Below are 461,373 nucleotides of genomic sequence, written 5' to 3'. Positions count from 1 at the left end.
AGGAAGGACGGATCGTACAAGATGCTCCTTCAGATTGTCGACGGTCGGGGTGGGCATTTCGATGGACTTGTGCTTGCGAAATGTCTTTTCGAAGCAGAGGTCAAGCACAAACCGAAACCGCAAGGGGGCCGCGGCGTGCGGCCAGGTTGCGGGCTTAACGCGTAGCGACATACATTACGATTTCAAAACCGAGGCGTACGTCGGTGTAGCTCGGAGTCGTCCATTGCATACGTGCTTTCTCCTTCGATTGAAACAGCGGTCGGAACAACGTTGCGCCGGCGGCCCGGCGAAATTTCGTGCCCGGTCTCGACAGCAGCCGGCATCACGCAAACTCGATGCCCACGTTTACCGGCCAGCCAGGTGGGCGTGCGTTAACAAAGCACCAACTTGATGGACCATCAATGCACTGTTGAACGATCCACGCCAGTGGCGCGCTCAGCCATCATCTCCTCAAGATGCCGATGACTTAAGCGAATAGGCCACATACCGCCGCACGCACAACAACATCACGTCCAGCGGATAGTGCAACCGCTGCAGCACTTTGGCAACGCCAGCAGCAAGGGCCATTCGTGGCGTTTGCGGTCTTCTTCATCGTGGGCACAAGCAAAGTTTTGGCAACCTCCCCTCAGTTATTTCATGTATGACCTATCAGCCTTTTCGGCAATGTCTGTCTTCCTTGCCCCGTTCAGATTGAAACCGATTGCTGCAGTTCTTCCATTAGCGCCAATCGGTTTCGGCACAAACTGGAATCGGCAAAGGCGTCAGTTCGTGGGCACCCAAGATTCAGGGTCGTCCTTAGCACGAAGAATTCTTTCCGCGTGCCACGCTCCACTGCTGAATGGGCCGAAGACGTGGACGGCCTTTCCGACCACGAGCGGTACGCTCAGGTGAGCCTGCTCGGCAGCCGAAGTGTCAACGAGCACAGGGGCTCCGGTCTGAGGTTGGATGGTGATTTGCAACGTGCCTACCGAAGCGACGATTCCGTAGATTTGGCTGGGCAGAGATGCTGGCGGAGCAGGCGGGGGCTGGACTACGACGGGAGCGCGCGTCCCGCCCGGAGCGAAGATGTTCAGGGCCGCGAAGCTGGCGACAAAGACCTTGCCGTTGGCGACAGTCGGCACGATGTTGGCGTTGGAGTTGGGGCCAGGCCAGGAGCCGGCGACGGACGAGAAGATCGGTGTTGTGCCACCTGAAGCTGAAGCGTCGAAGGCGTATAGCGTCACGTTGGCTGGTGCAGCAGTGCTGGTGGGGCGACCGACGGCCCAGATGATCGCGGACCCGGCTGATGTGCCGTTCGATGAAATCGTCGTAAAAAAGCCACCATCCTGGCCGGATGCGATGCTAGCAAACGTTTTTTCCCATTGCAGCTTCGGCGGGTTTGCCGGAACCTTCCATACACTTATGCTTCTGCCGCCGCTGCCGACAACGCGGCGGACGCCGTCCGATCCCATAAAATACGATGGACCGCACCAGCAGGAACCGAAACCGCCGATGGAAAGCGCTCTGCCCGAGTCGTTGTGACCCATCGAGCTCCGGTCGATGAGGTATAGATGGCCGCGCTTTCCTCCGGCAACGACCGTACCAACCGATTCTCCGGAGATGGCCGGTATAACCATGGCGCCACCGGAACCGAAATCGTCGTCCGCGGCATCTAGCGATGCGACGCCATTAGTACCTGAAGGGGTGAAATAGTCCTGCAAGGTGGTCAGGTCGGCAGAGAGCCTCACCACGCTTTCCTGGATATTGTTTGGAGGAGCGTAGGTCGTACCGGATGGGTCTGAGTTTCCAGTGATGAAGTACAGCTCCCCCGACGGACCCGCGGCAATGCCATACCCGGACATCCAGACGGACGACAGGAAAAACGTGTTGGGGGAAGTCGACAGCTTGTTCATCAACTGATTCGCAACATTCGACCCATTCGCAGGAAGCGGTGACAGCGTGTTCGCCTTCCATCCCAACACCCAGCCGCGCGACTGGTCGGCGCGTATGTCGCAGAAGCTGCCGAAACCGGCGTAGATGTTTCCGTTCGCCAAAAGGAGACCGGGACGCTGCCGGCTGAACCCTGCGGCGAAATTGTAGGTCGTGCCGTCCGTCAGGGTACGCGAAGCCGAGACCGAGGTCGGAGAACCCGCTTTGTCAGCCAAGGTGGTGATGTCAAGAGCGTGGAGCCAATAGCTCGGCGTGCCGCTTACCAGCTTGAACGAGACCACATATAGCGTTTGGGTGCCCGGATCGATCACCGGCGTGGAGTTGATTCCCACGGTCGGGCCGTTGTTGTCACAGCCGCCGGGAAGCCTCGATCGCGGTACCGGAGTCCCGAGGTTCCGTTGGAGGAGCAGCGTGCCCGTGGAAGCCGAGTAGGCGTAAATGTTGTTGGCTTCGGTAGCGACGTATACGACATCCTGTGTTGTCCCGTGGACGTTCAACGCGGAAACAACCAATGGCTGCGCGTCGACCCAGTCGTTCACTGGGTCGCCGAGCTTGATTGCATGCAAGACGCCGAACGAACCGGCTCTGACGTTGGAAGGGGTAAGGGTCGTCTCGTTCGAATTCCAACCAGTACGATTCGTGTCGCCATGATAGGTCAACACGTTCACGGACGTGGCCGCCAACGTATTGATCGGTGATGCCGTCGCGGCAGGTCCTGTGTCGGTGACTGGAGCCAAAGGCTGTCCGACCGACTGCCCGGACGCGACGGACATCCAGGCACCTAAAAAGACGGCGGCGAACAGATAGGATAGGAACGAAAAACGCCTTGCCGAAATTGCGCCGGATCCTTCGTTGTTAGGGTTAAGCTTCGCGTTTTTCATGACGAGTGCTCCCTTCTTTTAGGGGACGTTGTTTAGCGGTTCGCTGAACGCATACATTTTCGCGTTTGATTAAACTTATTTCGTAAGCAATCCTGCGCCAGTCAGGACATAGGTGGCGTCCGCCATCCACCGTACGTTGGGCGCTTCGGCGCTGAATTGCCGGCACACCGGATCGGACGCGCGCCGCGCACCCGGGTGCTGCTGCGTGGTGCGGGCCAGCGCCGCCTTACGCCGCGCAGACAGGGAAGGCGCATCAGGCGCGCCACGCGCTTGCGTCCCACATGCAAGTCCTCGCGGGGCCAATCGCATTTCTCTCAAAACTGGCCTCACGTCGCTGGATTCACGTTGAAATTTCACCTGCGAAAAGATTGCGCCGTCAGCCGCGCAGATGGTGGTAAGCCGTTCCTGCGCGGCTGTATTTCAGCAGTCTGTTAGTCAAGACGCCCGAATGCGCCTGGATTACCGTTCGATATCGATGGGCATTCCGTCGCATCGCCCGCCAGAACTACCGGTTCCAATTCGCGGAACTTTATTTTTCGGCTCCCGCTGAGCTGGTCTATGCTCAAGGAGTACGAAACGCTCCTCCGTAAACCCAGCCGAGGAACTTGCTGAGGGGGCCTATCATGAAACTCGCGCTATATGTCGCCATCTTCAGTGCGCTGTTCGGGGTCCGGCTGGCGCAAGCCGCCTGCCCCGACGACGCCGTCTTCATCGGTCTGAATGATCAGATTCGCGGTTACTCCTTGCGCGCCAACGGAGCGACCAAGCCCTGCCAGGTGCTGGAAGGGCCGCGCACCACCTTCGGCACCGCTCGGGCGATCGCCTTCAGCAAGAACGACTTCTTTCACGTCGCGCAGTTTCTCACCAACGGCACCGTCGCCATCTTTCCGCCGAAGGCCGAGGACAATGCGGCGCCCAGTCGCTCGTTCACGTTGCCGGGGAATGATCTGGTGAGCATCGCGGTGGATTCCCACCTCAACGACTTCATCTTGAGCATTCGCGCCGGGGCTGGCCCGCTCTTTGTCGCTCCCGTCAACAGCACTGGGTTGCTGCTCCAGCCGATTGTCATTTCTGATCCAACTCCAAATCTCCGGGTGTACGTGAGCCTTGCCGTCGATAACGAGGACAATCTGCTGCTTGCGGGTTATGACGACCGGGGAGCGGCGATCATCGACACGCTTGGCACGGCCCGGAGTCTCACCTCCCCGGCGCTTCTGCGCAGCCTCACTGGTAGCAACACCGGGCTGCTGGCGGGTGGGGAAGGTGGGGCAGCATCCAACAACCTGACGATCGCTGTCGATCCTCGTACGAACGAATTATTCGTCTACAACACGACCACAGACCACACGCAGATCCAGGTGAGCGTTTTCGCCGCCGGGGCGAGCGGCAATGTGCCGCCGGTGCGGACGATCAGCGGTCCAGCCACGGGAATCACTGGGCCTGGCTTTCCGGGCGCCAACAAGATCAGCGTCTCCTCCGACGGGCGACTCTTTGTTGCCGAGCCGAACAGGCGCATTCTCGTGTTCGCGCCGGGAGCGACCGGCAATGTGGCGCCGTCTCAAGTCATCGAGGATTCCACCCCCGGTCCAGCCGACCAGGGAGGGATCGCGGTCCAGTCCTCCGGCCGCTGCCGATAGCCGCATGGCGGTCCCAGATCAGCGCTTTCTGCGTCTCGCTGTAATAGATCCGGCGTCGCTGTTTCATCTGCAACACTCCCACTGCCTGAGCAGCTTTCAGTGTGTTGCATCCACCGGTTGAATCCGCCGTAATGGATCGGACGTTTAAGTGGCCGTCTGCGCTTGGGTGCGAATGTCCGTAGATGGCCCGACTGCTGCCCCGCCTAGTCGACCGCAGTCGACCCTGCGCAGACGCTCGCTCCCCTGACGTGAATGTCGGAGGTGCTTCTTCAGCTTACGGACATTGGCATCGGAAGTTCGAGGTCAGCCATTGCTGGTTGGAACTCTGTAATATTTTCGGAGTAGATTGACCACCTTCTCTGGCGTACCAGCAAAATCACCGATACGAAACGTGTCCATAGCGGCCAACGATCTGGCTTCGGGGAGCGAGGTTTCCCCGGCGAACTTCATTCAGACCGACAGAAATGTCGGCCTGGATGCGCTACGTGCATTTACGACATTACTGGTGGTGTTTCATCACTGCGCTATTACCTACGGGGCGATTGGCGGTTGGTATTACCACGAGGTCTCGCCGAGCCGGGACGTCGCAACCATCTGCCTTGTGTTGTTCTGCACCGTCAACCAGGCTTTCTTCATGGGCCTGTTCTTCCTTCTCGCGGGCTATTACTCACGATCGTCTCTGGCCAGAAAAGGACTGCCTCAATTCCTTTTTGACCGCTTTTTCAGGTTGGGCTTGCCATTGTTGTTCTACGGGGTGGTGCTTGGTCCCATTACCATTGCATTGGCGCAAACCAGCAAGGGACTTCTTTTTGGAGCGACGCTCAGGACGCTCGTATCGAGAGGAACATTCGACTCCGGTCCAATGTGGTTTGCTCAGGCGTTGCTGATTTTCACCTTGTTGCTCGCCGTCGGCGTGGCCCTCCTCCGCTACGTAGGTGATCCACTTCGTGTTCGCGAGGTCTCGTTCCCGACAAACTTGACGCTTGGCGTCGGCGCACTATTGACTGGCGCGGCGGCATTCATCCTGAGGATCAGGTGGCCGGTCGGCGTCAATGTGTGGGGCCTTCAGCTCGGGTATTTCGCGAGCTACGTCGTGCTATTCGCTGCCGGATTTGCGGCTGCAAGAGGGCGGCGGCTGGAATTCCTCCCAGCCCGACAGGTGAAGTTCTGGTCGCTTGTCAGCCTCGTGACGTTGCCGATTTTGCCGCTCGCCTACTATCTCTCAGGAGCATCGCCGAAATCGCAACACGACACGATGCACATCGTGTATGCGCTTTGGGAACCGTTTGTCGCATGGGGCATCATCCTCTTCTTGCTCCGCTTTTTTCAGCGGAATTTCTCACGGCTAGGCCGCTTGATGCGTCGCCTGTCGAGACGAGCCTACACTATATACATCTTGCATCCCCCGATTTTGGTGGCGATCGCACTCTCATGGAGCAGCGTGCATGCCAATCCCTTGGTCAAGTTTGGCGTGACCGGCGCTTTGAGTTGCGTTGCGTGCTATTTGATTGCTGGAGTCGTGCTTAAAGTGCCGGGCATGAGGGGATTCCTTTAGTTACCGCTGTGATGCCAAATCGTATCCAGCCTCAGCCGTCGCGGGGCAGGGTCCGATGTGGGGCAATCTCCAGTCGCTGCGCGGCGGCGAGCGAGTGACGCTTCCTGGCCGAACTGAGCCGAACGATCTGACATCGTCTGTCCGATCCGGTCCAGAGTTTTACCCATGGACCGCTCTTAACCGTGACTTTACTTGCCCCGTTGGAGTGCCGCACCTTTGCCGCTCCTGTTTAGCTGGTTAGATCCAGTTCCTATTGATCGAGATTTCCATCTCGCGCAGCGCCGGATCGGACCTTTATCCGTCAGCACAGGCGAAGCACGGCTCGGTGGACATGGCCGGAAAACTTCACCTACTTATCCAAGAAAATAAAAACCCCGCTCCTCTCGTGAGAAGGCGGGGTTTCAACGCTAAGGCTATGCTTACTACTACAAAGGCCTATTAGCTTGCGACGTGGAACGCACCTGCCGCGTTGCCCGTGCTCGAGATGGTATGCACACCAGCAAGTTCGAGAACCGTGCTGGTCGCAGCGGCAGTACCAGCAGCAACGTTTTCAACCACATACGTGTTGCCACCGTACACGAACGAATCGACACCATGAGCGCCAACGGTCATCGCCGAAGCCTGGCTGATTGCGGTAGCCAGATTTGCCGCATTCGCGAGGCTCGACAGTTGGTTAGCCGTCAGCGTCGTGACCGTGAGTGCGTTGGCGTCAGTCGTGGTAATGACGTCGCCCTTCACTGCACCGGTAATCACCGTCGTCGGGGTGGCAACAACTGACGCCGAGCCCGTATCCGCGACGAAGATGCTGTCGTAGAGGCTTGCCGTATCCGTGTGGGCACCCAGGGTCACATTGTAGGTACCCGTGGTCGTCGTGCCAGCAGCACCGAAGTCACCGAGCTTGATGAGATTGAAGCCAGTTCCGACGGTAACGTTGACCGTGCCGCCAATGCTCGTATCGATAATGCTGTTGTTGGCGTTGCCCAGGCTGATGGAGTCGGTACCGGTCGTGGCCCCCGCCAGGTTAAGCGTGACGTGAGCGTTGTCCGTCGAACCAGCAATGGTGACGCCGCTCGTTGCTGCCAACACGCCAGTTGTCAGATTCACATTACCGTTCAGCGTCAACTTGGTCAGTGCGGCATCAGTGAAGGCGGTGCCGTCACCCACCGTAGCCATGCCCGTGCCCGAGTTCGTGATGGTGAGGTTCGTCACCGAGCCACCCGCGACAACGAGTTGACCGACATCGGCATTAGCCGTACCCGTGAAGGTCAGGTTGCCCAGGTTGATGTCAGTCAGGGTGCCAATCGTCGTGCCGTTCTGGCCCGACTCGGTCGAGTTGATGGTGAACGCCGTTGCCTGATGCGCTGTTTCGTCGAGCGCGGTAATCGACAGACCTGCGGTTCCGCTCACATTCAGGACAGACAGCCCGTTGTCGTTGAGCGCTCCGATGGTATCCGTTGCGCCGCCCGCGTTATTGATGTCCGTACCCAAGGTCGTCACGTTGACGGTATTGACACCGACTCCGTTTGCGTCAGCGAGGGTCACGCTAGCGATGCTGAGGCCGGCAGCCGTCGCAGAACCAATCGTCAGGTTGGTCGTGTCAGTCGCGCCGGTGGTGTCAACATACGACAAGGACACCGAGCCCGTGTCAGTACCCGAACCGTCAATGCTGAGCGACGTACCGGTCGCAGCGTTGACGATGGTATTGGCAACGTTAGCTGCGGTGTTGCCGGCCGTCACGTCGATGGCGTTGAAGCCCGAGTTGAATTTGCTCAGGTCCCACGTCCCCGACGAGTTTGCACCCAGACCGAAAACGCTGAAGCCCGTCACGTTCGTGTTGGTCAGGTCTGCAGCGGTAGCATTGAACGTCGTCGCGGCCTTGTTGAAGATGACCTCGTTGTTCGTCGCCGAACCACCGGTGATGGCCTTCGTAGCGTCCGCCGAAATCGTGATGACGTCCTGACCGGTCGAACCAACGAACGATTGCTTCGTATCGTCCAGCGTAGCCACAATCTTGCCGCTCGACGTCGTGGTGAACGACGTCAGCGCGGCGTCAGCGGCCAGCGTGCCGCCATCGTTGAAGCCTGCCGCACCCGACACTGCAATCGTCGTGACCGTGGCCGGAACGGTGCTCAGATGCAGCGTGTTCGTGCCGGAGATGTTAAGGCTCTGCAGATGGGCATCCGTAACGGTGAGGTACGAGTCTGCCGTAGCCGTCGTCACATTCAGCGTCTTAACTTCACCATTTGCGTCAGCGAAGGTCACACCTGCTGCGCTCGTGCCAACGCCGTCCAACGACAGGGCGAGCGTCGTGTTGGTCGGCGTGGTCGCACCATTGGTCAGCGTCAGCGTGCCAGTGCCACCCGTCAGCGACAGAGACGTCAGAGCGTTGTCGTTGATTTGCGAGTTGTTGCCGAAGTTTGCCAGCGACACCGATGTGATGGTGTTGGCGAGCTGCGTGCCGTAGTTTGCGTCCTGGACGATAACCTGACCGTCTACCACACCTGCAACGGCGGCGGAAGCAAGCTCTGCGGGCGTCTGCGTGGTGGCAGTGACTGCCTGCACGCCGGGCGCGGCCGGAGTCGCGCCGACCGTCTGCGACACGCCGGCGACTGCCAGCTGTGCGTTAGCAGCCGTTGCGGCAGCCGTTTGATTGACCGTGACGGTCGTCGTGGCCGACCCGCCCGTGACGGAAATAACACCACCCGTGACCGTGTTGCCCGCGCCAGCCTTTTCATTCAGGTTGGCCGTGACCGTGACCGACGTACCGCCCGTCACGTTGATAGCGTCAGCCGTGTGGAGGCCCGTTTGGGTGGCCAGCATATTTTCGGTGACGGAAACGGTACCGGCCGCTTGCGTCGTCGTACCGACGTTGATGGTGCCGGCAGCCGTCACGCCATTAGCCGTGACAGCAACGTTCGAACCGCCCTGAACGTTGATTGTCGACGCGGCAGCAGCGCTGTCAGTGAGCGTCACAGCCGTCGTAGCAGCGGCAGTAGTGCCCGCAGCACCACCAGCTTCCGTCACGTTCAACTGGGTCAGACCAGTGAAGTTCGAGAAGTTATCCGCGCCGGACGCGCCGCTAGCGGTGACGTTGACCGTTTGCACGCCCGAAACCGAGATACCCGTCGCCAAGGCCGTGCCGCCCGCTTGCAAATCAACGAGATTAAGGACGTTACCCGTGCCGGTGCCGGAGATTTTGTCCAGCGGCGTGAGCGTCGCGGCGGCGTTGCCCGTCACAGAGGCGTCGTTCAGGACGCCATTGACGACATTGTTGCTGCCGGTCAGCGTGAAGTTATCCGCACCCGTAGTGAGCGTAACCGTCTGTCCAACAGCGCCCGCATTGATGTTCGCCAGCGTCGACTCCAGGTTCCCGACTGCAGTGCCTTCCGAAGCCGTATCGGTCACGGCTGCAACGGCTGCGCGAGCATTGTCCGAAGCGGTCTTGCCCGAGTAGGCGATTTGCGCCGACACCGATGCCGACAGAGCATTCGTGAATGCGTCAGCGTAAGCCTGCTTTGCATCCAGTTGAGCTTTGTCGGTGCCCGTCGCGCCGTAGTAGATGTTCAGTGCGACCGAAGCCAGCGTGAATTCGCCGGTGTTAATGCCGTGTTGATAGAAGTTCAGACCTTCGGCGTCAGGAGCACGGCCGAACAGCGTCTGATAGATCGCGGTGATTTGCGCTGCCAGGTTCGAGCCACCGTACAGGGCGGTCGATTCAGTCGACGTACCGAACTCGTTGATGATCGAGCTCAGGTTGCCCCCGGCGTTGTCCAACCGCATTGCCCAGTATTCTTGACCTGCGGGGTCAGCCGGGCGGCCATAATAAGCCAGATACGCCTGTTGTACTTCTTCGTAATATTGTGCTGCAGCCATTTGATTCTTCTCCGATAGAGTACGAATATCAACACATGTGTGATACGTCATGAGCCGTTAGGGAGTCGACGCGTCAGATTCATTGGACTTGAATCACCCGACGGTTTTCCACAAAGCTACAACGCAGGGGGATTTTCAACGTCGGGTTGTTCGCGAATTGTGATGGCGCGCACAAAAGCGCAAATAGTTGGAGACTCGGCGATAGAGTTGCTTTTTTTCTGCGCAACTCAGACCTGAGAAAGAGGCATTTGATGCGGGAAAGAGCTTTTAAAGAAGCCTTGCAAAGAATACGAGCGCTGGGCGCGGTAACGCATGAGCGCTTGTTTCCCCTCTCCGGCTAGAACCGACCTTGCCAAACGGAAGGAACGCCCAACACTGCGGGATGCGACACGCAAACGTTAAAACCAAGCATGACCCTAAAGAAATCGCATCCCGTTGCCGTCAATTACCCACGAGGCCATAAGCGCCGAGTGAGAAGTGGTTCGACGTCAAATCAGGCTGATCCCTTTCTGCAAACTCCCCGGCAGTGTCCGCGTCATGACCCGCGGCAGGATCCGCTGCGCGCGCCTGTTCTTCGAGCAGGCGGCTGGCATTTGAATGCTGCAGCGTCCCGTTCAGCGCATCGATCAATTCGCTCAACCGATCCTGTCGGAGCAGGAAATGCCGGGTGGTCGACGAGCCAACGTTGTCGTCTGACTCGCCCGCCACGTATAACGACAGGCTGATATGGCCTGAGGCCGCAGCCGGCTCGATGGTCCAGTCCACGATCCAGCGTCGCAGACCGAGTCTTTTGCCGCTTGCGGCCTTTCGCTTTGTGATTGAATCGGGCTTCATGATCTGTTTCGGTGAGATTGCGCGGCACTCGGCAATTGGAAATGCTGCCGGACCACGATGCCACCTAATTTAGTGCAGATGCCCAAACAAGATTGTGCGTGCCAGCACAATCCTTAAGTAAAAATAGGTAAAGAGAACCGCCACGCCAATGCCACGCCCACACGTGATCGGGCGTGGCGCACGGTATCGATCAATGAACCCGCGCTGTCGGCACCACCGCATTGGCGAGCGGCGCCGCCTGGGCAGGTGGAACGAACGACTGCGCGATCTCCACCAGATCCTGCTCGGTCAATATCCCGGCAGCGTGTTTGAGTTGCAGATCTGCCAGCAGGAACTGATAACGCGCGCGAGCCAGATCACGTCTGGCCGAATACAGCTGCTGTGTAGCCGTCAATACGTCGGCATTTGTGCGCACGCCCGCCTGAACGCTTTTGCGGGTCGCCACGATCTGCAGCATCGCGGATTCGACGGCGCTTTTGAGGGAGTCGATGCGCGTCATGCTGCTCACGCACTGGTTGTACTGTTTGCGCAGGTCGAGCAACACCTTGTCGGTCTTGTCTTGCAATTCGAATTGCGCACGTTCGTAATTAGCCTGCTCCTGTTGGGTCGACGCGCGCACGAGTCCACCGGAATACAGCGGTATCGTGACTTCAACACCGACCGATTTGGTCAGATAGCGAGTACCGATCGCATTGGTCTGGGTCGACTGATTCTGACCAACGCTCGCCACCAGATCCACGTGCGGATAAAAGCCCGCCTGTACGATCTTCATCTTTTGCTGCGCCGCTTCAACTGAGTGTCGACCAGCGATCAACTGCGCGTTGTTTTCCAACGCAATATCGTGCCAATGATCGAAACTGAGCGGCTCGGGCAGCACCGGTTGAAAGTCGTCCTTCAGACGGTCCAGACCCGCGACATCGAGCGACGCCGGCAAACCGGTCAGCGCTTCGAGCGCATGCGCAGCGTTATCCAGGCTATCACGGGCGTCGGCGACATCGGCCGCTGCCAGCGCGGCCTTCGATTTCGTTTCGAGGATATCCGTGCGGGTGCCCTCGCCGTTCTTGAACATCGCCTGATTGCCGGCGTACTGTTCATCGAACGCGTTTTTCTGCGCGAGCGCGAGCGACAACTGATCTTCCGCGAAGACCGTATCCGTATAGGCAGTTAACACGCGCACTAGCAAATCCTGCCGGCTATCGTCGAACGTCGCGTCCCCGGCGAGCGCGATTGCCTTGCCGTAGCGATAGCGCGCAATGCCTTCGAAGTTGATCAGTGGCTGACGCAGCGAAACGCCCTGGGAATAGGCACCGTAGACCTGATGTGTGGAAACATCCCCGTACTGCGTACCTAGGTACGTCGTACCGGTTACGTCGCGGTATCGCGCGTAATTCGCCGAAACGTTGGGCAACAAATACGAGCGACCAATCCCGACATTCGCATCATCGGCTTCCTTCTGCTTCGCCGCGCCCGCGAGAATCGGGTCATGGCTGAGCGCGGCTTCGTACGCATCGACGAGGCCGAGCGCAAGCGCTGGACGCGGCGCGATCATTGCGGCACCAACCGACATCGCCAGCAACAACGTGCGCAGGCGTGGAACGGCCTGCGCCGTGCCGGTAGAACCGGCGTTGGACGACCGAAGTGAAAAAACGCGCTGCACTTCAGTCCTCCGTGAATGCAGTGTGTGCGCGATCGAAGATCGGCTTGAGCAGATAGCTCAGCATCGAACGCTGACCTGCATTGATGAATATCTCGACCGGCATGCCCGGCTTGATATCCAGCTTGCGCAACTGTTTCATGCCCTGCTCGGTCACTTTGGCGCGCACCCTGTAGTACGGGGCGCCGGTGTGTTCGTCCACGAGGCGGTCGGCGGACACGAACGTCAGCGTGCCGGGCACTCTCGGGGTGGTGTTCTGGTTGAACGCGGTGAACATCATGTCGACCGGCATTTCCGTGCGAACCTTGTCGACCAGGTTCACCTCGAGGTGCCCTTCCGCTTCCAGCGGTTCGCCAGTCGGCACCACATCCATCAGCTTCGCGCCGGGGCCGATCGTGCCGCCTTCGGTGAAGACGCTCATCCCGACGACGGTGCCGTCAACCGGGGAACGGACCTCGCTGTTGGCAAGGTTGAATTCGCTTTCGTCCAGCCGGCTACGCAATGCCTCGGTGTCACGCTGCACGTCGCTCAACTGCGTGCGCACCTCTTTCATATAGTCTTCCTGCGCTTGTGCGATACGCAGACGCGCCTCGGCCGACTGGCTCGCCAATTCCCCGGCGGTGCCCGCCTGGCGCGCGATCTCGCCGTTCAGCACGGCTTCCTGACGTTGCAGGTCCTTCAGCTTGCTGCGCGGCACATATCCTTCGATCGCCAGCTCACGAACGCCGGTCAACTGGTCCTGCAGCGCCTGGTGCTCGAGCAGCCGTTGAGCATGCGCGTCGTTTTCGCCAGCCAGCTGCGCCTGGTATCCGGCGATGCTCTCCTGCAGCGCGCCAATCGACGCCTTCAGTGCCAGCCGGCGCGCGCTCAGCAGTTGCTCCTGCAGCTGCACGTCGGCCTCGGCCTCCTGATCGTGTGCGGCGACACCGTCCGTCAACTCACGCGGGAAGGCGATGGTCTTCGCATTGGTCGCCTCCGCGACGAGGCGCGCCTTGGTGGCGAGCTCGGTCAGGTACTGCGAGCGGATGGTCGCGTTCTGCGAGCGCGTCTGCACGTCGTTCATCCTGATGAGCACTTGCCCGGCCTTCACCTGATCGCCATCCTGAACGAGGATTTCGCGAATGATGCCACCGGTCGGGTGCTGGATGGTCTTGCGATTGCCGGCCACCACCACCGTTCCCTGAACCTCTGTGCCCTTGCTGAGGGGCGCGAATGCGGCCCACAGCAACGAGCCTACGACGCCGACCAGTACGACGGTCCAGCCAATCTTGACGTAGCGCGATTCATCGACATTGACGACCGGCGGCAATCCGGTGCCGAGCACCTCGATGGCAGGCGCCGCCGCTTTCTTGCTTGTGGAATTAACCATGGAAAATCTGCGGGTCAGACTGTGGCATCCGCATCCGCTGTTTGAGCGTCGGATGGCTGATGAGGGTTGGACGAAGCCGGGTTTGAGGCGGCAGGTTGAGCCGTAGCGGCGGATTGAGCCGTCGCGGTCGTTTTTGCAGCAGCCGATTGCGCAGCCGCCGTATTCGCGGGCGCATTCTGCAACGCCGCCAGCACATGCGCGGTGGGCCCGTACATCCTGAGCTGGCCTTCGACGAGCAGCAGCAGCTTGGTCGTAGCGGCAATGATGCTTGTCCGATGCGTAATCAGCACGACGGTCTTGCCGGCTGCGTGCAAGCGCTCGATCGCCAGCTTGAGCGCCGCCTCGCCGGTCTCGTCGAGGTTCGAATTCGGTTCGTCCAGCACGATGAACGACGGATTGCCATACAGCGCACGCGCCAGACCAATGCGCTGCTTCTGCCCACCGGAGAGCCCGGCGCCGCGATCGCCAACCAACGTGTCATAGCCTTGCGGCAGACGCAGAATCATCTCGTGAACCCCGGCGAGCTTCGCCGCCTCGATGACCTTCTCCGATTCGATCTGCCCAAAGCGTGCAATGTTTTCCGCGATCGATCCGCCGAACAGTTCGATGTCTTGCGGCAGGTAGCCGATGTGCGGTCCGAGCTGATCCTTGTCCCACTGATAGATGTCCGCGCCGTCCAACCGCACGGTGCCGACCGCGGCAGGCCACACGCCGACCATCAGCCGTGCAAGCGTCGACTTCCCGGACGCGCTGGGTCCGATCACGCCGACCACATCGCCGGCATCGATCGTGAATGACAGGCCCTGCACCACCGGCACCCGCATCCCCGGCGGCGCTGCGCTCACGCCTTCGAGCGTCAGCCGTCCGGTCGGCGGCGGCAGCGTCATGCCGATACGGCGCACCGGATTGTTCTTGAGCAGTTCAACGAGGCGGTCATACGCACTGCGAGCGCCGCTCCACTGACGCCAGACCGAAATCACCATTTCCAGCGGACCCAACACACGGCCCATCAGGATCGAACCCGCGATCATCATGCCCGGAGAAATCTTGCCGTCGATCGCGAGCAGCGCGCCGATCCCCAGTACGAGGGACTGCAATGAGAGCCTGAAGAACTTCGTGACATTGCCGACCAGCGCCGCTTTCTCGCTCGCTTCAGCCTGGCGCGATAGAAAGCCCGCATTCAGGACTGACCAGCGCGCCATCAGGTTGGGCAGCATGCCCATCGCCTCGATGACCTCGGCATTGCGCAGATTCGCGGTGGCGAGTGCGGTGGAGCGAATCGACAAACTGGTCGCCTCCGACAGCGGACGACGTGAAACACGTTCGTTGGCGATTGCCAGTGCTATCAGGATCGCCGAGCCCGCCAATGCAAACACGCCGAGCCAGACATTGAAGATGAAGATAACCGCCAGATAAATCGGGAACCACGGCGCATCAAAGAATGCGAACAGCGCATTGCCGGTAACGAACTGCCGGATCGTGGTCAGGTCATTGAGAGACTGCCCCGCATTGACGCCCTGCTGTTTGAGATTCGTTTCAAACGCAGCGGTATATACGCGGCTGTTCAGGTGCATGTCCAACTTGCCGCCGATGCGGATCACGATAAAGCTGCGCACATATTCGAGCACGCTCGAGAACCCGTACATGCCGAGCATCATCAGCGTCAGCATCGCCAACGTGACGCCATTGCGGCTTGGCAGCACGCGGTCATATACCTGCAGCATGTAAATGGACGGCACGAGCATCAACAGATTGATGAGCATGCTAAATGCGCCTAGCGTGCGAAACACGCGGCGGTAGCCTAACAACGCCTGAATGATTTCATTCGACGGCACTCTGACTTTACTGGTCATCTTTGCTCGTTACGCCGGTCTCGCAACGCCTCTCGATTCACTTCTAGTGTGGTCATTCTTTGGCCGACACCCCGTGCATCGGTCCGTTCTGAAGGCGCTCATTCTGCTCGATCAATTGCGCGTGAAATGTGACGGCCGTCACATCTATTCGCGAAAACAAACCCGATACTTGCGCTGCTCCCAGAATCCTTATTGCAGACAGTACCTTGCTCGACAACAACTATTCCGACGCTCAGCTCGACATCGCAATGGGTGGGCGCGCTTTACTCACGCCGCTTACGGGTATTGGCCAGTACGCGTCAAATCTGGCTCGCGAATTCGTCCATCGGGGACATAGCGTGCGGTTCTTTTACGGCACGCACTGGTCTTCGTCGCATGAGAACGGCACGACAGCGCCCGCCGCGGGAGATGCACGAGCAACGAAGTCGTGGCGCACCATCGCGGCAGCCGGCGCCAAACGTTTTGCGCGCAAGTATTTGCCCTCCGCATACCGTTTCATGCCACACGTCGAGCAGTATCGTTTCGATTCGGGCATCCGGCGGCGGCGTGCTCCGCAGGTCTATCACGATCCGAACTTCATTCCGTTCCGCTTTCGCGGGCCGACAGTGATCACCGCTCACGATGTCTCGTGGGTGCGTTATCCGGAGTACCACCCTGCCCAACGTCTCGCGCTATTGCGGGCGAACTTTCCGCGCGCGCTCGAACGCGCGGATCGGGTCATCGTGGTATCGGAGTTCGTTCGGCAAGAATTACAGGCCTGCTTTTCAGTCGCGCCCGAGAAGATCAAGGTCGTGTATAACGGCGTGTCGACGCGTTTCCAGCCATACTCCTCCGAAGCGACCAGTAAAGTACTGGGCCGCCACGGTCTCGCACATGGCCAGTACTTCGCGGCCGTGGGCACGCTGGAGCCACGCAAGAATCTGCAAACCGCGCTGGCCGCGCATGCGCGCCTGCCGGCCGAGGTCCGGCGCCAGTTCCCGCTCGTGCTGATCGGCATCGAAGGATGGCTGACGGACACGTTGCACCGCGCACTTGAACCGGGTCTGCGTGAAGGCTCCGTGCGCAAGCTCGGCTATGTGTCAGACGACGACATTCCGCTGCTGACCGCGGGCGCGCTCGCGATCGTCTATGTATCCGTCTATGAAGGGTTCGGGTTACCCATCATCGAAGGCATGGCGGCTGGCGTGCCGGTATTGTGCTCGACCGCCGACGCGCTTCGGGAAGTGGCAGGTGATGCCGGCATCATGCGCGAGCCGACCGATGTCGAAGGATTTACCGAAGCGATGCAGGTGCTGATCGACGATCGCGCGTTGCGTGAGCGGTTGATCACGGCCGGCATCGCCCGTGCGCAATCCTTCAGTTGGCAGCGCACTGCCGAGGAAACGCTCGCCGTCTACCGGCAGGTTCTCGCCTGACGAAGCCGGTTCCGACGAGCGCCGCGATCCACCTCGAATCCGTTTCATGCATACATTAAGAACAAGCCTCGCGCATGTCCTCCTGCTGTCGCGTCAGGATCTCATCGACCGGCATCGGGAAAATACGCTGGGCGCCGCCTGGCTGCTGATTCAGCCGCTGACCTTCGTGGTGCTGTTCAGCACGGTGTTTTCCCAATTCATGCGCACGCGCATCGGCGCGGATGCCGATCCCTATCTGTACACCGTCTATCTGATCGGCGGCCTGCTCACGTGGAACCTGTTCGCGAACCTGCTGAACCGGCTCACCCCCGTCTATAGCTCGAACGCGCATCTGATCCGCAAGATAAGCGTCGATCTGTGGCTGATGCCCTTGCATATCGTGCTCGCCGAGTGGGCGGTATATGCGATCACGATGGCGTTCTTCGCGATGTTCCTGCTGGTCATCGGTCATCCAATTGGGATGCAATGGCTGATGCTGCCGGTCGTTGCGCTGCTTCTGAGCGCGTTCGCGTATGGCATTGGCATCGTCCTCGGTACACTCGACGTGTTCATTCCCGACGTCAAGAACGTGCTGAACGTGGTGCTGCAATTCGGCTTCTGGCTCACGCCGGTCGTCTACCTCGCTTCGATCCTGCCACCGTGGGCCGCGAAGGGGTTGCACTTCAGTCCGATCTTCTGGGCCATCGACTCGGTGCACGCGATCATCGTATGGCATCAATACCCGCAGCCGAAGGAACTGCTCGCACTGTTCGGCGCTGCGGTGCTCAGCCTGCTCGCGGGGCGCCTGCTATTGACCCGTCTGCAATCTGAACTGAGGGATACGTTGTGACGACACACGCGCAGAACGGTCCACCAGTTCTTGAGATCGAACGGCTCTCGAAGCGCTTCAAGATCTACAACCGCACCGCTGACCGCCTGATAGAAAGCTTTTCCCGCAAGCCGCGGCATCGCGTGCATGCCGCACTGCGGGACGTTTCGTTCTCACTGGGACAGGGCGAGGCGATCGGCGTGCTCGGCCAGAACGGCGCGGGCAAATCGACCTTGCTCAAGCTCGTCAGTGGGGTGCTGTTGCCCGATGCCGGGTCGATCTTGCGGCGGGGGCGAATTGCGGGTCTGCTCGAACTCGGCACCGGTTTCGACGGCAAGCTGTCGGGTCGCGAGAACATCGCGGTGAATGCGCGGCTGATCGGCATGACGAGCGAAGAGATCGAACAACGTTTCGACGCGATCGTCGCCTTTTCCGAACTGGCTGAGTTCATCGACGCGCCGCTGCGTACCTATTCGTCCGGGATGATCATGCGGCTCGGCTTCTCGGTGGCCATTCATGCGGACCCGGTGTGCTTCATCGTCGACGAAGCGCTCGCGGTCGGCGACGCGCGCTTTCAACAGAAGTGTCTGAAGCGCATTCGCGAGTTTCGCGACGCTGGTGGCTCGATCCTGTATGTGTCGCACGACATCAATTCCGTGAAGCTGCTATGCGATCGAGCCATCCTGCTTTCGGGCGGCGAAGTCGTCCACGACGGCTTGCCGGAAGAAGCCGCGCAGATCTATTACCGGCTGATTGCGGGCATCGATAGCGACGCGCCGCAAGCCAACCAGTCGACGCCGAAATCATACGGTGCGTTGCGCACCCGCGTGCGCAACGTGGTGCTGTCAGGTCGCTTCGGGCCGGCCATGCGATTTGCGTCCGGTGAAGAAGTGACGATCGACCTCGAATGCGAGTCGGACCAGGACGCCCAGCTATCAGTCGGCATTCTGATTCGCGACCGCTTTGGCCAGGACGTGTTCGGCACCAATACCGCGTTGTTGCGCAAGCAGGCGCACTTCTCCGCCGGCAATAGCGTTTGCTGTCGCTTTTCGCTGCCGCTGAATTTCGCGCCTGGCAAATATACGGTCACGGTCGCCCTGCATTCTGACGACACCCACGTGCACGATTGCCAGCACTGGTGGGATGCCGCCGCGACTTTCGAAATCGCCGGCTTTCAGCATGCGCCCTTCTCCGGACTGTGCTACGTGCCGGCGCAATTTGCTCAATCCCCTGTACGGGAATTGGAACAACCCACGTTACGAGAATCATGACCAACGCAGTACTTCAAGATCTGATTGCGCGTGTCAAGGCGGAAGCAGCTGCCCATGCCGGCCCGAGCGACACAACTGCAACGGCTACGCTTGGGCATGCCGTATCGCCCGCCGGAGCCGGACTGGATGTCGCCGGCCTTTGCGCTCCCGCATCGATCGAACAGCTGATGCTTGCCGAGGACGAGGTTTTCGTCGATGGCGCCTATCGGCTCGTGTTACGCCGCGAGTCCGATCCAGCGGGCCGGGCCAATTACGTCGGTCAACTGAAGAACGGCGCCAGCCGGCTCGTGCTGCTGGCGAAGCTGCGCATGTCGGAAGAAGGGCGGCGCACTGGCGTGCAGGTGCCGGGGCTTCGCCTCGGCATTGGCGTGACGCTCGCGCAGCGGGTGCTGCGCCATGCGGGACTCAGCGCGCTGGCGTCACGAGTCGGACGATATGCCGACGGCGTCTATGCGCGGCGCCTGCTCTCCCGTTCACTGGTCGCGTGGCGGAGCCGCTTCGAAAATACTGTCGGTGCCGTGATGCGCCAGGCCGCGCGGTCCGAAGAACTATCACGACGCGTGGACGATCTGCAGGTACAGTTTCGCAAAGGCCTCGCAGTGGCGCCGGAAATAATCGACGCCTATTACCTTGCATTCGAAGATGCCAATCGCGGCACGCGTGAGAACGTGCGCGCGAAGCTGGCGATCTACGACGACTGGCTCGCAACGAATGTTCCGCGCGCGGGCAGACTCACGCATCAGATCGTGGATATTGGCTGCGGCCGGGGGGAATGGCTCTCGTATGTGCGCGAGCGAGGCCACGACGCAATCGGTATCGACGTCAGCCCGGTCATGGTCAAAGCCTGCGTCGCGCAAGGCTTCGACGCCCGCCATACGGACGCACTGAAGTATCTGCGCAGTTTGCCGACAGGCTCGGTCGCCGCGGTCACCGGTTTTCATATCATCGAGCATCTGCCATTCGACTATCTGTTCGCGCTCGTGCAGGAAAGCTACCGGGTGCTGGTGGAAGGCGGTTCGGTCCTGTTCGAAACGCCGAACCCGGAGAACATACTGGTTGGCAGTCACACGTTTTATCACGACTTCACGCACCGCAACCCGATAACGCCGAGTGCGATTACGTTCCTGCTGAAGTATCACCACTTCGAAGCGATCGACATCATTCGCAGCAGCCCATACCCGGAAGAAGCGAAGGTGCCGGGCAACGATCCGCTGACCGAGCGCGTCAACGGCCATCTCTGCGGTCCGCAGGACTTCGCGGTGCACGGACGCAAACGGACCGCGGCAGGAGCGCCGGCGTGAAGATTCTCGTGACGGCGAACATGGTGCCATTCATGCACGGTGGCGCTTCGTATCACATTGCCGGCGTAGTCCGTGAGTTGCAACGGGCGGGACATGAGGTGGAGCTGCTGCGTCTGCCGTTTCGCTTTTCGCCGGAAAAGGACATCGCGCGAGCGATGGAACATGCGCAGTCGCTCGACTTCATCCGTCCGAACGGCGTCACGATCGATCAGGTGATCAGCCTGCAATTTCCGGGCTATGGAATCAGCCACCCGAATCACCGGGTATGGGTCATGCACCAGCATCGCGCGATTTATGAACTGTACGATGCCGCGCAGGCAACCGCTGAACTCAAGCAGCTGCGCGCTCAGGTGATCGCGTTCGACAACGCCGCGCTCTCGAGCGCGAACCTGGTGTTCGCGAATTCGCGGCGTGTCGCTGAACGCTTGCGCGACTTCAACCGGATCGAAGCGACGCCGCTCTATCATCCGCCCGCAGACGCGGAGTCGTTCCGCTGCGAACAGGCTTTGCCGTATGTATTTTTCCCGAGTCGCCTGGAAACGCTGAAGCGGCAATCGTTGCTGATCGAAGCGGCGCGTCATATGCACTCGCCGCTGAAGATCCTGCTGGCAGGCGACGGCGGTCAGCGCGAGGTGCTTGCCCGGCTCATCGAACAACATGACGTGGGTAGCCGCGTCGCGCTGATCGGACATGTGACCGAGGCAGAAAAGCGCGCCTTTTACGCACGCGCGCTGGCCGTGGTGTTTCCGGCTTTCGATGAAGACTACGGATACATCACACTCGAAGCAATGCTGTCGTCGAAACCCGTGATTACCTGCACCGACTCCGGCGGACCGCTGGAGTTCGTTCGTGACGGCGAAACTGGCTGGATCGAGCCACCCGACGCCAAGGCGCTCGCCCAGCGCCTCGACTGGCTCGCGCAACATCCGCGCAAGGCTGCCGACGCCGGCGTGCGCGGCCTCGAAGCCTACCGGGCGGCGAACATCTCGTGGCGCGGTGTGATCGAGCAGCTTACCCAACCTCTCTAACCTGATCTCCCATGAGAATTGCGATTGTCGCGCCGAGCCCGGTCCCCTTTGTGATCGGCGGCGCTGAGAACCTGTGGTGGGGCCTGCTCGACGCGCTGAACGCACGGCCGGGAATCGTGGCGGAACTGATGAAACTGCCAACCCGCGAAGGCAACATGGGCGAACTGCTGGCCAGCTATCGGCAGTTCTTGCGACTGGATCTCGATCACTTCGACATGGTGATCAGCACCAAGTACCCCGCTTGGGCGATTCGACATCGCAATCACGTCGTCTATCTCCAGCACACGCTGCGCGGCCTGTACGACTGCTACCCATCGGCTATGCCGACGCAGTTCGAACCCGACCCACTGGTCGCGCTCGGCATGCCGGCGCGTATCGTCGACGCGCTCGTCAAGCGCGATGCGGCGAACCTCGAACTCGACGAACTGCTCGACGCGCTCGACGCAGCGTGGCAGCGCGCGCCGCAAGCGGCTTGCTGGGCGTTTCCAGGGCCCGTCACGCGCGCGGTGATACGCCTGCTCGACGCGATCGCAATGCGGCCTGACAAGATCGTTCACTATGCCGCGATTTCGCAGGTGGTCGCGGCGCGCGAGGGCTATTTCCCCGCCGGCGTGAAAGTCGCGGTCCATCATCATCCGACCGGTCTAAAGGGGCTCGCGCCAGGCCCGCAGGAAGCCATCTTCAGCGCCAGCCGTCTGGACCCGGCCAAGCGTATCGATCTGATCATCGAGGCTTACCGGCAGAGCAAGGTGGAGGTGCCACTGCATATTGCCGGCAGCGGCCCCGATGAAGCGCGCTTGCGCGCGGCCGCCGCGGGTCATCGCGGCATTCATTTTCTCGGACGCATCACCGATGTTCAGCTCGCGCAGGAGTATGCGCGCGCAGTCTGCGTGCCGTTCGTGCCGCGTGATGAAGACTATGGGCTTATCACGCTCGAAGCGATGCTGGCCTCGAAGCCGGTCATCACCACTACCGATTCGGGCGGTCCGCTCGAACTGATCGAGCATCAGCGCTCGGGACTGGTCGTCGAACCGGATGCGGCTGTGCTCGCCGGCGCGTTGCGGCGGGTTTGCGGCGATCTCACCGAAGCGCGGAATATGGGATTGGCCGGGCGCAAGAGCGTTGAGTATCTGAGTTGGACCACGCTGTGCGATGCGCTGCTCGCGGCCGGCCGACAAGTGGCTTCCGACGGTCAGGCAACCGACGCAATAGTCGCCGCCCCAGCGATCGTCACCAGGCGGACGAAGCCGGTGCTTGGCGTGCTCAATACCTATCCGATCACCCCGGTGATCAGTGGCGGCAAGCTGCGCCTGCATGGGCTGTACAAACGGGTCGCCGAACACTTCGACGTGCAGTTCGTCAATCTGGCACCTGTGGGTATGCGAGGTACGCGCAATCTCGCGGATGGCTTTACCGAGGAACTGGTGCCGAAGTCTCAGGAATTCACTGAAGCCGAGTATCAGCTCGAACGCTCGCTGGGCGCTTCCGCTGAAGATATCGCGGCCGCCATGCATCCAACCACGGCCCCCGAATGGCTAGAGGCGATCGACGCACTCGCGCGACGCGCCGACCTGATCGTGTGCTCTCATCCGTACGCAATGCCCGCATTGCGCGAAGTCACGTCCAAACCCTTCGTCTACGAAGCGCACAATGTCGAAGCCGATCTGAAGGCCGACATTTACGGCCCACATCGCTGGGCCGTCGATCAGGTCCTTGCGCTGGAGCGCCGTGCCGTACTCGACGCGGCGCTCGTCACCGCGTGCTCGGAGCGGGATCGCGAACGCATGGGCGAGCTCTACGGGACGGCAGGCGATGCCGCGAAGATGATCGTCGTTCCCAACGGCATCGACGTCGCGGCGACGCCGCTGCGTGCAGGGGCGCAGACAGAGCGCCGCCGCGCGGCGCTGCGTGTCGCGCATCCGCTGGCCCTCTTCATGGGCAGCGCGCACGGCCCGAACATCGATGCCGCGCGCTTGATCGTCGAAGCAGCCACGCGCTTGCCTTCGGTCCACTTCGTATTGCTGGGTTCGGTATGCCACTCAGTCCAGACCTGGGAGCTGCCGTCCAACGTCGGTCTCGTGGATGTGGTCAGCGATGCAGAAAAGGCCACGTGGCTTGAAATCAGCGACCTGGGCCTGAACCCGGTAGTTTCCGGCTCAGGGACCAACCTGAAATTGCTCGAATACGCTGCTGTGGGTCTGCCGGTGGTGAGTACCGAATTTGGGGCGCGCGGCCTCGGCTATCGCGCCGGCCATGAATACCTGTGCGCAGAAGCCAACGACTTCGCCGATGGCATTGAAGCGATGTTGCAACTGACGCAGGCGGAGCGTGATGCGATGACGCGCAATGCGCGCCGCCGTGTTGAAGCAGAGGGAGATTGGACCGCGATCGCCGCGACCTACTCGAAGTCGCTCGCGCAGGTGCTGGCGTAGAGGGGTATGGGAAAGGCGTATCCGCGGCCAGCGGTACGCCCTACAACAGGTAGTGACTCAGCGGCAGCAAGCCATCGAATTGGCCCACCACCGTGACCTCGACTGCGGCGGCCTCGTTCGTTGCATGGGTCGATGCGGCATGCGTGAACTCGCGCAGCAGATTGTCGACCGAGTCATACGACTGATGCTGGAACCCTTGCCATTCCAGACACACGGATTGGTCCTGGCTAGTTGCGGTATTCGACTCAGAAATTATGATCGGACTTTTCATTGCGCGAACCTGGCGGTGAAGTAGATCTATTTTAGCGACTAGCGCGGCGCTTGTCGCGTTAGTACTTCCACGACAGACCGAGCGAGCCGCTGTACACGGAGTACGCAAAGAGCGATATCGAATTGGAGACCCGCCCTGCCGATGCCTGGGCATACACCGACCAGCCGCGCACCATTGGATACGTGTAGCGCAGCGATGCCGCGCGTATGGTCTGGTGCCGGCCCAGCGTGCCGAAGAATACTGGGTCATACGCATCCGCGTCGATCAGCGTTCGCTGCTGCAAGACTGCTTCGAGTTGGCCATGAAGGGCCATGTCGTAATCGGCCGACAGCCACGCTGAATAACCGTGCTGCGATCCGCCGGGGCGTCCGTTCAACGGCTTGTCCCATGCTGGACCGACGAATAGTTGCACCGAGGTGCGCTCGCCGATGCGAGCCTGGACCGCCGCACGCACTTCGACATACACCGAGTCATAGAGCGAGTTGCCGGGATACGCGGAATCCAGCACCGTCAAATCGAGGCCGCCGCGCGCGAGCATCGGCCGCCATGCCGACGGCGGCAGCCAAAAATTCGCGTGCCAGCCGATATCGCGCTGATAGACGCGCGTGCCGAGCCACAGCATGTCTGCGGTGAGCTGGTTATAAAGCTCGCCATGCATCACACTGGTCCTGTCGGCAAGACCGATCGTGGCGGAGCGCTGGTCGAAGCTGTGCTGACTGCGGTACTGACGATTGGTTAGTCCAGCGAGCAGTGCCAGACCTGGCACGGACGAAATCGGCAACTCGCCCTGCACCGCCGATTCAATGTACTGGTCACCGTGCGCAAGGCTTTCGGGTTCGAGGGTCCGTGAACCGAATGGCGCACTGGGCGCGAAATTCACGACGGGATTCGACGGTCCATAATTCGCGTTCGACGTGACGCCCGCTCCAAAGCTCACCATCAACTGCGGCCGCGGGCCACTCGGCGTGCACGCGCTCGCGCGATAGAAGACGATCAACTCCTCGATGGCGGGTGGCACGTCGTATTTTGCTTCGATCCGCGCGAGCGTTTCTTGCGAGCGCGTGCGCTCTCCCAACTGGCAATACAGAATCGCCGCATCGAGTAGCGCGCCTGCCTGGCGGGGGTCACGCCGTACCACTTCATTCAGCAGCAATAGCGCGCGCTGGCGATCTCCGTCACTGATCGCAACCTCGGCCTGCGCTTGCAGATCTTCATCGATGGTCTGATCGAAGAGACTTTCCGGGGTCTGCGCCATTGCGTGAGATACCAGTGCGCTCATCACTACGATGCCGAGCGCACGCAGCGCCAGTCCGACGATTGCGCGCCATGAACCACGCGACGGCAGCGCGTGAATGCGCCGCTCAATGAATCGCATGGGTATCGCCTTCGTGCATCGTATAAAGCCATTCTGCAGTGTCGCGCCCGCGCAGTGCCACCTGAGAGCAGGTCTTCAGGCGATGACGTTCGCTCTGCCGCGCAGTTTCGTGGCCAATCAGCAAAGTGGCTTCGAGCGTCTTCGCATACTCCTGGAGCCGCGACGCCACGTTGACCGTATCGCCAATCGCGGTGTAGGACTTACGCGAGCTGGAGCCGATTTCACCGACCACCGCGGGTCCGCTATTCACGCCGATGCGAACGCGAATCGTCCTACCGTCGAACACAGGCAGCCCACTATGATTGAGCGCCGCCAACTCGCGCAGCATCGCGCTCGCACAATCGAGAGCGCGATCCGCATGGTCGGGCTGCGCGAGCGGAGCGCCCCAGAATGCCATCAGTGCGTCGCCCATGTATTTATCCAGCGTTCCTTCCGTGTCGTGCACGCAGCCGGTCAGACGCGTCAGCACGACTTCCGTCATCGCGAGCAGATGCTCGGGTGGCATCTGCTCGGCGAGCCGCGTGTAGCCTTCGATATCGACGAACAACACAGATATCTGCCGACGCTCCGGCTTGAAGGTCGCGAGTCCCCGCTCGCGGATGATTTCGCGCAGCACCGTCGGCGGCAAATAGTGGCTGAAGCGGCGCTCGAACGAGCGCATCGCCGCCTGCGAATAAATCCACTCGACGGGCGCCTGCATCAGCAGGAACACCGCCGCGGGAATCAACGGCAGTGCGGCCAGTTGCGTGGGCACACTGCGTGTCGAAGCCAGCAGGCCCAGCCACAATGACGTCGTCACGACGATCAACACCAGCGCAATCGTCGCGCGTTGCTGGCGGAACAGCACCGCGAAGATCACGATCGAGCACGCCGCCCAGACGATCGGTAGCCATGCCGCCTGCGCTTGCGTATCGTCGTGCGAGCCCAGATCGAGCAGTTCGCCAAGCAGTTCGGCATGCACGATGACCGCCGGCAACCATGGTTCGATCGGCGATGCGACGTGATCCGTGAGCCCGAGCGCCGACGAGCCGACCAGCACATAACGGTGCGCCAGCAGGGAAGATGGCACCCTTTGCGTGAGCACGTCGAAAGCGGATACCACGTCGAGCGACTGAAGCGAATGCCGGAACGGCACATGCATCAGGCCTTGAGAGTCAATCGGCAGGCTGGCGAGCGATGCGAGCGGCAAGGTGCTTGCATTGCGGCAATGGATCAACTGCCATGCGAGCATCGGATAGACGGCGTTTGCGTACTGGATCACCGGGGCGACGGAACGGACCACCCCGTCCACACTGGCGTGCGGTGTCACATGCCCGACGCAGACCTGTGGATCACTAAAGAAATTGCCGACGAAACCCGACGCCACCGGCGCATGGGCAACGTGCGTGCCTGTCGGCAGCGCGCCGCCGACATGCCCGGCATGAGGCGCCCCCGCTCCCTCCGAGAGCGCGAATGCCTGCGCGAACACGAGCGGATACTGATGCGCGATGTCGAGCAGTGCGCGATCGCCGTCGTCCGGTCCTGCTTCGGGAAACATGATGTCGAGGCCGACCGCTTTCGCGTGATAACGCGTGAACAGCGTCTGCGCGAGTCGCGCCATCACGGCGCGTGGCCATGGCCACGGCCCGATCGCATCGAGAGAGCGCTCGTCGATGTCGACGAGAGCGATGCGCGGGTCCGGTGCGGCGGTGATCAATTGCTTCTGCTGCCAGTCGTCGAGCGCATAGCCGAGCCGGCTATATGGTTCAGGCGACCATGCTCCGGTCGCCAGCAAGCAGCCTAGCAGTGAAATCAGGGCGAATATCGTGAGGCGAATTTGGTCCAGCGTGCCAAGGCCTGCTACCGGGACCACTGGGTCGCTCCATAGGCCGCATTGCTCCCGCCGAGAGACTGCGTGAACAGATAGCCCGCCTGCGTGGCATTCTTGCCGGCGAGCACGCCTCTGACGAGCGCCCGCGAAACGCCGAATTCGCTGACGAGCTTGCCGTCCGGAGTCACGCTGCCGCTTCCCGAAATCTCATAGCTCGCGCCGTTTGCGCTGAGCTTCATGCTCGTCTGAAAAGCACGCGTGCCGAAATCGATCGACAGTAGCGGATTGCTGATCTTCGCCTCTGTCGCCGCGCCCGTCGTTGCATTGACCACGAACGCTTGCGCCGCCTGAAGCCCGAACTTGAAGTTGCCGGAGGTGGGCATCACCATCTCCGTCTGCGGCGCGCGGGTCATCGCGAAAGGCCCCGTCCCCGTCAGGCTAACCTGTTCGCTGCCTTGCTGCACCAGCGCCGTCAACGTCGTGTCCGCGCCGTACGAACCCAGCGACTTATAGCGTCCCCAGAAGATCTGCGCCTCCGGCGCTGGGTCGATGACGGGTACCGCTGGTGCTGCCGGCGTCGGCGGATCGGCGGGGGGAGGTGTCGTCAGCGGGAAGCTTAACTCCGCAGGCGCAACGCCCGGACTGACCGGTGCCTGGGCGGTCGCCGCGCGAGCGCTGTTTTCCTCGCTCTTCAACTCGGCCGCTGCCTGCTCGGACATCACCCGCGACGGTCCAGAGTCGATTACGACAGGGCGAGCGCTGCCGCGATACACCTGCAGCCATTCGTTCGGTTTGCCAGCAAATAGCTGTGCCGCAGCCGAGCCCTCGCAAGGACCCACGCCCGTCGCCGAGCAGCCGGCGCCCAACGGCGTCATCACGATGCCGCCGCTAAGCACGTCTGCGCGCGTCACGTTTTCGTCGGTGAACACGGTGAAATCGGTGCCGCGCACGCCGAGCGCGGCGACCGGAGTGTTCATCCGATAGTGGTCGCGCGCGGCCTGAGCACCCGTACCCGATATCTCGCGCACCATGCCCCTCGTCAGCGACAGCTTGATGACCGTCTTGCGTGGATCGGCCGGGTTGTATTCGTAGCGTTCGAACGTCAGCGATGAATTGGGTCGCACACTGATAAAGCCGTGATCGACCGTGGTGATGTACACATAGCCATCTTTGCCCGTCTCGACGGTGTCGCCCTGCTCAATGGAGGCGCCTTTGGCAAGCGGGGTGCAAAACGTTTGCGCGCGTTGTGCACACGCCTGTCCAATCACGAGGACTGCATTGCCAATCGTCGCGGACTCCGCATGCGCGTCATGGTGCACAAGAAACGCCGTGCAAACAACGAACTGCAATGCGGCCGAACGACCCCCTCGAAGTATGCGTTCCTGCATCTGATCTTTTCCCCGAGATCCTCACGGCACTGCGATCGAATAATCCGGTAATGATTAGCGAAATTTTGTAATTAGGATGTGACGGCCGTCACAGATGCCAGCGCTCGATACGCATATCGTCCTGCGTGCCCGAGTCAGCAAATTACAATTGAGAGAGATGTCGACCGAAGAAGAAAGGATCAGTGACGGCCCATTAAAGGCCATTGATCTCTTGAAACAACAAAAGCTGCTACGCAACGTTGCGAACGAAGTCATCGAAGAGACCAGCCGCCACATTCGCTATCGCCGCTTCTCGAAGCGGGAATTCGTCGTTCATAAGGGCGACGCCGGTTCATCGCTACTCATGTTGATGTCCGGCCGCCTGCAGGTGATCGCACTGTCGGAAGACGGCCGCGAGGTGGGACTCGATTTCGTCGAGCCGGGTGACTATTTTGGCGAGCTGTCGATTATCGACGGCGGTCCTCGCTCGGCTTCGATCATTGCGATCACGGAATCAGTGGTCGGCTTTTTGCCGAAGCATCAGGCCCAAACACTGTTTTACCGTAATCCCGCAGTGGTGGAGGCGCTGTTGCAACGGCTGTGCCGCACGATTCGCCAGGCTTCGAATTACCGGTCGATGCTCGGTCTGACGCGCGCTTACGCCAGGGTCTATTCAGTGCTCGAGGCTTCCATGAAAACGAGTGCAGGCGGCCTGTTGACAATCGAGAATCTACCCAACCAGCAGGCCATTGCGATCATGGCCAACGTGAGCCGCGAAACAGTATCGCGCGCGATCCGTTCTCTTATCGACGGAGAGGTGATCGAACGTGACTATCGACGCCTGATCGTTCGCAATGCGGAAATGCTGGCCAAGCTTGCGAGGGGCGAGGCTGAGTTGCAACTGCGTGCGAAAGCGATGGGCGAAGGCGCTACGGTCGGGCAAGCGCGCCCCTCCTGACCGGTTGTTCGAGATAGGCCCTGGCAGGAGCGACGCTGTACCGATTAAGCATTCCACTCCATGCGTCACGAGTTGTGACGCCCATCACACACTCAGCCCCGTTGGTTTGCTTTACTTAAAGTTCCGGTGCGATATGCATTGCCGCCGAAACTTTCATGCAAGCCAAGCTAAAGTTCCTCGAGAAATTCGCCGTCTTTAACCGAAAGAATCCGCGCGTCCGATCATACGATCGGGTCATAAGCATTGGCTCGAATTGCGAAGTGACCTGGAATATCCGCCATCACTTCGAGACGCGAACGGCTTATCCGTTCGATTGGTGGATGACGCCCTTCCAAGCTCTGCTCGACGTTCTCGGTGCGCGATTCAGCGGCCTTTTCGAGCCGTCGCATCTGGCTATTCCTGCGGATCGAGGCACCGTCGTCGATACGCGGTTCAATCTCATGTATCACCACGATTTCGCGAGAGATGAAGAAGGTCGCGTGATTGTGGACGACGTCGAAAAGCAGCTTCCGGATTTGCGGAAGAAATATGCCCGGAGAATTGATCGCTTCGTCAACGAACTGGACGGCAAAAAGGTGTTGTTCGTTCGAAACAGATGCGGCAACGATCCGGTGTATTTGAATGGCGATTACGGCGACATTCAACCCGATCAATGCATCGAGATTCACCGTGTGCTCTCGGCGCTTCTGCCGCGCACGCAGTTCGATTTGTTCGCGACGAACAAGCCAGGTTTCGAGGCTTTTTCGTATCGCGGCTCCGAAATCTTCAGCGACTCGATCGTCGAGTATGGCGATTGCAGCGACTATATGGTGTCGCCCAAAGGTTGGGCGGAGATGTTCGAGCGCAACCGCATTGTTCTTCGCGCGGGTCATGAGGCATCGACGCGCACCTTGACAGTTTGACCCGGAAAGCACATATCGTCAGGTCGAGTTCGTGACCAGTTAGCCAGATCGACGATAACTAACCATAATCTCCCGGCGGATCGGCGGGACGACTGAATACATGCACCGACTCAACCGGCGATGCTGTTCTGGCCTCGCCGCAACTGGATTGGCGGCGAGCGGCAGCGCATGAATCTCCGCCGTTTTACTTGTATCGGCATCCCGACTAGATTGAATTGAACGCCATTTCGTTTATCCTGTTTTCATAGACATGCGGTGGTCCAAACCAGCAGTGCTCTCGTCGGAGGTCACGGCCAATGAGTCCCGTCATCGTCACCCTGCTCGTGCTCCTGGGCATCGGGCTGTTGCTTGCGCTCTGGCTAATGGGCATCTACAACGGGCTGGTGGTTGCCCGGAAGCGCTTCGAGAACGCCTTCGCGCAGATCGATGTGCAGCTCAAGCGGCGCTATGACCTGATTCCGAACCTGGTCGAAGCGGTCAAGGGCTATATGGGCCACGAGAGGGAGACGCTCGACGCCGTCATCAAGGCCCGCAACAGCGCGATGGCTGCCGAGCAGAAAGTCGCCGCCAACCCCAGCGACCCGGCGGCCATTAAGGGGTTCAACCAGGCCGAGGCTCAGCTGGGCGGCATCCTGGGCCGGCTCTTTGCCCTCTCCGAGGCATACCCGGACCTCAAGGCCAACCAGAACATGCTCGCCTTGCAGGAAGAGCTGACTTCGACCGAGAACAAGGTCGGCTTCGCCCGGCAAGCGTTCAACGATGCCGCCACCGAGTACAACATCCGGCGGGAGGTGTTCCCGGCGGTTACGGTGGCCGGCATGTTCGGCTTCAGGCAGGCGACGCTATTGGAAACCGCGGAGACCGAGCGCGCAGCGCCCAAGGTGTCGTTCCGGTAAGCCGGGACCGCATCGCTCTATGCGTCTCATGCTCCCCAAGCCGCTCTGACCGTGACCACCAATTTCTTTCAGCAGCAGGATTCGGCCCGACGCAAGACCTTTCAGCTGGTGGTCTATTTCGTCCTGGCGATCCTGATACTGATCGCCCTGGTCTACGGGCTGCTAGTGGCGCTCAGCACGTATGACGCCCACGCGCCGGTGTCCTGGTGGCAGCCGGAGATGCTCCTGTTCGCGGCGCTGGGGGTGGGCCTTGTGGTCGGCGGTGCCAGCGCATTCAAGGTGAGCCAGCTCGCTTCCGGCGGCCAGGCCGTCGCCCTGATGTTGGGCGGTGTGGAGGTGCCCGGCACGACCACCGACCCGCGGCAGAAACGGCTGCTCAACGTCGTCGAGGAGATAGCCCTCGCTGCGGGAGTGCCGGTACCCCCCGTTTATGTTCTGGATGAGCCCGGGATCAATGCCTTCGCGGCCGGCTACGCTCCGGGAGACGCCGTGGTCGCCGTCTCGCAGGGCTGCCTCGACTACCTGACCCGCGACGAGCTCCAGGGCGTGGTGGCCCACGAGTTCAGCCACATCCTCAACGGCGACATGCGACTCAACATCCGGCTAATCGGCCTGATCTTCGGGATCATGGTGTTGTCCATCATCGGCCGCGGCCTCATGTTCACTTCCAGAGGACGCTCGTCGGGAAGGCAGAATGCCCAGGGCGGCATGGTGCTGCTGGGCCTGGGCGTGTTTGTGCTGGGCCTCGTGGGAGCGTTCTTCGGTCGGCTGATCATGGCGGCGGTGTCGCGGCAGCGCGAGTACCTGGCCGACGCCAGTGCCGTCCAGTTCACGCGCAACCCCGACGGAATCGGCGGGGCGCTCAAGAAGATCGGAGGGCTGGCTGAGGGCTCACGCATCGGCAACCCCCAAGCCGCAGAGGCCGGTCACATGTTTTTCGCCAACGCCTTCGCTGGCGAGGGACTCGCCGGAATGCTAGCTACCCACCCGCCCCTCGTCGAGCGCATCCGCCGGCTCAATCCCCAGTTCGACGGCCGGTTCCCGGAGGTGCGGCCGGTAGGTGTCGATCGGGAAGAACCTGAAGGCCCCCGGCCCAGCCATGCCCCGCCGTTCGGCGGGGCTCCTACGTTACCAGGGCTTCCGCAGGTGCCGGTGCCGGTCCTGGGGCTCGCCGACGAAACAGCATCCCGGGTCGGCCACATCGATCCGGAACTGATTAGCTATGCGCAGGGGTTACACGACGGTATGCCAGACGTGCTCCGGGTCGCCGCCCAGGAGCCGTTCAGTGCTCGCGCCCTGGTCTACGCCCTCCTCATGGACCCGGGGTCGGACCTGCGGGAACTCCAGCTGACCCGGCTGAAAGCCGGCGCTGAGCCTCAGGACTTTGTCGAAACCCTGCGGCTGATCGCCCCTGTCCAGGCTTTGCCGGACACGCATCGGCTGCCCCTTCTGGACCTGAGCCTGCCAGCACTGCGGCAGATGTCGCCGCGGCAGCATCATTCATTCCGCGCACAGGTCGAGATGCTAATGATCGCCGACCAGCGGCTGAGCTTGTTCGAGTACACGCTTCGCTGTGTACTGCATCGCCATCTCGACGCCCAATTCCTCCCGCAGCGTCCGGCGCGTGCAGGGCGCAGTTCCGTGCAGAGCCTCGCGCACCCGGTGGCAACGGTATTGGCGCTACTGGCCTGGGAAGGCCAACCGGAAACCGACCAGGCCGCGCGGGCTTTCGATGCGGGCATGCGCGGTTACATCGGCGGCGAGCACGCCTACCGCTTGCGGCCTCGCGAAGAATGCTCCCTCGCCGGATTCGACGCGGCCCTGCAAACGCTCAATCAATCGGTCCCAGCCATCAAGCGCCGGATCGTCGCCGCCTGCGCGGCCTGCATCCTGGCAAACCAGCAGGTCACCGTCCGCGAAGCGGAGCTGCTCCGCGCCATCTGCGATACGCTCGGCTGCCCGCTACCGCCGCTCGTCGTGCGGGAAGCGGAAGAAGGGTAGTCCTGGCAATGCAGATGCGAGGTGCTCCCGCCGCGTGTTGTGCCGCTCATAGTTGCATCGTCACGACACGGGCCGGCGGCAGGTTAGCCCAGATGATCCGGCTCGACAGCATCACAAAGTCGCCCATCCCACCGGCATTCACGACGTTTCGATCCGGCCGGATATCGTAGGTGAACAGAATCACGACACCACCAGGACGCAGGACCTGCCGCCACTGGTCGACAATCTCATCCACCTCGCGATGAGGCAATGAGCGCAAGGGAAGGCACGACACGATCGCGTCGACGCGCAGGTCCAGTGGCAGGCACCAGGCCAGGCGGGCAGCGTCGGCGTGCATGACCGGCACATCCGGGAATCGCCCGCGCAGATGCTGCACGAAGGTAGGGGAGCGCTCTACGACGATCAGCCGGTCGGTTGGCACGCCGCTTTCGAGCAACGCGTGCGTGACCGCGCCGGTACCGCCACCGAGTTCGATGACCACACCGTTGCCCGCCGGCACCTCCCGCGCGAGGCGCGCGGCGAGTCGCCGTGAGCTCGGGCAGATCGCGCCGACCGACCAGGGCGCCGTCGCCCATTCCCGTGCAAACAGCCGGGACGTGTGCAGGGGGCCGGCAACCATTACTGCACCACCTTGATGTCGTAGACCTTGGCCTTTGATGCGCCGACGATTTCCTTGTCGTACTTGCCGGCCAGCTCGATGGTGCCCGTCTGATTCACCGGCTCTTCGGCCGGCCAGTGTTTGTGGTCGATCTTGACCGGCAGCTCTCCCGTGCTGTCGGCGAACTGGTACTTTTCGCCGATGGATTTCACGATATGGCCGCGCAGTGCGATGCGTTGGTCTTCCCTGCCTGCGTCGCGAAGCTGTTGGACCGTCGTGGCCGTCGCTTCGACACCAGGGCCTGTGCATACCGCGTGAGCCTCTGCGGTGGACGTGGCGATCAGGCAGGCAACAATGAGCTTCTTCATTGGTTCTCCTTGTACGGGCGACATCGTGGTCGCGACAGAAAGCAGTCTACGGACCCGAGGCTGAAGCCAGAGTGAAGGCGACGCTGCGCGGTGTCCCCCTTAATGCAGTGTTAACCTTCCGGCCGGTAAGCTTGCGACGCCGCGTCACGGAACCGGCGGGAACAGGATGACGACGGATGCGAATACTGCTGGCCAAGGGGACGATCCGCTGATCGGCAATGGACTAAGACTCGGCCTGCGCCGGGAAGGTTTCGCCGCACTACCCTACGGCCGCTTTCGGCGTGTCCAATCTCGCGAGCATGGCGCGCTCGCTGCGGTGCCGCTTGTCATGTGTAGCCAAGCGCCGCAGCCGCAGACGCACGGCGGCTGACGCACTCTTCATCTTCAGTACAAAACGACGCAATGAATACCATCGAAGCATTCAACCACGCGCTCTTCCTGATGATCAACGGCACGCCGGCAACGCCGGGATGGCTGGTCAGCACGGCGCTCGTCTCTGCAAATCATCTGATCTGGTTAGTGCCCCTCATGCTGGTGATGATGTGGCTTTCCGGGGACCACCAGCGGCGCGAGCTGGCCCTGCGTGCCTGCTGCGTCGCGCTGCTGGCGCTCGGCGTCAACCAGTTGATCGGTCTCGTCTGGCAGCACCCCCGCCCGTTCATGATCGGGCTCGGCCACACGTTCCTGGCGCATGTGCCCGATTCGTCGTTCCCAAGCGATCACGCCACCCTCTTTGCCAGCATCGCGCTGCCGCTGCTCTTCGGGCGGATGTGCTGGCTCGGTGGCATGACGCTCGTTGCGGGTATCATCGTCGCGTGGGCACGCGTGTTTCTCGGCGTGCATTTTCCGCTCGACATGATCGGGGCAGTGGCCGTCGCGTGCATCGCTTATGCGGCAATTGCGCGGCTGTGGCAAACGGGCGGCACGGCGATGACAGATCTGGCGGTCACGCTCTATCGTGCGCTGCTCGCATGGCCGATCAGCCGTGGCTGGCTGAGGCCGTGATTGCCTGTCGGATATAGTCTGACCCGTTAGGGCGACGCGCGTGGGCGTTGGCAGGACTGGGCTCTATGCTGCGAGTCGATATTCTTATGGCGGAAGGCAGCAGCATCGCACTGCCGACTGCAATGCCCCGCCAAGTTTGACTCCCACCGTTACGGATCGGCCTCTACCCATGATCCTACCCATTCTTCTCGCCAGATCAATTGCAACCGACTCCTCTTGATTGTCTGGTGCAGTATCGCTCGGGAGTCGAGCATTCCCATTCAATTAACAGCCACCTGCCGCAAGCCCAACGCTGGGCCTGCCCCGGGTCCACATAGCGCCCGCCGATACCGTCAGCGATACCGGCATTCTCGCCCGGCACTCAACAGCCTTAGGTGGGCCGCATCGGACAATCAGCGCCACCTGCTTAAGAAAGATCGTCTGAGCCATACATCTCCAGATGACATCGGAGATCGATACCGTCTGCGATACCGTCAGGTCACAGCTACCGAACTGAGCCGGCCGGCGACTGATCGGCCATTGTGGACGCTCAGCTACCGATCCTCATCGGGCGGCTGCACGGTGCTGACCGGCCGTTCGCCCGAGCCGGCTCCAGAACCGCGACTCTTACATCGGCGAACGCGTACTTACGACCCATAGGCGACGCTCGCATCGCCGTTGTCTCAAAGTCGGCAATAGGAGGGTAAGCCGCCCCTCGCACCGACGTGCGACCGCAGCGGTTGTCTGCGGCACAGAGGACTGGGGGTGATGCCGCAGTGCCGCTGCCCGTTGCTTCTAGACGTAAAAACAACGCGTCATCCCGCGGTCCACGACGTCTTGCAACGCGTGTACTCAAGTTGGTAAAGCGTCGAAGTAGGCGTTGCTGGGCCGACGCCGGGCAAATCCGCGAGTCCGGCATTGAAAGCTTCCGCCGCTAAACGGACGCGGTCGGCGCGGCATCCTTACTAGCACGATCCATGTCGGCACTTGGGTGCCTTCCGAACGTGCCCGCTTTTCAGCTTTCTCTAGCTTGCTGACAGCCTCATCGGCCAGGCAAAGATGGACTCCCGTGATGCCGGCCATCTCGACCAGCAGTGGCAGGACGTGCTCACGCAGACCTTTCACGACTTGTGTGCGCCATCGTTACGGTGCCGACGGAGCATGTATTGGCGCCGGGTTTTCTAGCCAAAGAGGTTGTGCTGAATCTGAACAAGATGCCCAGTAAGCGCCTTCACTGCTGCATCCGTATCGCGGTCTCTAAGGGCTTCGACGATTTCACGGTGCTGGGCCTCATATTCCTTGCGACGTTCTGGAGTCAGCGAGCGCGCTTTAAGCCGCCCCCATTCGCCTTGCTCGCGCACGCGATTAGTCAACTCCAGAATCTTTAGGAAAAAAGAGTTATGCGTTGCAAGTGCGAAAACTCGGTGGAGCTGACCATCCCAATGCTCGAACTCCTCAATAGTCTGCGCGGCCTCCGAGCGCTCGATGCATTCAATCATCTTCGCGAAATCTGCGCCCGTCGCATTACGCGTGATGAGGCGTGGCATCAGCGGCTCGATCAGCAGTCGCGCTTCCATCAGTTCAGCAGGACTCGTCTGGTCCTCTGGCCGCGGTTCCGCCTGCTCGCGAATTCTCGCAGGGAATGTGCTAGCAGCGCCAGGCCGCACGAACGTGCCGCTTCCGACGGCCTGGGAAATCAATCCGCGCTCTTTCAAATCCTGAAGCACCCGCCGGACGGCCCCTCTCGACGCTCCAAACTGCTCGCTCAAAAGACGCTCCGCGGGCAACTTCGCCCCCTCGCCCAGCCGACCAGACGCGATTTCTTCGTCCAGATACGCCGCCAAGGACTTCGCGCCGGCCGCCCGAACCGGGCTGCCACGACTTTCGACGTCGCTCATTCTTTTGCTCTCCCTCCTCACCGTTGAAGTAATTATACGCGAAACGGTACCAATTGGTGAAACCATTGGTTTACCCCCAGTTGCATATGTGCCAATATGGTTCTACAGTAGAACCACATCGCAACCAAATGGACCAACAAGGAGTGAGAAGTGAAGCTTGCAAACTTACGAGTGGCTGGGCAAAAGGTCGTTGCCCTTGTAGATTCGGACGCGGAGACATTCTGGAGCATAGATGCACTGGTGCCTGGTTTCTCTGGTGACATGGTCCAATTGGTACAACAATATCCAGATCTAAAGGCTGACCTGAAGCCCAAGACGTCCGGCACTCCTTTGAGCGGTGCTGAAGTGCTGGCTCCGATAGACCAGCCTCGCCGCAACATCTTCTGCGTGGGCAAAAACTATCACGAGCATGCCGCGGAATTTCAGAATTCGGGCTTCGATAGCAGCGCGCAAAACGGTGAGCACGCGCCGGAAGCGCCTGTGCTCTTCACAAAGCCGGCGTCGGCCATCATAGGTCCTGGCGAAAAGATTCCTCGCCACACGAGCGTTACCAGTCAACTCGACTATGAAGCCGAACTTGGCGTCGTTATCGGTAAGGCTGGCCGCAACATCTCCAAAGCGAACGCGATGGACCATGTGTTCGGCTACACAGTGATTAACGACTTTACCGCGCGGGACCTGCAAAAGCTCCATCGTCAGTGGTTTCTCGGCAAGTCGCTGGACGGCTTCTGCCCGATGGGCCCGTACGTGGTCACTGCAGACGAAGTCGATGGGCAAAACATCGATGTCAAGTGCTGGGTCAACGGCGAACTGCGTCAGAACTCGAATACATCGCAACTGATATTCGACATTCCAACGCTTATCGAGACCCTTTCTGCTGGCATCGAATTGCAGCCGGGTGACGTCATTGCGACGGGTACTCCGGCAGGAGTCGGTATTGGGTTCACACCGCCCAGATTTCTTCAAAAGGGCGATGTGGTTCGTATCGAAATCGAAAACGTAGGTGTTCTTGAAAACGAGGTGGGTGAATGACGACGACTTTGGTCAAAAACGTGGTTGTGGAAATTGATGGTGATGGTCAACCGGTGGTGTGTATCCACGGTCTGGCAGGTTCCTCGAATAACTGGACGCCTGTGTTGCCCGCGTTCGAAGGCATGAAGGTCATCCGCCTTGACCTGCCCGGCAGTTCGCGCTCGGAACTCGCGTCGGAGCCTCTGTCCATTGAGCTGTACGTTCAGACAATTGCCGCTGTTCTTGGCGAGCTCAAGGTGTCCGGGGCGCACATCGTCGCGCACTCGATGGGCACCATCGTCGCTCAACACCTTGCTCTGAAGCATCCGGACCTGGTGAAGAGTCTGGCGTTGTTCGGTCCGTTGATTGAACCGCCAGAAGCCGGTCGCAACGGAATGAAGGCACGCGCCGCACTGTGCCGGGACAAGGGCATCGTCGGCGTGCAGGAAGTGGCGGACGCAATCGTTAAGGGTGCAACGAGCGTGGAGACCAAGGCCCAGCGCCCGGTGACGGTGGCGCTCGTACGCGAAAGCGTAATGCGCCAAACACCGGAAGGATATGCGCAGAGCTGCGAAGCGCTGGCCGGAGCGCAGGGAGCGAACGTCGACAACATCAAAGTGCCGACGCTGCTCGTGACGGGAGATGAGGACGGTGTAGGCCAGCCGGCCGCAGTCAAGGCCATGGGAGAGCGTATCGCGGGCAGCAAGGTGACGGTCCTGGCGGGCTGCGGTCACTGGACTACCTTTGAAAAGCCGGCCGAGTGCACGGCCGAACTTCAAAGCTTCTACAAGACGGCGAACTAACACCTTCCAGGAGAAATGGAGGAGACATGGCTAAGATCCTTTTCACCAATGTGAACATCTTCGACGGCAGCGGCACCGACCCTTTTCGGGGCGAGGTACTCGTCGAAGATGATCGAATCACGCGCGTTTCCCAAGCGGAAGAATCGGTATCGCGCGAGGGGTTCCAGATCATCGACGGCAAGGGCAAATTCCTCATGCCGGGCATGACCGAAGCGCACACGCACTTCTCGTGGAATGACCAGCCGTCGCTCAGTGCGATCCAGTTCATGCCGCCCGAAGAACATATTCTGTGGTGCGTCCGCGTGGCGAAGCGCTATCTGGAGATGGGCTGGACGTCCGCCATCGGTGCGGCAACTGCGAAGCCGCGCCTCGACGTGGTGACGCGCAATGCAATCAACGCCGGCGAATTTCCTGGCCCGCGCTATCTCGCAGGCAGCCAGGAAATTACCGTTCAGGGCGGTCTGGGCGACAACACTCTTTCGCACCTCCCATTCCGTGAGCTTAGCTTTGGCGAAGTCGTGTGCGGGCCGGAAGAGATGCGCAAATCGACACGCATGTTCCTCAAATACGGCGTTGACCATCTCAAACTCAACCTGTCTGGCGAATATATCGCGGGCATTCCTGCAGAGGCCTCACCGTTTTCCGAAGAAGAAATCGCGATGTGTACCGCGGAGGCCAAACGCGCGGGCAAGCGGGTTGCCGCGCATGCGCGCTCCGCTGAATCTGTGAAGCAGTGCGTGCGGCACGGCATTGAACTCGTCTATCACGCGAGCTTCGCGGACGAGGAAGCGCTCGACATGCTCGAGGCGAACAAGGATAAGCACTTTGTCGCCCCAGGCATTGGCTGGCTCGTGAGTACGCTTTACCACGCTGAACAGTGGGGAATTTCGACGGAAGTCGCGACGAAGATGGGCTATGCGCGCGAACTCGAAATTGCGGCTGACACGTTGCAGAAGATGCACAAGCGGGGAATCCGCATTCTGCCGGGCGGCGACTACGGCTTTGCGTGGATGCCTCACGGGACGAATGCGCGTGACCTTGAGCACTTCCAAAAGTACATCGGAATGACGCCCAAGGAAATCCTGTTGGCGGCGACCAAGCTTGGCGGCGAGATCATGATGCAACCCGACAGCATCGGCCAGATTGCGCCGGGATTTTACGCTGACATCCTCCTCATTGACGGCAATCCGCTGGAGAACCTGAAAGTCATGCAAGACCCGACCAGAATCCTGATGGTCATGAAGGGCGGTGACATCTATAAGCACTGCAAGGACAGCGAACCGGTTAGTGCGAGCGTCCATGCGTCACCGGTTGCAAAAGCGACGCAAGACGCCGGAGTGGCTGAAGCATTGCAGCACTAGCATTTCGGACGGACCCTGCAGCTCGTGCCGAAAATGTGTCTGCCACCGGTCGGTTACGGGCTCTATCGAGCGCAAGACTGACCGGTTTGCGGGCTCCAGACGGAAACGTCGTTCGTCGGCAACGTTCGTGATGCAAGGACAAGCATAGGAAGACCGCTGCCTCTCCCAGCGGTGCGCAACACCCGGTCAATGACTTCCCGGAAGAGAACCGGCCGTTAGGGCGGCTACGGCCCGAAGGTCGGCAACGTCTCCAAATGGCCGACCCCGGCCCGACGTAGACCGGCGGGCATGGTCGGCCATAGATCGGCCGCGTCGGGCAGCAGTCGACCCATAGCCGTCCTTCGGCCTGACGCGAAAGCGAAGGCAGCTTTCCCAGCCCGAACGGCCATTCGATTAACCGCCAGTCTTCGACCTCTTAATGCGCGCCGCACCTTCATCCGCGTGCGCGAGGCCGCGAAGTCGGCCTATCCCTCGGGCGGTAATCCTGAAGCAACACACATTGTGACGAAGGGCGCAAAACGCGTAGATTTAGGCGCATCTGGAAAACGTCTCGCGCTAATCTTCATACATAGGTCGCGCAGTTCGCGCCCTTTCTGGCGCGTGCCGATCGTACTCCGTTACACGGAGGACGTATGAGCCCTGCTGCTGGTTTGGCGCGTCTGCAACGCGCATCTGGAACCTGTCGGTCGTCGCGAAAGCTCTCGCTGTTTGTCGCTGCACTGACAGTACTGCTCTCTGGACAACACGCCTTCGCCGCAGGGCCGCTGCCGCAAGGCGGCCGCTTCGTAGGCGGATCAGGAAGCATTGCCCAGAACGGCACGAACCTGAACATCACGCAAACAGGCTCGCGGGGCATTATCGAATGGGACAGTTTCTCGATCGGACGGCGCGCCACGGTTTCAATTAACAACGGCACTGGCGCGACACTCAACCGCGTAACGGGTAACGACTTCTCCACCATCCTCGGCACGTTGAGCGGCACCGGCAGTGTGTACCTTGTCAACCCGCATGGGGTTTTAATCGGGCGAAACGGCGTGGTCTCGACGGGCGGCCGCTTCGTCGCTTCGACGCTCGACATCCCCAACGACACATTCTTGAATCCGCCCGCGATCGGTGGGTCGGTGTACGCGGGCAGTTCCACGGCCAATGTGATCAATCTCGGCAAGCTCATCTCGTCGGGCGGGGACGTGTTCCTCATATCGGCGAACAAGGTCAAGAACGCAGGGACGATCGATGCGCCAAACGGCAATGCCGAACTTGCCGTGGGGCATCAGGTCCGTCTGTTGGACGGCACGTATCAGCAAGTTTTCGTGGATGTGGGAAGCGGCGGCACGATAATGAACACGGGCTCGGTGCAGGCGGCGATCATCAATCTGCAGGCGGCCGACGGCAACATTTTCGCGCTCGCCGGTCATTCGGGCGCGCTGCGTGCCACCGGCACGGCGACACGCGCCGGCCACGTGTGGCTGGTCGCCAACACCGAGACCGCGACGTCGGTGATCAACACTGGCAACGTGGATGCGCGCAGGGCGCAGATCAGCGCACGCAATGTGGACGGCAGCGGCGGCGCGGTCGATATGTCGGGCAAAGAGGTCGAGGTCGGCGGCGCGGACGTACAGGCGAAAACCTGGAACATTACAACTGGGGACTTCATCGCGGACGCCCCTACCGCTCGCACGCTAAGCGCAAGCCTGAGCCACGGTGCCTCGATCAACGTGGACGCGAACGGCGCTGACGGTCAACGTGGGGCGAGCGGCAAGGGAGACATCGCGATTGAGGCTAGTGTGCACTGGCACGGCGCCACCTCGCTGACGCTCGACGCGGCGCACTCGCTGACCATTGCGCCGAACGCGACCGTCGCCAATCACGGCGCAGGCTCGCTGATTCTCAATGCCGACTCGTCGGGATTCGACAACGGCGGCAGCGTGACCAACCTGGGCACGATCAACTGGTCGCGAAGCACGGGCATCGTCACGGCGCTCTACGACATGAACGGCAGCTACACGCCCGGTACATTGCGCAGCAATCCGTCCTGGCGTGCCGCGCCGTTTAGTGGCCTGGTGACCCAGATCACTGCCTATCAGCTCATTAACTACCTGGCAGACCTCAGTGCGGTAAACAACAACCTCGCCGGCAACTATGCGATGGGCAACCGGGCAATCGATTTCCTGAATCCGGTGAATTTCGGCGGCATCGGCACCGCTGCCACACCGTTCACCGGCCAGTTCGACGGTATGGGCCATGGCGGCATCTCGGGACTGAACATCTCCGGCAGCGCCGATACCGGACTTTTCGGCGTGATCGGCAAGACAGGCGTCGTGCGCAATCTTGATCTTTCACAAAGCTCAGCGACCTCCTCCGCAGGACCGGTCGGCTTGCTGGCGGGCACCAACTATGGGCTCATCGTGCGGATTGGCGCCTTCGGTAGCGTGCAATCCACGGGTGACACAAGCAGCGTGGCCGGTGGGATCGTCGGCGAAAATAGGGGCCGAGTGGAACAGTCATTCGCCGGCGTGAGCGTGAGCGGGGCTGGAACCGTGGGTGGCCTTGCCGGTACGAACGACGGTTGCATTGACCAGTCGATTGCGTTGGGTAGTGTGACGGGCGGTGCGCAAGCCACGCTCGGTGGACTCGTCGGTGTGAACAATGGCCGGATCAACCAATCCATGTCCGAGGAGATCGTAGGGGGTGGCGTGAACGGTGGCGCGGTGGTCGGCGGCATCGTGGGCAGCAATGCGGGCGTCATCCGCGAGTCCTATTCCCAATCGACGCTTATGCCTGATCCGGGTGCGACGACTGGCGGTATCGCTGGCATCAATAGCGGAAGCATCGCCCCGGACGTGTTCTGGAACAGCGAGTCTTCCGGCGCGACTACGGGGGTGGGCTCTGGAACACCGGTGGCAGATGCGAGCGGACTCACTAATGCCCAGCTACTCGACCGTGCGAGCTTCGGCCCGACCTGGGATTTCAGCGCGACCGGTACATGGGTGATGTCCTCTAACGGGCCGGCGCTGCGCTGGTTGGCCGGACGTTGATATCCGGGTATGGGTGACCAGGGTCGTGAGTAAGTTTCCGTGGCAGTTTCGCACGACTCCGCTTCGGGGACTGGCAACCGTATCTCAAGCGGGTGTCATTGATAAAGCGGGCAGCCGACGCGGTCGGCGCCAGCCGACCCGATTCAGCCAGTCGCCCGGGTGCGACCTGAGCGGTTCGTCTCCGAGCACAGCGGACATTCGTGAGGCGAAATCGTTGGTGTGTTCGAGGCCTTTTTGGACGCGTGCCGTGGCAGATTCGTGGGCAAGATCATCCCGCGTCGAAAGCTCGCTAACAGCCCTACTGACTGACTCCGCGTGTGTCATTGCGCCAGTTGCCAGCGCAACACCGGATGCGTCGCGCCGGCAGGCATCGCCCACACCCCGGTCGGGCTGAAGTCATATCCCACGAACGAGGTAGGCGTGCTCATCTGAGCGGTGCTCAGCCCGTTCGCTGCGGGAATCGGTGTGCCGTACCTGACGGCGATCGTGGCGGCCGTGGTGTCGATGTTCCAGTACACGTCGTTGCCGATCGTGCCGGTATTGGTTCGCGCGATGCCGATGGGTTCGTAGAACGGCTGGGTCACGAGGCCGGTTGCGAATGACTGGCTGATCGTTCCTTCGTTCGTGACGACGAGTGCGGCGCCGCCGCATGGCGTACCGGATGCGCCTCTGCAGTAGCCCCGAAGCGTGGTCGAACCGGTTGCGTAAGACTGGTTGATCGTGCCGCTGTTATCACCGACAAGGCCGCCGCCCCCCTGGTTGATATAGCTCAGCGATACGACGGGCCCCGTAGCAAACGACTGATTGATCAGGCCGGTATTCGCACCCACCAGACCGCCGAGCACATAACCCGCGGTCACAGCGGCGCTGCTCGAAGAACGCAGGATCGAGCCCGTGTTGATGCCCACCAGCCCACCCGCTATCGAATAGTCGGGCGAAGAAGCCGCCTCTGGTCCGCTGCTGATCACTGTGCCGGACGTGTTCACTCCTACTACCCTTCCGTTGTTCGCGCCAGCCAGGATGCCAATTGGCCCGATGAATCCGATGGCAACGCTCTCCGTGCCAGAAATATTCATGTTGCGCACGACACCTTGGGCGCCGATTGCACCGAACATGCCGCCCAACGGCGCAAGCGTAAGCGACGTGATCGAATTGCCTTGTCCGTCGAATTGACCCGTGAAAGGCGTGTTGGCGTTGCCAATCGAAAAGAAGGGGCTGTTGCTCGTCGCGCTCGCATCGATGTTCGTGCCGAGCGCGTAGTTTCCCGTGAGATCGTTGGCGACGTCCGTCAGATCGGTCAGCGAGTTCACCAGCCTGTACGCGGTGATCTGCGTAACGAGGCCGCTGAATGCGACGGGCGTCCATGCCGGGTTGCTTAGCTGGGTACCGGCAACGTAGGTGGCGTTCATGTCGTAGAAAGCGCTCAGCGAACCGGTGCTGTTCGACCAGTCGAGCGTGCCGTTGTTCACGACGCCGCCGCCGTTGTCGATGCCGGTTGCGTCGGCGCGCAAGCGGAGATTGCCCGTGCCATTGTTCGCGATGGTCGTGCCGCTCGCGACCGACACGTTGCGGTACGCGTCGAGCGTCAGCGAAGCGGGGCCTTGCCAGCTCAGGTTCGATGCAATGTCGATGTCGCCCGTCGCGTTCATCGCGCCTGTCGTGGTGACATCGACCGAGGTGCCCGCATTCAGGCTGCGGCGCAGTGCGCGTGCAGCGGACGGGTCGATCGTGAACGCGGGCGTCGACAGATTCCATTTGCCGGCACGGACGGCGGCCCCGGCGCCGAATGCCAGTTGCGCCGCGCCTGTATCGACGGTCCCGCCGCTGCCGTCCGCGTTGTGGGCCGTGATCACGCCCGACTGCTCGACACGGCCGCCGTCGGCGACGAGCCACACGTGGCCGTCGCGGTTCGCCGTGCCCGTCGCCCGGATGCGCGTGCCCCCGCCGGCGAGCGCGTACACGTTGCCATCGGCGGCCTGCAGGCTGATCTGCGCGGCGGCGATACGTCCGCTGTTGACGACTGTGCCACCGCTGCCCGTCTGCACGAAAACCTGTTTGCTGCTGGTCGAGTCCTGCAACAGCACCTGTTCGCCGGTGGCCAGTTCGACGGTGCCGTTTGGCGCCTTGATCGTGCCCGCATTGACGACCGCGCCTCGCGCAATCAGGAACACATCGCTGCCGCTCGAGCTGATCCTGCCGAGGTTGATCACGCTTGCGTCGGTGGTGCCCGACAGCGTGAGGGAACCATTGCCCTGCATGAACGCACAGTTACCGACATCGAGCGTTGACGCGACGAAGCGGCCACCCGTGCTGATGACGCCAGATGGCCCCACGACGATGCCTTGCGGATTGATCACATACAGGCTCCCCGTTGCACTGAGCCGGCCGAAGATCGCGGACGGCGAGCCTCCCGTCACGCGGTTCAGCGTCGCGCCCGAGCCGTTGTCGAACGTCACGCTGTTGTTCCTGCCGATCGAGAAACTGTTCCAGTCAATCACGCCGCGCGTCGAACCCGGTTGCGTGACCATGAGGCCGTTTCCCTGGCTTGCTATCGTGCCGGCGCCGGCCACATAAGTGCCGCCTAGAGGCAATGTGCCCGCCGCGAGCGTGGCATGTGCAAAGGACAGTCCGGTGAGCAAAATGCCGAGGGCGAGCCACATGCGTTCGTTTGACTGCCGACGATGCAGCGCGCGTCGCGCGGGCCGAGGTAGTTCTGGACGCGACATACACCCCCCTTTCCGCGAGAGTGCGGAATGGCGTCGATGACCCCGCAGAGCCGACCGGAACCGCGGGAGCCCCTGCGTCTGAAGAATAGCAGTCGGCGCAGCGAACGCATGCCGATATGTCTGTTTATCGCGCCTTCCGGCGAGGTCTTTTGCGCCAACTATTGCGGGGCGGGATCTATGGTGCGCCTCGACAAGAATCCGACGCCACATTGCGGCCGGGCGATAGGAGCAAGGGGCCTGTCGTTTACGGTTGACCGAAAAAATGTCGATCAAAAAGATAGATGCTCGCGTTGCGGCGGCCAATGGCCGCTAGCGTTTGCAGAACCGACGTCTGAACGTCCGTCCAACGGGAGGGGCGAATGACCCTTGATGGCCGACCCCGGCCCGACGTAGACCGGCGGGCATGGTCGGCCATAGATCGGCCGCGTCGGGCAGCAGTCGACCCATCGGCCGCTCGTGCTTGACGGAATGGGTGGCTGCTTTGGAGGTCTTCGAGACTTCGCGTAATCCCGATCGCATTCAGCCCCGAGGCGTCGACAGCGGTGCGTATCTGCTGGATCGGCAGCGCCACGTGCCACCAGTCGATCCGGCGAGCGATGTTACGTTCAAGTCAACTGCCTAGACCGAGATGCGGCGGATTTCGAATCTCGGCCTCCCCTCCATCTATCAGTAGTTCACCCCATGGTCGGAAGTCGGACCCGCACTAAGTGTTTACCCCTACAATACAATTTATTTAATTCTAGATAATCTTTCTAGAAAGACGGGGTCCCCTATGGAACAGGTGGGCCCCTGACCACCGCCAGTTTGCCCAATGGTCACGCTAAGGAGTGCAAACGAACGTGCCCGCTTCCTCGGTTGATAGGCGGCTCTGACGAATACTTACATTCGAAAATATCGCGAACGTCGATTACTTCGATAGGAGACGCCGTACGCATTTTTCAACAGCAACCCAGTTCAACAAGAGGCTCAAGCATATGAAATTTCATCTCAAACCCATCAGCGCCGCGCTGCCTCTCGCCTGCATCGCCATGGCCTGTGGTCAAGCTGCTCTCGCCGACGTGACCGTGAAGATCGGCAGCGCCGCCCCGCTGACCGGCAACATTGCCCACATGGGCCAGGATGCGGCCGATGGCGTCAAGCTTGCCGTCCAGCAAATCAACAAGGCGGGCAATCTGGTCATCGGTGGCCAGAAGGTCGTCCTCGAGGTCGATTCGCTGGATGACCAGGCCGATCCCAGGACAGGTACGAATGTCGCGCAGAAGCTGGTCGACGACGGCGTCGTGGCAGTGATCGGCCACCTGAACTCCGGCGTGTCTATCCCCGCGTCCAAAATTTACCGCGACAACGGCGTCACCCAGATCACCCCGGGCTCTACCAACCCGCAGTACACGCTGCAAGGCTACAAGACCGCCTTCCGTGTGATCGGCACCGACGCCCAGCAGGGCCCCGCCCTGGCCAAGTACGCCCGAAACCAGAAGGTCAAGACGGTCGCCATCGTCGACGACGCCACGGCCTACGGCCAGGGCCTTGCGGACCAGTTCGAGAAGACCGCCAAGGCCGAAGGCATCCAGGTGCTATCGCGCGACGCTACCAACGACAAGGCCACTGACTTCAAGGCCATCCTGACCAAGATCAAAGCCGAACGCCCCGACGCCATCATGTATGGCGGCGAGGACGCCACCGGCGGCCCCTTCGCCAAGCAGGCCTTGCAGTTGGCAGTCTCCGCCAGGATCCTGGCGGGAGACGGCGTCTGCACCACCGACCTGGCCAGGCTGGCCGGCAACGCCGCCGATAACCTGGTCTGCTCGGTCGCGGGCGGCGATCTGTCCGCGATGGACGGCAGCGCCGCGTTCGGCAAGGAACTGAAGGCCGCGTACGGCCACGATCCGGTGGTCTACTCGCCGGTTGCGTACAGCGCCGTCTACGTGATCGTCGATGCCATGAAACGCTCCAACTCGGTCACGCGCGCCGGTATCCTGTCCGCCATGCCCTCGACCAATCTCAACACCCTGATTGGCAATATCCGGTTCGACGAGCACGGCGACCTGAAGGACAGCTCCATCTCGCTCTACAAGTACGTCAAAGGCAAGCGGACCCTTCTCGAGGTCGAGAAGATGTAATCGAAGCAGGGCTGACGCGGGAGCCTCCAAGCCCCCGCGCCGAACCGCACCGGGGGGATTTTTGCTGAAATCTTTGAATGGCCGCCGTCACCGGCGGCGTTTCTCTTGTGCGCTCAGCACGAGGGCACTGCAAGCGGCGCGTCGCGACCGTGATTGACTGGGATGTGCGGCGTGTAGCTGCTGTAGATCGACGCCTAAGATAGCGAAGCGGCGATACGCTACGACAACTGCTCGCCCATCCGGTTCGACGGTCTACACCTACGCGAATAGTACGGTGCTGAAACAGGCCCCAAGTGGACGAGGCGCTGATCAGCGCCCAGCCTTCTCGCTGCGATTTGCACGACCAAGCTCGGCTATGAGCCGAATTCGTGCCTTTGATGCGTTGAGCCCGTCATACCCAGCCGTGGTCAGGCCGAGGTTGTGGGCGTGATCATAGGCATATTTGGTTACGGCTGGATTGACCCGGAAACCATGGGCGCAGCGTGTCGATAGCACGACAGGGAGGTGCCGTGCGGCTTCGCTCAGCAGTCTCTCTGATTGCGCGGAGAAGCCCCCTGCGCCCTTGCCTGCCACGACGATACCGTCGAGTTTGGAGAGATCCGGGAAGCCAACGAGTAAGCCGAAGGTCTCCATGACGATCGCAACTCGGGCGCCGAGATCGGATACATCGAGTTCCGCGTAACTCTCGTCAACGATTCCCGATCCTGCGAGCGTGACGATATCGGCGTCTATGGAGCCGCGGATCGCTGTTTCCGGTCCGAAGGGCTGAATGGCTTGCGGCCATACCTTGACGATCGACACCGGATCGAAAATCCGTCCCGCGAAGGCAACGAGGGCGCTCGCGCCCTGCGGCATGACCCGTGCCAGATTTGCAGAATCTGCCAGATTTCGCGGACCATCGGCATTGGCATTGCCACCGGGGATCGCAGCACCGGTCAAAACGACAGGCCGGTCACGATCAAAAAGCAGAGCGGCGGCATAGGCGACATCTTCCATTGCGTCAGTGCCGCAACACATCACGAAAGCTTCCCTCTCCCGATCCTGCCGCATGACATCACGAGCCCGGCAAAGTGAGGCGAAGGTCAGATCGCAGCTATCGACAGGATCGATGTCATGTCCGATCCAGTCTGCTTGACCGCTCAATGCGATCAAATCGTGTGCCAATAGACGCTTGATCGTCCCGTCAGCCTGATAGTCTTCCGTGATGGTGCCGCCGCAATTGAGGAGTCCGATTTTCATTAGGGTTGGGCCTTTAGACAAGAGTTTCGAAATTTTCTCGCTGGAATATCAATGCCAGTCCTGTCATATCAAATAGGGTGATGTCTTTCGGCTGCGTGATCTTGCGATTTCGCCCGCCGGGGTACAGCCGATTTCGATTTCGTCTTTCATGTCACCCCACTGACCCTCGCCGATCTGGCGACTTTGCTGTTTGTCATCTACGAATTGCTTCGCTTTTTGCAGGGTGCCTTCCGGCAATTCGCGCTTGCCTTTCGTGTCGGTGCCGAACGCATTGCCGCGTCGAGCGACGCTCGGTGCCTTGGGCCGTCAGTGCAACATCCCGCCCTTAGTCGCCGAATACGGGCACCGTGCGCTCATCAACCGAGTAAATATCCGCGATGGCTCCGGCGTTCTTGATACCCGTGCCTGTCAACAGGACAACCGTCTCCTCTCGCGCCCGAATCGCCCCAACCTGTGTAAGCCGATCAAATCCTGCAACCGCAGTCGCCGAAGTCAGCTCAGGCAGAAGACCTAATCGCGCAATCCGCCTGAGAGCTTCAACGATTGCTTCTTCTTCCACAGCCACAGTCGTGCCGCCCGTCTCTCTGACAGCGTTGACCACTTGCGCCAGCCGCAGAGGATGGGCGATGGCCGTCCCCTCGGAGACTGTCTTTCGAACCTCGCGCGGAACGGGAGTCGTGACGCCCGCCTGGAAGCTGGCATCGATGGGAGAACAGTTCAATGGCTGGCAAACGAAGAGCTTGGGCATTTTGTGAACCTGACCCGCGCGCATCAGTTCCGAGAACGCCAGATAACAGCCAAGTACATTGCTGCCCGCGCCTGCAGGCATGACGATGTTATCCGGCGCCTGGAAGTTGAGGTCCTCCCAGATCTCGTAGCCGACCGACTTGGTCCCTTCGAGGAAAAATGGCTGCCAATTGTGGCTGGCGTAGAAGATGCTCGCGGACTGCCGGACCGCCTCATCCTCACACGCCTGTCGAGGCCCGTCGACCAGTTGTACCTCCGCCCCGTAGGCTCGCATCTGGGCGATCTTCGCGGGCGACGCGTATGCGGGCGCCAGAATCTTCACGCGCATAGCGCCTGCAGCGCCATAAGCCGCCACCGACGCTCCGCCGTTGCCTGAACTGTCCTCCAGAACGGACGTGATACCTTGTTGCCGTAACATCGAAAGCATCACCGTGGTGCCGCGATCCTTGAAGCTGCTTGTGGGGCTGAACCACTCCAGCTTGAAATGCGGCCGGTAGTCGTCCCATGTCTTCTGGATCAGGGGGGTGCAACCTTCCCCCATGGAGATGGGGGAGACGATCTCGACGGCGAGCGATGCGCGATAGCGCCATTGGGAGCGAGTGTGTCGGTCGATGTCATCTCGCGAAATTCCAGCCAGCGGCGAGATCAAGAGCGGTTTGCGGTTGTCCGAACACCACCGAGGCGTGTCTAAAGGATAGGTCGCGCCGCTGAGCGGCTCAACATAGTGCGATTTCAAGTTTCTGACTCCTGGTTGGCGCATACCGGATCGCTGCAAGAGCAAGACGACGATGGCCATGACGTTGTGGGGTGTTGCGGGAAGGCCATTAGTTGATGAAAAGGCGGCCCTTAGGGAGCCAAACGCCAGGCGCCCTTAGCGTCAGGAATTGATCGGTTGAGGCCGCCATCGACTACGTGCGGGGAGGTCGCGCGGCGACGTGCGATGAAGGCGAGGAGCATGCACGGTGCGGGTCATCATCGCGGATCCTCCGGATTCTGGGTTCAGGCCAGGACAGCGATCACCAGGGCCACGCCACGGTGACTCCGAGGCCGAGGTCAGTGGCGCGGCGGTGGATCAATCGAGCGACGGTCAAGTCCTGCAAGGCCAGGCCGGTCATGTCGAAAACGCTGATATCTGTCGGGTCGCGCCGCCATTGGGCATGGCCCGTGAGCAGGTCTCCCATCTCGACGGAAGCCGTCTGCGGTGCCCATTGCAGTTCTCCAAGCTCGCGGGCCTGCTCCAGGTCATCGACGACGATCCGGGCTCGATCCAGGACGCCCACGGGGAGCTCGCGCTTGCCTCGGGTGTCCGCGCCGACGCAGTTCAAATGCGTCCCAGCCTGGAGGGCTGTTTCATCGAAAAGTGGGCCGCTACCGGTCGTCGCGGTGATAATGAGGTCGCTTTGGGCGACCGCCTCATCCGCATTCACGGCGCATCTCAACATGCATTGGTCCGCAAACAAAGATTCGAAGTCTGCCTGCGGTTCCCGATCCAACGAGACGTAATTTACGTGCGTCAGCGAAGGCAGCGTTCTGAGTGCAAACGCGAGTTGAGCCTTGGCCTGGATACCGGTGCCGAAGACCGTGGCCACGGCGCTGTCCTGACGGGCGAGCAAAGAGAGACCAAGGGCGCCGGCCGCAGCAGTACGTGCTGTGGTGATGGCATTGCCGTCGATCACGCACTGGGGCCGGCCGGTGGCCGGATCGAATAGCAGTACCGTGGCCTGATGCGCTTCGCCACCGATCGACCGGTTCGACGGCCAGAAGCCGGCTGCCTTGAACCCCAGCAGGTCCTGGCTACCGACATCGCCGGACTTGATGCCAAAGATACCGCCTGTGTTCAGCTTCTCTCGAACCACCGGAAACACGCGGCCCGCCTGCCGTCCGTGGAGTTCGAAAGCCTCACGCACCGCGGCGATGACATCGTCCGGTACGAGCAGTTGCTCGACGACGTGCTTGTCGACGAGGAGGAGCGTGGCGTCACTTGGCATCGCTGTATACCGTAGCGCGGGACACGCCCAGGTGGGCGGCGATGGTGTCCATCGCGCGACGGACCTCAAGCAGGCCACCCGCTTTGAGTTCCTTCAGCAGCGAGCGACGATCCTCCGGCCTGAGCGAGCGTGGTGTCGATGCCAGGCGTGCGGCGAACTCGTCGATACGGGCGCGAATTCGGTCCGCGTTAGCAGGGTCCAGCGATTCCCTGGCCGGCGTGCTGCCCTCGACCGCCGTGAACCTGCTCAGCGCGTTCTGGAACCCGTGGAACAGGGTGAGGTCGACGTTCATGCACAGCGCGGCGATGTAGTCGCCCTTGGAGTCCTTGATACCGATGGAAGTGCTTTTTACCTGTCGGCCATCCGAGAACTGGTTCGGATAGTTGGCGATGATCTGCTCATAGGCAGGGTCCATGATCCGCGCCAGACCAAGTTCGGTCGCAGGTTGTCCGACCTCGCGACCCGACAGATTATTGTGGATCGCGAGCACCGCATGCTCCGGATCCAGAAGGTCATGCACCACGACCTCGGTGAAGGGGGCGAAGGTTAGGGCCAGCCCTTCGGCGACCTGTTTGATCTGCCCCAGCAGTAGCTGCTGTTCGGGAGTTTTCTTCGGCATGTTGGGTCCAGTCGTTTTCTTTGGCATGCTGGGCAGTTTGGCTATTACTAGAAGATTTGTCAAACCCCTAACAAACCGTCTAGATGAAAAGCCCCAGCCTTGTTTGGCGAGGAGCTTCCAACGCCTGATAAATCGGTGCATGCACGACAACATGCTCATCCACGCTCTAGTGGATTCCTCTGACCTAACACCCCGCCAGAAGGCGTTCTGATCGGGCCCGTCACAGATCTGTGGCACCCCTTTCGGCCCGTGCAGTGCACGGTGCCGTCCGTCACCTTGCCGCGAAGCGCTCGAACACAGGGAACCCCGATGGCGCGCATTCACACTTTTCCGCAATTAACCGAACGCGGCGACGATAGGCGTTTGCGCGTAATGTTGTACCCCATGCTCGTTCGATCGCTCCAACAGGCAACCTTCCGACTCTTGCTAAAGCAACGGCCGGTTCCTGACTCGATCCGACGTTTGAACGTCTGCGCGACCGTGCGAGCAAATGACGCCTCATGGCCACTTGCAGTCTTATGCCTCCCGCACCGATCGTGCCGCCGTCCGTGGCGCGACATGTCCCCGGCTGTGGCTCCGGCACCGGTTACCAACTCCCCGGTGCCGGGTGCGAAACGGGGCGGTACAAGGATTGCCCGGAGTGCCGATCGTCAATCCTCGTTGACTTCGCCGTCTTGGTCGACGGCCGGATCTACTGGATCGGCCGCTGGGTTCTCATCAGCGGGTGCGCCGGCATCCGCCCCCGCACTTTCAGCTACCTGCGCATCAACGGCGTCGCCTGACTCAACTTCCGCCACAGCTGCACCGTCGCTTGACCCGGCTTGCGCAACTTCTGCAACGTCGCCTGACTGAGCTTCCACCAGATCCGCAACGTCGCCCGACTCAGCTACCGCCGCATCTGCGACGTCGCCCGACTCAGCTACCGCCTCATCTGCAACGTCGGCTGACTCAGCTACCGCCTCATCTGCAACGTCGGCTGACTCAGCTACCGCCAGATCCGCAACGTCCCCTGACGCATTGGGCTCCTGGATTGACTCATCGGTCGGCGTCGTAACGATCTCATCCGGCACGCCAGCCGTGCCGTCCACGTTCAGTGTCATCGAAATCCTCATATGGTCGAGTTAATGGTAGAAACCCCCAAAGGATTCCCAATGAAATGCGCGTCGCCTACGGTCGACTTTTTTATCGCAGGCAGCGTGGCCAGCGTGGGAGAGCACATGGTCTCACATCGCTAGCCCGATAATGGATCACAGCATGGACGCATTCGATCTGGATGTGTTCGCAAGCGAACACATCGCGTGACGCGCATAAAAGCCTAAGTGTTCCGCCGAACGGCCTGCTTAATCTTCTGCCTGGAAATGGCGTGCGTCATGCCGGCAATGCGACCTGAAGTTTGGCGCATCGTCGCTGGCTACGCTCCTGCTCGTCTGCCAGCACCTGGTCGCAGTTTGCCTTTGACGACCAGAGACGCTCGAACGAAGGCCGACTCGCGCACCGCGAATGCAATGCGAATACTCGTTCCCGCCGCTGCCAATCGTCGCTGCGGGCCATCGGCGTCAAGCGGTGCTGCCTCGTCCTTTCCAGGTCGTCAGGAGCAAGGCGGCTGAGCCGAGGAGTCGGCAAGCGCATTTCGACTGCTATCGCCGGAATATTTGCCGCGCGCAGCCGTTTAGTGCGTACGTGCGGTCCCCTCCGTCTCGCGGCCGGGCCGCCGTGACTGCCGGACCGGTCGTGCCGGCAAGAACGGTGTTGCCGCGCACCTTGCCACAACGCCGCCTCTGTATCGCCTGATGCATCACCCGCCGCCGGTGAGGGGCCTTCGCGCGCTCGCCGTGACGCAAATGCAACGCATCAGGCGGGATCGCTCGCGACAGCCAGCGCACCACCCACAGGGCGTTCGCGCGTGCGTGGATGGAGGCTGACGCAGCTTTCGTGGAGAGTCGAGTCATGAAAACTGTCATCACACGCCTGGCTCCGCGTCTTGCGGCGCCTGCCAATCCCGCGCAAGCAACGCAGCCCATGCTCGCGCGAAGTACTGCCCGTTCGGGCCGTCCCGCGCGCAGCGCACGCGGCTACCCGTGGCGTCGTCTGCTGCTCGCGCTGTGCGGCATCGGCGTCGCGCTCGGCGCAGCAAACTTTGCGTACGCCGAAGATTCCGTCCCATTGCTGCCGCCACCCTCGGTCACATCGACCACCGTGCCGGCCAATGGTGACCTCAATCCGTATGGCGTCGCCTTCGTGCCGGCCGGTTTTCCCACCTACGGCACCATCGCGCCGGGCGACCTGCTGGTGTCTAACTTCAACAATGCGCAGAACGTGCAGGGCACCGGCACTACCATCGTCAAGATCGTGCCGGGCGCGAAGCAGGCCACGACGTTCTTCCAGGGCCCCCCCGGGCTTGGCCTCACCATGGCGCTCAATGTGCTGCGCGGCGGCTTCGTGCTGGTCGGTAACACCCCCACTACTGACGGCACGTTCCACACGATAAAACCCGGCTCGCTGATCATCGTGAACCGCAGCGGCAACATGATCGCGCAGTGGACGACCGCCGCGAAGATCGATGGACCATGGGGTATGACGGTGTTCGACCAGGGCGATCGCGCGAAAGTGTTCGTCTCGAACGTGCTGAACGGAACCGTTGTGCGGCTCGACGTCACGGTCGACGACAGCGGCGTGCATCTCGTGAGGGCAATCCAGGTCGCATCTGGCTACCAGTTCCGCGGCGACCCGGCAGCAGTGGAGATCGGGCCTGCCGGGCTCGTGTACGATCCGTTACGCGATGTGCTCTACGTCGCGTCGATCGTCGACAATGCGATCTTCGCCGTGTTCGGCGCGGGCACCTCAGAGCATGACGGCGGCAAGGGCGTGGTGATCTACGCGGACAACAAGCACCTGCATGGAGCGCTCGGTCTTGCGTCAGGACCGAACGGCCATCTCTTCACCTCAAACGGCGACGCGATCAACCCCGATCCGGCACAGCCGAGCGAACTCGTCGAGTTCACGCCGCAAGGGCAATTCGTTGCGCAACTGCCGATTGATCCGGCGCCAGACGGTGCGTTCGGCATCGCGTTTGGTCGGGTGATGAACGAGCACGTGCACTTTGCCGCGGTCGATGACAATACGAACGCAGTCACGGACTGGAAATTGCCGTTTGAGGAACAGTGACGGATCCGGCGGTGCCATCAGACACGGTGCAGCTGTGAACCGACTCGCGCCGCGGCAGGCGCAATACACGCTACGGGGTAAAGGGGTTCATGGTACAAGCATGAAAAGTACGGCCGATCGTTCATGGCCGACTGCCTGAAGCGGTCGGCCGTACCTCCGCCGTTGACCGGTTCCCCGCGAACGGACCACAAGGCGCTGCAGAACGGACACTCAAGTGGTGTAAGCCCAGACACCCACCTCTTCAGCATTCCGCTTGGGCCGTCGGTGCGCCCCGTATCACCTTCGCCTGTCGCCGGAATTTCTCATTCGGGATCTGCCGCCGCCGGTAGTCCGTCAGCTTCTTCCAATCCCGAATTTCTTCTCGAGTTCGAAAGAAAGCAACCGATGCATAGCTCGGTATTACCGTCGGAAGCGCATACCTCGACGCACGGTGATTTGACTGCCATCGCTTGTCTCAGGCGCCGGCACGCGTCGGATTCACTTCTACCGTCACGTGTGACAGCCCCTTAGAAACCTTAACAAAATGAACAAAGGGGCTGTTTACTCTCGATGAATCCTGTTAACCTTTTCATTGTTTCGACGACGAAAAGGACATGGCTAAACCCATACTCGACGACGAACTTTGGGCACTCATTGAACCGTTACTGCCCCCTCCCAAACCAAGGCGAAGCCGTTATCCTGGGCGCAGGCCGCTCGATGATCGTGCGCTGCTCACTGGCATCCTATTCATCCTTCAGACAGGCCTGCGCTGGGACCTGCTGCCACGCGAGATGGGCTGCGGCAGCGGCATGAGTTGCTGGCGCCGTCTGCGGGACTGGCAGGCTGCTGGCGTCTGGGACCGACTGCATGAAGTCCTGCTCGCCAGGCTGCGCGCGGCTGACCAGATTGACTGGTCGCGTGTCGTCGTCGATTCCTCCTCGATCCGCGCCGTGGGCGCAGGTCAAAAACGGGACCGAATCCCACGGACCGCGCGCGACCCGGTTCAAAGCACCACCTCATCACCGAAGCGCAGGGCATCCCGCTCGCGGTAATTCTCACGGGCGCCAACCGTAACGATGTTACCCAGCTTCACCCACTGGTTGACGCCATCCCACCCATTGCTGGCAAGCGTGGCCGGCCGCTTTCGAAGCCCCGCATTGTTCAAGGCGATCGGGGCTACGATCACGACAAATACCGCCGTCCGCTACACGCAGCCGGCATCGCGACTGAAATCGCCCGACGCGGCGAGCCCCACGGCAGCGGACTGGGCAAAACACGCTGGGTGGTCGAGCGCACCATTTCGTGGCTTCATAACTTTCGACGACTGCGCATCCGCTTCGAACGTCTTGCATTCATCCATGAAGCCTTCATGAAAATTGCCTGCTGCATCATCTGCTGGCGAAAGCTGAAGAACTCATTTTGTTAACGCCTCTTAAAGCGTTTGAGCGCCGCGTGATAGAAGCTCGGGCTGCGTTGTATTTCATTGGTGACGACCGATACCACCGCGCTCATGTGCCCGGGGCCGACGCGCCAGACATGCAGGTCAAGCACGGCGTCACCGTTGTCTTCAATGACGTGACGAACGTTTTCGGCCATGCGCTTATCCAGATTCATGTCGAGCAGAATGCCTCCCGTATCGCGCATCAGGCCCCACGACCAGTTCGCAATTACCAGGGCGCCGATTACGCCTGCGAGCGGGTCCATCCAGGCCCAGCCGAACGCACGGGCCAGCAGGATGCCGATGATCGCGAGCACGGAAACTGCCGCGTCTGCGATGACATGAATGTAGGCCGAGCGAATATTGTGATCGCGATTCGCCGCTGCATGCGCTTCGTCGTGACTGTGATCGTGCTCTTCGAACTCGATCGAGTGTTCACCATCGGGCAAGCTGACAATGGCCCTGAATGCATGTGGCTCGGGAATGTCATCTTTCGACTCCAGATAGCTCCCACGGTCTTCAAACGTGAAGGTCTGCCGGGAACCGTCGGGCCGAATCGTCGTAATTGATACCGCTTCGGTGGTCAGCCTCGAAGAAGCCATTTCAGGCGTAATGCGGAAAACGGGCGGCACACCATCTTCGAAGACCGACACGGCGAAAACGCCCGCGTTACCGAAGATGCGATGCGCCTCTTCCTCATGACCGTGTGCGTCTTCATGTCCATGCCCGTGACCGTGGCTGTGCCCATATCCATGATCGTGGCCGTGGTGGTTTCCGCTGAGCAGCCAGACGCTTGCGAGATTCACCAGCAGGCCGAGCACCGCGATGGGAATCGCTTGATCGAAGTGGATGGGCACGGGCGAGAGAAAGCGCGAAATGGCTTCATATCCAATCAGCAGCGCGATCATGGCAAGCACGATAGCGCTGGTAAAACCCGCCAGGTCGCCCAGCTTGCCGGTGCCAAATACGAAGCGGCTATCGCTCGCATGTCTGCGCGCGTAGGTGTATGCCAAAGCGGCGATCATCATTGCGCCGGCGTGTGTCGACATGTGCAGGCCATCGGCGACGAGCGCCAGCGAGCCGAACACGCTTCCGCCAACAATTTCAGCCACCATCATCGCACTGCACAGTGCGCTGCTCGTGTGAGTTCAAAGCGAATCCTGTGGTTGGTGCGTTCCACGGTCAATTCGCGGTGCGCTCGGAGCGGCCCGTCAAACGCCTCGAACAGGTTGTTGCCGCAGACGTCTTCAAGGTACGGCGCGACCCGAATGGCTGGCCGCGTCGCCGTCCAGGGCGAATCCGGCGTAAAGGTCCAGCGTCTTTCGCCCTTTTCGATCGCCACGCGCCCTGCTACCGGAAGTCCGTCGTCGCCCACGACCATAATCGCGCGCCGCAGCAACGCCCAATCCAGCGGCCTGGGAAACACCATCTCCAGGGGTTGATAACTCTGCGCGGCAGGAGGTAGAAGCGTCCAATCCGCGAGCGCGACGGGCTCCCGGACCGCCTGTGCGACAACGAAAGGCTTGTAGAAATTCTGCCGTAGCGGACGACCGGACGAGTCGACCATTGCCGAGCCGATGGCCAATGCGTAGCGTTGCCCCAACCTCAGCGGCGGACCCAGTTCCCGATTGGGACCTACCCAGCGTTTCAGCCTGCCCGGATCCAGCAGAACCGTCAGGCATCGCATGTTCCTGTCCCAAAGCTCCAGCGCAGGCCGATAGAGCACGTCGTGCGCAGGCCGTCCATCGGGGCCGGTGAGACGGATCTGCGCCTCGGCACCGCCACGCCGCATCGGGCTGGAAAAGCAAACGTAGAAGCGAAGCAGGTTTTCCGGCAGCACATCGGCGGATGGAAAGACACCCGTCACCGAAGCCGGGTCGACCCCGATCGGGTTCGGTAGCGAGAATTCGAGCGTCAGCACGTCCGCATACCCGACCCGGCCGAGCGGCCGCGGATCGAAGCTTGCCCGATAGCGAACGCCCGGTTCGAACGGAAAACGCGGAACGAATCGCACCCCGGCCTCCAGAAGCTGATAGCGGCCGGCCACATCGGGAAGTTCGTCGCCGCCGCGCGTGGCAGCATCGATGACGTTCACACGCAGCACGGATTGCAGCCGGCGGGCCGTTCCCTGGCGTTCGACGAGAAACTCAACGAGATCCGCATCGAGGTTGTACACGCCGACGCAAGCCGCCCCGCTCCGCTGTGTCTCGTGCTCGACCCGCAGTGTTGGCTGAAGTGTCATTGGCATCCTTACCCAGTCTCGTCGCGTGATCTGCCCACCGCTACGCGTGGTCGATCTCGTTGCGATGTTCGCGGTAGTGGAACGGATCGGGACCATTCGGCCAGTTCATTTCCGCCATTCCCAATCTGCGGTCGAAGAAGTACGGAACCATCAGCGTGCCGATGTCCAGCCGCCAGGACGTCTTCGGATGCCGCCAGATCACGACTGCCCATCGTGGATCGAGAATCGCGATATGTTCCGCCCGGATCGGCAGATCGCGCTGCGTACGCCCGAGGCCACCCGGCCCGAAATCGATTGGGCCACCGGTCGGCTCGGGTTTCGCGGTCGTCAACTCCGCAGCCTCGATACGCGACGCGCTGCGTACATCGATGGTGACCAGCAAGTAATCCTTATGGTCTGTCGGATCCGTATAAGTCAGCATATCCAGCGGATTCGACCCATAGCCCAGCTCGCCGATCGTGTCCCCCCGCACATGGGCGCCATCCTTCAACTCTTCCAGTTGGAAGCGAACGAGCGGCGTGCAACCATACACGGCAAACAGGTATGGTTTTCCATCCATCTCCCGGATCAGTTGCCGCACGATCGGGGCGCGCGTTTCGAACTCCCCGTGCGTCGGGTGCCAGATTTCTACGGTGCTCGTCGACAGGCGGGAACTGAACGGGTACGGGATGCGATAGAGCGTCGATGCAAAGCGCTGATTCGAGATCCCTGTGACGAAAACTTCGCCGTTGTAGTACTTGACGTCCGTAATCGCATAGACCTGCTGGGGCTCGAACTCCAGCATCGCCCTCTGGTCCGGCTCGTTTGGAATTGCCATTTTCGAGTGCGAAATACCGTCCAGTTCGAGCAACTCGAGCTTGCCGTGATTGACCTTCACAATCGCAGCCATGGCACCTGGTCCGCTGCCGCGCTCGACCGACATGAAGATCTGTCGCGACGGCTGATGGATCGCCATATCGTTGATGACAATATTTCCGACCGTCGTGCCGAAGAGCGCAGCGAGCTTCTGATCCACGCCCAAAACCAGATCGCGGCCTTCGAAGTTGTGAAAATTTCCCATCTCCACGTCGGCCTGAGAGGTCACGTCCGAATCCTTCAATGCGAACGCATGGACGGCCGCACCCGTGATATCGCCGACGAAGAGGACATTGTCGGGCCCGAACTCGAGGGCTCCCGCAGACCGAAGCGGACCGCCCGGCCGCGGCAAGCCGCCCCTCTCCACGTCGGCCCTGGCCTTTTCGCCCCCGGCCAGCGCCGGGCGGGACAAGGCAAGCATGAGTGCCGAGGTTGAGCCCGCACGCAGAAATTCGCGCCGCGCACGAGCCTCTTCCGCCATACCGGATTCTGTCGTGTGGTCCATTGCGTTCCCTGGTTGTCGTTCGATGCTAGATGGTGGCGAATCCGCCACCGGCCGCCGTCAATCCACCGCTGACCTCAAGTGCATCGATCGCGCCATGCAGTTCCAGCGGATTGACGCCTTCGCCATGCGTGATCAGGCCGCCGGCGATTGCGATCTTGCGCGCCGATCCTCCGGGCTTGATGCTGAGCGCCGTCGCTGCAAGCCGGACAACGACGCCTTTGACCAGTGAGTCGCCCGTACCGCCCCACGTCTCGATGCCCCGGCGGACGGTGATTTCGCCGACAGGCTGGCTGATCTGAATGCCCACTGCGCCATCGGCATGCGTGACGACGCGCTCGAATTGCGCCGACCGCACGGTGCCCGTGTAGACATTGAAGCCGCGCGATCCCTGGCCGAACGTCTCGATCAACGCGTTGACTTCGAGCCGCTCGAGGGAGCCGAAATTGACGAAGCCGATGCCGCTCGGCCCGTGGGACGTGACCTTCCCGTCGACGATCCAGCGATCGACGGTTCCCCAGTTGTCGAGCACCATGTCATTCGAACCGTAGGTCGTCACCGGGCCGTGATTGCGCACACTGGCAACGAATGCGCCCGACACGACGAACACGCCGCCGGTGATGCGATCCGGCGTCCCGGGCGCGATGCCGCCATCGCTGTGGACGGCGCCTGTCTCCAGGCGATTCGCCACGACACGCCCGCCCGTCTCTCCGGCGCCACCAACGAAGATGCCGCTGCCGCGGACCGGCGCACCGGCACGGCCCGCCGATAGCCCGGTGAGGTCCGCCGTGATGACCACGCCGCGGTCTTCGCTCTGATTCCAGAGCGTGAAAACGCCAGGAACGACTTCGACGCCGTATCCCTTGGGGCGCTCTTCATAGCCACGGGCGTCCGCGGCCCAAATGTCGATATCGTGTGCTTCGACATGGCCGCCAGCCACGCTGTCGCGGGCCAGCAGTTGCACGACGCCCGCAACACTCAAATGGCGCAGCACGAGCCGACCGAATCCGTCGACACGCGTGTCGTTGAAAATGGCGCGCCGATCGGGGTCCGTGGCAACCCGCAAGCCTTCGACCCGATTGTCTGCCGACAGCTGGAGCCCGTCGCTGCCTGGCGCGAAGCGCAGGGCGGCATGTGCGTCGATGCCGGTCAGAGCCAGGCCGGGCCGCAGGCGAAGGGCTGCCGCCCCATCGATCTGCGCTGAAACGACGATATGCAGAACCTGGTCGTCGTCGACTGCCGTCTGCAATTCGGCGCGCGTGGAGACGGTGCGCGTTTCGGTGTTCATGGTGAGTCGTTCCTCCATGATCTGATGCACGGCGCGCAGGCCGCTTAGACGAGCGACACGGCCTCTTTGGCGCTGACCAGCTTGCCAAGCTTTCCATACTCGTGCAGATCGCCGCCAACCTCGATCCGGATCGACTGGTCGATGCCGCCCACGCGCACGGGAGAAAAACCGCTGACGGTAATGAGTCTTGCCACGACCTCGCCGGCTTGTGCATCGTCCGCTGCATAGAACAGCACGGCACGCTCCGGCGACCGGTTTGCTCCGGCTTCCAGCGATTCGGCGCCCAGCGTGCCGAACGCCTTGACGAGACGCGCCCGATCCGGGAGCAGCCCGGAAATCAACACGCCAGAAGATTGCTCGTCAGGAATGATCTTCCTGTATCCGCCCTTACCGTCCGGGGCGATCGGGTTTGACGGGTCCACGATGATCTTCCCCGCCAGCGCCTCACGATGGGTGACGAGAAATTGCCTGATTGCGTCGAACTGGATCGCCAGCACAATGACGTCCGCCTTGGCAATTGCATCCTTGACCGTCGACGCTTCGGCATGGCTGCCGAGGTCCCGGGCCACCTCCTCGGCCTCATCCGGCGTCCTTGCCGCGACGATGATCGTCTCGCCACCAGTTACCAGATTCTTCGCTAGCCGGGAACCTACGTTTCCAAGGCCGATGATTGCCGTGCTCATGACAGTTGCGCTCCTTTCTGTTTCCCGCCTGCGTAACTGCAACGGTGCATCGCGGCGGATGATGTAATCAGTGACGCTTTGCATTCGTCTTCGCTGTCGAAAGCGTGCACGACGAGGATCGGCCCGAACACTTCCGTCTGTGCGATCGCCGGGGAATGGTCGTTGATCTCCAGAAGTGCCGGACGATAGAAGGCGCCCCGCGCGAGCGGCCCATCGTTGACGACGCCCGCAGGCAGACTAGCGACTTCGCAGAACACCTCGCACATTCGCGTGTTCGTCTGCGCGGTGAAGCCAGGCCGACCTCGCAAAATAATAGCCATATCACACCCCCGTCCGGTTTCCCGTTTCGTTAAGAGCTACTGCTCAAACACTCGTGACACGCAATGTGTTCTGGATGGTAGCCAACCGTTCGGCTGACCGCTAACGGACATCGCGGAAATCGGATTTCCATTTCTGGAAAGCTCACGCGAGAGGCCGCTTTTGTATGCTCGAACGTGTGCCCCTGATGGGGAGGAAGAAGCCCATGCTCGCGCCAACCGAAGTGCTGGCCTCGATACTCGAGAAGCCCTTGGACTTTTCAAGGCAATCCGAACGGCGAGCGAGTCGTGCTGTAGGCGACTGGATCCTTTACGTCGCCACGGGCGGACGGCTGCCTTGCTGCCGCCCGGTTGCGGCGGTAATCTGCATCAGACGATTGAGGCCGCGGATCGCCAGCAAGGTGCGGGGCGGACGGAGCGTAACGGTAATGAAAGATCTGAATACGCTGCTGATTTTTGCGAAGGTTGTCGAGGCGAGCAGTTTCTCGGAGGGCGCGAGGCGGCTGAAGATGCCCATTTCCTCAGTGAGCCGCCGTATTGCCGAACTCGAAAATCAGCTGGGTGTTCGTTTGCTCGATCGATCCACGCATCACCTGAGGCTCACGGACTTCGGCACCGAAGTATTCGAGCTCGCGAGACAGGCCACCGAGGTCAGCGAAGCCGTCGACAATGTCATTTCGAACCGCCTGCCCGAGGTGTCCGGCGCCGTACGGCTCTGTGCGCCGCCAAACCTCTCCGATTCGCTGATCGTACCTGTCGTCGGAGCCTTTCATCAGTCTTACCCGAACGTGGAGGTCAAGGCATTCATTACCGAACGCATCGTCGACCAGATAGCCGAGGACGTCGATATCGCGTTCAAGGTCGGAACCTTCACCGACGCCACGCTCGCAGCGCGCACGCTTCTGACCTACCGGCATCAGCTCGTTGCAAGTCCAAAGTACCTCGCCAGATGGCCGCCTCCGGAATCGCCGCGGGACCTTCCCGCGCACAGGCTTTTCGCGTTCTCTTTCTGGAAGCCGGACTATTGCTGGAGCTTCGTTCATGTCAACGGCCGGGATACCGAAACGGTTTCCTTCCAGCCGGCAATTGCCATGAACGATTACACCGGGCTCATTGTGGCGCTGCTCGAGGGCTGCGGCATTGGGGAACTGCCGCCCATCGTCCAGCCAGACCTCGTGCGCAGCGGGCAGCTCGTCGAGATCTTGCCGGACTGGCATCTGCCGGTGTTCGACCTGACCATCGCCAACCTGCGCGACCGCTATCTGCCCCGGCAGGTCCGCATCTTCAGGGACTTCGCGTCGAAGATGGTGCCTGGGCTCTTTGGCACCTTACCATCCTGAAAAGGCGAAAACAGGCGATACCACCGAACCCCGTTTCAACCATTCGAAGTCCGTCCGTCAGGAGTTCGAATGTTCCGCGCTTTGCTCCGGAAAATCCGGAAACAACACGGGTGCCATTTCAATCGCGAATTCCTTGAAGAGCCTGCACGGTTTCGAAATGTGCCGGTTGCCCAAGTACACGAGAGAGAGGTCGTATGTCGGGAGGCGCCACTGCGGCATCACCTCCACCAGCTTGCCCTCGCGGACAAGATCGGGCCGGACCACAGGGGGCAGTTCACCGATGCCGGCACCCGCCAGCAACATGGAAGCGAGGCCGGCAAAATCGTTCATCGCGAATAACGGCTGGAACGTGAGCGTCTGCTTTTCCCTTCCATTCTCGTGCACGAAGCACCAGCTGCAATCCGCCTTCCAGTGCGAAAACGCAAGGAGGCGATGCTCGAGCAGATCCTGCGGTTTTCGGATCGCCCCGCAGCGCTTAAGGCAGGCGGGCGTTGCCACGATGCGATGCCGATAGGCCAGAAGGCGCCGCGCGACCAGCGACGAATCGCGCAATGCACCAACCCGGAACACAAGGTCGACGCCGTCCGCGATATGTTCGACGTAGCGCTCGGTAACGAGAATCTGAAAACGCACGTTCGGATAGCGCTTCTGGAATTCCAGGACGAGCGGCGTCAGCAAGGTGTCCGAAACGCTCGGCGGCGCCGAAAGGCGCAAGAGCCCTGACACGTCCGAGAGATGGCTGGAAGCGACTCTGTCGATGGCCTCACTCAGCTCGACGCCTCGCACGGCTTGCTCATACACCTCCTTGCCGAGGTCGGTGAGGGTGAGATTGCGCGTGGAGCGCTCCAGGAGCCGAACGCCGAGTGCCTTCTCGAACTCTGCGATGTGCCGGCTGACCGTAGAGACCGGCATGCCAAGCCGGCGTGCCGCCCCGGAAAGGCTGCCCGATTCGACCACCTTTGCGAATATCACCAGCGAGCTGAGGTTCGCCATCGCTTTTCCATCATTGGAAAACCATTGTGCGCCAATCGTCAGCGGCGTCGCAAGAACGGGCGCCAACCCCGGAGTACGAGCGCGCACGTGACATGTCATGGCACGCCGACCTTCCCGGAACTGGAAAACGTTTTTCTGCTTTTCCGTCTACCGGAAAATCGCGGCTCGTCTATGGTTTCGAATAGACACTCGCGAGCCGCAAAGGAGGCGTCGATGACGACCATGAAAGCAGCAGTGATCCACGAGCCGGGTGGTCCTGAGGTGCTCAGGCTCGAACAACGTCCCATACCGACGCCGCAGCGCGGCGAGGTGCTGATCCGCGTGAAGGCGTTCGGACTCAACCGGTCCGAAATGTTTACGCGCCAGGGATTTTCCCAGAGCGTGAAGTTTCCGCGCGTGCTGGGAATCGAGGCGGTCGGCATCGTGGAAGACGCACCGGGAATGGAGTTCGCCAAGGGCGATACGGTTGCCACCGCGATGGGAGGCTTGGGGCGTGAGTTCGACGGCAGCTATGCGGAGTACACCTGCGTACCTGCCCGGCAGGTGCAAAAACTGGTCACTGGCTTGGCTTGGGAAACGCTCGGCGCAATGCCGGAAATGCTTCAGACCGCGTGGGGCTCGCTGTTCAAGGCCCTCGCGCTGCAAGAGCGGGACCGGCTGCTGATTCGGGGCGGAACGACATCGGTTGGACTTGCCGCCGCGGCAATCGCCAAAGCGCACGGTGCGTTTGTGATTTCGACGACCCGCAATCCGCAGAAAGGCGACGCGCTGCGTGCGAACGGCGCCGACCGTGTCGTAATAGACTCGGGCGCAATCGCGCAGGAGATCGGCGAAGTGTCGCCCGGCGGCGTGGATAAAGTGCTGGAACTCATCGGAACCACGACGCTGAAGGACTCGTTGCGCTGTGCAAAACAAGGCGGCGTGGTGTGCATGACTGGCATTGTTGGCAACCAGTGGTCGTTCGATACCTTCAGTCCGATGGAAGTGATACCGAGCACGGTGAAACTCACCATTTACGACGGCGGAGTCAATGAATTCATGGCGACGCCGTATGACGAACTACTGGCGCAGGTGAAGGCCGGAACACTTCGCGTCCCTGTTGGGAAGGTTTTTCGGCTCGACGAAATCGTGGAAGCACACCGGTGCATGGAAGAGAACAAGGCTGGAGGGAAGATCGTCGTGCTGCCATGAAAGGCGGCCTCGAGGCGATTGCACCGACCGATGGAAGCCCCCATCTCACGTTTCGCGATGCATGCCGACAATAGCTGGCCAGAAGGAAACCGCGCCCGCGGTGGCCTTCGAAGCACCTTCACTAATGGCGACGCGGCCGACCTAGCCCAGAGTGCAACGCGCCGCAAAATTCCCTAATTTCCTTTTGCGGCGTGTCGACACGAAACGCCGCTATTTTTTTGGCGGCTAGATGAACGTCAAGCTGGCCGCAACCCGGCTAGCCGGAGTCGTCACGACGACCGCAAAGCGGAATGTCCGAAATGAACCCTGAGAGCCAGCGACGCTGGGGCCGAACTTGCCTTCTGCAGCGGTGCGCTGCCAATTCGATCGTCGCGCTCGGCTAAGGTTCGCCTTCGCGACCTACGCCCTTTGCGCGCCAGTGCGCGCGCGAGGCCAGCCGCCCTACGCGATGAAGGGCTCCGCGCGGCCAGAAGCGGCCGGTCGAGGTCGTCGTCCAGTTAGACTGGCCGAGATCTCGTCCGGCCTCGCTCAATGGCCGGTTTCTGGCGAGCAAACTGCGGAGGGCACTGCCTTGACGCGGCCAGGAAGCGTCATTCGCCATGACCGTCACCCGGTCATTTGAGCGGCCAGTTTGCACTGGTTAGCTGACGTACTTGCTGGCGGCAATCGCTGTCTTCGCCGCAGCTTCACTCATAGGGGCCCCGTCGTCGCATGGCTCGCTGTCAGCCCTCATACACCCTTGGACAGGCCATCAAGCGACATTCGCCCCTCCCCTTAGACGGACGTTCAGACGTCGGCACCGCATTGCATATGGTCCTTGGCCTTTGGGACACGAATGCCGGTATCGTCCGTGGCCATAGGCTGCCCACAGCATGTATCACAGGCGACTGCAGTCTCGCGTTGATTTCGTAAAAGATCCGGAGATGCCGCTACGCGCCAGGCGCCACAAGCGCACAGAATAAAAGCCGAAGAAGGCGCAAAACGCAGAGATATCGGCATACATTTGCAACGTCAGCGGCTATTCTTCAGACGCTGCGACTGACGCGTTTCCGGTCGGCTCTGCTGGTCGCCGGCAGCCATTCCGCGCCCCACGCGGAAGGGGGGTGTATGTCACGTCAAAAACTACCTCGGCCCGCGCGACGCGCACTGCATCGTCGGCAGTCAATCGCACGCGTCTGGCTCGTCATCGGTATTTCAATTACCGGGCTGTCCTTTGCACATGCGACGCTCGCGGCGGGCACCCTTCCACAAGGCGGCACTTACGTGGCCGGCGCCGGCACGATAGCGAGCCAGGGCAACGGCCTCGTGATCACCCAACCAGGTTCGACGCGCGGCGTGATCGATTGGAACAGCTTTTCGATCGGCAGGAACAACAGCGTGACGTTCGACAACGGCTCGGGCGCGACGCTGAACCGCGTGACGGGCGGTTCGCCGTCCGCCATCTTCGGCAGGCTCAGTGCAACGGGCAGTCTCTATGTGATCAATCCGCAAGGCATCGTCGTGGGAACATCGGGGGTGGTCAGCACGGGTGACCGTTTCGTCGCGTCGACACTTGATGTCGGTAATTGCGCGTTCATGCAGGGCGGTGGTTCCCTCACGCTGTCGGGCAGCGCGAACGCAAGCGTCATCAACCTCGGAAAGATCAGTTCGAGCGGCGGCGATGTGTTCCTGATCGCGCGGGGCGCCGTCATCAACGCCGGCAATATCTCCGCACCCAACGGCACGGCCGAACTGGCTGCAGGCGAACAGGTGCTATTACAGGACGCGGGCAGCAGCAAACAGTTGTTCGTGCAGACGGGCAGTCAGGGCACCGTGATCAACAGAGGGAACATAAACGCCGCGCAGGTCAGCCTGCAGGCAGCAGACGGCAACGTCTACGCGCTCGCGGGCGGCGGCACGCGCATCCGCGCGACGGGCACGGCAGATCGCGACGGCCACGTGTGGCTCGTCGCCGATGGCGGCCGTGTCGAGCAGTACGGTAAGATCGCCGCGAGCAACGCGGATGGCAGCGGCGGAACGGTCGACACGCAAGCGGCACAACTGGCCTTCGGCAAGCATGCAGCCGTTCACGCGGGCCAATGGAACCTGTTGACGCCTACTTTCACGATCGATGACGCCGCCGCGCGCACCTTGCAGCGCAGCCTGAACGCGGGCACGTCGATCGATGTCACGACGACAGGCGCGAACGGCGCAACAGGCGATCTGGGCGTCGCTTCGAGTTTGAACTGGAGCGGTCCGGCTTCTCTCACGCTCGCCGCGTATCACGACGTGTCGGTGGCGACGGGCACGACCATCGCGAACTCCGGTGCGGGCAACCTGACGTTGCGCGGCGACGCAGCCGGCATCGACAACGGTGGCAGCGCTAACAACAATGGGACGATCGACTGGTCGCGCAGCACGGGCATCGTGAGTGCGCTGCATGACATAGCTGGTGGATACTTACCGGGAAACATTCTGTCAAACAGCACATGGTCTGCCGCTCCAGACAGTGGTCTCGTGACGCAAGTTACCGCCTATGCGCTGGTGAATACCGTCTTCGATCTGGGCGCAGTTAACCTCAACCCCTCGGGCAACTACGCGCTCGGCAGAGACATCGACGCCACGCCCCCGCCCGGTGAATTCAGTCGGACCGTGGCTTCGTTCTCGGGCCAGTTTGATGGCATGGGACACACGATTTCGAATCTTTGGTTATCTGAATCGCTTTTCGGGGACATCGGGTCTTCGGGCGTCGTTCGGAACCTCAACATTGAGGGCAGTGCCAACTTGCCCGAGTCTGCCGCCTGGGCGGGCTTTCTCGCAGACAGGAACGACGGTACGATCGCATCCGTGCACTCAAGCGGCAGTGTTACTTCAATCGGTCGTATTTCAACTGGGGGACTTGTGGGCTTGAACTTCGACGGCACGATCACGCGTTCGTCAAGCACCGCCGACGTTTCATCTGATTCGTTGACGGGAGGCCTGGTCGGAACCAACAGCTTCGGCGTAATCCGGCAATCGTTCGCATCGGGCGATGTCACCTCGACCCATCTTCAGGGAGCGGGCGGTCTGGTCGGCTACAATTTTGGCGTTATCACAGAGTCTTATGCGACTGGAACAGTTCATGTGCAGCCGCAATGTGACACGGTCAATGCGTGCGGGGGTGGGTTAGTTGGCGGGACTTCAGGCACGATCAGTCAGTCGTTCGCAACCGGCAAGATTGACCAGCCATCCGGACCTGTGGGAGGACCGGGCGGCATCGCTGATTACAACGCAAATTACATCGCGTCTTCCCCGGGGACCATCACAAACGATGTTTACTGGGATACGCAAACGACAGGCGCGCCAGTCGGCGTCCGCGCCACCATCCTAGGCGCGAACCTGGGTAACGCTCAAGGCTTGACTACTATGCAGATGAGCACGCCGTCCAGCTTCGGTCCGACATACAACTTCGGCCCAGGCGGTGTCTGGGCGATGCCCGTTGGAGCGACGCATCCGATATTGCAGTGGCAACTGGCGCAATGAGACCGACTGCTATCCACAACCATCAGCGAGCAGTCATCCTGTTGCATTGTGGCGGTAGTGGGTTAACTAGCAGCCGCGCCACTACTGCCTATCGGATCAGTCAAGGTCGAAGACGAGTTCATAGATAAAGGCGCTGTATGGCCGGTCCACGCCTGATACCTGCCCTTGCATTCGCGACGCCGACTCCTATTCTTCAGACGCAGCGACTCGCGCGTTTCCGGCTGGCTCTGCGGGTCGTCGGCAGCCATTCCGCACGCATGCGGAAAGGGGGCTGTGATGTCACATCCAGGACTACCTCGGCCCGCGCGACGCGCACTGCGTCGACAGCAGTCGCGCGGACACATCTGGCTTGCCGTCGGCATTTCGCTGACGGGGCTGTCCCTGACTGCCGTCGCGTTCGCGGCGGGCAGTCTTCCGCGAGGCGGCCGTTACGTCGCCGGCACGGGCACCATAGCCGGCCAGGGGAACAGTCTCATGATCACGCAACCGGGTTCGACGCGCGGCGTGATTGACTGGAGCAGTTTCTCGATCGGCAGGCACAACCGCGTGACGTTCGACAACGGCACCGGCGCGACCCTGAACCGGGTAACGGGTGGCTCACCCTCTGCCATTCTTGGCATGCTCAGTGCAACGGGCAGCCTGTATCTGATCAATCCGCAGGGCATCGTCGTGGGTCCGTCGGGTGTGATCAGCACCGGTGGCCGCTTCGTCGCGTCCACCCTCGATGTCTGCAACAGTGCATTCATGAGCGGCAGCAGCACACTCACACTCTCAGGCGACTCCGATGCAAGCGTGCTGAACCTTGGCAGGATCAGTTCGAGCGGCGGCGATGTGTTCCTGATTGCGCGAGACGCAGTCATCAATTCCGGCACCGTGGCAGCGCCCAATGGCACGGCGGAACTGGCCGCAGGCGGGCAGGTTCTGTTGCAGGACTCGGCAAGCAGCCGGCAGGTGTTCGTGCAAACGGGCAGTCAGGGCACAGTCGTCAACAAGGGGCGGATAACAGCCGCACAGGTGAGCCTGCAGGCCGCCGACGGCAACGTGTATGCGCTCGCAGGCGGCGGTGCGCGCATCCGCGCAACCGGCACGGCCAACCGCGACGGGCACGCCTGGCTCGTCGCCGACAACGGCAGTGTGGACCAACTCGGCAAGATCGTCGCGAGCAACTCGGACGGCAGCGGCGGGACCGTCGATACACAGGCGGTACAACTGACGTTCGGCAAGCACACGGTGGTCGATGCAGGCCAATGGAATCTCTCGACGCCTGCTTTCACGATCGATGATGTCGCCGCGCATGCGTTGCAACGCAGCCTGAACGCGGGCACCTCGGTGAATGTCGGGACGACAGCTGGTAACGGCGCAACGGGCGACCTCGGCGTCGCTTCGAGCCTGCGCTGGTCTGGTCCAGCCTCGCTCACGCTCGCCGCGTACCACGACGTCTCTGTGACGACGGGTACGACCATCGCGAACGCCGGTGCGGGCAACCTGACGATGCGCGCCGACGCCTCCGGTATCGACAATGGCGGCAGCGTGAACAACGGCGGCACGATCGACTGGTCGAAGAGTACCGGCATCGTCAGCGCGTTCTACGACATGAACGGCACCTACGGCCCCGGCACTTTAGTCGGCAATGCATCGTGGACCGCCCCGGCTTACAGCGGCCTGGTCACGCAGATAACGGGTTACCAACTCGTCAATTCGGTAGCGGACTTTCAGGCCGTCGACAACGACATGACTGGCAACTACGCACTCGGAAGAGATATCGAAGCGAACAACGCTGCGTTCATCACGCTGGGCACTACCCCGTATGCGATTAGCACGTCGTTCACCGGTCAATTCGACGGCATGTGGCATACCGTTTCGAATCTTTCTCCGAGCCTCGACGCCATCTTCGGCGATATCGGCCAAGTCGGTGTCGTGCGCGACCTGAAAGTCGACGGCCACCCGCTCGCCAACGACACAGGGTTCTACTATGGAATCGGCCTTCTCGCGATCAATAACCACGGTACGGTCGTCAATACATTCACCTCTGGCGCGAACAGCTGTGGTTGCTTCGACGCACCGCTGTCAGGGCTCATTGGGGCGAACTACGGGCTGATCGAGCGCTCGGGAAGCAGTGCCACAGTTCGGACAGGCGGCGTAGCGGCCGGACTCGTTAGCACGAACTATGGGACGATCGACCAGTCGTACGCGACGGGCTCCGTCACCGGCTTTTTGACGCACGGCGGTGGTGCCGGACTGGTCTTCGAGAACCTCGGTAAAGTCACGCAGTCGTTTGCGTCAGGCAGCGTTTCCAGCGGCAACGGGTTGGCGATGGGCGGCATCTGCGCGGGCTGCTCCGGTGGCCTTGGCGCCGACGTTTACTGGGACGTCCAGACCACGGGACAACCGTCGAGCGGCGGCGATCTACCTGCATCCAACGGGCTCACCACGGCCCAGATGAGCAACCCGGCGAGCTTCGTCGGCTGGGACTTCGGGCCGAACGGCGCGTGGGTCATGGCAACTGGCGCCACGCATCCAGTGTTGCGGTGGCAAGTGGAACATTAGCCTGGCGCGATGTTGGTGGAACTGTCCATCGCGCAGACGACTCGAGACCGGAGTGGGTCCCGTTTCTGACGCTCGATGCAACACCGCCTTAACGACAGCTTTCAAGGTGCATCGGTCAATGCTGGTCGAGATACAGCTTGGCCAGTCGTACCTCCGGCCGGACCGTGTCCGCGTTTCGCGTGAGCGTGACAAGCTTCGCGTAGTAGAGTTGCGCCTTCTTATCGTGCGCCAGGTCTGCTGCTTTCGCCGCACCATACAGGCCACGCAGGCGGTTCGGGGTTGCTTGCATCGATGCCTCATACTCCTTCAGCGCATCGGCAGGTCGCTTCAGATCGAGCAACATTTCGCCCAGCAACTCCCGCATCGGGTAAAGCCGGTTCTCCATCGCGACCTGCTTTTCGCTGCCGTCTTCCAGATCGGCGGCGGCGTGCATCTGCTTGAGCGCCTGATCGTCCTTGCCCTGAACATGATCCAGCCACGCCGAGGCGGCGAGGATTTGAATCTGGACCTGATCGGCCCAGTATGGCTGCTTGGCCTCTTCGAGCTTGGCGCGCAACTGCATGAGCATGTCGATATTGGTCTGCGCCATGTCCGCGTTGCTGCTGCGAGCGCAGCCTAGTGCACGGGCAAAATACGTGATTGCCTCAGCTTGCGGCCAGCGGCTGCCACGCGGCTCGAGCGTGGCAGCCTCCTGCCAGTCGCCGCGCTCGAGCGCATAGCGCGCCGGGATGGCAGCCAGCGCCGTGTAGACTGCCAGTCGGTCAAATGGAAATTTCGTGGCAGCATTGGCGTCATCGCGCACTTGTTTTGCATGCGCGTCCTGGCCCAGCTGTAGATAGGCGTACTCCATGAAATCCCAGGAATGGGGCGCCCCTGTATGGGTGGCGCCCGGCCAGCTTCTGGCGGCTTCTTCCTGCATCACCTTCAGCGCCGCTTCGTTCGATTTGATGGATGCATCCCACATGCCGAGCATCGAGTAAATATGCGAGGGCATGTGCAGGGCGTGCGGCGCCGCCGGGGCGATCTGCGCGTATTTGTTGGCAAACGGCAGTCCGCGCTTCGCGAGCGGCGGGTAGTCGTAGCTGTGGATCAGGTAGTGCGCGACACCGGGGTGGTCGGGCTGGTCACGGTAGATTTTCTCCAGGATCGTTGCAGCCTCGAGTTGGTTGGCGTACGTCTTGTCGCTGGGGTCCGCGGCCTCGTTGAGCGCAAGCGCATAGAAAATCGCGGCTTCCGTATCGTCGGGATACTTCTGCGTCAGGCGCGCCATCGCATGCTCGTATGCCAACGTGCGCTGGCTTTGTGGGACTTTGTCATAGTCTTTGTAAAATGCTTCGGCAGCCAGCAGCCAATCGCGCTCCCGTTCGGTCTTCGGATCCAGCGCCAATCCCTTCTCCGCAGCTTCCCATCCGCGCTCGAGTGCCGTCTCGTCAAACGGCGGGACCAGCGGATTAGGACGCTGGGCAATTGCAATGCCCCAGTATGCAATCGCACATTGCGGATCGATCTGGGTCACGGCCTCGAACGCCTTGACTGTCGAAGGGTAAAAGAAGGAATGGAGCATCGCCAATGCCTTCTCAAACTGGCTTTGTGCCGCAAGGCTGCACGAAGTGGGGAACTTCACGGTGCCGAACTTGCCGCCAGTCTGCGGCGCAGCGGGGTGTTCTTCGTGCTGGGCGAGCGCGGGAGCGGATGCGAGGACCGCGAGCAGGCATGCGGTTATTAGCCGCTTGTGATACATGATGACCTCCCCCGCAGGATGAATGGCAAACTTCACGCGAGATCGTCGAAAGCGGTGGTGCCAGGCGGCCCGACGGCGATGCCCATCGCAATGACATTGTCGTGGGCGAGGGCTCCGGGCGCCGTGGACGATTCCGACTGGAGTGAGTGGTGAGCACTTTTTTTCTAGTCAAGGCGTTACGTGCCCACAAGCTCGGAAACCCTGGGCGGCTGCACATTTTCACTAACGGATCCAACGCACAGACCAGTTGCAGCCGCTTAGCCATCAGCCTACCGCGCAGTCGTTCAAAGTTGGATTGGCCGCAAGGCACGGTCCCCGGCATTGGCCGATGAATAGGCTTGCATCGTCACGGATCGAACGGCCGGTTACGGATGAGGAACGGACGCGTCAATGTCACTGGTACGGTTCGGTCGGATGACCCTTGATGGCCGATTGGGTCAGGTCGCCACCGGCCGCTTTCTCGCACCGCAGTTCGCGGGATCTGGATCTTATCGACTGACCGTTTTCGGGAAAGTTGTCTGACCGAGAAAGGTCGGGTATTGCCCGGCGGCGCCGGGTGCAAACTGATCCTCCCGTCCTTCGAAAGGAGAATCGTCATGGAAGCCACCATCAACCCCGGCGTCGGCCGTGTACCGTGGAATAAGGACAAGCTGACGGGGCAGAAGCTGCCACTGAAGCTGAGGGAGATTTGGGGAATCCGTATCCGCCTGCAGCTTGCTGGAAGAGCGCGCGAGCTCGCGCTGTTCAACCTCGCGATCGACAGCAAGCTGAGAGCGTGCGATCTAACGAAATTGCGAGTGAGGGATATCTGTCTTGGCTCGCGTGTGGCACCAAGGGCGACTGTAATGCAGCAGAAGACCCAGCGGCCGGTCCAGTTTGAAATCACTAAACAGACCCGGGAGAGCGCCGCTGCGTGAATTCGAGAGGCGGGACTGTCGTCGAGCGACTATCGCTTCCCAAGCCGCATTCACGGCTCAGCCCATCTTTCGACGCGCCAGTACGCCCGCCTTGTCCATCGCTGGATAGGGTCGATCGGGCTCGACGACACAGCTTACGGAACGCATTCAATGCGTCGAACGAAAGCGTCCCTGATTTACCGGCGCACAAAGAACCTGCGCGCGATACAGTTGCTGCTCGGTGCCCAAAGCTCGAGAGTACCGTTCGATACCTTGGCATTAAGGTCGACGACGCTCTCGAGATGGCGGAACAGACAAGGTTTGAACGACAGGCGGCCGGACGGCACTCGGGCGCTGTCCGGCCCACGAGCGGTCGGTCGACAACAGGCTCCAGATCGTCGACAATTTCATGCCGTAAATCAACCGGGAAGGAATTGGCGATGACCATTTTTTGGACGCTCAGAAGCATTCCAGAACTCGCGAATTTACCGGCGAGCGATCGACGCAAAAATTGGCGACGGGCCTATCGCTGCACATGGCGCCATTGGCAGACATGGGCCGGCTTGCTCGCATGCATCATATGCACCGGATTGGGTTTGGCACTCGGTGCATTTGCCGCTCAAAAGGTCGTGGGGGGAATGATCGGGGCAGGCGTTGGCGGATTCGTGTTTGGACAAACGACCGTACTTATCGCACGATCTCATTACAAAAGTCTACTTCTGGGACGCGAAGGCTGATTGAGAGCACACGCGAAAGCTCAAAGCACGATATCAGTTAGACGGAATAGATCCCACATTATTGGCTAACGGATGCAAACGAATCTGCCGCCTTTGCCGTTGCAGAAATTCACGCCTTGCCAGTGGAATTGATAAAGCCCAAGCATCACCAGCAGGACGCTCAAGACCAATAGAAGCATAAGTGCCTTGTTCATTCGGTTCTCCAGGAACACGTGCTTGACACGTTAGCGTGAAGTGAATCTGCTTTGGAGAAATGCGAAGATTCCTTCGGGGTCGAACTAGAGCCGACCGCGTGGGGCAGCGGCCGGCCCATTAGCCGCCGGTCGATGTCGTCGTGCAGTTTGGCTGCCGAGGTCTCGTTCGCCCTCGCTCAATGGCCGGTCTCCGGCGAGCAAATTGCGGAGGGCACTGCCTTAACCCGGCAAGGAATCGGAGGGCATCGGCCGTCAGTTTGGTGACAATCGGAACGGGGACGGGCTCCGGTAGACTGCAATTCTTGCGCAACCTCGTCGCGATAGCATGGACTCCCAGCTTTTCATCATTTGCGGACTTACATTCGTACTCCACGTCATCGCGACGCTGGCCTAGCGGTACGGATCGCAGGTGTTCGCACGCGGCGTATCGCCGTGTCGTTCTCTCTGTTCGGGATCATCGCCCTTGTCTCCAGAACGGCGAACTCGTTTCAAGGGCCGTTCATAGCCAAGCGCGTAGAGCTTGATATCGCTCAGCATCTGGAGGGTGGGCTGCTCAGTGATTTTCGGCTCTTTCTGGTTACAGCCACTGCGGCAAGTATAGTCGGCGCGTTGCTGATCCCAACGTTCCAGCACTATTTCAGTCGCGCAGTCGAGCACTTCCAAGCCAATCGTTCATTGCCGCGCCTTTTGCTCCACATTTTCAGTCGCGGCGGCATCAACTATATGCGTGACGGTGCACGCATCCCGTCACGCCAAAACACCTCTCAGCTGACGAGCGGTGCGGGTGTCTCTGGAAGGGTGATAGCTCTCAACGTCTTCGCGATGGCCATCTGGACGGTCGGCGTTTTCGCGTCACTCTACGCGGGATACCTGAAACCAGATTTGCGCGTGACGTGCGCCAATCTGTCGTCGGTCATTAATGGATTTGCGACTGTGGTTCTGGCGGTGGCAATCGACCCGCAGGTTTCTGTCATGACGAACGACGTGATAGAAGGCCGGATCTCCGAGCATTCGCATTTGCGAATGTCCTCGTTGCCCCATACCCGTTGTGAACGTCAGTGAAGCGACGCCGACCAGTTATATTGGCCGAATTCTGTGCGTAGCTCGTCCGTCACATTGTGGGAGTAATGCGACCAGCCCCACGGCAGGCACGAGGGGAAGTGTTGGACAACGCCTACCCGCATGCCACCTGTTTCTCGCAACCAGGCGAGGACCACCGCGCCTGTCGCCGACACCGAACACACGGGTCGGGTGGTGTACTGCAGAGATGCACCATGCACTGTAGCGGAACTGAAAGAACCATCGCGTAGGATCGCTAGCCCATGCGCTTGATAGCGTGGCTGCGTTTAACAATCCCTGGAGGTATCCGTGGAAACTTACGTACTTTTCGGCGGCGTTATAGCAATCGGCACAGCCATTGCGATCTGGGGAATCTGGAATCTCAGGTGACGCGTACCCTTCAGGTTATCCCAGATCCCTGAGGCATGCAGAAACACCCAGGAATTGGGTGAACAATCAGGTTGTTCGTTGTTTGACAGATTAGTCGACCAGACTCCTTTGTCGGGCACCGATCCCTGTTTCCGGCGTGTGCTTGCCGGCCTACTCTTCCCGAAGAAGATAGGCCATTTTTTCTGCCACGCGACTTCGAGCGGCGTGCCGCTGAGGTTTCTGCTGGAATGGACATTTTGTTTCCTCCCCTCGTGACGGGTTGTCGAAACGAAAATGCTTGGCTCCGGAAGGCGAGAGGCCGTCAGTGGTGGAACGACCGCCCCTCGCGTTTGGCGGAACACAGCGAGGCGCTCAGGAGAAAAGCGATTTCAGACGGTGCCAGAAGGTGGCGAACCGATGCGATTCATGGGGTCCCAGCGACAGCATCGCGTCGTAGTGAAGGCGCGCTTCATCGACGTGTGGCAGGTTCGACAGGAGGAGGCCGAAGTTCATGATCTTGCTCCGTGCGTCTGGCTCGACGCGTGATTGTGGAAAGCCAGCAGACACGGGCACGGGACGACGCGTCAAATAGACCCGGTCGTGGCCTACCTGCTTTCCTCGGTTAATGATCGAGGTGAATGCCAGAAGGGATCACTGTCACTGTCCAGCATTTCGACTTCGTTCTGCTTCAAGTTCGCATGTAGCGATTGCTGCACGCGTGTTTCACCGCGCGCCGGTTTCCGAATGGATTGACCGGACGCGAACGAGCGCGCTGCGAGTTCAGTCTGGCGGTGCGATGCCATGCGATGCGCCCGAAGGCGGCTCCGCATATTGTTAATCAACAGTGTGCACGGGAATATGGCTACGACGCGCACCGTCTGCCTGCTGGCAGGACGGCGGCTGGGAAAGGCGGGCGCGAACGTCTTGCCGGTCAGGCAGCGAACTGGTTCGAAGGTCGACTACTGCAAGAGTCCAAGGCACGGCCCCCCTTTGTGAAGACTCTTAAGTTTAGGAGACGAACAAAGGACAGGTCCATGTAAATTCGTAAGCGTAACCGTATATTTTGCGTAAACGACGGTCGTTGTCAGGCGCTCTGTTTATGAATCTTTCGATGACCGATTAGGCATCGCGGCGCCGGTTCAAGCTGGATTTGCAAAGAGTCCATCATATGTTTCAAGCAGCGTTTTCCCTTGCTCGGTCAGCACGGGCAGACCTCCATTCTCTCCATCCCACTCAAGGTCGATCAGCCGTTGTTCGAGCAGCGTTTTGAACTCGCATCTCTCCCTGTCGATCTGTGCCGGCGCGTTTCGTACCAGCACCAGCGTTGCATATTCGTGCGGACTTAGCATGTGTTCCCCTTCATTGAATCGGGCTGGCGAAGCAATCATCTTCAGCGGGTGACGTCTCGGCAATCTCTCCGGATTCGATGCTCATTCCGGCACGGGTTCGGCGTCCCTTGCCGACCAGCTGATACTGGACACGCCCTTCTCCATGCTGATTCGACTCGCCATCAGTTCCAGCTTCGACTGGTACTTCGGATGCACGCGTATGGTCGCCGTGACCGCGACACGCGACCCGTCACCGTCGACGTCCTGGCTAACGAGGCTCTGGAACGACAACGGCTGTGAGTGCATCGAATTCGAGAGCACCGTGCGGATATGAATTTCGTCCTGTTCCCGGCACACGACGCTCAGAACGTATTCGCGGACAAGGTCGGCAGCCGACACCGGTGCAGCGTTGATGGCGTGGCTGACCTCGCGCAGCAAGGTGTTGGTCAACAGCACGAGCGCTGTCCCCGCAATGGCCGGACCGAAGTGTCCAGTGCCGCAGAGCACACCTACGGCGGCCGCGCACCACAGGGTCGCCGCAGTATTGATGCCCTGGATTTCACCCTTGTCGCGCATGATGACACCGCCGCCGAGAAACCCGACACCGGACACGACATAAGCGGCAATCCGCGTTACACCGGATTCACCGTTTCCGGTCAGCATCCCCAGCGTAACGAAGAGACACGCGCCACACGTCACCAGCGTGACGGTCCGCAGTCCCGCCGTGCGCTGGCGTATTTGCCGCTCCAGACCGATGGCTACGCCACATCCAAAGGCGGCAAGCAGGCGCCAGATGAATTCAGCAGTCATCTCGTGGACTCCTGATGCAGTAGCACGGAGCGTTTTCGCGGCGCCTGGCGGTACAGGTCAGCGCTGAAGCGCCAACGGCCCATACGTGACCGTAGCTGAACCGTCCTTCCGTGACGGGACCGGCGTCAAAGCGCCTCCGCCGCAAAACCGGACCAGTCCCGGCAGCGATACGCCCCCCATCCGACTCTTTGACATTAACGCCCGGACGAGGGCCGGCACCCGCCTCACCCGCCTGAGCGGCCTGTCACGCCATGCAGGGCCCGCTGTTTACGAGCTGCATGCGCTTTCGCAAAAATCGCCCACCGTGCGTTTGTACGAAGGGGCAGACGTGCGTCTGCCCCTTTCAGCTTTAGTGAATGGCCATCTGCACGACCTTCACGATGACGAGACCCACCGCGACGACGAGATAGGTGCGAAGCACGCCCATCCAAACACGTGCCGACAGCGTCAGGTGCTGCGGCGCCGGCAGGTCTTCGAGCGGCGGCATGCGCCACGTGTTGCGTAACGCCTTCTGAGCCGGCTTGTTGATTGCCGGCGCGTCGTCGGCGGCAGCTGTGCTACGGGCCTTCCGCGAGAGTTCCACCGCGGCATAAACGGCAGTGGCAAGCCCGCATCCGCCCGCGAGAATCTTGACGATAGCCGCACCGCTGATGTCCGGATACACGGTGGCGGCCGTCAGGATGATCGACAGGACGACGAGCACGGCGATGACGGCGCCCGTGAACACGTTCAACTTCTTCGAGTTCACCCACGGGCCGAGCACCGCCTTGTCATTGCACAACAGCAGCAGGAACACGGTTGCGCTCGGCAGCAGTACGCCCGCGAGCGTCTGCACAGCTTCAGTCAACAGGCCAAGCGGGCTGCCCGGCATCAGCACGAGGGCGGCAGCGAGCGCAATGATGCCGAAGTAGACGAGATAGAAGCCCTTCGCGTCGAGCACGCTACGATGCAGTGAGTGTTTGACCTTGAACACATCGCCGATCGCGTAGGCGGTCGAGAGCGAAACAGCGGCAGCGCCGATGATCGACGCATCGAGGAGCGCGACGGCGAAAATCGTCGCCGACGTCTGGCCCACGTACTTGTGGAGACCCGCAATCACGCCACCCGCATCAGTGAAGTTGCCGAACTCGGGCCGGCCTTCAAAGAGCGCAGCCGTGAAGGCCATCATTGCCACGGCGCCGATGATCACGAACGCGATGCCGATCCAGAGGTCGGCCTTTTCGTATTTCATGAAGCGCGGCGTGATCCGCTTGTCGATCACATAGCTCTGCTGGAAGAACAGCTGCCACGGTGCGACGGTCGTGCCGACGATGCCGATGACGAGCAGCATCACATCGGAGAGCTTCGAATTCTTCGGCCAGGTCGGTACGAGGAAGTCGCGCGCGATGACGCCGACAGGCGGGTGTATCGAGACGAGCACCGGGATCAGCAGGAGGCTCAACAGGCACAAGACGATCGCGAAGCGTTCGAAGCGCCGGAAATCGCCGGTACTGACCGCGGCCATCGTCAGGACCGCGGCGATGCAAACGCCCAGAACCTTCGACACACCGAGAAAGTCGAGTGCGAACGTAATGCCGATGAACTCGGTGACGATCGTCAGTGCGTTGAGCAGGAAGAGGTCGATGACGCTGAAGGCACCCCAGAACTTGCCGAAGCGTTCGAAGATGAGGCGGGCGTGACCGACGCCGGTCACGGCACCGAGGCGCAGCACCATTTCCTGGTTGACGTAGAGAACCGGGATCAGGAGAGCGAGCGTCCAGAGCAGCGACGTGCCGTAGTTCTGCCCCGCCTGCGTATAGGTGCCGAATGCGCCCGCATCGTTATCGCCGACCATGACGATGAGACCGGGGCCGAGGATGGCAAGCAGCGTGCGCAGGCGCGCCATCCAGTTGCTGCGCGGGGCCGTGTCGTGGTGGGCGATCGTGCCGAAGGCGCCTTTGATATCGCCGACATGAGCGTCGTCGAGCACAGCGGCGCGGCGCTGCGCGATGTTTGCTGGTGTGGTGGACATTTGGACTTATTCCTTATCGGTGACGCTTGAAATCGGCGCTGGAAAACGTGGCGCCGCCATGCCACATGCCGGAGTTCGAGCCGGTGTCCGAACGACGGGCAGGCAGGCGGCCACGCGAGGCAACGTTAGTGAGCGAGTTTCCTGAGCGCCGCCCGGATGGCGGTGATCATGCGGGCCGTTGCATGCGAACGGGCGTCGAGCGCCAGCATGCCGTTGTAGTGCGAGCGGGCCTCTTCGACGTGCGGGAGCTGCGAAACGAGGAGAGCGAAGTGCATGGTGATTCCTCCAATAGCTTGAAACGTGGCGCCTTCGACCAGGCCGGCCTTCGTTTCAGTTCACGCAGACCGAGGTGCTCGGGTGTGCGGGAGGAACGTATGCGGCGAGGATGTCAGGCGGAGCGAGCAGCGTTCTGCGGGAACGCATGGTGAGTCGTACAGGAACAAGGCTCAGGGTCGGGCATCGTGAACTCCTCTGTCGTTTGTATCCGGTTCGCGTTGAACGGACGTGGGTAACCGCACGCAGGCTCCGCGCGACATTGGGTGCGCGAAAACGGCGTGAACAAGCGGCGCCGCGAGCCAAAGGCTCGACGCGCCGGGTCGCAGGGACGAATGTGCGTTACAACGCACGCGTCAAGCGACGGCGGCCAATCGAAGAGATGCGCGGGGAGAAACTGCGAAAGCTACTGCGGCGCGCACCGTCTGCCTGCTGGCAAGACGGCGGCTAAGAAAGAATCCAGGCGGGCGTCGTGCCGGTCAGGCAGAAAAACTGTTCGAAGGTCGACTACTGCAACTGTCCAAGGCATATGCCCCTTTCGTGGAAACACGCGAATTCTAGTGATGTCGCGCGAGCCGAGTCAACGACTATTTCGAAGATTTTTCTTTCGATTCCGTTACCTGGCGTGGATGCAAATCATTTTTGCTCACATCTTCGTAGTGCATCATCGCAGCGGTGAGTGCTGCGCCTGCGGCCTTGCATACGAACACCGCCGGCAACGCCCGTGCATTGAGCTTGAATACCCCCTGGACGCGGCATGGCAATGTGATTGAGGTCGCTTATGCAGGCCACTCAGCACTGCATAGCAATTTCTGCTTGCGCGCTCGCGAATGGCGCGCATAGAATTCGCCCTGTCTTGAAACAGGAGAGTCCTTCGTGGACGCAAGCCCTAACAGTCGATCTTGTACGCCGGCCTGTGCCGGCACCCAGCTTGCAATCGCGCGTTAGCGACGCCGGACCATACTCCCCGCCGCTGTCCCCGATTGTCGGGTCAGCGCGCTTCTTCAGGACCGCCAGTGCGGTCTGCCTGTAGCTCGCTCCCTTTTTTGCATAACAACGCCCACGGCGCTTAACTTCGCTGACGGTGCGTCACTTATCGAACGTTGCCTGGCCTGGCCGGGCTCGACGGGAGTTGAATCATGTATATCGAACGCTTTCTGCGGGTCTCACGCGCTTTTTTGCGTGCGTCACCGGCCGCCGCTGCGCACCGGGAATTTGGCGGGCATAGCCAGCTCTGGCGGCACACCATCGCCCGCGCAGGCGAGGCAGTGCAACGCGACGCCTCAGTCGCGGCCCTCTGGACGACGTCAGGACGCAACGTCCGCGGTACATCATGGCCGGCCTGAGCTGTCGCTCGTCGCGAAGGCGACTGGACAGGACTGTGGCCCAACTACGGGTGGACGCCGGGTATCTCCCTGCTTCGGTGTCGCTCGCTCATCAGTTCGTTTCCCAGAAGAAAGCAAAATGATCTCCTTTGGCACGTTCTTACAAAACGACAACGGCATCGACACGCGGTGCCTCCTCGCTCCGTCTTCGCGCCTCAAGCCAGCCTGCGTTGCGGCAACGCTGTTAGTCGCACTGGCTGCCGGCACGATTGCTCCGGCTTACGCGCAGTCGGAAGCTGTCGCCCCGACAGCGTCTGACCACGACTCAACTGCAGCCCCGAACACCGACGCAAACAGCACGCCGGCCGACTCCGCCGCCGCGCCGACCGGCTTCTGGGAGCGCTCGAACCTGCTAGGCGACATGGGCGGACTGCGCACGCTGTTGGGCGACCACGGTGTCACGTTCAGCGCGCAGGAAACAAGCGAGCTCTACGGAAATTTCTCCGGCGGTCTTTCCAGGGGCGCTTCATACAACGGTGTCACACAATTCGGCCTCAACGTTGATACCGACAAGGCGTTCGGGCTGAAGGGCGGCACATTCTTCGTCGATGCCTTGCAGATTCATGGACACGGCATCACGGCTGCACGCCTGAATTCGCTGCAAGCGGTGAGCGGTGTCGAGGCCGAAGCGACGACGCGTTTGTGGGAGCTCTGGTACCAGCAGGCGTTCGGCGACAGGTTCGACGTAAGGATCGGCCAGCAGAGCCTTGATCAGGAATTCATCATCAGCCAGTACGGCAGCACATTTGCGAACGCGACATTCGGCTGGCCCGTGCTGGCCGCCACCGCCTTGCCTGCGGGCGGTCCCGCCTATCCGCTATCGTCGCTTGGAGTACGCCTGCGGTTCAAACCGAGTGATTCGATGACGATTCTGGGTGGCGTCTTCGATGGCAACCCTGCGCCGGGCAACGGCGACCCGCAGCAGCTCAACCCCAACGGTACCCAGTTCAACCTGCACAACGGCGCAATGCTGATCGGCGAAGTCCAGTACACGATCAATCAATCGCCGCCGAGCGGGTCCGGTGCGACAGTGCCGAGCGGGTTACCTGGCACTTACAAGCTGGGCTTCTGGTACAACAACAATCACTTCGCGGATCAACACCTCGACACAAACGGCATTTCACTCGCGAGCCCCGCGTCGAACGGCGTGCCGGCCACGCATCGCGGCAACTTTAGCATCTACGCCGTCGCAGACCAGATGGTGTGGCGCCCAAGTGCCGACAGCCCGCAATCGGTCGGCGTGTTCACGCGTGTGATGGGCGCGCCGGGCGACCGTAACCTGCTCGACTTCAATGTCAACGCAGGAATCGTGCTGAAAGCTCCGTTCAAGGGCCGGGACAACGACTCGGTCGGGCTTGCGCTCAGCTACGCGAACGTCAGCTCGAGTGCGAGCGCGCTCGATCGTGATATCGCAGCCTTCCAGACGCCGGGCTACCCCGTGCGCTCGGCGGAAACGGTGATCGAGGCGACGTACCAGTACCAGGTTGCACCGTGGTGGCTACTGCAGGGTGAATTCCAGTACATCGTCCATCCGGGCGGCGGCATCCCTGATCCGAACAACAATGGTGCACGCATCGGCAATGAGGCCGTGGCCGGACTGCGGACGGTCGTGACGTTCTGATCGTTTGGGATTTTGAAGCAACAGGGGCCGCCAGCGATGCAGCGGGCTCCTGATATGTGGTCTCTCGTACGAGGCCTCCCTGCGGACACGGCTGCGCCATTGGCGGAAGAAGACTGTCAGAGTCAAACCCGCTCGGACGTATCGGACGGGCTCGGCGGCATGTTCTGCGGCCGGAGGAATACCACAGCCGATCAGCGAGCCGGCGAGCAGCCCCGTGAGCACGCCCTCGTTCGGCGTCGCTCATCCCCTCTCGCTTCAGTCGAACCGCAGCATGCCGGGTTTTCCCTTGCAGAAGGACCACATGGCAACGTCACGAAAGTGACACTTCTCCGTTGCCCCCTAGTCGGTTTACGGTTCATTGGAGCGTTCCATGAAATCAAGCGAGTTTTTCGAAGATTCTGAGGATACCCAATACACCCTCTCTGAAAGAGCAGCCGCCGCGTCGCGAAGCACATGGGTCAGTGTCGGAGTAAACCTGATGCTCACCGTCACACAGGTTGCCGCCGGCGTCCTTTCGCATTCTCAGGGTCTGATTGCGGATGGCGTTCATTCGCTTTCCGACCTTCCATCACAGCAAGATGGGCGCGGACAAGGAGCACCCGTATGGTCACCAGCGGTCCAAGACTGCCGCGTCCCTGGCGGTGGGTGTTCTGCTTGCTGCTGTCGGCGTTGGCATGATCTGGTCGGCTTTTCGGAAACGACATGATCCTGGTCGACGCACATATCGAGGTCGATGCCTCGATTTCAGTGGTAGCTGGGCATGACATCGCCGTCGACGCCCGTGCGCGCGTCCTGGATAGACACCGGGTGCTCAATGTCATGACCCATGTCGATCCACGCCGGTACTCGATCCAGAGCGAGCCAGCCGCGGAAGATCCCCTTTGATCAATCGCGTGCCCGCTCTATCCGTGGGCCGTAACAACGCCTCGCGTATTTCGCGCCATGTTCACTTCACGCAAAACCTCATAGATTGATCTGACCGCCCGCCAACGAGCAACTTGCACAGGAAGACGTGCAGTTAGCGTTGGCAAAGTTTCATGCAGAACTGAGTCTGCTCAGGGTCGATCACGGAAATTCAGAACCGACTCAGCAGCGCTGGTTCGCTGCTTCGTCTCGAACTACTGGGTTCGGCCGGCAACGGTCGGCGGTTCTTTGTGCTCGGACGACCGCTCGCATCGCAGCGTCGGTTCTGAATGCCACTGACGCGTACTTTGCACCAGCGAGATTGCACGCAGCCTGTTCCTCGGGGCCGCCTTATTGTTGGGATCGATCCTCCGGGTTTTCGAGGTTGAGGCAGCACGACTTGAAAAGCCGACCGCCAGCATCTAACGTTCTTCGCAGGCTCCCGAGGAGACGGCCATGGCAAGAATCGAAGCAAAGCTGGCGGAGATGGGACTGACGTTGCCGCAGACGCTAAAGATGCCTGCAAACGTAAATATGTCATTGCCATTTGCATGGGTGCGCGTGAGCGGCACACGGGCGTTTGTCTCAGGACACGTGCCGCTCAGCCTCGATGGGACGCTTGCGCAACCGGTCGGTAAGGTCGGCGCCGAAGTTTCTTCAGACGAAGGCTACGCAGCAGCACGCCTTGTGGCGCTTGCCCAGTTGGCGAGTCTTCAGAAGGCGCTCGGAGATCTGGATCGCATTACGGCCTGGGTACGCGTATTCGCAATGATCAACGCAGCGCCCGGTTTCGACCAGATGCCACGGATTGCAAATGGCTTCTCGGATTTGATCCTTGAACTGTTCGGGCCGGACATAGGTATGCATGCACGTTCAGCCGTCGGCGTCGCGCTCCCTCTGAACGTGCCCGTCGAATGCGAAGCGGAAGTTGAGATTGACGGACTGCGCCTGTAATCGAGGATTGCCGCCGAGAGCCGGTCTCATACGCGCGTATAGGAACCATCGTCTCGGGTCGATCCAAGAACCGACGGTCAGGGACAGCATCTGGGTGACTCAGAAAGGTCGGTTTGGCGCATTCGCCGACCGCCGGTGGCGGCCTGGTGCCAGCGTACTGTTTGCGACGCAAGCATGTCAGACGAGCGCTTGTCTCTGTTGAAGGCCATCGTGTCGAGCAGGCGAAGCGTCCTACTCATGGAAGAAGACGGCCGCAAGCACACTGTCGCAGCCGTTTTATTCACCGCTTCCTGCTGTTGCCGGTTAGTTCTCGAACTGTCGAATCGTCGCGTTATACGCACGCGCTGCCATCTCGTCCAACGGCAGTTTGCGCTCGACTTCGGACAGAATTTCGACGCCCCATGGACCATCGAAGCCCGTTGCCTGAACGGCCTTGATGAATCCCTTCACGTCAAGCACGCCTTCACCCGGCAGGCGGCGCTTGTGGATGGTGTCCATCCACAGCGGCTCGATTGCATAGTGGTCGGCGTCGTCGAGTTCAATCCCCTTGATGAATTCCGGCTTGATCGTGGCGATCTCCTTGAAGTCGACGTTGCCACGGCTCAGATGCCAGATATCGAGCAACAACCCCGCGTTCGCCTTGTTCGCCCCCTCGACGATGGCCTTACCCGTTTCAATCGTGCGTACGTTGCTGAACGGCATGATTTCCAGCATGACTTGCGTGCCGCGCTTCTCCGCATCTTCGGCCAGCTTGCCAAACTCATCGACCATGAGCGGGACATTTGCAGTCTCCTCGCCGATGCCGGGGCCGACCTTCACAATGCGGGCGCGAAGTTCTTCCGCAGCCTTGAGATAGTAGTAACGCATGCTGTCGGACGTGCGGCGTCGCTCACCGGTTTGATACCAGTCGACGAGAAACTCGAACTCAATGTGCTTGATGTCGTTGGCTTCAAGAATTCGGCGCATTTCCGGAAAGCCAATCTTGTCAGCAGTCGCGTAGATATCGGAGTGAATCAGACCGATGCCATCCCAACCTGCCTTGGCGGCGGCTTCAACGCGGTCTTTAAAGCTGAACGGACTGATTTCGGTCGGGCCGAATGGAAAGACATCACCGGACAGCGTGAAGTAGGCGGCAACAAGCTCGACTTTGGACCTGGACATTTGAACCCTCATGAAGGACGCTGCGACGAACCCAACGCGGGAGTCGCCTAGAGACGATGTCCATCACTATCACGTAGAAGCTGCGGGAGATAAACAGACCAGAAATCGTCTTTCCGTAGAGCGAAAGTTGACAATCCGCTCACGCGTGCTAACCCAGCTCGCTGGCTCGATTGTTCGGGCTTGGCGCCCCTATCGCTTGGGGAGCGCGATGATTCTTCCGGTGGGAGGAAATAACTTTTCGTTCTGTTGCATTTTTCTTTCCAATGCGAACCCTTACTGTGCACTCCACCACAACACGGAAACCCGCTCGGCGATTCGACCGGGCCTTCAGGAGACACAGCATGAACTTGCGCAAATCCGTTATCTCTTGTCTCGCTCTTGGGACTATCGCGGCCGCTCTCAGTACAGGCGCCAATGCGGCGAATCAGCCGCACGTCGCTTTGCTCATGCCGACCCAGAGCGTTGAATACTGGGCGCTCTACGTCAAGGGCTTTGAAAAGGAGGCTCAGGCACAAGGATTCAGGCTCGATGTGAAGGTAACCAACTACGACCCGAACGAGCAGGCGACCCAGGTTGAGCAGACACTCGCTCAGAAGCCTGATGTCATCGTCCTCGTGCCCGTGGATTCGAGCGCGATGGTCCCGTCCATTCGCAAGATTGACCAGGCGAAAATCCCGCTCGTCATTTCCAACTCAATGCCCGACCAAAAGTATTCGCGCTACTGGAAAGTCTTCACCGGGCCCAATGACATCAGTAACGGTCAGGTCGCCGCGAAAGCGATGATTCAGGGATTCAAGGACAAGGGTTACGGGGACAAAGGGAAGGTCATCGTCATCAACGGCCAGATGGGTACGCCTCCTCAGATACAACGGTACCAAGGCTTCGTCGATGAGTTGAAGAAGGATGCTCCGGGTATCGAGGTGGTGGGCGCACAGCCAGCGGACTGGGATGCAGTGAAAGCGGAGGCAGCAGCATCTGCTCTTTTCACTCAGTTCAAGGATGTGAAAGGGGTCTACACGGAGAACGACTCGCAACTTCGTGGAGTGGTGACGGCCGCACAGAGACTTGGACTGGACCCTTCGAAGCTCGTGATTGTGGGGCACGGATGTGACTCTGGGGGGGTCGAGGCTATCTCGGCAGGCAAGGCATACGCAACAGTCGAGCAATCCCCCTTCGACGATGGCGCTTACGCGGCGAGGGCCGCGCAGGAACTCGCATCGGGCAAAACGCCGAAGGCAGTGCAGTATCTGCCAAACCCCGCGGCCACCAAGGCGAGCCTCAACGTCTGTTATTCCCAAAAGAAGTGATTTGCGCCGGCGGCTTTAGCCGCCGAGTCGTGAGTCGGACAAAACTGCGACCCTGCGGGGGTCGCTTTAGCTTTGAACTGGAGACAACAATGAGACGCGAGATTGGTGTAGCCGTGATTGGAACTGGCTTTATGGGCAAAGCGCACGCACTTGCGTACCGAGCGGTGCCGAATGCTTTCCCGAACTCGTTGAAACCGCGACTGGTTGCGGTGGCCGATGTCAGCGAGGCAGGTGCGCGGCAAGCCGCGGAGCAATATGGCTTCGAGCGCGCAACGTGCGACTGGAAGACGTTGCTCGACGACTCGAGCGTGCAGGTGGTCTCAATCACAACGCCCTGCAGCTTGCATCGGGAAATGGCGCTTGCCGCGATTGCCGCCGGAAAGCATGTTCATTGTGAAAAGCCGATTGCGCCATCTGCCGCTGAGGCTCACGAGATGATGACAGCGGCCGAGGCTGCGAACGTCGTGACTCAAGTCGGCTACAACTACATCAAGAACCCAATCCTCAAGCTAGCGCGAGAAATGATTGCGTCCGGAGAACTGGGCGAAATCACGAGCTTCCGGGGCGTGCACGCAGAAGACTACATGGCGGACCCGGACATTCCCTACAGTTGGAGAGTAGACCCTCGGAACGGTGCCGGCGCTCTGGCTGAAATCGGCAACCATATCGTCGGTATGGCCCGCTTCCTTCTGGGCCCTATTGCCAAGGTGAACGCCCAACTCGAGACCGTGAATAAGACTCGCCCCGTCGCACCGGGGTCGGTCGAGGGTCGGGAGGTCAAGGTCGACGACATCGCGCGCTTGATTGTGAAGTTCGAGCGCGGGTGCTCGGGGTCAATCGAGGCTAACTGGGCCGCGACCGGGCGCAAGATGCAGCTTGAGTTCGAGGTGTACGGAACCAAGGGCGCGCTGTTGTTTAGCCAGGAGCGCTTCAACGAGCTGCAATACTTCAAGGCTGGCGCCGACCCGCGGACAGCAGGATTTGCCCGAATCGAAGCCGGCCCGGCGCATCCTCCTTACGATAATTTCACCGTGGCTGGGGGGCACCAGCTTGGCTTCAACGACCTGAAGACGATTGAAGTGGCAGAGTTTCTAGCGGCCATCGAGCACAGGTCTCCCACGTTCCCCGACTTCCGCGAGGCTTGGGAAATCCAGCGGGTTGTCGATGCGGCGATACGGTCTTCGGCTGAAGGACAGCATATTCCTCTCTAAGAACGACTAGGGGTATCCAGGGTTGCGCGCGGTCTGTCAGGTATCGCGACCTGACTCCCGCGCGCTTTTTTTGCTGTTTGCTGGTGCCTCGGATATTTCCTGTCACCGGAAATATCATTTCGCCTCAGTGCATTTTTCTTTCCTGAGCGAACGAATAATCTGTGACTCAACAACAACGAAGCCGCTGAAGCGACTGCTGGAGACGACCTTCATTCCTGCGCACGCAGCGATTCCTTGAATTCCTCTCCCAGTAAACAAACAGCGGCATCACTGATTCGACACCGCCATCAGGCAGGCTGAGCCCTGAGGAGAAGTCAGCCTCAGCGTCGATGCAAGGCTTCGTTGTTCGGTATGTAGGCCGTCACCCAGTTTGAGCAGTTGCGAGAACAGTCAGGTGACCGTGACGGGTATCAGCCCGTGTCAGCGGATGGCCAAAGATTGTCCGCTTATGGAGGAAGACAATGCTGCAAGACGATAAAAACGGCGCCGACACGCACGCCGTGCCGAGTCTGCTTTGCGCTCGCAATCTAACGAAACACTACGGCGGCGTGAAAGCGCTCACGGGAGTCAGCCTGGAGTTGGCGCCTGGTGAGATTCACGCGCTGTGTGGCGAAAACGGAGCAGGCAAAAGCACGTTCATTAAGATTCTTGGTGGCCTTGTTCAGCCCGACGATGGTGAAATCACCGTCGACGGACATCAACTGAAGCTCGGTCATCGCACGGACCCCAAACTTATCTCAATTGTTCACCAGGAGCTTGCTATCGTCCCGACATTGTCGGTGCTCGACAACATCCTTCTTGGTGGCGCGGACCAGAGCGAAATCTACCGCCGAAGCCAATACCGCGATTCCGTTCGCGAACATCTGGATTCAGTCGGTCTGTCTCACGTCAAGCTCGATTCGCCTGCATCGCGGCTCAGTCTTGCGGAATGCCAGCTCGTTGAAATCGCCCGTGGCATGTCGCGTCACGCGAAAGTGCTGCTTCTCGATGAACCTACCGCAACGCTGTCGGATGCGGAGATTGTCCGTGTGTTCGAGGTCGCACGCCGGTTGCGTGACCAGGGAACCGCTATGATTTTCGTGAGCCATCGACTTGACGAAGTGTTCGCGCTCACCGACCGCATTACGGTTTTCCGCAACGGCCAGCATGTCCTTACGCAGCGCACCGCTGACATGACGAGTGCCGAAGTGGTTAAGGCGATGATTGGCCGCGAACTCGTGCATAGCCAGGTCAAACCGCCCGAGAGTCGTGCCAATGTCACGCCGCGTCTCTCCATTGACAATCTGTCCGTTGCCGACAAGGTCAGGGACCTCTCGCTAGCTGTTGCGCCAGGAGAAATCCTCGCTGTGGTCGGACAATTGGGCTCGGGAGCGGAAGTAGTCGTCGAGGCATTGGCAGGCCTTCGAGGCGACATCTCCAACTCTGTGAAGCTCGATGGCGAGCAGGTCAAACTCGATGGCATCCGCAGCTCGCTGCGAGCTGGTATCGGATACGTTGCAGAAGACCGCGCAGACAAAGGCGTCTTCCTGGACGCACCGATTTCCATCAATATCACTTCCTCTGTCATGGCGAAGTTCAGCCGTGCTGGTGTGATGCGACGAACCGGGGAGCAGGAGGAGGCGCTACGGCTAGCGTCGATGTTCACCATCGACCCCAAGCGCCTTCCGCATGAAGTATCCACGCTTAGCGGTGGAAACCAGCAGAAGGTCTCTCTTGCGAAGGCCGTGGCGCTGTCGCCGCGCCTGCTGCTACTGAATGAGCCGACACGCGGCGTCGATATTGGAGCGCGCAGCGAAATCTACGCGACGCTGCGCAAGATGGCAGACGAAGGTCTTTCGATTGTCTTTTACTCGACGGACCTCGAAGAAATCCTCGAGCTTGCAGACACTGTGCTGACTGTCTTCCGAGGCCGCATGGTCCGTCATAAGCCGAGATTCGAAATAGATGGCGACACCCTCCTGCATGACATCGTTGCGGGTGGCGGTGACGCATCTCATGGTCACGTCTCTTTCCGAAGCAATCATGTGGAGGTGGGTAATGCATAAGACTGCTCTTGAGCCCACTGCGCAAGTATCGTCAACTGCGCCGCGACGTTGGGCAGCAGCGCTGCTTGGAACAACCAGTATTCATGCTGCGTCGATTCGAATCGCAACCCTTCTTCTCATCGTCGCTGCCGCAGCCGTCGTTCCGCACTTCACCGAGTTTGGCAACGTTCAATCGCTGATGTATTCGGTTGCTGCGGTCGGTGTCGGCGCTATCGGGATGGCGCTCATCACGCTCAGCGGAAATCTCTTCATGCTGTCGATGGGCGCGACAGCAGCGGTCTCGACCGTGATGTTTGCCGCGCTCATTCATCTCGGTCTGGGAGCGACACTTCTACTTGTGGTGTTGAGCGGTCTCCTGATGGGTGCGGTGCAAGGCGCCATTATCGCCTTCGGTAAAGCGAACCCCATCATCACCACCATTGCCACTTCCTCAATCATCATCGGTGCTGGTGTCATCTACACCGGTGGATTGACCGTCATCGGGCGGGGTGACGCGACATGGCTCGGGCAAGGCAAGTTGTTTGGCTGGCTGCCGACCCAGATTGTCGTGCTGGCCGTCTTTGGTGCAATCGCGAGCTTCATCCTGCAAAAGTCACGAATTGGTCGTGAGATTCGACTGATTGGGATGCGAGCTGAAGTTGCGCGCATCGCTGGTCTCCGGTTGATGGCAGCGACGCTGGTTTGTTATGGGTTCGCTGGCGCTGCAGCTGCCCTCGCAGGCTCATTGATTGCGTCGTCGTCGGCTCAAGGCAACGTGACGTACGGTATCGACCTGGACTTCAACGCGATTGCCGCGGTGCTCGTTGGCGGAATCTCGATTCGCGGTGGACGCGGCCAAATCTCTGACGCGGTAACCGGCGCTATCTTTCTCGCCGCCATCAGCAACATCCTCCTGGTCAGCGGGGTGAGCTACGAATATCAACTGGTGGCGAAGGGCATCGTGGTTCTCGCGGCGGTGGTGTTCGGCGCATTGCTTGCCCGGCTTGGTCCGGGACGGAAATAACAGGAGACTCGAAATGGAACAAGCTCAACGATTTCTCAATCTGGCCATTCGCCTTGTCCTACTCGTGGGAATGCCTGTTATCTTCGGTCTTAGCGTTGACCACTACTTTTCGCAGGCGAATCTGTACGCGATTTTTCAAGCGTTCGCGTTCCTCGGGATTGTGGCGCTCGGTCTCTCCGTGACGATGGTTGCGGGCGAGTTTGACTTGAGCGTCGCTGCAATCTCGACGGTCGCGGGCCTGATTACCGTTAAGTTCGGTGGCGATAGCGCGTGGCTCGGCGTACTTTATGCGGTTGTCTTCGGTGTGGTGGTCGGCATTGCCAACGCGGCGTTGCTGCCTTGGCTTGGCGTCTCCTCGTTGGTGACAACCGTGGGCTCGATGATGTTCCTGACCGGAATAGGCTACTGGCTCGCGGGTGGACGGGTGCTGAGTTACGGCAACCTCGACGTCAGCGACTTCCTCGACCAGAATGTCCTTGGCATCTTTTCGCCGCGTAGCTTTATCACGATTGCCTGCTTTATTGTCGTAGCACTCTTCTTGCGCTATACCACCTTGGGACGGGATATCTACGCCTCGGGGGGACATCGGAAGGCGGCAATTCAAAGCGGTGCGCGCGTGGGCAAGGCGTTGACAGTCGGCTTCGTCATCTCGGGCGGACTTTCGGCACTTGGCGGGGGCTTGCTCTCCCTCAGCCTTGCGACCGCCTCTGCAACGATGGGAAGCAACATACTGCTGCAGGCGGCCTCGGCGGCAATTGTCGGCGGCGTTGCATTAGGTGGCGGTATCGGCTCTCCGGTCGGCGTCGGGATGGGCGTGCTGATTCTTACTGTGCTGAACAACGGGCTCGGCCTCTTGAATGCGACGTCCACGCAAATTCTTCTCGTCAACGGCCTGTTGCTGCTTGTTGTCGTCTTGCTCGATGGTCGTCTGGGTGCGGTCTTGGCTGCTCCGCTCGGCCGATTCGCGCGAGGAAAGACAACCACTGCGACTTAATCCACGGACACTGCAGTTCGGCCGACGTGTCTCGGACCCGTCGGTCGTTTTTCATTTTTCGATTCAAGGTCAATCCGGTCGCGCGTCATAGTCGATTCATCGTCAGTCATTGCTGCGGCAGTTCGCAGGACGCGTCGAGGCTGCCAGGGCGACATGCGGGAAAGGCACTTGTAGGGCACTTCCGTCCCCGACTTCCCGCGCACAACTTTTCTGCGTGTGCTTCAAAAGCCTCGCGTTGAGCGAGGGGCTTACTGTAAATGCCGTCGGCGGGGACTTGAGTCCGAACGGTCGTGTACCGGGTTTGACATCGCCGGCGATTACCTGAGGCCGAAATCATATTTCCACCTGCTGGAAATATCAGCGCACGGCAATGGGTTGCAAGGTTGCGAGAGTCCGAGGTTCGATGTTGTTTCAGGTTGCAAAAGTCATCCAACGCTCTTCGAGATTGAGGCTCTTGACACGCTCGATGAGAAAGTCGGTGAAGACTCTGATTTTTGCCGGCTGATAACGCCTGCTTTGATAAGCGAGGTTGATGGTCAGACGGGGAAGTCGCCAATCTTCGAGTACCGGCATTAGGCGTCCGGATACGATGTCATCATGGATGATGTAGAGCGGCTGAACGACGATGCCCAGCCCCGCGCGCCCCGCGGCTACGATGACCTGTCCTTCGTTCGAGTCGAGTGCGCTTGTGATTGCGATATTGCGCTCTTCCTTTTCTCGACGCAGGTGGAGGACATACGGGTCGACTGCCAGGTTGTAGACGAGCATCTTGTGCTGCTCCAGGTCCTCAGGAGTCTGAGGACGGCCATGAGCGGCAAGATATGCAGGCGATGCTGCGAGCACACGTCGAGTCTCGGCAAGCCGACGGATCGTGATGCAGGAATCGCCCTCATGTTCCCTCGTGCGGATAGCGATATCTATCCCGGCCTCGATGAAATTTTGATACTGATTGGCGGCGATGATTTGAACTGACAGGTTGGGATAGCGCCTTAGGAATTCTGGAAGCGCTGGAGCGAGGTGCATCATCGCGAACGATACAGAGCTAGTCACCCGGAGCACGCCTCGTGGGCTGACGGCTTCTTCGGAAGCGATTGAGTCCGCTTCGGCTAGCTCAGAGATTACGGCGGTGCATCGGCGATGATATTCGCGGCCAGCGTCCGTCAGCCACATCCGCCGGGTCGTCCGTTCTATCAATCTGGCACCGAGTCGCTCTTCAAGCGAGCTTAGGGTTCGGCTTGCTGCAGCGTTTGACATATCGAGCTGCTCCGCGGCCTTCGACAAGCTGCCGAGGTCGGCGGTAAGCACAAACAGATGCATTTGCGTCCAGCGGTCCATCGTTTCCCTCTGCCTTCCTGTTGGAACAATCTGAAGGGATTTTTCCAGCCCCTTTGCGGGCAAATATGCCGCAGTGGGGCGGAGAGATAAACCGACTGAAACTCGCAAGTTTGTAGAGTCGATTTCTACAATCAGCTGGCAGGCTGCATCTCCGGTGAGCCGCCAAAAAGAGGCTGAAGCGGAGTGGAGCCGATTTTTCCGGCACGAGGAAATGTCATTTCGTCTGGCGGCATTTTATTTACCGAAACGAAGCTTTACCTTTCGTTTTCAGACGCCTTAGCGCACAAGGAGACTGCACGATGCGCAACATCAACGAAGACACTATTACCCAAGCCGTTATCGCCTCATTTGCGGACTGCAAAAACGGAAGGTTGAGGACTGTGATGACGAGTCTCGTTCAACATCTCCATGCTTTTGCTCGAGATATCCATCTCACCGAGGACGAATGGTTCAAAGCAATCCAGTTCCTGACGGAGGTGGGTCATATCACCGACGACAAGCGGCAGGAGTTCATTCTGCTGTCTGACACGCTTGGCCTTTCGATGTTGGTCATGTCGCAGAACAACCGCAAACCGTCCAACTGCACAGAGGCCACCGTGTTCGGACCGTTCTATGTTGAGGGCGCGCCTATTTACGACAACGGCGATGACATCTCGAATGGCGCAAAGGGCGCACCCTGCTATATAAGTGGGCAGGTGCGTGGTGCGGACGGGGAAGTCATTGCCGATGCGCAGATTGACGTGTGGCAATCGGACGAAGACGGCTTCTATGATGTCCAGAACCTCGACGAGGCCGGCAACGCCATCCATCGCGCTCGAGGTCGGCTGAAGGCCGACGCTGAAGGCTTTTTCAACTTCCGCTCGATTCTCGCGGAGGCTTACCCCATCCCGCACGACGGGCCCGTTGGTCGCATGTTGGCGGCCGTCGGCCGCCACCCGTGGCGCCCTGCACATCTGCATTTCATGATTGAAGCGCCTGGATACGAGACGCTCATCACGCATGTGTTCCGCGATGGCGACAAGTATCTCGATTCCGACGTCGTGTTCGGTGTTCGCTCGACGTTGATTGCGGAGTGGAAGCGACACGAAGCAGGTGTGGCACCGGATGGTCGGGAAATCGGCGTTCCGTGGTATTCGCTTGAGTACGACTTTGTGCTTAACCCTTCGGAGGTTCCCGCATGATTAGGCATATTGTGATGTGGCGTGTTCGCGGGGACACGCCCGCGGAACGGGAAACTGCGTCGAACCTTGTCAAGAGGAAGTTCGAGGGCTTGCGGGGCCGTATTCCCGGGATGCGGCACCTCGAAGTCGGACTCGACTACAGTCGGGTCGACTACGCGTGCGACGCGGTTCTCGTCACGGAGTTCGATTCTCAGGAGGCGCTAGAAACCTACGCGTCTCACCCAGAGCATCTGCGTGTGCGCAATGAACTCGGCGACCTGCGTACAGCGAGATTCCAGGTTGACTATCTAGCAGATGCAGACTTGATTTCAGACCGCACACCGGAGCATCTTGATGCAAAAGCGTGAATTCATTTACCAGGCACGGGCAGGTAGGGTCGTGTTTGGTCCGGGCAGTTTGCAGCACCTCGAGCGCGAAGTGCTTCAGCTAAGCTCGGAGAGAGCACTCATTCTGTGTAGCCCCGAGCAGAAAGAAACGGGTGAAGCCGTTGCCGCGCGGCTCGGTAAGCGTGCCGCTGGCATCTTCGCCCGCGCGGTCATGCATGTGCCACTCGAGCTGGTTAAGGAGGCTCGCGGCCTCGCACGGGAACTGCGGGCGGACTGCGCCATTGCCGTTGGAGGCGGCTCGACGATTGGGCTCGGCAAGGCGATTGCGCTTGAATCGGACCTCCCGATTCTCGCTGTGCCGACGACATACGCCGGCAGCGAGATGACTCCAATCTATGGCATCACGGATGCCGGAATGAAAAAGACCGGTACAGACCTGCGAGTCTTGCCGAGGACCGTGATTTACGACACTGACCTGACAATGTCTCTTCCGGTCGCACTGTCGGTTACGAGCGGAATCAACGCGATTGCGCACGCTGCAGAGGGTCTTTATTCGCGTGATGCGAATCCAGTCATAAGCCTGATGGCTGAAGAGGGAATCGCAGCGCTCGCGCGCGCATTGCCGGCAATCGTCGACGATTCGCAAAGCGTCGAAGCCCGCTCTGATGCGTTGTATGGCGCCTGGCTGTGCGGGACCGTTCTGGGCAGCGTTGGCATGGCGCTTCACCATAAGCTTTGTCATACGCTGGGCGGGAGCTTCAACCTGCCGCACGCGCAGACGCACACCATCGTTCTTCCGCATGCACTCGGCTACAACCGGCAGGCTGCACCCGATGCGATGAAACGGATTGCACGCGCGCTTGGCTCGGACGACGCGGCACTGGGCGTGTATGAACTGGCGAAACGTTGCGGCGCACCGCTCGCGCTTAAAGACATCGGCATGTCGGCCCAAGACGTTTCGAAGGCAGCTGATATCGCCAGTTCCAATCCGTACTGGAACCCGCGTGCAATTGAACGCGAGGCACTCCTGGAAATCTTGCACGATGCTTTTGATGGCGCCGCGCCACGCGCGGCGACGACCTGACGCTTGACGAGCCGAATGCTCAAATCACAGCAAGGAGACAAAAATGCACTTCACTGTCTATTGCCTTGACCATCCGAACATGGTCGAGCGTCGCCTGGAAAACTACGACGCGCACAAGGCCTATCTGCAGACCGCACCTGTCAAGACGCTGATTTCCGGTCCACTGACGAGGTCCGACGGTCAGACGATGATTGGCAGCTTCTTTCTCTACGAAGCAGACGGCATCGAGGAAATCGTAAAGTTTGTCGACGCCGACCCGTTCAACAAGGCAGGGATCTGGAACACAGTCGACATCAGACCGTTCATCAAGCGGGTCGATAACCGCTAAACCTGTCGCTTCACAGAGTTTCGAAATTGCAGCCTCGCGTTGGCGAGGAGCGGGTGGCGCTCGTCCTCGAATTTCCGAGGACTTCGATCTGGGGGAGACCATTGATTCTCCGGGCGCTTGAAACAGTACACAGAATCGAATCGGAGACATCATGGAAACAGGCCTCGACGGAAAGATTGTTCTTATCACGGGCGCCGCGCAAGGCATCGGTCGTGCGACGGCGTTGGGATTTGCGCGCGAAGGCGCGCGTCTCTGCCTCATCGATATCGACGCAAATGCGCTTGAGGAAACCCATTCGGAACTGCGTTCGCTCGGAGCGCACGTAACGATTGCACAAGCGGATTTGTCCACGGCTGACGGAGTCAAAGGCGGCGTTGATGCGGCGCTGAAGTCATATGGCGGCGAAGTGGACATCCTCGTCAACAACGTGGGGACCGGGAAAGTCCGCACGTTCGAAGAACTCTCGGACGAAGAATGGGACTTCACGATGAATCTGAACTTCATGAGCTACGTGCGGACGTGTCGCTATCTGTTGCCGGTGCTGCGTACTCGTGAAAAGGCGGTGATTATCAATAACGCGTCGGACCTGGCACGCCAGCCTGAACCTGTGCCGATTGACTATTCCGCATCGAAGGCGGCTGTCCTCGCTCTCACGAAAGGCCTCGCGCGAGCCGAAGCCCCCAGGATTCGTGTCAACGCCGTTGCGCCGGGCCCGGTCTGGACGCCGTTCTGGACGAAGCAAGGCGGATTTGCAGACACAATGGGCAAATTTCATGGAATGGCGCCGAAGGAAGCCGTCGAGCACGAACTGTCTCTGCGCCAGTTGCCGCTGAATCGACTGGGGCAACCCGACGAGGTGGCGAATGTGATTGTCTTCCTCGCCTCCGACCTCGCATCGTTCGTCACGTCGGCAGTCTGGGGCGTCGACGGCGGCAGCATTCGCAGTCTGATTTGACGGCACCGGAGCTTTCTCGAACCTGTCGCAGCCCGTTGTTTCGCGGTACCTCGGACTGACAGGAAATAGCGAGTGGACGGCGTTGACGACCACATCGTTCTGAGGACCAGAATATGTCTGCCCACAACCACGTGATTGACTCGGACACGTCGCAACGTGAGCGCGCGTTTCTCGTCGAAGCGCTCGAATTGCTGATTCGTGAGCGCTCGAACGCGCTGCGCATAGCAACGGCCGTCGCAAAAGCCCGTGGGGACCGAGTGCCTGAAGTAAGGGACTTTGGTCTTGAAGACATTCTGCGGCTCAGCCGACAGATAGCCGAGTTTCCGTCCGCTGAACCGACCATCCGGCAATCGGCTGCATCGCAGCAGAGTTTGAAGAATGCGAGCGCTGGCAGACGGAAGCCGAACTGACCGTATCAACTGGAAGAATCGTCGGTACGCCTGAGGTGCCGGCAGAACATAGGAGACTGACATGTTGCGTATCGCCGTTCTCGGCGCTGGGCGCATTGGTAAGATTCATGCGGCTAACGTTGCGGCTGACCGCCGGATGAAACCTGTTGCTGTAGCCGACCCCAACGAGGAAGCGGTCCGGGCGCTTGCCGCGGACCTTGATTGCGACGCGTCCGTCGATTGCAAGGCGGTCGTCGACCGCGAAGACGTCGATGCCATTATTGTCGGCACGCCGACTGATACCCATATCGACCTGACATTGCAGGCAGTTCGGCTGGGTAAGCCGGTTCTCTGCGAGAAGCCCATCGACCTGGACATCGACCGCGCGCTCGCTGCGGTGGAAGAAATCGAGCGGCTCAGCGGGCGAGTCATGCTGGCTTTCAACCGGCGCTTCGACCCCGACGCATTGCGCCTCAAGCAGGCTATAGAAGACGGAGAAGTGGGCGACGTGCGGCAGGTTGTCATTACGAGCCGTGACCCAGGCCTGGCACCGCGCGAGTATCTTCGACACTCGGGCGGAATCTTCCGAGACATGACGATTCATGATTTCGATACAGCCCGCTGGCTGCTCGGTGAGGAGCCAGTTGAAGTGATGGCGATGGGCAGCCGGCTTGTCGACCCAGGTCTGGAAGAGCTTCCCGATTACGACAGCGTGATGGTGTTGCTGCGCACAGCGTCAGGCAAGCAATGTCATATCAACGGGTCGCGCCAGGCGGTATATGGCTTTGACCAACGGGTCGAGGTCTTCGGTTCGAAGGGCATGGTGCTGAATGAAAATCATCGGCCTTCGAGCCTGCGCCGCTGGACGAGCGATAGGACGGAGGCGCGTGAGCCGCTGCTCAATTTCTTCCTCGAGCGACACGCGGACTCATACAAAGTGGAGCTCGACCGTTTTCTGACGGCGCTAGAAACCGATGCGCCCATGCCTGCGACGCCACGGGATGGGATTCGAGCACTGCGAATCGCGAACTGCGCGCTCGAAGCGGCCACCAAGGGCTGCGCCGTTAGGATTTAGGCACTAAAGGTGCGGTGGTTGGAGCGGTATTGATTCCCGCCAGAAGGTTGACAATCCGCGATATTCGGCGCTACATGAAGAATGAAACTCTTCAATAGGCGGAGACATGGCGCTGGTTGATACATTCAGCGGGGTCGTCATTTTCGTCACCGCCGCAAAATCTCGCAGCTTCACTGATGCTGCCGAGCAACTTGGGTTGACCAAATCAGCGGTCGGGAAGGCCATTGCTAAGCTGGAAGACCGCCTTGGCGCGCAGCTATTCCATCGGACCACCCGAAGCATTTCACTCACGGCGGACGGCGAAGCCTATTTCGCTGCCTGCACATCGGCACTCGACGAAATCTCAACGGCGGAAACTGCAATCGGCCCAGGCCATCAGCAGCCAGTAGGTCGATTGCGGATTGATATGCCCGCTGCCTTCGGGCGGCGCATTCTTGTGCCAATCCTGCTGGACATCGGTCGCAAGTATCCCGACTTGCTATTCACGATGACCTTCTCGGACTATCTGATTGACCCGATAGAAGAAGGCGTTGACCTTGTAATCCGCTTTGGCGAACTTCAAAGTTCGAGTGGTCTGATAGCACGACGACTGACACGTCAACGGATGGTGATTGCAGCATCGCCTGACTATCTCTCGCAGCGTGGAACTCCCAGGAGTCTTGCAGAGCTGCAGCATCATGCGTGCATCGTCGGGTATCGGCGCGGTCAACCACTTTCATGGCGTGTGCATATTGACGGGCAAACGCAACGCATTTCGCCGCCTGGGACTCATCAAATTAGCGATGGAGACTCAATTGTGGGAGCTGCAGTCGCGGGCATGGGGGTGTGCCAGATGCCGATGTCCCTCGTAAGGCCACATCTCGAGTCAGGCGCATTGGTGTCAGTCCTCGACGAAATTTCAAATGAGCTTATAGACGTGCACGCAGTGTGGCCGAAGGTGGCTCATTTGCGACCCAAGGTGCGCCATGTGGTCGACACTTTGGTAGAACTTGCAGGTCAAGGACGATTGGACTGAAGCATTGCTGACCTAAAACCGAGCACGTTCCAATGCCGGCTTTGGCCGACAACTGCGCGTTGAGCATCGGGCGGGTTTCGGCGTGGACCGGTCCTTCGAACGACCACCGCATGACTCAGGCGAACGGCGGAAAGTGGCCGAACCTAGTCCGACCCCGAACCGAAGATCGGGGCTGTGGTCGATCCGGAGGTATCCGGCAGGAGTCGACCCTGAACCGCCGCTCGAGCCACCACAGCATCGACGGCAGCTATCGAAGTGATCCGGTCATCCGCGGCGGCGCCTCATGGGTAGCACACGGTTTATTGCAGAAATCCTGCGTTACGCAGTGCTTCCTCAGCGGCCTCATGATCTTGAAGGGATGCTCCGCCAGAAATACCGATGCCCCCAACCAGACGCTCTTCGTGGAAGATCGGTACGCCACCGCCGACCGGCGTCAGCCGCGGATGGTGTGCCAGCGGGGCAACGGCGGGCTCGGCCATGTACTGATTCCATTGGTGCGTGGCCATGCCGAACGACGCGGCGGTCCATGCCTTGTCGATGGCGACGTCAACGGTGAGGAACGGGGCGGTATCCGCGCGCTCGAAGGCGCGCAGGTGGCCTCCCGCATCTGTAATAGCGATTGTCGCGGCGAATCCGCGCGCCGCGCAGGCGCGGCGCGCCTCTGCCAGCAGTGCTTGGGCGGCTTCCAGGCTGATCGTTGCCGTGCTGATGATTTGCGATGTCATGTTGATGCTCGTTCTCAGAAGGGTTCAGTGGTTGGAGACGACGACCTTGCCGATCATGTTGCCCGCCTCGACCAGCTCATGCGCCTCGATCAGACCTGCGGCGTTGATGCCGTCAATGCGGCGGGTCAGCGTGTGCTTGAGGCGGCCCAGATCGACCAGATGCGCCGCGCGGCGCAGCAACGCTTGTTGCCGTGCGAGGGTGTCGGTGGTGAACATCGCACGGGTGAACATCAGCTCCCAGTGAATCGAGATGGATTTCCCCTTGAACGGACCGATGTCCAGACCCACCGGGTCGTCGATGAGGGCGAACTGGCCTTCCGGGCGCAGCACGGCGGCGATCTGAGGTACGTAGGCAGCGCTGTTGTTCAACCCGGCAACATGGGTGACGTGCTCGATACCGAGCGCGGCCAGCTGGGCTGCCCAGGGCTGATGGTGATCGAGGACGTAATGCGCCCCATGAGCCAGCACCCACTCGCGGGTTTCCGGCCGCGAGGCCGTGCCGATGACAGTCATGCCGGTCAACTCGCGCGCCAGTTGGGTCAGAATCGAGCCGACGCCGCCCGCCGCTCCGATGACGAGCAGCACGTTGTTGTCGGTCGGATCCGCTGCCTGAACACGCAGACGGTCGAACAGCAGTTCCCACGCGGTGATCGCGGTCAGCGGCAACGAAGCGGCTTCTGCGAAATCCAGTGATGTCGGCATGGGTCCGACGATGCGTTCGTCCACGGCGTGCAGTTCGCTGTTGCAGCCGGGCCGCTTGATGTCACCCGCATACCAGACACGGTCGCCTGGCTTGAAGCGGGTGGCCAGCGGACCGGTCGCGCGGACGATTCCCGCCGCGTCCCAGCCGGCGATGCGCGCACCGCCTTCCGGAATATCTCCACCGCGCCGTATTTTGGTATCGACCGGGTTGACCGATACCGCTTTCACTTCCACCAGCAGATCGTGGTCGCGCAGTTCCGGCGTCGGCAACTCGATGTCCTGCAGCGCCTGCGGATGGCTGATGGGATGGTTCTGATAGAAGCCGATGGCTCTCATACACGTGGTCTCCAAGGGGTATGAGACCATGTTATCTTTCGTCGATATACGGATAAATACTCGTCCAGCCCAAACAGTTTCAGCATTTCGATGAAAATGATTCGACTCGATGACGTTCAGATCTTCGTGCACACGGTGGACTACGGCAGCTTCTCGGAGGCGGCGCGCCAGTTGAATATCGCGCCCGCACATGCGAGTGCGTCAGTGCAGCGGCTCGAAAAGGCGCTGGACACGCGCCTGTTCACCCGTTCGACGCGGAGCATGCAACTGTCGGACGCCGGGGAGCGATACCTGCCGCATGCGCGGGTCATGATTGGTGCGCTGGAGCAAGGCGAGCAGGCCCTGGCAAACAGCCGGGGGGCGCTGACCGGGCCGCTGCGGCTGTCCGCTCCATCCGACTTTGGTCGAAACCTGCTGGTGCCGTGGCTGGATGAATTTCAGCACGTGCACCCTGGACTGTCGCTGCACCTGAAAATGAGCGACAGGGCGGCCGACCTGACCCGCCAGCCGCTGGATGCCGTCGTGCGCTACGGAGCGCTACCTGATTCGTCTCTTCTGGCGATGAGGCTGGTCGACAACAACCGACGGGCATTGTGTGCCGCGCCGTCATACCTCGAACGGCATGGCGCACCGGCCAAAGTTGAGGACCTGCGGCGACACAACTGCCTTCGGTATGTCTGGAGCGAGCAGATACATGAACGCTGGCGCTTCACGCTGCCCGGGGGCGAGCGCACCGTGGCAGTCACGGGTAATCGCATCAGCGACGATGCCGATGTCGTCCGTCGCTGGGCGATAGCCGGGGAAGGACTTGTCTATAAGTCGCGGCTGGACCTCATTGACGATCTAAAGGCAGGTCGACTGGTGGAGTTATTTCCCCCGGAGTATTGCGAGCCTGCCCCGCTGCACCTGATTTGTGCTCACCGTGCGCAACTGTCGCCGGCGATTAACGCGTTGCATGCTTTCTTGCGGGAGCGATGTGCTGCATTGCTCGCCAGCTATCCATTGAGGGGGCACTCAGGCTGTGCTCGCGATTTAAATGGCCGCCTCCAGGGCGCAACGGACGTCTGAATGCCGAACCTCTTTGCCCGCAAAGGTCGTCTGTTGGCCGGGCTCTGCCCGTTGACGACCGGGGACAGTTAGCTGCCACCACGCCGTCGGTGAATGCACCAATCGACCCCTATCTGCCATTTAATTCCTCGCAGCCTGTATGCCTGCTTCCAAGCAGAGTATGCCGGCCTTCCAATTGATCGGTGTCAAGCGGATCGTTGGCCGGATGTGCTTCGCCAACGAACGTTCGCGCTTCCCGGCCATGCGTACGGGTAGCAAGACGGTTTTCGGTCGTACGGTCTGCGTAAATCGGTGCATGTCATCCGCCAGGAAGAACGACCACGGGAGGACCAACCTGGCGAAAGATCTGTCTGCCGCGTCTCGCGACGCGGCAGACGCTCATGCAAAGCGTCGGTGCGGTGGCTGAGCCGCTGTTCTGCATAAACGCGTCGTTGCAGATGTCCAGCGTCGACGCGACGAAACGTCCGCCCGTTGTGATTACGGCTTCTTGCGCCTTCCTGCCCCGGCCCTTGTGGCCGCTTGTCGGGGGGGCCATCTGACGCGCTTGCGAAATCGACGCGAAACTGCGCACAGGGAATATATTCTCTTAGTCGTGGCCAATCTGCCGGCCGATGTGAGCATCGAGGTAAGCGACTTGCGGCCGGAAATGTTTTGGCCAGTATGACTATGACCGGTGTACGTCGCACTGAGACCTTATCGCCGCTGCGCGGCTAGGCAACCCGTCTAGCCAGTGCTGCCGTTGCAATGCGCCATGTGAATCACGCAATGTCGAACCTGTAAAGTCTTGCTGGCGTGTCTGCCAGGACAACGCTGCGCTCTTCTTCAACCGGGAGCAGCGCGCGCAGAAGTTCGAGCGCGTGAGTGAAATCCTCGTCTGCTTCAAACTGCGTATGGGGCCAGTCGCTGCCCCACATGAGGCGATGCACGCCAAAGGCCGCTTTCAGAAAATGAAATGCCTCATGCGCATCATGGTCATCCGGGCGAAGCTGCCGTCGATTCCGGTACGCGGCCGATATCTTCACCCACACACGCCGCGTATCAGCCAGTCGAAGAAGACGGCGAAAGCCTACGTCTTTTACACCGATATCCGGATCGGGCCTGCCGAAGTGATCGACGACGACATTCATGCCAGCGTCCAGAAGCGGCTCGACGACGCCCTGCAGCCGCGCAGCTTCCGCATGCACTTCGACATGCCATTTCAGATCGCGGACATGGGCGAGCGTTTGCGCGCTCACCCATCTGTCGAGCGGCTGATCGGCATGTCCGATCAGGTTCAGCCGAATCCCTGCAATGCCCGCATTCGCCATCTCCGTCAGTGTGTCGATCCGACAATCACGCTCGATCACCGCGACACCGCGTAGCCGCTGCGGCGCGCGGCGCAACGCATCGAGCATATAGCTGCAATCGGTGCCGAGAAAGCTGGGCTGCACAAGCACGCCGTGTGATACGCCGTGCGTGTCCAGTTGGGCAAGGTATGCGTCGAGCGTGGCGTCGTAGTCGGGCACGTAGCGACGCTTTTGGGCGAGCGGCAAGCCGCGCTCGAATACATGAGCATGAGTATCGACAGATGCAATGTGGGCCGGACGATACACAGCCTGCCGGTGGCTCGCCTCTATCCTCGACTTCTCCATCACGGACGTTCCTTCATCACCAGTCTTGCGCGGTTACGGCGAGTGCCTTGCCCGTCAATGCCTTTGCGCGTGAGAAAGCGCGCCTGTGTGTTCGGGCTCGAGCGTGGCTTCGCCCAGCGTGCGGCCGCGTGTCTCGGGCAACATCAGCACGGACAGCACGACAATTGAGTACGCGAGTCCCGCATCGATGCCGATCGCCGTTCCAAGCGACATGGTCGCGGACATGTGCCCGACGAGCACCGGAAATCCCGCCGACACGACGCGACCGAAGTTGTAGCAAAACCCGACGCCAGTGCCACGCATCCCGCGCGGATACAGCTCATTGAATAGCGCGCCCATGCTTGCCGGAATGCCCGCTGCAAAAAAGCCTAGCGGAAAACCGAGGAACAGCATCGCGGTATTGCCGAGCGGTAGAAACAGATAGGCGATCACCGTTATCACACAGCAGATCGCAAACGTGAGTATGGTCTTGCGGCGTCCGATGCGATCCAGCAACTGCGCACTCACGAGGCACCCGCAAAAGAACGCGACGATCACGACGGCGAGGTAGCCGCCCGTACTCAAGACCGACAGATGGCGCTCGCTTTTCAGAAACGTCGGTAGCCAGGTCATCAGCGCGTAGTAGCCGCCATGCGCACCAACGCCGAGCAGTGCGCCGATCAGCGTCATGCGCAGCACTTGCGGAGAAAAGATGCCGACGACAAGGCCAGGCGTCGGCTGCTGACGCGCCCGCGCATCGCGCGTTGCGCGGGCCGGCGCGGCAGGCTCCTGCACGCCGCGTCGGACGTACAGAATCAGAAGCGCCGGAACGATGCCAACCCCGAACATCACGCGCCACGCAGTATCCGCAGGCAGCAGCGAGAACATCAGCGCATACAGCAGCACCGCTGCGCCCCAGCCGACTGCCCATGCGCTCTGCACGCTGCCCATCGCTTTGCCGCGATGCTCATTGCGGATGGTCTCGGCCATCAGCACGGCGCCCGCCGCCCATTCTCCGCCAAAGCCGAACCCCTGCAGTGTCTTCAGCACGAGGAACTGTGGATAGTTCTGCGCGAACGCGCACAGGAACGTGAACACGGAAAAACACGCGACCGTCCATTGCAGCGTCTTTACGCGCCCCAGCCGGTCCGACATCATGCCCGCGATCCAACCACCCAGCGCCGACGCCACCAGCGTTACGCCGCTGACGAGCCCCGCTTGCGTGCGGCTGATCGACCACTCGGCGATGATCGCCGGAATCACGAGGCTGAACATCTGCACATCGAGCGAATCAAGCGCCCATCCGCCGAAGCACGCCCAGAACGTCCGGCGTTCATTGCCTGAAATCTGGCTGAACCACTTGAACATTGCTGTCTCCCAGGTCGTCGTTCCTGCGTGGGAACAACTTGTTTGTGAAGGCGCGCGATCGCTAGCGGATCTCGGCCTGATAGATGAATTCGCTGGCAGGCCCGCGTGAGCGGCGCCATTCGAGCGGCTGTCTGTCGTAGCCGTATGCAAGACGCTCGATGACGACGGCGGGCGTACCCGGCTCGATGCGCAATAGTCGAGCATGCAACGGGCCGATGGCTTCGACGGTCAGTGTTTCCGTGGCGGACGCCACGACCTGATTGCATTGCGCCTCGTACACGGGATACAGCAGGTCACCGACTTCATTCAGGTCCATCTGCGCAAACGCCGCAAAACGGACATAGGGCAGCCAGATCTCTTCAGCGAGCATCGGCACGCCGTCGATCAGCCGCAGGCGAGTCATCTGGATCACGCGCGCGCTACTCGAAATCTGCAAGATCGCGGCGACAGCCGACGGCGCATCGACGACCTCGCGTCGCAAGATGCGGCTCTCTGGAATGCGTCGTTCGCCTTGCCGTGTCTGGAAACGGAAGAAACGAAACAGGGAGCTGTCGAAGCTCGCGCGGCGCACGAACGTCCCTCTGCCCTGAAAGCGTTCCAGCAGGCCTTCCGCGACGAGTAGATCGACGGCCTTGCGGACCGTCCCGACCGCCACGTCGTAGCTTTTGGCGAGCGCCTGCTCGGTAGGGATCGCTTCACCCGGCCGCCAATGGCGGGCCGCAATCAGAGCGACCATTTCGTCGCGCAAACGCTGGTAACGGGGCAACCGGTCATCGGCAGGCATCGTAGTCTCCGTGCAATTCATATATATGATTTCATGATCAAGGCCGACGGTAGATCGGTGATAACCCTGTGTATGCTTTGAATTGAGCTTCCAGCGGGTTTGTACCCATTGTCAAGAAAACAGATTCACCTAAACATATATATGAATTTTTGAACGGAGATTGATTGTGAGCCAAACCATGCTTGCCGAGCAGGCTGTCGTGAAAAAGGTCGCCTGGCGGCTCATGCCGCTGTTGATCGTGATGTTCCTGATCGCCTTTATCGACCGGCAGAACGTCGGCTTTGCCAAGCTGCAGATGGTGCATGCGCTGGGAATGTCGGAAGCGTCATATGGTCTGGGCGCGTCGCTCTTCTTTATCGGCTACCTGCTGTTCGAGGTGCCGAGCACGCTTGCGCTGCATCGTTTCGGCGCTCGCCTTTGGCTCGCGCGCATCATGGCGACCTGGGGCGCCATTACCGTGGCGATGGCATTCACACATTCAACGGGACTCTTCTATGTGTTCCGGTTCGCACTGGGTGTCGCCGAAGCTGGCTTCTATCCGGGCGTGATCTTCTATTTGACGCTCTGGTTTCCGCAGAGTCATCGCACACGCATGCTCGGCTTCTTCACGCTCGGCAGCGCGCTCGCCAACATGCTCGGCTCGCTCGCGGGTGGCTTGCTATTGTCGCTGGACGGCAATCTGGGTCTCGCTGGCTGGCAATGGGTGTTCGTGGCAACCGGGATACCTGCTGTCCTCGTCGCACTCGTTGCGTTGCGCTTTCTGCCTGAGTCCGTCGAACGCGCCCCGTTCCTGTCGAACGAAGAAAAGGCCCTGATGATCGCGGCGCTGCGGCGCGAGGCGCCGGCGCAAGCGGCCGCCGGGCATCCGTGGCGGGCGCTCGTCGACAAACGCGTGCTGATGTTCGCGTGCGGCTACATGCTGATGTCCACCTCGCTCTACGGCGTGACGTACTGGTTGCCCACGCTGCTGAAAAGCGGCGGCGTCTCGCATTCGTCGCTCAATGGCCTGCTCAACATGATTCCGTGGATGCTCTCCGCGCTGCTTCTGCTGTGGCTGCCCGCGAAGCTGAAACGCGAGGGTGTGGTGCTCAGGGCGATGGCGATGGTTGCGGGCGTCGGCGTGATCGGCTTCGCGCTCAGTCTCGTGCTGCCGGGTCTGCCGCTGCAATTTGCCGCGCTCGTGCTGGGCGGCGCATGCATTCCCCTGCTCTATCCATGCTTCTGGTCGCTGCCCCCGCGATACTTCACGGGCGCCCGCGCTGCAGCCAGCATCGCGGCGATCAATTCGATTGGCAATCTCGGAGGCTTCTTCGCGCAGAACCTTATGCCTTACATAGGAAAGGTCGCGGGCAACGCAAGCGCTCCGATGCTGGTGCCCGTCGTCTGCCTGACGTTGCTCGGCCTGGGCATGTCGATCGCGTCGGCGCGAACCAAAGCGGGCGAGCGCGTGCGGATAGCGGCGCGGCAGTAAACCATCTTGCGACGCAGGTGCTGGATGGTGCATAGGCGTGCGTCGTTTGTCGAGATGACTCCAACCGCGACGGTCTGGTGCCGGGTGCGAAGCCGACGCTTGAATGGCGATCTGCGCGTCGGAGGGAACGACCGTAGTTGGCCCGGGTCCTGCCGCTAGCGAACGCTGGCTCTTGGCCGCCGCCGTCCCGTCGGCGAGTGAGAAGCGAGCCACTGGACCCGCCACCGCTGCGTTATAAATGCAGTTCTACCTTTGCCTCGCCATTTGGGACGATCAAAGACAGCACCCAAACATTCGACGATACCTCGAGCCGAGTGCAATCGACCCGAGGGTGTTTGCCACTATCGGCAATATCCGTGCCGGCACGTGCACCGCTAGCCCCACGATGCAAACGCCTCACAGTGCGTATCGATGAATGACACGTTCTTTTAAAATCGTGACATCACTGTTGATAGTAGAAGAATAAACGGTGATTAAGCCATTATTCGCATGGGATAGGCTTGTCCCATCAGAAATCTTTACTACAATAGTCGAATCACGTTGGCATAGGTCGTTGGCCGCGCTAATTGGCAGAATCCGGTATCTGGGGTTGCTCGCCGTCGGTGGACTGAAAGGGCCATACTGGGAAATGACCAACATGCTGAGAACGAATTTCAAAATCCCGGTGTTGTCATCTTGTTGTCTTTGTTTTGGCAGGGCTGCTCCCTTATTTCATCTTCCAGATAATCGTTATTGCGATCCTGAGGCGTATGAACGGCGAATAAGGTGCATCAAGGGGGCCAGTTTCGGCGGGCGTCTCAACTCCATTTTTAGGAGCGAATTATGAACTACGATCCAGCCGATACTGCCGTAGTATTCACTGATCCCCAGAACGACGTACTCAGCCCGAACGGGAAGAACTGGGGCGTTCTTGGCGCAAGCGTGACTGAAAATAAGACTGTCGAAAATATGCTGTCAATCTTCAGGGCAGCGAAAGCCGGGAAGTTCAGTGTTTTCATCTCCCCGCACTATTTTTACCCAACCGACACTCGGTGGCAATTCAATGGGCCGCTTGAGACGGGTGAGTTTCAAACGGGAACGTTCGCGCGAACGGGCGCGCTGAACCTGAGCGGGTTCCAGAAGTCGGGGGCTGACTGGCTGGAGGAATTCAAGCCATTCATTGACGATGGCGAAACTATCGTTGTGAGCCCACATAAGGTTTTCGGTCCACAGACCAACGATCTAACGCTGCAACTTCGCAAGCGCAATGTGCAGAAAGTCGTGCTTGGCGGCATGCTAGCTAATATGTGTGTCGAAGCTCATCTACGCGATCTGATCGAGCAAGGTTTCGAAGTGACCGTCGTCGCCGACGCCACGGCGGGGCCGCGCCATCCGACGTGGGGCGACGGCTATAAGGCAGCACTTGTGAACTACGCGTTTCTCGCACACGCTGTGGTCACGACTCAGGACGTCGTGAAAGCCATGACGCAAGGGTAGTTACTACGGCGCCGATTTTGGGCGTCCTCTACACGATGCGTATGACATAAGCCCACAAGTCCGGTTTCTGGCGCGCATCTCGGCCTTATAGCAAGTTCCTGCGCACAGTATCGACATCGTAAAAGAAAGTTTCCATACCTTGATCAGTTCTGCCAGCGTCGCTCACTGGCATGGAGCTCGGATGAGTACCAACGACCAGGAAATGCAGATGCTCGCAAGTCGTCCGCCCCAGACTGGACAGGCGTTCGACTATCTGCCGATCGGACTATTTGGATCGGTCATGGGGCTGGTTGGACTCGCTGTTGCGTGGCGCGCTGCTTCGCAGATGTATGGCGTGCCGGGTTCGATCGCTGATGGCATCGGAGCTGTCGCCGTCGCGGTCTTCGTCTCGCTGGTTCTTGGATATGGTTGGAAATGCCTGACTGCCTGGCACGCGGTGAAGACGGAGTTTGGGCATCCGATTGCCGGCTGTCTGTTCGGAACGGTAGCAATCAGTCTTCTGCTGCTGCCAATCGTTCTGGTACGTGTAAGCCATGAACTTGCGTTCGGCATGTGGGTATTGGGTGCCGTCGGCATGGTGTTTTTAGCGTGGCTCATCGTCAGCCGATGGATAAGTCGCCGCCAGCAGTTGCCCCACGCTACTCCTGTGTGGATTATTCCGGTTGTTGGCATGCTCGACCTGCCATTGGCGATGCCCGCGCTCGGTCTACCAGCCACTTCGGAACTCGGCGTATTCGCACTCGCGGTTGGGCTATTCTTCGCCGTGCCAATCTTTACGCTGATCTTTGCGCGATTGTTGTTCGAGGACCCAATGCCGGACGGCTTGCGACCGACATTGATGATTCTCGTTGCGCCGTTTGCCGTCGGCTACTCGGCCTACATCGCGGTGACCGGTAGCCATGACCTGTTCGCGGAAGCACTCTACATGCTGACTTTGTTTTTCCTCGCGGTGCTGTTTGGACAAATGCGCTATCTTGCAGCCTGCTGTCCCTTTCGTCTTGCATGGTGGGCTGTCAGCTTCCCTCTCTCAGCGTCGGCGATCTGCTCTCTCAGAGTTGCAAGAGAGAGCCCCGGTCGTATCACCAATAGCATCGCCTTGCTTCTACTTTGTATCGCCAGCCTTGCTATTCTTGGTATCTTCCTGAGGACTTTGAAGGGGTTACTCTCTGGCGAATTGCGCACCTTGAGCACCTAGACATTGCGTATGCAGGGAACATGCAGTATCTATTTAGAGGAAGGGCGAATGCACCAAGCCGACCCCCTTCCGCCGTTGACCATTTCATGATCAAACGGCCGCAATAACGCGCACATCGGGCATTGGGAAAGGCACCGCGGGAGAAAGCTACGACACCGCCCTTGCGCCGATGCTTTCCATTACCGCGATGGCATGATCGATGTGCACCTTGGTATGTGCAGCATTCATCATGAAACGCAGTCGTGCTTGTCCGAGTGGCACGGCCGGAAACTGGACTGAGTCGACGTGGACACCTTCTTCACGCAGCACCTTGACGTAACGCGCGCACAGTTCCGTCTCGCCGATCAGCACGGGGACGATTGCCGTCTCGGTCGACAACAGCTGGTATCCGAGCGGGCGTATACGATCGATGAAATAACGCTGGTTGTCCCACAGTTTTTGCCGCCGTTGCGGCTCTTCGGCCAACAGGTCGAGCGCAGCAAGTAGGGCGCTAGCCTGGTCCGGCGGCGGCGGGCAGGTAAAACCATAGGCGGAACTAGTAAGCCGGATCACGTCGGCCATATCGCGATCGACTGCCACGAACCCGCCAATGGCGCCAAATGCCTTGCTCAACGTGCCCATCTGGATGATATGGGGGCTGTAGCAACCGAAATGTTCCGAGGTGCCCCCGCCATGCTCGCCTAGTACGCCGGTAGCATGCGCATCATCGATATACAGGATGGCGCCATAGCGCTCGGCCAGCGCCACCAGGTCCGGCAGAGGGGTAATGGTCCCTTCCATGCTGAACACGCCGTCGCTGACGATGATTGGTGTGGTGCGGTCCCCCTTCTGCAGGAGCGACTCCAGATGATTCAGGTCGCGGTGTCGGTAGGTGTGCCGCAGTGCGCCGGACATCTGGATGCCTTCCCGAATGCTGACGTGATTGAACTCATCCGAGTAGTAAGCATATTTCCGGCGAGTCTTGGGGCGGTAGCCGTGTAAGCGCGCCAGCGTAGCGGCTTTGACCAGCGTCGAGAGCACGCCGAGATTGGTCATGTAGCCGGTCACGAACAGTACTGCGTCACTTTTGTGCTTGAGTGCACCCAGGCGTGCCTCGAGTTCGCGGTAGACCTCTAGATCGCCGCCCAGAAGGCGCGACTCGCAGTTACCGACGCCATAGCGATCGAGTCCCTGCTTGGCGGCAGTCACCAATCGGGGATGGTTCGCCAGTGCCAGATAATTGTTCGAACTGAACGAAACGAATTGACGCCCATTTGAAATGAAGGTGGGATCCGGCAGTGTTGCGTGAACGTCAGATACGTGGTGAATAGTGTGGCTCTCCAGCCATTGGGCGATTTCGCTTAAGTCATGCATGATATTTTTCGTTTCGGCGCCGCCGCAGATCGTGCGTGTGCGCACAGACGCGCGGCGCCTCGTCGTTGTCGCTGAGGCGGGTGGTCTCTGCTTACGCGCGGCGGCAACGTTAGTCGTGCGCCTTGTATTGTAGTCGTCGACGGGACAGGCGTCGCGATATGCCGGGAGGCGCGCGTATTGTAAACAGAATTTCCTACAGAATATTACGGCATAAACCCGCAGGCACGGTGCCTAGGGAAGATGGGCGGTTGTGCAGATGAGCAAGTGAAAAGACGGAGGCAAAGCAGCAAGCCCTGCCTTAGCCGGGCAGTTTCGCCCACCGTCGCGCGAATTCATCGCATCATCCAGGCGCCTGGCCACTTCGAGCATCCCGTTTGGGCCGCCTTGCTCTAACAGGGCCGAGGATGTCGAACCATCAATCGCCATAGCCACCTAAAATTCCCACCGCCTCGGACCACTCCGCGGTTTCCTCCCTCGAGGCTTATCCTTCGCCTGCCCGCAGGCGCCGCGGCACGCTCACAGCCATGTGAATAAGGGCAGGCATCGAATAACCCTGAACGCTTATCGCCTCTCGGGTCAAAAAAAACGGGCTTCAGGATTCAAACGGAAGCTTCTCATGGATCTCGGCTCAGGCTCCGTCGTCCCCCGCGCGGGCGGGCTGGACCGGCACTGGCGCAATACAAGGAGAAGCCGCTCGGGCAAAGCGCATTGACAGGTCAGCTTCGGCCGACGGGCGGCTTCTTCTGAGTTTGAACTCGTACGGCAGTTCCGCAAACGCTCAGAAGAACAGTAGCGCGCGCAGTTCGATGCTTCGGCGTGGCTGCGCATCAGGCGGCGAGGACGGATCATCGAACGCCGTGTGTGCAGTCAGCCGCGCGACATCGTCGCCCGCCGAATCGTAGATTTTCAGCAGCAGCACTTCGTCCGGCGACATCAGCGGAAAGTAGTACCAGCGGTGCCGCGGGTTGAACACGAACGCATACGTCTCGCCGACCTTGTCGCGATAGATGAGGTCCGACGGCACGAGGTCATTGAGCGAGATGCTGCGCGAATCGCACAGTGCGAGCGGAGACGACTCTCCCTCCGATCGGCCGCCACAGATTGACGATCGCGACGCGGCCTTTCAGCAGATCTTCCGCCTCATGCGGTGGAAGATGATCGCGCACGCGGCGCGGGCCCGACAGGAAAGTCTGATCGTTGTGGATGAACTTGACGGGTTCGCGCACCCCGTCGGCCCGCTCGGTCCGGCCATCGCGCAGCGTGTGATCGAAAATCAAGGTGCGCTTTGCGCCCGTCGCCCGTTTGAGCAGCGTTTCAGACTCCGGGTAATAAACGCGTTCGATCGCCGTCGGGTCGGAAAAATCGTTCAATGCACTTGCGTGATGGTGTAATTCGAAGCCGTTACGATCGAGCGACAAACCACCCGGCGGCGGCGCTATGCGCGCGTTGCTGACATTCACGCGTTGCGTCCGGTAGACGCCGCTGCGCAACGGCGCACCATCGGGCGGCTCGTACGCATAGGTGGCGGGCTTTTCGCCGTTCGCAACCAGATAGTTCAACGCGGCCTCGACGACGGCCGGCTGCTCGATAACAATATCGTTCATTGCCTGCGCTCCATAACAGAGATTCGACACGCACCATTCACTCAGGCGCGAATTCTCCCAGTGCATGAAACATGTCTAGCGTGTATCCCAGATTGAAGTACCCTGCGCGCGCGTAATTCGCAATGCGTTCGAGCCGTTCCGGGTCGTTGCCGACGGCAGCATGCGGGCTTTCTCCTGGGGCTGCTGCGTGACTGGAGCCGATATCCGTGCGCTGCCGGACCACCGCAAATCGGCGGAAGATGGCGTGACCCATCGACATGGTGCGCCCTCCTGTTCGTTACGTTCATTGAATCTAGTCACCCAAAAGCGCTTTCACAAACAAGCATTTATGCAATGCTTTTTAGCGTGGCGTGCACTTAGGCAGCGGCACTCAAGGACGGACCCGGTCGGAATAGATCGAGCCTGGGCGGTCGGGCGCCTAAGCCGACAACAGGCGACGAACTCGCGGCACGACTTCTTCCGCGAAGCTGCGCATATCCGCCTCGAACGGTTGGAACTGAAGCATGAACAGTTCGATACCCGCGCGATGAAACGCCGCGATGCGCTGCGCGACCGTGCCGTAATCGCGGACGAGTCCCGCTGCTGTGCCGCCGTTCGATCCGACTTGAGCCGATCGCGCAAAAGTTTGAATCATGACCACGTTCGGATCGATGTTCGCCTTGTGACGCTCGCGCAGCGGCTTGTCGAGTTCGGCCAGCTCGAGCGCTCGACGCCAAAGCGCGCTGCGGGACAACATGCGCATCCTATATGTTTATCTGAATTTACTATTTAGCGCCCGCATAACGCAGTGTTAGCCTCGACGGGTTCGTCCACTGACGCGCGTTCATCGCCGCGTCTGTTGCGGCATGCATTTCTCCATCGAAACGGATTTCCGCAAGGAGCTAACATGAGCGTCGAATTCATCGGCATGATCCAACAGCGCAAGGTATCGGAAACGCATCTTCCACAAGGCCCCGCTATCGACACCGACTATGTGCGCGCCTTCGCGCAGGCGCACGAGAACGCCGGCTTCGATCGCATCCTGGTTCCGCACAGTTCGACGAGCCCCGATGCGACGATCACGATCGCTTACGCGGCGAGCGTGACATCGAAGGTGCATTTCATGCTCGCACATCGTCCGGGCTTTGTTGCGCCGACACTCGCGGCCCGGCAAATCGCCACGCTCGACCACTTCTCAGGCGGACGGCTCGCAGTGCATTTCATCTCCGGCGGCAGCGACGAGGATCAACGGCGCGACGGCGACTTCCTGGGTCACGACGACCGTTACGCACGCACCGACGAATATCTGCAGATTCTGCGTCGCATGTGGACGGAAGATCAGCCGTTCGATCACGAAGGCCGCTTTTACCGCGTGGAAAAGGCCTTCTCCGAGGTCAAGCCGAAGCAATCGCCGCATGTGCCGATCTATTTCGGCGGCGCATCCGAGCCAGCACTGGCCGTCGCTGGCAAGCACGCCGATGTCTACGCGCTGTGGGGCGAATCGAAACAGCAGGTCCACGAACAGGTGACGCGCGTGCGGGCCGAAGCAGCGAAGCATGGCCGCAGCGTGCGCTTCTCCGTGTCGTTCCGCCCGATTCTCGCCGCGACGGAAAAGGCCGCATGGGAGCGCGCAGAACACATCCTCGAAGAGACGCGTCGCCTGCGTGTCGAACAGGGCTTCTCGCGCGGCGGTCCGCAACAGAGCGAAGGGGCGCGCCGCCTGCTCGCTGCATCAGGTGAAGGCGTGCGCGCGGACGAGCGTCTCTGGACCGCGGTGGCGAAAGAAATCGGCGGACGCTCGAATTCGACGGCACTTGTCGGCACGCCTGCTCAGGTTGCACAGACGCTTGCCGAATATCATGAACTCGGCGTCACGACCTTCCTGATTCGCGGCTTCGATCCCTTGGAAGACGCCATCGACTATGGCCGCGAACTGATTCCCGCGACCCGCGAACTTACGTCCCGCGCACGCCGCGCCGCCTGACAGGAGCGATCATGAGCACCGCACTCGCCGATCAACCGTCGCTCGCGCGGCGCGACACCCCCGTGCGCAAGTTCTGGTTCGACGATGAACATGAACCTCAGCGCTCGCTTGCCGAAGAACGTCTGCATCGCCAGCAACGTCTCGCGGGCGCGTTTCGACTGTTCGCACGATATGGCTTCGCGCAAGGGCTCGCGGGGCATATCACCGCGCGCGATCCCGAATGGACCGATCACTTCTGGGTCAATCCGTTGGGCCGGCACTTCGGCCGCATGCGCGTGTCGGATCTGCTGTTGGTGAATCGCCACGGCGAGATCGTCGTCGGCGATGGGCCCGTGAATCAGGCTGCATTTGCGATTCATGCGGCGATTCACGAGGCACGCCCCGATGTCGTCGCGGCCGCTCATACGCATTCGCTGTATGGCAAGGCATGGTCGACGCTCGGCCGCAAGCTCGATCCGTTGACACAGGACTCTTGCGCGTTCTACCAGGACCACGCGCTGTTTGATGATTTTCGCGGCGTCGTGCTCGATACGACGGAAGGCGCGCGCATCGCGGATGCGCTCGGCTCTCGCAAGGCCGTGATCCTGAAGAATCATGGCATCCTGACAGCGGGTCCGACAGTCGAAGCGGCTGCATGGTGGTACATCGCGCTCGACAACGCGTGTCATGCGCAACTGCTCGCGGAAGCGGCGGGCACGCCGCAGCCGATTCCTCACGATATGGCAGATCTCACGCATCAGCAGGTCGGCCGCGCAAACGGTGCGCGTCATGCATTCGACAGCCTGTATGAAGGGCTGATCGAAAGCGAACGGGAGTTGCTCGACTGATGGCCATTCACAAACTGCGGCACTTCGTCGGAGAGATTGCAGAACTCATCGATGCCGGCGTCGATGAAGCCGGGCTGCTCCATCGGGGCGCGCTTGCGCTGCGCGAACTGATCCGCGTTGACGACTGGCTGCCCGATGCCTACGCGCAGCCGTCCCTCGAACGCTACCAGCAATTTCTGCTCTACGCCGATGCGCGGCAACGCTTCAGCGTCGTCAGCTTCGTGTGGGGCCCGGGCCAGCAGACGCCGATTCACGATCACACCGTGTGGGGACTCATCGGTGTGCTGCGCGGCGCGGAACTTGCGGCACCCTATGCGCGCAACAACGACGGCGCGCTACGCGCGGCGGGTGCCGAAGTGCGTCTCGAAGCGGGCGATGTCGAAGCGGTGTCGCCCGCCATCGGCGACATTCATCGCGTGCGCAATGCGTACGACGACCGCACGTCCGTCAGCATCCACGTTTATGGTGCCAACATCGGCGCGGTGCGCCGCTCCACCTATCCTCCAGGCGAGCGGCCCAAGCCCTTTATTTCAGGCTACTCGAACGACACACTCCCCAACCTGTGGGATCTCAGCAAGGAACCGCATCTTTCATGACGTCATATCCCGTCCGCACATCTGAAGACGTGCGTGAAGCGCTGCTCGCGCGCCGCGAAATCGCGCTGCTCGATGTCCGCGAAGAAGATCCGCACGCGCAGGCTCATCCGCTCTTCGCCGCGAACCTTCCGTTGTCGAAGATCGAACTCGATGCGTACACACGCTTGCCGCGCCGCGACGTACCGATCGTGCTGTTCGATGCAGGCGAAGGACTTGCGACGCGCGCCGCGGACAAGCTCACGTCCCTCGGATACACACAGATCGCGCTGCTGGCGGGTGGACTCGACGGATGGATTCGCGCCGGCGGCGAAGTGTTTCGCGACGTCAACGTGCCGAGCAAGGCTTTCGGCGAATTCGTCGAAGCCCAGCGGCATACGCCTTCGCTTTCCGCCGAGGCGGTCGGAGCCTTGCTTGGAAACGGTGACGACGTCGTCGTGCTCGACGCGCGCCGCTTCGACGAATATCAGACGATGAACATTCCCGGCAGCATCAGCGTGCCCGGCGCGGAACTCGTGCTGCGCGCGCGGGCGCTCGCGCCGGACCCTAAGACGCGTGTGATCGTCAATTGCGCGGGGCGCACACGCAGCATCATCGGCACGCAATCGCTGGTCAATGCAGGGCTGCCGAATCCCGTCGCGGCGCTGCGCAACGGCACTATCGGCTGGACGCTCGCGGGGCAGACGCTGGAGCACGGCAGCAGCCGTCGGTTCGACGCCGAGGCTGGTCTCGATCAGACGAACCTCGATGCATCGCGCACCGCAGCGCGCGCGCTCGCCGACCGCGCGGGCGTCCAACGCACGACGCTCGATGAAGCCGCTCGCTGGGCGTCCGATCCGTCGCGCACCACGTATCGCTTCGATGTGCGTACGCCAGCCGAATACGAACGCGCGCATGCACCGGGGTTTCAGGGCGCGCCGGGCGGCCAGCTCGTGCAGGAGACGGACATGTTCGCGCCCGTGCGCGGCGCGCGCGTGGTGCTGTTCGACGATGACGGAGTACGCGCCAACATGACGGCCTCGTGGCTCGCGCAGATGAACATCGACGTCTATGTAATCGATGATGCTGCCGACCAGGATCTGACGGACAGCGGCGCCTGGCGCGGCGCAAAACCCGAGCCCGCGCATACACCTACCCTGTCCGCCGAAGAACTCGCCGCGCTGCTCGCCGATCCATCGAGCCGCACCGTGGTGATCGACGTTACGTCGAGCGCGAACCACGTGAAGGCGCATATTCCGGGTGCGCACTGGATCGTGCGTTCGCGCCTGTCGAACGATGTCGACGATCTTCGCGCGCTGCCCGACGCGAAACGTTATGTCGTCACCTGCGCGACCAACGCGCTCGCACCGTTCGCCGCACCCGAAGTCGCCTCATTAACAGGTAAGCCCGTACATGTGCTGGAGGGCGGCACATCGGCGTGGATACGTGCGGGCTTTCTGACCGAATCGGGAGAGTCCCGGCTCGCTTCGCCGCGTATCGATCGCTATCGTCGTCCGTATGAAGGCACCGACAACGCGCACGAAGCGATGAACGCCTATCTGGAATGGGAATACGGCCTCGTCGCGCAACTCGATCGCGACGGCACGCATGGCTTTTTCGTGGTCTGATCGGGGATCAGGCGGCGCGCGACAGACGTGCCGCCTTGAAGCTTTGTTCGACGCTTTCCGCGAGCACGCCGAGCGCTGACTGCATCTTGCCCAACGCGCTCGAACGTACTATCCACACCGCAATTTCTGGTTTGAACTCGGCGATCTGAATCACGTCGAGCTGCGCGGCATGCGCGCTATTGCGCAGCAGCGGCAGCGGAACCAGCCCCAGGCCAACGCCATCTGCGACGAGCCCGAGCTGCAATTCGGTGCCGAGCGTTTCGAGGTTGAGCTTTAACGTGTAGCCTTGTGACGCGAGCGCCTGCTGCAAACCCGCGCGAAAACCGCAGCCATCGGGATTCAGCACCCAGCCATAGGATTGGCATTCCGCCAGCGTATGCGCGCGCTTCTTCAGGCGGCCCTTTTGCGCGACTACAGCCAGCTTCAGTTCGCCAAGCGTTTCGCCCGTTAGCGTATCGGGCAACGTACGGTTGGCCGGCAGCAGCACGATCGCGGCATCCAGCTCTCCTTCATCGACTCTCTGCAGCAGCGGATTGCCCCATCCAGTCGACACGCGCGCCTGCAACTCGGGATGCGCACCGCGCAGCGCATGGAGAGCCTTCAGCATGGCCACATCGGCGACCGTCTGCGCGACGCCGAGTCGCAACACGCCCGCGAGTGGTGCGTCGTCCGAGACCAGATGCCTGAGCGCGTCCACCTCGCGCACGATGGCACGGCATTGCTCGAAAACAACGCGGCCCATCGGCGTCGTCTTCAGCGGTTTCGTATTGCGATCGAGAAGCTCGACGCCGAGCGCCTCTTCGAAGTTCTGGATGCGGCGCGTGACGGCAGGTTGCGTCAGCGCGAGAGAGTCGGCGGCCTGACTCAGCGACTGGCTGCGCACGACGGCAACGAAGGCCTCGATTTCATCGAGTTTCATGGCTGGTCTTGTCTTCAAATGAAGTATTGATAGAGCGACACTAGCCTGCAACCGCCCGTACGCTCAAGCGGTATTTCCAGCTTTCCGTTTTCCTCTCACGCATATTAGCAAAGAAGAACAATGCGTTTGTCTTATAGAACCTGCGACCGTATCGTGTGTTTTTATCCAACTACCTCATGCTGCGCTCCTCATGCCCTTCCTTCTCAAGCGATTTCTGCAAAGATTTTCCGGCCTTCTGATTTGCGCGATCGTCGCGAGCGCATCGCCTGCCGCGCTGGCGGACACGACGCTTAAAGTCGGCGACCAGCAGTTGCAGACGCGCGGCATACTCGAAGCGTCAGGCCAGTTGAAGGACGTGCCGTACAAGATCGAATGGTTCAACTTCCCTGCTGCGCAACCGCTAGGAGAGGCGCTCAATGCGGGGGCAATCGATGTCGGCGGCCTCGGCGATGCGCCGCTGATCTTCGCGTACGCGGCGGGCGCCCGAGTGCGTGCAGTAGCCGCAACGCGCTCGACGCCGACCGATCTCGCGATCATCGTGCCTGACGCATCACCGATCAGAACGGCCGCCGATCTCAAGGGCAAGCGCATCGCGACCACGCGCGGCTCGATCGGCCATTACCTCGCGATTGCAACGCTCGAACGCGCGGGCATCAAGCTCTCGGATGTGTCGCTGCGCTTCATGCAGCCCGCCGACGCAAAAGCTGCGCTCGCGTCCGGTAACGTCGACGCGTGGTCCACGTGGGATCCGTATGTCGCGCTTGCCGAGCAGCGCGATCACGATCGCAGCATCGCGAATGGCGTCAATCTGTCTTCTGGCCTTAGCTTCCAGGCTGCGACGGAAACGTCCATCAAGGACAAGCATGCCGAAATCGCCGATTTCCTCAAGCGCGTCGCGGCCGGTCAGCGCTGGGCGCTCTCGCATCCGGACGAAGTGGCCGCGATGCAATCGAAAGTGACGGGCTTGCCGCCCGAAGTGTTGATGACCGTCTATCAGCGCGCGCAACTGCATCCCGTCGTCATCGACGATGGCCTCATCGCCGAACAGCAAAAGACGGCCGATCTCTATCACCGTGCGGGTGTGATCAAGACACCGCTCGATGTCACGAAGAGTTTCGACCGGCAATTTGCGCTTACCGCACAGTGAACCGACCGACCATGACCAGCCGTCAACCCGAAGGCGCGTTTGCTGATGCAGAGCGCGACGCCGATGCGCTTCAGGCACTCGCCGACCTCGACAGTCCGCAAGCCGATGCGTGGCTCGCCGCGCTGACAGCCGAATTCGGCGCAGGCGCCGCCGCGCTCGACGCCGGCCCGATCTTCCCGCACGAGAACCTCGCCCGTCTGCGTCGCGCGGGTCTGCTTTCGCTGACCGTGCCGCGTGCGCTCGGCGGACGCGAGGCCACACTTGCACAAGCGCTCAAGGTGATTCGCGCGGTAGCGCGCGGCGAACCTTCGACGGCGCTGATTCTCGTGATGCAGTGTCTCTATCATCTGCGTTTGCAGGCCAATCCGAACTGGCCGATAGCGCTGAAAGAACGCATTGCGCGCGATGCCGTCGAACGCGGCGCGCTGATCAACTCGTTGCGCGTCGAGCCCGAACTCGGCTCGCCGTCGCGTGGCGGCCTGCCCGCCACGGTTGGCCGCAGCGAAGGCGATCACTGGATACTGAACGGCCGCAAGCTGTATTCGACGGGCAGTCCCGGCCTGACCTGGTTCGCCGTGTGGGGACGCACGGACGAAGCGGCACCGCGAGTCGGCACGTGGCTCGTTCATCGCGACACGCCCGGTATCCGTTTTGGCGAGCCGTGGAATCATCTCGGCATGCGTGCGACGGGCAGCCATGAAGTGATCTTCGATAACGTACGCGTACCGTTCGAGCAGGCCGTCGATCTTCAACCGCCCGGCCCGACCAACGGCATGGACCCGGTGACGAGCCTGTGGATGAACGTGTTGCTGCCATCGATCTACGACGGCATCGCACGCTCCGCGCGTGACTGGTTCGTGCAGTGGGCGGCGCAACGCGTGCCTTCGGGACTGAACGCCCCGCTATCGACGCTCGACAGTTTTCGGCAGACGGTGGGGCGCATCGATGCGCTACTGTTCAACAACCGCGTTCTGCTCGATGCAGGCGCAGCCGGCCAGATCGGCACGGTCGAAGCGCCGACCATCAAGTATCTCGTCAGCCAGCACGCTATCGATGCCGTCGAACTCGCACTCGAAGCGAGCAGCAATCCTGGCCTCAGTCGCAACAACGCACTGGAGCGCCACTACCGCGACGTGCTGTGCGCGCGCATTCACACACCGCAGAACGACACCGTGCTCGGCAATCTGGGCCGCGCCGCATTCACCACCACTTCACCCACGAGGAGCGAACCCAGATGAGCGTCGAATTCATCGGCTATGTGAGCCATCAGGAAGCGAGCGAGATTCATTTGCCGAAAGGACCCGCCGTCAATCCGCCGTACATTGCCGCCGTGGCGCAAGCGCATGAATATGGCGGCTTCGACCGTGTGCTGATTGCGCATTCGAGCGCGTCGCCCGACGGCTTTCAGATCGCCTCGTTCGTCGCGCAACAGACAAAGCGCCTCGGCATCCTGCTCGCGCATCGTCCGGGCTTCGTCGCACCGACACTCGCGGCACGTCAGCTTGCTACGCTCGATCATTTCAGCGGGGGACGCACGGCCGTCCATATCATTTCGGGTGGCGACGACGTCGAGCAGCAGCGCGACGGCGATTTTCTGTCGCACGACGAGCGCTATCGGCGCACGGACGAATATCTCGACGTCGTCAGGCGTTCATGGACGAGTGAAACACCGTTCGATCACGAAGGCGCCTACTATCGTGTCGCGGGTCACAAGTCGCAGATCCGTCCGTTGCAGCAGCCGCATTTGCCCGTGTATTTCGGCGGCTCGTCGGACGCCGCAATCGAGGTCGCGGGCAAGCATGCCGATGTGTATGCGCTGTGGGGCGAATCGCTCGCCGCCGTCGAAGAAACGATAGCGAAGGTGCGCCAGTCTGCTGCGCGCCATGGACGGGAAAAGCTCATCCGCTTCAGCCTGTCGCTTCGCCCGATCATCGCCGCGACGGAAGAGGCCGCATGGGCGCGCGCCGAGTCGATTCTGGAGCGTGCGAAGGGTGTCGTCGCTGCCTCGCCGAATTTCACGCGCAGGCCAAAGGAGCCGAAGAATGTCGGCGCATTGCGATTGCTCGCTGAGGCGGACAAGGGAAGCGTGGTCGACACGCGTCTGTGGACGGGAATCACTGCACTCACGCGGGCAGCGGGAAATTCGACGTCGCTTGTCGGCACACCGCAACAGGTTTCCGACGCGCTGGTCGAATATCACAAACTTGGAGTAACGACCTTCCTCATTCGTGGATTTGATCCGCTCGAGGATGCATTGGCTTACGGGCGTGATCTACTGCCGCTCGTACGCAACGCGGTCGCAGAGAGGAACCGGACGCGAGAAGCCCTTCCCGCTTAGCTCATTTTCCGCACTCTCCGCAAACGCAGCGCGCCGAAGCCGGCGCGCTGCGCTCCTCCATCAAGCCAATACGTCGGCAAACACCCGCGTAGCAAACCGGTCCGAGTTCGCCCCCGAATTCAACACGCCTACGGATTTCAGATCGTCGGCGTACAGCGAAATCTCTTTCTTGAAGGCATCGCCCACGGGATGATGGTGATCCGTGTGGCTCTTCAACATCTCCGTCAGTTGCGCGACGTTCGCGCCAGGCGCATTCGGCGCGAAGATCGCCGCGGCCTCGGCGGGATGATTCGCGGTCCATTCGGTGGCTTCCAGCAAGGCCTGCGTCAGCGCCTGAGCCGTCGCGCGGTCCTTGCGGACGAGGGAGCCACGAACGCCCAGCACACAACACACGCGGTTCGCATACTCGCCGCACAGGTTGTTCGACACTTCCTGCAGATGATCGGCCTCGCGCAATGTCCAGATGGTCGGGTCGCCATCGGCGATCGCGTGCACTTCACCCTTCTTCAGCGCTTCACCCAGCAGCGGCGCCGGATACTGGCGCCAGTGCACGTCGTTGTCGGGATCGACGCCGATCTTCTTCAGCGAGACCGCGAAGAAGTTCTTTGCCGGGCTCGCCATGTCGCTCACGCCGACAGTGCGGCCCTTCAACCCTTGCAGATCGACGATGCCCGATGCGCGCGTCGCGAGCAGGCGCATGCAGCCGCCGTGGATGCCCGCCGTCAGCTTGACATCGAATCCCTGCTCCAACGGCTTGATCCAGCGCAGCGCCATGCCGACACCCGCGTCGGATTTCCCCGTAGCGATCGCTTCGAGCAGCTGGTCGGTCGAACCCGCGAAGTTGATCAGTTCGACCTGCAAGCCATGCTTGCGGAAAAAGCCCTGCTGCACGGCGACGGGCACGGGCGCCGTGCAGATGGCGCCCGCATTCCATGAGAGTTTGAGCGGTTTCAATGCTTCGTCGGCGGATGCGCGCACGCCGGGCAGTCCGAACGTCGCGCCGCCGACCGCCGCAGCGCCCATTGTCCATGCCGTGTTGCGCAGCCAGGTGCGGCGCGCGGCGTTCGATGGTGTGTTGTCGCCTGAATGCTTCATCGCGTGATTTCCCCTAAGTAATGGTGTTTTGGTTACGCGCCGCTCAGGTGTCGAGGCCGAGCAGCCCCAGCACTTCGCGGCGCAACCTGACGAGATCGGGGTCGTCGCGATGGCGCGGATACGGCGCGTCGTTGCGCACTTGCGAGACGATGCGCGCCGGGCGTTCGCTCAGCACGATCACCCGGTTCGCGACATACAGCGCTTCTTCGACGTCGTGCGTGACGAGCAGCATCGAAAAGTTTTCGGCCTGCCAGAGACGTACCAACTCGGACTGCATCCGGATGCGCGTCAACGAGTCGAGCTTGCCGAACGGTTCGTCGAGCACGAGAAGTTGCGGATCGTTGACGAGAGCGCGCGCGAGCGCCGCGCGCTGCGCCATCCCTCCCGAGAGCTGATGCGGAAAGGCTTTCGCGAACGCCGACAGGCCCACGAGTTCGAGCGCGGCATCGATACGCTTTGCCGCATCGCGCTGCGCACGCTGAGCCTGCGGACCGAGCGCCACGTTGTCGCGCACCGTGCGCCACGGAAACAGCGTCGGGTCCTGGAACACGACCACACGCGACGGATCGGGTCCTGTGACGGTTTCACCGTCCGCATGAATGACGCCTTGCGCGGGTGCATCGAGACCCGCCACGAGCCGCAGCAAGGTGGACTTCCCGCAACCGCTCGGTCCGAGCAGCGCGACAAATTCGCCGGGTTCGATTGTCAGACTGATGTCGTCGAGCACGGGCAGCGCTTCACCGCGCAGCGCAAACCGATGTGTGACGTTGCGCACGTCGATGCGCGCGCCCTGCTTCGCGTGAGACGTGTGAGACAAAGAAGCGGCTACCATTTCAGCATTCCTTTTTGCCAGATGAGCAATCGGTCACGAACGCGGAACAGCAAGGTGATCAGGCCGGAACACATCAACGCCATAACCAGCAGCGCGGCGTACATGTTCGGATAGGCAGCCCACCCCTGCGCCCATTGCAGATACCAGCCGAGGCCCGCTTTCACGCCCATCATCTCCGCGACGATCAACACGGCGAACGAGGCACCAAGTCCCATGAACAGCCCGACGAAAACAAGCGGCAACGCAGCGGGAATCGCGACGCGCAGGATCAGAAACGACGGCTTCGCGCCGAGCGTGCGCGCCACGTCGTAGAACGCGGAATTGACGCTCGCGACGCCCGACCACGTGAGCACCGCAACGGGAAACGCCGTCGCCAGCGCGATCAGGAACACGCTCGCGCTGAAACTCGACGGAAAGAAGAAGAACGCAAGCGGCAGCCAGGCAGCAGCCGGCAGCGGACCGATCAGCCGCAGCACAGGATGCAGCCAGTAGCCGACTGCCTTCGACCAGCCGATGCTCACGCCGATCACGAAGCCCGTCAGCGCGCCCAGCACGTAGCCATATGCGAGCAATTCGAACGAATGTGCGACGCTCGCTGCGAGGCGTGGGAGGTCGTCGGCAAAAACGGCGATCAACGCTTGAGGTGGCGCAAAGAATGGCCGCGGCAGCCATTCGAGTTGCGCGGTGACGACTTCCCATGCGGTCAATCCGATGGATAGCGCGAGCAGCCACGGCGCACCGTTGAGCCATGCTTCGACGCGCGCGCTTCGGGTATTGCTCGTACGCCAACCCGCGATGCCTATGGCAAGCGACAATGCCGCCAAAAGCAGCTTCAGAATCGACAGCTCGCGTGTATAAGGCCAGTCGTCAAGCGCGGGCCACCATCGTGTGACGGCCGCGCCGCCGAGCCAGCCGAGCGCGGCCACCAACGCGACCAGGCGTTTGCCGTGCTCGCGTCCGTCGCGCTTGTCCTCTTCTGCGACACCAGCAAGCTCAAGCGTTTGTGTTTGCGTGGACATGTCATCGTGCTCCGTCGATCAATCCAGGTTTATGCGCTGGCAAGATGCGTCTCCGAGATCGCGCGCACGTCGATGCGGCGCGGCAGGATCGCATCCTGATGCGCACGATCCGCGACTTTTTGCAGTGCTGCGATATCGGCGTCGGTGACGAAATGCTGCTTGAGCGACGCGCGCTGCGTGATCTGCCTGGCGGCATCGAGCGGCGAGCGTGTGAGCGTCGCGTAGATTTGCGCGTAGGCGTCGGGATTCGCGAGCGCCCAGTCGCCCGCACGTTGATAGCGAACGAGCACGTCAGCGATAGCGGCACGCTTGCGCGGATCAGCCAGCGATGCGCCCGAAGCGGTGATAAAGCCCAATCCGCTATTGATGCCCGAGCCGTCGCGCAGGATGCGGCCGCCACGTTGCACAGCGATGCCGTAGTACGGATCAAAGGTCGCCCACACTTCGATCGCGCCGGATGCGAAGGCCGCAAATGCATCTACGGGTAGGATGAAGCGCACCGTCACGTCGTCTTTCGTGAGTCCGGCTTCCGCGAGTGCACCGTATAGCTGAAACTGCGAAATGCTGCCGCGTGCCGACGAAACGAACACCGTGCGGCCTTTCAGATCCGCGATGGTGCGGATGGTCGATTTCGGTGCCACCAGAATGCCGAGTTGAGCGCCCGAACCGATGCGCGTCGCCACGATCTTCAGCGTCGGGTCGCCGACGGCAGCCGCCAGCACTGGCAGGTCGCCCGCTGGCGCGAGATCGACGGAGCCCGCGCGCTGCGCTTCGAACAACGGCGCGGCGCCCTGGAAGTTGGCCCATCGGAACGCGTAGGGCGCACCGTCGAGTACCTTCGCCGCTTCGACGAGCGCGCGCGTGCCGGCCGCCTGATCGCCGAGCACGATGGTTACATCGTCTGCCGCACGGGCGTTACGTGCGCCTGTCAACGCACTCGCCATTGCAAGCGGCGCGGCGGCAAGCGAACGCAGCACACGTCGGCGCGAGTGCACCGACGTTGATAAAGACGTTGGAACAGAGGCGGTCATAAGTCCTCGCTGTGCATATTACGCACAGCGTAACGACGACTGTCCGCCTTGAGAATTATTCAATTTCGATATGTTTATATCGACTCAATATTTATCGTTTGCATTTTCTCCGGGGTATGCGGGAACGGTGGAAATCAATCGACGTTCACCGTCTACCGACTGCGCGTCCCGGTCGGACTGTAGCCTGAAGGCCGACGTTTTTACGAGCGCAGTAAGCAGGTGCTCGAAGAATATGCTGATGCCATCGCCGACGTGCGCGGGCAAACGCAGCGACCGGTCGGCAGATTGACAATCAGCGCGCCGATGGGCCTTGGTGAACTGTCCAAGGCACTGCGTAGTGTCAGGCATGGCAGAGAAGCGTTCGCGGAGCGGCAACCGGCCCGCTCCTGAAAGCGGATGGGAGCCGCTCACCAGACGGGGTTCTGTCGCCGCGTCGCCCGAGCGAAACGGCCCGTATAGCAGCTTAACTGCACTCGGAAGACGTACCAAGCCAAATTTGTACGGTGAAGCGCACCGCGCCGGGGCCCTCATTGACCGTCAACTTTGCGTGTTACAACTTACGGCAAAAAATTCACCGAATAGCTTCCAAACGGAAGGTTTGTGGTTTCTTCCACACAACAAACAAACATGCCGGAACACCCCGGAAGCCTTGCCGGGCGGAAGGCAGCCGGAGTCGAACCGACCTGAGAGCGTCTGACGCCCTCAACTGGGTTTGAAGCCCAGCCGCACCACCGGATACGAATGCCTTCCTACGGTGATTGAATGACGCGTGCCCGATAGAAACAGGCCGCAGAAGCCAGATCAACGCAGATCGAGCCAGCGGCTATCCGTGCGCACGAGGTGCAGGCCACGGTGGAAGCGAGTATACCCAACCCGGTCGAAGAACTCCAAAAGCTGGATCGCGCGTTTTCGGCCGAGTCCGGTCGCGTCGCGAAACGGCGCCGCCGCCACGGTGCCGGCGTTCTTGTGCGCCTCCGTCGCCGCGATCGACGCAAGTTCGCGAATCACCTGCTGGTGATAGAACAGGTCATGCACGACCTGGAACAGCTCGCCCTGACGCGCGAGCTTGCGCAGCAACTGACGCACGCGCTCCTCCGGCACACCGTGCCCGTTCGCGAGCTCGCGCACCCACGGCGGATCGAAACGTCCCGCCTCGATCTCGGGCAGCAGCGTCGCGGCAAGCGCCTGATCGGCGGCATCGAGTGTCACGGTGTGGCCGGGCAAATGCAGCCATGGCCCGCGTCTGATCAGCTCGCCACGCGCCCCCGCATCGTCGACCAACGCGCGCCACAGCGCGTCGTCGACCAGTGGCGCCGCGATGCGCCGCAAGCGCGACACGTCTGGACCCAACTCATCCGGCGAGCGCTCGTGGTATTGCGCGAGCGCACTCGTCACGCGCCCGGCCAGTGCGTGCCATGCCGCGTCCGCGAGCAGCAGTGCGTCATGGCCCGGGAGTTCGATCGTGCGCGTCCCGGCGGGCAACGCGAGCGCGGCTGCCGGCATCCCCGTCAGGCGCTCCAGCAAGGCCCGCGACAAACCGTGTGGCGCGCGCGCGAACAGCGCATCGAGTGAGCCGGTGTCGAGCAGCGTCTGTATCGCGTCGAACCAGTCGAAGCGTTCCGCCGAGCGCCGCTTGCGCGCCGGAGCGAACGGATCGAGCACATGCCCGCCGCCCACCGTGCGATTGGCCTGAGCGTTACGCACGACGAAGCGATCGCCCGGTACCGCGCACAGCGGCCGCTCGAACACGAGTTGAACGCGCGCGCGCTGACCGGGCGCGAGCGTGTCGCCTTCGAGCAGCGCGACATGCGCAACCTGATGCTGCGTGCCGAGATGCACGTGCAGCGGCGTCCAATGTTCGAGCGGGTGCGGCGCGTCGGCGAGCAGCGCCAGCATGACGTCGATACGCTCACTCGCTTGCGACAGTTGCGGATCGACGATCCAGTCGCCGCGCTCGATCGCACTCCTGTCGATGCCCGCCAGATTCAGCGCGCAGCGCTGGCCGGCGCGGCCGGTTTCGGCGGGGCGATTCTGCGCGTGGATACTGCGCACGCGCACCGGCTGATTTTTCGGCGCGAGCAGCATCGTGTCGCCGACGCTCACGCTGCCTGCCACCACGGTCCCGGTCACGATCGTGCCCTGCCCCGCGAGCGTGAACACACGATCGACGGCGAGGCGGAACAGGCCGTCGTCGCGCTTCATACGCCATGTGGCGGCCTGCTCGCGCAGATGCGCATTCAACGCGGCGACGCCCGCATCGCCCGCGCGAGTCGCGCAGGTATCGAATACCGGCGCGTCGCGCAGCACGCTCTTGCCGACGAACGCACTCACTTCGTCGTGCACTTCGCGCAGTCGCTCCTCGTCGACGCGATCCACTTTCGTCAACGCGATCGCACCGCGCCGGATGCCGAGCAGTTCGACGATCGCCAGATGTTCGCGCGTTTGCGGCATCACGCCGTCGTCGGCGGCGATCACGAGCAGCGCGAAGTCGATGCCGCTCGCGCCCGCGGTCATCGTATGCACGAGCTTTTCGTGGCCCGGCACGTCGATCAGACCGAGCACGTCGCCGTTCTCGAGCGGCACGTATGCGTAACCGAGCTCGATCGAAATACCGCGCGCTTTTTCTTCCTTGAGCCGGTCCGTATCGACGCCGGTCAGTGCCTTCACGAGGCTGGTTTTGCCGTGGTCGATATGCCCCGCTGTACCGACGATCATGCGTGCCTGTCCTTCAGTTGCTTTTCGGTTGCGCGATTAGCTGTGCGATCAATTGCGCTTCGTCGGCGGCTTCGAGGCAGCGCAGATCGAGCCGCAACGCGTCGTCCGCGATCCGGCCGATCACCGGCCGCGCCATCTCGCGCAACTGCTTTTCGAGCGCGAGCAGATGACGGCCGCCGCGCTTGCCGTCGGTCATCCTGATGACGAGGCCGTGGCTCGGCAGCACGTCGACTGGCAATGCACCACTGCCGATCTGGCTGAACATCGGTTCCGCCGCCACGGTGTAGCGCGCGCCGATCGCCTGCTGCAGCGCCGGTAGCACGCGCTGCGCGGCAGCGTGAATGTCCTCGGCGGGACGCGTGAGGAGCCGTAGCGTGGTCAGCCGCTCCGCCAACTTCTCGGGCGCGCGATACAGCCGCAGCACAGGCTCCAACGCCGCGAGCGTCAGCTTGCCGACGCGCAGTGCGCGCTTCAGCGGATGCTTCTTGATCTGAGCGATCAGATCGCGCCGCCCGACGATCAACCCGGCCTGCGGTCCGCCGAGCAGTTTGTCGCCGCTGAAGGTGACGACATCGGCGCCGGCCGCGACGGTCTCGCGCACCGTCGGCTCGCGCGGCAAGCCCCATTCGGCGAGATCGACCAGCGTGCCGCTGCCGAGATCGACGGCGACCGCGAGCCCGCGCGCGTGCGCGAGCGGCGCGATCTCGTCGATACCGACTTCCTTCGTGAAGCCGCTGATCGCATAGTTGCTCGCGTGGACTTTCATCAGCAGCGCGGTGCGCGCGTTGATTGCCTGTTCATAGTCCTTCAGATGGGTGCGGTTCGTCGTGCCTACTTCGCGCAGCTTCGCGCCCGCGCGGCTCATGATGTCGGGAATGCGAAACGCGCCGCCGATTTCGACGAGCTCGCCGCGCGACACCACCACTTCCTTCTTCGCCGCGAGCGCGGACAGCGTGAGCAGCACCGCGGCCGCGTTGTTGTTGACGATGGTTGCCGCCTCGGCGCCGGTGAGCTCGCAGATCAGATCGTCGATCAGGTCGTCGCGATCACCGCGCATGCCGGTGGCGAGATCGAACTCGAGGTTAGCCGGTTGCGTGAGCGCGGTCATCACGGCGCGCACCGACTCGTCGGGCAGCAGCGCGCGGCCGAGGTTCGTGTGCAATACAGTGCCGGTCAGATTGAACACACTGCGCAGCCGCGACGCGTTGCGCGCGAGCAGCGCCGCAGCGACCGTCGCATGCAGCTGCGGGGTTTCGAGCGCGCTCACCGCCGGGTTGGCCGCCGCATCGCCCGATTGCGCGTTGATACGCCACGCGTCGAACGCGTCGCGCAACGCATCGAGCACCTGAGTGCGGCCGTATTCGCCGATCAGCGGCGCGAATTCGGCCGACGCCATCACCTTGTCCACCGATGGCACGCGCGCCATCAGCGCGCGCAATTCCGAGCCGCTCACATCGCTCACGAGCAATCCTTATGTCGTGTTGAACTTGCGTCCGGCCAGGTCGCCGTCAGGCGGACTCGTCGTCCTCCGCGTCGGTCGCGCCGGCCGTCTGCTCCGGCCACAGCCAGGGATGCGGCGACGCGCGCCGGTAACCTTCCGCGCCCATCAGCAGATCGAGCGTGAGGCTCGCGAGGTCGTCCGCGAATGGATCGAACTCGTAGTCCTTTGCCTGAATGCCGATCTTGCGGTAAGTATGGCATTCGTCGCACGACTCCGCCTTCAGCACGGCGTTTTTCGTTTCGGCTTCGCGCGTGGCCGCGTCGGCGTCGGGCGAGCCGGCCACGTGGTACGCAATGCCTTTCGTCGAATCGCAGTTCGAGCATTTGCTTCGGACCATATGCCATTCGGTTGCGCATAGCCCGCATTGCAGATAGCGATAGTTGTCGTACGCGCCGCCGATGCGCAGCGTGCTGGCCACCGGATGCGAGCCGCATACCGGGCACAGCCCCGGTGTGTCGAGGTACGGTACGGCGCGCTTGTCGATGTCGGCGGCGAGGTCGGTCCACACGACTTGCAGCGCGGCCATGATGAATGGCGCGCTCGCCGGCTCTACGTCGGCGAAGCGCTGCGCGAAGATCGCGTCGGCCTGCGCTTCGAGCGTGGCGACGTCGAGCGCGCGCAGTTGCGTGAACACCGCGACGAGCGGCGGCGTCAACGGACCCGCGGCTTCGATCTTGTCGAGCAGTTGCAGCAGCACGTCGCGCCACGCCGGATCGCGCGCGCCGGACAGCGCCGGAATCAGCGGCATCGAATACTGCTGCGCGCTCGCGATCAGCTCGGGGCTCGGCGGCTGCGCCTTGAAGTGCGCGAGCACCGCCTGCTGCGCATCGGCGAGCGCCGCCATCAGCCGCAGGTAGCCGGCAATCGGATTGCCGCGCGAGGCGAGCTGGCGCAGGCGCGCGGCGCGCGGCGCGAACACCGCGAGCCGCTCCGGCATGCGGATGCGGGGGATTGCCGAGGGATCGAGCGACTCGATGTCGGCGGCTTCGAGAATTCGTTGAGCCAAGTTATCGACCTCTGAAAACTGAAGAGCCGCCGCCCGTCATCGACGTGGCGCGGCGGCCCGGTGCGCGGAGTGCTACTTTACTTGCCGATGATTTCCCTGAACCAGTTCGGATGGTGCTTGCGCGCCCAGCCATAAGTAACGGTGCCGCGCGTCATCGCACCTATGGAGCCCTTGACCCACAGCGCCGCATAGATATGCACGATGATGCCGACGATCAGCAGGAATGCCGTCACGGCATGCACGAGTGCTGAGAGCCGGATCAGGTCCATCGGGAAGTAGAGCGAAAAGTAGCGCCGCCAGATCACGATGCCGCTCAGCAACAGCAGCAGCATACAGATCACCATCACGAAGAACAGCAGCTTCTGCCCGGCGTTGTACCTGCCGATTGCGGGCAGGCGCTCCTCGCGGTTGTTCAGCACGTCGCGGTACTGCTTCATCCACTGGATATCCGCCTGGTCGAGATAGTTGTGATGCCAGAAGCGCAACGCAAGAATCAGGAACGAGATGAACATCACGCAGCCGATGAAGGGGTGCAGGATCCGCGTCCACTGTCCGCCGCCAAGCACGAAGTACAGAAACGCCATCGCGGGATGGAACATCGCGAGACCGGACAGCGCGAGCAGGATGAAACAGATCGCGGTGATCCAATGATTCGTGCGCTCGTTCGGCGTATAGCGCACGATCAGGCGGTTGCCCTTCACGTCCGTGAAGTCGGTGTGCTCAGAGTGGTTCATTGCTTACCCTCCCGCGAACGGCGCGCTTCTTCGGCTTCCTTGACGGCGGCGGCTTCGTCGGCCTCGGTCACCTCGTTCGGACCGACGCGCGTGTAGTGGAAGAAGCCCGCGAGCGCGGCGATCCCCATGATGGCGAGCCCGATCGGCTTGGCTATGCCCTTCCACAACGTCACCATCGGACTGATGCGCGGATCGTCCGGCAGGCCGTGATACAGCGATGGCCGGTCGGCGTGATGCAGCACGTACATCACATGCGTGCCGCCGACCTTTTCCGGGTTATACAGTCCAGCGTTCTGGAAACCGCGCTCCTTCAGATCGACGATGCGGTCCTCGGCCTGCAGCTTCATGTCCTCCTTGGTGCCGAACATGATCGCGCCGGTCGGGCAGGTCTTCACGCAGGCCGGCTCCTGGCCGACCGCGACGCGGTCCGAACACAGCGTGCACTTGTACACGCGGCGATCCTTCTTCGACATACGCGGTATGTTGAACGGACAGCCGGCGATGCAGAAGCCGCAGCCAATGCAGTTCTCCTCGTGAAAATCCACGATGCCGTTCGTGTACTGCACGATCGCGCCCGGCGACGGACAGGCCTTCAGACAGCCCGGGTCTTCGCAGTGCATGCAGCCGTCCTTGCGGATCAGCCATTCGATATCGCCGGCGGAGTTCTCGTACTCCGCAAAGCGCATGACGGTCCACGAATTCTCGGTCAGATCGGGCGGGTTATCGTAGACGCCCACGTTCACGCCGATCTCGTCGCGCAGATCGTTCCACTCCATGCAGGCCGTCTGACACGCCTTGCAGCCGATGCACTTCGATACGTCGATGAGCTTCGCGACCTGCCCGGTGGCCGGCGCGCGAGCCACCGGCGGTTGCGTGGTGGTGGCCGAGACGCGTCTGATGTCTAGTGATTGCAGTGCCATCTCTTTACCTTATGCCTTTTCGACCTTGACGAGGAACGACTTGGTTTCCGGTGTCTGTGAGTTCCCGTCGCCCACCGGGGGCGTCAGCCCATTGACGAGATAGCCCGGCCTCGCGAGCCCCATGAAGCCCCAATGAATCGGCAGCCCGACGGTCTGCACCTTCTTGCCTTCGACAGTCAGCGGTTTGATGCGCTTCGTCACGACCGCGACGGCGATCAGGTGCCCGCGGTTCGAGCTCACCTTGACCCGGTCGCCGGCCACCACGCCGATCTCCTTCGCGAGGTCTTCGCCGATCTCGACGAACTGCTCGGGCTGGATGATCGCGTTCAGCTTCGCGTGCTTCGTCCAGTAGTGGAAATGCTCGGTCAGACGATAGCTGGTCGCCGTATGCGGGAAGTTCTCGTGCGTGCCGAACGTGGCCTTGTCGGCCGGGAATACGCGCGCCGCCGGGTTGCTGACGGCCAGCTTGTTGTCCGGATGCAGCGGGTTGTAGCCGAGCGGCGTCTCGAACGGTTCATAGTGCTCGGGGAACGGCCCTTCGACCATCGCGTCGCGCGCGAAGAACCGCGCGACGCCTTCCGGATTCATGATGAACGGATTCATGCCGCTGTCAGGCGGCTCGTCGACCTTGAAGTCCGGAATGTCGGCGCCCGACCACGTGCTGCCGTTCCACGCGATCAGCTTGCGCGTCGGATCGAACGGCTTGCCGTTGAGATCGCACGACGCGCGGTTGTACAGAACGCGCCGGTTCACCGGCCATGCCCACGCCCAGTTCAGCGTGTTGCCGATGCCGGTCGGGTCCGAGTTGTCGCGGCGGCCCATCTGGTTGCCCGCCTGGGTCCACGCCCCGCAGAAGATCCAGCAGCCGCTCGAAGTCGAGCCGTCGTCGCGCAGCAGCGCGAAACTCGCGAGCTGCTCGCCTTTCTTCGCGAGCACCTTGGTCGGGTCCTTCGGATCGGTGACGTCCGCGAGCGCCTTGCCGTTGAACTCCATTGCGAGTTCTTCCGGCGTCGGGCTGTCCGGCTTCGCATAAGGCCAGCTCATGTTCAGGATCGGATCGGGATACTTGCCGCCGTCCTTGCGATAAGCGTCGCGAATCCGCAGCCACAGCCCAGCCATGATCTCGAGGTCGCTCTTCGCTTCGCCCGGGCCGTCAGCGCCCTGCCAGTGCCATTGCAGCACGCGGCTCGAACTGACGAGCGAGCCGCGTTCCTCGGCGAAGCAGGTGGTCGGCAGACGGAACACCTCGGTCTGGATCGATGCGCTGTCGACGTCGTTGAACGGGCCGTGGTTCTTCCAGAACTCCGACGTTTCGGTCGCGAGCGGATCCATGATCACGAGCCACTTCAGCTTGGCCAGAGCCGCGCCGTTCTTTGACTTGTACGGCGCGGCGGCAAGCGGGTTGAAGCCCTGCGCGATGTAGCCGTTCATCTTGCCCTGACTCATCAGCTCGAAGACCTGCAGCAGGTCGTAGGACTTGTCGAGCTTCGGCAGATAGTCGAAAGCGAAGTTGTTCTCGGCGGTCGCCTTGTCGCCCCACCACGACTTCATGAAGCTCACGTGGAACGCGCGATAGTTGCGCCAGTAGCTCAGCTGGTTCGGCCGCAGCGGTTGCTGGGTACGCTTCTCGATGTAGGCGTCGAAGTCCTGCTCCGCTTCCATCGGCAGCGTCATGTAGCCAGGCAGCAGGTTCGACATCAGGCCGAGGTCCGTCAGGCCCTGGATGTTCGAGTGACCGCGCAGCGCATTCATGCCGCCGCCCGCGATGCCGATGTTGCCGAGCAGCAGCTGTACCATCGCGCCGGTGCGGATGATCTGCGAGCCGATCGAGTGCTGGGTCCAGCCGAGCGCGTACATGATCGTGGTCGCACGTCCCGGCACCGACGTCGCCGCGAGCATCTCGCACACGTGCAGGAACTTGTCCTTCGGCGTGCCGCAGATTTTTTCGACCTGCTCGGGCGTGTAGCGCGAGTAATGCTTCTTCATTAGCTGATAGACGCAGCGCGGGTCCTGCAGCGTCGGGTCGACCTTGGCGAAGCCGTCTTCGCCGCGCTCGTAGTTCCACGAGGTCTTGTCGTAGCTGCGCTTGTCGGCGTTGTAGCCGGAGAACAGGCCGTCGTTGAACGCAAAGTCATCACGGACGATAAACGACACGTCCGTGTAGTTCTTCACGTACTCGTGCTGGATCTTGTCGTTCGTCAGCAGATAGTTGATCACCCCGCCGAGGAATGCGATGTCCGTGCCGGTGCGGATCGGCACGTAGTAGTCCGCGACCGACGCCGTGCGATTAAAGCGCGGGTCGACCACGATCAGGCGCGCCTTGCGGTGCGCCTTCGCTTCCGTGACCCATTTGAATCCGCAAGGGTGGGCCTCGGCCGAATTGCCGCCCATCACGAGAATCAAGTCCGCGTTTCTGATGTCGACCCAATGGTTCGTCATCGCTCCACGGCCAAACGTCGGGGCAAGACCTGCCACCGTCGGGCCATGTCAGACACGCGCCTGATTGTCGAATCCGAGCATGCCAAGACTGCGGGCAGTCTTGTGCGTCAGATAACCCACCTCGTTACTGCTGGCCGACGCCGCGAGCATCCCGGTAGTCAGCCAGCGGTTGACCTTCTTGCCGTCTGCGGTCGTCTCGACGAAGTTCGCGTCCCGGTCTTCCTTCATCAGCTTCGCGATGCGGTCGAGCGCGTCTTCCCACGAGATGCGCTTCCACTCGTTCGCTCCGGCCGCGCGGTACTCGGGATAGCGCAGACGGCTCGGGCTATGGATGAAGTCGATCAGGCTCGCGCCCTTCGGGCACAGCGTGCCGCGATTGACCGGATGGTCGGGGTCGCCCTCGATGTGGAAGATGCTCGTCTTCACGTTCTTGGCTTCGTCGCCGAGGCCGTACATCAGGACGCCGCAGCCCACCGAGCAGTACGGGCAGGTGTTGCGGGTTTCGGTAGCACGCGACAATTTGTACTGACGGACTTCGGCCAGCGCGGGGGTCGGCGAGAAGCCCATCAGGGCTAGGCTCGATCCGGCGAGCGAGGTGGCAGAAACCTTCAGGAATTGTCGCCGAGTCATTTGCGTCATTGCATGGCCTCGGCTCTTTTGGGAACAAAATTGATTATAGATGCCGTTTCACGACACGTAGCTCGATCGTAGTGCATTCGCCACCCGGGTAAATCAGACATGCGAAAGTCACCTGAATGAACGGCGCCCTCTGCCTGCACGATTTATTCCACGCGCCGGGCACCGTTCATGCTGAATCCGCGAATGGTAATTCATTGACCTTCTCGACGGATTATTGCGCTCCTATGAACTCCTCTCCTTACTCCTGTCGCGCGGCAGCCGGCGCAGCCTCGCTTGCGCTTCTCGGCGCCGCACTGCTGGCCGCGAACTCCCCCAGCCTTGCGCAGATTCCCCAGTCGGGGGGCTCTTCGCACATGGAAAGCCGCTCGTCCGGGATGGGTTCGACGCCCGACCCGGCCGCGTCGGCAGTTCACGAATCGCAAAAACCTCAGTCGAAAGACAGCGGACAAGGTAACGCGCGCGGCAAAACCGCCGGCCAGGGACAAAAAGCCGAGGGCGCCGGCGGATTTAACAATGGCTTGTATGGGACCGGCGCAGGCAGCAATAAATAAGGCATTGCAATCGTGCGGTAATTGTTTTGCTAATTGTCGACGGCGATCAATTCGCGCGGCGGTGCGCAATTGCGTTAGCGCGTGAAGAATTCGTTTCATCGCGCGCAGCTGCCGTTTGCATTTGCTTCGGCATGGGTACTTTCTACGCGGGCGTTTATCGTTCGGATAAAGCCAGTTTGCGGCCCGCGCCGACGCTGCACAGTGTGAAAACTACCCTCATAATGCGGTCATTCGACGAACCCGAACTCCCGCCCTCATGACCCAAGTCCAAGCAAGCCAGTCGCCCCGCCTTACGAGCCTGTCGCACGGTGGCGGCTGCGGCTGCAAGATCGCGCCCGGCCTGCTCGCCGATCTGCTCAAGCGCAGCGCGCCGCTGCCGTTTTTCCCCGACCTGCTGGTCGGCAACGACACCGCCGACGACGCCGCCGTCTACAAGCTCAACGAGGACCAGGCGATCGTCGCGACCACCGATTTCTTCATGCCGATCGTCGACGATCCGTTCGACTTCGGCCGCATCGCCGCGACTAATGCGATTTCCGACGTCTACGCGATGGGCGGCAAGCCGATCATGGCGCTTGCGATCGTCGGCATGCCGATCAACGTGCTGCCGCACGACGTGATTGCGGCCGTGCTGAAAGGCGGCGAATCGGTGTGCGCGGACGCGGGCATCCCGCTCGCGGGGGGCCATTCGATCGATTCGGTCGAGCCGATATACGGCCTCGTCGCGCTGGGCATCGTCGATCCGAAGCGCGTCAAGCGCAATGCGGGCGGCCGGGCCGGCGACGTGCTGATCCTCGGCAAGCCGCTCGGCGTCGGCATTCTGTCCGCGGCACTGAAAAAAGACCGGCTCGACGAGGCCGGCTACGCGGCCATGATCGGCGCGACCACCAAGCTGAACCGGCCGGGCGCCGAGTTGGCGCGGCTCGACGGCGTGCATGCGCTGACCGACATCACCGGCTTCGGCCTGCTCGGCCACACGCTGGAACTGGCGCGCGGCTCGAAGCTGACCGCGCGCGTGCACTATGCGGACCTGCCGTGGCTGCCGAACGTCGCGAGCCTCGCGGAAGCCGGTATTTTCACCGGCGCATCGGGCCGCAACTGGGATGCCTATGGCCACGACGTGGTGCTGCCCGCCACGTTGCCGTCGGCCGGCCGTGCGTTGTTGACCGATCCGCAGACGTCGGGCGGGCTGCTGGTGTCGTGCGCGCCCGAGGCGGTCGACGAGGTGCTCGCACTGTTCCGCGCCGATGGCTTCGCCGACGCGCGAGTGATCGGCGAGCTTGTGAGCGGTGAAGCGCGGGTCGAGGTCATCTGAGGTAGGCGGTTGAAGGAACGCGTCACTAGAGAACGCCTGAAAGGACGCATAACCGGCCCGAACGAGCCGCGCATGCGATAATTTCGGTCTTCCCGCGGTCCGTTTCGTCCCTACTCCCTTGAAAAGTCTTCTAGTCAGCCTCGATAAAGCCGGCGATTTCGATGAAATCGTCGACGTTCGCACGCCGCTCGAGTTCGAGGAAGACCATATTCCGGGCGCGACCAACGCGCCAGTGCTGAGCAACGAGGAACGCGTGCTGGTCGGCACGACCTACAAGCAGGTGTCGCCGTTCGAGGGCACGCGGCTCGGAGCGGCGCTCGTCGCGCGCAACATCGCGCATCATCTGGAAACCACGTTCGCCGACCGGCCGCGCAACTGGCGCCCGCTGATCTACTGCTGGCGCGGCGGCAAGCGCTCGGGGTCGGTCACGACGCTGTTCAACATGATCGGCTGGTCGGCGCGGCAACTCGAGGGCGGCTACAAGAGCTACCGGCGCGCCACGCTGGAGAGGCTCGAAACCCTGCCGCGCCGTTTCAGCTACATCGCGCTCGTCGGCCCGACCGGCAGCGGCAAGACACGGCTGCTGTCGGCGCTGCATGAGGCCGGCGCGCAAACGCTCGACCTCGAGGCGCTCGCCTCGCATCGCGGCTCGCTGCTCGGCGCGTACACGGGCGTGCAGCAGCCGTCGCAAAAGCGTTTCGACACGCTGCTCGTCACCGCGCTGCAAGACTTCGACGTGAACCGGCCGGTGTTCGTCGAGGCGGAAAGCCGGCGCATCGGCTCCGTCACGCTGCCGCTCGCGCTGCTCGAAACGTTTCATCGCGGCGCGTGCGTCGAGGTGCGTTCGAGCCGCGAGGATCGCGCGGCGTTTCTCCTGCAGGATTACGCGCATCTGTTCGAGCATCCCGACTACTTCAAGGGACAGCTGGAACGGTTGATCGGCCTGCACAGCCGCGAGCGGGTCGCGGGCTGGCAGCGGCTCGTCGACGACAACCGGCGCGCCGAGCTCGCGCACGAACTGATCGAACTTCACTACGATCCCGCGTACGCGCGCAGCAGCGGCCAGCATTTCGATCAGCTGCCGAATGCGCTGCAACTCCATTTCCGCCCGAACGACGCCGACGTCGTCGAGCAGGCGAAAACGCTGCTCGCGCAGCTCGACACCCGTACGCTAGTCCTCGGTTGACTCACAACGACATTTAAGAACCATCATGCAATCAACCCTTCGGCAACCTCGCGTCACGTTTGGCTGGATCGTCTTCCTGCTGATCGCCGTCGTCGGCCTCTTCTATGTGAAGTGGTTTCCGTACTACAACCGCGCGTTCGTCGCCGCGAGCCAGCATTCGATCGGCAAGTCGATCCTGATGGGCACGTCCGCGAGCGCGCCGGCGGCCTCGTGGCAGGCCGCGATCGACTTCGCGCTCGCGTACGGCAAGGCGATCTGGCAGGCGATGGTGCTTGGCCTGCTGCTCGGCTCCGCGGTGCAAGCGCTGATTCCGCCGCAGTGGGTCGCGCGTGCGCTCGGTCGCGCCGACTTCAACAGTGTCGTCAAAGGCGGCCTGATGTCGTTGCCTGGCATGATGTGCACCTGCTGCGCGGCGCCGGTCGTCGCCGGCCTGCGCGCGCGCGAAGCGGCGCCGGGCGCGGCGATTGCTTTTTGGCTCGGTAACACCGCGCTGAATCCCGCGACGCTGATTTTCATGGGCTTCGTGCTCGGCTGGCAGTGGATGGGCCTGCGCCTCGCGCTCGGCGTCGTGATGGTGTTCGGCCTCGGCTACCTCGTGAACCGCATGATCACGCCGCAGGAAGCGCAAGCGTCGCGAGAAGCCGTCGCGCAACTGGTCAGCGCCGACGATCCGGGCACCGCGTTCTCGCGCTGGGTCTCGATTCTCGGGCGCATGACGCTGCGGCTCGTGCCGGAATACATCGTGCTCGTGCTGATTCTCGGCGCGGCGCGCGCATGGCTGTTTCCGCACGTCGGCCCGGACGTCGACAACAGCCTGCTGTGGATCATCGCGCTGTCGGTCGCCGGCACGCTGTTCGTGATTCCGACCGCGGGTGAGGTGCCGATCATTCAGGCGATGCTGTCGTTCGGCATGGCCGCCGGCCCCGCCGGCGCACTGCTGATGACGCTGCCGCTCGTCAGCGTGCCGTCGCTCGCGATGCTCGCGCGGTCGTTTCCGCGGCGCGTGCTGACGGTGGTGGCCTGTGCGGTGGTGGTGTGCGGTGTCGTCAGTGGTTTGCTGGCCGTTGCGCTGGGCTTTTGAGCCGGTATTTGAGTTCGACTCGTAGAAGAAGGATGCATGAAACGTATCGCCGCTTTCGCCGTCACGTGTTGGTCCGCCGCCGGGCTGCTGTACGTTGGACAGCACTCGGTGGCGCTGATCGCGCTGAGCGGCGTCGTTGCTTTCGCGGGGTTCGATCTGCTGCGGCCTTGAAGGGGTCGTTGTTTTTCTCGTCCGTGCAAGCTCGTTTGCCCGTTGCGTTCGCGGTAGCGTTCGCGTTCGCCCGCGCCTAACCCGAAAGGGCCTCGCCAATCGCCGCGAGCCACAACACCACCGCGTGCGCGCCCGGGTCCACATGACCGATCGCTCGCTCGCCGACATAACTCGAACGCCCGCGGCGCGGATGCATCGAAGCGGTACGCGACGTGCCATCGATTGCCGCACAGACGGCGGCTTGCAATGCGGCATCCGTCGACGCGCCCTGAGCGAGTGCGTCATACAGCGCGTCGGCGGCGGGCTTCAGCGCATCGACCATCGTGCGATCGCCCGGCGTCGCGCCTCCGAGTTCCATCATTCCATCGACACCGGCGCTGAACGCCGTCGCCCATTGCCGTGCCGTGGCCCCGCCCGACGGTTCGAGCGCGGCCGCCGCGCGCAACAGCATCACCGCGTATAGCGGACCCGACGTACCGCCCACCACGCGCCGCAGCGTCGCCGAGATGCCGCGCAACACCGCGCTCGGCGTGGTTGCGGACGCGTAGGAATCGAGTTCGAGCTGCACCGCGCGTGCGCCGCGCGCGAGGCTGATGCCGAGGTCGCCGTCGCCGACGCGCTGGTCCAGTTCGGTCAATATCGGTTCGGCTGCCAGCAGGCACTCGCAGACCGCTTCGATCGCTCGCCGCAGCGTCGCGTCACGCGCAAGCGTCGCGCCGCTCGCGCCTGGCGGCGCGGGTGGCGCCGCACGCACCGCGACCTGCGCGACGCGGCCGCTCAGCGCGGGCCATGCGCTCGTATGCGAGGCGGCGTCGAGCAGGCTCAGCCGTTCGTCATCGACCCGCAGCAGCGTCAGCGACACGCCAGCCATTTCGAGCGCGCTCAGGAACGTGCCGGCCCACGCGCGCAACTTCGATGCCGCGCCCGGCAAGCTCGCGCAGCGCGGCGCCGGCTACCACGTGGAGCTCGCTCGATGGGGTGCCGCCAAGATTGTTGACGAGCAGCGCGACGCGCTCGCCGGCCTGCAACGCGAGATCGTCGATGATCTTTGCCAGCAGCTTGCCGACCATCGCATCGGCCGGTTCCAGCGCACCGCGCGCCACCCCGGGTTCGCCATGAATGCCGAGGCCCCATTCGATTTCGCGATCGCCCAGTTCGAAGCCCGGCTTGCCCGCGGCCGGCACCGTGCACGGCGTCAGCGCGACGCCCATCGTGCCGAGCGACGCGGCCGCTTCTTTGGCGATCCGCGCGACTTCGGGCAACGGCAATCCGCGCGCGGCCGCCGCGCCCGCGATCTTATGAACCAGCACCGTGCCCGCGAGTCCGCGACGGCCCGCGTGATCGCCGCTCGCGCTCAGCGCGACGTCGTCGGCGACGATCATCATCTCGACGGGAATGCCCTCGGCGCGCGCGATTTCGGCCGCGAGGCCGAAGTTGAAGCGGTCGCCCGTGTAATTCTTGACGATCAGCAACACGCCTGCGGGGCCGGCCACCGCTCGGATTGCGTCGAGCACGGCGTCGGTGGATGGCGATGTGAAGATCTCGCCGGCCACCGCCGCGCTCAGCATGCCGTGGCCGACGTAGCCGCCGTGCGCAGGCTCGTGGCCCGAGCCGCCGCCGGAGATCAGCGCGACCTCGCCACGCGCGGCCACGGCCTCGGCATCGGCGCGCAACACGATCGTGCCGCCCTGCAACAGCGAGAGCTGGGGATTGAGGGCGATGAGCCCGTCGAGCATGTCGGGGACCACGGTGGACACATCGTTGATGAGCTTCTTCATTGCGTCAGCTCCGTTGGATGCTGCCGGCAGCGCATGATCGAATGATGCGATGGCAACGGCAGTCGGGTCGTCGGCGAAAGCGGAAGGACTAACTGTACCGCGCATTGTCGAACGACGACGCAACAGCGGCAGAGAACGCGCAAATGTGCGCGAGCTGCGAGCCACGAGCGGAGAACGAAAACGAAGGGGACGTGATGCCGAACGGCGAAACTGCGGGAACGACGGGATGGATTTGACTGGACCGTAGACGAAAGCGGAACCGCTTGCGTCTACGTCACAGATGCGTTGGTAGGCTCGATTGGATTCGAACCAACGACCCCCACCATGTCAAGGTGGTGCTCTAACCAACTGAGCTACGAGCCTTTAGAGGCGCGAATTATAGAGACTCGTTGCAGACTTCACAAGCCCTTGCGGCGATTTATCGGATCGCATGCGTGTTGATCAGTTGGTCGCGGTCCATTCGGTGTCAGGGTCCAATGGATAAACCGGCCGTTTCACGCGCTCGAATCTGAACAGACTGTAGTCCGAACTCGTGACGCCGCGACTATCGCATTCGACGAGCGCCGCCGCGATCGGCACGAAGACCGGCCGGCAATACATGCGTGATTTGAGCAGCAGAAAACGCGCGCGGCGCGGATCGATGCCGACGCTCTCGAACACGCCGAGATCCCACGGCTCATGCGTGTGTTCGGTCACGACGAGTTTCACCGTGCCGGCGTCGAGCACTGCCGCACGCCCCATGTACGCGCGTTGGCCGGTGTAGGTCGGACCGCTGATCACGTATTCGCCGTCCGTCAGCGCGCGCACGACGCCGGTCAGGGCGAGCGGCGAACGCGAGGGCAAAGCATCGTTTGTCAGCTTGTTGCCGATCGCGAGCGTGACCGTGCTTCCGACCCCCGAGGCCGCCAGGGCCGCGACCGCCTGCGGGTCGCACAACGGCCCGCTGACGATATCTTCGAGGCCCTGCTTCAATGCTTCCTCGAGCAGATCCATCGTGTCGCACGTGCCGCCTGACATGCAGTTGTCGCCGTGATCGAGCAGCAGCACCGGTTTGTCGGCGCCGCGCGCGAGCGACGCCGCCCGCGCGACCGATTCGGCAAGCGGCGCGCTGCAATAGACGAAATCGTCGCGCTCGTCCCAGATCTGTCGCGCGACACGCTCGGCGACCGCCTCGGCATCCGCGCGCTCGCCATTGCCCACTACAACGACGCTAATGCATGGCGCGTCGATATCGGCGAGCGAGAAGCCCGCCAGCACCGACACCGCGAGCATGCCGTCGGCCTCGGCGGCGCGCGCGGCGTCGAGCGCGCGTTTCATCGCGCCGTCGGCGCTCGCGCTGCGCAGCGTGTGCGTGAGCAGCGGCGGTTGACGCCACGCGATCACCGGCTTCGCGTGGCCGTCGATCATGTCGAACAGCAGGCGCGCCGCGTGCGCGCCAGTCTCGTACATGTCGACGTGCGGATAGGTTTTGAAACTGACGATGATGTCGGCGTTGTCGATCATCTTTTGCGTGACGTTGCCGTGCAGATCGAGTGCGACCGCGATCCGCGCGTGCGGCAACGACGCACGCACGCGCGCGAGCAGATCCCCTTCGCCGTCGGCCGAGTTCTCGGCGACCATCGCGCCGTGCAGATCGAGCATCACCGCGTCGCAACCGGTCGCGCCTGCCAGGATTGCGTCGCAGATCGTATCGTAGGCTGCGGCGTCCACCGGCCCACTCGGATTCGCCATGGCGGAGATCGGCGTCACGATTTCGGCGTGCACGCGCTCGGCGGCGTCGATGAACGCGGCCATCGCGGTTTGCATGCCCTTGTTTTCGTCGAACGCGGCGCCGCCGTAGCTGGGACCGGTGCGGCCGAATGCGGCCAGCGGGGTTTCTACCGGCGAGAACGTGTTGGTCTCGTGGTTCATTCGTGCGATCAGGATCTTCATACGCGTACGCTCCCTGTCCTCGACGCGGCGCTCAGCATCACCTGCAGCAGCACCTTGAAGCCGGCTTCCAGATGATCGGCGCGCGTCCTCGATTTCGTCGTGGCTGATGCCGTCCTTGCACGGAACGAAGATCGTCGCGAACACCTCGAGCCAGCCGACCGTGGCGCGGCGACGCGGCGCATGATCGCGCGCCCGATGCGGTTCGCCGCGTGGAGCCCGCTTCGATGCTCCCCGGGTCGAACGCAACTGGATGGCGCTTGCCGACGGGACCTGCTCCGTTCCGGCTTGCTGGTCGGCGTTGTTCCAGTTGTCATGATAGAGAGGTTTGGCGGAGGCTGACGGCCGGACGTCCGCGAGGCGGCAATGCGGCGACGCCTTTCCGTGGGCGAGGATGGGAGGGAAAACCGCTGGATTCGAGGGTAGCGAACGGCGCACCGCGGGCGATTTAGGTGTCAATCCGCTCGACTACGGACGCCGCGACATGCCGGCAATCTGCGCGCAAGTGGTCGCCAGCAAACGTTTTCGTCGAAGGAAGCGGGTAAAACGCAATGAAGGCTCAACCTTTTGCGAAGCGCGCCGTTATTGCATGTGCTCAGGCAAACCCCTTGGATCTCCATGGCACAACCGATTCCTTTCCGCAACTCTGGCGCCGCCCGCGCGCGGCATGCCAAAGCCATGCTGTTGCCCATCGCGCGCCAGATCGCCGACGATCTCGCGTTACGAGTTCATCTGTCGCTCGACGCATTGCGCCGCGGCGTCGGCACGAAGAGCGATGCACAGACACTCACGCAGATCATGCTGTTGACCAGGTATCTCGCCGATGCGGGCTTCGGCTCGATGAGCCATGAAGAACTCCACGCCGCGGATCGCGCCTCGGCGATGGTGTTCGACGCAGGTCGGGAACGCGACGAATGGAAGCTGGACGAAGCGGGATTCGAGCTCTTTGCATCGATCGCTACGAGGTACGATCGGCAGCTGCATCGCGCTCCGCTTTGGGCGATTACGGAGGCCAGTGAGAGACTAGACCGCTTTATCGCAGGGGGATCCGATCGAGCGCTGGCGCGTAAGCGGGCATAGCGGTTTTGGAGGAAGTGCTGACCGCCTGAGCCAGAAGGACACGGATTTTGGACGAACGTGTCGGAAGTCTCCGGGTTATGCGGATGCGCTGCGGATCGGAAAGTAGTGAAGCGCGCGGAATTGGCCGCGTAAACGCAGAAACCCCACCGCTGGGCGGTGGGGTTTCTGGCTTTGGGGGAGCCTGACGATTACCTACTTTCACACGGGCAATCCGCACTATCATCGGCGTGGAGTCGTTTCACGGTCCTGTTCGGGATGGGAAGGGGTGGGACCGACTCGCTATGGTCATCAGGCATGACGGGTTGCTGCGTCGCTGTCGGGTTGGGCTCAACCCGGCGCCACAGCCAATCGGGAAGAAGCGTAAAGGATTCGTGTGTTTGGGGTTGTGTTGTTGCTGGCACAACACTGATCTCAAACTGCATGTCTTCATCCCCTTCGGGGATCGGACACCCGTAAGCGCTAAAGCGCTAACGGGTGTCGAGACACACCTGTTATAGGATCAAGCCTTACGGGCAATTAGTATCAGTTAGCTCAGTACATTACTGTACGTGCACACCTGACCTATCAACGTCCTGGTCTTGAACGACCCTTCAAGGGGCTCGAAGCCCCGGGGATATCTCATCTTAAGGCGAGTTTCCCGCTTAGATGCTTTCAGCGGTTATCTCTTCCGAACATAGCTACCCGGCGATGCCACTGGCGTGACAACCGGTACACCAGAGGTTCGTCCACTCCGGTCCTCTCGTACTAGGAGCAGCCCCCTTCAAATATCCAGCGCCCACGGCGAGATAGGGGACCAAACTGTCTCACGACGTTTTAAACCCAGCTCACGTACCTCTTTAAATGGCGAACAGCCATACCCTTGGGACCGGCTACAGCCCCGGATGAGATGAGCCGACATCGAGGTGCCAAACACCGCCGTCGATATGAACTCTTGGGCGGTATCAGCCTGTTATCCCCAGAGTACCTTTTATCCGTTGAGCGATGGCCCTTCCATACAGAACCACCGGATCACTATGACCTGCTTTCGCACCTGTTCGACTTGTCAGTCTCACAGTCAAGCACGCTTATGCCATTGCACTATCAGCACGATTTCCGACCGTACCTAGCGTACCTTCGTACTCCTCCGTTACACTTTGGGAGGAGACCGCCCCAGTCAAACTGCCTACCATGCACTGTCCCCGATCCGGATCACGGACCAAGGTTAGAACCTCAAACAGATCAGGGTGGTATTTCAAGGACGGCTCCACGCAAACTGGCGTTCACGCTTCACAGCCTCCCACCTATCCTACACAGACCGGTTCAAAGTCCAATGCAAAGCTACAGTAAAGGTTCATGGGGTCTTTCCGTCTAGCCGCGGGGAGATTGCATCATCACAAACACTTCAACTTCGCTGAGTCTCGGGAGGAGACAGTGTGGCCATCGTTACGCCATTCGTGCAGGTCGGAACTTACCCGACAAGGAATTTCGCTACCTTAGGACCGTTATAGTTACGGCCGCCGTTTACCGGGACTTCAATCAGGAGCTTGCACCCCATCATTTAATCTTCCGGCACCGGGCAGGCGTCACACCCTATACGTCCACTTTCGTGTTTGCAGAGTGCTGTGTTTTTATTAAACAGTCGCAGCCACCAGTTTATTGCAACCCCTTCACCCTCCTGGCGCAGGCCAGTCAAGCTACCAGGGCGTACCTTATCCCGAAGTTACGGTACCAATTTGCCGAGTTCCTTCTCCCGAGTTCTCTCAAGCGCCTTAGAATACTCATCTCGCCCACCTGTGTCGGTTTGCGGTACGGTCACTGTGAAACTGAAGCTTAGAGGCTTTTTCCCGGAACCCCTTCCAGTTGCTTCGCTTCCGAAGAAGCTCGCGCCACACCCTTGAGTCCTGTGCCCGGATTTGCCAAGGCACCCTCTCCAATGCAGCGACCGGGACTTCCAACACCCGGACAACCTTCCGCGATCCGTCCCCCCCATCGCATTTCACAATGGTGCAGAAATATTAATCTGCTTCCCATCAGCTACGCATTTCTGCCTCGCCTTAGGGGCCGACTCACCCTACGCCGATGAACGTTGCGTAGGAAACCTTGAGCTTACGGCGAGGGGGCCTTTCACCCCCTTTATCGCTACTCATGTCAGCATTCGCACTTCCGATACCTCCAGCACACTTTCCAGTGCACCTTCGCAGGCTTACGGAACGCTCTCCTACCATGCACATAAATGTGCATCCGCAGCTTCGGTATATGGCTTAGCCCCGTTACATCTTCCGCGCAGGACGACTCGATCAGTGAGCTATTACGCTTTCTTTAAAGGGTGGCTGCTTCTAAGCCAACCTCCTGACTGTTTTAGCCTTCCCACTTCGTTTCCCACTTAGCCATATTTGGGGACCTTAGCTGGCGGTCTGGGTTGTTTCCCTCTTGACACCGGACGTTAGCACCCGATGTCTGTCTCCCGTGATTGCACTCTTCGGTATTCGGAGTTTGCTATGGCGTAGTAATCCGCAATGGACCCCACAACCATGACAGTGCTCTACCCCCGAAGGTGAGACACGAGGCACTACCTAAATAGTTTTCGGAGAGAACCAGCTATTTCGGGTTTGTTTAGCCTTTCACCCCTATCCACAGCTCATCCCCTAACTTTTTCAACGTTAGTGGGTTCGGTCCTCCAGCACGTGTTACCGTGCCTTCAACCTGGCCATGGATAGATCACCTGGTTTCGGGTCTACACCCAGCGACTGGACGCCCTGTTCGGACTCGCTTTCGCTACGCCTGCCCTAATCGGTTAAGCTCGCCACTGAATGTAAGTCGCTGACCCATTATACAAAAGGTACGCCGTCACCCCTTACGAGGCTCCGACTGTTTGTATGCATGCGGTTTCAGGATCTGTTTCACTCCCCTCCCGGGGTTCTTTTCGCCTTTCCCTCACGGTACTGGTTCACTATCGGTCGATCACGAGTATTTAGCCTTGGAGGATGGTCCCCCCATCTTCAGACAGGATTTCACGTGTCCCGCCCTACTTCTCGTACACCCAGTTCTTTCCCGCTGTTTTCGTCTACAGGGCTATCACCTGCTATGGCCGCACTTTCCAGAGCGTTCGACTAACAATGAGAATAAAGAGTACAGGCTGATCCCATTTCGCTCGCCACTACTTTGGGAATCTCGGTTGATTTCTTTTCCTGCGGTTACTTAGATGTTTCAGTTCACCGCGTTCGCTTCACGTAGCCTATGGATTCAGCTACGGATACTCCATTAGGAGTGGGTTTCCCCATTCGGACATCTCCGGATCAAAGCTCGTTTGCCAGCTCCCCGGAGCTTTTCGCAGGCTACCGCGTCCTTCATCGCCTGTGATCGCCAAGGCATCCACCACATGCACTTGTTCGCTTGACCCTATAACGGGTGTGTCTCTCACCACCTTCACTGGGAAGGCAGCGTTTTTCACACACGCTACAGGTTGAGTATTCGTGTTGCGCCGTATTCCAAAGCGATCTCTCGATCACCTTTAAAATACATCGATACAATCACAACCCTGATTCACCTACTCACGCACCCATCTCCAGGTACGCTTTCGTGAATCTCTTTACTACTTCTTCCTGATTGTTAAAGAACGACAGCCGATGGTGAGTTGCCTCACCTCGCGCTGACTGGCTCAATCGCCAATGCGCAACGCTCTGCCTTCATGCAGAACCCTGCGCATTGAGGATTGGTGGAGGATGACGGGATCGAACCGACGACCCCCTGCTTGCAAAGCAGGTGCTCTCCCAGCTGAGCTAATCCCCCGGTCATACCCTACTCAAGGGTGTCCCAGTCAGCACCACAGACAAAGATGGTGGGTCTGGATGGATTCGAACCATCGACCCCCGCCTTATCAAGACGGTGCTCTAACCGACTGAGCTACAGACCCCTGAGTCTGTCTGCGTTGCTTCTCTAAACCACAGCCGATAAGCGTGAGCGCTTGCGCAGCAATGCAAGCTCTGGAAAGGAGGTGATCCAGCCGCACCTTCCGATACGGCTACCTTGTTACGACTTCACCCCAGTCATGAATCCTACCGTGGTGACCGTCCTCCTTGCGGTTAGACTAGCCACTTCTGGTAAAACCCACTCCCATGGTGTGACGGGCGGTGTGTACAAGACCCGGGAACGTATTCACCGCGGCATGCTGATCCGCGATTACTAGCGATTCCAGCTTCACGCACTCGAGTTGCAGAGTGCGATCCGGACTACGATCGGTTTTCTGGGATTGGCTCCACCTCGCGGCTTGGCAACCCTCTGTTCCGACCATTGTATGACGTGTGAAGCCCTACCCATAAGGGCCATGAGGACTTGACGTCATCCCCACCTTCCTCCGGTTTGTCACCGGCAGTCTCCCTGGAGTGCTCTTGCGTAGCAACTAGGGACAAGGGTTGCGCTCGTTGCGGGACTTAACCCAACATCTCACGACACGAGCTGACGACAGCCATGCAGCACCTGTGTGATGGCTCCCTTTCGGGCACTCCCGCCTCTCAGCAGGATTCCATCCATGTCAAGGGTAGGTAAGGTTTTTCGCGTTGCATCGAATTAATCCACATCATCCACCGCTTGTGCGGGTCCCCGTCAATTCCTTTGAGTTTTAATCTTGCGACCGTACTCCCCAGGCGGTCAACTTCACGCGTTAGCTACGTTACCAAGCCAATGAAGGCCCGACAACCAGTTGACATCGTTTAGGGCGTGGACTACCAGGGTATCTAATCCTGTTTGCTCCCCACGCTTTCGTGCATGAGCGTCAGTATTGGCCCAGGGGGCTGCCTTCGCCATCGGTGTTCCTCCACATCTCTACGCATTTCACTGCTACACGTGGAATTCCACCCCCCTCTGCCATACTCCAGCGCTGCAGTCACCAATGCAGTTCCCAGGTTAAGCCCGGGGATTTCACATCGGTCTTACAGCACCGCCTGCGCACGCTTTACGCCCAGTAATTCCGATTAACGCTCGCACCCTACGTATTACCGCGGCTGCTGGCACGTAGTTAGCCGGTGCTTATTCTTCCGGTACCGTCATCCCTCACGGATATTAGCCACGAGGTTTTCTTTCCGGACAAAAGTGCTTTACAACCCGAAGGCCTTCTTCACACACGCGGCATTGCTGGATCAGGCTTGCGCCCATTGTCCAAAATTCCCCACTGCTGCCTCCCGTAGGAGTCTGGGCCGTGTCTCAGTCCCAGTGTGGCTGGTCGTCCTCTCAGACCAGCTACAGATCGTCGGCTTGGTAGGCCTTTACCCCACCAACTACCTAATCTGCCATCGGCCGCCCCTTGAGCGCGAGGTCTTGCGATCCCCCGCTTTCCTCCACAGAGCGTATGCGGTATTAATCCGGCTTTCGCCGGGCTATCCCCCACTCCAGGACACGTTCCGATGTATTACTCACCCGTTCGCCACTCGCCACCAGACCGAAGTCCGTGCTGCCGTTCGACTTGCATGTGTAAGGCATGCCGCCAGCGTTCAATCTGAGCCAGGATCAAACTCTTCAGTTCAAACCTGTTACTGTTTTCGGTTCCGCAGTTTCCTGCTTATGAACCGGTCGCTCACTCAACGTACTGACGATGATCAATCCGTCTTTCGACAGATAAAACCTTCCTCTAATACTGTGTGAGGCTTCTGATACTTTTGCCTTGCAGCAGATCCAACGGATCCGCCGCCGCATTCCGCATCAAGCGCCCACACTTATCGGCTGTTAGTTTTTAAAGATCGATCCGCCCAACCCGCAGCGCCTGAACTACCACCACCCGGCACTGCTTCGTTTGCGTCGCTGCGTCTGCAGCAGAGAAGCGAGATTATGGAGAGCGGTCGGCAACCCGTCAAGCCCCTTCTGCGAATTTCTTTTGGGGACAGCACGTGGGGATACGGCCCCTATAGATACGAAAACGGCAAGCCCCCTTGTGCAAGGACCAATGCGCCCCTATCTACGTCGTGTCCCGCGCATGCACACGGACCCCGCACCCGCGCAGTCTCACGCATGCATGCGACAACAGCGACGATGATTTGATGTGCACCCATGAGCGCGAACTCCCAAGCTCGTATATAATGCGAGCCGCGCAAAATTTCGCATGTCCATCGGCCCGCTTCGAGCGGGCTCATCTTTTTGCTCCCCAGAGCACAGCCCAACAACCGCGTTGAGTCACATCAGGTGATGCTGAGCCCTGCTCGAAACGCCTGACGGTAGCGTCTTGCGTCTCATAGCGAAGCCTCTAGAGGAAATTACGTGAACCCTTTTGATCGCGAAGATTCGCAACACGAAACCGCCGCCTTCACTGCCAAAGTTCCGTCCGGCCGTTCGGCCAAAGGCAAGGGCGCCGGCAAAGCGATCCCTGTGGCAGCCGAGCTGCCGCCGCAACAAGCCGAAGAACGCCAGCGCCTGATGCGCGCACTGATCCAGCTGGGTAAAGAGCAAGGCTATCTGACCCACGCGCAGATCAACGACCACCTGCCCGACAACTTCACCGCAACCGCCGCGATCGATAGCATCGTCAGCGCGTTCAGCGATATGGGCGTGCAAGTGTACGAGCAAGCCCCGGACGCAGAAACGCTGCTGCTCAACTCGAACTCCCCCGCCGTGGTGTCGGACGACCAGGCCGACGAGGAAACCGAAGTCGCGCTGTCGACCGTCGACTCTGAATTCGGCCGCACCACCGACCCCGTGCGTATGTACATGCGCGAAATGGGCGCGACTGAGCTGCTCACCCGCGCGGGCGAAATTGCGATCGCGAAGCGAATCGAAGACGGCCTGCACGAAATGGTGCAGGCGATCGCAGCATGCCCGCTCGCGATCTCCGCGATCCTCGCAAGCGCGCAGCAGGTTGCCGACGGCGAGTTGCGCATCGACGAACTCGTCGACGGTCTGAATGAAGAGACGGCCGCCGCGGAAGAAGTCGCGAGTGCCGATGCGGACGCCGACGAAGACAGCGATGCCGACGAAGACGGCGAAGATGAAGACAACGACGACGTCGGTCCGGCCGATTCGTCGGCGGCGGACGAAGCTCGCCTGAAGCAGCTCACGAGCGACTGCCTCGAAATCTTCGCCCAGGTCGGCATTCTGTTCGACCAGATGAACGCGTCACACACGCGCGGCGACGTAACCTCGAAGGCCTATCTGCGCGCACGCGAAGACATTCAGCAGCACCTCGCGAAGATCCGCTTCACGGCACGCACGATCGACCGTCTGTGCGGCGACGTGCAGCACCAGGTCGCGCAAGTGCGCGCGATTGAGCGCAACATCTTGCAGATCGTCGTCTCGAAGGCTGGCATGCCGCGCGAGAAGTTCATCGAGACGTTCGCGGGTAGCGAGGCCGATCTCGGCTGGACCGAGCGTGCCGCGCGCACCGGCGCGTCGACCTATGGTGCGGCGCTCGAGCGTCATCTGCCGGCCATCCAGTCCGAACAGCAGAAGCTCATCGACATCGAAGCGACGGTGTCGCTGCCGCTCAAGCATCTGAAAGAGATCAACCGCCAGATGGTTGCGGCCGAATCGAAGATGCGCAAGGCCAAGAGCGAGATGATCGAGGCGAACCTGCGTCTCGTGATCTCGATCGCGAAGAAGTACGTGAACCGCGGCATGCTGTTCCTCGACCTGATCCAGGAAGGCAACATCGGTCTGATGAAGGCCGTGGACAAGTTCGAATACCGTCGTGGCTGGAAGTTTTCGACGTATGCGACGTGGTGGGTCCGCCAGGCCGTCACGCGTTCGCTCGCCGATCAGGCCCGCACGATCCGCGTGCCGGTGCACATGATCGAAACGATCAACAAGCTGAACCGCATTTCGCGCGAGATCCTGCAGCAGACCGGCCAGGAAGCGCATCCGGCGGTGCTCGCGGAACGCATGGAGTTGTCGGAAGAGAAGGTGCGCGGGATTCTGAAGATCGCGAAGCAACCGGTATCGCTCGAAACGCCGGTCGGCGACGACGGCGATGCGACGCTGGGCGACATGATCGAAGACGCGGCCGTGTCGTCGCCGGCGGATGCCGCGATGCAGGCCGACCTGCGTGCCGCAATCGACGACGCGCTCGATTCCCTGTCGCCGCGTGAAGCGAAGGTGCTGCGCATGCGCTACGGCATCAACACGAAGTCGGATCACACGCTCGAAGAAGTGGGCAAGCAGTTCGACGTGACGCGCGAGCGGATCCGTCAGATCGAGAGCAAGGCGATGCGCAAGCTCATGCATCCGAGCCGCGCGGACCGTCTAAAGTCGTTCCTCGACCGATAAGCGTTTGCCACGCTTGCCGTGCGCGCCGCACGGCAAGTCACACACGTCGTCATACACAAGCAGCGGGATGAACCGGTCGACGGTGAGTCCCGCTGTTTGCTTTTATGCTGTACCTTCCCGGTAGCCTTACGCGCGCGAGCTCTCCGCTTCGCGTCTCCCCTGTTGTCCACAGATTTTGGGAACAAGCTTGTGGACAAGCTGCGCATGACTGCGCTAACTCATTGAGCGTACTGCGTTTCGCGCTGGCGCCTTCGATGAGTCGCGTGTCCTATCGGTTGCCGCACACCGTGCAATCCACCGCCCAACGTCGCACGCTCAACGCGAGGCCAAGCTCAAAAGGCGCCACCATGATCCAGCAGGTTCAGCATGCCCTCGCCGGTCAGCGGCGCAGCCACGGTGCTTTGCCCCAGCATGTGCGCGTCGAGGTAGCCGGAAACCTGCAGCGTGTCGGCGGCAAAGCGCATCAGCCGATGCAGTACGATCGGCGCGCCGCAGCCGAGCGTGAACACGATGATCGCAAGGTTGCCGCACTGCAAGCCGAGCAGACGCGCAACGCTGACGTTGCTGCCGAAATGCAATTGCGAGCCGAGCGACGTATTACCCATCACATGGCGCGTCAGCGCGGCGACATAGAAGCCGCGGATCAGCATCGTGCCGATCGAGAACAGCGCATAAAACAAAAACAGCGATCCGAGCGCGGCCCGCCACGGCGCCACACCCACCCCCGACACCTGGCCGACATGCATCGATGCGAGAGCGCCCTTCAGAAACACCATGAACAGCACCGCAAAAAGAGCGACCACGCCGACGAACGTAACGAGGAACAGACCGTAGACAACCCGCGCGCGCCCCTTGAAGCGAAACGCCAGGCTACCGAAGCCGCTCGCGTTGATGCGGCGCTCCGTCAGACGCATCGACGTCCACGGCAACATCTGGCCAAGCGTGACAACGCACAACAGCGCATACAGCAGCGCGCGCACACCGTAGCCGAGCGCCGAGCCGGTCATCCCGCCGCGAACACCGCACCACTGCGTGCGGCTCAGCCGATAGCGCTGCGCGCTGAAAAACGCGCCCGCCGCGAACACGACGATCAGCAGATAAAACGCGACGACAGGCAACGAACCGAGTGCCGCGCTTTTCGTCTGCATGCGCAAGACCACACTCAGCGCGCCAGCCGCGAACGTCGCGCCCAACACGACCGCGATCGCGACGAGAAAGCCCTTGAATAGCTCGCCCCCGGTGCCGGTGTACTCGAAGCGCTCGTCCTGAAAGCGCATGTGCGACCAGACATAGCGGCGGTTGTTCGTGGTCGCCCAGAAGCGGTAAATGCCGAGCGTCACGATTTGCAGCAGAAGGCTTCTGAAAAAGATGCCGTAGAGGTCGCCGAGCGTGCCGTCGTAGATCAGCAGCGGCCGCTTCTCGTCGAGTGAATTCATTGCGTTGCCCTCTTTTCTTCGTTTAACGTTTTTGTGGCCCGCTCACGCATACTCTTGCGGCACTCATATGCGGCATGCGTGGGCGAACGCGACGGGCGACGGTGCTTTCCCGTGCGAAGACCGGCTCGCGTGGTGCGAGCCCATGCAAAACCTGTCTTTCAGACACGCAGGGAATCACGCAAAACGGAAACCGACCGGCAAACACATAATTACACGGTTTCGTATCTTTATAAATGGCATTTCCGCATATAAATCGGCCACTTCCATTACGAAATTTGGCAAGGCGCGAATTTATTCAATTCGCATAATCTTGAATTAACGCGCGCAATAACGATTTCATTGGGGGCGATCATTTGACGGTCCACTCGCGAGTGCGCCCCCGCCGTGGCAATCCTGCAGCCTCGCCCGCGGCTTGCCACGGCCGACCTGATGGCGCGGCATACGCGGACGAAAACGATTGCGTATTCGCACGCAACGCAATTCACAATTAATAAGGAATGCGGTGAATTCTGCTAAATCGTCGCAATTTTTGGCATTGGAATAAAAAAACCCGGCTGCACATTAGATGCTCGCCGGGTAATCTTCCGCACTGCGCTGATTGTATTGATGCATTGCGGGTTTTATTGCCCCTCGAAGTACAGCTCGAGCGCGCGCTTCATTCGATGCACGCCGGTTTCGATCTCCTCGACCCCGGGCGCGGCAAACGACAGACGCAGCGCCGCCCTATCGACCGCGTCCTTGTAAAACGCGACGCCCGGCACGAACATCACGTTCTGTTCGATGCACATGCGCAGATAGTCGGACGCATCCCGCGCCGCATTCAGACGCGCCCACACGAACATGCCGCCGGCCGGACGATGAAACGCGATCTGCTGCGCGAGATGCGTGTCGAGCGCATCGCATAGCGCGCGGCATTTCACGGCATATGCATCGATGATGCGCGGCAGATGACGCTCCAACGCGCCGCTCGCGAGGTACTCGGCGGCGATCACCTGGGTCCACGGCGCGCTGCACAGATCGACCGTCTGCTTGGCGACCACGCAGCGCCGCACGATCTCCGCGTGCGCGACCATCCAGCCGACCCGCAAACCCGGCGCGACGATCTTCGACAGACTCGAAAAATGCACGACCCAGTCGCGCGAACCGGGCACCTGCCCGCTCAACGCGAAAAGCGAAGGCACTGCCGTGCCATCGAAACGCAGATCACCATACGGATCGTCTTCGACGATCATGAACCGATAGCGCGCCGCAAGGCTCAACAATGCGATTCGACGTTCGAGCGACAACGTCGCGCCAGTCGGATTCGCGAAGGTCGGCACTGTGTACAGCAGCTTGGGAGCGCGACGCAGCGTGCCCGATTCGAGCACTGCGGCGAGCTTCGCGACGTCGAGTCCGTGCTGATCGACGGGCACCGTGACGACGTCGGCCTGTTGCAGCTTCAGCGCCTGCAACGTGGCCGGATACGCGGGCTGCTCGATGAGCACGACGTCGCCGGGCGCCACCATCACCCGCAGCAGCAGATCGAAGCCTTGTTGCGAACCGGTCGTCACGAGCAGGTCTGTTGGCGTGCATGACGCGCCGCGCCGTGCCATCAGCTGTGCAAGCTGTTCCTTGAGGACCGCGATGCCATCGGTGGGGCCGTATTGCAGACACAGCGTCGGCTGATGCGAGGCGCGCGCGGCCGCGGCATCGAGTCCTTCACGGTCGAACAGGTCGCTCGCCGGATAGCCGCCGGCGAACGAGATCATGCCGGGCTGCGCGAGGTATTTGAACAGCTCGCGGATCGGCGAGCCGCTCGGTGCTTCGAATGCGGGATTGAATGAGAACATGATGACGGCCGCCTGCCTCTCGTGTGATATCGATTGGGATGTCGAAGACGATCGGCGTCGATTGTGGCCATCGGCGGGATCTGCGGCAAACGATATCTATGCACTACTTATTGCGTTTTCCGCATGACCCCGCATCGGGCCATATAGGGGCGCTAGCTACACCACGTTCTTCTCGATGATCGGCCGGTTTTCAAGCACACGCGCGAAGCTCAGTGAACCGAGGTCGAGCGTCGCATAGCGGCCATGCAGAATCAATTCGCTGATGCCGCGTCCGGTTGCCGGGCCTTGCTGCAAACCGTGGCCGCTGAAGCCGTTCGCGAAGATGCAGTTTTCGACATCCGGATGATGTCCAATGATCGCGTTCTGATCGAGCACGTTGTATTCGTAATAGCCGGACCAGCAGTTCTGCACGCGCAGCGCCTCGAATTGCGGCACGCGATTCGCGAGCGTCGGCCAGATCACGTCGTCGAATAGCGCGTGATCGACTTCGTCGAGCGGTAAATCGTCGGGGTCGTTATCGGCCGATGGCGACGTGCCGCAGATGTAAGAATTGCCTTCGGGCCGGAAGTACACGCCGCTCGGATCGATCAGCAGCGGGCAGCGTTCGAGCCTTGCCGGCGACGTGACGTTGAAGATACTGCGCCGCCGCGCATAGACGGGCAGGTCGATGCCGATCATCTGCGCGACCTTGCGCGACCACGCGCCGGCCGCGTTGACGACGACATCGCAAGCATAGGTCTCGCCGTCCGCGGTTCGTACCTGCGTGACACGGCTGCCGTCGCGATGCAGCGCGGTGACGTCGGCCGCGACATAGCGCGCGCCGAGCGCCTGCGCTTTCTTGCGCAGCGCCTGCACGAGACCGTAGCCGTCGAACCAGCCCTCGCCGCTTTCGCCAAAAGCGCCGGCAACGAGATCGTCGGTATTGAGCCAGGGGAAGCGCGTTTGCAAGCCATGCGTGTCGAGCAGGCTGATATCCGCGCCGAGGCTTGTTTGCAGCGCGTGATTCTCGCGCAGCGTCGCTTCACCGGCCGATGTCGCGAGAAACAGGTAGCCGCCTTCGTGCAGATCGATCGACGGCCGCGTGCCGTCGACTTCCAGCCGCTCGCCGATCGAGCGCAGAAACTCGATGCCGAACAGCGACATCTGAATGGAAAGCGGCGTAGAAAATTGCTGCCGGATCGACGCCGCCGACAAGGCCGACGACGAACGCGCATAGGTCGGATCGCGTTCGATCACCGTGACGCCGACTGTCGGATCGGACAGCCGCAAGAAATACGCAATCGAACTGCCGATCACCCCACCGCCGACGATCACGACTTTCGAACTCACGTCTTACTCCACGAGTAACGTGGCCGCTCCGGAACGCCGGGCGGCGCAAACGGATTGCTATCTGCAACGCGCGGCCGTGGCACGCCTGACGGCGGCGTCACACTTGCGCGCGTCAGTCGAGATTGAAGTCGATACCCTGCGCCAGCGGCAGCGCCGACGAGTAGTTCACGGTATTGGTCGCGCGACGCATATACGCCTTCCACGCATCCGAACCCGACTCCCGGCCGCCGCCCGTTTCCTTCTCGCCGCCAAACGCCCCGCCGATCTCCGCGCCGCTCGGACCGATGTTGACGTTGGCGATGCCGCAGTCGCTGCCCGACGCGGACAGGAAGCGCTCGGCTTCGCGCAGGTCGCTCGTGAACACGCACGACGACAGACCATGATGCGCGGCATTGTTCGCGTCGACCGCATCGGCGAAATCGGCATAGCGCAGCACGTATAGAATCGGCGCGAAAGTTTCCTTCAGCACGACCGGCGTCTGCGACGGCATCTCGACGATGGCCGGACGCACGTAGTAGCCGCCCTCATAACCCTTCACGTCGACGCGCTCGCCGCCGAACACCTTGCCGCCCTCGGCCTTGGCCTGCTGCAGCGCTTCCTGCATGCGGTCGAACGATTGACGGTCGATCAGCGGCCCCATCAGCGTGCCCTTTTCGAGCGGATTGCCGATCGGTACGCGGCTATACAGCTGCTTCAGACGCTCGACGGTCTTTTCGTACACGCTGTCGTGAACGAACAGACGCCGCAGCGTCGTGCAGCGCTGACCGGCCGTGCCGACCGCCGAGAACAGGATGCCGCGCATCGCGAGTTCATGGTCGGCCGTCTGCGCGACGATGCCCGCGTTGTTGCCGCCGAGTTCGAGCAGCGAACGGCCGAAACGCTTCGCCACTTCGACGCCGACCTTGCGCCCCATTTCCGTGCTGCCCGTCGCGCTGACGATCGACGCGCGCGGATCGGCCACGAGCTTTTCGCCGACGTCGCGGCCGCCGATGATCAGCGCCGCGAGGCCAGCCGGCGCATCGCCGAATTCCTTCAGTGCATCTTCGAGAATCTTGTTCACCGCGAGCGCCGACAGCGGCGTCTTTTCCGACGGCTTCCAGATCACCGCGTTGCCGCACACCAGCGCGAGCGCCGCATTCCACGACCACACCGCCACCGGGAAATTGAACGCGGAGATCACGACGCAGGTGCCGAGCGGATGCCACGACTCCGCCATCCGATGCCCCGGGCGCTCGGACGCGATCGTCAAACCGTACAGCTGGCGCGACAGACCGACCGCGAAATCGCAGATGTCGATCATTTCCTGCACTTCGCCCATGCCTTCCTGCAGGATCTTGCCGGTTTCCAGCGAAACGAGGCTGCCGAGCGCGTGCTTCTGTTCGCGCAGCCGATTGCCGAGCAGCCGCACCAGCTCGCCGCGGCGCGGCGCCGGCACGTTGCGCCATACGGCGAACGCGTCTTTGGCCCGGGCGAGCGCCGCGTCGACCTCAGCCGACGTCTGGCTGGCCACACGGCCGATGAGCGCGCCGGTGATCGGCGAATGAACCGCGATATCGCCGGCTTGTGCGGCGTGGGCAATGCCGAGATCGGCAAGGATGGTGGACGCGTCCATGTGAACCCCTTTAATTTCCGATGCGAAACAAGAGTAAGTTCGGAAACTATACACGCGGGTTTTTGTGGCGGCAAGGAGATGCCTGGGGAGTGAAATACCGGTTGACAAAAGGTAGCGTTGTTTCCAGAAGGAAACTTAGTCAAGCTCCGGGCGGGTGTGCGAAACCCGCGCGTCAAGCGTCAAGCATCGGTCGCGCCGTCCCCCTCCGACGCCGCCGTCAACCGGTCGACCAGCACGCGCGCAAACGGCGGCAAGTCCTGCAGACTGCGCACGCAGATCTTCAGCTTACGCTCGGCCCACGGATCGTTCAGGCCGACGATCGCGATCTGCATCGTCTTTCTGTGCCGCAGCGCGACCGATTCCGGCACGATGCCGATTCCGACACCCGCCTCGATCATCCGGCACGCGGCCTCGAAGTTGCCGACCTGAATGCGAAGTTTGAGACGCGCGCCGAGCGCATCGGCGGCACTCGTGATGAATGCGTGGATCGCACTCGACGTCGGCAGGCTGACGAAGTTCGCGTTCAGCACCTGCGAGAAATCGACCGACGCCTGCCTCGCGAACGGATGCTCGCACGACGTCACGAGCACGAGCCGATCGTCGCGATACGGCAGCATCTGCAGATGCTCGGCATGCACATTGCCCGCGACGATGCCGATATCGGTCGCGCTGTCGGCGACGCCCTTGACGATCTCGCCGCTCAGCACTTCGCGCAGATCGATGTTCACGTCCGGGTGATCGCGCAGAAAACGGCTCAGCACGGCCGGCAGGAACTCGCTTATCGCGGTCGTGTTGGCCCAGATGCGCACGTGGCCCTTGATGCCATCGCCGTACTCCTGCATATCGCCGGCCAGATGCTCGACGCGTTCGAGCACGAGCCGCGCGTGATGCACGAAGGCCTCGCCCGCGGGTGTCGGCGTCACGCCCTGGCTGGTTCGATAGAGCAGCTTGATGCCGAGCTGCTCCTCGAGATTCTTGACCCGGTTGCTGGCGGCCGGCGCCGACAGGTGCGAACGCTCCGCCGCACGCGCGAGGTTGCGCGTGTCGGCGATGTGCATGAGCAGGCGTAAATCGACGAAATCGAAGTGCATGATGAAAGCTGCTAGCGAAGCATGGGCAGGACAGACTTTCATCTTAACCAGGTGTGGTGAAAATTTAGCCGGGGAAAGATCCGAATCGACGGCCTCCCTTCATGCGCGTACGGCCTATGCCGACTCTTGCATCATCTCCGCTTGCGGTATCAGCTCGGCATCGGGCGAGATCTCTTCGAGCGTCTGCTGACTCGTTTCTATGCGCAGCGCGAGAATCGCGATGCTCAGCAACAACAGCACGCCACCGACCATCGTCAGCACACCCGTCACGCCGAACCGCGTGTAGAGCAGCAGCGCGACATACGGTGTCGACATCGACGCCGCGCGGCCGCACGTGCCGGCCACGCCGGTGCCGCGCAAGCGATGCGCGGTCGGAAACAGCTCGGGGATATAGCCGAACAGGCCGAGCGTGCAGACGGTGTAGATCGTCGTGACGAGCGCGAAGCCGACGACCGCGATCGGCACCGGCGCGCGCATCTGCACGTAGACGAAGCCGAGCACGATCGTTGCAAGCGAGAACAGCACGATGCCGTTGCGCCGCCCGAGGCGGTCCGTCACGAGATAACCGGCCACGGCACCGGCCGGCGCGCCGAACGACATCAGCAGCACGAAGCCGAGCGACTGCACGATGGTCAGGCCTTCCTTGACGAAGAACGTCGGCAGCCACGCGACGAAACCGTACAACGACATGTTGATCGCCATGCAGGTCAGCGCGGCGACCAGCGTGCGGCCGATCATGCCGCGCGCGAACAGCGCCGCGAACGGCGCGGCCGGCACCTCGTGACTGACCACGCGCGCGACCGGCGGCAGCTTGCCGACGCGCGCCTCGACCTGTCGCTCGATCGCGGCGACCGTGGCCTCCGCCTCTTCGAGCCGGCCAACCGTTTCGAGCCAGCGCGGCGACTCCGGCATCCGATGCCGCAGGAACCACACGACCATCGCGCCGACACCCGCGATCGCGAACATATAGCGCCAGCCGAGATGCGGAATCACCCAATAGCCGACCGCGGTCGCGCCGAGCAGACCGGAGTTGATGATCAGCGCGAGCAACGCGGTCCAGCGGCCGCGCGTGGCGGGTGGCACGAATTCGCACAGCGTGCCCGCGGCGACCACGAGTTCGGCGCCGAGGCCGATGCCCATGATGAAGCGCAGCAGGATCAGCCAGTAGATGTCCGGCGCGAAGCAGGCGGCGAGCGATGCGAGGCCGAAGATCGCGAGATTGGCTTGATACGAATAGCGTCGGCCGAAGCGGTCGCCGAGATAGCCCGACAGGCCCGCACCGATCATCATGCCCATGAAGGTCGCGGAGATGAAAAACGAGCCGAGGCGCAGATCGGTGAAGCCGGTTTTGACCATCGCCGCGAGCGCGCCGTTGGCGAGATAGATGTCGAAGGCGTCGAGGAAAGCGCCTGCGCCGATCAGGCCGAGGATGTTCCAGTGAAAGCGGCTGATCGGCAGGCGGTCGAGGCGTGCACCGGAGTTGATGGGGGCTGGCAAGTTGTGTCTCCTGTCTTTTTAGGCGGTGCACGGGCGAGAGGCTCGCGTGCGCGGAACAGTTCTGCGAGGCTGCCTTCGTTGGATGCGGCGGCTCGGGGCAGAGCGCTGAACGGCCGTAGCTGGATCGTGCGGGCCGTTGGCTTCAAGAGTGCGACAGGCGACGTGGGGTGGGAATTGGGTTTTTTGGAGGTGAGTGTTCCGGTTTGATTAAGGGATGAAAAAGAAGCGATTTGCATACCTGAAAGGCTGCAGCGCATCAGAGTCTGGTACTTCATTTCCAGGAATAAATTCTTCCCAAAAATCGGACTACGGCCTACTCTGTCGATGTACTCCCCCCGCATGTTGGCCGGCCATGCCCATTTCAAAGCGGCCCGATATCGAGCTTCGTAGCCGGTCGCACCGGATGATTTGAATGTGGACGTGCGTGCCGTTCAGGAGGACATACGGGGCACTCAGGTAGATTCTCGGAGGCAGAATGGTTGATGACTGGTCCTGCACGATGCGGACGATCGTCGACGAAATCGCCGCAAGCGTCGCGATCGTCGCGCGCGATGAGAGGGGGCAGCTGTTGGTCTCCGCCTGCAACGACCATTTCATGCAAATGACGGGCGGCAAGCGCAACAGCATCAAATCGTTCCCGGCGTCATTCGACACGCTGATTCCCAATTACGCACGAACCGAATTCCGTCAGAAGCTCAGCGAATGCTTTGAATCCGGCGTCGCCCGCGAACTCGAGCAGGCTTATGACCTGAGAGACGGAACCCACTGGTGGCGCCTGTCGTTGAAGCCGCTGCGGCACAACAGAGGCGCGAACTCGGTGATCGAAATCATGGTGACGGGTCTCGAGATCACCGCAAAGATGGAGTTGATGCACGAGCTGGAAGTCAGCACGTCGCGTTTCCGCTCGGTGGTGGATGCCGCCTATGACGCGATCATTACGATCGACCAGCAGCACTGCATCACTCTCTTCAATCGCGCTGCGGAAAACCTTTTCGGCTATTCGGTCGAGGAGATGGTGGGGCACCCCATCACGGAACTGCTGCCCGAGCGCTATCGCGCCAATCACTCCCAGTACGTCCATCAGTTCGCCCGCTCGCCGGTGCGCTCGCGGCAAATGGACGAGCGCAACCGCATCTATGGGCTGCATCGCGACGGCTCGCTGCTGCCCGTCGAAATCGCGATCTCGAAGATCAACGTGGGCGGCCTGATCGAATTCACCGCCGTGATTCGCGACATCGCCGATCGCGTCCAATTGATGGATCTGCTGCAGAAGCAGGCCGTGACCGACGAGCTGACCGGCCTGCCCAACCGAAGGGAATTCGCGGACACGGTCGAGAACCTGCTGGGGTCGGACAGCAAGCTTTCGATCTTTCTCCTCGATATCGATTACTTCAAGAAGATCAACGACAGTTACGGACACGACATTGGCGACGAAGTGCTGCGCGTGATGGCCAAAGTCGTCATGAACGCCGATTGGCGCATCGGCGTGTTTGCCCGCTGGGGCGGCGAGGAGTTCGTCGCCGCGCTGCCGGGCCTTGATATCGAACAGGCGACGAGCGTGGCCGAAGACTTGCGCCAGACGATCGAACAGCAGAACTTCGAGCATCCGTGGCGGCTCGGCAAGCCGATTCCATTTACGGTCAGCATCGGCGTGACCGAGCGCCTGCCTGGTGAGGATGACGTCGACGCCATCGTCAAGCGCGCGGACCTGGCGCTGTATCGCGCCAAGGACAGAGGGCGGAACCGCGTGGAGGTTGGTTAATGCAGGCCGTGTGAGTAACGGCCGCTCACGAGTGAGCGTTTGCCAACTCGACGACGAACTCCAGAAAGGCACGCGTCTTCGCCGGAACGTGATGGCGTGACGGGTAGCAGGCGTACAGCGGATAGCGCTCGTCAGGCCAGTCGGGAAAGAGATTGATCAGCCGCCCTTCGGCAATCAGTTGCTCGGCACCGAAAAGAAGCATCTGCGCGACACCGGAGCCAGCGAGGCACGCATTCAGTAGCGCGCCAGGATCGTTCACCGTCAATCGCCCGCGCGGTGCAATCACAGTTTTCTTGCGTTTGCGATGGAACTCCCAGGGGAACGGCTTGCCTGTCTCCGAATTGCGGAATTCCAGGCAACGGTGACCCGGGCCTTCGAGATCTTCCGGCTTTGCCGGGCGCCCGCGTCGTGCGATGTACGACGGTGCGGCGACCGTGACCACGGCCGTGTCGAGCAGCTTGCGTGCGACGAGAGACGATGTCCTCGGCTCGCCGAACCGCAGCGCGAGATCAAAGCCCTCGAGAACGAGATCGCCCAGATGGTCGCGCGCGATGAACTCGATTTCGAGCTCAGGATGCGCGTCCATGAACTGGTCGAGGCGTTGCCCGAGTATCGCCCGGTAACACACCGGATCGAGGTTGACGCGCAGCTTTCCCCGCACCGCCGATGCGCCGCCAGCCGCGGCCACGGCGGCTTCCTCCAGCCCTGCGAGGTGCGGCATGACCTGCTCGTAAAAACGGCGGCCCTCGTCCGTCAGGGATACGGACCGCGTAGTTCGATTGAAGAGCCGGATCTTCAATCTCTTTTCCAGCCTTGCAATCGCCCGGCTCACACCAGGCGGCGACATTCCGATCACTTCCGACGCAGCCGCGAACGTACCGGCGTCGACTACCGCCGCAAACACGCTGATGCCGCTCGAAAAATTTTCGATCCTCGATTTCATGGTCGCGCGATTCAAAGCAGGTGACTGAGCTGGCATTATCGCCGGCCCAAGCCCCGTCGCGCCATTTATCCGGCTGTCCGGTTCCGCGCGGCCACTTCTCCACCGTCGGCCCGAGTGACGGTGTCGCTGCGATCCGTCCTCGTATTGATGAACCATGCGGAAACCGAAGCCAGCAAGAAGCAGCCGACGAAAAGATGGAACACGACATTGAAGTCGTTATTCGTGCTGGTCAGGATGTAACCGACGATCAGCGGGGAAAGAAATCCTGCCAGCTGACCCGCTGCATTGACAAAGCCGATTGCCGATCCGACGACCTTGTTCGGCAGCGCGACGTTCGGGATCGTGTACAACGAACAGCCGGCCATGGTCGAGAAGAAATAGCCGATCGTCTGATAGAACACCGCCGTTTCCGCGGTCTCCGCATGGGCCGTCAGATAGGCAAAGATGGCGGCCACGATGCAGCCGAGGACGACAAGCAATTCGCGACGATTGCGGAAGAACTTGTCGGAGAGAAAGCCCGTGATGCAATAGGCAATCGTGCCGACGAGAAATGGCACCGACGCCATAATGCCCATTTTGGCCGTCGAGAGGCCGCGCGCTTTCAGCAGGTACGTCGGGAACCAGCTCATGATTCCCCACGAGGCGATGCTGAATACGAACAAGGTAACAAAGCACCACCAGACCAGCGGCGTTTTCAACAGTCCAGCAAAATCCGCTTTGCCGGCGGACGCAGACGAAGCCTTTTCGCTGGTGCCGATTTCCTCTAATTCGATATTCGAAACGTGCTTGCTATCCTTCGGGCTGTTTCTAATATAGATCCAGCCGAATATCGCCATCGCGATACCGGGAATGAACAGACTCGTGAAAATCGCGCGCCATCCCCACACTGCCATCACGGCCGCCACGAACAGCGGAGCCAGTGCGGGTCCCAGCGCATTCGTGGTCATCATCAGCCCGGTCGCCCGGCCCAATTCGCGCTTCGGGAACCATGCCGACAGCGCCTTGAACGCGGCCGGAGGAAAGAGCGCTTCGCCGACGCCGAATGCGACCCGCACCACCAGCATCAAGCCGAGCGAATTGCACAGTCCGGTAAGCGCGGTGAAAATCGTCCACCACGTGATGCCGATCGTCGTCATCAACCGCGGGCCGAATCTGTCTGCCAGCAGGCCGGCCGGGATCTGACATAGCGCGTAGCTGAAGAAGAACGCACTGAGGATTCCTCCCATTTCCATCGCCGACAGATGAAACTCGGACGCAATAAATGGAATAGCCGCCGCCATGATCATTCTGTCCATATAACAGAGCAGATAGATCGCGAACAGAATCAGCAGCACGAGATAGCGATGTCTCCAACGAAAGCGCATGAAGTCTTCCTTATTATTAAGCGACAGCGGTGAAGCGAAATTCGAGCTCTAGCCGGTCAGTTGGCGATATGAGAACGACTTGAAGTCGGCAGGTTCGCGAAAACCGAGCATGTCATTGACGGTGATACCAGCGAAAGCCCCCGTGAAGCCGATTGGGGTGGCATATTCATCGCTGAGTTTCGTGAAATCCTTTGCCAGTCCGAGGTCCTTCCAGTCACCGTGTGCCACGCGATAGAAGAAGCTCAGTTTTGCGTCTACGACGCGAATCCGCAGGTCGATCCCGGTGGACTCGGGCAGCGTCGCCAGTCGATTGCTATAGGCGAAGCTGCCCGCATCCATTTCCATGTAGGACAGGATTTTCGTGCCGTCGTCGTCGCGCGTGACGAACAGGTAGTAAAAGGTGTTTTCGTCGTAACGCGCCATGAGCCCAGCCATGTGCAGATATGACTTGGGCGAAAATTCCAGCGCCGTTTCGACCTCGAACTGCCAGTCACGGATTCGACAGGCCAGCATGCTTTGATGGAAGCGCGAGGTTGGTGACTCTTGTCCCCTTATCCGCAGATAGCCTGGACGGTCGTGAAGATTGCACCAGTCGTCGCTAATGGGAATGCGCAGACTCTGCAGTTCCAGCGGCAGCGCGGCGCATTGTCCGAAATCGATCGCCCAACTGCTGTCGAGCCTTTGCTCGATCTCCGAGTCGATCGCAAAAGATTCGGCGGGGACCACTCCGCCAGTGGCGAGGTGGGGCCAGCCGGCATGCCATTCGATCGGGGCGATGCAGGTCTCGCGGCCTAGCGGCGAGCGCCTCGTTTGCGCATCGATTGGTCTCGATCCGAGGTACGTCATGTACCACCGGCCATTCGGACCTTCGACCAGATTGCCGTGGCCGGTCCGCTGGATCCGTCCATTCGCGTCGCGCGACGTGAGCATCGGCGTGTCAGGATGAAACTCGTATGGACCGAAGATATCGCGGGACCTGGATACGCAGGTTGCATGCGTATAGCCTGTGCCGCCCTCCGCCGTGATCAGGTAGTACCAGTCCCCCCTCTTCAATAAATGGGGAGCCTCGTATATCTGACATTTCATGAAGTAATCGGTCTTCAGGTTGGCGCCTTTGTAAATGACGCGCTCTTCACCGATCAGCTTTTCCTCCTGCACCGAGTATTCCCGCAGAACGATTCCGACGAAAAGATCTTCGTGGATTCCTCTGAAGTCGCGCCGGATATAAGCGAGCCACTTTCTGCCGGATTCGTCGTGGAACAGGGATGGATCGTATCCACCGGAGACAAGATGGACGGGCTCCGACCAGGGTCCGGCAATGTCCGGGGCGGTCACGAGGTAGTTGTGCATGTCGCGCAGCGGGGAAATCTTCTGTTCGCCTTTCCATGCCTTGGTGTCGGTATACACGAGCCAGTAAAGACCGTCGTGATAGGACAGGGCTGGCGCCCATATGCCTCCGGACGGCTGCTCTCCGATCAGGTTCAATTGCGACAACCTGTCCAGAGGCGTGGCCTTGAGTTCCCAATTGACGAAGTCTTTCGATTCGTAAATGAGAACGCCCGGATACCATTCAAACGTTGAAACTGCGATATACCACGCATCCTTGCCACGGCATATACAAGGGTCCGGGTTGAAGCCGCGCAGAACTGGATTTTGAATAGTACTCATCGGGAAGATATTTTTCTGACGTGCTGAAAGGAACAGATCTTTTTGCTTTTCGGCGAATATTGTTACCGCTAACAATCCAATCTAGCATGTGACCTGCTAACTATTCAAGTGCGATGATGGGAGGGTATTCCCTTGGGCGAGGTGCTTACTGGTACGTCGTCCGAATGACCAGCAGGCGATGTAGGAATCCTGCTATGAGGGCACGACGAAAACGGCGTTGTCAGAAGCTCTCGGAGTTGCCCAAAACTCTCCGCGCCCGCAGGACCACCGGCATATCGACCATCTTTCCATCCACGGCGACTGCCCCGCCATGGCTCGCCTCGACAGCCGCAAGCACGCGTCGCGCCCACTCCACCTCGGCGTCACTCCATGCATATGCGCGGTGCACCGCCTCGATCTGCTTCGGATGAATGCAAAGCTTGCCGCCGAAACCAAACCGCCGCCCGCGCCGTGCATCGGCTTGCACCGCATCAGCATCGGTAATGGCCGTCGATACGCCGTCCACCGGCGCACCGATGCCGGCCAACCTCGACGCAAGCACGATCTGCGAGCGAAACAGATGCAACTCCTCGCCATCCCCATCGATGCCGAGATCGACCTGAAAATCCAGCGTACCGAACACGATACGCAGCACGCGCGGCGCGCCGCATAACTCCGCAAGATTCGCGAACCCGCACGCAGTCTCGACAATCGGCAGTACGCTTAACGCCGGATGCGCGTTCGCCAGCACCGCGCAGATCTGTTCGCGCGTCTCAGCCTTCGGCAGCACGATTCCGGCGACGCCGCTCTGACAAACGAGCGCAGCAACGTCATCTGAAAACCAACGCGTATCCGAGCCATTGATACGCACCCACACGGCCCGCGAGGCGTTAGCCGATACCGCAGCCACCACCGCCGCGCGCGCCGGCACTTTCTGATCCGGCTGCACCGCGTCTTCCAGATCGAGAATCACCGCATCCGCGCCGGCCGCATAGGCCTTGTCAAACCGCTCAGGCCGATTCCCAGGCACGAACAGATACGACCGGGGCAGCGCGCTCATGCCGCCACCTTCGTGCGCGCAGTTGCATCGAATACCGCGCCAATCTGCGCCATTTCGGCAACACCCCACGCCCGGCGAAGCAGTTGCGCCGCTTCCTCTTCACTAGCCGCACCCGAGAATGCCGCTAGCCGATGCAGCTTCATCGCAATCTCGTCGCGCGACAACGTGTTCCCTGGATCGCCCTTCGGCTCATCGACACGCCCATCGAAAACACGGCCGTCGGTCGTGGTCACCGTGACCTTGCCTATCCAGCGCGCGGGATAGGCGGCGTCGACTTCAGCGTCGAGCGTCATCGTGACCTTGTCGCGAAACACAAGGATCTCGCTCGCGTCGAAACCCTGCTCGAATTCGGTCATGCCCGCATAGCCGTGATGCGCGACGAGCCCAAGCACCGTACCCATGTTGAACTTCGCCTGATGCACGGTACGCGGCGCGATCACGGGACCGAGCACATCGATCGCGCCTTGATGCACGTGCGCGACGACCTTCGCGATGTCGCGCGGCGCGAGACGATGCGCCCGCACCACAGCGAGCAGCGCATCGGCGGCGGGATGCGTATGGCGGCACGCCGCGTGATATTTGAACGACGTCTCCGCGGTCGCCCAGCGGCTGCCAAGGCGATCGACGAGGCGAGCCGGATCGGCATCGCTCGACATGCCCGCGGCCATGCCCTGCGCGCCTTCGAGAATGTGCGTCGCACCCTTGAAGCCGTCGGCGGCGAGTTGCGCGGCCATCAGGCCGTTCGCGGCGGCCATCGCGGTGTGCAGTTGCTTCGAGTCGGCGGCGTCGCGCAGAAATTCCCACAAGCCGCTAGCCTGTGTGCCCGCCGAGCCGAACGCATCGAGCATCTGCGACGGCGCCAAGCCCAGCAATCGTCCTGCAGTTGCCGCCGCCGCGAGCGTGCCGACCGTGCCCGTGGTGTGAAACACCTTGTAGTGCGAGCGCCCGAGAAATTCGCCGATGCGAATGCCGACCTCGTATCCCGCCACGGCCGCCGTGATGAAGTCGCGCCCCGACGCTCGCTTTGCCTGTGTCAACGCGAGCGCAACCGGAAACACCACGGTCGCAGGATGAAACACCGAGCCATTGTGCACGTCGTCCTGTTCGGCGAAATGCGATGCCGCGCCGTTGATCATCGTGGCGAAATACGGCGTCGTGCGGCCGCGATCGATCAGTACCTCGCAGAGGCCCTCGTTCGTCGCACCGGCCGCTGCGCGCGCAAACCGAGCGATCGTCTCGACCGGGCGTGCGCCTTTGCCTGCAAGCGCCGAGCCGAGCCAATCGACGTACAGGTTGACGGTCCGCTCGACGACCTCGTTCGGGATACTGTCGAAGTCGAGTTGCGCAGCGAAAGTGGCGAGCGTGAGACTGGGATGGTCGTTCATGAGTGTCGTGCGCCGTGTGATGCCAGGTTGCATCGGGTTCGTTCGGAATACCGGCTTGTCATCCCGCATCACATGCATGCGGGCGCGAACCGAAACAGGCCTACTGAATCAGATCGTGCCGGCCGCGCGCAGCGCGTCGATGCGCGCATTGTCGTAACCAAGCTCGCGCAGAATTGATTCGGTGTGTTGACCAAGCGTAGGTACAGGGTCCATCCGAGGCTCGATGTCGGAAGGCAAACCCGGAGGCCGCAATGCCGGTATCGTGCCCGCTGCCGTGCCGACTTCCTGCCAGCGCTCGCGTGCCTTCAGTTGCGGATGCGCCCACACGTCCGCGAGCGTATTCATCTGCGCGTTCGCTATGCCTGCCTGATCGAGTCGCTCGATCACCTGCGCGGCGCTCAGCTTCGCGAACGCCGCGACGATCACCTCGCGCAATGCATTGCGCGCCGCGGTGCGTTTCGAGTTCGATGCGAAGCGTTCGTCCGTTGTCAGCTCAGGCTGGTGGAGCACGCGCTCGCAGAACAGCTTCCATTCGCGTTCGTTCTGCAGGCCGAGCATGACCGTCTTGCCGTCGCCAGCGCGAAACGGGCCATAAGGATAGATCGTTGCATGCGCGGCGCCCGCGAGCGCAGGCTGCGACTGACCGTCGATCGCGTAGTAGAGCGGATAACCCATCCACTCGACCATGCTCTCGAGCATCGACACGTCGATACGGCAACCGCGCCCCGTGCGTCCCCGCTGCAACAGCGCGCTCAGGATGTTCGAATAAGCGTACATGCCCGCCGCGATATCCGCGATCGAGCAGCCCGCCTTCGCTGGCGCGCCAGGAGAGCCGGTGATCGACAAAAAGCCGGACTCGCTTTGAATCAGCAGGTCGTACGCCTTCTTGTCGCGATACGGACCGTCCGCGCCGTAGCCGGAAATATCGCAGACGATCAGCTTCGGATACTTCTGGTTCAGCGTGTCGTAGCCGAGGCCGAGCCGTTCGGCCGCACCCGGTGCGAGGTTCTGCACGAGCACGTCGGCATCGGCAACCAATGCGTCGAGAATCTCCGCCGCCGCGGGCTGCTTCAGGTCGAGCGAAAGACTTTCTTTCGAGCGATTGGTCCACACGAAGTGCGACGACAGCCCATGCACGCGTTCGTCATAGTCGCGCGCGAAATCGCCGACGCCGGGCCGTTCGATCTTGATCACGCGCGCGCCGAGATCGGCCAGTTGACGCGTGCAGAACGGCGCGGCGATCGCGTGTTCGAGCGTGATGACCTTGATACCGTCGAGTGGTCTCATGATGTCCGCCAGCGGGTCAGAACGAACGCGGCAGCCCGAGGATATGCTCGGCCACGTACGAGAGAATCAGATTGGTCGAGACGGGTGCGACCTGATACAGACGCGTTTCGCGAAACTTGCGCTCGACGTCGTATTCGCACGCGAAGCCGAAACCGCCGTGAAATTGCAGGCACGCATTGGCCGCTTCCCACGACGCGTCCGCAGCGAGCAGCTTCGCCATGTTCGCTTGCGCGCCGCACGGTTGATGCGCGTCGAAACGACGTGCCGCTTCGAAGCGCATCAGGCTCGCTGCCTCGACGTTGATGAACGAACGCGCGATCGGAAACTGCACGCCCTGGTTCTGTCCTATCGGCCTGCCGAACACGACGCGCTCCTTCGCGTACTCGGTGACTTTGTCGACGAACCAGTAACCGTCGCCGATGCACTCCGCGGCGATCAGCGTGCGCTCCGCGTTGAGGCCATCGAGAATGTATTTGAAGCCTTGCCCTTCCTCGCCGATCAGATTCTCGGCCGGGATTTCGAGGTTGTCGAAAAAGAGTTCGTTGGTCTCGTGATTGACCATGTTCAAAATGGGCTGCACGGTCAGGCCATGACCGATCGCTTCGCGCAGATCGACGATGAAGATCGACATGCCCTCCGATTTCTTCTTCACGTCCGCGAGCGGCGTGGTGCGCGCGAGCAGGATCATCAGGTCCGAGTGCTGCACGCGCGAGATCCACACCTTCTGACCGTTGATCACGTAACGGTCACCGCGCCGTCCGGCGGTGGTCTTGATCTTCGTCGTATCGGTGCCGGTGCTCGGTTCGGTCACGCCCATCGATTGCAGACGCAAGTCGCCGTTCGCGATCTTCGGCAGATACTTTCGCTTCTGTTCTTCCGAACCGTGCCGCAACAGCGTGCCCATGTTGTACATCTGCCCGTGGCACGCGCCCGAGTTGCCGCCCGCGCGATTGATCTCTTCCATGATCACCGATGCTTCCGTGAGCCCGAGCCCCGAGCCGCCGAAGTCCTGCGGAATCAGCGCGGCGAGCCACCCGGCCTTCGTCAGCGCGTCGACGAACTCTTCCGGATAGCCGCGCGCCTCGTCGATCTTGCGAAAGTACTCGCCGGAAAACTGCTGACACAGATCGCGCACGGCCTCTCGAATGTCCTGGAACGAATCGTGTTGCGTGGTTTGCATAATCGAGTCCCGTGGAAGTCAGGCGAGCGCGGCGGTCGCGCGCATGGTCAGATAACCTTCGTGGTCCTTCGCCCACAGGTCGATCGTCTTGCCGTCGGCGGCGGGCTTGCCGCATACCGTGAACGGCTGATCCGCGAAGGTCGGGCGAAGCGCGCGAAACGCGAAACTTTGCAGCGTCGCTTGCGGCAGTTCGCGGCGCACGAGATCGACGAGCAGCGTCGCGATCAGCGGGCCATGCACGACGAGGCCCGGATAGCCTTCGACTTGCGTGACATAGGGATGGTCGTAGTGAATGCGATGGCCGTTGAAAGTCAGCGCCGAGTAGCGGAACAGCATCACGGCATCGGCGTCGATCGTGCGGCGCCACGTTTCGCCTTCGGGTGCGGGCGCCGGCTGTTGCGGCCGCGCTCCCTCCTGCGGCGCGTCGCGATAGACGATGTCGTGCTCCTCTTCCAGCTTCAACTCGCCATCGACTTCGATCGTATGTTGCACGGTGACGAAGACGAGGCGGCCCGAGCGGCCGGTCTTGTCCTCGATGTTGGCGATCGTCGACGTGCGCCGCGCATGTTCACCGGTCTTCAGCGGCGCATGAAACGTGAGTCGGCCACCCGCCCACATACGGCGCGGCAATGGCACGGGTGGCAGAAAACCGCCACGCTTCGGATGTCCATCGGGACCGACTTCGGATAGCGGTGCGACCGGCAGAAAGTACAGCCAGTGCCACAACGGCGGCACGGTGTCGCCGCTTTCCTCGCGATCGAGCGTGGCGGCGAGCGCCGCTAACGGAAACGCGGTGATGTCGTCTTCGGCCACCGCCTCCTTGTTGAGCCAATCGTCGAGCTTCTGTGGGGCAGCGGACATGGCGGAGTCTCCTGGTTTAGTGTGTTGGTCCTCGTTAGGGCCCACTATGACCGACGCGCTGTGTGCCGCGAAGTTCGATTTTCCGAAGCGGGCCTTTGGCTTTAGTTAAGACGTTAGGCCTAGCGCGCGGCGCTGACAATCTGTTTTCGGCGCGATCCGATGTGGCCTCGCCTGGTCGCATTTGCGTGCCGCAACGATGCTCCTTCACCTGCTTCGTTATTTGAGCCCGAGCCGTTTGGCCAGCCGATTCAGATTCGCCCGGTCCAACCCTAGCTCGCGCGCGACCGCCGCCCAGTTTTGCCTATTGCGGATCAGCGCTTCGAGAACGAGATTGCGTTCGAACTCGGTGACCGCGCTGCGAAAGTCTTTCGTCTCGCTTTCCTCGCTCTGCGTGGCTGTTTGATTGGCTTCTTGATTCTGTGCGTCGGTCAACGCGAAGTCCGCGGCCGTCAACGTCAGAATACGGCGGCGCTCACGACTGGCCGCCAACGCCTTCAGCGCACTGCGTCCGATCAGATGCTCGAGTTCGCGCACATTGCCGGGCCATGAGTAGTGCAGCAACGCGGCCTGCGCGTCGGCCGCAAGACGCAGACTCAGCAAACCGAGCCGCGAGCGATTGTCTTCGAGGAAGAAGCCCGCCAGCAGTAGCACGTCGCGGCCGCGCTCGCGCAACGGCGGCACGCGCAGCGGATACACGCTGAGGCGATGATAGAGGTCGGCGCGAAAGCGGCCCGCGCGCACTTCTTCGGCGAGATCGCGATTGGTCGCGGCGATCAGCCGCACGTCGACTCTGTGTTCGTGATCCGAGCCGATGCGCTGCAACTGGCCGTTCTGCAGCACGCGCAACAGTTTCGCCTGCATCGCGAGCGGCAACTCACCGACCTCGTCGAGGAAAATGGTGCCGCCGTCGGCGAGTTCGAACTTGCCGCGCCGATCCGCCGACGCCCCCGAAAACGCGCCGCGCACGTGCCCGAACAGCTCGCTCTCGACGAGCGTATCGGGCAATGCCGCACAGTTCAGGCTGATCAGCGGCTTGTTCGCGCGCGGCGACAGCGCGTGGATCGCGTTCGCGACCAGCTCCTTGCCGACGCCGGTCTCGCCGGTGACGAGCACGGTCAGATCGCTGGCGGCCACCACCTCGATCTCCTTCACCATACGGCGGTGCGCATCGCTGCTGCCGATCAGCTCGCGCCGGCTCTCGCTGCTCGCTAGCCGATAAGCTTCCGCGCGACGCTGCGCCTCTTCGCCATTGCGCGCCAACGCGTCGATGCGTTCGACGACGCTGACGGTCGCAGCCGCGAGGCCAAGAAATGCTTGCAGCGAAGCCATGTCGAGCGTGTTGAAGCGCGCCGGGTCGAGTGCGTCGAGCGTGAGCAACCCCCAAGGCTCGCCGCGGATGAACAGCGGACACCCCAGACAGTCGTGCACTTCGAGATGCCCAGCTGCCATGCCTTGCACGAGGCCATCGTAGGGGTCGGGTAGATCGGAGTCAGCCGCGAAGCGCGTCGGCCCTGGCTGGGCCAGCAGCTCCTGAAAGCGCGGATGCTCGGCGACGCGAAAACGCCGACCGAGCGTATCGCTGCTCAAGCCGTCGATCGCGAGCGGCACCAGCGTATCGCCTTCCAGGCGCAGCAATGCGGCCGCGTCGCCAGGAAACAGCGAGCGCAGCGCGCTGAGCAGCCGCCGATAACGCTCGCGCTCGGACAGCTCGCGCGACAGGTCGAGAATCAGCGGGGTAAGAACGTCGAGGACCGCCTCGGTAGTCAGATCGACTGCGGGTCGAGTCTTTTCGACTAGTGTCGAATGAACCATCTTATTTGCCAGATCGTTGATCTGAATGCATTTTATACCTGGCACGATTTGTGGATAGTAGAGGCAGTCTGCCGAAACCGGCTGTGACACTCGCTGATAGACAGACGCTCACACAGACTCTCATCAGGACTTGAAAATATGCTATCCGCCGAACACCGCGCCATTATCAAAGCAACCGTGCCGCTCCTGGAAAGCGGCGGCGAGGCGCTCACCACGCACTTCTACCGCGTGATGCTCAGCGAGCATCCGGAAGTGCGCCCGATCTTCAATCAATCCCATCAGGCGAGCGGCTCGCAGGCGCGTGCGCTGGCCAACGGCGTCGTGATGTATGCACGCCATATCGATCAGCTCGAGCAACTGGGCGGGCTCGTCGCGCAGGTCATCAACAAGCACGTCTCGCTGAACGTGCAGCCTGAGCACTATCCGATCGTCGGCAAGTGCCTGCTTCGCGCGATTCGTGAAGTACTCGGCGCGGACGTCGCAACCGACGCCGTGATCGAAGCGTGGGCCGCCGCGTATCAGCAACTCGCGGATCTGCTGATCGGCCTCGAAGAGAAGATCTACTCCGAAAGCGCAGCAGCGCCCGGCGGCTGGCGCGGCACGCGGCTGTTCCGCGTCGCGCGCAAAGTACGTGAAAGCGACGAGATCACGTCGTTCTATCTGCGTCCCGACGACGGCGGCGAATTGCTCGCGTTTCAGCCGGGTCAGTACATTGGCGTGCGTCTGGTGATCGACGGCGAAGAAGTGCGCCGCAACTATTCGCTGTCAGCAATGAGCGATGGTCGCGAATATCGCATCAGCGTGAAACGCGAACCGAATGGAACCGTGTCGACGTATCTGCACGAGCAGATGAAGGAAAACGACACGCTCGAACTGTTCGCGCCGGCCGGCGAATTTACGCTGCAACCCGGCGACAAGCCGTTGGTGCTGATCAGCGGCGGCGTAGGTATCACGCCGACGATGGCGATGCTGCAAGCCGCGCTGAAGACCAATCGTCCGGTGCATTTCATTCACGCGGCCCGTCATGGTGGCGTGCATGCGTTCCGCGGCGCGATCGATGCATTGGCCGCGCGCCATCCGCAACTGAAGCGCTTCTATTGCTACGAGCAGCGCCGTGACGGCGATGCCGACGCGCACGCAGTCGGTTACGTCGACGAAGCGAATCTGAAGAAGTGGCTGCCGGAAACGCGTGACGTCGACGTGTATTTCCTCGGGCCCATCGCGTTCATGAAGGCGATCAAGAAAGGCCTGAAGGCGATCGGCGTGCCGGAATCGCAGAGCCGTTATGAGTTCTTTGGGCCGGCTGCCGCGCTCGAATAACGCACTCGAGTAATCGACGAGTACTTGCCCTCTGTGGTTCGTTGCGAAGCGTATTCAAAGACGGGCATCTTCTGGTTTCAATCACGCCGGTGGGTTTGGCCTCGTAAGAAGCGGGCCGAGTCTGCTGTGCGTTCTAGCGCTCCCTTCTGCGGCTAAATGCCCACCAGCCTGTCAGCCCGGTAGAGCCGGCTTCCAGCAACACCATCACCCAAAATCCATGCTTGTTCTCGGCGAGCGGAATGCCACCAACGTTCATGCCGAAGAAACCGGCAATGATATTGATTGGCATCGCCAGCACCGTGACGAGCGTCAGCGTAAATAGCGTGCGGTTGTTCTGCTCCTCGAGACGCGAGGTGATTTCTTCCTGCAGCAATCTAACCCGCTCGATCAATCCGGCCACGTCCGAAAGCACGACCGAGAACTCCTCCGTCGATTCACGCAGATCCTGCACGTCTTCCACATGAAGCCAGCGAGGCGGCCTCGCCAGCAAGCGGAAAATTGCGCCCGGTTCGGGTGCCAGCATCCGCTGCAGGCGTGTCAGCGTGCGACGCATCGCGCCGAGGTCGAGGCGGTTTTGCGTCGGCCGTTGCGACAGGAAGCGGTCCTCGATTCGATCGACGTCGGCACTGTTTCGGCGGACGATCTGCACGAGCAGGTCGGCCTGGTCGCGCGATTTCGGACGGGATGACCTCGAGGTTGAACATGACGTCGTTGACGACTGCGCGCAGTGCGCCGTCCGCATGCTCGATCCGCGTCGAATGCGAGCCTTCGCGCAAGGCGTCGAAAAACGCTTCGGACAGATCGAGTTGCGTGCGCATCCAGCGCTCGCTCGCGCTATGCGCGAGATTGAAGTGAAGCCACAGAAACTCGCCACCGTCCTTTGCGGTAGCGTCGGCATCGTCCTCACTCTCGCGGAACCAGTCGATGACCTCGTCCGCGTCGATCGGCCGTCCGGCAAGCGTCGGCAAGAACCGGAAACCGCAGACCATGCCCGACGAATCCGCGCCGTAGGTTTGCAATGCCAGATCTGATTTCATAGGGCGTTCAATGCGAGCTCTTCCAAGAGGGTTGAGACGCATTGAGGCGGGTGGAGGGTTTCGCTTACTTCAATGCTGGTTGTTAATTTCGGCCGCGTAAACGCAGAAACCCCACCGCTGCGGGTGGGGTTTCTGGCTTTGGGGGAGCCTGACGATTACCTACTTTCACACGGGCAATCCGCACTATCATCGGCGTGGAGTCGTTTCACGGTCCTGTTCGGGATGGGAAGGGGTGGGACCGACTCGCTATGGTCATCAGGCATGACGGGTTGCTGCGTCGCTGTCGGGTTGGGCTCAACCCGGCGCCACAGCCAATCGGGAAGAAGCGTAAAGGATTCGTGTGTTTGGGGTTGTGTTGTTGCTGGCACAACACTGATCTCAAACTGCATGTCTTCATCCCCTTCGNGGGATCGGACACCCGTAAGCGCTAAAGCGCTAACGGGTGTCGAGACACACCTGTTATAGGATCAAGCCTTACGGGCAATTAGTATCAGTTAGCTCAGTACATTACTGTACGTGCACACCTGACCTATCAACGTCCTGGTCTTGAACGACCCTTCAAGGGGCTCGAAGCCCCGGGGATATCTCATCTTAAGGCGAGTTTCCCGCTTAGATGCTTTCAGCGGTTATCTCTTCCGAACATAGCTACCCGGCGATGCCACTGGCGTGACAACCGGTACACCAGAGGTTCGTCCACTCCGGTCCTCTCGTACTAGGAGCAGCCCCCTTCAAATATCCAGCGCCCACGGCGAGATAGGGACCAAACTGTCTCACGACGTTTTAAACCCAGCTCACGTACCTCTTTAAATGGCGAACAGCCATACCCTTGGGACCGGCTACAGCCCCAGGATGAGATGAGCCGACATCGAGGTGCCAAACACCGCCGTCGATATGAACTCTTGGGCGGTATCAGCCTGTTATCCCCAGAGTACCTTTTATCCGTTGAGCGATGGCCCTTCCATACAGAACCACCGGATCACTATGACCTGCTTTCGCACCTGTTCGACTTGTCAGTCTCACAGTCAAGCACGCTTATGCCATTGCACTATCAGCACGATTTCCGACCGTACCTAGCGTACCTTCGTACTCCTCCGTTACACTTTGGGAGGAGACCGCCCCAGTCAAACTGCCTACCATGCACTGTCCCCGATCCGGATCACGGACCAAGGTTAGAACCTCAAACAGATCAGGGTGGTATTTCAAGGACGGCTCCACGCAAACTGGCGTTCACGCTTCACAGCCTCCCACCTATCCTACACAGACCGGTTCAAAGTCCAATGCAAAGCTACAGTAAAGGTTCATGGGGTCTTTCCGTCTAGCCGCGGGGAGATTGCATCATCACAAACACTTCAACTTCGCTGAGTCTCGGGAGGAGACAGTGTGGCCATCGTTACGCCATTCGTGCAGGTCGGAACTTACCCGACAAGGAATTTCGCTACCTTAGGACCGTTATAGTTACGGCCGCCGTTTACCGGGACTTCAATCAGGAGCTTGCACCCCATCATTTAATCTTCCGGCACCGGGCAGGCGTCACACCCTATACGTCCACTTTCGTGTTTGCAGAGTGCTGTGTTTTTATTAAACAGTCGCAGCCACCAGTTTATTGCAACCCCTTCACCCTCCTGGCGCAGGCCAGTCAAGCTACCAGGGCGTACCTTATCCCGAAGTTACGGTACCAATTTGCCGAGTTCCTTCTCCCGAGTTCTCTCAAGCGCCTTAGAATACTCATCTCGCCCACCTGTGTCGGTTTGCGGTACGGTCACTGTGAAACTGAAGCTTAGAGGCTTTTCCTGGAACCCCTTCCAGTTGCTTCGCTTCCGAAGAAGCTCGCGCCACACCCTTGAGTCCTGTGCCCGGATTTGCCAAGGCACCCTCTCCAATGCAGCGACCGGGACTTCCAACACCCGGACAACCTTCCGCGATCCGTCCCCCCATCGCATTTCACAATGGTGCAGAAATATTAATCTGCTTCCCATCAGCTACGCATTTCTGCCTCGCCTTAGGGGCCGACTCACCCTACGCCGATGAACGTTGCGTAGGAAACCTTGGGCTTACGGCGAGGGGGCCTTTCACCCCCTTTATCGCTACTCATGTCAGCATTCGCACTTCCGATACCTCCAGCACACTTTCCAGTGCACCTTCGCAGGCTTACGGAACGCTCTCCTACCATGCACATAAATGTGCATCCGCAGCTTCGGTATATGGCTTAGCCCCGTTACATCTTCCGCGCAGGACGACTCGATCAGTGAGCTATTACGCTTTCTTTAAAGGGTGGCTGCTTCTAAGCCAACCTCCTGACTGTTTTAGCCTTCCCACTTCGTTTCCCACTTAGCCATATTTGGGGACCTTAGCTGGCGGTCTGGGTTGTTTCCTCTTGACACCGGACGTTAGCACCCGATGTCTGTCTCCCGTGATTGCACTCTTCGGTATTCGGAGTTTGCTATGGCGTAGTAATCCGCAATGGACCCCACAACCATGACAGTGCTCTACCCCCGAAGGAGAGACACGAGGCACTACCTAAATAGTTTTCGGAGAGAACCAGCTATTTCGAGTTTGTTTAGCCTTTCACCCCTATCCACAGCTCATCCCCTAACTTTTCAACGTTAGTGGGTTCGGTCCTCCAGCACGTGTTACCGTGCCTTCAACCCGCCATGGATAGATCACCTGGTTTCGGGTCTACACCCAGCGACTGGACGCCCTGTTCGGACTCGCTTTCGCTACGCCTGCCCTAATCGGTTAAGCTCGCCACTGAATGTAAGTCGCTGACCCATTATACAAAAGGTACGCCGTCACCCCTTACGAGGCTCCGACTGTTTGTATGCATGCGGTTTCAGGATCTGTTTCACTCCCCTCCCGGGGTTCTTTTCGCCTTTCCCTCACGGTACTGGTTCACTATCGGTCGATCACGAGTATTTAGCCTTGGAGGATGGTCCCCCCATCTTCAGACAGGATTTCACGTGTCCCGCCCTACTTCTCGTACACCCAGTTCTTTCCCGCTGTTTTCGTCTACAGGGCTATCACCTGCTATGGCCGCACTTTCCAGAGCGTTCGACTAACAATGAGAATAAAGAGTACAGGCTGATCCCATTTCGCTCGCCACTACTTTGGGAATCTCGGTTGATTTCTTTTTCCTGCGGTTACTTAGATGTTTCAGTTCACCGCGTTCGCTTCACGTAGCCTATGGATTCAGCTACGGATACTCCATTAGGAGTGGGTTTCCCCATTCGGACATCTCCGGATCAAAGCTCGTTTGCCAGCTCCCCGGAGCTTTTTCGCAGGCTACCGCGTCCTTCATCGCCTGTGATCGCCAAGGCATCCACCACATGCACTTGTTCGCTTGACCCTATAACGGGTGTGTCTCTCACCACCTTCACTGGGAAGGCAGCGTTTTTCACACACGCTACAGGTTGAGTATTCGTGTTGCGCCGTATTCCAAAGCGATCTCTCGATCACCTTTAAAATACATCGATACAATCACAACCCTGATTCACCTACTCACGCACCCATCTCCAGGTACGCTTTCGTGAATCTCTTTACTACTTCTTCCTGATTGTTAAAGAACGACAGCCGATATAAAGCCTGTGCCTCATACCGCGCTGACTGGCTCAATCGCCAATGCGCAACGCTCTGCCTTCATGCAGAACCCTGCGCATTGAGGATTGGTGGAGGATGACGGGATCGAACCGACGACCCCCTGCTTGCAAAGCAGGTGCTCTCCCAGCTGAGCTAATCCCCCGGTCATACCCTACTCAAGGGTGTCCCAGTCAGCACCACAGACAAAGATGGTGGGTCTGGATGGATTCGAACCATCGACCCCCCCGCCTTATCAAGACGGTGCTCTAACCGACTGAGCTACAGACCCCTGAGTCTGTCTGCGTTGCTTCTCTAAACCACAGCCGATAAGCGTGAGCGCTTGCGCAGCAATGCAAGCTCTGGAAAGGAGGTGATCCAGCCGCACCTTCCGATACGGCTACCTTGTTACGACTTCACCCCAGTCATGAATCCTACCGTGGTGACCGTCCTCCTTGCGGTTAGACTAGCCACTTCTGGTAAAACCCACTCCCATGGTGTGACGGGCGGTGTGTACAAGACCCGGGAACGTATTCACCGCGGCATGCTGATCCGCGATTACTAGCGATTCCAGCTTCACGCACTCGAGTTGCAGAGTGCGATCCGGACTACGATCGGTTTTCTGGGATTGGCTCCACCTCGCGGCTTGGCAACCCTCTGTTCCGACCATTGTATGACGTGTGAAGCCCTACCCATAAGGGCCATGAGGACTTGACGTCATCCCCACCTTCCTCCGGTTTGTCACCGGCAGTCTCCCCGAGTGCTCTTGCGTAGCAACTAGGGACAAGGGTTGCGCTCGTTGCGGGACTTAACCCAACATCTCACGACACGAGCTGACGACAGCCATGCAGCACCTGTGTGATGGCTCCCTTTCGGGCACTCCCGCCTCTCAGCAGGATTCCATCCATGTCAAGGGTAGGTAAGGTTTTTCGCGTTGCATCGAATTAATCCACATCATCCACCGCTTGTGCGGGTCCCCGTCAATTCCTTTGAGTTTTAATCTTGCGACCGTACTCCCCAGGCGGTCAACTTCACGCGTTAGCTACGTTACCAAGCCAATGAAGGCCCGACAACCAGTTGACATCGTTTAGGGCGTGGACTACCAGGGTATCTAATCCTGTTTGCTCCCCACGCTTTCGTGCATGAGCGTCAGTATTGGCCCAGGGGGCTGCCTTCGCCATCGGTGTTCCTCCACATCTCTACGCATTTCACTGCTACACGTGGAATTCCACCCCCCTCTGCCATACTCCAGCGCTGCAGTCACCAATGCAGTTCCCAGGTTAAGCCCGGGGATTTCACATCGGTCTTACAGCACCGCCTGCGCACGCTTTACGCCCAGTAATTCCGATTAACGCTCGCACCCTACGTATTACCGCGGCTGCTGGCACGTAGTTAGCCGGTGCTTATTCTTCCGGTACCGTCATCCCTCACGGATATTAGCCACGAGGTTTTCTTTCCGGACAAAAGTGCTTTACAACCCGAAGGCCTTCTTCACACACGCGGCATTGCTGGATCAGGCTTGCGCCCATTGTCCAAAATTCCCCACTGCTGCCTCCCGTAGGAGTCTGGGCCGTGTCTCAGTCCCAGTGTGGCTGGTCGTCCTCTCAGACCAGCTACAGATCGTCGGCTTGGTAGGCCTTTACCCCACCAACTACCTAATCTGCCATCGGCCGCCCCTTGAGCGCGAGGTCTTGCGATCCCCCGCTTTCCTCCACAGAGCGTATGCGGTATTAATCCGGCTTTCGCCGGGCTATCCCCCACTCCAGGACACGTTCCGATGTATTACTCACCCGTTCGCCACTCGCCACCAGACCGAAGTCCGTGCTGCCGTTCGACTTGCATGTGTAAGGCATGCCGCCAGCGTTCAATCTGAGCCAGGATCAAACTCTTCAGTTCAAACCTGTTACTGTTTTCGGTTCCGCAGTTTCCTGCTTATGAACCGGTCGCTCACTCAACGTACTGACGATGATCAATCCGTCTTTCGACAGATAAACCTTCCTCTAATACTGTGTGAGGCTTCTGATACTTTTGCCTTGCAGCAGATCCATACGGATCCGCCGCCGCATTCCGCATCAAGCGCCCACACTTATCGGCTGTTAGTTTTTAAAGATCGATCCGCCCAACCCGCAGCGCCTGAACCACCACCACCCGGCACTGCTTCGTTTGCGTCGCTGCGTCTGCAGCAGAGAAGCGAGATTATGGAGAGCGGTCCGCGCCGCGTCAATACCCTTCTCACAAATTATTTTAAAAAGTTGAAGAGCTTAAAAATTGAGCAGTGCCGCGTACAACATGAATTAGTTAGGCGTCCAATTGGATTTCCCTAGGCGCCGCGTCGAGTGGAGTTGCGAAAAGCCGTTAAGCAGCTTTTCCACAGAAAATGTTCGCAAGGCTGTGGATAACCGCTCCACAACCGCGCCAAGTACTTGATCCAAAACCATTCTCGCGCGTTGCGCGCGAAGCGTCGCCGCTTGCGCGGCCACGCGTCACCGTCTTATTCAAGCGGACTTCATCGTCACCCGCGCATTCGTACGCATAAAAGCACTGCGCTCGACCATCGCGCCGAACAACAGCCCGATCGTCGTCCACATGACCACCTGCATGCCGATCGCCGCGACGCGGAACTTCCACAGCAGCACGGCCGGGAACGTGGCCGGCACTTCATTGATGACCGGCATCGACAGTTGTACGGCCGCGATGATCGCGACGAATACGAGCCCCGCGACGATCGAGCCGTTCCATGCACCCAGCTTCGCCGCCGCGCGGCGCCGCACCTTCAGCGAAAACACCATCGTTGCGAGCGAAATCGCGATCATCAGAAAGAACAGGCCCGTGCGCGCGCCGATCGTGTCCGGATCACCGACCGACGGCGGATTGGCCGGATACTTGATATTCGGCACGACCACGATGGCGATGAACGCGCCAAGCGCGAGCCACGCAGACAGCGCGCGCACGCTCAACGAACCCGCGCGTCCATACGCATAGGCAAACACCAGCGAGAACAGACCGCCGAATGCCGCGCCATACGTGACCACGCCAGTCAGCAGGCCGAGGCCAGCCTGCGTCTCACGGCTCACGATTTCGGGCTCGGGCGCCTCGCCGCGCGCCGCGGCCGCTTTCTCTTCGAATGAAATCGCCTGATCGACCTGTGGTTCGCCGACGATTCGCGCGAACGCGAACGTGAGCAAGCCCGCGACGATGCCCGCGAGCATCCCGCGCACCAACAATTTACCTACCATGTCGAACTCCGTTAGTGGCAGGGAAAGCCAAGCAGATGGCGGCCGTCGTGCACGAACTCATGCACGTACATGCCGGGCACGAGCGACGTCGCACCCTGTTCCGCACCAACGAAGTAAAGCGCGAGCAACAGCAGCAAGCCGCCGAATACGACCCACGGCAGCAGTTCACGCAAGGGAATGGGAGTGGGCTGGGCCGCCGGTTGCGCGGCGCGATCGAAAACAGCTTCGGTCATGATGGACATCTCCTGGGGTAACGCGCCCCGATAGTCGATTGCAGAGGAATGGTGCGAAGCTCAGGTCTGGCTTTCGGCTCTTGTGGATTGCAAGGCCGATTACAGTGGCGCGACCGCGCCGGGCTCTCACCGGCTTCCGTGCTTCGCATTGTCGGTATTCTACGCGCTAAACTGCGGCTTCCGCGACGGCGAGGGCTGCGCCGCAACGCGCAACGCACGCCGCGAGCCCGTCAAGCCACGCAGGCAAGTGCGAATGAGGCGCCAACGCAAAGAATGGATACGCGACTATTACTGGTGAGCCATGCGGCAACGGCCGCGCAGCGCGCGGGCCGCTTCCCCGCCGACGATCCGCTCGACGCGCGCGGCCGCGCCGAAGCCGAAGCGGCGCGCGCCCGTCTCGCGCTTCCCGCCGACGCCACCGTATTCACCAGCCCCGCCGCCAGCGCCCGCGAAACGGTCGCCGCGCTCGGTCTGAGCGCCACGCCTGCCGACGCATTGGCGGATATCGACTATGGCAAATGGCGCGGCCAGCGCCTCGCGGAGATTGCCGACGAAGCCCCCCGCGAACTCGCCGCCTGGACGCGCGAGCCCGACGCAGCACCGCCCGGGGGTGAATCGTTCGATCGACTCGCGCGGCGGGTCGGAGAGTGGCTCGACGCGCAACAGGCAGACGTACGCTCATGCAACGCGGTCAACGAAGCAGGCTTCGCGGCCTCTGCACACGGTCGAACCATCGTCGCGATCACCCACGCAACGCTTCTGCGAGCGGCAATCGTGCATGCCCTCGGCGCATCGCCAACCGTGTTCTGTCGCATCGAGATCACGCCGCTGTCGGTCGTCGAATTGCACCACTCGCGACGCGGCTGGTCATGGTGGCCGTCTGCCACCGCCTGAACGGAACCGCCGCTTACCTGCCCGACACCACGAGCCGCAATTGGTTCACCCCCTCGGGAGTCAGCGTGATTTCGGTGCGTCGATCCTTCGCGCCGAGATAAAAGTGCTGACGTCCCGGCGAATTCTGATCGTGCGTTGCATCGGGCAGGCACGACGCGATGTCGGCCGCGACCGCTTCCAACGCATCCGCGTTCGAGCCCGCCGCCTGATGCGGCGTCCACGTGCACTGGAAACTACGATGCGCGGCTGAACATTGCGCGTCGTCGCCATAGGGTTGCGCGACGCCTTTGCCGTCGTCGGGCGTCAGCGAGGTGAAGCCGTCGGGCGCCGCGGCGACGATCCGTTTCAGCGCGCCGCAAGGTCTGGGGCTATCGTCGGCGGATGCGCCGACCGGCAGCAGCGCAACGAGCGATGCCGCGGTAAGCGCGATAGCGGAGAGTCGATAGGTTTTCATGTTGTGCGTGAAGCTTCCAGAGTGCTGCTGAAAAAAGCTCGCAGCGAGCCACCCTCAATAGCACGCTTCATGCCCATACGCGCGAACACCCAGCACGCAGGCGGCGCAGGACGGCACACAAATTGCGTGGCGCCATACCGGCCGCAACATCACGCCGCTTCCGATCAAAGCCACTGCCGACGTCATTTCAACCATCATGTCGACTACCACCGCCGCCCCCACCCCCGCCCGCTTATCGTCGGGCATCGCAGGAATCGACGACATCCTCGGCGGTGGTCTTACGCCGAACCGCATGTACCTCATAGAGGGTGCGCCAGGCACGGGCAAAACGACCTTGGCATTGCAATTCTTACTCAAGGGCCTCGACGAAGGGCAGACCGGTCTTTACGTCACGCTGTCCGAAACCCGTGCCGAACTGCTCGCGATCGGCGCGAGCCACGGCTGGGATCTGAGCCGCTTCAAGATACTCGAACAGCTGCCCGAAGAAGGGCTCGAACCGCAATACGAACAGAGCGTGCTGCACCCGGCCGAAGTCGAACTCGGCGAAAGCGTGCGCAACGTGATCGAACACGTCGACGAACTGAAACCCGCGCGCGTCGTGCTCGACAGCTTGTCCGAACTGCGTCTGCTGGCGGAGAACCCGTTGCGCTACCGTCGGCAGATTCTCGCGCTCAAGCACCATTTCTCGACGCGCGCATGCACGGTGCTGCTGCTCGACGACACGTCGGCCAGCGCCTCCGACATTCAGCTTCACAGCATCGTGCACGGCGTGATCAGCCTCGACAACATTGCCCACGATTACGGCGGCAACCGCCGCCGTCTGCGCATCGCGAAGATGCGCGGCATCAAGTTCCGCGAGGGCTATCACGACTTCACGCTGAACACCGGCGGTCTGCGCGTCTATCCGCGCCTCGTCGCCGCCGAGCATCACCGCGAATTCGGCACGAGCCCGATGAGCACCGGCACGTCCGGCCTCGACGCGCTGCTCGGCGGCGGCCTCGTTCCCGGCACCAATTCGCTGGTCATCGGCCCGTCGGGGGTCGGCAAAACCACCACCGTCGTGTCGTGCCTGCTTGCCGCGCTCGAACGCGGCGAGCGCTGCGCGTACTACGTGTTCGATGAAACGCTCAGCACCCTGGTGACGCGCTGCGCGTCGCTCGGCATGGATCTCGCACCGCATGTCGACAGCGGCCTGCTGACGCTGCGCCAGATCGATCCCGCGGAAATTTCGCCGGGCGAGCTGTCGAGCGACGTGCGCAACGCGGTCGAAAACGAGGGCGTGCGCTATGTCGCGGTCGACAGCCTGAACGCCTATCTGCAGGCGATGCCGGGCGAGCGCTTCCTGCTGCTGCACATGCACGAGTTGCTCGGCTATCTGAATCAGCAGGGCGTGGTCACGATGCTCGTGCTCGGGCAGCACGGCATCATCGGCGAGGTGCAGACCGAGGTCGACATCAGTTATCTGAGCGACGTGGTCGTGCTGTTCCGCTACTTCGAGCATCACGGCGAAGTGCTGACCGCGGTAACCGCCGTCAAGAGCCGCGCGAACGATCATGAACGCACGATCCGCCAGTTCCGCCTCGGCACCAAAGGCGTCGAGGTAGGGGAAGCGCTGCGTGACTTCGAGGGCGTGCTGTCGGGCCTGCCCTCGTATCGCGGCAGCACCGCGATGCTCGGTGCGGCGAATCTGATCGACACGTCGGGACAGTAAGCGATGGAGCAGCGCGTCCTCATCCTCGCACCGTTCGGCCGCGACGCCGAAGTGATCGCCGCTGTGCTGCACAACGACGCACGCGCCTGCGTGACCTGCGACGACGCCGACGCGCTCACCAGCGAGCTCGACGCCGGCGCGGGCACCGCGCTGCTCACCGAGGAAGCGCTCGCGAACGGCCACGGCTCGGGCCTCTTTGCGTGGCTCGAACGCCAGCCCGCATGGTCCGACTTCCCGTTCATCCTGCTCGCCGCGCGCAGCATCGGCCATCGCTCCACGCGCGGGCTCGAAGTGCTCGAACGGCTCGGCAACGTCGTCGTGCTCGAACGTCCACTCAATTCGGAGACCTTGCGGCGCGCGGTCGCGTCATCGTTGCGCGCCCGCGGGCGGCAATATGAATCGCGACGGCTGCTTGCCGAGCGCATCGAGGCACAGGACGCGCTGGAGCAGCTGAACGATTCGCTGGAAAGCCGCATCGCCGCGCGCACGCACGAACTCGCGTCAGCCAACGACCGGCTGATGGCCGAGATCCACGAACGCGCGAAGGTGCAGGCCGTGCTCGTGCAATCGCAGAAGATGGAGGCGCTCGGCCAGCTGACTGGCGGCATCGCGCACGACTTCAACAATCTGCTGAACGTGATCATGGTGAACGCGGAACTGATCGCGCGCGTGAGCGGCGACGAACGCCTGCGCGGCATGGCCGCCACCGTCAAACGTGCGACCGAGCGCGGCGCGAAACTGACCGGCCAGCTGCTGACCTTCTCGCGCAACAGCAACCCGAATCTGAAAGCGATCGACGTGGTCGCGCTGCTGCAAGGCATGCGCGACATCATCGCGGTGTCGCTCGGCTCCAGCATCCGCTATGGCAACGACTTCGAGCGTAATGAAATGTGGACCCGGGCCGACGCGAATCAGCTCGAGCTCGCGGTGCTCAATCTCGCGATCAACGCTCGCGACGCGATGCCGGATGGCGGCCGCCTCGACATTCACGTGACCCTGCGCGATGCACCCGACCAGACGCTGAAGCAAGGCCGCTACGTCGTGATCGAAGTCACCGATACCGGAGAAGGCATTCCGCCCGACGTCGTGTCGCGCGTGTTCGATCCGTTCTTCACGACCAAGCCGGTCGGCAAGGGTACGGGGCTCGGCCTGAGCCAGGTATATGGCATCGCGAGGCAGGCGGGCGGCACCGCGCGCATCTTCAGCGAAGAAGGCACCGGCACCACGGTGCAGATCTGGCTGCCGATGCGCGAGCGGGTGCTCGCGCAGAACGAAGCGGAGTCCGACGCGGAAGCGAACGCAGCCGGTGACAAGCACGTGCTCGTGGTCGAGGACGACAACGAGGTGCGCGCGATGCTCGTTGAATCGTTGCGCATGCTCGGCTATACGGTGACCGAGGCCGCCGACGGTCAGGCGGGCCTCGACCGCCTCGTCGACGATCATCCCGATCTGCTGATGGTCGACTTCGCGATGCCGGGCATGAACGGCATCGACGTGATCGCCGCGGCGCGCAAGCTGCGTGCCGATCTTCCGGTGATCCTCGCGACCGGTTATGCGGACGTGAACATTTCCGATCTCGCAGTCAAGCATTGCACGATCCTGCGCAAGCCGTTCCAGCTCGACGATCTGGCGCGCACGGTGCGGATCGGGCTGGTCGCGTGATTCGCACCGCAGACTCCTCCGCTTCGGCCACGATTTCCAAATCAATAGTTTGCTAACGAATATTTTGGAAATACAATACCGGCCATGTCGAATCTCGATGCCTTGCGCCGCACCGTCAGCAGCACGCTGGTCGTCGCCGCCAGAAAGTGGCGGCGCACGAGTCACGGTGTGCTCGCGGCCTTCAACGTCTCCGAAGCGTGCGCGACACCGCTTCTGACCGCAAGCCGGCTCGGCTCGGCGGTGCGTCAGGTCACGCTCGCCGATCACATCGGCATCGAGGGGCCATCGCTCGTGCGGCTGCTCGACCAGTTGTGCGCGGCCGGCCTGATGCGCCGTGACGAAGACCCCGAAGACCGCCGCGCGAAGACCGTCGCCCTGACCGACGAAGGCCGCGCCGTCACCGCGAAGATGGAAGAAGAGCTGGTCACGCTGCGCGCGCAGGCGCTCAAAGGTGTATCGCGCGACGATCTCGAAGCTGCGCTGCGCGTGCTCGACGCATTCACGACCGATGCCGCCGCACGTGCCGAACCAGGCGGCGGCGGCGAGCCCGAGACGGCCAAAGGCGAGGCGCTTGCCAGCAAGGTCAAACGGACGAGCGGCAAAAGCGCGGTCAAACCGGCCGACAAATCACGCGGCACCGTCAAGGCGCGCAAGTCCACCAGGCGCGGCGCGCGAGCCAGCGCGCCGCGAAACGCCGATTCCGCGTAACGGCTTATGGTCTATCCCACTCTCCGCGACTGGCTGTTCTCCGTCAAGACGTTCGCCGCGGCCATGCTCGCGCTCTACATCGGCCTCGCGTTCGAACTGCCGCGGCCGTACTGGGCGATGGCCACCGTCTACATCGTGTCGAACCCGTTCGTCGGCGCGACCCGCTCGAAGGCGATCTATCGTGCGCTGGGCACGGTGCTCGGCGCGTCGGGCGCGGTGCTGCTGGTGCCGCCGTTCGTCGAATCGCCGTACCTGTTCAGCGTGATCGTCGCAGCGTGGACCGGCACGATGCTGTACCTCGCGGTATCGGACCGCACCGCTCGCAGCTACGTGTTCATGCTGGCCGCCTATACGATGCCGATCATCGCGCTGCCGTCGGTGACGAATCCGACCGGCGTCTTCGATCTCGCCGTGAGCCGGACCCTCGAGATCCTTGTCGGCATCGTCTGCGCGAGCATCGTCGGCAGCGCGGTGTTTCCGAGCCGGCTCGCGCCGACGATCATCGAGCGCACCGACGCATGGTTTCGCGACGCCGCGTTCTACGCGACCGAAACGCTATCGGGCCGCATCGCAAGCTCGGCGATTTCCGGCGCGCGGCAACGGCTCGCGAGCACGATCAATGGTCTCGAACTGCTGCTGAGCCAGCTCGCCTACGACCACACGCGGCCCGACGTGCTCGCGCGCGCGCGTGAACTGCGCGGCCGCATGCAGTTGCTGCTGCCGATCATGTCGTCGCTCGCCGATCCGCTGCTCGCGCTCTACAACAACGGCCCGCAACACTGGCCCGAAGGGCTGCAGACGCTGATCGACGACGTCATCAAGTGGTTCGACCAACCGCTGCCCGAGCCGAGCGAGGGCTATCGCGCGGACGAAACCGCCAACGCGCTGCGCGCGCGCATCGCCGCGATGCGCCCGCCTGCCGCCGCGCTCGCGCATTGGGACGGCGCGCTGCTGTCGAACGCGTTGTGGCGCCTGGGGCAAGTGATCGACGTGTGGCAGGACTGCCGCTCGCTGCGCATCATCATCACGCGCGAGGAAGGTTCGTGGCGGCCGCATTTCCGTCACTGGCGGCTCGGCGGCACCGAGCGCTTCTACGATCGCGGCATGATGCTGTTCGCGACGCTGTCGGCGGGCGCGGCCGTGGTGCTCGCGTGCGCGCTGTGGATCGGCTCGGGCTGGAACGACGGCGCGAGCGCGGTCACGCTGGCGGCAGTGGCCTGCTGCTTCTTCGCCGCGCTCGACGAGCCCGCGCCGTTCGTGTTCCGCTTCTTCGTCGCGACGGGCGTCGCCGTCGTGGCCGCGGGCCTCTATCTGTTCGTCGTGCTGCCGCAGGTGCACGACTTCGCGATGCTGGTGATCTTGTTCGCCGCGCCGTTCATTCTGGTCGGCACGCTGATTCCACGCCCGCAGTTCAACATGGTGACGGTGCTGGTCGCGGTGAACACGGCCACCTTCATCAGCATTCAGGACGCTTACGACGCGAACTTCCTGACGTTCCTGAACGCCAACCTCGCGGGCCTTTCCGGCCTGCTCTACGCCTATCTGTGGACCCGCGTGACGCGCCCGTTCGGCGCCGAGCTCGCCGCGGCGCGCCTGTTGCGCTCGAGCTGGGCCGACGTCGCGCTGACCGCATCCACGCGGCCGATCGAAGATCCGCGCAACCTCGCCGCGCGCATGCTCGACCGGTTGATGCAATTGATCCCGCGCCTCGCGGCCACCGACGATTACCGCCATCCATCGATCGAGAGCTTCCGCGACCTGCGCATCGCGTTCAACGCGCTCGATCTGCGCCGCCTCACACGCAAGCTCGGCGGCGAAGCGGCCGGCGCGATCGAGCATGTGCTCGATGGAGTGCGTACATACTACGAGAGCTGCGTCGCTCGACGCCACCGCGAGCCGGTACCGGACAGCCTGATGTCGTTGATCGACGTGGCCGTCGCGCGCGTCACCGCGCAGGGGCTCGCCAACGCCGCGGCGCCGACCGAGACCTCGCAAACCTCGGCGCGCCAGTTGCGCGATGCGCTGCACGCGCTGGTCGGCTTGCGTCTTTCGCTGTTTCCGGCGACCCTCACGAAACCAACGCCGACCGAACCGGAGGCCGCCGCGTGACGTACCCATTCTTGCGCCACCGCTCGTACCCGCTGGCGCGCCCCGCCCCCCCCCTTTCCCAGTTCCCGCGATGATCGGTGAAATCGATATCTTCGGCGTGTTCGTACCGTCCGTGCTGGTCCTGATGTTGATCGCGTATCTGATCAACCTCGGCATTCGCACCGTGCTCGATTACGCCGGCTTTTACCGCTTCGTCTGGCATCGCTCCATCTTCGATCTCGGCATCTATGTGCTGGTGCTGGGCCTTGTCGTCGTCGTTTCGCACAGACTAATAACGTGAAAAAAACCTGGTTCTCCGTCGGTCAGATCCTGCTGACCCTGATCGTCGTGGTGGTCGCGGCATTCGTGCTGTGGAAACTCGTCAACTACTACATGTTCGCGCCGTGGACCCGCGACGGGCACGTACGCGCCGACGTAATCCAGGTCGCCCCCGACGTGTCGGGACTGATTTCGTCGGTCGAGGTCATGGACAACCAGCAGGTCAAGCAGGGCCAGGTGCTGTTCAGGATCGATCAGGCGCGCTACACGCTCGCCTTGCGTCAGGCCGAGGCAACCGCGCAGCAGCGTCGCGCGACGCTCGATCAGGCGCGCCGCGAATATGCGCGCAACCGCCAGCTCGGCAATCTCGTGGCCGCCGAAGCGCTCGAAGAAAGCCGCTCGCGCGTCGACGCGGGCGAAGCCGCGCTTGCCGACGCGAACGTCGCGATCGACACCGCGAAGCTGAACCTCGAACGTTCGACGATCAAAAGCCCGGTCGACGGCTATCTGAACGACCGCGCGCCGCGCGCCGGCGAATTCGTCGCGGCGGGCCGCGCGGTGGTCGCGGTGGTCGACATGCATTCGTTCCGCGTCGACGGCTACTTCGAGGAGACCAAGCTGCGCGGCATCGACATCGGCCAGCCGGTCGACATCATCGTGATGGGCGAGCCGAAGCCGCTGCGCGGGCACGTGCAGAGCATCGTCGCCGGCATCGAAGACCGCGACCGCACGCAAAGCGCCAATCTGCTGCCGAACGTGAACCCGGCGTTCAGCTGGGTGCGGCTCGCGCAGCGCATTCCGGTGCGCGTCGCGCTCGATGAAGTGCCCGCTGATTTTCGCCTGATCGCGGGGCGGACCGCGACGGTGTCGGTGCGTGACCTGTCGCCGGTCAGGACCCGAGCCGTGTCGGGCACGGGCGGCGCATCTGGCTCGGTCGCCGCTTCGGCTGCGCCAGTGGCGCCGGGTTCGTCGGTGGGCTCCGGGTCGGCCGGGGCAGCGGGCACCGCATCGGGCGCGTCGCAATGAAGTTCGTGCGTACCTTGTCCTCGCTGGCGCCGCGCTTGCCGCTGCTGCCGCTGCTGCCGTTATTGCCGCTCACCTTCGCGCTGAACGGCTGCATCAACGTCGGGCCGAACTACACGCTGCCGAAACAGGCGCTCGTCAATGCGCCGCTCGCCACCGGAGCGATCGAGGGCGCCGATCCCAAGCTGACGTCGAACCTCAATACGCCGACCGTCTGGTGGAAGCTGTACGACGATCCGGTGCTGAACGGTCTGGTCGAACAGGCGTTGAAATCGAATACCGACCTGCGCGTCGCGGCCGCGAATCTCGCGCGCTCGCGCGAAGCGCTGGGCGTGGCGCAGGCGCAGGGCGGCTTCTCGGGCAACGCGTCGGTGGCGATCCAGCGCGCGCAGGAATCGGCCGAGCAATTCCTGCTGTTCGAGAAACTGCCGGTCGCCAATCTGGGCGACATGGGCATCAACGTCTCGTACGAAATCGATCTGTTCGGCAAGCTGCGCCGCGGTGTCGAAGCGGCGGGGGCGGACACAGAGGCGGTGGAAGCCGCGGGCGACCTCGCGCGCATCACCGTCGTCGCGGACGTGGTGCGCTCGTACGTCGAACAATGCTCGGCGGCGGAGGAATTGCACATCGCGCAGCAATCGCTCGCGTTGCAGAAGCAGCGCGTGGATCTGTCGCGCCGTCTGCGCGACGCCGGCCGCGGCAACCAGACCGCGGTCACGAGCGGCCAGACCCAGGTCGAGACGCTGACGGCCGACATTCCGCGCTACACCGCACGACGCAAGATCGCGCAATACCGGCTCGCAATGCTGCTGGCGCAGTCACCGTCCCAGTTGCCGCCGGCCGTGCTCGCGTGCGACCGGCTGCCGCAAATCCACCAGCCGATTCCGATCGGCGACGGCGCCGGGCTGCTGCGGCGGCGCCCGGATGTGCACGAAGCCGAGCGTCAGCTCGCGGCGTCGACGGCGCGCATCGGCGTCGCGACCGGCGCGCTTTACCCGAGCATCAGCATCGGCGCGTCGGCGGGCTTCACCGGCATTCTGGAAGACATTCCCACCCAGCCGACGGCGCGTTGGGGCTTCGGTCCGCTGATCAGCTGGAACTTCCCGGCCAATGGCGCGCGGCAGCGGGTCCGCGAAGCCGAAGCGTCGAGCCAGGTCGCGCTCGCGAAGTTCGACGGCGTGGTGCTGGGCGCTCTGCGTGAAACCGAGACCAACCTCGCAACCTACGCGTCCGATTACGCACGCGCCGAAGCGCTGCGCGCGGCGCTGAAGTCGGCCGCGCAATCGGCGGATGAAACGCATCGGCTGTATCGCGCGGGGCGCGAGTCGTTCATCGCCGACCTCGACGCGACGCGCACGCTGACGTCCGCGAGGTCGCAGCTCGCGGCGGCGGAAGGGCAGGTGGCGGTCGATCAGGTCAATCTGTTCCTGTCGCTGGGCGGCGGGTGGGAGGTCGGCGGGCAAAGCACGCCGGGAGAAACGCGGCCGCAGTTGCAGGCCACACCTGTGGCGGGCAAGCCGGGCGCGAAGTCGGGAGAGTCGGGCGCCGCGACTGCGAAAGCGCCTTGATCGGCCGTCTTACGATTTATTTTTGACAAGCTTTCTTTTTGCTTTCTATTTCGGTTAAATACGTGACACCACTTCAACTACGGGGTCTCGTATGTCGCCATTCATGCAGGGCGTAGTCACGTTGGGCGGATGCATCGGTATCTTCACCGCGGTGGTGACGGTGGTCGAAATGTTTGCGCGTTGAGTTTGGCGGGCGGCGCTCCGCAACAGCGGCTCAGCTCTTGCGCGCCTTCGCCGCCGCCTGATGTATCGCCGCCCGCACCCGCGGATACGTGCCGCAACGGCACACCACCGGCGTCATCGCCTCGTCGATGTCGGCATCGGTCGGATCGGGCTTGTGCTTCAGCAACGCGCAAGCCGCCATCAATTGCGCGCTCTGGCAATAACCGCACTGCACCACATCGAGTTCGAGCCACGCGGTCTTCAGCGCCTGCGCCTCGCGTCCCTGCAAACCCTCGATCGTCGTGATCTTCTGCGTATGCAGGCTCGACATCGGCGTCTGGCAAGCGAGGCACGCGGCATCATCGAGATTGATCGTGCATGCGCCGCAGATGCCCACGCCGCAGCCGAACTTGGTGCCTGTCATGCCGAGATCGCAGCGCAGTACCCATAGCAGCGGCATGTCCGGGTCGGCATTGACCAGCACCCTGCGTCCGTTGATGTTCAGTAGCGCCATGCCTGCCTCCTGAGTCGCCACGCTGCATCGCAAGCTGTTGCCTGTCCGCAGTCCGTCATGCAAGCCGCAACGGCAGCGCCCGCAAACGCTGCCCCGTCAGCGCGAACACCGCATTGCCCACCGCCGGCGCGATCGGCGGCACGCCCGGCTCGCCGACACCTTGCGGATGCAGTTGGCTCGGCATGATGTCGACTTCGATCGCCGGGCACACATTCATCCGCACGACCGGAAAGTCCACGAAGTTCTTCTGCTGCACCTGGCCGTTGACGATCGTGATCTCGTTTTGCAACGCGCTCGACAGCCCAAACACGATGCCGCCTTCCATCTGCTGACGGATCAGGTTCGGGTTCACCGGTAAGCCGCAATCGATCACGCACACCACGCGATGCACGCGAATCTGCCGGTTCGCCCCGATCGACACCTCCGCGACCTGCGCAACGACGCTGCCGAATGCCTCGTGCAACGCGACGCCACGGGCGCAGCGCGCGCCATCGGCGGCGGGTTTGAGCGGACGTCCCCAGTCCGATAACTTCTCGACACGCTCCAAAACCGCCAGATGACGCGGATGCTGGGCGAGCAGCATCGCGCGAAATGCGATCGGGTCCTGGCCGGCCGCGGCGGCGGCTTCGTCGGTGAAGCTCTCGGTGAAGAAGGCCTGATGCGAGTGGCCGACGGAGCGCCAGAAGCCGATCGGCACCGGCAATTCGACGATCTTGTGCGACACGCGCGCGGCCGGCCACTCGTACGGTTGATCGAACGCGCCTTCGCAGGTGGTCTTGTCGATCGGAATGCGGGGCATGCCGTAGTAGCGCGCGAGCGCATCCGGCACGATCGCCTGGCCCGCCGACTTCGCGTGCCACGCGACCAGCTTGCCCTGTTCGTCGAAGCCGGCCTGCAGCCATGCCGCGCACGCGGGCCGGTAGAAGTCGTGCGTGAAATCCTGCTGGCGCGACCAGATGGTCTGCACCGGACGGCCATCGGCCTCGCGCGCGATCGCCGCGGCCTGCGCGACGAAATCGAGTTCGAGGCGCCGGCCGAACGCGCCGCCCAACAACTGCGTCTGCACATCGACGAGATCGACGTCGAGGTCGAGCACTTTCGCCGCATGGTGCCGCGCGAGCCGCGGCATTTGCGTCGATACCCAGACGGTCGCCGCGCCGTCGGCGACCTGCACCGTGCAGTTCAGCGGCTCGACCGCGCCATGCGCGAGGTAGGGCGCGTGATAGACCGCTTCGATCTTGCGCGCCGCGCGACTCATCGCGTTGTCGACGTTGCCGATGTCGTAATACACGTGACCGTCCGTATGGTCGAGCGCGTCGACGAGGTGGCGATCCACTTCCGTGCTCGACAGCTTCGCGGCCTCGCCGTGATGCCAGCTCACGTTGATCGCCTCGACCGCGTTCATCGCGTGAAACGCATTGTCCGCGATCACGGCTACGCCGCCGGTGCCGCCCGCATACGGCCGCACGGCGAGCGCCTTGATGAAGCCCGGCATTTTTTGCGCAGGCGTCGCGTCGAAATGCGCGACCGTGCCGCCGAGCGTCGGGCACATCACGACGCTCGCATAGACCAGGCCGTTCGGCAGCACGTCGATGCCGAAGCGCGCCGCGCCGTCGATTTTCGACGCGGCTTCGATGCGCCGTACGGGCTGGCCGATCAGCTTGAAGTCGGCGGGCTGCTTCAGGACGACGCTGCGCGGCAGCGGCTGGCCCGAGGCCACCGACGACAACTCGCCGAACGTCGCCTTATGTCCCCGCGGATGCAGCACGTAGCCCTGTTCCGCGCGGCATTCGCGGACCGGCACGTCCCAGCGCTCGGCCGCCGCCCCGATCAGCATCACGCGCGCCGACGCGCCGGCCTCGCGCATCGGCGTCCAGAGATCGTTCATGCTCGACGAGCCGCCCGTCATCATCGTGCCGATCTCACGCACCGCCTTGCTCGTAATCCACACGGTGCCGCGCCGGATATAGCTGTCGTCGTCCGGGCGAAACGGCAGATCGTCGACGATGCTCTGCACCGCGTTGTAGATCCGGTCGATCGGCGCCTCTTCGACGTGCACCTGCGACCAGTCGGCGTCGAGCTCTTCGGCGAGCAGCATCGCCAGCCCCGTATGGATGCCCTGCCCCATCTCGGCCTTCGGCACCATGATCGTCACACGGTTGTCGGTATCGATCTTGACCCAGCCGTTCAGCGCGACCTGCGTGCCTTGCGTCGGCAGCGGCGTCGACGTCATCAGGCGCTGGCGCGGCGGCAGCACGCCCCAGCCGACCAGCAGCCCGCCCAACGCACTGGCGCCGCCAAGCAGAAAGGTTCTGCGCGTCAACATGGCATGACTCGCTCGGCTGGCTCGATGGTAGAAAGCGGCGACAGCGCCGATGCACCCGTCTTTGACTGCGAATAGTAATAAGACGAATCGGCGTGCGTGAGACTTAATTGCGCGCGTGAACCTGGAGCGGCCGTGCGGCGTGGAAAGGCGGGGACTGAAAGCGGCGGGGGAAAGTCGTGGGGTGTTTCATTAACTGCCGTCGCGCGGGCCGCGGTGTGCGAGCGTGATTAAAACCGCTGGCACACCGCGAACCTTGCGCTTTGATTCAATCAGGCGATCATGCGACCGGATCAACGGCGGTTCGAACCCGAGACCACATCGATCCATACGGCCAGCACGAGGATGCCGCCCTTCACGATCATCTGCCAGTATGCGTCGACGTCGAGCATCGACATGCCGTTGTCGAGGCTCGCCATCACCAGCGCGCCGATCAGCGCGCCGTAGACGGTGCCAGAGCCGCCGCGCATCGACGTGCCGCCGATGAAGCACGCGGCGATCGCATCGAGCTCGCCCATCGAGCCGGCCGACGGCGAACCGGCCGCGAGCCGCGCCGTGTTGACGATGCCGGCGAACGCGCACATCAGCCCCATCAGCGCGAAGATCGCAAGCTTCACGCGGTCGGTGTTGACACCCGAGAGCCGCGTCGCTTCGAGATTCGAGCCGACCGCGTAGATGCGGCGTCCGAACACGGTCTGCGTCGCGATCCACGTGAAGATGCCGAGCAGCGCGAGCAGCAGCAACACCGGCACCGGAATGCCGCCGTAGTTGTCGAGCATCGCGACGAAGCCGGCGAGAATCGCGCCCGCGCCGACCACCTTCGCGACGTCCTGCCAGAACGGCACGACGCGCAACTGATAACGCTGCCGGTTGGCGCGCTGGCGGATCGTCAGGAAGGCCAGCAGCACGAACAGCACGACGGCGAGCGTGTCGCCGGCGAGCCGCGGCAGATAGCCCTGGCCGACGAACACGAAGCTGTCCGACACCGGCGCGATCGTCGAGCCGCCGGTAATACCGAGCAGAATGCCGCGATACGCCAGCATGCCGCCGAGCCCGACGATAAACGACGGCACGCGCCGATACGTCGACCACCAGCCGTTGAACAAGCCGACCACGATGCCGAGCAGCAGCACGACCGGAATGGTCACGCCGATCGGCCAGTGCCGGTTCACGTCGAGAATCGCCGCGACGCCGCCGAGCAAGCCGAGGAGTGAGCCGACAGACAGGTCGATTTCACCGGCGATGATCACGAACACCATGCCGCACGCAAGCATGCCGGTAATCGACATCTGCCGCAGCAGATTCGACAGGTTGCGTGGCGTGACGAACGCACCGTGCGTAAGCGCCGAAAAGAAAATCCAGATCACGGCCACGGCAATCAGCAGCGCGAGAATCTTGTAGCGCGCGAACAGTTGCTGGAGCCGTTGCGAGCCGCCGAATGTGTCTCGCGGCGCGGCGTTGTCGGTGCGTTGGGAAGTTACGTCGGGAGTCATGCGGCACTCGCTGCGGTTGAGTTCGTAGATAGATGCACGGGGCGGATCGCGGCGCCGAGAATGTCTTCCTGCGTGAGACCGTCGTTGACGAAGTCGCCGCGCAACTCGCCTTCGCCGATCACCAGCACGCGGTCGCTGATGCCGAGCACTTCCGGCAATTCGGACGACACCATCACGATCGACATGCCGCGCTGCGCCAGCTGGAAGATCAGCTTGTAGATCTCGTACTTGGCGCCGACATCGACGCCGCGTGTCGGTTCGTCGAGGATCAGCACGGTCGGGTTGGTCAGCAGCATGCGCGTGAGCACGGCCTTCTGCTGATTGCCGCCCGACAGACTTGCAATCGATAGCATCGGATTCGCCGCGCGCACGGAAAGCCGCTTCATTTCCGTATGAATCGTGTCGAGTTCGGCTGCGGAATCGATGCGTCCGCCCGACGCGAAACGCTGCAATACCGCAAGCGTGATGTTATGGCCGACGCTCATGCCCGGCACGATGCCGTGGCGTTTGCGGTCCTCGGGCACCATCGCGATGCCGGCGCGAATCGCGTCGATCGGCGCGCGGATCTTCAGCGGCTTGCCGTCGAGCACGACATGTGCCTCGCTGATGCCCGCATACGCGCCGAAGATCGCCTGCATCAGCTCGGTGCGGCCAGCGCCGACGAGCCCGGCGACGCCGAGAATCTCGCCGCGTCGCAACGAGAACGACACGTCGTCCACGCGCTTGCGGCGCGGATTCGTCACGTCGAAACAGGTGACGTTGCGGGCTTCGAAGATCACGTCGCCGATCGGATGCGGCTCGCGCGGAAACAGATTCTTGATCTCGCGGCCGACCATCAGCGCGATGATCCGCTCGGTCGTCAGCGCGTGCATCGGCTCGGTCGCGACATGGCGGCCGTCGCGAATCACGCTGATCGTGTCGCAGACTGCCGCCACTTCGTCGAGCTTGTGGGAGATGTACACGCAGGCGATGCCGCGCCGTTTCAGATCGCGCACGATGTCGAGCAGAATCGCGATTTCGGAGGCGGTCAGCGACGACGACGGTTCGTCGAGAATCAGCAGCTTCGCGCGCTTGTTCAGCGCCTTCGCGATTTCGATCAGCTGTTGATGGCCGCCGCCGTAGTTCATCACGGGCTGCGCGGCGTTGATGCCGCTGATGCCGAGTTCGCGCAAGAGTTCGTCGGCGCGCTGATACATCGCCGCGTAATTCATGCGGCCGCCCGGCAGCGTGATTTCGTTGCCGAGAAAGATGTTTTCCGCGACCGACAACTCCGGCACGAGCATCAGTTCCTGGTGGATGATGATGATGCCCGCGCGTTCGGTGTCGCGTACGCTCGCGGCCTTCAGCGTCTCGCCTTCCCAGGTTATTTCGCCATCCCAGGTTCCATGCGGATACACGCCGGACAATACCTTCATCAGCGTCGATTTGCCCGCGCCGTTTTCGCCGCACAGGCCCACGCATTCGCCCGGCGATACGGTCAGATCGATGCCATCGAGCGCCTTCACGCCGGAAAAAGCTTTGACGATGCCGCGCATCGTCAGAAGAGGTTGCGTCATTCGCTATGCCTCGCTGCAAGTTGGGCCGATGTTCGAGCACGCTCCCGGGCGCGATGGCCCGGGAGCGTGGCGTTCACATCACACCCGTCTCAGTGTTATTTGCTCGCGAGTTGCTCTTGCGTGTAGAAGCCGTCCTTCACGACGGTGTCGAGGTTCGCCTTCGTCAGCTTGGTCGGCTGCAGCAGCACCGTATCAACCTTCTTCTTGCCGTTGTCGTACTGCGCGTTGAACGCCGGCTTGTCACCCTTCGCCAGAGCGACCGACAGCTTCGCCGCTTCGCCCGCGATCAGCTTCAGCGGTTTGTAGACGGTCATCGTCTGCGTGCCGGCAGCCACGCGCTTCACAGCCGCGAGGTCGGCATCCTGACCCGAGATAGGTACCTTGCCCGCGAGGCCTTGCGCCGCGAGCGCCTGGATCGCGCCGCCAGCGGTGCCGTCGTTCGACGCGACGACTGCGTCGATCTTGTTGTTGTTCGCGGTCAGTGCGTCTTCCATTATGCGCAGCGCGGTCGATGCGCTCCACTCCGGCACCCACTGCTGGCCGACGACCTTGATGTCACCCTTGTCGATCGCCGGTTGCAGCACCTTCAGCTGACCTTGGCGCAGCATCTTCGCGTTGTTGTCGGTCGGTGCGCCGCCGAGCAGAAAGTAGTTGCCCTTCGGCCGCGCGTCGTAGACGCCCTGCGCCTGCATTTCGCCGACCTTCTCGTTGTCGAACGAGATGTAGGCGTCGATATCGGCGTCGAGGATCAGGCGGTCATACGACACGACCTTGATGCCCGCTTTGCGCGCTTCGGCCACCACGTTGCCGAGCGTCTTCGAGTTGAACGGCACGATCACGATTACGTCGACGCCACGCGAGATCAGGTTTTCGATCTGCGAGATCTGACGCTCTTCGCTCGCATCGGCCGATTGCACGGACACCTTCGCGCCGAGCTTTTCCGCCGCGGCGACGAAATAGTCGCGATCGCGCGACCAGCGCTCGACGCGCAGATCGTCGATGCAGAAGCCGATTTCCGGATGATCCTTGCTGGCGTGCGCGAGCGGCGCGGCGAGCGACAGGCTGGCGAGTACCGCGCCGCACAGCAGCGAGCTCAGTACGTTACGACGCATTGCGAACTTCATTTTTGTCTCCTTCGTTAGTGATCGCCGGAATACCGGACGTATCGGTCTGCGCTGCGAGCCGCAGACTCGGACAAGCGACAACCCACAGCTTGCTGGTGCGCGCGGTCCACGTGGCCGCGCAATCTTTATTCAACGTCCGCTATAAATCGCCTGATTTACGATGTTTTCCATGTGTTCCTGCTGCCCGCTCACATGCCGCGGATTCAGATCGCGCGCCAGCGTGTCCTCCGCGAGCGTCGACAGCGAATACTCGCCGGACAGGATCTTGCCGCCGAATTCGCCATCCCAACCCGCGTAGCGTTGCCGCTTGAACTGTTCGAGGCGCTCGTTTTCGACCAGCACCGCCGCGCGTTCGAGGCCGAGCGCGAGGTTGTCGATCGCGCCGATGTGGCCATAAAACAGGTCTTCGGGATCGACACTCTGGCGCCGCAATTTCGCATCGAAGTTCATGCCGCCGGTCGTGAAGCCGCCGTGGCGCAGAATCTCGTAGAACGCCAGCGTCAGTTCCTCGACGCTGTTGGGGAATTGGTCGGTATCCCAACCGTTTTGCGGATCGCCACGATTCGCATCGATGCTGCCGAAGATGCCGAGCGCAAACGCGGTCGCAATTTCGTGATGGAACGAGTGGCCCGCGAGCGTCGCATGATTGGCCTCGATGTTGACGCGGATCTCCTTGTCGAGACCGTGCTGCAGCAGGAAGCCATGCACGGTTGCGACGTCGTAGTCGTATTGATGCTTGGTCGGCTCCTGCGGCTTCGGCTCGATCAGCAGTGTGCCCTTGAAACCGATCTGGTGCTTGTGCTCGACCACCATGTGCAGGAAGCGCGCGAACTGCTCGCGCTCGCGCACGAGGTCGGTGTTCAGCAGCGTGTCGTAGCCTTCACGTCCGCCCCACAACACGTAGTTCTCACCGCCGAGGCGCAGCGTCGCGTCGAGCGCATGACGCACTTGGGTCGCCGCAAAGGCGAACACCTCCGGATTCGGATTGGTCGCGGCACCGGCCGCGTAACGCGGATGCGAAAACAGATTCGCGGTGCCCCACAGCAATTTGATACCGGTATCCTGCTGCTTGCGCGCAAGGTAGTCGGACACGCGCAGGAAGTTCTCGCTGTATTCCTTGACGCTCGCGCCTTCGGGCGCGACGTCGGTATCGTGGAACGCGTAGTACGGCGTGCCGAGCTTCGAGAAGAATTCGAACGCGGCGTCAGCCTTCTGAAGCGCCCGCTCCATTGCGTCGCCGGGTTGCTGCCACGGCCGCCGGAACGTGCCCTGACCGAAGATATCGACGCCGGGCCAGACGAACGAGTGCCAATAGCACACGGCGATACGCAGATGCTCCTCGAGCGTCTTGCCGAGTACCTTCCTGGTTTTGTCGTAGTGACGGTACGCGAGCGGGTTGTCCGATTGCGGGCCTTCGTAACGAATCTCGGGAATGTGTTCGAAGTAGGACATCGGCGTCTCCAGTTGGCCCGAGTTGCCGCAAGGCGACTACCCGGATCCTATGAAAGGTTTTCTTTGCATTCTTCACCGCGACCCGCGCGGCTTGGCCGTGCAGGCCGACGAGGTGACGCCATGCTGCCGCTTGCACGATGTGCCGGCAATTGCGAAATTTCGCAGCGCGCTTGATGTTTCTTACCGCCGGCGCGTTTGTTTACTGCCGGCGCGCGATTCGACGCCTAGAATAGCCAGACGCTTAAAAACGGAGTTGCCCCCAGGCACCCGACACAATGGAGACAAAGGCGCGTGGTCCATCGTCCGCACGCCGCACACCGCCATGACCCGTCCACAAGCACCTCAGACAACCCATCGGATCGCGCTGCTGTTCAACGCGAACAAGGTCTACGATCGCGAGATCATCACCGGGATCGGCAACTACCTGCTGTCGACCCGCGTCGCATGGGATCTCTTCCTCGAAGAGGACTTCCGCTGCCGGCTCGCCGGTATCCAGCGCTTCGACGGCGACGGCATCATCGCGGACTTCGACGATCCCGCCGTCGGCGAAGCCCTGCGCGACTGCCCGCTGCCGGTGGTCGCGGTCGGTTCGTCGTATGAGGATCCGACGCAGTACCCCTCGGATTTACCCTATATCGCGACCGACAACAGCAAGCTCGTGTCGCTCGCGTACACGCATCTGATCGGCGCGGGCCTCGAAAACTTCGCGCTGTACAGCCTGCCGCAGGCGCAGGAAAACCGTTGGGCGCAACAGCGCGAACTCGCCTTCGCGCATCTGCGCAGCGCGGACGGGCACAGCGCGGCGCAGATCGATAGCGAAATCTATCGCGGTCTGTCGACAAGCGCGCCGTCCTGGAACCAGGCGATCGAACAGCTGACCACGTGGCTGCGGCAACTGCCCAAGCCGGTCGGCATCATCGCGGTGACCGACGCGCGTGCACGGCATTTGCTCCAGGCCTGTCTGATCGCGGGCATTCCGGTGCCCGAGGAAGTCGCGATCATCGGCATCGACAACGATCCGCTCACGCGCACGCTGACGCGCATTCCGCTGTCGTCGGTGATTCAGGGCACTGAGGAAATGGGCCGTACCGCCGCGCACATCCTGCATCAGATGCTGCACGGCGCGCGCTTTCCGGGGCGCCGCATTCTGGTGCCGCCGGTCGGCATCAACGTGCTCGAATCGACGCGGCATCAGCCGCTCGCGAGTCCGTACGTGATGCGCGCGCGCCATTTCATCCGCCAGTACGCGTGCCAGGGCATCCGCACCGAGCAGGTGGCCGACTATGTGGGCGTTTCGCGTTCGTCGCTCGAAGAGTATTTCCGGCGCGAGCGGCAATGCACCGTGCATCAGGAGATCCTGCGCCACAAGCTCGACGTCGCGAAGTCGCTGCTGGCGAAACGCGATGCGTCGAGCGCGGAAGTCGCGATTCGTTGCGGCTTCACGTCGCTGCAATACATGTACGCGGTATTTCGCCGCGAACTCGGCTGCACGCCGCGCGAATACCAGGAGCGCGTGGGCCCGAAGACGAAAACCACTGGCTGAGCATGCTTTTCTATTTTTTCTTCGCACTGACCACATGATCAGCATCGCACAACTCTCTTCCGAACCATGGGGCACGCTGCAGGGCGGCGATCGAGTCCGGCTCTATACGCTGCGTAACGCACACGGCATGAAAGTCGCCATAAGCGACCTCGGTGCGACGCTGGTTTCGTGGCACGCGCCGGATCGCGCCGGGCGTCTCGGCGATATTCTGCTCGGCCACGACACGCCCGCCGAATACGTGGCGGCCTCGACCTACATGGGCGGACTGATCGGCCGCTGGGCGAATCGCATTGCGGGCGCGCGCTTTTCGCTCGACGGCATCGAGTACACGCTGGATCGCAACGAAGGTCCGAACCTGCTGCATGGCGGCACGGTCGGTTTTCATCGCGCGTTGTGGGACGTCGCCGAGGACGACGGCGCGTTGCTGATGCGCCTGGAGTCGCCCGAGGGCGACGCCGGTTTTCCGGGCAACGTGACGGTGCAGGTGCGCTATTCGCTCGACGACGACGGCACGCTGACGATCGGCTACGAAGCGATCACCGACGCGCCGACGCCGCTCAATCTGACCAGCCATCCGTACTTCAACCTGACCGGGCGCGCGGGCACCGACATTCGCGGCCACGTGCTGTCGATCGACGCCGAGCGCTTTTTCGAAGTCGACGCGACGATGATTCCGTGCAAGCTCGCCGACGTCGCGGGCAACGCATTCGACTTCCGGCAGAGCGCGCCGATCGGCGGACGGCTCGACTGGCCGCACTCGCAACTCGCGCGCGCTGGCGGCTTCGATCATTGCTACGCGCTGCGCGAGGCGCCGGCAGACGCGATAAACGGCGACGATGGCCACGCGCTGCCGCTGCGCGAAGTTGCCTGCGCATACGATCCAGGCAGCGGACGCGAACTGACCGTCGCGACCGATCAGCGGGGCTTGCAGTTTTACACGGGCAACGCGTTGAACGGCAACCCGGGACGCGGGGGCGTTCGCTATCAACGGCACGCCGGCTTGTGCCTCGAGGCGGGCGGTTTTCCGAACGAGGTCAATATGGCCGGCCACGACGAAGTGATCGTGCGACCCGGCGATACCTACCGCCAAGTCACGACTTACCGCGTCGATGTACGCGAAGGTGTGTGACTGGATTTACGGGCGCTTTTCCGGTGTTTTACGAACACCGCGACGGCCAGATTACAGTTCGCCGACTAGCCGTTCTCTGCAATACTGAATTAGTCGACTAGTGGTTTTCCCGAAGTACGCACCCTTCTAGACTGTTTTTATGGCGCCGGCATCCCTGCGGCGCCGGATACACAACTACGGAGGGAAACATCATGAAATCGCTTATCCAGGCAGTTGCGCTTACGGCCGTGATCGCTGCTGCGCCGGTCGCGTCGTTCGCACAATCGGAACAGCCGGTCACGCGAGCCGAAGTCAAAGCGGAAGTGCAGCAACTCGAACAGAATGGCTATAACCCGGCCATCTCGCTCGATGCCCAGTATCCCGCGGACATTCAGGCGGCCGAGGCACGTGTCGCCGCGATGAACGGGAACGGACAAGCCAATACCTCGGGTTACGGGTCGCCGATGGGCGGATCGTCGCAATCGGGCCATCATCCGATGGTAGTAAATCCGGACGGTCAATAACGAGTCGCAAACGCGTTGCGAATGTCCGCAGCGAGGAAAGATTCGTGAGTTAGCGGCTTTTCCGTCTTTGCGATTTTCGCCGTTTTGTACCGATATGAAGCGAGCGCATGTTTTCAACGCATGCGCTCGCTTTTTTACTTATATGCGGCGCTAACAACGTGCCGCTAATTCCGACGCCTTCATTTCTGAGCCGACTTGTTCGCTGTCGGCATTTTGAATTAATCGCAACGCCTGAGAAAATCGCCACCAATTTCATCAGCCGCGCTTTCGATACGGACATAGACTTTCCCCTTGTGAATGCCGTTTTGCCCAAGCATCGGTTGACCCGACGTTTTCCCCTCAGCGAGGGAGCCGCGCTCCCTCATTCCCAGGAGACATGCGATGCCCCGCACCGCCGCTGAAAAACGCGCCGCTTTCCGCGCGCTGCACTCGTCTGGCTGTTTCGTGCTGCCCAATCCGTGGGACGTGGGCAGCGCCCGTTATCTGCATACGCTCGGCTTCAAGGCGCTCGCCACTACCAGTTCTGGTTTTGCGTGGTCGACCGGACACGCGGATAACACCTTGCCGCGCGAAACGATCCTCGCCCACCTGCGCGCGATCGTCGATGCGACCGATCTGCCGGTCAATGCCGACTTCGAAAACGGCTTCGGCCGCGATCCGGAAGAAGTGGCCGAGAGCGTGGCGCTCGCGGTGGCAACGGGCGTCGCGGGTCTGTCGATCGAGGACTCGACCGGCAACCCCGCCGCGCCGCTGTTTCCGGTCGACGTCGCGGTGCAGCGGCTCAGCGCCGCGCGCCGTGCGATCGATCAGAACGGCGGCGATACGCTGCTGGTCGGCCGCGCGGAGAATTTCCTCGCCGGCAAGGCCGATCTCGACGATGCCATCGCGCGTCTGAAGGCCTATGCGGCGGCGGGCGCGGACTGCCTGTATGCGCCCGGCATCCAGACGCGCGAGCAGATCGAAGCGGTGGTCGCGGCCGTCGCACCGAAGCCCGTCAATCTGCTGATCGGCTCGACCTCGACGCTGACGTTGCAGGACGTGGCCGCGCTCGGCGTGCGGCGGATCAGCGTCGGGGGCGGGCTCGCGCGCGCGGCGTGGGGTGGCTTCATGCACGCCGCTCAGGCGCTGGCCGATGGCCGCTTCGACTTCACCGGCGCGGTGGCGGGCAAGCAGCTCAATGAGCTTTTCAATCACAACGCGTGAAAAACGCCGTGCACGCAAGTGTTCGCGCGCCGCATCGACGTGATTGGAACGTGGCGGCGTTTCCGATGAGAAAAGCGCGCGAACGCATGAATCGGCGCACAGAGGCACCCGTCAAGCCAAATGTTATGATCGGAAACATTGTTCGCCCCGATCAAGCGCATACCTGACCCGCAGCAAGCCTCATGGACACCCATCTCACCAAATCCGCCGACACCGCGTCCTCCGATCTCGGCCGGCGCGTGCGCGCCGCCCGTCAGGCGCAGGATCTGACGCTCGAAACCGCGAGCCGCCTGTGCGGCGTCTCGCGCTCGACGTTGTCGAAAATCGAAAACGGCCTGATGTCCCCCACTTTCGACGTGCTGCAAAAAATCGTGCTGGGCCTGAAGATCGAAATCGGCGAACTGTTCGGCTCGACGCCGAAAGTCAGCGCGAGCGGCCGGCGCGCGCTGACGCGCAAAAACGAAGGCCAGCGCCACGCGTATCGCGGCTACCAGATGGAGTTGCTTGCCACCGATCTCGCGCACAAGGCGATGCTGCCGTTTCGCATCCGCATCTCCGCGCACACGCTCGACGCCTTCGACGACTGGGGCCGCCACGAAGGCGAGGAGTTTCTCTACGTGATCAGCGGCAGCGTGTGCCTCTATTCGGAGCTGTACGCGCCGACACATCTGAACGCGGGCGACAGCCTCTACTTCGACAGCCGCACGGGTCACGCGGCGGTGTCGACCAGCGAGGAAGACGCCGAAGTATTGTGGATGGCGACCAATGCGGACCTTCCGCATACACCGCCTGCCGCGAACGATTCAGCGAAGAAATAGCGCGCCCTGCACGGCGCGCGCGCACTCAGCGCGCCGCCAGCGCCCGTTGCGCGAGTTGCGCGATATGCAGTGCGTGTCGGCCCGTACCGTGCTCGATCTGCTCGCGACAACTGAAGCCGTTGGTCAGCACGATCGTTTGTGCATTCGCCGCCATCGCGTCGCGCACGGACGGAAATAGCTTGTCCTCGCCGATCTTTTCTGACAACGCGTGATGCTCGACATTGAAGCCGAACGATCCCGCCATCCCGCAGCAGCCGGTATCGAGCAGCTTCCATCTGACGCCGAGCTTGTTCAGCAGCGCCGTATCGCCCTGCATGCCGAATAGCGCCTTCTGATGACAATGGCCATGCACGATCACATCGGCCTCGAGCGTCGGCCACTCGAACCGCTGACGCGCGACGAAATCGGCAAACAGATAGGTTTGCGTGGACAGCTTCTTCGCCAACGGATGATTGGGGAGTTGCTTCAGCAACTCGTCCTTGAACACCGATAGACACCCAGGCTCCAGACCGACCAGCGGCACGCCGGCAGCGATGTCGTCCGCGAGATCGTCGACGATATGTGAGAGCAGCTCGCGCGCGCGTTCGAGCAGACCAAAGTCGTACAGCGGACGTCCGCAGCACAAACGCTTCTTCGGCAGGACGACGCGCCAGCCCAGTTGCGTCAGCACATCAGCTGCGGCCCGCGCGATCTCGGGCGTGAAGTGGTCGTTGAACGTGTCCACCCACAGGATCACTTTCTTTGCGTCGCCGCCGCGCGCATCAAGCGCGGATGCTTGCGACGATGCGCTCCGTCTATAAGTCGTAGCGGCAAAGCGCGGCAACGCACGGGTCTGCGCCACGCCCGCCATCCATTTGCCGAGCGCGGACAAACCGGGCGCCGTCGTCAGAAAGTTGGTCACGCGTGGAAAACGCGCGGCCCACGGCGCCCATTCGCCGATCCGCCCCATGAACAGCGCCTGACGCGGCCGACGATTGTTTTGATAGTAGTGAGAAAGGAACTCCGCCTTGTACGACGCCATGTCCGTATGCGTCGGGCAATCGGACTTGCAGCCCTTGCATGCGAGGCAGGTATCGAGCGCTTCTTTCACTTCGCGGCTGTTCCAGCCATCGGCGATCACGTCGCCTTGCAGCATTTCCCAGAACAGATGCGCGCGCCCGCGCGTCGAGTACATTTCCTCGCGCGTGCCGCGATAACTCGGACACATCGTGCCGCCTTCGAGCGAGCGGCACTTGCCCATGCCGATGCAGCGCTCGATCTCGCGCTGAAAGCCGTCGCCTTCCTGACTCGCGAACGCGAGCTTCGTATGCAGCGTCACCGGCTTGTACGCGGGACCCGTGCGCAGGTTTTCGTCGGCGCGGTATGCATGCACGACCTTGCCCGGATTCAAACGATTCGCCGGGTCCCAGATCGCCTTGAACTGCTCCATCGCCTGCATCAGTTCGGGGCCGTACATGATCGGCAGAAACTCGGCCTTCGCCTGGCCATCGCCGTGTTCGCCCGACAGCGAGCCGCCGAATTCGACCACCAGTTCCGCCGCTTCGCGCAAGAACCCGCGCCACGTCGCGATACCTTCCGCGCTGCGCAGATCGAACGTGATGCGCGCGTGCACGCAGCCGTCGCCGAAATGGCCGTACAGGCTCGTCTCGTAGCCATAGCGATCGACGAGCGCCTGAAACGCGCGCAGATAATCGCCGAGCCGCAGCGGATCGACCGCGGCATCTTCCCAGCCGACCACCGGATCGGGCTTGTCGCGATCCACCGATAACGCGACCGCCGACGCGCCGGTCTCGCGAATCGACCACACCTTCGCCTGCAATGCGCGATCTTCGACGAGCACCGTCGAGAGTTCCGGCCCCGCCGCGCCCGACTGAAAATACGCGGCGGCGTCGCGTGCCTGTTGCAGTGCTTCATGCTGCGTATCCGCGCCGAATTCGAGCACGACCCATGCATCGCCTTCGGGCAGCAGTGCGATCTCATCCTTCTTCAGCCCGCGCGCCTGCAGGCCGCGAATGATCGCGCGGTCGAGTCCCTCGACTGCGATCGGCCCGCAGCGCATGAAATGCGGCACGGCGTCCGCCGCCGTATAGATGTCGGGGAAGCCGACCACGACGATCACGCGCCTCGCCGGACTCTTCACGAGTCTCACTTTCGCCTGCAACGTGACCGCGCAAGTGCCTTCGCTGCCAACCAGCGCACGCGCGACGTTGAAGCCGTTTTCCGGCAGCAGTTGATCGAGATTGAAGCCCGACACGCGCCGCTTGATCTTCGGGAATTTCGCGCGAATCCGTTCCGCGTAGGTGTCGCGCAGTTGCTTGAGCGCCGCGTAGATTTCGCCTTGACGACCACCCGCCACGATGATGCGTTCGAGTTCTTCTTCGGAGGTCGGGCCGACCCAGAAACGCGCGCCGTCGAAGGTCGCGATTTCGAGCGCCTCGACGTTCTCGACGGTCTTGCCGGCCATCACCGAATGCGCGCCGCACGAGTTGTTCGCGATCATGCCGCCTAGCGTGCAGCGGCTATGCGTGGCGGGATCGGGCGCGAACGTGAGGCCGTGCTGTTCGGCGGCATCGCGCAACGAGTCGCACACGACGCCCGGCTCGACGACCGCGACGCCCGCGAGCGGATCGATCGAAACGACGCGGTTCAGATACTTGCTCGCATCGGCGACGACCGCGACGTTTACGCACTGGCCGTTCTGCGAGGTGCCGCCGCCGCGCGGGAGAAACGGCACGTCGTTGCGACGGCATGCGGCGAGCGCCGCGAGCAGATCGTCGATATCGGCCGGTACCACCACACCGAGCGGGACTTGCCGATAGTTCGACGCATCCGACGCGTACAGTGCTTTGGAACCCTGATCGAAGCGCACTTCGCCGCGCACATGCTGGCGCAGATCGCTTTCGAGCGCCTGCAATACCGCGGCGCTGCCCGCGAAAGGCCTGGCGACACGCGGTTCATTCGAAGCGCCGCGCTCGTCGACCCGGCGCTCTTCATCCAATGACAATGACGTCCCCACTGCGCTCCTCGTCTGCGATGCCGGCGCTTGCGCCGTCGTATGCGCTCAGGCCGCCTGGCTTGCGGTCATCCGGAAGATGCCCTGTGCGTTGCCCGCGTCGAAACGCAGGTCCGTTTCCCAGCGGCGCGCGTCCTGATCGAAACTGCGCTTGCGCGTGATGAATTCGTAGAACGAGCCCGGCACGTCGCGCGTGACGACGCTGCCGTCGGCCGCGCGAAATTCGCGTTGCACGAGATCCGCGCGATACGCGGTCTGGAACACGCGCCCAGAACGCGAATGCTCGACGTCCGGCTTCATTGGCCGACCCTTCGCCTTCTGTTCGTCCGACAGCTTGAACACATCCGCGACGCGATCGGTCGCGTGATTGAACGCGTTACCTTCGGTCGCGATCCACGCCATCTCCGCCGACTCCTTCAACAATACTTCGTAGTCGGCTTCGCGTGGCATCTCGTGCTGACGCGCGAACGCACCGACTATTACTGGTAGCAACTCTTGCGCCGCATCGATCGGCAGCACGCCGTCGCGTTCGAGTTCCCACAACAGGCCACTAGCGCGCCGCGTCAACGGATCGCGCGATGCACCGATCACGTTCGTCACCGCCTGCTGGAACGCCGCGGAAAAACGCTCCGGGTGCAGTTCGCTGACGAAGAACTGCGCGATCTCGTCGGGCGCGTCGTCATGCGCCCATGCGCGGCCGGTCATGCCGAGCCGATCGAGCGGATAACGGCCGTTGATCCGAAAGCCGAGCGGCCGCAGGATGCGCGCGAACGCGGCCTCGCCGGGCGGCAACGCGCCGCTGTGCGGCCAGCGCACGGTGCGCAGCGCGCCATGATCGAAGTACACGCTGCCGCCGGCGGCGACGGTTTCCTCCGTATAGCGGCGGCCGTTTTCCGAGCGCGCGAGCAGGTCGTCGAACAGCGCCATGTTCATCGCCTGTGCGAGTTCGGCACGCGTGACGCTGCCGCTTTCCCACTCGTTCAACACATGCGGATGATTCAGCGTCGCAAACAGGCGCGCGGTCTTCTCCGCGCCCAGCAGCTTCACCAGCAGTTGTTCGACGTTCGCATTCTTCAGGTTTCGCATTCGGCTTCTCCACGCTAAACGTTGAGCGCCCGCACGAGCGCCACATGACGGGCGAGATTATTCAAAATCCGCTCCGCCCCCGTAAAGCGAGATAAAATCGCCACTTGATGCGTTTTTGGAATTAACGTGCGAAAGTTCAAGATTCCCAACATGGGCGCGCTGCTCGCGTTCGAAGCCGCGGCGCGGCACGAGAGCTTCACGCACGCGGCGCGCGAGCTGTTCCTCACCGAAAGCGCGGTGTCGCGACAGATCAATACACTCGAAAGCAATCTAGGCGTGCGGCTGTTCGTGCGCGTCAAGCAACGCGTGGTGCTGACGCGCGCGGGCAAGGTCTACAGCGCGCAGGTGCGACGCTCGCTCGAACACCTCGATCGCGACACGCTGTCGATCATCGCGCACGGCAGCGGCGGCGGCTATCTGGAACTCGCGGTATTGCCGACGTTCGCATCGCAATGGCTGATTCCGCGCATGGCGACATTCAATGAACAATACCCGGACGTGCGCGTGAACATGGGCGTGCGTACCGCGACGTTCCCGTTCGCCGACACGCATTTCGAAGCGGCGATTCACTACGGCAAGCCGACGTGGCCGGGTACGTCGGCCGATTTTCTGTTCAGCGAGGAAGTGGTGCCGATCTGCGCGGCGAGCCTGCTGAAGCGGCCGGTCCGTAACGTCGCCGAACTACTCAACTATCCGCTGCTTCATTCGACGACGCGACCCGATGGCTGGGCGAGCTGGTTCGCAAATTTCGGCGTCGACGACAATCGCACGATGCAGGGCGTGCGCTACGAACTGCACACGATGCTGATCAGCGCGGCCGCGGCCGGACTCGGCATTGCACTGGTACCGCGCTTCTTCGTCGACACGCAGTTGCAGCAGTTCGGTCTCGTGATTCCGTTCGACGGACCCGCCGTTGCCGACGCCGCGTACTACCTCGTGTACCCAACCGAGTTGAGCCACGGCAAACCGCTCGCGAATTTCCGCGAGTGGCTGCTGCGCGAAGCGGCCGCGTACGGCGCGATTTATCCGGAGTTGGCGGAGCGGCCCGAGGGGGCGTGAGGGAACGCCAGTCGCATGGGTGATTGGATCAATCACACATGCGACCGTGTGAGACTCAGTTGGAGGCGCGCGCCTGCGCCAATGCGGCCAAATTGCCTTCGCCGAAGCCATGATGTCCCTGGCGTTGCACGATCTCGAAGAAGATCTCGCCGGCGCGACGGCGTACGAAGGTCTGGAAAAACAGCAGCGGCACGCCGTCCGCGCCGATCTCACCGTCCACGAGCACATGCGTGCGCCGCAGCCGCTCGACATCGAGCCCGTGGCCCGGCAAGCGTGCATCGAGTTGCTCGTAGTAGCGCGGCGGCGGCTCGACGAATTCGACGCCGTTCGCGAGCAGACGCTCGACGCACGCGAAGATGTCGTCGGTGGCGAGTGCAATGTGCTGCACGCCTTCGCCCGGATGATCGGGCAGATACTCGTGCATCAGGTTGGTCCGGCGCGTGCCCTCCTCGTACAGCGGTATGCGGATCGCGCCGCACGGCGACACCATCACGCGCGATTCCGCCGACACGTGCCAATTCGCGTGCAACTCGTGAATCTCGCGGAAATTCAGCAGGTCGCGATAGAAGTCGATCCACTCCTGCATGCGGCCTTCGCCAACGGTTTGCGTCAAATGATCGACCGCGACCAGGCCGCTGCCCGCGTGACTCAGATCGGCTTCGGCCGTGTCGATTTCGATGGGGCGGAAGTCGATGTCGAAGATCGAGATATCGCCGAGGCCGCCGCGCTGACCGCCGCGTCCGCGCCAGCGATCGACGAAATAGATGTGGGAATCGCCGATACCTTGAATCGCCGGAATCAGCAGTTCGCCGGCCCCGAGGCGTTCGCCCTCGAACTCCCACGCGCCGAGTTCCACCGCGCGTGCGAACGCGCGCTGCGCGTCGGCGACCCGAATCCCGATCGCGCAGATGCCGACCCCGTATTCCTCCGCGTAGCGCGCCGCGAACGAATCGGGCTCCGCGTTGATCAGGAAATTCATCTCGCCCTGACGGTACAGCGTCACGTCCTTGCTGATATGACGCGCGATCGCCTTGAAGCCGAGCCGCTTGAAGGTCTCGCCGAGCGCCTGCGGATCGCGGGCGGCGAACTCGACGAATTCGAGGCCGGCCGTGCCGAGCGGATTGTGCTCCGGCGCGATCACGGCGCGCTGCGCGGCCTCGGGAGTGGGCAAGTCGCTGGGCATGGCAATCTCCTTGTACGGTCTTTCGATGCGGTGGCCGGTCTTTCCGGGGTTCGGCGCGAACCGTTCCGGCCGCTCGCGATGGGCTGCGTGACGCGTGCCCGCTCGTGGCGTGCACGCGGCGTGCCGCGGAAAAAAACGGACCGCGGCGGCTTTCGCACCGTGTTTTTACACCGGGTCGCGGGGCATTCGCAACCGTCATTTTGTACTGGTTGGTTCATACGGAGAACGGCATGCCGATGGGCGCCCGAGGCATGCGTGCGGCAGGCCGCCGGATCACTCGAGCGCCGCGTCGCCCGGGCCGCCTTTGCGCGCCGTTTTGCCGGCGGTTTTACCGGTGCTTTTGCCCGCATCCTTGCCCGACACCGCCGCCATTCTGCCCCGCGCGACCTCGCGCACCGCCTCGATAAACGCGCGCCCCACCGCCGACGGCTGCGTATCCGAGCGACGGATCAGCCCCACCGGCTCGCCGGTGCCCGCAAACGGCAGCGGCAAGCGCACCAGCATGCCGTGCGCGAGTTCGTATTCGACCGCGCTTTGCGGCACGAACCACACCGCGCCGTTTTCGAGCGTCAGCGCACGCCCCGTCGATACCGACAACACCTCGACGAACCCTGACAACGGCGCCACGCCCCACGCGCTCAGCAGGCTTTCGGTCGACTGGCGGATCAGCGTGCCGAACGGCGGCAGCACGATCGGAAAATCCTCCAGCGACGTGGCCGGCAAGGCCGTTCCCTGCGCGAGCGGATGCCCGGCGCGCACGACCGCGATCAGCGGCTCGGTAAACAACTGCTCGAAGCTCAGGCCGACCATCCGCTCGGGGTCCGCGAGACGGCCGATCGCGAATTCGATCGAACCCGCTTTCAGGCGTTCGAGCAATTCCGGATTTGCGCCGGTCGCGAGGCGCACGATCACGCGCGGCCACTGCGTCGAGAACTGTCTCAGCACGGGCGGAACCAGCACCGCGGCGACAGTGGGCAGCACGCCGACTTCGAGCGTCGCGGCGGCCGCGCCCTCGGCGCGCGCCAGCAGATCGACGCCCTGGCGCAGCGCGCTCACGCAGGCGCTTGCGTGCGGCATGAAAAGCTGCCCCTCGCGCGTCGGCACCGCGCCGTGACGGCCGCGCTCGAACAGCTTCACGCCGAGAATGGTTTCCAGCTCGGCGACCGTCTTCGATACCGCCGGCTGGGTGATCGACAGACTGTCCGCCGCCCGCTGGACGCTGCCGAACTGCGCGACGGCCAGAAAGCACTGGAGATGGCGAAATTTGACGCGGCTATCCGCGAGACTGCGTTGCATAACGGAAGGTTATACGAAACGGGCAAAAACGTCATTTTTCATAACCGCCTGCTTTGTATAAAGTGCGAGTCATAACGCCGCATCCCCCGATTCGTCCAACGGAGACACTTCATGGAAGATTCAATTCTTTCCCCGCGAGATTTCGCGTCCCATCCCGAGTACGTCTATCCGCCGTACGGTTCGTCGGTCAAGCGCGGCCCGACCCGTCCGCTGATTCCGCTGAAAGAACGTCTGCGCGACCAGCGCGTGCCGGTCTACGGCAGCGACGACCTCGATCCGCTCGACAACGACCTGACCCGCAACGCGGTGCGCAATGGCGAGCCGCTCGGCGAGCGCATCATCGTGACGGGCCGCGTGCTCGACGAAGGCGGCCGTCCGGTGCGCAACACGCTCGTGGAAATCTGGCAGGCGAACGCCGCCGGCCGCTATGTGCACAAGGCCGACCAGCACGACGCGCCGCTCGATCCGAACTTCCTCGGCGCGGGCCGCTGCATCACGGACAACGAAGGCCGTTACCGCTTCTTGACCATCAAGCCGGGCGCGTATCCGTGGGGCAACCATCCGAACGCATGGCGTCCGCAGCACATCCACTTCTCGCTGTTCGGCGATCACTTCGGCTCGCGTCTCGTCACGCAGATGTACTTCCCCGGCGATCCGCTGCTTGCGTTCGACCCGATCTACCAGGGCACTCCGGAAAACGCCCGTGAGCGCATGATCTCGAAGTTCTCGCTCGACATTACGCAAGAGGCCTATGCGCTCGGCTACGATTTCGACATCGTGCTGCGCGGCCCGAACGAAACCCCGATGGAGCGCTAAGCCATGACGACTCTCAAGCAAACGCCTTCGCAGACCGTTGGTCCGTACTTCGCCTACGGTCTTTGTCCGCAGCAATACGACTTCGACTACAAGAGCCTGTTCACGCACGTGCTGGCCGACATGGAAGCGGCCGGCGAGCACATCACGATCGTCGGTCAGGTGTTCGACGGCGACGGCAAGGTGGTTGGCGACGCGATGATCGAAATGTCGCAGGTCGACTCGAACGGCCACTATCCGGAATCGCGCGAGGACATCCTGAAGACCGGCTTTCACGGCTTTGCGCGCGTCGGTACCGGTACGGACCCGCACAAGCGCTTCATCGTCGAGACGGTGAAGCCGGGCCGCGCGAATCCCGACGAAGCGCCGCACATCGACGTGATCCTGACGATGCGCGGCATGCTGCTGCACACGTTCACGCGCATCTATTTCGAGGACGAAGCGCAGGCGAACGAGCAGGACGCCGTGCTGGCGTCGGTGCCGGCCGAGCGCCGTGACACGCTGATCGCGCGACGCGTTGCCGGTACGGCCAACGTGTACCGCTTCGACATCCACATGCAGGGCGATCAGGAAACCGTGTTTTTCGACCTGTGATGCGCGATTCGTCGCGAAGCTCCGAGCAGTAAAAATCGAGCCCGCCTTGTGCGGGCTTTTTTTCGCGCGGACGTTTCGCGATGCACCTGCGCGCGTTAGCAGCGGAAATGATCGATGCTTTGTCCGGCGTGAATCGCGCGCGCGAGCCACGCCGGTTTATCGCCCTGACCGTCCCACGTGTTGCCGAACGCGTCGCGGTACAGCACCGCGGCCACGGCGTTCGCATCGGCTTCGAGCGATTCGGCCAGCGCTTCGAGGGTGATGTTGTGGTCGTCCATGCGTCGACGAATCCACGCGATCATGCGCTCCCGGAGGTTCTCGTCGCGTTCGAACAGTCGTTGTTGTCCTTCTCGTTCTTTCATAACGTATTGGTGTCGCAGCTCTTGCTGGCATTAGACAAACTGGCAACTCGCATAACAACGCGAGGCTCGTGCTTAATTCAATTTTGAACGAAAGCAATTCGACGAATTCGCGCGATCCCTGCAAGTGCGTAAAAACCCGCATTTGCAACTGATGCCTGTCAGATTCTGAATTAAATCGCTGGGATCAAGCGAATCGGCTACTCGAAGAATAGAAGGCGCTAGAATTGCGCCCGTGTTTCGCTTCGTGCGTCGCCTCGTCGTGGCGAGGGAACTTCAGCGGATCGAAAGTGATTCTAGCATTCGATGTATTTTGGCCGCAGCAAAGAAGTTTTTCTAATTGTACTAATTGCGGGACTTCCGGGTTTTCGGTAATCGTGGCTTCCACCACCCGATTGGCGGACAATGCGAAACCCGGGATTCGCCAGAACATCTCGCATCGGCCCGACCTCAGGAGACACGACCATGCCCGCCTCGACCGCCATCCTCACAATCCTCGCCGCGCTGCTATTGGGCGCGATGAGTCCGGGACCCAGCTTCGTCATCGTCGCGCGCAACGCGATCGGCCTGTCGCGCGGCGACGGTCTCGCGACGGCGCTCGGCATGGGCATCGGCGGTGTGTTTTTTAGCGGCATCGCGCTGCTCGGTCTCTATACGCTGCTCGCGACGGTCGAATGGCTCTACGTCGGGCTGAAAGTAGCCGGCGGCGTCTACCTGGTTTATCTGGCGTCGAAAATCTGGCGCGGCGCCGCGAAGCCGCTCGCGTTCAGCGAAACGCAAACCGGCAGCGGCGTCAATCCGCGCAAGTCGTTCTGGGTCGGCCTGAGCACGCAGCTGAGCAATCCGAAGACGGCCGTCTATTACGGCAGTATCTTCGCCGCGCTGCTGCCGCAGCATCCGCCGGTGTGGTGCTATTTCGCGCTGCCGCCGGCGATCTTCGCGATCGAAGCGGGCTGGTACACGATCGTCGCACTGTGCTTTTCGAGCCAACGGCCGCGCGAAATCTATCTGCGCTGGAAGGCGTGGATCGATCGCATCGCCGCGGGCGCGGTGACCGCGCTAGGTCTGCGGCTGATCTTGAATGCGCACAAGGTCGGGATTTGACGCCAACATGAAGCGGCGCGCGCCGGCGTGACTCGCTGCGCGCCGCCCTGAAACAGCGTTAATCGCGGCCCGTTACGCTTTTCCCTCTGCCTTGATCCGCGCGCGCAATTCGAACTTCTGGATCTTCCCCGTCGAGGTCTTCGGCAACTCGCCAAAGCGCACCGCCTTCGGCAACTTGAAGCCGGCCAAAAACAGCCGGCAGTGCGCGATGATTTCCTCCTCGGTCGCCTGCGCGCCTTCCTTCAACTCGATGAACGCGCACGGCACCTCGCCCCACTTCGGATCTGCCATTGCGACCACCGCCGCCACCGACACCGCCGGATGCCGGTACAGCGTGTCCTCGACCTCGATGCTCGAAATGTTCTCGCCGCCCGAAATGATGATGTCCTTGCTGCGGTCGCGGATGCGGATATAGCCGTCGGCCGTGCGCACACCGAGATCGCCGGTATGGAACCAGCCGCCATTGAAAGCGGCTTCGGTCGCCCGCTCGTTCTTCAGATAGCCCTTCATGCAGATGTTGCCGCGAAACATGATCTCGCCGATCGTTTCGCCGTCGTCCGGCACCGGCGCGAGCGTGTCCGCATCGAGCACCGCGACCGCCGCCTGCAGGTGATACCGCACGCCCTGGCGGGCGGTCAGGTCGGCGCTGATTTGCTCGTCGAGCGCGTCCCACTCCTGCTGCTTCGCGCAGACGGCCGCCGGGCCATAGGTTTCTGTGAGCCCGTACACGTGCGTCAGGTCGAATCCGATCTGCTTCATCTTCGCGATCACCGCGGGCGGCGGCGCGGCGCCCGCGACCATCGTCGACACGCGATGCGTGATGCCCTCGCGCCATTCGGCCGGCGCGTTCGCGAGCGAACTCTGTACGATCGGCGCTCCGCAGTAGTGCGTGATGTGCTCGCGTCGAATCAGCTCGAACACGGTCTTCGCGTCGAACTTGCGCAGACAGACGTTGACGCCCGCGCGCGCGGCCACGGTCCACGGAAAGCACCAGCCGTTGCAGTGGAACATCGGCAGCGTCCACAGATAGACCGCGTGCTTCGGCATATCCCATTCGAGAATGTTGCTCAGCGCGTTCAGATACGCGCCACGGTGATGGTAGACCACGCCCTTCGGGTCACCGGTCGTGCCCGACGTGTAGTTCAGCGCGATCGCGTCCCATTCGTCGGTGGGCGGAGTCCACTCGTAGGACGGGTCGCCGGTTTGCAGGAACTGCTCGTAGTCGGTCGCGCGGATGAACTGCGCGGCGTCGGCGGGCTGCGCATCGGCCACGCTGATCACGCGCAGTTCCGGGAATTCGAGCGCAGCGCGATGCGCAAACTCGCCGTATTCGGTATCGACGATCAGCGCCTTCGCCTCCCCGTGGCGCAGCATGAACAGCAGCGTCGCGACGTCGAGCCGCGTGTTCAGCGTGTTCAGCACGGCGCCGGCCATCGGCACGCCGAAGTGCGCCTCGACCATCGGCGGAATGTTCGGCAGCAGCGCGGCGACCGTATCGCCGCGGCCGATGCCGGCCTCGCGCAGCGCGCTCGCGAGCCGCCGCGCGCGCTCATACGTCTCGCGCCAGTTACGGCGGATCTCCCCGTGGACGATCGCGAGCCGCTCGCCATACACTTGCGCTGCGCGCACGAGGAAATCGACCGGCGTCAACGGGACATAATTGGCCTCGCGCCGCCCGAGGCCTTCGTCGAACATGTGCTGTGTCATTGCTTCGTCTCCTGAGGCGCGAGCCGCGCCGCCGATTGTTGTGATCGTTTTCTATGAATAACCAGGGCCTAGCCTAGCAATTGTCGTCATGAACTGTCTGTCATTCAAATGACAGAGTGGCGCCGCTAGCGCCCCGCCTTGACCTGGCTCAGCCGGAACCGCTCCCAGGACGCTTATCTCCAATGACCGTCGCTCCTTTCACCGATCGCGCCGACTCCCGCCCGCCCCAACGCGTCGCGGCCGCCGACCTCGCGCGGCTGTTCGCCACCTGCGCCTGGTTTCGCGCGCTCGCCGCCGAGCATCAGGCGATGGTGCTCGCCAGCGCGCACGCCGAGCACTTTGAAGGCGGCGCGTGGATCGCGCGTCGCCAGCAACCGTCCGACTATTGGATCGGCGTGCATTCGGGGCTCATCAAGCTCGCTATCTACAACGCGTCGGGCCGCAGTTGCACGCTGTCGGGGGTGCCGCCGGGCGGCTGGTTCGGCGAAGGCAGCGTGATCAAGCGCGAGTTGCGCAAGTACGACGTCGCCGCGATCCAGCCGTCGCTCGTGATGTTCGTGCCGTCCGCGACCTTCCATGCGCTGCTCGAATCGAGCCTGCCGTTCACGGGTTTCGTGATCCGGCAGTTGAACAACCGGATGGGGGAATTCATCGCATCGATCCAGAACAGCCGGCTGCTCGATGTGGACGCACGCGTCGCGCAATCGCTCGCGCAGCTGTTCAACCCGGATCTGTATCCGGACACGGGCCACACACTGGCGATTTCGCAGGAAGAGGTCGGTTTGCTCGCGGGGGTGTCGCGGCAGCGCATCAATCAGGCGCTGCAGAACCTCGAGAAGCTGCGGATTTTGGGTCTGTCATATAACCAGATCGAGGTGCTCGATCTCGAGCGGCTAGAGGCGTACGGACGAGAGCAGATCTAGCGACGCGGCGGGCGCGGGCTACCCGGCGCGCACGCCGCACTTGCGTGTCGCGCGCGTTTCGAGAGCGGCGTCGGTCTTGAACAGCGCGAGCATGATCGCGCTCAACACGCCCGATTTTTTCCAGCGCAGATAGTAGCGATGCGCGGTCTGGTACGGCACGTAGTGCCCGGGCATCGCGCTCCACGGTGCGCGCGTGTGCAGCACCCACATCACGCTATTGAGCACGTGGCGAATATCGATCGGTGGACGACCACGCCGCGGGACGTCGTGATTCAGGGTTTCGGGCAATAGCGGCGCGACCTGCTGCCATTGCTCGTCGGTCAACTCCTGAACGACCGGCCTCGTCCCGATGGATTCGGAAGATGGGCTATTCATGCGTGAAAGCACACGCGCCAAGCGCGTGTCGGCGTCGCTCCAAAAGTAGTGTCGATACGTCAACTCGTTCGAGACTACTCGAAGCTTGCCTGGGAGAAAGTCAACTTTTGTGATCCGAACGGCGCAATGTCAAAAATGGCAATAGGCTATTGCGTCGACGCGCTGATGGCTCGACGCGGATCGTGGTCTATCATCGGCCCGCCCGGCGCCGCCGCCCCCCGGCGCGCGCCGCGGCCGAACTAAAAGATCTCTCTCCCCACGCAGGAAATCCCTTGAGACACATCCGCTTTATCAAGACCGCCGCGCTCGTCGGCGGCGCCGCGTTTGCCGTGACGTCCGAACAGGCTTCGGCACAAAGCTCGATTACGCTGTACGGCGTCGCCGACGTCAGCGTGCGCTATCTGACGAATTCGAACGCCAAAAACGACGACCGTCTGTACATGACCAACGGCGCGATCACCAACAGCCGCTGGGGTCTGCGCGGCTCGGAAGATCTCGGCGGCGGTCTCAAGGCGATCTTCGACCTGGAAAGCGGTATCAACCTGCAGAACGGCTCGGCCTCGGATAGCCAGCGCATTTTCAATCGAAACGCATACGTCGGCGTCAGCAGTCAGTACGGCACGCTGACGCTCGGTCGCCAGAAGACGCCGCTGTTCGACCTGCTCGGCGACACCTACGACCCGCTCACGGTGGGCAACTACAACGAGAACTCGTGGCTGCCTGGCGCGCTCGGCGCGGGGCTGTACGCCGATAACGCGGTCAAGTACACGGGCACGTTCAACGGCCTGACGGTGGCCGCGATGTACTCGTTCGGCACGAACTCGGCATCGACCGGCGCGGGCGGCTTCTCGGGCCAGGTGCCGGGCCATCTCGGCGCGGGCAACATGTACGGCTTCACGCTGTCGTACGTGGCGGGTCCGCTGTCGGTCGCCGCCGGCGTGCAGCAGAACAGCGACAACAGCAATCACAAGCAGACCATCTTCAACGCGAACGCGGTTTATGCGTTCAGCTCGACGAAGCTGTACGTCGGCTATCTGCATTCGAAGGACGACACCGGCTTCGTCGACAGCGCGCTCGCGCAGCAGACGCTCGTGCCGGGCGTCGATATCGTCAAGGGCTCGGGCCGCATCGACAACGGACCGTTCGCCGGTGTCACGTGGCAGGCCACGCGCGCGCTGACGCTGACGGGCGCCGCGTACTACGACCACATGTCGAACGCGGCGATCGGCAATGGTCAGGTCGGCGGCGGCTATCGCTACACGTTCGTCGGACTGGCCGAGTACGCGCTGTCGAAACGCACCGAGGTGTACGGCACCGTCGATTTCGACAAGGTGTCAGGCGCGGCCTCGGTCGAACTGCCGGGCCGCAACAACCAGACCGGCGTTGCGCTCGGTCTGCGGACGATTTTCTAAGGCTCCGGGTCGTCATCGCAAAACGGGCGTCCCCAGGGACGCCCGTTTTTTTTGGCTCTCGCATACGGAAACCGGCTTACCGGTCTGCCGCGGGCATAAAAAAAGGTGCCGCGAACGGCACCTTCTGTACTACAGGCAGCTTCTGCTGAAGCTTAGAAGCGGTGACGCAGACCGACCGTAGCAGCCGTCTGGTTCTTCGACGACGAGCTCGGAACCGTGTTGTCGCCGCTGTAGATCGAAGCCACGCCGCCGTCGCCCATTGCGTGCTGGTACACAGCCTGAGCGTAGACGTCGGTGCGACGCGACAGCGAGTAGTCAGCCTGCAGGCCGATCTGGTGGTAACGGGTCTTCATGTCGTTACCGTCGGCGTTGATGCCGTAGCCGCGTGCGTCGGTGAACGTGTACGCAACGCCGAGAGCCATCGCCGGGGTCAGGTTGTACTTGCCGTTGATTTCGTAGTTGTTGGTGTGGCCTTGACGCTGAGTAGCCGCTGCGCCGACCAGGTTGTCGATGCGCGATTGCGTCCATGCCACGCCGACCAGCGCCGGGCCGAAGCCGTACGAAGCGCCTGCGCCGAACTGACGCTGACGGAAGTTGCCGGTGATCGGGCCTGCCGAGTTCGCTACGACGCCGTCCGATGCGCCGGTCAGGTTCGTGCGAGCGTTCGGGTTGTTTTGCTGAGCGTAGGCAGCACCGAGGTGCAGGCCTTGCCACTGGTAAGCAGCGCCCAAGCTGTACTGACGGTTGTTTGCGAAGCCGCCAGCCTGGTTCGAGAAGCCGTACGTGCCGCCGAACGTGAAGCCAGCGTAGTTAGCGCTCGAGTACTTGATCGAGTTGTTGACCGACAGACCACCGTTGGTGTTCAGGTTGTCGTTGTTGAACGGGTGCGCGAAGTACGTGCCGCCCCAGCTGCCCGTTGCGGTCAGCGGTGCGAGGTAGTCCTGCGCTGCGTCATACTGGCGACCCAGCGTGACCGTACCGAATTGCGCGCTCGACAGGCCGACGAAGGCCTGGCGGTTGAACATGCCCTTGTTGTTGGCGAACTGGCCGTTGTTGATGTTGAAGCCGCTTTCCAACGTGAAGATTGCCTTCAGACCGCCGCCCAGATCTTCCGAGCCACGCAGGCCGAAGCGGCTCTGGTCGATGCCGCCGCTGTTTGCTGCCCACTTGGAGCTGCCAGCAACGTTGCTGGTGTAGGTCAGACCTGCGTCGATCAGACCGTACAGGGTCACGCTGCTTTGTGCGTGAGCGACCGAAGCGAACGATGCGGCAGCCGCAACGACGATGAGACTCTTTTTCATGGGAACTCCAATTCGAAAAATTTATACGGGGAGCAGGACCTGCCTCAGCAGCCGATGCATCGCATCCGCCGCCGCCCGCTTGGCCGACCCGTTCGGATCGACCGGGCACCCTTGAAGCGAAGCGTGAGTGTAGGGGGACACCCTGGTATCGACGCCGACAATTCACGCAACAGGATTTTTCGAATTTCGCAACAATGTTGGGGCCGGCGGGAATAACTTGTTGTTTTTCCAACGTTTATCGCAAGATCTAAGTGCCGGATCGCCAGCCCCAGCCAAAACGAATTTGCAACGCGCCAATATTCGAAGTTGTGCGTTTGCAACAGTGGTTTAATACGCGTGACGTAATCGGGTCGGAGCAAACTGACGAAAAGACCGTCGATATTTCTTGGAATCGAACGATTCGAATGATGGTTTTCCGCGTTGTTTGAAATTTATTTTGCGATGGCCGGAACTTAATGGAGTTAATGCAGTCACTTTCGCGCATATAGCAATTAATCGTTTCAGGCGGGGCCGATTAACTTGTCGAATCGATAAGACCGCTTATTCACTTGATCTTTATTGGCCAGCTCAAGCAGTTGCTGCCACTCCCCGGCAGCACATCGGTTCGAGCCTGCCTCGTCGAATCAGCATTCACTTTTGGGAAACCGCCATTGCGACGGTCTTCTATTTCACGCTTTGTCACGTCTCTATAAAATGCGCTCGCGACTAAGCGAAGAAGCCTTCGGCACGGGCATTGCCCGGAGGTGAATTGCGGCGCCGGCCGCCGCGTGACAAGACCCGTGCTGAAAGCGGACGGCGTGCATCAACAAGCCTTCCTCATTCAATTAACGGCCGGGCGGCACCCGCATTTACACGGACTTTCCCTGATTACGCGCGAGCACCGCTTATGGCTTGCGGGGAGCGCGCTTGAGCGCCTCCTCGTCCTCGGGCGAGGAACCCGGCGCGAGCGGGTCAGTGTCGGGCGGCGTGTCGGGCAATGGACGCGGCTCGCCGTCGGATTCCTCCAGCGGCCGGTTCGGAGGCGCGACGGGATCGATGGTTGGGTCGGTTTGCATGACGACCTCCAGGCGGACGGGAATAGCTCCCTACGCTGGATGCGCAACGGCTATTCCTGCGATCGCTGGCAGTTCGCCCGCGGGGGCGCCTGTAGAAATTGCGCTGGCTCGAAACCGAACTTGCAACGCCATGCCCGATGAAGGCCGCCCCAAAAACAAAAAGGGTTCCGGAATTCGGAACCCTTTTTTCGATACTTTGGTGGGCCGGGTGGGGTTCGAACCCACGATGTCCTTTCGGAGGTGGATTATGAGTCCACTGCCTGCAACCAACACGGCGTCCAGCCCAAGAAAAAAGACCCGGTCGTGAAGGCCGGGCCCGTTTCGTCGATTGGCCGACATACTACACGAAAAAGGGGCCTGCGCAACCGCTTCGCTTCCGCGAAACGACCGGGCGTCCCCTTCCATCGCATCATGTGCGGCCAGCCGCGGCCGCCGCCGTCAATTCCCTTCGAGGAACGACTTCAGCTTGTCGGAACGGCTCGGATGACGCAGCTTGCGCAGCGCCTTCGCCTCGATCTGACGAATCCGCTCGCGCGTCACGTCGAACTGTTTACCGACCTCTTCGAGCGTGTGATCGGTGCTCATCTCGATACCGAAACGCATGCGCAACACCTTCGCTTCGCGCGGCGTCAGCGAGTCGAGCACATCCTTCACGACGTCGCGCATGCTCGCATGCAGCGCGGCATCCGCGGGGGCGACCGTGTTGGTATCTTCGATGAAGTCGCCCAGATGCGAATCGTCGTCGTCGCCGATCGGCGTTTCCATCGAGATCGGCTCCTTCGCGATCTTCATGATCTTGCGGATCTTGTCTTCCGGCATTTCCATCTTCTCGGCCAGCGTTGCCGGATCCGGCTCGAGACCGGTTTCCTGCAGGATCTGACGCGAGATGCGGTTCATCTTGTTGATCGTTTCGATCATGTGAACCGGAATCCGGATCGTGCGCGCCTGGTCGGCGATCGAACGCGTAATGGCCTGGCGAATCCACCACGTCGCATACGTGGAGAACTTGTAGCCACGACGGTATTCGAACTTGTCCACCGCCTTCATCAGGCCGATGTTGCCTTCCTGAATCAGGTCGAGGAACTGCAGACCGCGGTTCGTGTACTTCTTCGCGATCGAGATCACGAGACGCAGGTTCGCCTCGGTCATCTCACGCTTTGCCTGACGCGCCTTCAGTTCGCCGGCCGCCATCTGACGGTTGGTTTCCTTCAGGTCCTTCAGCGGCAGTACCACGCGTGCCTGCAGATCGAGCAGACGCTGCTGCTGTTCGCGGATCGCTGGAATGTTGCGCGTGAGGATCGCGCTATATACATGCCCCTCCCCGACGATCTTGTCGGCCCATTCGAGATCCGTCTCGCTGCCCGGGAAACGCGCGATGAATTCCGCGCGCGGCATGCCGCACTTGTCGACTACGGTATGCAGGATCTGACGCTCGACCTGACGCACTTCATCGACCTGCGCGCGCAGCGTGTCGCACAGACGCTCGACTGTACGCGCGGTGAAGCGGATCGTCATCAGCTCGTTCTGGATGGTTTCCTGCGCCTTCAAGTACGACTTGGACTTGTAGCCTTCCTTCTCGAACGCGCGACGCATCTTGTCGAACCATTCGCTGATCAACGCGAATTTTTCGAGCGACGCGCGCCGCAGCGCTTCGAGCTGTGCGGCGTTGGCGGTGGCTTGCGCCGAGCCATCGTCCTCTTCCTCGTCCTCTTCGTCCTCTTCCTCGGCTTCCTCGTCTTCGTTCTCGATCGCTTCCGCTTCCTGCGCGGAGAAGCCGTCGGCGTCTTCCGCGTCGGCGTCGATCAGACCGTCGACGAGTTCGTCGATGCGCACTTCGTCGTTGGCGACGCGCTCGGCCATCGCGAGGATGTCGGCGATCGTGGTCGGGCACGCGGAGATGGCCATCACCATGTGCTTCAGGCCGTCTTCGATGCGCTTCGCAATTTCGATTTCGCCTTCGCGCGTAAGCAGCTCGACCGTGCCCATTTCGCGCATGTACATGCGCACGGGGTCGGTAGTGCGGCCGAATTCGGAGTCGACGGTGGACAGCGCGACTTCGGCTTCCTCTTCGACTTCATCGTCCGACGAAGCCGCGGGTGCGTTGTCGTTGAGCAGCAGCGTTTCGGCGTCAGGGGCCTGTTCGTAGACGGCGACGCCCATGTCGTTGAACGTGCTGATGATGCCTTCGATCGCCTCGGTCTCGGTGAAGTTGTCCGGCAGGTGATCGTTGATTTCAGCGTACGTGAGGAAGCCGCGCTCCTTGCCGAGCTTGATCAGCGCGCGCAGCTTGGAGCGACGCTCCTCGAGTTCCTCCACCGTGCCAGGCTGCGACGACGCGAACGCATCCTTCAGCAGCGCTTTTTCCTTTGCACGACGGTCGCGAGCCTTGACCTTTTCCACCTTGCCCGGTGCGGCGGCAGCGGTTTCTTCGGCCTGGGTTGCATCGTCATCGACGGGTACTTCATTCAGCTTTTTCGTCATGGAGTTCGCCGTACCGGCTGTAGTCTCGACCCCCGGCTGTTGGACAACAGCCGGATGAACCGTGGATACTGAAGTCACGCGCGCTGCCGCATCGTCCTGAACGGCAGCCGCTTCCCTTGCGCTTCTGACACCCGCCCGCTTGGCAGCCGGCGGTGCTACAGCTTTCGCCGCCCGAACCGGTGCGGCCTGCGCGGCCGCAGTGGTCGACGACTTCTTCCCGGCAGCTGGCGCAACGCTGACAGCAGACGTTTTTCTGGCGGATGCAGTCAGCCTGGCTTCGGTAACTTTTCCGGTGCGCTCTTTAGCGCGTGAGCCAGTTGTCTGATTTCCGCCTGTCGTCTTTGCCATCGCATCGCCTTTCGCCGTTGCTAGGAAAACCCTTGAAAAAACAAACCGCTAGAAACTTTTGATTATAGCACCCGAGGTTTTCGCCTCTCCGCTACAGGCCGAGTTGACGCTTCATGTCGGCCCGCTTCCGGTTGAGCTCCGAAAACTCGGCAAACTCTTCCGGTGTATGTCGTGACTGTCGCGAAAGCTGATCGAGACGATCGCAATAAGCGTCGTATCGCATCTTCAAAATCGCGGCCTTCAACTCCTCGCCGACGATTCGTTCCTGCTCGCGCCGTTCCTCGATGACGGCCGCGTCCTGCGGATCTTTCAGCAGCAAATCCCGGACGTTTTCATCATAGTCTAGAATTTTGCGAAAGATTTCCTCGAAAGTTGGGGCGTTCGCACCATTTCGCAAGAGATCTGACAACAACTGGAACGCCGCCGAATCGCCGAGGGCGCGCGCGTGCGTCGTCACTTCCGCGAACAGTTCGCCGTGCCGGGTCACGGTGAGCAGCGCCTCTTCGGCCTCTTCGTCGAGCATCGCGACCGTGCGCGGATACATCACCAGGTTGCGCAGCGTCTTTTCCTCGATGCCGGTCACGCTGCGGCGATCCTTGCGGGCCGGCGCCTCGCGCGCCGCGGCTGCGATCCGCGCATCGACTTCGCAAAGCGCCGCGACTTCGCTGAACGGCACATCGAGCCGGTCCGCAAACATATGCATGATCTGCGCGCGCAGCGCATTCGCCGGCAATGCCTGCAGCAGCGGCTTTGCGTCGAACAGCGCGCGGGCTTTGCCCTCGGGCTGATCGAGCTCCTTGCCGGTCAGCACCTCGTTGAGCATGAACTGCGACAACGGCATCGCCCGTTCGACCTGCTCGGCGAAAGCCTCGGTGCCGAACTCGCGCACGTAGCTGTCGGGATCGTGCTCGCTCGGCAGGAACAGGAAACGGATCGTCCGGTTGTCGGCGGCATGCGGCAGGCACGCATCGAGCGCGCGGCGTGCTGCACGCCGGCCGGCCGCGTCGCCGTCGAAACTGAAAATGACCGTATCGGTCTGGCGCATCAGTTTCTGCACATGAATCGGTGTGCAAGCGGTGCCGAGCGTCGCGACCGCGTTCTGGAAGCCCAATTGGGCCAGCGCGACCACGTCCATATAACCTTCGACGACCAGCACGTAGTGCTGCTCTCGAATCGCCAGACGCGCCTCGAACAGCCCGTACAGCTCGCTGCCCTTGTTAAATAGCGGCGTTTCCGGCGAATTCAAATACTTTGGCTCGCCGCCGTCGAGCACGCGGCCGCCGAAGCCGATCACCTGCCCTTTGACATTGCGGATCGGGAACATGATCCGCTCGCGGAAGCGGTCGTAGCGGCGGTTCTGACCCTGCGCGTCGGACTTTTCGCTGACGATCACGAGACCCGCTTCGACCAGCGCGTCGTCACGGTAGTTCGGGAACGCCGCCTCGAGGTTTTGCCAGCCTTCGGGCGCGTAGCCGAGACCGAAGCGCGCGGCGATTTCGCCGGTCAGACCGCGCTTTTTCAAATATTGGATCGCGCCCGGCGCACCGCGCAGCTGCTTACGGTAGTAGTCGCAGGCGGTCTGCATGAGATCGGACAGCGCCGTGGTGACCGCCTTCGACGGCGCCGGCGCGTAGCCGCCGCCAGCTCCGCCACCACCGCCATATCCGGGCGAAGGCTCGTTCGGCACAGTTAGACCCACCGATTGCGCGAGCTCGTTCACCGCTTCGGGAAACGACGCGCCCACGTGTTCCATCAGGAACCCGATGGCCGTGCCATGCGCACCGCAGCCGAAGCAGTGATAAAACTGCTTAGTCGGACTAACCGTAAACGAGGGGCTCTTCTCGTTGTGAAACGGGCACAGCCCCATGAAGTTCGCGCCGCCCTTTTTCAGCTGCACATACCGGCCGACCACGTCGACGATATCGACGCGGTTGAGCAGGTCCTGCAGGAATGACGGTGGGATCACAGTAATTAACGCTGCCTGAAAAGCTTCAAAATCCAAGCCCGGAGTCCGGGCCCGACACCGCGACCGGGCCCCGCGCCCCGTCTTTACGAGGCGCGCGACCCGGACAAATCGACAGGGTTACTTCGCGAGCGCGGCCTTGACCTGCGCGGAGACGGCGGTCATGTCGGCGCGGCCGGCCAGCTTCGGCTTCAGCACGCCCATCACTTTGCCCATGTCCTGCGGGCCGGCAGCACCGGTTTGCGCGACCGCCGCCTGCACTTCGGCAACGATTTCCGCTTCGGACATCTGCTCAGGCATATAGGCGGAAAGAATGGCCAGCTCGGCCTTTTCCTTGTCCGCGAGATCCGTGCGTCCGGCGGCCTCGAACTGGCTGATCGAATCCTTGCGCTGCTTGATCATCTTGTCGACCACGGCGGTTATGCCGGCATCGTCGAGCGTGACCCGCTCATCGACTTCACGCTGCTTGACCGCGGCGAGGAGCAGGCGGATCGTGCCGAGACGCTCGGTCTCGCGCGCCCGCATGGCAGCTTTCATATCGTCGTTGATCCGGTCCTTGAGACTCATCACTCACCTGAATTGCGTTGAAAAGTTGAAAAACCGGCCGGTCGATGACGGCGATACCGCCGCATCAGCACGAAAACCCGCTTGGGACTTCTTCCTCAAGCGGGTTGGCGCAATATGCGTAGTGGATGCGACCCTGCCGGCTGGCCCGATGGGCCGGGTTTGCCGTGATGGCACTGTGGTGCCGCCATCGGCTGGGATGCTGCCGCGCCGCGTACAGCGGGGCAACGCCAGAATCAGTAGAGCTTTTTTGGCAGCATCTGGCCACGCAGACGCTTGAAATGACGCTTCACCGCCGCCGCTTTCTTGCGCTTGCGTTCGGCTGTGGGTTTCTCGTAAAACTCGCGAGCGCGAAGTTCCGTCAGTAAGCCGTTTTTCTCCATGGTGCGCTTGAAACGGCGCATGGCGACTTCGAACGGCTCATTGTCTTTTACGCGGATGGTCGTCATTTTTCAATAACGGAACTTTGTAAAGGTTCAGGAGTATAGCAGAGCTTTCTCACAAAGCCATTGCGCCGTCAAGCCCCCCGGGCATATTCGGCGGCCGCCTCCCCCGCCGCCACACCCGACGCCCACGCCCACTGGAAGTTGTAGCCGCCGAGCCAGCCGGTCACGTCGACCGCCTCGCCGATGAAGTAGAGACCCGGCACCCGAGCGCTCATCATCGTCGTCGATGACAAACCGCGCGTATCGACGCCGCCGCGCGTCACTTCGGCCTTGCGATAACCCTCGGTGCCGTTCGGCGTGAGCGTCCAGCGCGACAGCGCCTCGCCGATGCGGCGCAGCGTCTTGTCCGGCAGATCGGCGACTCGAGCCTCGGCGGCCACCTGATGAGTGTCGAGCCACACGTGTGCGAGCCGTTGCGGCACCCATTCCGATAGCAGATTGGCGATCTGCCGCTTCGTGCCGTTTTTCGCGTCGATGAGCGCGGCCGCGGCGTCGCGCTCCGGCAGCAGATTGATGTGAATCGGCTCGCCGGGCTGCCAGAAGCTCGATATCTGCAGCACCCCCGGGCCCGACAGGCCGCGGTGCGTGAGCAGCAGATCTTCGGTGAACTCGGCGCCGGTCTTCTTGTTGCCAGTCGACAACTGGACTTCGAGGGACACGCCCGACAGCGCCGCAAACGGCTCCCAGTCGGCCGGCGCGAAGGTCAGCGGCACCAGCGCGGGGCGGGTGTCGATCAGCTTATGGCCGAACTGCTTGGCGATGCGGTACGCGAAATCGGTCGCGCCGATCTTCGGGATCGACAGTCCGCCCGTCGCGATCACGAGCGCACGGGCGGCGATCGTGCCCGCCGTCGTGCCGAGGAGGAATCGCCCTTCGGCGTCCTGGCGAACTTCTTCGACCGACAGCGGCGTGCGCCATGCAACGCCCCCAACGTCGCACTCGCTTTTAAGCACGTCGATGACCGCGTCGCTCGACTGATCGCAAAACAGCTGGCCCTTGTGCTTCTCGTGCCATGTCACGCGATGTTGCTTGAGCAGCGCCATGAAGTCGCGCGGGGTATAGCGTGCAAGCGCCGAGCGGCAAAAATGCGGATTCGCCGACAGATAATTGGCCGGCCCCGCATACAGATTCGTGAAGTTGCAGCGGCCACCGCCGGATATGCGGATTTTTTCCGCGAGACGCTGCGAGTGGTCGATCAGCGCCACACGCCGACCAAGTTGACCGGCAACTGCAGCGCACATCATGCCGGCCGCGCCCGCGCCGATCACCGCGATATCGAAGGATTCCATGGGGCCGCATTGTACCTGCCGGGCCCACGCGCCCGTGCCCGTGCGCTGCCGGCCCCCAGCGGCTGCTGGTCCGCGCTGGTATACTTTCAGGCTTACCTTTTACTTTCGGACGCGCATTGCGCGCGCCCGTCTCAAGCGATTCATCATGCTCGTTCTCGGCATCGAAAGCTCCTGCGACGAAACCGGTCTCGCGCTCTACGACACGGAGCGCGGCCTGCTCGCGCACGCGCTGCATTCGCAGATTGCGATGCATCGCGAGTACGGCGGCGTCGTGCCGGAGCTTGCATCGCGCGACCACATCCGCCGTGCGCTGCCGCTGCTCGAAGAGGTGATGGAGCGCGCCAGCGTCGCGCGCGGTGACATCGACGCGATCGCCTACACACAAGGCCCTGGGCTCGCGGGCGCGCTGCTGGTCGGCGCGAGCGTCGCCAATTCGCTGGCGATGGCGTGGAACAAGCCGACCGTCGGCATTCACCATCTCGAAGGGCATTTGCTGTCGCCGCTGCTCGTCGACGAGCCGCCGCCGTTTCCGTTCGTCGCGCTGCTGGTGTCGGGCGGCCATACGCAACTGATGCGCGTGACGGATGTCGGCGTCTACGAGACGCTCGGCGAAACGCTCGACGACGCCGCCGGCGAAGCCTTCGACAAAACCGCCAAGCTGCTGGGCCTCGGCTATCCGGGCGGCCCGGAAGTCTCGCGCATGGCCGAGTTCGGCACCCCCGGCGCAGTCGTGCTGCCGCGCCCGATGCTGCATTCCGGCGACCTCGATTTCAGCTTCAGCGGCCTGAAGACCGCCGTGCTCACGCACGCAAACCGGCTGGGCGGCGCGAACATTTGCGAACAGGCCAAGGCCGATCTCGCGCGCGGTTTCGTTGATGCCGCCGTCGAAGTGCTGGCCGCGAAATCGCTCGCGGCGCTCAAGCGCACGAAGCTGAACCGGCTGGTGGTGGCGGGCGGCGTCGGCGCGAACCGGCAGTTGCGCGAAGCGCTGTCGGCCGCCGCGCAGAAGCGCAATTTTTACGTGCACTATCCCGACCTGTCGCTGTGCACGGACAATGGGGCGATGATCGCGCTGGCCGGCGCGCTGCGTCTGCAACGCTGGCCCGAACAGGCCGTCAACGACTATGCGTTCACCGTGAAGCCGCGGTGGGATCTGACGTCGCTCGCGCACTGAACCGGCACCGCAAGACGATAAAAAGCCGCTTTAAAGGCGGCTTTTTTATGGGTTCAATGCTTTTGCAACGAAACGGCGTAGACCGATGCAGAACGTATCAGGCGAGGCGCTTGTCCTGCTCGATCACCGCATAAGCGCTGTGATTGTGAATCGACTCGAAGTTTTCGGCTTCGAGCACATACGCGACGATGCGCTCGTCGGCATTCAGACGCTGGGCAACGTCGCGCACGAGGTCTTCGACGAACTTCGGATTTTCGTACGCGCGCTCGGTAACGAACTTCTCGTCCGGACGCTTGAGCAGACCCCACAGTTCGCACGACGCTTCTTCCTCGGCGATGCGGATCAACTCTTCGACAGCGACGTCGCCGATCAGCTCGGCATCGATCGTCACGTGCGAGCGCTGGTTGTGCGCGCCGTACTGCGAGATTTTCTTCGAGCACGGGCACAGGCTCGTGACCGGCACCAGCACCTTCAGAAACAGCCGCGTCGCGCCATGGCGGGTCTCGCCGGTCAGCGTAACTTCGTAGTCGAGCAGGCTCTGCACGCCCGACACCGGCGCGGTCTTGTTCACGAAGTACGGGAATGACACTTCGATGCGGCCCGCCTCGGCCTCGAGCTTGTCGAGCATGGCCGCGAGCATCGTGCGGAACGTGGCCGGTTCGAGCGGCGCCTTGTTCTCTTCGAGCAACGCGACGAAGCGCGACATGTGCGTGCCCTTCTGCTCGGCTGGCAGATGCACATCTAGATTCCACGTGCCGACCGTCGGCTGCACTTCATCGGCTTGCGTTCGAACCGTCAACGGATGACGCACGCCCTTCACCCCGACCCGCTGGATTGGAATCTGGCGCGTGTCGGGGGTGCTTTGCACGTCGGGCATCACGAAGGCGGGATTCATCTGATTCATTCTTTTGTCCTTTCTGGAAAGCGCCGGGCTGCGTCCAGGTCTCGCTGCATCGGCGACGATCGCGCAGCGAGCTCGAAGCGCCCAGCGGCCGTGCAGATCAGCGCGCGCAACGGCGAACGCCGGCTGCCGCCGGCGTTGGGTGACGGGCCGCAGGACCCGTCGGTTCAAACTGGAGATTGCCGAAGCCGCCGTCGCATGACGGCGGCATGAGTCGTACCCACGGCGGCACGACAGGCGACAGCGCTTTAAGCGACGCGCTTCACCGACGACTGACCGCCGACCGCGCCGCTTGCGAGGAAGCGTTCGCGGATCGACCGGGCAATACCCGCGGCGTCGAGACCACACGCGGCGAGCAGCTTGGCCGGGTCCCCATGATCGATGAACCGATCGGGGAGGCCCAATTGTAGTACGGGGCGCATAACCCCACTTGCGAGCAGGGCTTCGACGCAGGCCGAACCCGCGCCACCCATGATGCAGCCTTCCTCGACGGTGACGATCGCGTCGTGCGTCTCGCCCAGCTTGCGCACGAGTTCGGTGTCGAGCGGCTTCACGAAGCGCATGTTCGCCACGGTGGCGTCGAATTGCTCGGCCGCTGCGAGCGACGGCGCGACCATCGTGCCGAACGCGAGAATCGCGATGCGCTTGCCGGCCGGCGCCGACGTCTCGCGACGCACTTCGCCCTTGCCGAGCGGCAACGCGGCCATCTGCTTGACGGTCGCGACACCGGTACCCGCGCCGCGCGGGTAGCGCACAGCGGTGGGATGCGACTGCTGCAACGCGGTGTAGAGCATCTGACGGCACTCGTTTTCGTCCGACGGCGCCATCACGGTCATGTTCGGGATACAACGCATGAACGCGAGGTCGTACGCGCCCGCATGCGTCGCGCCGTCCGCACCGACGAGACCCGCGCGATCGATGGCGAAAACCACCGGCAGGTTTTGCAGCGCGATGTCGTGAATCAATTGGTCATACGCGCGTTGCAGGAAGGTCGAATAGATTGCGACGACCGGCTTCATGCCGTCCGCGGCGAGGCCGCCCGCGAACGTCACCGCGTGCTGCTCGGCGATACCGACGTCGAAGTAACGATCCGGGAAGCGCTTTTCGAACTCGACCATGCCCGAGCCTTCACGCATCGCCGGTGTAATGCCGACCACGCGCGAGTCGAGCTCGGCCGCATCGCACAGCCATTCGCCGAACACCTGCGTGTAGGTCTTCTTCGACGGCGTCGCGGCCGGCTTGATGCCCTCGGCCGGATTGAACTTGCCCGGGCCGTGGTAAAGCACCGGATCGGCCTCGGCCAGCTTGTAGCCCTGGCCTTTCTTCGTGACCACGTGCAGGAATTGCGGCCCGCGCAGTTCCTTGATGTTTTGCAGCGTCGGAATCAGCGAATCGAGATCGTGACCGTCGATCGGCCCGATGTAGTTGAAGCCGAACTCCTCGAACAGCGTGGCCGGCACGATCATGCCCTTCGCGTGCTCCTCGAGCTTGCGCGCGAGATCGAGCACCGGCGGCGCGACGCGCAGCACGCGCTCGACGCCCGCGCGCGCGGCCGCATAGAAGCGCCCCGACATCAGACGCGCAAGATGGCGATTGAGCGCGCCGACCGGCGGCGAGATCGACATGTCGTTGTCGTTGAGGATCACGAGCAGCGGCACGTCGTCTTCGACGCCCGCGTTGTTCATGGCCTCGAAGGCCATGCCGGCCGTCATCGCGCCGTCGCCGATCACGGCGATACCCATGCGGTTGTCACCCTGCAGCTTGCTCGCGATCGCCATGCCGAGCGCGGCCGAAATCGACGTGCTCGAGTGCGCCGTGCCGAAAGTGTCGTATTCCGATTCGTCGCGTTTCGGGAAGCCCGAGATGCCGCCCAACTGACGCAGCGTGTGCATCTGGTCGCGACGACCGGTCAGGATCTTGTGCGGATAGGTCTGATGGCCTACGTCCCAGACGATCCGGTCGTGCGGCGTATCGAACACGTAATGCAGCGCGATGGTCAACTCGACCGTGCCGAGGTTGGACGAGAGATGGCCGCCCGTCTGCGATACGCTGTCGAGCACAAAGGCGCGCAACTCGTCGGCAAGCGGCTGCAATTGACGGCGATCGAGGCGGCGCAGGGCTGCCGGGTCGTCGATGGTTTTCAGCAAGTCGTACATCGTCGTTCCATTGTAGGAAAACTTACGCGCCCGCACTTCATACATGCACCCCGGGGGATGGAGGGTGCGCGGCGGCGGGCTTTCGCGTTCAGCTGACCCGGTTCACCACCAGGTCGGCCAGTTCGGCAAGACGCTGTGCGCGAGCGCCGAACGGTGCAAGCGCGGCGTGAGCGTCGCTGCGCAGTTGCGCCGCGAGCGCGCGCGACGCGTCGAGCCCGATAATCGACACGTAGGTCGGCTTGCCGTCCTTCGCGTCCTTGCCGGCGGTCTTGCCGAGCGTTGCGGAGTCGGTCGTGACGTCGAGAATGTCGTCGACGACCTGAAACGCGAGACCGACCGCGGCGGCGTAGGCATCGAGCGAAGCCAGAGCCTGCGCGTCTGGCGTCTCGCCGGCTAGTGCGCCCATGCGCACGGCCGCGCGCAGCAACGCGCCGGTCTTCATGCGATGCATGGTCTCGAGCTGCGAGCGGGTCAGCGTGTGACCGACGCTCGCCAGATCGATGGCCTGACCGCCGCACATGCCGATCGAGCCGCTGGCGAGCGCGAGTTCGCGCACGAGCGAGGCCTGCTGCGGCTGGCCCAATACGTCGGACGTGAGCACGACGAATGCCTGCGATTGCAAAGCGTCGCCGACCAAAAGCGCGGTCGCTTCGTCATACTTGACGTGGACCGTCGGCTTGCCGCGGCGCAGTTCGTCGTCGTCCATGCAGGGCATGTCGTCGTGCACGAGCGAGTAGACGTGGATCATTTCCAGCGCCGCCGCCGCCGCATCGAGGCATTCGGCGCGCGCGCCGGTCAGCTCGCCGGCCGCGTGGCACAGGAGCGGCCGCACCCGCTTGCCGCCACCGAGCACCGCATAGCGCATCGCCTCGTGCAGCTTGGCGGGTTCGGTCGTCTCGGCCGGCAGATAGTTTTCCAGAGCCGTTTCGACACGTTCGAGCACCGAGCGCGTCCATTGTTCGAATGTCATAGGTCGTCCCCGCTCTCAGTCGCGGCTGTGCCTGCGGTATTCATGGGCAGAGGCTTGAGGGTCTCACCATCGAGGACCCGCACCTGCTGCTCGACCTTTTCGAGCTGCTGTTGACAGAATGCGACAAGTGCCGCCCCGCGACGGTACGCGGCCAGCGATTCCTCGAGGCTCAGGCTGCCGCCTTCCATGCGCGCGACGAGCTCTTCCAGCTCCGTCTGCGCTGCCTCGTAATTCTCCGGCAGCGGCGCGCTATCGCCGCTTTCGGCTGGCGCGGCGGCGGAATCGTTCGATGCGGTCTTCGCCATGAATAGTCGCAAAATTAAAACAAGTCGGACATTCTACGGCAAAAGCGACATTTTCGATCCGCTCGAAGGCCTGCGCCCCGCCTTGCCACGTTGCTTCGAGCCTGTCCGATGCCCACCTTTGCCCCGCTTCGACCCTGAAGTCTCGCAGAAAAAAAGCTCGAGGTCTGCGGCGAAAATGCCGAACTTTCTTGACATTTTTAACCCAAATCAGGGACTTAAGTGTCCCTGTCACAGGGAAACGGGTATAATCGCGGGCTCCCTAAATCGAATCTTCGATGGTTGGGTTGTTCACTGCTTTCACGTCTTCATCGGGAGTGGGAATGTCCAATCTGAGCAATGCATTGCAGTTGCGGTCTGTTCACAGCCAGCTGCCAGTCACGGCTTACTTTGACGAAGCGCTTCTTACGCGCGAAATCGACACCCTTTTCAAGAAAGGTCCTCGCTACATCGGCCACGATCTCATGGTGCCCGAAGCGGGGGATTATTTTGCCTTGCCCAGCGAACGCGAGGGGCGGGTACTCGTCCGTAACCAGCAGTCGCAAGTCGAATTGCTGTCGAACGTGTGCCGCCACCGGCAAGCCATCATGCTCAACGGCCGCGGGCAGACGCAGAACATCGTCTGTCCGCTGCATCGCTGGACGTACGACCTGAAGGGCGAGCTGCTCGGCGCGCCCCATTTTGCCGACAACCCGTGCCTGAATCTCGGCGCCACGCCGCTGCAGAACTGGCAGGGTCTGTTGTTCGAGGCACAAGGTCGCAACGTCGCGAAAGATCTCGCACGCCTCGGCACCAAGCGCCACTTCGACTTCTCGGGCTTCATGTTCGATCACGTGGAAGTCCACGAGTGCAACTACAACTGGAAGACCTTCATCGAGGTCTATCTGGAGGACTATCACGTCGCGCCGTTCCATCCGGGCCTCGGCAGCTTCGTCAATTGCGATGATCTGACGTGGGAGTTCGGCGACTGGTACAGCGTGCAGACGGTCGGCGTGCACAAGGCGCTCGAGCAACCGGGAAGCCCGACGTATCGCAAGTGGCACGATGAAGTGCTGCGCTTTCGCGACGGCAATCCGCCCGAGTTCGGCGCGATCTGGATGGTGTACTACCCGGGCATCATGATCGAGTGGTATCCGCACGTGCTGGTTGTGTCATGGCTGATTCCGCGCGGTCCGCAGAAGACCACCAACGTGGTGGAGTTCTATTACCCCGAGGAAATCGCGCTGTTCGAGCGCGATTTCGTCGAAGCCGAGCGCGCCGCCTATATGGAGACGGCCCGTGAAGACGACGAGATCGCCGAGCGCATGGACGCTGGCCGTCTCGCGCTGATGGAGCGAGGCGAATCGCAGGTCGGTCCGTATCAGAGCCCGATGGAAGACGGCATGCAGCACTTCCACGAGTTTCTGCGGCGCGAACTCGGCACGATCTGATCCGCGCCGCGTGGCGCATTCATCGACTCAAGGAAAGACGGGCTTCGACCCGTCTTTTTTTGTTTAGACTAACAACATAGACCGGCGATTGCGCCAGCCGCGTGAACGACGCGGCCCGCAGCCGCCATCGCCCGTATCGAGGAGACGCTCATGCCCCACACTCATTACACCACCCTGATCTCCGCGACCAATCTTGCCGAGCTGCTCACGGCCGCGCCGGGCAGCGTGTTCGTGATCGACTGCCGGTTCGACCTCGCCGATACCGACGCCGGGGAGAAAGCCTGGCTGGCCGGCCATCTGCCGGGCGCGCACTATCTGCATCTCGATCGCGATCTATCCGGGCCGAAGAACGGCTCGAACGGCCGGCATCCGCTGCCCGATCGCGCGCGGCTCGTCGAAACGCTCGAGTCGCGAGGGCTGAAGCAAGGTCAACAGGTCGTCGCATACGACGCGCAAGGCGGCATGTACGCGGCGCGCGTCTGGTGGCTGTTGCGCTGGCTCGGCCACGACGCGGTCGCGCTGCTCGACGGCGGCCTGCAGGCATGGGAAGCGGCCGGCCAGCCGCTGACGCAGGCCGTGCCCCCCCAGAACACCGGCGACTTCAAGGCGGCCGCGCCGCTCGCGGTGACCATCGATAGCCAGGCGGTCGAGCGCAACCTCGTCTCGAAGGAGCGGGTCGTCGTCGATGCGCGCGCGCCCGATCGCTATCGCGGCGAAAACGAGACGCTCGACCGCGTCGGCGGCCATATCCCGGGCGCGCTGAACCGCTTCTTCAAGGACAACCTGACCGCCGACGGCCGCTTCAAGCCGGCACACACTCTGCGCGAGGAATTCCATGCGCTGCTCGGCGACACGTCGCCGGAGCACGTGGTGCTGCAATGCGGCTCGGGCGTAACCGCCTGCGTGAATTCGCTCGCGATGGAGGTTGCCGGCCTGCATGGCTCGGCGTTGTACCCGGGCTCATGGAGCGAGTGGAGTTCCGATCCGAAACGGCCGGTGGCGACCGGGGCGAACCCCTGAGCACTTGCCTCGGCGAGTCGTGACCAGACAAAAAGGCCGTTGCCGCTTCGAAGCGGCAACGGCCTTTTTTCATCGGATTTATCGCTAGCCAAACAAACACATGAGGGCTTCAGGCAACCCCATGTTGCTTGAACCACACGAGCGTGCGACGCCAGCCATCCTCGGCATCGGCCTTCTTGTAGCTCGGACGGTAATCGGCGAAAAACGCGTGACCTGCGTCGTCGTAAACGACGAACTGCGAGCCGCGTCCCGCTTGCGGCCCTTGCGCGACCGCCTGCTTCATCTGCTCGAGCGTGTCCTGCGGAATGCTTTGATCCTGGCGCCCATACAGGCCGAGTACGGGCGCATGCAGGTCGGCGACGAGATCGAGCGGATTGGCAGGCGTCATCGCATTCTTCGCGCCAGTCACGCGACCATACCAGGCAACGCCCGCCTTCACGCGCGGATTGTGCTCGGCATACAGCCACGAGATGCGCCCGCCCCAGCAAAAGCCGTTGACGCCGAGCCGGTTCAGGTCGCCGCCGTTCTCGCCGGCCCACGCGGCGGCCGCGTCGAGGTCGGCCAGCACCTGCTCGTCGGGCACTTTGCTGACCAACTGCTCGTTGAGTTGCTGCATGCTCGGGTAAGCGGTCGGGTCGCCCTCGCGCTCGTACAGGTTCGGCGCGATCGCCAGATAGCCCTGCTTCGCGAAGCGCCGGCACACGTCGGCGATATGCTCGTGGACGCCGAAGATTTCATGCACGACGAGGATCACCGGCAGATGCGTCTTGCCCTTCGGCTGCGCGCGATAGGCCGGTATCAGCGTACTGCCCGAATGGAACGCCACTTCCCCTGCTTCGAGGCCGTCGCTGTCGGTATGGATGGTCTGCGCCGAGACGGGCAGCACCGCTGCCGCGAAACCAGTGCCGAGCGCCGCCTTCATGAAGGTGCGCCGATCGAAGGGAACGTGCGGAATCAGACAATCAACTTCAGGCTTCAGCATGGGGCGCTCCTCGAAGAATTGTTAGAGGCAACAGGATACGCCTTGCGCGCATCCCGTTGCAGATTCAACTGAGGAGATTGTCCGCATGCGCCGATGCAGTCAGTGCAGCTTGACGCGCGGCAGCGTGGTACGGCGCAACCAATGCGCAAAGGTGTCCAGTACCATGCGCGGATAGCCGTGCAGCGCCGCGATATGCAGCCGGTACAGCGACATGTACATGAAGCGCGCGAACAGCCCTTCGATCAGCATATTGCCGCCGATCACCCCGCCCATCAGATTGCCGACCGCGCTGAAGTGTCCGAGCGAGACCAGCGAGCCGAAGTCGCGATAAGTGAACTCCGGTAGCGGCCTGTTCTCGAGGCGCGCCGCCAGTCCCTTCATCAGAAAGCTCGCCTGCTGATGCGCGGCCTGCGCGCGCGGGGGCACGTTGCGCTCGTTGCCCGGCCACTCGCAGGCCGCGCAGTCGCCGAGCGCGAAGATGTTGTCGTCGATCTCGGTTTGCAGCGTACGGCGCACGATCAGCTGACCGAGCCGGTTGACCGGCAAGCCGTCGAGTTGAGTGAGCACCGCCGGCGCCTTGATGCCCGCCGCCCACACGGTCAGATCGGCTCGCACCGTGTGACCGCTGGCGGTGCGGATGTAGCCCGGCGCAACCTCGGCCACGGTCTCGCCGATCATCAGCTTCACGCCGAGCTTGGTCAGCAATTCGGCGGTGGCCGTGGAAACGCGTTCCTGCAACGCGGGCAGGATGCGTGGGCCCGCCTCGATCAGCACGATGCCGACGTCATGCCGCGGATCGAGCTTGTGCAAGCCGTACGCGGACAACACCTGGGCGGTATTGCGCAATTCCGCCGATAACTCGACCCCCGTCGCGCCGCCGCCGACGATCGCCACCTGAATGCGCGGCTCGCTGGACGTCCACGTGCCGGGTCCCGGTCGCGACTCGACGGGCTCGTGCGCGTGATGTTCGGCGCGCATGCACGCCGCGATCAGGCGCTTGCGGAAACGCTCCGCCTCGCTAACCGTATCCAGTGCAATCGAGAATTCGGCCGCTCCCTTGACGCCGAAGAAGGCCGTGGTACTGCCGATCGCGATGACCAGCGTATCGTACTCGAGCACGCGTTCGGGCAGCAGTTCAGCGCCGTCGTCATCGAGCACGGTGCCGAGCGTAATGCGCCGGTTCGCGCGGTCGAGCGCGATCAGATCGCCCTGCTGGAACTCGAAGCCATGCCAGCGCGCCTGCGCCGCGTAAGGGAGCTCCTGCGTGAACGGGTCCATGCTGCCCGCCGCCACCTCGTGCAGCAGCGGCTTCCAGATATGCGTCGGAAAGCGATCGACCAGCGTGACCTGGGCCTGCGCGCTGCGCCCTTTCTTGCCGGCCCCATAGCGATCGCCAAGACGCGTCGCCAGTTCCAGCCCTCCCGCACCTCCGCCAACGACGATAAATCGATGCATTGCACTTCTCCGTGTAGCCGATGAATTATCTGTCGCGACGCGGCGCATGGATGCGCCGTCCTGAATCGATTGTCCTCGACCCGGCTGGGAAGTCACAAGTGGCCAATACTCATGTGTGACATGCGCACGACGTTATCGTGCGGGTGTCACGGGCATGTCAATGCGCCTCCTCCCAGTTCAGCCCCGCGCCAACTTCGGCGACCAGCGGCACCTTCAGCGCGGCGACGCCGCACATCAGTTCTGGCAGATGCTTGCGGACTTCGGATAGCTCAGCGTCTGGCACTTCGAGAATCAGTTCGTCGTGCACCTGCATGATCATGCGCGTGCCGATCTTCGAGTCTTCGATCCAGTTCTGCACGGCGATCATCGACATCTTGATCAGGTCGGCAGCGGTGCCCTGCATCGGCGCGTTGATCGCGGCCCGCTCCGCGGCCTGACGGCGCGGACCGTTGCCGCCGTTGATCTCGGGCAGCCACAGTCGGCGGCCGAACACCGTTTCGACGTAGCCCTTCGCCTTCGCGCTCAAGCGCGTCTCGTCCATATAGCGAGCGACACCGGGATAGCGCGCGAAATAGCGGTCGATATACATCTTCGCCGCATCGCGCGTGATGCCGAGATTCGACGCGAGGCCGAACGCGCTCATGCCGTAGATGAGACCAAAGTTGATGACCTTCGCGACGCGCCGCTGATCGCTCGACACTTCGAGCGGCGTCACGTTGAAGATTTCCGATGCCGTGGCGCGGTGAATGTCTTCGCCCTGCGAGAAAGCGCGCATCAGCGATTCGTCGCCGGAGATGTGCGCCATGATGCGCAATTCGATCTGCGAGTAATCGGCGGATACGAGCTTGTGACCCGGCGGCGCGATGAACGCTTCGCGGATGCGCCGGCCTTCGACGGTACGCACCGGAATGTTCTGCAGGTTCGGATCGTTCGACGCGAGCCGCCCCGTCACCGCGACGGCCTGCGCGTAGTTCGTATGCACGCGGCCGGTTTGCGGATTGACCATGCGCGGCAGCTTGTCGGTATAGGTCGACTTCAGCTTCGACAAGCCGCGATGTTCGAGCAGGATCTTCGGCAGTGGGTAGTCTTCGGCGAGCTTCTGGAGCACTTCTTCGTCGGTGGACGGCGCGCCGCTCGGCGTCTTCTTGATGACCGGCAGTTCGAGCTTCTCGAAGAAAATCTGCCCGATCTGCTTCGGCGAGCCGAGGTTGAATTCACCGCCGGCCAGTTCGTATGCCTTGCCTTCGAGCTCGATCAGACGCGTGGCGATCTCGCTGCTCTGCTGACGCAGCTTCTCCGCGTCGATCAGCACGCCGGTGCGCTCCATCTTGCGCAGCACGCGCGAAGTCGGTACTTCGATCTCGCGATACACGTGGTCGAGCGACTTCTCCGCGGCGATTTGCGGATACAAGGCCTGATGCAAACGCAGCGTGATGTCTGCGTCTTCGGCCGCATATTCGGCGGCTTTGTCGAGCGCGACTTCGTCGAAGCCGATCTGCTGCGCGCCCTTGCCCGCGACATCTTCATACTTGATCGTCTTCACGCCGAGATGACGCAGCGCGAGGCTGTCCATGTCGTGCGTGCGATGCGATTCGAGCACGTACGATTCGAGCAGCGTGTCATGCTCGACGCCGCGCATTTCGATGCCGTAATTCGCGAGCACCTGTTCGTCGTACTTCAGATGCTGGCCGACCTTCTTGTGGTCCGCGCTTTCGAGCCACGGCTTGAGCTTCGCGAGCACTTCGTCGAGCGGCAGCTGCACCGGCGCGTCGGGGCCGCGATGCGCGAGCGGCACATACGCCGCGCGGCCTGCTTCCACCGACAGCGACAAGCCGACGATCCGCGCGATCATCGGGTCGAGCGACGTGGTTTCGGAATCGAACGAAGTCATTTCGGCCGCATTGATCTTGTCCAGCCACGCGTCGAGCTGCTCCCATGTTTGCACGGTCTCGTAGTGGCGCTCGTGATCGACGGACAACGCGGGCGGCACGTCGGTTTCCGGACCTTCGACCGCGTCGGCAATCTCGACTTCGCGCAGCCACGTCTTGAAGCCGTGGCGCGTGAACAAATCTCGCAACTCTTCGCGCGACTCGGGTAGGCTCGGCAAGCTTTCTTCGATCGACACGATGTGCCCGGTCAGATCGCAATGACGCTCGACTGTGACGAGCTTGCGCGCCATCGGCAAGAAGTCCAACGCACGGCGCAGATTATCGCCGACCGCGCCCTTGATCTCGCTCGCATGCTCGACGATGCCATCCAGCGACTCATACTGCGTCAGCCATTTGACCGCGGTTTTCGGACCGCATTTCTCGACGCCCGGCACGTTGTCGACGGTATCGCCGATCAGCGACAGATAGTCGATGATGCGCTCCGGCGGCACACCGAACTTCGCGACCACGCCGTCGCGGTCGAGCGTTTCGTTGGTCATCGTATTGACAAGCGTAACGCGGTTCGACACGAGCTGCGCGAGGTCTTTATCACCGGTCGACACGACCACGTTCATGCCGAGCTTTTCCGCCTCGGTGCACAGCGTGCCGATCACGTCGTCCGCTTCGACACGATCGATCATCAGCAGCGGCCAGCCGAGCGCACGCACCGCGACGTGAATCGGCTCGATCTGACGGGCAAGATCTTCCGGCATCGATGGACGGTTCGCCTTGTACTCCGGATACCAGTCGTCGCGAAACGTTTTGCCCTTGGCGTCGAACACGCACGCGCTATACTCTGCTGTGACTTCCTTGCGCATGCGCCGCAGCATGTTGATCATCCCGTAGAGCGCACCCGTCGGGCCACCCTCGGGGCCGCGCAGATCAGGCATCGCATGGTAGGCCCGGTACAGATAACTCGAACCGTCGACCAACAGCAGGGTCTTACCTTCAAGGCTTCGTTCTTCAGGCATTATGACTAAGAGAAAAGTGATTCCGAGTCTGCGATCGCTCGCAGATCAAGAGCGCGCAACGGCCAAAAAAGCCCGCGCATCGTGGCAAATGTTCACGATTATGGCAGAGTTTATCGAGGCGACCGAGTACCTGTCGGAGATTCGCCCGGCGGTCAGCATCTACGGTTCGGCGCGCCTGAAACCGAACTCGCCGTACTACAAACTCGCCACGCAGATCGCACGCAAATTGTCGGATGCCGGCTTCGCGGTGATCTCCGGCGGCGGCCCCGGCATTATGGAAGCGGCCAACAAGGGCGCGCATGCGGGCAAGGCTCCCTCGGTCGGTCTGAACATCGAGTTGCCGCATGAGCAGTCGGGCAACCAGTGGCAGGACATCTCGTTGCGCTTCCGCCATTTCTTCACGCGCAAGGTCACGTTCGTGAAGAATTCGGATGCGGTGATCGTGATGCCCGGCGGCTTCGGCACGCTCGACGAACTCGCCGAAGTGCTCACGCTGATCCAGACCAAGAAGTCGCGCCACGTGCCGATCATTCTGGTAGGCGCCGAGTTCTGGGAGGGTCTGCTCGCGTGGTTCAAGAGCTCGCTGATCCCGATGGGTTTGATCAATCCAACCGATATCGATCTGATGCAGGTGATCGACAATCCGGACCAGGTGCTCGAAGCGGTGCTCAAGTTCTACGAAGACCGCGAGGAAGGCGAAGCGCATCCAGTCAAGTCGGACGAAGACCGGATGTTCTACCTGTGATCGCATGACGCTGCGCGCCTCGCATTACGCGTAGCACGATGCACTGCGCACACATCAGGTCGCGCACATGGCGGGCGCGTTGCCGTCGGGCCTTCGGTGGTGGTGAGCACTTCGACACCTAACAAAACCGATTGATAAGGAAGACTACCCTCCTCTCGGCTGTTATCAGCACCTCAGCCCGAGTCACTGAAACGCGACTTCCGCGAAACTCCGCAGCTTGCGGCTATGCAACCGATGCAGCCCGTTCATGCGCAGCAGTTCCATCGCCTTCACGCCGATCTGCAGATGCTGATCGACCTGCGCGCGATAGAACTGATCGGCCATGCCCGGTAACTTCAACTCGCCGTGCAGCGGCTTGTCCGACACGCACAGCAGCGTGCCGTAAGGCACGCGGAAGCGAAAGCCGTTCGCCGCGATCGTCGCGCTTTCCATATCGAGCGCGATCGCGCGGCTCTGCGACAGCCGCTGGACCGGCTCGCGATGATCGCGCAGCTCCCAGTTGCGATTGTCGACGCTCGCCACGGTGCCCGTGCGCATCACGCGCTTCAGTTCGACGCCATCGAGCTGCGTGACCTGCGCGACCGCGCGCTCGAGCGCGACCTGCACTTCGGCGAGCGCCGGGATCGGCACCCACAGCGGCAGATCGGCATCGAGCACATGATCTTCGCGCACATAGCCGTGCGCGAGCACGTAGTCGCCGAGACGCTGGGTGTTGCGCAGCCCCGCGCAGTGGCCGAGCATGATCCACGCATGCGGGCGCAGCACCGCGATGTGATCGGTGATGGTCTTCGCATTCGACGGCCCGACCCCGATGTTGACCATCGTGATGCCACTGCCGTCCGCGCGTTTCAGGTGATACGCGGGCATCTGCGGCAAACGCGGCGGCGGCGTGCCCTCCTGCGCCTGCTCGCCGAGATTCTCGTTGTAGGTGACGACGTCGCCGGGCTCGACGAACGACGTGTATTCGCTGCGATAGGCGCGCAACTCCGCGTCGTCGGTACGGGCCATCATGGCGCGGCCGAGCTTTACGAATTCGTCGATATAGAACTGATAGTTCGTGTACAGCACGTAGTTCTGCACATGCGTCGGCGAGGTCGCCGTGTAGTGCTTCAGCCGATGCAGCGAAAAATCGACGCGCGCCGCCGTGAACAATGCGAGCGGATGCGGCTCGCCCGGCAGCGGCTCGTACGTGCCGTTGACGATGCGGTCGTCGAGCAGCGCGAGGTCCGGCGTATCGAAGATGTCGCGCATCAGGAACAGGCGCTCGCGGTCCAGATCGCCTTCGAGGTGGATGCCCTCCGCGAATGCGAAATGAATCGGAATCGGCTGGTCCGACACGCCGACCTCGATCTGCACGTGATGGTTCTTCGCCAGCAGCCGCAGCTGCTCGCGATAGTAGTTGCCGAACAGGTCGGGCCGCGTGACGGTCGTCTCGAACACGCCCGGCCCCGCGACGAACCCGTACGAGCGGCGCGAATCGATGTGCGTGTTGACCTCGGTACGCACGCGCACGAACGGATAGCAGGCGCGCACGCGATGGTCGAACTGCTCGTTGCGGCGATAGCGCGCGAACGCATCGCGCAGGAATGACGTGTTCGCCTCGTAGATCGCGGCGAGGCGGGTGACGGCTTCGGCCGCGTCGTCGAAGCCCTCGGTCGGGAAGCTGCTGGCGGGAGTCTGCACCGTGCGCTGATTGATATCATTGTTCATCATCATCGTTCACCCTTTTTGATGAGACGACATTACCACGGAACCCGCTGTTGCCAAATGTCGGCGGCGACGCTTGCGACAGCGCTGGCGAGAACGCGCGCGTGTTGTGCGAAAGCGGCGCAAAATAAGGCTTAGCGCCCGTACGCCAGGCCGGATTTGCTAGAATCCGGGCACCCAATTGGAGAATCACCATGAAGCCGCTCCTTCCCATCGCTGTTGCGCTGGCTCTCGCCTTCGGCAACGCCGCGATGGCTGCCCAGCCCGTCGACGAACCGCCGCCCGCCGGCGTGCCCCAGTCCGCCAACGAACGGGCCGGTCTGCCGGATCTCGCCAAGATCAATCGTCCAGCCGCAGAGGTCAGCTCGAAGGTCGACATCAACAACGTTCCGCGCACGCCGAGTTTTCACGAAGTCAGCCCGAACGGCACCGAAATCACTGAATTCCGCGACAAGGGCAAGCCGGTCGAAATCAACGTGCAATCGAATTTCGGTACCCGCTACCAGATGAGCGCGTCGCCCGACACGTCGCCCACCGTCCACGACAGCGGCAAGCCCAGCACGCGCCTGCCGTCGGTGAATCTCCACTATTGATCGTTATGAAAGCGGCACGCCGGCAACGGCGGCCGCGGCGCGGTCGTGCCCCGGTTCCACCCGATCGCGGCCGCTGCGCGATGAACTTGCGCTGAATGCGGCGACGCGTACACTTCGCCGGTCCGCACTCGTCGCCCGCTGCACCCCATTCGCTTGTCTCACCTCGCACTGGCCGCACCGCGCCAGCCCCAACAACCTGATCCGACGTTTCCGCATGGCCGTCTTCACCGCTGTCAACGAATCCCAACTCGCAGAATGGATGAGTCACTACGATCTCGGCGATGTCGTCGAGTTTCGCGGCATTTCGTCCGGCATTGAAAACAGCAACTTCTTTCTGACGACGACGCGCGGCGAATACGTGCTGACCATTTTCGAGAAGCTGACAGCTGAACAACTGCCGTTCTATCTGGACCTGATGCGTCATCTTGCCGCGCATCGCGTGCCGGTACCGGATCCGATGCCGCGCCTCGACGGCGCGCTGTTCGGCATGCTGCTCGGCAAACCCGCGACCATCGTGACGAAGCTCGAAGGCGCGCCCGAACTCGCGCCCGGCGTCGAGCACTGCGCCGAGGTTGGCCACATGCTCGCGCGCATGCACCTGGCGGGCCGCGACTATCCGCGTTATCAGCCGAACCTGCGCAGCCTCCCGTGGTGGCGGGAAACCGTGCCGACGATCCTGCCGTATCTGGAAGGCGAGCAGCGCGATCTGCTGGCGTCCGAGCTTGCGCATCAGGAGGCGTTCTTCGCCTCCGCCGATTATGCGGCAATGCCCTCGGGTCCGTGCCACGCCGACCTGTTCCGCGACAACGCGATGTTCGCGCACGCGGCGCCCGAGACCGGCCACGAAGTGCGTCTCGGCGGTTTCTTCGATTTCTATTTCGCCGGCTGCGACAAGTGGCTATTCGACGTCGCGGTCACGGTCAACGACTGGTGCGTCGACCTCGCGACCGGCAAGCTCGACTCCGAACGCACCGAGGCGCTATTGCGCGCGTATCAGACGGTGCGGCCGTTCACCGTCGAGGAAAACCATCACTGGGGCGACATGCTGCGTGCGGGTGCATACCGTTTCTGGGTCTCGCGCCTGTATGATTTTCATTTGCCGCGCGCGGCGGAATTGCTGAAGCCGCACGACCCCGGTCATTTCGAACGCATTCTGCGCGAGCGCCTGCTGGGCGTCGCGAATCCAGGCATCCATACCCCATGCAACTGATCGAAGTCCCCGCGAAAACCGGCTACGTGTGGTTCCGCCAGGGCATCTGGCTGTTCCGCAAGAATCCGCTCGCCTTCCTGACGCTGTTCTTCACCTATTTGCTGGTGATGACGCTCGTGTCGCAGATTCCGTTGGTCGGCGGCGTGTTGCCGCTGTTGTTCATTCCGGGTGTCGCGGTCGGCTTCATGGCCGCTTGCCGCAACACGATCGCGGGCAAACCGGTGTTTCCGACCATTCTCGTCGACGGCTTTCATTCGTATGGCTCGGTGGTTGCGCGGCGGCTGCTCGTGCTCGGCGCGCTGTATGTGATCGCGATGGCGCTCGTGCTGGCCGGCTCGGCGCTCGCCGACGGCGGCATGCTGCTGAAGGTGATGCTCGGCAACGCGTCGATGGATGAAAACGCAATCGCCAACAGCAATATCCCGCTCGCGGTGGTCACCGCGCTCGCGTTCTATGTGCCGGTCGCGATGCTGTTCTGGTTCTCGCCGATCCTCGCCGCCTGGCACGACGTGCCGCCCGTCAAGGCGATGTTCTTCAGCGTCGTCAGTTGCTGGCGCAATCGCGGCGCTTTCATCGTGTTCGCGGCGCTGTGGTTCGCAGTCGCAACGGTCGTGTCGATCGGGCTGTCCGCGCTGATGCAGGCGCTCGGCGCGGCGGACTTCGCGTTCGCGATCCTGATGCCCGCGACGATGATCGTCACGACCATGCTGTACTGCTCGTTCTACGCGACCTATCGCGGCTGCTTCGGCGTGCAGACGCCGCAAACGCCGGATCTGCCGACCACGCCGGCGGCCTGATCCTTCGTTCCCGCGCGGGTGCCGTTCTGGCGCCCGCGCGTTGCGTGTTCCGCACGCATCTTCCCGACCTCTCTGTCGAAACACCGGCTCGACGCCCGGCATCCCGAATCGATTTGCGGCACAATAATTTGCGTGCAATCGATTTGCACGCTCCTTTTTTGCCGAGGTGGATCATGAACCAGCGCCCCGCGCTCCCCTTCACGCTCGACGAGCAACTGTGCTTCGCGCTCTACTCGACCTCGCTCGCGATGACGAAAGCGTACAAGCCGCTGCTCGAAAGGCTCGGACTCACGTATCCACAGTATCTGGCCATGCTCGTGCTGTGGGAAACCGACGACGTCACCGTCAAGGACATGGCCACGCGTCTGAATCTCGATCCGGCGACGGTCACGCCGCTGCTCAAGCGCCTCGAAGCGCAGGGACTCGTCGAGCGCGCGCGCGGCACTGACGATGAGCGCCTCGTCTACATTCGCTTGACGGGCGCGGGCAAGGCGCTCAAGCGTCAGGCGCGCGACGTGCCCGGCGAGATCCTCTGCGCGACGCAGCAGTCGCCGGACTTCCTGCTGCGTCTGCGCGACGACCTCAAACGCCTGCGCACGACGCTCAACGACTTCATGGACCAGTAGGGCGATAACTGAAACGGACTAGTTCCGGCTCCGCCGCAAAATTCATTTGCACACAAATTATTTGTGTACTATCTTACTCACATGCCGCTTCGCTAGCACTTCGCCAGACCGGCGAACCGGCAGCCAGCGGCAAACATGCCAACCCCGACACCCCTAGACCAGGAGCTGCACCATGAACATCCTCTACAAGGCAAGCGCAACGAGCACCGGTGGCCGCGACGGCCGCGCCATATCGTCGGACAATGCATTGGACGTGAAGCTGGCCGCGCCGCGTGAGCTCGGTGGCAATGGCGCGGTGGGCACGAATCCCGAACAGCTGTTTGCGGCCGGCTACTCGGCCTGTTTCCTGAGCGCCATGAAGTTCGTCGCCGGCCAGCGCAAGCAGGCCCTGCCGGCCGACACACAGGTTTCCGCCGACGTCGGCATCGGCCCGAACGACAAGGGCGGCTTCGCGCTCGACATCGATCTGCGTATCTCGCTGCCGGGGCTCGCTGCGCAAGCAGCGAAGGAACTGGTGGACGCAGCACACCAGGTCTGCCCGTACTCGAACGCCACGCGTAACAACGTCGCGGTTCGTCTGCACGTCGCTTGAGGTCAGGTCGGCCGTCGCGCCGATCAGCAATGCCCAGGCAGAACCGCTGACGGCGCATTACCCGGCGCCGTCGCGACCAGCGCCCGCACTCTGGACAATAGGGACGGGCGCTGATCATTTTGGCGCGTGCGGCACGCTATGTGCGATGCCGGTCGTCAACTACCTTCATCCCGACTGCCCCTCCGATGACACGCGCCCGCCGCCTGCACGACAGTTTCGACGCCGGCCTCGTCTGGTTCCGCCGCGATCTGCGCAGCACGGATCATGCCGCGCTGTACTACGCGCTCAAGCATTGCGAGCGCGTCTGGTGCGTGTTCGTGTTCGACACGACGATCCTGCAGCCGATCGTCGATGCCTGGCAGACGCGCCACCCAGGCGAGCCGGTGCCGGATCGCCGCATCGACTTCATTCTCGCGTCACTGGCTGAACTCGACGGCGCGTTGCGCGCGCTCGGCGGCGGCCTCGTCGTGCTATACGGCGATGCGGCCGGGCTGGTGCCGAAACTCGCGGCGGAGTTGCGCGTCGATGCGGTGTTCGCGAATCACGACTATGAGCCGGTTGCGATCGAACGCGACGCGACAGTCGGCGAGCGTCTTAAGGATGCGGGCCGGCAGTGGCTAACGTTCAAGGACCAGACGATTTTCGAGCGCGACGAACTGCTGAACGGCCAGGGCAAGCCGTTCATGGTCTTCACGCCGTACAGGAACGCGTGGCTCAAGCAATTGAGCGCGTTCGACGTGAAGCCCTACCCGGTGGAGACCTACGCGAAGCATCTGGCGGCGCTGCCGCGCAAGCTCGACCGACGGTTGCCCACACTCGATCAGCTAGGCTTCGCGCCGAGCAACCTGACGGACTTGCAGTTGCCCGCCGGAATGAACGGCGCGCAACAGTTGCTCGATGATTTCCTGACGCGCATCGATAGCTACGCGGAGCGGCGCGATTTCCCCGCCACGAAGGCGCCGAGCTATCTGTCGGTGCATTTGCGCTTCGGCACGGTATCGATCCGCACGCTCGCACGGCTCGCGTACGAGATGTCGCTGCAACCCGACGGCAAAGGCGCGGCAACGTGGTTGTCGGAACTGATCTGGCGGGACTTCTACTTCATGGTCCTCGCGCACCATCCGCGCATCGCGAAAGGCGCGCCGTTCAAACCGGAATACGAGCATTTGCGCTGGGAAAAAGGCCCCTCGGCCGACGCAGCGTTCGCCGCCTGGTGCGACGGCCGCACCGGCTATCCGCTCGTCGATGCCGCGATGCTGCAGTTGAACCGGACCGGCTATATGCACAACCGCCTGCGCATGGTCACGGCGAGCTTCCTCGCGAAGGATCTCGGCATTGACTGGCGGCTCGGTGAACGCTACTTCGCCGATCTGCTGAACGACTTCGATTTCTCGGCCAACAACGGCGGCTGGCAGTGGGCCGCCTCGACCGGCTGCGACGCGCAGCCTTACTTCCGCATTTTCAATCCAGTCACGCAATCCGAAAAATTCGACCCCGACGGACGCTTTATCAAACGATATCTACCCCAGCTCGCCAGGTTGCCGGCAAAATGGATTCACGCGCCGTGGCTGGCGGGCGCGGAGCGGCTCGCGGAGTTCGGCGTGGTGCTAGGCGGGAATTATCCCGAGCCGATCGTCGATCACGCACAGGCCCGCGAGCGCACACTGGCCAGATACGGAAAGTGAGTGCCCGCTCACATCATTGAATAAGAAGGTCTGGAGGGATGGAGATGCGCCGTCTGCCGTCGCTGCTCGTGTTTCTGATTCTGACGCTGGCGGCCGGCTGGGCCGCGAGTCTGTCGCTGCCGGACGCGTGGTACACGAGCCTGCAAAAGCCCGCGTTCAATCTGCCGAACTGGGTTTTCCCGCCGGTGTGGATCGTGCTCTACGTGCTGATGGCGTTTTCCGCGTGGCGCGTGTGGAAGCGCGACGGCCCTAGTGCGGCGATCGTACTGTGGGTTGTGCAGCTTCTATTCAACGCTGCGTGGATGTGGCTGTTTTTCGGCCTGCATCGGCCGGAAATGGCGCTGATCGACATCTTGATCTTGCTGCTGCTGATCGTGATGCTGACGTATGTGTTCTGGCGGCGCGATCGCCTCGCGGGCGTTCTGCTCGCGCCGTACGTCGTGTGGGTCGCGTATGCAGCGCTATTGAACTACGCGTTGTGGCAGCTGAATCCGACTGCTTAGCCGTAGTGCTGGCTCATCCACGACGGCGCGCGCACGTTCGATTCCTGATCGAGCTTGCGCATACGGAATTCGAGGTCGTAGAGATCGGTCGCTTCAGCCAGATAAGCGTCAGCGCGCTCTTTTGCGAGCTGGTCAGGCGACTTGGTCAAAAACAGGAACAGGCGGCTGAGCAGATACATGGTTCACCTCGGCAATGATAGCTAGGCGTTTAAGCCTAAGGGATTACCCGTATTATAGGGAAAACCCTGAGTTCATGCCACTATTCATTTTCGAGGTGTTGCTCGGGCGTCACCGGCCGGCCGACGATGCCGCCAATCCTTCCGCGATGCGGCCCGCGTCCGGGCGACGCTGATGCCGGAAAAACTCCCACAGCATGGCGCTCGCGTCCGGACCCTTGGACGAGTGAAACGGCAGCGCATCGTCGCCGCCGGCCCATGCGTGGCCGAGCCCCTGCACGCGACATACCCGCACCACACGCCGGCCGCCGCGCAGATAATCGCGCACCACGACGCCATTTTTGCGATCTTCGCGCGTCTCGCCGGCTTTGCGCGCGCCGTTTACGTCGATGAGCCGGTTCAGGCGCACGAACTGTGCCGCCAACTGGTCCGCGTTGACCGGCGCGACCACATGGTCGGCATCGCCGTGGATGATCAATGCCGGCATGCCCGGGTACTGCGCGACGTTCGTCGTTTCATCGACGAGTTCGACCGGCTCGCGACGCGCGCCACGCCGCATCACGTCCATCGCGGTAATGCCGGAGCGGGCCTCGCCGAAGGCGGGGCCGGAATGCAGCGCGACAGCGGCGAAATGCTGCGGATACTTGACGGCCAACAGCGCCGTCAGCCCCGCGCCCGCCGAAATCCCCGCCAGGTACACGCGCTCGCGGTCAAAGCCATGCTGCTCGATCAGCGCATCCACCAGCGATACGACCGCACGCGCTTCCGCGCCGCCCGCGTTGTCGCCGGCGTCGTACCAATGCCAGCAGCGGTGCGAGTGCGCGTGCTTCGATTGCTCGGGGTAGACGACCGCGAAGCCGTAGCGGTCGGCGAGCAGGTTCATGCGCGTGCCTTCGGCGAACTCGTCGATCGACTGCGTGCAGCCGTGCAGCATCACGACGAGCGGCATCGCCTCATGCGCGTGCCCGGACGGTATATAGAGCCCGTATTGCAGATGATTGACCAGCCGGCCCGGTGCGGCCGGCGCGGAATGGAACGAGCGCGTCCACGCCCCGCTCGCCCATGCGGCCGCGCGTGGACGCACGCGCGACTCGCGCGGCGCCTCGCGTTTCGCGGGCGCGCGCAGCGCGGCAGTCGGCTTCAGTGGATGAGCCTTGCTCGACGGTTTGGTGGTAGCGGCGCGAGCCGGTCGCGCCTGTGCTCGCTTGGCGGTTTTTTGCGCGTGTTCGGTTTGGATCGCGAGCAGGCGCTTGAAACCGCGCAGCCAGATTTTCGACAGGCTTTTTGCCATCGACGATAACCTCGCAAAAGGGACAAATGCGGACCGCAGATACTGCGGAAAGAATGGAGTTGTGCAATGCACAATAACATCATTCCTCCTGGGTTGCTGAACACCGGGGCCGCTCTTCGCGCCGATTTCAGCCACCGCGAACCTTGCCGGCGGCCCGTCGTCAAACTACGTCGTTAGCTGTTCGGCAGCCCACACTTCGGCGTGCAAAAGCGCTCCGCGCCGCGAGACCGTTCACACGACACCCGACTATACTGGCGGTTGATCTCCCGACGTGTCGATCCGGGCCGCATCGGCGTTTCATGCCGGCTGCGCGCCGATTTCCACCAACCCGATTTCACGCGACCCGGTCGCGCTTCGCCCATGCCCGATTTACCGATCCACCTGTGGTATTCGATCACCAGCCTCGGCGGCGCCGGCTTGACGCTGCCGCTCGCGTTCGCCATAGCGCTGTGGTTGGCAGTCGGCTACTCGTGGCGGCTCGCGGCCTGCTGGCTCGCGCTGCTGGGTACGGCGATCGGCGTCGTGACCGTGACCAAGCTCGCCTTCCTCGGCTGGGGCGTCGGCGTGCGCGAGTTCGATTTCACCGGCGTCAGCGGTCACTCCATGCTGTCCACGGCCGTCTATCCGGTCGCGCTATTTTTGATGCTATTGCCCGCGCGCCGTGCCATCCGGCTGCTCGGCGTGCTTGCGGGGCTTGCCGCTGGGCTGGCGGTGGGTTTGTCGCGCGTCGTGCTGAGCGCGCATTCGCCGTCCGAAGCGGTGACTGGCTGCCTCGTCGGCGCGGTTGCCGCGCTCGTGTTCGTGCGGATCGCGTGGAATGCGGAAGCGGACCGGCTATCGGCGCTGCCGGTCGCCGTCAGCATGATGGTGCTCGCATTCTTGATGCACGGCGTGCACGTGCCCACGCAGCGCTGGGTCACGCATATTGCGTTGAAGGTGTCCGGCCACGACCGGCCGTTCATCCGCGCAACATGGCGGTCCACCCGCATCATTCGACCGTCGGCCGCGCCGCTGTCGCAAACGCGCAATACGCTCGAGCCCATGCGCAGGTCGGACATCTGAACGCTGCGCCGGCCCTTCCGGCGCGTTTTCGAGCTTCCTTTTACAGTTTCGCAACACTTCGCTTGCGCTCGCGCCATGCGTGAAGCGCAACGCCGAATCGGGCGTTTCGCCCACCGCTATAACCGCGCATATATTACGATAGAGTTTTTAGGCCACTGCTTCCCGTTCTAGTCCGACTTCAGGTCCTCCATGACCCTCTCTCGCCATCTGAAGCAATACGCGCTGTGCGTCGCAGCCGCCGCCTCCGTCGTGGTCAGCGTGAATGCGCACGCCGATGAACTGGTGGTTTCGGCCGCCGCCAGCCTGACCAATGCGTTCAAGGCGGTCGGCGACGCGTTCGAGCAGCAGCATCCAGGCACCAAGGTTCTCCTGAACTTCGGCGCGTCCGACGTGCTGATGCAACAGATCGTCAAAGGCGCGCCCGTCGACGTTTTCGCGTCCGCCGATCAGAAGGCAATGGACAAGGCCGCCGCCGAAAAGGTGATCGTGCCGGCGACGCGGCGCGACTTCGCCGCCAACTCGCTGGTGCTGATCGTACCGGCCGACAGTCATCTCGCGCCCGCCAACCTCAACGCGCTGACGACCGCGAACGTCAAGCGCGTCGCATTCGGCGATCCGGCCTCGGTGCCGGTCGGCCGCTACACGCAGGGCGCGCTGCAGGCCGCGGGCGTGTGGGCCGCGGTCAACGCGAAGGCGGTGCTTGCGTCGAACGTGCGTCAGAGCCTCGATTACGTCGCGCGCGGCGAAGTCGACGCCGGTTTCGTGTTCGGCACCGACGCCGCGATCATGCCCGACAAGGTCAAAGTCGCGATGAGCCTGCCGACGCAAACGCCGATCACCTATCCGATTGCGCAGGTCGAAGGCAGCCATCACGCGGCCGATGCTCAGGCATTTATCGACTTCGTGCTGTCGCCCGCCGGCCAGGCGGTGCTCGCGAAGTACGGCTTCAAGCCGGTGCATTGAGTCACGCGGAGAGCACGCGCTCATGGAACAGGCTTGGGTTCCGCTGCTGCTGTCGCTGAAGGTTGCGGGCTGGGCCACCGCGCTCAATCTCGTGCTCGGCGTCGCGGTGGCGCTCGGTCTGTCGCGCTGGCGCTCCGGCGCGCGCGACGTGATCGATTCGCTGCTGATGCTGCCGCTGGTGCTGCCGCCCACCGTGCTCGGCTACTACCTGCTCGTGCTGCTCGGCCGACGTGGCGTGATCGGCGCGTGGCTCGACCGCTTAGACATCCAGCTCGTCTTCACGTGGCAGGGCGCGGTGATCGCGTCGACGGTGGTCGCGTTTCCGCTCGTGCTGAAGTCGGCGCGCGCCGCCTTTGAAGGCGTTGATCCGCAGTTGGAGCACGCGGCGCGCACGCTCGGGATCAGCGAGGGCGCGGTGTTTTTCCGCGTGACGCTGCCGCTCGCGGCGCGCGGCATCCTCGCCGGCGGCCTGCTCGCGTTCGCGCGCGCGCTCGGCGAATTCGGCGCGACACTGATGGTCGCGGGCAATCTGCCGGGCCGCACGCAGACACTGTCGGTCGCGGTCTATTCGGCGGTGCAGGCCGGCGACGACAGCACCGCCAACTTCCTCGTGCTCGTGACCTCGGTCGCGTGCGTGACGATCCTGCTGCTCGCGGGACGCCTCGTGCCGCAGCACACGCTTCTGAGAGCCCGCTGACATGCCGCTCAACGTCGCCATCCGCAAGACTTTCGAGACCGCCGAACGGCGCTTCACGCTCGACATCGCGTTCAGCGCGAACACCCAGCGGCTCGTGCTGTTCGGACCTTCGGGAGCGGGTAAGAGCCTGACCTTGCAGGCGATCGCCGGCTTGCTGCGTCCCGATGAAGGGACCATCACACTGCACGGCACCACCTTGTTCGATAGCGCGGTCGGCATCGATCAGAAGCCGCAGGCGCGCAAGATCGCTTATCTGTTTCAGGACTACGCGCTGTTTCCGCATCTGAACGTGCGGCAGAACATCGGCTTCGGGCTACAGCGGGGCTGGCTCAATCCGCGTGCGCGCGGCGCGCACACGGAGGTCGATTACTGGCTCGACGCGCTCGAATTGAGGGGCGTGGCGGGCAATCATCCGGCGCAACTGTCGGGCGGTCAGAAGCAGCGGGTCGCGCTCGCGCGCGCGCTGGTTTCGCAGCCGCGCCTGCTGCTGCTCGACGAGCCGTTTTCCGCGCTGGATAGCCAGTTGCGCCAGCGCATGCGGCGCGAGCTATCGGACTTGCAAACGCGGCTCGATATTCCGATGGTGCTGATCACGCACGATCCCGACGACGTTGCCGCATTCGGCGATCAGGTCGTGCAGATCAGCGACGGCCGGGGCCGCGAAGATCATCCTTTTACCGGGTATGCGCGCAGCGAGGCGTCACCTCGTTGAGAGGGTGGCTTGGCGTCCTTTGCAGCTTGGCTTGCGCCTCCACTACGCCCCGGCAACCCTCAATCCTTCACGCCGAGTATCACGCTCGACGCCTTGAACACCGCGACCGCGCTCGCGCCTTCCTGCAAACCGAGCGTGTCGACGCTGCCATTGGTGACGATCGCGGTGATCACCGCGCCGCCTTCGAGCCCGAGCGACACTTCCGCGTTGACCGCACCGCGCTTCACGCTCTGCACGGTGCCGCGCAACTGATTGCGCGCCGATAACTTCAACGGCGCATCGCCATCGCCGTCACCCGCTACGAGCAGCACGACCCACGACGCCTTGATCAGCGCAAACGCCGCCACGCCGACCGCGAGCCCGAGCGCTTCGGTGCTCTCGTGCGTGAGCACGGCGACGATCGTGTGGCCGCCGGGCAGCGCGAGCGTCACTTCGTCGTTGACGGTGCCGCGCTCGATTGCCGACACCGTGCCGTAGAACTGATTGCGCGCGCTCGTCTTCACGCCGATGCGGCCGATCAGGTCCCAGTCCGTCGCGAAGCCCTCGCCGATCGCCGCGCCGGCGCGTTCGAGAAAGCGCCGATGCTCGCGCTCGACCGCGCGAAACGTGTCGATCAGTTTCACCGCGCGCGGCGTCAGCGTCGTGCCGCCGCCGCCCTTACCGCCGGTCAGACGCACGACGAGCGGCTCGCCGGCGAGGTTGTTCATCGTATCGACGGCATCCCACGCACCTTTGTAGCTGATGCCGACCGCCTTCGCCGCGCTCGTGATCGAGCCGGTCTCGCCGATCGCCGCCAGCAGCGCGATCCGGGCCGCGCCGCCGAGCGTCTGGGTGCCGGCTTGAAACCAGACGGAGCCGCCGAGTTCGAGGGCGTCGCGCGGAGGATCGGGGCGGTCGGTGGTCATGGCGGACAGCGGTCGAAAGTTCGTGGTAGGGCGGAAAATCATTATAGCGACGCGCTCTTGCGCCGCTGGGCGCTGCGCTTGCCGATCACCACGGCACGACTCTGCCGAGGTAGTCGAGGTAATGTAAACCGGCGCGGCCTTGGTAAGCGTCGATCGTGCCGACCAGGTTCGGGATGCTTTCGTCGATGCTCAGACGCGCGTCCGGCCCGCCCAGATCGGTTCGCACCCAGCCGGGCGCCATCAGCAGCAAGGTTTTGGTGTCGCTTCGATGACGCGCGGCAAAACTGCGCATGAACATATTCAGCGCGGCCTTGCTGCCGCGATAGACCTCGTAGTTGCCGTTCTCGTTGTTGGCGACGCTGCCCTGCCCCGACGACATCACGCCGATCGTGCCGCTCGGCCGGACGAGATCCTGCAGCGCCTCGACGACCCGCATCGGACTCAACGCATTGGTCACCATCACGCGCACGAATTCGTCGGTCGATACATCAGCGATCGTTTCGCTATCGTCGTTCTTGACGCCGGCGTTGACGAACAGCATGTCGATCGGGCGTCCTTCGAGGCGGCTGCGCAGTGCGATGACCTGTTCGGGAATCGTGATGTCGACCGTTTCGACTTCGAGCGCTGCATACGTCGTCGCTAGCTGCAGAAGCCTGGTCGTGGAATTTTGCCTGCCGGTGGCGATGACTCGCCAGCCGCGCTTCAGGTACTCCTCGACCATTGCGAAGCCGAGGCCGCGCGAGGCGCCGATCAGAAGCACGGTTTTTTGTTCGGTTGCGGGTTGCATGGAGCGTTTCCTGTCGATGGACTCGGGTTGAAACCGGTCAAGGAAATATAGTCACGCGCAAAATCGTCGACAATGAACAAGCGCCCAAATCAGGAGACCGCGCGAGGTCACCTTCTCATGAATACTGGTTCCCGGCCAAACGCTATGGCTGGGGCTGGGGCTTTCCCGTGCGCTGGCAAGGATGGGTGACGCTGCTCGCGTATTTCGTGTTGCTCGGAGTGGTCGTTTTCCGGGTTCAACCCGTGGTGCATCCGCTCACGTTCGCGTTGCTGGTCGCGCTATTAACCGCGGCCCTCACGGTCGTGTGCTGGCTGAAGGGCGAGCCGCCGCGCTGGCGGTGGGGTAAGGACTAGCCGGCCCGCTCCGTCACCGGATTCACGGAAATATTGGTTCGACGCGCGCAAGCCATTGCCACGCCAAACGCCGCCAGAGAAACCAGTGAGACCAACAGCACAGCCCACTCCACTGGAAAATAGCTCTGCCCGATTGTCCAGATCATCGCGGCTGAAATCGGCGCGACGCCCTTTGCAATATTGGACGGCGTAGAAAGCAGCCCGTTGATCGCGCCAAATCCTTCGACCCACATTACGTCCTGCACAATCGTTCCACGCAGGATGGTCATCATGCCGTTCGCTCCGCCGTAGATCAGCGCGAAAACGATCAGCAGCACGGGCGATGCCCCGGCAATCAGCAGGATCACCACCGACACCGGAAAAGCGGTCGTGATGACCAAGCCGACGATCTTCGGAGAGACGTTGCGTCCAAATGCGAACCACAGAACACGCGCGAGAACCTGAGCCGGGCCGATGAGCGCCATCGTCAACAGGATGGTGGACTGTTGGACATGACGCTCGGCCATCAGCGGAACAAGGTGAAAAGTCAACGCCGCGAACGTGACGTAGTAGGCGGTAAAGCACACCGCGAGCGCCCAGAACACCGGTGAGCGTAGCGCGCGCCGGGTGGACGCGGCGTTCACCGCCTTGACCGCGCCCTTGTCGACGGCAGCAGCATGGCGCGCGTCGTTTCCGCGGATCGCCAGTGCGTGAATGGGTAGGCATACGCAAAGATTGATCGCCGCTAGCGCGAGCAGCGCGTGACGCCACCCCAGCAGATTGATGAGCAACTGCGTGAGCGGAATGAATGCGGTGCTCGCGAATCCAGCGACAAGGGTTATCAGCGTGATCTTCGTGCGGAAGCTGCCCGGATAATTTCGCGTGATCACTGCGAAAACCGGGTCGTACAGCGTGGCCGCCATCGAGATGCCGAGGCCCACCCATGCGACGAATAGCATCGCCAGGCTGTTTGCCTGCGACCACATCACGAGCATTGCGGATGCGAGCAGCGATCCCACCACCATGACGGCCCGGCCGTGTCCGTGGTCGATCCAGGTGCCGACCGGATACGCAGCCAGCCCGGACACGAGCAACCCGACAGACAGCGCCGCGTTGGTCGATGCCCGGCTCCAATCGAGCGCATGTTCCATCGGTACGACAAAGAGCGAGAACGCGTAGTAGATCGCTCCCCACGAAACGAGTTGCGCGGTGGCTAGTGCCCACGTCGCGATCGAACCTCGATCCTGCTGCTGCGCGAACGCTGTCACTTCTTATGCCCCCGTTGTGCCCCGGTTTGCCCTGAATTAACGCTGCCTGTTAAGGCGCCGCGCAACATGCCTTCTCCGCGACCCGCGCCGATGTAGGCGCACAGCAAGAACTCTTGCTGCCGTCATACCCGCTCGCGTTACGGTCGGTACTGCATACACCCGTTTCCGGCAGTTCGAGTTCGACGCGACGCGCGGCCTCGATGTCGCCCGCGAGCCATGCTGCAATGGAGCGCACCTGTTCGTAGCCCGTCGCCATCAGGAAAGTCGGAGCGCGGCCATAGCTGGCCATTCCGGCGATGTAGAGTCCCGTATCGGGCTGCGCCAGTATCTCGGCGCCATGCGGCCGCACCGTGCCGCATGAATGGAGATTCGGATCGATCAGCGGGGCGAGGGCGCGAGGGCATTCCAGCGCCGCGTCGAGATCGAGACGCACTTCGCGCAGGATCTGCAACTCCGGCCGAAGCCCCGTCGCTACGATCAGTTCGTCGACTTCGACGGCACGCCCGTCAGCGTCCCGAACCTCGAGGGCACCACCGTTCAGCCTGATTTCGTCGACGGCAAACGGCGTCAGCAGTTCGATGCGACCCGCGTTGACCAGTTGCTTGAGCCGCTGACCCAGAGCGCCGCGCTCCGGCAACTGGTCAGCGTCTCCGCCGCCGTAGACCTGACCTGGCTGCGCGCGTCGCATTGCCCAGACGATGGTCGCGCCAGGTTCCTGCGTTGCCAGCCTGGCGAGGTCGATCAGCGTGCCGATTGCCGAGTGCCCAGAGCCGATGACCAGCACCTTTTTGCTCGCATAACGCTTACGGTCTGCGCCGAGAACGTCGGGCATACCGTAGCGAATCTGTTCATGAGCCGCCTTTTCGCCGATAGCCGACAATCCGGACGCGCCAGCCGGAGCCGGATTCCCCCACGTGCCCGTCGCAACGATGACGGCGCCCGCAACGAAGCGCCCTTCTTCGCCATTGCGTTCCTCGAAGCGGATTTCGAACGGCTGCTGCTCGCGCTGCGCGCTCTTGACTTTGCCCGTGCGAATGCGGGCGATACCGGTGACGCGCGTGCCAAGACGCAGGCAACCAGCAATCTCAGGCGTGCGCGCGAGCGGCAGCAGATACTGCTCGACCAGTTCCCGCCCCGTCGGATAGGCGTCAGCGTCAGGTGCCGACCATCCTTGCCGTTCGAGCAACGCACGCGAAGCGCGGTCGATGTTGTACTGCCACGACGAAAACATATGAACATGGCCCCAGGCCAGCGGCGCAGCGCCTGCCGTTTCTTCCGCTTCGAAGATGACCGGATTCAACCCTTGCCGGATCAGATGAGCGGCTGCAGCGAGACCAACGGGGCCTCCACCGATGATCGCGACGGGCAGAGACGAGTCGAACTGTTGTTTGGACACCTGGGGCGCAGGGGCGCTCTTCGGGCGGCAGCATGAAGACACGGCTAACTCCTGAGTGGGTAGTTTCTATGTAATCGAGAGCACAGGGATTGCGTATGGCGGAGTCAGTGGCCAGTCTGATTCACACGCTTCGACAGTTCCTCGGCGCTTTCCTTGCGCTCGCTGTATCTGTCGACCAGATACGGGCCGATGTCGCGGGTCAGCAATGTGAACTTGACCAGTTCCTCCATTACATCCACGACCCGGTCGAAATAGGCGGAAGGCTTCATTCGGCCCGCCTCGTCAAATTCCAGGAACGCCTTCGCGACAGACGACTGGTTGGGAATGGTCAACATGCGCATCCAGCGCCCGAGGACACGCATCTGGTTCACCGCGTTGAAGGACTGCGATCCTCCGCTCACCTGCATTACGGCAAGCGTTTTTCCCTGCGTCGGACGGACAGCCCCGACCGAAAGCGGAATCCAGTCGATCTGCGACTTCATGATCCCGGTCATTGCACCGTGGCGCTCAGGCGAACACCAGACCATGCCCTCCGACCATTGCACCAGCTCTCTTAGTTCGGCCACCTTCGGGTGGGTATCGGGTGCATCGTCCGGCAGCGGCAGACCGCTCGGGTTAAACGTGCGTACCTCGGCGCCCATCGCCGTGAGCAAACGCGCGGCTTCTTCCGTCAGCAAGCGGCTGAACGAACGCTCGCGAAGCGAGCCATAGAGCAGCAGGAAACGCGGTGGATGAGTCGATGCGGTCGCGGGCCGCAACTGGTCGATGTCGGGCACGCGAAACAGCGCCGCGTCGAGTTGGGGTAGATCAACTATGCGGTCAGACACGTTTGTCCTTGGTTCATGTACTTTCTCCGGTGCCGCTCAGGCACATTCGTACCAGGTCCTGGAACGGTTCACGACGCGCACTACGACCAGCATCACCGGCACTTCGACAAGCACGCCGACCACGGTTGCGAGCGCAGCACCCGATTCGAAGCCGAACAGACCAATCGCGGTGGCGACAGCCAGCTCGAAGAAGTTGGATGCTCCGATCAGCGCGGACGGGCAGGCAATGTTGTGCTTTTCCCCAACCGCACGATTCAGCCAGTACGCAAGGGCCGAGTTGAAAAACACCTGGATCAGGATCGGAACAGCCAGCAGCACGATGACCAGCGGCTGCCTGATGATCGCCTCCCCCTGGAACGCGAACAGCAGCACAAGCGTCACCAGCAGCGCCGTGATGGACCAGGGGCCCAGTTTCGCCATGAACGCGTGGAATGTCTGCGGCCCCTTTGCGAGCAGCGCCTTTCGCAAGATCTGCGCGAGGATCACCGGAATGACGATGTAGAGCACGACGGACGTGAGCAGCGTCGCCCACGGCACCGTAATGGCCGACATGCCAAGCAGCAGCCCGACCAGTGGCGCAAAGGCGATGATCATGATGCTGTCGTTCAACGCGACCTGCGACAGCGTAAACAACGGATCGCCACCAGTCAGCCTGCTCCAGACGAACACCATCGCCGTGCACGGCGCCGCGGCCAGCAAGATCAGCCCGGCGACATAGCTATTGAGCTGGTCGGCGGGCAACATGGGCGCGAACAGATTCTTGACGAACAGCCAGCCCAGAAATGCCATCGAGAACGGTTTGACGAGCCAGTTCACGAAAAGCGTGACGCCGATCCCCTTAACGTGCTGGCGGACCTCATGCAGTGAACCGAAATCGACCTTGATGAGCATCGGGATGATCATCACCCAGATCAGCAGTCCGACCGGGAGGTTGACGTGGGCGTATTCCATCCGCCCGATGTGCTGAGAGACGCCGGGAAAGACCTGGCCCAGCACGATCCCGACGACGATGCACAGTGCGACCCAGACGGTCAGATATCGCTCGAAGAAACTGATGGCCGGCCTCGACGCTTTTGTCGGCGACGCAATGTTTGGGGTATTCATTCGGCTGTTCGAAGGAAATCAGCTTTGCTGGATGCGGTTCAGCGCTTGCTGAAGGTCGGTATTGCTCAGCGTATCCAGGGGTAATGCCAGCAGTTGCAGCATGCGATAGCCAATCGCCTCGCGCGTCAGCTCGAACGCCCGCCGTTTGCCTTCGTCGCCTCCCGGTGCATTGGACGGGTCGGCGTATCCCCAATGCACCTTGACGGGACTACCGGGCCAGTACGGACACTCCTCCGCCGCAGCGCTGTCGCACACCGTGATCACCACGCGCATTTGCGGAGCGCCTTGCGCCACGAACTCATCCCAGCTTTTACTGCGATACCCCGCTGTATCGATACCCGCGTTCGTGAGCGCTTCCAGAGCGAACGGGTTAAGGCGGCCGCTCGGCGCGCTGCCTGCGCTATAGGCGCGCACATCCTTGCCAAGCTTTTTGGCCCAATGATTGAGCATGCTTTCGCCCAGCACGCTGCGCGCCGAGTTGTGGGTGCAGAGGATCAGAACATTCGTGGTCATGACGGAGTTCCGGTCATTGTTTGCTGCTGCAGACGTTGGGAACATCGCCCGCGGCGCAGGATGCGCCGGCACAGCAGTTCTCCGTAAGAAAACCGATCAGGTCAGTCATCGCGTCGAAATTTGCCGTGTAAATGACGAAGCGTCCGTCCTGACGAGACTTCACCAGGTCGGCGTGAGACAGGTCCTTCAGGTGGAACGACAGGCTCGACGGCGCAAGACCCAACTGTTGGCCGATTTCGCCGGCGGGCATGCCTTCGCGGCCCGCGACAACCAGAAGACGGAAGATCGCGAGTCGCGAATCATGGGCAAGCGCGCCGAGCGCACGGACAGCAAGGTTCGGGTTCATGGGTGGAGCATACGTCAATGGCTTCGACATTTCAAGATTTGTGGAAATGTCGATCGTGATGCTCGACGGATCGGGAGAACAAGGGTGGGTGGCGACTTCGCTGTGAATAGCGCCCAGTCAGCGCTAAAGCGGCGGGCGTCCCATGTGAGCCATCTGCGCCCGCCCAATGCGGGGCTACAACGGGGAGGCGTACTGCGCAATGCCATTCCCAAACGACCAGTTCTCCTTCTCGACCTCGACGAGATTGATGAACACATCCTCGGGCCGCACGCCGGGCGACTTGCCGAGTTCATCGACGATGCGCCGGTACAGCGCCTTCTTCTGCTCGACCGAGCGTGTGTTGCTGACGGTCAGTTGGATCACGACGAGATCGTCGCCGCGCTCGATATTCTGGTATTGCCGGTCGTAGATCATGTTGTCGGCGGTGTGCTCAGTGATCAGCATGAACATGTCGTCCTTCGGCACGTTGAACGTGTCCACCAGCGAGCGCTGAATACTGGCGCTCAGCGCTTGGCGGTAGTCGGCCGGCTTGCCGGCGCGCAGTGAGATTCGGGTGAGCGGCATGACGGGCTCCTTGTTGCGGTGTTGGGTTGAACACAGCTTAGGCGCGCTAGCTCATAATAAACAGATATCCATGCCTATTTCATCCATTTCCATCCGAAATGAAAGTCCTCGATCTCGATGCGGTGCGGGCCTTCGTGCTGGTTGCCGATCTGCGCAGCTTCACGCGTGCCGCCGACGCGCTCGACACCACGCAATCGGCCGTCAGCCTGAAGCTGAAGCGACTGGAGGCGCACCTTGGCAAGCAGTTGCTGGAGCGCACTCCGCGCGTCGTGCGTCTGTCCGCCGACGGTCACGCCTTTCTCGGCGCCGCGCGCGAGTTGCTGAACGCGCACGAGCGCGCGCTCGGCGCGCTGTCGGTGGAGCGGCGCCGGCTCGTGCTCGGGCTCAGCGAGCACGTCGCGGGGCCTGATCTGCCGCACCTGCTGGGCCGGCTCAACGCGCACGATCCGGGTCTGGTGGTCGAGTTGCACATGGGCACGTCGGCGGCGCTGCTCGCGCAGTTCGACGAACGCCGGCTCGATGCTGCGATCGTCCGCTACGGCGCCGACGAACCACCGCGCGACGACGCGCAGACGCTGTTCAGCGAACCGCTCGGCTGGCTCGCGACGCCGACCTGGCTGCCGCGACTCGATGAGCCGCTGGCGCTCGCGCTATTGAGCCCGCCGTGTAACGTGCGCGACGTCGCGCTGCGCACGCTCACAGCGGCGGGGGTCGCATGGCAGGAGGTGTTTGTGGGTGGTGGTGTCGCGGCGGTGGGCGCGGCCGTGGCCGCCGGACTCGCCGTGTCGCCGCTCGCGCGCCGGGTTGCGCCGCGCGGTCTGCTCGACGTCGGCGCGCGGCTCGGCCTGCCGACACTGCCGGAATCGCGTGTGACGCTGCATTCGCGCGTTCGCGAGGCCCGCTCGGCGGAAACGCTGCGGCTGCTCGCAAACGGCCTCGCCGCGGCGTGACACGGCGACCGATGCCGGACCACGCCGCACCGCTCGAAGCGGCCTCAGTGGATGATCGGCGGCAGCGAACCGCTGCTGGCAGTCGCCGGATTGGGCGCGGAGCCCATCGGCGCGATGTCGCTAACGTTTGCGGACGTATCCGGCGAAGTCTGCACCGCGGGCCGGACCGGATTCGCACGGGAAACCGCCGGCTTGGCCGCGACTTTGTCCACGTGCGGACGCGCGGTGTGAGCTGCCGCGAAATCGGCATGCACGACCTTGCCCGGAGCCGGTTTCGCGTGCACCAGTTGTACCTGCGGCTGCGCGTGCTTCGCGGCCCGCGCGGTCACGGTGGCGTGCGACCGCTTCTGGCTCGAGGCCGCGACTTTCACGCCGCCGCCATGCGCCGCGAGCTTGCCGCCGTGGCCCGCGCCGGCCGATGCGACATGAGGCACCGCGTGCCGGATACTGGTAGCCTGCTGCGCATGCGCACTGGCCTTGGACTTGACGCCGCTCCGCGTGGCCGCCTTCACCTTCACCTTCGCCGCTCCGGGCTGGTTCCGCGCGTGCGCCTGCCTGGTAACGTGTCCGCTCGCCTCCGGCGGATTCCATACTTCCGCATAACCGGCGGCCAACGCCGCCTCCGAGACACACCACACGGCCAGCGCCGCTGCCACTACTCGAACCCGCATCTGCTGCTCTCCTGATCGACGACTGCCAAAACGAGCCGGGATTATATTCTCTTGCAAAAATCCATTTATGGACTAATATCATTAAAAAGTACACATAGGGACTTACCCGAAATGGCTCACGCTGCCCGAATTTCCTCGCCTGAGGCATCGCCGCGACGATCGCTTTCCGAACCCACGCTGACGCAGATGTCCGCGGCGGGTCTGCGTGCGTTCTTCAACATCGCGCGCGACTGGGACCTGAGCGCCGACGAGCAGATCGTGCTGCTCGGCAAGCCGGGCCGCTCGACGTTCTTCAAGTGGCGGGCGACGCCCGAGACCGCGCGCCTCAGCCACGACACGCTGGAGCGACTATCGCTGCTGCTTGGCATCTACAAGGCGCTGCAGATTCTGCTGCCGCAGCCGAGCGCCGCCGACACCTGGGTCAAACGCCCCAACAGCGCGCCGCCGTTCGGCGGCAAACGCGCGCTGGACCGCATGCTGGCGGGCAACATCAGCGATCTCGTGGCCGTGCGCCAGTATCTCGACGCAATGCGAGGCGGCTGGGCGTGACAAAACCGCAATGGCAGGACCGCTGGACCAGCGCCGCGCTCGACTGGACGCCCGCGTATCGCGTGATTCCGACGCGCTTTCCGGCCATCAACCTGTTTGACCGCGTCGCGTCGCCGGAAGATTTCGAAGCGCTGTACGCGCTCGAAGCGATGACCAACGACCGACTGCGCACCGAAATCGGCGAACTCGATCTCGTGCCGCGCGAGGAGCGCCGCTTCGGGCCGGGCTACGGGCCGATCATGGCCGCGCTTACGCATCTGAATCCGCTTGGCAGCCGCTTTTCCGACGGCACGTATGGGGTGTTCTACTGTGCGCGTTCACGCGAGACGGCGATCGCCGAAACGCGCTATCACACCGGTCAGTTCCTCAAAGCGACCGCCGAGCCGCCGATGCGTCAGCAGATGCGTCTTTACACGGTAGTCGCGCAAGGCGGCGTGGTCGACTTGCGTCGCGACCCCGAGCTCGATGAAGCCGTGCTATCGCCCGACGACTACGTTGCCGGCCAGGCGCTCGGGCGCGCGGTGCGCGAGGCGGGCGCGCCGGGCATCGTCTATCCGTCGGTGCGCGACAGCGCCGGCGAATGCCTCGCGGCGTTCCGCACGACGCTGCTGCGCGACTGCCATCACGCGGCATACCTCGAATACAACTGGAACGGCACGAGCGTGGATATGGTGTTCGAGTTGAACCAGGTCGGGTGACAGAGGAGCGGCGCAGCCGCGGGGCGACTTCAGCCGCTCAAGGCAAGGCCAGTTCCGCCGCGCCTTCCGCGCGAGCGGCCTCGACCGAGATCGACCAGCGACGCAGCGCCTGCGGCTGCACGATCGTCAGCGTGCCGTCCGGCCCGAACGCGCCGGTATCGATGAACACCTGCGAGCCGATCTGCGTGATGTCGCGTACCGGCGTATGGCCGCAATAGGTCAGCGACAGCCCGCGCTGCCGCAGCGGATCGCCGTGACCGAGCGCGAGCTCGCGACCCCACAGCAATTGCTGGCGCGTTTCGGCCGAATAGTTGCCCGCGTCGAGATCGGCATCCGAGCCGAAAAATTCGGCGTGCAGAACGTTGAAGCGCGTCTTGCCGCTGCCGATCACGCGCACGAGCGGCAGCGTGCGCAGATGCTCGGCGTAGTAACGCAGACGTTCGTCGGGCACGTCGGCCGCCCACGCGCCGCCGATGCCGTACCACCACTGCCGCCGCAAGCGGCCGTCGGCGACCGCGCACAGCGCGTCTTCGTGATTGCCGAGCACCGCATAGAACCACGGCTTCGCGAGCAGCGCGAGCGCCTGCTCCGAGTGCTCGCCCCGATCGACCAGGTCGCCGACCGAAAACAACCGGTCGCACGTCGGATCGAACGCGATCTGACGCAGCAGGTAGCGCAACGCATCGACGCAACCGTGCAGATCGCCGACCACGAAATCGCGGCCGGCCTCGTTGGCGTCGTGATGTTGAACGAAGGTGGCGGGAGTGGCATTCATCTCATCATGATAATGCCGCCGACGCGCCCGCGTATGCGGGGTGCCTATCGTATCCGCACGCGTCATCGAGCAAGAAAGACATCGAACGACGCAAAAACGACGCTGAAACGACACATTCGCGGTATGCGTTACCGGAATTGCATATTTTCGCGAGTCACTCCTGCCGCGGCGCCCGAGTCGCCTCGCCTGCTATTGCAGCGTGCGCAGCTTCGCCACCTGGCTGGTCGTGATCGTCGCCTGCGGATTGCCGAACTGTTTCGTCACGTAGTTGGTGATCGCCGCGATCTGCTCGTCGTCGAGATGGCCGCCGAACCCGGGCATCAGCACGTCCGCGTGCGTGGTGGTGCGGTTCACGCCGTGCAGAATCACCAACGCGAGATTGTTCGCGTCGTTCGCGCCGACCGTCGAGTTGTGGATCAGCGACGGATACGCGCCCGGCGCGCTCGCGCCCACGCCCTGCCCGGTCCAGTTATGGCAGGTCGCGCAATTGGCGACGAACAGCTGCGCGCCGTTCACGCCGGTGATCGCGGTGCCGCGCAGCGCAGCGACATCGTTGGCGGGATTGCCCCATTGATGACGAGGACGCGCGTCACCGCCGCTCACGGCCGGCACCGAGCGCAAGAATGCGACGATCGAGCGCAGATCCACCGGCGTCAGATACTGCGTGCTGTTCGCGACCACTTCGCCCATCGGTCCGGCCGCGTTCGCGCGGCCCGGCGCCGCGCCGGTCGACAGATACGACGTGAGTTCGTCGTCGCGCCAGTTGCCGACGCCGCTCAGCTTGTCCGGCGTGATATTGAACGCATGCCAGCCGGCCTGCACCGCACCGGAGAAACGCGCGCTGGACTGCAGCCCCTGCATGAAATTGCGCGGCGTATGGCATTCCTCGCAATGCGCGAGCCCTTCGACCAGATACGCGCCTCGGTTCCATTCAGCGCTCTGCTTCGGGTCCGGCACGAAGCGCCCTTCGGTGAAGTTGAACATGTTCCAGAACACCATCAGCCAGCGCTGATTGAACGGGAACTTGAGGCTGTTCGCGGGCGGCGTGTAGTGAATCGGCGTGAGCGTGTTCAGATAAGCGCGGATCGCGAGCACGTCCTCATTGGTCACGCGCGTGTAGGCCGTGTACGGAAACGCCGGATAGAGCCGCTCGCCGCCCTTGCCGATGCCTTCGTGCATCGCGCGCATGAAATCGGCGTCGCTCCATCGGCCGATGCCGGTGTCGGGATCGGGCGTGATGTTGGGCGTCACGATCGTGCCGAACGGTGTGCCGATCGGCAGGCCGCCCGCGAATGGGCGCGACTTGTCGGCCGTATGACAGGCCGCGCAATCGGCGGCACGGGTCAGGTATTGGCCGCGCTTCACGAGTTCGCCATTCGCGGCGCTGCCGTGGAGCGTGGCCGAGCCGCCGTCCGACGCCTGCGCCGCGTCGTCGGCGCGAGCCTGGGTGATAGGCATTTCGTCGCTCGAAACTGCGTCCGGGCCGTGCGACTCGTGCCACGCAATCGACAGCGCGAACAGCGAAAACGCGGCCGCGAGCGCCGCGCCGCCGAAGCGGCGGCGGGTGCCCTGCATCCGCGCAGAATCCGGCTGCACGCGAGAGGTGTTCTTCAGCATTGTGGCTCTCCGGTCAGCGCTCAAATTTCGCGCTTCAGCTTGTCGGCCAGCTTCAGCGACAAAGCCGCGATCGTCAGCGTGCAGTTCACCGACGCGGCGGTAGGCATCACGCCGCTGCTGGCGATGAACAGGTTCGAATGATCGTGCGTGCGGCAGTCCGGGTCGACGACCGAACTCGCCGCATCGCTGCCCATGATCGTCGTGCCCATGATGTGATTGTTCGGCGCGAAGCTGTCGTCGAACGAGACTTCGGTGCCGCCGAATAGCGCCGCGATCTTCGCATACTGTTCGTGCGTATCGGCGGCGCTCTTCTTCACGTAGTCGTTGATCGAGTAGTAGATCTCGGGCTGCGCAATGCCGAGCGCGTCCTTGTGATCCGCCGACGGCACGATGCGGTTCTGCGGCTCCGGCAGATGTTCGTGAAAGCTGTTGATGCTCAGCGTGCGTGCCGCGCGGTCGCGAATCTGCCGGTCGAGCTCGGCGCCGGTCAGGCCTTTTTTCAGCAGATCGGCGGTAACGCCCATGGTCGGCACGCCGTTCGACAGATGCAGCTTCTTCGACGCGTAGTCGGAGCGGAACGCGCCGTCGCGGAAGTTGACGATCGAGGTCATCTCCATCGGGCCGCGGCCGGGCCACAGCGGTTCGTTGGCGAGAAACGTGACGCCGGTGCCCGGATGATCCATCAGGTTGCGGCCGACCTGATCGGAGCTGTTGCCGACGCCGTGCGGGAATTTTTCCGAGGTCGACATCAGCATCAGCTTCGGCGTTTCGATGCCGTTCGCCGCGAGCACGAACAGCTTGCCGGTGACGCGTGTGCTATTGCCGTTCGGGTCCTTGTAGTGGACCGCGGTGATGAGCCCTTTGTCGTCCGCTTCGATGCGATACACGACCGCTTCGGGAATCAGCTTCGCACCGGCCTGCTCGGCCTTCTCCGCATGGATCACGCCGTTGTACATCGCGGCGATCGGGCAGATCGGCATGCAGTTGTTGTTGCCGCAGCAGGTCGGCCGCGCATCGTACGGCCGGCTGTTGCGCGCAACCGGTTCGGGCACGACCTTGAAGCCCTGCGCGTTGAGCACGTCGCTGAAACGCTGATCCATGTACGACAGCGGCAACTGCTGCATCGGATAGGGCTTCGAGCGCGGCGAACCGAGATCGATCGAACTATCCGGACCGGACACGCCGAGCTGCACTTCGGCGGCCACGTACCACGGCTCGAGCGCTTCGTACGGGTACGGCCAGTCGCGCCCGACGCCATACAGCTTGTGCAACTGGAAGTCCGACGGCAGCAGCCGCCACGCGGCGGCCGCCCAGTGCCACGTCGTGCCGCCGACGAGCCGCACGTATTGTGAGTTGTACGGATAATCGCCCTTCTGGATCAGGTAGTTGTTCGCGGGCGCGTATTCGGGATGCGGCGCGTAAGGCGTCGACGGATACGGCGTCGCGAAGTCGGACTTGGCCGGCGAATTGCGGAAGTTCTCGACGATCTGCCAGCGCGCAATGCGCGGCCCGGCTTCGAGCAGGATCACCGACGCGCCCGCCAGTGCCAGCTGATGCGCAACCAGACTGCCGGCGACGCCCGAGCCGACCACGACGATATCGGCGGATTGTGTGTTTGCCATCGTTTCTCTCTCCGGTGCTCTGCCTGTTGCGGGCTTGGTTCGTGCGCTGCTGGCGTGGCCCGCTGGCGAGCCCGCGCGGCTCACCCGTGCAGCGGCTTCTGCGTCCAGTAGAACGGCACGTCGCGGCAATAGGAGGGAATCGTGAGCACGTCTTGCACAGGCGCGAACATCAGCGCCTTTTCATAGGCGATCACCTGGACGTGCGGCATGTCGCCGACGAGTCCGAGATACCACGCGCGCATGATCGCGCCGACCGCTTTTGCGAGCGCGGGCTGGTCGGTTTGCAGTGCCTGCGTGATGGTATCGGACGGCACGCCGCCGTGGCCTTGCAGCCAGGTGTTCAGCGCGGCGACGTTCTGCGCGAACTGGTTATCGGCACGCGACAGCGCCTCGTAGACACGCTGGCCGAGCACGGTGTCGAAACTGCTACGGGCGGTGAGGTGTCGCGAAAGCGCGAGGAAGGCATCGAGTCCGCCGCCGGCTGGCGGCGTAGCGGCGAACACGGGCGCGATCCACGACAGCGAACGGCTCGCGCCGGCGAACGCGAGCGCCGCGGCCGCCGCGCACGAACCGAGCACCCAGGCCCTGCGCGAAGCGGAAAACGACGGGGACAAACCGGTGAAACGCGTGGCACTGCGATAGGACTTCGCTCCTTGCCGATGCGTCATGTGGGGACGCGCATCGTTATCCTCAGGAACATCTGTCATGGGGGCTCCAGATGATGAGTCGTTCTCGACGAGCTGCACGGGAAAGGCATGATGCCGTTCGCGTGCCGCTTCGTTTGCTCTTCCCCAAACCTGGTCTGACGCCGCTTCAGCGGTCTCGAATCCGTGCGCGCGATTCACGCGCGCCGCATGTGTGGCGCCGTATGCATGAGCGCAACGATTGCGGCCGTTTTCTGCCAATCGCCTTTCAACTGAAAGCGGCGCGCAAGGCCGCTGCGAAAGACTATAGCCTGTGACCCACCATTCGACAATCGGTCCTCGTTGCACGCGTAGAATCAGCGACACCGACTGCCCTACACTTCGTCGTACATCTCGACTCATGTCCATCAACTACTATCCGCAAGTTCTTCGCAATCGGCCCCGCACGGTGATCGGCCTCGCGATCGGGATCGTCGTCGCGTTCCTCGTGCCCGATCATACGAGTCCGATGGCGCGCGCACTGATCGGCTGGGACGCGGCCATCTGGAGCTACCTGCTGATGATCTGGGTGCACATGGCTCTCGCCGACGAGCACCGCGTGCGCGAACGCGCGATACGCGACGACGAAAACGCGGGCGTCGTGCTGGTCGTGATCTGCGTCGCGACGATCGCAAGCATCGCCGCGATCGTGCTAGAACTCGCGTCGGCCAAGGGCGCGGGCGGCGCAACGACCTTCTGGCACTACCTGCTGACCGGTCTGACGCTGATCGGCGCATGGTTTCTGATTCCGACCATCTTCACGCTGCACTACGCGCGCCTCTACTACGGCACCGACGCGAAAGAGACCGCGCTGAAGTTTCCCGATCATCATTTATTGCCGAACTACTGGGACTTCCTGTACTACTCGTTCACGATCGCGGTCGCGTCGCAGACCTCCGACGTGGTGCTGCGTTCGCGCGAAATTCGTCGCGCGACACTCGCGCAATCGGTCCTGTCGTTCTACTTCAACGTCGCGGTGCTCGGCTTGTGCGTGAACATCGCGGCGGGGCTGCTGGGTTCGTGACTCGGCCATTGCTCGGCGCCCGGATGAATTTCATGCGAATGCCACGTGCGTGCCACATGGCTGCCACGTGAGCGTCACCGTGGCTGCGCGCGGCCGTCCGTGTAAATCCGACCCACGTCGTCCCGTTTTACATGCCGCGCCACCCGCGGCGTGCGTAACAATGCCCGCTTAATCGCACGCGCTCCGTGCGGGCGCGCACCTTCGGCACCCGCCATCTCAACGTAACCTCCCCCTTTTCCCGCTAGCGGGCCGCCGCGTTGGCACATGGTTTGCTCCCTTTCCGCGACGAGTGACGACCAGTCCCACCGGACCGGCGTCTGGCGCGAAAGCACCCGCGACTGGCCAGCGGGGTGACGATCTTTGCACTACATTGACCAGTACGTGCCCCCGCTGACGCATCGCGCGGTATCCGGCTCGGGAAGCCCAATGAGCGCTGTGATCGCATGCCAACTGCATCCACACCGCAGCAGGACAACTCTGGAAACGACCGATGGAACCTCCAAACGGGTACGCGCCGCGGATTTACTTTTTTCACTCTCTTCTCGTCGGGCCCCTCGATGCCTGGCCCGCGCAGTTCGCTCACGCGGCCGGGCTCGGCTTCGATCACGCGTTGATCGCCGGGCTGTTCGAGCCTGGCCAGGCGGGCCACGCTCAGGTGGTTGGCAATCACGCGCGGCTGCATCCGGTGTTCGAGGCACAGCATTCGGTGCCCGACGCCGTGCGCATGCTCGCCGATGCCGCGCGCCGCAATAATCTGACGCTGCTGATCGATCTGGTGATCGACCGCGTGGCCGCCGACGGCGTGCTGTACAGCGAACATTCGGACTGGTTTCACGCGCGCGAGTCCGAGCTCGCGCGGCTCGATCCGCGCCACGTGCATCGCGAAGACAACGTCGCCTACGCGAATTTCGACGACCCTGCGACGAGTGCCTCGCTGTGCGTCTGGTGGACCCAGCAACTGCTCGCGCTCGCCGAGGCGGGGGTCGGCGGCTTCAGTTTCGATTCGCCGCATCGCGTGCCGGCTGCCGTATGGCGGCATCTCGGCGATGAAGTGCGTGCGAAGCATCCGCACGTGCGCTTTCTCGCGGCCACGCCGGGCCTGTCGCGCGGCGATCTGCCCGGGCTCGAGGCAGCCGGCTTCGACAGCGCGTTTTCGTCGGTGCGCTGGTGGGACTTCCGTTCGAGCTGGATGGCCGAGGAGCATGCGGCGCTCGCGCGCGTCGGCGCGCCGATCGCCTTTCCCGAGGCGCCGTACGGCACGCGCCTCGCCGCCGAATTGAGCGACGTGCACGATGCGGCGATCGTCGAGCGGGCGTATCGACGCGCGCTGTTCACGTCGGTTGCAGTGGGCAGCGGCTGGATGATGCCGATGGGCTTCGAATACGGCATCGCCGAACCGATGTCGCAAACGCGCGGCGACGCCGCGCAGTTCGCGCGCGCCGTGCAGTCGCGCCGCTTCGATCTGAGCGCCGCCGTCACCCAGGCGAACGACTTCGCGCGCAATACGCCGACGCTGCACGCCAACGGTGAATTGCGCCAATTGAGCGGACCCGGGGCATCGGCCGCGGTTCTGCTGCGCGCCGACGCGGCCGATCTGCGCGACGCCAGCGAAGCACTCCTGATCGCCGTGAATCCCGAACTCGGCGCGCCAGTGCGGGTCGATCCCGCGCGCTTCCTCGCGGGCGTGCCGGGCAGCTTTACGCGCTTCGTGCCGCTCGATGCACGCGGCCGAAACGAACCCGCGGCCCTCGCGCCGTTCGCGCTTGCGCCCGGCGCGGTGCGGCTGCTGCGCGCGTTCGCGGAACAGCCGATCTACCTCGCGCCGCCCATCGACAAGTCGAACAGCAAGCGCAGCGGCCACAAGACCGTGCTCGACGCGATCGAGGCGCCGCGCGTCGCGATCGAGAGCGTGTCGCCTTCGGTCGAAAACGGCCGCTTCGCGGCCAAGCGCAGCGTCGGCGAGCGCGCGGAGATTCGCGCGGCGATCTTCGCCGAAGGTCACGACAAGATCGCGGCCGCCGTGCTGTGGCGCGCGGCCGACGAAACCGCGTGGCACGAAGAGCTGATGGCACCCGCGCCGCCGGCCGGTCTCGACTTGTGGAGCGCGCGCATTCCGCTCGAACGGATCGGCCGCTACGAATTCACCGTGATTGCGTGGCGCGACGACTTCGCGTCGCTCGTCGAGCACATCCAGAAGAAGCTGAAGGCGAACCAGACCGTCGAGATCGAACTCGACGAAGCCGCGCATCTGTTCGCGCTCGTGCTCGCCGAAGTCGAGACGGCCGAAGGCGCCGACAAGGAATCGCTCGAACACATCGTGCGCGACTTCCAGAAGGCCGACGCCGAACAGAAGCTCGCGCTGATTCTCGCGCCCGCCACAGCGACAGCGATGACCGCCGCGCGCCACCGGCCGTTTCTCAGCCGCGATCAGGTGACCTACAAGATCGACGCGGAACGCACCGCCGCCTATTTCGCGAGCTGGTACGAAATCTTCCCGCGCTCGATGAGCGACGACGAATCGCGCCACGGCACGTTCGCGGACGTCACCGCGAAACTGCCGCGCATCCGCGACATGGGCTTCGACGTGCTGTACTTCCCGCCGATTCATCCGATCGGCCTCGCGAACCGCAAGGGCCGCAACAACACGCTGACCGCGCAGCCGGGCGACGTGGGCAGTCCGTATGCGATCGGCGCGGCAGAAGGCGGCCACACCGCCGTGCATCCGCAGCTCGGCACACTCGACGATTTCAAGGCGATGCTCGCCGCCGCGCATGCGCACGGCCTCGAAATCGCGCTCGACTTCGCGATCCAGTGCTCGCCCGATCACCCGTGGCTGAAGGAGCATCCGACGTGGTTCGCGTGGCGCCCCGACGGCACGCTGCGCTACGCCGAGAATCCGCCGAAGAAGTATCAGGACATCGTCAACCCGGACTTCTACGCGCGCGATGCGAAGCCCGACCTGTGGCTCGCGTTGCGCGACGTGATCCTGTTCTGGGTCGACGCGGGTGTGCGCATTTTCCGCGTCGACAATCCGCACACCAAACCGCTGCCGTTCTGGGAATGGATGATCGCCGACGTGCGCGCGCGCCACCCTGATGTCATTTTCCTCGCGGAAGCGTTCACGCGGCCGCGCATGATGAACCGGCTCGGCAAGATCGGCTTCTCGCAGTCGTACACGTACTTCACGTGGCGCGAGTCGAAGCGCGACTTCACCGAGTACATGGTTGAGCTCACGCAGACCGGCGCGCGCGATTTCTACCGGCCGAACTTCTTCGTCAATACGCCGGACATCAACCCGCGCCACCTGCAATCGCAGGGACGCACGGGCTTTCTGATCCGCGCGGCGCTGGCCGCGACACTCGCCGGTCTGTGGGGCGTGTATAGCGGCTTCGAACTGTGCGAGGCCACCGCGCTGCCGAACAGCGAAGAGTACCTGGACTCCGAAAAGTATCAGTTGCGCGCGTGGGACTGGCACCGGCCCGGCAATATCGTCGGCGAGATCACCGCACTGAATCGCATCCGGCGCGCGAATCCGGCGCTGCAAACGCATCTCGGTCTCACGTTCCTCTCCGCGCACAACGATCACATCCTGTTCTTCGAGAAAGCGACCGAGTCGCGCGACAACGTGATCGTCGTCGCGATCAATCTCGATCCGTTCAACGAGCAGGGCGCGGACATCGAGTTGTCGTGGGACACGTTCCAGCGCTGGCATCTGCACGACCACGCCGCGCTCGAAGTGATCGACCAGATGACCGGCGCACGCTTCGAATGGCACGGACGCTGGCAGCACGTGCGGCTCGGCTCGGGCCAACCGTTCTCGATCTGGCGCATCGCGCCGCTAGGCGGCCTGCCCGCGGATCGCCCGGAGGACAGCGACCACGAACACGACAGCACTCTTCACGCAGACGCTGTCACCCCAACCTGGATGGAAGGTGGAACATGAAGCGCGACGATCCAGCCCAATCCACGCACGAGGCGCAAACGGCCGCGGCCGTCGGCACCGCGGCGAAGGTACGCACGCGCCGGCGCGGCAAACCCGCGGCGCTCAGCGACGATCCGCTGTGGTACAAGGACGCGATCATCTACCAGGTGCACATCAAGTCGTTTTTCGACGCGAACAACGACGGCGTCGGCGATTTCCCCGGCCTGATCGCCAAGCTCGACTATATCGCCGAGCTCGGCGTCAACGCGATCTGGCTGCTGCCGTTCTATCCGTCGCCACGCCGTGACGACGGCTACGACATCGCCGACTACCGCAACGTGCATCCCGACTACGGTCAGCTCGCGGACGTGCGGCGCTTCATCCAGGAAGCGCACGCGCGCGGCATCCGCGTGATCACCGAGCTCGTCATCAATCACACGTCGGATCAGCATCCGTGGTTCCAGCGCGCACGGCGCGCGAAGGCCGGCTCGAACTATCGCAACTACTACGTGTGGTCCGATACCGATCAGAAGTACGCGGAGACGCGCATCATCTTCATCGACTCGGAACCGTCGAACTGGACGCACGATCCGGTTGCGGGCGCGTACTATTGGCACCGCTTCTACTCGCACCAGCCCGATCTGAACTTCGACAATCCGGCGGTGATGAGAGAGGTGCTGCAGGTGATGCGCTTCTGGCTCGACATGGGCATCGATGGGCTAAGGCTCGATGCGGTGCCGTACCTGGTCGAGCGTGAAGGCACCAACAACGAGAACCTGCCGGAAACGCACGAGATCCTGAAGCGGATTCGCGCGACCATCGACGCCGAGTATCCGAACCGGATGCTGCTCGCCGAGGCGAACCAGTGGCCCGAGGACGTGAAGGAGTACTTCGGCAACGAAGACGAATGCCATATGGCGTTCCACTTCCCGCTGATGCCGCGCATCTATATGTCGATCGCGAGCGAGGACCGCTTCCCGATCACCGACATCATGAAGCAGACGCCGGACCTCCCCGATTCGAACCAGTGGGCGATCTTCCTGCGCAATCACGACGAGCTGACGCTCGAAATGGTCACCGATTCCGAGCGCGACTATCTTTGGAACACCTATGCGAGCGATCGCCGCGCACGTTTGAATCTCGGCATTCGCCGCCGTCTCGCGCCGCTGATGGAGCGCGACCGCCGCCGCATCGAGCTGATCAACTCGCTGCTGCTGTCGATGCCCGGTACCCCCGTCATCTACTACGGCGACGAACTCGGCATGGGCGACAACATCCACCTCGGCGACCGCGACGGCGTGCGCACGCCGATGCAGTGGTCGTCGGATCGCAACGGCGGTTTCTCGCGCGCCGACCCCGAGCAACTGGTGCTGCCGCCCGTGATGGGTACGCTGTACGGCTTCGACGCTGTCAACGTCGAAGCGCAGAGCCGCGACCCGCACTCGCTATTGAACTGGACGCGCCGCATGCTGGCGACGCGGCGCGCGAAGCAGACCTTCGGGCGCGGCACGATCCGCTTTCTGAAGCCGGAAAACCGCAAGATTCTCGCGTATCTGCGCGAGATGCCCGGCGAGGCGCCGATCCTGTGCGTCGCGAATCTGTCGCGCGCGCCGCAGGCGGTCGAGCTCGACCTGTCCGAATTCAACGGCTTCGTGCCGATCGAGATGACCGCCGATTCGGTGTTCCCCGCGATCGGTCAGCTGACCTATCTGCTGACGTTCCCGCCGTACGGCTTCCTGTGGTTCATGCTGTGCGAAGGCGGTGGGCGTCCGACGTGGGCGCAGGCGCATTCCGAGCCGCTGCCCGAGTTCGTCACGATCGTGATCCGCGAGGGGCAGACCGGGCCGACACCCGAAAACGTGCGGCTGCTCGAATCCGAAGTGCTGCCGTCGTGGCTGAGCCGGCGCCGCTGGTTCGCGTCGAAGGATCAGAAGATGCATGCGGTGCGGCTCGCCGCTCTGACCACGATTCCGAACGGCGGCTTCGCATTCACTGAAATCGAAGCGGACGTCGGCGATCACACCGAGCGCTACGTGGTGCCGATCGCGATCACGTGGGGCGGCGAAACCACCACGCCGCTGTTCCTGCAACTCGCGTTGGCGCGCGTGCGGCGCGGCCGCAACGTCGGCCATCTGACCGACGCGTTCTCGCTGCCGATCTTCGCGCACAACGTGCTGCGCAAGATGCGCGAACACGCGGTCGTGCCGACCGTGCAGAAGAGCGAAATCAAGTTCCTGCCGACCGAGCGCTTCACCGAACTCGACAATCTCGGCGAGCGGCCCGAGATTCGCTGGCTTGCGGCCGAGCAGAGCAACAGCTCGCTCATCATCGCCGATGCCGCGGTGCTGAAGCTGGTGCGGCGGCTCGTCAGCGGCATCCATCCGGAAGCGGAAATCAGCCGCTATCTGACGCAGCTCGGTTATGCGAACACCGCGCCGCTGTATGGCGAAGTGGTGCGCGTCGATCCCGAGGGCGTGCCGCATACGCTCGCGATCCTGCAGGGCTTTATCGACAATCAGGGCGATGCGTGGAACTGGTCGCTCGATTATCTGCGCCGCTCGGTCGACGAACTCGCGATCGCGGTCGACACCGAAACGCAGACCGCCCCCGACCGCACGAACGAGTCGATCTTGCTGGACGGCTACGGCGAACTCGCGGGCATCATCGGCCGAAGGCTCGGCGAGCTGCACGTCGCGCTCGCGACGCCGAGCGACGACCCCGCGTTCGCGCCGGAACATGCCAACGCCGAACAGGTGAAAGCATGGGTCGACGCGACGCAGAGGATGCTCGCGAGCGCGCTCGATCTGCTCGCGCCGCGCATCGCGGAGATGAGCGACGCGGACACGAAGGGGCTCGCGCAAAGTCTGATCGATCGGCGCGCCGCGCTGGTCAAGGCGGTCGACAATCTCGTGCCGGGCGACGCGGGCGCGTTGCGCATCCGCATCCACGGCGACTTCCATCTCGGTCAGGTATTGGTCGCGCACGGCGACGCGTATCTGATCGACTTCGAGGGCGAGCCCGCGCGTTCGCTCGAGGAGCGTCGCCAGAAATCGAGCCCGTTGCGTGACGTCGCCGGTCTGATGCGCTCGCTGTCGTATGCGAGCGCGGCCGCGCAATCGACCACCGAAAGCGCGCCGCAACAGACCGCCGATCGCAAGCGTGCTCTGTTCGAGCGCTTCCGCTCCCACGCGACCACGGCGTTCCTCGCTGAATACCGCGCGGCCGCCGCTCAGTCGTCGGAAGCGCTCGTCGCGCCCGAATCCGAAGAGGCGCTGCTCGATCTGTTCCTGATCGAGAAGGCCGCGTACGAGATTCGCTACGAGGCGGCCAACCGGCCGACGTGGCTCGGCTTACCGGTGCGCGGCCTCGCGGCGCTCACGAGCCGTCTGCTCGGCGACACCGGCGCACCGCCGCATTACGATCCATCAACCCGGGTGTCCGGCTCCGCCACGCCGCCCAACCCGGCCGAGGGCGACTATGAGTGAGCATGATCCGGCCGCAGGCCTTCAACCCGTCGATATCGACGCGCTCGTCGAAGCGCGCCACCCCGATCCGTTTTCGCAGCTGGGGCTGCATCAGACAGACGCGGGTCCGATCGTGCGCGCGCTGCTGCCGAATGCCGCGCACGTCACCGTGATTTCGCGCGCCGATGGCGCGACGCTCGGCGAGCTCGAGCAATTGCGGCCTGGCCTGTTCGCGGGCCGCATCACGTCGGCGATGCCATATCGCTTGCGCATCGACTGGCATGGCGTCGTGCAGGAAGTGGAGGATACCTATTCGTTCGGTCCGGTGCTCGGCGACGAGCCGCTCCAACGTCTCGCACACGGCGATCCGTACGCGGTGCTCGAATGTCTGGGCGCGCGGCCAGTCGACATCGACGGCGTGCCGGGCGTGCGTTTTGCCGTGTGGGCGCCGAATGCGCGGCGCGTGTCGGTGGTCGGCGACTTCAACGCGTGGGACGGCCGCCGTCATCCGATGCGGCTGCGTCATCAGGCGGGTGTGTGGGAACTGTTCGTGCCGCGCGTCGGCGCCGGCACGCGCTACAAGTACGAGCTGCTGTCGCGCGACGGCCATCCGCTGCCTTTGAAAGCCGATCCGTGCGCGATGCAGACGGAAAAGCCGCCGGGCACCGCGTCGATCGTCGCGCACGTCGACGAGATCGAGCAGTTTCCGTGGACCGATCACGAGTGGATCCAGTCGCGCGCCGGCAAGCAGACCGCGCGCACGCCGATCGCGATCTATGAAGTGCACGCGGAGTCGTGGCTGCGCATCGCCGAGGAAGGCCAGCGCGGTCTCGTCTGGGAAGAGCTCGCCGAGCGGCTGATTCCCTACGCGAAGAGCATGGGCTTCACGCACATCGAATTTCTGCCGATCGCCGAGCATCCGTTCGGCGGCTCGTGGGGCTACCAGCCGCTCGGACAGTTTGCGCCGTCCGCGCGCTTCGGCAAGCCCGAGCAGTTCGCGCGTTTCGTCGATCGCGCGCACGAAGCGGGGCTCGGCGTGATTCTCGACTGGGTGCCCGCGCATTTCCCGAACGACGCCCATGGCCTGATCGATTTCGACGGCACGCCGCTCTACGAACATGCCGACCCGCGCGAGGGCTATCACCAGGACTGGAACACGATGATCTACAACCTCGGCCGCAACGAGGTCAGCGCGTTCCTGATCGCGTCGGGGCTCGCGTGGCTGCAGCGCTATCACGTCGACGGCCTGCGCGTGGATGCGGTCGCGTCGATGCTGTATCGCGACTACTCGCGCGCGGCCGGCGAGTGGGTGCCGAACATCTATGGCGGCCGCGAGAATCTCGAATCGATCGCGTTCCTGAAGCGCTTGAATCATGAAGTCCGCTATGTGCCGGGCGCACCCGGCGCGATCACGGTCGCCGAGGAATCGACCGCATGGCCAGGCGTGACCGCACGCGTCGCGGATGGCGGTCTCGGCTTCGACTTCAAGTGGAACATGGGCTGGATGCACGACACGCTGCACTACATGCACGAAGACCCGGTGTATCGCCAGTATCACCACCACAACATGACGTTCGGCATGGTGTACGCGTATTCCGAGCGTTTCGTGCTGCCGCTTTCGCACGACGAGGTGGTGCACGGCAAGGGTTCGCTGCTCGGCAAGATGCCCGGCGACCGCTGGCAGCGTTTCGCGAATCTGCGCGCGTACTTCGGTTTCATGTGGACGCACCCGGGCAAGAAGCTGATGTTCATGGGCGGCGAATTCGGCCAGATGGCGGAGTTCGACCATGACGGCTCGCCGCATTGGCATCTTCTCGACGATCCGGCCCACCACGGCGTGCAGTTGCTGGTGCGCGACCTGAACCATCTGTATCGCAACGAGCCCGGTCTTCATCTGCTCGACAGCGAACCGGGCGGCTTCGAATGGTTGATCGGCGACGACAGCGCCAACAGCGTGTTCGCCTATCGGCGCACCGACGGCGCGGGCCAGGAGTTCGTCGTGGTGTGCAACATGACGCCGGTGCCGCGACTCGGCTATCGGCTCGGCATGCCGCGCGGCGGGCGCTGGGTGGAAGTGCTCAATACCGATGCGGGCGTGTACGGCGGCTCGAACATCGGCAACGGCGGGCTGATCCATTCCGACCAGCTATCGAGCCACGGCAGGCCGCATTCCGCCGCGCTGACTTTGCCGCCACTCGCAACGATCGTATTGCGCGCGGACTAAGGAAACGTGCCGCAGCACAGGCGCGCGGCGCGAAGGCAAGCGCCGCGCCCCCCGTTGCATGAAGACTCGGACGGACCCGGGCTCTAGCTCGACAATCAGAACAGGAAAGGGAAAACATGTCGCATGCGTTGCCCGACCGGTTGCTGCCCGGCTCACCGTATCCGCTCGGCGCCAGCTGGGACGGGCTGGGTGTCAACTTCGCGGTGTTCTCGGCCAATGCGCAAAAAATCGAGCTGTGCCTGTTCGATTCCACTGGACGCAAGGAGATCCGCCGCTTCGCCATGCCCGAATGCACCGACGAGATCTGGCACGGCTATCTGCCGAACGCGCATCCTGGCACCGCGTACGGCTTTCGCGCGCACGGGCCGTATCAGCCGCATTTCGGGCATCGCTTCAATCCGCACAAGCTGCTGCTCGACCCGTATGCGCGCAAGCTCGTCGGGCAGTTTCGCTGGTCCGACGCGCTGTTCGGCTATCGCGTGCATTCGAATCGCGCGGACCTTTCGATCGACCGGCGCGATTCCGCGCCCGCGATGCCCAAGTGCGTCGTCGTCGACGAGGCGTTCGACTCGTCGCACGACAGGCGTCCCGACGTGCCGTGGGGCGAAACCGTGATCTACGAAACGCACTTGCGCGGCGCGTCGATGCTGCGCTCCGATCTGCGCCAGCATGAGCGCGGCACGTTCGCGGCGCTCGCCGCGCCGGAGTTCATCGAGCATCTGCTGAAGCTCGGCGTGACCGCGGTCGAGCTGCTGCCCGTGCACGCGTTCCTGAACGACCGCTTCCTCGTGGAGCGCGGCCTGCGCAACTACTGGGGCTACAACACCGCCGCGTTCTTCGCGCCGGAACCGACCTACCTGAGCACGCACCGGCTCGACGAAATGCGCATCGCCGTGCGGCAACTGCACGCGGCCGGCATCGAGGTGATTCTCGACGTGGTCTACAACCACACCTGCGAAAGCAACGAGATGGGCCCGACCATCTCATGGCGCGGCCTCGACAACGCCAGCTACTACCGGCTGATTCCCGGCGACGAGCGTCACCATATCAACGACACCGGCTGCGGCAACACGGTCAATCTGCCGCATCCGCGCGTGATGCAGATGGTGATGGATTCGCTGCGCTACTGGTCGACCGCGTTCAACATCGACGGCTTCCGTTTCGATCTCGGCGTGACGCTTGGGCGCGAAAGCCACGGCTTCGATCCGGGTTCGGGCCTGTTCGACGCGTTGCGCCAGGACCCGGTGCTGTCGCAACGCAAGCTGATTTCCGAGCCCTGGGATATCGGTCCTGGCGGCTATCAGCTAGGCAATCATCCACCCGGCTTCAGCGAATGGAACGACCGTTTCCGTGACACCGTGCGACGGTTCTGGCGCGGCGACGCCGGCCTGCGGCCCGACCTCGCCGCGCGCCTGACCGGTTCGGCCGATCTGTTCAACCGGCGGCATCGCAAGCCTTGGGCGTCGCTCAACTTCGTCACGTCGCACGACGGCTTCACGTTGGCCGATGTCACCGCGTACGAGCAGAAGCACAACGAAGCCAACCAGGAAGACAACAACGACGGCCACAACGAGAATTGCAGCCGCAACTGGGGAGTCGAAGGCGCGACCGACGACCCCGCGATTCTCGCCACGCGCCGCCGCGTGTCACGCTCGCTGATCGCGACACTGATGATCGCGCTCGGCACGCCGATGGTGCTCGCCGGCGACGAAGCGCTGCGCACCCAGCGCGGCAACAACAATGCTTACTGTCAGGATAACGACCTATCCTGGATCGACTGGGACCTTGCGGATTCGCCGGAAGGCCGGCGCATGACCGAGTTCGTCGCGCGCGTGATCGGCCTGCGCAAGCGCCACCCGCTGTTGCGTGAAACGCGCTTTCTGTTCGGCGACCGTGAGGTGCTGCCCGGCCTGTTCGACGTCGGCTGGTTCGACGAACACGGCGATCCGCTGACGATCGAAGCGTGGCAGGACCCGGAGGGCCGCGCGTTCACATTGCGTCGCGCGGGACCGGGCCTGAATGGCGAAACCGAAGTATTGTTATTGATGCTCAACGCTCACGACGAACCGCTGCAGTTCTCGCCTCCCGCGCCGCACCTGGAATGGCATGTGCTGCTGGACACCGCCGATCCGGACCGCGCGCCGCAGCGGCTAGCGACGGCAGAACTCGAGGTCGGCGCACACGGCCTCGTGATACTCGCCGCGCAGCCGACCGGCGAAGCGGATTGGCAAGCCGGCTGGGTGGCTGGCGCGCAGCACGGGCCGCGGTTGTTGACCGCGCTGCCGCCCGACCCCGGCGCGCAGACACCAAACGACGATGGCTCGCAATGAACGACGCACTGCGGCGACATAGTTTGAGCGTGGACAAATCGCAACGCAGCCGGGGTGGCAAGAATGTTGCGACGCAATGCTTGCGTCGCGTCACCTTGCTATCCAGGCGCGTTTGCAGAGTCGAATGGTGAAGACATGTCCGATAGTCCGATTGATCCTCACACGCATCATCACGCGCACTGCCTGCCGTTCAGCGCGCAGTTGATCGGCGCGAGCGGCACGCGACCGCGCACGCGGTTCCGTTTTTGGGCACCGTCGTGCAACAGCGTGCAGGTGGTCATCGAAAGCGGGCACGCGCAAGGCACGCACGACATGGCGCCGACCGGCAACGGCTGGTTCGAGGCCACCGTGGAGAGCGGCGCGGGCACGCTGTATCGGTTCCAGCTCGACGGCAAGCAGACAGTGCCCGATCCGGCCTCGCGATTCCAGCCGCGGGACGTGCATGGCCCGAGCGAGGTCATCGATCCGCGCGCGTACCACTGGGAACACACCGAGTGGCACGGCCGGCCCTGGGAAGAAACGGTACTGTACGAATTGCACGTCGGTGCAATGGGCGGCTATGCGGGCGTGCAAAAACGCCTGCCCGAGTTCGCCGCGCTCGGCGTCACCGCAATCGAACTGATGCCGTTGAACGACTTTCCCGGCGGTCACAACTGGGGTTACGACGGCGTGCTGCCGTACGCGCCCGACTCCGCCTACGGCCGTCCCGAAGAACTGAAGGCACTGATCGACGCCGCGCATGGTGTCGGCCTGATGGTGTTTCTCGATGTCGTCTACAACCACTTCGGACCGGACGGCAACTATCTGCATACTTACGCGGAGCCGTTTTTCCGCGCGGGCGTGAACACGCCATGGGGCCCCGCGATCGACTTCGAGCGCAGCGAAGTCAGTGACTTCTTCACCGACAACGCGGTCTACTGGATCAACGAGTACCGCTTCGACGGACTGCGCTTCGACGCGGTGCATGCGATCGACAACCCCGCATGGCTGCGCGAGCTGTCGGACCATATCCGCGCGCGCGTGCAGCATGGCCGCCACGTGCATCTGGTGCTCGAAAACGAGCACAACAACGCGAGCCTGCTCGACGCGCATTTCGACGCGCAATGGAACGACGACGCGCACAACACGCTGCACGTGCTGCTGACCGGCGAAACCGAAGGCTATTACCACGCGTATGCGAGCGAACCGATTCGCCGGCTCGCGCGCGTGCTGTCCGAAGGCTTCGCGTATCAGGGCGAGCCGTCGCCGCTGCACGATGGTGCACCGCGTGGCGAAGCGAGTGCGCATCTGCCGCCCACGTCGTTCGTGATGTTTTTGCAGAACCACGATCAGATCGGCAACCGTGCGTTCGGCGAACGTCTGCGCAAGCTGACTTCGGACGACGCGCTGCGCGCCGCGACCGCGTTGCTGTTGCTGTCGCCGCAGATTCCGCTGCTGTTCATGGACGAAGAATACGGCTCGACGCAACCGTTCCTGTTTTTCACCGATTACACCGGCGCTCTCGCCGATGCCGTGCGCGAAGGGCGACGCCGTGAATTCGCGCGCTTCGCCGCGTTCAGCGACGAGAAAAGCCGCGCGCAGATTCCAGATCCGAACGATGCCCAGACCTTCGCCGCGTCGTCGCCACCCGCGCCCGATGCGAAGCCGACACCGGATCGGCTCGACTGGATGCACTACTACAAGTCCGCGCTCGCCGTGCGCGCGAAGCTGATCACGCCGCGCCTGAAACATACGAAGGCGTGCGGCGCGACCGTGCTGCGCGACGCAGGTGGCGGCGACGCGAACGCGCTGGTCGCGCGTTGGAAACTCGGTGATGGCGAGACGCTGTCGATCGCGCTGAATCTGTCGCAACAGAACGTCGCATTCGACGACATCCCCGCCGGCAAGATTGTTTTCGAAACGCCGCCACGCGCGCGCGAGCAGGCCGACGCGCGGGTATTGCCCGCTGATGCGTGCATCGCATGGCTGACCGGCGACATCAACGAATTCGCGAGCCGCCATGATGCGCGCATCGCGTCGCACGAGGAGCAGCGCGCGTGACGACCCGACGCCCCAACGACCGGCTCGCCGCGCTCGCCACCCGCGCAGGCTTCGAGGTGGAGTGGCAGGACGCGCACCACAACACGCAGCACGTGCCTGAAAAAACACTCGGCACGCTGCTCGAACGCATGGGTCTGCCGTGCGGCAACGCTACCGATATCCGCCACAGCGCCGCTGCTCTGGAGGCCGAACTATCGGGCCGCAGGCTGCCGCCGCTGATGACCGCGGTGATCGGGCGTGGCATCGCGCTGCCGGCGGCCGCGGTCAAGTCGGGCAGCCATTACCGGATCGAGCTGGAGAGCGGCGCGATCATCGACGGCCGCTTCACCGCGCCGAAAGGCGAGGAAGCGTTGCTCACGCCGATCGACGAAGCCGGCTATCACACGCTCGTGATCAACGACCAGCGCATGACGCTCGCGGTCGCGCCGCCGCGCTGCTACACCGTCGCCGACGCATGGCGCACGCTACACGGCGGCGATGGCGACGGCGACGTCTCGCCGCCCATGCCGCCACTATGGGGCATCGCCGCGCAGCTGTATGGCTTGCGTCGCGTCGGCGATGGCGGCATCGGCGATTACACGGCGCTCGCGCAGCTTGCACGGCACGGCGCGCAGCGCGGCGCGCACGCGCTCGCCGTCAGTCCGACCCACGCGATGTTCAGCGCACAGCCCGAGCGCTTCAGCCCATACGCACCGTCGTCGCGTTTGTGGCTCAACGTCACACATATCGATCCGGCTGCGGTGTTCGGCGCCAACGCGTGCGCATCGGCATTGGCGCAGGCCGGCAACGCATCGTCGAAATACGAAGACCTGCCGCTGATCGACTGGCCGCACGCGACAGCGTTGAAACTCACGATATTGCGCGCGCTGTACGAGCAGTTCAACGCGAACGAGCGCCCGCAGCACTCGCCGCGCGCACTCGAATTTCACGGCTTCTGCGAACGCGCGGGGCGCGCGCTCGAAGATCACGCGCGCTTCGAAGCGCTGCAAGCCGCGCAACTCGCGCAAGGCGGCGACGGCCATTGGCGCAATTGGCCCGACGCGTTGCGCGACCCGCGCAGCCCCGAAGTCGACGCGTTCGCCGCCGCGCATCGCAACGAGGTCGATTTTCATCTGTTCCTGCAGTGGCTGGCCTCGCGCGGCCTATTGCACGCGCAGCACACCGCGCGCGAAGCCGGCATGGCGGTCGGCCTGATCGCCGATCTCGCGGTGGGTTGCGACAGCGCCGGCAGTCATGCATGGTCCTACCCCGACGACATGCTGCAGGGCGTGTCGGTCGGCGCGCCACCCGATCTGTTCAACCAGGCCGGCCAGTCGTGGGGACTCACCACCTTTTCGCCGCGCGCGATGCGCACGCAAGGCTTCGCCGCGTTCATCGACATGCTGCGCGCGGCGTTCGCGCATGCCGGCGGCATCCGCATCGACCACATTCTCGGCTTGCGGCGTCTGTGGCTCGTGCCCGAAGGCGAAAGCGCGCGCAACGGCGCGTATCTGCGCTATCCGCTCGAAGACCTGCTGCGGCTGATCGCGCTCGAATCGTGGCGGCATCGCGCGATCGTGATCGGCGAGGATCTCGGCACCGTGCCGTCCGGTTTTCGCGAGCGGCTCGACGAGCACGGCATCGAAGGGATTCGCGTGCTGTGGTTCGAAGGCGCGCCCGACGGCCACGGCTTCAAGGCGCCGGCCGATTGGGACCGCTATGCGGTCGGCACGACGACCACGCACGATCTGCCGACAGTCGCCGGCTGGTGGCGCGGCAGCGACATCATGTGGCGCAACCGCATCGGCCAGACGATGGCGCGCGCCGACGGCCGCGACCCCGAAGACGCCGCGCTCGAAGAGCGCGCGCAGCAGCGCGCCGACTTGTGGCGCGCGTTCCAGCGAGCGGGCGTGGCCGCACCCGGCGTCGCGCCGCCCGACGCCGACAACCCGCCGGTCGACGAAGCGCTCGCATTCGTCGCCGCGACGCCCGGGCCGCTCGTCACGTTCCCGCTCGAAGACCTGCTCGCGCTTGCCGAGCAGCCGAATCTGCCGGGCTCGATCGACGAACATCCGAACTGGCGCCGCCGCATGGCGCTGCCCATCGACGCGATGTTCGACGACCCCGTCTTCACCGACCGCCTGCTGGCCGTCGACGGCGCTCGCCGCGCCGCCGCGCCTTCACCGAACACTTCCGCGGAGCCCGACACGCCATGACCGTCCCACGCTCCACACTGCGCCTCCAGTTCCATCGGGGCTTCACGTTCGACGACGCCGTGCGCCACGTCGAATACTTCGCCGCGCTCGGCATCAGCCATCTGTACGCGTCGCCGATCACGACGGCCGAGCCCGGCTCGATGCACGGCTACGACACCGTCGACTACACCCAGGTCAGCGCCGAATACGGCGGCGAGGCGGGCTTGAAGCGCCTCGTCGACAAGCTGCGCGCGCACGGCATGGGGCTCATCGTCGACATCGTGCCGAATCATATGGGCGTCGGCGGTTCGAGCAACGCGTGGTGGCTCGATATCCTCGAATGGGGCCGCCACAGCGCGTTTGCGCGTCATTTCGACGTCGACTGGCATTCGCCCGATCCCGCGCTGCGCGGCAAGGTGCTGCTGCCGACGCTCGGGGCGTCGTACGGCGATGAACTGGTGGCGGGCCGCATCGCGCTGCATTTCGCCGCCGACAGCGGTCGCTTTTATATCGGCTACGGCCCGCACGTGTTCCCGGTCTGCCCGGTCGATTACGCGGCGATCCTGCAAGGCGCCGACCGCGCCGATCTTAGCGCGCTCGCCAATCGCTTTCACGGACTCACGACGCAGCCCGCCGATCAGCCGCGCGCCGCCGAGGCGCGTGACGCGCTGCGCGAGTTCGTCGCGCGCGAAGGCGCGTCGGCGATCGAGTACGTGCTGGAGACTTACGCGTCAGCAGATCCGGTCACGCGCGACCGGCTGCATCGGCTGATCGAGCGGCAGCATTTCCGGCTCGCGTGGTGGCGCACCGCCTCCGACGAAGTGAACTGGCGGCGCTTCTTCGACATCTCGTCGCTCGCCGCCGTGCGCGTCGAGCGGCCCGAGGTGTTCGAGGCGGTGCATGCGCTGATCTTTCGCCTCTATCGCGAAGGGCTCATCGACGGCCTGCGGATCGATCATATCGACGGGCTCGCCGAGCCGCGCGAATACTGCCAGCGTTTGCGCCAGCGGCTCAGCGAGTTGCGCGACACCGCGCCGTACGTGGTGGTCGAAAAGATTCTCGGCCGCGGGGAGCCGTTGCGCGACGACTGGCCCGTCGACGGTACGACCGGCTACGACTTCATGCGCGACGTCGGCGCGCTGCTGCACGATCCGGCCGGCGCCGAGCCGCTCGCCAACACGTGGGCCGAACTGACCGGCCGCAGCGCGCGCTTCGCCGATGAAGCGCACGCGGCACGGCGCAAGATTCTCGCGGAAAACTTCTCGGCGGAACTGGACCGCGCGGCGCGCGCGCTGCATCGGATCGCACGCGATTCGCTGAGCACGCGCGACTTCACGTACCCGGCGCTGCGCCGCGTGCTGACCGAACTGGTCGTGCATTTCCCCGTGTACCGCATGTATCCGCTGGGCGGACTGCGCAGCGCCGCCGACAACGTCTATTTCGAGCAGGCGCTCGCGGGCGCGCGCGCTTCGCTGCCGCGCTCGGACGACGCGGCGCTCGAGCGCGTGAATGCATGGCTCGGCGGCAGCGCAGAAGAGGCGCCGCCCGCGCGGCCCGGCGCGCAGTCGCAGCAGCAGGCGCAAGGCGGCGGCGCGCCGCCGCACGCGGGATCGTCCCGGCGCAGCGCGCAAACGCTGTTTTCGCAGCTGACCGCGCCGCTCGCCGCCAAGGCGATCGAAGACACCGCCTGCTATCGCTATGGTCGTCTGCTGTCGCGCAACGAAGTCGGCTCGGACCCGGGCGAGTTCGCGCTGTCGGTCGAGCAGTTTCACGCGGGCAATCTCGAGCGCGCGCAACGTTTTCCGCATGCGATGCTGGCGACCGCCACGCACGATCACAAGCGCGGTGAAGACGTGCGCGCGCGGCTCGCGGTGTTGAGTGAGATCGCCGACGAATGGGGCGCGACGCTGCGTGCATGGTCGACGTTGAACGCGCCGCAGCGTCGCGCGCTCGACGGCACGCCGATCAGCAGCGTGAGCCAGGACAAGAGCGACGCATGGGCTCCCGGCCCCGCCGCCGAGGATATGCTGTACCAGACGCTGGTGGGTTGTTGGCCGCCCGATCTGCGCGCCGACGACGAAGCCGGCGTCAAGAAGCTGGCCGAACGCGTCGCGCAATGGCAGTTGAAGGAGCTGCGCGAGGCGAAACTGCAAACCAGCTGGCTCGCCCCCGACGAAGCCTACGAAGCCGGCTGCCGCGAGTTCCTGTTCGGCATCCTCGCGCCGCAGCGGCGCGACGCCTTTCTAAAGGAGCTGTCGGCGTTCGTCGAGCGGATTGGCCGCGCGGGCGCGCTCAACAGTCTGCAGCAGACGGTGCTGCGTCTTGCGTCACCCGGAATCCCCGATCTTTACCAAGGCACCGAGCTGTGGGACTTCAGCCTCGTCGATCCGGACAATCGGCGGCCCGTCGATTTCGCGCAACGCGAGGCGTGGCTGCCCCAAGCGCAAACTCCGCCGTCGGAATTCCTCGCGGACTGGCGCGACGGACGCGTGAAGCTCGCGGTGATCCAACGCGTGCTGGCGCTGCGCACGCATCTGCCGGAGTTGCTGAGTCAGGGCACGTATCTGCCGCTCACGGTGCGCGGCGCGCATGCGTCGAATGTGATCGCGTTTGCGCGGCGCCACGGCAATGCGTGGGCCGTAGTGATCGCCAGCCGGTTGGCTGCGGGCTTGCTTGGCGACGATGCCGATCTGCCGCTCGTCGAATCCGCGCAATGGGCGGATACGGCCATCGAAATGCCGCCCGATCTGTCGGCGCGCGCGCTGTTCGACTGGCTGAGCCCCGCCGCGCCGAAAGTCGACGATCACGCGCTGCTGTATCTGCGCGACGCGCTCGCCGCGATGCCGGTCGCGGTGCTGGTGGAGGATGGGGTACCTCGAAGCTGAGGCGGATGAACAGGGTTGAGGCTTCGGGTCGGCTCGGGCCTTAACCGCCCTCGTCGTCGAACACCTTCGGATACACGCGCACCAGCACGATGCGCGGTCCCTTCATCTTCTTGACCACCACGTCGAAGTCTTCGAATTCGACGCGCTGCCCTTCGCCGGGCAGATCGTTGAGGGCCTGGATCACGAGGCCGCCCACGGACTCGGCCTTGCCCTCGTCGATGTCGATACCCAGCGCCCGTTCGAGCGACACCACCGGCAAGCTGCCCTTGCCCATCAGCGTGCCGTCGTCCATGCGGGTCCAGTCGGCGTCGCCCTGGCGAAACTCGTCGTGGATCTGTCCGACCAGCGCGCCGAGCAGGTTGTCGAGCGTCAGGAAGCCAATCGGTTTTTCGTTCTTGTGGCCGACCAGCGCGAAGTGCGGCGCGCCTTTGCGAAAGCGCCGGAACAGTTCGAGCGCCGGCATGTCCGGTTTCACGTACTGCACGGGGCGCACGTAGCGCGACAGGTCTTCGAGCGTGCTGCCCGCCTGGCGCGCGAGCAGCAGGTCCTTCAGATGGATCATGCCGGCCACGCGTTCGCCCGAGGCATCCTCGAACAGCGGATAGCGGCTGAAGCGGTGCCGCGCGACCACCTGCATGTTCTCGCGCAGCGGCAGATCGCGCCGCAGGCAGACCATTTCATGCGACGGCCGCATCAGATCCGATACGGTCATACGCGAGAAGTCGAGCGAATGCGCGATCGTGTTCCATTCGTCCTGGCTGTACGCGCCGGTCGACGAACCGAGTTCGCTCGCGACGTTCGCGCGGCGGCCGCGCAGGATCAGCTTGAGTTCCTCGGTCGAGTAATGCGAGTCGTGGCCGTGGTCGGTATCGAGGCCCGCGGCCTTCAGCACCGTGTTCGCGCTCGTGTTGAGCAACCAGATGGCGGGGTACATCGCCCAGTAGAAACCGTACAGCGGTGTTGCGGCCCACAACGAAATTTTCTCCGCCTCGCGGATCGCCAGAGACTTCGGCGCGAGCTCGCCGACCACGATATGCAGGAACGAAATGCACGAAAACGCGAAGAACAGCGAAATGCCGTGGATCAGCCTCTCGGACTCGACGCCAATCAACGCGAAGAGGGGCATCAGCAGTTGCGCGAAAGCCGGCTCGCCGATCCAGCCGAGCCCGAGCGACGCTAGCGTGATGCCGAGCTGACACGCCGACAGATATGCGTCGAGCTGTCCGTGCACCTTCGCGAGCAGACGGCCGCGCATGCCATGCTGGGTGGCGAGGCTTTGCACGCGGGTCTGCCGCAGTTTGACCAGACCGAATTCGGCAGCGACGAAAAAGCCATTGAGTGCAACCAGAAACATTGCACCGATGAGGGCGACAACCTGTATCAAAGCGACGGGCTCCGGCAACAAAAGTTGTCAGTATAGGGTTGAAAGCTATATGAAATCTTTATTGTGCGCGAACGCGTTCGCGCGCGACGCTCATTTCGACACCGCCGCGCTGAACGGCACGCGCAGCACGAGCGTGGCGGGCGTCGCGGTGACGCTGCCCGTTTCCGTCGAATCGCTTTGCTCGAAGCTGCCGCCATGCGCCTCCGCGACGCGCTTGCACAACGCGAACACCCACGCGATGCGCTTCGCCTCGCGCGGCTCGCCCGCCTGCTTGCGGGCGAACGCTTCGAGCACGTGCGGCAGCGCCGCGTCGTTCAACGCGGCCTCGTTCGGTTCGTACGCGACGCTCGCATGCCATGTGCCGTTGTCCGCGCGCGCGGCCAGTGCGACCTCGGCGCCCCGCGCGCTCGCTTCGACGCCGAACGTCAGCATCAGCCACAGCGCGGCGGCGAGACGAGCGCGGTCGCCGTTCAGTTGCTCGGTGGCGATCTGCGAGTCGAGCCGCACTTCGACGCCGCGCGCGCGAGCGAGGCCGGCGCGGACTTCCTCGACGGTTTCGGCGAGCAGCAGATGCAGCGGAAAAGGTTCATACGTGAGCGCGAGCGATTTCGTTTCGGCGCGCGTCGTATCGACGATCGTCTCGAGCAGCTTCACCTGCTGATCGACGCCGCTGCGAATGCCGGTGATCGCGCGCTGCGAGTTGGGATCGTTCGCGTCGAGCTTGCGCTCGAGCACGTAGGCCCAGCTATGAATCGCATTCAACGGACCGCGCAGGTCGTGCGACACCAGCGACAGCACATGATCGCGCATGAACAACGCGGTTTCCGCGCGCAGCAGCGCGCTGCGTTCGGAGATGACGAAGCCGGCCGACGCCGGCTGGGCGCCAGCAGTCCCGGTGGGTGACGTAGTCACGATCGAGTCCTCTCAGGCAGTGCTGGATGATGGGCGGAAGCCTCATTATAGGCATCCCGTTTCGACCGACCAGTCCGGGCCGAACCGCAAGGCGCGCCGCAATCCGCATGCCATGCGCGAAACCGGCAAGATTCGGCGATCGGCGTCAACGCGCCTACAATGTCGCTTTTACGTTTTTTGATCTGAGGAGCAACGCATGTCGACTGTGACGACCGAATCCGGCCTGAAGTACGAAGACCTCGTGGAAGGCACCGGCGCCGAAGCCGTCGCCGGCAAGACCGTGACCGTGCACTACACGGGCTGGCTGACCGACGGCCAGAAGTTCGATTCGAGCAAGGACCGCAATGACCCGTTCGCGTTCGTGCTGGGCGGCGGCATGGTCATCAAGGGCTGGGACGAAGGCGTGCAAGGCATGAAGGTCGGCGGCAAGCGCAAGCTGACCATTCCGCCGCAACTCGGCTACGGCGTGCGCGGCGCGGGCGGCGTGATTCCGCCGAACGCGACGCTCGTGTTCGAAGTCGAACTGCTCGCAGTCTGAGCTACACCTAAGTGTTGTTATGAGCCACGCCGCCGTCACCGCCCCTAACGTTTCGCTGCGCTGCTATGGCGCGATCGAAGCGTCGGACGTGCACGACTTCCACCAGGTCGTGCTGGGGCTCGACGGCGCGATGGTGATGGCGGTGAACGGCGTCGCGGAGCAGATCGACGCCGGCTCCGCATGGCTGATCCCGGCCGGCGCGCGGCACGAATATTCGGGCGTCGGCACCAACCGGCAGCTCGTACTCGATTTGCCCGCGACGTCGCTGGCGGTGCCCGAGCGGCTGTTCGAGCGCGCGCGAGCCGTGGCCGTCGATCCAGCGCTCGCGCAACTCGTGCACACGATTGCCGCGCATGCGGCGGGCGGCGCGGGCGAAGCGCAAGACGATGCCTTCGGTCATCGTCGCTTCCATTGGGATGCCGCCGCACGTCTGGGCGCCGCGCTGGTCGTCGATTCCGGGGCGCTCGCCGGTGCGCAGAGCGAAGGCGTTCGGCTCGATTTCGCGCGCATCGACCGCTGGCTGCGCGCGCATCTGTCCGAGCCGCTGAAGATCGCCGACCTCGCCGCGCACTGCGGCTTCGGCATGCGGCGTTTTCACCAACTGTTTACCGATGCGTTCGGCGAGACACCGCATCGTTATTTGCAGCGGCTGCGGCTCGACACGTCGATCACGCTGCTCGCGGACCCACGTCTTTCGTTGACCGATATCGCGCTCGACATCGGCTTCGGCGATCAGAGCGCTTACACGCACGCATTTACGCGGCGTTTTGGGCTGGCGCCCGGGCAGTGGCGCGCGCTGCGGCACTGAGGGCGGCGAAGCTCCTGTCAGCCTTCTAACCCACGCTGCAGATCCGCACGGATATCACCCGCGTTTTCGAGCCCCACCGCAAGCCGGATCAGACCTTCGCTGATGCCCGCCGCCGCGCGCGCTTCGGGCGTGATGCGGCCGTGCGTGGTCGTCGCCGGATGCGTGATCGTCGTACGCGTGTCGCCCAGGTTGCCGGTGATCGAACAGACCTTCGTGCCGTCGATCACGCGCCATGCGTTCGCACGCATCTGTTCGGGCGTGTCGCCCTTCAGTTCGAACGACACGATCGCGCCGCCCGACTTCTGCTGACGCATCGCGAGCGCATGCTGCGGATGCGATTCGAGTCCCGGATAGAACACGCGATCGACGGCCGGATGCGAGTCGAGCCAGCGCGCGATTTCGAGCGCATTCGCCGACTGCTTTTCGACACGCAGCGACAGCGTTTCCATGCCTTTCAACAGTACCCACGCGTTGAACGCGGACAGCGTCGGCCCGGCACTGCGCACGAACGGAAACACCTTTTCCATGATGAATTGCTTCGACCCGACCAGCGCGCCGCCGAGCACACGGCCCTGGCCGTCGAGGAACTTGGTCGCCGAATGCATGACGACGTCCGCGCCCAGTTTCAGCGGCTGCTGCAACGCCGGGCTGCAGAAGCAGTTATCGACGACGAACAGCGCATTCGCGGCCTTCGCGATCCTGCCGATCGCTTCGATATCCGAAACCTCGGTCAGCGGGTTGGAAGGCGTTTCGAGGAAGAACATCTTCGTTTCGGGACGCACCGCTTCGTTCCACGCGTTCAAATCGGTCGGATCGACGAACGTGGTCGTGATGCCGAACTTGCTGAAGATCTGCGAGAACATGCCGAGCGTCGAGCCGAACAGCGCCCGCGAGCTCACGAGGTGGTCGCCCGCCTGCAACGTCGACATCACGACCGACATGATCGCGGCCATCCCCGACGCCGTCGCGATACAGGCCTCGCCGCCTTCGAGCGCGGCCAGCCGGTCCTGGAACATCGAGACGGTCGGATTCGAGAAGCGCGAGTACGTGAAATAGTCTTCGGAGTTCCTGAAGCGCTCGGCGGCTTCCGCGGCGCTCGCGAAGACGAAGCTCGAGGTCAGGAAGATCGCTTCCGAGTGCTCGTTGAAGTCGCTGCGCGCGGTGCCCGAGCGGACGGCCAGCGTGTCGAAGTCGAGGTTCAGGGAGTCGTCCATGTTGGGTCTGGTCTCCAGGAGTCGGTCGCTGCCTCGGCGGCTAAATGAGGCAGCAACAAAAAAGCCCGCTTTGCGTCGGCATAAGCGGGCTTCGTGTGCGGAAAGGTGCGGTGTGTGCGCTCAACCCACCGACAGTTGCAGATGCAGCTGCGAACGCGCCGGGCCGCCACCGTCGATCGCTTCGCTCGCGGCATCGCGATCCGATTGCGACGACGGCGCGAGACGCGCGCTTTCGATGCGGTCGAGGTACTCGGTCGTGATGTCGCCGGTCACGTAGTTGCCGTCGAAGCACGAAGCCTCGAACGCCTTCAGCGCCGGGTTGATATCGCGCACCGCCTGCTTCAGCGCGTCGACGTCCTGGTACACGAGGTGATCCGCGCCGATCATGCGCGCGACTTCCTCGTCGGAGCGGCCGTGCGCGACCAGTTCGCCGCGCGTCGGCATGTCGATGCCGTAGACGTTCGGGAATTTCACCGGCGGCGCCGCCGACGCGAAAATCACCTTGTTCGCGCCCGCATCGCGCGCCATCTGCACGATTTCATGCGACGTCGTGCCGCGCACGATCGAGTCGTCGACGATCAGCACGTTCTTGCCCTTGAACTCGATGTTCATCGCGTTCAGCTTCTGGCGCACCGACTTCTTGCGCACCGCCTGGCCCGGCATGATGAAGGTACGGCCCACATAGCGGTTCTTGAAGAAGCCCTCGCGATACTCGACGCCGAGCTTCTTCGCGACCTGCATTGCGGCCGGGCGCGACGAGTCGGGAATCGGCATGACGACGTCGATCGCGACGTCGGGCAGCTCGCGCTTGATCTTCTCGGCGAGGTAGTCACCCATGCGCAGACGCACGTTGTAGACCGGCACGCCGTCGAGCACCGAATCCGGACGCGCCAGATACACGAGTTCGAAGATGCAGGGGTTCAGGCTCGGAGCCGTCGCGCACTGCTGCGAATGCAGTTGGCCTTCCGCGTCGATGAAAACCGCCTCGCCCGGCTGCACGTCGCGCACGAATTCGAAACCAATGCCTTCGATCGCCACCGATTCCGACGCCAGCATCCACTCGACGCCTTCAGCCGTTTCCAGCTTGCCGAGGCACAGAGGGCGAATACCGAACGGGTCGCGGACGCCGAGCAGACCGTAGCCGGCGATCAGCGCGACGATCGCATAAGAACCGCGCACCCGCCGATGCACGCCCGATACCGCCTTGAACAGTGCGGCCGGATCGAGTTGCAGACCCGAACTCGACAGTTGCAATTCGTGCGCGAACACGTTGAGCAGCACTTCGGTATCGGAATTGGTGTTCACGTGGCGGCGATCGATGCGGAACATCTCATCTTTCAGCTGCTGCCAGTTGGTCAGGTTGCCGTTGTGCGCGAGGATGATGCCGAACGGCGCGTTCACGTAGAACGGCTGTGCCTCTTCTTCGCTCGACGCCGAACCGGCGGTCGGGTAACGCACCTGGCCGATGCCGGTCGTGCCCGGCAGGCTACGCATGTTGCGCGTGCGGAACACGTCGCGCACCATGCCGTTGGCCTTGTGCATGTGGAAATTGCTGCCGTTCGCCGTCGCGATGCCGGCGGCGTCCTGACCGCGATGCTGCAGCAGCAGCAGGCTGTCATAGATCAGCTGGTTGACCGGGGAGTGGGAAACTACGCCTACGATGCCGCACATGGCATGTCCTTCAAAGGTACAAAATTCGTGATGGCGACCGGTGCCTATGCTCGCGCCCGCGCTTCGATGCGACGGGACGCGCTACGCCGTCATGGCAGCCGGTATGCGCCGGAGTCCTGTTGCGCGTTGCTCGGGGCGCCCAGATCGTCCACATGGACGTAAGCGGCGAGCGCCTCGGGGAGCAGCGGTTTCATTGCGCGTACGCCCGCAACCGCATATGGACGAAGCAGCGCATTGCGCCAGAATTCCTGTTTGGGCAGTTCGGTCAAGCCTGCGAGGGCGACCAGAATCAGCACCAGAACGACCCCGCGGACGAGGCCGAACATCAAACCGAGCGAGCGGTCCGCACCGCCTAGGCCCGTGACCTGCACGAGACGGCTGAGCAGCGCGCTCACCACGCTCGCGACCAGCACTACGCCGATCACCACGAGCGAAAAAGCCAGCAGCCACTGCGTCAACGCGCCGCCCGGCCAGGTGGACGGGATGTACGGGACCACGTAGCCGACGAACTCGCAGGCGACGAAAAACGCCGCGACCCAGCCGATCAAACCAAACACTTCCGACAGCAAACCGCGCCAGGCGCCTCGCAGCGCCGACAAACCGATCACCGCCATTACAGCGTAGTCGAAGGCAGTGAACATCGCTCGCTTACTGTGCGCTGCCGCCGTTCGAGCCCGACACGAGGCCCGCCTCGCGGACCTTCGCGACAGCGGCGGTGGCCGCGGCGCGGTCGGCGAACGGGCCCGCACGCAGCAATGTCAGCGTCGAACCGTCGGCTTGCTTCCGGTGCTCGGTATATGTGGGCACGCCCGCCGCTTTCAACTTCGCGGCCCAATTGCGCGCATTCGCTTCGTTCGAGAAGGCGCCGAGCTGCACCGCGAAACGGTTGCCCGGCGGCGAGGCCGGCGTGCCGGAGTTCGCGTCGGCGCTGGCGGTGGCCGGATTCGCGTCGTCGTCAGTCGATGCCGACGGCGCGGCGGCGGGTGGTTTCGTCTGTTTGGCGGGCGCGGCGGGAATGGTGTTGGCAGCAAGTGACTGCGTTTGCGGCTTCGCGGCGGGCTTCGGCGTCGCGGCGGTAACGGTGCCGACGGACGGGGCCGTGCCCTGTTTCGCTGCGGTCGATTGAGTCGATTGCGTTGGTTTCGCGGCAGAGGCCGGGGCCGCCGCCGTTGTCGCCGCGGATGCCGCGGTCGCTGCCGGCGCGAGGCTGGACGCGGCGATGCCGCTGTCGGCGGCCGGCGGATTGTCCGGCGCGACGCCAGCTTGCACGTCTTCGTTGGCGGTGGATCTGGAGAGCCTCGGCGCGGGCCGGTTAGGAATGTCGATCGAGATGTCGTCGGTGACGGGCTTCGGGTGCGAATCCAGCACCATCGGCAGAATAATTACCGCCGCGACGACCAGTGCGATTGCGCCGACGAGCCGGCGGCGCGCGCGCTGCTTTTCCGGCAGCGTGGGGTCGAGCAGCATTGCATCTGCGTCGACGGTGCGCTCGGTGCGGCGGGTACGCCGCTCGACGCGCTCACCGCGGGCGGCCCGATTGGAACTGGTGTTTGCGCCGCGCCGGCTAGGCGCGTCGTCTTTCTTGCCGAACGAGAAAATTCCCATGAATCGCTTGGTTCGAGCCTGGCGCCCGCTCAGTGTTGCTGCGATTTCCGGTAGGCCATCACACCCGCTACCGTATAGAAACTGCCGAAAACCACGATTCTATCATTCTCTGACGCACGTTTTAGCGCGTCCTGGAAAGCCTCTGCCGGCGTCGCGTAACGCGTGACGCTGCTGTCGGCGCTGTCGTCCACGCCCAGCTCGCGCAACGCGGTTTCCAGCTCTTGCGCGGACGCGGCGCGCCGGGTCGGCAGATCGGTCACGCACCAGTGATCGATCTCGCCTTTCAGATGACTGAGCACGCCGGCGATGTCCTTGTCGCGCATCGCACCGAACACGGCGTACGTGTACGGAAAAAAGCCCATGTTGCTGAGATTCTGCCCGAGCACCGCGGCGGCATGCGGGTTGTGGCCGACGTCGAGCACGATGGACGGCTTGCCCGGCAGCACCTGGAAACGGCCCGGCAGATCGACGTTGGCGATGCCGAGCCGGATGTCCTGCGCCGACACCGGCAGACGGTCGCGCAATGCTTCGAGCCCGGCCAGCGCCGCCGACGTGTTGATCAGCTGATTCGCGCCGCGCAGCGACGGATAGGCGAGCGCCGAGCGCCGCAGCGTCGGTCCGACGTAGCTCCACTGCTGACGCTCGCTGCCGGCCTGGCCTTCGTAACGGAAGTCGCGGCCGAACAGCCACAAGTGTGCGCCGATCTTTTCCGCGTGATCGATCAGCGATTGCGGCGGCACCGGGTCCGCGCAGATTGCCGGCTTGCCGGGGCGGAAGATACCGGCCTTTTCGAAGGCGATTTTCTCGCGCGTGTCGCCGAGATAGTCGGTGTGATCGATGTCGATGCTGGTGATGATCGCGCAGTCGGTATCGAGGATATTGACCGCGTCGAGACGCCCGCCGAGGCCGACCTCGAAAATCACCGCGTCGAGGCCGCGCGACGCGAACAGGCTCATGATCGCGAGCGTCGTAAATTCGAAGTAGGTCAGCGAAACCGGTTTGGCCAGGCTCTGGCGCGCGGCTTCGACCGCTTCGAAGTGCGGCAGCAGATCTGCGTCGCTCGCCATTGCGCCGTTGATGCGCGCGCGCTCGTTGAACGACAGCAGATGCGGCGACGTGTGGCAACCGACGGTGTAGCCCGCGCGCAGCAGAATCGCTTCGAGAATCGCGCACGTCGAGCCTTTGCCGTTCGTGCCGCCGACCGTGATGATCGGGCACGCGAACGACAGCTGCATCGCATCGCGTACCTGGGAGATGCGGCTCAAACCCATGTCGATGCCGACCGGATGCGCGGATTCAAGGTGCGTGAGCCACGCGTCGAGGGTGGGGAATGTCGTCATCGGGTGAATCTTGAGTGAGTCGCGGTAGTTCGGTTCTGCAGTGCTGCGAAGGGTGCTGGTCAGGCGGTCGCGGTCCGGATCGCGGTCGCCGGCCATGGGTGCAGACCGGGTTTGTGCGCATAAACCGCGAAACGGCATCGCAGGCGACCGTAATTATCCCGGAAATGACAGCGCGCCGCTTGATTGCTCACGCGGCGCGCCATTTTCTTGATTGCTTCGGTGCCCGGTTCTTACGCGACCGCGTCCGCCGGCTGATGGCTCAACAGCGCCAGCAATTGCGCTATCTCTTCGCGCAGCTTGCGACGATCGACGATCATGTCGATCGCGCCCTTTTGCAGCAGGAACTCGGCGCGCTGGAACCCTTCCGGCAGTTTCTCGCGCACCGTCTGTTCGATCACGCGCGGGCCGGCAAAGCCGATCAGCGCCTTGGGCTCGGCGATCACGACGTCGCCGAGGAACGCGAAACTCGCGGACACGCCGCCCATCGTCGGGTCGGTCAGCACCGAGATGAACGGCAGCTTGGCTTCGGCCAGCTTCGTGAGCATCGCGGTGGTCTTCGCCATCTGCATTAGCGACAGCAGGCTTTCCTGCATCCGCGCACCGCCCGAAGCGGTGAAGCAGATGAACGGCACTTTCTGTTCGAGGGCGTTCTGTGCGCCGCGCGCGAAACGCTCGCCGACCACCGACCCCATCGAGCCGCCCATGAACGAGAACTCGAAGTTCGCCACGACGACCGGCAGCGTGTGAATCGCGCCGCCCATCACGACCATTGCATCGGTCTCGTCCGTTTCGTCCATCGCCTCTTTGATGCGCTCGGGATACTTGCGGCTATCTTTGAACTTCAGCGCGTCGACCGGAACGATTTCCTGGCCGATTTCGTAGCGGCCTTCAGGATCGAGCAGGCTGTCCAGCCGCTCACGCGCGCCGATGCGCATGTGATGGTCGCACTTCGGGCAAACATGCAGATTGGCCTCCACGTCGTTGCGATACAGAACGGCTTCGCACGACGGGCACTTGATCCACAGGCCTTCCGGAATTCCCTTGCGGTTCTTCGGGTCGGTTTGTTTGATTTTTGGCGGCAGCAGCTTATCGAGCCAGCTCATAGGGAATCCTTCTGGGTCAGCAGTCGCGCAAACGGCGGGACGAGCCCGCCGCTCACGTTACCGCGACAAAAATAACTGTTATCGGGCAGTCGCGACGCTATCGAGCGCCTCGCGCACTTCAGCAACGAAACGCCTGAGCGTCTCGGCAGCGGCGTCGGGCGCTGCCTGTTCGAGCAATTGAACGATACGGCTGCCGATCACGACGGCATCGGCCACCTCCCCCACCGCACGCGCAGTTTGCGCGTCGCGAATGCCGAAACCGACGCCCACTGGCAGGGGGACGCGCGACTTGATGGCCGGGATTTTACTCGCGATGCTGGAAACGTCCAGATTTGCGGCGCCGGTGACCCCTTTCAGCGACACATAGTAGACGTAGCCACTGGCGATACGGCCGACTTCGGCGATACGTTCGTCGGTTGAGGTCGGCGCGAGCAAAAAGATCGGATCGATACCGGCAGACTGCATCTGTTCAGCGAAGTTAGCGCATTCTTCAGGCGGATAATCGACCACCAGCACGCCGTCGACGCCAGCTTCCTTCGCGGCTTTCGCGAAGGCCTCGGCGCCCATCCGCTCGATCGGGTTCGCATAGCCCATCAGCACCACGGGGGTTTTGTCGTCGGTTTCGCGGAAGCGCTGGACGTCGGCCAGCACGTGACGCAGCGACACGCCCTTTGCGAGCGCACGTTCGGACGACTGCTGGATCACCGGACCGTCGGCCATCGGATCGGAAAACGGCACGCCGAGTTCAATCACATCGGCGCCGCCGGCGGCGAGCGCGTGCATGAATTCGACCGTGCGAGCCGGGTCCGGATCGCCAGCGGTCATGAACGGGATCAAGCCTTTCTTACCTTGGGCGGACAGCGCGGCAAACGTGTTCTTGATACGGGACATGGAAGTATTCTCGAAGTAGGGCTACTGCGCGCTCATCGCAGCGCGGCTTTAGGCGAAGTTAGCTGCATATTCCGCGCTTTTCACTGCACCTCGGTCGACGGCTGCATTTTCGGCTTCGCTCGGGTCCGACGCGGCGTAGCAGGCGTAGCGGCGGCGCTGACGCGCTCTCGCGCTATCGCGCAATAGCTCTCGTTGATCTCATAGCCGACGAATTCGCGCTGATGACGGACACAAGCGACTGCGGTGGTGCCGCTGCCCATAAACGGGTCGAGCACGCGGCCGCCCTTCGGGCAGCTGGACAGCACCATCCGCTCGACGATTTCCAGAGGTTTCTGGGTCGGATGCGCGACGCGCTCGGCATGTTGCCGATGCAGACGCGAGACCGACCAGACATCCTTCGGATTATAGCCAAGCTCCAACCACTTGCTTCCTTCGAACAACTTTCGCGAACGCGCCTTCTTCGTGACTGCATCGTACGGAATGCGGACGGGATCGAGATCGAAGAAATAGTCCTTTGACACCGCGAAAAAACCGATGTTGTCGTGCACCGACGTGAAGCGGCGCGTGGTGCCGCCCATACTCGGCACGCGCCGGTCCCAGATGATCTCGTTGACCATCACGAGCTTCGTCTTCAGGAAACTGAAGATTTCCGGCGCGTATTGCCAGGTGCAGAAAATGTAGAGCGAACCCGACGGCTTGAGCTTCGGGACAGCCAGCTCGAGCCAGCCACGCGTCCAGACGAGAAATTCCTCGCCCGTGCGCATGTCTGAGTCGTTGCCATAGTCCTTCCCCAAGCCGTATGGCGGATCGCAGACGATCAGGTCGATCGACCCGTCGGGAATATTCGCTACATCGGTCAGAAAATCGCGGTTCAACAGCTGAATGCCGGCCGGCACTTGCGCAAGCAGCGGTGCAGATGCCGCGGCCGCCGGTGCTTCGGCGGCCGGATTCGTGGTTTCAATCGCCGGCTGCGGCTCGTCGAACTCGTCGCGCATCGCCGCGGCTCAGAACTGGATACCCGATCGCTCGGCGACCGTGTGCATGTCCTTGTCGCCGCGGCCCGACAGGTTGACCAGCAGGATCTTGTCTTTCGACAAGGTCGGCGCGAGCTTCGTGGCGTACGCGAGCGCGTGGCTCGACTCCAGCGCAGGAATAATACCCTCGATGCGGCAGCAGTCGTGGAACGCCTTCAACGCTTCTTCGTCGGTGATGCCGACGTATTGCGCGCGGTTGCTCTCTTTTAGCCACGCGTGCTCGGGGCCCACGCCCGGATAGTCGAGACCTGCCGATACCGAATGCGTCTCGATGATCTGGCCGTCTTCATCCTGCAGCAGATACGTACGGTTGCCGTGCAACACCCCGGGGCTGCCGCCGATCAGCGAAGCCGCGTGGCGACCCGTTTCGATGCCGTCGCCCGCCGCTTCGACACCAATCAACTGCACGGATTTGTCGTCGATGTACGGATAAAAGATACCCATTGCATTCGAACCGCCGCCAACACATGCGATGACGGCATCCGGCTGGCGCCCGGCGAGTTCGGGCATTTGCACGCGGCATTCGTCGCCGATTACACGCTGGAAGTCGCGCACCATCATCGGATACGGATGCGGACCCGCAACCGTGCCGATGATGTAGAACGTATTTTCGACGTTGGTGACCCAATCGCGCATCGCTTCGTTCAGCGCATCCTTCAGCGTGCGCGAACCCGATTCGACCGGCACGACGGTCGCCCCGAGCAGTTTCATGCGGTACACGTTGGCGGCCTGGCGGCGTACGTCCTCGGCGCCCATGTAGACCACGCATTCCATGCCGAAGCGCGCGCAGATCGTCGCCGTGGCCACGCCGTGCTGACCGGCACCGGTTTCCGCGATCACGCGCGGCTTGCCCATGCGCTTGGCGAGCAGCGCCTGGCCGATCACGTTGTTGATCTTGTGCGCGCCGGTGTGATTCAGGTCTTCACGCTTCAGATAAACCTGCGCGCCGCCGAGCAATTCGCTCCAGCGCTGTGCGTGATAAATCGGGGACGGGCGGCCCACGAAATACTTCAGTTCGCGCTCGTATTCGGCTACGAATTCCGGGTCTTTCTGATATTTCTCGTACGCTTCGCGCAGCTCGTCGAGTGCGGAAAACAGCGTTTCGGCTACGAACACGCCGCCAAACTGGCCGAAGTGGCCGCTTTCGTCAGGCAAGTTGTACATGGTGATCACTCTTCTCAGGATGGCTCGCGGCTTTCCTCGGAAAGCGCCCGCGAGCCTGAATCATTCAGCGTCCGCGGCGCGCACCGCGCGTACGAACGCCGCCATCCGGGCGTGATCTTTCACGCCCCGGGCGCCCGGCACTTCGATGCCGCTCGAGACATCGACCGCGTACGGGCGCACGCGATGGATCGCATCACTGACGTTTTGCGTGTTCAACCCACCACTCAAAACGGCCCGATGCGCGAGCTCTGCTGGAATAAGTGACCAATCGAAAACCTTCCCGCCGCCGCCGTAGCCTTCGACATGGGTGTCGAACAGAAGACCACTGGCTGCTGAATAGTTGAACGCCGATTTTACCAAATCGGCCGGTCGAGTATCCGCCGCGACCCGCAGCGCACGCAACCAAGGCAAACCCGCAACTCCGGCGAGCGTCTCGCACTGGTCCGGCGTCTCGTCGCCGTGGAACTGCAACATCGTCAGGTTCACATTGCTCGCGACTTCCTGGATCCAGTCCGGCGTCGCGTTGACGAACAGACCGACGACCGACACGAACGGCGGCACGTCGTGCACGAGTTCGACCGCTTGCGCGACGCTCACCGAGCGCGCGCTCGGCGGATAGAACACCAGGCCGATCGCGTCGGCGCCGAGGTCGATCGCGTGTGCGATGTCGGCGGGCTTCGACAGTCCGCACAGCTTGATGCGCGTACGATGCGGCACGCTTTGCAAGGCGGTGGCGTGGGCCTGGGTGGCGGGGGTCTCTTCTGCTTTCATGTTTCCGGTTGCTCGGTCCATACGCTGCTCCACGGCACGCTGCCCGTCACCGGGTCGGGCACGCCGAATTGCTCAGGATAGCCCACTTGCGCGAGATACAGGCCGTCGGGCATGAAGGTCGGCGCCGCGCAGTCGCGGCTGCGGCTCGCGAGCACGTCAGCCATCCACGCGGCCGGGCGGCGGCCGCTGCCGATTTCGATCAGACAGCCCATCACGTTGCGCACCATGTGATGCAGGAAGGCGTTCGCGCGAAAGCGGAAATGCACGAAGTTACCTTGTCGTTTGACGTCGATCTGGTACAGATGCTTGAACGGCGTCTTCGACTGGCATTGCGACGAACGAAAAGCCGAAAAGTCGTGCTCGCCGATCAGATGCTCCGCGGCCGAGCGCATCGCTTCGACGTCGAGTGGCGTGTGCACCCAGCCGGCGCGAGTCGTGAGCATCGGTGAGCGAACCGGACTGACGTACAGCACGTAGTAATAGGTCCGCTCGAATGCCGAAAACCGCGCGTGAAAATCGTCGGGCATCGGCTTGGCCCATTGCACTCCGATCGTCTTCGGCAGAAACGCGTTCGGGCCGCGCACCCAGGAGATATCGACGCGGTCGAGTTCGGTGTCGAAATGTACGACCTGGCCCAAGCCATGCACGCCGCGGTCAGTGCGGCCGGCGACCACCGTGTGCACGGGCGTGCGCGTGAATTCGCGCAGCGCCCGTTCGAGTTCGTCCTGAACCGTGTTGCCGTGCGGCTGCGACTGCCATCCAGCGAACGCGGCGCCGTCGTACTGGACGCCTAATGCGATGCGCTTCACGACAGCGGCGCGAGGGTCGAAAGCAACGCGCGGGCTTCGGTGCGCGTGGCTGGATCGTTCGCTTCGATCACTTCGTTGATGAGCGCGCGGGCGCCCCCCAGATCGCCGAGCTCGATGTACTCGGAGGCCAACTCCAGCTTGTTGCGCGCGATGCGGGCGAGATCGGCCGGCGTGAAGGCCGGCAGCGGCTGGGCCGGGCTCGGCGGCAACTCGAGGTCGAAGTCGAGCTTCAGCGCGCCGAAGCCAGCCGCGCCGAGACCCGCGACGGCGCCGTGACCCGCTGTGCCGGCGGCGATCTGGTCGGCGATGTGCGGCGCGTCGTCGTCCGCGCCGTGGACGCCGAAGGCCTGCTGCGCGGTCGTGTCGGGCGATGCGACCGGTTGCGTCGACAGCGACGTGGACGGCACCGCTTCGCCGACGGTGGGCACTTCGATGCGCGGCGGCAGCGGCATGTTCAGGCTGCCGAATGCGTCGACGGCGTCGCGCGGGAAGTCGGTCGGCGCGGACGGCGTGGGTTGCGTCGGCACGGGGATGTCGCCTAACGGCTGACCGAGCGACGTGGTAGCGCGCGGTTCGATCTGGTGTTGCGTGAAATCGATCACTGGGGGTGGAACGTTCAGGGGAGACTGCGGTTCAGCCGTCGCGGTGTGCGGTGCGGTCGGGCTTTCTGTGGATTCCTCGTCCCATTGCACACGATGCGCGTTCTCGTCGTCCTGCGTTGCACCGATGGCCGGTTCGAGCGGCCCCAGCGGCAACGCGTCGGCGCCGAGTTCTGCCGCGGCGGCGAGATTGGCGGCCGTGGCCGCGGAGCGCAGCGTCTCGTCGGTGGCCGGTGCGAGCGATGGAGGCTCAGTGGACGGCTCGCTTTCGCTGGACGGCGGGATGCCGGCGAGTGGCGCCGTCGGTGCGGTGGGTTCGGGCGTGCCTGCATGCTGTGTCGCCGGTTCCTCTGCGGCGCGCTCGGCTGCGATGCGCGCTGCTGCTGTGCGTTCCGCCTCCACATGTTCGGCGGCGACGCGTGCCGCTGCCTGTTCGGCTGCTGCCTGTTCGGCTGCTGCTTGTTCGGCTGCTGCTTGTTCGGCTGCTGCTTGTTCGGCTGCTGCTTGTTCGGCTGCTGCGCGTTCCGCTGCCACGCGTTCGGCCGCGGCATGTTCCTCGGCTGCTGCTCGCTCTGCTGCTGCTCGCTCTGCTGCTGCTCGCTCCTCTGCGGCCTGTTCGGCTGCGGCTCTTTCCGCAGCGGCCTGCTCGGCCTCTGCACGTTCTGCCGCCGCGCTTTCTGCCGCTGCCCGCTCGGCTGCCTCACGCTCCGCAGCCGCATGCTCCGCCGCTGCCGCCGCAGCAGCCTGCCGCGCAAGCTCCTGATCTTGCGCGCCCGATGCTTCCGTGACCGCTGCCTGCCCTGCCACCGCGCTGCCATCGTGCGAATCGGCGTTATCCGCCGATCCCGCCACTGAGGTATCAGTCGTCTCGGCAGCCCGCGCCGCAGCCTCCTTTTCGCGCTTGCGGCGACCCATGCGCAGAGCCGCGAGCAGAACGACCAATGCCGCACCCACCGCCGCCGCGATGCTCAAATTGTGCGGAGACAGGCCGCCCTCATTCGACGGCGACGTCGCCGCATTCGCGTGCTGCGGCGCCACGGGCACTGTCGCCGCTGAACCTGCCGCTGCGGGCTGCGCAGCGCTCGTCGGCTTCGGGCCCGAAGCGACCGGCACCCCGCCGATACCGTGTTTCTGCAATTCCATCAGCACACGGTTTTTCAGCGCCAGCAGTTGCTGCAGACTCGACACCTGCTGACGCGGCTGCGAAGCCGCTTGCGCGGCTGTGGCCGCCGGTGCAGTAGCGGTTGCCGCCGACGGCGCTTGCCCGGCAGGCGCGCTCGCCGCCGATTGAATCGATCCGGTCCATTCCTGCGTGCCACTCGCCGCCACGGGCCCCGAACCGGCCAATGGCGCGGACGAAGCCAAGCCGCCCGCCGCCGCGCCAGTCGATACCGCCGCGCTGGCCGCGCCAGAGACCTCGGATGCGGCTGGCGTCGTCGCTTGAGCTGCGGCGCTGGCCGCACTCGCCGTGCTGGCCGCAGCCTCGGCAGGTGCCGCCGTCGGCGCGGAAGCGGGCACAGCCGCCGTGGACTCGGACGCCCCCGCCGCGGCCCCAGTCGACGAAGCCGCCAAGGCCCCCGACGCATCGAGAGCCGGCACAATCAACACCGCGCCCACACGCATGCGGCTCGGATCGTGATTCATGAACGCAGCCGGATTCGTGTCGAACAATGCGCGCGTCGCGCGCGCGAGAACCGCGCGGTCATGCGACTGCGTAATAGCGATCGCGACATCGTTCAGCGACTGCCCTGCGTGTACGGTGTACTGCGCGCCCGCGGCGACGGCAACGACAGCGGTAGTGGAACTGGCAGCGGAAGCGGTATCCGGCGTGCCCGTGGCACGAGCCGGCGCGGCAAGCGCATTGCCCGGGCCACCGCCGAGCAAAGCAATGGCGAAAGCGGCACCAGCGGCCATCGCCGCCGGACGGCCGCTGAATCGCACCTTCTCGTGACGAATGAACATGGCCCGAAGAGCGGAGCGTCGAAAGTTCATCGGGACTCCTGGCGCGTCAGCGCGCAGCCTTTTTTGCGAGTGGAAAGAGACAAGATGATCGGAGCACAGAATGAAAAAAAGCGCCGCGCAAGCGCGACGCTTCTTGAGTTGTCTACGCGTCGTGAGCGCGTAGTTTACTTTACTTGTCGAGCACAATGCGAAGCATACGACGCAGCGGTTCAGCCGCGCCCCACAGCAGCTGATCGCCGACCGTGAAGGCCGACAGATATTCGCCACCCATCGCGAGCTTGCGCACGCGGCCGACCGGCACCGTCAGCGTACCGGTGACGACCGCCGGGGACAGATCGCGCATCGACGCTTCGCGCTCGTTCGGCACGACCTTGACCCAGTCGTTGCCCGACGCGAGGATGCTATTCACTTCGTCGAGCGGCACGTCCTTGTTCAGCTTGATCGTCAGCGCTTGCGAGTGACAGCGCATTGCGCCGATTCGCACGCATAGACCGTCGACCGGAATCGAACCCGGCGTGCCCATGGCCGGCTTGCCGAGAATCTTGTTGGTTTCCGCGCCGCCCTTCCACTCTTCCTTCGACATGCCGTTGCCGAGATCCTTGTCGATCCACGGAATCAGCGAGCCCGCGAGCGGCACGCCGAAATGGTCGGTCGGCATGCTGTCGCTGTTCATCGCTTCGAGCACGCGGCGGTCGATGTCGAGAATCGCCGAAGCCGGGTCAGCCAGTTCGTTCTTCACCGCGCCGTTCAGCGTGCCCATTTGTGACAGCAATTCGCGCATGTTCTGCGCGCCCGCGCCCGATGCGGCCTGGTAAGTCATGGCCGTCATCCAGTCGACGAGGTTTTCGCGGAACAGGCCGCCCAGCGCCATCAGCATGAGGCTGACCGTGCAGTTGCCGCCGATGAAGTTCTTCTGACCTTTGACGAGCGCGTTCTTGATCACGTCGAGGTTGACCGGATCGAGAATGATGACCGCATCGTCCTTCATGCGCAGCGACGAAGCCGCGTCGATCCAGTAACCGTTCCAGCCGGCCGCGCGCAGCTTCGGGAACACTTCGTTCGTGTAGTCACCGCCTTGGCAGGAGATGATCGCGTCGCACTTCTTCAGGTCTTCGATGCTTGTCGCATCTTTGAGCTTGGTCTCGTTTTTGGCGAACGACGGCGCGTTGCCACCCGCGTTGCTGGTGCTGAAAAACACCGGTTCGATCAAGTCGAAATCGCCTTCCTGCTGCATGCGTTGCATCAGGACGCTGCCGACCATGCCGCGCCAACCTACGAGACCTACGTTCATGACTTCATACCCTTCGAATGGAAACTTCCCCGCATCTTTGCCCGCAGTGACCGCGCGGGGAAGATGGGCGGGCACGACGGACGATCAGCGCTTCGTGATCGTTTTCGGGGTAATGGTTTTGATGGTAATGGCGAACTCGATTGCACGGGCCGTTGTGCCGTGCAATTTGGAAATCGAGGAGATTTGGGAGATCTGAGCCATCGCAACAATATACACGAAAACAGAAAACTGGCGGCGTTCTTCGCCGTATGACGCGCGAATCGGCCTGTTTCAAGGCGGATTCGCGCTTTAACGATCAGTATTGGTGATCTAACTACTGCACGCGTTTTACAGCGCGGCCACGACGGCATCACCCATCGCGGCGGTGCCGACCTGCTTGCAACCCGGCGTGAGAATGTCGCCGGTGCGATAGCCTTGTTCGAGCACCTTCTTCACCGCGGTTTCGATGCGATCAGCCTGCTCGGCCTTATTCAACGAATAGCGCAACATCATCGCGGCGGAGAGAATCGTAGCGAGCGGATTCGCAACGCCCTTGCCGGCGATATCCGGCGCGGAACCGTGCGACGGCTCGTACAAGCCCTTGTTGTTCTTGTCGAGCGACGCCGACGGCAGCATGCCGATCGAGCCGGTCAGCATGGCCGCTTCGTCGGAAAGGATGTCGCCGAACATGTTGCCCGTCACGATCACGTCGAACGACTTCGGCGCCTTCACGAGCTGCATCGCGGCGTTGTCGACGTACATGTGCGACAGCTCGACGTCCGCATATTCCTTCGACACGTCGATCATCACGTCCTTCCAGAACTGCGACGTTTCGAGCACATTGGCTTTATCGACCGAGGTCAGCTTCTTGCCGCGCTTTTGCGCCGCCTGGAACGCGACGTGCGCGATGCGGCGCACTTCCGGTTCCGAATAGCGCATCGTGTCGAAGCCTTCCTTCGCGCCGGCGAACAGGCCGTCCGGCGACGTACGCACGCCGCGCGGCGCGCCGAAGTAGATGTCGCCGTTCAGTTCGCGCACGATCAGGATGTCGAGACCCGAAACGATCTCTTCCTTCAGCGACGACGCACCCGTCAGTTGCGGGTAGCAGATCGCCGGACGGAAGTTCGCGAACAGTTCCAGGTGCTTGCGCAGACCGAGGATCGCCTGCTCCGGGCGCAGAGCGCGTTCGAGCTTGTCGTATTTCCAGTCGCCGACCGCGCCGAACAGGATCGCGTCGGCTTCCTTCGCCAGTGCGAGCGTCGAATCGGGCAGCGGATGGCCCTTCGCTTCGTAGCCCGCGCCGCCGACCGGCGCTTCTTCGAGTTCGAACTTCTCGCCGAGCACGTTCAGGACCTTGACGGCCTCCTTGACGATTTCGGGACCGATGCCGTCGCCCGGCAATACTGCGATCTTCATGCGAATTCCTTGATGATTTTTTCGGGTGTTTTTCGCGCAAACCGACGCGGGCGCGGACCAGACGCGCCTACGTTCTCACGGGTTCGCCTAACGGACGAGGCGATTGTTCAGCCACGGTTGCTTCGCGAGACGCTCCGCTTCGAACTGGCGGATCTTGTCCGCGTGACGCAGCGTGAGACCGATGTCGTCGAAACCGTTCAGCAGGCAGTACTTGCGGAACGCCGCGACTTCGAACGGATATTCGGTGCCGCCGTCGGCCGTGCGCACGACTTGCGCTTCGAGGTCGATCGTCAGCTCGAAGCCGTTGAATGCGTACGTCTCGTTGAACAGATGATCGACCTGCTGTTCGGTCAGCACGATCGGCAGCACGCCGTTCTTGAAGCAGTTGTTGTAAAAGATGTCGGCGAAGCTCGGCGCGATCAGTGCGCGAAAGCCGTACTGCTGCAACGCCCAGGGCGCGTGTTCGCGCGAGCTGCCGCAACCGAAATTCTTGCGCGCGAGCAGCACCGAGGCGCCCTGATAGCGCGGCTGGTTCAGCACGAAGTCCGGGTTCAGCGGACGCTTCGAGTTGTCCTGACCCGGTTCGCCGTGGTCGAGGTAGCGCCATTCGTCGAACGCGTTCGGACCGAAGCCCGTGCGCTTGATCGACTTCAGGAACTGCTTCGGAATGATCGCGTCCGTGTCGACGTTCTCGCGATCGAGCGGCGCCACGACGCCGGTGTGTACGATGAATTTATCCATGACGCTTGCGCCTGTTCAGGACCGGGCGATGCGACCGGCGGTTGGACCCCCGCGCCGCATCGCCGGCAAAAATCAAAAACCGCTTATTTCTCAGCGTGATTGCTGATCGAATTGCCGAGGTGCGACATGTCCTGGCCGAATCCGTGCACCGTGTTGCATCCGGCGAGGCCGAGCAGAAGCCCGGCGAGCGTGCCGAGTGCGAAGCGGCGCAATAGAGTGATGCGATTCATGTTCTTCATCATGCGATTCATCCAAGCTTGCGAATGTCGACGAAATGCCCTTCGATGGCTGCAGCCGCGGCCATTGCGGGGCTCACCAGGTGCGTGCGCCCACCGGCGCCCTGACGACCTTCGAAGTTCCGGTTCGACGTGGACGCGCAGCGCTCGCCCGGCTCGAGCCGGTCGGCGTTCATCGCCAGACACATCGAGCAACCCGGTTCACGCCATTCGAACCCGGCCTCGGTAAAGACCTTGTCGAGGCCTTCACGCTCCGCCTGCGCCTTCACGAGCCCCGAACCCGGCACGACCATCGCCAGACGGATGTTCGGCGCGAGGCGGCGGCCGAGCTTCTTCACGACGTAAGCCGCGGCGCGAATGTCTTCGATGCGCGCGTTGGTGCACGACCCGATGAAGATTTTATCCGGCTTGATCGACTCGATCGGCGCGTTCGGCTCGAGCGCCATGTACTTGAGCGCACGCTCCATCGCGTCGCGCTTGACCGGGTCCTTCTCGCGCTCCGGATCCGGCACGCGGCCGTCGACCGGCGTGACCATTTCCGGCGACGTGCCCCAAGTCACCTGCGGCACGATTTCGGCCGCGTTCAGCTCGACCACGCGATCGAAATGCGCGCCCTCGTCCGACTTGAACTGCTTCCAGTACTCGACCGCGTGATCCCACTCGACGCCCTGCGGCGAGAACGGACGGCCTTTCAGGTATTCGACCGTGGTGTCGTCGACGGCGACCATGCCGGCGCGCGCGCCCGCTTCGATCGCCATGTTGCAGACCGTCATTCGGCCCTCCATCGTCAGCGAACGGATCGTCGAGCCGCCGAATTCCATCGCGTAACCGGTACCGCCCGCGGTGCCGATCTTGCCGATGATCGCGAGCACGATGTCCTTCGCGGTACAGCCGCGCGGCAATTGCCCCTCGACCTTGACGAGCATGTTCTTGCTCTTCTTCTGCAGCAGCGTTTGCGTGGCCAGCACGTGCTCGACTTCCGACGTGCCGATGCCATGCGCGAGCGCGCCGAACGCGCCGTGCGTGGACGTGTGCGAGTCGCCGCAGACGATCGTCATACCCGGCAGCGTAGCGCCCTGTTCCGGCCCGATGATGTGGACGATGCCCTGACGCTGGTCGTTCATCTTGAACTGCGTGATGCCGAAGGCGTCGCAGTTCGCGTCGAGCGTGTCGACCTGCAGCTTCGAGACCGGATCGGCGATGCCGTGGCTGCGGTCCGTGGTTGGCACGTTGTGGTCGGACACGGCCAGGTTCGCGCTGATGCGCCACACCGGACGGTGAGCCATTTTCAGGCCTTCGAACGCCTGCGGGCTGGTCACTTCATGCAGCAGGTGACGGTCGATGTAGAGAATCGCGGTGCCGTCGTCTTCCGTGTGGACCACGTGCGTGTTCCACAATTTGTCGTAGAGAGTCTGTGCCATGGTATGCGGGGTAGTAATGACTGCGGGCTGACTGTGTCGGTCGATTATGCCACGCGACGCACCGCGATGGGCTGCTTAAACAGCGAAAAAACCGATAAAAAACATGGAGTTGGCTGGTAGTGCCAATACCTGTATCGGTGTTACCCGGCAAGCATCGGCGAGCGGCGCCGCCAATGCGCCGCATGCACGACCCGCTGTGGCCGCAGAAACGGAAACGCCCCAACGGTAGACCCGTTGAGGCGTTTTATTTGCTCCGATTTCGCGCTTGTGCGCGGCACGAATGCCGCGGCCAGGCGCGCGTATCGCGGTCGATCAGCGCTTAGCGCTGTGCGATCGGCTTCGCTTGACGCAGCGTCTCGCCGACGAACAGCTGACGCGGACGACCAATCTTCTGCTCAGGATCAGCGATCATTTCGTTCCACTGCGCGATCCAGCCGACCGTACGCGCCATCGCGAAGATACACGTGAACATCGACGTCGGAATGCCCAGCGCGCGCTGCACGATACCCGAGTAGAAGTCGACGTTCGGGTACAGCTTGCGCGACACGAAGTATTCGTCTTCGAGCGCGATCTTTTCGAGTTCCATTGCGAGCTTGAACAGCGGGTCGTCGTGCAGGCCCAGCTCTTCGAGCACTTCGTGGCAGGTTTCGCGCATCAGCTTCGCGCGCGGATCATAGTTCTTGTACACGCGGTGACCGAAGCCCATCAGCTTCACGCCCGAGTTCTTGTCCTTCACCTGCTTGATGAACTCGGGAATGTTGTCGACCGAGCCGATTTCTTCCAGCATGTTCAGTGCGGCTTCGTTCGCACCGCCGTGCGCCGGGCCCCACAGACACGCGATACCCGCCGCGATACACGCGAACGGATTCGCACCCGACGAACCGGCGAGACGCACGGTCGACGTCGACGCGTTCTGCTCGTGGTCCGCGTGCAGGATCAGGATACGGTCGAGCGCGCGCACCAGCACGTCGTTGACCACGTACTCTTCGCACGGATTCGAGAACATCATGCGCATGAAGTTTGCGCTGTACGACAGGTCGTTCTTCGGATATACGAACGGCTGGCCGATGCTGTACTTGTACGCCATTGCGACCAGCGTGGGCAACTTGGCGATCATGCGGATCGCCGACACTTCGCGGTGACGCGGGTTATTGATGTCGAGCGAGTCGTGGTAGAACGCCGACAGCGCGCCGACTGCGGCGACGAGAATCGCCATCGGGTGCGCGTCGCGGCGGAAGCCGCGGAAGAAGAACTGCATCTGCTCGTGCACCATCGTGTGCTTCGTGACGGTGCCGACGAATTCGGTCTTCTGCTTTTCGTTCGGCAGTTCGCCGTTCAGCAGCAGATAGCAGGTTTCGAGGAAGTCGGCGTTCTGCGCGAGGTTGTCGATCGCGTAGCCGCGGTAGAGCAGTTCGCCCTTGTCGCCGTCGATGTAGGTGATCGCCGAATTGCACGCCGCCGTCGACATGAAGCCCGGGTCGTACGTGAATTTGCCGGTCTGGCCGTACAGTTTGCGAATGTCGATTACATCCGGGCCAATCGTGCCCTTGTAAATCGGCATTTCAACGCTCGGCGAATTGTCGCTGAACGATAGCGTGGCTTTAACATCTGACGGGGTCATAGCACATCCTCAATCGAAGTATGGATACAGGGTTTCGATAATTGCACGCCTGGAACAACGGACTGGCGGCGCTCAAGCATTGCGCAGCAACTCCAGAACCCGGACCACGTCCGGGTCGGCTAGATCGCCTTCTGGTTCCTTGCGTGCGAGCAGCAAGTCCATCAGGTCGTTATCGCTCAGCTCGAGCAGGCGCGTGAGTGCGCCAACGTCGGCATCGCTGAGGTCATGCTCATATCGGCTGAAAAAACGCTCGAAAATCAGGTCGTTTTCCAGCAGGCCCCGCCGTGCGCGCCAGCGAAGACGCGCACGGCGGAGAGGGTCGGACTGATGCGATGTATCGGTCATGTCGGTACACCCCGCGCCGCCCCCAGGCGCGCTGACTGCCCGCTCGGGGACAGCCTGCGCCAGGGAGCGCGGGGCTCATTGATACTAGACAGCGCGGCGAACCATCAATTCCTTGATCTTGCCGATTGCCTTGGTCGGGTTCAGGCCCTTCGGGCAAACGTCGACGCAGTTCATGATCGTGTGGCAACGGAACAGACGATACGGGTCTTCCAGGTTATCGAGGCGCTCGCCGGTTGCCTGGTCGCGGCTGTCCGCGATGAAGCGGTAGGCTTGCAGCAGACCGGCCGGGCCGACGAACTTGTCCGGATTCCACCAGAAGCTCGGGCACGACGTCGAGCAGCTCGCGCACAGGATACATTCGTACAGGCCGTCGAGCTCGTCGCGTTCTTCCGGCGACTGCAGACGTTCCTTTTCCGGCGGCGGCGTATCGTTGATCAGGTACGGCTTGATCGAGTGATACTGGTTGAAGAACTGCGTGAAGTCGCAGATCAGGTCACGCACGACGGGCAGGCCCGGCAGCGGACGCAGCACGATCTTCTGCGGCAGGTCGTTCAGGTTCGTCAGGCACGCGAGGCCGTTCTTGCCGTTGATGTTCATTGCGTCCGAACCGCACACGCCTTCGCGGCACGAGCGACGGAACGACAGGGTTTCGTCGAGCGCCTTCAGCTTGACGAGCGCGTCGAGCAGCATGCGTTCGTGCGAGTCGATTTCGATCTCGTACGTTTGCATGCGCGGAGCGGCGTCCTTGTCCGGATCGTAGCGGTAAATTTCAAATGTACGCTTGGCCATTTCTCTGAATTCCTTTGACTTGTGCCTTAGAAGGTACGCGCTTTCGGCGGAACCGATTCGACGGTCAGCGGCTTCATGTGCACCGGCTTGTAGTCGAGGCGATCGCCTTCGCTGAACCACAACGTATGGCGCAGCCAGTTTTCGTCGTCGCGATGTTCGAAGTCGTTTTGCGCGTGCGCGCCACGGCTTTCCTTGCGCGCTTCGGCGGAGACCATCGTGGCGCGTGCCACTTCGATCAGGTTCGCCACTTCCAGCGCTTCGACGCGGGCCGTGTTGAAGACCTTCGACTTATCCTTCAGATGGATGTTGTCGACGCGTGCCGCCACTTCGCGGATGGCTTCGACACCTTGGGCAAGCAGGGCCGAGGTACGGAACACGCCAGCGTGCTTCTGCATCGTGCCGCGAATGTCGTTCGCGACCGACTGGGCATACTCGCCCGACGACGAGCTATCGAGCTTCGCCAGACGCGACAGCGCGAAGTCGGCTGCATCTGCCGGCAACGGCTTGTGTTCCTTCAGTTCCTTCACGTGCTTGACGATGTGATTGCCGGCAGCGCGGCCGAACACCACGAGGTCGAGCAGCGAGTTCGTGCCGAGACGGTTCGCACCGTGCACCGACACGCACGAGCATTCGCCCACTGCGTAGAAACCGTTGACGACCTCTTCATGGCCCTTCGGCGTACCGACGACCTGGCCGTTGATGTTCGTCGGAATACCGCCCATCTGGTAGTGGATGGTCGGCACGACCGGGATCGGCTCCTTGATGCAGTCGACGTTCGCGAACTTCAGCGCGATTTCGCGGATCGACGGCAGACGCTTCATGATCGTCTCGGCGCCGATGTGCGACAGGTCGAGCAGGACGTGATCCTTGTTCGGACCCACGCCGCGGCCTTCCTTGATTTCCTGGTCCATCGAACGCGAAACGAAGTCGCGCGGCGCCAGGTCCTTCAGCGTCGGCGCGTAGCGTTCCATGAAACGCTCGCCGTTCGAGTTACGCAGAATACCGCCTTCGCCGCGCACGCCTTCGGTGATCAGCACGCCCGCGCCGGCCACGCCGGTCGGGTGGAATTGCCAGAATTCCATGTCCTGCAGCGCGATGCCCGAACGGGCCGCCATGCCGAGGCCGTCACCGGTGTTGATGAACGCGTTGGTCGATGCCGCGAAGATCCGGCCTGCGCCGCCCGTGGCGAACAGCGTGGTCTTGCCTTCGAGGATGTAGACGTCGCCGGTTTCCATTTCCAGCGCGGTTACGCCGAGCACGTCGCCGTCGGCGTCGCGGATCAGGTCCAGCGCCATCCATTCGACGAAGAATTGCGTCTTGGCAGCAACGTTCTGCTGGTACAGCGTGTGCAGCAGCGCGTGACCGGTACGGTCAGCCGCTGCGCAGGCGCGTTGCACCGGCTTTTCGCCGTAGTTCGCGGTGTGGCCGCCGAACGGGCGCTGATAGATCGTGCCGTCGGCGTTACGGTCGAACGGCATGCCGAAGTGTTCGAGTTCGTAGACGGCGTTCGGTGCTTCACGGCACATGAACTCGATCGCGTCCTGGTCGCCGAGCCAGTCGGAGCCCTTGATCGTGTCGTAGAAGTGATAGTGCCAGTTGTCTTCGCTCATGTTGCCGAGCGAAGCGCCGATGCCGCCCTGGGCAGCGACCGTATGCGAACGCGTCGGAAACACTTTGGACAGCACGCAGACCGACAGACCGGCGCGCGCCAGTTGCAGCGACGCGCGCATCCCCGAGCCGCCCGCGCCGACGATAACCACGTCAAACTTGCGACGCGGCAGAGAATTCTTGATTGCAACCATGCTTTTATACTCTCCAGAGAATCTGCGCAGCGTAGCCCGCACATGCGAGCAGCCAGAGGATCGTCAGCGCCTGCAGGACGAGACGCGTGCCAACGGGCTTCACGTAATCCATCCAGATGTCGCGCACACCCACCCACGCGTGGTAGAAGAGCGAGAGAAGCGTGACGAACGTGGCGAGCTTCATCCACTGCGTCGCGAAGATCGACGCCCAGCCGTCGTACGAGAAGTCGCGCGCGAGGAAGAACCACGCGAGCAGAATCACCGTGTACACCGCCATCACGACGGCGGTGACGCGTTGCGCGAGCCAGTCGCGCAGACCGTAGTGCGCGCCGACGACGAGACGCTTCGAACCGATTCGGTTATTGGCTGCCATTTTTTAGAATGCTCCGAACAGTTTTGCCGCGAATGCGATGGTGAGCAGCGACGACACGACTAACACGACGACAGAGGTCGACTTGCCCTTTTCCTTCGACACGGCATCATGATTCGTATCCATCACGAGGTGACGGATGCCGGCGCAGAAGTGGAACAGGAAAGCCCACGCGAGAACCAGCGTGATCAGCTTGACGATGATGTTGGAGAGGAAGCCCTTGAAGACTTCGAAGCTCAGTTCGGAAGTCAGGCTCTGATCGAAGAGGAACAGCAGGAAAGGAAGGAAAAGAAACAACAAGGCACCGCTCACGCGATGCAGAATCGACACGCGCCCCGCCAGCGGGAGACGGTATGCCGTCAATATTTGCCCAATACCGATGTTCCGGAATTCCGGCCTCGGTTTCTTTACCGCTTCTGCCATGCTAGACCCCTACTATGTAGTCACACTAATCCGCAATTTTAGCGCCTTTTTATATCGCGCTGCAGCGAAAACCACGCTAGGTCCTTTGCTGCGCGCGCTATGAAAGCGCCTTCCGATCGGCACGCGTGTGGGACGCCGCGCCTCGTTTCAGCCCGATTCAGCTCAGATCGTTCTGATAGTAATACCCGGTTGTGACATACCAACCTCGCCGGACTTCAACCGGCCGATCCCCATAGGTATAGGAGACGCGCTCGACCGAGAGCAGCGGAAAACCCGCCGGCACATGCAGCAGGTCCGCCACGGAAGGCTCCGCCGCGACCGCGCGGATTTTTTCCGTCGCGCGAATCATGCGAGTGCCGAATTCGGTCTCGAACATCGCGTAGAGGGGACCTTTGTACTCCGAAAGCCGCTCGAGCGTGAGCCCGCGGAACACGGCGCCTGGCAGCCAGATTTCGTCGAGCACGGTCACTTCGCCGTCGAACTGCAGCAAACGCTTGATCAGCACGACCGGATCGGCCGGCTTCAGATCGAGTTGCCGGGCAATTTCCGCCGATGCGCGCAGCCGCCGGCATTCGAGCAGACGGCTCACGTGCGGATGCTCCGCGCCGTCGTCGGCGAGCAATCTCAGGAAACGGAACTGCGCGCGTTCTTCGTTGTGCGTCGCAACGAACGTGCCCTTGCCCTGACGGCGCACCAGCAGATTGTCGGCGGCCAGCTCGTCGATCGCCTTGCGCACCGTACCCTGACTCACCTTGAAACGCGCGGCCAGTTCGACTTCACTAGGAATGATCTCGCCCGGCTTCCATTCGCCGCTTTCGAGGCTCTGCGTAATCAAGCCCTTGATCTGCTGATACAAGGGGCTGAAGGTCGGCGACGCGGCAGCGGAAACAGCGGATACAGCTTCGCCCGCGGCCCCCTGGCCATTCGGGTTTACAGGATTCGCCGGGTTCGAATTCATGCGCGCATTTCATCATAAAGCGCCGGGGCACGTCTAGGGTTTTCCCGTCGATAGATGTGTCTTATATAAGACATAAGATACTGTTGACTTTGTCGGTTTCGACTCCTACACTCCTTGTCGAGCAAGGGTTTGCGGGATTTTGCGGCGGCTGTTTGATGCAGCGCCGCGACGCTCCGGCCGCCACTCTGCACCATGCCGTCCCCTACGCAGTCCAGGTTTCGATTCGCCGCCATCCGTTGCATTCGCGTGCTGTATCCGTGTTGCAGCCGCTGGCCCGACACTCGCCGAAACGCGCTGTTTGCAGGAGCCCGCACCGTGCAGATGCGACCCGGCGCGGCGTAAGCCCTGGGCCATCCCGTCCCGCTCGGTAGTACGGATTTCCGGCACGGCGGTCTTGCCGCAACGCGCCGCCCGGTCTCGGCACATTCCGAGCCCGCACGCGAACAGTGAATTCCGCCGTGTTTCATAACGCTTCGCTGAACGCGCATATAGAATGGCGTTTTCCCTAGCGTCTAACGCATCGTCCTGGAGATTTCTCAATGGCTAAGCCCGCAAAGCGCGTTGCCGTCACCGGCGCCGCAGGTCAAATCGCTTACTCCCTGCTGTTCCGCATCGCCAATGGCGACCTGCTCGGCAAGGACCAGCCGGTGATCCTGCAACTGCTCGATCTGCCGCAAGCGCAAGCCGCCGTCAAAGGCGTCGTGATGGAACTGGATGATTGCGCATTCCCGCTGCTGTCGGGCGTCGTGATCACGGACGACCCGAAGGTCGCGTTCAAGGACGCCGACATCGCCTTGCTCGTCGGCGCGCGTCCGCGTTCGAAGGGCATGGAGCGCAAGGATCTGCTGTCGGCCAACGCCGAAATCTTCACGGTTCAGGGCAAGGCGCTTAACGAAGTCGCCAGCCGCGACGTGAAGGTTCTGGTGGTCGGCAACCCGGCCAACACGAACGCGTACATCGCAATGAAGTCGGCGCCGGATCTGCCGAAGAAGAACTTCACCGCGATGCTGCGTCTGGACCACAACCGCGCGCTGTCGCAACTGGCCGCCAAGTCGGGCAAGCCGGTCGCGTCGATCGAAAAGCTCGCGGTGTGGGGCAACCACTCGCCGACCATGTACCCGGACTTCCGCGTCGCAACGGCTGAAGGTCAGGACCTGACCAAGCTGATCAACGACGAAGAATGGAACCGCAACACGTTCATCCCGACCGTCGGCAAGCGCGGCGCGGCGATCATCGAAGCGCGCGGCCTGTCGTCGGCGGCATCGGCGGCCAACGCTGCGATCGACCACGTGCGTGACTGGGTGCTCGGCACCAACGGCAAGTGGGTCACGATGGGCATCCCGTCGGACGGCTCGTACGGCATCCCTGAAGACATCATCTACGGCGTGCCCGTGACCTGCGAAAACGGCGAGTACAAGCGCGTCGAAGGTCTGGCAATCGACGCGTTCTCGCGCGAAAAGATGGACGGCACGCTGCAGGAACTGCTTGAAGAGCGCGACGGCGTTCAGCACCTGCTCGGCTAAGCATCTGATCTGATGCCGATGAACCGGAACTCCGAAGCGTCAGCGCGGCGGGTTCCGGTTTTTTTCGTGCGCATGGCGCTGCGATCGTCGCCATTCGCCTCTGATTCGAACGTGCTTTGCCGTCGCCCGACTGCGCTTGCGCAGAGCACACCCGAATCCGACATTCCTAATCCTCACCACACCCCACACGCCGAAGATGCGCGTTCTCACACCTGCCGAAGTGCTGTTTGAGGGCGAAGCGCCGCCCGCTGTGCTGCCTGCCTGCGACCACTACGCGGGAAGCGAAAAGCTGATGCTGAAATCGCTCGCGTTACAGCAGCAACTCGGCCCGGTGTTCGATATCACGCTCGATTGCGAAGACGGCGCGCAGGTCGGCCGGGAGGCCGAGCACGCGGAACTGGTCGCATCGCTGCTGGGCAGCGAGCACGACCGCTTCGGCCGCGTCGGCGTACGCATCCACGACTTCGCTCACGCGCACTGGCGTGACGACGTGCGCCTGATTCTGCGCGCCGCAAAGCGGGCACCCGCCTACATCACGCTGCCGAAAGTCCGCAACGTCCACGATGCCGCCGAAATGATCGCGTTCATCGAGGCGACGCGGCGCGAACTCGGCATCGCGCAACCGGTGCCGGTGCAGTTGCTGGTCGAAACTCACGGCGCGCTCACGCGCGTGTTCGAACTGGCCGCGCTGCCAGGCGTCGAGGCGCTGAGCTTCGGCCTGATGGACTTCGTCTCCGCGCACGACGGCGCGATCCCCGATACCGCGATGCGCTCGCCGGGCCAATTCGATCATCCGCTCGTGCGGCGCGCGAAGCTCGAAATTTCGGCGGCCTGCCATGCGTACGGCAAGGTGCCGTCGCACAACGTCAGCACCGAAGTGCGCGACATGAGCGTGGTCGCGAACGACGCGCAGCGCGCCCGCAATGAATTCGGCTACACGCGCATGTGGAGCATTCATCCGGCGCAGATCGAGGCGATCGTCGCCGCGTTCGCGCCGCGCGACGAAGAAATCGCGACGGCCACCGAAATCCTGCTGGCCGCGCAGTCCGCGCATTGGGGCCCGACACGTCACGGTGATACGCTGCACGACCGCGCAAGCTACCGCTATTACTGGTCGGTGCTGCGCCGCGCGCAGAGCACCGGCCGCGCTATTCCGCAAGAAGCGGCGCCTCTCTTTGCGCAAGTGGGCGCTAACGGACAGTCAGTGGCATAAGCGACGCGTTTTTCAAACGGCGGCAGCGATGAGCCGGCACACAGGAGAAGGCGGAACATGAGCGAGACGACGCAAGCCGCTGACGCAACAGGCGGCAACGAAACGCAAAGCGGCTTCAAACCAAAGAAATCTGTCGCGCTGTCGGGCGTGACCGCGGGCAACACCGCGCTGTGCACGGTCGGCAAGACCGGCAACGATCTGCACTATCGCGGCTACGACATTCTCGACATCGCCGAGGCGTGCGAATTCGAGGAGATCGCTTACCTGCTGGTCCACGGCAAGCTGCCCACGCAGGCCGAACTGACCGCCTACAAAACCAAGCTGAAGTCGATGCGCGGCCTGCCCGCCAACGTGAAGGCCGCGCTCGAATGGATTCCGGCCGCCGCGCATCCGATGGACGTGATGCGCACCGGCGTGTCGGTGCTCGGCACGGTGCTGCCCGAAAAGGACGATCACAACCTGCCCGGCGCGCGCGACATCGCCGACAAGCTGATGGCCTCGCTCGGCTCGATGCTGCTGTACTGGTATCACTACTCGCACAACGGCAAGCGCATCGAGGTCGAAACCGACGACGATTCGATCGGCGGCCATTTCCTGCATCTGCTGCATGGCGTCGAGCCGTCGAAGGCGTGGGTCGATGCGATGCACGTGTCGCTGAACCTGTACGCGGAGCACGAGTTCAATGCGTCGACGTTCACGGGCCGCGTGATCGCGGGCACGGGCTCGGACATGTATTCGGCGATCACCGGCGCGATCGGCGCGCTGCGCGGCCCGAAGCACGGCGGCGCCAACGAAGCAGCGTTCGAAATCCAGTCGCGCTACCAGACACCCGACGAAGCCGAAGCCGACATCCGCCGCCGCGTCGAGAACAAGGAAGTCGTGATCGGCTTCGGCCATCCGGTGTACACGATCTCGGACCCGCGCAACAAGGTCATCAAGGAAGTCGCGAAGAAGCTGTCGAAGGAAGCGGGCAACATGAAGCTGTTCTCGATCGCCGAGCGCCTCGAATCGGTGATGTGGGAAGCGAAGAAGATGTTCCCGAACCTCGACTGGTTCAGCGCGGTGTCTTATCACATGATGGGCGTGCCGACCGCGATGTTCACGCCGCTGTTCGTGATCTCGCGTACGGCCGGCTGGAGCGCGCACATCATCGAGCAGCGCGTCGACAACAAGATCATCCGGCCGAGCGCGAACTACACCGGACCCGAGAATTTAAAGTACGTGCCGCTAAATAGGAGAAAATAGCGGTCGCTGTGCGCTCCACAGCGCGTGCAGTTCAACCCGCGCGGCCGCCGGACCGGTCGTCCGCGCACTGTTTAACTGATTTGATAGAAAGGTTTTCTCCATGAAAAAGCTGATGATCGCCGCCATGATTGGCGCCCTGTCTACGACGATGCTGACCGTCGCGACTGACGCCGCTGCTGCGGACACGGCCACCACCACCACGAAGAAGGCCGTCGCCAAGCGCCCGGAGCCGCGCCGCCTGGTCAAGCGCAAGGCCAATCCGGTGAAGGAAGCGAAGGTCGATCCGATTCCGGAAGGCGCGGAAAAGTGGTCGTGCAAGGACGGTCTGGCTTTCGAAATGAAAGGCGACATGAAGCGTGACCAGATCGTCACCGTTCACTGGGCGAACAAGAACTACAACCTGCCGCGCGAAGCGACCACCACGGGCGCTGACCGCTTCCACGACGCGGCATCCGGTATGGACCTCGTCGTGATCCCGACGAAGGCCATGCTGTTCCAGGACAAGGACAGCTCGCGTCTCGCCGACGAGTGCAAGACGGTCGCGATGGAACAGGGCGCGCCGGCTGCAACGCAATCGAACGCGATCAACAAGACCGGCAACTGATTTTCGCCGCCAGGGAAGCCCCCGATGTCCGCCCCGATCTCCAACGTACGACCCGCCCCGGACGCCGTCCTGGTCGATATCGTCGACTACGTGCTGAATTACCGGATCGACAGGGCGCTCGCGCTGGAAACCGCGCGTCATTGCCTGATCGACACGCTCGGTTGCGGACTCGAGGCGCTTACCTACCCGGCCTGCACCAAGCTGATGGGACCAATCGTGGCAGGCACGATCGTCCCCAACGGCGCGAAGGTGCCGGGCACGTCGTTCCAGCTGGACCCCGTTCAGGCCGCCTTCAACATCGGCGCGATGATCCGCTGGCTCGACTTCAACGACACCTGGCTCGCGGCCGAATGGGGTCATCCGTCCGATAACCTCGGCGGCATTCTCGCGACGGCCGACTGGCTCTCGCGTACCGCCATCGCAGCCGGCAAAGCGCCGCTGACGATGAAAGACGTCTTGATCGCGATGATCAAGGCGCACGAAATTCAAGGCTGCATCGCGCTCGAGAACTCGTTCAACAAGGTCGGGCTCGATCATGTGCTGCTCGTCAAGCTCGCGTCGACCGCGGTGGTCGGCCAGCTGATCGGCCTCACGCGCGAAGAGCTGATCAACGCGGTATCGCAGGCGCTCGTCGATGGGCAGGCGCTGCGCACCTACCGCCATGCGCCGAACACCGGTTCGCGCAAATCGTGGGCCGCCGGCGACGCCACCGCGCGCGCCGTGCGCCTCGCGCTGATCTCGAAGACCGGCGAGATGGGCTATCCGTCGGTGCTCAGCGCGAAAACGTGGGGCTTCTACGACGTGCTGTTCAATGGCAACGCGTTCCGGTTCCAGCGTCCGTACGGCTCGTACGTGATGGAAAACGTGCTGTTCAAGATTTCGTTTCCGGCCGAGTTCCACGCGCAAACCGCCGCGGAAGCCGCGCTCGCGCTGCATGCGCAGCTCTCGCGCCAAGGCCGGCGCGTCGAAGACATTCGCCGCGTGACGATCCGCACGCACGAAGCCGCGATTCGCATCATCGATAAAAAAGGCCCGCTGAACAATCCGGCCGACCGTGATCATTGCATCCAGTACATGATCGCGGTGCCGCTGATTTTCGGCCGTCTGACGGCCGCCGATTACGAAGACTCAGTGGCGCAGGACTCGCGTATCGATGCGTTGCGCGCGAAAATGGAATGCGTAGAAGATCCACAGTTCACGAAGGATTATCACGACCCGGAGAAGCGTTCGATCGCCAATGCACTGACGATCGAATTCAACGACGGGTCGAAGTTCGGGGAAGTCGTAGTCGAATACCCGATCGGTCATAAGCGCCGCCGCGAGGACGGTATTCCGTTGCTGGTCGAGAAGTTCAAGAACAACCTCGCCCGGCGCTTTCCGGTCAAGCAACAACTGGCGATTCTCGACGTATCGCTCGACCAGGCCAAGCTCGAAGCGACGCCGGTCAATGAATACGTCGATCTTTACGTCATCTAGGCTGAGTACTGTAGTTCCGCGATCCAAACCAAGGAAAACACCATGGCCCACAACCTCCACAAAACGCTCAAGGAATTCGACAGCGGTTCCGGCAAAGGCAAGTTCTACTCCCTGCCGCAACTCGGCAAGGCTCTGAACCTCAAAATCGACCGTCTGCCGGTCTCGATCCGTATCGTGCTGGAATCGGTGCTGCGCAACTACGACGGCAAGAAAATCGCCGAAGAACACGTCACGCAACTCGCGAACTGGAAGCCGAACGCGGCGCGCGTCGATGAAATTCCGTTCGTCGTGTCGCGCGTCGTGTTGCAGGACTTCACCGGCGTGCCACTGCTCGCCGACATCGCCGCGATGCGCGGCGTAGCGAAGGCCGTCGGCAAGAATCCGAAGTCGATCGAGCCGCTGGTGCCGGTGGACCTCGTCGTCGACCACTCGGTGCAGGTCGACCACTTCCGCGAGAAGAACGCGCTCGACCTGAACATGAAGCTGGAATTCCAGCGCAACAACGAGCGCTATCAGTTCATGAAGTGGGGCATGCAGGCGTTCGACACGTTCAAGGTCGTGCCGCCGGGCGTCGGCATCGTTCACCAGGTGAACCTCGAATATCTCGCGCGCGGCGTGCACAAGAAGGCCGACGGCGCGGACACCGTGTACTACCCGGACTCGCTGGTCGGCACGGACAGCCACACGACGATGATCAACGGCATCGGCGTGGTGGGCTGGGGCGTGGGCGGTATCGAAGCCGAAGCAGGCATGCTCGGCCAGCCGGTGTACTTCCTGACGCCGGATGTCGTCGGTGTGCACCTGAAGGGCAAGCTGATCGAAGGCGTGACCGCGACCGACCTCGTGCTGACCATCACCGAACTGCTGCGCAAGGAAAAGGTCGTCGGCAAGTTCGTCGAGTTCTTCGGCGAAGGCACGCGCTCGCTGTCGGTGCCGGACCGCGCGACGATCGGCAACATGGCGCCGGAATACGGCGCGACGATGGGCTTCTTCCCGGTCGACGAAAAGACCATCGAGTTCTTCCACGGCACGGGCCGCACGGAAGCGGAAATCTCCGCGTTCGAGAACTACTTCAAGGCGCAGGAGCTGTTCGGCATTCCGGCCGATGGCGACATCGATTACACGAAGGTCGTCACGCTGGATCTCGCCACGGTCGCGCCGTCGTTGGCAGGCCCGAAGCGTCCGCAGGACCGCATCGAGATCGGCCACGTGAAGTCGACCTTCACCGATCTGTTCTCGAAGCCGGTCTCTGAAAACGGTTTCGCGAAAAAGGCCGCCGATCTCGACGCGAAATACACGACGAGCAACGGCGTCGACGTGAAGAACGGCGACGTGCTGATCGCCGCGATCACGTCGTGCACGAACACGTCGAACCCGAGCGTGCTGCTCGCCGCCGGTCTGCTCGCGAAGAAAGCTGTCGAGGCTGGCCTGACGGTTGCTCCGCACATCAAGACGTCGCTGGCTCCGGGATCGCGCATCGTCACCGAGTACCTGACGAAGACCGACCTGCTGAAGTACCTCGACAAGCTCGGCTTCACGCTGGCCGCATACGGCTGCACGACCTGCATCGGCAATGCGGGCGACCTGACGCCGGAACTGAACGAAGCGATCACGAAGAACGACATCGTCGCGGCAGCAGTGCTGTCGGGCAACCGTAACTTCGAAGCGCGTATCCACCCGAACATCCGCGCGAACTTCCTCGCGTCGCCGCCGCTCGTCGTCGCGTACGCGATCGCCGGCAACATCACGCGCGACCTGATGACCGAGCCGGTCGGCAAGGGCAAGGGCGGCAAGGACATCTACCTCGGCGACATCTGGCCGACCAGCGACGAAGTCAACGCGCTGCTGAAGTACGCGATGGATGCCGACGCGTTCCGCAAGAACTACTCGCAGCTCACGAAGAAGGGCGACCTGTGGAGCAAGATCGAGGGCGAAGAAGGTCAGGTTTACGACTGGCCGAAGTCGACCTACATCGCCGAGCCGCCGTTCTTCGGCAAGGACTTCTCGATGACGCCGGCCTCCAGCATCGCGCCGGTCAAGGGCGCGCGCGCTCTGGGCATCTTCGGTGACTCGGTCACGACCGACCACATCAGTCCGGCAGGCTCGATCAAGGAAGACTCGCCGGCAGGCCGCTGGCTGAAGGAAAACGGCGTGCAGAAGGCCGACTTCAACAGCTACGGCTCGCGTCGCGGCAACCACGACGTTATGATGCGCGGCACGTTCGCGAACGTCCGTATCAAGAACCTGATGATCCCGGCAAAGGCGGACGGCACGCGCGTCGAAGGCGGCCTGACGATTCACCAGCCGAGCGGCGAACAGCTGTCGATCTACGACGCGGCGATGAAGTACATCGAAGCCGACACGCCGACCATCGTGTTCGCGGGCGAAGAGTACGGCACGGGTTCGTCGCGCGACTGGGCGGCCAAGGGCACGCAGCTGCTGGGCGTGAAGGCCGTGGTCGCACGCAGCTTCGAGCGGATCCACCGTTCGAACCTCGTCGGCATGGGCGTTCTGCCGCTGCAGTTCAAGGGCTCGGATAGCGTGCAGTCGCTCGGTATCACCGGCGAAGAAACGTACGACATCGAAGGCCTCGGAGACGACTTCAAGCCGCAACAGGAAGTCACGCTCGTGATCCACGGCAAAGACGGCGACAAGCGGGTTCCGGTGCTGCTGCGTATCGACACGCCGATCGAAGTCGACTACTACAAGCACGGCGGGATTCTGCCGTTCGTGCTGCGCTCGCTGCTGGCTGCTTGAGCCTCGCGGCAACGCATGTAGCCTCGCTGTTTTGCAGGGGCTGCGTCCTGTGGAGGGCGCAGCCGACTTTGGAGCCCGACCTCAGGTCGGGCTTTTTTTTTGGTCACGCAGGATGCGAAGGGGACTCGAACCTGATGCGAAGTTCGGCATCACGACAACATGCCGCGCGACAACCTGCCTGGTTTCTTCTTCGTGGGAAATACCTTACATTTTCCTTGAGGCGGCAAACAGTTGAAGTAGTTCGAGTAGCCGCCGAGGGCGTCTTCGATCATGAGAAGACGTGTGTGGGATGCGTCTCACCCCCGGGCGTCAGCGCCGCGCTCGTGCACAGCGCACATATGACGGCCGCACGCCGTCCCCTGGCTGCGGCGCCCCGTGAGACGTGTCCTCCTGATGCAACGCAGGCTGAATGCTCAACTTCACCTTGGAGGGAATGCCTTTGAATACTGACTCTGACCACTGCTATGTAAGCCGCTCGCGTGGCTTCGGTAAGAGCCAGCGAGCATCCCGCAGGACTAAACGGTCCTGATAGACACGTCTGAAGACGTGTGCTGCATGAAACGCGCCGGTACGCAATGTCCGGCGCGTTTGTTTTTCTGGTGCCCAAGTCGACGGGAACGCACCTAGCCGACACGCGGCAGATCGTGGATGGTAAGAGTCGTCATGGCAATGGTCCTTGTGTCCGGATGGGAGTGACCGGACCACTTGCAAGGCTTATGCCATTGACCAGAAAGGTGCTCGGGATACCGCCTCCGCCTTGGGCGAAGGCGATTTCCCACCGCCATGTGTTCGCGCTTGTTCGATACGCCGCGGCAAAATCTGTCGGGTGACAAGCAACAGACCTGATCGCCCGCCACCATCACTTCAAGCCGAAATCGACTCGCGTCGTCGCACCCTTGTCCTTGATATCGTCGGCATTCATCTTCGGCGCGACGATGAACACGCGGCTGCTGTCGATCTTGCCCTCCAGGTACTGTTGCACGCTCTGTGCGCGCTGCTGCGCAAGCTGGCGCAGGCTTGCGTCGTCGATCGGCGCGTTGGCCGCGAGCGCGCTCTTCATGTCGTCGTCCGGCAGCGTCTTCGTCATGCCGATGAAGTTGCGCGGTTTCTTGAAGTCGGAGGACTTGTAGGCCTTGGTCAAATACTTTTCGTAGTCTTTCTGATCGACCGTGACCGTCGACGGATCGACGCTCTCGCCGTTACCCACCGCGTCCTTGATCTTCTGCCGCTTGACCATCTGATCGACGTACCGCGTGCGCAGCGCCGGCTCGTCGACCTTCGGATCGACGCGGCCGATCAGGTCCATGCGGATTGACGGCTTGTCGGTAAGTGCCTTGACGATCGTGTCGAGTTTCTGCTTGTCGGCGTCGGTGAGCGTGGCCGAGCCGGCCTCGAATTCGACGTAGCCGAGGTCCTCGCCATTGCCGCCGAACGCATGCGCGATCAGCGAGAACGGCGCGGTCACCGCCTTCTCGAGCAGATTGAGCACCGCATGCCAGATTAGCCCGCCTATGCTGAACTCGGGGTTCGACAGCGAGCCCGACACCGGCAGGTTCACGTCGATCTCGCCACGCGAGTTCTTCAGCAGCGAGATTGCGAAACGCACCGGCAGCTTGGTCGCGGTGTCGTTGTCGATATGATCGCCGAACGTCAGCTGATCGATGAACAGGTGGTTGTTCGCGTTCAGCTGGTCGTTCGCAAGCTGATAGTGCAGATCGACGTTGAGCTTGCCCTTCGTGATTGGATAGCCCGCGTATTTCGCCGAATACGGCGTCAGGTTCGTCAGCTCGATGTCGTGCGCGGTCGCGGTCAGATCGAGCGCCGGTTTCGCGATCAGCGGATTGACGGTGCCGCGAATCGTCAGCGGACCGTTGGCCGCGAGTTTCGCGGCGACATCGACCGGTGCGGGCGTGGTCGTTTCCGTACCGAACGCGCCGATGGTGCCCTGAATGTCGACGAGGTTCGCCGTGTAGTTCGGCTTGACGAAGTTGTCGGTGTAGGTCACGCGGCCCTGTTGCAACACCAGTTGCCCGAAGTGCATCTTGAGCGGATTTTGTGGCGGCGTCGCGGCCGTGGCGGTGGCCGCAGGCGTGGTGGTTGCCTTGCCCGGCGCCGCAGCCGATGCTGCCGCGACCGCCGCCGGCGCCGACGCCGCGACCGCTTCGGACACCGCCTCGGGCGTCAGCGGAATCGGGTGCGAGCTGCTCTTGCTGCGCGTCAGCGACTGCGTCGTACCGCCCTCGTGCGCGACCACATCCTTCAAGTTCAGCTTGCCTTGCGCGTCGAGCAGCACGCGGCCATAGAACTTGGAGAACGTCACACGCCCCGCGTCGACCGCGGTCCCCCCGTGCTCGTCGTAATCGGCCTTCAGGTTCGTCAGCGCAAGCGAGCCCCAGCCCGCGAACGGGTCGGAGGTCGCCTTGTCGATCATGCGCACGGCGACGAGCGCCATGTCGCCGCGAAAGTTCGCCTTCAGCGACTTCGCCTGGCTGACCGAGAGATCGCCGTTCGCATTCAGCAGCGCGCTAGCGAGCGACGCGTTCAGCTTGCTGCCGAAGTACGGCTCGAACGCGGCCGCGTCGAGCTGATTCGCGTTGACCTTGACGGCCAGCTTGAGCGGCGTCGCCGTGACGTCGCCCTTTACGCCGAGCGTGCCCTTTCTGTTCAACGTCGCCTGCAGATCGACGGGCAGCGGTCGGCTCAGGTCGTCGCTGATCTGCTGCACCTTCAACTGCACCGGCGTGAAGCTCAGTTTGACCGGCTGTGCCGTCATGTTGTCGGTGAACTCGGCGGTCGCGTCTTTGAGCGTCAATTCGCCGATCTTGTAGCGCCATGCGGGGCCCTCGGCCTGCGCTTTTTTCGCCGCGTGAATCGCCGTGCGCTCCGTCGCCTGTTGATGCGACCCCGCGAGCGCGTTCAGATTGACGGTGCCGTCCTGCAGGCGCTGCGCGTCGACCGCGAGGCCGGTTGCGTCGACGCTCGTCACGTCGGCCGTGCGCGCCGCGACGTCGACCTGCTTGACCACCACGTTGCCCTGCGCGAGCGAGATCACCGGCGTCTTGTCGCCGCGCGCCGCGAGCTTCACCTTCTGCATGTCCAGCTTCGTGTCCGCAACCGTCAGCGCCATGGGCGACTTCGACCAGTTCGTGTCGATATTCGTCGTCGCGGACAACGCACCATCGAGCACCTGCGCGGACGTCGCGGTGTCGAGATACGGCTGCAGCGGCGGCAGCTTCAGCGACTTCAGATCGAGCTTCGCGCTCGCCGTCTTCGCTGCGAGGCCGACCGTGCCGTCGGCGGCGAGCGAACCGCCGCCGTCCTTCAGGTTCGTGTTCAGCGTGTAATGGGCGGGCGCCGACGCGAGCGTCGAGAAATCGGTCAGCGTGACCGCGAGATTTTGCAGACCGGCTTCGACCGGACGGGACGCGGCCTCGTCGTGTACGTTGACGGTGCCATCGTTGAGTGTGAAACGTTTGATCGCGACGTCGAACGGCGGGGCCGCTTTTTCGGCGGCGGCGGTTTTGGGCTTGGCATTCGTGTCCGCGGTTTCCTTTGCCGCCGGTTTTCCGGGCGCGGGCGCAAACATATGCTCGACGCTCAATACACCGTCCTTGTCGCGCGCGACGCTCGCGCTCGGCGCATCGATGCGGATATCGTCGAAGTGATAGACGCTCTTCAACGGCTCGAGCGATGCCGCCGCTACATGCACCGCGCGCGCGGCGAAAAACGGCGCCTTGCCCTGATCCTGGACGTCCACGTCGTGCAGGTCGACGGTGCCGGTCACGCGCAGCGACGGCGTGTCGTTCGCCATCACGAAGTTCAGCTTCAGGTCAGTGGACAGCTTGCCCGACTGCACGATCACCGGCAGCTTCGATGGCGCGTAGGACACCAGCTTCGGCACGTCGAGATCGTCGAAGCGCAGCGACACTTCCGACTCGCGCGACGCCGCGAACGGCTTGGTCCTGCCGTCGATCGCGAGCTGACTGTCGCCGTCGATGCGCGCACGCAGCAGCGGCTCGACAAAGATATCGGTCTTCGACGGCAGCGTCGCGATGAACGGAATGCCGAGCTTCCATTCATCGATCACGTGGCTCGTGCCGAGCACGCGGTCGTCGAACTTGACCTGGCCGTTTTCGACGCGAATGTTGGAGACGGAGAACTGCGTCGGTTTGCTGTTCGGTTTTGCCGGCTGGTTCGCGAACTTCTCGATCAGGTCGCTGAAATTGAAGTGCTGCGCATCGAGGCGAACGAGATGAAAGCGCGGCGAATCGACCTGCACTTCGTCGACGATCGGCGCGCCGCGAAACAGCGAACTCCACGACGGCTTCACGATGAGCCGCGAAATATCGACGAAGTCGCCCGCGCCGCCGCGCTCGCCGATATGCACGTTGTCGGCCTCGAAACGCAGGGTGTACGGATTGAGTGCAACGCGGCCGATCGACGCCGGCCGGTCGAGCTGCTTGCTCAGTTGCTGGCTCGCGATATGGCGAATCAGCGGCGGCGCCGCGAAAAAGCCGAGCAGGCCGATCACGACGACGAAGATCAACAGACCAACGAGAATTCGCCGCGTACGGTGCGACTGCGCGACTGCGCGCACAGTCTGAATGGAGGAGGCTAACGATGCTTTATTGAGGCTTGCCATGCTCGATGTGGAGGAATGCGGCGGCAAGCCCGCCGCGAAAAACACAAATCCCGCATGCGGCAGTATAAGTCTTGAATCAATGGTTAGACAGGAATGTCAGGCCCACCTTGACGATTCGTGCTGCTGACCGACCGGTTTTCTCGCGAAGAAAATTATCGCGAGCGTTAGATAACGACACCGGACGGCGCGCGGTTTGCCCGCGCGCCGTTCACGTCATTGCCGCACGACCGGCGGCGGCTGCCAGCTGCCGTCGGTGGCTTGCGGCTTCGGCGCATACAGGCGCAGCACCAGTTGCATGTCCGCGCGCGGTGCGGGCAGCCAGTTGCCGGTGCGGCTGCGCGTCGACGACACGAACACGTCGAGCGAACCGTCGCGATTGCGGCGCGCGCCATTGCGATCGCCAACCGCGAGCCGCGCCGGCGCGTTCTCGCTCAGCGCGCCATCCTTCGTGTACGCGGTGATGGTCCAGAATCCGCGCACCGGCGGCAACTGGTTCGCCGCGAAGTGGATCACGTAGCGATTCGCGCCGTTCAGCGTGTTGCCGTCGCTGTCCTGCGTGACGACCGCGCGTACTTCGTCATCCTTCGTACCGATTCCCAACTGCGCGCTCGCCGCATACGCGCGCAATGCGTAGTCGGGACCATAATTGCCGACGCCGTCGCCGAGCCAGCTCCAGCCGTTCGCGCTCAGCAGATTCGACGGCGGCGTCGCGACGCGCTCGCGACCATCGGCGAGACCGGCCGCGAGCACAGCGGATGACTTCGGCAGCTTCACGGGATCGCCGGGCGTCACGCCGAGGTCGGAGAGGAATTTGAGCGCATGCGGATCGGCCGGTGTCGGCGGATTGTCAGGCAACGCGTCGGCAAGACGGCCGAAGAAGCCGCTCGCATCGAGCGCGGCGACCTGCTGCGCCGGCGTGCCGCTCGGGCCCGCGACGCCGCTTGCGTAACCGCGCGGCGGCACCGCCGGCTCGGCGTCGCCGACGAACACGCTCAGCGGCTCCAGACGGATCGCGCGCTGCAGCTTGCGCACCGCGTTCAGATCGCGCGCGCCGCTCGACTGGATGCGCACGCTGATCCAGGCGTTGCGGGTCGGCACTTCGACGCGCGTCGCGCCCTTCGGCAGCTCGCCCTTCCAGCCCGGTGCGACGAACGCGATCGTCTGCGCGCGCAGGCCCTTCGCCGTGCCCGTGCCCGCAGCGAACTGCGGTCCGGTCGACCACGCGACGTTGGTCCACATGTCGAGCACGCGTGCATCGACGTAACGGCCATGCGAATCAGGTAGCGCCAGGATCACCGGCTCGGCTGCAAGGTCGAGCCAGCCGGTCGAGTCGAGCGTGTCGATGCTCGGCTGCGGCGGGTTGGTCGCGCCGATCGGCGGCAGCGCCTGCGCGTGGCGCAGCGTGTTGAACGGAGCCTGGCCCGGCTCGGTGCCGACCGCCGCATCGCGCGCGGCGCTCATCAGCACGAGCGGATAGCCGAATACGTACGAGTCGGCGACTTCGTCCTTCACCCAGCCGTTGCTTTGTTGCGTCGCGGTGGGGGTCGACGCGCAGCTGGCCAGCAGTGCGATACCCGCGAGCGACATGCAGGTTCGTTGCAGCAAAAACAGTTCTCGGAGATTTTTTATCATTCGTTCAGGGTGCGGAGCATGCAGTCCTATAGGAGATGCCGGTGTGCAGCGCCACGTGCATGCGCGGTTCTCCCGAAACACTGCGCAGCGAGTCCGCGGATTGCGATTCCGACAACCTCGCGTTGTATCGTATCCTTCCTAGCCAGGCAAGCACAAAGCAGCGTCGTTGCCACATTATGTTCCCGCGCCAACGGCTCGCGCGAGCGCGCGATGCTTTTTGATTCGCGAATCCGTCGATCCGCCTTCTTGCCGATTCGCCCTCACTCTGTCGTCGTCCTGCATTCGGAGCGTTTCAATGTACATGCCCGCCCATTTCGAAGAGAACCGTCCAGAGGTTCTTCACCGCCTGATCGCCGAGCACTCTTTCGGCGCGCTGATTACGCACGGCCCCAATGGGCTCGACGCGAATCATTTGCCGTTCGAGGCGCAGGCGGACGCGGCGGATTCGTCACGTCTGGTGCTGCGCGCGCACGTCGCGCGGACGAACCCGGTCTGGCAGGAAGCCGCGACTCACCCCGAAGCGCTCGTGATCTTCCAGGGGCCGACCGCCTATATTTCGCCGAGCTGGTACCCGAGCAAACACGAAACGCACAAGCAGGTGCCGACCTACAACTATATGGTCGTGCATGCTCATGGCAGGATTGTGGTGCATGACGATGAATCGTTCGTGCGCGGCCTCGTCGCGCGACTCACGCGCAAGATGGAAGCCGGCGAGCCGGTGCCGTGGAAGATGGGCGACGCGCCGGCCGACTTCATCGCGCAGATGCTCGGCGCGATCGTCGGTATCGAGATCGAGGTGACGCGGCTCGTCGGCAAATGGAAGCTCGGCCAGAACAAGGCGGCCGAAGACCGGCGCGGCGCGGCGCAAACGCTGCTCGCGCGCGACGGCGATCAACAGAAAGCGGTGGGACAGGCGATGCTCGATGCGCCGCCGGCGTTTTGACGGCGGGCGCATAATCCGGCCTTGACCTTCCCGTCATGGGAAGGTCGATACTGGCTTCACCATGCGGCCCAATGCCGCCACGAGCCTTGCCTGCCATGACCGGACTTGCCAACCCGCAGCGCCCCGCCGACGCTGCCGCTTCCCCTTCCCCTTCACTCACGCGCGTCGTCGAACTCGACATCGGCGGGATGACTTGCGCGTCGTGCGCGAGCCGCGTCGAAAAAGCGCTGACCAGGCTGCCGGGGGTGGCGCGCGCATCGGTGAATCTCGCGACCGAGCGCGCCCGCGTGGAAAGCGACGCGACGCTCGCGCCTCAGCAACTGGCCGACGCCGTGCGCAAGGCCGGATACGAAGCGACACCGGTCGCCAACGCCGATGTCGCCGAACAGACAATCGCGACGCTTGCCGCGACACCCGCCGACACGCCGCCGACCACTGAACTGGAGATCGGCGGCATGACCTGCGCAGCCTGTGCGTTGCGCGTCGAAAAGGCGCTCGCGAAGGTGCCTGGCGTCGCGCGCGCGTCGGTCAATCTGGCGACCGAAACTGCCACCGTTCATCCGCAAGGCACCGCATCCGCCGATGCCGCCGCGCTGGTCGCCGCCGTTAGAAAGGCCGGCTACGAAGCGACGCTGAACGCGCCGCCCGCTGCTGTCGCTCCGGCCGAGACAATGGCGGCGACGGCGGCGACGGCCGCCTCGACTGGCGCCGTCAGCGACATCCTCGACAAGACGCCTGCCCCGGCCGTCGACCGCAAGCAGGTTCAAATTCGCCGCGACCTCGCGAGCGTCGGCGCGTGCGCGCTGCTGACGCTGCCGCTCGTCGCGCCGATGTTCGGCGAATGGTTCGGCCTGCACGCGATGCTGCCGGCGTGGCCGCAGTTCGTGCTCGCGTCGATCGTGCAGTTCGTGTTCGGCGCGCGCTTCTATCGCGCCGCCTGGCGCGCGGTGCGCGCCGGCGCGGGCAACATGGATCTGCTGGTCGCGCTCGGCACATCGGCGGCGTACGGCATCAGCGTCTACGAACTCGCGGTGCATCCGGGCGACACGATGCATCTGTACTTCGAGGCATCGGCAGTCGTGATCACGCTGGTGCGCTTCGGCAAATGGCTCGAGGCGCGCGCGAAGCGCCAGACCACCGACGCGATCCGCGCGCTCAACGCGCTGCGCCCCGAGCGCGCGCGCATCCGCGACGGCGCGGGCGAGCGCGAGGTGCCGCTCGCGCAGGTGCGGGTCGGCAGCATCGTGATCGTGCGGCCGGGCGAGCGCGTGCCGGTCGACGGCGCGGTCCTCGAAGGCCGCACGCATATCGACGAAGCGCTGATCACCGGCGAAAGCCTGCCGGTGCCGAAGCAGACCGGCGACGCCGTCACGGCCGGCTCGATCAACGGCGAAGGCGCGCTCGTGGTGACGACCACCGCGATCGGCGCGGAGACGACGCTCGCGCGCATCATCCGGCTCGTCGAAAGCGCGCAGGCCGAGAAGGCGCCGATTCAGCGGCTGGTTGACCGCGTCAGCGAAATCTTCGTGCCGGCCATTCTCGCGCTCGCCGCTCTGACGCTGATCGGCTGGCTGCTTGCCGGCGCGGGCGCGGAAACCGCGATCCTGAACGCGGTCGCGGTGCTGGTGATCGCCTGCCCGTGCGCGCTCGGACTCGCGACACCCGCCGCGATCATGGCCGGCACCGGCGTCGCCGCGCGCCACGGCGTGCTGATCAAGGACGCGGAAGCGCTCGAAGTCGCGCATCGCGTGTCGATCGTCGCGTTCGATAAAACCGGCACGCTGACGCTCGGCCAGCCATCGGTGACGGCGTTCGAGCCGGTCGGCGGCGTGAGCCGCGACGAAGCGCTCGTGCTCGCGGCGGCGGTGCAGCGGCATAGCGATCATCCGCTGGCGCGGGCGGTGGTGCGCGCGTCCGAGGCTCAACTCGGGCAAATCGCTGGCGAAGCCGGCGGGCCAAGCGCCACCGCCGCTCGCGCAGTCGCCGGCCGGGGCGTCGAAGCCGACGTCGACGGCCGCACCCTCGCGCTCGGCAGCACGCGCTGGCTGCATGAGCTCGATATCGCGCTGCCGCCCGCGCTCAACGCACGCGCGCAGGAACTCGAAGCGGCGGGCAACACGGTGTCGTGGCTGATGACGCGCGCGCCCGACTCGCCCGAAGCGCTCGCGCTGATCGCGTTCGGCGACACGGTGAAGCCGACCGCGCGCGCGGCCGTCGCGCGGCTCGCGCAAATGGGCATCCGCAGCGTGCTCGTGACCGGCGATAACCACGGCAGCGCGGCGAGCGTCGCGCGGGCGCTCGGCATCGACGAATTCCACGCCGAGGTGCTGCCCAACGACAAGGCCCGCGTGATCCGCGACCTGAAGATGCGCCACGCCGGCATCGTCGCGATGGCGGGCGACGGCATCAACGACGCGCCCGCACTCGCCGCCGCCGACATCGGCATCGCGATGGCAACCGGCACCGACGTCGCCATGCACGCCGCCGGCGTCACGCTGATGCGCGGCGACCCGGCGCTGGTCGCCGATGCGATCGACATCTCGCGCAGAACCTGGCGCAAGATCCAGCAGAACCTGTTCTGGGCATTCGTGTACAACCTGATCGGCATTCCGCTGGCCGCGTTCGGCTTGCTCAATCCGATGCTCGCGGGCGCGGCGATGGCGTTTTCGAGCGTCAGCGTCGTCACCAATGCGCTGCTGTTGCGGACTTGGCGCACAGCGCCCGGTCGCACCGTCGCTTAGGCGCGCCAAGCAGCATAGGAACACCCTTCCGGGCTTCCGTCTCGTCCTTTTGGGGGGCCCATTGCGGCCCCTTTCAGCCTGTTACGGCCGCCTTTCATACACCCTCAAGCCCGCCGTCTCCCGAGCCGTAAACAAGTCAATCGATGCCCGATCGCGGCCACGCCCGACGAGCATCGCCCAATCCCCATTTCACGCCTGCCCATGAACTCATTCTTCTCGCGCCGCGCCAGCGTCGGCGCACGGCTTGCCGTGCTCTCGTGCGTGCTGGTCGCAGTGATTCTCAGCACCTTCGCGTGGGCGCTCGCACGGGCCGCCGGCGACCAGGTGCGCGACCAGGTGCTCGCGCGCATCGCCGACAAAGACCGCTCGATCGCCGCGATGATCGCGCTGTTCGACAAGGCGCTGTCGGCCGAGGTCGATCGATCGATGGCGCTATTCGCTAGCTTCCTGCCCACCGACTTCTCGCTCGACGACACGCAGAAGGTCGACATCGGCGGCACCGCGACGCCGACTTTCAAAGCCGGCGACAAGGTGCTGAACCTCGACTTCACGATTCCCGACCAGTTCCTCCAGCGCAGCGGCGCGATCGCGACCATTTTTGCGCGCAGCGGCGACGACTTCGTGCGCGTGACCACGTCGCTGAAGAAGCAGGACGGCACCCGCGCGATCGGCACGCTGCTCGACCGCAAGGGGCCCGCCTATGCGCCGCTGCTCGCGAACCGCACGTACACCGGCCTCGCCTCGCTGTTCGGCAAGCGCATGATCACGCAGTACAAGCCGATCACCGACGCGAGCGGCCGAGTGATCGGCGCGCTGTTCGTCGGCGTCGACGTGGACAAGGAGATCCAGTCGGTCCAGGACGGCATCCGCGCGCTGAAGATCGGCGCGAGCGGCTATTACTTCGTACTCGACGCGTCGAGCGGCGCGGAGCGCGGCAAGCTGCTCGTGCATCCGGCCGCCGCCGGCCAGAAAGCCGACGACGCGAATGCACCGTATCAGCGCATGCTCGACATGAAGCAGGGCGAGCTCGACTACCGCTCGGCCGACGCGACCCTCGGCGAGAGCGACGCGGGCGACAAGTTCGTGTCGTTCGTCACGGTGCCGGAGTGGCAGTGGCTCGTCGGCGGCGTCGCGCCGCGCGACGAAGTGATGGCCGACGTCGTGCGCACCCGCAACGCGTTCCTGCTGCTCGGCCTCGCGCTGGTCGGCCTGTTCGCGATCGTGTTCCTCATCGCGGTGCGGCGGCTCGTCAGCCGTCCGCTCGAGGAAGCCGCGCGTGCGTCCGAGCGCCTCGCCGCGGGCGATCTGAGCGTGCGCGTGGCACACGGCCGCACGCGCGCCGACGAGATCGGCCGTCTGATGCAGGCGATCGACGGCATCGGCGAAGGGCTCGCGCGCATCGTCGCGCAGGTGCGCAACGCGTCGGCCGGCATGTCGGCGGGTACCGAGAAAATCGCCGCCGGCAGCGGCAACATCGCGATGCGCATCGCGACCCAGGCTAGCAGCCTCGAGGAAACTGCCGCGAGCATGGAGCAGATCACGTCGACCGTGCAGCAGAACGCCGATCACGCGACCGAAGCGAACACGCTCGTCACGCAAGCCGCCGACGCCGCGCTCGAAGGCGGCCGGGCGGTCGAACGCGTGGTGTCGACGATGGGCGAGATCGGCCGCTCGTCGCAGAAAATCGCCGAGATCACGACGGTGATCGAGGGCATCGCCTTCCAGACCAACATCCTCGCGCTGAACGCGGCCGTCGAAGCGGCGCGCGCGGGCGAGCACGGCAAGGGCTTTGCGGTCGTCGCGTCGGAAGTGCGCGCGCTCGCGCAGCGCAGCGCGGCGGCAGTGAAGGAGATCGAGGGGGTGATCGCGGCGTCGGGCGCGAACGTCGACAGCGGTTTTCGGATTGCCGAAGAAGCGAGCGCGACGATGCAAGGCATCGTCACTCAGGTCGGTCAGGTTCGCGCGATCATGAGCGAGATCAACGTCGCGTCGCGCGAGCAGTCGGGCGGCATCGAGCAGGTCAACCGGGCGGTCACGCAGATCGGCGAGGCGACGCAGCAGAATGCGACGATCGTCGTCGATGCGGAAACCGCCGCGGCCGAATTGCGCGAGCAGGCTGCGCGGCTCGCGCAGCTGGTCAGCGTGTTCAAGCTGGAAGGCGAGCGCGGCTGACGGATCTGCCTACTGCGGGCGGCGGCGCACGGCGCCCGCCGCGCTCAGAACTCGACATCCAGTTCGTCGATCTCCTCGACCTCCTGCCGCGCTAGCGAGATCCACTCGCGCATTTCGGGCAGCGCCATGATGTGCTGCCCGTATTCGACGATATCCGGCTCGAGTTGCACGTCATAGGTCACGAAACGCGTGACCACCGGCGCGTACATCGCGTCCGCCGCGGTCCGCTCGCCGAACAGGAACGGACCGCCGTACTCCTTCAGGCATTCACGCCAGATCGTCACGATCCGCTCGATATCCGACTGCGCGCGCGCCCAGACCTTGAAGCCCGGGAAATGCGCCTTCAGGTTCATCGGCAGCGCCGAGCGCAACGACGCAAACCCCGAATGCATCTCGCCGCAGATCGAGCGGCAATGCGCGCGGGCGCGGATCTCATGCGGCAACAGCGCGGCTTGCGGCTTCAGCTCGTTCAGATATTCGGCAATCGCCAGCGTATCCCAGACCTTGACGCCGTCGTGCACGAGGCATGGCACCAGAATCGACGGCGAGAGCAGCAGTAGTTCGGCGCGCGTCGCGGGGTCGTCGATCGGCACGACGAGCTCCTCGAACGGCAAGCCGCTGAACTTCGTCAGCAGCCAGCCGCGCAGCGACCACGACGAATAGTTCCTGCTGCTGATCGTGAGCGTAGTATTTCCCATGCGTGTGTCCTCCAGATCGGGTATCGCGCCGCGCGTGCCTGCACTCATGCACGCCGCGGTGCGCGCGCGCACCAAAGCGCGGCAAGGCCGGCCCGTTTCGCCTACGTACGCAAGTGATATGCCGACGCACGCGAGACATGCCGCGACATACCGCGGCACACCGGGCGACGCGCGCCAGCGCCTGGCGCACCGCTTGCTTTTATTCGGGTTCCTGTTTTTCTGGCGCATTCGAGTGAAAGTATGAATCTGTTCGCCTATCCCGCCTATCAGGCCTGCGCCGACATGCTGCTGCCGCTGCGACACGGCGCGGCGCTGGCGAACCACTCGCTCGATGCGTGGCCGACATTCGCGGCTACGCCCCACGGACGCTCGCTGCGCGCGACCTGCGAACTGCTGATACTCGGCGGACTCACGCCGACGCGGCCACCGTTCGGCATCGACAGCGTCGTCACCGAAGGTGGGCCGGTCGCGGTGGTCGAGGAAGTCGTCGCGCGCACGCCGTTCTGCTCGCTGCTGCATTTTCGCAAGGACGCCGTGCTGTCGACGCCGCAGCCACGCGTGCTGATGGTTGCGCCGATGTCGGGACACTTCGCGACGCTGCTGCGCGCAACCGTGCGCACGATGCTGCCCGAGCACGACGTCTATATCACCGACTGGCACAATCCGCGCGACGTTCCGCTCGGCGAGGGCCGCTTCGGCTTCGACGAGTTCGTGCGCCACGTGATCGACTTCACCGCGACGATCGGGTCCGGCACGCATCTGCTGGCGGTCTGCCAACCGACCGTCGCGGCGCTCGCCGCCGTCGCGCTGATGGCCGCCGACGACCATCCCGCGCAGCCGGCCAGCATGACGCTGATGGCCGGCCCGATCGACACGCGCATCAATCCGACCCGTGTCAACGAACTGGCGAGGAGCCGGCCGATCGAGTGGTTCGAGCGCAACCTGATCAGCGCGGTGCCGTTCGGCTTTGCGGGCGCGCAGCGTCGCGTGTATCCGGGCTTCGTTCAGTTGGCCTCGTTCATGGCGATGAATCCTGGCCGCCACGCCGACTCGTTCGAAACGATGTACTACGAGCGCGGCAAGGGTGATCCGCAAAAAGCCGACACCATTCGCACGTTCTACGAAGAGTACTTCGCGACGATGGATCTGACGGCCGACTTCTATTTGGAAACCGTCGACACGGTCTTTCAGCAGCATGCGCTGCCGTTGCGCGCGCTCGAAGTCGAGGGGCGTCTGGTCGAGCCGTCGAAGATTCGCCGCACCGCATTGCTGACCGTGGAAGGCGAAAAGGACGATATCTGCGCGGTCGGTCAGACGCTCGCCGCGCAGGACATCTGCGATCGTCTGCGGCCGTACCTGAAGACGCATTACGTGCAGACGGGCGTCGGCCACTACGGCGTGTTCAGCGGACGTCGCTGGGAGCGGCACATTTATCCGCGCGTGCGGGCCGTGATTTACGACAACGAACCGCGCGCGGTGCTCGTCAGTTCACGCGCGCGTCCGATCCAGCCGGTGCCCGCGGCGACCGCGGCCGAAGTCACGGCGGCCGCGCCGGTCGCGGCCTCTGTTGTCGGAGTGGAGGTGGATGCGCCCGTAGGCGGGAGCGGCAACGGCGATTCCTCGGCCCAATCGTCCGGGCAGCCGTCACGCAAACCGCCGTCCGTGACGTCCTGAGCGTTCAGGCCGTTGGCCGGATCATCTGGAACATCTCGCCGATCTGCGCATAGTCGGCGCGATAGCCCGCGCGCATGATCGGCTGCGCGGCGTGCGTGTCGAACAGGCCGTCCTTCAGATAGGCCTCGTCGATATGCACGCCGACCACCTGGCCGAGCGACAGATAGTTGTCCAGCGGCTTGCCGTCGACATCATGCAGACGCACGATCTGCAGCAGCTTGCATTCGAGCGCAGCGGGCGATTCGGCCACGTGCGGCACCGCCACGTTGCGGCCCGGCGCGGGCGTGAGCCCGGCCAGTGCGAACTCGTCGACGTGCGGCGTGACCGGCGCCGACGAGCGGTTCATCTGCTCGGCAAGCGGCCGGGTGGCGAGATTCCACACGAATTCACCGGTCGCCTCGATGTTGGCGAGGCTGTCCTTGCGGCCCTCGCTGCTGAAACCGATGATCGGCGGAAAGGTCGCGAACGCGCCGAAAAAGCTGTATGGCGCAAGGTTGAGCGCGCCTTGCGCATCGCGCGACGAAATCCAGCCGATCAGCCGTGGCGCGACGATCGCCTTGAAAGGATCGTGCGGCAGGCCGTGACCGGCGGCGGGATCGTAGAAGTAGTGAGACATGACTTGAGACTCGTGTGATGGTCAGCACAAAAAGCGGCGCAGAAGCAGATCCGGAACGGCTACTTATACAGCACTAGCCGCGCCCGATCACGCGCTTGCGCCCCTCCTTGACCCGCGCGATCCGCGCTTCGTCCCAGTCATGAAAACCCGCGCCGCTGCGCACGCCGACCCGCCCGGCGTCGACCTGCGCGCGCAGCAGATCGATCACGTCCTCGTCCTTCGCGAGTTGCGGCATCAGATGCGACGCGATGTCGACGAAGGTGTCGAGCCCGCCCATATCCGCGCTTTCGAACGGTCCGACGATGCCCCAGCGGCGTCCGAGCGAAGACTTCATCACGCGATCGACGACTTCGGGCGTTGCCGCCCCCGAACGCACGATATGTAAGGCCTCGCGCAGCACCGCGAACTGCAGCCGATTGCCGACGAAGCCAGCAATCGCCTTCGCGAGCACGACCGGCTCCATGCCGATCGCGCTCATCAGCCCGGCGGTTTGCTGCACGACTTCGGGCGCGGTCTCGGTGCCCGGCACGACCTCGACGAGCGGAATCATGTGCGGCGGGTTCCAGAAATGCGCGATCACGAAGCGTTCCTTCGCACGCAGCGGGGTGGCGAGCTGGTCGGGCGGGAAGCCGCTGGTGTTGCTCGCGAGGATCGCATCGTCGGCGAGCAGGCCGGTCAGTGTCGCGTAAAGGCGATGCTTGAGTTCGAGCACCTCGGGAATCGCCTCGATCACGAAGCGCGCTTGCGCGACCGCGGCGAGCTGCGCATGCGTTTCGATGCGCGCGAGCGCCGCCTGTTTGGCGGCATCGTCGATCCGGCCCGCGTCGATCAGCTCGTCGAGCACCGCTTGCGCTTTCGGCGCGACGCTCGCGAGCCGGGCCGGATCGACGTCGTGAACGATCGTCCGGTATCCATGCAGCGCGGCCTGCGTCGCAATGCCGACACCCATCAGTCCGGTGCCCACCACCCCTATCGCCACGTCCTGCGTCGTCTTGTCCACACGCACTCCCCGCTACCATCGATCAAAGTCCCGAAGCATAGCGCAGCACGCTGCATTCCCCCGGTGGGACTTGCAAGGCCAAATGCGACGAAGCCGGTCTTTCCGTGGAGGGAAGACCGGCTTCGTGGACTCACGCCGCCTGTTGCGGCGCGGTCAGGTGCGCATTAGTAGCGCGGGGGCGGCGGGCGGTGATCGTCGTGATAGCCGTCTCGATGGTGCGGATCGTAGTCGCGCGGATGACGGCGCATCCAGTCGTCGTGCGCCCAGTAGCGGTGGCCGTCCCAATAACGATCGCCGTGCCAGCCGATGTTGACCGATACCCCCGCCGGCATCATGTGCGGTTGATCGTACACGACCGGCGCCGGGCGGTGCTCGACGATCACGCGGTCTTGCGCGAATGCGCTACCAGCCGCGACGAGCGCGCCGCCCGCGAGCAGCGTTGCGATCAGCGAGCGCGATGCCTTGCCAAAGGTTTTCATAATGACCTCCCGTCAAAGTGTTATTCCAGGCCAGCGTCCGTGTTTGCCCGGATCGTGCGATTCACTTCCGAACCAGACGCCGTACGCTTGAGACCCACTTTAGCGGCCCGCATCGCGTGAAGACGTTAGCACTTGTAAGCGCACATTTCATAGTCGGAGGCGGCTGACGGAAGCTCGATTTCGCTTTCTCACTGCATTGAACAAGGCTTACACGGCGTCGCTGTCGTTCTACCCGCCACACCAGCATGAAAGCCGGTTACATTCATTTCGGCCCCGAAATATTCCGCAAGCGCAATGGTGCATCGCGGTAAAACGCCGCCCAAAAAACAAAAAGCCACGATTCGCATTTCGCGAATAGTGGCTCAATGAATAGCGCACCCGAGGTGCGCGCCCCAGCGCGTCGTGTCGCGCTGAGGACTGTACGGCTGGACTTAGTCCGTCAGTTTGATGCCGAATAGCGTGGACTGCGCGCGGCGCAGACGCTCCGCTTCGCGGGCACGCGCCGCATACGAATAGTCCGAATCCAGCGGCAGATGAGGCGACGCAAAGAGGTCGCTGATCTTTTGGAACAGTGCAAAGATGAAGCTCATGGCGACTCCCGGTTAGTGACTGCATTGCTAGGGTTTTCCCTTAGCCATGATTATAGGGGTTTTCCCTAGGAAAAAGCTAGTGCAATGCAGCAAAATTTCGGTGCGGTCGTTGTCGCGGTGTCACGGGGCCGGGAGGTGTTGCATCGCGACAACATCCCCCGATTCAACGACCGGGTGGACGGCCGTGCTGAGCGCGAGCATGCCTCGCGTGTGTCGGCGCAGCGCTGGGCTGTAGGGGCGCGTTGGGAAGCGCGGCGGTGGGGGGCGTGACGGCGGCGGTCGCCGACGCCGCCTTCGCCGTCGCGGCCATCGCCGTATGCGCGTCGAGCAGGCTCACCATCGCCGCTTGCTGGTTCTGCATCATCTGTTCGATGCGCTGTTGCTGGGCCGTCGTCTCGTGCGTGAGGCGCATCAGCAGCAGCGTCTGCGCGATGCCGATCGCCACCGTCACCAGCAGTGCACCGACCACGATCGACAGCATCCATTTCACGCGCCGCGAATGATCGGTCGCGGCGCGGCGCTGATCGGCGATCACGCCATAGAGCGCATCGACCGTATCGGCGAACGCGGTGGCACGCGCGCGGTCGAGTTCCGGTTCCGAGCGTAGCGCGGTGGCAGCCGTGTCGGTGCGGCGCGCGTCACGCCATGACGTGGCGAATCCGGTGTGGTTGTCTGCGGACGCGGGCCGGGGTGTCGTCAACGGCGCGGTGGTCGAGGACTTGTCGTCCTGTTTCGGCGTCACAGCCTCTGGCGAGGCGGACTGAGTACGCGTCACGGACTCGTTGGTGGACTTGCGCGCGCTACTGTCGTCGTCGGTCGCGGCGGACGTTGCGGACGAGGCTGGAATCGCAGCCGCAGTCGCATCGCGCGATGCCGTCGCGGCTTTCGCAAAGGTCGCGGCGAAACGCGGCTGCGGCTTGCCCGCGCCCGCCGTCGCTGCCGACTCCGCTTCAGCCGCCTGACGCAATGCGGTCACGCTGCGCGCGACGGTCGCGGCGGCCATCGCCGAGCTCAGCGGCGCGGATGACTCACGCGAAGGTGGGGTGAGTTTGTCGTCGGTGTTTGCTCCGGCGTTCGGCGTTGCATCGTCGGAGGCGCCGTTCGCGGGCTTGCTTGCGGGCGCATCCGCCGCCGCCATCGCCGGTTCGACGTCAAAACCGCTCAACTGCTCGTTCACCGGCATCGGTACATCCAGTTTCGCAGCACGCGGTGCGCGGCGCGCAGTCTTGTCGAGCGCCATGTGTTCATCGAATGCGCCGACCGCCTGCAGCACCACGTCCGGCAATTCGAACCCGTGCAGCGTGCCTTGGCGGACGTCGATGTTCATCGCTTCGAGCGTCGCGCGGGTGGGATCGTCGGGGAACAGGTCGAGCGTGCTGTCGTCGCGCGCGACGCCGCTCAGTTGCGCGAGGCGTTGCGCCGAGCGCGCCGCGCGCGCCAGCTTGTTTTCGGTTTCAGTGGAGACGGCGCCCTGCCGCTGCTTCTTCGAAGCGACGCGCCGGGGCCTGGACTGAGGGGATGCTGCGGAATCTGCCATAGAGGAAAAAGCGGTCGTCGCCAGGAACGGGCGCCGGATGCCGCTCGTCATTGCCGTTGGAATATTTAGAGCCAGCATTGTCGCATGGCGCTCCGCCCGCGCCGAAGCCATTCCCCGACGATTTGCGCGCTTTCGAGCTCCTCGCGCGTTTCACGACCTCGCGTCGTCGCTGCGGAATTCCCGCACGTGCAATTGCCGAAGGCGCGCGCAGATCGACCCGTATCAGATCACCGAGCATCGTCGTTCCTCCTTATTTGAAATGAGCGGCAGCGAAGGCTCAACGCACGTCACGCCTCGTAGGCGTCGAGCATTCCGGATGCTTGACTCGAGGTGTCAGCGCGAGGCGTTTGCTTTATGCTAGGCCGCAGACCACAGCGACCCGGCCGAGCGGACCCCTGAGCCGCCACCTTGAGCGCCGCCTCGATACACTGCGCACGTTACGCGCCCGAACCAACCGACCATGCCAAGCACGACCCCTCCCCCCGCTTCGACGACCACCGCCGCGAACGCGCTGCGCGAGCACTTCGCGAACGTGGTGCTGCCGATGTGGCGCGGGCCCGGCTTCAACCACGCGTTGCAGCTGCCCTACGAAGCGCTTGACGCCACCGGAGCCGAGCCTTTGCCCGCGCAACGCTATCGGGCGATGGCGTGCGCGCGGCAGTTGTTCACGTTTGCGCAAGCGGGCGACATGGAACACGCGCGCGTGCTGTTCGATTCGCTGACGCGCACCTTTCGGGACGCCAACCACGGCGGATGGTTTTATAGCGTCGACGCGCTCGGCGTGCCGCTCGACACGACGAAGGACCTCTACACGCACGCGTTCGTCGTGTTCGCTTGCGCGGAATACGCGCGGCGCTCCGCCAACGTCGACGCGCTGAAGCTCGTACACAGCACGACCGCGCTGATCCAGTCGAACTTCGCGGCCGACGGCGATCTGTTCAACGCCGCGCTGAACGTCGACTTTTCGAAAGTCACCGCCACGCCGCTGCAGAATCCGCTGATGCACCTGACCGAAGCGTGGCTCGCCGCCTGCCAGGCGACGCGCGATAACGTCTTTGGCGCCGCGTTGCGCCGCCTCGCTGGCGCGGTCGCGCGACACTTCGTGCATGCGCCGAGCGGCTGCATCGCCGAACTGCCGATCGGTGCGAGCGGCAATCGTCTGGAGCCGGGACATCAGTTCGAGTGGTACTGGCTGGTCAGGCAGGCGGGCGCGCTGTTCGACGGAACGGGGCTAACGGAAGCGCTGGCGCGCGCTTTCGCCTTCGCGCAGCAGCATGGTGTGGACCCGAACAACGGCGGGGTGTGCGCATCGCTCGACGAGGCTGGCAATGTCAGCGACGCGACTCAGCGGATCTGGGCGCAGACGGAATACCTGCGTGCGCTCGCCTCTCACGACGATCCGGCCGTGCGCGCGGCGCTACCGCAACAGATCGCGCGTTTTCAGCGATGCTTTTTGCATGAACATGGGTGGTTCGAATGCAAGACGGCGAGCGGTGAAGTTGCGCGCGCCGACATGCCGTCAACCACGCCTTATCACTTGGCTACCGCCTACGCGGCGCTGCCCGAGGGTGCCGAATCGGGCGCGGAAACTTAGCCGAATTTGGACATCGATAAACGAAATTGAACGCTCGATCGTCTCAATAAAGAGCCGCATGCATGGACGACGATCCGCCGCCGGGTCGCGAGGAAATTAATGCCGCTGGTAAACCCTGGCGCGAAAAAAGTTCTCGCCAAACGTTCCCAAAGCGCGAAAAAACATCCAAACCGGGAATACCCGGATGCATGTTGATTGGCGTCTGTCATAAAGACGTGATACAACTCTTCCCTCGCGCTCGCTTTGCATTCGAGCAATGCGGTCGCGATGCAATACACAACATTTATTTGGATCAAAAATGGCAACAGGTACTGTTAAGTGGTTTAACGATGCAAAGGGCTTCGGCTTCATCACCCCGGACGACGGCGGCGAAGACCTGTTTGCACACTTCTCGGAAATCCAGGCATCGGGCTTCAAGTCCCTGCAGGAGAACCAGAAAGTGTCGTTCGAAGTCAAGCAAGGCCCGAAGGGCAAGCAGGCTGCAAACATCCAGTCGATCTAAGTACCTTCAGGTACTTTGAGACAGACTTGGGCGTCACGATAGGCCTCTAAAGGCCCCTGCGTCTAATGCAAATGGCTCGCTTTACGCGGGCCATTTTCTATTTCCGCGTCGCGTTTTCAAGCGTCGCTGCTTAAAGCGCATGCATTCCGGTTAATGCGAATTCAGCATTTACTGCGGACATTGGACTGCGCTGTTGCGTGCGCAACACACTTTCAGAAATTTCGAACACGGAAACGGCCTGTTTCAATTGCTCGGTCTGCTGATGCAGCGAAGCAGCCGCCGCTGCGGCCTGCTCGACGAGCGCCGCGTTTTGCTGCGTCATCTCGTCCATCTGCACGACCGCCTGGTTCACCTGCTCGATGCCGGTGCTCTGCTCGAGCGACGACGCGCTGATTTCGGCCATCATCTGCGTGACGCGCGAGATCGACGCCGACACATGGCTCATCGCTTCGCCGGCGCGCTCGACCAGCGCCGAGCCGCCCTGAATCTCCGCGACCGATTCGCTGATCAGCGTCTTGATTTCCTTCGCCGATTGCGCGCTGCGTTGCGCGAGGCCGCGCACTTCGCCGGCCACGACCGCGAAGCCCCGGCCCTGCTCTCCGGCACGCGCCGCCTCGACGGCGGCATTGAGCGCGAGGATGTTGGTCTGGAACGCGATACCGTCGATCACCGAAATGATCTCGGCGATTTTGTCCGAGCTCTGCGCGATGCCGCGCATCTTGTCGACCACCTGGTTGACGACTTCGCTGCCGCGCGACGTTGCATCGAGCGCGGTCTCGGCGAGCGCGTTGGCTTCGCGCGCGTGATCGGCGTTCTGGCGCACGGTCGCCGTCAGTTCTTCCATGCTCGACGCCGTTTCCTCGAGCGATGCCGCCTGGTTTTCGGTACGTGCGGACAGATCGGCGTTGCCGGTCGCGATTTCGTTGGCGCCGAGATGGATCGAGTCGGCCGATTCGCGCACGCTACTGACGGTGCGTGCGACGCTCGCCTGCATCGTCGCGAGGCCGGAGAACAGGCGGCCGATTTCGTTGCTGCCGCGCGCGGCGATCGGTTGATCGAGACGGCCTTGCGCGATGCGCTCGAAGTGGCGGCCCGCCTCCTCGAGCGGTGCCACGACGCCGCGGCGCAGCGCCGTATAGACGGCAAGCGTGCCGGCGACCAGCACGAGCAGAATCACCACGCTGACGATGCGAAACGCCGCCACGCGCGCATCGATCGAAGCTAGCGACGCGCGGCTCGCGGCGTCGCCGAATTGCTCGAAGTTGTGCACTTCCGCCAGATAGGCGTCCTGAAACGATTGCGTGGGTTGATAGAGGAAGGCCTGAATGTTGTTCGAGTCGAGATACTGCACGAGCTCCGCGAGCGCGCCGTGCAGCGTCTTGTAGCGTTCGGCGAGCGCGGTGGCGCGCGCGCTGTCTTCGTCGCTGGTCTTCTGGGCGCTCATGAAGCCCGCGAAAGACTGATCGGCGGCGGCGAGCTGTTCGCGAGCGTGCTGCACGATGTCCGTCGGCTCGGCGCCGCCGCGCACCATGCGCGTGCCGGCGCGCGACAGGTTGATGCGCGCGTCCATCAGGCGCTGCGTCGTCTGGTTGACCGCGTCGACCTGCTTCAGCGCGATGCTCGCCAGATCGCCGACGTCGTCGTGCGTGCGGGTCAGCGACCAGAACCCCAACCCTACCGTGACGAGCTGGAAGACGCAGAACGCGGCCAGAACACATAGCAGGCCGGATGCGACCTTGATCTTGCTGAACATCGGGGACACCTGGGAACAAAGGATGACGGAGGCTACACCAGGGTTAACGGCAGCCCGATTAATGGCTTGAGGTCAAATCCCGCAAAAAGCGCCCTACGTGCACGTTTCATCGGCGATCGTCGCGATTGTGGTCGTTTTGCGCAACAATGCTCCGTTCATCGCGAGGAATCACCTTGCGCAGTGCAGCGGCACTTCCTAGAGTGGGTAGGGACCGCGTGGCGCTCGCCGTGCGGATGTACTGCTGCACCGATGCACCACCCCGACCCTGCACGAAGGAACCACGATGACCGACCTACTCGACCGGGCGCGCGGCGCACTGCACGCCCAGCCGTTCAGCATGCTGCTAGGCGCGGAGTTGATGCACGCCAGCAGCGAAGAGCTCACCCTGTGTCTGCCGATTCGCGATGAACTGCGGCAGCAGCATGGCTTCGTGCATGGCGGCGTCATCAGTTATCTCGCCGACAATGCGTTGACGTTCGCGGGCGCGCTGTCGCTGGGTCCGCGAGTCGTGACCGGTGAATACAAGATCAACTATCTGCGCCCGGCGGTGAAGGGCACGCTGATCGCGCGCGCCAGCGTCGTCTATGCGGGCCGGCATCAGGCGACCTGCCAGTGCAGCGTGTTCGTGATGGAGGGGAATCGCGAGAAGCTGGTGGCGGTTGCGCAGGGGACCGTCAATCGGATTGGGGAGAATGGAGAGCAGGAGGCGGGCAATTAAAGCCGCGCGGCATGAAAAAGGCCGCTCCTGCGCGTAACAGGAACGGCCTCGCATTTCACAGCGACAAGACAGGAAGAGAAAGCGCGTTACTCCGCCGCGTAAGTCTTCTGCGTCTGCTCGCCCAGCCCTTCGATACCCAGACGCACCGTCTGCCCCGGCTTCAGGAATACCGGGTTCGGCTTCACGCCCATGCCGACGCCCGGCGGCGTGCCGGTCGAGATCACGTCGCCCGGCTGCAGGCTCATGCACTGCGACACATACGACACCAGCTTCGCGACACTGAAGATCATCGTCTTCGTGCTGCCGTTCTGGTAGCGATGGCCGTCCACTTCCAGCCACAGGCTCAGGTTCTGCGGATCGGCGACTTCATCGCGCGTGACGACCCACGGGCCGATCGGGCCGAACGTGTCGAAGCCCTTGCCCTTGTCCCACGTGCCGCCGCGCTCGATCTGCCATTCGCGCTCCGACACGTCGTTGACGACGCAGTAGCCGGCCACGTGCTCGAGCGCGTTCGCTTCGTCGACGTACTTCGCCGCCTTGCCGATCACGACGCCGAGTTCCACTTCCCAGTCGGTCTTCTTCGAGCCGCGCGGGATTTCGATGTCGTCGTTCGGGCCGCTGATCGCGCTCGTCCACTTGTTGAAGATGACCGGTTCGGCCGGCACCGGCAGATTCGATTCCGCCGCGTGATCCGCGTAGTTCAGGCCGATGCAGATGAACTTGCCGATCTTGCCGACGCACGGGCCCACGCGCGGATTTCCTTCGACGAGCGGCAGCGTTGCCGGATCGAGCGCGCGCAGTTTGGCGAGGCTTTCATCGCCGAGCACAGCGCCGTCGATATCGCCCACCACCTTCGACAGATCGCGAATCTTGCCTTGCGCGTCCAGCAGGCCCGGCTTTTCTTGGCCCTTCGGCCCATAACGAAGCAGTTTCATCGTTGCACTTTCCTTTACGTTCAGTAGTGTTCGGTTCGTCAACCAATCAGAATCAGTTCGACCATCCGCCGTCGATCACATGGAGCTGGCCCGTCGTGAACGACGACTCGTCGGACGCGAGATACAGCGCGAGCGCGGCGATTTCCTCCGGCTTGCCGATGCGGCCCATCGGCTGACGCGCGACGAACGCGGCCTGCACCGCATCGACCGACGCGCCCTGCGCCTGAGCCTGCGCGGCGATTCGCTGTTCGAGCGACGGCGAGGACACCGTGCCCGGGCAAATCGCGTTACAGCGTACACCACGCGTGACGAAATCCGCGGCGACGGACTTCGTCAGCCCGACCACTGCGGCTTTCGACGCACCGTACGCGAAGCGGTTCGGCACGCCCTTCACGCTCGACGCCGCCGACGACATGTTGATGATCGAGCCGCCGCCCTTCTCCAACATGGCTGGCAAGAACGCGCGAATCATACGGTACATCGCCTTCGCGTTGAGGTCGAACGCGAAATCCCAGTCCTCCTCGCTGCATTCGAGGATATTGCCCGCATGCACGTAGCCCGCGCAGTTGAACAGCACGTCGATCGTGCCGACTTCCGCGGCGAGCGCCTTGATCGCCGCGCCGTCGAGCACGTCGAGCTTGCGCGCCTCGACCGGCTTGCCAGCGAGTCCGTCGATGCGGATATCGGTGGCGATCACGCGCGCGCCTTCGCGCGCGAACAGTTCGGCGGTGGCGAGACCGATACCTTGTCCCGCCGCGGTGATCAGGGCCGTTTTGCCGGCCAGTCTTTGTGTCATCTACGACTCCAGTTGAATGGGCTGCTAACGAAATCAAAGCCGGTAAAACGCGGCGGCGTTCTCGCCGAACACGGCGTCGCGCTCGGCGTCGCTCAACGACGCGAGCAGCGTGGTCGCCACCGAATGCCACAGCAGATAGTCGCCGTTCAGTTCGAGCACGGGCCAGTCGCTGCCCCACATCAGCCGCGCCGGGCCGAAAGTGTTCAGCAGATGCTCGACGTAGGGCCGCAGCGTGTCCTCGGTCCAGCCGGGCGACGCCTCGGTCGCGAGACCAGACAGCTTGCAGTGCACCTGAGGGAATGCGGCGAGCCGGGCAATCGCATCGCGCCACACATCGTAGCCCGCCGGGCCGAAGCGGATCGGCGGCTTCGCGCCATGATCGACCACCATGCGCAACGCCGGAAAACGCTGCGCGAAAATCTCGACGTACTGCACGTGACGCGCGTAGATCAACGCATCGAACGCGAGGTCGTGCGCGATCAGTGCGTCGATCGCCGGCGTGAGGTCGGGGTTCGCGATCCAGCCGTCGTCGGGCAGGTCCTGCAGCATCGGCCGCACGCCCTTGAACTTCGGCTCGCGCGCGAGCGCCTCGATCAGATCGGGCGCGTTCGGCAACAGCAGCGGCACCCAGCCGACCACGCCCGCGATCGACGGCTCGTGCCGCGCGATGTCGAGCAGGTAGCGGGTTTCGTCGAGCGTCGGCGCGGCCTGCACGACCACGGTCCGCTCGATGCCGGCCTGTTCGCGCAACGGCTTCAGATCATCAGGCCCGAACGGCCGGTAGAGAATTTTCAGCTCCGGTGTCAGCCACTCGTAGTCGCCCCGCGCGGGGTCCCAGTAGTGCTGGTGAGCGTCGATCGGCATGGTCGGTTCAGTCCTCGGGCGCGGGCGCGCGCGGGTCGAGCAGGCCCGCGTCGCGCAATGCGGACCACAAGGCCGCGGGGATCGGCTGCTCGAACGACGCGACGTTCTCGCGCAATTCGTCGGCACTGCGCGCGCCGGTCAGCACGGTGGCGACCGCCGGATGCGCATACGGAAACTGCAACGCGGCAGCGGCGAGCGGCACATTGTGCGCGCGGCATACCGCCTCCAGACGCGCGACGCGCTCGATCACCTCGGGCGGCGCTGCGCCGTAATTGAATTTCAGATCGCCTTCGACGCCGCGCGCCAGAATGCCCGAATTGAACGCGCCGCCGAGCAGAATGCTGACGCCGCGCGCCTCGCAGGCGGGCAGCAGGTCATCGAGGGTGGTCTGCTCGAGCAGCGTATAACGCCCCGCGAGCAACGCGCAATCGATATCGCACTCGGCCATCGCGTCGAGAATCACCGCGCCTTCGTTGACACCGAGGCCGACCGCCTTGATCGCGCCGGTCGAACGCAGGCGCTCCAGCGCGCGGAAACCGCCGCCTTCGGTCAGTTGCCGCCAGTAGTGCGGATGCCGGTCGCCGTGCGTGACGCGGCCGATGTCATGCACGAGCAGGATGTCGATATCGACGATGCCGAGGCGCTGCTGGCTGTCCTCGAACGAACGCAGAATGCCGTCGTGCGTATAGTCGTAGATCGCTTCGAACGGCAGCGGATTCTGCCAGCCTTCGCGGTCGTCGAATGGCGACGTGCGCGGCACGAAGCGGCGGCCGACCTTGGTCGACAGCACATATTCGCCGCGCGGATAGTGGCGCAACGCGGCGCCGAGCCGATGCTCGGCCTTGGTGTTGCCGTAGTGCGGCGCGGTGTCGAAGTAGCGCACGCCCGCGTCCCAGGCGGCGGCGATGGTCGCATGGGCCTCCTCCTCGGACAGGTCGCGATACAGGCCGCCGAGCGGCGCCGTGCCGAGCCCTAGTCCGCTCACCTGCAACGAGCCGCGGCCGATCCGGCGCCGTTGCCCGATCCTGGATCCGATCGATGCCGACATGAGCGTGTCTCCCTATTTTGTGGTGTTTTTACCATGCGACGGGCCCAATGCGCAGCCAGAAAAGGCGCGCCTCGCTCACCCGTACATTCATTCACCAATGAACGTATTATTCATATTCGAATTTTTCCAAGTCAAGAAAACTGCGCGACGCGATGCCCGGGGTTTTCCCTGGACAGCAGACATTCAGTTCGCGAAACGCTGCGCGCGCGCCAGATAATAAGAAATCCCGACGAGATCCCCTACCCTCACGATGGACGCCGAAGACAAAGACGACGACCGCTACCGCGCCCCCGCACTGGATAAAGGCCTCGACATTCTCGAGCTGCTGTCCGAGCAGAAGGAAGGACTCACGCGCGCCGAAATCACGCGCCACCTGGGCCGCAATGCGAGCGAGATGTACCGGATGCTCGAACGCCTCGTCGCGCGTCAATACGTGGTGCGCTCGGCGGCCGGCGACCGCTACTCGCTGAGCCTGAAGCTGTTCGCGCTCGCGCACCGTCATCCGCCGATGAACCGGCTGATCGCCGAAGCGCTGCCGCTGATGCAGCGTTTCGCCGACGCGGCCGAACAGTCGTGCCACCTGGTCGTCTACGACCGCGGCAACCTGCTGGTGATCGCGCAGGTCGACGGACCGGGCTCCTGGGGCATGTCGGTGCGGCTCGGCTCGCGGGTCGGTCTGATCGACACCGGCTCGGGACGCGTGATGCTCGCGTTCCAGAGCGTCGAGCAGCGTCAGCAGATGCTTGCCGAGCACACCAAGGTGAAGGGCGAAGTGACGCTCGATCGCGACGCGCTGGAGGAGGCCTGCGAACGCATCCGCGCGGCGGGCTTCTGGCAGAAGGACAGCCAGCAGACCTTCGGCGTCACCGACGTGACGTTCCCAATCCTCGCGCCGTCGGGACAGGCGATCGCGGTGCTCACCTGTCCGTATCTGCGGCGGATCGACGAATATGTCGCGCCGACGCTCGAAGCGGCCACCACGCTGCTGCGCGACACGGTGCAAGCGCTGTCGATGTTCCGCGAGCAGGCCGCGTGATCGACAAGGTGCGCGGCAAGTTGCGCGACGACGTTCGTGCGGCTGCACGCACGCGCACTTGGTTTAGAATGGCGGCCCTTCCAAAATATCGCCGCATGACGGGCTCATGCGCGCGCATCGATTGAGCAATGGCCAAACTTCTGACCGATTCCGAATTCCAGCGTTTTTCCGAACTCCAGCAGAAGCAGTCGAGCTTCACGATCACCGCGGCAGAAGCCGACGAACTGCGCGACATCGTCGCTCACGCGCAGAAGCGCCGCGACGACCGCGCCGCCGCGATGCAAAGCATCGAGACCTTCATCCAGCAATTCGACATCACGCCCGACGAGCTGTTTTCGCCCGAGCAGATCGGCGAAGCGGCGCGCACCTACGGCCTGATTCCGGCCGCGCGCAAGGAGCGCGTGCTGCCGCCGTCGCTGACGTTCAACGGCAAGCCGTACCAATGGACCACCCGCCCGCTGCCCGATGAAATTCGCGTGCCGCTGTTCGACGCGTTCAAGGGCGGCGAGTCGGTGAAATCGTTCATTTCGACGCTGAAGGACGCGAACCGCTGCGCCGCGACGATCGCGCGGCTCGAGCGCGAAACCGGGGCGGTGTATGCGCAGGCATGGCTCGATGAGCTGTCGGTCACGCGCGCGCAAGTCGATGAGGCGGCGCAGAAGCTGGCGGCGTGAGGTGATGAAGCCGTGCGTTGAGCGGCTCGCGACCTAAGCCGCTCAAACCCCCGGCTGATTCTGCGCGGCGGACTTCGGCTCCGCCCCCGCCGTTTCGTCGAGCGCCATCCGGAAGCCGACCACGCCGGGGTCTTCGGTCCGCGTGATCGTGAAGCCGCTGGCCTTCGCCAGCGCGATCATCGCGGTGTTCTCGCGCAGCGCCTCACCGATCAGCCAGTGCGTATCGCGCGCCCGCGCGTATGCAATGATCCGCTGCATCAGCAACTGGCCGAGGCGGCGCCCCTTCTGGTCCGAGCGCACGGTCACCGCGAATTCGGCTGTCTCGTTGTCGGGATCGGCCACCGCGCGCACCACGCCGAGCGTCTGCGCGACGCCGTCTTCGTTCTCGACCGTCGCGATCAGCGCCATTTCCCGGTCGTAATCGATCTGCGTCATGCGCGCGAGTTGCGAGTGGTCGAACGCGCCGACCGCACCGAAAAAACGCAGCCGCAAATCTTCCGGCGTCATCGCGTTCACGAACTCGCGATGCGCGTTTTCGTCTTCCGGGCGAATCGGCCGTACCGTTATACGCATACCCTGCCAGTCGATCGTTTCCTCGAAGCGGCGCGGATACGGCACGATCGCGAGACGGCTGCGCTTCCCGCCGACCCGCAACACCGGATCGACCACCGTCACGCGGTCCGGGTAGACCCTCAGCTTCAACGACAGGCCGACGATCTCGCGCACGTCGCAAACCGCTTGCGACAATGCCGTCAACGCGGCGAGCGTCGGCTCCGGCGCGACCAGCCTCGCGTATTGCGAACGGGTGACGATATCGCGCGCGAGCATCGGATTGAGCGGCGGCAGGCCGTACACGTGCAACCCGCTGGAAACGCCGTCGATCGGCGGCGCGGCGAAGCGGAACACGGGGCCGAAGTTGTCGTCGTCGTGCAGTTCAACGGCGACGTCGACGATGGGTTTTGTCGCGCTGTCGGCATCGGCGCACGGCGCAGCGGGGCCGGGCGCAGTGGCGCCCCCTTCTTCCACACCCTCCACCTGCAACCCGAATCGCGCCAGAAACCGCGCCGCCGCGTCCCCGGCGAGCTCGCTTTCGCCCGCCGCCAACGCTTCGCGAGCCTGCGCCTGGGCGGCGTCGATCGACTCGGGAATCTGCGCGGGCAGGCCTTCCGGCGTTTGCATCAGCAATTCGCGACCCAGCCGGTAATCGACCAGACGGGCGAACGCGCGCGCGAGCCGCTGCGGCGTCGTGTGCACCGGGATGCCCTGCGCATGCAGCGCGTCGCGCCTCGCCGCATCGACACCGCCGAAGAAGCATGCGAGCAGCCCGCGATACGCAAAGCGCTGATGCTCGATCAGCGCCTGCGCGACGTCGTCGACGGGCGCGCCATGCGTCGATGCGTGCACCACGACGGCGGTGCCGGTCTCGCGATACTCGCCGAGCAGCTTCAGCGCGGTGCCGAAGTGCTCAGGACGAGCGCCGTCGCCGAGCAGCAGCGGATTGCCGCCCACCGCGAGCGGCAGCGCTTCGCGCAGCGCGTCCGACGCCGCGGCCGGCCACGGCGCGAGCAGGCCGCCGGCGGCGCTGAATGCGTCGCGCGCGAGCGTCGCGAGACCCCGGTCGCTGGTAATCAGCGTCGCGGTGGCGCCCGCCGCCACACGGCCGACGCCGAGGGTTTCGATTTCGTCGAGCAGATCGTCGAGCGCGTCGACGCGCACGAGGCCCGCGCGCCGGAACGCCGCTGTATAGAGACCGTCGGCGGGATCGTCGCGGCCGGAGCGCAGCGCGAGCACCGGCTTGTTGCGCGCCGCCGCGCGCGCGGCCGACATGAACTTGCGCGCCGCCCGCACGCTGTCGAGTTCGACCAGGATCGCGCGGGTGCCGGGGTCGCTCGCGAGGTAATCGAGCACGTCGCCGGCATCGACGTCGGCCTCCGCTCCGAGCGCCACCGCATGCGAAAAACCGAGCCCGCGCGCTCGAGCCCAGCCGAGCACCGCGTTGGTCAGCGCATTCGACTGCGACACCCAGGCGACGCCGCCCGCCTTGACCGTGCAAGACGGTGCGCCCAGATGCGCGCCGAGCGCCGGCGACACCACGCCGAGACTACCCGGCCCGACGATGCGCAACAGATGCGGCCGCGCCGCCGACAGCGCGTGCCGCAGCTCCAGCCGGTCTTCATCGCTGCGCGCCTCGCCGACGATGATCACGGCGCGCGTGCCCATGCCGCCGAGCTTGTGGATCAACGAGGGCCATGTCGCGGGCGGCGTGCAGATCACCGCGACGGTGGGCGCCTGCGGCAGATCGCTGACGTCGGAGATCACCGGGTGGACGCCGAGCTTCGCGTGCTTCGGATTGACCGGCCACAGCGGGCCGTCGAAGCCGCCTTCGAGCACGCGCGCCCAGACCATCGCGCCGATGCTGCCCGGCCGTTCGGACGCGCCGATCACGGCGACGGATTTCGGGCGAAACAGGGCGTCGAGATTGCGAACGGTCACGGTCGCTCCATGCGGTTGGACAGGAATTGGAGCCGGCTTCGCGGCGGGGCGGGTGGTTCCGTCAGCATAGGCGAAGTCGCGCGCTGCCGCCGGGACGTCGTGGCGACCGAAAAGAAAAAAGCCGCGTCGATCGACGCGGCTTTTTAGCTTCGAAACCAGCGGACTCGCCGCTTTACATCGCCTTCCTGAACGGCGCCCCCGAGTGCTCGCGCAACTCGTTGAACACGATCTTCGGCCACGCCTTCTGCGCGACCTCGATCTCCGACACGTGCGAAGCCAGGTAGGTCGGCGCATCGGACGCATCGAGCGCGATGCGCGCCGAGTACGAGTCGGTGAAGCGGCGCAGCTCGGCCGGATCGTCGCAGGTCACCCAGCGCGACAGCCGGTAGCGCGCCGGCGCCATCCGCACGTCGACCTTGTATTCCGTCGACAGCCGGTGCGACACCACTTCGAACTGCAGTTGCCCGACCGCGCCGAGAATCATCAGACCGCCCGCTTCGGGACGGAACACCTGGATCGCGCCTTCCTCGCCGAGCTGCTTCAGCGCTTCGCCGAGCTGCTTCGCGCGCATCGGATCGACCACTTCGACGGTCTGGAAAATTTCCGGCGCGAAGAACGGCAGGCCGACGAACTGCAGCTGCTCGCCTTCGGTCAGCGTATCGCCGAGACTGAGCGTACCGTGATTCGGAATACCGATGATGTCGCCCGGATACGCCTCGCTCACCGTCTCGCGACGCTGCGACAGGAACGTGACCACGTTGTTCGCGCGGAACGTCTTGTTCGAGCGCGTGACCTTCACCGCCATGCCGCGCTCGAAACGTCCCGAACACACGCGGATGAACGCGACGCGGTCGCGGTGCGCGAGGTCCATGTTCGCCTGCACCTTGAACACGACGCCGGTGAACTTCGACTCTTCCGGTTGCACCGGACGCTGCACGGTCATACGCATCGACGGCGGCGGCGCGAGGTCGACCAGCGCGTCGAGAATTTCCTTCACGCCGAAGTTGTTGATCGCCGAGCCGAACAGCACCGGCGACTGCTGCCCGGCCAAAAACTGCTCACGGTCGAATTCGGGCGTCGCGCCGCTGATCAGATCGATCTCTTCCTTCGCACGCACCCACGCGTGGCCGAAACGGCGCTCGCCTTCCTCGTCGCTCAGTGCCTGCAGCGTTTCGACCGCGCCGCCGGCCGTATCCTGGCCGGCGCGGAACACCCGCACCTGATCGCGCTGGACGTCGTAGACGCCCTGAAAATCCTTGCCCATGCCGATCGGCCACGTGAACGGCACTGCCGCCACGCCGAGGTGCTGCTCGATTTCATCGAGCAGTTCGAGCGGCTCGCGCACTTCGCGGTCGAGCTTGTTGATGAACGTGACGATCGGCGTCTTGCGGCTGCGGCAGACTTCGAGCAGCTTCAGCGTCTGCGCTTCGACGCCGTTCGCGCCGTCGATCACCATCACGGCGGCGTCGACCGCGGTCAGCACGCGGTAGGTATCTTCGGAAAAGTCCTCGTGGCCCGGCGTGTCGAGCAGGTTGATCACGCAATCGCCGTACTCGAACTGCATCACCGAGCTCGCGACCGAAATGCCGCGTTGCTTTTCGATCTCCATCCAGTCGGACGTCGCGTAGCGGTTGCTCTTGCGGCCCTTCACCGTACCGGCGATCTGGATCGCGCCCGAAAACAGCAGCAGCTTTTCGGTGAGCGTGGTTTTACCCGCGTCCGGGTGGGAAATGACCGCGAACGTGCGGCGGCGTTTGAGTTCGGAGACTGACATCGGGTCTGGCGGTCACGGAAAGGGGTTCGGGCGGTTCCCGGCGGCTTTGGGCGGCCGGTATGCCGCGCGTGGCGCGGCGGCGTCGAGCTGCGGGAGTCGGGCGCGGGCCGGAATCGGCCGGCACTGGTTCGACAATGCGGGAATCGCTGGTGCAAAAACGGCGCAAGGTGCGAATGATACACGTCTGGCGCGACGGCCGGGGGAAAGGGCCGCGGCACCGGACGGGGCGACCGCGCAAGCGTCCCGCGCCGCGCATGCCCGCGCGCAAAGGTGAGTGTTTTCGGGACTTGTGGCAGTGGATATGATTCGCGGCCAAAGGTGAGGATCGCGAAGCGCATGCACGCACCTGTCGCGGCGCACGCACCACAACCGCGATGGGCGGGAAAACCGCGGCAAAGCGTCGCAACGCTACGAACAGGCTCCGGCTCGACGCCTGGAAACGCCCGCCGGCAAAGGCTGGCGCGGGTTTGCGGCGAGCTGTGAGGAGCGGCGCGACACGATGATGATTCGCACCCGCGGCGGTGCGTCGCGCGACAAAGCCTGGCTCACCGAAGCATCCCGCGAGCTTCGAACGCATCGGTGAATCTCGCTGGACACGTTCAGGCGTCACGCAAAGGTGAGCGTTTTCGGGACCTTCGCAACGGTGCGGAACGAGTCAAACGACGCATCACTTCAGAGAACACGGACGCATCGGCATCCACGGCGAAATTCAACCTTCGATCAGAAACCGCTCGCGATTTTTCCCGACGAGCCAGGCCGGCGAGCGTCCACGGCCGCTCCAGGTTTCGCCGGTCTTCGGATTGCGGTACTTGGCGACTGCCGTCGCCGACGACTTGCGGCGCGGCTTCGACGCGGCGCTCGTGAAGCCGAGTTCTTCGGCGGTCAGATCGTATTCGGCAATCTTCTGCTTGATATCGGCGATAGCTTGCGCGACTTCCTTGTCGCGCGCGGCTGCGACTTCCTTGTGAAGTTTTTCGAGTTGCGCAGTCAACTGTTTGTAAGAGGCCATGCCGGTGTTCCCCCCTCGGTTGGACGCACTGCGATGAATCGCGATGAATGGTTAGCGGACACTATCAGACGAATAAATCACAGGATAGTGAATCACGCGGCCGAGCGCAGGCGCGAAGGCCGCGCTCAATCGTCGATCGCATCGTAGACGCGGCGTTCGAAGTCGATGGCCATCGGGAACGGGTCGATCGAGCGGCGCTGGATCAGCATGAGGCCGATCATGTTCTCGACCGGATCGGCGAACCAGCTCGTGCCGTACGCGCCGGGCCAACCGAACGAGCCGAGCGAGCGATAGCCTAACGGCAATTGCTGCGCCGGATCATCGACGATCGACAGGCCGAGGCCGAAGCCCTGCCCCGCCCAGATCACGTGACCGAACGCAGGCAGGCGGCGCTGGTCGCGGCTCAGGAAATTGCTGCGCATCAGGTCGACCGAGCGATGCGACAGCAGCCGCGTGCCGCCGACGCGACCGCGCCCGAGCAGCAGTTGCGCGAATTGCAGATAGTCCTCGGCGGTCGAGACCAGCCCGCCGCCGCCGCTCTGAAAGCGCCGCGGATTGGCCCAGCGGCTCGCCGCCGCATGATCCTCGACCACGCGACGCCGCGTTCCCGGATCGATGTTGTACGCGGTGGCGAGGCGAGCAAGCTGCGCGTCGGGCACCCAGAACGCGGTGTCGCGCATGCCGAGCGGCTCGAAAATGCGCGTGCGGAAAAACTCGCCGAGCGGCATGCCGCTCACGCGTTCGATCAGCACGCCGAGCACGTCGGTCGCCACGCCGTAGTGCCAGCGCGAGCCGGGCTGGAACATCAGCGGCAGTGCGGCGATGCGCGCGAGGCACGCGCTGTTGTTGCCGCTGGCCTCGAAGCCGTTGAAAGCCGCTGAGTAGGCTTCGGCGAGCGGACCGGTTGCCGTGAAGTGATACGCGAAGCCCGCGCGATGCGTGAGCAGGTCGAGCACCGTAATCGGCGCGCGAATCGGATCGGTCTGGTCGAGCGGGCCGCTCGGATCACGCAGCACGCGCGGCGCCGCAAGCTCGGGCAGCCACCGCGAAACGGGCGCATCGAGCGCGAGGCGGTCTTCCTCGATCAGCATCATGATCGCGGCACTCGTCACCGGCTTCGTCATCGAAGCGATGCGAAAGAGCGTGTCGCGCTCCATCGGCAATTGCGCGGCTTCGTCGCGTAGGCCTATCGGTTCGAAGTAGCCGAGTTCGCCGCGCCGCCATACGAGCGCCACCACCCCCGCCACTTCGCCGCGCTCCACGTAGCCCTGCATCGTGGTCGTCACCCTCGCGAGCCGGGTCGCGGCAAGCCCTGCTATCTGCATGTTCGTCCTGTGTCGGTAAAAGAAAGCGTGCGCGCGCCCATGTCACTTTGGCGATCAACCGATAGATATAACCGGTCCGGTGAAAGCGCACACGACGGCTTTCCTGATTGCCGATTCCGATTGGCGGACTTAGTGACGACACTCAGGCTTTCTGCCGTTTTTCCAATGCGCAAAGCGCGGCATCGAGGCGTTTGACACGGGTTGCCTGCGCCGGCACGATAACCGCGCCGGAAACGTGCTGGAGGCGGTTTCGCCAGTAAGACAACGGAATACGGTCTTCTGCGGAAATATGGGAAATTATCTGTTCGAGATGCTCGATATCTTTTTCGAGTTGCTGATGATTCATTGCTTTCCCCGGATTCTATTGAATTAGTGTTGAAGCAAAAAAATCGAAAGCATAAGTCGCGTTGGCCCGCGCGACCCGAACTAATGCCCGCCAGCAGCGGGAAAACCTTCCTCTTCATTTTCTGCGCCGGAAAAAAACGGCAGTTTCTTCTCGCCGGGGTTAAATTCCCAACGGTTTAAAAAGAATACTGCTGTCAAATTTCACGTTCCGTTGCCTGCCGCACTGAACTTCGATGGACACCCCGAAGGTAAAGATAAGTCGTTGTCGGGGCGCAAAGGATAATCGGTGTACGGCGACTCAACGTTGTAAAAAAGCCGCGTGCGGCGTACTTAACTCAATTCGCATGCTAATCGCGGATCGGACCCACATTAGGCATGAATTTATGACAGCCATGTGGTAACCGCAAGCGTATCGGGACTTGGCAGGGAATCACCTGGAACAGGTGAAAAGACCAATGCCGCCTGCGAATGAAACTGCCGCGCGCGCCGGCGTTGCACCGGCGCGGCTAAAGGTGCTTACTTCGCGGTCGCGCGGCACGCGTAGATCAGGCTCAGCGTGCCGCCCTGGCTCGACTGCCGCACGACGTCGAACGCGCCATTGCAACTGGCGGCCGCCTGTTGCGAGCACGAGTCGGAACCGACCGGGCATTGCACGAGCGTGGTTAAGCGGCCGTCCGGCAGGAACAGCGGCGCGCTGCTGCTACACCCGCCAAGCGCGACGATCGCGCCGACGGCCAGCATGATGCTCGAGCGGCGCGCGAAGAAGGAAAGGCGTTTCATGGAGACCCCGGTCACGTCTTGTTTTTCGATCCCGCGATTGTGCCACGCTGCCCTCGTGCTGCGTCAGTTCGCGCCGCGCGGCCGGCGGGCGCGGCGCGTCAAACGTCGATGCCGTGCGCGGCGATCTTCTTGTACAGCGTCGCGCGGCCCATGCCGATCTGTTTGGCAGTGTCGATCACGCGGCCGCCATTCGCGCGCAACGCGTCGCACAGAAAGCGCTTTTCGAAGGCGGCCATCGCGTCGCTCCACGAAGTGGGTTCCGCGGCGGCCGCAACGTCCACGCTGTCAGCCGCGACAGACGGGGTCCGCGTCGACGCCGTCGCGCCACCCTGCCCCGAGCCGATGAACGGCGCAAGCACGCGCGCATCGATGCGTTCGCTGTCGGACAGCATCACGGCGCGCTCCATCGTGTTGCGCAGCTCGCGCACGTTGCCGGGCCAGTCGTACGCGCACAGCAGACGCAACGCGTCGTCGTGTAATTCGAAGTGGCTGCCGCCGCCCGCCTGCGCGGCCAGATCCTCGAGCATCGCGTAGGCGAGCGCCTCGATGTCGGATGGACGCTCACGCAGCGCGGGCGCGAGGATCGTCAGCACGTTGAGCCGGTAGTACAGATCCGCGCGAAAACGTCCGGCCGCGACGAGCGCGGGTAGATCGGCCGAGGTCGCCGCGATGATCCGCACATCCGCGCGCACGACGCGGTTCGAGCCGAGCGGCTCGAACTCCTTGTCCTGCAGCACGCGCAGCAGCTTGCCCTGCAATGGCAGCGGCATATCGCCGATCTCGTCGAGAAACAGCGTGCCGCCGTTGGCGAGTTCGAACTTGCCGACCCGCCCCTTGCGATCCGCACCGGTGTACGCGCCGGGCGCGGCGCCGAAGAATTCGACTTCGAGCAGCGTGTCGGGAATCGCCGCGACGTTGACGCTGACGAGCGGTTTATGCGCGCGCGCCGAGCCGCCGTGAATCGCATGCGCGAGCAGTTCCTTGCCGGTGCCGGTTTCGCCGAGCAGCAGCACCGGCGCTTCGAGTTGCGCCGCGCGCCGCGCCTGGCGTTTCACTTCGAGCGACGCCGCGCTCGTGCCGACGAAGCTGCCGAATGTATAGCGCGCGCGGCGCGCCTGCGCGAGCGACTGGCGCGTCGCGATCAGTTCCTGCTGCAGCCGCGAGTACTGCGAAAACAGCGGCGACAGCGCTTTCAGCTCGTCGAACAGCGCGAAGCCGACCGCGCCGATCGTCGCGCCGGCATCGTCCTTCAGCGGCAGACGCGTGACGACGAGCGGCTCGCGATCGGTCTCCATGATGTCGAGCAGGATCGGCTTGCCAGTGTTGACGACTTCGCGCATCAGACTGTTCGGGATCACCGCTTCGCAATCGCGGCCGATCGCCTGTTGCGGGTCCGAAAAGCCGAAGCGCGCCGCATACCGTTTATTGATCCAGACAACGCGCGCCTGCCCGTCTACGATGAAGGTGCCTTCACTGAAGTTTTCGAACGTGCGAAACAGCGATTCCATCGCCCGACGCAGCACGTCGTCGTAGGTGGCGGGCAGGCCCGTCCAGTCGGTCATCATGCTGTCGTTGTCTCCGCTTATCGTTTTGTTTGCAATCAATCTCAATTGCTAGACAAATTTATCTCCAAACAGAGACAGGCGACAGGCCTTATGCATCGTGACTTACCCTGGTTTCAAGTGATCTTAGCCGGATTGAAGTCCCGTTTCGGAGACACCCGGGTACAATCCGCCAACGATGCCTCGGGCCACCGCTGCCCGCCCGCGCCAGGCGCCGCAGCGCTTCAGCGGACAAACGCCGGGCATGGCATGGAATCTGCATCTCGACCGCGCCGCGCCGTCGCTTGATCAGGACGGCAAAAAAGGTAGAACAACCAGGCTATGGAGACTCAATGACCTTTCTCATCGTTATCGCCGCGCTGGCGTTTCTGATGTTGGCCGCGTATCGCGGCTACAGCGTAATCCTATTCGCGCCGATCGCGGCGCTCGCCGCCGTCCTGCTCACCGAGCCCGCCGCCGTCGCGCCGGTCTTCACGAGTATTTTCATGGACAAGATGGTCGGCTTCGTGAAGCTGTACTTCCCCGTGTTCCTACTCGGCGCCGTGTTCGGCAAGGTGATCGAGCTGTCGGGCTTCTCCGAGTCGATCGTCGCGGCCGCGATCCGCTATATCGGTCGCTCGCGCGCGAACGCGGTGATCGTCGCGGTGTGCGCGTTGCTCACCTATGGCGGGGTGTCGCTGTTCGTCGTCGTGTTCGCGGTCTACCCGTTCGCGGCCGAGCTGTATCGCCAGAGCAACATTCCGAAGCGGCTGATGCCCGGCGCGATCGCGCTCGGCGCGTTCTCGTTCACGATGGACTCGCTGCCCGGCACGCCGCAGATCCAGAACATCATCCCGACGACGTTCTTCAAGACCACCTCGTGGGCCGCGCCGACGCTCGGCGTGCTCGGCTCGCTGTTCATCATCGTGGTCGGTCTGACGTATCTGGAATGGCGCCGCCGCGGCGCGATGGCGACCGGCGAGGGTTACGGCACCGAACTCGTCAACGAGCCGGAGCGCGTCGAATCGAAAGAACTGCCGCATCCGCTGCTGGCGATCGCGCCGCTCATCGTGGTCGGCGTCGCGAACTTCTTGCTGACGCGCTGGATTCCGACCTGGTACGGCCCGTCCTTCACGGTCACGCCGGAGATCCTGCCGGGCCTGCATGCACCGGTCGAAACGAACGTCAAGGCTCTGGTGGGGATTTGGGCCGTGCTGGGCGCGCTGCTGCTCGGCATCATCATGGTCATCGTGACGGCGTTCGGCCGCGTCAGCCACCGCTTTGCGGTCGGCACCAAGGCAGCGGTGGGGGGAGCGCTGCTGGCGTCGCTCAATACCGCGTCGGAATATGGCTTCGGCGGTGTGATCGCGGCGCTGCCGGGCTTTCTCGTCGTCAGCAATGCGCTGAAAAGCATTCCGAATCCGCTCGTCAATGCAGCGGTGTCGGTCAGCACGCTGGCGGGTATCACGGGTTCGGCATCGGGGGGTATGAGCATTGCGCTCGCCGCGATGTCCGATACGTTCATCAAGGGCGCGCAGGCCGCGAATATTCCGCTCGAAGTACTGCATCGGGTGGTCGCGATGGCGAGCGGCGGCATGGATACGCTGCCGCACAACGGCGCGGTGATTACGCTGCTCGCGGTGACGGGTCTCACGCACCGGCAGTCGTATCGCGACATCTTCGCGGTCACGGTGATCAAGACGCTCGCGGTGTTCTTCGTGATCCTGGTGTATTACACGACCGGCCTCGTGTGAACGTCGAACCGGAAAGCAGCACTTTGATCTGATAGATCCGCATTAGTCCCACCTCGACAGACCGCCGACGAAGCACGAGGATGGAGGCGTCAGCGCCCAATGTTGCAAGGGCAGGCTGACCCGAGTAACAACGGCGTTTAACGGCCCGTCCTATCCGGACGGGCTATTTTTTTCAGTGCCCGATTAGTGCGCGAAAGGTGAGGAAATCCGGGCGCGACGCCAACCACAGCGAGAGTGCCGCCGGACGCCGCCTAGCCCGCGCCCGCGTCACCCGCATGACAAAACCCGAACGCAAGCCGCGCCGCCGAGGGGCATGAAAAATGCAGCCGTCGCAACGAGGAGTCGCGTTAAACTGGTTGCTCGCTCCGCAACCGCGAATGCGCTAAACCCGGGCGAGATAGAGACAGAGGCAGACGCAACACGGCACGACGACGCGGCAGACGGCACGCCATCCGCCCCGTACAATGGCTCCATCACCAACGCAACAAGGACAACTTCGATGCGCATTACCGGGTCCTCCGGGTCAATGGCCCTGCTCACCGAATACGACGACGCAACGGCGCGCGAACTTCGCTCGCTGCGCCTCGAATCGACCGAAGACGGCAAAGGCATCCTGCTGATCGAGGTCGATGAGCGCAAGCCGGGCATACATCGTGAAGTGCGCTACGAAATCACGCCCGCGGAGCTGATCGCCGCGATCCGCGCGCATGGGGCCGAGTTGCCGGGCGAGCAGCACAACCATCGTCAGTGAAGCAGGCGCGCGGCGTATTACCGTCGCGTGACTCGTCAGCCTCCTCGCGCCGGTGGCGTCGCGCTTCGACGCGGCAGCGTGGAATTGTTCGCGTTGGGCGCGCCCGCGTGCGTCGCCGTGCTTCCGCTTGTTGCGCTCGAACGCCAATCCCCGCTTTCCTACGGGTTTTTGCAAGCGCTTTCGCGCGTCTCGTCGAGCCTTCTTACCCGGCCTTCTACCACTTGTCACACGCGGTTGCCACGCTTGTGTAGCGGGGCATGTGGCCTTATATGCAGAGCTGACTGCAGCCACAAGACGGGCCGATTTCCAGGTCGGTTGCACGTCTTGAAAATACGTCCATAATCCTTGCATTCCCCTTTGCGTTCCTTACCGCGCTGCGCCCGCAAGGGCCGCGGATATTAAACCGATGCTACATGACCTCGTCGCGCAATATGGACCGGCGCTCGTCTTCGCGAACGTGCTAGCCGCCGCGCTCGGGCTGCCGGTGCCAGCCATGCCGTCGCTCGTGCTGTTCGGCGCGATGGCCGCGATGCACCCCGGCTCGGTCGGCACGCAATTGCTGCCGGTCCTCGTGCTGTCGATCTTCGCGACGCTGATCGGTGACAGCGCGTGGTACGTCGCGGGCCGCATCTACGGCGGCAATACGCTGAAGACGATCTGCCGGCTGTCGCTGTCGCGTGACACCTGTGTGAAAAAGACCGAGCGTTTCTTCGGCCGCTGGGGCGTGCGCGTGCTCGCGGTCGCGAAGTTCGTGCCGGGACTGTCGATCGTATCGATCCCGATGGCCGGCGCGATGGGCACGCGCTACCGCACCTTCCTCACCTACGACGGCGTCGGCGCCGCGCTGTGGTCCGGCACCGGGCTGATCATCGGCGCGCTGTTCGCGCGGCAGATCGACATGCTGTTCGCGATCGCCGGGCGGCTCGGGCGCACGGCGGCGCTGGTCGTGGTCGCGTTGCTGGTGCTGTACGCGGCGTACCGGTGGATCCGCCGCCGCCAGTTGATCGCGAAGCTCGCGTCCGCGCGCATCGAGGTCGACGAACTCGCGAAGCTGTACAAGGCTAATCAGGCACCGGTCGTGTTCGACATCCGTTCGCAGGAGAAGCGCAAGCTCGATCCGTTCGTGATTCCAGGCGCGCAATTCGCCGACGAACGGCAACTCGACGGCATCGTCGCCAGCTATCCACGCGATCAGAAGCTCGTGATCTACTGCTCCTGCCCGAACGAGATTTCCGCGGCATGGATGGCCAAGCAACTCACCGAAGCCGGTTTTTCCGACGTGCTGCCGCTGCGCGGCGGCATGGAAGCCTGGCGCGACTCGGGCAAGCCGGTCGACTCGCTGCCCGAAATGCCGCCGCCAGAAGTCACCGTCGACGATATCGCGCCCAAAGCCGTCTAGTAGAAATCAGCGGCGGCATCGTCCGCCTGACGCGCGCGGCACGGCTCGTCCCGGCGTGTGAGCGCGCATTGCGTTGCCTCGCGTTCAATCGTGCTATGAACATCGAAGGAGCGGTTCAATGCTTTCGACTCAGGACGTTTCGACTCAAGAAGTGGAAGGACAGCAGGGAGTCGTCGCCGACGCGCCGTTTTCTTCGCTGTCGACGCGTTTGCATCAGATGTTTCCGGAGCTCACTTGCGCCGAGATCGACCGGCTGCGCCGCTTCGGCGAGATCGGTCGCTGGAAGTCCGGCGAGTTGCTGTTCGAGACCGGCCACACCGGCCCCGGCATGTTCGTGCTGCTCGAAGGGCGCGTGAAGGTCTATCAGCGTGACGGCATCGGCCGCGAGCACGTGATCAGCGAGCGCGGCGCCGGGCATTTCCTGGCCGAGGTCGGGCAACTGTCGGGCAAGCCCTCGCTGGTGAACGGCCTCGCGACCAGCGCCGTCGAAGCGCTGCTGATTCCGCCCGACCGGCTGCGCGCGCTGATCGTCGCCGAAGCGGAACTCGGCGAGCGCATTATGCGCGCGCTGATTCTGCGGCGCGTGTCGCTGATCGAAAAGGGCGCGGGCGGCCCGATCCTCGTCGGCAACAGCAATGACCCGCGGCTCGTGATGCTGCAAGGCTTCCTGTCGCGCAACGGCCATCCGCATTCGGTGATCGACGAACGCGACGAAGACGCGCTGCGGCTGATCGAGCAGTTCGCCGCGCAGCGCGAGGACCTGCCGCTCGTGATCTGCCCGGACGGCACGGTGCTGCGTCATCCGAGCATGCCGGAGCTTGCCACTCGCTTAGGTCTGCTGCCCGATCTCGACGACACGTACGTGTACGACGTCGCGATCGTCGGCGCGGGACCGGCCGGACTCGCCGCCGCGGTGTACGCGGCCTCCGAAGGGCTGTCGGTGATCGTGCTCGACAGCCGCGCACCGGGCGGCCAGGCGGGCGCGAGCTCGCGCATCGAAAACTACCTCGGCTTTCCGACCGGCATCTCGGGCCAGGCGCTTGCCGGCCGCGCGTTCGTGCAGGCGCAGAAGTTCGGCGCGCACGTTGCAATTCCGGTCAGCGTGCAGGCGCTGCATTGCGGGCAGTCACCTTATCGGCTCGAAACGAAATGCGGCGGTCACATCAGCGCGCGGGCGATCGTGATCGCGAGCGGCGCCGTGTACCGGCGCCCTGCGCTCGACGGGCTCGAGCGCTTCGACGGACGCGGCGTCTACTACTGGGCGTCGCCGGTCGAGGCGAAGCTGTGCAAGCGCCAGGAGGTCGTGCTGGTGGGCGGCGGCAATTCGGCCGGCCAGGCGATCGTCTATCTGGCGACGCACGCGGCCAAGGTTCACGTGCTGATCCGCCGCAGCGGTTTCGAGGCGACGATGTCGCGCTATCTGATCGACCGCATCCGCTCGCTGCCGAACGTGTACGTGCATCCGAATTCGGAAGTGGGCCGGCTCGAGGGCGATGAGGACGGGCTCGTGTCGGTCGCGCTGAAGCGGCCGCTGCCCGACGGCGTCGATCATTTCGACACGCGGCATCTGTTTCTCTTCACCGGCGCGGACCCGAACACCGAATGGCTGCGCACCTGCGGCGTGCAGCTCGACGCGAAAGGCTTCGTGCTGACCGGCATTAGCGCGGACGGCTCGGCCACCGCGTGCGATCTCGGGACTACGGTCGAAGGGGTCTATGCGATCGGCGATGCGCGCGCCGGGTCGACGAAACGCGTGGCCGCGGCGGTCGGCGAAGGCGCGGCCGTAGTCGCGCAGATTCACCAGTTGCTGGCGCAGATGAGCGGGGAAGAGGTGGCGCTCGGTGCGTGAGTCTCGGTGCGGTCTTTAGCGCATCGTCTTTACCGCATCCGTCTTCAGTGCAACGCGGCCCACGCGAGCGACACCGAGAACACGCCGAGCACGATCGACGCGCCGCGCTGCACCCTCGCCGGTTCGAGCCAACCGAGTCGGCCTCTGCCGAGCGCTGCGCCGAACGCGATCCACGCGAGTGCGATCGGCGCGGCGAGGCACGCGAACATCGCCATCGTGAGCAGATAAGCGGGCAAGTGCATGAACGCGGCGGCCGGAAAGATCGTGCCGCCGAACAACAGCCCTTTCGGATTGAGCAAGGTCGCGACGAACAGCGCGCGCACGTTGCCAGCGCGTTGCGTCGAGCCGGGCAGTGCCACCGCCGCGCGCCACATATCGAACGCAAGCCACGCGATATACACGCTCGCGGCCACGCGCAGCAGCGACGGCAGCCACGGCCACGCCTGCGCCGCGTGCGCGAAGAAGCGTCCCCACGCGGAGATCGACACCAGATAGCCCGCCAGTTCGGCGGCGATCAGCGGCAGCGCGCGGCGCAAACCGGCGCGCAAACCGGCCGCCGCCAGTAGCGTGTTGGTGGGCCCGGGCGTCACCAGTACCACGATGATGCCGGTGGCCAGCAACGCGATCTCGGTCGCAGAGAGCATAAAAAAAGCGCACGGTGAGTTACACAGTGCGCCTTTGTAGCACAGACAGCCCGATGGCTGCGCCGAAGCGGACCCGTCGGTTCAGCGGTCCGCTCAGCGCTCCAGCTTCGCGCGCAGCTCGCGCGCGGCCTCCAGCAGTCCTTCATACCCCGAACGCGCGTGCTCCGGCAGATCGGGATCACCGACCAGCGCGCCGAGCGTTTCGATCAGACTGTACACAATGCCTTTCGCCGCGCCCGACGCAATGCCACCTGACGACATCTGCTGATCGACGTGACTGAGCGCCGCGTCGAGCTGCTCGATCTCCGGACGATCGTCGGAGGGCGGCTTGGGAGGAACGTCTTGCGTCATGATCGAACACCACTCCTTTAAGTGCATCGGTAAAGTTGTTATATACCGATCGTGCGCCGCCGTCTATTCGTGTTCGGCGCGACGGCGATCCACGTTAAGGCGTCCAGCGATACATCAGCAGCTTCGCGCGCGCGTCGTCTTCGACCAGCACCACGTACTCGCCGTTATCGCGCTGCACCGCGCTGATGCCGAGATACACGTCGACCCAGCCGCTCGTGCCGCCGACGCTCGCGCCCGGCGTCATGTAACCGACCGCCGTGCCGTTGCGCGCGTCGTAGACGTCGATGCGATCGGTGTACAGCTCGGCGACGAAGATATAGTTGCCCGCCACCGCGACGCCGACCGTGGTGGTCTGCGGATCGCTTTGCGTGTTCCACGGCAGCGAGACCGTGTAAGTCAGGGTCGGCGTGCCGCTGCTCCAGTTGTCGTAGCGCGCAAGCATCGGGCCCGCTTCCTTCCAGTGCGTCGGGTCCCACGGAATCGCGCTCGTGAAACCGGACAGATACATCGTGTCGGTCGCTGCGACGTAGACGAGCCGCGCGAGCCGCGTGAACGGCGCGGGCATCGCGAACAGCTTCGCACTCGCGTACGTGTAGATCGGATTGCCGGCGGAGTCGAGACCTTGCAGCGGCATCTCGCGCACGCCGCTCAATGGCGTGGCGAGCCACACGTTGCCGGGATCGTCGACCCACCAGAAGCCGTTGCCGACCGTGCTGCCGGTCGACGGATTGCCGTTGATCTCGCTCGCGTCGACGGTGCCATTGCCATTGCTATCGCGCCACAACCATTCGCCGTAAGTTGGTTGCGCGGCGGGCCAACTGCCCGGCAGCGGATTCTGCGCGAGCATCCCCGACGGAATCGCGATCTCACCATGCGCGGCATCGAAGCGATAGACGTTCAGGTAGTGCGCGCCCGGATCGAGCGTATAGAGAAAACGCTGGCCTTTGAATCTGCGCACCATCGGTTCGCCGCGCACGCCGCGCGGCTGGTGAAACGCGGGGTCGTCGGGGTAATCGAAGCGATCGAGCGTGAACGCCGCATATGACCATTCGTGGCCGACCGGCTGCCGGTAATCGAGCGTGAAGCGCTTCGAGCCCGTGTAGATCGAAGCGGGTGTGGCCGGATCGAACGCGCCGCTATCGACGAAGCTCAGGCCGTAGAGCCGCCAGTTGAGCACGCGCGTGCCGTACACGTAACTCTCCAGCACCGCGCCTTGCCCGACCGATGCCGAGCCCAGCGCGCGCGGTCCTTCGCCGTTTTGCGCGACGTACAGATTGCCGGCCGCATCGACGCCGATGCCGGTGATGCCGTTGAAACGCGTGTCACCGGGCACGCCGCGCACCGGATGGAAGATGCCATTGCGCGTGCCGATCGACGTGCCGCCGTGCATCTGGCCGCCCCCGCCTTTGTTGAACACGAGAATCTGCTGCGAAACGCCGTTGTCGGCGACCAGCAGCTGGCCGGATGGCGTGACCGTGAGGTCGGTCGGCACGGTGCCGGAGGGCAGCGCCAATGGACCGGCGAGCGCGGTGCCGTCGGCGCGGTAGTGCAGGACGCTCAGGCTGCCTGTGCCGAAGCCGCTGATGATCCACAGCGTCGAGTCGGTGTCGATCGCGATGCGCGCGGGCGATGCGACGCTCCACGATCGCAGCGGCTGCATGGATTGCGCGTCGTACACGACGATCCGGTTGCCGTACGTGTCGGCCACATAGACCTCGCTGTCTGTCGCGGCGAGGCCGCGAATGCCCGCGTCGATGCCGGTCTTCACCGTTTGTACCGCGACGAAACTGTTCTTCGTCGCGTTCGCGCTATTGCCGATGCCGCCGGAAAACGGCGCGCCGTCCGCGAGATTCGCGAGCGTGCGTCGCGTGATGCCGTACCAGGTCTGATTCGCCGGCGGATAGTCGGCGCCGACCAGCGCATTGCTTTCGTTGCCGATCGACATCGCCGCGTACAGGTACGTGTGATTCACCGCCACCGCGTCGCCGCCGGCCGCGCCCCAGCCGTGCGTCGAACCGGCGACCGCGAGCTTGTCGCCCGCGCGATAGGCGGCGATTTCGCTGCCGCTTTCGTCCCACGGCGCATTCGTATAAACGGTGCCATTGGCATCGACGCTAATGGCCTGAATATCCTGCTGCATCCATTTGCCGTCGCCAAATCCGAAACTATTACCGATCCATGAAGTCGTGTAATTCAATTGGGATTGGGCGGAGACATTCGGGGAAATCAGCCTATGGATTAGAACCACGGCCAGGCCAAGACGGGGCAAAAGCTTCACGGCCGTCGATCCTTGCTAGGCGCGAAGCACGCACGGTAAGGCAGACCGGCGTGCTTCGCCTGTACGCGCATCGTTGCCGGCAGAGTCACGATGCGCGTACATCAGAGTTGGCGTTTTATCCTCGCACATAAAAATAGCAAACTTATTGATCAAAAATGATAATTGAATGCCGCCACATCCCATTCCATTCCATTTGCATCGATTTACGTTTCCAACAAAATCTTTACTTCACGAATCCGGTAAAAACCGGTTCCCGTAAAAGCTCACCGGCCGGAGATTCAGGCGCTTTTTCTGCTCCTGCAAATCCTCACCTCGAGCGCGATGCGCATCAGGTTCGCGCCGCCCGGCGACGCACGAAGATCCGTCGCGTCAGATCGAAAGCGACCAGATTGCCGGCCAGCACGAGCAGCAGACCAACCACCGCGAGCACTGACCAGCGGTAACTCTCGAACAGCGTGGACGCCGCGAGCGCGACGATCGGAAACAGCACCGTGCAGTAGGCGGCGCGCTCCGGGCCCATGCGGCCGACCAGCATCAGGTACGCCGTAAAGCCGATCACCGAGCCGAACACCGCGAGATACGCGAGCGCGCCAAGATAGCGCGCCGACGGTTCAACCGCGAACGAATAGCCGGCGAACAGACTACCGAGCGTCAGGACAGCCGCGCCGATCAGCATCGCCCAGCTATTCGTCGCGAACGGATGCAGGCCCATCGACTGCATGCGGCTCGACAGCAGGTTGCCGGCCGAGAAGCACAGCGTGCCGAGAAACGCGACGCCGAGTCCGAGCCACGCGGTGTGATCGCCGAGATGCCCGGCCATCTGCTGCATGAACAGACAGACGATGCCGACGAGCCCGAGCAATGCGCCCGCAATCGCACTCGGCTGCAGCGGCCTGCCCATGAACAGCCGTCCGTTGATCGAGTTCAGCAGCGGCGCGGTCGAGAACACCACCGCGACGAGCCCGCTCGGCACGATCTGTTCGGCGTAGTAGAAGCACAGGAAATTCAGGCAGAACAGCGCGAGGCCCTGCGCGGCGAGGTAGCGCCAGGCGCCGAGCGGCGGCCAGATCGGCCGGCGCATGATGCGCAGCAGCGCGAACAGCAGCAGCGCGGCGATCCAGAAACGCCATGCAATCGATACCGGCGGCGGTACCGCGCCGAGTTGCCATTTGATCGCGATCCACGTGGTGCCCCAGATCAGCACGGTGACGGCATAAAGCAAAAGATTCATGGTCGGGCCTCGGACTGCAATGAAAGGCTGCCATAACGCGCAGCATTGACCATAGTTCGACTATGCAACCGCGCCGCCGCCCGCAATTGTCCAAAATTGCGCACTTTTTCGTGGCAATGAGCGGCCAGACTGGCCGCGCCGTATACTGGCCGCTCAACCCTACGCATCACCGGAAAACCTCCGCTCGCCGCCGTGACCACCAGCCCGTCCGCCCCCGTGATAGCCGCCGCCGGCATGCCTTTTGGCCTGCAGTCGGTCTGTCACACGCTCGCCAGTGCGAATGCGCATCTGGACCGCTTCGCGTGGCTCGGCGACGGACTCGCGATCGCGCTATGGACCCGCGACACGAAGGAAGCCGAGACCATCTACGAGCGGCCCGGCCATCACACGCTGTCGTGCTATCTGGACGGCGGCTATCGCACCGAGCGCCAGAAAATGCCGGGCCACTACGGCGCGCCGTCGCGGCTGTGCGCACTGCCCGGAGATCACGAATCGCGCTGGTGGGTGCGCGGCCATATGCACTTCATGCACCTGTACTTCCTGCCCGAGCACTTCACGCGACGCGCGGTACAGGAGCTCGACCGCGAGCCGCGCGAATTGACGCTCGCCGATCGGACCTATTTCGAAGACCCGGGCATTGCGAGTCTGTGCCAGGCGCTCGTCGACGAGGAGTGGGAAAGTCCCGACGGCCTGCTGCGCACCAACGAGACCGCGCACGAAGTGCTGAGCCTGCTGTTGCACGGACAAGGCGTGCGGCGCGCGAACGTGGCGCTGAAGGGCGGGCTGTCGGCCGCGACGCGGCGCCGCCTGCGCGACTATATCGACAGTCGTCTCGCGCAGCCGTTGACGCTCGGTGAGTTGTCCGGTGTCGCGGCGCTGTCGGAGTTTCATCTCGCGCGGATGTTTCGCGAGTCGTTCGGGTTGCCGCCGGCCGCCTGGATCGCGCGGCAACGGCTCGATCGCGCGCGCACGCTGCTGCGCACGACGACGTTGCCGCTTGCGCAGATCGCCTCGCAATGCGGCTATGCGAACGCAAGTCACTTTAGCCACCGGTTTCGCGAGGCTGTCGGGGTGACGCCGAGCGGGTTCCGGCAGGCTATCGGCGTTTGAGTCTCGCGTTCGAGTTTCGCTTTCCGGTTAGCTCCGCGTCATTGCAGCGCCATCGCCAGCACGCGCGCGACGTGGATCGCGTCGACGCCCGCGCCATCGTGAATCTGATGCCGGCAGCTGGTGCCATCGGCGACCATCACCGTGGCGGCGTCGAGCTTGCGCACCGCGGGTAGCAGCGACAACTCCGCCATCGCCTGCGAGGTCGCGTAATGCTCCGCTTCATAGCCGAAGCTGCCGGCCATACCGCAGCACGACGATTCGACCGTCGATACCTTAAATTCGGGAATCCACTTCAGCACGGTCTGCACCGGCGTGAATGCATCGAACGCCTTCTGATGGCAGTGGCCGTGCACGAGCGCCTGCCGCATTGGCAGCGGTTTCAATTTGAGCTCCAAACGTCCGGCCTTTTCTTCGCGCACGAGGAATTCCTCGAATAGAAACGCGTGCTGCGCGAGGCGCTGCGCTTCGTCGCCGAAACCGTACTGCAGGAATTCGTCGCGCAACGACAGCAGACACGATGGCTCCAGCCCTACCACCGGCACGCCGCGTTCGACGAACGGCCTGAAGAGTTCGAGCATGCGCCGCGCTTCCTGTTTCGCTTCATCGACGAGACCCGCCGCGAGAAACGTGCGGCCGCAACACACGGGACGCTCGCCCGGGCGTGCGTTGAAGTGGACCCTGTAGCCCGCGGCTTCGAGCACCTGTTGTGCGGCACGCGCGTTGTCGGGTTCGAGGTGGTTGTTGAAGGTGTCGACGAACAGCAAAACTTCTTTCAGCGTGGACGCTTGCTCAGTGTCGCGTGCAGGCCTCGCCGACACCGCATCGGCGAGAAACGCCCTCTTGAACCGCGGCAGACTTCGCTCGGTCGCAAATCCGAGCGAACGCTTGAACCACGCCGACAACACCGGAACGTTGTCCGCGAGCGCCATCAATCCCGGCATGCGGCTCGCCGCGCCGGCGTAGCGCGGCATGAACGCGACGAGTCGGTCGCGCAGCCGCAACCCATGCGTCTTGGCGCGCGCCGCCCGCGCCTCGATCTTGAACTTCGCCATGTCGACGCCAGTCGGGCAATCGCGCTTGCAACCCTTGCACGACACGCACAGGTCGAGCGTTTCCTTCACGTCATCGCTCGCGAGTCCGCTTTCGCCGAGCTGGCCCGAAATCGCGAGCCGCAACGTGTTGGCCCGCCCGCGCGTCAGATGCTGCTCGTCCTTCGTCACACGATAACTCGGGCACATCGTGCCCGCGTCGAACTTGCGACAGTGGCCGTTGTTGTTGCACATCTCGACCGCTTTCGCGAGGCCGCCGCTCAGATCGTCGCCGCTGCCCGGCGCACTTTCTTCTCCCGTCAGCGGATCGCGCTTCACGTTCCACGTCGACCAGTCGAGCATCGTTTCGATGCGCTGTTCGCGATAGCCGGGCGCAAAGCGGAAATTGCGCGCGTCGTCCATCTTCGGCGGACGCACGATCTTGTCGGGATTGAAGCGATTGTCTGGATCGAACAGCGCCTTGATCTCGCTGAACGCCTCGTTAAGCCGTGGCCCGTATTGCCACGCGACCCATTCGCCGCGGCACAGACCGTCGCCATGCTCGCCGGAATACGCGCCCTTGTACTCGCGCACGAGCGCGGCCGCTTCCTCGGCGATCGCGCGCATCTTCGTCGCGCCGTCGCGGCGCATGTCGAGAATCGGCCGCACATGCAGCGTGCCGACGCTCGCATGCGCGTACCAGGTGCCTTCGGTGCCGTGGCGATGAAACACGTCGGTCAGGCGGCTCGTGTAGTCGGCCAGATGTTCGAGCGGCACCGCGCAGTCTTCGATGAAGGATACCGGCTTGCCGTCGCCCTTCATGCTCATCATGATGTTGAGCCCGGCCTTGCGCACTTCCCACAGGGCTTTCTGCGCATTCGCGTCCGGCATCTCGACGACCGAATCGGGCAGGCCCAGCTCGCCCATCAACTCGGTGAGCTGCTTCAGCGACGCTAGCTGCGCGTCGCGATCCTCGCCCGCGAACTCGACGAGCAGAATCGCCTGCGGCTCACCGACCAGCGCCTTCTCGATCACCGGACGAAACGCGGGATTGCTCAACGCGAGATCGATCATCGTGCAATCGACCAGTTCGACCGCGACCGGCTTCAGCTTGACGATGTGCTGCGTGAGCGCCATCGATTGCCGGAAGGTCGGAAAGTTGACCACGCCAAGCGCCTTGTGCGCGGGCAGCGCCGCGAGCTTCAGCGTGATCTGCCGGCTGAACGCGAGCGTGCCCTCCGAGCCGACCAGCAGATGGGCGAGGTTCGCGCTGCCGTCATCGGTATAGGCGCGCGGGTTCTGGCAGTCGAACAGATCGATGTTGTAGCCCGCCACGCGGCGCAGTACCTTCGGCACGCGCGCGACGATTTCATCACGCTCGCGCTGCGCGATCCGCGTGACTCCCGCGACGATCTGCTGCAAGCGCTCGCCTTGCGGCGTCTCGCGCAGCGACGCGAAGCGCGCTTCGCTGCCGTCGGCGAGAATCGCGTCGATCGCGTCGACGTTGTGCACCATGTTGCCGTATTCGATCGAGCGCGAGCCGCACGAGTTGTTGCCCGCCATGCCGCCGATCGTGCATTGCGCGGAAGTCGAAACATCGACCGGGAACCAGAGTCCATGCGGCTTCAGCCACGCATTCAGATGATCGAGCACGACGCCGGGCTCGACCGTCACGGTGCGCGCGTCGGCATCGAACGCGACGATGTTGTTGAGCCACTTGCTCGTATCGACCACCAGCGCTTCGCCGACCGTCTGCCCGCACTGGCTCGTGCCCGCGCCGCGCGCGAGCAGCGGTACTTTCTCGCTGCGCGCAATCTCGAGCGCGACGCGCAGGTCGTCCTGATCGCGCGGTACCACGACGCCGACCGGCTTGATCTGATAGATCGACGCGTCGGTCGCGTAGCGGCCGCGGCTCGCGAGATCGAACAGCACGTCGCCGCGCAGCGCTTTGCGCAGATGCTGCGCGAGCGGACTCGTGGCGCGCGCGGCGGAAGGGACCAGATGGATCGGCTTGACGAGCAAGCCCGCAGTGGGATTCGTCATTTCATCGGCCTATGAGGAGCGCGCGTGAGCCGCGCGGCTCGAATTATCTAGTACAGCGTCAGATGCACCGGCGCGAGTCCTTCGATATGCCCGCCCACGTTGCCTGCCTCGCGCGGAAAGAACATGCCGGTGTACGAACCGGCGGTGATCACCATCTCCGGGGTCACCGCGATGCCGCGCGCACTCGCGTGATTGACGAGCCACGTCAACAGCCGCCGCGGATCGCCGGCCGGATTCGCGGGCGTCGTTGCGACGACATTGCGTCCGTTGAACTCGAAACTCAGCGACGGCGCGACGTACGGAAAGTCCTCCCGATACCGCGCGAATTCACCGACGATCAGCGCGCCGTGATTCTGCAGATCCGCGAGCTGCGCGAGTTTGTCGATGGCGGGCCACTCCGCATAGCGGCTCGCGACAAGCTCGATGGTCGCGCCGATCGAGCCGATGCCCGCGAGCACTTCGTCTTCGCTGTACGGCGTCGCGGACGGCTCGAAGCGCCGGCCGAAGCGGAACGCGACCTCGAGTTCGAGCCCGAGCGGCGCGAAACCTTCGCGCGACAGACGCGCGCCATCGGCGTGCAGATCGGTGTCGGGCAATGGCGCGCCTTGAATCGGTCCGCTCGCCGATTTCGCGCCGATCTTCCAGCCGCCGATTCGCGCGCCGCACGCGCTCAGGATTTCGTGCTGGATTGCGTAGGCCGCGTCGGCATCGGAGGGCTGCTGTTCCGGCTGCAACGTATCGAGCAACATACGACTGCGACGCGCATCGGCAAGAAGCTGGCTCAGTGACGAAGTCATGTTTTACGCGCCTAACCGGGTGGAAACCTGCGCCTTCTCCGACGCGCTGAGTTCGAAGCGGCTCTCCGGCTGCATGCGGAACGCAAGCACGACGCCGATGCCCATTAGCAACATGCTGCCGACGAACGGCAGATCCCAGTTGCCGAAATGGTCGATCAGGAAGCCGCCCATCACCGGCGAGATGATCGCGGCGAGCGCCGAGCCCGTGTTCATCATGCCGCTCGCGGTGCCGGAGAATTCCGGCGCGATATCCATCGGGATCGCCCACATCGGGCCGATCGTCATCTCGGCGAAAAAGAAGCCCGACGCGAGACAGGCGATCGACAGCGTCAGGTCATGCGTGAACATCAACGGAATCAGCGACAGCAGGCAGAACAGCATGCACACCGACACCATCCAGCTGCGCGCGCGTTTGAGGCTGCCGGTACGCTTGAAAATCGCATCGGTGACGAGGCCGCCGAGCGTATCGCCGATCACGCCGGCGAAGAACACGACCGACGCGAAGATCGCCGACTTCTGCAACTGCAGATGATGGTTATGCAGGAAGTACAGCGGAATCCAGCTCAGGAACAGCCACAGCGTCCAGCCGTAGCAGAAGTAGACGATCGTGACCGGCGTCATGCGACGAAACAGCTTGCCCCACGGCAGGCCTGCGACTTTCGGCTTCACCGCGGGCAGCACCGCGAGTTCCTCGGGCGTGATGCGCGGATGATCTTTCGGATGCTCGGTGAACGTGATCGCCCACAGGGCGACCCACACCAGGCTCAGCGCGCCGCAGATATAGAACGATTCGCGCCAGCCCCACGTGGTCATCACGAGCACGATGAGGGCCGGCGCGACCGCATTGCCGACTCGCGACGCCGCGTGCGTGATGCCCTGCGCGAAGCCGCGTTTTTCTTTCGCGACCCAGCGCGACATCGCCGATGTTGCCGCCGGGAACGTCGCGCCTTCGCCGAAACCGAGCACGAGCCGCGCGGCGAGCAACGAAGCGAGGCCGCCCGCGAGGCCCGTGAACACCGTCGCGAGACCCCAGATCGCACCGCAAAACAGCAGCGTGCGTCGTGCGCCGAAACGATCGCTGACCCAGCCGCCGATCACCTGAAACAGCAGATACGGATACGCGAAAGCCGAGAACACGAGGCCGACCTGCGTATGCGTGAGATTGAATTCCTTGCCGAAACCCGCGGCCGCGGTGCTGACGTTCACGCGATCGAGGTACGTGATGAAGTACATGATGCACAGCATCACTAGAACGATACTGGTCGCACTGGTCAAACGAAACCGTTTCATCGTCTCTCTCTCTCCGTGGCATGTGTCGACGGCGCGCCTGAAGTGGCGCGCTGCGTCGTCGCCCGTCGGCCGCGACAGCCGTTATGGACGCATTGCATGTGGTTGTGGCCGCGTTCTGCGCGCGGCTCGATGAGAAATGCGCTCCCTGGTGTTGCGGGCTGTTTCCTGCTGCTGGCGCTTATGCCGCGGCCTTCAACCCCGGCGTCTTCGGTGCCTGGCTCAGCCACTCCATCGCGGCCGGCATGCCGCTTTGCTTGATCGGCACGCCAGCAAGCCGCAGACCCATTTCGCAGCCGGCCAGGGTCGCGAGCAGCGTCAAGTCGTTGCAATCGCCGAGATGACCGATGCGGAACATGCGGCCTTTCATCTTGCCGAGGCCCGTGCCGAGCGACATGTCGAAGCGCTCGTAGATCAGCTTGCGCACCGCGTCGGCATCGACGCCGTCGGGCATCATCACGCCCGTCAGCACCGGGCTATAAACGGCGGGATCGGCGCACTGGATTTCGAGCCCCCACGCACGCACCGCGCGGCGAGTCGCTTCGGCGAGCCGCTCGTGACGCGCGAACACGTTGTCGAGCCCTTCGCCGAGAATCATCTCGATCGCTTCGTGCAGGCCGTACAGCAGGTTCGTGTTCGGCGTGTACGGCCAGTAGCCGGTCTTGTTCATTTCGACGATTTCCGACCAGTCCCAGAAGCTGCGCGGCAGCTTCGCGTGCTGGTTGGCGGCCATCGCCTTCGGCGAGATCGCGTTGAAGCTGATGCCCGGCGGCAGCATCAAGCCCTTTTGCGAGCCCGACACGGTCACGTCGACGCCCCATTCGTCGTGGCGGTAATCGGCACACGCGAGACCGGAGATCGTATCGACGAGCAGCAGCGCCGGATGACCCGCGGCGTCGATCGCGCGACGCACGGCGGCGATGTTGGACGTGACGCCGGTCGAGGTTTCGTTGTGCACGACGCAGACCGCCTTGATCGCATGCTGCGGGTCGGCGCGCAGGCGCTCTTCGATCATCTGCGGCTGCACGCCGCGCCGCCAGCCTTCGATGCCTGGCAGACCCAGGAACTCGGGCTTCAGGCCGAGCTTCTCGGCCATCTTTTTCCAGAGCGTCGCGAAGTGGCCGGTCTCGAACATCAGCACGTGATCGCCGGGGCTCAGCGTATTCGACAACGCGGCTTCCCATGCGCCCGTGCCGGACGCCGGATAGATGACGACCGGCTGCTGCGTCTTGAAGATCTCCTTGATGCCGTCGAGCACCTTGAGACCCAGTTCGCCAAACTCGGGGCCGCGGTGGTCGATGGTCGGATAGCTCATCGCGCGGAGGATGCGATCGGGCACCGGACTCGGCCCCGGAATCTGCAGGAAGTGACGGCCAGCGGGATGAAAATCTAGCTTCAGCATCGGGCTCCTCCGATTTGAATTTTGCATTCAAAAAACTGTATCAGAAGAACCGTGACGCCCCCAAGACGAAATATGCTCGTTGAGGCCCGTGTTTACCCGCGTTTGCGCTTGATTAACTAATCGATATGGTTCCGATAAAATCCCACATCATGTAACGCTTAGGATTTTTGTATGCAAAATTCGGATGTCGACGCGGGTGTGACCGCTGCCCCGCTGATGCCGAAGGTCGAGCGTCAGCGCCTGCATGACACGGTGGTGGAGCACATCCGCCGCTTTATCGTCGAGGGGGTGCTGGAGCCCGGCAAGAAACTGAACGAGCGCGAGTTGTGCGAAACGCTCGGCATTTCGCGCACACCGCTGCGCGAGGCGCTGAAGGTGCTGGCCGCCGAGGGTTTGATCGAGATTTCGCCGAATCGGGGCGCGTCGGTGTCGAAAATGTCGGAGGCGGAAGTGCGCGAAACCTTCGAATTGATGAGCGGCCTCGAAGCGTTTTCGGGCGAACTCGCAGCCGAACGCATCACGGCGGCCGAACTCGCCGAAATCAAGGCCCTGCATTACGCGATGCTCGCGTGCCGCGCGCAGAACGATCTGCCGGGCTACTACAGCCGCAACCAGGCGATTCACGACAAGATCAACGAAGCGGCGAGGAATTCAGCGCTGCGACAGACCTATGTGTCGGTCAACCGGCGGCTGCAGGCGCTGCGCTTTCGCTCGAACTATCAGACGCCGAAGTGGGACCGAGCGATTCACGATCACGATGAAATGCTGAAGGCGCTCGAGGCTCGCGACGGCAAGAAGCTCAGCGCGATTTTGCGTCAACATCTGCTCGATAAGCGGGATGCGGTTTTGCAGGTGCCGGTGCAGGAGGAAGTGGTCGCTTCGGCCTCCGTGTTGAAGGCGTGATGCGGCCAACCGATGCCGAGTCCCGCTCCTCGTCACCCCATCGGCAAACAAAACTTGTCCACCTAAATTGTTGGCAAACCTGTGGACAACCTTCGCACAGCGAGCTTAAGTGCTTGAAGCGTGAGAACTATCCGCGCGCGGTGCACGCGTAGGCAGCGAGCGTCGCTACGGAGTCCGTGATAGCGGAGAGCGGGCTTGGCAAGGATGCCGTATCAGTCGGACCAACCTCGAAGACCAGTTGTCCACATAATTTGGGAACAAGCTTGTGGACAACCTGCGCACAGGCCTGCCAAGTGATTGATGCGGCAGGCCTATCGCTCGCGGATGCGGGAGCGGGCAGCGGCGCGGCACGTCGTGTGATGCAAGCGAACGACCGCGCTGTCCACATCGATTTCACTGCGTCGTTTCACGGCTGCGCAGCGACTCCGGCAGCCCATACAGCACGATCAGCGCGCATACCACGCTCATCGTGCCGATCACATACAGCGCCGGCGTCGTGCTGCCGGTCAGATCCTTCACACGGCCCACCATCACCGGGCTCACGATCCCGCCGAGTTGCCCGAGCGTGTTGATCAACGCGATACCGCCCGCGGCGCCCGCGCCCGTCAGCAGCTTGGGCGGCAGCGCCCAGAATGCCGGAATCGATGCGACCACGCCCGCGCCCATCACCGCAAGCGCGACCACCAGCAGGGCGGTCTGCTTGTCGAAGTAGCCCGCGGCGAAGAAGCCGAGCGCCGACATCAACAGCAGCCCGAACACGAACTTGCGCCGCTCGCCGCTCGCGTCCGACAGGCGCCCGACCACCACCATGCAGATCGCGCCGCACACATAAGGCACCGCCGTCAGCAGGCCGACTACAGTGGGATTCTTCGTGCCCGCCACGTGAATCAGATGCGGTGCCCAGAAATTCAGACCGTACGACGCGATCTGAATCAGGAAGTACACGAGTCCGAGGGTCAGGAAGCCCGGCGTTTTCAGCGCGCCCAGCAGCGAATGGCCGGTCGGCGCCGGGCGGCTTTGCTGCGCGATCTGCCCGGCGAGCAAGCTCTTCTCCGCCGAGGACAGCCAGCCTGCATCGTCGATGCGATCCTTCAGCAGCTTCAGCACCAGCAAACCGAGCACCACACACGGCAAGCCGCCGAGCAGGAACAGCCAGTGCCAGCCCGGCATGCCGAGCACGCCGTCCATATGGCCGATCACGAGCCCAGCGAGCGGCGCACCGACCAGCCCCGAAAACGCCGAGGCGAGAAACAGCATCGACGTGATGCGGCCGCGATATTCGGTCGGAAACCACAGCGTCAGGTAGTACAGCACGCCGGGCGCGAAGCCCGCTTCCATCGCGCCGATCACGAAGCGCAGCCCGTAGAACTGCCATTCGTTGTTGACGAACACCATCGCCGCGGTCGCGAGTCCCCACGAAATCATGATCCGCGCGATCCAGCGTCGCGCGCCCACCTTGTACAGGAAAAGGTTGCTCGGCACCTCGAACAGCACGTAGCCGATCACGAACAGACTCGCGCCGAGACCGTACGCGGTATCGGACAAGCCCAGATCGCTTTGCAGCTGGAACTTTGCGAAGCTGATATTGATGCGGTCGAAGAACGCGAACAGATAGCAGATCATGATGAGCGGCATCAGCCGCCACGCAACTTTGCGGACGATCGCCGCGAGATCGTCCGCGCCATGTTCGCGGGTACTGCCCGCCGCTACGCCCAGGTCGCTCATGCTTGTCTCCAATGCCGGATTCGGCGGTGCCGTCCGGTCGTTTGATCGGTTGAGGGGTTGTTTGTCGGGGTTCGGTTCAGATCTGTCGAACGTAGTCGGGCACCGGATGCAAATCGCAATTGCGGCCTGCTTTGGCGACTTGCCCCGGCACGTCGTGGCCGAGCAATGCAGGCAAGCCGCGCGACAGCGCGAGCAGCTTCGGCAGGTCGATCCCGGTCGGGATGCCCATTTCGTCGCACAGGTTCACGAGGTCTTCGGTGCAGATGTTGCCCGACGCGCCCGGCGCGAACGGGCAGCCGCCGAGGCCGCCGAGCGCCGCATCGAAGCGGCGCGCGCCGGTTTCATATGCGGCGAGCACGTTGGCGAGACCGAGGCCGCGCGTGTCATGGAAGTGCAGCGTGAGCGCCGTGGCCGGCAGCGTTTCGAGCACGCGCGCGACGAGCCGCGCGACCTGGCGCGGATTCGCCATGCCGGTCGTATCCGCGAGCGTGATGCCCTCGATGCCCATCTCGCGATATGCGTCGACGATGCCGATCACACGGTCTTCGTCGATGCGCCCTTCGAACGGACAGCCGAACGCGGTCGCCACGGTCGCATTGAGCCGCACGCCCGCGGCCAGCGCTCGACGCACGATGTCGTCGAACGCCGTGAGCGACGACTCGCAGCTCATGCGCATGTTCGCGCGGTTATGCGTCTGACTCGCGGACATTACGAGGTTCAGTTCGTCGGCGCGCGCGGACAACGCGCGCTCGGCGCCTTTCAGGTTTGGCACCAGCGCGACATAGATCACGCCGGGTTGCCGCTCGATCCGCTGGAACACCGCCTCGCCGTCGCGCAACGCCGGAATCGCCTTCGGCGACACGAACGAGCCCGCTTCGATACGCGTGAATCCGCAGGTGGATAGCCCGTCGATCAGCGCGATCTTGTCGGCGGTTTCAACCCAGGTGGGTTCGATCTGCAGGCCATCGCGCGGGGCGACTTCCTGCACGATCAGCTGGTCGAATGACGCGGCCTCGCGCGTGGAAAAGATCGAGGAATTCATTGCACCGCTCCCTCGCGACGGAGACGCTCGATGTCTTCGCTCGCGAATCCAAGTTCGCTGAGCACGCTGCCGGTGTGCTCGCCGAGCGTCGGCCCTTGCCAGCGCACTTCGCCCGGCGTGTCCGACAGCTTGGGCACGATGCCCGGCATCTTCACCGACGCGCCGCCCGGCAATTGCGCCTGCAGCAACATGTCGCGCGCCTGGTAGTGCGGATCAGCGACGATGTCGGCCACCGAATAGATGCGGCCCGCCGGCACTTCGGCGCGTTCGAGCGCGGCCAGCACGTCTTCGGTCGCGTGATGCGAGGTCCACTCGGTGATCGCCTGATCGAGCAGCGCGACCTGCTTCACGCGGCCGTCGTTGTGCGCGAGCGCGGGATCGTCGGCGAGATCGGGGCGGCCGATCAGATGCATCAGGCGCTTGAAGATCGGATCGCTGTTGCCGGCGATCACGACATAGCCGTCGTCCTCGGTGCGATAGGTGTTCGAAGGGGCGATGCCCGGCAGCGCGCCGCCGCTGCGCTCGCGCACATGGCCGAGCAGGTCGTATTCGGGCACGAGGCTTTCCATCAGATTGAACACGCTCTCGACGAGCGACACATCGACCACCTGCCCTTCGCCCTGGCCGGTCTTCACGCGCAGCAGCGACATCAGCGCGCCGATCACGCCGTGCAGCGACGCGAGCGAATCGCCGAGACTCACGCCGACGCGCGCCGGTGCGCCGTCGACTTCACCGGTCGTGTATCGGATGCCGCCCATCGCCTCGCCGATCGCACCGAAGCCCGGACGGTCACGATACGGGCCGGACTGACCGTAGCCGGAAATGCGCACCATCGTCAGTCTCCGGTTCAGCGCGTGCAGCACGTCCCAGCCGAGGCCGAGCTTTTCGAGCGCACCGGGACGCAGATTTTCGATGATGACGTCGGCATCGGCGGCGAGGCGCTTGACGACCTCGACGCCATCGGCCGATTTCAGATTCACGCAGACGGACTTCTTGTTGCGCGACTGCAGATACCACCACAGCGACGTGCCTTCATGCAGCTTGCGCCATTTGCGAAGGGGATCGCCAGTTTCGGGCGCTTCGATCTTGATCACGTCGGCGCCGAATTCGGCCATCAGTCGCGCGGCGAACGGCGCGGCAATGAGCGTGCCGATCTCGACGACACGAATACCCTTTAGTGGTCCATCCATGTTGCTGTCTCCGAACTCGTTTCGTATTGGAAGACAGCTTAGAAGCGGCGTGGTGGCGGCGTCCAACCGCAATTCGCCAACGACCGTTCGCGAACGGCGAACGCTCAGCGGCGGCCGCGGGACCTGCGCGGTGTTTCGGTGGTGATGGAAGCGGGTTCGGGTTGAGCGTCCGCTGCCGTTTCGCGCGCTTCGACCGTGCGCAGATGATCGAACAGCAGCCGGCTCACCGGCGACAACGCATCGACGTCGCGCACGACGAGCACGAGGCTGCGCTCGGCCCAGTCGTCGTCGAGCGGCATGCCGACGAGACCGAGCGGGCGGCCCATCAGCTGATATACCTTTTGCGGCAGCACGCCGACGCCCATGCCCGCCTGCACCATCCGGCAAACCGCATCGAAGCCCGGCACGTGGATGCGCAACCGCAGCGGCTTGCCGGCCTGGCGCGCCGCGAGGTGCGTGCGCGCGTTGATCGAGCTTGCCGAATGCAGGCCGACGTGATCGCCATCGAGCGTTTCGGTGAACGCGATGCTCGTGCGTGCCGCGAGCGGATGATCATCGCGCATCACGATCACGAGCGAATCGCGCCGGTAGTGCTCGACGTGCAGCTCGCGCGTGTCGGCGTCGCCGGAACAGATGCCGAGATCGGCGAGGCTTTCGTCGATGGCTTTGACGACGCCGCCGCTCGGCCGCTCCTCGAGATCGACCTTCACGCGTTCGTGCAGCGACTGGAACGCGCGCAGATCTTCGGGCAGAAATTCGACGATCGCCGACAGGTTCGCCATCATCCGCACGTAGCCGAGCACGCCGCTAGCATGGCCGGCCAGTTCGATGCCGATGCTCTCGATGTCGCGCAGCACCCGGCGCGCGTGATGCAGCAACGTTTCGCCGGCCGGCGTCAGCGTCATGCCGCGCGCGTTGCGCTGAAATAGCGACGCGCCGACCGCCTGTTCGAGTTCGACCAGCCGCTTGCTGGCGGCGGACACCGCGATCGCCTCGCGCTCGGCGGCACGCGTGAGCGTGCCCTCTTCGAACACGGCGAGGAAGAGCTGCAGCGTGGTGAGATCGAGCTTGCGGAGAAGGTTTTTGATGGCCATGGGGCGGCGGCGCAGAAGTGCGATGCGCCTATTTTGACGCGAGTTGCTCGAAAGCAGCGCCGCGGCGCTGAAGACGATCGCCTACGATTGCGGCTTCGGCACCGCCGACCGCATGCGCTTCGTGTTTGCGAAGCGGCTTGGCGTGACGCCGATGCAGTATCGCGAGCGCTTTCGGTCGGCCTGAATACGGCGTGAGAAAATCGACGATTCTGCAAGACAACGATCACAAGGAACGACATGACCTCATCTTCTCCGATCCGCGCGATCGTCACCGGCCATACGCGCGGCCTGGGCGCGGCGCTCGCCGAGCAACTGCTCGCGCGCAACGTCACAGTGCTGGGTCTGTCGCGCTCGCGCAATGCGGCGCTAAAGGCGCGCTTTGCCGCGCAGCTCGAAGAGATCGAGCTGCCCCTCGCCGAGCCAGCACGCGTCGCACAATGGATCGCTACCGACGCGCTGAGCAACTTCGTGCGCGGCGCGCAGACGGTGCTGCTGATCAACAATGCGGGCACGGTGGAACCGATCGGGCCCATCGAAGGTCAGGACGCGGCGAACGTCGCGGACGCGGTGAGCCTGAACGTCGCGACGCCGCTGATGCTCGCGAGCGCGCTCGCCGCTGCGGCCGTCGACGCAACCGACCGGCGCATCGTGCACATTTCGAGCGGCGCGGCGCGCAACGCGTATCCGGGCTGGAGCATCTACTGCGCGACCAAGGCCGCGCTCGATCATCACGCGCGCGCCGTCGCGCTCGATGCGACTTGCGCGCTGCGCATCTGCAGCCTCGCGCCGGGTGTGATCGATACGGACATGCAGGCGCAAATTCGCGGTAGCGGCGAAGAGCAATTCCCGATGCGCCAGCGCTTCGAAGACCTGAAGCGCAACGGCCAACTGTCAACGCCCGAGCAATCCGCGGAGCGATTGATCGACTACGCGCTTAGCGATGCTTTCGGGCAGACGCCGGTCGCGGACATTCGCGAGATCGCGAAACCGGCCTGAACGGGTGATCGCGGGCGAGTGCTGCCGCTCCCGAAAAGCCTCACCTTTGGCACGGAGTGGCGGTGAATCGGCGTCTGGAAGCGTCGTCAGTGCTCCCGAAAATCCTCACCTTTGCGGTGAAATGAGGGCTCGCGGGGGCATTTCAGCGCGCGCGGCGTGGCTCTTACACACTGCTCCCGAAAATCCTCACCATTGATCGAACGCAGTCGGTTCGCGTCGCCGATGCGGGCCGCGTAAGCGGCAGATCGCCTGGACATTCAACGACTTACGTTACACAGCCGCCGAGCGGCCAACGCGATGGATGCAATGATTGGCGACTGCGTGAGACGCGTTTTGACTCCCGAATCTCCTCACCTATGGCTGATAGGCAAAATACGTGCACTGCCGCACGCTGCTTGCCGCACGGCTTATTTCGCTTTTGGCACGGCCGGTTAGTTGCAAAAGAGCCGCCGCCGCGCGACTCCCGAAGGTTCTCACCTTTCGCGTGCCGCACCCGCCACGATCATTCGATCAGGCACAACCAGTAACCGACGTGAGCCATCGCCGGCTTCCTGCGAGACGGCCTCACCGCATTGCGCTTCCGACCGGAACCATGCTTCTCAAGAAGCCATTCGCAACTTATCGCACCGTCGAGGCGACTCCCGAATACCCTCACCTTTAGTTTTGAAGTGCGCGTACAGGTGCGCATATTCTCACCTCGGCCGCTCCCGAATCTTCTCACCTATCGATATCGACGCCTGCGCCGCAGAATATAATCGGAGCCGACGGTCGATTACTCGTCGCGAGGCGGCAGTGCGTTGCGTCGCCTCTTCCACGCTGGCAACACGCGGCTCGAACGGCAGTTCCTGGCAAACCGGCAAAGGAGGAAGAATGAAAACAAACGGCGCGAGAAGAATCCTCGGCGCAATGGTCGCGATGGCCATCGCGACTTGCGCGACCTATGCGAACGCACAGACGCGCGAGATGCCGAACGATGCGTCGATGCAAAGCCAGCCGGCCCCAGCGGCCTCGAACCGTCACGCTAACCGGTCCGACAGCGCGATCGTTCGCGACGTCCGCCGCGCTTTCACGCGCACCACGAACCTCAATTCGGCGAACATCCGTGTCGAATCGCGCCACGCCATCGTCACGCTGAGCGGCACGGTTCCGCGGGAATCGCAAATCGGGCGAGCCGGCAACGCGGCGCGATCGGTTCGCGGCGTCAGAAGCGTGCATAACCGGCTGACGGTGCGACGGCGCGCCAATCAGTAAGCCTGTGTGGCGGCATCGGCCGGATGGATCGATGCCGCCTGTTCGACCTTCCCCCTCTATCGGCGTCGATCCGCACGTCGTTCACAATGCGCGGCGTTGCGCGCCGCACATTTTCTCCGCTCTGCTCGAGAAACAGGTTGACCTCGGCGGAAACCGAACCCTAGAATTCAAGAATCGTCACCAATGGGGCTCACGCCTTGGACACCTGCAGTAGCCGACTTTCGAACAGTTTCGCTGCCTGACCGGCAGGACGTCCGCGCTCTCTTCATCAGCCGCCGTCTTGCCAGCAGGCAGACGGTGCGCGCCACAGTCTTTTCCCGTGCACCTAACGTAACGTCGTCTCCGCATGACAGGAACGCCGCGTTCAAACGCGTCCCTGCGCTGATACGGCGTCGCATCGCGAGCCTCGTGCTTGCGGTCGCGTTCGCGCGCGCGTTGTCAGTCAACGCAGTCAGTTCAACGCAATGCGCGCGAACGCGTGGATAAACACGTGTGTAGCAACGTGCTTAGCGAACGTATCAATCGCTCATACACGCTACACGCCAACAAGGAGCCGCCATGCCTGGCAGTGACAGTTATCCCTTATGCCGCTTCCCTGTTCTATTAACTGAGGAAAGCGAGTAGACCTCCACCGCCGCGCCCGGACATACGCGGCCTCCGTGTCTGCTGGCTTTCCACCAGCGCGTCGAAACCGGCGCACGGAGATACCCAATGCAATTCGGCCTCCTTCTTTCGAAGTTCCCGCGCGTTCAGGAATCGCGCGCGTTTTACGACGCTCTGCTCGTGCTGCACCCGCGCGAATCGCGTCCGTTCATCGCCTTCTGCCGTCGCGTGATGTCGCGCGTGGCATAGCGTTTCGCGACCCGACCTCCGACAACTACAACCGGGAGAGAACGACATGTCTACTCCGACGAACATTTCCTCCGCGCGCAGCGCCGTGCTCGATTCGGCACACGTAGGCGATATCAAGGGCGCGCTCGGCACGATCGCTCACCATGACATCGCACCGCGCACCAGCTGGTGGGCGCGCGTGCGCACGCTGCTCGCGATCCTCGGCCCCGGTCTTATCGTGATGGTCGGCGACAACGACGCGGGCGCATTCGGCACCTACACGCAGGCCGGCCAGAACTACGGCACCACGTTGCTGTGGACCATGCTGTTGCTGGTGCCGGTGCTGTTCGTCAATCAGGAGATGGTGTTGCGGCTCGGCGCGGTCACGGGCGTGGGCCACGCGCGGCTCATTTTCGAGCGCTTCGGCAAGTTCTGGGGCGCGTTCAGCGTCGTCGATCTGTTCCTGCTGAACGCGCTGACCATCGTGACGGAATTCATCGGCATCACGTTCGTGCTCGACTTCTTCGGCGTCTCGAAGATCGCGGGCGTGTGCATCGCCGCCGCGCTGACGATGGCCGCCGTCAGCACCGGCGACTTCCGCCGCTTCGAGCGCTTCGCGGTCGCGCTGTGCGTGTTGAGCCTGCTGCTCGTGCCGGTGCTCGTGTCGATTCATCCGCCGGTCGGCCAGATCGCGCGCGACTTCTTCATTCCGAACTGGCCCGCGCATTCGAAGCTGTCCGACGTGATGCTGCTCGTGATCGGCATCGTCGGTACGACGGTCGCTCCCTGGCAGCTGTTCTTCCAGCAGAGCTATGTGGTCGACAAGCGCATCACGCCGCGCTTCATGAACTACGAAAAAGCCGACCTGTGGATCGGCATCGTGTTCGTGCTGATCGGTGCAGTCGCGATGATCTCGTTCAGCGCGGCGCTGTTCGACGGCCGGCCCGGCTTCGGCAACTTCACGGACGCGGGCGGTGTGATCGCCGGTCTGGAGAGATACGCGGGACGGACCTCGGCGGTGCTGTTCGCGATCGCGCTGTTCGACGCCTGCGTGATCGGCGCGGCGGCCGTGTCGCTATCGACCGCCTATGCGATCGGCGACGTGTTCAAGATCCGTCATTCGCTGCACCGTAGCGTGTCGGACGCGAAGGGCTTCTACGTCGTGTACTTCGCGATCGTCGCAGCCGCCGCGGTATTGGTGCTGATTCCGGGCAGCCCGCTCGGTCTGCTGACCGAAGCGGTGCAAACGCTCGCCGGCGTGCTGCTGCCGAGCGCGACCGTGTTCCTGCTGCTGCTGTGCAACGACCGCGCGGTGCTCGGTCCGTGGACCAACTCGAAGAAGCTCAATCTGTTTACCGGCTCAGTGATCTGGGTGCTCGTGATGCTGTCGATCATCCTGACCGCGTCGGTGATCTATCCGGACATCGCCGCGGAAACGATCATCGAAGTACTGGCGGGTGGCACGTTGCTCGCGGTCGTCGGGTATGCGGCGAGCATCGGGCTTCGCAAACTGCGCGGCGAATCCGCCGCAGCCGAGCCGGCTTCGGTCTATACGAAAGAAGCGCGCAACACATGGCGCATGCCGCCGCTCGACGAACTGCCGCCGCCGCGCCTGACGCTCGCCAAACGCGTATGGATGGGCGTGCTGCGGGGCTATCTGCTGCTCGCGATCGCGCTCGTGATCGTCAAGGTCGTGCAAATGGCGCTGCTGAAGTAGTGCGAAAGGTGAGGAGTTCCAGGAGGTCCGGGCAATGGTGAGGTTTTACGGGAGCCACGTCCGGAGCGACAACGCAAACGCTGCCGGAGCCTGAGCCGGCCGGCAGCGCTTCGAACAACTCATTGAACTCATTGCCCCTTCCACGCGCGGGACCCGGTGAAAATCCCGGTCGAAGTAAATCAGACTGTCGCCATCGGCGCGCACGCGAATCTGCGTGGTCTCCATGAACATGACCGAGTGCGAGCCGACTTTCTTCGCTTCGACGATCTTCCCCTGCAAGCTCGCTAGCGCGCCGCGCAGCACCGGCACATCGTTTTCGCCCTGATCCCATACGGGCAGCTTGAAGCGATCCTCCATCGAAAGACCGGTCATGCCCGCAAAATGTGCCCGGCGTGCCCGGAATCACATCCGGACGACATGGCTGCACGATATGAGCGGCGATAAACGCGGTCATATTGGGCCCAAAATGGTCATATGAGCGGCGTGCATGGGCCAGGGCCGCATCGGGCGACTCGCGAACGGTGAGGAGTTCCAGGAGGTGGCGCTACGGTGAGGATTTACGGGAGCGGCGGGCGTGATTTGCGACGGCTCGCGCCGTGTGCGTCGGAATGGCGATGGAGAGGAGACGCGTCGAAGCGCGCGAAACGCGCTTCGCTGGCTTCAGCATTGTGAATAGCGGCGTTTCGGAGCAGCCAGCGCGGAGCGTGTCGGCGTTCAGTGCGAGAAAAGTACGCTGGAATGCAGGGCTAAAAGTCGAAGCGAGCCTGCTAAGGTGAGATCTTCCAGGGGTGGTGAGGATTTCCAGGAGTCAGGAGAACGACGCGGGTTCGCAAAGGTGAGGAATTCCAGGAGATCAACCCCGCATTCGAGGCTTCATACTCGCGGCAATTGCTCGGTCCGGGTGAAGCGGGAGCCTTTTGCTCCCGAAAAACCTCACCTTAGGGCCATCGCCCTCATTGCTTCCGGCTCCTATCGCAGCACAAAAAAGATGCGACCTGTCCGCGGTGACAGCGGCTGGCCATTCCCAGACCGACCTTTCCGAACTGCGTGAAATCATGCGGGGAAGCTGCGCTCGGCCGCCTCGTGGCTGTACACCGGGAAGTCAGGCATCATCCAACCATGTGAGATGCCCCGCATTTATTGCTGTGTCATTCGTGACTTCTTTTTCCGTCTTGCCACGCTCGACCCTGAGGATTGCCGGTAGCAACACGCTGTTCTTCGCCGCCGTCACTTCAGCGAGAATCGATATCGCGATTTCGGGTGGCGTGCGGCTACCGATATAGATTCCGGCCGGACCGCGCAATCGTGCAAGCTGTGCGTCGCTCAGATCGAACTCTTTAAGCCGCTCTCGCCGCGCAGCATTGTTGCGCCGCGAGCCAAGCGCGCCGACGTAAAACGCGGGTGTCTTCAGCGCTTCCATCAGCGCGAGATCATCGAGCTTTGGATCGTGCGTAAGTGTAATCATCGCACTGCGTTCGTCGAGTTTCATATCCAGGACCGTATCGTCGGGCATCGTGCGCACGAGCGTCGTGCCGGGCACATCCCATGTGTGCACGTACTCCTCGCGCGGGTCGCACACCACCACCTGATAATCGAGTCCTATCGCGACCTGGCATAAGTAACGCGAGAGCTGCCCCGCGCCAATAACGAGCATACGGTAGCGGGGCCCGTGAATCGTCGTCAGACGCGTCTCGTTGAAGTTCACGCCATCAGTCGTGCTCGCTGGACCAAGTGTGACAGCACCCGTTGCCAAGTCTAGCGTGCGCGCCATCAGTTCGCCGCGACTGAGCGCTTCGTGCAGGGTCTGCATGCCGCTTTGCCGCGTAATCGGCTCAAGCACGAGCTGCATCGTCCCTCCGCAAGGCAACCCGAAGCGACGCGCCTCTTCGGCGCTCACGCCATATTCAACCACTTCCGGTGTCCTTTGCGCGACGCCGCACCGACGCACCTGGTCGATGAGGTCATCTTCGATGCAGCCGCCCGAAATAGAGCCCACCACTTGACCATCGTCGCGCAGGACAAGCATCGCCCCCTCCGGGCGAGGCGACGACCCCCAAGTCTTCACCACCGTCACGAGCAGCATGCGGTGGCCTGCATCGAGCCAGCGCATCGTAGCTTCCAGCACCTCAAAATCGACACTGTTCATGCTCACATTTTCCTTCGGTACGTGGTCAAACACCGTCATGCACGCGCGCCTACTGACTGCCGAACGGCTTTTTGACCGTCAGCCTGTTGGTCACGGACGTCACGCCAGGAACTCCTTTCGTGATCTCCGTGGCCTCGCCGACCTGGGAGGCATCCGCCACCGTCCCGTCGAGCGTCACCACGCCACGCTTCACGACCACGCTGATGTTGCCGGCGTTGATCTCCTTGTGCTGCGCGATCGCTGCATAGACCCTGCGGCGCAGCGCAAAATTGTCTTTCGGGTTGATCGGCGCGGTCATGCCCCCGGAAGCTTCGGTCACGGTGCCTTTCGACACGCTACGCGCTTCGCTCTCGCTGACCTGCGCCCAGACGTGCATGGATGTTGATCCGACCAGTATCCCAACAGCGATCTTTAGTGCCCTGCTTGTCTTCATCGAATGCTCCAGTTCGGCCGGCGTGAGATCAGAACGCGTGGCGGATGCCGAGCATCGCCGCGGTGCTTGAAGTACCCTCGGGAACCGGCGCGCCATAGGCGATCGTCTGGCTCATCTTGCCCCGGTTATTGACATGGCCAATCTGTACATAGGCGATGGTGGTCCTGGACAAACTGTATTCGGCACCCACCGCGTACGAATCCGATTGATTGGATGAAACGTTGCGATCCTTGAGGTAATAGAAGCCCGAGGTGACCTTGAGGGAAGGCGTGAACTTGTAGCCGAGCCCCCCGGAAATCATCTCGAAGTCGTTCTGACCACTGTTCGCCGGATTCCTGCCGATGCTGTATGACGTCGACACTGACAGATCGTGGAACGTGTACATCGCGCCGAAATAGTAGAAACGGTTGTTATTGAGCCCCGTGGGTGGCGCCGTGATGATCCCGCCGGTGGCCGTCGTCGTGAACGGATTGGTGTCGTGGCCGTTATAGTAGACAGCCGAGAGGTTCAGACCGTAGTTCGAATACCGGAGCACTGCCGACTCGCGCGTGCCGCCCTGGAATTGACCAGCGACACCACCCGGCGCGTATTCGAGACCAAGCGATATACCGTGAAACTTCGGCGACTGATAAACAATCGCGTTGGAGTCGTACAACGCACCGATCGCTCCGTTTGTACTGGTGCCTTGCCAGCCTGCAGCCTGATTCATGCCAAGCCACGCGGTGAGGATACTGCCGAAGAATTGAGCACTCCGTACGTCAGTGTCGGCCATCGCAAATATCATCGGCACGAACTGACGGCCCGCGTCGATCGAGCCGAAAGGACCGGAGACGCCCAACGTCGATTGCTGGCTGAAGATTGCGGCGGAGCCTGGCGTGTCGGACAGCCCGAACCTTCCATTGGTGCTGGTAAATGCTCCCTGGAGCCTGAAGTTGACCTTGTAGCCGCCTCCGATGTCTTCGGTACCCTTGAGCCCCCAGAAACTGGTGAAGATCCCCGCGTCCTTGAGTTCGTACACGTGCCCGAGATTCACTTTCGACTGGAAATTAGGCGCATTCGCGCTTTGATACAGCAATCCGGTGTCGATGGCGCCATACAGCGTCACAGATGATTGCGCGTGTGCCGTGACCGCCCAAGCAACGAGCGTCGACGCGACGATCACTTTCAAATTCATGTTGTCTTATATGGACGCCTCCCGGTTTGTCAGGTGATATTTGGTGTGCGGCGGACAGGATGAGGATGCAGACTTATATCCCGCCTGTGACGCGGATGGCGGTCCGCTGGCCCTGATGGAATCTGCCGGGGAAGGGCTCAACTCCTCTGTGCCCTCGAAGGACAAGATTCAGGTTTGCTTTCCCGCGGTCCTACCTGTTTTGCCATCACATGTATCTCAACCTGCGCAACCTATTAGCGACCAGTCTCCTTAGTGAGTTGATGTTCTATGTGGCATGCGCCACGTAGTCGGGTTGATACGTACGAGCGTGGGCAAGTAGCGCCCAGATCGTGCGTGCCATCTTGTTGGCCAGTGCGACGACCGCTACGTTGAAGGGTCGTCGGGCGAGCGAACGTTGCAGCGAGTCGCTCAGGTGCTTCGAATGGGTGAGCACTGAGCGTGCGCCGTGGATCAGTAAGGTTCGCAAGTAGACATCGCCTCGTTTGGTGATGCCCAGGAGCTTCACGCGGCCTCCCGTGCCGCTTTGTCGGGGCACCAGGCCCAGGAATGCGGCGACCTCGCGCCCCGAGCGAAAACATGCTGGCGTTTTTTCAGCCAGTTTCCGGGCCAAAAAATATAGCGGCCAGTCCGATTCCGAATACGGTTGCGAGAGCGATTCCCACCACACGAAATCCCAGATTTGCCGACGCAGACGACACGATCAACGGTCCAAGCGCGGTGAACAGACGTGCCATATTCCAGGCGAAGCCTTGGCCCGTGGCGCGAACATGGAGCGGATAAAGCTCCGTCAGGTACAGCGCGACTATCCCAAACCCGCCCAATCCGAAAAAGCCGAACCCAAGCATCGCGACATACAACGTCCCCAGTGTTTTCGCGCCGCCAAAAAGTGCAACGCCTGCAATCCAGGCGCCTGCGCAAAACACCGCATAGACGGCCCGTCTGGAGATACGCGGTATTAAAGTGACGAGGAGCAGAATCGAAGCGAATCCAAGTACCGCGCCGAGGTTGGTCGCCATGAACGCGATGCCGGTCTGCCTGGTGAATTCCGGGTTGCCGGCGGATGGGAAGAACTCTCTCAGCAATGCGGGAAATAGGATGGATGCCCCCCAGCTACCGATCATCATTGCCGAGGCAATGAGCGTGCCCACCACGGTCCGACGACGCAATTGACGGCCGAATATCTCGGAAATCGAGCCCATTCTCGGACCTGCGTGACGAATTTCGGCCGCACGCGACTGCTCCCAACTAGCCGATTCCGGTGTGATGAACCGCAGGCCCAGGCTCGCGATTGCCGGTACCGCCCCCACGCCGAGCACCCAACGCCATCCAGCACCTGACAGAAGGATCGCAATCGCGGACGCGGCAATCAGCCCTACCACATTGGCAACCTGCATGACCTGGACAGCCTTCGCCCTGTGTTTTTCCGGCCAGGTCTCCACGACAAGCGCGGCGCCAGCGGCCCATTCACCCCCTATTCCAAAACCCGCCAGCATCTGAAACGCGAGGAGTTGATGCCAGTCCTGCGCCAAGGCACCGGCCGCCGTGAATACCGAGTAGATCAGCATCGTGCCGAGCATGACTCGAGCTCGCCCAAATCGGTCGGCCAGGACGCCAAACAGAATGCCGCCGATGCCCCAGCAAACCAGTTTCGCGCCGACAATGAGCGCTCCGATCTGCAGGGCGCTGCCTTGTGAAGGCCCGAGCAGGTCGTGAAGGGCCGGCACCATGATCATGGTGAAAAGGTAGAGATCCATCGCATCGAACATCCACCCTATAAACGCGGACGCAAGGACAATCCAGGCTGCCTTGCCCACGACAGAAGCACCGAAATTGCTCCTACGGTCTGTCGACTCGAACGTAGTCGAGTTCGTCTCCATCTGCTCATCTCCTTCGTTGTACTGCTTATAATTATCGAAGCACTCGCCCGCACTTCGATGCCATCGTGTGCCGTGCATCGCAAGGCTCAGTAGAAGCTGCTGCCTTTTTCCAACCGGGCCAAATTGAACAGAAAAATCAACGAAGAGAACTATGATGAATGCGCGCTGGCAAACCACTGCCTGCATTTTGCAACCACCGTTGCCCACACCAGGCCGAGCACGGAAATCTCGTTCGTTGAGCCCGCAGTGTTGTCGCTGCGTCTTGCCGCCACGGGTTCTCTTTCTCCAGTGGACGTTGAGGCGAACGCGTCCGCGCCGGCTAAGGACGCCGCTATTGCAGCCGGACGATCCGCGAGTTTCTTCAGCAAATTTGCCGCGAATTGACGGACCATCTGTTCCGATACGGCGTTGATGATTCCAACCCCGCGGCCATACTGCGCCACCTGCCCCGCCATCTTCACAGCGGTGTGGACGTCGACCTGAGTTCCGGCGACGTCACCGAGTCGCGATAGAGAAAACGTGGTCACCGTAGTGGCCGATCCGCGGTTTTTGGTCTCCTGCCAGGTGGCCTCAACGGTCGCCGCATACGCGTCGCCCAACGGAGCGCTCAAGGTAACCATGCCCGAGAATTCCATCGCGATTGGACCCAGCTTGATGCGAATCAGCCCCTTATACGAATCCTTGCCGAGTGTGTCGGTCAGCGTCGCCCCGGGAAAGCAGGACACGACCAGCGGCACGTCGAGTAGTACCTTCCAGGTGTTCTCGATAGTCGAGTCGACCGAAAAGCGATTTACGATTTCCATACTTCCCCACCTTCGTCCGTGTATTTCTCAAACAACCCTAATAAGACTTCCGCGTAAGCATCGGGCGTATCGACACATGAGAGGTGCGCGGCAGCGCCCAGCGTTCGTTCCTTCGCGCCCCGGATTCCCTGTGCCAACTTCGCCGATACGGCTCTGGGTATGCTCATGTCGAGTTCGGCGCTCAGCACGAGCGTCGGCACCTCGATGTCGCGCAAAAGTCCGGACACGTCGTCCGTGCAAATGGCGCGCAAGATTTCCAGATAATCCGTTGAAGCCATAGCCGCAATCTGCTGGGCGAGTCGTTCCCGCTTCGGATACGCGGTGTTCCTGTGGAGGGTCTGCTCCACGTACATGCGCGCAAAGAGATGCATAGGCAGTTTTTTCAGCATCCCTTCGGCTGCGGCGAGCCGCTTTTCCACCGCGGGTCCCGAAACGCCCGCGTAAGCGCTCGACAAGACCATCACAGCAACGCGTCGACCCAACTTCGAGGCAACGCGTACCGCAGTCAGTCCCCCCATCGAGATACCCACCAGGCCAAAACAATCGAGACCAATGGCCTCCGCCACTGCGACGACGTCGTTGGCGACCGCGTCCGCATTCCACGCGCTTCGCTTCGTCGAGTCGCCATGACCTCGGGCATCTATTGCAACGACTCTATATTTCGCGGTGAGTGCGGGCAGAACGTCGTCCCACAGCGCGCTCGATGTGCCGAGACTATGCAGCAAAACGACCGCGGGCCCATTGCCGACGTCAATATAGGCAATGCGTTCGCCGTCGACGGTCAGAGACCGCTTCTCGTGGGACGGCACGAACGGCGCTGTCACGTCGAGGCGTGCCGCAATCGATTCCGCCAGAACGTCGGCAGCAAGCGTGGCAAGCTTTGGCGAATGCAGACCGGGCGACTCGCGCAGGAAAGTCTTGACTCCGCGTAATGCCTGCGGAGCCCGGCTGTTCATGAAGGCAATGAAATCGTCCAGCGCTTTGTCCAGTTCCCAAGGAGCGACCATTTCGCCGATGAGCCCAAAGTCCAAGGCGGTCGCTGCGTCGATGGGCTGGCCCGTTAGAACCAGACGCGAAATCGCTTTGACATGGACACGCGCGACGAGAACGGACATCAGCAGTGCAGGAGCAAACTGCTTCGCGAGTTCATCGGCCTCGAACTGGCTACGCATTTCGGCGACCGCATAGTCGCTCGCTGCAACGATTGCGCAACCCATACCCGAAGCGAGCCCTTTGACGAAGCAGGCAACAGGTACCGCACTCGAACGGATTGCCTCGTAGAGTGCGAGAATGGGCGCCGCACCCCGTGCCTTGATTGCGGGGCGTGGATCTTCCGTTGGGGAAAGCGCCGGCGGTGGCGATGCGGCCCGCCCTCCACAGAAGTTCTCGCCCTCCCCGGACAAAACAATGGCCACGGTGCTCTCGGGAGGATCGCTGATCACCTGCGTGAGCGCTCGCATCATCGAGTCATCTAACTCGTTTTTGCCGTCAGCACTGCTCAGGGTGATATGCAGAACATTACCCTTCATCTTCAGCAGAAGATTTTCATGCATGCCGATCTCCTCGTTCATCGTGATTTCACGCCGGGTGATGGCATGCCCGGTACAAACTGCCGAACAACCCCCTGATTCTGAAGTGTCCTCAGTGCCTCGGCATCAAGGCCGATGTACTCCCGGAGTACGATGCTCGTGTGCTCCCCCAGATGGGGCGGGTAACTCGCGTCGGTACGCCCCGGATCATCAAACTTGATTGGATTGCCGGGCACGCGCACATAAGATCCCGCTCGACTGCGAAGCTCGACGATCATGTCTCGATGCGCGACCTGAGAGGCATTCAGTGCTTTATCGACTGTTTTGACCAGTGCGGCCGGAATTGAGGCCGAATTCAGCGAATCGAGCCAACTCTGCGCCGGTTCGTCACGGAAGCGCGCCTCCAGTATTTCCCATAGCGCCACCTTGTTCACGAGCCGTGTGGCCGAATCCTTGAATCGCGGGTCGTGTACAAGGTGTGGCAAACCAATGGCCTTGCACAGGTCCGCCCACATGCGTTCCGTGTTGGCGGTCACGACCAGTGAAACACCGTCGCCACATTCGAAAGCGCGGTAGGTCGGTATCGAATCGTGGCCTCGTCCCTGCGGTTCCGGTACTTCGCCAGACATCAGGTAATAGGCACCTTGATAACAAAGCATCGCGATTTGCGCGTCGAGCATCGACACATCGACGAACCGTCCTGCGCCAGAAGTCTGGCGCTCGACCAGCGCAGCGAGAATTCCCATCACGCCGTACATGCCGGCCGCCAGGTCGCCAATCGGAATGCCGGCGCGAACGGGCGCACTGCCGGGTTCCCCGGTCAGACTCATGCCCCCCGACATCGCCTGCACGATCATGTCATAAGCGGGTAGATCCCTGTCCGGACCCGTCTGTCCGAACCCGCTGATACTGCAATAGACGAGCCGTGGATTACGCGCGCGAAGCTCCGCCTCACCAAGTCCGAGTCGCTCCATCACCCCCGGGCGATTGTTTTCTACAAGAACATCGAAATGCGCGGCCAGCTCCCGAACGAGTTCGGCTCCCTTCTCCGTCTTGAGGTCGATGACAACACTCTTCTTGTTGCGATTGACCGCGAGATAGTAGGCGCTGTCCCCCTCGACGAAATGGGGCGGCACGCCGCGCGCGAGCTCGCCCCCCGGCGGCTCGATTTTGACGATCTCAGCGCCGAGATCACCGAGGATTTGCGTTCCGAAGGGGCCCGACAGGAACTGCGTGAGGTCTAAAACCCTCACACCGCTCAGCGGACCAGTTTTTCCAGAGTCCATATCGTTATCCCAGCAAGTTCTTCGTTCAAGGTGTGTCGAGGGCGGCGTCGCTGTACGCGCCGGCGGCATGCAGACGATCAAAGATCATTTCAGGCAGCACAGGTGTTTCGTCAAAGCGAATCGACCATCGGCTCAGCGCATCCTCGATGGCACTGACGATCGCAGCGGAGGCAGGAATCGTCCCGCCCTCCCCGGCCCCTTTGACGCCGAGAGGGTTGTTCGGTGACGGAGAAACAAGATGCGCCATCTCTATGTGGGATGGCATGTCGAGTGCGGTAGGCAGCAGAAATTCGGCGAAATTCGTCGCAAGCGGCTGGGCATTCTCGTCGTAGCCGTGGCGCTCGAGCAGCGTATTTCCGATCCCATGGGAAATCGCGCCAATCACCTGCCCCTCGACGAGCATCGGGTTGATAACGGTCCCGCAATCGTGTGCAACGCCATAGCGCAAGACCTTTACGTAGCCAGTCCCGATATCCACCTCGACTTCCGCGAATGCCGTTCCGTTGGCATAGACGCTGGCTCTCGGGGAGAAATAATGGGTGACCGTCATGCCCGCATCCAGTCCGTCAGGTAGCGTGAACCCAGCTATCCCATACGAAATTCGTGCGATTTGCCCGAGCGGCAACGCCTTGTCCGGCTGGCCTCGCACGCGTGCGGCGCCACGCACGATCTCGATCTGATCCAGAGGTACACGCAGGGCGTGTGCGGCGAGCCCCCTGATTTTTCCGGCGAGCTTGCCGCATGCGATGTGAACGGCATTGCCGGCGTTGACGGTGATCCGGCTCGCGAATGTCCCGATGCCCATGGCGAGCCTGCTCGTATCGCCGACGACTACCGTAATGGCATCCATCTCGACACCGAGCTGATCGGCAGCGATCTGGGCAAAGATGGTTTTCATTCCTTGCCCTTGCGCGCCGGCACCACCGACGTCCAGGTGTATGCGTCCGTCGTTTTGCAACGTGACTTCCGCCCCTTCATAGGGACCGAGGCCGCAACCCTCGACATAGTTGGCAAAGCCAATCCCGAGATACCGTTGCTGCGCGTGCGCGCCCTCCTGACGGGCGCGAAACGCATCCAGACCGGCAAGCTCGACTGCCTTTTCCTGAGTCTGCGGATAGTCGCCGGAGTCATACACCATCGGCGAACCGTCGCGGAATATCAGGCCAGTTTTGTACGGCAGCTGGTCCGGCTGTACGAAATTGCGGCGTCGAATTTCCAGACGGGCGAGGCCGAGCTGGTCGGCTGCCGCATCGAGCATCCGCTCCATCGCGAATACCGCTTTTGGCCGCCCCGCGCCACGCACCGGCGTGGTGGGCACCATGTTCGTGCTCGCCACTTTCAGCTTCACGTCGAATGCCGGGACGACGTACGGACCCAGCGACGAGGTCACCGCGATGATCGGCACAACAATGCCCCAAGGCACGTACGCACCGTTATCGTGGACCACGGAGCCGCGCACGCCGAGGATCTTTCCGTCCTTGTCGAGCGCCATCTCGAGATTCCACAATTGATCGCGCTCCTGGGTAATGCACAGGAAGTGCTCGCGCCGATCTTCGGTCCACTTGACCGGCACACCCAGCTTGAGTGCCGCCGAGGCCACGACCAACTCTTCCGGATAGGCAATGCCCTTGGGACCGAAAGCCCCCCCGACATCCGGCATGATGACCCGGATTTTCGCTTCGTCGTAGCCGAGCGCTTGCGCAAGAAGACGTCTCTCGAGGTGCGGTGCCTGGCCCGAATTCCAGACGGTCAACTCGCCGGTAGCGCCATCGAGCCGCGCGAGGGTTGCGCGGCACTCCATCGGGTGCGCAGTCCCGCGATGATGGAATATCTCGCGCTTGACCACGTGCGCGGCGCGCGCGAAGGCCGAGTCGACATCGCCGAAAGCAAACGGCATGTCGAGGAGGAGATTGGTCGGAACGTCGCTGTGAGCCCGTGGCGCATCCGGATCGAATATCTTCGTGATGTCGCTTGCGACCGGCAGTACCTCGTAGTCGATCTGCACCAGGTTGGCGGCGTCTTCGGCGATGTACCGGCTTTCTGCAAGAACAACGGCAATCGCCTCGCCGACGTAGCACACCTCGTCCGAGGCCAACGGCGACCACATGCGCGGCTCCGTCAGCATGTGAGTGGGTGCCAGGACCGGCAATGGCCGCCGATGTGCTTCATCCAGTTCAGCGAATGTCCAGACATGCCGTACGCCCGGTACGGCCTCTGCTGCTTGCTTATCGACGTGTTTGATGCGGGCGTGCGCGTGAGACGATCGCACGAAACAGCAATGCAATGTTCCGGGAAGGTGGATATCGTCGACGAATTGCCCCTCGCCTTTGAGCAGCGCAGGGTCTTCGGTGCGTTTGACGGGTTTGCCGACATAGCGCGCACCCACGGTTGAATCCGACGGGGAATCGCTTTCTATCGAGTGTGCGGTAACCACGCCGAAAACGGGATCGGGCTCGCCGCGCATTCGGGCGGCCGCGAGCAGCGCCGCTTCGACGATGGCTTGGTAGCCCGTGCAACGGCAGATGTTCCCGCTGATCGCATCGCGAACTTCGACCTCGGACGGGCCGGGGTTGGTTCGCAAAAACTCCGTTAGTGTGGTCAACATGCCTGGGGTGCAGTATCCGCACTGCAATGCATGGCGATCCTGAAACGCCTGCTGCAGGATGCCGAGCGAGCCGTCGGTATTCGCGAGCCCCTCCACGGTTGTGACTTTCCGCCCGTCGACCTGCCCACAAAGCTGGAGGCAGGAGCGCATGGAACGTCCATCCACCAGTACCGTGCATGCCCCGCAAACACCATGCTCGCAGCCGTAATGCGTGCCTGTCTTGCCAAGCTGGTGACGAAGAAAATCGCCGAGCGTCACTCTGGGGTCGATGTCGCAGGTCGTTGCCTGTCCGTTCAGTTCGAAGGCAATCTTTCTCTGTTCGACGAATTCGATTCTCTGATCCATGATGCCCTCAGCTTGCGTTCAATGCGCGAGCGAACGCGCGCCCAAGCGCACGCTCGGTCACGGTCCACGCGAGACGTTTCCGATATGCGGCACTGGCGCTCGTGTCGCTAAGAGCGTCAATCCAGCTTGCCCTGCTGGCTGCTGCCTTTGCCAGACGGGCGCTGGGCTGCTGTCCATGGAGGACGTCGTCAAGCTGCAGACGACAAGGTTTGCTTCCCATCCCGCACAGGACCGCATCAGCGCGCCTGATCGCATGATTCACGTCGACCGACACCATGGCCGCGGCGCCGACGATTGCAAAGTCCCCATGCCTGCGCGCGAATTCTTCGAACGCATATCCGTGCGGCTCATTCCAGATACGAAGGCGAATCTGCGTCACCATTTCGTCCGGCTCGATTGAAGTAGTCATGAAGCCGCACGCGAATTCATGAAATGGGATGCGCCGCTCTCCGCTGGGTCCCACGGCGACGATCGTCGCATTGAAGATTTCGGCAAGAGCCGGCTGCTCCGAGGCCGGATCGAGATTGCAAACGCTTCCGACAAAAGTGCCCCGATTGCGCGTCTGAATATGGCCGACCAATCGATAGGCCTCCACCATCAGTGGTGCGTATTGCTGAATCAAAGGAGATTGCTCGATATCCCGCTGGCGAACCAGTGCACCGATGCATACCTCGTCACCTTCCAGCGTTATCCCGTTGAGGCCAGGTATCGCGTTCACGTCGACCAGGTGGTCCACATAGGCGTAGCGCATGGCCAGCATCGGCATCAGAGTCTGACCGCCAGCGATGATGCGTGCGTTGTCGAGCGTGGAAAGTAGCTCAACGGCACGCGCCACGCTTTCCGGACGGTGCCAGGTAAAGGGTGCTGATTTCACTTTTCACCTTCCAAGAATGTGTATCGCGCACGCACCGTGATCGAAGCCGTAGGTGCCTCCGCCGGTGATGTGCGCCAGCCCGATTCGTGGGCCACCCCGGCTGTCTCGTGCAATCTGTCTCGCACCGCAGCGCCCCTGCAACTGGCGAGTCAATTCGACAATCTGCGCGATTCCCGAGGCTCCAAGAGGATGCCCTCTGCAAAGCAATCCGCCGGACGGATTAAACGGAATGCGGCCGTCAATGGACGTTTGCCCATCTCGGATCAAGCGAGCGCCGTCTCCGTGGGCGGCAAAACCCAGTGCTTCGTAGTAAAGCAGTTCGGCGATGGTGAACGCGTCGTGACACTCGACGACATCGATGTCAGAAGGGCCGATACCGCAGGACTCGTACGTTTCACTCGCGCAACGAACCGTCACCTCCGGCGTGGTCATGTCTCGCCCGCCCTGCATATAGCGGCCCGAGGTCAGATGGGACGCAAGTATCGTCACGGCGCCTTGCCGGTTCGCCACCGGAAGGTCGGAGGCCGCAAGCACCACCGCCGCTGCGCCGTCGCCGAGCGGGCAGCACTGATGCAAAGTCAGCGGCGAGGCCACCTGTCGGCTGCCGAGCACTTCATCCAACGAGATGGTGCTGCGGATCTGTGCATAGGGGTTGAGCGCACCATTCGCCCTGGCCTTGACAGCGATCTGCGCGAGATCTCTGGGCGATAGATCGTATTCGTGCATATATCGCTGTGCGCGCATGGCGTACAGCGCCGGCATCGTCAGACCATTAGCCGCTTCGACATCCTCATCGCCAAGGTCAAGTGGCCCGCCCCCGAGTCGCGTCAGTTGTTCTGCTCCAACGACGACTGCACAATCCACCGCACCCGCGGCAATCGCGAGGCAGGCTTGCCGGAATGCGCTCGCTGACGACGAGCAGGCGTTTTCGAAATTCGCCGCTTCGATGCCGGTCAGCCCCGTCTCACGTCCGATACGTTGGGCAGCCAACGGACCGCCGGATACCGTACCGCAATAAATAGCGCCGATGCGTCGTCGATCGATTCCGGCTTCATCAAGAGCCTCGACGACCGCTGGCGCTGCGAGCTGGGAAAGCGTCACTTCCGGGAAACGACCAAAACGGATCATGCCAGTGCCCACGACGCTCACATTTCTCAAACCCTTCGCCATGCTCATGAATTAACCTGCTGGGATAGCCCGCCGGGTGCGGTAAAGAAGTAAGTGAATTGGCTTGCCTGCTTGTTTGCCGGCACCACACACAACTCAAGCTGCTGCCCGATCTCGACTGTGTGAGGCGCTACTTCAATGCGCGCAAACATCCGCAAACCATCGCAGAGGTCCACGTAACCAACGACGTACGGCACGGTGACACCCTTCGGACCGGTATGAACGACGCTGTAGCTGTATAAGTTGCCGAACGTCTGCAGCGGCGATGCAACGAAGCTTTGACTGCCGCACTCGGGGCATGTAGTCAGGACCGGATAGAGCAGCGCCCCGCAATCCGCACACTTCGCCCCCATCAGCGACCACTTGTCCTCTCCGCGCACCACTGCGGCTGTGCCTATTCGCTTGAAACCAGTCACCTTTGATCCCTCACTCATGCCCTGCATACTGTAGTGTCATTTACACTATAGTCTATGCAGTCAATTGAAGCTGAAAAGATGGGTAAACCCTGGATTCGCCCGCTTGGGCATTTGCCTCGCGGCTGGCGGATTCCACCGACCGCGGGCAGAATGGAACCGAAAACTTTGGATGCTTACCTGGATGGTTCAAAACGTGGGAACGACACAAACGCAACGAAAGGGGACCATCGCGACGACTGGCAATCGCCCGGCGCAAGGACTGCAGGCGTATCAGCAGCGTGTCAGCCAGGAAAAACGCAGGCTGATCCTGGAGGTCGCAATCGGGGCGTTTCTGGCGAACGGATACGACACGACGACGATGGACTCCATCGGCGACGGCGCGGGCGTTTCATATGCGACCCTGTACAAGCACTTTCCCGGCAAGGAGATCCTCTTCAGCGAAGCGATGGACCACCTCTTCCATCAGCTGTTCGCACGCTGGAAGGATCACACCGTGCCGCCGGAGCTCGAGACGGGCTTGCGTGAGATTGCCCGCGCATACAACGAGCTTGTTTCTGATCCCAACATGATTGCCGCAATGCGGCTCGTCATTGCACAAGTGCAATGCTTTCCCGACATCGGACTTCGCCTCCAGCGCGCGAAAGATCTGTTCAGCGATGTGACAGATGCCTGGTTGACAAAGCGGGTGGAAGAAGGCTGGCTGGCGATCGGCGACGTGCAACTTGCCCGCGCCGAATTTATAGGAATGTTGGGCGAATCGCTTTATTTTCCCCGTCTGATGCAGATTGACTACGCGATCCGCAACGATGATGTTGAAAGAATCATCGGTAGCGCAGTCTCCACATTCCTGTCGCGCTATCGCTCGCGCTGAATGACGCGCCGCGCCCCTTGGCACCACGTGCGCCGTATCCCAGAGCCTCTCGCCCTCTTCGGACTACACGCCCGCGTTCGTTGCCGGTTCGAATAAATCGGCGGCCTCATGCGATCGGTCAACGCCTGCGGCGACGTCGCATGAGATGCATCTCCTCACGCCAATTCGCGCGTACCACACATTTCGCTGCAGCCGCCGGAGGCAAGGTGAGCCTTTTCGGGAGATACTAATTTTTCCATCCTCTTAGCTCCTGGAAATCCTCACCGTCCCGAACTCCTTCACCGTCCTTGACACCCACATGCAGGTTTTGTTGGGAGCGCGTGAGCCAGATTCATCACCGGCCACCGGACATGCGTTCAATTCGCCACTTCGTGCTGCGCCGCTGGCACCTGAAAGCGCTCAGCTTATTTCTCAACTCTTTTTTTGCCTCCTGGAAGTCCTCACTATCCTGGAACAGCTCAGCTATCCGCGAAGATTTTGAGACGGTGAACGGATGCCAGTTCAGCAGTTCACCGAAGTGAGTTTCGGACATATCTCCCGTTGACCCAACCGAAATGGAGACGAACGTGCAGTCGGGTTGAGCTCCCTAACGTCACGTACGAATCACCTCGGGAGATCTATGCGACAAGCAAGGTCGCAACTTCGTTGTCCGATTTAGGTGATTTCCCAAAGTCGCAACCTTTTTGACAACGCACAACTCCGTCAGAACTTCACCTTCACCTGAAAACCAATCGTAAAGGGCAGATTATCCGAAGGAATCGGCGGAATGACGATGAAGTTCGCGCCGACGCGCTTGTATTCGAGCATCACGATCGGCGCGACCACCGGGCCGATCGTATGATTGCTGCCGAGACCCCAGTTGCCGTAGTTATAGCCGGAGATGATCCCGCCGATCGCCGCGATCCGCACGATGCCCCAATGCGCGAACTCGGGCGCCCACACGGCGCCGCCATAGTAGGACGGCCGACGCAGCGAATTGCGAAAGCCGCCGGCCGTCAGCGCCCACTGGTTGTTCAGCCAACATTCGACGCCCAGCCCGGGGTTGAATTGCTCGAAGTGCGTATCGGGATCGGGATTGATGTGATACGAGCCGAGCATCGCGTCGACCCATACACCGCCGTCACACCAGCTCGCGTGTGCCGTGGAGACCGCCGCGAAGCTTGCGAAAAGCGCCACCGCGGCGCGCCGGATATTCTTGTTCATCTGCCTGAAGTGCATTTCTTCTCCGTCACCGGTCGAGCGCCGGTGTCATCGTGTTCTGGCGATCCGCGTGCCGCCCGACGCGCACTGTACCTGAAGCCGCGCGCTCGATGTTGAGGACTCGCTCGGCCCGGGCGGGCATGCGACGTGCCCCGCACCCGCAACCGCCAGGATAAAGGAGAACCGATGGCGTCCTGATGAACACGCGGTGAAGAAGTTCGCGGCGCGCAGCGGGCGCGCCCTCGGCGATGAACGTGGTTGGGAACGTCTACAGACCGAGATCGGACAGGCCGGGGTGATCGTCGGGCCGCCGGCCGAGCGGCCAGCGATACAAGCGGTCGGCTTCGCGGATCGGCAGGTCATTGATGCTTGCGTGACGACGCGCCATCAGACCGTGCTCGTTGAACTCCCAGTTCTCGTTGCCGTACGAGCGGAACCAGTTGTTCGAATCGTCGTGCCATTCGTACGCGAAGCGCACCGCGATGCGGTTGTCGGTGAACGACCACAGCTCCTTGATCAGCCGATAGTCGAGCTCCTTCGCCCACTTGCGGCGCAGAAATCCGACGATCTCCGCGCGGCCATGCACGAATTCGGCGCGGTTGCGCCACATGCTATCCGTCGTGTACGCGAGCGAGACGCGCTCGGGTTCGCGCGTGTTCCACGCGTCTTCCGCGGCGTGCACTTTCTGGGTCGCGGTGTCGCGCGTGAACGGCGGCAGCGGCGGGCGGGTTTCGATCGTATCGGCCATGATGGTTCCTCAGTCAGGTCGTGCGGTGCGCCGGGATGGCGGCCGTTTGATGGCAGCGGGTTTCGCTGCCGCGTCGAGCAAGGTCTTGCCGACGGTCTGCGCGTCGAGCGCCGCAGCGGCTTCGCCGCTGACGAGCGCCACCGCGATCGCGCCGTCGAGCAGGACGAGCCATTGCCGCGCGAGCGGCGCCGCGCGACGCGCATCGATTTGCGCTTGCGCCGCGAACGCGTCGCATTCGGCGCGCACGAAATCGAGCAGACGGGCCTTGTGTTTGCGTGCGACGACGCGGATCGGATCGTCGGCCGATTCGATTTCGCCGGCCGCGTTCAGAAACGCGCAGCCATGAAAATCAGCCGATGCGAACCACTCGCGCAGCACGTCGAACATGCCGAGCAGGCGTTTGCGCGCATTCTTACCGTACCGTTGCGTGCTGGCGATAAACCAGTTCATCCAGCGCTCGTCGCGCCGTTCGAGCGCGGCCGCGATCAGCGCGTCTTTCGATTCGAAATGCGTGTAGAAGCTTTTGCGCGCGGTGCCGGACTGCCGCACGATCGCATCGACGCCGGTTGCGTGGATGCCGCCGGCGTAAATGAGCGCCTCCGCGGCATCGAGCAGGCGGTCGCGCGCGGTGCCGGGCTGGGCCGCGTCGTTTTGGGCAGTCGGATTCGTATCGTGTGTCATCGACAAAAAGGTAGAACGATCATTCTCTCTCGTCAAGTTTTTCTTCGAGCTTCCGCGCGATGGGTACGCTTGCTGCTATCTTGATGGAGATCGCTTGACACCGCTCAACCGGAATCGCTCCGATGAAAACATCCCCCGTTCGCACCGCATGGCTACGCGCGCTGCTCGGCGCAACGCTGCTGGGCGCGATGGCCTGCACGCCGATCCAGGTGCTCACGCATTCGGTCAGTCAGAACGAGGCGCGCGTGCCGCCCGGACACTACGACATCGATCAGGACCATACGAGCATCACGTTCGATATCGATCACTTGAAATACACGCGCTTTACGATGCGTTTCAATCGCAAGCAGGGAGAACTCGACTGGAACGACGGCGGCCTCGACCGCAGTACGGCGTCGGTCGCGATCGACGCCGCGAGCATCGACACGAACGTGCCGCTGCTCGACAAGATGGTGAAAAGCGACAGCATGCTCGATGTCGCGCGTTATCCGCAGATCCGCTTCGCGAGCACGCGTTTCGAGCGCACCGGCGAAGCGCGCGGCACGCTGAGCGGCGACCTGACGATCCGCGGCGTCACGCAGCCGGTCACGCTCGACGTCACGTTCAACGGCTTCGCGCCCGATCCGCTGACGAAGAAAGACACGCTCGGCTTTTCCGCCGACGGTCATTTCAGCCGCGCGAAGTTCGGTCTGACGACCTGGTATCCGGCCGTCGGCGACGATATTCACGTGCGCATCCAGGCCGAATTCGTGAAAACGCCCGCAGGCGCGTGAGCGCGCTGCGGGCGTTGGCGTTCAGACAGTGAGATGCCGACTCAGGCAGCGGTCCAGTCGAGAATCACCTTGCCGCTTTCGCCGGAAAGCATTGTCGCGAAGGCTTCCTGATAGTCGTCGACCTTGAAATGGTGCGTGAGGATCGGCGACAGATCGAGGCCGCTTTGCAGCATCGCGACCATCTTGTACCAGGTCTCGAACATCTCGCGCCCATAAATGCCCTTGATTTCGAGGCCTTTGAAGATCACCTGAGTCCAGTCGATCGCGGTTTGCGCGGGCGGAATGCCGAGCAGCGCAATCTTGCCGCCGTGGTTCATCGCTTGGAGCATGTCCGTAAACGCGCTCGGCACGCCCGACATTTCGAGGCCGACGTCGAAGCCCTCGGCCATGTGCAGATCGTGCATCACGTCGCGCAACGATTCGCGCGACACGTTCACCGCGCGCGTCGCGCCCATCTTGCGCGCGAGGTCGAGGCGATAGTCGTTGACGTCGGTGATCACGACGTTGCGCGCGCCGACGTGCTTCGCGATGGCGACCGCCATGATGCCGATCGGCCCCGCGCCGGTAATCAGCACGTCCTCGCCGACGAGGTTGAACGACAGCGCCGTATGCGTCGCGTTGCCGAACGGATCGAAGATCGCGGCCAGATCGTCGGAGATTTCGGGCGGAATCTTGAACGCGTTGAAGGCCGGAATCACCAGGTATTCGGCGAACGCGCCCTCGCGATTCACACCGACGCCGATCGTGTTACGGCACAAATGACGGCGGCCCGCCCGACAGTTGCGGCAGAAACCGCAGGTGATGTGTCCTTCGCCCGACACGCGATCGCCGATCGCAAAGCCGCGCACTTCCTGCCCCATCTCGACGATTTCGCCAACGTATTCATGGCCGACGTGCATCGGCACCGGAATCGTCTTTTGCGCCCAGTCGTCCCACTTCCAGATATGAATGTCGGTGCCGCAAATCGCGGTGCGCGTGATGCGGACCATCACGTCGTTGTGCCCGACTTCGGGCTTCTTCACGTCGGTCAGCGTGAGGCCCGGCCCCCGTTCGAGTTTTGCCAATGCTTTCATCTGCTTCTCCGTTCCAATCACGCGGCGACTAGGCCTGGATCACGCCAAGCTCGCGGCCGACGCGCGCGAACGCGTCGACGGCGCGATCGATCTGCTCCGGCGTATGCGCGGCGCTCATCTGCGTGCGGATGCGAGCGCGGCCACGCGGCACTACCGGAAACGAAAAACCGATCACGTAGACGCCTTGCTTGAGCAGCGCATCGGCCATTTTTCCGGCGAGTTGCGCGTCGCCGAGCATCACCGGAATGATCGGATGTTCGCCCGGCACGAGCGTGAAGCCGAGCGCGCTCATCGCGCGGCGGAAATGCGCGCCGTTTTCGCGCACCCGTGCGCGCAATTGCGCGCCTTCATCACTGGCGAGCAATTCGAGTACCTTGAGCGATGCCGCCGCGATGCTCGGCGTCAGCGTGTTCGAAAACAGGTACGGGCGCGAACGCTGCCGCAGCAACTCGATGATCTCCTTGCGCGCCGCGACATAGCCGCCCGATGCGCCGCCGAGCGCCTTGCCGAGCGTGCCGGTAATGATGTCGATGCGCGCCAGCACCCCGCAATGCTCGGGCGTGCCGCGGCCGTGTTCGCCGATGAAGCCGACCGCGTGCGAATCGTCGACCATCACCAGCGCGCCGTACCGGTCGGCCAGGTCGCAGATGCCGGCGAGGTTAGCGATGATGCCGTCCATCGAGAACACGCCGTCGGTCGCAATCAGCTTGAAGCGCGCGCGCGCCGCATCGGCCTCCTGCAGACGCGCTTCGAGATCGGCGAGGTCGTTGTTCCTGTAGCGAAAGCGCTTCGCCTTCGACAGCCGCACGCCGTCGATGATGCTCGCGTGATTCAGCTCGTCGCTGATGATCGCGTCGTTTTCGTCGAGCAGCGTTTCGAACAGGCCGCCGTTCGCGTCGAAGCAGCTCGAATAGAGAATGCAGTCGTCGGTTTGCAGGAACGCGGCGAGCGCCGCCTCGAGTTGCTTGTGCACGGTTTGCGTGCCGCAGATGAAGCGCACCGACGCCATGCCGAAGCCGTCGTTATCGAGGCCCTGCTTGGCGGCTTCGATCAGCCGGGGGTCGTCGGCGAGACCAAGATAGTTGTTCGCGCAGAAGTTCAGCACATCGCTGCCGTCGGCGAGACGCACGTCGGCCGACTGCGGGCTCGCGATCACGCGCTCGCTCTTGTAGAAGCCGTCGGCGCGGATCTGGTCGAGGGTGCCGCGCAGATGGGCAAGGTATTGGTCACGCATGAACGGGACTCCTGAGGGTGACGGCGCCCGCGTTCGCTTGGGCGCGGGAAGGGCGGCCTGTTATAGTCGGTTGTCAGCTTTATCGGATTTTTTCGTTTTTCCGAACTAAAATCCGATATATCGAACAACTCTAAACGATGGGTCAGGAAATGGCAAGTTCGGGTACACGCCGCGCCGCGGCCACTGCGGCGTCCACCCCCGCTAGCGCGGCATTGCCGCCGAATGCGGCGATTGCGGCGCCGCCGCGCGTCGGCGAGCAGATTCAGCGGCTGCGCGCCGAGCGGCGCATGACGCTCGACGATCTGTCGCGAGCGGCCGGCGTGTCGAAATCGATGCTGTCGGAAATCGAGCGCGACAAGGCCAATCCGACGATCGCGGTTGCCTGGCGGCTGACCAACGCGCTCGGCGTGAGCCTCGATTCGTTGTTTGCGCCGCCGAAGTCGCCCGAGGCGATCGCCGTTTCGGGACCGCACGATATTCCTACGCTAAGCGGTCATGAAGCGAAATACCAGTTGCGTGTGTGGGGCCCCATCGAGCTGGCCGGCAAGTTCGAGTGGTACGAGCTGACGCTGCAGCCTGGCGGGGCACTGGTGTCGAACGCGCACGAGCCCGGCACGCGCGAGCATTTGACCGTGCTGCACGGTTCGATCGAAATCGAGGCGGCCGGCGCGACGAAGCGGCTCAAGGTCGCGGACACTGCGCGCTACGTCGCGGATGAACCGCACGCGATCCGCAACGTCGGCAAGAGCGAGGCGAAGGCGCTGCTAGTGGTGATTCACGGCTAGGCCGTTCGGCCAGGTTGCGCCTGATACTGTATGTTTGTACAGTATCAGGTGTCGATTGGAGCCGAGAATGAACAACCTGAAAACCGACCCTACCGATCAAACGCTCGCCGCGCTGCGCTACCAGACCGCCGCGCGCGATCTCGAACATATCGTGCGCAGCATCGCCGGGCGCTACATCGTCAAGCAGGTGCCGCTCACGTGGCGTCTGCTCCATGCCATCGAAGCCGAGGCGCTGGCCGATCTCGGTTTTGCCAGCCGGCACGACGCGCTGATGCTCGGGCTGTTCCAGCGCCCGTCCGATCTGCCTTATCCCGAAACCGATGACAGCGTGGATTTCGGCACGTCCAATGCTTTGCCCGCCGTTTTTGCGTTTGCCGTCAATGCGTACGAGGAAGCCGCGCGCTGCGCGGCGCTGCCACGGCCGGTCGATGCGCCTTTGAAGCGCGCCCGGGCATGGGGCGGCTGATGGCGGCGCCATGTCGGAATGGCTCGGATTGTCATCCGTTCCTCGAAGTCGGCCGTGCTGCGGTGAGCGCCTACAATACGCGGACTGAACGGAGCAACTAACAGAAGGATGCCCATGTCACCTCCCCATCTGTCCGACCCCGTTCCCCGTCCCGCGCCCTCTACCGATCTGTTCGATCAGCAACGCGAAGACTGGCGTCGCGACCCGCAGGTCGCGTTCGATGCGTGGCTCGCGAAGCAGCATTTCCGTCGCTCTTCGGCGTTGGTCTATCAGGCGCAGTGGGGGCAGTTTCTCGATTGGCTCGGCGCGCGGCAACAAAGCCTCGCGACGGTCGACACGCCCGCGATCGCCGAATTCGTCGCCGGCCTCGAGATCCGCAAAACGCAACGGGTCCGCTATTTACGGCTTATCGAGCGGGTGCTCGATCACGTGCGCGAGATCGAATCGGCGTCGACCAACCCGGCGCGTTTCATTGCTCAGGATGGGCAAGCCGCGTGGCGCAATGCTCGCGACAACGAGCCGACCGGGTTTCTCACGCATGCGGAACGCACAGCGTTGATCGCGCGATTGTTCGCGCCGTTGCCGGCGTTGTCGACCGCACAGCGCTGGAGAGAGCGACGCGATCGCGCGCTGATCGCCGTGTTTCTGGGTGGAGGACTGAAGACGGGCGAAGCGGGAGCGCTTACGGTTAGTTGCGTGAGAGAGGGCTCGCCGTGGGTCACGATCGAGTCGCCGAATCCGGTGCTGACGCGGCGCACACGGCTCGCGCCGTTCGCAACGGCGATTCTCGACGCCTGGCTCGCCGAACGTCGGCTAACGGAGTTGGCCGGCAATCTCGTGTTTCCCGCGTCGCCGTCCGGCAGGCCGATGCACAAGGCCACGATGCTGCGCGCGGTGGATGCACTCGTCGACGCAGCGGGAATTGCCGCATCGCGCCAATCGCGCGCGAGTCCGCAGACCTTGCGCAACACGTTTGCGGCAGACCTTTTCGAAAGCGGAGTCGAGGCCGAACAGGTCGGTCAATGGCTCGGCTTCGTGCAGGCGGTGTCCGCGAACCGGCTGTACCGCGCGTGGCAAACGTGGATTGATCAGCAGGATTCGCCCGCGACAGAGGAGCCCGATCCGGCGGCGGCGCCGTTGGCCGAGCCCCGGCGTGACGGGCGTTTGACGAGGCAAACGGGAGCCGGCGAGCCCTGAAAAACCTCACCTTTACGCTCCCGAATTTCCTCACCTTTGACGGTTTTTCCGTTGGATTGGCCGTTTCTGGTTAACGGATCGTGTGCACGGAGCGGGACGACGGCGCGGTGGACGCATCGTTCGACAGAAACTGGTTCACCGCCGCGAGCCGCGATTCGCCGAGTCCGGAGGAGTGCTCGCATTCCGGGCACAACAATTCGAAACGGTGATCGACCTGCGACAGCTCCGGTTCACCTTCCTCGCATTTCGGGCATCGCGCGGGCAGCGTCACGTGGCCGTCGGCCGCGGTGCCGATCATGCTCAACTCTTTGCTCGTGAGCCGCCCCTCGGTGACCAGCGAGCAAAGCAGCACGGCGATGGCCGGATCGATGCCCTGCTGGCCACGCAGGGCGGCGACTTCTTTGGTCAGCGCATCGACTTCGTCCGACTGCTCGCGCAGCTGCGCGTCGAGCCGGTCGCCGCGCGCCTTGGCGGCGGCAATCTGCTGAATGAACTCGAATTCCTTGCGGCTCGCGTCGCGCACGCCTGACTGATACGTCGCGGCCATGCTGCGCAGCGAATCGAGTTCGACCAGCATCGGCTTGACCCGCCGCTCCGCTTCGGCGACCGCATCCTTGATCTGCTGCGCATAGTGCTCGGTGCTTTGCCGCAATTCGACGTGCAACGCGTCGATCCGGTCGCGCAACGCCGCATTGGTGGCTTGTTCGTTTTCGAGCCGTTGCCGCAGCGCCTCGTTTTCCTGGTCGAGCCGGCGCGTGGTTGCCTGCATACCTTCAAGGTGAACGCTGCCGTGCGTAGTCGCGCTCGATAACTGAGCTTCGAGCGCGCGAACCCGCTCCCACGCGGCTTCGGCGCGCGCTTCGCTGCGCCTGATAGAGTCGTCGGCCGCATCCCGGCGAATTTCGGCGTCGCGTACGCGAACTTCGGCGGCGCTGATCTGCGCGCGGATCTCTTCACGTTCGGCATCGAGCGACGCTTTGGCCTGCACGACCGCTTCTTCGAATAGCGCGCCCAGCAGTTCGCCGGCGCGATCTTCAAGTGCCTTCGGTATTGCGCCTGCTCCAACTTTGACCCGCGAAACGTTGCGGATGCGCTCCCAGAAATGATCGATGTCTTTCGGGATGTCGCTCGCGCTGCCGGTTTGCGTGAGATCGCGCACGGCCGCCATCGATGGCCGGATGCCGAGATCGAAAAAGAGCCGTTTGCATGCATGCAGTGAAAGATCCTGGCGGCGCACGCCCTGCGCACGCATCGATTCAAGCTCATTGCGAATGGCTTGCCGCTCCTGATCCAGATTCATGTTTACCTCGATGTGGCTCGAATTGGATGGATCATAACAATTTACGTAGTGTTTGCTACCGATTTATCAGTGGCGGACGGATTGCGGTATACAGGCGGAGTTTTGCAGGCAAATCGCGATAGTAAACACGTCCGTGCCTTTTTTATCGTGAAACAAAACGAAGAATAGCCAATAAGCCATTGTATTAGAAGCGCTTTGTTAGATTCTTCCGGGATCGCGCACTGTTTCACGATTGATCACCGGTGGCTGTGGGTTGTAAGACCCGTGTCTCACGGGACTCGCGGGGTCCAAGGCTTGAGAGTAATAAAAGTAAACACCTTTGAACCCTTGTTAAAAACGTTAACGCCACGTCAAACCCTTGTCTGGCGGGGCTTTCAGCCCGGCAAGGTGAAGCTTTGCGGGAGACTTGGTGAGGGTCTGCGGGAAACTCGAGTGATGAGGTTCGGGGAACTCGGTGAGCGGGTCCGGGATGGAACGTGAGCGGGTTCAGGAAACGCCGTATACGTGGGGTTCGGGCAAAGGTGAGGTTTTGCGGGACCTCATGACCGTGAAGCGCCCGACAGCCCTCAAAAGTACCCATTCGGTTCGGGGGCCACCAAGGTGAGGGTTTTCGGGACGCTCGCGAGCGTGGTTTTTGGGGGCTTTTTTAGGGTGGTTAACCCCTTAGGTGAGCGCTGGCGGGAGAGAATATGAAACGAAGGTGAGATTTTTCGGGGCCCGGTGGCCAGTTTTGCTTTCTTTTTGAGCATCCAGACCGCTGAGGTGAGGTTTTACGGGAGCGAAGATGAATTGTCACGCGTCGACGACCCAAAAGACCGCCTGGCTGGAATCGCTCGCGATTGGAAAGGTGAGGGGATTCGGGGCGCGGCTGATGAGGCGGATCCGCGAGCTGGTTTAGCCGGCGATTTCGCCGAAGGTGAGGCTTTTCGGGACACTCTGGCTTTGGTTCTGAGCGTTAAGGTGAGGAAATTCGGGACCGAAATGGAGGCTGCGGGCCGGAGATGCCCGGCTGATGGCACTTGACGGGAGTAGGTATACCTGGTCTCTGATCGCAAAGGTGATGCTTTTCGGGAGGTCTGTGGAAGGCGATGAAAAGTACTGCGGTGCGAAAAAGCCGGCTTAAGGTGAGATTTTACGGGGACACCCCCGGTTCGAACATTCGGTGGAATTGGCGCAAGCTATTGAAATTATGGAAATTTTTCCTTTCCGACAGCAAAGGTGAGGGTTTTCAGGAGTTCTCAGGACAGGGACGTTTGGACCTCCAGCAGCCTCAAAGGTGAGGCTTTTCAGGAGATCACATTTGGGAAATGCGGTACTGGCGCGACACAAACACGTGTCGTGTTGTCCCGTTCGGCGGTGCTGCGGTGAGAGTTTTCGGGAGCACCGGAGTGGTGAGGATTTGCCTACGGCTCGTCTCCCCTTCTACGGCAGTTCGGTCGAAGCTCGAAGTCGCAAACGATGGTTAACGGGGGCGGGTGTCTCGGCGGTGCCGGTTGAGTCGTCAGTAGAGGCGCCGCGCAGTCGAACGTTGCTCGCCCCCGTCGCGCCGCGGGTCCGATACCGTGCGTGAATTCCATTTATTGATGCGGAGTTTGCGTCGCCCGGCAGCACGCGAGAATCGACGAAACCGTCGCGAGGCCGCACGACGAAGTCCCACCGGCTCCAGACACCGTCCGTTTACACGACGTCCCGAAAAATCCGCGAAAATTTTTGAGGTGAGAAGATTCGGGATCAGGTGCTCCCCCTTCCGGTACGCAGCGAAACGGGCTGGATTCGCAAACGCCGCGACCGGCAAGGAGAGCCCGATCCTCGTGGCGCGCGGGCGAGGTGAGGGTTTTCGGGACTTGCTCGAGGTGAGGTGCGCTTCGTAAACTCGCTTCACCGGCAATGGTGAGATGCGCGCTATAGACGCGTATCACCACAGCCGGTATGCTCTCGCGAAATCCCCTCCCTCACCTCGACGCATGGCCACGAAGCGCGCGAAAAAGACCGATGTTGTCAGCCCGAGCTCGGCTGAGCTGCGCAAAGCCGTCGAGGCAATTGCGATCCAGCCCAAGAGCGGCAAGATCACGTTGCTCACGCGCAAGCTCTTTAACGTTCTGCTCGCGGTGGCCCAGCAAGCGGATGAATCGGGCGACACCTATCGGGCGCTGCTGTCCGACATCGTCGCTAATTCCGCGTTCGATTCCAATGACACCGCGCTCGTCAAGGAGCACCTGCGGCGCATGGTGTCGGTGCAGGTCGAGTGGAGCACCGGCACCTCGAGTCAGAAGCCCGGCCGCAAATGGGGTATTTCGACGCTGATCGCGGACGCGGAAATTCTCGAAGATCCGACCACGCGTCGCGTCTGGGTCGAGTTTTCGTTTGCGCCGAAGATCAAGAAGAAGCTGCTCGATCCGGTTCAGTATGCGCGGCTAAGCCTGCAGTTCCAGAGCCAGCTGCGCAGCAGCGCGGGCCTCGCGCTCTACGAGATCTGCGTGCGCTACCTGACCAACCCGAGCCATCTGACGATGCGCGAGACCTGGGAATGGTGGCGGCCGATTCTGTCGGGCACGCCCGATACCGAAGCCGGCGACGAGGCGAAGCGCGAGTACAAGTATTTCAAGCGCGACTACCTGCGCCCGGCCATCGCCGAAGTCAACGCGGTCACGAACATTTTCGTCGAACTGATCGAGCATCGCGAGGGTCGGCGCGTCGCCGAAATCCAGTTCCGCGTGACCGAGCGCAAGCAGCCGATGCTCGCGCTCGACGAACATCCGAACGTGTTCGACAGCACGCTGGTCGACCGGATGGTGAAGATCGGCATTCCGCTGAAGGAAGCGCAGACGCTTTACGCGGACAGCGAAGAGAACCGGATCCGCGCCGCGTTGCAGATGACCGAGCAGCGGATGCGCAGCACGTCGCTGCCGCCGGTGCGTAGCGCGCCGGCGCTGTTCAAGGATGCGTTGAAGAAGGGCTATGCGCCGCCGGTCGAGGCGCTGCCGGCTGGTGGCGGCACCAGCAAGGCCATGGCATCGCCGGCCGACGATCTGAAGGCGCGTCTGCTCGGCGAATACTCGGCTTACCGTCGCAAGCAGGCCTACGAGTTGTACAACGAACAGGGGGAGTCGGAGCGCGATATCGCACGGCAATCGTTCGAGGAAGAAGAATTGCCGGGGCTCGGCACGCACATGCGCGACGACTGGCGGCGTCGCGGGCTCGATTCGAAGATCGTGGAAACGGCGTTCTTCGACTGGCTCGCGCGCAGGACCTGGGGCGAACCCACCGACGGCGATCTGCTCGCCTTCACCCTTAACCAGTCGCGCGCGGCCTGATGGGTCGATAACGGCCTTTGAAAGACAAGGGGCGGTGCAAGCGCACCGCCCCTCATGTTTTACTTCAGCATCTTCTCAATCTGCCGCAGGATGTCGTCACGCTTTTCACGCGTGAGGCCTTTCAGGCGCAACTCGAGTCGGTCGTCCCCATATGATTTCAGATCGCCGACCGACACACCACCAAGCTTGATTTCCAGACGTTGCGCATAGCGCTGCCGGCCCGCCGGTTTGGTGCTTTCCTGCGCGGTCGCGCGCCCCTTGACGATGTCGGCGACCTGGCGTGTGCTCAGATCGTCGGAAAGGATCCGGTTGATCAGTCGCAGCGTCGCGTCCGCGCCGCGAGCCGTGTGATAGCGGCCGACCTGGTATGCCATGTTCGAGCCGAAGCGGTCAGGGCGCGCGACCATCTCCTGCATCACGGTTTCCGGCAGCTTGGCGATGGACAGCGCGACTGCGACCGTCGATTCGTCGAGCCCGAGATGTTCGGCCAGTTCCTTCTGGCTCTGGAAATGCCGCTCGTCGAGAAAGCGTCGCCACACGATTGCGTTGTCGAACACGGTCTGCGAGTCGCGCTGCACGTTGAGGTCGTAGCCGAGCTTGTAGCTTTGGATGCCGATTGGCAGATCGATGACGATCGCTTTCACCGACTCCTTGTTCGCTTCTTTCAGCGCGCGCACGCGTCGGCCGCCGTCACTGACGAAGTAGGTGCCAGGGTTGTCGTAGTCGGGAATGACGTGAATCGCCTGTTGCTGCCCCTGCTTCGCCAGATTGACGGCAAGCTCGGCAATCGACGACTTCACATAGAAGTACCGTGGATTGAACGGGCTTGGCTTGATGGTCTTGAGCGCCAGTTCGATGATCTGGCCGGGACGATAGCCGTGCTCGAGCCGCCATGCGCGGTAGGCCGCCGATTCGTTGTCCGGATCAGGGATCTCGGCGTCCTGCAGACGCGACGGCACGACGGCCGGAATCGGACGCCCGGCGATCGCGGAGTTTTTCGCGTCATTTTTAACCAGGCCGTCGATCGCATTCAGACGGTCGAGTGCGGTGCGCTTTTCACTGCTAGTCGTGTCAGGACGTGCTTGAAAGCCTTTGGCGAATTGGGACGGTTTCATTCAGGGTCCTTTATGCGCATAAATTCACGGGAGCAAGGCGGCGATCTCGTTGGCGCACGCCCGTACTTCGAGCGCGGCGAGCTTCGCGCCGCGGTCGTTCATCTGAAGCACCGTTTGCCCCAACGCCATTGCCTGCTTGTAGGCTTCGCGCGTGGGAATCTGGGTCTTGAGGAGAGGGAAGCCGAGTTCTTCGAGCGCGCGCTTCAGCTCGCGCGTCAGCATCCGTTTCTCTTCTGTCTTATTGAGCAGGAACACGGCACGCAGGTCTTCGTTCATGACCTGCGCCTGCTGAACGAGCTTGACGAGGCCGATACTCGACCAGTAATCGGCGGGGGACGACGAAGTTGGGATCACCGCGACGCTCGCTGCAAGCAGGACGACGCCGGAGACTTTTTCGGTGATGGAGGGCGGGCAGTCGACGACGATGATGTCGTAGTCCGCCACGAACTTCTTGATCTCGCGATGGATCTGGCTGCCTGCTTCGGACAGGTTGACGACGGCGAATGGAATACCAACGTCGCCGTCGGAGGCGCTGGCCCAGTGGATCAGAGTGTTTTGGCCATCCGCGTCGACGACGAGAACGCGTTTGCCTTTCTCGTGAAATGCAGCGCCGAGATGCATCGCGATGGTGCTCTTCCCGACCCCGCCCTTCTGCTGTGTTACCGCGATGATTTCTGCCGCCAAATTTCACCTCCTCTTTTTAGACGCAAATGGATTTTACCTGGTTGAATTGCTATTTCAAATCATTTGAGTAAGGGAAATTCGGAAATAGGCCATTCGGCAAAGGGTTTATGCGCATAAAGAGGCATCAGCAGTTGCCCCGGGATCTTGTGGGGTGTCAGGGCAGGAATGGACTGAGGCTTAAGCGTTGCTGATCGCTATCTCTCGGAGGGGACGGGACGAGAGGAATGAGTGCTCGCGTGCTGCGTACCCAGTCGTCGGCAACTAGTCGCGATTCGCGAGCTGATCTCGCGGAGAAAAGGAGTGCGCCCACACATCCTAGCGACCCAAGGCAGGCCAGACTTTATGCGCATAAAGTTCGCGCGGCAATTGACCCGGTGGAGCATTCGCCATCGAGTCGTCCGAGGCGGCTCCTTCGCCGTCGCGGCAGCAAGCGGCAAACGTGGAGGCGGCGCTTCATCAGCAAGTGAATATAGGTTGTAGAGGGTATTGCGCCCGCGCAAGCAAATCGCAGGCTCGATGAGAACTGACGCTGCGAGCATTAAACGATACCGGCTCACCTCGGAAGGCAGCATCGGTTTATGCGCATAAACCGACCCACCCTACCGATCGTTCAAACAACGCGCATGCCGGGCAATCATCCCGCGCCACGCCATCAAGTCACCCGCTAAAATTCCCGAACCCTTCTAACCGTCACAGCAACCTTCAACGGCGCAAGCCCTCAACCCAGCCATGATCACCATCTACCACAACCCGCGCTGCTCCAAATCGCGCGCTGCCTGCGAACTCGTCGCGAACACCTACAACTCCGCAAACGAACCGACGGAAATCGTCGAATATCTGAAGAAGCCGCTGACCGTCGCGGAGCTCAAGAATCTCAATGCTCAACTCGGCTGTGCGGTCCGCGAAATGATCCGCGACACTGAGGCCGAATATAAAGAATTCAATCTCGCCGACCCGTCGCTGACGGACGCCCAGGTCTATGAAGCATTGGCGAAGCATCCGATTCTTTTGCAACGACCTATCGTCGTGAGAAACGGGCGTGGCGTCATCGGCCGCCCACCCGAAAATGTCGCCGCGCTTTTCGACTGATCGCGCGACCGTCGAAGTCAACCGATCTGCGCGATGCGACCTCGAACCGCTGCGCTAGGCTTTGCCCGACAGCGCGGCATCCTTGGTCACGATCTTCGTCGGGATCAGGCGCAGTTCGGTGAACGTGTCCGCAATGCGTTGTTGTTCCGCAAGCACGTTCGCGTCGACGGGCTTATAGATATGCGCGTAATGCCGCAAGCCTGATTCGATCACGCTAGCGTCGAGCCCTTGAATCGGCGCGAGTTGTGCGGCGGCCTCGCTGTAATGGCCGCGCACCCACTCCCCTTCCTTGCCGACTTCATCGATCACGATCGCAAGAACGTCGCCGTTATGTTGCGCGAAGGGTCGCGCGCTCAGAAAGAACTGGTGGTGACTGACGATACCTTCCGCATCGGCAAGCAGCCGCGCGTTCGTCTGCCTTTTGGCGGCTTCGAGAAACGGATCCCAGATAGCCCACGCATCGACCGCACCGCGCTCGAAGGCCGCGCGTGCATCGGCAGGCGGCAAATACACGGGTTGGATCTCGCTGAACTTCACGCCGTTTTTTTGCAACGCGGCGACGAGAAACCAGTGCACATCCGAGCCCTTGTTCAGCGCAATCTTCTTTCCCTTCAGATCGGCCAAGCTTCTGATCGGCGCGTCCGGATGCACGAGGATGCCTTCGGCGTGCGGGGTCGGAATTTCATACGCGGTATAAACGAAATTGGCGCCCGCGGCTTGCGCGAACACGGGCGGCGCTTCGCCCACATAGCCGAAGTCGATCGCGCCGACGTTCAGCCCTTCCAGCAGTTGCGGCCCAGCCGGAAACTCGGTCCATTTGACCGTGATGCCGAGTGGCGCAAGGCGCTTTTCGAGCGTGCCGTGCGCCTTCAGCAATACCAGGGTGCTCGCGGCTTTCTGATATCCGATGCGAAGTTCTTTTGCATGTTCATCGGCGGCAAATGCGGTAGTGGAGAAGACCGGCAACGCGGCGGCGGCCAGCGTTGCGCCTACGCCGGCGAGAAACGTACGGCGCGTCAGCAGCGGATCACGGTGCATGAGAATACTCGTCGAAAGAGAATTTAACGGACACCAAGGCTGGTCCGATTGGCTCCGACGATAATTCGTCCGTCCGCCTGGACGAACCGATAAATTCGCATAAGCAAATCATTCGGCACTAGCGAAGCATTGCGTAACGCCGAAGGTCCGACCCACCCCCTCCCGCTACAATCGACCGGCATTACAGCGGCGTCGGCCAGCGACTCGCGCGGCAAGTCACTCCCGCCGAACGCGCCCGACGCGACGATTTGCACCTACGAATGCAGGTTCTGTGAGGTCTGCCCGCTGACGAGGCTGCGCAACGTGTGTCCGAATTGCGGCGGCAATTTCGCGCATCGCCCGATTCGCACTCGCGCGCAACTCGCGAAACATCCCGCGCGTGCCGATGCGCATACCGTCGGAATCGATGAAGCGTCGCATGCCCGCTTTTTCGAACGCTATTGCGACGCGCCGCCCGGTGAGCGCTGAACCGCGAGGTGGCAAAGCGGCAAATCACTCCTCGCCGCTCACCGCTCCATCGGCGCTCGCGACTCCGCTCGCCACATGCGCGGCGACCCGCAGCAGGCGGATCTGTTTGCGATAGTTCCGGCACCCGCTGCAGGTCGGCAGATGCAGGCGGATCGCGAGCCATTCGCCAGTCGACAGCGAGCGGTCGAGCGCGTCGGATAGCAGCCGCGTGATGTCCTTACACTTCCCCATTCGCGTCCTCGCTGGATAGGCCCTTTTCGCTCAGGCACGTGCGCAGCCGCAGCCGCGCGCGATAGATCAGCACGCTGCAATGATTCGCGTTGATCTGCAGTTCGGCACAGATCGCCGCGATGTCGAGGTCGAGAAACTCCCGCATCATGAACACGCGTCCGATGTGCTCGGGCAAATGCTCGAGGCACATTTCGAACAGCGTCCAGAACTGCTGCTGGCGCAGTGCGGTTTCGGGTGTCGGCCATGGACGCGGTTTGGTCTCGCGCGACCAGTGGCCGTTGTCCTTGAAAAGCTCGCGATCGAGTAACGCCTCGCCGTCGAGTTCGGCTTCGAGCGACGACAGATTGACCGTGCGCTGGCGCGCACGCAGCGTGTCGACGAGCTTGTGGCGCAAGATGCCGAATACCCAGGTCTTGTGCTCCGACTGCGCGGAAAAACGCGCTGCCTGAGTCCACGCGGCGGTCAGCGCTTCCTGCACGGCGTCCTCGGCGGCCGCGGCATCGCGCAATTGCAGACGGGCGAAGCGGACGAGGTCGCGCCGCAATTGCGCGAGATAGATGGGATCGTCGAGCGACGGGCCGCCTGGCTGCGTCACGGCGTGCTCCGTCGCTGTACTGTCGGCTGCGCGTGTTGCGCTGAAACGTCGTGATTCATGAGCGGATGGTCGTCCTCGCGCGATTTGCGGATGTGTGCGCCATTCTCCCCCACGTTCCTGCCCTAACGAATCGGTATTGAACATATATCCCTTGGCAATCGATGGCCCGAGGAGCTTGGTCGCGCGGCGCGGCGGCTTATGACACCGGAAATTAATTGTTGCAAGAAATGATATTTCGGCCTGCGCGCGAGAAGGTTTTTGAATCGCCGCATCGGTCACTCAACGCGTCGCGGTCAATCACCGGTTCCATGCGCTCAGGCAATAACGATTATTTCAATTTATAAAAAAATGTCTTTTCATCTTCGCTGTTTGTGGACGCGGACCCGCTCGCTATTCTTCACGCCATCGATCGCATGAGATCGCGCAACCATACGCAAAACGAGGACCGGACCATGAAACGCATTTTCTCCGCCCTGATCGCTTCGGCCGCACTGTTCGCAGCTGCTTCGGGCATCGCTCACGCCGACGCTCCGGCTTCGGCCTGCAACGGCCCGAAGTCGTACTGCAATGTATTTTTCGGCAACTGATCGGCACGTCGACATACGCAGCAAGCAAGCAAAAGAAAAGGGCGCCGGCAACGGCGCCCTTTTTTTGCATTCAGCGCTCAGCCCTAGCGGCTCGGTGCCTTCCCTCCCCCATCGAGTCCGGCGCCCGTACGCCACACCTGTTTGCCTTGCTCCGACAGCTCACCGCAGCTATGCGTGGCGTCGGCTTCGACGCCGTCGACGGCCATCTTGCCGCCCGCCGGCTCCTGCGCGCGCTGCCGCGCTTTCTTGCGTGCGGCAACCGCTTCGTCGTGGGATTTTCCTGCGTAGTCGAGACTCATTATCCGGTCCTCCAGAAGGTCGATGGTGTCCATTTGCCTCAGATCGCCCTAGCCCGAAGGCATGCTTGATTGACAAGGTAAAAGTTCAACTTATCCACAAGGTTATTCAGCGATTCTGTGGATAACTTTTCGAGTGGCGAGGTTATCCACCGAGAGGTGCCGCAAGAACCCTTCCCGATCCGCTATCGCCTAGCCAAATCCGCCAGTGCCCAGGCGTTTCACGCGGCTTTTGCCTATCATGAACAGTCCTACTCTTTGCGCGTCGAGCGCACTAACTGAGGAAGCGAACATGGCCTATCACATTGCAGTGGTCGTCGGCAGCCTGCGGCGGGATTCGTTCAATCGCCAACTGGCTCAGGCGGTGATTTCTCTCGCTCCAGCCGATTTCACCTTCGAATACATCGATATCGGCTCCCTGCCGCTGTACTCGCAGGACTACGACGCCGACTATCCGGAAGCCGGCAAGAAGCTCAAGGAGCGCGTGCAAGCCGCGGACGGTCTGCTGTTCGTGACGCCCGAATACAACCGCTCGATGCCGGGCGTGCTGAAAAACGCGCTCGACTGGGGCTCGCGGCCGTGGGGCACGAATTCGTGGGGCAACAAGCCCGGCGCGGTGATCGGCACCTCGGTCGGCGCCACCGGTACGGCGCTCGCGCAACAGCATCTGCGCAACGTGCTCGCCTATCTCGACGTCGCGACGATGGGGCAGCCCGAAGTATTCATCAAGCACGATCCGTCGGTGATCAACGAAAAAGGCGAGATCGTCAACGACGGCACGCGCAAGTTCCTTCAATCGTTCATGGACCGCTACGTCACGTGGATCAAGCGGCATGGGGCGGTGGCGTAATCGAGACTTAGCGGCGCCGAACGCGCCCTGACCGTCCGCCGAAGCAACGAGGACACGGCGCGCGCCGCGCGAGGCGGCCGCGCCCGTTTCGCCCGCCGCATCACCTACACGTGGTGATGCCCGGTCACCCGCTCCCACCCATGACGCACCGCGAGCTTGAAGCGCTCCCACGTGCTCTCCGGCGACGTGGTTTCCCAATGGCGGCGAGCTTCGGGCTCGATCTCCTCCCACGGACGATCGCGAAAGCGCGCGTCGCGACCGATCTCCGCGCCGTAGCGATAGGCCGGCACGTAGTCTTCGTAGCGCGCGTTCGCGGCTGCGTACTGCTCGTCATAGTGCGTGCGGAAGTCTTCTTCGTACTCCAGATATTCGTTCGGCATCTGCGCGCCGGGTCCGGTGCCCGGCTGTCCGCCTTCCGGGACGACGTCGGACGGCTGGGGCTGCATCACCGCGCCCGAACCCGGCACGGAGCCGGCGGCGATGGCGCTGCGTCCCACATCGCCGGTGAGAGGATCGGCGATGGGTTCGTTGACCGGATCGCTCATCGGCCGTTCGCTGACCGGCGGCGGCGCGAACGGCTCGGCGGCCGCGCCGATGTCCGGCGGCGGCATGGCGGTCAGTGGATCGGGGCGCGGAGTCGCAGGAGGAGGCATGGTGTCGGGCGCGGTCGTCCCTGTTGCCGAAGTGGCGCCCGTCGCGCCGGCGATTCCAGTCGATTCGCCGACGCCCGCCGCACCCGTTGCGCCGCTGCTCGAACTCGCACCCGCCCCCGGTGTTGCCGTGGTGTCCCGCATGCCCGGCGTCGCGCCCGCCTCGGTCGTTACGCTCGAGGTACGCGGCGTGCCCGGCATCACCGCGCCGATGCCCAGCTCATCGAGCACCGAGTGGTCGCGGTTGGAGGCGACCGGGGCGTCCGCTTCGGGCAGGCGGTCGCCGATATCGGTCGCGCCGAGCCGCACGAGCGTGTTGCGCGCCAGTTCCGCATGCGACTGGCTCGCGGCATGAACGCACACGAGCACCGCCCCACGCCGCATCGCCTCGGCATAACGGGCGGTGTCCGACGGACGCGGCCCGGTCGAGAACAGGCTGGCGAGAAAGCGCTCGATATTCGCGAGCACGCCCGCGTTGGCGACTTCGCTGGTGGCCGAGCCAACCGATGGTTCGGCGTTCGCCTGCAACTCGATCTTCTCGCGCGCAAAACCGGTCTGCACGAGCGTGTCGCGGGCGGTTTCGGCCTGCACGTAAGTGTCGAATAAACCAATCACGAGATGTTGCATGGTTGTCTCCCGACATGTTCTGCTGGAACGGGCGGCGCCCGAGGCGCCGTCCCCTTGCCGTCTTTGGGCACGCAACGATCATGCCCCCGCACCGACGCGCGGCGGCGCTGCGTCCCGTGCGCGCCCGCGATGCCCCCCGCGCTACGCATCACGCGGGCTCGCGACCAAGAAGGCGCGGCGTGCGAGCGCCGCGCTTTTTACAAGGCCTGGTAAATGACGCCGGGACGACGCGGACGTCAGGTATCGGCCGGATCCGTGGCGGTATCGGCGCTCGTCTGCACGGTGTTGTGCTGGATCGTTTCGAGCAGCTGTTCGAGCAGTCCGATATCGAATGGTTTGGACAGCACGCGCACGTTCACGTGCCGCGCGCGGTCGAGCTCTTCCGCGTAGCCGGTGACGAGAATGACCGGCAGCGGCGGGTCGAATCCGAGCACCGCTTCGGCCAGATCGATGCCGTTCATCTTGCCCGGCATGTGAATGTCCGACAGCACCAGATCGAACGGCAGCGGCTCGCCGGTGTCCGCGCGCTTCGCGCGGGCGTCGTCGAGCACGCGCAGCGCCGTGTCGGCGTTGAACACGCAGCTCACCTGGTGGCCCATCATCTGCAACAGCGCCTCGGTGCCGGCGGCGACTTCTTCGTTGTCCTCGACGAGCAGCACGCGCAGACCGTGCGGCGCGTCGCTTGCGGGCGCGAGCGCTTCGGCGGGTCCAGCCGTCTGCGGCTCGGTCGACGCGCGCGGCAGATAGAGCCGCACCGCGGTCCCCGCGCCGATCGCACTGTCGATTGCCGCGAGCCCGCCCGAGCCCTCGCAGAATGCAAAGACCTGCGGCAACCCGAGCCCCGTGCCCATGCCTTTGGACTTGGTCGTGTAAAGCGGCTCGAACGCGTGCGCGAGCACGTCGGGTGCCATGCCGGCGCCGGTGTCCTCGAGCGACAGCTGCACGAACTCGCCGGTCAGCGGAAAGCCGTCCTCGTGGCGGAACACGACGTTGCTCGCGCGCGCGGTGAAGCGCCCGCCGTTGGCCATCGCGTCGCGCGCATTGACGGCGACGTTGATCAGCGCGAGCTCGAGCTCGGCAACATCCACACGCACCGGCCAGGTGTCGACGCCGCTATCGATCACGAGCGACACCTTCGCGCCGAGCGACGCCCGCAGCAGCTCGCGGCACGACGGCAGCCAGCGTTGGAGCGACAGCGTCTCGGTGCGCAGCGGCTGCTTGCGCGCGACGCCGAGTAGCTGCCGCGTCAGCGACTGGCCGCTCTTCAACGCGCGCTCCATCGCCGACAGTTCGCGCTCCAGTCCGCCGACGCCGCGCCGTCGCACGATCTGCACATTGGCCGACAGGATCATCAGCAGGTTGTTGAAGTCGTGCGCGACGCTGCCGACCAGCGTGCCGAGCGCTTCCATCTTGCGCGACTGGCGGTACGCGGATTCGATCGAGCGGCGCATCGATGCCTCGGCCTGCCAGCGCTGCCACGCTTCCTCTTCGGCGCCGAGGCGGCGCAGCGACAGCCAGATCACGCACCACAGGGCGATCGACGGCGTGAACATCGACAGGATCAGCACGCTCAGGTGTCTGTACCAGGCGGCCCAGATCGCCGACGTGCGATAGCCGCACAGCACGTAGACCGGATACGAGCCGACGTGCCGGAATGCGACGATCAGGTTGCCGTCGGCGAAGCTCGAGTGCATCCGCACGACGCCGGAGCGCTGCCCGTGCGAAACCGCTTCGGCGAACGGCGAATCCGGTGCGAGCGCGGTCGGCTCGCGGGGGCCGCGCGGGTAATGCGCGAGGACCGCGCCGTCGGTGCGCACGAGACTCATGATGATCGGCGTGTCGTCGCTGTTGCCGAGCAACTCGCGATAGAACGCATCGAAATAGCTGGGCCGCAGCGCGATCGACACCGTTCCCGCGAACGAACCGTTGAATTGCTGGCGCGCGACGCCCATGTTGAACACCTGCTCGCCGCTGACGTGCCCCGTCATCACTTTCGACACGCGTTCGATCACGCTGCCGTCGCGGATGCCGACGAAATCGTCGCGCTGGCCGACCGAAATTTCCGGCGCCGGATACAGGCGGCTGCTCACCAGCAGCGCGCCCTGTTCGCCGTAGATCGACACCGAAGCCACCTGCGGATAGCCGCCGCCCATCGTGCGCAACTTGTCGTGAATCGTGTGTTCGCGCGCGCGGATGCCGTCGTCGTCGAGGCCCTCGGTCAGATCGACGATGCGCGAGTTCAGCGTCTCGTTCATGTCGAACACCTTCAATGCGTGTTCTTCGGCGATCCGCACCGTACGCAGCGCCAGCTCGGTCGCATCGGCCTCGCGCGAGCGCAGATCGCTGAATGCCATCGCCGCGACGTAGACGAACGGCAGCACGATCGCCGCGACCAGCAGCGCGATCAGTGTGATGCGACGTACCTGGAAGTTCTGTTCCGGTACGGCGGGAAACGACGCGTCGTCCTGCTCGCGGGAAGGACGACCCGAAAGGCGGCCCGCTCGCACGGAGTCGACCTGGTCTGATGTCATTGTCGTTGACGCGAAAAGTCGTTCGAATCTGGCAGCCCCGTATCGGGCCATTGCCGGCACCATGCCGCCTTCAGAACAAGCATAGACGGAGCGCGGAAAAACTTGCCGCAAAGCGTCGGGGACGCGCGTCCACCGTACCGGCCGTTCTTTAAGAGCGGTTTTAAAACAGCGACGAATCGGGAAGCGCAAACGTACACAAAAGGATAAACTTAAAAGATTGCCGGTCCTGACGATAAAACTATTTCTCAAATTAACCTAGTCTGGAAACAGATCGTTACCGTCGGCGATTTCGGCGAGTTGCTTTTGCGCGGCTTTGCTTCGACAATCCTCGCCACGATAAAAGGCCGTTGCCGCCTCTGTGCGCCGGATCGTCGAGGTCCGCCAAAACGCGTCCTGCTGCATTTAGCACCCCTCTCGCCATAGGCAATTGCAATTCGACAGGCGCCACTGTACCTGGTCGCGCATCGGTCGGCATCACGTGAAGGCGTGCTGTCCTCCGCTGTCGGGACGAACAAAACGCAAACGACCAGGCGCGGAAAGCGCGCAAACGAACGAGCCGATTCCTTTATCCGCCCGCCTAAAAAACCGCCCGACCCGCCGTTGCCATGCTGCCCATTGTGATCGCCGACGATTCGCTGCTCGCCCGCAAGTTGCTCACGAAGGCACTGCCGCCCGACTGGACTGTCGACGTGTCCTACGCGACGAACGGGCGCGAGGCGCTCGCGCTCTATCGCGACGGCAAGGCCTCGGTGATGTTCCTCGATCTGACGATGCCGGACATGACCGGCTACCAGGTCCTCGAGGCGTTGCAGCACGAGGACCTCAATACCTTCGTGATCGTCGTTTCCGCCGACGTGCAGCCGCTCGCCCAGGAGCGCGTGCGCGAGCTCGGCGCGATCGCGTTCATCGCCAAGCCGGTGACGCCGGAGGCGGTCCTGCCCATCCTCAAGGAGTACGGCTTGTATGTCTGAGCCCGCCTTCACCGAAGACCAGCGCGACGCGCTACAGGAAATCGCCAACCTTGCGATGGGCCGGGCCGCGACGCGGCTCGCGGGACTGCTCGATTCGTTTATCGAGCTGTCGGTGCCGCGCGTGAAGATGGTCGCGGTGAGCGATGCGGCGCGCACGCTGCGCGAGATGACCCACATCGACGACACGGTCAGCGCGGTGCGTCAGGGCTTTCGCTCGGATATCAAGGGCGAGGTGCTGGTGATCTGTCGCAGCGACAGCATCGCGCAGCTGTGTTCGCTGGTCAGCGACCCGTACGCGCGTTCGAGCTACGAGGCGATCGGCGAGCGCGAACTGATGCTCGACGTCGCGAACCTGCTGTCGGGCGCGTGCGTGTCGTCGATACTCGACCAGCTCGGCCGCACGCCGGTGTTTTCCGCGCCGGGCGTGCTCGGCGACACGCTGACGCTCGACGAAGTGTTCCAGCCCGGCGTGCTGCAATGGCAGGTGGCGCTGCTCGTCGAAGTGAACTTCGCGCTCGAACATCAGAGTTTTCGCGCGCATCTCGTGATGCTGATGGCCGAAGACTCAATCCGTCACATGAACGAAGCGCTCGATGCGCTGCTGTCCAGTCTATGAATGTCCCAGTGGAATCGTTGAGCGACCTCGTGGTCGAGCGGGTCGGTTTTGGCATCTTCGTGCTCGATCGCGAACTGAACGTGCTGATGTGGAATCGCTTCATGCAGGACCATAGCGGCCTGTCGGCGGAGCAGGTGGTCGGCCGCTCGATCTACCAGAACTTTCCGGAGCTGCCGCGCGTGTGGCTGTCGCGCAAGATCGAGAGCGTATTCCAGCTCGGCAGCTTCGCGTTCAGCTCGTGGGAGCAGCGCCCCTATCTGTTCAAGTTCGATCACGACCGGCCGATCACCGGTGGGGTCGACTTCATGCAGCAGGACTGCACGTTCATGCCGCTGATGCGCGGCCGCGAAGTGGTGGCCGTGTGCGTGACGATCTCCGACGTGACGCATGTGAGCATTGTGCAGCGCGAGCGCGAGGAGGCGGTTGCGAAGCTGCAGGAGTATGCGAATCGCGACGGGCTGACCGGCATCGCGAACCGGCGCTTTTTCGAAGCGCGGCTGCGCGACGAGTTCACGCGCTGGCAGCGCTACGGCGGCGACATGTCGATGCTGCTGTTCGATCTCGATCACTTCAAGCGGATCAACGACCAGTTCGGTCACGGCGTCGGCGATACGGTGCTGCGCGTGATGGCGCAGCGTGTCGCGGGTGTGGTGCGCGCGCAGGACACGTTCGGGCGCTTCGGCGGCGAGGAGTTCGCGCTGCTGCTGCCGTGCACGCCGCTCGACGACGCGATGCTGGTGGCGGAGAAGATCCGTCGCGTGATCGAGGAAACGCCGGTCGAGCTGATCGGCACCAGCGTGCCGGTCACCGCGAGCCTCGGCGGCGCGTCGGCGCGCGAGGGCGTACCCGCGTACGACGTGCTGATCAACGAGGCCGACGCGGCGCTCTACAGAGCAAAGCGCCAGGGCCGCAACTGCGCGGTCGCGTTCCGGCTCGCGGGGGCCTGATTCGCTAGCGAGGGCGGTGCGGTTCCAGCTCGCCGCGCCCGGCGGCCTTTCTTTGCGTCCTCATTGGCCGCCCAATCTGCGGTCACCGGCAAAGATTGCTATACTTTTCGCCGTTTCCGGCCGCCCAGCCGGATGTTTCGCGCGTGTCCGCGCGCGCGGGCACACTGCCTTGCGGGTCGGCATAAAAACCTCTTTGAACGCCTTTCAGCGGGCGCCTCCAGCGGAGATCGTCTTGGCTGTTTCCAATCTCGTCGTGGACGATACTGAAATCGACGCGGCTGCCGCCACGTCCGGCAGCTCGTTTTATCTCGCGATGCGCATCTTGCCGGCGGCGCAGCGCGATGCGATGTACCAGGTCTACGCGTTCTGCCGCGCGGTCGACGACATCGCCGACAGCAGCCTGCCGCGCGCCGAGCGCGCGGCCGGGCTCGAGCAATGGCGCGCGGACATCGACGCGTGCTACGCCGGCCAGCCGCGGGCGTCGCTGCGCGCGCTGACGCGGCACATTCACACGTTTCATCTGCAACGCGAGGATTTTCACGCGATGATCGACGGCATGGCGATGGACGCCGCCGCCGACATCTGCGCGCCCGACGACACCACGCTCGACCTGTATTGCGACCGCGTCGCGAGCGCGGCCGGCCGTCTGTCGGTGAGGATATTCGGGATGCGTGAGGAGCCGGGCCGGCTGCTCGCGCACCATCTGGGCCGCGCGCTGCAGCTCACCAACATCCTGCGCGATATCGACGAAGACGCGGACATCAACCGCTGCTATCTGCCGCGCGAGCTGCTCGCGCGCGAAGGCATCGCGGCCACGAACCCGCGGCAGATCGCCGACGACCCGACGCTGCCGCTCGTTTGCGCGACGCTCGCCGAGCGCGCGAAGCAGCACTTCGCCGAATCCGATGCGATCATGGATCGCGAGCCGCGCGCTCAAGTGCGTGCGCCGCGCATCATGTCGGGCGTCTATCGCGTGCTGCTCGAGCGTACGCTGGAGCGCGGCTTCGACGTTCCGCGCACGAAGGTCAGCAAGCCGAAGCTGCGCCTGCTGTGGATCGTCGCGCGTTACGCGCTTTTCTGAGCTGATGCCGAAGCTCGTCCACGTGGTCGGCGCGGGCGTGGCCGGGCTCGCCGCCGCTGTGCAGTTGCAGCGGCGCGGCGCGCGGGTCGTGCTGCACGAAGCGCAGGATTACGCGGGCGGCCGCTGCCGTTCGTACTACGACTCGAGGCTCGGTGCGACGCTCGACAGCGGCAATCACATCGTGCTGTCGGCCAATGCCGCGACGCTGAACTACGTGCGTGCGATCGGCGCCGCCGACGAACTGGTCGGCCCCGCGCAGCCCGAGTATCCGTTCGTCGATCTGGCCACGCGTTCGCGCTGGAGCGTGCGTCTGTCGCCGGGGCGTTTGCCGTGGTGGATTTTCGATGCGCATGCGCGCGTGCCGAACACGGTACCGACCGATTACCTGTCGCTCGTGCCGCTGCTGTTCGCGAAGCCCGGCCGCAGCGTCGCGCAGACGATGCGCTGTGACGGTCCGCTATGGGACCGGCTGCTGCGGCCGCTGCTGCATGTGCTGCTGAACCTGGAGCCGCGCGACGCGTCGGCCGAGCTGACCGGCGCGCTCGTGCGCGAAACGCTGTTCGCGGGCGGGCTCGCGTGCCGGCCGCTCGTTGCGCGTAATGGTCTTGGCAGTGCGTTCGTCGATCCGGCGCTGCGGCTCCTGCAGCACGGCGGCGCGACGATCCGGCTCGGTTCGCGTCTGCGCGACATCGCGCTCGCGGCCGACCCGGCGCGTGTGCAGGCGCTGCATTTCGCCGATGAGAGCATCACGCTCGGCGCCAACGAGGCGGTGATTCTGGCGCTGCCGCCCGAAGCCGCAGCGGCGCTGGTGCCGGGGCTGCGTGCGCCGACGCGTTTCGCGGCCGCGCTGAGCGTGCATTTCGCGGTCGAGCCGCCGGTCGGTTTGCCGCAGATCAGCGCGCTGCTGAACGGAACGGCCGAATGGTTGTTTGCGTTCGACGACCGCCTGTCGGTGACGCTCAACGGTGACGAGCGGCTCTTCGACATGCCGCACGACGCGCTCGCGGCGACCGTCTGGGCCGAGGTCGCAGCGGCGGTGAAACTGCCGCTCGCGCCGCTACCGCGCTGGCAGGTCGTGATCGAACCGCGCGCGATGTTTGCCGCGCTGCCCGAGCAGGAGACGCTGCGACCGGGCACGCGCACTCGCTGGAACAATTTGCTGCTCGCAGGCGACTGGACGTCCACCGGCCTGCCCGCGATGCTCGAAGGTGCCATCCGCTCCGGCCAGAAGGCCGCGGATACACTGCTGAATCAACAGATGGAACGCCGATGAACGACTTATCTCAAACCCAGCCGCTCGACGCGGTGCTGCCCGAAGCCGCCGATGCGGCGCCGAACCTGGCCGAAGCTGCCGTGGTTGCCAACGCGCCCGCCGTGGCGGACGCATTGGCAACCGCAACGCCGTCGGCCATGCAAACTGCCGGCGCGAGCCCGCTCGACGCGTCGATCACGCGCGCGACCGATGCGATCCTGGCCGCGCAGCAGCCGGACGGCCATTGGATCTACGAACTCGAAGCCGACGCGACGATTCCGGCCGAATACGTGCTGCTGGTGCACTACCTCGGCGAGACGCCGAACCTCGAACTCGAACAGAAGATCGCGCGCTATCTGCGCCGCATCCAGTTGCCGAATGGCGGCTGGCCGCTCTTCACCGATGGCGCGCTCGACATCAGCGCGAGCGTGAAGGCGTACTTCGCGCTGAAGATGATCGGCGACCCGGTCGACGCCGAGCACATGGTGCGCGCGCGCGACGCGATCCTTGCGCACGGCGGCGCGGAACACGCGAACGTGTTCACGCGAATTCTGCTCGCCCTCTTCGGCGTGGTGTCGTGGCGCGCGGTGCCGATGATGCCGGTCGAGATCATGCTGCTGCCGATGTGGTTCCCGTTCCACCTGTCGAAGGTGTCGTACTGGGCGCGCACGGTGATCGTGCCGCTGCTCGTGCTCAACGCGAAGCGGCCGCTCGCGCGTAACCCGCGCAAGGTGCGCATCGACGAGCTGTTCCGCGGCGCGCCCGTGAACACCGGCATGAACGAGCGCGCACCGCATCAGCACGCGGGCTGGTTCGGCTTTTTCCGCTGTGTCGATACAGTGCTGCGCGCGGTCGATGGCCTGTTGCCGAAGGCGAGCCGCGAACGCGCGATCCGCGCGGCTGTCGCGTTCGTCGACGAACGGCTGAACGGCGAGGACGGCCTCGGCGCGATCTTCCCGGCGATGGCCAACTCGGTGATGATGTACGACGTGCTCGGCTATCCGGCCGATCATCCGAACCGCGCGATCGCTCGCAAGTCGCTCGACAAGCTGCTCGTCATCAAGGACGACGAAGCGTATTGCCAGCCGTGTTTGTCGCCGGTGTGGGATACGTCGCTCGCCGCGCACGCTTTGCTCGAAACCCGCGAAGCGCGCGCCGAACAGGCGGCCGAACGCGGGCTCGCGTGGCTGCGTCCGCTGCAGATTCTCGACGTGCGCGGCGACTGGATTTCGCGCCGTCCGAACGTGCGGCCGGGCGGCTGGGCGTTCCAGTACAACAACGCGCATTACCCGGACGTCGACGATACGGCGGTGGTCGTGATGGCGATGCATCGTTCGGCTGCGCTCACGAAGTCCGATGTCGATCGTGAAGCGATTGCCCGCGCGCGCGAATGGGTAGTCGGCATGCAAAGCAGCGAAGGCGGTTGGGGTGCATTCGAGCCGGAAAACACCCAGTACTACCTGAACAACATTCCGTTCTCGGATCACGCCGCGCTGCTCGATCCGCCGACCGCGGACGTGTCGGGCCGCTGTCTGTCGATGTTCGCGCAGATCGGTGAGTTGCCGCAAAACAGCGAGCCGGCGCAGCGCGCGTTCGACTACATGCTGCAGGAGCAGGAGTCGGACGGCAGCTGGTACGGCCGCTGGGGCCTGAACTACATCTACGGCACATGGACCGCGTTGTGCTCGCTGAACGCGGCGGGCATGTCGCACGACGACCCGCGCATGCGGCGCGCGGTGCAATGGCTCGTGTCGATCCAGAACGAGGACGGCGGTTGGGGCGAGGGCGGCGAGAGCTACAAGCTCGACTATCGCGGCTACGAGCGCGCGCCGAGCACCGCGTCGCAGACCGCCTGGGCGCTGCTCGGGCTGATGGCGGCGGGCGAGGTCGATCACGACGCGGTGGCGCGTGGGATCGACTATCTGCAGCGTGAGCAGCGCGAGCATGGGCTGTGGGACGAAACGCGCTTTACCGCGACGGGCTTTCCGCGCGTGTTTTATCTGCGCTACCACGGCTATCGCAAGTTCTTCCCGTTGTGGGCGCTCGCGCGCTTCCGTCATCTGAAGCGCAATGGGCTCACGCGCGTCACGGTCGGGATGTGACGGATGTCCGTGTCGATGACGCCGTCCGTCGGAACGGGCGATAGCCGTTTGCCGGTGATCGTCGTGACGGGCATGGCGTTCGAGGCGCGCATCGCGCGTGGCGACGGCAGCGAGCGCGTCGAGGTCGTGTACGCGGCACGGGCCGATCTGCTCGAGCGCGCGCTAAGCGCTGCGGTCGCTCGCGGCGCGGCGGGGATCGTCAGTTTCGGCACGGCGGGCGGACTCGCGCCGGATCTGGAACCGGGGACGCTGATCGTCGCGGATGCGGTGCATGGACCGTTTGGACGCATCGACACGGATCGGCAGTGGTCGGAGCGGATTGCCGCCGCGGTAACTGACGTCAGGACCGCCGAAGGGCTCGCGGGACGTGTGCGCCGTGGCGCGACGGCGGCGGTCGCCGCGCCGCTGATCACCGCTGAAGACAAACGCGGGCTGTACGAATCGACCGGCGCGCTAGCGGTGGACATGGAATCGCACATCGCGGGGGCGACCGCTGCCGCTCGCGGTCTGCCGTTCGCCGTGTGTCGAGCGGTCGTCGATCCGGCCTGGCGCACGCTGCCGCCGGCCGCGACGGCGGGCCTGCGCGACGACGGCACCACCGCGCTCGGGCCGATTTTGCGCGAATTGCTCCGGCAGCCATCGCAACTGGGTGCGCTGCTGCGACTCGCCGGCGATGCGCGCGCCGCGCGGACGACGCTGGTCGAGACGCGGGAGGCGTTGGGGAAGGGCGGCGTGCTGCGGATCACGGGTGTCGCCGGTTGAGCGACGGGGGAGGGTGGTTAGTCATCCCGATCGCGTCCGGGGCAGGCAGCAAGTCGCTAGCGTGTGCGTGAGCCGCCCCTGGAGCGGCGACTCGGGTCTTCGCCTAAGTCTCTTAGGAGGTTGCGCAGCCGCTGGTTGTCCGCGAAAAGCCCCGCAATTGCCAGTATGAACAGCAGCACCACAAACCACTGGCCGCTGTAGTGAATCAGCGCCCATGCGAGCGCCGCACAGGCAATGGCGGCGAGCAGAAGCGCCGCTTTATCGACGATCCAATTCATAACAGTTCAGTTCGGTGGAGCCCCAGGGAGGCGTAGTGTCGGCGCGCCGGCCTATTTGTCAGCGCTTCGGATGGCGATCGCAGATTCAATGGCTTGGGTGTCCCATGTTCCGAGTCGCACGGCTTCTGCCAGCATGCCTAGGGTCAGCGGCACGAGGTCCGGTTTGCGATGCCGCGTTGAGAAAAGACCGATCAATGTTGAAAGGAGCTTTTGCCCTTCCGGGCCGAAGTAGCGCCTGTATGGAAAGCCGTCCGCCCGCACGTTGAACGTGAGAGCCCACCTGTCGATAAAGTCGACACCATCAAGTCCGGTTACCCCCAGGTCCCGTTCAAGCCTGGTAGATGGGGTCAACTTCAGTGGGCCACCAAAGATTGGCCTTCCTAGTTCTTCGCGAGTGAAAGCCTCAAGGCGTTCCCAGATATCCGTGTCAATCACAGCAGCCTGTCCTCGGGTAGCACCAGCCGGTTATAGGTCGTCACGGTGCGACGCATAATCTGTATCGCGTCCGCAGCGAGAAAAAACTCCCCAATTACTGGGGCCATACGGCCGACGAATGCACCAAGATTCCGTGTGAAAGCAATCCGAACTCCTTTCAGCCCGACCGATGTAATCATCGGCAAGCGCACAGCGACCCTGAACGGGAGAACCTTGCGAGCGGCGAGGGATGCAACAGACGTTCCCACAGTCGCGCCCGCTAGCTTGCCCGACACCGGTATATCCGCCTGTCCTAAAAGTACCACTGCGGCGGCTGTCAGGTCGCTTATCCCGAATTGTTTAGCCGTTTCGTCCAGCGCTACGTACGTGAACAAATCTACGGCCCGAATATTTTTGTGTATGCCGAATGAATACCGGTTATCGCTCACTGCGTTCTCCCGTTTATAAAACGAGAAAATTCTAGCCGATGAATGCTCGTTTTTATTTTGGGATAGCCTCTTTGATCATAGAAATGGTGGGTCTAATTGTAAATTATGGTCAAATTAAATTTGACTAATCGACATGATCAGCGCGTCGCGATAAATATCAGGCGATGTTTGACGGTCAGACATTAATATCTGACTTTCGAAAAATACACCGCATATCCGGGGCAGACCTACGATCCATCGTAAGCACCCGGCCAAGTCATCTTGATCGCCAAGTCGTGCCGCCCGACGATCATGTCCATTCAAATTTTAAATGGACAGGTGTACATGACGGACGAAGTCGAGGTTGTCCAGGATGTGGTGCAGCCGACACGGCGCCGGCGGCATAGCAAGGAATTCAAGGAGACGGTCATTCGGGCGGCAATGCAGCCGAATGTGTCGATTGCGGCCGTGGCACTGCATTACCGGTTGAACGCCAACCTGCTGCGTAGCTGGGTTGCGGCGCGGGAGGAACGCGATGCCGCTGAAGCGGCCCGACAGGAATTGAATGTCTCGTCGCCGGAATTTGTGCCGCTGCAGATGCAGAATGGTGTTGCAGCGGCGACGCACATCGAGATCGAGGTACGCAGGGGCGCGACGGCGATCACGGTGCGCTGGCCACTGTCGGCCGCGAGCGACTGCGCAACGTGGCTGCAGGGGTGGTTGCGTTGATTCGCATCGATGCCATCTGGCTCGCGACGGAGCCGGTCGACATGCGCGCCGGTGTCGATACGCTGCTCGCACGCGCGGTCAAGGTGTTCGGGTCAGTGAGGCCCCATCATGCCTACCTGTTTGCCAATCGGCACTCGACTCGAATGAAGGTGCTGGTCTACGATGGCCTGGGCATATGGCTTGCCGCACGGCGGCTGAACAAGGGGCGCTTCGTCTGGACGAACGGCGAGCAGGCGGTGAGCGTGGGGCTGAGCCCTGAACAGCTTCAGGCTCTGGTGATGGGACTGCCGTGGCGCACTCTCGCGCCGGATCACGCGATCACGGTGGTTTGAGCCCCGTAAGTACGTAAACTGTTTCCCTTGCTGCATGGCGCGCCGCTCTGGCAGACTGGTCGCCATGGACATACCCGCCGATCTCGACGCCCTCAGTACCGAACAGATACGCGAACTGAACGTGAAGCTGATGGCAGAGATCGCCGAGAAAGAAAGAGAGTTGCAGTACCGGCAAACACGTATCGACCAGCTTACGCACGAACTCTCGGTCATCAAGCGGCAGCAGTTCGGCAGGCGCAGTGAGCAGCTCAACAAGGAGCAACTGAGCCTGCTCGAGGAAGCGCTCGACGCGGATCTGGCGGCAATCGGGCTCGAGCTGCAGGGGGCTGAAGTCCGGCGAGCAGGCAGGGGACACCACGGCAACAGCCAAAGCGTGAACCGCTTCCTCCCGAACTGCCACGTACCGACATTCATTACGAGCCGGACAGTACGATCTGTACGTGCGGCTGCGAGCGCGTTCGCATCGGCGAGGACATCAGCGAGAAGCTGGATTACACGCCCGGCGTGTTCACGGTTGAGCGGCACATCCGGGGTAAATGGACGTGCAAGGCATGCGAGACGCTGGTGCAGGCTGCGGTGCCGCCGCACGTGATCGACAAGGGCATCCCGACCACCGGTCTGCTCGCTCAGGTGCTGGTCGCCAAGTACAGCGATCACCTGCCGTTGTATCGACAGGAGCGCATCTTTGCGCGGGCGGGTCTGGCGATCGCGCAATCGACGCTCGGCGGCTGGGTTGGCGCGTGTGGCGTGCGCCTGCAGCCCCTGGTCGATGCACTTCGCGAAGAGGTATTGCAGCACGCGGTACTGCATGCCGACGAGACGCCGGTACAGATGCTTGCCCCGGGAAAGGGCAAGACCCATCGAGCCTATCTGTGGGCGTACAGCACCACGCAGTTCGCCGATCTGAAGGCGGTGATCTATGACTTCGCCGATAGCCGCGCCGGCGAACATGCACGCGCATTCCTGGGCGAGTGGCGCGGCAAGCTGGCGTGCGACGATTACGGGGGCTACAAGTCCAGCTTCAGGAGTGGGGTCACAGAGATCGGGTGCCTGGCCCACGCGCGCCGTAAATTCTTTGATTTACACGTCAAGCACCAGAGCGAGCTGGCCGAGCCCGCGCTGCGATACTTCGGTGCGTTGTACGAAGTAGAACGCGACGCCGCACAACTCGAGCCCGATAGAAGACGTCTTGTGCGTCAGGAGCGGGCTCGCCCCATCGCCGACGAACTCCATGCATGGCTGCTCACGCAACGGCAGCGTGTGCCGGACGGATCCGGGATCGCCGCGGCACTCGACTACAGCCTCAAACGTTGGGAGGCGCTTACGCGCTATCTGGACGATGGACATGTGCCAGCCGATAACAACTGGGTCGAGAATCAAATACGGCCGTGGGCCCTGGGGAGGTCGAACTGGTTGTTCGCAGGATCTCTGCGTGCTGGAAAACGCGCGGCCGCGATCATGACATTGATCCGCTCTGCACAACTGAACGGACACGATCCGTTGGCTTACCTGAAGGACGTGTTGACGCGCTTGCCGACACATCGTGCCGCCGACATAGCGCAACTGCTTCCTCATCGCTGGACGCCGACCGCTGCTTGATCGTTTGATCGTTTGAGCGATCGCCCCAGTCAAGATGCCTTCCCCGGGTGCTTACGATCCATCAAATCTGCATACAAAATATTCCGGCACGGCTGACAATGATTAAATTTATTTTGCGTGTTTTTGCGTCACTGGCGGTTGCCTTGGCATTTGAGCCGGGTGTCGCCACCGCAGCGACTCCGGGTACACCAGAAGCCGCTGTGAAGGCGTTTTACAGCTGGTATTTGCAGCAGCGGGGCAGCGTTTATCAATTGACGGATAGCCGCATTTACAACTATGTGGCAAAACAAACGGCCGATAATCTGCGGGATGACTATCGTCACAAACGCTTGCCTGGCGGCGCGGACTACTTCACGCGGGTGCAAGACCGCGATCCACAAATATGGCTCAAAACGATGACTTTGCACCCAGCGATCGCGCTCGGCGAGACGGCGGTAATCCCAGTGACGTTCGGCTTAGAGGAAAAGCAGGATCTCGTCGTGTTCGTCGCAAAGGAAAACGGACACTGGCGGATAACCAAGGTAGAGGACACAACCGGCTACCAAGGATTCCACCAGTATGACCCGATGGATTAGGGAGCACCTTCCTGACCTGACCTGACCTGACCTGACCTGACCTGACCTGCCCGCTCGCTCTCGAGCGGGCTTTTTCTGACCGTCGCAACCAGCGCCAGTCCTTTAAAAGAACCGCCGACTATCAGCACGATTAATTATGCAATCTTTGAAATACTAGGGAAAACCCCTACCTTTGGTACAATGCTAGTGTTAACCCTAGGTTCAGGCGCATGACGCGCCGCCCGGGGAGCCTCGAACACGGAGTACCAAATGAATTTCCACACAAGAAAATGGGTCAAGCCCGAAGACCTGAATCCCAACGGGACGTTGTTCGGCGGCAGCCTGCTGCGCTGGATCGACGAAGAAGCCGCGATCTACGCGATCTCTCAGCTGGACAACCAGCGGGTCGTGACCAAGTTCATGTCAGAGATCAACTTCGTCAGCTCGGCGCGCCAGGGCGACATCATCGAACTGGGCATGACCGCGACGCATTTCGGCCGCACGTCGATCACGCTGCGCTGCGAAGTGCGCAACAAGATCACGCGCAAGAGCATTCTGACGGTCGAGAAAATGGTGTTCGTCAATCTCGATGAAAACGGCGACCCGGCGCCGCACGGCCGCACGCGTATCCGTTATGCGGACGAGCAGTTCGCTCACTATCGCGCGAACTCCAAGCCGGTGCCGCAACCGGCACCAGTCGCTGCGGTCGAGGAAGATCGGGGCGCGGCGCGCAGCGAGGTCGAGAGCCTGCACTGAGCGGGCTGTAGTAAAGCCCGCGGGTTTTGTCGGGCGACGGTTTGCTGCACTTCCGCGCGGGGCGCCCAACGAGGGCGCCCCGTTGTGCTTTGGAGCGCTATTGCGGGGACGACGCCGGCACAGCAGGCGCAGGCGGCATTGCACCCGCGCCACTGTCCCCCGGAGCGGCGTAGTTCGGCAGATCCCCGCCAGGCGCTTTGGTCGCGCCGCCAGAAGCCCCATTGGGCGCCGGTGCGGACTCACCCGGATCGTTGTAATTCGGCAGCGCGCCGGGCGCGCCCTTGGTCGCGCCACCGGCTCCCGAAGCCCCATTCGGCGTTTCGCCCACATCGCCCGGATCGGAGTAATTCGGCACGCCGCCCGCCGGCGCGCCTGCCGCGGGGGCAGCAGCGGGGCCGGTATCGCCGTGATCGTCGTACTCCGGCAGCGGCGCGGGGTTATTGCTCGTGCCGCGCAGACGCGCAAGGCGCTGCTGCACATAGGCATCACGCACGAACGAGTATTTGTCGAGCGCAGCCTGCTCCAGAAGGCTGGTCGCGCCGAGCAGATCCGACCGCGTGCTGACGAACTGCAGCACGTACAGCGGATTGCGGGTCGCCGGTTCGACATAGTTCAGCGGATTGAACTTCACATCGACGACGAGCCCCATGCTGTCGCGCACCGTGCTTGGCCCGAACAGCGGCAGCACCAGATACGGACCTGACGGAATGCCCCAATGCCCGAGCGTCAGACCGAAGTCCTGATGATGCTTGGGCAGGCCGGCCGGCGTCGCCCAGTCGAGCAGGCCGCCGATCCCAAACACCGAGTTGAACGCGAACCGCATGATGTCTTCGGTCGCGTCGGTGATCTTCAGTTGCAGCAGCGCGTTCGCTGCGTTGGTGAGATCGCCGAGGTTCGAGAAGAAATTGCTGACGGCGGTGCGCAGCGGCTGCGGCGTCACCTTCTGATAGCCCTTCGCGACCGGCACGGCGATATAGCGATCGACTCCGTCGTTGAAAGTGAAGATCGCCCGGTTCACTGGCTCGAACGGATCGCCCGGCTTGCGGTCCGGGGCGGTCGCGCAGCCCGAAATGAGACCCGCGGCGGTGAGCGCCAGCGCGGCGTTACGCAGCTTCATGCTTATATTCCTTTTTGCTTCCCGCGACGTTGACGCGGCTTGCCCATCAGCACCGGCTGGAAAACCACCGCGCCGATCAGCGTGCAGAACAACGAAAGCGCGAGCAGCCTCCCCATGCTGGACGTGCCCGGATGGTGCGACAGCCACAGGCTACCAAACGCGGTGGCCGTTGTGGCGGCGCTGAACAGCACCGCATGCGTGAGGCTTGACTGCAACAGGCCGGTCTGGCCGTGGCGCCACGCCATCACGAAGTAGATCTTGAACGCGACACCGACGCCGAGCATCAGCGGCAGCGCGATGATGTTCGCGAAGTTCAGCGGCATCCCGAACACCACGCACAACTCGAGCGTGACCAACGCGGAGACCAGCAGCGGCACCAGCGTGCGCAGCACGTCGCCGATCCGGCGCAGCGCGATCCACAGCAGCACCGCGATCGACAGCAGCGCATAGACGGCCGCCTGCAAGAACGCCTTGATGATCGTGTTGGCCGAATGGATGATCGAGATCGGTCCGCCGATCGCGCCCGGCTCGGCCTGCTTCACCGCGCGCGCGAAGCGCGCGAGCATCTGGTCGTCGTTCGGATCGACGCCGGGCAGCACCTTCGGCGCGATATCGACGAGCGCGTGGCCGCCCTTGCCGATCCACATCGCGGTGATGCCGGGAGGCAGCGTCTCCTGAGTGATTTCGGTCGGCTGCAGAAGGTTCTCCAGCTGCTTCAACGCGATGCGCAGCGTGTCGGACATCGCGACCTCGGCGCGCTCGCGCGTGGCGGCGTCGGCGGCCGCGAGCTTTTGCAAGGTCGCCGATAGATGCTGCGCCTCCGCCGCGCCCGCTCCCGGGTGGTCCTCGGCGGCAAGCGACAACTGATTCGCCGCGCGCTTCAAGGCGGCAACGCGCACCGCGTCGGTGGCCTGCGGCGCGGGCTGCTGTTGCAGCGCCGGCAGCAGCTGCTGCGCTGCGCTCGCAATCAGCATCATCTTCTGCTGCTGCTCGGCCGGCACGAAGGTGCTCAGCGTGTTGACGCGGCCCACTTCCGGCAGCTTGCGCAGTCGCTCGGCCATCGCATCGGCGTCGGCAAGCGACGGCGCCAGCGCCTGCACGTTGTTGACCGCGGCTTCGGGCGAATCCTTCAAAGACAGCAACGTCGCCATCGACTCCGTATGCGGGTCCTTCAGATGCAGCGGATTGAAGTCGAAACGCAGGTGCGCGAGCAGCGGCGTCGCGCCGATCACGACGAGCAGCGTGCCGATCAGCACGGGCTTGCGATTGCGATCGAGGAAGTCGTCGACGGGTTCTAGCTGCTTGAAACCCGGCGAGGCGACTTCACCCGGCGGATTGAAAAGCTTCAGCAGCGCCGGCAGCAGCGTCATGTTGGTGAAGTACGCGACGAACATGCCGACGCCCGCAATCTGCCCAAGCTCCGACACGCCGCGATACGCGGTCGGCAGGAACGAGAAGAAGCTCAGCGCGACTGCCACGGCCGCGAGCGTGAGCGGCACGCCGATGCTGTGCGCGGTGTGCATCAGCGCGGCCGATAGCCGGTCGTCGCGGTTGCGCTCCTCGCGATACTTGACGCCGAACTGCACGCCGAAATCGACGCCGAGCCCGACGAACAGCACCATGAACGCGACCGAAATCATGTTCAGCGCACCGACCATCAACAGGCCGAGCGCGGCCGTGATCGCGAGGCCGACGAACAGCGTGATGAACACGGCCGCGATCATGCGGCCCGAGCGCAGCGCGAGCCACAGAATGATCAGCACGACGATGAAAGTGCCGATGCCGTTCAGCACGGCGCCGTCCTGCACCGACGCGAACTCCTCGTCGGCGAGCGGCTGTTCGCCGGTCAGGCGGATCGTCGCGCCGTAGCGCTCCTGCAGATGCAGCGACACCGCGGTCGCGCGAATTGCTCTCGATGCGCTTGCGCCCGGCTCCAGCGCATCGTAGTTGACGACCGGCTGCACGACCACGAACGAACGCGCCGGATCGGTGGCGGCGCTCTTATCGACGAGCGCGCGCCATGAGAACGCGGCGGGCTGGCCGGCCAGCACGCGATCGAGCGTGTTCGCGCTTTGCGCAAGCAGCCGGCTCATGTCGGAGAGTTTGACCTGGCCGAGTTGCAGCGGCAGCAGCAAGCTCGTGGTCAGCGTGCCGGCTAGACCGGTCAGGCTCGGATCATGCGCAAGCTGATTGACGAGCGGGCGCGACTGCACGAGTTGCGAGGTGGTGGACATCACCTCGTCAGTGGACGGAAACAGCAGGCCGTTGTGTTCGAAGAACGGGCCCCCGGAAGGCTGCGAGACCGACGTGAACTCTTTAGGATCGGCCCTGAGCGCGGCGGTCAGCGCGTTGGCGGCGGCGTCGGCGAATTCGGGCGCGCGCGCCTCGACCACCACCAGCATGGTGTTGCCGCGGTCGGGGAAGGCTGCGTCGATCGCATTCTGGGCTGCCGCCCATTGCTTGTTGGTCTCGACGAGACGGCTGATGTCCGTGTTGATCCTGAAGTTATGCGCGACGTATATGCCGCTCAGGACAGCGAGCACGATCGACAGCGCGATGATCCTGAGCGGATGACGCACCGAGTACGCGACGAGACGGACGATGTATGGCTTCAGCATGTAGGCGGACGTGGCCTTATCACGGATGTTGTTTTTGACGAAGGTGCATAAGTATACAGAGCCAGGGCAAGCAAGCCCGACTTCGGTAGCAAGTACGACTCCCGACAGCTTCGCCAGGATGGGAACGTAATCCCCGCTATACTGGTCTACCCTCTTTAGCCGCGGGGGCTGCGGCCCGCCGGCGCTACTTCTTTCGAGTCATGACAAGCGTATGAAACGACATCTGACTGCTTTTGTGGCTGCGGCCGTGGTATCCACGGCGGCGTTTGCGCAGAGCGCACCCGACGCGGTGGTAAAAAGTGCAGTCCAGGGCACGGTGACTGCAATGAAGGCTGACCCGCAGGCGCGCGGCGGCGACATGGCGAAGATCACCCAGGTCGTCCAGACGCACTTCCTGCCCGCCACCGACTTCCAGCGCACCACGCGTATCGCGGTCGGCAAGCCGTGGGCGACCGCGACGCCGGAACAGCAGAAGCAACTGTACGAGCAGTTTACGCTGCTGCTGACGCGTACCTACGCCGCGTCGCTATCGCAATTGCGCGACCAGGAAGTGAAGTTCCAGTTTGCGCCGGTCAGCGCGCCCGCCGGCGCGACCGACATCGTCGTGCAATCACACGTGATCAGCACCGGCGGCGACGATGCAATCGACTACCGGCTCACCAAGGGGCCGTCGGGCTGGAAGATCTACGACATCAACATGATGGGCGCGTGGCTGATCCAGGTGTATCAGACGCAGTTCGCCGATCAGATCGCCAAAGGCGGCATCGACGGGCTGATCAAATTCCTGACCGAGCATAATGCGCGCGGCGCATAAGCGGGTCGGTCGGCAGAAGCGTTAACCGGTAAAAGAAAAGCGCGGTGGCCTTGATTGGCCACTGCGCTTTTTTCATGCTCGATAGGAGGCGCCCGGGCGCCTCCTGTGCAACGCGTCAGTGCGTGGCCGTCGCGGTCTCCACCTTCTTGCCCTTGCCGGCGCGCGTGATTTCTTCGAGCTTGATCTCGACGTGACGCGAGAACACGTACTCGGCGGGACGCTGCTTATCCAGCGGGATGTCCTGCGCGAACGCGCCCGTGGTCTTCGGACCGCGCATGCTGACCTTCAGCGCCTTCAGCGGATGCGCGACCGTGTCCATCACGGCCGTCGCTTCGAAGCCGCAGTGGACCATACAGTCGGCGCACTTCTCGTAGTTGCCGGTGCCGTACTTGTCCCAGTCCGTGGTTTCCATCAGTTCCTTGAAGGTCTTCACGTAGCCTTCGCCGACCAGATAGCACGGCTTTTGCCAGCCGAACACGGTACGCGCCGGGTTGCCCCACGGCGTGCATTCGTAGGTCTGGTTGCCCGCGAGGAAATCGAGGAACATCGCCGACTGGCTGAACGACCAGTTCTTGCCGTTGTTGCCGCGCTTGAAGATCTCGCGGAACAGCTGCTTGGTCTTGTCGCGATTCAGGAAGTGCTGCTGATCGGGCGCGCGCTCATACGCATAACCCGGCGACACCGTGATGCCGTCGACGCCCATCGGGCCCAGCGTGTCGAAGAACTTCGCCACACGCTCCGGCTCTGCGTCGTTGAACAGCGTGCAATTGATGTTCACGCGGAAGCCGCGGCGTTTCGCTTCGCGGATCGCGGCGACGGCCTTCTCGTACACCCCTTCCTGCGACACCGAGTGATCGTGCGCTTCCTTGTCGCCGTCGAGGTGAACCGACCACACGAAGTACGGATTCGGCTCGTAGTCGTCCATCTTCTTTTCCATCAGCAGCGCGTTCGTGCACAGATACACGAACTTCTTGCGCGCC

At 62.8% G+C, this 461,373-nt stretch carries 362 protein-coding genes, 7 tRNA genes, 6 rRNA genes, 14 pseudogenes and 1 riboswitch (1 of these 390 only partly in view); of the genes and pseudogenes, 160 read left to right on the top strand and 229 right to left on the bottom strand.

What is annotated here, in order from left to right:
- Window positions 1-154: 154 nt before the first annotated feature.
- The 3 genes and pseudogenes from pqqA to G5S42_RS14710 all read right to left on the bottom strand — a co-directional run bounded on the left by pqqA (window position 155) and on the right by G5S42_RS14710 (window position 2,810).
- The gene (gene pqqA / locus G5S42_RS14720) at window positions 155-229 is read right to left on the bottom strand and encodes a pyrroloquinoline quinone precursor peptide PqqA (protein ID WP_113062024.1); all 75 of its coding nucleotides are present in this window, start codon (window positions 227-229) and stop codon (window positions 155-157) included.
- A 172-nt stretch (window positions 230-401) separates the two neighbouring features.
- Window positions 402-567: pseudogene (locus G5S42_RS14715) on the bottom strand (IS6 family transposase); the annotation flags it as partial.
- 194 nt (window positions 568-761) lie between these two features.
- The gene (locus G5S42_RS14710) at window positions 762-2,810 is read right to left on the bottom strand and encodes a hypothetical protein (RefSeq protein WP_176107383.1); all 2,049 of its coding nucleotides are present in this window, start codon (window positions 2,808-2,810) and stop codon (window positions 762-764) included.
- A 623-nt stretch (window positions 2,811-3,433) separates the two neighbouring features.
- Between G5S42_RS14710 and G5S42_RS14705 the strand changes: the two genes are divergently transcribed.
- Both G5S42_RS14705 and G5S42_RS14700 read left to right on the top strand, forming a co-directional pair.
- Window positions 3,434-4,447 carry an NHL repeat-containing protein gene (locus G5S42_RS14705; RefSeq protein ID WP_176107382.1) on the top strand — a complete coding sequence of 338 codons (1,014 nt, stop codon included), beginning with the start codon at window positions 3,434-3,436 and terminating at the stop codon, window positions 4,445-4,447.
- Between the two features lie 346 nt (window positions 4,448-4,793).
- Complete coding sequence (locus G5S42_RS14700) at window positions 4,794-6,002, top strand: acyltransferase family protein (protein WP_246391998.1); 1,209 nt, start codon at window positions 4,794-4,796, stop codon at window positions 6,000-6,002.
- A 438-nt stretch (window positions 6,003-6,440) separates the two neighbouring features.
- On the opposite strand, the gene G5S42_RS14695 is transcribed toward G5S42_RS14700, so the two are convergent.
- The 5 genes from G5S42_RS14695 to G5S42_RS14675 all read right to left on the bottom strand — a co-directional run bounded on the left by G5S42_RS14695 (window position 6,441) and on the right by G5S42_RS14675 (window position 15,585).
- On the bottom strand, window positions 6,441-9,875 hold the full coding sequence (locus G5S42_RS14695; RefSeq protein ID WP_176107381.1) for a beta strand repeat-containing protein: 3,435 nt from the start codon (window positions 9,873-9,875) through the stop codon (window positions 6,441-6,443).
- A gap of 441 nt (window positions 9,876-10,316) precedes the next feature.
- Window positions 10,317-10,709, bottom strand: a complete 393-nt coding sequence (locus tag G5S42_RS14690) for a hypothetical protein (protein ID WP_176107380.1) — start codon at window positions 10,707-10,709, stop codon at window positions 10,317-10,319.
- 190 nt (window positions 10,710-10,899) lie between these two features.
- Window positions 10,900-12,366: a TolC family outer membrane protein gene (locus tag G5S42_RS14685; RefSeq protein ID WP_176107379.1), complete on the bottom strand. Its 1,467-nt coding sequence runs from the start codon at window positions 12,364-12,366 to the stop codon at window positions 10,900-10,902.
- Between the two features lies 1 nt (window position 12,367).
- Window positions 12,368-13,732 (bottom strand): HlyD family type I secretion periplasmic adaptor subunit, encoded by a 1,365-nt coding sequence (locus G5S42_RS14680; protein ID WP_176107378.1) that lies wholly within the window; start codon window positions 13,730-13,732, stop codon window positions 12,368-12,370.
- Window positions 13,733-13,746: 14 nt separating this feature from the next.
- Entirely contained in the window at window positions 13,747-15,585 is a 1,839-nt protein-coding gene (locus G5S42_RS14675; protein ID WP_176107377.1) for a type I secretion system permease/ATPase, read from the bottom strand.
- Window positions 15,586-15,791: 206 nt separating this feature from the next.
- Here G5S42_RS14675 and G5S42_RS14670 point away from each other — a divergent pair, with 206 nt between their 5' ends.
- The 6 genes from G5S42_RS14670 to G5S42_RS14645 are packed head-to-tail and all read left to right on the top strand — an operon-like array spanning window position 15,792 to window position 23,840.
- Window positions 15,792-17,000, top strand: coding sequence for a glycosyltransferase family 4 protein (locus tag G5S42_RS14670; protein ID WP_176107376.1), 1,209 nt, complete (start codon window positions 15,792-15,794; stop codon window positions 16,998-17,000).
- Window positions 17,001-17,046: 46 nt separating this feature from the next.
- Window positions 17,047-17,829, top strand: coding sequence for an ABC transporter permease (locus G5S42_RS14665; RefSeq protein ID WP_176107375.1), 783 nt, complete (start codon window positions 17,047-17,049; stop codon window positions 17,827-17,829).
- Window positions 17,826-19,079: an ABC transporter ATP-binding protein gene (locus G5S42_RS14660; protein ID WP_176107374.1), complete on the top strand. Its 1,254-nt coding sequence runs from the start codon at window positions 17,826-17,828 to the stop codon at window positions 19,077-19,079. The genes G5S42_RS14665 and G5S42_RS14660 overlap by 4 nt, the downstream gene beginning before the upstream one ends.
- Window positions 19,076-20,380 carry a methyltransferase domain-containing protein gene (locus G5S42_RS14655; RefSeq protein WP_176107373.1) on the top strand — a complete coding sequence of 435 codons (1,305 nt, stop codon included), beginning with the start codon at window positions 19,076-19,078 and terminating at the stop codon, window positions 20,378-20,380. Before G5S42_RS14660 ends, G5S42_RS14655 begins: the two co-directional genes overlap by 4 nt.
- Window positions 20,377-21,408, top strand: a complete 1,032-nt coding sequence (locus tag G5S42_RS14650; protein ID WP_176107372.1) for a glycosyltransferase family 4 protein — start codon at window positions 20,377-20,379, stop codon at window positions 21,406-21,408. Before G5S42_RS14655 ends, G5S42_RS14650 begins: the two co-directional genes overlap by 4 nt.
- Window positions 21,409-21,419: 11 nt before the next feature.
- The gene (locus tag G5S42_RS14645) at window positions 21,420-23,840 is read left to right on the top strand and encodes a glycosyltransferase (RefSeq protein ID WP_176107371.1); all 2,421 of its coding nucleotides are present in this window, start codon (window positions 21,420-21,422) and stop codon (window positions 23,838-23,840) included.
- 40 nt (window positions 23,841-23,880) lie between these two features.
- On the opposite strand, the gene G5S42_RS14640 is transcribed toward G5S42_RS14645, so the two are convergent.
- The 4 genes from G5S42_RS14640 to G5S42_RS14625 all read right to left on the bottom strand — a co-directional run bounded on the left by G5S42_RS14640 (window position 23,881) and on the right by G5S42_RS14625 (window position 28,615).
- Window positions 23,881-24,054: a hypothetical protein gene (locus G5S42_RS14640; protein ID WP_176107370.1), complete on the bottom strand. Its 174-nt coding sequence runs from the start codon at window positions 24,052-24,054 to the stop codon at window positions 23,881-23,883.
- A 115-nt stretch (window positions 24,055-24,169) separates the two neighbouring features.
- Window positions 24,170-25,486: a tetratricopeptide repeat protein gene (locus tag G5S42_RS14635; protein ID WP_176107369.1), complete on the bottom strand. Its 1,317-nt coding sequence runs from the start codon at window positions 25,484-25,486 to the stop codon at window positions 24,170-24,172.
- Entirely contained in the window at window positions 25,473-27,338 is a 1,866-nt protein-coding gene (locus G5S42_RS14630; RefSeq protein ID WP_176107368.1) for a CHASE2 domain-containing protein, read from the bottom strand. The genes G5S42_RS14635 and G5S42_RS14630 overlap by 14 nt, the downstream gene beginning before the upstream one ends.
- Window positions 27,326-28,615 (bottom strand): FecR family protein, encoded by a 1,290-nt coding sequence (locus G5S42_RS14625; protein WP_176107367.1) that lies wholly within the window; start codon window positions 28,613-28,615, stop codon window positions 27,326-27,328. Before G5S42_RS14625 ends, G5S42_RS14630 begins: the two co-directional genes overlap by 13 nt.
- A gap of 163 nt (window positions 28,616-28,778) precedes the next feature.
- Here G5S42_RS14625 and G5S42_RS14620 point away from each other — a divergent pair, with 163 nt between their 5' ends.
- From G5S42_RS14620 to G5S42_RS14605, 4 genes are all read left to right on the top strand, one after another.
- The gene (locus tag G5S42_RS14620) at window positions 28,779-29,621 is read left to right on the top strand and encodes a Crp/Fnr family transcriptional regulator (RefSeq protein WP_246391995.1); all 843 of its coding nucleotides are present in this window, start codon (window positions 28,779-28,781) and stop codon (window positions 29,619-29,621) included.
- 155 nt (window positions 29,622-29,776) lie between these two features.
- Window positions 29,777-30,523: a DUF1796 family putative cysteine peptidase gene (locus G5S42_RS14615; protein WP_176107366.1), complete on the top strand. Its 747-nt coding sequence runs from the start codon at window positions 29,777-29,779 to the stop codon at window positions 30,521-30,523.
- 296 nt (window positions 30,524-30,819) lie between these two features.
- Complete coding sequence (locus G5S42_RS14610; RefSeq protein WP_176107365.1) at window positions 30,820-31,419, top strand: LemA family protein; 600 nt, start codon at window positions 30,820-30,822, stop codon at window positions 31,417-31,419.
- A gap of 51 nt (window positions 31,420-31,470) precedes the next feature.
- Window positions 31,471-33,420 (top strand): M48 family metallopeptidase, encoded by a 1,950-nt coding sequence (locus tag G5S42_RS14605; protein ID WP_176107364.1) that lies wholly within the window; start codon window positions 31,471-31,473, stop codon window positions 33,418-33,420.
- Between the two features lie 46 nt (window positions 33,421-33,466).
- Here the strand turns inward: G5S42_RS14605 and G5S42_RS14600 are convergent, their stop codons facing one another.
- Complete coding sequence (locus G5S42_RS14600) at window positions 33,467-34,039, bottom strand: class I SAM-dependent methyltransferase (protein WP_176107363.1); 573 nt, start codon at window positions 34,037-34,039, stop codon at window positions 33,467-33,469.
- Window positions 34,039-34,386, bottom strand: a complete 348-nt coding sequence (locus G5S42_RS14595; protein WP_176107362.1) for a NirD/YgiW/YdeI family stress tolerance protein — start codon at window positions 34,384-34,386, stop codon at window positions 34,039-34,041. Before G5S42_RS14595 ends, G5S42_RS14600 begins: the two co-directional genes overlap by 1 nt.
- Window positions 34,387-34,788: 402 nt before the next feature.
- Here G5S42_RS14595 and G5S42_RS14590 point away from each other — a divergent pair, with 402 nt between their 5' ends.
- Window positions 34,789-35,391, top strand: a complete 603-nt coding sequence (locus tag G5S42_RS14590) for a phosphatase PAP2 family protein (RefSeq protein WP_176107361.1) — start codon at window positions 34,789-34,791, stop codon at window positions 35,389-35,391.
- A gap of 1,160 nt (window positions 35,392-36,551) precedes the next feature.
- Here G5S42_RS14590 and G5S42_RS14585 read toward each other — a convergent pair.
- Entirely contained in the window at window positions 36,552-37,268 is a 717-nt protein-coding gene (locus tag G5S42_RS14585; RefSeq protein ID WP_176107360.1) for a FadR/GntR family transcriptional regulator, read from the bottom strand.
- A 150-nt stretch (window positions 37,269-37,418) separates the two neighbouring features.
- Here G5S42_RS14585 and G5S42_RS14580 point away from each other — a divergent pair, with 150 nt between their 5' ends.
- The 4 genes from G5S42_RS14580 (at window position 37,419) to G5S42_RS14565 (ending at window position 43,478) form a co-directional block, all read left to right on the top strand.
- Window positions 37,419-38,300, top strand: a complete 882-nt coding sequence (locus G5S42_RS14580; protein ID WP_176107359.1) for a fumarylacetoacetate hydrolase family protein — start codon at window positions 37,419-37,421, stop codon at window positions 38,298-38,300.
- Entirely contained in the window at window positions 38,297-39,082 is a 786-nt protein-coding gene (locus G5S42_RS14575) for an alpha/beta fold hydrolase (RefSeq protein WP_176107358.1), read from the top strand. Before G5S42_RS14580 ends, G5S42_RS14575 begins: the two co-directional genes overlap by 4 nt.
- Window positions 39,083-39,108: 26 nt before the next feature.
- A complete protein-coding gene (locus G5S42_RS14570; protein WP_176110526.1) occupies window positions 39,109-40,443 on the top strand; it encodes a metal-dependent hydrolase family protein in 1,335 nt (444 codons plus the stop codon).
- A gap of 632 nt (window positions 40,444-41,075) precedes the next feature.
- The gene (locus G5S42_RS14565) at window positions 41,076-43,478 is read left to right on the top strand and encodes a two-partner secretion domain-containing protein (protein WP_176107357.1); all 2,403 of its coding nucleotides are present in this window, start codon (window positions 41,076-41,078) and stop codon (window positions 43,476-43,478) included.
- Window positions 43,479-43,798: 320 nt separating this feature from the next.
- On the opposite strand, the gene G5S42_RS14560 is transcribed toward G5S42_RS14565, so the two are convergent.
- Window positions 43,799-46,138 (bottom strand): two-partner secretion domain-containing protein, encoded by a 2,340-nt coding sequence (locus G5S42_RS14560; protein ID WP_246391993.1) that lies wholly within the window; start codon window positions 46,136-46,138, stop codon window positions 43,799-43,801.
- Between the two features lie 1,040 nt (window positions 46,139-47,178).
- Between G5S42_RS14560 and G5S42_RS14555 the strand changes: the two genes are divergently transcribed.
- Complete coding sequence (locus G5S42_RS14555; protein ID WP_176107355.1) at window positions 47,179-48,324, top strand: branched-chain amino acid ABC transporter substrate-binding protein; 1,146 nt, start codon at window positions 47,179-47,181, stop codon at window positions 48,322-48,324.
- A gap of 309 nt (window positions 48,325-48,633) precedes the next feature.
- Here the strand turns inward: G5S42_RS14555 and G5S42_RS14550 are convergent, their stop codons facing one another.
- The 5 genes from G5S42_RS14550 to G5S42_RS14530 all read right to left on the bottom strand — a co-directional run bounded on the left by G5S42_RS14550 (window position 48,634) and on the right by G5S42_RS14530 (window position 54,017).
- Window positions 48,634-49,563, bottom strand: coding sequence for an asparaginase domain-containing protein (locus G5S42_RS14550; RefSeq protein WP_176107354.1), 930 nt, complete (start codon window positions 49,561-49,563; stop codon window positions 48,634-48,636).
- Window positions 49,564-49,888: 325 nt separating this feature from the next.
- A complete protein-coding gene (locus G5S42_RS14545; protein WP_176110525.1) occupies window positions 49,889-51,070 on the bottom strand; it encodes a threonine synthase in 1,182 nt (393 codons plus the stop codon).
- 256 nt (window positions 51,071-51,326) lie between these two features.
- On the bottom strand, window positions 51,327-52,298 hold the full coding sequence (locus G5S42_RS14540) for an ornithine cyclodeaminase family protein (RefSeq protein ID WP_176107353.1): 972 nt from the start codon (window positions 52,296-52,298) through the stop codon (window positions 51,327-51,329).
- Window positions 52,288-52,917, bottom strand: coding sequence for a helix-turn-helix transcriptional regulator (locus G5S42_RS14535; RefSeq protein ID WP_176107352.1), 630 nt, complete (start codon window positions 52,915-52,917; stop codon window positions 52,288-52,290). The genes G5S42_RS14540 and G5S42_RS14535 overlap by 11 nt, the downstream gene beginning before the upstream one ends.
- 650 nt (window positions 52,918-53,567) lie before the next feature.
- Window positions 53,568-54,017 carry a mucin-associated surface protein gene (locus G5S42_RS14530; protein WP_176107351.1) on the bottom strand — a complete coding sequence of 150 codons (450 nt, stop codon included), beginning with the start codon at window positions 54,015-54,017 and terminating at the stop codon, window positions 53,568-53,570.
- Window positions 54,018-54,864: 847 nt separating this feature from the next.
- Here G5S42_RS14530 and G5S42_RS14525 point away from each other — a divergent pair.
- A complete protein-coding gene (locus tag G5S42_RS14525) occupies window positions 54,865-56,082 on the top strand; it encodes a hypothetical protein (RefSeq protein ID WP_176107350.1) in 1,218 nt (405 codons plus the stop codon).
- A 241-nt stretch (window positions 56,083-56,323) separates the two neighbouring features.
- Here the strand turns inward: G5S42_RS14525 and G5S42_RS14520 are convergent.
- Window positions 56,324-56,528, bottom strand: a pseudogene (locus G5S42_RS14520) (DUF1289 domain-containing protein).
- Between the two features lie 147 nt (window positions 56,529-56,675).
- Between G5S42_RS14520 and G5S42_RS14515 the strand changes: the two are divergent.
- A protein-coding gene (locus tag G5S42_RS14515) for an IS5 family transposase (protein WP_176105867.1) occupies window positions 56,676-57,487 on the top strand; the annotation gives its coding sequence in 2 pieces (ribosomal slippage) (window positions 56,676-57,024 and window positions 57,024-57,487; 813 coding nt in all).
- On the opposite strand, the pseudogene dmeF reads toward G5S42_RS14515, so the two are convergent.
- The 6 genes and pseudogenes from dmeF to G5S42_RS14485 form a co-directional block, all read right to left on the bottom strand.
- Window positions 57,484-58,632 (bottom strand): annotated as a pseudogene (gene dmeF / locus G5S42_RS14510) (CDF family Co(II)/Ni(II) efflux transporter DmeF); the annotation flags it as partial. The gene G5S42_RS14515 and the pseudogene dmeF sit on opposite strands and share 4 nt — an antisense overlap.
- Entirely contained in the window at window positions 58,614-59,741 is a 1,128-nt protein-coding gene (locus tag G5S42_RS14505; protein WP_176107348.1) for a hypothetical protein, read from the bottom strand. The gene G5S42_RS14505 and the pseudogene dmeF, both read right to left, overlap by 19 nt.
- A 40-nt stretch (window positions 59,742-59,781) precedes the next feature.
- Window positions 59,782-61,101 carry a hypothetical protein gene (locus G5S42_RS14500; protein ID WP_176107347.1) on the bottom strand — a complete coding sequence of 440 codons (1,320 nt, stop codon included), beginning with the start codon at window positions 61,099-61,101 and terminating at the stop codon, window positions 59,782-59,784.
- Between the two features lie 25 nt (window positions 61,102-61,126).
- Window positions 61,127-62,386 carry a hypothetical protein gene (locus tag G5S42_RS14495; protein WP_176107346.1) on the bottom strand — a complete coding sequence of 420 codons (1,260 nt, stop codon included), beginning with the start codon at window positions 62,384-62,386 and terminating at the stop codon, window positions 61,127-61,129.
- Between the two features lie 44 nt (window positions 62,387-62,430).
- Window positions 62,431-63,069 (bottom strand): NADPH-dependent F420 reductase, encoded by a 639-nt coding sequence (locus tag G5S42_RS14490; RefSeq protein WP_217709895.1) that lies wholly within the window; start codon window positions 63,067-63,069, stop codon window positions 62,431-62,433.
- Window positions 63,066-63,389 (bottom strand): aldehyde dehydrogenase family protein, encoded by a 324-nt coding sequence (locus tag G5S42_RS14485; protein ID WP_176107344.1) that lies wholly within the window; start codon window positions 63,387-63,389, stop codon window positions 63,066-63,068. Before G5S42_RS14485 ends, G5S42_RS14490 begins: the two co-directional genes overlap by 4 nt.
- A 425-nt stretch (window positions 63,390-63,814) precedes the next feature.
- Between G5S42_RS14485 and G5S42_RS14480 the strand changes: the two genes are divergently transcribed.
- Entirely contained in the window at window positions 63,815-64,726 is a 912-nt protein-coding gene (locus G5S42_RS14480; protein WP_176107343.1) for a LysR family transcriptional regulator, read from the top strand.
- A gap of 57 nt (window positions 64,727-64,783) precedes the next feature.
- Here G5S42_RS14480 and G5S42_RS14475 read toward each other — a convergent pair whose 3' ends face one another.
- Window positions 64,784-65,719 carry a LysR family transcriptional regulator gene (locus tag G5S42_RS14475; protein WP_176107342.1) on the bottom strand — a complete coding sequence of 312 codons (936 nt, stop codon included), beginning with the start codon at window positions 65,717-65,719 and terminating at the stop codon, window positions 64,784-64,786.
- Between the two features lie 213 nt (window positions 65,720-65,932).
- Here G5S42_RS14475 and G5S42_RS14470 point away from each other — a divergent pair, with 213 nt between their 5' ends.
- The 3 genes from G5S42_RS14470 to G5S42_RS14460 all read left to right on the top strand — a co-directional run bounded on the left by G5S42_RS14470 (window position 65,933) and on the right by G5S42_RS14460 (window position 72,958).
- On the top strand, window positions 65,933-66,910 hold the full coding sequence (locus tag G5S42_RS14470; protein ID WP_176107341.1) for a zinc-binding alcohol dehydrogenase family protein: 978 nt from the start codon (window positions 65,933-65,935) through the stop codon (window positions 66,908-66,910).
- 1,107 nt (window positions 66,911-68,017) lie between these two features.
- Window positions 68,018-70,411: a two-partner secretion domain-containing protein gene (locus G5S42_RS14465; protein ID WP_176107340.1), complete on the top strand. Its 2,394-nt coding sequence runs from the start codon at window positions 68,018-68,020 to the stop codon at window positions 70,409-70,411.
- 276 nt (window positions 70,412-70,687) lie between these two features.
- Window positions 70,688-72,958 carry a two-partner secretion domain-containing protein gene (locus G5S42_RS14460; protein ID WP_176107339.1) on the top strand — a complete coding sequence of 757 codons (2,271 nt, stop codon included), beginning with the start codon at window positions 70,688-70,690 and terminating at the stop codon, window positions 72,956-72,958.
- A gap of 115 nt (window positions 72,959-73,073) precedes the next feature.
- Here G5S42_RS14460 and G5S42_RS14455 read toward each other — a convergent pair whose 3' ends face one another.
- Entirely contained in the window at window positions 73,074-74,735 is a 1,662-nt protein-coding gene (locus G5S42_RS14455) for a hypothetical protein (protein ID WP_312883567.1), read from the bottom strand.
- A gap of 560 nt (window positions 74,736-75,295) precedes the next feature.
- On the opposite strand from G5S42_RS14455, the pseudogene G5S42_RS43815 reads away from it, so the two are divergent.
- Window positions 75,296-75,912: pseudogene (locus tag G5S42_RS43815) on the top strand (tyrosine-type recombinase/integrase); the annotation flags it as partial.
- A 485-nt stretch (window positions 75,913-76,397) separates the two neighbouring features.
- On the opposite strand, the gene G5S42_RS45180 reads toward G5S42_RS43815, so the two are convergent.
- On the bottom strand, window positions 76,398-76,526 hold the full coding sequence (locus tag G5S42_RS45180) for a hypothetical protein (RefSeq protein ID WP_281375003.1): 129 nt from the start codon (window positions 76,524-76,526) through the stop codon (window positions 76,398-76,400).
- A gap of 325 nt (window positions 76,527-76,851) precedes the next feature.
- Between G5S42_RS45180 and G5S42_RS14440 the strand changes: the two are divergent.
- A pseudogene (locus G5S42_RS14440) lies at window positions 76,852-77,549 on the top strand (lipid II flippase Amj family protein); the annotation flags it as partial.
- A 777-nt stretch (window positions 77,550-78,326) separates the two neighbouring features.
- On the opposite strand, the gene G5S42_RS14435 reads toward G5S42_RS14440, so the two are convergent.
- From G5S42_RS14435 to G5S42_RS14415, 5 genes are all read right to left on the bottom strand, one after another.
- Window positions 78,327-78,467 carry a hypothetical protein gene (locus G5S42_RS14435; RefSeq protein WP_176107337.1) on the bottom strand — a complete coding sequence of 47 codons (141 nt, stop codon included), beginning with the start codon at window positions 78,465-78,467 and terminating at the stop codon, window positions 78,327-78,329.
- A gap of 626 nt (window positions 78,468-79,093) precedes the next feature.
- Window positions 79,094-79,303 carry a hypothetical protein gene (locus G5S42_RS14430; RefSeq protein WP_176107336.1) on the bottom strand — a complete coding sequence of 70 codons (210 nt, stop codon included), beginning with the start codon at window positions 79,301-79,303 and terminating at the stop codon, window positions 79,094-79,096.
- 81 nt (window positions 79,304-79,384) lie between these two features.
- Window positions 79,385-80,092 carry an MgtC/SapB family protein gene (locus G5S42_RS14425; protein ID WP_176107335.1) on the bottom strand — a complete coding sequence of 236 codons (708 nt, stop codon included), beginning with the start codon at window positions 80,090-80,092 and terminating at the stop codon, window positions 79,385-79,387.
- A gap of 349 nt (window positions 80,093-80,441) precedes the next feature.
- Window positions 80,442-82,103 carry an Nramp family divalent metal transporter gene (locus G5S42_RS14420; RefSeq protein WP_176107334.1) on the bottom strand — a complete coding sequence of 554 codons (1,662 nt, stop codon included), beginning with the start codon at window positions 82,101-82,103 and terminating at the stop codon, window positions 80,442-80,444.
- A 125-nt stretch (window positions 82,104-82,228) separates the two neighbouring features.
- Window positions 82,229-82,378, bottom strand: coding sequence for a hypothetical protein (locus G5S42_RS14415; RefSeq protein WP_176107333.1), 150 nt, complete (start codon window positions 82,376-82,378; stop codon window positions 82,229-82,231).
- A 1,462-nt stretch (window positions 82,379-83,840) separates the two neighbouring features.
- Between G5S42_RS14415 and G5S42_RS14410 the strand changes: the two genes are divergently transcribed.
- The 4 genes and pseudogenes from G5S42_RS14410 (at window position 83,841) to G5S42_RS14400 (ending at window position 87,239) form a co-directional block, all read left to right on the top strand.
- A complete protein-coding gene (locus G5S42_RS14410; protein WP_176107332.1) occupies window positions 83,841-85,382 on the top strand; it encodes a carbohydrate porin in 1,542 nt (513 codons plus the stop codon).
- Between the two features lie 370 nt (window positions 85,383-85,752).
- Window positions 85,753-86,092, top strand: a pseudogene (locus G5S42_RS14405) (cation diffusion facilitator family transporter); the annotation flags it as partial.
- Window positions 86,085-86,267, top strand: a complete 183-nt coding sequence (locus G5S42_RS46045; protein ID WP_429485364.1) for a cation transporter dimerization domain-containing protein — start codon at window positions 86,085-86,087, stop codon at window positions 86,265-86,267. The pseudogene G5S42_RS14405 and the gene G5S42_RS46045, both read left to right, overlap by 8 nt.
- Window positions 86,268-86,741: 474 nt before the next feature.
- Complete coding sequence (locus tag G5S42_RS14400; RefSeq protein WP_176107331.1) at window positions 86,742-87,239, top strand: RidA family protein; 498 nt, start codon at window positions 86,742-86,744, stop codon at window positions 87,237-87,239.
- A 303-nt stretch (window positions 87,240-87,542) separates the two neighbouring features.
- Here the strand turns inward: G5S42_RS14400 and G5S42_RS14395 are convergent, their stop codons facing one another.
- Window positions 87,543-88,400: a sugar phosphate isomerase/epimerase family protein gene (locus G5S42_RS14395; RefSeq protein ID WP_176110523.1), complete on the bottom strand. Its 858-nt coding sequence runs from the start codon at window positions 88,398-88,400 to the stop codon at window positions 87,543-87,545.
- Window positions 88,401-88,741: 341 nt separating this feature from the next.
- Here G5S42_RS14395 and G5S42_RS14390 point away from each other — a divergent pair, with 341 nt between their 5' ends.
- The 5 genes from G5S42_RS14390 to G5S42_RS14370 all read left to right on the top strand — a co-directional run bounded on the left by G5S42_RS14390 (window position 88,742) and on the right by G5S42_RS14370 (window position 94,960).
- Window positions 88,742-89,707, top strand: a complete 966-nt coding sequence (locus G5S42_RS14390; protein ID WP_176107330.1) for a sugar ABC transporter substrate-binding protein — start codon at window positions 88,742-88,744, stop codon at window positions 89,705-89,707.
- A gap of 89 nt (window positions 89,708-89,796) precedes the next feature.
- The gene (locus tag G5S42_RS14385; RefSeq protein WP_176107329.1) at window positions 89,797-90,918 is read left to right on the top strand and encodes a Gfo/Idh/MocA family protein; all 1,122 of its coding nucleotides are present in this window, start codon (window positions 89,797-89,799) and stop codon (window positions 90,916-90,918) included.
- 461 nt (window positions 90,919-91,379) lie between these two features.
- A complete protein-coding gene (locus G5S42_RS14380; protein ID WP_176107328.1) occupies window positions 91,380-92,963 on the top strand; it encodes a sugar ABC transporter ATP-binding protein in 1,584 nt (527 codons plus the stop codon).
- Window positions 92,956-93,966, top strand: a complete 1,011-nt coding sequence (locus tag G5S42_RS14375) for an ABC transporter permease (RefSeq protein ID WP_176107327.1) — start codon at window positions 92,956-92,958, stop codon at window positions 93,964-93,966. The genes G5S42_RS14380 and G5S42_RS14375 overlap by 8 nt, the downstream gene beginning before the upstream one ends.
- 13 nt (window positions 93,967-93,979) lie before the next feature.
- Window positions 93,980-94,960, top strand: a complete 981-nt coding sequence (locus G5S42_RS14370) for an ABC transporter permease (protein WP_176107326.1) — start codon at window positions 93,980-93,982, stop codon at window positions 94,958-94,960.
- A gap of 411 nt (window positions 94,961-95,371) precedes the next feature.
- Here the strand turns inward: G5S42_RS14370 and G5S42_RS14365 are convergent, their stop codons facing one another.
- Window positions 95,372-96,295, bottom strand: coding sequence for a LysR family transcriptional regulator (locus tag G5S42_RS14365; RefSeq protein WP_176107325.1), 924 nt, complete (start codon window positions 96,293-96,295; stop codon window positions 95,372-95,374).
- A gap of 299 nt (window positions 96,296-96,594) precedes the next feature.
- Between G5S42_RS14365 and G5S42_RS14360 the strand changes: the two genes are divergently transcribed.
- The 8 genes from G5S42_RS14360 (at window position 96,595) to G5S42_RS14325 (ending at window position 102,648) form a co-directional block, all read left to right on the top strand.
- Window positions 96,595-97,476, top strand: coding sequence for an intradiol ring-cleavage dioxygenase (locus G5S42_RS14360; RefSeq protein WP_176107324.1), 882 nt, complete (start codon window positions 96,595-96,597; stop codon window positions 97,474-97,476).
- Window positions 97,473-97,823 (top strand): Dabb family protein, encoded by a 351-nt coding sequence (locus tag G5S42_RS14355; protein ID WP_176107323.1) that lies wholly within the window; start codon window positions 97,473-97,475, stop codon window positions 97,821-97,823. Before G5S42_RS14360 ends, G5S42_RS14355 begins: the two co-directional genes overlap by 4 nt.
- Window positions 97,810-98,886, top strand: coding sequence for a maleylacetate reductase (locus tag G5S42_RS14350; RefSeq protein WP_176107322.1), 1,077 nt, complete (start codon window positions 97,810-97,812; stop codon window positions 98,884-98,886). The genes G5S42_RS14355 and G5S42_RS14350 overlap by 14 nt, the downstream gene beginning before the upstream one ends.
- 43 nt (window positions 98,887-98,929) lie before the next feature.
- Window positions 98,930-99,214 carry a YciI family protein gene (locus G5S42_RS14345; protein ID WP_176107321.1) on the top strand — a complete coding sequence of 95 codons (285 nt, stop codon included), beginning with the start codon at window positions 98,930-98,932 and terminating at the stop codon, window positions 99,212-99,214.
- A 151-nt stretch (window positions 99,215-99,365) separates the two neighbouring features.
- Window positions 99,366-100,169, top strand: coding sequence for an SDR family NAD(P)-dependent oxidoreductase (locus tag G5S42_RS14340; RefSeq protein WP_176107320.1), 804 nt, complete (start codon window positions 99,366-99,368; stop codon window positions 100,167-100,169).
- 113 nt (window positions 100,170-100,282) lie between these two features.
- Window positions 100,283-100,579, top strand: coding sequence for a hypothetical protein (locus G5S42_RS14335; protein ID WP_176107319.1), 297 nt, complete (start codon window positions 100,283-100,285; stop codon window positions 100,577-100,579).
- Window positions 100,580-100,640: 61 nt separating this feature from the next.
- The gene (gene iolG, locus G5S42_RS14330) at window positions 100,641-101,633 is read left to right on the top strand and encodes an inositol 2-dehydrogenase (protein ID WP_176107318.1); all 993 of its coding nucleotides are present in this window, start codon (window positions 100,641-100,643) and stop codon (window positions 101,631-101,633) included.
- 106 nt (window positions 101,634-101,739) lie between these two features.
- Complete coding sequence (locus G5S42_RS14325) at window positions 101,740-102,648, top strand: LysR family transcriptional regulator (RefSeq protein ID WP_176107317.1); 909 nt, start codon at window positions 101,740-101,742, stop codon at window positions 102,646-102,648.
- Window positions 102,649-102,947: 299 nt separating this feature from the next.
- Here G5S42_RS14325 and G5S42_RS14320 read toward each other — a convergent pair whose 3' ends face one another.
- On the bottom strand, window positions 102,948-103,373 hold the full coding sequence (locus G5S42_RS14320; RefSeq protein ID WP_176107316.1) for a GlcG/HbpS family heme-binding protein: 426 nt from the start codon (window positions 103,371-103,373) through the stop codon (window positions 102,948-102,950).
- Window positions 103,374-103,397: 24 nt separating this feature from the next.
- Window positions 103,398-104,411, bottom strand: coding sequence for a zinc-binding alcohol dehydrogenase family protein (locus G5S42_RS14315; protein ID WP_176107315.1), 1,014 nt, complete (start codon window positions 104,409-104,411; stop codon window positions 103,398-103,400).
- A gap of 96 nt (window positions 104,412-104,507) precedes the next feature.
- Here G5S42_RS14315 and G5S42_RS14310 point away from each other — a divergent pair, with 96 nt between their 5' ends.
- Window positions 104,508-105,479: a LysR family transcriptional regulator gene (locus tag G5S42_RS14310; protein WP_176110522.1), complete on the top strand. Its 972-nt coding sequence runs from the start codon at window positions 104,508-104,510 to the stop codon at window positions 105,477-105,479.
- A 758-nt stretch (window positions 105,480-106,237) separates the two neighbouring features.
- On the opposite strand, the gene G5S42_RS14305 is transcribed toward G5S42_RS14310, so the two are convergent.
- The 3 genes from G5S42_RS14305 to G5S42_RS14295 all read right to left on the bottom strand — a co-directional run bounded on the left by G5S42_RS14305 (window position 106,238) and on the right by G5S42_RS14295 (window position 109,241).
- Window positions 106,238-107,113, bottom strand: coding sequence for an amidohydrolase family protein (locus G5S42_RS14305; RefSeq protein WP_376776874.1), 876 nt, complete (start codon window positions 107,111-107,113; stop codon window positions 106,238-106,240).
- A 51-nt stretch (window positions 107,114-107,164) separates the two neighbouring features.
- Entirely contained in the window at window positions 107,165-108,457 is a 1,293-nt protein-coding gene (locus G5S42_RS14300; RefSeq protein ID WP_176107313.1) for an MFS transporter, read from the bottom strand.
- Window positions 108,458-108,518: 61 nt separating this feature from the next.
- The gene (locus tag G5S42_RS14295) at window positions 108,519-109,241 is read right to left on the bottom strand and encodes a GntR family transcriptional regulator (RefSeq protein ID WP_008922347.1); all 723 of its coding nucleotides are present in this window, start codon (window positions 109,239-109,241) and stop codon (window positions 108,519-108,521) included.
- A gap of 178 nt (window positions 109,242-109,419) precedes the next feature.
- Between G5S42_RS14295 and G5S42_RS14290 the strand changes: the two genes are divergently transcribed.
- From G5S42_RS14290 to G5S42_RS14280, 3 genes are all read left to right on the top strand, one after another.
- Entirely contained in the window at window positions 109,420-110,712 is a 1,293-nt protein-coding gene (locus G5S42_RS14290) for an MFS transporter (RefSeq protein ID WP_217710078.1), read from the top strand.
- A gap of 822 nt (window positions 110,713-111,534) precedes the next feature.
- Window positions 111,535-112,188 carry an isochorismatase family protein gene (locus G5S42_RS14285; protein ID WP_176107311.1) on the top strand — a complete coding sequence of 218 codons (654 nt, stop codon included), beginning with the start codon at window positions 111,535-111,537 and terminating at the stop codon, window positions 112,186-112,188.
- 181 nt (window positions 112,189-112,369) lie between these two features.
- Entirely contained in the window at window positions 112,370-113,383 is a 1,014-nt protein-coding gene (locus G5S42_RS14280; protein ID WP_217709894.1) for an SLAC1 anion channel family protein, read from the top strand.
- 147 nt (window positions 113,384-113,530) lie between these two features.
- Here G5S42_RS14280 and G5S42_RS14275 read toward each other — a convergent pair whose 3' ends face one another.
- From G5S42_RS14275 to G5S42_RS14260, 4 genes and pseudogenes are all read right to left on the bottom strand, one after another.
- On the bottom strand, window positions 113,531-114,736 hold the full coding sequence (locus G5S42_RS14275; RefSeq protein WP_176107310.1) for an aminotransferase class I/II-fold pyridoxal phosphate-dependent enzyme: 1,206 nt from the start codon (window positions 114,734-114,736) through the stop codon (window positions 113,531-113,533).
- 778 nt (window positions 114,737-115,514) lie between these two features.
- Window positions 115,515-116,340: pseudogene (locus G5S42_RS14270) on the bottom strand (CmcJ/NvfI family oxidoreductase).
- A gap of 37 nt (window positions 116,341-116,377) precedes the next feature.
- Window positions 116,378-116,599: a hypothetical protein gene (locus tag G5S42_RS14265; RefSeq protein WP_176107309.1), complete on the bottom strand. Its 222-nt coding sequence runs from the start codon at window positions 116,597-116,599 to the stop codon at window positions 116,378-116,380.
- 159 nt (window positions 116,600-116,758) lie between these two features.
- Window positions 116,759-117,037, bottom strand: a pseudogene (locus G5S42_RS14260) (LLM class flavin-dependent oxidoreductase); the annotation flags it as partial.
- A 189-nt stretch (window positions 117,038-117,226) separates the two neighbouring features.
- On the opposite strand from G5S42_RS14260, the gene G5S42_RS14255 reads away from it, so the two are divergent.
- Genes G5S42_RS14255 through G5S42_RS14240 form a run of 4 tightly spaced genes read left to right on the top strand, consistent with a single transcriptional unit; the run spans window position 117,227 to window position 121,330 of the window.
- Window positions 117,227-118,303: an LLM class flavin-dependent oxidoreductase gene (locus G5S42_RS14255; protein ID WP_176107308.1), complete on the top strand. Its 1,077-nt coding sequence runs from the start codon at window positions 117,227-117,229 to the stop codon at window positions 118,301-118,303.
- An 11-nt stretch (window positions 118,304-118,314) separates the two neighbouring features.
- Window positions 118,315-119,130 carry a class II aldolase/adducin family protein gene (locus G5S42_RS14250; protein ID WP_176107307.1) on the top strand — a complete coding sequence of 272 codons (816 nt, stop codon included), beginning with the start codon at window positions 118,315-118,317 and terminating at the stop codon, window positions 119,128-119,130.
- Window positions 119,130-119,726 carry a cysteine dioxygenase family protein gene (locus tag G5S42_RS14245; protein WP_176107306.1) on the top strand — a complete coding sequence of 199 codons (597 nt, stop codon included), beginning with the start codon at window positions 119,130-119,132 and terminating at the stop codon, window positions 119,724-119,726. Before G5S42_RS14250 ends, G5S42_RS14245 begins: the two co-directional genes overlap by 1 nt.
- Window positions 119,723-121,330: a rhodanese-related sulfurtransferase gene (locus G5S42_RS14240; protein ID WP_176107305.1), complete on the top strand. Its 1,608-nt coding sequence runs from the start codon at window positions 119,723-119,725 to the stop codon at window positions 121,328-121,330. Before G5S42_RS14245 ends, G5S42_RS14240 begins: the two co-directional genes overlap by 4 nt.
- A gap of 7 nt (window positions 121,331-121,337) precedes the next feature.
- Here the strand turns inward: G5S42_RS14240 and G5S42_RS14235 are convergent, their stop codons facing one another.
- Window positions 121,338-122,249: a LysR family transcriptional regulator gene (locus tag G5S42_RS14235; protein WP_176107304.1), complete on the bottom strand. Its 912-nt coding sequence runs from the start codon at window positions 122,247-122,249 to the stop codon at window positions 121,338-121,340.
- Window positions 122,250-122,439: 190 nt separating this feature from the next.
- Between G5S42_RS14235 and G5S42_RS14230 the strand changes: the two genes are divergently transcribed.
- The 3 genes from G5S42_RS14230 to G5S42_RS14220 are packed head-to-tail and all read left to right on the top strand — an operon-like array spanning window position 122,440 to window position 125,734.
- A complete protein-coding gene (locus G5S42_RS14230; RefSeq protein ID WP_176107303.1) occupies window positions 122,440-123,396 on the top strand; it encodes an ABC transporter substrate-binding protein in 957 nt (318 codons plus the stop codon).
- An 11-nt stretch (window positions 123,397-123,407) separates the two neighbouring features.
- Window positions 123,408-124,634: an acyl-CoA dehydrogenase family protein gene (locus G5S42_RS14225; RefSeq protein WP_176107302.1), complete on the top strand. Its 1,227-nt coding sequence runs from the start codon at window positions 123,408-123,410 to the stop codon at window positions 124,632-124,634.
- Complete coding sequence (locus tag G5S42_RS14220; protein ID WP_176107301.1) at window positions 124,631-125,734, top strand: LLM class flavin-dependent oxidoreductase; 1,104 nt, start codon at window positions 124,631-124,633, stop codon at window positions 125,732-125,734. Before G5S42_RS14225 ends, G5S42_RS14220 begins: the two co-directional genes overlap by 4 nt.
- A gap of 60 nt (window positions 125,735-125,794) precedes the next feature.
- On the opposite strand, the gene G5S42_RS14215 is transcribed toward G5S42_RS14220, so the two are convergent.
- From G5S42_RS14215 to fdnG, 11 genes are all read right to left on the bottom strand, one after another.
- Window positions 125,795-126,829 (bottom strand): ABC transporter substrate-binding protein, encoded by a 1,035-nt coding sequence (locus tag G5S42_RS14215; RefSeq protein ID WP_176107300.1) that lies wholly within the window; start codon window positions 126,827-126,829, stop codon window positions 125,795-125,797.
- A gap of 43 nt (window positions 126,830-126,872) precedes the next feature.
- Window positions 126,873-127,661: an ABC transporter ATP-binding protein gene (locus G5S42_RS14210; RefSeq protein ID WP_176107299.1), complete on the bottom strand. Its 789-nt coding sequence runs from the start codon at window positions 127,659-127,661 to the stop codon at window positions 126,873-126,875.
- Window positions 127,655-128,680: an ABC transporter permease gene (locus G5S42_RS14205; RefSeq protein WP_176107298.1), complete on the bottom strand. Its 1,026-nt coding sequence runs from the start codon at window positions 128,678-128,680 to the stop codon at window positions 127,655-127,657. Before G5S42_RS14205 ends, G5S42_RS14210 begins: the two co-directional genes overlap by 7 nt.
- A gap of 29 nt (window positions 128,681-128,709) precedes the next feature.
- Window positions 128,710-129,711, bottom strand: a complete 1,002-nt coding sequence (locus G5S42_RS14200) for an ABC transporter substrate-binding protein (RefSeq protein WP_176107297.1) — start codon at window positions 129,709-129,711, stop codon at window positions 128,710-128,712.
- A gap of 657 nt (window positions 129,712-130,368) precedes the next feature.
- A tRNA-Sec gene (locus tag G5S42_RS14190) sits at window positions 130,369-130,461 on the bottom strand.
- Between the two features lie 51 nt (window positions 130,462-130,512).
- Window positions 130,513-132,426 (bottom strand): selenocysteine-specific translation elongation factor, encoded by a 1,914-nt coding sequence (gene selB, locus G5S42_RS14185; protein ID WP_176107295.1) that lies wholly within the window; start codon window positions 132,424-132,426, stop codon window positions 130,513-130,515.
- A 13-nt stretch (window positions 132,427-132,439) separates the two neighbouring features.
- The gene (gene selA / locus G5S42_RS14180; protein ID WP_176107294.1) at window positions 132,440-133,888 is read right to left on the bottom strand and encodes an L-seryl-tRNA(Sec) selenium transferase; all 1,449 of its coding nucleotides are present in this window, start codon (window positions 133,886-133,888) and stop codon (window positions 132,440-132,442) included.
- 46 nt (window positions 133,889-133,934) lie between these two features.
- The gene (gene fdhE, locus G5S42_RS14175) at window positions 133,935-134,933 is read right to left on the bottom strand and encodes a formate dehydrogenase accessory protein FdhE (protein WP_176107293.1); all 999 of its coding nucleotides are present in this window, start codon (window positions 134,931-134,933) and stop codon (window positions 133,935-133,937) included.
- Window positions 134,934-135,010: 77 nt separating this feature from the next.
- A complete protein-coding gene (locus G5S42_RS14170; RefSeq protein ID WP_176107292.1) occupies window positions 135,011-135,667 on the bottom strand; it encodes a formate dehydrogenase subunit gamma in 657 nt (218 codons plus the stop codon).
- Complete coding sequence (gene fdxH, locus G5S42_RS14165; protein WP_176107291.1) at window positions 135,664-136,587, bottom strand: formate dehydrogenase subunit beta; 924 nt, start codon at window positions 136,585-136,587, stop codon at window positions 135,664-135,666. The genes G5S42_RS14170 and fdxH overlap by 4 nt, the downstream gene beginning before the upstream one ends.
- Before the next feature lie 9 nt (window positions 136,588-136,596).
- Window positions 136,597-139,665 (bottom strand): formate dehydrogenase-N subunit alpha, encoded by a 3,069-nt coding sequence (gene fdnG, locus G5S42_RS14160; protein ID WP_176107290.1) that lies wholly within the window; start codon window positions 139,663-139,665, stop codon window positions 136,597-136,599.
- Between the two features lie 116 nt (window positions 139,666-139,781).
- Here fdnG and G5S42_RS14155 point away from each other — a divergent pair, with 116 nt between their 5' ends.
- The 5 genes from G5S42_RS14155 to G5S42_RS45175 all read left to right on the top strand — a co-directional run bounded on the left by G5S42_RS14155 (window position 139,782) and on the right by G5S42_RS45175 (window position 143,969).
- Window positions 139,782-140,216, top strand: coding sequence for a beta-xylosidase (locus G5S42_RS14155; RefSeq protein ID WP_246391990.1), 435 nt, complete (start codon window positions 139,782-139,784; stop codon window positions 140,214-140,216).
- Window positions 140,217-140,472: 256 nt separating this feature from the next.
- Entirely contained in the window at window positions 140,473-141,531 is a 1,059-nt protein-coding gene (gene selD / locus G5S42_RS14150) for a selenide, water dikinase SelD (protein ID WP_176107289.1), read from the top strand.
- A gap of 118 nt (window positions 141,532-141,649) precedes the next feature.
- Window positions 141,650-142,717 carry a tRNA 2-selenouridine(34) synthase MnmH gene (mnmH, locus tag G5S42_RS14145; RefSeq protein WP_176107288.1) on the top strand — a complete coding sequence of 356 codons (1,068 nt, stop codon included), beginning with the start codon at window positions 141,650-141,652 and terminating at the stop codon, window positions 142,715-142,717.
- A 25-nt stretch (window positions 142,718-142,742) separates the two neighbouring features.
- Entirely contained in the window at window positions 142,743-143,798 is a 1,056-nt protein-coding gene (locus G5S42_RS14140; protein ID WP_176107287.1) for a permease, read from the top strand.
- A gap of 36 nt (window positions 143,799-143,834) precedes the next feature.
- Window positions 143,835-143,969, top strand: a complete 135-nt coding sequence (locus tag G5S42_RS45175) for a hypothetical protein (RefSeq protein WP_018424239.1) — start codon at window positions 143,835-143,837, stop codon at window positions 143,967-143,969.
- Between the two features lie 76 nt (window positions 143,970-144,045).
- Here G5S42_RS45175 and dhaK read toward each other — a convergent pair.
- From dhaK to G5S42_RS14125, 3 genes and pseudogenes are all read right to left on the bottom strand, one after another.
- A pseudogene (gene dhaK, locus G5S42_RS14135) lies at window positions 144,046-145,747 on the bottom strand (dihydroxyacetone kinase subunit DhaK).
- A gap of 286 nt (window positions 145,748-146,033) precedes the next feature.
- Window positions 146,034-146,110, bottom strand: a tRNA-Val gene (locus G5S42_RS14130).
- 78 nt (window positions 146,111-146,188) lie between these two features.
- Entirely contained in the window at window positions 146,189-147,679 is a 1,491-nt protein-coding gene (locus G5S42_RS14125; RefSeq protein ID WP_176107286.1) for a M81 family metallopeptidase, read from the bottom strand.
- A 615-nt stretch (window positions 147,680-148,294) separates the two neighbouring features.
- Here G5S42_RS14125 and G5S42_RS14120 point away from each other — a divergent pair.
- Window positions 148,295-148,756 (top strand): hypothetical protein, encoded by a 462-nt coding sequence (locus G5S42_RS14120; protein WP_176110519.1) that lies wholly within the window; start codon window positions 148,295-148,297, stop codon window positions 148,754-148,756.
- Between the two features lie 179 nt (window positions 148,757-148,935).
- On the opposite strand, the gene rrf (G5S42_RS14115) is transcribed toward G5S42_RS14120, so the two are convergent.
- The 5 genes from rrf (G5S42_RS14115) to G5S42_RS14095 all read right to left on the bottom strand — a co-directional run bounded on the left by rrf (G5S42_RS14115) (window position 148,936) and on the right by G5S42_RS14095 (window position 154,253).
- Window positions 148,936-149,049 (bottom strand): 5S ribosomal RNA (gene rrf, locus G5S42_RS14115).
- A 202-nt stretch (window positions 149,050-149,251) separates the two neighbouring features.
- A 23S ribosomal RNA gene (locus tag G5S42_RS14110) occupies window positions 149,252-152,134 on the bottom strand.
- A 314-nt stretch (window positions 152,135-152,448) separates the two neighbouring features.
- A tRNA-Ala gene (locus tag G5S42_RS14105) sits at window positions 152,449-152,524 on the bottom strand.
- A 47-nt stretch (window positions 152,525-152,571) separates the two neighbouring features.
- Window positions 152,572-152,648: transfer RNA gene (locus tag G5S42_RS14100), tRNA-Ile, on the bottom strand.
- A 74-nt stretch (window positions 152,649-152,722) separates the two neighbouring features.
- Window positions 152,723-154,253: ribosomal RNA gene (locus tag G5S42_RS14095) — 16S ribosomal RNA — on the bottom strand.
- Together the 16S, 23S and 5S rRNA genes with 2 tRNA genes alongside form the textbook arrangement of a ribosomal RNA operon.
- A gap of 728 nt (window positions 154,254-154,981) precedes the next feature.
- On the opposite strand from G5S42_RS14095, the gene rpoD (G5S42_RS14090) reads away from it, so the two are divergent.
- A complete protein-coding gene (gene rpoD, locus G5S42_RS14090; protein ID WP_176107285.1) occupies window positions 154,982-156,979 on the top strand; it encodes an RNA polymerase sigma factor RpoD in 1,998 nt (665 codons plus the stop codon).
- 332 nt (window positions 156,980-157,311) lie between these two features.
- Here the strand turns inward: rpoD (G5S42_RS14090) and G5S42_RS14085 are convergent, their stop codons facing one another.
- The 6 genes from G5S42_RS14085 to G5S42_RS14060 all read right to left on the bottom strand — a co-directional run bounded on the left by G5S42_RS14085 (window position 157,312) and on the right by G5S42_RS14060 (window position 165,773).
- Window positions 157,312-158,415, bottom strand: coding sequence for a YjgN family protein (locus G5S42_RS14085; RefSeq protein WP_176107284.1), 1,104 nt, complete (start codon window positions 158,413-158,415; stop codon window positions 157,312-157,314).
- A gap of 620 nt (window positions 158,416-159,035) precedes the next feature.
- Entirely contained in the window at window positions 159,036-160,244 is a 1,209-nt protein-coding gene (locus G5S42_RS14080) for an aminotransferase-like domain-containing protein (RefSeq protein WP_176107283.1), read from the bottom strand.
- Between the two features lie 156 nt (window positions 160,245-160,400).
- Window positions 160,401-161,573, bottom strand: a complete 1,173-nt coding sequence (locus G5S42_RS14075) for an NAD(P)/FAD-dependent oxidoreductase (protein WP_176107282.1) — start codon at window positions 161,571-161,573, stop codon at window positions 160,401-160,403.
- 112 nt (window positions 161,574-161,685) lie between these two features.
- Entirely contained in the window at window positions 161,686-163,185 is a 1,500-nt protein-coding gene (amaB, locus tag G5S42_RS14070; protein ID WP_176107281.1) for an L-piperidine-6-carboxylate dehydrogenase, read from the bottom strand.
- A gap of 179 nt (window positions 163,186-163,364) precedes the next feature.
- Complete coding sequence (locus tag G5S42_RS14065) at window positions 163,365-164,276, bottom strand: LysR family transcriptional regulator (RefSeq protein WP_176107280.1); 912 nt, start codon at window positions 164,274-164,276, stop codon at window positions 163,365-163,367.
- A 114-nt stretch (window positions 164,277-164,390) separates the two neighbouring features.
- Entirely contained in the window at window positions 164,391-165,773 is a 1,383-nt protein-coding gene (locus tag G5S42_RS14060; protein ID WP_176107279.1) for an MFS transporter, read from the bottom strand.
- Window positions 165,774-166,248: 475 nt separating this feature from the next.
- Between G5S42_RS14060 and G5S42_RS14055 the strand changes: the two genes are divergently transcribed.
- On the top strand, window positions 166,249-167,535 hold the full coding sequence (locus G5S42_RS14055) for a sensor domain-containing diguanylate cyclase (protein WP_176107278.1): 1,287 nt from the start codon (window positions 166,249-166,251) through the stop codon (window positions 167,533-167,535).
- A 25-nt stretch (window positions 167,536-167,560) separates the two neighbouring features.
- Here G5S42_RS14055 and G5S42_RS14050 read toward each other — a convergent pair whose 3' ends face one another.
- The 9 genes from G5S42_RS14050 to norR all read right to left on the bottom strand — a co-directional run bounded on the left by G5S42_RS14050 (window position 167,561) and on the right by norR (window position 179,074).
- Window positions 167,561-168,478: a LysR family transcriptional regulator gene (locus G5S42_RS14050; protein ID WP_176107277.1), complete on the bottom strand. Its 918-nt coding sequence runs from the start codon at window positions 168,476-168,478 to the stop codon at window positions 167,561-167,563.
- Between the two features lie 65 nt (window positions 168,479-168,543).
- Window positions 168,544-169,842 (bottom strand): MFS transporter, encoded by a 1,299-nt coding sequence (locus G5S42_RS14045; RefSeq protein ID WP_176107276.1) that lies wholly within the window; start codon window positions 169,840-169,842, stop codon window positions 168,544-168,546.
- Between the two features lie 48 nt (window positions 169,843-169,890).
- On the bottom strand, window positions 169,891-171,585 hold the full coding sequence (locus tag G5S42_RS14040) for a glycoside hydrolase family 43 protein (protein ID WP_246391987.1): 1,695 nt from the start codon (window positions 171,583-171,585) through the stop codon (window positions 169,891-169,893).
- A gap of 145 nt (window positions 171,586-171,730) precedes the next feature.
- Complete coding sequence (locus tag G5S42_RS14035; protein WP_176107275.1) at window positions 171,731-172,549, bottom strand: HpcH/HpaI aldolase/citrate lyase family protein; 819 nt, start codon at window positions 172,547-172,549, stop codon at window positions 171,731-171,733.
- Entirely contained in the window at window positions 172,546-173,934 is a 1,389-nt protein-coding gene (locus G5S42_RS14030; RefSeq protein ID WP_176107274.1) for an MmgE/PrpD family protein, read from the bottom strand. Before G5S42_RS14030 ends, G5S42_RS14035 begins: the two co-directional genes overlap by 4 nt.
- 108 nt (window positions 173,935-174,042) lie before the next feature.
- Window positions 174,043-175,221, bottom strand: a complete 1,179-nt coding sequence (locus G5S42_RS14025) for a CaiB/BaiF CoA transferase family protein (RefSeq protein WP_176107273.1) — start codon at window positions 175,219-175,221, stop codon at window positions 174,043-174,045.
- A 16-nt stretch (window positions 175,222-175,237) separates the two neighbouring features.
- On the bottom strand, window positions 175,238-176,401 hold the full coding sequence (locus G5S42_RS14020) for an acyl-CoA dehydrogenase family protein (protein WP_176107272.1): 1,164 nt from the start codon (window positions 176,399-176,401) through the stop codon (window positions 175,238-175,240).
- An 18-nt stretch (window positions 176,402-176,419) separates the two neighbouring features.
- Window positions 176,420-177,262 (bottom strand): HTD2 family dehydratase, encoded by an 843-nt coding sequence (locus G5S42_RS14015; protein WP_176107271.1) that lies wholly within the window; start codon window positions 177,260-177,262, stop codon window positions 176,420-176,422.
- A 216-nt stretch (window positions 177,263-177,478) separates the two neighbouring features.
- A complete protein-coding gene (norR, locus tag G5S42_RS14010; protein WP_176107270.1) occupies window positions 177,479-179,074 on the bottom strand; it encodes a nitric oxide reductase transcriptional regulator NorR in 1,596 nt (531 codons plus the stop codon).
- A 138-nt stretch (window positions 179,075-179,212) separates the two neighbouring features.
- Here norR and hmpA point away from each other — a divergent pair, with 138 nt between their 5' ends.
- Window positions 179,213-180,394 (top strand): NO-inducible flavohemoprotein, encoded by a 1,182-nt coding sequence (gene hmpA, locus G5S42_RS14005; protein WP_176107269.1) that lies wholly within the window; start codon window positions 179,213-179,215, stop codon window positions 180,392-180,394.
- A gap of 133 nt (window positions 180,395-180,527) precedes the next feature.
- Here the strand turns inward: hmpA and G5S42_RS14000 are convergent.
- The 8 genes and pseudogenes from G5S42_RS14000 to G5S42_RS13965 all read right to left on the bottom strand — a co-directional run bounded on the left by G5S42_RS14000 (window position 180,528) and on the right by G5S42_RS13965 (window position 188,470).
- Window positions 180,528-181,431: pseudogene (locus G5S42_RS14000) on the bottom strand (CorA family divalent cation transporter).
- A 146-nt stretch (window positions 181,432-181,577) separates the two neighbouring features.
- A 5S ribosomal RNA gene (gene rrf, locus G5S42_RS13995) occupies window positions 181,578-181,691 on the bottom strand.
- A gap of 203 nt (window positions 181,692-181,894) precedes the next feature.
- Window positions 181,895-184,774, bottom strand: a 23S ribosomal RNA gene (locus G5S42_RS13990).
- Between the two features lie 317 nt (window positions 184,775-185,091).
- Window positions 185,092-185,167, bottom strand: a tRNA-Ala gene (locus tag G5S42_RS13985).
- 47 nt (window positions 185,168-185,214) lie between these two features.
- Window positions 185,215-185,293 (bottom strand) — tRNA-Ile (locus G5S42_RS13980).
- 74 nt (window positions 185,294-185,367) lie between these two features.
- Window positions 185,368-186,897: ribosomal RNA gene (locus tag G5S42_RS13975) — 16S ribosomal RNA — on the bottom strand.
- Window positions 186,898-187,496: 599 nt separating this feature from the next.
- Window positions 187,497-188,237, bottom strand: a complete 741-nt coding sequence (locus tag G5S42_RS13970; RefSeq protein WP_176107268.1) for a CbtA family protein — start codon at window positions 188,235-188,237, stop codon at window positions 187,497-187,499.
- Window positions 188,238-188,248: 11 nt separating this feature from the next.
- Window positions 188,249-188,470 (bottom strand): CbtB domain-containing protein, encoded by a 222-nt coding sequence (locus G5S42_RS13965; RefSeq protein ID WP_013093044.1) that lies wholly within the window; start codon window positions 188,468-188,470, stop codon window positions 188,249-188,251.
- 51 nt (window positions 188,471-188,521) lie between these two features.
- Window positions 188,522-188,656, bottom strand: a riboswitch (cobalamin riboswitch).
- Window positions 188,657-188,743: 87 nt separating this feature from the next.
- Here G5S42_RS13965 and G5S42_RS13960 point away from each other — a divergent pair.
- Window positions 188,744-189,364 (top strand): histidine phosphatase family protein, encoded by a 621-nt coding sequence (locus tag G5S42_RS13960; RefSeq protein ID WP_176107267.1) that lies wholly within the window; start codon window positions 188,744-188,746, stop codon window positions 189,362-189,364.
- 13 nt (window positions 189,365-189,377) lie between these two features.
- On the opposite strand, the gene G5S42_RS13955 is transcribed toward G5S42_RS13960, so the two are convergent.
- On the bottom strand, window positions 189,378-189,818 hold the full coding sequence (locus tag G5S42_RS13955; RefSeq protein ID WP_176107266.1) for a hypothetical protein: 441 nt from the start codon (window positions 189,816-189,818) through the stop codon (window positions 189,378-189,380).
- A gap of 196 nt (window positions 189,819-190,014) precedes the next feature.
- Between G5S42_RS13955 and G5S42_RS13950 the strand changes: the two genes are divergently transcribed.
- The 7 genes from G5S42_RS13950 to G5S42_RS13920 all read left to right on the top strand — a co-directional run bounded on the left by G5S42_RS13950 (window position 190,015) and on the right by G5S42_RS13920 (window position 198,857).
- On the top strand, window positions 190,015-191,529 hold the full coding sequence (locus tag G5S42_RS13950; protein WP_176107265.1) for an ATPase domain-containing protein: 1,515 nt from the start codon (window positions 190,015-190,017) through the stop codon (window positions 191,527-191,529).
- 3 nt (window positions 191,530-191,532) lie between these two features.
- Window positions 191,533-193,191: an ATP-binding protein gene (locus G5S42_RS13945; protein ID WP_176107264.1), complete on the top strand. Its 1,659-nt coding sequence runs from the start codon at window positions 191,533-191,535 to the stop codon at window positions 193,189-193,191.
- 84 nt (window positions 193,192-193,275) lie between these two features.
- Window positions 193,276-193,899: a MarR family winged helix-turn-helix transcriptional regulator gene (locus G5S42_RS13940; RefSeq protein WP_176107263.1), complete on the top strand. Its 624-nt coding sequence runs from the start codon at window positions 193,276-193,278 to the stop codon at window positions 193,897-193,899.
- Between the two features lie 6 nt (window positions 193,900-193,905).
- Entirely contained in the window at window positions 193,906-196,008 is a 2,103-nt protein-coding gene (locus G5S42_RS13935) for an FUSC family protein (RefSeq protein ID WP_176107262.1), read from the top strand.
- A gap of 70 nt (window positions 196,009-196,078) precedes the next feature.
- Window positions 196,079-196,288, top strand: coding sequence for a DUF1656 domain-containing protein (locus G5S42_RS13930; RefSeq protein WP_176107261.1), 210 nt, complete (start codon window positions 196,079-196,081; stop codon window positions 196,286-196,288).
- Window positions 196,285-197,292: an efflux RND transporter periplasmic adaptor subunit gene (locus G5S42_RS13925; RefSeq protein WP_176107260.1), complete on the top strand. Its 1,008-nt coding sequence runs from the start codon at window positions 196,285-196,287 to the stop codon at window positions 197,290-197,292. Before G5S42_RS13930 ends, G5S42_RS13925 begins: the two co-directional genes overlap by 4 nt.
- A complete protein-coding gene (locus G5S42_RS13920) occupies window positions 197,289-198,857 on the top strand; it encodes an efflux transporter outer membrane subunit (protein ID WP_176107259.1) in 1,569 nt (522 codons plus the stop codon). Before G5S42_RS13925 ends, G5S42_RS13920 begins: the two co-directional genes overlap by 4 nt.
- A gap of 214 nt (window positions 198,858-199,071) precedes the next feature.
- On the opposite strand, the gene G5S42_RS13915 is transcribed toward G5S42_RS13920, so the two are convergent.
- The 6 genes from G5S42_RS13915 to xylA all read right to left on the bottom strand — a co-directional run bounded on the left by G5S42_RS13915 (window position 199,072) and on the right by xylA (window position 207,481).
- A complete protein-coding gene (locus G5S42_RS13915) occupies window positions 199,072-199,533 on the bottom strand; it encodes a (2Fe-2S)-binding protein (RefSeq protein ID WP_176107258.1) in 462 nt (153 codons plus the stop codon).
- 55 nt (window positions 199,534-199,588) lie between these two features.
- On the bottom strand, window positions 199,589-201,859 hold the full coding sequence (locus G5S42_RS13910) for a xanthine dehydrogenase family protein molybdopterin-binding subunit (protein ID WP_176107257.1): 2,271 nt from the start codon (window positions 201,857-201,859) through the stop codon (window positions 199,589-199,591).
- A 290-nt stretch (window positions 201,860-202,149) separates the two neighbouring features.
- Window positions 202,150-203,349 (bottom strand): sugar ABC transporter permease, encoded by a 1,200-nt coding sequence (locus G5S42_RS13905; protein WP_176107256.1) that lies wholly within the window; start codon window positions 203,347-203,349, stop codon window positions 202,150-202,152.
- Window positions 203,346-204,905, bottom strand: a complete 1,560-nt coding sequence (gene xylG / locus G5S42_RS13900; protein ID WP_176107255.1) for a D-xylose ABC transporter ATP-binding protein — start codon at window positions 204,903-204,905, stop codon at window positions 203,346-203,348. Before xylG ends, G5S42_RS13905 begins: the two co-directional genes overlap by 4 nt.
- Before the next feature lie 95 nt (window positions 204,906-205,000).
- Complete coding sequence (gene xylF, locus G5S42_RS13895) at window positions 205,001-206,029, bottom strand: D-xylose ABC transporter substrate-binding protein (protein ID WP_176107254.1); 1,029 nt, start codon at window positions 206,027-206,029, stop codon at window positions 205,001-205,003.
- Between the two features lie 129 nt (window positions 206,030-206,158).
- Window positions 206,159-207,481: a xylose isomerase gene (gene xylA, locus G5S42_RS13890; protein ID WP_176107253.1), complete on the bottom strand. Its 1,323-nt coding sequence runs from the start codon at window positions 207,479-207,481 to the stop codon at window positions 206,159-206,161.
- 322 nt (window positions 207,482-207,803) lie between these two features.
- Between xylA and G5S42_RS13885 the strand changes: the two genes are divergently transcribed.
- The 5 genes from G5S42_RS13885 (at window position 207,804) to G5S42_RS13865 (ending at window position 212,677) form a co-directional block, all read left to right on the top strand.
- Complete coding sequence (locus G5S42_RS13885) at window positions 207,804-209,024, top strand: XylR family transcriptional regulator (protein WP_176107252.1); 1,221 nt, start codon at window positions 207,804-207,806, stop codon at window positions 209,022-209,024.
- Window positions 209,025-209,058: 34 nt separating this feature from the next.
- Window positions 209,059-210,153 (top strand): aldose epimerase family protein, encoded by a 1,095-nt coding sequence (locus G5S42_RS13880; protein ID WP_176107251.1) that lies wholly within the window; start codon window positions 209,059-209,061, stop codon window positions 210,151-210,153.
- Window positions 210,154-210,344: 191 nt separating this feature from the next.
- Entirely contained in the window at window positions 210,345-210,656 is a 312-nt protein-coding gene (locus tag G5S42_RS13875) for a DUF4148 domain-containing protein (RefSeq protein ID WP_176107250.1), read from the top strand.
- Between the two features lie 381 nt (window positions 210,657-211,037).
- A complete protein-coding gene (locus G5S42_RS13870; protein ID WP_176107249.1) occupies window positions 211,038-211,859 on the top strand; it encodes an isocitrate lyase/PEP mutase family protein in 822 nt (273 codons plus the stop codon).
- Window positions 211,860-212,041: 182 nt separating this feature from the next.
- Window positions 212,042-212,677, top strand: coding sequence for a helix-turn-helix domain-containing protein (locus G5S42_RS13865; RefSeq protein ID WP_176107248.1), 636 nt, complete (start codon window positions 212,042-212,044; stop codon window positions 212,675-212,677).
- Window positions 212,678-212,702: 25 nt separating this feature from the next.
- Here the strand turns inward: G5S42_RS13865 and G5S42_RS13860 are convergent, their stop codons facing one another.
- Window positions 212,703-215,675, bottom strand: coding sequence for an FAD-binding and (Fe-S)-binding domain-containing protein (locus G5S42_RS13860; RefSeq protein WP_176110517.1), 2,973 nt, complete (start codon window positions 215,673-215,675; stop codon window positions 212,703-212,705).
- A gap of 63 nt (window positions 215,676-215,738) precedes the next feature.
- Window positions 215,739-216,776, bottom strand: a complete 1,038-nt coding sequence (locus G5S42_RS13855; protein ID WP_176107247.1) for a DUF1338 domain-containing protein — start codon at window positions 216,774-216,776, stop codon at window positions 215,739-215,741.
- 126 nt (window positions 216,777-216,902) lie between these two features.
- Between G5S42_RS13855 and G5S42_RS13850 the strand changes: the two genes are divergently transcribed.
- Window positions 216,903-217,835, top strand: coding sequence for a LysR substrate-binding domain-containing protein (locus tag G5S42_RS13850; RefSeq protein WP_176107246.1), 933 nt, complete (start codon window positions 216,903-216,905; stop codon window positions 217,833-217,835).
- Window positions 217,836-217,890: 55 nt separating this feature from the next.
- Here the strand turns inward: G5S42_RS13850 and G5S42_RS13845 are convergent, their stop codons facing one another.
- Window positions 217,891-219,018: a 4-hydroxyphenylpyruvate dioxygenase family protein gene (locus tag G5S42_RS13845; RefSeq protein ID WP_176107245.1), complete on the bottom strand. Its 1,128-nt coding sequence runs from the start codon at window positions 219,016-219,018 to the stop codon at window positions 217,891-217,893.
- Window positions 219,019-219,291: 273 nt separating this feature from the next.
- A complete protein-coding gene (gene pcaQ / locus G5S42_RS13840) occupies window positions 219,292-220,314 on the bottom strand; it encodes a pca operon transcription factor PcaQ (protein ID WP_176107244.1) in 1,023 nt (340 codons plus the stop codon).
- 111 nt (window positions 220,315-220,425) lie between these two features.
- Here pcaQ and pcaH point away from each other — a divergent pair, with 111 nt between their 5' ends.
- Both pcaH and pcaG read left to right on the top strand, forming a co-directional pair.
- Window positions 220,426-221,130 carry a protocatechuate 3,4-dioxygenase subunit beta gene (pcaH, locus tag G5S42_RS13835; protein WP_176107243.1) on the top strand — a complete coding sequence of 235 codons (705 nt, stop codon included), beginning with the start codon at window positions 220,426-220,428 and terminating at the stop codon, window positions 221,128-221,130.
- A gap of 3 nt (window positions 221,131-221,133) precedes the next feature.
- Window positions 221,134-221,721 carry a protocatechuate 3,4-dioxygenase subunit alpha gene (pcaG, locus tag G5S42_RS13830; RefSeq protein ID WP_176107242.1) on the top strand — a complete coding sequence of 196 codons (588 nt, stop codon included), beginning with the start codon at window positions 221,134-221,136 and terminating at the stop codon, window positions 221,719-221,721.
- Window positions 221,722-221,816: 95 nt separating this feature from the next.
- On the opposite strand, the gene G5S42_RS13825 is transcribed toward pcaG, so the two are convergent.
- Window positions 221,817-222,083, bottom strand: a complete 267-nt coding sequence (locus G5S42_RS13825) for an H-NS family nucleoid-associated regulatory protein (protein WP_176107241.1) — start codon at window positions 222,081-222,083, stop codon at window positions 221,817-221,819.
- Window positions 222,084-222,545: 462 nt separating this feature from the next.
- Here G5S42_RS13825 and G5S42_RS13820 point away from each other — a divergent pair, with 462 nt between their 5' ends.
- The gene (locus G5S42_RS13820; RefSeq protein WP_176107240.1) at window positions 222,546-223,184 is read left to right on the top strand and encodes a LysE family translocator; all 639 of its coding nucleotides are present in this window, start codon (window positions 222,546-222,548) and stop codon (window positions 223,182-223,184) included.
- Between the two features lie 72 nt (window positions 223,185-223,256).
- Here G5S42_RS13820 and G5S42_RS13815 read toward each other — a convergent pair whose 3' ends face one another.
- A complete protein-coding gene (locus tag G5S42_RS13815; RefSeq protein ID WP_176107239.1) occupies window positions 223,257-224,891 on the bottom strand; it encodes an acyl-CoA synthetase in 1,635 nt (544 codons plus the stop codon).
- Between the two features lie 182 nt (window positions 224,892-225,073).
- Here G5S42_RS13815 and G5S42_RS13810 point away from each other — a divergent pair, with 182 nt between their 5' ends.
- Window positions 225,074-225,814, top strand: a complete 741-nt coding sequence (locus G5S42_RS13810) for a Crp/Fnr family transcriptional regulator (RefSeq protein ID WP_176107238.1) — start codon at window positions 225,074-225,076, stop codon at window positions 225,812-225,814.
- Between the two features lie 18 nt (window positions 225,815-225,832).
- Here the strand turns inward: G5S42_RS13810 and G5S42_RS13805 are convergent, their stop codons facing one another.
- On the bottom strand, window positions 225,833-226,189 hold the full coding sequence (locus G5S42_RS13805) for a transposase (RefSeq protein WP_176107237.1): 357 nt from the start codon (window positions 226,187-226,189) through the stop codon (window positions 225,833-225,835).
- Window positions 226,190-226,470: 281 nt separating this feature from the next.
- Between G5S42_RS13805 and G5S42_RS13800 the strand changes: the two genes are divergently transcribed.
- The gene (locus G5S42_RS13800) at window positions 226,471-227,601 is read left to right on the top strand and encodes a porin (protein ID WP_176110516.1); all 1,131 of its coding nucleotides are present in this window, start codon (window positions 226,471-226,473) and stop codon (window positions 227,599-227,601) included.
- A gap of 152 nt (window positions 227,602-227,753) precedes the next feature.
- On the opposite strand, the gene G5S42_RS13795 is transcribed toward G5S42_RS13800, so the two are convergent.
- The 8 genes from G5S42_RS13795 to G5S42_RS13760 all read right to left on the bottom strand — a co-directional run bounded on the left by G5S42_RS13795 (window position 227,754) and on the right by G5S42_RS13760 (window position 237,048).
- On the bottom strand, window positions 227,754-228,902 hold the full coding sequence (locus G5S42_RS13795) for a porin (RefSeq protein ID WP_176107236.1): 1,149 nt from the start codon (window positions 228,900-228,902) through the stop codon (window positions 227,754-227,756).
- Between the two features lie 884 nt (window positions 228,903-229,786).
- Window positions 229,787-229,957, bottom strand: coding sequence for a hypothetical protein (locus G5S42_RS13790; protein ID WP_176107235.1), 171 nt, complete (start codon window positions 229,955-229,957; stop codon window positions 229,787-229,789).
- A 197-nt stretch (window positions 229,958-230,154) separates the two neighbouring features.
- A tRNA-Ile gene (locus tag G5S42_RS13785) sits at window positions 230,155-230,242 on the bottom strand.
- 153 nt (window positions 230,243-230,395) lie between these two features.
- Entirely contained in the window at window positions 230,396-232,786 is a 2,391-nt protein-coding gene (gene rpoD, locus G5S42_RS13780) for an RNA polymerase sigma factor RpoD (RefSeq protein ID WP_176107234.1), read from the bottom strand.
- Window positions 232,787-232,877: 91 nt separating this feature from the next.
- Window positions 232,878-234,752, bottom strand: a complete 1,875-nt coding sequence (dnaG, locus tag G5S42_RS13775) for a DNA primase (protein WP_176107233.1) — start codon at window positions 234,750-234,752, stop codon at window positions 232,878-232,880.
- A gap of 117 nt (window positions 234,753-234,869) precedes the next feature.
- Entirely contained in the window at window positions 234,870-235,316 is a 447-nt protein-coding gene (locus tag G5S42_RS13770; RefSeq protein WP_176107232.1) for a GatB/YqeY domain-containing protein, read from the bottom strand.
- 233 nt (window positions 235,317-235,549) lie between these two features.
- Window positions 235,550-235,762, bottom strand: a complete 213-nt coding sequence (gene rpsU / locus G5S42_RS13765; RefSeq protein WP_008919901.1) for a 30S ribosomal protein S21 — start codon at window positions 235,760-235,762, stop codon at window positions 235,550-235,552.
- Between the two features lie 68 nt (window positions 235,763-235,830).
- Window positions 235,831-237,048, bottom strand: a complete 1,218-nt coding sequence (locus tag G5S42_RS13760) for a BaiN/RdsA family NAD(P)/FAD-dependent oxidoreductase (RefSeq protein WP_176107231.1) — start codon at window positions 237,046-237,048, stop codon at window positions 235,831-235,833.
- Window positions 237,049-237,193: 145 nt separating this feature from the next.
- Here G5S42_RS13760 and tsaD point away from each other — a divergent pair, with 145 nt between their 5' ends.
- A complete protein-coding gene (tsaD, locus tag G5S42_RS13755; protein ID WP_176107230.1) occupies window positions 237,194-238,222 on the top strand; it encodes a tRNA (adenosine(37)-N6)-threonylcarbamoyltransferase complex transferase subunit TsaD in 1,029 nt (342 codons plus the stop codon).
- 97 nt (window positions 238,223-238,319) lie between these two features.
- Here the strand turns inward: tsaD and folE2 are convergent, their stop codons facing one another.
- The 4 genes from folE2 to G5S42_RS13735 all read right to left on the bottom strand — a co-directional run bounded on the left by folE2 (window position 238,320) and on the right by G5S42_RS13735 (window position 242,554).
- Entirely contained in the window at window positions 238,320-239,126 is an 807-nt protein-coding gene (gene folE2 / locus G5S42_RS13750) for a GTP cyclohydrolase FolE2 (RefSeq protein WP_176107229.1), read from the bottom strand.
- Between the two features lie 245 nt (window positions 239,127-239,371).
- The gene (dxs, locus tag G5S42_RS13745) at window positions 239,372-241,279 is read right to left on the bottom strand and encodes a 1-deoxy-D-xylulose-5-phosphate synthase (protein ID WP_176107228.1); all 1,908 of its coding nucleotides are present in this window, start codon (window positions 241,277-241,279) and stop codon (window positions 239,372-239,374) included.
- Window positions 241,280-241,367: 88 nt separating this feature from the next.
- Window positions 241,368-242,249: a polyprenyl synthetase family protein gene (locus tag G5S42_RS13740; protein ID WP_176107227.1), complete on the bottom strand. Its 882-nt coding sequence runs from the start codon at window positions 242,247-242,249 to the stop codon at window positions 241,368-241,370.
- Window positions 242,246-242,554, bottom strand: a complete 309-nt coding sequence (locus G5S42_RS13735; RefSeq protein WP_090808406.1) for an exodeoxyribonuclease VII small subunit — start codon at window positions 242,552-242,554, stop codon at window positions 242,246-242,248. Before G5S42_RS13735 ends, G5S42_RS13740 begins: the two co-directional genes overlap by 4 nt.
- Before the next feature lie 320 nt (window positions 242,555-242,874).
- On the opposite strand from G5S42_RS13735, the gene G5S42_RS13730 reads away from it, so the two are divergent.
- Complete coding sequence (locus G5S42_RS13730) at window positions 242,875-243,981, top strand: aromatic ring-hydroxylating oxygenase subunit alpha (RefSeq protein ID WP_176107226.1); 1,107 nt, start codon at window positions 242,875-242,877, stop codon at window positions 243,979-243,981.
- Between the two features lie 150 nt (window positions 243,982-244,131).
- Window positions 244,132-245,001, top strand: coding sequence for a sulfurtransferase (locus G5S42_RS13725; RefSeq protein ID WP_176107225.1), 870 nt, complete (start codon window positions 244,132-244,134; stop codon window positions 244,999-245,001).
- A 109-nt stretch (window positions 245,002-245,110) separates the two neighbouring features.
- On the opposite strand, the gene G5S42_RS13720 is transcribed toward G5S42_RS13725, so the two are convergent.
- From G5S42_RS13720 to polA, 3 genes are all read right to left on the bottom strand, one after another.
- Window positions 245,111-245,983, bottom strand: coding sequence for a dienelactone hydrolase family protein (locus tag G5S42_RS13720; protein ID WP_176107224.1), 873 nt, complete (start codon window positions 245,981-245,983; stop codon window positions 245,111-245,113).
- 99 nt (window positions 245,984-246,082) lie between these two features.
- A complete protein-coding gene (locus G5S42_RS13715; RefSeq protein ID WP_176107223.1) occupies window positions 246,083-247,438 on the bottom strand; it encodes an NAD(P)/FAD-dependent oxidoreductase in 1,356 nt (451 codons plus the stop codon).
- 157 nt (window positions 247,439-247,595) lie between these two features.
- The gene (polA, locus tag G5S42_RS13710) at window positions 247,596-250,337 is read right to left on the bottom strand and encodes a DNA polymerase I (protein ID WP_176107222.1); all 2,742 of its coding nucleotides are present in this window, start codon (window positions 250,335-250,337) and stop codon (window positions 247,596-247,598) included.
- Between the two features lies 1 nt (window position 250,338).
- Between polA and G5S42_RS13705 the strand changes: the two genes are divergently transcribed.
- A complete protein-coding gene (locus tag G5S42_RS13705) occupies window positions 250,339-251,082 on the top strand; it encodes an LOG family protein (RefSeq protein WP_013092994.1) in 744 nt (247 codons plus the stop codon).
- 183 nt (window positions 251,083-251,265) lie between these two features.
- Here G5S42_RS13705 and G5S42_RS13700 read toward each other — a convergent pair whose 3' ends face one another.
- Together G5S42_RS13700 and G5S42_RS13695 are read right to left on the bottom strand one after the other, a co-directional pair.
- The gene (locus G5S42_RS13700; RefSeq protein WP_176110515.1) at window positions 251,266-252,792 is read right to left on the bottom strand and encodes an AMP nucleosidase; all 1,527 of its coding nucleotides are present in this window, start codon (window positions 252,790-252,792) and stop codon (window positions 251,266-251,268) included.
- Entirely contained in the window at window positions 252,782-252,985 is a 204-nt protein-coding gene (locus tag G5S42_RS13695) for a hypothetical protein (protein WP_176107221.1), read from the bottom strand. Before G5S42_RS13695 ends, G5S42_RS13700 begins: the two co-directional genes overlap by 11 nt.
- On the opposite strand from G5S42_RS13695, the gene G5S42_RS13690 reads away from it, so the two are divergent.
- From G5S42_RS13690 to G5S42_RS13660, 7 genes are all read left to right on the top strand, one after another.
- Window positions 252,984-253,382 carry a hypothetical protein gene (locus tag G5S42_RS13690; protein WP_176107220.1) on the top strand — a complete coding sequence of 133 codons (399 nt, stop codon included), beginning with the start codon at window positions 252,984-252,986 and terminating at the stop codon, window positions 253,380-253,382. The genes G5S42_RS13695 and G5S42_RS13690 overlap by 2 nt on opposite strands.
- A gap of 214 nt (window positions 253,383-253,596) precedes the next feature.
- Window positions 253,597-254,592 carry a homoserine kinase gene (locus G5S42_RS13685; protein WP_176107219.1) on the top strand — a complete coding sequence of 332 codons (996 nt, stop codon included), beginning with the start codon at window positions 253,597-253,599 and terminating at the stop codon, window positions 254,590-254,592.
- A complete protein-coding gene (locus G5S42_RS13680; protein ID WP_176107218.1) occupies window positions 254,583-255,389 on the top strand; it encodes a BPSS1780 family membrane protein in 807 nt (268 codons plus the stop codon). The genes G5S42_RS13685 and G5S42_RS13680 overlap by 10 nt, the downstream gene beginning before the upstream one ends.
- Before the next feature lie 173 nt (window positions 255,390-255,562).
- Window positions 255,563-256,015 (top strand): MarR family winged helix-turn-helix transcriptional regulator, encoded by a 453-nt coding sequence (locus G5S42_RS13675; protein WP_176107217.1) that lies wholly within the window; start codon window positions 255,563-255,565, stop codon window positions 256,013-256,015.
- Between the two features lie 172 nt (window positions 256,016-256,187).
- The gene (locus G5S42_RS13670) at window positions 256,188-256,607 is read left to right on the top strand and encodes an organic hydroperoxide resistance protein (protein ID WP_176107216.1); all 420 of its coding nucleotides are present in this window, start codon (window positions 256,188-256,190) and stop codon (window positions 256,605-256,607) included.
- A 185-nt stretch (window positions 256,608-256,792) separates the two neighbouring features.
- A complete protein-coding gene (locus tag G5S42_RS13665) occupies window positions 256,793-258,292 on the top strand; it encodes a cryptochrome/photolyase family protein (protein ID WP_176107215.1) in 1,500 nt (499 codons plus the stop codon).
- A 44-nt stretch (window positions 258,293-258,336) separates the two neighbouring features.
- Window positions 258,337-258,795 carry a TspO/MBR family protein gene (locus G5S42_RS13660; protein ID WP_176107214.1) on the top strand — a complete coding sequence of 153 codons (459 nt, stop codon included), beginning with the start codon at window positions 258,337-258,339 and terminating at the stop codon, window positions 258,793-258,795.
- Here G5S42_RS13660 and G5S42_RS13655 read toward each other — a convergent pair.
- Entirely contained in the window at window positions 258,792-258,974 is a 183-nt protein-coding gene (locus G5S42_RS13655; RefSeq protein ID WP_176107213.1) for a DUF3563 family protein, read from the bottom strand. The two genes, G5S42_RS13660 and G5S42_RS13655, sit on opposite strands and share 4 nt — an antisense overlap.
- Window positions 258,975-259,083: 109 nt before the next feature.
- Window positions 259,084-260,262 carry an extracellular catalytic domain type 1 short-chain-length polyhydroxyalkanoate depolymerase gene (locus G5S42_RS13650; protein ID WP_176107212.1) on the bottom strand — a complete coding sequence of 393 codons (1,179 nt, stop codon included), beginning with the start codon at window positions 260,260-260,262 and terminating at the stop codon, window positions 259,084-259,086.
- Between the two features lie 360 nt (window positions 260,263-260,622).
- Between G5S42_RS13650 and G5S42_RS13645 the strand changes: the two genes are divergently transcribed.
- The 4 genes from G5S42_RS13645 to G5S42_RS13630 all read left to right on the top strand — a co-directional run bounded on the left by G5S42_RS13645 (window position 260,623) and on the right by G5S42_RS13630 (window position 263,696).
- Window positions 260,623-261,324, top strand: a complete 702-nt coding sequence (locus tag G5S42_RS13645; RefSeq protein WP_176107211.1) for a phosphatase PAP2 family protein — start codon at window positions 260,623-260,625, stop codon at window positions 261,322-261,324.
- Window positions 261,325-261,513: 189 nt separating this feature from the next.
- Complete coding sequence (gene modA, locus G5S42_RS13640) at window positions 261,514-262,287, top strand: molybdate ABC transporter substrate-binding protein (protein WP_176107210.1); 774 nt, start codon at window positions 261,514-261,516, stop codon at window positions 262,285-262,287.
- 22 nt (window positions 262,288-262,309) lie between these two features.
- Window positions 262,310-262,984, top strand: a complete 675-nt coding sequence (gene modB / locus G5S42_RS13635) for a molybdate ABC transporter permease subunit (protein WP_176107209.1) — start codon at window positions 262,310-262,312, stop codon at window positions 262,982-262,984.
- 1 nt (window position 262,985) lies between these two features.
- Window positions 262,986-263,696 carry a sulfate/molybdate ABC transporter ATP-binding protein gene (locus G5S42_RS13630; protein WP_176107208.1) on the top strand — a complete coding sequence of 237 codons (711 nt, stop codon included), beginning with the start codon at window positions 262,986-262,988 and terminating at the stop codon, window positions 263,694-263,696.
- Between the two features lie 59 nt (window positions 263,697-263,755).
- Here G5S42_RS13630 and modE read toward each other — a convergent pair whose 3' ends face one another.
- Window positions 263,756-264,601: a molybdenum-dependent transcriptional regulator ModE gene (modE, locus tag G5S42_RS13625; RefSeq protein ID WP_176107207.1), complete on the bottom strand. Its 846-nt coding sequence runs from the start codon at window positions 264,599-264,601 to the stop codon at window positions 263,756-263,758.
- A gap of 85 nt (window positions 264,602-264,686) precedes the next feature.
- Complete coding sequence (locus G5S42_RS13620) at window positions 264,687-265,388, bottom strand: SDR family NAD(P)-dependent oxidoreductase (RefSeq protein WP_176107206.1); 702 nt, start codon at window positions 265,386-265,388, stop codon at window positions 264,687-264,689.
- Window positions 265,389-265,450: 62 nt separating this feature from the next.
- On the opposite strand from G5S42_RS13620, the gene G5S42_RS43810 reads away from it, so the two are divergent.
- A complete protein-coding gene (locus G5S42_RS43810) occupies window positions 265,451-265,741 on the top strand; it encodes a hypothetical protein (protein WP_176110514.1) in 291 nt (96 codons plus the stop codon).
- Here G5S42_RS43810 and G5S42_RS13610 read toward each other — a convergent pair.
- The 7 genes from G5S42_RS13610 to G5S42_RS13580 all read right to left on the bottom strand — a co-directional run bounded on the left by G5S42_RS13610 (window position 265,738) and on the right by G5S42_RS13580 (window position 271,738).
- Window positions 265,738-266,988, bottom strand: coding sequence for an MFS transporter (locus tag G5S42_RS13610; RefSeq protein ID WP_176107205.1), 1,251 nt, complete (start codon window positions 266,986-266,988; stop codon window positions 265,738-265,740). The genes G5S42_RS43810 and G5S42_RS13610 overlap by 4 nt on opposite strands.
- A gap of 49 nt (window positions 266,989-267,037) precedes the next feature.
- Window positions 267,038-268,384: an FAD-dependent oxidoreductase gene (locus G5S42_RS13605; RefSeq protein ID WP_312883566.1), complete on the bottom strand. Its 1,347-nt coding sequence runs from the start codon at window positions 268,382-268,384 to the stop codon at window positions 267,038-267,040.
- A 104-nt stretch (window positions 268,385-268,488) separates the two neighbouring features.
- A complete protein-coding gene (arsH, locus tag G5S42_RS13600) occupies window positions 268,489-269,211 on the bottom strand; it encodes an arsenical resistance protein ArsH (protein ID WP_312883565.1) in 723 nt (240 codons plus the stop codon).
- 36 nt (window positions 269,212-269,247) lie between these two features.
- On the bottom strand, window positions 269,248-270,315 hold the full coding sequence (gene arsB / locus G5S42_RS13595) for an ACR3 family arsenite efflux transporter (RefSeq protein ID WP_176107203.1): 1,068 nt from the start codon (window positions 270,313-270,315) through the stop codon (window positions 269,248-269,250).
- Window positions 270,316-270,333: 18 nt separating this feature from the next.
- The gene (locus G5S42_RS13590; RefSeq protein ID WP_176107202.1) at window positions 270,334-270,828 is read right to left on the bottom strand and encodes an arsenate reductase ArsC; all 495 of its coding nucleotides are present in this window, start codon (window positions 270,826-270,828) and stop codon (window positions 270,334-270,336) included.
- 13 nt (window positions 270,829-270,841) lie between these two features.
- Window positions 270,842-271,174, bottom strand: a complete 333-nt coding sequence (locus tag G5S42_RS13585) for an ArsR/SmtB family transcription factor (RefSeq protein ID WP_176107201.1) — start codon at window positions 271,172-271,174, stop codon at window positions 270,842-270,844.
- 174 nt (window positions 271,175-271,348) lie between these two features.
- Window positions 271,349-271,738, bottom strand: a complete 390-nt coding sequence (locus tag G5S42_RS13580; protein WP_176107200.1) for a tautomerase family protein — start codon at window positions 271,736-271,738, stop codon at window positions 271,349-271,351.
- Window positions 271,739-271,836: 98 nt separating this feature from the next.
- On the opposite strand from G5S42_RS13580, the gene G5S42_RS13575 reads away from it, so the two are divergent.
- Window positions 271,837-272,688, top strand: coding sequence for a LysR family transcriptional regulator (locus tag G5S42_RS13575; RefSeq protein ID WP_176107199.1), 852 nt, complete (start codon window positions 271,837-271,839; stop codon window positions 272,686-272,688).
- Window positions 272,689-272,732: 44 nt separating this feature from the next.
- Here the strand turns inward: G5S42_RS13575 and G5S42_RS13570 are convergent, their stop codons facing one another.
- Window positions 272,733-273,359: a hypothetical protein gene (locus tag G5S42_RS13570; protein ID WP_176107198.1), complete on the bottom strand. Its 627-nt coding sequence runs from the start codon at window positions 273,357-273,359 to the stop codon at window positions 272,733-272,735.
- A gap of 186 nt (window positions 273,360-273,545) precedes the next feature.
- Here G5S42_RS13570 and G5S42_RS13565 point away from each other — a divergent pair, with 186 nt between their 5' ends.
- Both G5S42_RS13565 and G5S42_RS13560 read left to right on the top strand, forming a co-directional pair.
- Entirely contained in the window at window positions 273,546-273,908 is a 363-nt protein-coding gene (locus G5S42_RS13565; RefSeq protein ID WP_018424156.1) for an MbcA/ParS/Xre antitoxin family protein, read from the top strand.
- Complete coding sequence (locus tag G5S42_RS13560; RefSeq protein WP_176107197.1) at window positions 273,905-274,606, top strand: RES family NAD+ phosphorylase; 702 nt, start codon at window positions 273,905-273,907, stop codon at window positions 274,604-274,606. The genes G5S42_RS13565 and G5S42_RS13560 overlap by 4 nt, the downstream gene beginning before the upstream one ends.
- Window positions 274,607-274,643: 37 nt before the next feature.
- Here the strand turns inward: G5S42_RS13560 and G5S42_RS13555 are convergent, their stop codons facing one another.
- The 4 genes from G5S42_RS13555 to G5S42_RS13540 all read right to left on the bottom strand — a co-directional run bounded on the left by G5S42_RS13555 (window position 274,644) and on the right by G5S42_RS13540 (window position 279,327).
- The gene (locus tag G5S42_RS13555) at window positions 274,644-275,381 is read right to left on the bottom strand and encodes a metallophosphoesterase (RefSeq protein WP_246391985.1); all 738 of its coding nucleotides are present in this window, start codon (window positions 275,379-275,381) and stop codon (window positions 274,644-274,646) included.
- A 189-nt stretch (window positions 275,382-275,570) separates the two neighbouring features.
- The gene (locus G5S42_RS13550; protein WP_176107195.1) at window positions 275,571-276,998 is read right to left on the bottom strand and encodes a cytochrome c; all 1,428 of its coding nucleotides are present in this window, start codon (window positions 276,996-276,998) and stop codon (window positions 275,571-275,573) included.
- Between the two features lie 20 nt (window positions 276,999-277,018).
- Window positions 277,019-278,620 (bottom strand): GMC family oxidoreductase, encoded by a 1,602-nt coding sequence (locus tag G5S42_RS13545; protein ID WP_176107194.1) that lies wholly within the window; start codon window positions 278,618-278,620, stop codon window positions 277,019-277,021.
- An 80-nt stretch (window positions 278,621-278,700) separates the two neighbouring features.
- A complete protein-coding gene (locus tag G5S42_RS13540; protein WP_176107193.1) occupies window positions 278,701-279,327 on the bottom strand; it encodes a sugar dehydrogenase complex small subunit in 627 nt (208 codons plus the stop codon).
- Between the two features lie 337 nt (window positions 279,328-279,664).
- Between G5S42_RS13540 and G5S42_RS13535 the strand changes: the two genes are divergently transcribed.
- From G5S42_RS13535 to treY, 8 genes are all read left to right on the top strand, one after another.
- Window positions 279,665-280,327 carry a DUF1345 domain-containing protein gene (locus G5S42_RS13535; RefSeq protein WP_176107192.1) on the top strand — a complete coding sequence of 221 codons (663 nt, stop codon included), beginning with the start codon at window positions 279,665-279,667 and terminating at the stop codon, window positions 280,325-280,327.
- A gap of 490 nt (window positions 280,328-280,817) precedes the next feature.
- Window positions 280,818-284,270: a maltotransferase domain-containing protein gene (locus G5S42_RS13530; RefSeq protein ID WP_176107191.1), complete on the top strand. Its 3,453-nt coding sequence runs from the start codon at window positions 280,818-280,820 to the stop codon at window positions 284,268-284,270.
- A complete protein-coding gene (treS, locus tag G5S42_RS13525; RefSeq protein ID WP_176107190.1) occupies window positions 284,267-287,734 on the top strand; it encodes a maltose alpha-D-glucosyltransferase in 3,468 nt (1,155 codons plus the stop codon). The genes G5S42_RS13530 and treS overlap by 4 nt, the downstream gene beginning before the upstream one ends.
- Window positions 287,727-289,937, top strand: a complete 2,211-nt coding sequence (glgB, locus tag G5S42_RS13520; protein ID WP_176107189.1) for a 1,4-alpha-glucan branching protein GlgB — start codon at window positions 287,727-287,729, stop codon at window positions 289,935-289,937. Before treS ends, glgB begins: the two co-directional genes overlap by 8 nt.
- Window positions 289,938-290,053: 116 nt before the next feature.
- Complete coding sequence (gene glgX / locus G5S42_RS13515; protein WP_176107188.1) at window positions 290,054-292,267, top strand: glycogen debranching protein GlgX; 2,214 nt, start codon at window positions 290,054-290,056, stop codon at window positions 292,265-292,267.
- 135 nt (window positions 292,268-292,402) lie between these two features.
- Entirely contained in the window at window positions 292,403-294,307 is a 1,905-nt protein-coding gene (treZ, locus tag G5S42_RS13510) for a malto-oligosyltrehalose trehalohydrolase (RefSeq protein ID WP_176107187.1), read from the top strand.
- On the top strand, window positions 294,304-296,502 hold the full coding sequence (malQ, locus tag G5S42_RS13505; RefSeq protein ID WP_176107186.1) for a 4-alpha-glucanotransferase: 2,199 nt from the start codon (window positions 294,304-294,306) through the stop codon (window positions 296,500-296,502). The genes treZ and malQ overlap by 4 nt, the downstream gene beginning before the upstream one ends.
- Window positions 296,499-299,366: a malto-oligosyltrehalose synthase gene (treY, locus tag G5S42_RS13500; protein WP_176107185.1), complete on the top strand. Its 2,868-nt coding sequence runs from the start codon at window positions 296,499-296,501 to the stop codon at window positions 299,364-299,366. The genes malQ and treY overlap by 4 nt, the downstream gene beginning before the upstream one ends.
- A gap of 40 nt (window positions 299,367-299,406) precedes the next feature.
- Here treY and G5S42_RS13495 read toward each other — a convergent pair whose 3' ends face one another.
- Together G5S42_RS13495 and G5S42_RS13490 are read right to left on the bottom strand one after the other, a co-directional pair.
- Window positions 299,407-300,750, bottom strand: coding sequence for a hemolysin family protein (locus tag G5S42_RS13495; protein ID WP_176107184.1), 1,344 nt, complete (start codon window positions 300,748-300,750; stop codon window positions 299,407-299,409).
- Window positions 300,751-300,840: 90 nt separating this feature from the next.
- Window positions 300,841-301,662, bottom strand: coding sequence for a sensor histidine kinase (locus G5S42_RS13490; protein ID WP_176107183.1), 822 nt, complete (start codon window positions 301,660-301,662; stop codon window positions 300,841-300,843).
- A 196-nt stretch (window positions 301,663-301,858) separates the two neighbouring features.
- Here G5S42_RS13490 and G5S42_RS13485 point away from each other — a divergent pair, with 196 nt between their 5' ends.
- Entirely contained in the window at window positions 301,859-302,200 is a 342-nt protein-coding gene (locus G5S42_RS13485; protein WP_176107182.1) for an FKBP-type peptidyl-prolyl cis-trans isomerase, read from the top strand.
- Window positions 302,201-302,219: 19 nt separating this feature from the next.
- Entirely contained in the window at window positions 302,220-303,008 is a 789-nt protein-coding gene (locus tag G5S42_RS13480) for an AraC family transcriptional regulator (RefSeq protein ID WP_176107181.1), read from the top strand.
- A 17-nt stretch (window positions 303,009-303,025) separates the two neighbouring features.
- Here G5S42_RS13480 and G5S42_RS13475 read toward each other — a convergent pair whose 3' ends face one another.
- The 24 genes from G5S42_RS13475 to G5S42_RS13360 all read right to left on the bottom strand — a co-directional run bounded on the left by G5S42_RS13475 (window position 303,026) and on the right by G5S42_RS13360 (window position 328,563).
- The gene (locus G5S42_RS13475) at window positions 303,026-304,222 is read right to left on the bottom strand and encodes an O-succinylhomoserine sulfhydrylase (protein ID WP_176107180.1); all 1,197 of its coding nucleotides are present in this window, start codon (window positions 304,220-304,222) and stop codon (window positions 303,026-303,028) included.
- Window positions 304,223-304,342: 120 nt separating this feature from the next.
- Window positions 304,343-305,893 (bottom strand): amidophosphoribosyltransferase, encoded by a 1,551-nt coding sequence (purF, locus tag G5S42_RS13470; RefSeq protein WP_176107179.1) that lies wholly within the window; start codon window positions 305,891-305,893, stop codon window positions 304,343-304,345.
- An 89-nt stretch (window positions 305,894-305,982) separates the two neighbouring features.
- Window positions 305,983-306,534 (bottom strand): CvpA family protein, encoded by a 552-nt coding sequence (locus G5S42_RS13465; RefSeq protein WP_176107178.1) that lies wholly within the window; start codon window positions 306,532-306,534, stop codon window positions 305,983-305,985.
- A 7-nt stretch (window positions 306,535-306,541) separates the two neighbouring features.
- Window positions 306,542-307,498: an SPOR domain-containing protein gene (locus G5S42_RS13460; protein WP_176107177.1), complete on the bottom strand. Its 957-nt coding sequence runs from the start codon at window positions 307,496-307,498 to the stop codon at window positions 306,542-306,544.
- Between the two features lie 29 nt (window positions 307,499-307,527).
- Window positions 307,528-308,838, bottom strand: a complete 1,311-nt coding sequence (gene folC / locus G5S42_RS13455; RefSeq protein WP_176107176.1) for a bifunctional tetrahydrofolate synthase/dihydrofolate synthase — start codon at window positions 308,836-308,838, stop codon at window positions 307,528-307,530.
- 230 nt (window positions 308,839-309,068) lie between these two features.
- Entirely contained in the window at window positions 309,069-309,941 is an 873-nt protein-coding gene (accD, locus tag G5S42_RS13450; protein ID WP_013092946.1) for an acetyl-CoA carboxylase, carboxyltransferase subunit beta, read from the bottom strand.
- Window positions 309,942-310,019: 78 nt separating this feature from the next.
- Complete coding sequence (gene trpA, locus G5S42_RS13445; protein WP_176107175.1) at window positions 310,020-310,832, bottom strand: tryptophan synthase subunit alpha; 813 nt, start codon at window positions 310,830-310,832, stop codon at window positions 310,020-310,022.
- 80 nt (window positions 310,833-310,912) lie between these two features.
- Window positions 310,913-311,827, bottom strand: coding sequence for a DNA-methyltransferase (locus G5S42_RS13440; protein WP_176107174.1), 915 nt, complete (start codon window positions 311,825-311,827; stop codon window positions 310,913-310,915).
- 9 nt (window positions 311,828-311,836) lie between these two features.
- Entirely contained in the window at window positions 311,837-313,030 is a 1,194-nt protein-coding gene (gene trpB, locus G5S42_RS13435; protein WP_176107173.1) for a tryptophan synthase subunit beta, read from the bottom strand.
- Window positions 313,031-313,090: 60 nt separating this feature from the next.
- The gene (locus tag G5S42_RS13430; RefSeq protein WP_176107172.1) at window positions 313,091-313,801 is read right to left on the bottom strand and encodes a phosphoribosylanthranilate isomerase; all 711 of its coding nucleotides are present in this window, start codon (window positions 313,799-313,801) and stop codon (window positions 313,091-313,093) included.
- A complete protein-coding gene (gene truA / locus G5S42_RS13425) occupies window positions 313,798-314,610 on the bottom strand; it encodes a tRNA pseudouridine(38-40) synthase TruA (protein WP_176107171.1) in 813 nt (270 codons plus the stop codon). The genes G5S42_RS13430 and truA overlap by 4 nt, the downstream gene beginning before the upstream one ends.
- Window positions 314,607-317,201, bottom strand: coding sequence for a FimV C-terminal domain-containing protein (locus G5S42_RS13420; protein ID WP_176107170.1), 2,595 nt, complete (start codon window positions 317,199-317,201; stop codon window positions 314,607-314,609). The genes truA and G5S42_RS13420 overlap by 4 nt, the downstream gene beginning before the upstream one ends.
- Before the next feature lie 139 nt (window positions 317,202-317,340).
- The gene (gene asd / locus G5S42_RS13415; protein WP_176107169.1) at window positions 317,341-318,462 is read right to left on the bottom strand and encodes an aspartate-semialdehyde dehydrogenase; all 1,122 of its coding nucleotides are present in this window, start codon (window positions 318,460-318,462) and stop codon (window positions 317,341-317,343) included.
- Between the two features lie 327 nt (window positions 318,463-318,789).
- On the bottom strand, window positions 318,790-319,857 hold the full coding sequence (gene leuB / locus G5S42_RS13410) for a 3-isopropylmalate dehydrogenase (RefSeq protein WP_018433950.1): 1,068 nt from the start codon (window positions 319,855-319,857) through the stop codon (window positions 318,790-318,792).
- 87 nt (window positions 319,858-319,944) lie between these two features.
- Window positions 319,945-320,598, bottom strand: a complete 654-nt coding sequence (gene leuD / locus G5S42_RS13405) for a 3-isopropylmalate dehydratase small subunit (RefSeq protein WP_018424120.1) — start codon at window positions 320,596-320,598, stop codon at window positions 319,945-319,947.
- An 83-nt stretch (window positions 320,599-320,681) separates the two neighbouring features.
- Window positions 320,682-320,840, bottom strand: coding sequence for an entericidin A/B family lipoprotein (locus G5S42_RS13400; protein WP_013092936.1), 159 nt, complete (start codon window positions 320,838-320,840; stop codon window positions 320,682-320,684).
- Between the two features lie 5 nt (window positions 320,841-320,845).
- The gene (gene leuC, locus G5S42_RS13395) at window positions 320,846-322,255 is read right to left on the bottom strand and encodes a 3-isopropylmalate dehydratase large subunit (protein ID WP_176107168.1); all 1,410 of its coding nucleotides are present in this window, start codon (window positions 322,253-322,255) and stop codon (window positions 320,846-320,848) included.
- A 319-nt stretch (window positions 322,256-322,574) separates the two neighbouring features.
- Complete coding sequence (gene gltA, locus G5S42_RS13390) at window positions 322,575-323,876, bottom strand: citrate synthase (RefSeq protein ID WP_176107167.1); 1,302 nt, start codon at window positions 323,874-323,876, stop codon at window positions 322,575-322,577.
- Between the two features lie 72 nt (window positions 323,877-323,948).
- Window positions 323,949-324,221: an FAD assembly factor SdhE gene (locus G5S42_RS13385; protein WP_008924386.1), complete on the bottom strand. Its 273-nt coding sequence runs from the start codon at window positions 324,219-324,221 to the stop codon at window positions 323,949-323,951.
- Between the two features lie 84 nt (window positions 324,222-324,305).
- Window positions 324,306-325,010, bottom strand: a complete 705-nt coding sequence (locus G5S42_RS13380) for a succinate dehydrogenase iron-sulfur subunit (RefSeq protein ID WP_008924387.1) — start codon at window positions 325,008-325,010, stop codon at window positions 324,306-324,308.
- Window positions 325,011-325,036: 26 nt separating this feature from the next.
- Window positions 325,037-326,812, bottom strand: coding sequence for a succinate dehydrogenase flavoprotein subunit (gene sdhA, locus G5S42_RS13375; RefSeq protein WP_176107166.1), 1,776 nt, complete (start codon window positions 326,810-326,812; stop codon window positions 325,037-325,039).
- A gap of 4 nt (window positions 326,813-326,816) precedes the next feature.
- Window positions 326,817-327,185 (bottom strand): succinate dehydrogenase, hydrophobic membrane anchor protein, encoded by a 369-nt coding sequence (gene sdhD, locus G5S42_RS13370; protein WP_013092932.1) that lies wholly within the window; start codon window positions 327,183-327,185, stop codon window positions 326,817-326,819.
- Window positions 327,186-327,188: 3 nt separating this feature from the next.
- Window positions 327,189-327,605 (bottom strand): succinate dehydrogenase, cytochrome b556 subunit, encoded by a 417-nt coding sequence (gene sdhC, locus G5S42_RS13365; RefSeq protein WP_062128183.1) that lies wholly within the window; start codon window positions 327,603-327,605, stop codon window positions 327,189-327,191.
- 157 nt (window positions 327,606-327,762) lie between these two features.
- Window positions 327,763-328,563 (bottom strand): GntR family transcriptional regulator, encoded by an 801-nt coding sequence (locus G5S42_RS13360; RefSeq protein WP_176107165.1) that lies wholly within the window; start codon window positions 328,561-328,563, stop codon window positions 327,763-327,765.
- 539 nt (window positions 328,564-329,102) lie between these two features.
- Here G5S42_RS13360 and G5S42_RS13355 point away from each other — a divergent pair.
- The 6 genes from G5S42_RS13355 (at window position 329,103) to acnA (ending at window position 337,381) form a co-directional block, all read left to right on the top strand.
- Window positions 329,103-330,086, top strand: a complete 984-nt coding sequence (locus tag G5S42_RS13355) for a malate dehydrogenase (RefSeq protein WP_018438465.1) — start codon at window positions 329,103-329,105, stop codon at window positions 330,084-330,086.
- Between the two features lie 196 nt (window positions 330,087-330,282).
- Window positions 330,283-331,299: an HpcH/HpaI aldolase/citrate lyase family protein gene (locus tag G5S42_RS13350; protein WP_176107164.1), complete on the top strand. Its 1,017-nt coding sequence runs from the start codon at window positions 330,283-330,285 to the stop codon at window positions 331,297-331,299.
- A 57-nt stretch (window positions 331,300-331,356) separates the two neighbouring features.
- Window positions 331,357-332,544 (top strand): bifunctional 2-methylcitrate synthase/citrate synthase, encoded by a 1,188-nt coding sequence (prpC, locus tag G5S42_RS13345; protein ID WP_176107163.1) that lies wholly within the window; start codon window positions 331,357-331,359, stop codon window positions 332,542-332,544.
- Window positions 332,545-332,644: 100 nt separating this feature from the next.
- Window positions 332,645-333,148 carry a hypothetical protein gene (locus G5S42_RS13340; RefSeq protein WP_176107162.1) on the top strand — a complete coding sequence of 168 codons (504 nt, stop codon included), beginning with the start codon at window positions 332,645-332,647 and terminating at the stop codon, window positions 333,146-333,148.
- Between the two features lie 24 nt (window positions 333,149-333,172).
- Window positions 333,173-334,624, top strand: a complete 1,452-nt coding sequence (locus tag G5S42_RS13335) for a bifunctional 2-methylcitrate dehydratase/aconitate hydratase (protein ID WP_176107161.1) — start codon at window positions 333,173-333,175, stop codon at window positions 334,622-334,624.
- A gap of 42 nt (window positions 334,625-334,666) precedes the next feature.
- Entirely contained in the window at window positions 334,667-337,381 is a 2,715-nt protein-coding gene (acnA, locus tag G5S42_RS13330; RefSeq protein ID WP_176107160.1) for an aconitate hydratase AcnA, read from the top strand.
- 859 nt (window positions 337,382-338,240) lie between these two features.
- Here the strand turns inward: acnA and G5S42_RS13325 are convergent.
- Window positions 338,241-342,023, bottom strand: a complete 3,783-nt coding sequence (locus G5S42_RS13325; protein ID WP_176107159.1) for a DUF748 domain-containing protein — start codon at window positions 342,021-342,023, stop codon at window positions 338,241-338,243.
- Between the two features lie 213 nt (window positions 342,024-342,236).
- Window positions 342,237-343,655: a DUF1254 domain-containing protein gene (locus G5S42_RS13320; protein WP_176107158.1), complete on the bottom strand. Its 1,419-nt coding sequence runs from the start codon at window positions 343,653-343,655 to the stop codon at window positions 342,237-342,239.
- 295 nt (window positions 343,656-343,950) lie between these two features.
- Between G5S42_RS13320 and G5S42_RS13315 the strand changes: the two genes are divergently transcribed.
- The 3 genes from G5S42_RS13315 to G5S42_RS13305 all read left to right on the top strand — a co-directional run bounded on the left by G5S42_RS13315 (window position 343,951) and on the right by G5S42_RS13305 (window position 349,511).
- Window positions 343,951-344,598 (top strand): FMN-binding negative transcriptional regulator, encoded by a 648-nt coding sequence (locus G5S42_RS13315; RefSeq protein ID WP_176107157.1) that lies wholly within the window; start codon window positions 343,951-343,953, stop codon window positions 344,596-344,598.
- 95 nt (window positions 344,599-344,693) lie between these two features.
- Window positions 344,694-347,339 carry a heavy metal translocating P-type ATPase gene (locus tag G5S42_RS13310; protein WP_176107156.1) on the top strand — a complete coding sequence of 882 codons (2,646 nt, stop codon included), beginning with the start codon at window positions 344,694-344,696 and terminating at the stop codon, window positions 347,337-347,339.
- A 201-nt stretch (window positions 347,340-347,540) separates the two neighbouring features.
- The gene (locus G5S42_RS13305) at window positions 347,541-349,511 is read left to right on the top strand and encodes a methyl-accepting chemotaxis protein (protein ID WP_176107155.1); all 1,971 of its coding nucleotides are present in this window, start codon (window positions 347,541-347,543) and stop codon (window positions 349,509-349,511) included.
- Window positions 349,512-349,555: 44 nt separating this feature from the next.
- Here G5S42_RS13305 and G5S42_RS13300 read toward each other — a convergent pair whose 3' ends face one another.
- Window positions 349,556-350,209, bottom strand: a complete 654-nt coding sequence (locus G5S42_RS13300; protein WP_176107154.1) for a glutathione S-transferase family protein — start codon at window positions 350,207-350,209, stop codon at window positions 349,556-349,558.
- A gap of 240 nt (window positions 350,210-350,449) precedes the next feature.
- Here G5S42_RS13300 and G5S42_RS13295 point away from each other — a divergent pair, with 240 nt between their 5' ends.
- A complete protein-coding gene (locus G5S42_RS13295) occupies window positions 350,450-351,883 on the top strand; it encodes a polyhydroxyalkanoate depolymerase (RefSeq protein ID WP_176107153.1) in 1,434 nt (477 codons plus the stop codon).
- Window positions 351,884-351,887: 4 nt separating this feature from the next.
- On the opposite strand, the gene G5S42_RS13290 is transcribed toward G5S42_RS13295, so the two are convergent.
- From G5S42_RS13290 to G5S42_RS13270, 5 genes are all read right to left on the bottom strand, one after another.
- A complete protein-coding gene (locus tag G5S42_RS13290; protein WP_176107152.1) occupies window positions 351,888-352,499 on the bottom strand; it encodes a flavin reductase family protein in 612 nt (203 codons plus the stop codon).
- Window positions 352,500-352,572: 73 nt separating this feature from the next.
- On the bottom strand, window positions 352,573-353,499 hold the full coding sequence (locus tag G5S42_RS13285) for a 3-hydroxyacyl-CoA dehydrogenase family protein (RefSeq protein ID WP_312883564.1): 927 nt from the start codon (window positions 353,497-353,499) through the stop codon (window positions 352,573-352,575).
- A 164-nt stretch (window positions 353,500-353,663) separates the two neighbouring features.
- Entirely contained in the window at window positions 353,664-353,978 is a 315-nt protein-coding gene (locus G5S42_RS13280; protein ID WP_176107150.1) for a hypothetical protein, read from the bottom strand.
- Window positions 353,979-354,409: 431 nt separating this feature from the next.
- Complete coding sequence (locus G5S42_RS13275) at window positions 354,410-354,568, bottom strand: hypothetical protein (protein ID WP_176107149.1); 159 nt, start codon at window positions 354,566-354,568, stop codon at window positions 354,410-354,412.
- A gap of 163 nt (window positions 354,569-354,731) precedes the next feature.
- The gene (locus G5S42_RS13270; RefSeq protein ID WP_176107148.1) at window positions 354,732-356,105 is read right to left on the bottom strand and encodes a hypothetical protein; all 1,374 of its coding nucleotides are present in this window, start codon (window positions 356,103-356,105) and stop codon (window positions 354,732-354,734) included.
- Between the two features lie 460 nt (window positions 356,106-356,565).
- Here G5S42_RS13270 and G5S42_RS13265 point away from each other — a divergent pair, with 460 nt between their 5' ends.
- Both G5S42_RS13265 and G5S42_RS13260 read left to right on the top strand, forming a co-directional pair.
- Complete coding sequence (locus G5S42_RS13265; protein WP_176107147.1) at window positions 356,566-357,699, top strand: AGE family epimerase/isomerase; 1,134 nt, start codon at window positions 356,566-356,568, stop codon at window positions 357,697-357,699.
- A 298-nt stretch (window positions 357,700-357,997) separates the two neighbouring features.
- The gene (locus tag G5S42_RS13260; RefSeq protein WP_013092907.1) at window positions 357,998-358,201 is read left to right on the top strand and encodes a cold-shock protein; all 204 of its coding nucleotides are present in this window, start codon (window positions 357,998-358,000) and stop codon (window positions 358,199-358,201) included.
- A gap of 130 nt (window positions 358,202-358,331) precedes the next feature.
- On the opposite strand, the gene G5S42_RS13255 is transcribed toward G5S42_RS13260, so the two are convergent.
- The gene (locus tag G5S42_RS13255) at window positions 358,332-359,954 is read right to left on the bottom strand and encodes a methyl-accepting chemotaxis protein (protein WP_176107146.1); all 1,623 of its coding nucleotides are present in this window, start codon (window positions 359,952-359,954) and stop codon (window positions 358,332-358,334) included.
- Between the two features lie 283 nt (window positions 359,955-360,237).
- Here G5S42_RS13255 and G5S42_RS13250 point away from each other — a divergent pair, with 283 nt between their 5' ends.
- Window positions 360,238-360,672 carry a PaaI family thioesterase gene (locus G5S42_RS13250; RefSeq protein ID WP_013092905.1) on the top strand — a complete coding sequence of 145 codons (435 nt, stop codon included), beginning with the start codon at window positions 360,238-360,240 and terminating at the stop codon, window positions 360,670-360,672.
- A gap of 86 nt (window positions 360,673-360,758) precedes the next feature.
- Here the strand turns inward: G5S42_RS13250 and G5S42_RS13245 are convergent, their stop codons facing one another.
- The 4 genes from G5S42_RS13245 to G5S42_RS13230 are packed head-to-tail and all read right to left on the bottom strand — an operon-like array spanning window position 360,759 to window position 364,315.
- Complete coding sequence (locus G5S42_RS13245; RefSeq protein ID WP_176107145.1) at window positions 360,759-361,607, bottom strand: ureidoglycolate lyase; 849 nt, start codon at window positions 361,605-361,607, stop codon at window positions 360,759-360,761.
- Window positions 361,608-361,659: 52 nt separating this feature from the next.
- On the bottom strand, window positions 361,660-362,403 hold the full coding sequence (locus tag G5S42_RS13240; protein ID WP_176107144.1) for an SDR family oxidoreductase: 744 nt from the start codon (window positions 362,401-362,403) through the stop codon (window positions 361,660-361,662).
- A 33-nt stretch (window positions 362,404-362,436) separates the two neighbouring features.
- Window positions 362,437-363,267 carry an amidohydrolase family protein gene (locus G5S42_RS13235; protein ID WP_176107143.1) on the bottom strand — a complete coding sequence of 277 codons (831 nt, stop codon included), beginning with the start codon at window positions 363,265-363,267 and terminating at the stop codon, window positions 362,437-362,439.
- Window positions 363,268-363,274: 7 nt separating this feature from the next.
- Complete coding sequence (locus G5S42_RS13230) at window positions 363,275-364,315, bottom strand: aldo/keto reductase (protein ID WP_176107142.1); 1,041 nt, start codon at window positions 364,313-364,315, stop codon at window positions 363,275-363,277.
- A 250-nt stretch (window positions 364,316-364,565) separates the two neighbouring features.
- On the opposite strand from G5S42_RS13230, the gene G5S42_RS13225 reads away from it, so the two are divergent.
- Window positions 364,566-365,351: an IclR family transcriptional regulator gene (locus G5S42_RS13225; RefSeq protein ID WP_176107141.1), complete on the top strand. Its 786-nt coding sequence runs from the start codon at window positions 364,566-364,568 to the stop codon at window positions 365,349-365,351.
- A 128-nt stretch (window positions 365,352-365,479) separates the two neighbouring features.
- Window positions 365,480-366,025 (top strand): hypothetical protein, encoded by a 546-nt coding sequence (locus G5S42_RS13220; protein ID WP_013092899.1) that lies wholly within the window; start codon window positions 365,480-365,482, stop codon window positions 366,023-366,025.
- A gap of 42 nt (window positions 366,026-366,067) precedes the next feature.
- Here G5S42_RS13220 and G5S42_RS13215 read toward each other — a convergent pair whose 3' ends face one another.
- The 7 genes from G5S42_RS13215 to G5S42_RS13185 all read right to left on the bottom strand — a co-directional run bounded on the left by G5S42_RS13215 (window position 366,068) and on the right by G5S42_RS13185 (window position 375,316).
- On the bottom strand, window positions 366,068-368,518 hold the full coding sequence (locus G5S42_RS13215) for a bifunctional acetate--CoA ligase family protein/GNAT family N-acetyltransferase (RefSeq protein WP_176107140.1): 2,451 nt from the start codon (window positions 368,516-368,518) through the stop codon (window positions 366,068-366,070).
- Window positions 368,519-368,690: 172 nt separating this feature from the next.
- A complete protein-coding gene (locus G5S42_RS13210; RefSeq protein WP_176107139.1) occupies window positions 368,691-370,292 on the bottom strand; it encodes a peptide chain release factor 3 in 1,602 nt (533 codons plus the stop codon).
- Between the two features lie 709 nt (window positions 370,293-371,001).
- Entirely contained in the window at window positions 371,002-371,301 is a 300-nt protein-coding gene (locus tag G5S42_RS13205) for an H-NS histone family protein (RefSeq protein ID WP_176107138.1), read from the bottom strand.
- 125 nt (window positions 371,302-371,426) lie between these two features.
- Window positions 371,427-372,626, bottom strand: coding sequence for a serine hydrolase domain-containing protein (locus tag G5S42_RS13200; RefSeq protein WP_176107137.1), 1,200 nt, complete (start codon window positions 372,624-372,626; stop codon window positions 371,427-371,429).
- Window positions 372,627-372,768: 142 nt separating this feature from the next.
- Window positions 372,769-372,972, bottom strand: coding sequence for a hypothetical protein (locus G5S42_RS13195; protein ID WP_018438439.1), 204 nt, complete (start codon window positions 372,970-372,972; stop codon window positions 372,769-372,771).
- Window positions 372,973-373,487: 515 nt separating this feature from the next.
- Window positions 373,488-373,751 (bottom strand): hypothetical protein, encoded by a 264-nt coding sequence (locus G5S42_RS13190; protein WP_176107136.1) that lies wholly within the window; start codon window positions 373,749-373,751, stop codon window positions 373,488-373,490.
- Between the two features lie 98 nt (window positions 373,752-373,849).
- The gene (locus G5S42_RS13185; RefSeq protein ID WP_176107135.1) at window positions 373,850-375,316 is read right to left on the bottom strand and encodes a sigma-54 interaction domain-containing protein; all 1,467 of its coding nucleotides are present in this window, start codon (window positions 375,314-375,316) and stop codon (window positions 373,850-373,852) included.
- A 329-nt stretch (window positions 375,317-375,645) separates the two neighbouring features.
- On the opposite strand from G5S42_RS13185, the gene G5S42_RS13180 reads away from it, so the two are divergent.
- From G5S42_RS13180 to G5S42_RS13165, 4 genes are all read left to right on the top strand, one after another.
- Entirely contained in the window at window positions 375,646-377,046 is a 1,401-nt protein-coding gene (locus tag G5S42_RS13180) for a GntP family permease (RefSeq protein ID WP_176107134.1), read from the top strand.
- Window positions 377,047-377,545: 499 nt separating this feature from the next.
- Window positions 377,546-377,797, top strand: a complete 252-nt coding sequence (locus G5S42_RS13175) for a hypothetical protein (protein WP_008921056.1) — start codon at window positions 377,546-377,548, stop codon at window positions 377,795-377,797.
- 406 nt (window positions 377,798-378,203) lie between these two features.
- Complete coding sequence (locus G5S42_RS13170; RefSeq protein WP_176107133.1) at window positions 378,204-379,196, top strand: DedA family protein/thiosulfate sulfurtransferase GlpE; 993 nt, start codon at window positions 378,204-378,206, stop codon at window positions 379,194-379,196.
- A 118-nt stretch (window positions 379,197-379,314) separates the two neighbouring features.
- Complete coding sequence (locus tag G5S42_RS13165) at window positions 379,315-381,045, top strand: FAD-dependent oxidoreductase (protein WP_176107132.1); 1,731 nt, start codon at window positions 379,315-379,317, stop codon at window positions 381,043-381,045.
- Window positions 381,046-381,089: 44 nt separating this feature from the next.
- On the opposite strand, the gene G5S42_RS13160 is transcribed toward G5S42_RS13165, so the two are convergent.
- From G5S42_RS13160 to G5S42_RS13145, 4 genes are all read right to left on the bottom strand, one after another.
- Window positions 381,090-381,689 carry a LysE family translocator gene (locus tag G5S42_RS13160; RefSeq protein WP_176107131.1) on the bottom strand — a complete coding sequence of 200 codons (600 nt, stop codon included), beginning with the start codon at window positions 381,687-381,689 and terminating at the stop codon, window positions 381,090-381,092.
- Between the two features lie 93 nt (window positions 381,690-381,782).
- On the bottom strand, window positions 381,783-382,040 hold the full coding sequence (locus G5S42_RS13155) for a hypothetical protein (protein WP_176107130.1): 258 nt from the start codon (window positions 382,038-382,040) through the stop codon (window positions 381,783-381,785).
- A gap of 94 nt (window positions 382,041-382,134) precedes the next feature.
- Complete coding sequence (locus G5S42_RS13150; protein ID WP_246391982.1) at window positions 382,135-384,180, bottom strand: NHL repeat-containing protein; 2,046 nt, start codon at window positions 384,178-384,180, stop codon at window positions 382,135-382,137.
- Window positions 384,181-384,646: 466 nt separating this feature from the next.
- Entirely contained in the window at window positions 384,647-385,549 is a 903-nt protein-coding gene (locus G5S42_RS13145; protein ID WP_176107128.1) for a DMT family transporter, read from the bottom strand.
- Window positions 385,550-385,783: 234 nt separating this feature from the next.
- Between G5S42_RS13145 and G5S42_RS13140 the strand changes: the two genes are divergently transcribed.
- Window positions 385,784-386,659, top strand: a complete 876-nt coding sequence (locus G5S42_RS13140) for a helix-turn-helix domain-containing protein (protein ID WP_176110512.1) — start codon at window positions 385,784-385,786, stop codon at window positions 386,657-386,659.
- Between the two features lie 38 nt (window positions 386,660-386,697).
- Here the strand turns inward: G5S42_RS13140 and G5S42_RS13135 are convergent, their stop codons facing one another.
- The 4 genes from G5S42_RS13135 to G5S42_RS13120 all read right to left on the bottom strand — a co-directional run bounded on the left by G5S42_RS13135 (window position 386,698) and on the right by G5S42_RS13120 (window position 393,216).
- Complete coding sequence (locus tag G5S42_RS13135; RefSeq protein WP_176107127.1) at window positions 386,698-389,730, bottom strand: FAD-binding and (Fe-S)-binding domain-containing protein; 3,033 nt, start codon at window positions 389,728-389,730, stop codon at window positions 386,698-386,700.
- Between the two features lie 47 nt (window positions 389,731-389,777).
- A complete protein-coding gene (locus G5S42_RS13130; RefSeq protein ID WP_176107126.1) occupies window positions 389,778-390,527 on the bottom strand; it encodes a 2-keto-4-pentenoate hydratase in 750 nt (249 codons plus the stop codon).
- A 3-nt stretch (window positions 390,528-390,530) separates the two neighbouring features.
- On the bottom strand, window positions 390,531-391,817 hold the full coding sequence (locus G5S42_RS13125; RefSeq protein ID WP_176107125.1) for an MFS transporter: 1,287 nt from the start codon (window positions 391,815-391,817) through the stop codon (window positions 390,531-390,533).
- 178 nt (window positions 391,818-391,995) lie between these two features.
- Window positions 391,996-393,216 (bottom strand): pyridoxal-phosphate-dependent aminotransferase family protein, encoded by a 1,221-nt coding sequence (locus G5S42_RS13120; protein ID WP_176107124.1) that lies wholly within the window; start codon window positions 393,214-393,216, stop codon window positions 391,996-391,998.
- 171 nt (window positions 393,217-393,387) lie between these two features.
- On the opposite strand from G5S42_RS13120, the gene G5S42_RS13115 reads away from it, so the two are divergent.
- Window positions 393,388-394,119, top strand: a complete 732-nt coding sequence (locus tag G5S42_RS13115) for a GntR family transcriptional regulator (RefSeq protein ID WP_176107123.1) — start codon at window positions 393,388-393,390, stop codon at window positions 394,117-394,119.
- A 393-nt stretch (window positions 394,120-394,512) separates the two neighbouring features.
- Here G5S42_RS13115 and G5S42_RS13110 read toward each other — a convergent pair whose 3' ends face one another.
- The 4 genes from G5S42_RS13110 to G5S42_RS13095 all read right to left on the bottom strand — a co-directional run bounded on the left by G5S42_RS13110 (window position 394,513) and on the right by G5S42_RS13095 (window position 399,170).
- Window positions 394,513-395,844 carry an MFS transporter gene (locus G5S42_RS13110; protein ID WP_176107122.1) on the bottom strand — a complete coding sequence of 444 codons (1,332 nt, stop codon included), beginning with the start codon at window positions 395,842-395,844 and terminating at the stop codon, window positions 394,513-394,515.
- A gap of 76 nt (window positions 395,845-395,920) precedes the next feature.
- Window positions 395,921-396,886 (bottom strand): hydroxymethylglutaryl-CoA lyase, encoded by a 966-nt coding sequence (locus G5S42_RS13105; protein WP_176107121.1) that lies wholly within the window; start codon window positions 396,884-396,886, stop codon window positions 395,921-395,923.
- Entirely contained in the window at window positions 396,883-398,076 is a 1,194-nt protein-coding gene (locus tag G5S42_RS13100) for a CaiB/BaiF CoA transferase family protein (protein ID WP_176107120.1), read from the bottom strand. Before G5S42_RS13100 ends, G5S42_RS13105 begins: the two co-directional genes overlap by 4 nt.
- 104 nt (window positions 398,077-398,180) lie before the next feature.
- Window positions 398,181-399,170 carry a LysR family transcriptional regulator gene (locus tag G5S42_RS13095; protein WP_176107119.1) on the bottom strand — a complete coding sequence of 330 codons (990 nt, stop codon included), beginning with the start codon at window positions 399,168-399,170 and terminating at the stop codon, window positions 398,181-398,183.
- A 37-nt stretch (window positions 399,171-399,207) separates the two neighbouring features.
- On the opposite strand from G5S42_RS13095, the pseudogene G5S42_RS13090 reads away from it, so the two are divergent.
- The 5 genes and pseudogenes from G5S42_RS13090 to G5S42_RS13070 form a co-directional block, all read left to right on the top strand.
- Window positions 399,208-399,354: pseudogene (locus G5S42_RS13090) on the top strand (helix-turn-helix domain-containing protein); the annotation flags it as partial.
- 53 nt (window positions 399,355-399,407) lie between these two features.
- On the top strand, window positions 399,408-400,166 hold the full coding sequence (locus G5S42_RS13085; RefSeq protein ID WP_176107118.1) for an SDR family oxidoreductase: 759 nt from the start codon (window positions 399,408-399,410) through the stop codon (window positions 400,164-400,166).
- An 870-nt stretch (window positions 400,167-401,036) separates the two neighbouring features.
- Window positions 401,037-401,417, top strand: a complete 381-nt coding sequence (locus G5S42_RS13080; RefSeq protein ID WP_176107117.1) for a BON domain-containing protein — start codon at window positions 401,037-401,039, stop codon at window positions 401,415-401,417.
- A gap of 711 nt (window positions 401,418-402,128) precedes the next feature.
- Window positions 402,129-402,269, top strand: a complete 141-nt coding sequence (locus tag G5S42_RS13075; protein WP_176107116.1) for a hypothetical protein — start codon at window positions 402,129-402,131, stop codon at window positions 402,267-402,269.
- A 46-nt stretch (window positions 402,270-402,315) separates the two neighbouring features.
- On the top strand, window positions 402,316-403,965 hold the full coding sequence (locus G5S42_RS13070; RefSeq protein ID WP_176107115.1) for an NRAMP family divalent metal transporter: 1,650 nt from the start codon (window positions 402,316-402,318) through the stop codon (window positions 403,963-403,965).
- Between the two features lie 144 nt (window positions 403,966-404,109).
- Here G5S42_RS13070 and G5S42_RS13065 read toward each other — a convergent pair.
- From G5S42_RS13065 to G5S42_RS13005, 13 genes and pseudogenes are all read right to left on the bottom strand, one after another.
- Window positions 404,110-404,349, bottom strand: a pseudogene (locus G5S42_RS13065) (flavin reductase); the annotation flags it as partial.
- A gap of 718 nt (window positions 404,350-405,067) precedes the next feature.
- A complete protein-coding gene (locus tag G5S42_RS13060) occupies window positions 405,068-406,111 on the bottom strand; it encodes an XdhC family protein (protein WP_176107114.1) in 1,044 nt (347 codons plus the stop codon).
- Window positions 406,112-406,160: 49 nt separating this feature from the next.
- Complete coding sequence (locus G5S42_RS13055) at window positions 406,161-406,430, bottom strand: BON domain-containing protein (protein WP_312883563.1); 270 nt, start codon at window positions 406,428-406,430, stop codon at window positions 406,161-406,163.
- A 142-nt stretch (window positions 406,431-406,572) separates the two neighbouring features.
- Entirely contained in the window at window positions 406,573-407,718 is a 1,146-nt protein-coding gene (locus G5S42_RS13050) for a porin (protein WP_176107112.1), read from the bottom strand.
- Between the two features lie 265 nt (window positions 407,719-407,983).
- A pseudogene (locus G5S42_RS13045) lies at window positions 407,984-408,301 on the bottom strand (transposase); the annotation flags it as partial.
- 7 nt (window positions 408,302-408,308) lie between these two features.
- Complete coding sequence (locus G5S42_RS13040) at window positions 408,309-409,781, bottom strand: MFS transporter (protein WP_176107111.1); 1,473 nt, start codon at window positions 409,779-409,781, stop codon at window positions 408,309-408,311.
- Window positions 409,745-410,398 (bottom strand): SRPBCC family protein, encoded by a 654-nt coding sequence (locus tag G5S42_RS13035; protein ID WP_176107110.1) that lies wholly within the window; start codon window positions 410,396-410,398, stop codon window positions 409,745-409,747. The genes G5S42_RS13040 and G5S42_RS13035 overlap by 37 nt, the downstream gene beginning before the upstream one ends.
- Window positions 410,386-411,969: an alpha/beta fold hydrolase gene (locus G5S42_RS13030; RefSeq protein ID WP_176107109.1), complete on the bottom strand. Its 1,584-nt coding sequence runs from the start codon at window positions 411,967-411,969 to the stop codon at window positions 410,386-410,388. Before G5S42_RS13030 ends, G5S42_RS13035 begins: the two co-directional genes overlap by 13 nt.
- Window positions 411,966-413,213, bottom strand: a complete 1,248-nt coding sequence (locus tag G5S42_RS13025; protein WP_176107108.1) for a CaiB/BaiF CoA transferase family protein — start codon at window positions 413,211-413,213, stop codon at window positions 411,966-411,968. The genes G5S42_RS13030 and G5S42_RS13025 overlap by 4 nt, the downstream gene beginning before the upstream one ends.
- Window positions 413,214-413,238: 25 nt before the next feature.
- The gene (locus tag G5S42_RS13020; RefSeq protein ID WP_176107107.1) at window positions 413,239-416,163 is read right to left on the bottom strand and encodes a molybdopterin-dependent oxidoreductase; all 2,925 of its coding nucleotides are present in this window, start codon (window positions 416,161-416,163) and stop codon (window positions 413,239-413,241) included.
- Between the two features lie 7 nt (window positions 416,164-416,170).
- Window positions 416,171-417,037: an FAD binding domain-containing protein gene (locus G5S42_RS45465; RefSeq protein ID WP_176107106.1), complete on the bottom strand. Its 867-nt coding sequence runs from the start codon at window positions 417,035-417,037 to the stop codon at window positions 416,171-416,173.
- Between the two features lie 3 nt (window positions 417,038-417,040).
- Window positions 417,041-418,213 (bottom strand): thiolase family protein, encoded by a 1,173-nt coding sequence (locus tag G5S42_RS13010; protein ID WP_176107105.1) that lies wholly within the window; start codon window positions 418,211-418,213, stop codon window positions 417,041-417,043.
- Window positions 418,210-418,647 carry a Zn-ribbon domain-containing OB-fold protein gene (locus G5S42_RS13005; protein ID WP_217709891.1) on the bottom strand — a complete coding sequence of 146 codons (438 nt, stop codon included), beginning with the start codon at window positions 418,645-418,647 and terminating at the stop codon, window positions 418,210-418,212. Before G5S42_RS13005 ends, G5S42_RS13010 begins: the two co-directional genes overlap by 4 nt.
- Window positions 418,648-418,789: 142 nt before the next feature.
- Here G5S42_RS13005 and G5S42_RS13000 point away from each other — a divergent pair, with 142 nt between their 5' ends.
- Window positions 418,790-419,491 carry a TetR/AcrR family transcriptional regulator gene (locus G5S42_RS13000; RefSeq protein ID WP_176107103.1) on the top strand — a complete coding sequence of 234 codons (702 nt, stop codon included), beginning with the start codon at window positions 418,790-418,792 and terminating at the stop codon, window positions 419,489-419,491.
- A gap of 702 nt (window positions 419,492-420,193) precedes the next feature.
- Here G5S42_RS13000 and G5S42_RS12990 read toward each other — a convergent pair.
- From G5S42_RS12990 to G5S42_RS12980, 3 genes are all read right to left on the bottom strand, one after another.
- On the bottom strand, window positions 420,194-420,709 hold the full coding sequence (locus G5S42_RS12990; protein ID WP_176107101.1) for a hypothetical protein: 516 nt from the start codon (window positions 420,707-420,709) through the stop codon (window positions 420,194-420,196).
- 250 nt (window positions 420,710-420,959) lie between these two features.
- Window positions 420,960-421,439: a nuclear transport factor 2 family protein gene (locus G5S42_RS12985; RefSeq protein ID WP_176107100.1), complete on the bottom strand. Its 480-nt coding sequence runs from the start codon at window positions 421,437-421,439 to the stop codon at window positions 420,960-420,962.
- A 9-nt stretch (window positions 421,440-421,448) separates the two neighbouring features.
- Entirely contained in the window at window positions 421,449-422,120 is a 672-nt protein-coding gene (locus G5S42_RS12980) for a TetR/AcrR family transcriptional regulator (protein WP_176107099.1), read from the bottom strand.
- 122 nt (window positions 422,121-422,242) lie between these two features.
- Here G5S42_RS12980 and G5S42_RS12975 point away from each other — a divergent pair, with 122 nt between their 5' ends.
- Window positions 422,243-422,893 (top strand): YceI family protein, encoded by a 651-nt coding sequence (locus G5S42_RS12975; protein WP_176107098.1) that lies wholly within the window; start codon window positions 422,243-422,245, stop codon window positions 422,891-422,893.
- 41 nt (window positions 422,894-422,934) lie between these two features.
- Here the strand turns inward: G5S42_RS12975 and tdh are convergent, their stop codons facing one another.
- Window positions 422,935-423,966, bottom strand: coding sequence for an L-threonine 3-dehydrogenase (gene tdh / locus G5S42_RS12970; RefSeq protein WP_176107097.1), 1,032 nt, complete (start codon window positions 423,964-423,966; stop codon window positions 422,935-422,937).
- A 28-nt stretch (window positions 423,967-423,994) separates the two neighbouring features.
- Window positions 423,995-425,200: a glycine C-acetyltransferase gene (locus G5S42_RS12965; protein WP_176107096.1), complete on the bottom strand. Its 1,206-nt coding sequence runs from the start codon at window positions 425,198-425,200 to the stop codon at window positions 423,995-423,997.
- A 137-nt stretch (window positions 425,201-425,337) separates the two neighbouring features.
- On the opposite strand from G5S42_RS12965, the gene G5S42_RS12960 reads away from it, so the two are divergent.
- The 3 genes from G5S42_RS12960 (at window position 425,338) to G5S42_RS12950 (ending at window position 427,648) form a co-directional block, all read left to right on the top strand.
- The gene (locus tag G5S42_RS12960) at window positions 425,338-425,985 is read left to right on the top strand and encodes a helix-turn-helix domain-containing protein (RefSeq protein ID WP_176107095.1); all 648 of its coding nucleotides are present in this window, start codon (window positions 425,338-425,340) and stop codon (window positions 425,983-425,985) included.
- Between the two features lie 67 nt (window positions 425,986-426,052).
- A complete protein-coding gene (locus G5S42_RS12955; RefSeq protein ID WP_176107094.1) occupies window positions 426,053-426,451 on the top strand; it encodes a DUF2471 family protein in 399 nt (132 codons plus the stop codon).
- 114 nt (window positions 426,452-426,565) lie between these two features.
- Window positions 426,566-427,648, top strand: a complete 1,083-nt coding sequence (locus tag G5S42_RS12950; RefSeq protein ID WP_176107093.1) for a tyrosine-type recombinase/integrase — start codon at window positions 426,566-426,568, stop codon at window positions 427,646-427,648.
- A 70-nt stretch (window positions 427,649-427,718) separates the two neighbouring features.
- Here the strand turns inward: G5S42_RS12950 and G5S42_RS12945 are convergent, their stop codons facing one another.
- Window positions 427,719-428,948 carry a DNA-binding protein gene (locus tag G5S42_RS12945; RefSeq protein ID WP_176107092.1) on the bottom strand — a complete coding sequence of 410 codons (1,230 nt, stop codon included), beginning with the start codon at window positions 428,946-428,948 and terminating at the stop codon, window positions 427,719-427,721.
- Window positions 428,949-430,912: 1,964 nt separating this feature from the next.
- Here G5S42_RS12945 and G5S42_RS12940 point away from each other — a divergent pair.
- Complete coding sequence (locus G5S42_RS12940) at window positions 430,913-432,262, top strand: replication initiation protein (RefSeq protein ID WP_176107091.1); 1,350 nt, start codon at window positions 430,913-430,915, stop codon at window positions 432,260-432,262.
- A gap of 59 nt (window positions 432,263-432,321) precedes the next feature.
- Here G5S42_RS12940 and G5S42_RS12935 read toward each other — a convergent pair whose 3' ends face one another.
- A complete protein-coding gene (locus G5S42_RS12935; RefSeq protein WP_176107090.1) occupies window positions 432,322-433,377 on the bottom strand; it encodes a ParB/RepB/Spo0J family partition protein in 1,056 nt (351 codons plus the stop codon).
- A gap of 24 nt (window positions 433,378-433,401) precedes the next feature.
- Window positions 433,402-434,061 carry a ParA family partition ATPase gene (gene parA / locus G5S42_RS12930; RefSeq protein ID WP_176107089.1) on the bottom strand — a complete coding sequence of 220 codons (660 nt, stop codon included), beginning with the start codon at window positions 434,059-434,061 and terminating at the stop codon, window positions 433,402-433,404.
- Window positions 434,062-434,790: 729 nt separating this feature from the next.
- On the opposite strand from parA, the gene arsC reads away from it, so the two are divergent.
- Window positions 434,791-435,150, top strand: a complete 360-nt coding sequence (gene arsC, locus G5S42_RS12925) for an arsenate reductase (glutaredoxin) (RefSeq protein WP_176107088.1) — start codon at window positions 434,791-434,793, stop codon at window positions 435,148-435,150.
- A 54-nt stretch (window positions 435,151-435,204) separates the two neighbouring features.
- Here the strand turns inward: arsC and G5S42_RS12920 are convergent, their stop codons facing one another.
- Window positions 435,205-436,188 (bottom strand): sulfonate ABC transporter substrate-binding protein, encoded by a 984-nt coding sequence (locus G5S42_RS12920; RefSeq protein WP_176107087.1) that lies wholly within the window; start codon window positions 436,186-436,188, stop codon window positions 435,205-435,207.
- A 180-nt stretch (window positions 436,189-436,368) separates the two neighbouring features.
- Between G5S42_RS12920 and G5S42_RS12915 the strand changes: the two genes are divergently transcribed.
- Window positions 436,369-436,656 carry a DUF1272 domain-containing protein gene (locus G5S42_RS12915; protein ID WP_176110511.1) on the top strand — a complete coding sequence of 96 codons (288 nt, stop codon included), beginning with the start codon at window positions 436,369-436,371 and terminating at the stop codon, window positions 436,654-436,656.
- A 24-nt stretch (window positions 436,657-436,680) separates the two neighbouring features.
- Here G5S42_RS12915 and G5S42_RS12910 read toward each other — a convergent pair whose 3' ends face one another.
- Together G5S42_RS12910 and G5S42_RS12905 are read right to left on the bottom strand one after the other, a co-directional pair.
- Window positions 436,681-436,887, bottom strand: coding sequence for a zf-HC2 domain-containing protein (locus tag G5S42_RS12910; protein WP_176107086.1), 207 nt, complete (start codon window positions 436,885-436,887; stop codon window positions 436,681-436,683).
- On the bottom strand, window positions 436,874-437,482 hold the full coding sequence (locus G5S42_RS12905; protein WP_176107085.1) for an RNA polymerase factor sigma-70: 609 nt from the start codon (window positions 437,480-437,482) through the stop codon (window positions 436,874-436,876). Before G5S42_RS12905 ends, G5S42_RS12910 begins: the two co-directional genes overlap by 14 nt.
- 452 nt (window positions 437,483-437,934) lie before the next feature.
- Here G5S42_RS12905 and G5S42_RS45170 point away from each other — a divergent pair, with 452 nt between their 5' ends.
- Entirely contained in the window at window positions 437,935-438,069 is a 135-nt protein-coding gene (locus G5S42_RS45170; RefSeq protein WP_260331982.1) for a hypothetical protein, read from the top strand.
- 83 nt (window positions 438,070-438,152) lie between these two features.
- Here the strand turns inward: G5S42_RS45170 and G5S42_RS12900 are convergent, their stop codons facing one another.
- Window positions 438,153-438,368, bottom strand: a complete 216-nt coding sequence (locus G5S42_RS12900; RefSeq protein ID WP_176107084.1) for a hypothetical protein — start codon at window positions 438,366-438,368, stop codon at window positions 438,153-438,155.
- Window positions 438,369-438,657: 289 nt separating this feature from the next.
- Here G5S42_RS12900 and G5S42_RS12895 point away from each other — a divergent pair, with 289 nt between their 5' ends.
- Window positions 438,658-439,215 carry an NADPH-dependent FMN reductase gene (locus tag G5S42_RS12895; protein WP_176107083.1) on the top strand — a complete coding sequence of 186 codons (558 nt, stop codon included), beginning with the start codon at window positions 438,658-438,660 and terminating at the stop codon, window positions 439,213-439,215.
- Window positions 439,216-439,319: 104 nt separating this feature from the next.
- Here the strand turns inward: G5S42_RS12895 and G5S42_RS12890 are convergent, their stop codons facing one another.
- From G5S42_RS12890 to G5S42_RS12880, 3 genes are all read right to left on the bottom strand, one after another.
- The gene (locus G5S42_RS12890; protein ID WP_176107082.1) at window positions 439,320-440,492 is read right to left on the bottom strand and encodes a hypothetical protein; all 1,173 of its coding nucleotides are present in this window, start codon (window positions 440,490-440,492) and stop codon (window positions 439,320-439,322) included.
- Window positions 440,493-440,728: 236 nt separating this feature from the next.
- Window positions 440,729-443,023, bottom strand: a complete 2,295-nt coding sequence (locus G5S42_RS12885; protein ID WP_176107081.1) for a hybrid sensor histidine kinase/response regulator family protein — start codon at window positions 443,021-443,023, stop codon at window positions 440,729-440,731.
- 255 nt (window positions 443,024-443,278) lie between these two features.
- Window positions 443,279-443,425: a hypothetical protein gene (locus G5S42_RS12880; RefSeq protein ID WP_176107080.1), complete on the bottom strand. Its 147-nt coding sequence runs from the start codon at window positions 443,423-443,425 to the stop codon at window positions 443,279-443,281.
- A 203-nt stretch (window positions 443,426-443,628) separates the two neighbouring features.
- Between G5S42_RS12880 and G5S42_RS12875 the strand changes: the two genes are divergently transcribed.
- From G5S42_RS12875 to G5S42_RS12845, 7 genes are all read left to right on the top strand, one after another.
- Complete coding sequence (locus tag G5S42_RS12875; RefSeq protein ID WP_176107079.1) at window positions 443,629-443,994, top strand: response regulator; 366 nt, start codon at window positions 443,629-443,631, stop codon at window positions 443,992-443,994.
- Window positions 443,987-444,610 (top strand): chemotaxis protein CheC, encoded by a 624-nt coding sequence (locus tag G5S42_RS12870; RefSeq protein ID WP_176107078.1) that lies wholly within the window; start codon window positions 443,987-443,989, stop codon window positions 444,608-444,610. Before G5S42_RS12875 ends, G5S42_RS12870 begins: the two co-directional genes overlap by 8 nt.
- Window positions 444,607-445,557 carry a sensor domain-containing diguanylate cyclase gene (locus G5S42_RS12865; RefSeq protein WP_176107077.1) on the top strand — a complete coding sequence of 317 codons (951 nt, stop codon included), beginning with the start codon at window positions 444,607-444,609 and terminating at the stop codon, window positions 445,555-445,557. Before G5S42_RS12870 ends, G5S42_RS12865 begins: the two co-directional genes overlap by 4 nt.
- A 232-nt stretch (window positions 445,558-445,789) precedes the next feature.
- Window positions 445,790-446,638: a presqualene diphosphate synthase HpnD gene (gene hpnD, locus G5S42_RS12860; protein ID WP_176107076.1), complete on the top strand. Its 849-nt coding sequence runs from the start codon at window positions 445,790-445,792 to the stop codon at window positions 446,636-446,638.
- Window positions 446,639-446,642: 4 nt separating this feature from the next.
- A complete protein-coding gene (hpnE, locus tag G5S42_RS12855; protein WP_176107075.1) occupies window positions 446,643-447,911 on the top strand; it encodes a hydroxysqualene dehydroxylase HpnE in 1,269 nt (422 codons plus the stop codon).
- On the top strand, window positions 447,908-449,992 hold the full coding sequence (gene shc / locus G5S42_RS12850; RefSeq protein ID WP_176107074.1) for a squalene--hopene cyclase: 2,085 nt from the start codon (window positions 447,908-447,910) through the stop codon (window positions 449,990-449,992). Before hpnE ends, shc begins: the two co-directional genes overlap by 4 nt.
- A 3-nt stretch (window positions 449,993-449,995) precedes the next feature.
- Window positions 449,996-450,754, top strand: coding sequence for a phosphorylase (locus G5S42_RS12845; RefSeq protein WP_176107073.1), 759 nt, complete (start codon window positions 449,996-449,998; stop codon window positions 450,752-450,754).
- A gap of 56 nt (window positions 450,755-450,810) precedes the next feature.
- On the opposite strand, the gene G5S42_RS12840 is transcribed toward G5S42_RS12845, so the two are convergent.
- The 3 genes from G5S42_RS12840 to G5S42_RS12830 are packed head-to-tail and all read right to left on the bottom strand — an operon-like array spanning window position 450,811 to window position 451,895.
- Window positions 450,811-451,032: a hypothetical protein gene (locus tag G5S42_RS12840; protein ID WP_176107072.1), complete on the bottom strand. Its 222-nt coding sequence runs from the start codon at window positions 451,030-451,032 to the stop codon at window positions 450,811-450,813.
- 51 nt (window positions 451,033-451,083) lie between these two features.
- Window positions 451,084-451,464, bottom strand: coding sequence for a DUF1493 family protein (locus G5S42_RS12835; protein WP_176110510.1), 381 nt, complete (start codon window positions 451,462-451,464; stop codon window positions 451,084-451,086).
- Complete coding sequence (locus G5S42_RS12830) at window positions 451,464-451,895, bottom strand: STM2901 family protein (RefSeq protein ID WP_176107071.1); 432 nt, start codon at window positions 451,893-451,895, stop codon at window positions 451,464-451,466. Before G5S42_RS12830 ends, G5S42_RS12835 begins: the two co-directional genes overlap by 1 nt.
- 261 nt (window positions 451,896-452,156) lie before the next feature.
- Between G5S42_RS12830 and G5S42_RS12825 the strand changes: the two genes are divergently transcribed.
- From G5S42_RS12825 to G5S42_RS12805, 5 genes and pseudogenes are all read left to right on the top strand, one after another.
- Entirely contained in the window at window positions 452,157-452,603 is a 447-nt protein-coding gene (locus G5S42_RS12825) for a transposase (protein WP_246391980.1), read from the top strand.
- Window positions 452,600-452,935: an IS66 family insertion sequence element accessory protein TnpB gene (gene tnpB / locus G5S42_RS12820; protein WP_176107070.1), complete on the top strand. Its 336-nt coding sequence runs from the start codon at window positions 452,600-452,602 to the stop codon at window positions 452,933-452,935. Before G5S42_RS12825 ends, tnpB begins: the two co-directional genes overlap by 4 nt.
- A 64-nt stretch (window positions 452,936-452,999) precedes the next feature.
- Window positions 453,000-454,534 (top strand): annotated as a pseudogene (tnpC, locus tag G5S42_RS12815) (IS66 family transposase).
- A 47-nt stretch (window positions 454,535-454,581) separates the two neighbouring features.
- Window positions 454,582-455,109: a DUF3828 domain-containing protein gene (locus tag G5S42_RS12810; RefSeq protein ID WP_312883562.1), complete on the top strand. Its 528-nt coding sequence runs from the start codon at window positions 454,582-454,584 to the stop codon at window positions 455,107-455,109.
- 249 nt (window positions 455,110-455,358) lie between these two features.
- A complete protein-coding gene (locus G5S42_RS12805) occupies window positions 455,359-455,844 on the top strand; it encodes an acyl-CoA thioesterase (RefSeq protein WP_176107069.1) in 486 nt (161 codons plus the stop codon).
- A 97-nt stretch (window positions 455,845-455,941) separates the two neighbouring features.
- Here the strand turns inward: G5S42_RS12805 and G5S42_RS12800 are convergent, their stop codons facing one another.
- Window positions 455,942-456,961 (bottom strand): MlaA family lipoprotein, encoded by a 1,020-nt coding sequence (locus G5S42_RS12800; RefSeq protein ID WP_176107068.1) that lies wholly within the window; start codon window positions 456,959-456,961, stop codon window positions 455,942-455,944.
- Window positions 456,962-456,963: 2 nt separating this feature from the next.
- Window positions 456,964-459,579: a hopanoid transporter HpnN gene (gene hpnN / locus G5S42_RS12795; protein WP_176107067.1), complete on the bottom strand. Its 2,616-nt coding sequence runs from the start codon at window positions 459,577-459,579 to the stop codon at window positions 456,964-456,966.
- A gap of 211 nt (window positions 459,580-459,790) precedes the next feature.
- Between hpnN and G5S42_RS12790 the strand changes: the two genes are divergently transcribed.
- Window positions 459,791-460,393: an MlaC/ttg2D family ABC transporter substrate-binding protein gene (locus tag G5S42_RS12790; RefSeq protein ID WP_176107066.1), complete on the top strand. Its 603-nt coding sequence runs from the start codon at window positions 459,791-459,793 to the stop codon at window positions 460,391-460,393.
- Window positions 460,394-460,508: 115 nt separating this feature from the next.
- Here G5S42_RS12790 and hpnH read toward each other — a convergent pair whose 3' ends face one another.
- Window positions 460,509-461,373, bottom strand: partial view of an adenosyl-hopene transferase HpnH gene (gene hpnH, locus G5S42_RS12785; protein ID WP_176107065.1) — the 3' portion only. The gene runs 290 nt beyond the window's last position; 865 of the gene's 1,155 nt are visible here — the last part of the coding sequence; its start codon lies off the right edge, out of view; it ends in the stop codon at window positions 460,509-460,511.

The organism is Paraburkholderia youngii (assembly GCF_013366925.1).
Lineage (GTDB): Bacteria > Pseudomonadota > Gammaproteobacteria > Burkholderiales > Burkholderiaceae > Paraburkholderia > Paraburkholderia youngii.
Note: the sequence above shows the minus strand (reverse complement) of the source record. Positions and strands in the feature narration are given on the sequence as shown.

What these genes read in the sequence shown, in the direction of transcription:
- G5S42_RS14710 (WP_176107383.1), bottom strand. Translation starts at nt 2,810, where the DNA reads ATGAAAAACGCGAAGCTTAACCCTAACAACGAAGGATCCGGCGCAATT.
- G5S42_RS14705 (WP_176107382.1), top strand. Translation starts at nt 3,434, where the DNA reads ATGAAACTCGCGCTATATGTCGCCATCTTCAGTGCGCTGTTCGGGGTC.
- G5S42_RS14695 (WP_176107381.1), bottom strand. Translation starts at nt 9,875, where the DNA reads ATGGCTGCAGCACAATATTACGAAGAAGTACAACAGGCGTATCTGGCT.
- G5S42_RS14690 (WP_176107380.1), bottom strand. Translation starts at nt 10,709, where the DNA reads ATGAAGCCCGATTCAATCACAAAGCGAAAGGCCGCAAGCGGCAAAAGA.
- G5S42_RS14680 (WP_176107378.1), bottom strand. Translation starts at nt 13,732, where the DNA reads ATGGTTAATTCCACAAGCAAGAAAGCGGCGGCGCCTGCCATCGAGGTG.
- G5S42_RS14675 (WP_176107377.1), bottom strand. Translation starts at nt 15,585, where the DNA reads ATGACCAGTAAAGTCAGAGTGCCGTCGAATGAAATCATTCAGGCGTTG.
- G5S42_RS14665 (WP_176107375.1), top strand. Translation starts at nt 17,047, where the DNA reads ATGCATACATTAAGAACAAGCCTCGCGCATGTCCTCCTGCTGTCGCGT.
- G5S42_RS14655 (WP_176107373.1), top strand. Translation starts at nt 19,076, where the DNA reads ATGACCAACGCAGTACTTCAAGATCTGATTGCGCGTGTCAAGGCGGAA.
- G5S42_RS14645 (WP_176107371.1), top strand. Translation starts at nt 21,420, where the DNA reads ATGAGAATTGCGATTGTCGCGCCGAGCCCGGTCCCCTTTGTGATCGGC.
- G5S42_RS14635 (WP_176107369.1), bottom strand. Translation starts at nt 25,486, where the DNA reads ATGCGATTCATTGAGCGGCGCATTCACGCGCTGCCGTCGCGTGGTTCA.
- G5S42_RS14620 (WP_246391995.1), top strand. Translation starts at nt 28,779, where the DNA reads ATGCCAGCGCTCGATACGCATATCGTCCTGCGTGCCCGAGTCAGCAAA.
- G5S42_RS14615 (WP_176107366.1), top strand. Translation starts at nt 29,777, where the DNA reads ATGCAAGCCAAGCTAAAGTTCCTCGAGAAATTCGCCGTCTTTAACCGA.
- G5S42_RS14610 (WP_176107365.1), top strand. Translation starts at nt 30,820, where the DNA reads ATGAGTCCCGTCATCGTCACCCTGCTCGTGCTCCTGGGCATCGGGCTG.
- G5S42_RS14600 (WP_176107363.1), bottom strand. Translation starts at nt 34,039, where the DNA reads ATGGTTGCCGGCCCCCTGCACACGTCCCGGCTGTTTGCACGGGAATGG.
- G5S42_RS14595 (WP_176107362.1), bottom strand. Translation starts at nt 34,386, where the DNA reads ATGAAGAAGCTCATTGTTGCCTGCCTGATCGCCACGTCCACCGCAGAG.
- G5S42_RS14590 (WP_176107361.1), top strand. Translation starts at nt 34,789, where the DNA reads ATGAATACCATCGAAGCATTCAACCACGCGCTCTTCCTGATGATCAAC.
- G5S42_RS14585 (WP_176107360.1), bottom strand. Translation starts at nt 37,268, where the DNA reads ATGAGCGACGTCGAAAGTCGTGGCAGCCCGGTTCGGGCGGCCGGCGCG.
- G5S42_RS14575 (WP_176107358.1), top strand. Translation starts at nt 38,297, where the DNA reads ATGACGACGACTTTGGTCAAAAACGTGGTTGTGGAAATTGATGGTGAT.
- G5S42_RS14570 (WP_176110526.1), top strand. Translation starts at nt 39,109, where the DNA reads ATGGCTAAGATCCTTTTCACCAATGTGAACATCTTCGACGGCAGCGGC.
- G5S42_RS14565 (WP_176107357.1), top strand. Translation starts at nt 41,076, where the DNA reads ATGAGCCCTGCTGCTGGTTTGGCGCGTCTGCAACGCGCATCTGGAACC.
- G5S42_RS14560 (WP_246391993.1), bottom strand. Translation starts at nt 46,138, where the DNA reads ATGTGGCTCGCCCTCGGCATTTTGCTCACCGGACTGTCCTTTGCACAT.
- G5S42_RS14555 (WP_176107355.1), top strand. Translation starts at nt 47,179, where the DNA reads ATGAAATTTCATCTCAAACCCATCAGCGCCGCGCTGCCTCTCGCCTGC.
- G5S42_RS14550 (WP_176107354.1), bottom strand. Translation starts at nt 49,563, where the DNA reads ATGAAAATCGGACTCCTCAATTGCGGCGGCACCATCACGGAAGACTAT.
- G5S42_RS14545 (WP_176110525.1), bottom strand. Translation starts at nt 51,070, where the DNA reads ATGCGCCAACCAGGAGTCAGAAACTTGAAATCGCACTATGTTGAGCCG.
- G5S42_RS14540 (WP_176107353.1), bottom strand. Translation starts at nt 52,298, where the DNA reads ATGCCAAGTGACGCCACGCTCCTCCTCGTCGACAAGCACGTCGTCGAG.
- G5S42_RS14535 (WP_176107352.1), bottom strand. Translation starts at nt 52,917, where the DNA reads ATGCCGAAGAAAACTCCCGAACAGCAGCTACTGCTGGGGCAGATCAAA.
- G5S42_RS14530 (WP_176107351.1), bottom strand. Translation starts at nt 54,017, where the DNA reads ATGACACTGAACGTGGACGGCACGGCTGGCGTGCCGGATGAGATCGTT.
- G5S42_RS14525 (WP_176107350.1), top strand. Translation starts at nt 54,865, where the DNA reads ATGAAAACTGTCATCACACGCCTGGCTCCGCGTCTTGCGGCGCCTGCC.
- G5S42_RS14505 (WP_176107348.1), bottom strand. Translation starts at nt 59,741, where the DNA reads ATGACACTTCAGCCAACACTGCGGGTCGAGCACGAGACACAGCGGAGC.
- G5S42_RS14500 (WP_176107347.1), bottom strand. Translation starts at nt 61,101, where the DNA reads ATGGACCACACGACAGAATCCGGTATGGCGGAAGAGGCTCGTGCGCGG.
- G5S42_RS14495 (WP_176107346.1), bottom strand. Translation starts at nt 62,386, where the DNA reads ATGAACACCGAAACGCGCACCGTCTCCACGCGCGCCGAATTGCAGACG.
- G5S42_RS14490 (WP_217709895.1), bottom strand. Translation starts at nt 63,069, where the DNA reads ATGAGCACGGCAATCATCGGCCTTGGAAACGTAGGTTCCCGGCTAGCG.
- G5S42_RS14485 (WP_176107344.1), bottom strand. Translation starts at nt 63,389, where the DNA reads ATGGCTATTATTTTGCGAGGTCGGCCTGGCTTCACCGCGCAGACGAAC.
- G5S42_RS14480 (WP_176107343.1), top strand. Translation starts at nt 63,815, where the DNA reads ATGAAAGATCTGAATACGCTGCTGATTTTTGCGAAGGTTGTCGAGGCG.
- G5S42_RS14475 (WP_176107342.1), bottom strand. Translation starts at nt 65,719, where the DNA reads ATGGCGAACCTCAGCTCGCTGGTGATATTCGCAAAGGTGGTCGAATCG.
- G5S42_RS14470 (WP_176107341.1), top strand. Translation starts at nt 65,933, where the DNA reads ATGACGACCATGAAAGCAGCAGTGATCCACGAGCCGGGTGGTCCTGAG.
- G5S42_RS14465 (WP_176107340.1), top strand. Translation starts at nt 68,018, where the DNA reads ATGTCACGTCAAAAACTACCTCGGCCCGCGCGACGCGCACTGCATCGT.
- G5S42_RS14460 (WP_176107339.1), top strand. Translation starts at nt 70,688, where the DNA reads ATGTCACATCCAGGACTACCTCGGCCCGCGCGACGCGCACTGCGTCGA.
- G5S42_RS45180 (WP_281375003.1), bottom strand. Translation starts at nt 76,526, where the DNA reads ATGAACAAGGCACTTATGCTTCTATTGGTCTTGAGCGTCCTGCTGGTG.
- G5S42_RS14435 (WP_176107337.1), bottom strand. Translation starts at nt 78,467, where the DNA reads ATGAACTTCGGCCTCCTCCTGTCGAACCTGCCACACGTCGATGAAGCG.
- G5S42_RS14430 (WP_176107336.1), bottom strand. Translation starts at nt 79,303, where the DNA reads ATGCTAAGTCCGCACGAATATGCAACGCTGGTGCTGGTACGAAACGCG.
- G5S42_RS14425 (WP_176107335.1), bottom strand. Translation starts at nt 80,092, where the DNA reads ATGACTGCTGAATTCATCTGGCGCCTGCTTGCCGCCTTTGGATGTGGC.
- G5S42_RS14420 (WP_176107334.1), bottom strand. Translation starts at nt 82,103, where the DNA reads ATGTCCACCACACCAGCAAACATCGCGCAGCGCCGCGCCGCTGTGCTC.
- G5S42_RS14415 (WP_176107333.1), bottom strand. Translation starts at nt 82,378, where the DNA reads ATGCACTTCGCTCTCCTCGTTTCGCAGCTCCCGCACGTCGAAGAGGCC.
- G5S42_RS14410 (WP_176107332.1), top strand. Translation starts at nt 83,841, where the DNA reads ATGATCTCCTTTGGCACGTTCTTACAAAACGACAACGGCATCGACACG.
- G5S42_RS46045 (WP_429485364.1), top strand. Translation starts at nt 86,085, where the DNA reads ATGATCCTGGTCGACGCACATATCGAGGTCGATGCCTCGATTTCAGTG.
- G5S42_RS14400 (WP_176107331.1), top strand. Translation starts at nt 86,742, where the DNA reads ATGGCAAGAATCGAAGCAAAGCTGGCGGAGATGGGACTGACGTTGCCG.
- G5S42_RS14395 (WP_176110523.1), bottom strand. Translation starts at nt 88,400, where the DNA reads ATGTCCAGGTCCAAAGTCGAGCTTGTTGCCGCCTACTTCACGCTGTCC.
- G5S42_RS14390 (WP_176107330.1), top strand. Translation starts at nt 88,742, where the DNA reads ATGAACTTGCGCAAATCCGTTATCTCTTGTCTCGCTCTTGGGACTATC.
- G5S42_RS14385 (WP_176107329.1), top strand. Translation starts at nt 89,797, where the DNA reads ATGAGACGCGAGATTGGTGTAGCCGTGATTGGAACTGGCTTTATGGGC.
- G5S42_RS14380 (WP_176107328.1), top strand. Translation starts at nt 91,380, where the DNA reads ATGCTGCAAGACGATAAAAACGGCGCCGACACGCACGCCGTGCCGAGT.
- G5S42_RS14375 (WP_176107327.1), top strand. Translation starts at nt 92,956, where the DNA reads ATGCATAAGACTGCTCTTGAGCCCACTGCGCAAGTATCGTCAACTGCG.
- G5S42_RS14370 (WP_176107326.1), top strand. Translation starts at nt 93,980, where the DNA reads ATGGAACAAGCTCAACGATTTCTCAATCTGGCCATTCGCCTTGTCCTA.
- G5S42_RS14365 (WP_176107325.1), bottom strand. Translation starts at nt 96,295, where the DNA reads ATGGACCGCTGGACGCAAATGCATCTGTTTGTGCTTACCGCCGACCTC.
- G5S42_RS14360 (WP_176107324.1), top strand. Translation starts at nt 96,595, where the DNA reads ATGCGCAACATCAACGAAGACACTATTACCCAAGCCGTTATCGCCTCA.
- G5S42_RS14355 (WP_176107323.1), top strand. Translation starts at nt 97,473, where the DNA reads ATGATTAGGCATATTGTGATGTGGCGTGTTCGCGGGGACACGCCCGCG.
- G5S42_RS14350 (WP_176107322.1), top strand. Translation starts at nt 97,810, where the DNA reads ATGCAAAAGCGTGAATTCATTTACCAGGCACGGGCAGGTAGGGTCGTG.
- G5S42_RS14345 (WP_176107321.1), top strand. Translation starts at nt 98,930, where the DNA reads ATGCACTTCACTGTCTATTGCCTTGACCATCCGAACATGGTCGAGCGT.
- G5S42_RS14340 (WP_176107320.1), top strand. Translation starts at nt 99,366, where the DNA reads ATGGAAACAGGCCTCGACGGAAAGATTGTTCTTATCACGGGCGCCGCG.
- G5S42_RS14335 (WP_176107319.1), top strand. Translation starts at nt 100,283, where the DNA reads ATGTCTGCCCACAACCACGTGATTGACTCGGACACGTCGCAACGTGAG.
- iolG (WP_176107318.1), top strand. Translation starts at nt 100,641, where the DNA reads ATGTTGCGTATCGCCGTTCTCGGCGCTGGGCGCATTGGTAAGATTCAT.
- G5S42_RS14325 (WP_176107317.1), top strand. Translation starts at nt 101,740, where the DNA reads ATGGCGCTGGTTGATACATTCAGCGGGGTCGTCATTTTCGTCACCGCC.
- G5S42_RS14320 (WP_176107316.1), bottom strand. Translation starts at nt 103,373, where the DNA reads ATGACATCGCAAATCATCAGCACGGCAACGATCAGCCTGGAAGCCGCC.
- G5S42_RS14315 (WP_176107315.1), bottom strand. Translation starts at nt 104,411, where the DNA reads ATGAGAGCCATCGGCTTCTATCAGAACCATCCCATCAGCCATCCGCAG.
- G5S42_RS14310 (WP_176110522.1), top strand. Translation starts at nt 104,508, where the DNA reads ATGATTCGACTCGATGACGTTCAGATCTTCGTGCACACGGTGGACTAC.
- G5S42_RS14300 (WP_176107313.1), bottom strand. Translation starts at nt 108,457, where the DNA reads ATGTTCAAGTGGTTCAGCCAGATTTCAGGCAATGAACGCCGGACGTTC.
- G5S42_RS14295 (WP_008922347.1), bottom strand. Translation starts at nt 109,241, where the DNA reads ATGCCTGCCGATGACCGGTTGCCCCGTTACCAGCGTTTGCGCGACGAA.
- G5S42_RS14290 (WP_217710078.1), top strand. Translation starts at nt 109,420, where the DNA reads ATGCTTGCCGAGCAGGCTGTCGTGAAAAAGGTCGCCTGGCGGCTCATG.
- G5S42_RS14285 (WP_176107311.1), top strand. Translation starts at nt 111,535, where the DNA reads ATGAACTACGATCCAGCCGATACTGCCGTAGTATTCACTGATCCCCAG.
- G5S42_RS14280 (WP_217709894.1), top strand. Translation starts at nt 112,370, where the DNA reads ATGAGTACCAACGACCAGGAAATGCAGATGCTCGCAAGTCGTCCGCCC.
- G5S42_RS14275 (WP_176107310.1), bottom strand. Translation starts at nt 114,736, where the DNA reads ATGCATGACTTAAGCGAAATCGCCCAATGGCTGGAGAGCCACACTATT.
- G5S42_RS14265 (WP_176107309.1), bottom strand. Translation starts at nt 116,599, where the DNA reads ATGTCGATGGGTCACGCCATCTTCCGCCGATTTGCGGTGGTCCGGCAG.
- G5S42_RS14255 (WP_176107308.1), top strand. Translation starts at nt 117,227, where the DNA reads ATGAGCGTCGAATTCATCGGCATGATCCAACAGCGCAAGGTATCGGAA.
- G5S42_RS14250 (WP_176107307.1), top strand. Translation starts at nt 118,315, where the DNA reads ATGAGCACCGCACTCGCCGATCAACCGTCGCTCGCGCGGCGCGACACC.
- G5S42_RS14245 (WP_176107306.1), top strand. Translation starts at nt 119,130, where the DNA reads ATGGCCATTCACAAACTGCGGCACTTCGTCGGAGAGATTGCAGAACTC.
- G5S42_RS14240 (WP_176107305.1), top strand. Translation starts at nt 119,723, where the DNA reads ATGACGTCATATCCCGTCCGCACATCTGAAGACGTGCGTGAAGCGCTG.
- G5S42_RS14235 (WP_176107304.1), bottom strand. Translation starts at nt 122,249, where the DNA reads ATGAAACTCGATGAAATCGAGGCCTTCGTTGCCGTCGTGCGCAGCCAG.
- G5S42_RS14230 (WP_176107303.1), top strand. Translation starts at nt 122,440, where the DNA reads ATGCCCTTCCTTCTCAAGCGATTTCTGCAAAGATTTTCCGGCCTTCTG.
- G5S42_RS14225 (WP_176107302.1), top strand. Translation starts at nt 123,408, where the DNA reads ATGACCAGCCGTCAACCCGAAGGCGCGTTTGCTGATGCAGAGCGCGAC.
- G5S42_RS14220 (WP_176107301.1), top strand. Translation starts at nt 124,631, where the DNA reads ATGAGCGTCGAATTCATCGGCTATGTGAGCCATCAGGAAGCGAGCGAG.
- G5S42_RS14215 (WP_176107300.1), bottom strand. Translation starts at nt 126,829, where the DNA reads ATGAAGCATTCAGGCGACAACACACCATCGAACGCCGCGCGCCGCACC.
- G5S42_RS14210 (WP_176107299.1), bottom strand. Translation starts at nt 127,661, where the DNA reads ATGGTAGCCGCTTCTTTGTCTCACACGTCTCACGCGAAGCAGGGCGCG.
- G5S42_RS14205 (WP_176107298.1), bottom strand. Translation starts at nt 128,680, where the DNA reads ATGTCCACGCAAACACAAACGCTTGAGCTTGCTGGTGTCGCAGAAGAG.
- G5S42_RS14200 (WP_176107297.1), bottom strand. Translation starts at nt 129,711, where the DNA reads ATGACCGCCTCTGTTCCAACGTCTTTATCAACGTCGGTGCACTCGCGC.
- selB (WP_176107295.1), bottom strand. Translation starts at nt 132,426, where the DNA reads ATGATCGTCGGTACAGCGGGGCATATCGACCACGGCAAAACCAGCCTC.
- G5S42_RS14170 (WP_176107292.1), bottom strand. Translation starts at nt 135,667, where the DNA reads ATGAACCACTCTGAGCACACCGACTTCACGGACGTGAAGGGCAACCGC.
- fdxH (WP_176107291.1), bottom strand. Translation starts at nt 136,587, where the DNA reads ATGGCACTGCAATCACTAGACATCAGACGCGTCTCGGCCACCACCACG.
- G5S42_RS14155 (WP_246391990.1), top strand. Translation starts at nt 139,782, where the DNA reads ATGAACGGCGCCCTCTGCCTGCACGATTTATTCCACGCGCCGGGCACC.
- selD (WP_176107289.1), top strand. Translation starts at nt 140,473, where the DNA reads ATGACCCAAGTCCAAGCAAGCCAGTCGCCCCGCCTTACGAGCCTGTCG.
- G5S42_RS14140 (WP_176107287.1), top strand. Translation starts at nt 142,743, where the DNA reads ATGCAATCAACCCTTCGGCAACCTCGCGTCACGTTTGGCTGGATCGTC.
- G5S42_RS45175 (WP_018424239.1), top strand. Translation starts at nt 143,835, where the DNA reads ATGAAACGTATCGCCGCTTTCGCCGTCACGTGTTGGTCCGCCGCCGGG.
- G5S42_RS14125 (WP_176107286.1), bottom strand. Translation starts at nt 147,679, where the DNA reads ATGAAGATCCTGATCGCACGAATGAACCACGAGACCAACACGTTCTCG.
- G5S42_RS14120 (WP_176110519.1), top strand. Translation starts at nt 148,295, where the DNA reads ATGGCACAACCGATTCCTTTCCGCAACTCTGGCGCCGCCCGCGCGCGG.
- G5S42_RS14085 (WP_176107284.1), bottom strand. Translation starts at nt 158,415, where the DNA reads ATGAATTCACTCGACGAGAAGCGGCCGCTGCTGATCTACGACGGCACG.
- G5S42_RS14080 (WP_176107283.1), bottom strand. Translation starts at nt 160,244, where the DNA reads ATGTTCTCATTCAATCCCGCATTCGAAGCACCGAGCGGCTCGCCGATC.
- amaB (WP_176107281.1), bottom strand. Translation starts at nt 163,185, where the DNA reads ATGGACGCGTCCACCATCCTTGCCGATCTCGGCATTGCCCACGCCGCA.
- G5S42_RS14065 (WP_176107280.1), bottom strand. Translation starts at nt 164,276, where the DNA reads ATGCACTTCGATTTCGTCGATTTACGCCTGCTCATGCACATCGCCGAC.
- G5S42_RS14055 (WP_176107278.1), top strand. Translation starts at nt 166,249, where the DNA reads ATGGTTGATGACTGGTCCTGCACGATGCGGACGATCGTCGACGAAATC.
- G5S42_RS14050 (WP_176107277.1), bottom strand. Translation starts at nt 168,478, where the DNA reads ATGAAATCGAGGATCGAAAATTTTTCGAGCGGCATCAGCGTGTTTGCG.
- G5S42_RS14045 (WP_176107276.1), bottom strand. Translation starts at nt 169,842, where the DNA reads ATGCGCTTTCGTTGGAGACATCGCTATCTCGTGCTGCTGATTCTGTTC.
- G5S42_RS14035 (WP_176107275.1), bottom strand. Translation starts at nt 172,549, where the DNA reads ATGAGCGCGCTGCCCCGGTCGTATCTGTTCGTGCCTGGGAATCGGCCT.
- G5S42_RS14030 (WP_176107274.1), bottom strand. Translation starts at nt 173,934, where the DNA reads ATGAACGACCATCCCAGTCTCACGCTCGCCACTTTCGCTGCGCAACTC.
- G5S42_RS14025 (WP_176107273.1), bottom strand. Translation starts at nt 175,221, where the DNA reads ATGAGACCACTCGACGGTATCAAGGTCATCACGCTCGAACACGCGATC.
- G5S42_RS14020 (WP_176107272.1), bottom strand. Translation starts at nt 176,401, where the DNA reads ATGCAAACCACGCAACACGATTCGTTCCAGGACATTCGAGAGGCCGTG.
- G5S42_RS14015 (WP_176107271.1), bottom strand. Translation starts at nt 177,262, where the DNA reads ATGTCCGCTGCCCCACAGAAGCTCGACGATTGGCTCAACAAGGAGGCG.
- norR (WP_176107270.1), bottom strand. Translation starts at nt 179,074, where the DNA reads ATGGTTCATTCGACACTAGTCGAAAAGACTCGACCCGCAGTCGATCTG.
- hmpA (WP_176107269.1), top strand. Translation starts at nt 179,213, where the DNA reads ATGCTATCCGCCGAACACCGCGCCATTATCAAAGCAACCGTGCCGCTC.
- G5S42_RS13970 (WP_176107268.1), bottom strand. Translation starts at nt 188,237, where the DNA reads ATGGTAGGTAAATTGTTGGTGCGCGGGATGCTCGCGGGCATCGTCGCG.
- G5S42_RS13965 (WP_013093044.1), bottom strand. Translation starts at nt 188,470, where the DNA reads ATGACCGAAGCTGTTTTCGATCGCGCCGCGCAACCGGCGGCCCAGCCC.
- G5S42_RS13960 (WP_176107267.1), top strand. Translation starts at nt 188,744, where the DNA reads ATGGATACGCGACTATTACTGGTGAGCCATGCGGCAACGGCCGCGCAG.
- G5S42_RS13955 (WP_176107266.1), bottom strand. Translation starts at nt 189,818, where the DNA reads ATGAAAACCTATCGACTCTCCGCTATCGCGCTTACCGCGGCATCGCTC.
- G5S42_RS13950 (WP_176107265.1), top strand. Translation starts at nt 190,015, where the DNA reads ATGTCGACTACCACCGCCGCCCCCACCCCCGCCCGCTTATCGTCGGGC.
- G5S42_RS13945 (WP_176107264.1), top strand. Translation starts at nt 191,533, where the DNA reads ATGGAGCAGCGCGTCCTCATCCTCGCACCGTTCGGCCGCGACGCCGAA.
- G5S42_RS13940 (WP_176107263.1), top strand. Translation starts at nt 193,276, where the DNA reads ATGTCGAATCTCGATGCCTTGCGCCGCACCGTCAGCAGCACGCTGGTC.
- G5S42_RS13935 (WP_176107262.1), top strand. Translation starts at nt 193,906, where the DNA reads ATGGTCTATCCCACTCTCCGCGACTGGCTGTTCTCCGTCAAGACGTTC.
- G5S42_RS13930 (WP_176107261.1), top strand. Translation starts at nt 196,079, where the DNA reads ATGATCGGTGAAATCGATATCTTCGGCGTGTTCGTACCGTCCGTGCTG.
- G5S42_RS13920 (WP_176107259.1), top strand. Translation starts at nt 197,289, where the DNA reads ATGAAGTTCGTGCGTACCTTGTCCTCGCTGGCGCCGCGCTTGCCGCTG.
- G5S42_RS13915 (WP_176107258.1), bottom strand. Translation starts at nt 199,533, where the DNA reads ATGGCGCTACTGAACATCAACGGACGCAGGGTGCTGGTCAATGCCGAC.
- G5S42_RS13910 (WP_176107257.1), bottom strand. Translation starts at nt 201,859, where the DNA reads ATGTTGACGCGCAGAACCTTTCTGCTTGGCGGCGCCAGTGCGTTGGGC.
- G5S42_RS13905 (WP_176107256.1), bottom strand. Translation starts at nt 203,349, where the DNA reads ATGACTCCCGACGTAACTTCCCAACGCACCGACAACGCCGCGCCGCGA.
- xylG (WP_176107255.1), bottom strand. Translation starts at nt 204,905, where the DNA reads ATGACGCAACCTCTTCTGACGATGCGCGGCATCGTCAAAGCTTTTTCC.
- xylF (WP_176107254.1), bottom strand. Translation starts at nt 206,029, where the DNA reads ATGAAGTTCGCAATGCGTCGTAACGTACTGAGCTCGCTGCTGTGCGGC.
- xylA (WP_176107253.1), bottom strand. Translation starts at nt 207,481, where the DNA reads ATGTCCTACTTCGAACACATTCCCGAGATTCGTTACGAAGGCCCGCAA.
- G5S42_RS13885 (WP_176107252.1), top strand. Translation starts at nt 207,804, where the DNA reads ATGACCCGTCCACAAGCACCTCAGACAACCCATCGGATCGCGCTGCTG.
- G5S42_RS13880 (WP_176107251.1), top strand. Translation starts at nt 209,059, where the DNA reads ATGATCAGCATCGCACAACTCTCTTCCGAACCATGGGGCACGCTGCAG.
- G5S42_RS13875 (WP_176107250.1), top strand. Translation starts at nt 210,345, where the DNA reads ATGAAATCGCTTATCCAGGCAGTTGCGCTTACGGCCGTGATCGCTGCT.
- G5S42_RS13870 (WP_176107249.1), top strand. Translation starts at nt 211,038, where the DNA reads ATGCCCCGCACCGCCGCTGAAAAACGCGCCGCTTTCCGCGCGCTGCAC.
- G5S42_RS13865 (WP_176107248.1), top strand. Translation starts at nt 212,042, where the DNA reads ATGGACACCCATCTCACCAAATCCGCCGACACCGCGTCCTCCGATCTC.
- G5S42_RS13855 (WP_176107247.1), bottom strand. Translation starts at nt 216,776, where the DNA reads ATGCGAAACCTGAAGAATGCGAACGTCGAACAACTGCTGGTGAAGCTG.
- G5S42_RS13845 (WP_176107245.1), bottom strand. Translation starts at nt 219,018, where the DNA reads ATGCCCAGCGACTTGCCCACTCCCGAGGCCGCGCAGCGCGCCGTGATC.
- pcaQ (WP_176107244.1), bottom strand. Translation starts at nt 220,314, where the DNA reads ATGCAACGCAGTCTCGCGGATAGCCGCGTCAAATTTCGCCATCTCCAG.
- pcaH (WP_176107243.1), top strand. Translation starts at nt 220,426, where the DNA reads ATGGAAGATTCAATTCTTTCCCCGCGAGATTTCGCGTCCCATCCCGAG.
- pcaG (WP_176107242.1), top strand. Translation starts at nt 221,134, where the DNA reads ATGACGACTCTCAAGCAAACGCCTTCGCAGACCGTTGGTCCGTACTTC.
- G5S42_RS13825 (WP_176107241.1), bottom strand. Translation starts at nt 222,083, where the DNA reads ATGAAAGAACGAGAAGGACAACAACGACTGTTCGAACGCGACGAGAAC.
- G5S42_RS13820 (WP_176107240.1), top strand. Translation starts at nt 222,546, where the DNA reads ATGCCCGCCTCGACCGCCATCCTCACAATCCTCGCCGCGCTGCTATTG.
- G5S42_RS13815 (WP_176107239.1), bottom strand. Translation starts at nt 224,891, where the DNA reads ATGACACAGCACATGTTCGACGAAGGCCTCGGGCGGCGCGAGGCCAAT.
- G5S42_RS13810 (WP_176107238.1), top strand. Translation starts at nt 225,074, where the DNA reads ATGACCGTCGCTCCTTTCACCGATCGCGCCGACTCCCGCCCGCCCCAA.
- G5S42_RS13805 (WP_176107237.1), bottom strand. Translation starts at nt 226,189, where the DNA reads ATGAATAGCCCATCTTCCGAATCCATCGGGACGAGGCCGGTCGTTCAG.
- G5S42_RS13795 (WP_176107236.1), bottom strand. Translation starts at nt 228,902, where the DNA reads ATGAAAAAGAGTCTCATCGTCGTTGCGGCTGCCGCATCGTTCGCTTCG.
- G5S42_RS13790 (WP_176107235.1), bottom strand. Translation starts at nt 229,957, where the DNA reads ATGCAAACCGACCCAACCATCGATCCCGTCGCGCCTCCGAACCGGCCG.
- rpoD (WP_176107234.1), bottom strand. Translation starts at nt 232,786, where the DNA reads ATGGCAAAGACGACAGGCGGAAATCAGACAACTGGCTCACGCGCTAAA.
- G5S42_RS13770 (WP_176107232.1), bottom strand. Translation starts at nt 235,316, where the DNA reads ATGAGTCTCAAGGACCGGATCAACGACGATATGAAAGCTGCCATGCGG.
- rpsU (WP_008919901.1), bottom strand. Translation starts at nt 235,762, where the DNA reads ATGACGACCATCCGCGTAAAAGACAATGAGCCGTTCGAAGTCGCCATG.
- G5S42_RS13760 (WP_176107231.1), bottom strand. Translation starts at nt 237,048, where the DNA reads ATGGAATCCTTCGATATCGCGGTGATCGGCGCGGGCGCGGCCGGCATG.
- tsaD (WP_176107230.1), top strand. Translation starts at nt 237,194, where the DNA reads ATGCTCGTTCTCGGCATCGAAAGCTCCTGCGACGAAACCGGTCTCGCG.
- folE2 (WP_176107229.1), bottom strand. Translation starts at nt 239,126, where the DNA reads ATGAATCAGATGAATCCCGCCTTCGTGATGCCCGACGTGCAAAGCACC.
- dxs (WP_176107228.1), bottom strand. Translation starts at nt 241,279, where the DNA reads ATGTACGACTTGCTGAAAACCATCGACGACCCGGCAGCCCTGCGCCGC.
- G5S42_RS13740 (WP_176107227.1), bottom strand. Translation starts at nt 242,249, where the DNA reads ATGACATTCGAACAATGGACGCGCTCGGTGCTCGAACGTGTCGAAACG.
- G5S42_RS13735 (WP_090808406.1), bottom strand. Translation starts at nt 242,554, where the DNA reads ATGGCGAAGACCGCATCGAACGATTCCGCCGCCGCGCCAGCCGAAAGC.
- G5S42_RS13730 (WP_176107226.1), top strand. Translation starts at nt 242,875, where the DNA reads ATGTCCAATCTGAGCAATGCATTGCAGTTGCGGTCTGTTCACAGCCAG.
- G5S42_RS13725 (WP_176107225.1), top strand. Translation starts at nt 244,132, where the DNA reads ATGCCCCACACTCATTACACCACCCTGATCTCCGCGACCAATCTTGCC.
- G5S42_RS13720 (WP_176107224.1), bottom strand. Translation starts at nt 245,983, where the DNA reads ATGCTGAAGCCTGAAGTTGATTGTCTGATTCCGCACGTTCCCTTCGAT.
- G5S42_RS13715 (WP_176107223.1), bottom strand. Translation starts at nt 247,438, where the DNA reads ATGCATCGATTTATCGTCGTTGGCGGAGGTGCGGGAGGGCTGGAACTG.
- polA (WP_176107222.1), bottom strand. Translation starts at nt 250,337, where the DNA reads ATGCCTGAAGAACGAAGCCTTGAAGGTAAGACCCTGCTGTTGGTCGAC.
- G5S42_RS13705 (WP_013092994.1), top strand. Translation starts at nt 250,339, where the DNA reads ATGACTAAGAGAAAAGTGATTCCGAGTCTGCGATCGCTCGCAGATCAA.
- G5S42_RS13700 (WP_176110515.1), bottom strand. Translation starts at nt 252,792, where the DNA reads ATGAACAATGATATCAATCAGCGCACGGTGCAGACTCCCGCCAGCAGC.
- G5S42_RS13690 (WP_176107220.1), top strand. Translation starts at nt 252,984, where the DNA reads ATGAAGCCGCTCCTTCCCATCGCTGTTGCGCTGGCTCTCGCCTTCGGC.
- G5S42_RS13695 (WP_176107221.1), bottom strand. Translation starts at nt 252,985, where the DNA reads ATGGTGATTCTCCAATTGGGTGCCCGGATTCTAGCAAATCCGGCCTGG.
- G5S42_RS13685 (WP_176107219.1), top strand. Translation starts at nt 253,597, where the DNA reads ATGGCCGTCTTCACCGCTGTCAACGAATCCCAACTCGCAGAATGGATG.
- G5S42_RS13680 (WP_176107218.1), top strand. Translation starts at nt 254,583, where the DNA reads ATGCAACTGATCGAAGTCCCCGCGAAAACCGGCTACGTGTGGTTCCGC.
- G5S42_RS13675 (WP_176107217.1), top strand. Translation starts at nt 255,563, where the DNA reads ATGAACCAGCGCCCCGCGCTCCCCTTCACGCTCGACGAGCAACTGTGC.
- G5S42_RS13670 (WP_176107216.1), top strand. Translation starts at nt 256,188, where the DNA reads ATGAACATCCTCTACAAGGCAAGCGCAACGAGCACCGGTGGCCGCGAC.
- G5S42_RS13665 (WP_176107215.1), top strand. Translation starts at nt 256,793, where the DNA reads ATGACACGCGCCCGCCGCCTGCACGACAGTTTCGACGCCGGCCTCGTC.
- G5S42_RS13660 (WP_176107214.1), top strand. Translation starts at nt 258,337, where the DNA reads ATGCGCCGTCTGCCGTCGCTGCTCGTGTTTCTGATTCTGACGCTGGCG.
- G5S42_RS13655 (WP_176107213.1), bottom strand. Translation starts at nt 258,974, where the DNA reads ATGTATCTGCTCAGCCGCCTGTTCCTGTTTTTGACCAAGTCGCCTGAC.
- G5S42_RS13650 (WP_176107212.1), bottom strand. Translation starts at nt 260,262, where the DNA reads ATGGCAAAAAGCCTGTCGAAAATCTGGCTGCGCGGTTTCAAGCGCCTG.
- G5S42_RS13645 (WP_176107211.1), top strand. Translation starts at nt 260,623, where the DNA reads ATGCCCGATTTACCGATCCACCTGTGGTATTCGATCACCAGCCTCGGC.
- modA (WP_176107210.1), top strand. Translation starts at nt 261,514, where the DNA reads ATGACCCTCTCTCGCCATCTGAAGCAATACGCGCTGTGCGTCGCAGCC.
- modB (WP_176107209.1), top strand. Translation starts at nt 262,310, where the DNA reads ATGGAACAGGCTTGGGTTCCGCTGCTGCTGTCGCTGAAGGTTGCGGGC.
- G5S42_RS13630 (WP_176107208.1), top strand. Translation starts at nt 262,986, where the DNA reads ATGCCGCTCAACGTCGCCATCCGCAAGACTTTCGAGACCGCCGAACGG.
- modE (WP_176107207.1), bottom strand. Translation starts at nt 264,601, where the DNA reads ATGACCACCGACCGCCCCGATCCTCCGCGCGACGCCCTCGAACTCGGC.
- G5S42_RS13620 (WP_176107206.1), bottom strand. Translation starts at nt 265,388, where the DNA reads ATGCAACCCGCAACCGAACAAAAAACCGTGCTTCTGATCGGCGCCTCG.
- arsB (WP_176107203.1), bottom strand. Translation starts at nt 270,315, where the DNA reads ATGAATACCCCAAACATTGCGTCGCCGACAAAAGCGTCGAGGCCGGCC.
- G5S42_RS13590 (WP_176107202.1), bottom strand. Translation starts at nt 270,828, where the DNA reads ATGACCACGAATGTTCTGATCCTCTGCACCCACAACTCGGCGCGCAGC.
- G5S42_RS13585 (WP_176107201.1), bottom strand. Translation starts at nt 271,174, where the DNA reads ATGAACCCGAACCTTGCTGTCCGTGCGCTCGGCGCGCTTGCCCATGAT.
- G5S42_RS13580 (WP_176107200.1), bottom strand. Translation starts at nt 271,738, where the DNA reads ATGCCGCTCACCCGAATCTCACTGCGCGCCGGCAAGCCGGCCGACTAC.
- G5S42_RS13575 (WP_176107199.1), top strand. Translation starts at nt 271,837, where the DNA reads ATGAAAGTCCTCGATCTCGATGCGGTGCGGGCCTTCGTGCTGGTTGCC.
- G5S42_RS13570 (WP_176107198.1), bottom strand. Translation starts at nt 273,359, where the DNA reads ATGCGGGTTCGAGTAGTGGCAGCGGCGCTGGCCGTGTGGTGTGTCTCG.
- G5S42_RS13565 (WP_018424156.1), top strand. Translation starts at nt 273,546, where the DNA reads ATGTCCGCGGCGGGTCTGCGTGCGTTCTTCAACATCGCGCGCGACTGG.
- G5S42_RS13555 (WP_246391985.1), bottom strand. Translation starts at nt 275,381, where the DNA reads ATGAATGCCACTCCCGCCACCTTCGTTCAACATCACGACGCCAACGAG.
- G5S42_RS13550 (WP_176107195.1), bottom strand. Translation starts at nt 276,998, where the DNA reads ATGCTGAAGAACACCTCTCGCGTGCAGCCGGATTCTGCGCGGATGCAG.
- G5S42_RS13545 (WP_176107194.1), bottom strand. Translation starts at nt 278,620, where the DNA reads ATGGCAAACACACAATCCGCCGATATCGTCGTGGTCGGCTCGGGCGTC.
- G5S42_RS13540 (WP_176107193.1), bottom strand. Translation starts at nt 279,327, where the DNA reads ATGACAGATGTTCCTGAGGATAACGATGCGCGTCCCCACATGACGCAT.
- G5S42_RS13535 (WP_176107192.1), top strand. Translation starts at nt 279,665, where the DNA reads ATGTCCATCAACTACTATCCGCAAGTTCTTCGCAATCGGCCCCGCACG.
- G5S42_RS13530 (WP_176107191.1), top strand. Translation starts at nt 280,818, where the DNA reads ATGGAACCTCCAAACGGGTACGCGCCGCGGATTTACTTTTTTCACTCT.
- treS (WP_176107190.1), top strand. Translation starts at nt 284,267, where the DNA reads ATGAAGCGCGACGATCCAGCCCAATCCACGCACGAGGCGCAAACGGCC.
- glgB (WP_176107189.1), top strand. Translation starts at nt 287,727, where the DNA reads ATGAGTGAGCATGATCCGGCCGCAGGCCTTCAACCCGTCGATATCGAC.
- glgX (WP_176107188.1), top strand. Translation starts at nt 290,054, where the DNA reads ATGTCGCATGCGTTGCCCGACCGGTTGCTGCCCGGCTCACCGTATCCG.
- treZ (WP_176107187.1), top strand. Translation starts at nt 292,403, where the DNA reads ATGTCCGATAGTCCGATTGATCCTCACACGCATCATCACGCGCACTGC.
- treY (WP_176107185.1), top strand. Translation starts at nt 296,499, where the DNA reads ATGACCGTCCCACGCTCCACACTGCGCCTCCAGTTCCATCGGGGCTTC.
- G5S42_RS13485 (WP_176107182.1), top strand. Translation starts at nt 301,859, where the DNA reads ATGTCGACTGTGACGACCGAATCCGGCCTGAAGTACGAAGACCTCGTG.
- G5S42_RS13480 (WP_176107181.1), top strand. Translation starts at nt 302,220, where the DNA reads ATGAGCCACGCCGCCGTCACCGCCCCTAACGTTTCGCTGCGCTGCTAT.
- G5S42_RS13475 (WP_176107180.1), bottom strand. Translation starts at nt 304,222, where the DNA reads ATGGACGACTCCCTGAACCTCGACTTCGACACGCTGGCCGTCCGCTCG.
- purF (WP_176107179.1), bottom strand. Translation starts at nt 305,893, where the DNA reads ATGTGCGGCATCGTAGGCGTAGTTTCCCACTCCCCGGTCAACCAGCTG.
- G5S42_RS13465 (WP_176107178.1), bottom strand. Translation starts at nt 306,534, where the DNA reads ATGTTCACTGCCTTCGACTACGCTGTAATGGCGGTGATCGGTTTGTCG.
- G5S42_RS13460 (WP_176107177.1), bottom strand. Translation starts at nt 307,498, where the DNA reads ATGGGAATTTTCTCGTTCGGCAAGAAAGACGACGCGCCTAGCCGGCGC.
- folC (WP_176107176.1), bottom strand. Translation starts at nt 308,838, where the DNA reads ATGACGACATTCCCCACCCTCGACGCGTGGCTCACGCACCTTGAATCC.
- accD (WP_013092946.1), bottom strand. Translation starts at nt 309,941, where the DNA reads ATGAGCTGGCTCGATAAGCTGCTGCCGCCAAAAATCAAACAAACCGAC.
- trpA (WP_176107175.1), bottom strand. Translation starts at nt 310,832, where the DNA reads ATGTCCCGTATCAAGAACACGTTTGCCGCGCTGTCCGCCCAAGGTAAG.
- G5S42_RS13440 (WP_176107174.1), bottom strand. Translation starts at nt 311,827, where the DNA reads ATGCGCGACGAGTTCGACGAGCCGCAGCCGGCGATTGAAACCACGAAT.
- trpB (WP_176107173.1), bottom strand. Translation starts at nt 313,030, where the DNA reads ATGTACAACTTGCCTGACGAAAGCGGCCACTTCGGCCAGTTTGGCGGC.
- G5S42_RS13430 (WP_176107172.1), bottom strand. Translation starts at nt 313,801, where the DNA reads ATGAAAGCAGAAGAGACCCCCGCCACCCAGGCCCACGCCACCGCCTTG.
- G5S42_RS13420 (WP_176107170.1), bottom strand. Translation starts at nt 317,201, where the DNA reads ATGAACTTTCGACGCTCCGCTCTTCGGGCCATGTTCATTCGTCACGAG.
- asd (WP_176107169.1), bottom strand. Translation starts at nt 318,462, where the DNA reads ATGAACGTAGGTCTCGTAGGTTGGCGCGGCATGGTCGGCAGCGTCCTG.
- leuB (WP_018433950.1), bottom strand. Translation starts at nt 319,857, where the DNA reads ATGAAGATCGCAGTATTGCCGGGCGACGGCATCGGTCCCGAAATCGTC.
- leuD (WP_018424120.1), bottom strand. Translation starts at nt 320,598, where the DNA reads ATGGATAAATTCATCGTACACACCGGCGTCGTGGCGCCGCTCGATCGC.
- G5S42_RS13400 (WP_013092936.1), bottom strand. Translation starts at nt 320,840, where the DNA reads ATGATGAAGAACATGAATCGCATCACTCTATTGCGCCGCTTCGCACTC.
- leuC (WP_176107168.1), bottom strand. Translation starts at nt 322,255, where the DNA reads ATGGCACAGACTCTCTACGACAAATTGTGGAACACGCACGTGGTCCAC.
- gltA (WP_176107167.1), bottom strand. Translation starts at nt 323,876, where the DNA reads ATGACCCCGTCAGATGTTAAAGCCACGCTATCGTTCAGCGACAATTCG.
- G5S42_RS13385 (WP_008924386.1), bottom strand. Translation starts at nt 324,221, where the DNA reads ATGACCGATACATCGCATCAGTCCGACCCTCTCCGCCGTGCGCGTCTT.
- G5S42_RS13380 (WP_008924387.1), bottom strand. Translation starts at nt 325,010, where the DNA reads ATGGCCAAGCGTACATTTGAAATTTACCGCTACGATCCGGACAAGGAC.
- sdhA (WP_176107166.1), bottom strand. Translation starts at nt 326,812, where the DNA reads ATGGTTGCAATCAAGAATTCTCTGCCGCGTCGCAAGTTTGACGTGGTT.
- sdhD (WP_013092932.1), bottom strand. Translation starts at nt 327,185, where the DNA reads ATGGCAGCCAATAACCGAATCGGTTCGAAGCGTCTCGTCGTCGGCGCG.
- sdhC (WP_062128183.1), bottom strand. Translation starts at nt 327,605, where the DNA reads ATGGCAGAAGCGGTAAAGAAACCGAGGCCGGAATTCCGGAACATCGGT.
- G5S42_RS13360 (WP_176107165.1), bottom strand. Translation starts at nt 328,563, where the DNA reads ATGAATTCGAACCCGGCGAATCCTGTAAACCCGAATGGCCAGGGGGCC.
- G5S42_RS13355 (WP_018438465.1), top strand. Translation starts at nt 329,103, where the DNA reads ATGGCTAAGCCCGCAAAGCGCGTTGCCGTCACCGGCGCCGCAGGTCAA.
- G5S42_RS13350 (WP_176107164.1), top strand. Translation starts at nt 330,283, where the DNA reads ATGCGCGTTCTCACACCTGCCGAAGTGCTGTTTGAGGGCGAAGCGCCG.
- prpC (WP_176107163.1), top strand. Translation starts at nt 331,357, where the DNA reads ATGAGCGAGACGACGCAAGCCGCTGACGCAACAGGCGGCAACGAAACG.
- G5S42_RS13340 (WP_176107162.1), top strand. Translation starts at nt 332,645, where the DNA reads ATGAAAAAGCTGATGATCGCCGCCATGATTGGCGCCCTGTCTACGACG.
- G5S42_RS13335 (WP_176107161.1), top strand. Translation starts at nt 333,173, where the DNA reads ATGTCCGCCCCGATCTCCAACGTACGACCCGCCCCGGACGCCGTCCTG.
- acnA (WP_176107160.1), top strand. Translation starts at nt 334,667, where the DNA reads ATGGCCCACAACCTCCACAAAACGCTCAAGGAATTCGACAGCGGTTCC.
- G5S42_RS13325 (WP_176107159.1), bottom strand. Translation starts at nt 342,023, where the DNA reads ATGGCAAGCCTCAATAAAGCATCGTTAGCCTCCTCCATTCAGACTGTG.
- G5S42_RS13320 (WP_176107158.1), bottom strand. Translation starts at nt 343,655, where the DNA reads ATGATAAAAAATCTCCGAGAACTGTTTTTGCTGCAACGAACCTGCATG.
- G5S42_RS13315 (WP_176107157.1), top strand. Translation starts at nt 343,951, where the DNA reads ATGTACATGCCCGCCCATTTCGAAGAGAACCGTCCAGAGGTTCTTCAC.
- G5S42_RS13310 (WP_176107156.1), top strand. Translation starts at nt 344,694, where the DNA reads ATGACCGGACTTGCCAACCCGCAGCGCCCCGCCGACGCTGCCGCTTCC.
- G5S42_RS13305 (WP_176107155.1), top strand. Translation starts at nt 347,541, where the DNA reads ATGAACTCATTCTTCTCGCGCCGCGCCAGCGTCGGCGCACGGCTTGCC.
- G5S42_RS13300 (WP_176107154.1), bottom strand. Translation starts at nt 350,209, where the DNA reads ATGGGAAATACTACGCTCACGATCAGCAGCAGGAACTATTCGTCGTGG.
- G5S42_RS13295 (WP_176107153.1), top strand. Translation starts at nt 350,450, where the DNA reads ATGAATCTGTTCGCCTATCCCGCCTATCAGGCCTGCGCCGACATGCTG.
- G5S42_RS13290 (WP_176107152.1), bottom strand. Translation starts at nt 352,499, where the DNA reads ATGTCTCACTACTTCTACGATCCCGCCGCCGGTCACGGCCTGCCGCAC.
- G5S42_RS13280 (WP_176107150.1), bottom strand. Translation starts at nt 353,978, where the DNA reads ATGAAAACCTTTGGCAAGGCATCGCGCTCGCTGATCGCAACGCTGCTC.
- G5S42_RS13275 (WP_176107149.1), bottom strand. Translation starts at nt 354,568, where the DNA reads ATGAGCTTCATCTTTGCACTGTTCCAAAAGATCAGCGACCTCTTTGCG.
- G5S42_RS13270 (WP_176107148.1), bottom strand. Translation starts at nt 356,105, where the DNA reads ATGGCAGATTCCGCAGCATCCCCTCAGTCCAGGCCCCGGCGCGTCGCT.
- G5S42_RS13265 (WP_176107147.1), top strand. Translation starts at nt 356,566, where the DNA reads ATGCCAAGCACGACCCCTCCCCCCGCTTCGACGACCACCGCCGCGAAC.
- G5S42_RS13260 (WP_013092907.1), top strand. Translation starts at nt 357,998, where the DNA reads ATGGCAACAGGTACTGTTAAGTGGTTTAACGATGCAAAGGGCTTCGGC.
- G5S42_RS13255 (WP_176107146.1), bottom strand. Translation starts at nt 359,954, where the DNA reads ATGTTCAGCAAGATCAAGGTCGCATCCGGCCTGCTATGTGTTCTGGCC.
- G5S42_RS13250 (WP_013092905.1), top strand. Translation starts at nt 360,238, where the DNA reads ATGACCGACCTACTCGACCGGGCGCGCGGCGCACTGCACGCCCAGCCG.
- G5S42_RS13245 (WP_176107145.1), bottom strand. Translation starts at nt 361,607, where the DNA reads ATGAAACTGCTTCGTTATGGGCCGAAGGGCCAAGAAAAGCCGGGCCTG.
- G5S42_RS13240 (WP_176107144.1), bottom strand. Translation starts at nt 362,403, where the DNA reads ATGACACAAAGACTGGCCGGCAAAACGGCCCTGATCACCGCGGCGGGA.
- G5S42_RS13235 (WP_176107143.1), bottom strand. Translation starts at nt 363,267, where the DNA reads ATGCCGATCGACGCTCACCAGCACTACTGGGACCCCGCGCGGGGCGAC.
- G5S42_RS13230 (WP_176107142.1), bottom strand. Translation starts at nt 364,315, where the DNA reads ATGTCGGCATCGATCGGATCCAGGATCGGGCAACGGCGCCGGATCGGC.
- G5S42_RS13225 (WP_176107141.1), top strand. Translation starts at nt 364,566, where the DNA reads ATGGACGCCGAAGACAAAGACGACGACCGCTACCGCGCCCCCGCACTG.
- G5S42_RS13220 (WP_013092899.1), top strand. Translation starts at nt 365,480, where the DNA reads ATGGCCAAACTTCTGACCGATTCCGAATTCCAGCGTTTTTCCGAACTC.
- G5S42_RS13210 (WP_176107139.1), bottom strand. Translation starts at nt 370,292, where the DNA reads ATGTCAGTCTCCGAACTCAAACGCCGCCGCACGTTCGCGGTCATTTCC.
- G5S42_RS13205 (WP_176107138.1), bottom strand. Translation starts at nt 371,301, where the DNA reads ATGGCCTCTTACAAACAGTTGACTGCGCAACTCGAAAAACTTCACAAG.
- G5S42_RS13200 (WP_176107137.1), bottom strand. Translation starts at nt 372,626, where the DNA reads ATGCAGATAGCAGGGCTTGCCGCGACCCGGCTCGCGAGGGTGACGACC.
- G5S42_RS13195 (WP_018438439.1), bottom strand. Translation starts at nt 372,972, where the DNA reads ATGAATCATCAGCAACTCGAAAAAGATATCGAGCATCTCGAACAGATA.
- G5S42_RS13190 (WP_176107136.1), bottom strand. Translation starts at nt 373,751, where the DNA reads ATGAAACGCCTTTCCTTCTTCGCGCGCCGCTCGAGCATCATGCTGGCC.
- G5S42_RS13185 (WP_176107135.1), bottom strand. Translation starts at nt 375,316, where the DNA reads ATGATGACCGACTGGACGGGCCTGCCCGCCACCTACGACGACGTGCTG.
- G5S42_RS13180 (WP_176107134.1), top strand. Translation starts at nt 375,646, where the DNA reads ATGACCTTTCTCATCGTTATCGCCGCGCTGGCGTTTCTGATGTTGGCC.
- G5S42_RS13175 (WP_008921056.1), top strand. Translation starts at nt 377,546, where the DNA reads ATGCGCATTACCGGGTCCTCCGGGTCAATGGCCCTGCTCACCGAATAC.
- G5S42_RS13170 (WP_176107133.1), top strand. Translation starts at nt 378,204, where the DNA reads ATGCTACATGACCTCGTCGCGCAATATGGACCGGCGCTCGTCTTCGCG.
- G5S42_RS13165 (WP_176107132.1), top strand. Translation starts at nt 379,315, where the DNA reads ATGCTTTCGACTCAGGACGTTTCGACTCAAGAAGTGGAAGGACAGCAG.
- G5S42_RS13160 (WP_176107131.1), bottom strand. Translation starts at nt 381,689, where the DNA reads ATGCTCTCTGCGACCGAGATCGCGTTGCTGGCCACCGGCATCATCGTG.
- G5S42_RS13155 (WP_176107130.1), bottom strand. Translation starts at nt 382,040, where the DNA reads ATGACGCAAGACGTTCCTCCCAAGCCGCCCTCCGACGATCGTCCGGAG.
- G5S42_RS13150 (WP_246391982.1), bottom strand. Translation starts at nt 384,180, where the DNA reads ATGCAGCAGGATATTCAGGCCATTAGCGTCGATGCCAATGGCACCGTT.
- G5S42_RS13145 (WP_176107128.1), bottom strand. Translation starts at nt 385,549, where the DNA reads ATGAATCTTTTGCTTTATGCCGTCACCGTGCTGATCTGGGGCACCACG.
- G5S42_RS13140 (WP_176110512.1), top strand. Translation starts at nt 385,784, where the DNA reads ATGCCTTTTGGCCTGCAGTCGGTCTGTCACACGCTCGCCAGTGCGAAT.
- G5S42_RS13135 (WP_176107127.1), bottom strand. Translation starts at nt 389,730, where the DNA reads ATGACGAATCCCACTGCGGGCTTGCTCGTCAAGCCGATCCATCTGGTC.
- G5S42_RS13130 (WP_176107126.1), bottom strand. Translation starts at nt 390,527, where the DNA reads ATGACTTCGTCACTGAGCCAGCTTCTTGCCGATGCGCGTCGCAGTCGT.
- G5S42_RS13125 (WP_176107125.1), bottom strand. Translation starts at nt 391,817, where the DNA reads ATGAAACGGTTTCGTTTGACCAGTGCGACCAGTATCGTTCTAGTGATG.
- G5S42_RS13120 (WP_176107124.1), bottom strand. Translation starts at nt 393,216, where the DNA reads ATGCTGAAGCTAGATTTTCATCCCGCTGGCCGTCACTTCCTGCAGATT.
- G5S42_RS13115 (WP_176107123.1), top strand. Translation starts at nt 393,388, where the DNA reads ATGCAAAATTCGGATGTCGACGCGGGTGTGACCGCTGCCCCGCTGATG.
- G5S42_RS13110 (WP_176107122.1), bottom strand. Translation starts at nt 395,844, where the DNA reads ATGAGCGACCTGGGCGTAGCGGCGGGCAGTACCCGCGAACATGGCGCG.
- G5S42_RS13105 (WP_176107121.1), bottom strand. Translation starts at nt 396,886, where the DNA reads ATGAATTCCTCGATCTTTTCCACGCGCGAGGCCGCGTCATTCGACCAG.
- G5S42_RS13100 (WP_176107120.1), bottom strand. Translation starts at nt 398,076, where the DNA reads ATGGATGGACCACTAAAGGGTATTCGTGTCGTCGAGATCGGCACGCTC.
- G5S42_RS13095 (WP_176107119.1), bottom strand. Translation starts at nt 399,170, where the DNA reads ATGGCCATCAAAAACCTTCTCCGCAAGCTCGATCTCACCACGCTGCAG.
- G5S42_RS13085 (WP_176107118.1), top strand. Translation starts at nt 399,408, where the DNA reads ATGACCTCATCTTCTCCGATCCGCGCGATCGTCACCGGCCATACGCGC.
- G5S42_RS13080 (WP_176107117.1), top strand. Translation starts at nt 401,037, where the DNA reads ATGAAAACAAACGGCGCGAGAAGAATCCTCGGCGCAATGGTCGCGATG.
- G5S42_RS13075 (WP_176107116.1), top strand. Translation starts at nt 402,129, where the DNA reads ATGCAATTCGGCCTCCTTCTTTCGAAGTTCCCGCGCGTTCAGGAATCG.
- G5S42_RS13070 (WP_176107115.1), top strand. Translation starts at nt 402,316, where the DNA reads ATGTCTACTCCGACGAACATTTCCTCCGCGCGCAGCGCCGTGCTCGAT.
- G5S42_RS13060 (WP_176107114.1), bottom strand. Translation starts at nt 406,111, where the DNA reads ATGAACAGTGTCGATTTTGAGGTGCTGGAAGCTACGATGCGCTGGCTC.
- G5S42_RS13050 (WP_176107112.1), bottom strand. Translation starts at nt 407,718, where the DNA reads ATGAATTTGAAAGTGATCGTCGCGTCGACGCTCGTTGCTTGGGCGGTC.
- G5S42_RS13040 (WP_176107111.1), bottom strand. Translation starts at nt 409,781, where the DNA reads ATGCAGGCAGTGGTTTGCCAGCGCGCATTCATCATAGTTCTCTTCGTT.
- G5S42_RS13035 (WP_176107110.1), bottom strand. Translation starts at nt 410,398, where the DNA reads ATGGAAATCGTAAATCGCTTTTCGGTCGACTCGACTATCGAGAACACC.
- G5S42_RS13030 (WP_176107109.1), bottom strand. Translation starts at nt 411,969, where the DNA reads ATGAACGAGGAGATCGGCATGCATGAAAATCTTCTGCTGAAGATGAAG.
- G5S42_RS13025 (WP_176107108.1), bottom strand. Translation starts at nt 413,213, where the DNA reads ATGGACTCTGGAAAAACTGGTCCGCTGAGCGGTGTGAGGGTTTTAGAC.
- G5S42_RS13020 (WP_176107107.1), bottom strand. Translation starts at nt 416,163, where the DNA reads ATGGATCAGAGAATCGAATTCGTCGAACAGAGAAAGATTGCCTTCGAA.
- G5S42_RS13010 (WP_176107105.1), bottom strand. Translation starts at nt 418,213, where the DNA reads ATGAGCATGGCGAAGGGTTTGAGAAATGTGAGCGTCGTGGGCACTGGC.
- G5S42_RS13005 (WP_217709891.1), bottom strand. Translation starts at nt 418,647, where the DNA reads ATGCAGGGCATGAGTGAGGGATCAAAGGTGACTGGTTTCAAGCGAATA.
- G5S42_RS13000 (WP_176107103.1), top strand. Translation starts at nt 418,790, where the DNA reads ATGCTTACCTGGATGGTTCAAAACGTGGGAACGACACAAACGCAACGA.
- G5S42_RS12990 (WP_176107101.1), bottom strand. Translation starts at nt 420,709, where the DNA reads ATGCACTTCAGGCAGATGAACAAGAATATCCGGCGCGCCGCGGTGGCG.
- G5S42_RS12985 (WP_176107100.1), bottom strand. Translation starts at nt 421,439, where the DNA reads ATGGCCGATACGATCGAAACCCGCCCGCCGCTGCCGCCGTTCACGCGC.
- G5S42_RS12980 (WP_176107099.1), bottom strand. Translation starts at nt 422,120, where the DNA reads ATGACACACGATACGAATCCGACTGCCCAAAACGACGCGGCCCAGCCC.
- G5S42_RS12975 (WP_176107098.1), top strand. Translation starts at nt 422,243, where the DNA reads ATGAAAACATCCCCCGTTCGCACCGCATGGCTACGCGCGCTGCTCGGC.
- tdh (WP_176107097.1), bottom strand. Translation starts at nt 423,966, where the DNA reads ATGAAAGCATTGGCAAAACTCGAACGGGGGCCGGGCCTCACGCTGACC.
- G5S42_RS12965 (WP_176107096.1), bottom strand. Translation starts at nt 425,200, where the DNA reads ATGCGTGACCAATACCTTGCCCATCTGCGCGGCACCCTCGACCAGATC.
- G5S42_RS12960 (WP_176107095.1), top strand. Translation starts at nt 425,338, where the DNA reads ATGGGTCAGGAAATGGCAAGTTCGGGTACACGCCGCGCCGCGGCCACT.
- G5S42_RS12955 (WP_176107094.1), top strand. Translation starts at nt 426,053, where the DNA reads ATGAACAACCTGAAAACCGACCCTACCGATCAAACGCTCGCCGCGCTG.
- G5S42_RS12950 (WP_176107093.1), top strand. Translation starts at nt 426,566, where the DNA reads ATGTCACCTCCCCATCTGTCCGACCCCGTTCCCCGTCCCGCGCCCTCT.
- G5S42_RS12945 (WP_176107092.1), bottom strand. Translation starts at nt 428,948, where the DNA reads ATGAATCTGGATCAGGAGCGGCAAGCCATTCGCAATGAGCTTGAATCG.
- G5S42_RS12940 (WP_176107091.1), top strand. Translation starts at nt 430,913, where the DNA reads ATGGCCACGAAGCGCGCGAAAAAGACCGATGTTGTCAGCCCGAGCTCG.
- G5S42_RS12935 (WP_176107090.1), bottom strand. Translation starts at nt 433,377, where the DNA reads ATGAAACCGTCCCAATTCGCCAAAGGCTTTCAAGCACGTCCTGACACG.
- arsC (WP_176107088.1), top strand. Translation starts at nt 434,791, where the DNA reads ATGATCACCATCTACCACAACCCGCGCTGCTCCAAATCGCGCGCTGCC.
- G5S42_RS12920 (WP_176107087.1), bottom strand. Translation starts at nt 436,188, where the DNA reads ATGCACCGTGATCCGCTGCTGACGCGCCGTACGTTTCTCGCCGGCGTA.
- G5S42_RS12910 (WP_176107086.1), bottom strand. Translation starts at nt 436,887, where the DNA reads ATGGGGAAGTGTAAGGACATCACGCGGCTGCTATCCGACGCGCTCGAC.
- G5S42_RS45170 (WP_260331982.1), top strand. Translation starts at nt 437,935, where the DNA reads ATGAAACGCATTTTCTCCGCCCTGATCGCTTCGGCCGCACTGTTCGCA.
- G5S42_RS12900 (WP_176107084.1), bottom strand. Translation starts at nt 438,368, where the DNA reads ATGAGTCTCGACTACGCAGGAAAATCCCACGACGAAGCGGTTGCCGCA.
- G5S42_RS12895 (WP_176107083.1), top strand. Translation starts at nt 438,658, where the DNA reads ATGGCCTATCACATTGCAGTGGTCGTCGGCAGCCTGCGGCGGGATTCG.
- G5S42_RS12890 (WP_176107082.1), bottom strand. Translation starts at nt 440,492, where the DNA reads ATGCAACATCTCGTGATTGGTTTATTCGACACTTACGTGCAGGCCGAA.
- G5S42_RS12885 (WP_176107081.1), bottom strand. Translation starts at nt 443,023, where the DNA reads ATGACATCAGACCAGGTCGACTCCGTGCGAGCGGGCCGCCTTTCGGGT.
- G5S42_RS12880 (WP_176107080.1), bottom strand. Translation starts at nt 443,425, where the DNA reads ATGCAGCAGGACGCGTTTTGGCGGACCTCGACGATCCGGCGCACAGAG.
- G5S42_RS12875 (WP_176107079.1), top strand. Translation starts at nt 443,629, where the DNA reads ATGCTGCCCATTGTGATCGCCGACGATTCGCTGCTCGCCCGCAAGTTG.
- G5S42_RS12870 (WP_176107078.1), top strand. Translation starts at nt 443,987, where the DNA reads ATGTCTGAGCCCGCCTTCACCGAAGACCAGCGCGACGCGCTACAGGAA.
- G5S42_RS12865 (WP_176107077.1), top strand. Translation starts at nt 444,607, where the DNA reads ATGAATGTCCCAGTGGAATCGTTGAGCGACCTCGTGGTCGAGCGGGTC.
- hpnE (WP_176107075.1), top strand. Translation starts at nt 446,643, where the DNA reads ATGCCGAAGCTCGTCCACGTGGTCGGCGCGGGCGTGGCCGGGCTCGCC.
- shc (WP_176107074.1), top strand. Translation starts at nt 447,908, where the DNA reads ATGAACGACTTATCTCAAACCCAGCCGCTCGACGCGGTGCTGCCCGAA.
- G5S42_RS12845 (WP_176107073.1), top strand. Translation starts at nt 449,996, where the DNA reads ATGTCCGTGTCGATGACGCCGTCCGTCGGAACGGGCGATAGCCGTTTG.
- G5S42_RS12840 (WP_176107072.1), bottom strand. Translation starts at nt 451,032, where the DNA reads ATGAATTGGATCGTCGATAAAGCGGCGCTTCTGCTCGCCGCCATTGCC.
- G5S42_RS12805 (WP_176107069.1), top strand. Translation starts at nt 455,359, where the DNA reads ATGAATTTCCACACAAGAAAATGGGTCAAGCCCGAAGACCTGAATCCC.
- G5S42_RS12800 (WP_176107068.1), bottom strand. Translation starts at nt 456,961, where the DNA reads ATGAAGCTGCGTAACGCCGCGCTGGCGCTCACCGCCGCGGGTCTCATT.
- hpnN (WP_176107067.1), bottom strand. Translation starts at nt 459,579, where the DNA reads ATGCTGAAGCCATACATCGTCCGTCTCGTCGCGTACTCGGTGCGTCAT.
- G5S42_RS12790 (WP_176107066.1), top strand. Translation starts at nt 459,791, where the DNA reads ATGAAACGACATCTGACTGCTTTTGTGGCTGCGGCCGTGGTATCCACG.